The 386,676-nt window shown below is 72.6% G+C and carries 339 protein-coding genes, 2 tRNA genes and 7 pseudogenes (1 of these 348 running past the window's edge); 171 read left to right on the top strand and 177 right to left on the bottom strand.

Features of this window, described 5'->3' with window-relative positions; all coding sequences use genetic code 11:
• Nucleotides 1–1,767, bottom strand: a 1,767-nt coding sequence (locus IE317_RS04755; RefSeq protein WP_229902470.1) for an ATP-binding protein, incomplete at its 3' end; no start/stop codon positions are given.
• Nucleotides 1,768–1,886: 119 nt separating this feature from the next.
• Between IE317_RS04755 and IE317_RS04750 the strand changes: the two genes are divergently transcribed.
• Complete coding sequence (locus IE317_RS04750) at nucleotides 1,887–2,258, top strand: cupin domain-containing protein (RefSeq protein WP_191306784.1); 372 nt, start codon at nucleotides 1,887–1,889, stop codon at nucleotides 2,256–2,258.
• 60 nt (nucleotides 2,259–2,318) lie between these two features.
• On the top strand, nucleotides 2,319–2,855 hold the full coding sequence (locus IE317_RS04745; RefSeq protein ID WP_191306819.1) for a DUF998 domain-containing protein: 537 nt from the start codon (nucleotides 2,319–2,321) through the stop codon (nucleotides 2,853–2,855).
• Nucleotides 2,856–2,917: 62 nt separating this feature from the next.
• Here IE317_RS04745 and IE317_RS04740 read toward each other — a convergent pair whose 3' ends face one another.
• The 10 genes from IE317_RS04740 to IE317_RS04695 all read right to left on the bottom strand — a co-directional run bounded on the left by IE317_RS04740 (nucleotide 2,918) and on the right by IE317_RS04695 (nucleotide 17,621).
• On the bottom strand, nucleotides 2,918–3,718 hold the full coding sequence (locus IE317_RS04740) for a S1 family peptidase (protein ID WP_268246851.1): 801 nt from the start codon (nucleotides 3,716–3,718) through the stop codon (nucleotides 2,918–2,920).
• 127 nt (nucleotides 3,719–3,845) lie between these two features.
• Complete coding sequence (locus IE317_RS04735; protein WP_191306783.1) at nucleotides 3,846–5,840, bottom strand: family 43 glycosylhydrolase; 1,995 nt, start codon at nucleotides 5,838–5,840, stop codon at nucleotides 3,846–3,848.
• Nucleotides 5,841–5,855: 15 nt separating this feature from the next.
• Nucleotides 5,856–7,166, bottom strand: a complete 1,311-nt coding sequence (locus IE317_RS04730; protein ID WP_191306817.1) for a glycoside hydrolase family 43 protein — start codon at nucleotides 7,164–7,166, stop codon at nucleotides 5,856–5,858.
• A gap of 29 nt (nucleotides 7,167–7,195) precedes the next feature.
• Complete coding sequence (locus IE317_RS04725; RefSeq protein ID WP_191306782.1) at nucleotides 7,196–8,584, bottom strand: endo-1,4-beta-xylanase; 1,389 nt, start codon at nucleotides 8,582–8,584, stop codon at nucleotides 7,196–7,198.
• Between the two features lie 38 nt (nucleotides 8,585–8,622).
• Entirely contained in the window at nucleotides 8,623–9,624 is a 1,002-nt protein-coding gene (locus IE317_RS04720; RefSeq protein ID WP_191306781.1) for a cellulose binding domain-containing protein, read from the bottom strand.
• A gap of 159 nt (nucleotides 9,625–9,783) precedes the next feature.
• A complete protein-coding gene (locus IE317_RS04715) occupies nucleotides 9,784–10,533 on the bottom strand; it encodes a GH12 family glycosyl hydrolase domain-containing protein (RefSeq protein WP_229902465.1) in 750 nt (249 codons plus the stop codon).
• Nucleotides 10,534–10,686: 153 nt separating this feature from the next.
• Entirely contained in the window at nucleotides 10,687–11,772 is a 1,086-nt protein-coding gene (locus IE317_RS04710) for a ricin-type beta-trefoil lectin domain protein (protein ID WP_191306780.1), read from the bottom strand.
• A gap of 23 nt (nucleotides 11,773–11,795) precedes the next feature.
• Nucleotides 11,796–13,769 (bottom strand): alpha-L-fucosidase, encoded by a 1,974-nt coding sequence (locus tag IE317_RS04705; RefSeq protein WP_191306779.1) that lies wholly within the window; start codon nucleotides 13,767–13,769, stop codon nucleotides 11,796–11,798.
• Between the two features lie 11 nt (nucleotides 13,770–13,780).
• Nucleotides 13,781–15,247, bottom strand: coding sequence for an arabinofuranosidase catalytic domain-containing protein (locus IE317_RS04700; protein WP_191306778.1), 1,467 nt, complete (start codon nucleotides 15,245–15,247; stop codon nucleotides 13,781–13,783).
• 19 nt (nucleotides 15,248–15,266) lie between these two features.
• Nucleotides 15,267–17,621: an RICIN domain-containing protein gene (locus tag IE317_RS04695; RefSeq protein WP_191306777.1), complete on the bottom strand. Its 2,355-nt coding sequence runs from the start codon at nucleotides 17,619–17,621 to the stop codon at nucleotides 15,267–15,269.
• 380 nt (nucleotides 17,622–18,001) lie between these two features.
• On the opposite strand from IE317_RS04695, the gene IE317_RS04690 reads away from it, so the two are divergent.
• From IE317_RS04690 to IE317_RS04670, 5 genes are all read left to right on the top strand, one after another.
• Nucleotides 18,002–18,745: a FadR/GntR family transcriptional regulator gene (locus IE317_RS04690; protein WP_229902464.1), complete on the top strand. Its 744-nt coding sequence runs from the start codon at nucleotides 18,002–18,004 to the stop codon at nucleotides 18,743–18,745.
• A gap of 133 nt (nucleotides 18,746–18,878) precedes the next feature.
• Nucleotides 18,879–20,246: an RICIN domain-containing protein gene (locus IE317_RS04685; protein WP_191306776.1), complete on the top strand. Its 1,368-nt coding sequence runs from the start codon at nucleotides 18,879–18,881 to the stop codon at nucleotides 20,244–20,246.
• The gene (locus IE317_RS04680; protein WP_373308961.1) at nucleotides 20,239–21,282 is read left to right on the top strand and encodes a LacI family DNA-binding transcriptional regulator; all 1,044 of its coding nucleotides are present in this window, start codon (nucleotides 20,239–20,241) and stop codon (nucleotides 21,280–21,282) included. Before IE317_RS04685 ends, IE317_RS04680 begins: the two co-directional genes overlap by 8 nt.
• A gap of 31 nt (nucleotides 21,283–21,313) precedes the next feature.
• Entirely contained in the window at nucleotides 21,314–22,756 is a 1,443-nt protein-coding gene (locus IE317_RS04675) for an arabinofuranosidase catalytic domain-containing protein (protein ID WP_191306775.1), read from the top strand.
• A gap of 321 nt (nucleotides 22,757–23,077) precedes the next feature.
• Nucleotides 23,078–24,922, top strand: a complete 1,845-nt coding sequence (locus tag IE317_RS04670; protein ID WP_191306774.1) for an RICIN domain-containing protein — start codon at nucleotides 23,078–23,080, stop codon at nucleotides 24,920–24,922.
• 6 nt (nucleotides 24,923–24,928) lie between these two features.
• Here IE317_RS04670 and IE317_RS04665 read toward each other — a convergent pair whose 3' ends face one another.
• Entirely contained in the window at nucleotides 24,929–26,110 is a 1,182-nt protein-coding gene (locus IE317_RS04665) for an oxygenase MpaB family protein (protein ID WP_191306773.1), read from the bottom strand.
• A 144-nt stretch (nucleotides 26,111–26,254) separates the two neighbouring features.
• Here IE317_RS04665 and IE317_RS04660 point away from each other — a divergent pair, with 144 nt between their 5' ends.
• Nucleotides 26,255–27,412: a TetR/AcrR family transcriptional regulator gene (locus IE317_RS04660; protein WP_191306772.1), complete on the top strand. Its 1,158-nt coding sequence runs from the start codon at nucleotides 26,255–26,257 to the stop codon at nucleotides 27,410–27,412.
• 132 nt (nucleotides 27,413–27,544) lie between these two features.
• On the opposite strand, the gene IE317_RS04655 is transcribed toward IE317_RS04660, so the two are convergent.
• The 8 genes from IE317_RS04655 to IE317_RS04620 all read right to left on the bottom strand — a co-directional run bounded on the left by IE317_RS04655 (nucleotide 27,545) and on the right by IE317_RS04620 (nucleotide 36,705).
• Nucleotides 27,545–28,495, bottom strand: a complete 951-nt coding sequence (locus tag IE317_RS04655) for an esterase-like activity of phytase family protein (RefSeq protein ID WP_229902463.1) — start codon at nucleotides 28,493–28,495, stop codon at nucleotides 27,545–27,547.
• Between the two features lie 58 nt (nucleotides 28,496–28,553).
• The gene (locus IE317_RS04650) at nucleotides 28,554–28,988 is read right to left on the bottom strand and encodes a hypothetical protein (protein WP_191306770.1); all 435 of its coding nucleotides are present in this window, start codon (nucleotides 28,986–28,988) and stop codon (nucleotides 28,554–28,556) included.
• 140 nt (nucleotides 28,989–29,128) lie between these two features.
• Nucleotides 29,129–30,127 (bottom strand): SDR family oxidoreductase, encoded by a 999-nt coding sequence (locus IE317_RS04645; protein ID WP_191306769.1) that lies wholly within the window; start codon nucleotides 30,125–30,127, stop codon nucleotides 29,129–29,131.
• A complete protein-coding gene (locus IE317_RS04640; protein ID WP_191306768.1) occupies nucleotides 30,124–30,426 on the bottom strand; it encodes a hypothetical protein in 303 nt (100 codons plus the stop codon). Before IE317_RS04640 ends, IE317_RS04645 begins: the two co-directional genes overlap by 4 nt.
• Nucleotides 30,423–33,488: an FAD-binding and (Fe-S)-binding domain-containing protein gene (locus tag IE317_RS04635; RefSeq protein ID WP_191306767.1), complete on the bottom strand. Its 3,066-nt coding sequence runs from the start codon at nucleotides 33,486–33,488 to the stop codon at nucleotides 30,423–30,425. The genes IE317_RS04640 and IE317_RS04635 overlap by 4 nt, the downstream gene beginning before the upstream one ends.
• 13 nt (nucleotides 33,489–33,501) lie before the next feature.
• Nucleotides 33,502–34,578, bottom strand: a complete 1,077-nt coding sequence (locus tag IE317_RS04630; RefSeq protein ID WP_191306766.1) for an enolase C-terminal domain-like protein — start codon at nucleotides 34,576–34,578, stop codon at nucleotides 33,502–33,504.
• On the bottom strand, nucleotides 34,575–36,368 hold the full coding sequence (locus IE317_RS04625) for a thiamine pyrophosphate-requiring protein (protein WP_191306765.1): 1,794 nt from the start codon (nucleotides 36,366–36,368) through the stop codon (nucleotides 34,575–34,577). Before IE317_RS04625 ends, IE317_RS04630 begins: the two co-directional genes overlap by 4 nt.
• Nucleotides 36,349–36,705 (bottom strand): DUF6292 family protein, encoded by a 357-nt coding sequence (locus tag IE317_RS04620; RefSeq protein WP_191306764.1) that lies wholly within the window; start codon nucleotides 36,703–36,705, stop codon nucleotides 36,349–36,351. The genes IE317_RS04625 and IE317_RS04620 overlap by 20 nt, the downstream gene beginning before the upstream one ends.
• Before the next feature lie 79 nt (nucleotides 36,706–36,784).
• On the opposite strand from IE317_RS04620, the gene IE317_RS04615 reads away from it, so the two are divergent.
• The 4 genes from IE317_RS04615 to IE317_RS04600 all read left to right on the top strand — a co-directional run bounded on the left by IE317_RS04615 (nucleotide 36,785) and on the right by IE317_RS04600 (nucleotide 40,682).
• Nucleotides 36,785–37,261 (top strand): MarR family winged helix-turn-helix transcriptional regulator, encoded by a 477-nt coding sequence (locus tag IE317_RS04615; protein ID WP_191306763.1) that lies wholly within the window; start codon nucleotides 36,785–36,787, stop codon nucleotides 37,259–37,261.
• A 77-nt stretch (nucleotides 37,262–37,338) separates the two neighbouring features.
• Nucleotides 37,339–39,726: a molybdopterin oxidoreductase family protein gene (locus IE317_RS04610; protein ID WP_191306762.1), complete on the top strand. Its 2,388-nt coding sequence runs from the start codon at nucleotides 37,339–37,341 to the stop codon at nucleotides 39,724–39,726.
• Nucleotides 39,723–40,202: a hypothetical protein gene (locus tag IE317_RS04605; protein WP_191306761.1), complete on the top strand. Its 480-nt coding sequence runs from the start codon at nucleotides 39,723–39,725 to the stop codon at nucleotides 40,200–40,202. Before IE317_RS04610 ends, IE317_RS04605 begins: the two co-directional genes overlap by 4 nt.
• Before the next feature lie 33 nt (nucleotides 40,203–40,235).
• Nucleotides 40,236–40,682 (top strand): DUF6098 family protein, encoded by a 447-nt coding sequence (locus tag IE317_RS04600; protein WP_191306760.1) that lies wholly within the window; start codon nucleotides 40,236–40,238, stop codon nucleotides 40,680–40,682.
• Between the two features lie 508 nt (nucleotides 40,683–41,190).
• Here IE317_RS04600 and IE317_RS04595 read toward each other — a convergent pair.
• On the bottom strand, nucleotides 41,191–42,432 hold the full coding sequence (locus IE317_RS04595; protein ID WP_191306759.1) for a low temperature requirement protein A: 1,242 nt from the start codon (nucleotides 42,430–42,432) through the stop codon (nucleotides 41,191–41,193).
• Nucleotides 42,433–42,897: 465 nt separating this feature from the next.
• Between IE317_RS04595 and IE317_RS04590 the strand changes: the two genes are divergently transcribed.
• Genes IE317_RS04590 through IE317_RS04575 form a run of 4 tightly spaced genes read left to right on the top strand, consistent with a single transcriptional unit; the run spans nucleotide 42,898 to nucleotide 47,258 of the window.
• Entirely contained in the window at nucleotides 42,898–45,549 is a 2,652-nt protein-coding gene (locus IE317_RS04590; protein ID WP_191306758.1) for a sensor histidine kinase, read from the top strand.
• Nucleotides 45,546–46,025, top strand: a complete 480-nt coding sequence (locus IE317_RS04585; protein ID WP_191306757.1) for a roadblock/LC7 domain-containing protein — start codon at nucleotides 45,546–45,548, stop codon at nucleotides 46,023–46,025. Before IE317_RS04590 ends, IE317_RS04585 begins: the two co-directional genes overlap by 4 nt.
• On the top strand, nucleotides 46,022–46,402 hold the full coding sequence (locus tag IE317_RS04580; RefSeq protein WP_191306756.1) for a DUF742 domain-containing protein: 381 nt from the start codon (nucleotides 46,022–46,024) through the stop codon (nucleotides 46,400–46,402). The genes IE317_RS04585 and IE317_RS04580 overlap by 4 nt, the downstream gene beginning before the upstream one ends.
• A gap of 13 nt (nucleotides 46,403–46,415) precedes the next feature.
• Complete coding sequence (locus IE317_RS04575; RefSeq protein WP_229902462.1) at nucleotides 46,416–47,258, top strand: MHYT domain-containing protein; 843 nt, start codon at nucleotides 46,416–46,418, stop codon at nucleotides 47,256–47,258.
• Here the strand turns inward: IE317_RS04575 and IE317_RS04570 are convergent.
• The 12 genes from IE317_RS04570 to IE317_RS04515 all read right to left on the bottom strand — a co-directional run bounded on the left by IE317_RS04570 (nucleotide 47,168) and on the right by IE317_RS04515 (nucleotide 62,038).
• Complete coding sequence (locus tag IE317_RS04570) at nucleotides 47,168–49,564, bottom strand: DUF7617 domain-containing protein (RefSeq protein ID WP_191306755.1); 2,397 nt, start codon at nucleotides 49,562–49,564, stop codon at nucleotides 47,168–47,170. The genes IE317_RS04575 and IE317_RS04570 overlap by 91 nt on opposite strands.
• A gap of 291 nt (nucleotides 49,565–49,855) precedes the next feature.
• Nucleotides 49,856–50,602: a GntR family transcriptional regulator gene (locus IE317_RS04565; protein WP_191306754.1), complete on the bottom strand. Its 747-nt coding sequence runs from the start codon at nucleotides 50,600–50,602 to the stop codon at nucleotides 49,856–49,858.
• A gap of 5 nt (nucleotides 50,603–50,607) precedes the next feature.
• Nucleotides 50,608–52,098, bottom strand: coding sequence for a beta-N-acetylhexosaminidase (locus IE317_RS04560; RefSeq protein ID WP_191306753.1), 1,491 nt, complete (start codon nucleotides 52,096–52,098; stop codon nucleotides 50,608–50,610).
• Nucleotides 52,098–52,916 (bottom strand): carbohydrate ABC transporter permease, encoded by an 819-nt coding sequence (locus IE317_RS04555; protein ID WP_191306752.1) that lies wholly within the window; start codon nucleotides 52,914–52,916, stop codon nucleotides 52,098–52,100. Before IE317_RS04555 ends, IE317_RS04560 begins: the two co-directional genes overlap by 1 nt.
• On the bottom strand, nucleotides 52,913–53,836 hold the full coding sequence (locus IE317_RS04550; RefSeq protein ID WP_191306751.1) for a carbohydrate ABC transporter permease: 924 nt from the start codon (nucleotides 53,834–53,836) through the stop codon (nucleotides 52,913–52,915). The genes IE317_RS04555 and IE317_RS04550 overlap by 4 nt, the downstream gene beginning before the upstream one ends.
• A 70-nt stretch (nucleotides 53,837–53,906) precedes the next feature.
• Nucleotides 53,907–55,184 (bottom strand): extracellular solute-binding protein, encoded by a 1,278-nt coding sequence (locus IE317_RS04545; RefSeq protein WP_191306750.1) that lies wholly within the window; start codon nucleotides 55,182–55,184, stop codon nucleotides 53,907–53,909.
• Between the two features lie 90 nt (nucleotides 55,185–55,274).
• Nucleotides 55,275–56,444 carry a carbohydrate-binding protein gene (locus IE317_RS04540; RefSeq protein ID WP_191306749.1) on the bottom strand — a complete coding sequence of 390 codons (1,170 nt, stop codon included), beginning with the start codon at nucleotides 56,442–56,444 and terminating at the stop codon, nucleotides 55,275–55,277.
• A 132-nt stretch (nucleotides 56,445–56,576) separates the two neighbouring features.
• Nucleotides 56,577–56,888 carry an anti-sigma factor antagonist gene (locus IE317_RS04535; RefSeq protein WP_191306748.1) on the bottom strand — a complete coding sequence of 104 codons (312 nt, stop codon included), beginning with the start codon at nucleotides 56,886–56,888 and terminating at the stop codon, nucleotides 56,577–56,579.
• Nucleotides 56,889–57,108: 220 nt separating this feature from the next.
• A complete protein-coding gene (locus IE317_RS04530) occupies nucleotides 57,109–58,056 on the bottom strand; it encodes a threonine ammonia-lyase (protein ID WP_191306747.1) in 948 nt (315 codons plus the stop codon).
• Between the two features lie 10 nt (nucleotides 58,057–58,066).
• A complete protein-coding gene (locus tag IE317_RS04525) occupies nucleotides 58,067–58,441 on the bottom strand; it encodes a VOC family protein (RefSeq protein ID WP_191306746.1) in 375 nt (124 codons plus the stop codon).
• The gene (locus IE317_RS04520) at nucleotides 58,438–59,157 is read right to left on the bottom strand and encodes an arsenate reductase/protein-tyrosine-phosphatase family protein (protein WP_191306745.1); all 720 of its coding nucleotides are present in this window, start codon (nucleotides 59,155–59,157) and stop codon (nucleotides 58,438–58,440) included. The genes IE317_RS04525 and IE317_RS04520 overlap by 4 nt, the downstream gene beginning before the upstream one ends.
• A 592-nt stretch (nucleotides 59,158–59,749) precedes the next feature.
• Nucleotides 59,750–62,038 (bottom strand): ATP-binding protein, encoded by a 2,289-nt coding sequence (locus tag IE317_RS04515; protein WP_191306744.1) that lies wholly within the window; start codon nucleotides 62,036–62,038, stop codon nucleotides 59,750–59,752.
• Nucleotides 62,039–62,224: 186 nt separating this feature from the next.
• Here IE317_RS04515 and IE317_RS04510 point away from each other — a divergent pair, with 186 nt between their 5' ends.
• The 3 genes from IE317_RS04510 to IE317_RS04500 are packed head-to-tail and all read left to right on the top strand — an operon-like array spanning nucleotide 62,225 to nucleotide 65,527.
• A complete protein-coding gene (locus IE317_RS04510) occupies nucleotides 62,225–63,250 on the top strand; it encodes an amidohydrolase family protein (protein WP_191306743.1) in 1,026 nt (341 codons plus the stop codon).
• Complete coding sequence (locus IE317_RS04505) at nucleotides 63,247–64,140, top strand: amidohydrolase family protein (protein WP_191306742.1); 894 nt, start codon at nucleotides 63,247–63,249, stop codon at nucleotides 64,138–64,140. The genes IE317_RS04510 and IE317_RS04505 overlap by 4 nt, the downstream gene beginning before the upstream one ends.
• 34 nt (nucleotides 64,141–64,174) lie before the next feature.
• Nucleotides 64,175–65,527, top strand: a complete 1,353-nt coding sequence (locus tag IE317_RS04500; RefSeq protein ID WP_191306741.1) for an MFS transporter — start codon at nucleotides 64,175–64,177, stop codon at nucleotides 65,525–65,527.
• Here IE317_RS04500 and IE317_RS04495 read toward each other — a convergent pair.
• Nucleotides 65,524–66,603, bottom strand: a complete 1,080-nt coding sequence (locus tag IE317_RS04495) for a spore photoproduct lyase family protein (RefSeq protein ID WP_191306740.1) — start codon at nucleotides 66,601–66,603, stop codon at nucleotides 65,524–65,526. The genes IE317_RS04500 and IE317_RS04495 overlap by 4 nt on opposite strands.
• Nucleotides 66,604–66,639: 36 nt before the next feature.
• Nucleotides 66,640–67,428: an NAD(P)-dependent oxidoreductase gene (locus IE317_RS04490; protein ID WP_191306739.1), complete on the bottom strand. Its 789-nt coding sequence runs from the start codon at nucleotides 67,426–67,428 to the stop codon at nucleotides 66,640–66,642.
• A 76-nt stretch (nucleotides 67,429–67,504) separates the two neighbouring features.
• Between IE317_RS04490 and IE317_RS04485 the strand changes: the two genes are divergently transcribed.
• The 5 genes from IE317_RS04485 to IE317_RS04465 all read left to right on the top strand — a co-directional run bounded on the left by IE317_RS04485 (nucleotide 67,505) and on the right by IE317_RS04465 (nucleotide 72,349).
• Nucleotides 67,505–68,179, top strand: a complete 675-nt coding sequence (locus IE317_RS04485) for a GntR family transcriptional regulator (protein WP_191306738.1) — start codon at nucleotides 67,505–67,507, stop codon at nucleotides 68,177–68,179.
• 141 nt (nucleotides 68,180–68,320) lie between these two features.
• Entirely contained in the window at nucleotides 68,321–69,025 is a 705-nt protein-coding gene (locus IE317_RS04480; RefSeq protein ID WP_191306737.1) for a 4-carboxy-4-hydroxy-2-oxoadipate aldolase/oxaloacetate decarboxylase, read from the top strand.
• On the top strand, nucleotides 69,022–70,041 hold the full coding sequence (locus IE317_RS04475) for a 4-oxalomesaconate tautomerase (RefSeq protein WP_191306736.1): 1,020 nt from the start codon (nucleotides 69,022–69,024) through the stop codon (nucleotides 70,039–70,041). Before IE317_RS04480 ends, IE317_RS04475 begins: the two co-directional genes overlap by 4 nt.
• A gap of 10 nt (nucleotides 70,042–70,051) precedes the next feature.
• Entirely contained in the window at nucleotides 70,052–70,999 is a 948-nt protein-coding gene (locus IE317_RS04470) for a catechol 2,3-dioxygenase (protein ID WP_191306735.1), read from the top strand.
• A 93-nt stretch (nucleotides 71,000–71,092) separates the two neighbouring features.
• Complete coding sequence (locus IE317_RS04465; protein WP_229902461.1) at nucleotides 71,093–72,349, top strand: sensor domain-containing diguanylate cyclase; 1,257 nt, start codon at nucleotides 71,093–71,095, stop codon at nucleotides 72,347–72,349.
• Here the strand turns inward: IE317_RS04465 and IE317_RS04460 are convergent.
• Both IE317_RS04460 and IE317_RS04455 read right to left on the bottom strand, forming a co-directional pair.
• Complete coding sequence (locus IE317_RS04460) at nucleotides 72,340–72,792, bottom strand: OsmC family protein (protein ID WP_191306734.1); 453 nt, start codon at nucleotides 72,790–72,792, stop codon at nucleotides 72,340–72,342. The two genes, IE317_RS04465 and IE317_RS04460, sit on opposite strands and share 10 nt — an antisense overlap.
• Nucleotides 72,793–72,847: 55 nt before the next feature.
• The gene (locus tag IE317_RS04455) at nucleotides 72,848–73,843 is read right to left on the bottom strand and encodes a LacI family DNA-binding transcriptional regulator (RefSeq protein WP_191306733.1); all 996 of its coding nucleotides are present in this window, start codon (nucleotides 73,841–73,843) and stop codon (nucleotides 72,848–72,850) included.
• An 81-nt stretch (nucleotides 73,844–73,924) separates the two neighbouring features.
• Between IE317_RS04455 and IE317_RS04450 the strand changes: the two genes are divergently transcribed.
• Both IE317_RS04450 and IE317_RS04445 read left to right on the top strand, forming a co-directional pair.
• Complete coding sequence (locus IE317_RS04450) at nucleotides 73,925–74,767, top strand: phytanoyl-CoA dioxygenase family protein (RefSeq protein WP_191306732.1); 843 nt, start codon at nucleotides 73,925–73,927, stop codon at nucleotides 74,765–74,767.
• Between the two features lie 35 nt (nucleotides 74,768–74,802).
• Complete coding sequence (locus IE317_RS04445) at nucleotides 74,803–74,943, top strand: hypothetical protein (protein WP_191306731.1); 141 nt, start codon at nucleotides 74,803–74,805, stop codon at nucleotides 74,941–74,943.
• 40 nt (nucleotides 74,944–74,983) lie between these two features.
• On the opposite strand, the gene IE317_RS45055 is transcribed toward IE317_RS04445, so the two are convergent.
• Nucleotides 74,984–75,106: a hypothetical protein gene (locus tag IE317_RS45055; RefSeq protein WP_255410490.1), complete on the bottom strand. Its 123-nt coding sequence runs from the start codon at nucleotides 75,104–75,106 to the stop codon at nucleotides 74,984–74,986.
• Nucleotides 75,107–75,280: 174 nt separating this feature from the next.
• Between IE317_RS45055 and IE317_RS04440 the strand changes: the two genes are divergently transcribed.
• Nucleotides 75,281–76,033 carry a ZIP family metal transporter gene (locus tag IE317_RS04440; protein WP_191306730.1) on the top strand — a complete coding sequence of 251 codons (753 nt, stop codon included), beginning with the start codon at nucleotides 75,281–75,283 and terminating at the stop codon, nucleotides 76,031–76,033.
• Between the two features lie 76 nt (nucleotides 76,034–76,109).
• Nucleotides 76,110–76,325 (top strand): annotated as a pseudogene (locus tag IE317_RS04430) (TetR-like C-terminal domain-containing protein); the annotation flags it as partial.
• On the opposite strand, the gene IE317_RS04425 reads toward IE317_RS04430, so the two are convergent.
• The 4 genes from IE317_RS04425 to IE317_RS04410 all read right to left on the bottom strand — a co-directional run bounded on the left by IE317_RS04425 (nucleotide 76,326) and on the right by IE317_RS04410 (nucleotide 79,450).
• A complete protein-coding gene (locus IE317_RS04425) occupies nucleotides 76,326–77,195 on the bottom strand; it encodes a S1 family peptidase (protein WP_229902460.1) in 870 nt (289 codons plus the stop codon).
• 67 nt (nucleotides 77,196–77,262) lie between these two features.
• Entirely contained in the window at nucleotides 77,263–77,913 is a 651-nt protein-coding gene (locus IE317_RS04420) for a TetR/AcrR family transcriptional regulator (RefSeq protein ID WP_191306729.1), read from the bottom strand.
• Nucleotides 77,914–77,935: 22 nt separating this feature from the next.
• The gene (locus IE317_RS04415) at nucleotides 77,936–78,808 is read right to left on the bottom strand and encodes a helix-turn-helix domain-containing protein (protein ID WP_191306728.1); all 873 of its coding nucleotides are present in this window, start codon (nucleotides 78,806–78,808) and stop codon (nucleotides 77,936–77,938) included.
• Nucleotides 78,809–78,835: 27 nt separating this feature from the next.
• The gene (locus IE317_RS04410; RefSeq protein ID WP_191306727.1) at nucleotides 78,836–79,450 is read right to left on the bottom strand and encodes a GTP cyclohydrolase II; all 615 of its coding nucleotides are present in this window, start codon (nucleotides 79,448–79,450) and stop codon (nucleotides 78,836–78,838) included.
• A 78-nt stretch (nucleotides 79,451–79,528) separates the two neighbouring features.
• Here IE317_RS04410 and IE317_RS04405 point away from each other — a divergent pair, with 78 nt between their 5' ends.
• From IE317_RS04405 to IE317_RS04370, 8 genes are all read left to right on the top strand, one after another.
• Complete coding sequence (locus IE317_RS04405) at nucleotides 79,529–80,011, top strand: MarR family winged helix-turn-helix transcriptional regulator (protein ID WP_191306726.1); 483 nt, start codon at nucleotides 79,529–79,531, stop codon at nucleotides 80,009–80,011.
• A 5-nt stretch (nucleotides 80,012–80,016) separates the two neighbouring features.
• Complete coding sequence (locus IE317_RS04400; RefSeq protein WP_191306725.1) at nucleotides 80,017–80,196, top strand: hypothetical protein; 180 nt, start codon at nucleotides 80,017–80,019, stop codon at nucleotides 80,194–80,196.
• Nucleotides 80,197–80,283: 87 nt separating this feature from the next.
• The gene (locus IE317_RS04395) at nucleotides 80,284–80,874 is read left to right on the top strand and encodes an RNA polymerase sigma factor (protein ID WP_191306724.1); all 591 of its coding nucleotides are present in this window, start codon (nucleotides 80,284–80,286) and stop codon (nucleotides 80,872–80,874) included.
• The gene (locus tag IE317_RS04390; RefSeq protein WP_191306723.1) at nucleotides 80,867–81,745 is read left to right on the top strand and encodes a CU044_5270 family protein; all 879 of its coding nucleotides are present in this window, start codon (nucleotides 80,867–80,869) and stop codon (nucleotides 81,743–81,745) included. Before IE317_RS04395 ends, IE317_RS04390 begins: the two co-directional genes overlap by 8 nt.
• Before the next feature lie 74 nt (nucleotides 81,746–81,819).
• Nucleotides 81,820–82,296, top strand: a complete 477-nt coding sequence (locus tag IE317_RS04385; RefSeq protein WP_191306722.1) for a (2Fe-2S)-binding protein — start codon at nucleotides 81,820–81,822, stop codon at nucleotides 82,294–82,296.
• Entirely contained in the window at nucleotides 82,296–83,291 is a 996-nt protein-coding gene (locus IE317_RS04380) for an FAD binding domain-containing protein (protein WP_191306721.1), read from the top strand. The genes IE317_RS04385 and IE317_RS04380 overlap by 1 nt, the downstream gene beginning before the upstream one ends.
• A complete protein-coding gene (locus IE317_RS04375; protein ID WP_191306720.1) occupies nucleotides 83,288–85,453 on the top strand; it encodes a xanthine dehydrogenase family protein molybdopterin-binding subunit in 2,166 nt (721 codons plus the stop codon). Before IE317_RS04380 ends, IE317_RS04375 begins: the two co-directional genes overlap by 4 nt.
• A complete protein-coding gene (locus IE317_RS04370) occupies nucleotides 85,437–86,309 on the top strand; it encodes a hypothetical protein (protein ID WP_191306719.1) in 873 nt (290 codons plus the stop codon). The genes IE317_RS04375 and IE317_RS04370 overlap by 17 nt, the downstream gene beginning before the upstream one ends.
• Before the next feature lie 95 nt (nucleotides 86,310–86,404).
• Here IE317_RS04370 and IE317_RS04365 read toward each other — a convergent pair whose 3' ends face one another.
• The 3 genes from IE317_RS04365 to IE317_RS04355 form a co-directional block, all read right to left on the bottom strand.
• A complete protein-coding gene (locus IE317_RS04365; RefSeq protein ID WP_191306718.1) occupies nucleotides 86,405–86,749 on the bottom strand; it encodes a hypothetical protein in 345 nt (114 codons plus the stop codon).
• A 133-nt stretch (nucleotides 86,750–86,882) separates the two neighbouring features.
• The gene (locus IE317_RS04360) at nucleotides 86,883–90,020 is read right to left on the bottom strand and encodes a family 43 glycosylhydrolase (RefSeq protein WP_191306717.1); all 3,138 of its coding nucleotides are present in this window, start codon (nucleotides 90,018–90,020) and stop codon (nucleotides 86,883–86,885) included.
• A gap of 390 nt (nucleotides 90,021–90,410) precedes the next feature.
• Complete coding sequence (locus IE317_RS04355; protein WP_191306716.1) at nucleotides 90,411–91,661, bottom strand: hypothetical protein; 1,251 nt, start codon at nucleotides 91,659–91,661, stop codon at nucleotides 90,411–90,413.
• Between the two features lie 271 nt (nucleotides 91,662–91,932).
• Here IE317_RS04355 and IE317_RS04350 point away from each other — a divergent pair, with 271 nt between their 5' ends.
• Nucleotides 91,933–92,133 (top strand): hypothetical protein, encoded by a 201-nt coding sequence (locus tag IE317_RS04350; RefSeq protein ID WP_191306715.1) that lies wholly within the window; start codon nucleotides 91,933–91,935, stop codon nucleotides 92,131–92,133.
• A gap of 4 nt (nucleotides 92,134–92,137) precedes the next feature.
• Here the strand turns inward: IE317_RS04350 and IE317_RS04345 are convergent, their stop codons facing one another.
• Both IE317_RS04345 and IE317_RS04340 read right to left on the bottom strand, forming a co-directional pair.
• Nucleotides 92,138–93,115 carry a hypothetical protein gene (locus IE317_RS04345; protein WP_191306714.1) on the bottom strand — a complete coding sequence of 326 codons (978 nt, stop codon included), beginning with the start codon at nucleotides 93,113–93,115 and terminating at the stop codon, nucleotides 92,138–92,140.
• Nucleotides 93,112–93,687, bottom strand: coding sequence for a TetR/AcrR family transcriptional regulator (locus tag IE317_RS04340; protein WP_191306713.1), 576 nt, complete (start codon nucleotides 93,685–93,687; stop codon nucleotides 93,112–93,114). The genes IE317_RS04345 and IE317_RS04340 overlap by 4 nt, the downstream gene beginning before the upstream one ends.
• A 52-nt stretch (nucleotides 93,688–93,739) precedes the next feature.
• On the opposite strand from IE317_RS04340, the gene IE317_RS04335 reads away from it, so the two are divergent.
• Entirely contained in the window at nucleotides 93,740–94,735 is a 996-nt protein-coding gene (locus IE317_RS04335) for a hypothetical protein (RefSeq protein WP_191306712.1), read from the top strand.
• Here IE317_RS04335 and IE317_RS04330 read toward each other — a convergent pair.
• On the bottom strand, nucleotides 94,726–95,451 hold the full coding sequence (locus tag IE317_RS04330) for an alpha/beta fold hydrolase (protein ID WP_191306711.1): 726 nt from the start codon (nucleotides 95,449–95,451) through the stop codon (nucleotides 94,726–94,728). The genes IE317_RS04335 and IE317_RS04330 overlap by 10 nt on opposite strands.
• Before the next feature lie 190 nt (nucleotides 95,452–95,641).
• On the opposite strand from IE317_RS04330, the gene IE317_RS04325 reads away from it, so the two are divergent.
• The 4 genes from IE317_RS04325 to IE317_RS04315 all read left to right on the top strand — a co-directional run bounded on the left by IE317_RS04325 (nucleotide 95,642) and on the right by IE317_RS04315 (nucleotide 98,727).
• The gene (locus IE317_RS04325) at nucleotides 95,642–96,436 is read left to right on the top strand and encodes a hypothetical protein (protein ID WP_191306710.1); all 795 of its coding nucleotides are present in this window, start codon (nucleotides 95,642–95,644) and stop codon (nucleotides 96,434–96,436) included.
• Nucleotides 96,437–96,471: 35 nt separating this feature from the next.
• Complete coding sequence (locus IE317_RS44295; RefSeq protein ID WP_229902459.1) at nucleotides 96,472–97,257, top strand: hypothetical protein; 786 nt, start codon at nucleotides 96,472–96,474, stop codon at nucleotides 97,255–97,257.
• Nucleotides 97,152–97,784, top strand: coding sequence for an alpha/beta hydrolase (locus tag IE317_RS44290; protein WP_229902458.1), 633 nt, complete (start codon nucleotides 97,152–97,154; stop codon nucleotides 97,782–97,784). Before IE317_RS44295 ends, IE317_RS44290 begins: the two co-directional genes overlap by 106 nt.
• Before the next feature lie 67 nt (nucleotides 97,785–97,851).
• Nucleotides 97,852–98,727 carry an LLM class F420-dependent oxidoreductase gene (locus IE317_RS04315; RefSeq protein ID WP_191306709.1) on the top strand — a complete coding sequence of 292 codons (876 nt, stop codon included), beginning with the start codon at nucleotides 97,852–97,854 and terminating at the stop codon, nucleotides 98,725–98,727.
• Here IE317_RS04315 and IE317_RS04310 read toward each other — a convergent pair.
• Nucleotides 98,648–99,568: an alpha/beta fold hydrolase gene (locus IE317_RS04310; RefSeq protein WP_229902457.1), complete on the bottom strand. Its 921-nt coding sequence runs from the start codon at nucleotides 99,566–99,568 to the stop codon at nucleotides 98,648–98,650. The genes IE317_RS04315 and IE317_RS04310 overlap by 80 nt on opposite strands.
• A gap of 106 nt (nucleotides 99,569–99,674) precedes the next feature.
• On the opposite strand from IE317_RS04310, the gene IE317_RS04305 reads away from it, so the two are divergent.
• Both IE317_RS04305 and IE317_RS04300 read left to right on the top strand, forming a co-directional pair.
• Nucleotides 99,675–100,967 carry a hypothetical protein gene (locus tag IE317_RS04305; RefSeq protein ID WP_191306708.1) on the top strand — a complete coding sequence of 431 codons (1,293 nt, stop codon included), beginning with the start codon at nucleotides 99,675–99,677 and terminating at the stop codon, nucleotides 100,965–100,967.
• Between the two features lie 233 nt (nucleotides 100,968–101,200).
• Nucleotides 101,201–101,848, top strand: a complete 648-nt coding sequence (locus IE317_RS04300; RefSeq protein ID WP_191306707.1) for a GTP pyrophosphokinase — start codon at nucleotides 101,201–101,203, stop codon at nucleotides 101,846–101,848.
• On the opposite strand, the gene IE317_RS04295 is transcribed toward IE317_RS04300, so the two are convergent.
• The 3 genes from IE317_RS04295 to IE317_RS04285 are packed head-to-tail and all read right to left on the bottom strand — an operon-like array spanning nucleotide 101,845 to nucleotide 104,492.
• A complete protein-coding gene (locus tag IE317_RS04295) occupies nucleotides 101,845–102,477 on the bottom strand; it encodes a TetR/AcrR family transcriptional regulator C-terminal domain-containing protein (protein ID WP_229902456.1) in 633 nt (210 codons plus the stop codon). The genes IE317_RS04300 and IE317_RS04295 overlap by 4 nt on opposite strands.
• The gene (locus IE317_RS04290) at nucleotides 102,474–103,775 is read right to left on the bottom strand and encodes a cytochrome P450 (RefSeq protein ID WP_191306706.1); all 1,302 of its coding nucleotides are present in this window, start codon (nucleotides 103,773–103,775) and stop codon (nucleotides 102,474–102,476) included. Before IE317_RS04290 ends, IE317_RS04295 begins: the two co-directional genes overlap by 4 nt.
• Nucleotides 103,776–103,832: 57 nt before the next feature.
• The gene (locus IE317_RS04285; RefSeq protein WP_191306705.1) at nucleotides 103,833–104,492 is read right to left on the bottom strand and encodes a DUF998 domain-containing protein; all 660 of its coding nucleotides are present in this window, start codon (nucleotides 104,490–104,492) and stop codon (nucleotides 103,833–103,835) included.
• Between the two features lie 187 nt (nucleotides 104,493–104,679).
• On the opposite strand from IE317_RS04285, the gene IE317_RS04280 reads away from it, so the two are divergent.
• Nucleotides 104,680–107,151, top strand: a complete 2,472-nt coding sequence (locus IE317_RS04280) for a M14 family zinc carboxypeptidase (RefSeq protein WP_191306809.1) — start codon at nucleotides 104,680–104,682, stop codon at nucleotides 107,149–107,151.
• A gap of 51 nt (nucleotides 107,152–107,202) precedes the next feature.
• On the opposite strand, the gene IE317_RS44285 is transcribed toward IE317_RS04280, so the two are convergent.
• The 4 genes and pseudogenes from IE317_RS44285 to IE317_RS04265 all read right to left on the bottom strand — a co-directional run bounded on the left by IE317_RS44285 (nucleotide 107,203) and on the right by IE317_RS04265 (nucleotide 110,906).
• On the bottom strand, nucleotides 107,203–107,547 hold the full coding sequence (locus tag IE317_RS44285) for a LysE family transporter (protein ID WP_229902455.1): 345 nt from the start codon (nucleotides 107,545–107,547) through the stop codon (nucleotides 107,203–107,205).
• 53 nt (nucleotides 107,548–107,600) lie between these two features.
• Nucleotides 107,601–107,903 (bottom strand): annotated as a pseudogene (locus tag IE317_RS45050) (LysE family transporter); the annotation flags it as partial.
• Complete coding sequence (locus IE317_RS04270; RefSeq protein WP_191306808.1) at nucleotides 107,816–108,907, bottom strand: J domain-containing protein; 1,092 nt, start codon at nucleotides 108,905–108,907, stop codon at nucleotides 107,816–107,818. The pseudogene IE317_RS45050 and the gene IE317_RS04270, both read right to left, overlap by 88 nt.
• A gap of 415 nt (nucleotides 108,908–109,322) precedes the next feature.
• Entirely contained in the window at nucleotides 109,323–110,906 is a 1,584-nt protein-coding gene (locus IE317_RS04265; RefSeq protein WP_191306704.1) for an AMP-binding protein, read from the bottom strand.
• 204 nt (nucleotides 110,907–111,110) lie between these two features.
• Between IE317_RS04265 and IE317_RS04260 the strand changes: the two genes are divergently transcribed.
• Nucleotides 111,111–111,620: a DinB family protein gene (locus IE317_RS04260; RefSeq protein WP_191306703.1), complete on the top strand. Its 510-nt coding sequence runs from the start codon at nucleotides 111,111–111,113 to the stop codon at nucleotides 111,618–111,620.
• Between the two features lie 5 nt (nucleotides 111,621–111,625).
• Here the strand turns inward: IE317_RS04260 and IE317_RS04255 are convergent, their stop codons facing one another.
• From IE317_RS04255 to IE317_RS04245, 3 genes are all read right to left on the bottom strand, one after another.
• Nucleotides 111,626–112,342 (bottom strand): transporter substrate-binding domain-containing protein, encoded by a 717-nt coding sequence (locus IE317_RS04255; RefSeq protein WP_191306702.1) that lies wholly within the window; start codon nucleotides 112,340–112,342, stop codon nucleotides 111,626–111,628.
• A gap of 49 nt (nucleotides 112,343–112,391) precedes the next feature.
• Nucleotides 112,392–113,483 (bottom strand): aldose epimerase family protein, encoded by a 1,092-nt coding sequence (locus IE317_RS04250; protein WP_191306701.1) that lies wholly within the window; start codon nucleotides 113,481–113,483, stop codon nucleotides 112,392–112,394.
• Between the two features lie 210 nt (nucleotides 113,484–113,693).
• On the bottom strand, nucleotides 113,694–114,950 hold the full coding sequence (locus IE317_RS04245) for a helix-turn-helix domain-containing protein (RefSeq protein ID WP_191306700.1): 1,257 nt from the start codon (nucleotides 114,948–114,950) through the stop codon (nucleotides 113,694–113,696).
• Between the two features lie 283 nt (nucleotides 114,951–115,233).
• Between IE317_RS04245 and IE317_RS04240 the strand changes: the two genes are divergently transcribed.
• From IE317_RS04240 to IE317_RS04210, 7 genes are all read left to right on the top strand, one after another.
• Nucleotides 115,234–117,228, top strand: a complete 1,995-nt coding sequence (locus IE317_RS04240; protein ID WP_191306699.1) for an MMPL family transporter — start codon at nucleotides 115,234–115,236, stop codon at nucleotides 117,226–117,228.
• The gene (locus IE317_RS04235) at nucleotides 117,225–118,610 is read left to right on the top strand and encodes an MFS transporter (RefSeq protein WP_191306698.1); all 1,386 of its coding nucleotides are present in this window, start codon (nucleotides 117,225–117,227) and stop codon (nucleotides 118,608–118,610) included. The genes IE317_RS04240 and IE317_RS04235 overlap by 4 nt, the downstream gene beginning before the upstream one ends.
• A 92-nt stretch (nucleotides 118,611–118,702) precedes the next feature.
• The gene (locus IE317_RS04230) at nucleotides 118,703–120,451 is read left to right on the top strand and encodes a fatty acyl-AMP ligase (RefSeq protein WP_191306697.1); all 1,749 of its coding nucleotides are present in this window, start codon (nucleotides 118,703–118,705) and stop codon (nucleotides 120,449–120,451) included.
• Nucleotides 120,448–126,774, top strand: a complete 6,327-nt coding sequence (locus tag IE317_RS04225; RefSeq protein WP_191306696.1) for a type I polyketide synthase — start codon at nucleotides 120,448–120,450, stop codon at nucleotides 126,772–126,774. Before IE317_RS04230 ends, IE317_RS04225 begins: the two co-directional genes overlap by 4 nt.
• The gene (locus IE317_RS04220) at nucleotides 126,774–128,351 is read left to right on the top strand and encodes an acyl-CoA carboxylase subunit beta (protein ID WP_191306695.1); all 1,578 of its coding nucleotides are present in this window, start codon (nucleotides 126,774–126,776) and stop codon (nucleotides 128,349–128,351) included. The genes IE317_RS04225 and IE317_RS04220 overlap by 1 nt, the downstream gene beginning before the upstream one ends.
• 9 nt (nucleotides 128,352–128,360) lie before the next feature.
• Nucleotides 128,361–129,332, top strand: a complete 972-nt coding sequence (locus tag IE317_RS04215; protein WP_191306694.1) for an alpha/beta hydrolase — start codon at nucleotides 128,361–128,363, stop codon at nucleotides 129,330–129,332.
• A 19-nt stretch (nucleotides 129,333–129,351) separates the two neighbouring features.
• On the top strand, nucleotides 129,352–130,572 hold the full coding sequence (locus IE317_RS04210; protein WP_191306693.1) for a lipase family protein: 1,221 nt from the start codon (nucleotides 129,352–129,354) through the stop codon (nucleotides 130,570–130,572).
• A 70-nt stretch (nucleotides 130,573–130,642) separates the two neighbouring features.
• Here the strand turns inward: IE317_RS04210 and IE317_RS04205 are convergent, their stop codons facing one another.
• A complete protein-coding gene (locus IE317_RS04205; RefSeq protein WP_191306692.1) occupies nucleotides 130,643–131,302 on the bottom strand; it encodes a cutinase family protein in 660 nt (219 codons plus the stop codon).
• Nucleotides 131,303–131,479: 177 nt separating this feature from the next.
• Nucleotides 131,480–132,157, bottom strand: coding sequence for a TetR/AcrR family transcriptional regulator (locus tag IE317_RS04200; protein ID WP_191306691.1), 678 nt, complete (start codon nucleotides 132,155–132,157; stop codon nucleotides 131,480–131,482).
• A 140-nt stretch (nucleotides 132,158–132,297) separates the two neighbouring features.
• Between IE317_RS04200 and IE317_RS04195 the strand changes: the two genes are divergently transcribed.
• From IE317_RS04195 to fgd, 8 genes are all read left to right on the top strand, one after another.
• The gene (locus tag IE317_RS04195) at nucleotides 132,298–133,515 is read left to right on the top strand and encodes a helix-turn-helix domain-containing protein (RefSeq protein WP_229902454.1); all 1,218 of its coding nucleotides are present in this window, start codon (nucleotides 132,298–132,300) and stop codon (nucleotides 133,513–133,515) included.
• A gap of 75 nt (nucleotides 133,516–133,590) precedes the next feature.
• Entirely contained in the window at nucleotides 133,591–134,358 is a 768-nt protein-coding gene (locus IE317_RS04190; RefSeq protein WP_191306690.1) for an SDR family oxidoreductase, read from the top strand.
• Nucleotides 134,355–135,224 (top strand): SDR family oxidoreductase, encoded by an 870-nt coding sequence (locus IE317_RS04185; RefSeq protein WP_191306689.1) that lies wholly within the window; start codon nucleotides 134,355–134,357, stop codon nucleotides 135,222–135,224. Before IE317_RS04190 ends, IE317_RS04185 begins: the two co-directional genes overlap by 4 nt.
• Nucleotides 135,224–135,964: an enoyl-CoA hydratase family protein gene (locus tag IE317_RS04180; protein WP_191306688.1), complete on the top strand. Its 741-nt coding sequence runs from the start codon at nucleotides 135,224–135,226 to the stop codon at nucleotides 135,962–135,964. Before IE317_RS04185 ends, IE317_RS04180 begins: the two co-directional genes overlap by 1 nt.
• Entirely contained in the window at nucleotides 135,954–136,817 is an 864-nt protein-coding gene (locus IE317_RS04175) for a CoA transferase subunit A (RefSeq protein ID WP_191306687.1), read from the top strand. The genes IE317_RS04180 and IE317_RS04175 overlap by 11 nt, the downstream gene beginning before the upstream one ends.
• Nucleotides 136,814–137,545: a CoA-transferase subunit beta gene (locus IE317_RS04170; protein ID WP_191306686.1), complete on the top strand. Its 732-nt coding sequence runs from the start codon at nucleotides 136,814–136,816 to the stop codon at nucleotides 137,543–137,545. The genes IE317_RS04175 and IE317_RS04170 overlap by 4 nt, the downstream gene beginning before the upstream one ends.
• Nucleotides 137,542–138,597, top strand: a complete 1,056-nt coding sequence (locus IE317_RS04165; protein WP_191306685.1) for an NAD(P)H-dependent flavin oxidoreductase — start codon at nucleotides 137,542–137,544, stop codon at nucleotides 138,595–138,597. The genes IE317_RS04170 and IE317_RS04165 overlap by 4 nt, the downstream gene beginning before the upstream one ends.
• A 3-nt stretch (nucleotides 138,598–138,600) precedes the next feature.
• Entirely contained in the window at nucleotides 138,601–139,602 is a 1,002-nt protein-coding gene (gene fgd, locus IE317_RS04160) for a glucose-6-phosphate dehydrogenase (coenzyme-F420) (protein ID WP_191306684.1), read from the top strand.
• A 38-nt stretch (nucleotides 139,603–139,640) separates the two neighbouring features.
• Here the strand turns inward: fgd and IE317_RS04155 are convergent, their stop codons facing one another.
• The 3 genes from IE317_RS04155 to IE317_RS04145 are packed head-to-tail and all read right to left on the bottom strand — an operon-like array spanning nucleotide 139,641 to nucleotide 142,704.
• Nucleotides 139,641–140,792 carry an acetyl-CoA C-acetyltransferase gene (locus IE317_RS04155; RefSeq protein WP_191306683.1) on the bottom strand — a complete coding sequence of 384 codons (1,152 nt, stop codon included), beginning with the start codon at nucleotides 140,790–140,792 and terminating at the stop codon, nucleotides 139,641–139,643.
• A gap of 8 nt (nucleotides 140,793–140,800) precedes the next feature.
• Nucleotides 140,801–141,562 (bottom strand): SDR family oxidoreductase, encoded by a 762-nt coding sequence (locus IE317_RS04150; RefSeq protein WP_191306682.1) that lies wholly within the window; start codon nucleotides 141,560–141,562, stop codon nucleotides 140,801–140,803.
• Nucleotides 141,559–142,704, bottom strand: a complete 1,146-nt coding sequence (locus IE317_RS04145) for an acyl-CoA dehydrogenase family protein (RefSeq protein WP_191306681.1) — start codon at nucleotides 142,702–142,704, stop codon at nucleotides 141,559–141,561. The genes IE317_RS04150 and IE317_RS04145 overlap by 4 nt, the downstream gene beginning before the upstream one ends.
• Nucleotides 142,705–142,786: 82 nt before the next feature.
• Here IE317_RS04145 and IE317_RS04140 point away from each other — a divergent pair, with 82 nt between their 5' ends.
• Genes IE317_RS04140 through IE317_RS04120 form a run of 5 tightly spaced genes read left to right on the top strand, consistent with a single transcriptional unit; the run spans nucleotide 142,787 to nucleotide 148,257 of the window.
• Nucleotides 142,787–144,319 (top strand): FadD3 family acyl-CoA ligase, encoded by a 1,533-nt coding sequence (locus IE317_RS04140; protein ID WP_191306680.1) that lies wholly within the window; start codon nucleotides 142,787–142,789, stop codon nucleotides 144,317–144,319.
• A complete protein-coding gene (locus IE317_RS04135) occupies nucleotides 144,316–145,161 on the top strand; it encodes an enoyl-CoA hydratase (protein ID WP_191306679.1) in 846 nt (281 codons plus the stop codon). The genes IE317_RS04140 and IE317_RS04135 overlap by 4 nt, the downstream gene beginning before the upstream one ends.
• Nucleotides 145,161–146,291 carry an acyl-CoA dehydrogenase family protein gene (locus IE317_RS04130; RefSeq protein WP_191306678.1) on the top strand — a complete coding sequence of 377 codons (1,131 nt, stop codon included), beginning with the start codon at nucleotides 145,161–145,163 and terminating at the stop codon, nucleotides 146,289–146,291. The genes IE317_RS04135 and IE317_RS04130 overlap by 1 nt, the downstream gene beginning before the upstream one ends.
• Complete coding sequence (locus tag IE317_RS04125; protein WP_191306677.1) at nucleotides 146,288–147,205, top strand: acyl-CoA dehydrogenase family protein; 918 nt, start codon at nucleotides 146,288–146,290, stop codon at nucleotides 147,203–147,205. The genes IE317_RS04130 and IE317_RS04125 overlap by 4 nt, the downstream gene beginning before the upstream one ends.
• Nucleotides 147,202–148,257 carry an acyl-CoA dehydrogenase family protein gene (locus IE317_RS04120; protein WP_191306676.1) on the top strand — a complete coding sequence of 352 codons (1,056 nt, stop codon included), beginning with the start codon at nucleotides 147,202–147,204 and terminating at the stop codon, nucleotides 148,255–148,257. Before IE317_RS04125 ends, IE317_RS04120 begins: the two co-directional genes overlap by 4 nt.
• Before the next feature lie 59 nt (nucleotides 148,258–148,316).
• Here the strand turns inward: IE317_RS04120 and IE317_RS04115 are convergent, their stop codons facing one another.
• Both IE317_RS04115 and IE317_RS04110 read right to left on the bottom strand, forming a co-directional pair.
• Entirely contained in the window at nucleotides 148,317–149,060 is a 744-nt protein-coding gene (locus IE317_RS04115) for a sigma-70 family RNA polymerase sigma factor (RefSeq protein ID WP_191306675.1), read from the bottom strand.
• A 105-nt stretch (nucleotides 149,061–149,165) separates the two neighbouring features.
• Nucleotides 149,166–149,582 carry a VOC family protein gene (locus IE317_RS04110; protein WP_191306674.1) on the bottom strand — a complete coding sequence of 139 codons (417 nt, stop codon included), beginning with the start codon at nucleotides 149,580–149,582 and terminating at the stop codon, nucleotides 149,166–149,168.
• Between the two features lie 22 nt (nucleotides 149,583–149,604).
• Between IE317_RS04110 and IE317_RS04105 the strand changes: the two genes are divergently transcribed.
• Nucleotides 149,605–150,255 (top strand): GntR family transcriptional regulator, encoded by a 651-nt coding sequence (locus IE317_RS04105; protein WP_191306673.1) that lies wholly within the window; start codon nucleotides 149,605–149,607, stop codon nucleotides 150,253–150,255.
• On the opposite strand, the gene IE317_RS04100 is transcribed toward IE317_RS04105, so the two are convergent.
• From IE317_RS04100 to IE317_RS04090, 3 genes are all read right to left on the bottom strand, one after another.
• On the bottom strand, nucleotides 150,244–152,178 hold the full coding sequence (locus IE317_RS04100; protein WP_191306672.1) for a DNA/RNA non-specific endonuclease: 1,935 nt from the start codon (nucleotides 152,176–152,178) through the stop codon (nucleotides 150,244–150,246). The two genes, IE317_RS04105 and IE317_RS04100, sit on opposite strands and share 12 nt — an antisense overlap.
• A 93-nt stretch (nucleotides 152,179–152,271) precedes the next feature.
• Complete coding sequence (locus IE317_RS04095; protein WP_191306671.1) at nucleotides 152,272–153,882, bottom strand: CocE/NonD family hydrolase; 1,611 nt, start codon at nucleotides 153,880–153,882, stop codon at nucleotides 152,272–152,274.
• The gene (locus IE317_RS04090; protein WP_191306670.1) at nucleotides 153,879–154,487 is read right to left on the bottom strand and encodes a TetR/AcrR family transcriptional regulator; all 609 of its coding nucleotides are present in this window, start codon (nucleotides 154,485–154,487) and stop codon (nucleotides 153,879–153,881) included. Before IE317_RS04090 ends, IE317_RS04095 begins: the two co-directional genes overlap by 4 nt.
• Nucleotides 154,488–154,568: 81 nt before the next feature.
• Between IE317_RS04090 and IE317_RS04085 the strand changes: the two genes are divergently transcribed.
• Nucleotides 154,569–155,582, top strand: coding sequence for a zinc-dependent alcohol dehydrogenase (locus tag IE317_RS04085; protein WP_191306669.1), 1,014 nt, complete (start codon nucleotides 154,569–154,571; stop codon nucleotides 155,580–155,582).
• 5 nt (nucleotides 155,583–155,587) lie between these two features.
• On the opposite strand, the gene IE317_RS04080 is transcribed toward IE317_RS04085, so the two are convergent.
• Both IE317_RS04080 and IE317_RS04075 read right to left on the bottom strand, forming a co-directional pair.
• Nucleotides 155,588–156,508, bottom strand: a complete 921-nt coding sequence (locus IE317_RS04080; protein WP_191306668.1) for an alpha/beta fold hydrolase — start codon at nucleotides 156,506–156,508, stop codon at nucleotides 155,588–155,590.
• A 111-nt stretch (nucleotides 156,509–156,619) separates the two neighbouring features.
• A complete protein-coding gene (locus IE317_RS04075; protein WP_191306667.1) occupies nucleotides 156,620–158,164 on the bottom strand; it encodes an adenylate/guanylate cyclase domain-containing protein in 1,545 nt (514 codons plus the stop codon).
• A 107-nt stretch (nucleotides 158,165–158,271) separates the two neighbouring features.
• On the opposite strand from IE317_RS04075, the gene IE317_RS04070 reads away from it, so the two are divergent.
• Complete coding sequence (locus IE317_RS04070) at nucleotides 158,272–159,174, top strand: AurF N-oxygenase family protein (RefSeq protein ID WP_191306666.1); 903 nt, start codon at nucleotides 158,272–158,274, stop codon at nucleotides 159,172–159,174.
• A 1-nt stretch (nucleotide 159,175) separates the two neighbouring features.
• Entirely contained in the window at nucleotides 159,176–160,627 is a 1,452-nt protein-coding gene (locus IE317_RS04065; protein WP_191306665.1) for an FAD-dependent oxidoreductase, read from the top strand.
• 80 nt (nucleotides 160,628–160,707) lie between these two features.
• Here IE317_RS04065 and IE317_RS04060 read toward each other — a convergent pair whose 3' ends face one another.
• From IE317_RS04060 to IE317_RS04050, 3 genes are all read right to left on the bottom strand, one after another.
• Nucleotides 160,708–162,924, bottom strand: coding sequence for a hypothetical protein (locus tag IE317_RS04060; protein WP_191306664.1), 2,217 nt, complete (start codon nucleotides 162,922–162,924; stop codon nucleotides 160,708–160,710).
• A gap of 25 nt (nucleotides 162,925–162,949) precedes the next feature.
• A tRNA-Asn gene (locus tag IE317_RS04055) sits at nucleotides 162,950–163,022 on the bottom strand.
• Nucleotides 163,023–163,031: 9 nt separating this feature from the next.
• Nucleotides 163,032–163,101: transfer RNA gene (locus IE317_RS04050), tRNA-OTHER, on the bottom strand.
• Nucleotides 163,102–163,239: 138 nt separating this feature from the next.
• Here IE317_RS04050 and IE317_RS04045 point away from each other — a divergent pair.
• Nucleotides 163,240–163,848, top strand: a complete 609-nt coding sequence (locus IE317_RS04045) for a TetR/AcrR family transcriptional regulator (RefSeq protein WP_191306663.1) — start codon at nucleotides 163,240–163,242, stop codon at nucleotides 163,846–163,848.
• On the opposite strand, the gene IE317_RS04040 is transcribed toward IE317_RS04045, so the two are convergent.
• From IE317_RS04040 to IE317_RS04010, 7 genes are all read right to left on the bottom strand, one after another.
• Nucleotides 163,802–164,677 carry a class I SAM-dependent methyltransferase gene (locus IE317_RS04040; RefSeq protein ID WP_191306806.1) on the bottom strand — a complete coding sequence of 292 codons (876 nt, stop codon included), beginning with the start codon at nucleotides 164,675–164,677 and terminating at the stop codon, nucleotides 163,802–163,804. The two genes, IE317_RS04045 and IE317_RS04040, sit on opposite strands and share 47 nt — an antisense overlap.
• A gap of 2 nt (nucleotides 164,678–164,679) precedes the next feature.
• Nucleotides 164,680–165,024, bottom strand: coding sequence for a VOC family protein (locus IE317_RS04035; RefSeq protein WP_191306662.1), 345 nt, complete (start codon nucleotides 165,022–165,024; stop codon nucleotides 164,680–164,682).
• A 1-nt stretch (nucleotide 165,025) separates the two neighbouring features.
• Entirely contained in the window at nucleotides 165,026–165,184 is a 159-nt protein-coding gene (locus IE317_RS04030) for a ribbon-helix-helix protein, CopG family (protein WP_191306661.1), read from the bottom strand.
• A 17-nt stretch (nucleotides 165,185–165,201) separates the two neighbouring features.
• On the bottom strand, nucleotides 165,202–166,308 hold the full coding sequence (locus IE317_RS04025; protein ID WP_191306660.1) for an alpha/beta hydrolase: 1,107 nt from the start codon (nucleotides 166,306–166,308) through the stop codon (nucleotides 165,202–165,204).
• Between the two features lie 107 nt (nucleotides 166,309–166,415).
• Nucleotides 166,416–166,970 (bottom strand): snapalysin family zinc-dependent metalloprotease, encoded by a 555-nt coding sequence (locus IE317_RS04020; RefSeq protein WP_191306659.1) that lies wholly within the window; start codon nucleotides 166,968–166,970, stop codon nucleotides 166,416–166,418.
• Between the two features lie 149 nt (nucleotides 166,971–167,119).
• The gene (locus IE317_RS04015) at nucleotides 167,120–167,677 is read right to left on the bottom strand and encodes a TetR/AcrR family transcriptional regulator (RefSeq protein WP_191306658.1); all 558 of its coding nucleotides are present in this window, start codon (nucleotides 167,675–167,677) and stop codon (nucleotides 167,120–167,122) included.
• A 2-nt stretch (nucleotides 167,678–167,679) separates the two neighbouring features.
• The gene (locus IE317_RS04010) at nucleotides 167,680–169,170 is read right to left on the bottom strand and encodes an MFS transporter (protein WP_191306657.1); all 1,491 of its coding nucleotides are present in this window, start codon (nucleotides 169,168–169,170) and stop codon (nucleotides 167,680–167,682) included.
• A 69-nt stretch (nucleotides 169,171–169,239) separates the two neighbouring features.
• Between IE317_RS04010 and IE317_RS04005 the strand changes: the two genes are divergently transcribed.
• Entirely contained in the window at nucleotides 169,240–169,485 is a 246-nt protein-coding gene (locus tag IE317_RS04005) for a hypothetical protein (RefSeq protein ID WP_191306656.1), read from the top strand.
• Nucleotides 169,486–169,505: 20 nt separating this feature from the next.
• Here IE317_RS04005 and IE317_RS04000 read toward each other — a convergent pair whose 3' ends face one another.
• Entirely contained in the window at nucleotides 169,506–170,678 is a 1,173-nt protein-coding gene (locus IE317_RS04000; protein ID WP_191306655.1) for an ROK family transcriptional regulator, read from the bottom strand.
• Nucleotides 170,679–170,815: 137 nt separating this feature from the next.
• On the opposite strand from IE317_RS04000, the gene IE317_RS03995 reads away from it, so the two are divergent.
• The 3 genes from IE317_RS03995 to IE317_RS03985 are packed head-to-tail and all read left to right on the top strand — an operon-like array spanning nucleotide 170,816 to nucleotide 175,940.
• Entirely contained in the window at nucleotides 170,816–172,240 is a 1,425-nt protein-coding gene (locus IE317_RS03995; protein WP_191306654.1) for an APC family permease, read from the top strand.
• Entirely contained in the window at nucleotides 172,237–175,053 is a 2,817-nt protein-coding gene (locus IE317_RS03990; RefSeq protein ID WP_191306653.1) for a glycosyl hydrolase 2 galactose-binding domain-containing protein, read from the top strand. Before IE317_RS03995 ends, IE317_RS03990 begins: the two co-directional genes overlap by 4 nt.
• Nucleotides 175,050–175,940: an ROK family protein gene (locus IE317_RS03985; protein WP_191306652.1), complete on the top strand. Its 891-nt coding sequence runs from the start codon at nucleotides 175,050–175,052 to the stop codon at nucleotides 175,938–175,940. The genes IE317_RS03990 and IE317_RS03985 overlap by 4 nt, the downstream gene beginning before the upstream one ends.
• A 47-nt stretch (nucleotides 175,941–175,987) precedes the next feature.
• Here IE317_RS03985 and IE317_RS03980 read toward each other — a convergent pair whose 3' ends face one another.
• The 4 genes and pseudogenes from IE317_RS03980 to IE317_RS03965 form a co-directional block, all read right to left on the bottom strand.
• Entirely contained in the window at nucleotides 175,988–177,196 is a 1,209-nt protein-coding gene (locus IE317_RS03980) for an MFS transporter (RefSeq protein WP_191306651.1), read from the bottom strand.
• A 976-nt stretch (nucleotides 177,197–178,172) separates the two neighbouring features.
• A pseudogene (locus IE317_RS03975) lies at nucleotides 178,173–178,373 on the bottom strand (cold-shock protein); the annotation flags it as partial.
• Between the two features lie 140 nt (nucleotides 178,374–178,513).
• A pseudogene (locus IE317_RS03970) lies at nucleotides 178,514–179,508 on the bottom strand (LacI family DNA-binding transcriptional regulator).
• Nucleotides 179,509–179,557: 49 nt separating this feature from the next.
• A complete protein-coding gene (locus tag IE317_RS03965; RefSeq protein WP_191306650.1) occupies nucleotides 179,558–179,740 on the bottom strand; it encodes a hypothetical protein in 183 nt (60 codons plus the stop codon).
• A 508-nt stretch (nucleotides 179,741–180,248) separates the two neighbouring features.
• Here IE317_RS03965 and IE317_RS03960 point away from each other — a divergent pair.
• Genes IE317_RS03960 through IE317_RS03950 form a run of 3 tightly spaced genes read left to right on the top strand, consistent with a single transcriptional unit; the run spans nucleotide 180,249 to nucleotide 183,884 of the window.
• A complete protein-coding gene (locus tag IE317_RS03960) occupies nucleotides 180,249–181,898 on the top strand; it encodes a peptide-N4-asparagine amidase (protein WP_191306805.1) in 1,650 nt (549 codons plus the stop codon).
• Nucleotides 181,899–181,908: 10 nt separating this feature from the next.
• Complete coding sequence (locus IE317_RS03955; RefSeq protein ID WP_191306649.1) at nucleotides 181,909–182,553, top strand: class I SAM-dependent DNA methyltransferase; 645 nt, start codon at nucleotides 181,909–181,911, stop codon at nucleotides 182,551–182,553.
• Between the two features lie 53 nt (nucleotides 182,554–182,606).
• Nucleotides 182,607–183,884, top strand: coding sequence for a cytochrome P450 (locus IE317_RS03950; RefSeq protein WP_191306648.1), 1,278 nt, complete (start codon nucleotides 182,607–182,609; stop codon nucleotides 183,882–183,884).
• A 6-nt stretch (nucleotides 183,885–183,890) separates the two neighbouring features.
• On the opposite strand, the gene IE317_RS03945 is transcribed toward IE317_RS03950, so the two are convergent.
• The 4 genes from IE317_RS03945 to IE317_RS03930 form a co-directional block, all read right to left on the bottom strand.
• Nucleotides 183,891–184,847 (bottom strand): DUF1152 domain-containing protein, encoded by a 957-nt coding sequence (locus IE317_RS03945; RefSeq protein ID WP_191306647.1) that lies wholly within the window; start codon nucleotides 184,845–184,847, stop codon nucleotides 183,891–183,893.
• A gap of 20 nt (nucleotides 184,848–184,867) precedes the next feature.
• Complete coding sequence (locus IE317_RS03940) at nucleotides 184,868–185,494, bottom strand: alpha-ketoglutarate-dependent dioxygenase AlkB (protein ID WP_191306646.1); 627 nt, start codon at nucleotides 185,492–185,494, stop codon at nucleotides 184,868–184,870.
• 70 nt (nucleotides 185,495–185,564) lie between these two features.
• The gene (locus IE317_RS03935) at nucleotides 185,565–185,954 is read right to left on the bottom strand and encodes a hypothetical protein (RefSeq protein WP_191306645.1); all 390 of its coding nucleotides are present in this window, start codon (nucleotides 185,952–185,954) and stop codon (nucleotides 185,565–185,567) included.
• 52 nt (nucleotides 185,955–186,006) lie between these two features.
• On the bottom strand, nucleotides 186,007–186,582 hold the full coding sequence (locus IE317_RS03930; protein ID WP_191306644.1) for a dihydrofolate reductase family protein: 576 nt from the start codon (nucleotides 186,580–186,582) through the stop codon (nucleotides 186,007–186,009).
• Nucleotides 186,583–186,825: 243 nt separating this feature from the next.
• Between IE317_RS03930 and IE317_RS03925 the strand changes: the two genes are divergently transcribed.
• Nucleotides 186,826–187,404, top strand: coding sequence for a hypothetical protein (locus IE317_RS03925; RefSeq protein ID WP_191306804.1), 579 nt, complete (start codon nucleotides 186,826–186,828; stop codon nucleotides 187,402–187,404).
• Nucleotides 187,405–187,423: 19 nt separating this feature from the next.
• Here IE317_RS03925 and IE317_RS03920 read toward each other — a convergent pair whose 3' ends face one another.
• Together IE317_RS03920 and IE317_RS03915 are read right to left on the bottom strand one after the other, a co-directional pair.
• Nucleotides 187,424–188,359: an RluA family pseudouridine synthase gene (locus IE317_RS03920; protein WP_191306643.1), complete on the bottom strand. Its 936-nt coding sequence runs from the start codon at nucleotides 188,357–188,359 to the stop codon at nucleotides 187,424–187,426.
• 15 nt (nucleotides 188,360–188,374) lie between these two features.
• Nucleotides 188,375–188,752: a DUF5313 domain-containing protein gene (locus IE317_RS03915; RefSeq protein WP_191306803.1), complete on the bottom strand. Its 378-nt coding sequence runs from the start codon at nucleotides 188,750–188,752 to the stop codon at nucleotides 188,375–188,377.
• A gap of 79 nt (nucleotides 188,753–188,831) precedes the next feature.
• On the opposite strand from IE317_RS03915, the gene IE317_RS03910 reads away from it, so the two are divergent.
• On the top strand, nucleotides 188,832–189,269 hold the full coding sequence (locus IE317_RS03910) for a MarR family winged helix-turn-helix transcriptional regulator (RefSeq protein WP_191306642.1): 438 nt from the start codon (nucleotides 188,832–188,834) through the stop codon (nucleotides 189,267–189,269).
• A gap of 35 nt (nucleotides 189,270–189,304) precedes the next feature.
• Complete coding sequence (locus IE317_RS03905) at nucleotides 189,305–190,186, top strand: TIGR03854 family LLM class F420-dependent oxidoreductase (protein ID WP_191306641.1); 882 nt, start codon at nucleotides 189,305–189,307, stop codon at nucleotides 190,184–190,186.
• On the opposite strand, the gene IE317_RS03900 is transcribed toward IE317_RS03905, so the two are convergent.
• On the bottom strand, nucleotides 190,183–190,968 hold the full coding sequence (locus tag IE317_RS03900; protein ID WP_191306640.1) for a hypothetical protein: 786 nt from the start codon (nucleotides 190,966–190,968) through the stop codon (nucleotides 190,183–190,185). The two genes, IE317_RS03905 and IE317_RS03900, sit on opposite strands and share 4 nt — an antisense overlap.
• A gap of 191 nt (nucleotides 190,969–191,159) precedes the next feature.
• On the opposite strand from IE317_RS03900, the gene IE317_RS03895 reads away from it, so the two are divergent.
• Complete coding sequence (locus tag IE317_RS03895; protein WP_191306639.1) at nucleotides 191,160–193,379, top strand: ATP-binding protein; 2,220 nt, start codon at nucleotides 191,160–191,162, stop codon at nucleotides 193,377–193,379.
• 7 nt (nucleotides 193,380–193,386) lie between these two features.
• Nucleotides 193,387–193,509 carry a hypothetical protein gene (locus IE317_RS45045; protein ID WP_268246848.1) on the top strand — a complete coding sequence of 41 codons (123 nt, stop codon included), beginning with the start codon at nucleotides 193,387–193,389 and terminating at the stop codon, nucleotides 193,507–193,509.
• A 22-nt stretch (nucleotides 193,510–193,531) separates the two neighbouring features.
• Here the strand turns inward: IE317_RS45045 and IE317_RS03890 are convergent, their stop codons facing one another.
• The 4 genes from IE317_RS03890 to IE317_RS03875 form a co-directional block, all read right to left on the bottom strand.
• Nucleotides 193,532–194,743: a hypothetical protein gene (locus IE317_RS03890; protein ID WP_191306638.1), complete on the bottom strand. Its 1,212-nt coding sequence runs from the start codon at nucleotides 194,741–194,743 to the stop codon at nucleotides 193,532–193,534.
• 510 nt (nucleotides 194,744–195,253) lie between these two features.
• Nucleotides 195,254–196,066, bottom strand: coding sequence for a helix-turn-helix domain-containing protein (locus IE317_RS03885; protein ID WP_191306637.1), 813 nt, complete (start codon nucleotides 196,064–196,066; stop codon nucleotides 195,254–195,256).
• A 260-nt stretch (nucleotides 196,067–196,326) separates the two neighbouring features.
• The gene (locus IE317_RS03880) at nucleotides 196,327–196,542 is read right to left on the bottom strand and encodes a DUF397 domain-containing protein (RefSeq protein WP_191306636.1); all 216 of its coding nucleotides are present in this window, start codon (nucleotides 196,540–196,542) and stop codon (nucleotides 196,327–196,329) included.
• A 277-nt stretch (nucleotides 196,543–196,819) separates the two neighbouring features.
• On the bottom strand, nucleotides 196,820–198,328 hold the full coding sequence (locus IE317_RS03875; RefSeq protein WP_191306802.1) for an MDR family MFS transporter: 1,509 nt from the start codon (nucleotides 198,326–198,328) through the stop codon (nucleotides 196,820–196,822).
• Between the two features lie 121 nt (nucleotides 198,329–198,449).
• On the opposite strand from IE317_RS03875, the gene IE317_RS03870 reads away from it, so the two are divergent.
• A complete protein-coding gene (locus IE317_RS03870) occupies nucleotides 198,450–199,610 on the top strand; it encodes a DUF1015 family protein (protein ID WP_191306635.1) in 1,161 nt (386 codons plus the stop codon).
• Here the strand turns inward: IE317_RS03870 and IE317_RS03865 are convergent.
• Together IE317_RS03865 and IE317_RS03860 are read right to left on the bottom strand one after the other, a co-directional pair.
• Nucleotides 199,607–200,530 (bottom strand): squalene cyclase, encoded by a 924-nt coding sequence (locus IE317_RS03865; RefSeq protein WP_191306634.1) that lies wholly within the window; start codon nucleotides 200,528–200,530, stop codon nucleotides 199,607–199,609. The two genes, IE317_RS03870 and IE317_RS03865, sit on opposite strands and share 4 nt — an antisense overlap.
• Nucleotides 200,530–201,036 (bottom strand): DinB family protein, encoded by a 507-nt coding sequence (locus IE317_RS03860; RefSeq protein ID WP_191306633.1) that lies wholly within the window; start codon nucleotides 201,034–201,036, stop codon nucleotides 200,530–200,532. The genes IE317_RS03865 and IE317_RS03860 overlap by 1 nt, the downstream gene beginning before the upstream one ends.
• A 70-nt stretch (nucleotides 201,037–201,106) precedes the next feature.
• Between IE317_RS03860 and IE317_RS03855 the strand changes: the two genes are divergently transcribed.
• Both IE317_RS03855 and ligD (IE317_RS03850) read left to right on the top strand, forming a co-directional pair.
• On the top strand, nucleotides 201,107–202,186 hold the full coding sequence (locus tag IE317_RS03855; protein WP_191306632.1) for an ATP-dependent DNA ligase: 1,080 nt from the start codon (nucleotides 201,107–201,109) through the stop codon (nucleotides 202,184–202,186).
• Complete coding sequence (gene ligD / locus IE317_RS03850; RefSeq protein WP_191306631.1) at nucleotides 202,183–203,187, top strand: non-homologous end-joining DNA ligase; 1,005 nt, start codon at nucleotides 202,183–202,185, stop codon at nucleotides 203,185–203,187. The genes IE317_RS03855 and ligD (IE317_RS03850) overlap by 4 nt, the downstream gene beginning before the upstream one ends.
• Here ligD (IE317_RS03850) and IE317_RS03845 read toward each other — a convergent pair whose 3' ends face one another.
• Nucleotides 203,188–204,312, bottom strand: a complete 1,125-nt coding sequence (locus tag IE317_RS03845) for an MFS transporter (protein ID WP_229902451.1) — start codon at nucleotides 204,310–204,312, stop codon at nucleotides 203,188–203,190. It lies immediately after the preceding gene.
• 96 nt (nucleotides 204,313–204,408) lie between these two features.
• Here IE317_RS03845 and IE317_RS03840 point away from each other — a divergent pair, with 96 nt between their 5' ends.
• Nucleotides 204,409–204,954 (top strand): TetR/AcrR family transcriptional regulator, encoded by a 546-nt coding sequence (locus tag IE317_RS03840; RefSeq protein ID WP_191306629.1) that lies wholly within the window; start codon nucleotides 204,409–204,411, stop codon nucleotides 204,952–204,954.
• Here IE317_RS03840 and IE317_RS03835 read toward each other — a convergent pair.
• Nucleotides 204,951–205,205 (bottom strand): hypothetical protein, encoded by a 255-nt coding sequence (locus IE317_RS03835; RefSeq protein ID WP_191306628.1) that lies wholly within the window; start codon nucleotides 205,203–205,205, stop codon nucleotides 204,951–204,953. The two genes, IE317_RS03840 and IE317_RS03835, sit on opposite strands and share 4 nt — an antisense overlap.
• Before the next feature lie 68 nt (nucleotides 205,206–205,273).
• Nucleotides 205,274–206,299, bottom strand: a complete 1,026-nt coding sequence (locus tag IE317_RS03830) for a CobW family GTP-binding protein (protein ID WP_191306627.1) — start codon at nucleotides 206,297–206,299, stop codon at nucleotides 205,274–205,276.
• 450 nt (nucleotides 206,300–206,749) lie between these two features.
• Between IE317_RS03830 and IE317_RS03825 the strand changes: the two genes are divergently transcribed.
• The 3 genes from IE317_RS03825 (at nucleotide 206,750) to IE317_RS03815 (ending at nucleotide 209,833) form a co-directional block, all read left to right on the top strand.
• On the top strand, nucleotides 206,750–207,883 hold the full coding sequence (locus tag IE317_RS03825; protein WP_191306626.1) for a nitric oxide synthase oxygenase: 1,134 nt from the start codon (nucleotides 206,750–206,752) through the stop codon (nucleotides 207,881–207,883).
• 91 nt (nucleotides 207,884–207,974) lie between these two features.
• Entirely contained in the window at nucleotides 207,975–208,481 is a 507-nt protein-coding gene (locus IE317_RS03820; protein ID WP_191306625.1) for a flavodoxin domain-containing protein, read from the top strand.
• A gap of 80 nt (nucleotides 208,482–208,561) precedes the next feature.
• A complete protein-coding gene (locus tag IE317_RS03815) occupies nucleotides 208,562–209,833 on the top strand; it encodes an MFS transporter (protein ID WP_191306624.1) in 1,272 nt (423 codons plus the stop codon).
• A gap of 19 nt (nucleotides 209,834–209,852) precedes the next feature.
• Here IE317_RS03815 and IE317_RS03810 read toward each other — a convergent pair whose 3' ends face one another.
• Genes IE317_RS03810 through IE317_RS03800 form a run of 3 tightly spaced genes read right to left on the bottom strand, consistent with a single transcriptional unit; the run spans nucleotide 209,853 to nucleotide 213,952 of the window.
• Nucleotides 209,853–212,024: a hypothetical protein gene (locus IE317_RS03810; protein ID WP_191306623.1), complete on the bottom strand. Its 2,172-nt coding sequence runs from the start codon at nucleotides 212,022–212,024 to the stop codon at nucleotides 209,853–209,855.
• A 59-nt stretch (nucleotides 212,025–212,083) separates the two neighbouring features.
• Complete coding sequence (locus IE317_RS03805) at nucleotides 212,084–212,743, bottom strand: response regulator transcription factor (RefSeq protein ID WP_191306622.1); 660 nt, start codon at nucleotides 212,741–212,743, stop codon at nucleotides 212,084–212,086.
• 9 nt (nucleotides 212,744–212,752) lie between these two features.
• Nucleotides 212,753–213,952: a sensor histidine kinase gene (locus tag IE317_RS03800; RefSeq protein WP_191306621.1), complete on the bottom strand. Its 1,200-nt coding sequence runs from the start codon at nucleotides 213,950–213,952 to the stop codon at nucleotides 212,753–212,755.
• Nucleotides 213,953–214,120: 168 nt separating this feature from the next.
• On the opposite strand from IE317_RS03800, the gene IE317_RS03795 reads away from it, so the two are divergent.
• The gene (locus tag IE317_RS03795; protein ID WP_191306620.1) at nucleotides 214,121–214,729 is read left to right on the top strand and encodes an MmpS family transport accessory protein; all 609 of its coding nucleotides are present in this window, start codon (nucleotides 214,121–214,123) and stop codon (nucleotides 214,727–214,729) included.
• Nucleotides 214,730–214,798: 69 nt separating this feature from the next.
• On the opposite strand, the gene IE317_RS03790 is transcribed toward IE317_RS03795, so the two are convergent.
• Together IE317_RS03790 and IE317_RS03785 are read right to left on the bottom strand one after the other, a co-directional pair.
• Nucleotides 214,799–216,292 carry a sialidase family protein gene (locus IE317_RS03790; protein WP_191306619.1) on the bottom strand — a complete coding sequence of 498 codons (1,494 nt, stop codon included), beginning with the start codon at nucleotides 216,290–216,292 and terminating at the stop codon, nucleotides 214,799–214,801.
• Between the two features lie 113 nt (nucleotides 216,293–216,405).
• The gene (locus IE317_RS03785; RefSeq protein ID WP_191306618.1) at nucleotides 216,406–217,374 is read right to left on the bottom strand and encodes a YeiH family protein; all 969 of its coding nucleotides are present in this window, start codon (nucleotides 217,372–217,374) and stop codon (nucleotides 216,406–216,408) included.
• A 70-nt stretch (nucleotides 217,375–217,444) separates the two neighbouring features.
• Here IE317_RS03785 and IE317_RS03780 point away from each other — a divergent pair, with 70 nt between their 5' ends.
• Nucleotides 217,445–218,344, top strand: coding sequence for a LysR family transcriptional regulator (locus IE317_RS03780; RefSeq protein WP_191306617.1), 900 nt, complete (start codon nucleotides 217,445–217,447; stop codon nucleotides 218,342–218,344).
• Here IE317_RS03780 and IE317_RS03775 read toward each other — a convergent pair.
• On the bottom strand, nucleotides 218,341–219,237 hold the full coding sequence (locus IE317_RS03775; RefSeq protein ID WP_191306616.1) for a LysR substrate-binding domain-containing protein: 897 nt from the start codon (nucleotides 219,235–219,237) through the stop codon (nucleotides 218,341–218,343). The two genes, IE317_RS03780 and IE317_RS03775, sit on opposite strands and share 4 nt — an antisense overlap.
• A 122-nt stretch (nucleotides 219,238–219,359) precedes the next feature.
• Here IE317_RS03775 and IE317_RS03770 point away from each other — a divergent pair, with 122 nt between their 5' ends.
• The 3 genes from IE317_RS03770 to IE317_RS03760 all read left to right on the top strand — a co-directional run bounded on the left by IE317_RS03770 (nucleotide 219,360) and on the right by IE317_RS03760 (nucleotide 222,345).
• A complete protein-coding gene (locus tag IE317_RS03770; protein ID WP_191306615.1) occupies nucleotides 219,360–220,244 on the top strand; it encodes an SDR family oxidoreductase in 885 nt (294 codons plus the stop codon).
• A 79-nt stretch (nucleotides 220,245–220,323) separates the two neighbouring features.
• Nucleotides 220,324–221,166 (top strand): PadR family transcriptional regulator, encoded by an 843-nt coding sequence (locus IE317_RS03765; protein ID WP_229902450.1) that lies wholly within the window; start codon nucleotides 220,324–220,326, stop codon nucleotides 221,164–221,166.
• Nucleotides 221,167–221,313: 147 nt separating this feature from the next.
• The gene (locus IE317_RS03760) at nucleotides 221,314–222,345 is read left to right on the top strand and encodes a class I SAM-dependent methyltransferase (protein WP_191306613.1); all 1,032 of its coding nucleotides are present in this window, start codon (nucleotides 221,314–221,316) and stop codon (nucleotides 222,343–222,345) included.
• Nucleotide 222,346: 1 nt separating this feature from the next.
• Here IE317_RS03760 and IE317_RS03755 read toward each other — a convergent pair whose 3' ends face one another.
• The 4 genes from IE317_RS03755 to IE317_RS03740 form a co-directional block, all read right to left on the bottom strand.
• Nucleotides 222,347–223,666, bottom strand: a complete 1,320-nt coding sequence (locus tag IE317_RS03755; RefSeq protein ID WP_191306612.1) for a M14 family zinc carboxypeptidase — start codon at nucleotides 223,664–223,666, stop codon at nucleotides 222,347–222,349.
• A 195-nt stretch (nucleotides 223,667–223,861) separates the two neighbouring features.
• Nucleotides 223,862–229,330, bottom strand: a complete 5,469-nt coding sequence (locus tag IE317_RS03750) for an ATP-binding protein (RefSeq protein ID WP_191306611.1) — start codon at nucleotides 229,328–229,330, stop codon at nucleotides 223,862–223,864.
• Nucleotides 229,331–229,578: 248 nt separating this feature from the next.
• A complete protein-coding gene (locus IE317_RS03745; RefSeq protein ID WP_191306610.1) occupies nucleotides 229,579–229,818 on the bottom strand; it encodes a hypothetical protein in 240 nt (79 codons plus the stop codon).
• Between the two features lie 148 nt (nucleotides 229,819–229,966).
• Nucleotides 229,967–231,595, bottom strand: coding sequence for a DUF6345 domain-containing protein (locus tag IE317_RS03740; RefSeq protein ID WP_191306609.1), 1,629 nt, complete (start codon nucleotides 231,593–231,595; stop codon nucleotides 229,967–229,969).
• Nucleotides 231,596–231,823: 228 nt separating this feature from the next.
• Between IE317_RS03740 and IE317_RS45040 the strand changes: the two genes are divergently transcribed.
• From IE317_RS45040 to IE317_RS03725, 4 genes are all read left to right on the top strand, one after another.
• Nucleotides 231,824–231,955: a hypothetical protein gene (locus tag IE317_RS45040; RefSeq protein WP_268246847.1), complete on the top strand. Its 132-nt coding sequence runs from the start codon at nucleotides 231,824–231,826 to the stop codon at nucleotides 231,953–231,955.
• A 46-nt stretch (nucleotides 231,956–232,001) separates the two neighbouring features.
• Nucleotides 232,002–232,142: a hypothetical protein gene (locus tag IE317_RS44280; protein WP_229902449.1), complete on the top strand. Its 141-nt coding sequence runs from the start codon at nucleotides 232,002–232,004 to the stop codon at nucleotides 232,140–232,142.
• Nucleotides 232,143–232,209: 67 nt separating this feature from the next.
• Nucleotides 232,210–233,715 (top strand): CehA/McbA family metallohydrolase, encoded by a 1,506-nt coding sequence (locus IE317_RS03730; RefSeq protein ID WP_191306608.1) that lies wholly within the window; start codon nucleotides 232,210–232,212, stop codon nucleotides 233,713–233,715.
• Between the two features lie 65 nt (nucleotides 233,716–233,780).
• Nucleotides 233,781–234,596 carry a hypothetical protein gene (locus tag IE317_RS03725; protein WP_415306257.1) on the top strand — a complete coding sequence of 272 codons (816 nt, stop codon included), beginning with the start codon at nucleotides 233,781–233,783 and terminating at the stop codon, nucleotides 234,594–234,596.
• An 18-nt stretch (nucleotides 234,597–234,614) separates the two neighbouring features.
• Here the strand turns inward: IE317_RS03725 and IE317_RS03720 are convergent, their stop codons facing one another.
• A complete protein-coding gene (locus tag IE317_RS03720) occupies nucleotides 234,615–235,820 on the bottom strand; it encodes an MFS transporter (RefSeq protein WP_191306607.1) in 1,206 nt (401 codons plus the stop codon).
• Nucleotides 235,821–235,901: 81 nt separating this feature from the next.
• Between IE317_RS03720 and pdxR the strand changes: the two genes are divergently transcribed.
• On the top strand, nucleotides 235,902–237,314 hold the full coding sequence (gene pdxR, locus IE317_RS03715) for a MocR-like pyridoxine biosynthesis transcription factor PdxR (protein ID WP_191306606.1): 1,413 nt from the start codon (nucleotides 235,902–235,904) through the stop codon (nucleotides 237,312–237,314).
• Here pdxR and IE317_RS03710 read toward each other — a convergent pair.
• Both IE317_RS03710 and IE317_RS03705 read right to left on the bottom strand, forming a co-directional pair.
• A complete protein-coding gene (locus IE317_RS03710) occupies nucleotides 237,242–238,675 on the bottom strand; it encodes an MFS transporter (RefSeq protein WP_191306605.1) in 1,434 nt (477 codons plus the stop codon). The genes pdxR and IE317_RS03710 overlap by 73 nt on opposite strands.
• 58 nt (nucleotides 238,676–238,733) lie before the next feature.
• Nucleotides 238,734–239,207, bottom strand: coding sequence for an SRPBCC family protein (locus IE317_RS03705; protein ID WP_191306604.1), 474 nt, complete (start codon nucleotides 239,205–239,207; stop codon nucleotides 238,734–238,736).
• A 161-nt stretch (nucleotides 239,208–239,368) separates the two neighbouring features.
• On the opposite strand from IE317_RS03705, the gene IE317_RS03700 reads away from it, so the two are divergent.
• Both IE317_RS03700 and IE317_RS03695 read left to right on the top strand, forming a co-directional pair.
• Nucleotides 239,369–239,887 (top strand): bifunctional nuclease family protein, encoded by a 519-nt coding sequence (locus tag IE317_RS03700; RefSeq protein WP_191306603.1) that lies wholly within the window; start codon nucleotides 239,369–239,371, stop codon nucleotides 239,885–239,887.
• Nucleotides 239,888–239,964: 77 nt separating this feature from the next.
• On the top strand, nucleotides 239,965–240,933 hold the full coding sequence (locus IE317_RS03695; protein ID WP_229902447.1) for a sigma-70 family RNA polymerase sigma factor: 969 nt from the start codon (nucleotides 239,965–239,967) through the stop codon (nucleotides 240,931–240,933).
• On the opposite strand, the gene IE317_RS03690 is transcribed toward IE317_RS03695, so the two are convergent.
• Entirely contained in the window at nucleotides 240,897–241,376 is a 480-nt protein-coding gene (locus tag IE317_RS03690; protein WP_191306601.1) for a DUF2087 domain-containing protein, read from the bottom strand. The genes IE317_RS03695 and IE317_RS03690 overlap by 37 nt on opposite strands.
• Nucleotides 241,377–241,445: 69 nt before the next feature.
• Here IE317_RS03690 and IE317_RS03685 point away from each other — a divergent pair, with 69 nt between their 5' ends.
• The 5 genes from IE317_RS03685 to IE317_RS03665 are packed head-to-tail and all read left to right on the top strand — an operon-like array spanning nucleotide 241,446 to nucleotide 247,403.
• Nucleotides 241,446–243,086, top strand: coding sequence for a fatty acyl-AMP ligase (locus IE317_RS03685; RefSeq protein WP_191306600.1), 1,641 nt, complete (start codon nucleotides 241,446–241,448; stop codon nucleotides 243,084–243,086).
• Nucleotides 243,079–243,324, top strand: a complete 246-nt coding sequence (locus tag IE317_RS03680; protein WP_229902446.1) for an acyl carrier protein — start codon at nucleotides 243,079–243,081, stop codon at nucleotides 243,322–243,324. The genes IE317_RS03685 and IE317_RS03680 overlap by 8 nt, the downstream gene beginning before the upstream one ends.
• A 1-nt stretch (nucleotide 243,325) precedes the next feature.
• The gene (locus IE317_RS03675; protein WP_191306598.1) at nucleotides 243,326–243,643 is read left to right on the top strand and encodes a hypothetical protein; all 318 of its coding nucleotides are present in this window, start codon (nucleotides 243,326–243,328) and stop codon (nucleotides 243,641–243,643) included.
• The gene (locus IE317_RS45035; RefSeq protein WP_191306597.1) at nucleotides 243,643–247,035 is read left to right on the top strand and encodes a WXG100 family type VII secretion target; all 3,393 of its coding nucleotides are present in this window, start codon (nucleotides 243,643–243,645) and stop codon (nucleotides 247,033–247,035) included. The genes IE317_RS03675 and IE317_RS45035 overlap by 1 nt, the downstream gene beginning before the upstream one ends.
• Nucleotides 247,036–247,043: 8 nt before the next feature.
• Nucleotides 247,044–247,403 (top strand): hypothetical protein, encoded by a 360-nt coding sequence (locus IE317_RS03665; protein ID WP_191306596.1) that lies wholly within the window; start codon nucleotides 247,044–247,046, stop codon nucleotides 247,401–247,403.
• Here the strand turns inward: IE317_RS03665 and IE317_RS03660 are convergent.
• Nucleotides 247,387–248,175 carry a class I SAM-dependent methyltransferase gene (locus IE317_RS03660; RefSeq protein ID WP_191306595.1) on the bottom strand — a complete coding sequence of 263 codons (789 nt, stop codon included), beginning with the start codon at nucleotides 248,173–248,175 and terminating at the stop codon, nucleotides 247,387–247,389. The two genes, IE317_RS03665 and IE317_RS03660, sit on opposite strands and share 17 nt — an antisense overlap.
• Before the next feature lie 24 nt (nucleotides 248,176–248,199).
• On the opposite strand from IE317_RS03660, the gene IE317_RS03655 reads away from it, so the two are divergent.
• The 6 genes from IE317_RS03655 to ligD (IE317_RS03635) all read left to right on the top strand — a co-directional run bounded on the left by IE317_RS03655 (nucleotide 248,200) and on the right by ligD (IE317_RS03635) (nucleotide 252,791).
• Complete coding sequence (locus IE317_RS03655; RefSeq protein WP_191306594.1) at nucleotides 248,200–249,759, top strand: glycoside hydrolase family 13 protein; 1,560 nt, start codon at nucleotides 248,200–248,202, stop codon at nucleotides 249,757–249,759.
• A gap of 318 nt (nucleotides 249,760–250,077) precedes the next feature.
• A complete protein-coding gene (locus tag IE317_RS03650; RefSeq protein ID WP_191306593.1) occupies nucleotides 250,078–250,266 on the top strand; it encodes a hypothetical protein in 189 nt (62 codons plus the stop codon).
• Complete coding sequence (locus tag IE317_RS03645; RefSeq protein WP_191306592.1) at nucleotides 250,266–250,442, top strand: hypothetical protein; 177 nt, start codon at nucleotides 250,266–250,268, stop codon at nucleotides 250,440–250,442. Before IE317_RS03650 ends, IE317_RS03645 begins: the two co-directional genes overlap by 1 nt.
• A 59-nt stretch (nucleotides 250,443–250,501) precedes the next feature.
• Nucleotides 250,502–251,056, top strand: coding sequence for a hemerythrin domain-containing protein (locus tag IE317_RS03640; RefSeq protein ID WP_191306591.1), 555 nt, complete (start codon nucleotides 250,502–250,504; stop codon nucleotides 251,054–251,056).
• 2 nt (nucleotides 251,057–251,058) lie between these two features.
• Nucleotides 251,059–251,193, top strand: a complete 135-nt coding sequence (locus IE317_RS45030; RefSeq protein WP_268246846.1) for a hypothetical protein — start codon at nucleotides 251,059–251,061, stop codon at nucleotides 251,191–251,193.
• Nucleotides 251,194–251,210: 17 nt separating this feature from the next.
• A complete protein-coding gene (gene ligD / locus IE317_RS03635; RefSeq protein ID WP_191306590.1) occupies nucleotides 251,211–252,791 on the top strand; it encodes a non-homologous end-joining DNA ligase in 1,581 nt (526 codons plus the stop codon).
• A gap of 3 nt (nucleotides 252,792–252,794) precedes the next feature.
• Here the strand turns inward: ligD (IE317_RS03635) and IE317_RS03630 are convergent, their stop codons facing one another.
• Entirely contained in the window at nucleotides 252,795–253,736 is a 942-nt protein-coding gene (locus tag IE317_RS03630; RefSeq protein ID WP_229902445.1) for a PfkB family carbohydrate kinase, read from the bottom strand.
• Between the two features lie 124 nt (nucleotides 253,737–253,860).
• Between IE317_RS03630 and IE317_RS03625 the strand changes: the two are divergent.
• From IE317_RS03625 to IE317_RS03615, 3 genes and pseudogenes are all read left to right on the top strand, one after another.
• Nucleotides 253,861–255,481, top strand: a pseudogene (locus tag IE317_RS03625) (RecQ family ATP-dependent DNA helicase).
• Between the two features lie 142 nt (nucleotides 255,482–255,623).
• Nucleotides 255,624–256,400 carry an ANTAR domain-containing protein gene (locus IE317_RS03620; protein ID WP_191306588.1) on the top strand — a complete coding sequence of 259 codons (777 nt, stop codon included), beginning with the start codon at nucleotides 255,624–255,626 and terminating at the stop codon, nucleotides 256,398–256,400.
• Nucleotides 256,401–256,515: 115 nt separating this feature from the next.
• A complete protein-coding gene (locus IE317_RS03615) occupies nucleotides 256,516–256,911 on the top strand; it encodes an STAS domain-containing protein (protein WP_191306587.1) in 396 nt (131 codons plus the stop codon).
• A 69-nt stretch (nucleotides 256,912–256,980) separates the two neighbouring features.
• On the opposite strand, the gene IE317_RS03610 is transcribed toward IE317_RS03615, so the two are convergent.
• Nucleotides 256,981–258,387 (bottom strand): PP2C family protein-serine/threonine phosphatase, encoded by a 1,407-nt coding sequence (locus tag IE317_RS03610; protein WP_191306586.1) that lies wholly within the window; start codon nucleotides 258,385–258,387, stop codon nucleotides 256,981–256,983.
• A gap of 4 nt (nucleotides 258,388–258,391) precedes the next feature.
• Entirely contained in the window at nucleotides 258,392–259,129 is a 738-nt protein-coding gene (locus tag IE317_RS03605; protein WP_191306585.1) for a GAF and ANTAR domain-containing protein, read from the bottom strand.
• A gap of 72 nt (nucleotides 259,130–259,201) precedes the next feature.
• Between IE317_RS03605 and IE317_RS03600 the strand changes: the two genes are divergently transcribed.
• The 5 genes from IE317_RS03600 (at nucleotide 259,202) to IE317_RS03580 (ending at nucleotide 263,096) form a co-directional block, all read left to right on the top strand.
• The gene (locus IE317_RS03600; RefSeq protein WP_191306584.1) at nucleotides 259,202–260,140 is read left to right on the top strand and encodes a glycoside hydrolase family 5 protein; all 939 of its coding nucleotides are present in this window, start codon (nucleotides 259,202–259,204) and stop codon (nucleotides 260,138–260,140) included.
• A 69-nt stretch (nucleotides 260,141–260,209) separates the two neighbouring features.
• A complete protein-coding gene (locus IE317_RS03595) occupies nucleotides 260,210–260,956 on the top strand; it encodes a GAF and ANTAR domain-containing protein (protein WP_191306583.1) in 747 nt (248 codons plus the stop codon).
• A gap of 9 nt (nucleotides 260,957–260,965) precedes the next feature.
• A complete protein-coding gene (gene ligD, locus IE317_RS03590) occupies nucleotides 260,966–261,886 on the top strand; it encodes a non-homologous end-joining DNA ligase (protein WP_191306582.1) in 921 nt (306 codons plus the stop codon).
• Nucleotides 261,887–262,159: 273 nt separating this feature from the next.
• Nucleotides 262,160–262,579: a DUF6292 family protein gene (locus tag IE317_RS03585; protein ID WP_191306581.1), complete on the top strand. Its 420-nt coding sequence runs from the start codon at nucleotides 262,160–262,162 to the stop codon at nucleotides 262,577–262,579.
• A gap of 175 nt (nucleotides 262,580–262,754) precedes the next feature.
• Complete coding sequence (locus IE317_RS03580) at nucleotides 262,755–263,096, top strand: DoxX family protein (protein ID WP_191306580.1); 342 nt, start codon at nucleotides 262,755–262,757, stop codon at nucleotides 263,094–263,096.
• Here the strand turns inward: IE317_RS03580 and IE317_RS03575 are convergent.
• Entirely contained in the window at nucleotides 263,054–263,920 is an 867-nt protein-coding gene (locus IE317_RS03575) for an alpha/beta fold hydrolase (RefSeq protein WP_191306579.1), read from the bottom strand. The two genes, IE317_RS03580 and IE317_RS03575, sit on opposite strands and share 43 nt — an antisense overlap.
• On the bottom strand, nucleotides 263,920–264,942 hold the full coding sequence (locus IE317_RS03570; RefSeq protein ID WP_191306578.1) for an alpha/beta hydrolase: 1,023 nt from the start codon (nucleotides 264,940–264,942) through the stop codon (nucleotides 263,920–263,922). Before IE317_RS03570 ends, IE317_RS03575 begins: the two co-directional genes overlap by 1 nt.
• A gap of 90 nt (nucleotides 264,943–265,032) precedes the next feature.
• Here IE317_RS03570 and IE317_RS03565 point away from each other — a divergent pair, with 90 nt between their 5' ends.
• A complete protein-coding gene (locus IE317_RS03565; RefSeq protein WP_191306577.1) occupies nucleotides 265,033–265,980 on the top strand; it encodes a DUF3800 domain-containing protein in 948 nt (315 codons plus the stop codon).
• 26 nt (nucleotides 265,981–266,006) lie between these two features.
• Entirely contained in the window at nucleotides 266,007–266,900 is an 894-nt protein-coding gene (locus IE317_RS03560) for an NAD-dependent protein deacetylase (RefSeq protein WP_191306576.1), read from the top strand.
• On the opposite strand, the gene IE317_RS03555 is transcribed toward IE317_RS03560, so the two are convergent.
• The 3 genes from IE317_RS03555 to IE317_RS03545 form a co-directional block, all read right to left on the bottom strand.
• Nucleotides 266,863–267,438, bottom strand: a complete 576-nt coding sequence (locus IE317_RS03555; RefSeq protein ID WP_191306575.1) for a TIGR03086 family metal-binding protein — start codon at nucleotides 267,436–267,438, stop codon at nucleotides 266,863–266,865. The two genes, IE317_RS03560 and IE317_RS03555, sit on opposite strands and share 38 nt — an antisense overlap.
• 159 nt (nucleotides 267,439–267,597) lie before the next feature.
• Nucleotides 267,598–268,053, bottom strand: coding sequence for a group II truncated hemoglobin (locus tag IE317_RS03550; protein ID WP_191306574.1), 456 nt, complete (start codon nucleotides 268,051–268,053; stop codon nucleotides 267,598–267,600).
• Nucleotides 268,054–268,085: 32 nt separating this feature from the next.
• Entirely contained in the window at nucleotides 268,086–269,027 is a 942-nt protein-coding gene (locus IE317_RS03545; protein ID WP_191306573.1) for an NAD(P)/FAD-dependent oxidoreductase, read from the bottom strand.
• Between the two features lie 78 nt (nucleotides 269,028–269,105).
• On the opposite strand from IE317_RS03545, the gene IE317_RS03540 reads away from it, so the two are divergent.
• Complete coding sequence (locus tag IE317_RS03540) at nucleotides 269,106–269,693, top strand: helix-turn-helix domain-containing protein (protein WP_191306572.1); 588 nt, start codon at nucleotides 269,106–269,108, stop codon at nucleotides 269,691–269,693.
• Here the strand turns inward: IE317_RS03540 and IE317_RS03535 are convergent.
• A complete protein-coding gene (locus tag IE317_RS03535) occupies nucleotides 269,690–270,178 on the bottom strand; it encodes a GNAT family N-acetyltransferase (RefSeq protein ID WP_191306571.1) in 489 nt (162 codons plus the stop codon). The two genes, IE317_RS03540 and IE317_RS03535, sit on opposite strands and share 4 nt — an antisense overlap.
• 18 nt (nucleotides 270,179–270,196) lie before the next feature.
• Here IE317_RS03535 and IE317_RS03530 point away from each other — a divergent pair, with 18 nt between their 5' ends.
• Nucleotides 270,197–270,769 carry a helix-turn-helix domain-containing protein gene (locus tag IE317_RS03530; protein WP_191306570.1) on the top strand — a complete coding sequence of 191 codons (573 nt, stop codon included), beginning with the start codon at nucleotides 270,197–270,199 and terminating at the stop codon, nucleotides 270,767–270,769.
• Nucleotides 270,770–270,968: 199 nt separating this feature from the next.
• Nucleotides 270,969–272,459 (top strand): rhamnogalacturonidase, encoded by a 1,491-nt coding sequence (locus IE317_RS03525; RefSeq protein WP_191306800.1) that lies wholly within the window; start codon nucleotides 270,969–270,971, stop codon nucleotides 272,457–272,459.
• Nucleotides 272,460–272,502: 43 nt separating this feature from the next.
• On the opposite strand, the gene IE317_RS03520 is transcribed toward IE317_RS03525, so the two are convergent.
• A complete protein-coding gene (locus IE317_RS03520) occupies nucleotides 272,503–272,718 on the bottom strand; it encodes a hypothetical protein (protein WP_191306569.1) in 216 nt (71 codons plus the stop codon).
• A gap of 146 nt (nucleotides 272,719–272,864) precedes the next feature.
• Here IE317_RS03520 and IE317_RS03515 point away from each other — a divergent pair, with 146 nt between their 5' ends.
• From IE317_RS03515 to dmpG, 3 genes are all read left to right on the top strand, one after another.
• Nucleotides 272,865–274,043, top strand: a complete 1,179-nt coding sequence (locus IE317_RS03515; protein ID WP_191306568.1) for an MFS transporter — start codon at nucleotides 272,865–272,867, stop codon at nucleotides 274,041–274,043.
• A gap of 100 nt (nucleotides 274,044–274,143) precedes the next feature.
• A complete protein-coding gene (locus IE317_RS03510) occupies nucleotides 274,144–275,043 on the top strand; it encodes an acetaldehyde dehydrogenase (acetylating) (RefSeq protein WP_191306567.1) in 900 nt (299 codons plus the stop codon).
• A complete protein-coding gene (gene dmpG / locus IE317_RS03505) occupies nucleotides 275,040–276,071 on the top strand; it encodes a 4-hydroxy-2-oxovalerate aldolase (RefSeq protein WP_191306566.1) in 1,032 nt (343 codons plus the stop codon). Before IE317_RS03510 ends, dmpG begins: the two co-directional genes overlap by 4 nt.
• Here the strand turns inward: dmpG and IE317_RS03500 are convergent.
• Nucleotides 276,068–276,316 (bottom strand): annotated as a pseudogene (locus IE317_RS03500) (alpha/beta hydrolase); the annotation flags it as partial. The gene dmpG and the pseudogene IE317_RS03500 sit on opposite strands and share 4 nt — an antisense overlap.
• 84 nt (nucleotides 276,317–276,400) lie before the next feature.
• A complete protein-coding gene (locus IE317_RS03495) occupies nucleotides 276,401–277,915 on the bottom strand; it encodes an FAD-dependent monooxygenase (protein ID WP_191306565.1) in 1,515 nt (504 codons plus the stop codon).
• 65 nt (nucleotides 277,916–277,980) lie between these two features.
• On the opposite strand from IE317_RS03495, the gene IE317_RS03490 reads away from it, so the two are divergent.
• A complete protein-coding gene (locus tag IE317_RS03490) occupies nucleotides 277,981–278,628 on the top strand; it encodes a TetR/AcrR family transcriptional regulator (RefSeq protein WP_191306564.1) in 648 nt (215 codons plus the stop codon).
• 56 nt (nucleotides 278,629–278,684) lie between these two features.
• Complete coding sequence (locus tag IE317_RS03485; RefSeq protein ID WP_191306563.1) at nucleotides 278,685–279,284, top strand: LysE/ArgO family amino acid transporter; 600 nt, start codon at nucleotides 278,685–278,687, stop codon at nucleotides 279,282–279,284.
• On the opposite strand, the gene IE317_RS03480 is transcribed toward IE317_RS03485, so the two are convergent.
• The 12 genes from IE317_RS03480 to IE317_RS03425 all read right to left on the bottom strand — a co-directional run bounded on the left by IE317_RS03480 (nucleotide 279,285) and on the right by IE317_RS03425 (nucleotide 287,258).
• Entirely contained in the window at nucleotides 279,285–279,764 is a 480-nt protein-coding gene (locus tag IE317_RS03480) for a methylated-DNA--[protein]-cysteine S-methyltransferase (protein ID WP_191306562.1), read from the bottom strand. It abuts the gene before it with no gap.
• A complete protein-coding gene (locus IE317_RS03475) occupies nucleotides 279,761–280,135 on the bottom strand; it encodes a hypothetical protein (protein ID WP_191306561.1) in 375 nt (124 codons plus the stop codon). The genes IE317_RS03480 and IE317_RS03475 overlap by 4 nt, the downstream gene beginning before the upstream one ends.
• Nucleotides 280,132–280,845 carry a 2OG-Fe(II) oxygenase gene (locus tag IE317_RS03470; RefSeq protein WP_191306560.1) on the bottom strand — a complete coding sequence of 238 codons (714 nt, stop codon included), beginning with the start codon at nucleotides 280,843–280,845 and terminating at the stop codon, nucleotides 280,132–280,134. The genes IE317_RS03475 and IE317_RS03470 overlap by 4 nt, the downstream gene beginning before the upstream one ends.
• Nucleotides 280,846–280,973: 128 nt before the next feature.
• Nucleotides 280,974–281,567 carry a methylated-DNA--[protein]-cysteine S-methyltransferase gene (locus tag IE317_RS03465; RefSeq protein WP_191306559.1) on the bottom strand — a complete coding sequence of 198 codons (594 nt, stop codon included), beginning with the start codon at nucleotides 281,565–281,567 and terminating at the stop codon, nucleotides 280,974–280,976.
• Nucleotides 281,564–282,040 carry an RNA polymerase sigma factor gene (locus tag IE317_RS03460; protein ID WP_191306558.1) on the bottom strand — a complete coding sequence of 159 codons (477 nt, stop codon included), beginning with the start codon at nucleotides 282,038–282,040 and terminating at the stop codon, nucleotides 281,564–281,566. Before IE317_RS03460 ends, IE317_RS03465 begins: the two co-directional genes overlap by 4 nt.
• A gap of 35 nt (nucleotides 282,041–282,075) precedes the next feature.
• Nucleotides 282,076–282,843 (bottom strand): putative protein N(5)-glutamine methyltransferase, encoded by a 768-nt coding sequence (locus IE317_RS03455; RefSeq protein WP_191306557.1) that lies wholly within the window; start codon nucleotides 282,841–282,843, stop codon nucleotides 282,076–282,078.
• Between the two features lie 10 nt (nucleotides 282,844–282,853).
• Nucleotides 282,854–283,354 carry a L,D-transpeptidase gene (locus IE317_RS03450; RefSeq protein ID WP_191306556.1) on the bottom strand — a complete coding sequence of 167 codons (501 nt, stop codon included), beginning with the start codon at nucleotides 283,352–283,354 and terminating at the stop codon, nucleotides 282,854–282,856.
• 110 nt (nucleotides 283,355–283,464) lie between these two features.
• Entirely contained in the window at nucleotides 283,465–283,944 is a 480-nt protein-coding gene (locus IE317_RS03445) for an SRPBCC family protein (protein ID WP_191306555.1), read from the bottom strand.
• Between the two features lie 11 nt (nucleotides 283,945–283,955).
• Nucleotides 283,956–285,320 carry a flavin monoamine oxidase family protein gene (locus IE317_RS03440; protein ID WP_191306554.1) on the bottom strand — a complete coding sequence of 455 codons (1,365 nt, stop codon included), beginning with the start codon at nucleotides 285,318–285,320 and terminating at the stop codon, nucleotides 283,956–283,958.
• Nucleotides 285,307–286,260, bottom strand: a complete 954-nt coding sequence (locus IE317_RS03435; protein ID WP_191306553.1) for a carbohydrate kinase family protein — start codon at nucleotides 286,258–286,260, stop codon at nucleotides 285,307–285,309. The genes IE317_RS03440 and IE317_RS03435 overlap by 14 nt, the downstream gene beginning before the upstream one ends.
• On the bottom strand, nucleotides 286,257–286,931 hold the full coding sequence (locus tag IE317_RS03430) for a class II aldolase/adducin family protein (RefSeq protein ID WP_191306552.1): 675 nt from the start codon (nucleotides 286,929–286,931) through the stop codon (nucleotides 286,257–286,259). Before IE317_RS03430 ends, IE317_RS03435 begins: the two co-directional genes overlap by 4 nt.
• Nucleotides 286,932–287,078: 147 nt before the next feature.
• Nucleotides 287,079–287,258, bottom strand: a complete 180-nt coding sequence (locus IE317_RS03425; RefSeq protein WP_191306551.1) for a hypothetical protein — start codon at nucleotides 287,256–287,258, stop codon at nucleotides 287,079–287,081.
• Between the two features lie 209 nt (nucleotides 287,259–287,467).
• Here IE317_RS03425 and IE317_RS03420 point away from each other — a divergent pair, with 209 nt between their 5' ends.
• Entirely contained in the window at nucleotides 287,468–288,463 is a 996-nt protein-coding gene (locus IE317_RS03420) for a permease (RefSeq protein WP_191306550.1), read from the top strand.
• On the top strand, nucleotides 288,460–289,149 hold the full coding sequence (locus IE317_RS03415; protein WP_191306549.1) for a TIGR03943 family putative permease subunit: 690 nt from the start codon (nucleotides 288,460–288,462) through the stop codon (nucleotides 289,147–289,149). Before IE317_RS03420 ends, IE317_RS03415 begins: the two co-directional genes overlap by 4 nt.
• A gap of 26 nt (nucleotides 289,150–289,175) precedes the next feature.
• On the opposite strand, the gene IE317_RS03410 is transcribed toward IE317_RS03415, so the two are convergent.
• Nucleotides 289,176–290,177, bottom strand: a complete 1,002-nt coding sequence (locus tag IE317_RS03410) for an ABC transporter substrate-binding protein (protein ID WP_191306548.1) — start codon at nucleotides 290,175–290,177, stop codon at nucleotides 289,176–289,178.
• A 738-nt stretch (nucleotides 290,178–290,915) separates the two neighbouring features.
• Between IE317_RS03410 and IE317_RS03405 the strand changes: the two genes are divergently transcribed.
• Nucleotides 290,916–293,747: a helix-turn-helix transcriptional regulator gene (locus IE317_RS03405; RefSeq protein WP_191306547.1), complete on the top strand. Its 2,832-nt coding sequence runs from the start codon at nucleotides 290,916–290,918 to the stop codon at nucleotides 293,745–293,747.
• 85 nt (nucleotides 293,748–293,832) lie between these two features.
• Here the strand turns inward: IE317_RS03405 and IE317_RS03400 are convergent, their stop codons facing one another.
• Nucleotides 293,833–295,011: an MFS transporter gene (locus tag IE317_RS03400; RefSeq protein ID WP_191306546.1), complete on the bottom strand. Its 1,179-nt coding sequence runs from the start codon at nucleotides 295,009–295,011 to the stop codon at nucleotides 293,833–293,835.
• A 435-nt stretch (nucleotides 295,012–295,446) separates the two neighbouring features.
• Here IE317_RS03400 and IE317_RS03395 point away from each other — a divergent pair, with 435 nt between their 5' ends.
• From IE317_RS03395 to IE317_RS03385, 3 genes are read left to right on the top strand one after another with little or no spacing between them, the layout of a single operon-like run.
• Nucleotides 295,447–296,172, top strand: coding sequence for a (Fe-S)-binding protein (locus IE317_RS03395; protein ID WP_191306545.1), 726 nt, complete (start codon nucleotides 295,447–295,449; stop codon nucleotides 296,170–296,172).
• 17 nt (nucleotides 296,173–296,189) lie between these two features.
• Entirely contained in the window at nucleotides 296,190–297,632 is a 1,443-nt protein-coding gene (locus tag IE317_RS03390) for a lactate utilization protein B (protein ID WP_191306799.1), read from the top strand.
• Nucleotides 297,629–298,222 (top strand): LutC/YkgG family protein, encoded by a 594-nt coding sequence (locus tag IE317_RS03385; protein WP_191306544.1) that lies wholly within the window; start codon nucleotides 297,629–297,631, stop codon nucleotides 298,220–298,222. Before IE317_RS03390 ends, IE317_RS03385 begins: the two co-directional genes overlap by 4 nt.
• On the opposite strand, the gene IE317_RS03380 is transcribed toward IE317_RS03385, so the two are convergent.
• A complete protein-coding gene (locus IE317_RS03380) occupies nucleotides 298,219–298,836 on the bottom strand; it encodes a TetR/AcrR family transcriptional regulator (protein ID WP_191306543.1) in 618 nt (205 codons plus the stop codon). The genes IE317_RS03385 and IE317_RS03380 overlap by 4 nt on opposite strands.
• A gap of 116 nt (nucleotides 298,837–298,952) precedes the next feature.
• On the opposite strand from IE317_RS03380, the gene IE317_RS03375 reads away from it, so the two are divergent.
• Genes IE317_RS03375 through IE317_RS03365 form a run of 3 tightly spaced genes read left to right on the top strand, consistent with a single transcriptional unit; the run spans nucleotide 298,953 to nucleotide 302,255 of the window.
• Nucleotides 298,953–300,485, top strand: a complete 1,533-nt coding sequence (locus IE317_RS03375; RefSeq protein WP_191306542.1) for an acyl-CoA synthetase — start codon at nucleotides 298,953–298,955, stop codon at nucleotides 300,483–300,485.
• Nucleotides 300,486–300,495: 10 nt separating this feature from the next.
• Complete coding sequence (locus IE317_RS03370) at nucleotides 300,496–301,488, top strand: LLM class flavin-dependent oxidoreductase (RefSeq protein ID WP_191306541.1); 993 nt, start codon at nucleotides 300,496–300,498, stop codon at nucleotides 301,486–301,488.
• An 11-nt stretch (nucleotides 301,489–301,499) separates the two neighbouring features.
• On the top strand, nucleotides 301,500–302,255 hold the full coding sequence (locus IE317_RS03365) for an SDR family NAD(P)-dependent oxidoreductase (protein WP_191306540.1): 756 nt from the start codon (nucleotides 301,500–301,502) through the stop codon (nucleotides 302,253–302,255).
• A 119-nt stretch (nucleotides 302,256–302,374) separates the two neighbouring features.
• Here the strand turns inward: IE317_RS03365 and IE317_RS03360 are convergent, their stop codons facing one another.
• On the bottom strand, nucleotides 302,375–303,469 hold the full coding sequence (locus IE317_RS03360; protein WP_191306539.1) for a hypothetical protein: 1,095 nt from the start codon (nucleotides 303,467–303,469) through the stop codon (nucleotides 302,375–302,377).
• 14 nt (nucleotides 303,470–303,483) lie between these two features.
• Nucleotides 303,484–303,864 (bottom strand): hypothetical protein, encoded by a 381-nt coding sequence (locus tag IE317_RS03355; RefSeq protein WP_191306538.1) that lies wholly within the window; start codon nucleotides 303,862–303,864, stop codon nucleotides 303,484–303,486.
• 163 nt (nucleotides 303,865–304,027) lie between these two features.
• Between IE317_RS03355 and IE317_RS03350 the strand changes: the two genes are divergently transcribed.
• The 4 genes from IE317_RS03350 (at nucleotide 304,028) to IE317_RS03335 (ending at nucleotide 310,649) form a co-directional block, all read left to right on the top strand.
• Nucleotides 304,028–306,187 carry a DUF6351 family protein gene (locus tag IE317_RS03350; protein WP_191306537.1) on the top strand — a complete coding sequence of 720 codons (2,160 nt, stop codon included), beginning with the start codon at nucleotides 304,028–304,030 and terminating at the stop codon, nucleotides 306,185–306,187.
• 118 nt (nucleotides 306,188–306,305) lie between these two features.
• A complete protein-coding gene (locus tag IE317_RS03345) occupies nucleotides 306,306–306,821 on the top strand; it encodes a VOC family protein (RefSeq protein WP_191306536.1) in 516 nt (171 codons plus the stop codon).
• An 80-nt stretch (nucleotides 306,822–306,901) separates the two neighbouring features.
• Nucleotides 306,902–309,925, top strand: a complete 3,024-nt coding sequence (locus IE317_RS03340; RefSeq protein ID WP_191306535.1) for a DEAD/DEAH box helicase — start codon at nucleotides 306,902–306,904, stop codon at nucleotides 309,923–309,925.
• Complete coding sequence (locus IE317_RS03335) at nucleotides 309,918–310,649, top strand: SWIM zinc finger family protein (protein ID WP_191306534.1); 732 nt, start codon at nucleotides 309,918–309,920, stop codon at nucleotides 310,647–310,649. The genes IE317_RS03340 and IE317_RS03335 overlap by 8 nt, the downstream gene beginning before the upstream one ends.
• Before the next feature lie 16 nt (nucleotides 310,650–310,665).
• Here the strand turns inward: IE317_RS03335 and IE317_RS03330 are convergent, their stop codons facing one another.
• From IE317_RS03330 to IE317_RS03320, 3 genes are all read right to left on the bottom strand, one after another.
• Nucleotides 310,666–311,907: a PHB depolymerase family esterase gene (locus IE317_RS03330; protein ID WP_191306533.1), complete on the bottom strand. Its 1,242-nt coding sequence runs from the start codon at nucleotides 311,905–311,907 to the stop codon at nucleotides 310,666–310,668.
• Between the two features lie 197 nt (nucleotides 311,908–312,104).
• Entirely contained in the window at nucleotides 312,105–314,036 is a 1,932-nt protein-coding gene (locus IE317_RS03325) for a glycoside hydrolase family 44 protein (RefSeq protein WP_191306532.1), read from the bottom strand.
• A gap of 103 nt (nucleotides 314,037–314,139) precedes the next feature.
• The gene (locus IE317_RS03320) at nucleotides 314,140–315,096 is read right to left on the bottom strand and encodes an ArsR/SmtB family transcription factor (RefSeq protein WP_229902443.1); all 957 of its coding nucleotides are present in this window, start codon (nucleotides 315,094–315,096) and stop codon (nucleotides 314,140–314,142) included.
• 538 nt (nucleotides 315,097–315,634) lie between these two features.
• Here IE317_RS03320 and IE317_RS03315 point away from each other — a divergent pair.
• The 10 genes from IE317_RS03315 (at nucleotide 315,635) to IE317_RS03270 (ending at nucleotide 344,386) form a co-directional block, all read left to right on the top strand.
• Complete coding sequence (locus IE317_RS03315) at nucleotides 315,635–316,519, top strand: winged helix-turn-helix domain-containing protein (RefSeq protein ID WP_191306530.1); 885 nt, start codon at nucleotides 315,635–315,637, stop codon at nucleotides 316,517–316,519.
• Nucleotides 316,520–316,548: 29 nt separating this feature from the next.
• Nucleotides 316,549–316,761, top strand: coding sequence for an MbtH family protein (locus IE317_RS03310; RefSeq protein WP_191306529.1), 213 nt, complete (start codon nucleotides 316,549–316,551; stop codon nucleotides 316,759–316,761).
• Entirely contained in the window at nucleotides 316,758–317,684 is a 927-nt protein-coding gene (locus IE317_RS03305) for a TauD/TfdA family dioxygenase (protein ID WP_191306528.1), read from the top strand. The genes IE317_RS03310 and IE317_RS03305 overlap by 4 nt, the downstream gene beginning before the upstream one ends.
• A 91-nt stretch (nucleotides 317,685–317,775) precedes the next feature.
• Entirely contained in the window at nucleotides 317,776–318,804 is a 1,029-nt protein-coding gene (gene gntD / locus IE317_RS03300; RefSeq protein ID WP_191306527.1) for a guanitoxin biosynthesis L-enduracididine beta-hydroxylase GntD, read from the top strand.
• Between the two features lie 13 nt (nucleotides 318,805–318,817).
• Entirely contained in the window at nucleotides 318,818–328,153 is a 9,336-nt protein-coding gene (locus IE317_RS03295; RefSeq protein WP_191306526.1) for a non-ribosomal peptide synthetase, read from the top strand.
• Entirely contained in the window at nucleotides 328,150–340,125 is an 11,976-nt protein-coding gene (locus tag IE317_RS03290; protein WP_191306525.1) for a non-ribosomal peptide synthetase, read from the top strand. The genes IE317_RS03295 and IE317_RS03290 overlap by 4 nt, the downstream gene beginning before the upstream one ends.
• Nucleotides 340,125–341,309, top strand: coding sequence for a serine hydrolase domain-containing protein (locus tag IE317_RS03285; RefSeq protein ID WP_191306524.1), 1,185 nt, complete (start codon nucleotides 340,125–340,127; stop codon nucleotides 341,307–341,309). Before IE317_RS03290 ends, IE317_RS03285 begins: the two co-directional genes overlap by 1 nt.
• Entirely contained in the window at nucleotides 341,306–342,532 is a 1,227-nt protein-coding gene (locus IE317_RS03280; RefSeq protein WP_191306523.1) for an MFS transporter, read from the top strand. The genes IE317_RS03285 and IE317_RS03280 overlap by 4 nt, the downstream gene beginning before the upstream one ends.
• Nucleotides 342,525–343,727, top strand: a complete 1,203-nt coding sequence (locus IE317_RS03275) for a sensor histidine kinase (protein WP_191306522.1) — start codon at nucleotides 342,525–342,527, stop codon at nucleotides 343,725–343,727. Before IE317_RS03280 ends, IE317_RS03275 begins: the two co-directional genes overlap by 8 nt.
• Nucleotides 343,718–344,386, top strand: coding sequence for a response regulator transcription factor (locus IE317_RS03270; protein ID WP_229902474.1), 669 nt, complete (start codon nucleotides 343,718–343,720; stop codon nucleotides 344,384–344,386). Before IE317_RS03275 ends, IE317_RS03270 begins: the two co-directional genes overlap by 10 nt.
• 35 nt (nucleotides 344,387–344,421) lie before the next feature.
• Here IE317_RS03270 and IE317_RS03265 read toward each other — a convergent pair whose 3' ends face one another.
• Nucleotides 344,422–345,942 carry a glycosyltransferase family 39 protein gene (locus IE317_RS03265; RefSeq protein ID WP_191306520.1) on the bottom strand — a complete coding sequence of 507 codons (1,521 nt, stop codon included), beginning with the start codon at nucleotides 345,940–345,942 and terminating at the stop codon, nucleotides 344,422–344,424.
• A gap of 289 nt (nucleotides 345,943–346,231) precedes the next feature.
• On the opposite strand from IE317_RS03265, the gene mppP reads away from it, so the two are divergent.
• From mppP to mppR, 3 genes are read left to right on the top strand one after another with little or no spacing between them, the layout of a single operon-like run.
• Complete coding sequence (gene mppP, locus IE317_RS03260) at nucleotides 346,232–347,359, top strand: enduracididine biosynthesis enzyme MppP (RefSeq protein ID WP_191306519.1); 1,128 nt, start codon at nucleotides 346,232–346,234, stop codon at nucleotides 347,357–347,359.
• On the top strand, nucleotides 347,356–348,564 hold the full coding sequence (locus IE317_RS03255) for an aminotransferase-like domain-containing protein (RefSeq protein WP_191306518.1): 1,209 nt from the start codon (nucleotides 347,356–347,358) through the stop codon (nucleotides 348,562–348,564). Before mppP ends, IE317_RS03255 begins: the two co-directional genes overlap by 4 nt.
• The gene (gene mppR / locus IE317_RS03250) at nucleotides 348,561–349,349 is read left to right on the top strand and encodes an enduracididine biosynthesis enzyme MppR (RefSeq protein WP_191306517.1); all 789 of its coding nucleotides are present in this window, start codon (nucleotides 348,561–348,563) and stop codon (nucleotides 349,347–349,349) included. Before IE317_RS03255 ends, mppR begins: the two co-directional genes overlap by 4 nt.
• A 219-nt stretch (nucleotides 349,350–349,568) precedes the next feature.
• Here mppR and IE317_RS03245 read toward each other — a convergent pair whose 3' ends face one another.
• On the bottom strand, nucleotides 349,569–350,651 hold the full coding sequence (locus tag IE317_RS03245) for a major royal jelly family protein (protein ID WP_229902442.1): 1,083 nt from the start codon (nucleotides 350,649–350,651) through the stop codon (nucleotides 349,569–349,571).
• A 240-nt stretch (nucleotides 350,652–350,891) separates the two neighbouring features.
• On the opposite strand from IE317_RS03245, the gene IE317_RS03240 reads away from it, so the two are divergent.
• The 3 genes from IE317_RS03240 to IE317_RS03230 are packed head-to-tail and all read left to right on the top strand — an operon-like array spanning nucleotide 350,892 to nucleotide 354,495.
• Nucleotides 350,892–351,407, top strand: a complete 516-nt coding sequence (locus tag IE317_RS03240; RefSeq protein ID WP_191306516.1) for a (2Fe-2S)-binding protein — start codon at nucleotides 350,892–350,894, stop codon at nucleotides 351,405–351,407.
• Entirely contained in the window at nucleotides 351,404–352,408 is a 1,005-nt protein-coding gene (locus IE317_RS03235) for an FAD binding domain-containing protein (RefSeq protein ID WP_191306515.1), read from the top strand. Before IE317_RS03240 ends, IE317_RS03235 begins: the two co-directional genes overlap by 4 nt.
• A complete protein-coding gene (locus tag IE317_RS03230; RefSeq protein ID WP_191306514.1) occupies nucleotides 352,405–354,495 on the top strand; it encodes a xanthine dehydrogenase family protein molybdopterin-binding subunit in 2,091 nt (696 codons plus the stop codon). The genes IE317_RS03235 and IE317_RS03230 overlap by 4 nt, the downstream gene beginning before the upstream one ends.
• A gap of 92 nt (nucleotides 354,496–354,587) precedes the next feature.
• On the opposite strand, the gene IE317_RS45265 is transcribed toward IE317_RS03230, so the two are convergent.
• Both IE317_RS45265 and IE317_RS03220 read right to left on the bottom strand, forming a co-directional pair.
• A complete protein-coding gene (locus IE317_RS45265; protein ID WP_191306513.1) occupies nucleotides 354,588–355,094 on the bottom strand; it encodes a winged helix-turn-helix domain-containing protein in 507 nt (168 codons plus the stop codon).
• Between the two features lie 87 nt (nucleotides 355,095–355,181).
• Complete coding sequence (locus IE317_RS03220) at nucleotides 355,182–356,000, bottom strand: alpha/beta fold hydrolase (protein WP_191306512.1); 819 nt, start codon at nucleotides 355,998–356,000, stop codon at nucleotides 355,182–355,184.
• Between the two features lie 103 nt (nucleotides 356,001–356,103).
• Here IE317_RS03220 and IE317_RS03215 point away from each other — a divergent pair, with 103 nt between their 5' ends.
• On the top strand, nucleotides 356,104–356,484 hold the full coding sequence (locus IE317_RS03215) for a winged helix-turn-helix transcriptional regulator (RefSeq protein WP_191306511.1): 381 nt from the start codon (nucleotides 356,104–356,106) through the stop codon (nucleotides 356,482–356,484).
• Nucleotides 356,485–356,508: 24 nt separating this feature from the next.
• Here the strand turns inward: IE317_RS03215 and IE317_RS03210 are convergent, their stop codons facing one another.
• Nucleotides 356,509–357,840, bottom strand: coding sequence for an NtaA/DmoA family FMN-dependent monooxygenase (locus IE317_RS03210; RefSeq protein WP_191306510.1), 1,332 nt, complete (start codon nucleotides 357,838–357,840; stop codon nucleotides 356,509–356,511).
• 1 nt (nucleotide 357,841) lies between these two features.
• Nucleotides 357,842–359,047, bottom strand: coding sequence for an LLM class flavin-dependent oxidoreductase (locus IE317_RS03205; protein WP_191306509.1), 1,206 nt, complete (start codon nucleotides 359,045–359,047; stop codon nucleotides 357,842–357,844).
• A gap of 200 nt (nucleotides 359,048–359,247) precedes the next feature.
• Here IE317_RS03205 and IE317_RS03200 point away from each other — a divergent pair, with 200 nt between their 5' ends.
• Nucleotides 359,248–360,510: a sulfite oxidase gene (locus IE317_RS03200; RefSeq protein WP_191306508.1), complete on the top strand. Its 1,263-nt coding sequence runs from the start codon at nucleotides 359,248–359,250 to the stop codon at nucleotides 360,508–360,510.
• Between the two features lie 7 nt (nucleotides 360,511–360,517).
• On the opposite strand, the gene IE317_RS03195 is transcribed toward IE317_RS03200, so the two are convergent.
• The 10 genes from IE317_RS03195 to IE317_RS03150 form a co-directional block, all read right to left on the bottom strand.
• Nucleotides 360,518–361,462, bottom strand: coding sequence for a phosphotransferase (locus IE317_RS03195; protein WP_191306507.1), 945 nt, complete (start codon nucleotides 361,460–361,462; stop codon nucleotides 360,518–360,520).
• Between the two features lie 68 nt (nucleotides 361,463–361,530).
• Nucleotides 361,531–361,965, bottom strand: coding sequence for a hypothetical protein (locus IE317_RS03190; protein ID WP_191306506.1), 435 nt, complete (start codon nucleotides 361,963–361,965; stop codon nucleotides 361,531–361,533).
• Nucleotides 361,966–362,002: 37 nt separating this feature from the next.
• A complete protein-coding gene (locus IE317_RS03185; RefSeq protein WP_229902441.1) occupies nucleotides 362,003–362,812 on the bottom strand; it encodes a TetR/AcrR family transcriptional regulator in 810 nt (269 codons plus the stop codon).
• On the bottom strand, nucleotides 362,809–364,266 hold the full coding sequence (locus tag IE317_RS03180) for a cellulose binding domain-containing protein (RefSeq protein WP_191306505.1): 1,458 nt from the start codon (nucleotides 364,264–364,266) through the stop codon (nucleotides 362,809–362,811). The genes IE317_RS03185 and IE317_RS03180 overlap by 4 nt, the downstream gene beginning before the upstream one ends.
• 266 nt (nucleotides 364,267–364,532) lie before the next feature.
• Entirely contained in the window at nucleotides 364,533–366,623 is a 2,091-nt protein-coding gene (locus tag IE317_RS03175; RefSeq protein ID WP_191306504.1) for an ATP-binding protein, read from the bottom strand.
• A gap of 602 nt (nucleotides 366,624–367,225) precedes the next feature.
• On the bottom strand, nucleotides 367,226–367,576 hold the full coding sequence (locus IE317_RS03170) for a hypothetical protein (RefSeq protein ID WP_191306503.1): 351 nt from the start codon (nucleotides 367,574–367,576) through the stop codon (nucleotides 367,226–367,228).
• Nucleotides 367,577–367,869: 293 nt separating this feature from the next.
• Nucleotides 367,870–368,721, bottom strand: coding sequence for a MerR family transcriptional regulator (locus tag IE317_RS03165; RefSeq protein WP_191306502.1), 852 nt, complete (start codon nucleotides 368,719–368,721; stop codon nucleotides 367,870–367,872).
• Nucleotides 368,715–369,515: an alpha/beta fold hydrolase gene (locus tag IE317_RS03160; RefSeq protein ID WP_191306501.1), complete on the bottom strand. Its 801-nt coding sequence runs from the start codon at nucleotides 369,513–369,515 to the stop codon at nucleotides 368,715–368,717. Before IE317_RS03160 ends, IE317_RS03165 begins: the two co-directional genes overlap by 7 nt.
• 35 nt (nucleotides 369,516–369,550) lie before the next feature.
• Nucleotides 369,551–371,056 (bottom strand): MFS transporter, encoded by a 1,506-nt coding sequence (locus tag IE317_RS03155; RefSeq protein WP_191306500.1) that lies wholly within the window; start codon nucleotides 371,054–371,056, stop codon nucleotides 369,551–369,553.
• Complete coding sequence (locus tag IE317_RS03150; RefSeq protein WP_191306499.1) at nucleotides 371,053–371,733, bottom strand: LppX_LprAFG lipoprotein; 681 nt, start codon at nucleotides 371,731–371,733, stop codon at nucleotides 371,053–371,055. The genes IE317_RS03155 and IE317_RS03150 overlap by 4 nt, the downstream gene beginning before the upstream one ends.
• 188 nt (nucleotides 371,734–371,921) lie before the next feature.
• On the opposite strand from IE317_RS03150, the gene IE317_RS03145 reads away from it, so the two are divergent.
• Genes IE317_RS03145 through IE317_RS03130 form a run of 4 tightly spaced genes read left to right on the top strand, consistent with a single transcriptional unit; the run spans nucleotide 371,922 to nucleotide 374,218 of the window.
• Complete coding sequence (locus IE317_RS03145) at nucleotides 371,922–372,635, top strand: transglycosylase SLT domain-containing protein (RefSeq protein WP_191306498.1); 714 nt, start codon at nucleotides 371,922–371,924, stop codon at nucleotides 372,633–372,635.
• A gap of 1 nt (nucleotide 372,636) precedes the next feature.
• A complete protein-coding gene (locus IE317_RS45025) occupies nucleotides 372,637–373,635 on the top strand; it encodes a CHAP domain-containing protein (RefSeq protein ID WP_191306497.1) in 999 nt (332 codons plus the stop codon).
• Nucleotides 373,632–373,895 carry a YbaB/EbfC family DNA-binding protein gene (locus tag IE317_RS03135; protein WP_191306496.1) on the top strand — a complete coding sequence of 88 codons (264 nt, stop codon included), beginning with the start codon at nucleotides 373,632–373,634 and terminating at the stop codon, nucleotides 373,893–373,895. The genes IE317_RS45025 and IE317_RS03135 overlap by 4 nt, the downstream gene beginning before the upstream one ends.
• A complete protein-coding gene (locus tag IE317_RS03130) occupies nucleotides 373,892–374,218 on the top strand; it encodes a hypothetical protein (RefSeq protein WP_191306495.1) in 327 nt (108 codons plus the stop codon). The genes IE317_RS03135 and IE317_RS03130 overlap by 4 nt, the downstream gene beginning before the upstream one ends.
• A gap of 70 nt (nucleotides 374,219–374,288) precedes the next feature.
• Here the strand turns inward: IE317_RS03130 and IE317_RS03125 are convergent, their stop codons facing one another.
• Entirely contained in the window at nucleotides 374,289–375,062 is a 774-nt protein-coding gene (locus IE317_RS03125) for an ESX secretion-associated protein EspG (protein WP_191306494.1), read from the bottom strand.
• Between the two features lie 48 nt (nucleotides 375,063–375,110).
• Between IE317_RS03125 and IE317_RS03120 the strand changes: the two genes are divergently transcribed.
• Entirely contained in the window at nucleotides 375,111–375,896 is a 786-nt protein-coding gene (locus IE317_RS03120) for a helix-turn-helix transcriptional regulator (protein ID WP_191306493.1), read from the top strand.
• Here the strand turns inward: IE317_RS03120 and IE317_RS03115 are convergent.
• The 6 genes from IE317_RS03115 to IE317_RS03090 form a co-directional block, all read right to left on the bottom strand.
• Entirely contained in the window at nucleotides 375,808–376,401 is a 594-nt protein-coding gene (locus IE317_RS03115; protein ID WP_191306492.1) for a hypothetical protein, read from the bottom strand. The two genes, IE317_RS03120 and IE317_RS03115, sit on opposite strands and share 89 nt — an antisense overlap.
• On the bottom strand, nucleotides 376,398–377,090 hold the full coding sequence (locus tag IE317_RS03110) for a hypothetical protein (protein WP_191306491.1): 693 nt from the start codon (nucleotides 377,088–377,090) through the stop codon (nucleotides 376,398–376,400). The genes IE317_RS03115 and IE317_RS03110 overlap by 4 nt, the downstream gene beginning before the upstream one ends.
• A 128-nt stretch (nucleotides 377,091–377,218) precedes the next feature.
• Complete coding sequence (locus tag IE317_RS03105) at nucleotides 377,219–377,506, bottom strand: DUF6507 family protein (protein WP_191306490.1); 288 nt, start codon at nucleotides 377,504–377,506, stop codon at nucleotides 377,219–377,221.
• Nucleotides 377,503–378,687, bottom strand: a complete 1,185-nt coding sequence (locus IE317_RS03100; protein ID WP_191306489.1) for a PPE domain-containing protein — start codon at nucleotides 378,685–378,687, stop codon at nucleotides 377,503–377,505. The genes IE317_RS03105 and IE317_RS03100 overlap by 4 nt, the downstream gene beginning before the upstream one ends.
• Nucleotides 378,680–379,105, bottom strand: a complete 426-nt coding sequence (locus IE317_RS03095) for a hypothetical protein (RefSeq protein WP_191306488.1) — start codon at nucleotides 379,103–379,105, stop codon at nucleotides 378,680–378,682. Before IE317_RS03095 ends, IE317_RS03100 begins: the two co-directional genes overlap by 8 nt.
• A gap of 195 nt (nucleotides 379,106–379,300) precedes the next feature.
• Nucleotides 379,301–380,734 carry an RICIN domain-containing protein gene (locus IE317_RS03090; protein WP_373308957.1) on the bottom strand — a complete coding sequence of 478 codons (1,434 nt, stop codon included), beginning with the start codon at nucleotides 380,732–380,734 and terminating at the stop codon, nucleotides 379,301–379,303.
• Between the two features lie 865 nt (nucleotides 380,735–381,599).
• Here IE317_RS03090 and IE317_RS03085 point away from each other — a divergent pair.
• Together IE317_RS03085 and IE317_RS03080 are read left to right on the top strand one after the other, a co-directional pair.
• Nucleotides 381,600–381,959, top strand: a complete 360-nt coding sequence (locus tag IE317_RS03085; protein ID WP_191306487.1) for an STAS domain-containing protein — start codon at nucleotides 381,600–381,602, stop codon at nucleotides 381,957–381,959.
• Nucleotides 381,960–382,047: 88 nt separating this feature from the next.
• A pseudogene (locus IE317_RS03080) lies at nucleotides 382,048–382,472 on the top strand (Asp23/Gls24 family envelope stress response protein).
• Nucleotides 382,473–382,481: 9 nt separating this feature from the next.
• On the opposite strand, the gene IE317_RS03075 reads toward IE317_RS03080, so the two are convergent.
• The 3 genes from IE317_RS03075 to IE317_RS03065 form a co-directional block, all read right to left on the bottom strand.
• The gene (locus tag IE317_RS03075) at nucleotides 382,482–382,832 is read right to left on the bottom strand and encodes an anti-sigma factor antagonist (RefSeq protein ID WP_191306486.1); all 351 of its coding nucleotides are present in this window, start codon (nucleotides 382,830–382,832) and stop codon (nucleotides 382,482–382,484) included.
• A gap of 77 nt (nucleotides 382,833–382,909) precedes the next feature.
• Entirely contained in the window at nucleotides 382,910–383,650 is a 741-nt protein-coding gene (locus IE317_RS03070; RefSeq protein ID WP_229902440.1) for a GAF and ANTAR domain-containing protein, read from the bottom strand.
• Nucleotides 383,651–383,803: 153 nt separating this feature from the next.
• Nucleotides 383,804–384,337, bottom strand: a complete 534-nt coding sequence (locus IE317_RS03065) for an STAS domain-containing protein (protein WP_229902439.1) — start codon at nucleotides 384,335–384,337, stop codon at nucleotides 383,804–383,806.
• Between IE317_RS03065 and IE317_RS44260 the strand changes: the two genes are divergently transcribed.
• Together IE317_RS44260 and IE317_RS03060 are read left to right on the top strand one after the other, a co-directional pair.
• A complete protein-coding gene (locus tag IE317_RS44260; protein WP_229902472.1) occupies nucleotides 384,236–384,523 on the top strand; it encodes an SDR family oxidoreductase in 288 nt (95 codons plus the stop codon). The genes IE317_RS03065 and IE317_RS44260 overlap by 102 nt on opposite strands.
• A 10-nt stretch (nucleotides 384,524–384,533) precedes the next feature.
• Nucleotides 384,534–385,520 (top strand): alpha/beta hydrolase family protein, encoded by a 987-nt coding sequence (locus tag IE317_RS03060; RefSeq protein ID WP_229902438.1) that lies wholly within the window; start codon nucleotides 384,534–384,536, stop codon nucleotides 385,518–385,520.
• A 29-nt stretch (nucleotides 385,521–385,549) separates the two neighbouring features.
• Here the strand turns inward: IE317_RS03060 and IE317_RS03055 are convergent, their stop codons facing one another.
• Together IE317_RS03055 and IE317_RS03050 are read right to left on the bottom strand one after the other, a co-directional pair.
• The gene (locus tag IE317_RS03055) at nucleotides 385,550–386,449 is read right to left on the bottom strand and encodes a hydroxymethylglutaryl-CoA lyase (RefSeq protein WP_191306483.1); all 900 of its coding nucleotides are present in this window, start codon (nucleotides 386,447–386,449) and stop codon (nucleotides 385,550–385,552) included.
• Between the two features lie 2 nt (nucleotides 386,450–386,451).
• On the bottom strand, nucleotides 386,452–386,676 hold the 3' end of the coding sequence (locus IE317_RS03050) for a CaiB/BaiF CoA transferase family protein (RefSeq protein WP_191306482.1). The gene runs 984 nt beyond the window's last position; 225 of the gene's 1,209 nt are visible here — the last part of the coding sequence; the start codon falls outside the window, past its right edge — the gene reads right to left on this strand; the stop codon is at nucleotides 386,452–386,454.

Genomic DNA, 386,676 nt, shown 5'->3' with positions numbered 1-386,676 from the left:
GGTGACGAAGCCGGCGCCGCGGAACCGCTCGGCCAGGACGACGGCGCCGGCCAGGCAGGCCGCCCGCGTGCCGCGGTCGCCGCCGGCGCGCTCGGCCGCGACGAGCAGCAGGTCGAAGTGGTCGCGCGCCTGGGTGAGCAGGTGGGTGCAGCTGCCGGCGAGCGCCAGGTCCGCTGCGGCGGCCGCGGGGGAGGGGGCGCGGTCCGCGGCGGTGCGCCAGTGGGCCACCGCTTCGGCGAGGAAGCCGCGCGCGTAGGTCAGGCGGGCGAGGTCTGCGGCCAGGTCGTGGTCTCGGGTCGCGTGTGCGCCCGCGAGCTGGTTGGGGTTGGCCGGGTCGGGGGTTGCGGGGTGGGTGGGCCGGTGGTGGCCTTGCTGATTCGGGTCTACGCGAGTGTTCACCGCGCCGGTGCGCGGGACCGGGCCGGGCTCGGCACGGGCAGGCCCGTGGTGGCCGGGCGCCGATGCGCCCTCCGCGACGCAGGCGCGCAGGTCGTCGGCTATCCGGTCGAACTCGTCGCGCCAGTCGCCGCCGAGGCGGCCCACCAGTTCGCGTGCTCGCCCGGCGGCCCACTCGTGGTAGCGGGCGTCGACCTGCGCTGCCTCCGGCGATTCCGCCAGCCGTTCGCGAGCGAAGCGGGCCACTCCGTCGAACAGCGTCCAGGCACTCGCCTCCCGATGAGCCGTGACCAGGGATTTGTCCACCAGCCGCCCGATCACGTCGGACACCGCGCCGACCGACGACTCCGGCGACAGCGCTGCCGCGTCGGCCAGTGCGAAGGCGTTGCGGAACCGGGAAATCCGGGCCAGGACCGTCCGTTCCTCCGCGCTCAGCAACCGGTGGCTCCACTCGAGCACCGACCGCAGCGACCGGTGCCGGTCCGGGCCGCGGCCGGTCGCCAGCACGCGCAGCGGGTCGTCGGCCAGGCCGGTGCGCAAGGCGTCGATGCCCAGCGACGCCACCCGCGCGGCGGCCAGCTCGATGCTGAGCGGTGAGCCGCCCAGCTCGCGGCAGAGCGCGGCGATCGTGGCCGGATCGGCGTCGAACGCGGGATCGACCGCCTTCGCCCGCTCGGTGAAGAGCTCCGCCGCGGCGGGCAGCGGGCCGAGCTGCAGCACCGTCTCGCCGGGCACACCCAGGCGTTCCCGGCTGGTCGTCAGCACGCTCAACCCCGGGTTCGCCGCCGTCAAGGCCGTGATCACGTCGGCGACGTCGTCGGCCACGTGCTCGCAGTTGTCCAGCACCAGCAGCGCCCGGCCGGCCAGCTGCGCGGCCACCGCGTCCGGCAGCGGCTGCTGCGGGTGGGGCAGGACGCCGAGCCCGGCCGCGACCGACTCGAGCACCGAACCCGGCCGGCTGGGGACGAGGTTGACGAACGTCGCCCCGTCCGGGAACTGCGGCGCGGCCGTTTCCGTCGCCGCCACCGCCAGCCGGGTCTTGCCCATCCCGCCCGGGCCGAGCACCGTCGTCACCCGGCTCTCGGCCACCAGGCGCACCACGGCGTCGCGTTCGGCCACCCGGCCGACGAAGCTCGTCGGCGGCCGCGGTGTTCCCACGACCAAGCCCGCCGGGCCGGCCAGTCCGGGAGCCCGCGCGGCCAGTTCCCGGCGGTCACGGGCGTCCAGCTTCCGCAGGAGCGCCGACACGTGGCTCTCGACGGTCCGCACCGACACGTAGAGCCGGTCGGCGATCTCCGCGTTGGTCAGCCGGTCCGCGACCGCCAGCAGCACCTCGCGCTCGCGCGGCGAGATCGTCGGCGCGGTCGGCATGCCACCGAGTATGCCGGGTCGATCTCCGTGGTGGATTCCGTGGTCACCACGGATGCCCCGGCACCCGGGCCGGCTCGAAGATCACCACAGAGCAAGACCGACCCGAAAGGAACCCCACCATGGTGGTCATCGCGAAGGAAGACGACCTGCGCATCGGCAGCGGGCGCACCGCCCGGTTCGAAGGCGAGGCCTACGGCTCCGGCGTCTCCTTCTTCCACGTCCACAACACTGAAGGCCAGGGACCGGGCGCGCACGTCCACCCGTACTCCGAAACCTGGGTGGTGCTCGCCGGCCGGGCGCTCTTCCGCACCGCCGACGGCGAAGGCCTGGCGAACCAGGGCGACGTCGTGGTCGTCGGCGCGGGCACCGCGCACGCGTTCCGGGCCGTCGGCCCCGAGCCGCTGCGGATGATGTGCATCCACGCCTCCCCGCGCATCGAGCAGGACTTCCTCGACGACGACGCGGCCGCCGAAGCCGGCGTCACCTTCTGAACCCCCGAAAGGACTCCGTCATGGGACACCACCCTCGCGCGCCCGGCCGTCTCCGCGCGCCTGACCTGCCTCGCCCTCGCCGCTCCGCTGTGGACCACGGTGGCGCTGGCCCAGGCCGCCACCCGGGACGGCTTCGACCTGACCCGGCACCCGCTCAGCGCGCTCGGCACCGGCGGGCTCGGCTGGGTGCAGATCACGAACTTCGTCGTCGCCGGCGTGCTCGTCCTCATCGGCGCGCCCGGCCTCGGGGGTGCGGTCTCGTGGTTGCTGAGGGTCTACGGCACCGGGATGGTCGCGGCCGGGCTCCTCGTCCCGGACCCGGCGGACGGCTTCCCGGCAGGCACGCCCGCCGGTCCGCCGTCGGCGCTGTCGTGGCACGCCGCCGGTCACCTGGCGGCCGGCAGCCTCGCGTTCCTCGCCCTCATGGTGGCCTGTTTCGTGCTCGGCCGCCGGTTCGCCCGGGCCGGGGACCGCCGGGACGCCGTGCTGTCGGTCGTCGCCGGAGCCGCCCTGCTGCTGGGCAACCTGTGGGCGATGAGCGGCGGCCGGGCCGGCACCCTGACCCTGGCCGTGGGCGTGATCACCGCGATGCTGTAGATTTCGGCCGTCGCCGCCCGGCCTCGGTGACCGTCCCGCCCGGCTCGCGCGGAACCGAGAGGTCAGCCGATGCGGGCGCTGACCGCGGCCAGCGCCGTCGTCACCGGCTGGAAGAACGTCACGCCGCCGGTGCGGCAGTTGCCGCTGCCGCCCGAGGTGATGCCGATGGCGCTGCCGTCGCCGGAGAACAGGGAACCGCCGCTGTCGCCCGGCTCCGCGCACACCGTCGTCTGGATCAGGCCGGTGACCCGGCCCTCGGGGTAGTTGACCGTGGCGTTCAGGGCCGTCACGCGGCCGCTGTGCAGGCCCGTGGTGCTGCCCATCCGGGAGACCTGCCGGCCGACCTGCGCCGCGGCCGCGCGGGCGATCGCCACCGTCCGGCCGCCGCCGGTGTCGACGACGCTCGGGGCGTTCGTGGCGGCGTTGTCGTAGGTCAGCAGTGCGAAGTCGCCGTTGCCCGGGAACGTCGACCGCTTGAGCGTGGCCACCGGCCGCCCGCCCTGGGTGAGCGACCACCGGCGGCCGGCGGCGGCGCAGTGGCCCGCCGTGAGGATGCCGGGCCCGCTGTTCGTCGTCACGTTGAAGCCGAGCGAGCAGCGCGCCCCGCCGGCGAAGATCGCGTCGCCGCCTTCGGCGAACAGGCTCAGGACCCCGGGCGTCCGTTCGACGCGGACCGCCTTGCCCCGGGTCGCCGCCAGCAGGCTGTCCCACTTGGCGCCCTGCACGGTGCTGTCGGCGGTGACGACCGTTTCGCCGGTCCGCTCGTCGACCGCCCAGGCCGTGCCGGTGATGCCCGGCGCGGCGGCCGCGTCGGTGACGGCGGTGCCGGCGTTGCCCGCGGCGTTCGCCTGGGGGAGGGCGATGGCCGCGGTGCGGCCCGGCGGCGCGTCCGGTTCACCCGGTTCCGGTACGCAGGGGTGCGCGGCGAAGGGCAGAAAGCCCCTTCGCCGCGCACGAAACCCGGAACCAGCCGCTGCCGGAGGTCCCCGGTTACGGCGTCGTCAAATCGAACCGCTGAAGGGTGACCGAGCCGCCGAGTGCCTGGGTGGCGTGGTTGAAGACGGCGAACCGGTAGCCCATGAAGAACTGCCAGGCGTTGTTCAGGGTGAACGCCGTGCCCAGCGGCGTGAAGTTCACCCCGTCGGTGCTGTAGGAGAACCGGGCCTGGCGGCCGGTGCCGGGACGGATGTCGGCGGTGGCGCGCAACCAGATCTTGCTGCCCGAGAGGGCGGCGCTCGCCACCTCCGTCCCGGTGCCGGTGGTGTTCCAGTTGCTGTCCATGGTCAGGCCGTTGACCATGACCACCCGGTTGCGGCCGCCGTCGCGTTTGATGCCGATGTAGGCCGAGGAGTCGCGCAGCATCGCCAGGCCGGTGCGATCACCGTCGCGCATCGACGTCAGGTCGAGCGTGGCGGTGGCCGTGGAGGACGGCCCCTGGATCCGGTGGGTCAGGGTGTTGCGGGCGGAGTACAGGTCGTTGGTGACCGTCGCCGTGGACAGCTTCACCCCGTTGCCGACGGAGAACTTGGTGGTGTCCGGGTTGTGGTTCCACTCCCACTGCGGGCTCAAGCCGGGGCCGGGGAAGGTGTCGGTCCCCGTCATCGGCTCGACCTGGCGCGGTGGCGGTGGCAGGTTCGGCTTCGGGTAGGTCGTGCCCCAGCGGCCGTTGACCGCCTGCAGCTTCGGCCAGCCGTCGGCCGTCCAGGTGACCGGGGCGAGCGCGGGGACGCGGCCGCCGGGGTAGGCGTCGACGAAGGCCAGGTAGTACCAGTCTCCGCTCTGCGTCTGCACCAGGCCACCCTGGTGCGGGACACCGCCGCCGGAGATGGGGCCCGGCAGGTCCAGCAGCACCTGCTGGATGGTGTACGGCCCCCACGGGCTGCTCGCCTTGAGGATGTACTGGCCGTTGGCCGGACGCGTCACGAAGATGTAGTAGCTGCCGTTCCGCTTGTAGAACCGGGAGCCTTCGAGCGTGCCGATGTTCGACGGCGTCTGGAAGACCTGCTGCGAGCGGACTTCGGTCTTCCCGTCCTTCGAGAGCTGGGCGACGCTGAGGGTGGTGTTGCCGTAGGCGACGTACATCGTGTCGTCGTCGTCGACGAGCATGCCGGCGTCGTAGTAGCACTTGTCGATCGTGGTGTGCTTCGACCACTGCCCGTCCACGGCGGTGGCGGTGTAGATGTAGGTCTTGGCGAAGTCGATGCAGCCACCCCAGTAGTACGTGTCGTTGCTCGCGCGGTGGTTGAAGAACGACGCCCAGATGCCGCGCACGTACCCGCGTCCGCCGCTCATGTCGTACTTCGCGCCGAAGTCCAGTTTGGGCACGGAGTGGCCGGCGAACTCCCAGTTCACCAGGTCGTAGGAACGCAGGATCGGCGCACCGGGGGAGTAGTGCATGGTCGAGGCGGAGTAGTAGTAGGCGTTGCCGACGCGGATGATGTCGACGTCGGCGAAGTCCTGCCACAGCACCGGGTTCGTGAACGTCGACGGCTGGTTCGGGGTGGTCGTGGTGGTGGGGGTCGTCGGGGTGGTCGGCGTCGTCGGCGTGGACGGCGCCGTGGGTTCGACGCCGCCGGTGCAGAGGGTGCCGTTGAGCCGGAACTCCGACGGCGTCGGGTTGGCCGAGCCGAACGAGCCGTTGAACCCGAACTCCGCCTTGCCGCCGGTGGGGATGGCCGCGTTGTAGGCGACGTTCTTCGCGTTGACGGTGGCCCCGTCCTGGGTGATGGTCGCGTTCCAGTGCTGGCCCACCTGCTGGCCGCCGGTGAACAACCAGGTCAGCGTCCAGCCGTCGACCGCGTCACCGAGGTTCGTGATCGACACGGACGCGCCGAAGCCGCCCTGCCATTCGGAGGTTTTCGTGTAGGTGACCGAGCACCCGGCCGCGGCGTGCGCGGCCGGGGTCGCCACCAGGACGGCGCCGGCGAGGCCGGTCGCGGCGAGCAGGGCCGAGGCGGCCGCCCGGGATCGTCGGCGTGACACCACGTCTGTCCTTTCGCATCAGGCGGCGAACTGCCACCAGTTGACGTTGAAGAGGTAGCCGCTGCCGCCGGTGAACCGCAGGACGAGGTCCTGCGTGCCCGTCACACCGCTGACCGGGCAGGACACCGACGTCCAGGTCTGCCAGCCGCCGGTGGCGGGCACGGTGCAGCGGCCGACGACCGTGCCGGTGGCACTGCCCAGGCGCACCTCGATCGTGCCGCCGGAGCTCGCGGAGGCGACGCGGGCGGTGAACGTCTTCGCGCCCGCGCCGAAAGCGACGTTGCGGACCTTGACCGTGTCGCCGTTCTCGATCCACCCGATGTTCATGCCGCCTTCGGACGCCGGCTCGGTCTCGATCCCCGTTTCCCGGTTGATCGTCTCCGCTTCCTGCCGGACGTAGGGGTTCAGCGTGTCGGCCGGCGGCGGCCCGCTGGTGGTCATGTTGATCGTCGGGATGCTGCCGTCGGCGTTGTAGGCGAACTTCTCCACCGCCACCGAGCGGGTGTAACCGCCGCCGCCCGGCAGAGCACCGTTGTGGTAGAAGAAGTACGAGCCGCCCTTGTAGTCGATGATCCCGGGGTGGTTGGTGAAACTGCCGCCCTGCGTGGGCATCACCGTGCCGCGGTAGGTCCAGGGACCGGTGGGGCCGGGCGCGGTGGAGTAGGCGATGAACTCCGAGCAGCACTTGGCCGCGAACACGTTGTAGTACGTGCCGTTGCGCTTGTAGACCCAGGGGCCTTCCTCGTACAGCGTCGGGCGGTTGCCCCCGTTCGGGCGCGTGCCGAACCCGGCCGTGGTGAGCGGGATCTGGTTGATCCCGCCCGAGTACGACGTCATGTCGGCGTTGAGCCGCACGTACGACAGGTTCGGGTTACCCCAGTACAGGTACGCCTGCCCGTTGTCGTCGATGAAGACGGTGGGGTCGATCTCGCCGTTTTCGACGAGCGGGCGGCCGATGGCGTCGCGGAACGGCCCGGTGGGGCTGTCCGCGACGCCGACGCCGATGGCCATCCGGCCGGTGGCGCGGTTGACCACCGGGACGTACCAGTAGAACTTGCCGTTGCGCTCGACGGCCTGCCCGGCCCACGCGTCCTGCTTGGCCCAGCTGAACGTGGCCAGGCTCATCGGCGAGCCGTGGTCGGTCCAGTTCACCATGTCCGCCGACGACCAGACCCGCCAGTCCTTCATGGTGAAGTAGGTCGAGCCGTCTTCGTCGTGCCCGGTGTAGAGGTAGACACGGCCGTCGTGCACCAGCGGAGCCGGGTCGGCGGTGTAGATGTGCTGCACGATCGGGTTGTCGGCGTGCGCGGTGCCGGGCAGCAGCGCCATCGCGCACAGGGCCGCGGTCAGCAGGCAGGTCAGTTTGCGGCGCACGAGGTCGTCACCCCTTCGGCGTTTCCGGTGCCCTGGAAGCCGAATTCCGTGGACTGCCCGGCGGCGACGGTGCCGTTGTAGCTGACGTTGGTCCACGTGACGCTGCCCGTGGTGCCGCTGTTGCCGGCGCTCCAGGCGCTGGTGACGGCCGCGCCGGAGGGCAGGTTCGTCGTCACGCGCCAGCCGGTGAGGCCCGCGGTGCCCGCGCTGACCTTGACGTTCGCGACGAACCCGCCGTTCCACTGGTTCAGCGTGACCGAGGCGGTGCAGTCACCGGGCGGCGGGGTGGTCGTGGTCGTCGGCGTGGTGGTCGTGGTCGGCGTCGTCGTGGTGGTCGGTGTCGTCGTGGTGGTGGGCGTGGTCGGCGGGGCGGCGTTCAGGGCGTCGAGGACGCTGTTGTACGCGGCCTTCTTGTTCCCGTTGCCGTCGAAGAGAAGCGGGTTCTCGCCGGTGCGCCAGGAGTCGGTGTCGCGGATGCCCCACGTGGTGATGCCGGCGCAGCGGGCGACGGCCACGCAGGCGCGGGTCACCGCCGCATAGGCGTTGGCCTGGTTGGAACCGGCGATGTCGAGCTCGGTGATCTGGACTTCGACGCCGAGGTCGGCGAAGCGCTGGAGGTTGGCCTGGTAGTCGCCGGGCGGGTTGCCGGAGAGGTGGGACTGGAAGCCGACGCAGTCGATCGGGACGCCGCGGGACTTGAAGTCGCGGACCATGTTGTAGATGCCGGTGCTCTTGGCGTTGACGCCGTCGGTGTTGTAGTCGTTGTAGCAGAGCTTCGCGCCCGGGTCGGCGGCCCGCGCGGCGCGGAAGGCGGCTTCGATCCAGTCGTTGCCGGTGCGCTGCAGGTTGGAGTCGCGGCGGCCGCCGCTGCCGCCGTCGGCGAACGCCTCGTTGACGACGTCCCAGGCGTAGATCTTGCCCTTGTAGTGGGTGGCGACCTGGGTGACGTGGTTCATCATGGCGGAGCGCAGGTCGGAGCCTTCCATGCGCTGCGCCCAGCCCGGTTCCTGTTGGTACCACAGCAGCGCGTGCCCACGCACCCGCTTGCCGGTGCTGACCGCCTGGTTGAGGATCCGGTCGCCGCCGCTGTAGTTGAACTGCCCGCGGTTGGGCTCGGTGGCGTCCCACTTCATCTCGTTTTCGGGGGTGACCATGGTGAACTCCCGGTTGAGGATGTTCACGTAGGTCGAGTCGCCGAGCTTCCCGGCCGCGACGGCCGCGCCGAAGTACCGGCCCGACTGGGCCGCCGCCGCGCCGAGCGTGGTGGCCGCGCCGGAGGCGGAGGTGGCGAGCACGAGCGAAACCCCGAGCGACGTCGCCAGGAAAGCCGAAGCCAGCGCGGCTCGGTGGAACGACCGCGATGTCGTCTTCATGTTCACACCTTCATTTCGTGGGGTTGCGGGGTGCGCGGTCACGAGCTGGTGCAGGTGGCCGCGTCGAGGCTCGGCGTGCCCGGACCGGACACGAGGAAGCCGAAGGTCGTGGTGGCGCCGGGCGCGAGCGCGCCGTTGTAGGCGACGTTCTGCACGGTCACCGGGCTGGTGCCGCTCGCCGTGCCGCTCCAGATCTGGCCGATGCTCTGGCCGCCGGCCAAGGTGAATTGCACGGTCCAGCCGGTGAGCGCGGCGGTGCCGGTGTTCGCGACGGTCACTTCGCCCTGGAAGCCGCCGTTCCAGCTGCCGACGACCTTCGGGGTCGCGGTGCACGGGCCGTTCCCGGCCGGGGGCGGCGGGTCGTCCCCGCCGATGCTGCCCGGCACGGACTTGAGCGCGTTGTACCAGGTGGTGGCCATCTTGCTGTAGCCGGCCGCGTTGGGGTGGATGCCGTCGGGCAGGTCCGCGATGGCGACCGAGGGGTACATGTCGACCAGGTGCACGCGCTTGCCGGCGGCGGCCTTGGCCCGGACGTCCGGGGCGATCGCGGCGTTGAAGGTGCGGACGGCCGGATCGGCGAACCGGATCGGGATGATGGTGGCGACGAAGACGTCCGCGGCGGGGGCCAGGTTCGTGATCTTGTCGACCAGGGCCGACAGCCGCCGCGGCGCACCGGCCGGATCGCTGCCGTACATGTCGTTGGTGCCGATGTGGAGCAGGATCGTGCGCGGGTGGAACGCGCTCAGCCAGCCGGCCACGTTCGCGTCGATCTGGGCGATGGTCCAGCCCGGGTGGCCTTCGTGGTTGCGGTCGGGCATGCTCGCCGGCCCGTCGGTCAGCGAGCCCACGAAGTCGATCGCGTGGCCGTCGGCCCGCAGCTTGGTGCCGAGGTCGAGGCGGTAGCCGCCGATCGAACCGCCCTGGGTGATCGAGTCCCCGAGCGGCATGATCGGCACCGCGGCGGCGGCCGCGGTGCCGGGAACGGCGAACAACGCGGCGCAGGCCGCCAGCACACCGGCGAGCACATGGGCGAGTTTCATCGGTGATCCTTCGTGGGGCGCGGATCGGGTAAATTACATTTCGGCGGTTTTCCGAAAGTTTTCGCTCGGCGGTTTCGGAATCAAGGCTGGAACGTTAGCGCTAACACACCGGGCCGGCGATGGCCGGGCACCTTCGGGGCGCCCGGCCGCCGGTTCCGGCTAATTCACGCTCGCGGAGAACGAGTTGACCGCGAGCCCGACACCGCCGCGCCACGGCTCGAAACCGGCCTGGATGCTGGTGAGGTACCAGGACCGGTCGACGCGGGTGCGGTTGTCGACGTCGTTGACGAAGTCCATCACGTTGAACGACCAGCCCGAGATGGCGGAGGTGGCCACGTAGGACACCACGTCGTTGCCGCCGTTGTTGCCCTGCCACACTTCCCAGCTCCGGCCGGCGATGGTCGTGGTGCCGACCCGTCCGCCGACCGGCTGGACGCCGCCGACGCGGTTGAACCAGATCATCAGTTCCATCTGGTTGACCCCGTTGGTCTTCGGCGTCGGGTCCATCCAGATGTCGTAGGAGGCGTCGAAAACCGAGTTGCCGACGTAGGTGTAGGAGATCGACGACGGCGCGCTGCCGATCCGGCTGAGCTGCCGGGGCAGCGGGGAGCCGGGGGAGCAGTTCGAGTAGTGGCACCCGAGGTAGACGGCCGGGTAGGACAGTGGCGCGCCACCGCTGGTGGACCCCTGCTGGGTCTGGATCCGGAACCCGCTGCCGGTGACGTTGATGCACTGCTGTGCGCTGCTGCCCCACCGGTTGTTCATCACGACGTACCGGCCGCCGATGGTGGTCGAGCCGTATTGGTCGCAGATCAGGGTGTCCGCGTGCGCGGCCGGCGCGACGGCGACGGGCGCCGCGACACTGGCCGCGGCGAGCAGAGCCGCGGACAGGGCGTTCCTCAGTTTCATGATCTCCTCCACGTCGTCGTGGCATTTTCTGGGAGCGCTCTCAATCGATTCGCCAATGATGTAACCACAGTGGGCGGCCGGAGCAAAGGGGAAGGCCGTGATCGATTTACCGAATGCGTTCCCCCGTTCCCGGCGAACGGGGGAACACGCCGGTCATGCGGCCGCCCGCAGTGTCCACTTCTGGTTCGCCTGCCCGTGGCAGGTCCACAGGATCAGCTTCGTCCCGGCGGCGGTCCCCTGGCCGGTCGCGTCGAGGCACCGGCCGGACTGCACGCCGGTGACGGTCCCGTCCGCGTTGACGTTCCACTGCTGGTTGGCCTGGCCGGAGCAGGTCCAGATGATCACCGGGGTGCCGTCGGCGGTGCCTTGCCCGGACGCGTCCAGGCACTTGTTCCCGGCGGTCGTCAGCTGCTTGCCGGTGGGCGTCCACGGCGCTCCGGCGCAGTCGGCCAGCTGCACCGCGGTGCCGTCGGCGGAGGAGGGGACGTCCGCGCAGCGGCCGGACTGCGCGCCGACGAGCTGCCGGGCCGAGGACTGCCCCGGTGTGCCGATGCTGCCGGGGACCGCCTGCAGGGCCGCGTACCAGACCGCGGCCATCTTGTCGTAGCCCGTGGCCGTGGGGTGGACGCCGTCGATCAGGTCGGCGGTGCTCAGTGCGGCGTGCATGTCCACCAGGTGCACGTGCTTGCCGGCGTTCTGCTTGCTCTGCACCATTCCGGGGATCGTGGCGTTGAACGTGCGGGCCGCCGCCTCCTGCCCGCCGTTGGCGATCGGGATGATCGTCGCGACGAACACCTCGGCGTCCGGTGCCGTCGCGGTGATGTGGTCGACCAGGGCGGACAGGCGGGCCGGCGCACCCGAGACGTTGTAGTTCTGCAGGATGTCGTTGGTGCCGATGTGCAGCAGGACCGTGTGCGGGGTGCTGGTCCGCAGCCAGGACACGATGTTGGCGTCGATCTGGTCGATCCGCCAGCCCGGGTGGCCCTCGTGGTCGTGGTCGCCGAGGGACGCCGGCCCGTTGGACTGGGAGCCGACGAAGTCCACTTGGTACCCGCCTGCGGTGACCCGCTGCCAGAGCCCGATCCGGTACCCGCCGGGCACTTGCGTGCCTTCGGTGATGGAGTCGCCCAGGGGCATCACCCGGACCCCGCCGTTCGATTCGGCCGCGGCGGTGCCCGGCAGCAGGGTGGCGGCCAGGACCGCCGCGGCGGCGGTGAGCCACCCGAGCCGTGTGCGCATCTCGTCTCCTCGGGGATCCGCCTTCACGCGGCGGTGATGGTCCACTGGTTGTTCGTGCTGCTGTTGGGGGTCCAGAGGCCCACGCTCGAGCCGGCGGTGGTGCTGCCCATCCCGTCGAGCGCCGTGCCGGTGGCCCGGTTGACGATCTGGTACCGGCCGTTGCCGAGGCTCGTCAGCTTCCACTGCTGGCTGGTGGCGCCGGTCCACGCCGTCTGCGCGCAGGTGGCGCCGTTGGCCGTGCTGCCCCGGCTGTCGGCGACCATCCCGTTGGTACGGTTGACGATCCGGACGTACCCGCCGCCCGCGTCGGTCAGCTGCCACTGCAGGTTCGTGCTGCCGTCCCAGTTCCACTGCTTGAGCGGGGACCCGGCCGCGACACTGCCGCCGCTGTCCAGCACCAGGCCGGTGGTGACGTTGGCGATCCGGGCCCAGCCGGTCGGCAGGGGACCGGAGCCGGGCGTGGGAACCTGGCCGGAGAACGTCAGTTTCACCACGTACGCCGGCGCGTCGAACGGCGGGTTCGCCGACGGCAGCTGGACCCGCAGGGCCGAGGCGTCCTGGACGGGGGCGGGCAGGGTCGTGGCGGTGCCGGCGTCCGGGCCGAGCAGCTGGGCGGACACCAGGGTGCTCACGTTGACCCGGTTCGAGCCGAGTGTGGTGATCGGGAAAGTGCTCCCCAGCCAGCCCAGCACGGTCGCGTACAGCACGGTGTTGTCCTTGCTGCGGGTGAACCGGACGTCGGTCCTGGTCCCTTCCACCGGCGTGGTGAACGAGCCGCCGCCCATCTTCGTCGGCCCCTCGCCGTACACCGCCCACGCGCGGGTCCCGTAGACGGACTCGCCGAACCGCTTGAGGTAGTCGCCGATGCCGAGCAGGATCGTCCGCTGCCCGGACGGGATGGTGCCGTCGGCCATCGGGGCGATGTTCAGCAGCATGGTGCCGTTCTTGCTGACCCGGTCGAGCAGGGAGTGCAGGATGGCCTTCATCGAGTAGTAGCCGATGCCGTTCGTGTAGCACCAGCTCGAGCTGGAGATGCTGTCGTCGGTCATCCAGTAGGGGCTCATGAGGTCGCCCGGCCCGCCGCGTTCGAAGTCGAAGACCTCGCCACGGTTGTCGAACCCGTCCTTGTAGGTGGCCACCACGTCTTTGTTCCAGGCCACGGCCTGGTTGTAGTAGTGCGCCAGGAAGTTCAGCCGCTGCGCCTCGTCGACCTGCGTCAGGTTGAAGTCCTGGTAGACGAGGTCGGGCTGGTAGCCGTCGACGACCTCCCGGAGCTTGTCGTACCAGAGCTGGTTTTCCGCGGTCCGGCCGTTCTGGCCGAACAGCCGGCGCAGCGACTCCGTCGGCTGGGTCGGCACGTGGTCGTAATAGCCGGTGAAGTGGTAGGCGTGGTGCAGGGCCGTCAGCAGCTTCAGGCCCTTGGCGCGGATGGCGTCGGCGTGCAGCCGCAGCAGGTCCAGCTTCGGCCCGGTCTTGACCGAGTTCCACTCGTTGGCCGTGCTGTTCCACATCGAATAGCCGTCGTGGTGCTCGGCGACCGGGCCGGCGAACTTCGCGCCGGCGTCGGCGAAGAGCTGCGCCCACTCGGCCGGGTCGAAGTTGCCGCCCGCGGACTTGAGCTTCGGCGCGAACTGCACCCAGTTGCCCGCCTTGTCGCGGGCACCGTTGATGAAGTTCTGGTACGGCCACGTCGACGGGTCGCCGAACACCTGCTTGTGGTGGTTGTTCTCGCTGGACCCGGCGATGTACATGTTCCGCGGGTACCACTCGTTGCCGAACGCCGGGACGCTGAAAACACCCCAGTGGTAGTAGATGCCGAACTTGGCGTCCTGGAACCACTCGGGCGCGGGCGGGTGCTGGTCCACCGACGCCCAGCTCGGCGTGTAGCTGCTGGGTCCGGCGGTGGCCCACCCGGGCCGGACGCGGACCACGCCGGCGGCCACGGCGGCCCCGGCCACCACGATCAGCCGGCGCCGGGACAGCTCGAACGAGGACATGAGGTGACCTTTCAGCTCAGGGACCACTTCTGGTTGTTCGCGCCGGTGCAGGCGGCCAGCTGAACCGGGGTGCCGTTCGCGGTCCCGGAGCCGGTGACGTCGAGGCAGAGCCCGGACTGGACCCCGGTGACCGTCCCGTTCGCGTTGAACGTCCACTGCTGGTTGTTCTGCCCGTTGCAGTTCCAGATGATGACCTTCGTGCCGGGTGTGGTTCCCTTGCCGGAGGCGTCGAGGCAGCGGAGGTTGCCGCCGCTGTAGACGTTCAGCTCGCCGGTGCCGGTGCGCGTCCAGGTCTGGTTCGAGCCGCCGTTGCAGTCCCAGATCTGGACCGCGGTGCCGGGTGTGGTGCTGACGCCGTTGACGTCGAGGCACTTGTTCGCGCCCGTCGCGTGCACCGCGCCGGTGTTCGTGCTGCCGCCGCTGCCGTACCCGGCGGCGATCACACTGGCCTGCACCGCGTTCTCCGTGGCGTCCGTCGGGAAACCGCTCGTCACGGCGCCTTCGAAGAACTCGCCGACGCCGGAGACGCTGTTGTCGCCGCCGGTGCCCAGCAGGATCGACGGCTCCAGCTTCATCGGCGAGTAGCCGCGGGGCAGCCCGCCCGAATACGGCGTGGTGAGACTGCCGGTGGTGGCGTCGCCGTACTTCAGGGTGAAGTTGCTGGTGCCGTTGTTCTTCAGCCACGCGCTGACGAACGGGTGGTGCACGCCCGGGTTGTTCGGATCCTTGTTCGACCCGGATCCGTTGTGGTACATGCCGTTCTCGAGATCGGCCTCGACCCAGGGGCCGGTGCCGGTGCAGCCGTTGAACCAGCAGGCGGTGCCCCAGTAGATGGCGTTCATGGTGGCGTTGCCGGTGTCGTTGTGGGAGATCTCGCCGCTGCCGTAGTCGAAGCAGCACCACTGGTTGACGTAGTTCGACGAGGTGATCATGTAGATCCCCTCCGGCTGGGCCCCGACCGGCGCGTTCTTGGCGTTGTCGATCCGGTAGCCGACGCCCTGGGTGACCTTGATCCCGTACACCGGGTGCCCGCCGACGGTCACCGGCAGCGCCATCGCGTCCGCCCCGATGTCCGACCCGTTCGGGCCGGGGCCCTTCCAGAACCCGCCCCACGAGATCGGCAGGTCGTTGTGGTTGGCGGTCTGGTCGTAGATCTTCGTGACCGTGCACCGGGTCCCGGCGCAGAACGAGACCTGCGGGGCCGAGTCCGCGACCCCGCCCGCCGTCAGCAGACCGATGTCGAGGTACTTCTGGTCCGAGGCCCGCTGGATCTGGTACAGCGGGCCGTTGTACGCCCCGAACAGGGCGCGGGTGGTGCTGTGCGCCGTGACGCACGGGGTGCCGCCGGCGGCGTAGAGGTCGCACGCTTCCTGCGTGGCGGCCTGGGCGGCGGCGCCCGTGGCGGCCACCGCCCCGGTGGCCAGGAGGACCGCCGCCGCGGCGGCCTGGAGGGTTCTGAGCAGCTTGCGGGAGACCATGGCCGAACTCCTCTGTTCGTCAGCCGAGAGTCCACTTCTGGTTGGTCGCGCCGGTGCAGGCGGCGAGCTGGATCGGCGTGCCGTTCGCGGTCGAGGACCCGGTCACGTCGAGGCACAGCCCGGACTGGACGCCGGTGATGCTGCCGTTCGCGGTGACCTGCCACTGCTGGTTGGACTGGCCGTTGCAGTTCCAGATGACGACCTTGGTGCCGGGGCTGGTTCCCTGACCGCTGGCGTCGAGGCACCGCGTGCCGCTGTACACGGTCAGCTCACCGGCGCCGGTCCGGGCCCAGGACTGGTTGGTACCGCCGTTGCAGTCCCAGAGCTGGACCGCGGCGCCGGGCGTGGTGGAGACGCCGTTGACGTCCAGGCACTTGCCGAGCGCGCGGACCGGGCCCGCGGCCGGGGTCGTGGTCCCGCCGGTGCCGGCGGCGGCGATGACCTGCTGGGCGCCCGACGGCCAGTTCGTGCCGCTGACCTGGACGTTCCCGGTCAGCACGTTGTTGTGCGGCGATCCGGTGGCCACCTGGGTCGCGCCGCCGTTGTACCAGTTGCCGCTGAAGGTGCTGTCGTTGGTGTTGTTGCTGCCGTTGGCGTTGGTGAAGGCCCAGACCCCGGAGTCCTGGATCACGTTGGCCGACAGCGTCACGTACCGCGAACCCTCGTCCAGGTACAGGCCGACCGTGCGGTTGTTGTCGTAGATGTAGTTGTGGTCGATCGAGCTGCCCGGGTTGGCGGAGAGGTTGTAGATGCTGCCGCCGTCGTGCATCAGCTTCTTCGTGCCGTGCACCCGGTTGTAGCTGACCACGGTGTCCCGCAGCGTGGTGGGCGTCGAGTAGACGGGCTGGTAGTCGTACAGACCGCGGTTGCGGTAGTCCTGGCTGCCGCCCTGGTCGTTGGCGCCCCAGCCCCAGCCGACGTCGATGCCGTCGTAGGTCAGGTTCGAGACGTCGTTGTGCGTGATGACGGTGTGCGTCGCGTAGGTGGAGAGGATGCCGGCCATCTCGCGGTAGTCGAGGGCGACCCGGCTCACCGTGTTGTAGGAGATGGTGACGTCCCTGTTGAGCATCGCGGGGTTCGACGGGTGGTGGGCGTCGGGCCGCACGCCGCCGACGATGACACCGCCGCCGGAGTTTTCGGTGAAGGTGTTGTGGTCCACGGTGATCGACGACGCGCCCAGTCCGACGCCGGAGGCGTGCGCGTTCGCGTCGTTGCCGATGCCGAGGGCCACCTGGCCGAGGTGGGCGAAGGTGTTGCCGCTGAAGGTGATCCCGGTGGCGGCCGAGACCTGGACGGCGGCGGGCGCCTGCGCCCAGCTGTTGCGGGCGCCCTCGAACTGGCGGCAGCCGGACTGGCAGGAGGTCAGGAAGTCACCCGGCATCGGGGCCGCGGCCGGGAGGAACGTGCCGGTCTGCTGGTTCGCGTACCCGACCGAAGTGCTGGGGGTGAGCCACGTGGTGTGCTCGAAGTTCAGGCCCTTGAAGGCGAGGCCGCGTACCGGGTTGTCGTAGCTGCCGCCGATCTGCAGCAGCGACTGCAGCCGCGGGAGCTCGACGTCGTGGCTGCCGGGCACCCAGCCGCCGGGCGCCTTGTAGTACAGCTTCCCGGCCTGCGGGTCGAGGTACCACTGGCCGGTGTTCTTCAAGAAGGAGTAGGAGTTCTCGAGGAACAGCTGGCCGCCGCCGAACGGCTTGGCGAGCGTGTCGTAGCCCCAGTTGTTGTTGTTCCACGCCGGTTGCTGCATGACGATCGACGTGCCGCTGATCCGGTCGACGGGGGAGTACCGGTCGGTGAAGGAGTTCTGGCTCTCCACCTCGATCCGGTTCTGCTGCGGCAGCGTGGCCAGGTAGTTCAGCGCGGGGTTGGTGATGGTCATCCCGCTGGTGGTGAACTGCACGTCGGAGCGGGAGATCGGGATGCCGGCGCGCGGCGCGAGCGCACCGTCGACGAACAGCTGCCGGGAGTCGGCGCCCTGGGGCACCGACGCGACCCAGATGTTCTGGCCGGCGTCCTGCACCGACCAGCCGGTGACCTGGCTGCCGCCGGAGAGCACCGGCTTCTGGCCGGGCGCGGCCTGCCAGGTGACGGTGTGGCCGTTCTGGGCCGAATCGGCGCTGGTGAACCGCAGCGGGGCGGAGAGCCGGTAGGTCCCGGCGGCGAGCTGCACGACGACGTCGTTGCCGGCCGCCGACTGGGTGCGGGCCAGCTGCTGGGCCTTCGCCGGGGTGGCGACCGGCTGGTCCGGCGTGCCGGGGTTCGTGTCGTCGCCGCCGGGGGCGACGGCGATGGTGACGGTCGCGGCGTGGGCGGAGGGGGTGGCGAGCGCGGTCACCACGAGGGCGGTGAACAGCGCGGCGGCGATGCGCGACGGCATGGGCGGGCCTCTCCGGGACGGGGCTGGGCCCAACCGTCCACTGTGTACTGAAACTGTGTACTGGAACCGGTGCCCGGCGGGCCGGGCCCGGGGCCGGCCGGCCCCCGGTCGAAGGCGAACCGGGCGGGATGTGTACGACTCATCCGACACGGCGGAGGGCTGCCGGCTTTCGAAAGTTTCGAGGGTGCTCGACGGGTTTTCCGTTGTGGTGTCGGTGATCCATGAGAACAGCGCGCCTGCCCGGCGTCAAGCAAGGATCAGGCCCATTGCTCCGTCCCGGTGCCGGGGATGTAATTTTCAGTCCGCCCCGGCAAGGATTGACCGGATGGCGGGTGAGCGAGGTAAGGTGCTGTCTGGAGTTACTGAGTCATACTCATTGCGTGACCCGTGACGAGGAAGTAGCACCGCCTGTCCCGTACCGCCCCGGCTACGAAGTGGTGGCGGAGCAGATCCTCCGGCTGATCGCCGAACTGGAACTGCGGCCCGGTGACCGGATGCCGACCGAGAACGAGCTGGCGGCGCGGATGGGAACCAGCCGGACCATGGTGCGGGAGGCCGTCAAGATCCTCTCGGCCATCGGCCGGGTGCGAGCGCACAAAGGACGTGGGCTGTATGTCTCCGACGACGAGGGCATGCTCGGCGGGTCCCGGTGGGGCGCGTTCTTCCTGCCCGCCGATCTCGACCACGTCTACATGCTCTTCGAGTTCCGCCGGATCCAGGAGACCGCGGCCAGCCGCCTGGCGGCCACCAACGCCACCCCCGCCGAGCTGCGCGCGATCGAGGCCGCCGCCGAAACCTGCCGGCACGGCCACCTGACCGGCCAGTACTCGCTGTTCGACCAGGGCGACGACGACTTCCACGCCGGGATCGCCGCCGCGTCGCACAACCAGTTCCTGGTCGCGGCCGTGCGCGAGGCCCGCCGTCTGCAACGCCAGTCGAACATCATCGGGATGTCCGGCGCGATCGGCGGGCACGCGGTGGGCGCGATCGACGAGCACGCCGCGATCTACCGGGCCATCTGCGACGGCGACCCGGACGCGGCCGCCCACGCCGCGGGCGTCCACCTGGACAACACCCTGGAGGACTACCGCCGGGAGATCCAGCGCCGGCTCTTCGGCCGGTGACCGCGCTGTGTCACACAAACCGCACTGTGTCACACAACGCACGTGCCACACAGTCCATTGTGGACTGATTTGCTCCCGGGATCAGCCCCGGCCCGGGAGGACGACGACGTCCTAGTACAGAGGGAGCCGTGTGATGGTGAAGCAGAGACCCCTGTTCGCCTCCGCCGTGATCGGAGCCGTGCTCGCCGTGCTCGCCCTGCTCGCGGGCGGGACCGCGCTGGCCGCCCCCGCGGGTGCGGACCGGACGGCGGCGGCCGGCACCGCGGGCTGCGGGAAGGCGCCCGGGCTGGCGAGCGGCAACCACACGATCTCCAGTGGCGGCCAGAACCGCAGCTACATCCTGCGCGTCCCGGCCAACTACGACAACAACCACGCCTACCGGCTGTTCGTCGGCCTCCACTGGCGGGGCGGGACGATGAACGACGTCGACTCGGGCGGGACCGACGGCTACAACTGGTCCTACTACGGGCTCCGCCGGCTGGCCGACAGCTCCGGCAACAACACGATTTTCGTGGCGCCCCAGGGCAACGGGAACGGCTGGGCCAACCCGGGCGGCCAGGACGTCACCTTCATCGACGACCTCCTGCGGCAGGTCGAGGCCGCGCTGTGCGTCGACACCACGCAGGTCTTCGCCGGCGGCTTCAGCTACGGCGGTGCCATGAGCTACGCCCTCGCCTGCGCCCGGCCCACCGTGTTCCGCGCGGTCGCGGTGTACTCCGGGGCGAACCTCAGCGGCTGCAGCGGCGGCACCCAGCCGGTCGCCTACATCGGGATGCACGGCATCGCCGACAACGTCCTGCCCATCTCGTCCGGGCGCGCGCTGCGCGACCAGTTCGTCCGCAACAACGGCTGCACCCCGCAGAACCCGCCGGAGCCCGCCGGCGGCAGCCGGACCCACATCGTCACCGCCTACTCCGGCTGCCGGGCCGGGTACCCGGTCGTCTGGGCCGCCTTCGACGGCGGACACGACCCGGGCCCGAAGGACGGCGGCGGCAGCGGCTGGCAGACCTGGACCTCGGGTGAGGTGTGGAAGTTCATCACGCAGTTCGGCACCACCACGCCGCCGACGCCGCCGGTCCAGACCGGCGTGAACTACAAGCTGACGGCCCAGCACAGCGGCAAGCTCGTCGGGATCACCGGCGCCTCGACGGCGGCCGGCGCGCTCATCGAGCAGGAGCCGGCCAACGGCGGGCTCAGCCAGCAGTTCGACTTCGTCGACTCCGGTGACGGCTACTACCGGATTCGCGCCCGGCACAGCGGCCTGGTGCTCCAGGCGGCGAACGCCGACAGCGGCGCGGACGTCAGCCAGCAGGCCGACACCAACGCCACCCTCCAGCAGTGGCGGGTCGTCGACCAGGGCAGTGGCGCGGTGAGCCTGGTGAACCGGGCGAGCGGCCTGGCGCTGGACGTCTGGGGCGTCTCGACCGCCGACGGCGCGCGGATCTCCCAGTGGACGTTCACCGGGAACCCCAACCAGCGGTTCCAGCTCCAGCGTGCCTGAAGCCGTGTCCGTCGCCGAAGAAACGCCGGGGTTGCGGCCCACGCTGGCCGACGTCGCGCGGGCGGCCGGGGTGTCGATCGCCACGGCCTCCCGCGTGCTCAACGGATTCCCGCGGGTGAGCCCGGAACGCCGCAAGCAGGTGGAGTCCGCGATGCTGGCTCTGGGCTACGCCCGGCAACGGGCGGCGAAGGCGAGCAGCGCGCGGCACACCGGCTCGATCGCCCTGGTGGTGTGCGAGGAAGTGCCGCGGTTGTTCACCGACCCGTACTTCCCGCGGATCGCCGCGGGGGTCGGCCGGGAGCTGACCGCGGTGGGGGTGCAGCTCGTGCTGCTCACCGTGCCGGCCACCGACGACTACCAGTCGCCGGTGGTCCGGTACCTCGACGGCGGGCACGTCGACGGCGCCCTCGTCGTCGGCATGCACGGCCGCCGCCCGCTCGACCTGGACTGGCTCGGCATCCCCGTGGTGTTCGGCGGGCGGCCGGTCCAGGCGGGGCGGACGGGCCGGCTGCCGTACGTGGACGCCGACAACCAGGGCGGGGCGCGGCTGGCGACCCAGCGGCTGCTCGACGGCGGCCGCCAGGTCGTGGCGACCGTCGCCGGGCCGCAGGACATGACCGCGGGGGTGGACCGGCTGCTCGGCTACCGGCAAGCGATGACGCGGGCCGGCCGGTACGACGAGACTCTCGTGGTGTGCGGTGACTTCGGCCAGGCGTCCGGCGAATACGCGACGTCCCGGCTGCTGACCCGCCGTCCGGACGTCGACGGCATCTTCGCGGCCTCCGACATGATGGCGGTCGGGGCGTTGCGCGCGCTGCGCCGCGCGGGGCGGCGGGTGCCCGAGGACGTCGCCCTCGTCGGGTTCGACGACCTGCCGATCGGCTGCTGGACGGACCCGCCGCTGACCACCGTGCGCCAGCCGGTCGAGGAGATGGGCGCCCGGATGACCGCCGAACTGCTGGCGATGATCGACGGCGCGGCCCCGCGCCGGTCCACCGTGCTCGACACCGAACTGGTGCCGCGGAAGTCGGCCTGAGGCAATGTCCATTCAGGACTGAGGAGGAATCGTGCGCGTGTTGGTGGTGGTGGCCGCGATGCTGGCGGCGGCGGTGGCCGGGGCCGTCCCGGCCTCGGCGGCCGCCGCGCCGCTGGTGAGTGCGGCGTCGGGGCGGTGCCTGAACGTCAAGGGCGGCACCGACACGCCGGGAACGGCGTTGGAGATCTACGACTGTGGCGGCCAGGCCGGGCAGGCGTACGAATTCACCTCGGCGGGTGAGCTGCGCACGCTGAACGGCACCCGGTGCGTGGACGCCTACGGCGGGCGGACCGCGCCCGGGACGGCGGTCATCATCTGGTCCTGCAACGGCCAGGCGAACCAGCAGTGGCGGCAGAACGCCGACGGGACGATCACCGGTGTCCAATCGGGACTGTGCCTGGACGTGACCGGCGCCGGCACGGCCAACGGCACCGCGGTCGTGCTGTGGACGTGCCACGGCCAGAGCAACCAGCAGTGGAGCACCGGGAGCACTCCACCGCCGCCGACCGGCACGGCACCGTGCGACATCTACGCCTCCGGCGGCACGCCGTGCGTCGCCGCGCACAGCACCGTCCGGGCGCTCTACGGGAACTACGCCGGCAACCTGTACCAGGTCCGGCGCTCGTCCGACAACACGACCCGGAACATCGGGCTCCGGGCGGCGGGCGGCACCGTCGACGCCGCCGCCCAGGATTCCTTCTGCGCGGGCACGAACTGTGTCATCACGGTGGTGTACGACCAGTCCGGGCGCGGGAACGACCTGTGGTACCAAGGGTCGAGCGTGGTCCCGGGGTCCAGCCAGAGCAGCCCGGCGAAGGCCACGTCGGAGTCGCTCACGGTCGGCGGCTCGAAGGCGTATTCGCTGTACATCAACCCCGGCAACAGCTACTGGCGAGACGGGCACGCGACCGGCGTGCCGACCGGCAGCGCACCCGAGGGCATGTACATGGTGACCAGCGGAACGCACGTCAACAGCGGCTGCTGCTTCGACTACGGCAACAGCGAGACCACGCGGAAGGCCGACGCGGCCGGCGCGATGGACGCGATCAACTTCGGGACGGAGTGCTGGTTCGGCGGGTGCCAGGGGACGGGTCCGTGGGTGCAGGCCGACCTCGAGTGGGGGCTCTACCCGGGCGGCAGCCAGCAGTGGAACCCGAACCAGCGGGCGCTGCCCAGCAAGTTCGTCACGGCGATGCTGAAGAACAACGGCACGTCCCGCTTCGCGCTGAAGGGCAGCAACGCCCAGTCCGGCAGCCTGACGACGATGTGGGACGGCGGCCTCCCGAACGGCTACAGCCCGATGAAGAAGCAGGGGGCGATCATCCTGGGCAGCGGTGGCGACTGCTGCAAGCCCGGCGGCGGGGCGAACCTGAGCGCGGGGACGTTCTACGAAGGGGCGATGGTTGCCGGATATCCGTCGGACGCGACGGAGAACGCGGTGCAGGCGAACGTGGTGGCCGCCGGGTACCGCTGAGCCGCTGGGGCGGACGGGAGGGGCTTTCCCCGCGTGGTGGCGCGGGGGAAGCCCCTTTCGGTGTGCGCGCCGGCCGGACCGGGCTCGGGCCAGGGGAGTGCCGTGCCGTGCCGGATGCGGTGAATGACTCATTCCTGACCTCCGACGCCAGGAATGAGTCATTCACTGCGTGCCCGGGAGAGCCCCCACCCCGCGCCGAACCGGTTCGCCTCCATTCGGCCGATTGTCGCTGAATTGCCTGCAGCGTACCTTGCTTGGTGGTCGAACCGGTTCGATGACCGGCCGTCGGCCTCCGCTCATCCACCGCCAAAGGAGTCGTCCGTGGACCTCTCGCGCCAGCGGCCCCGCGTCCGCCGCGGCCTGGCTGCCCTCCTGCTCACCGGAGCACTGACCGGTGCTTCCGCCGTGGCCCTCGTCGCACCGGCCGGGGCCGCGGACGAGTCGGTCTCCGTCGACTTCTCCGCCGTCGGCGGAGCACCCACCTACCGGGCTTCCGGGTGGATCTACGGCATGACCGAGAACGCCGCGAACCCGCCCGACCACTTCTTCCGCGACGTGCGCTTCCAGGCGATGCGGGCCGGCGGCGCGCAGCTGGACAGCCCGGGCGGGTGGGTGTCGGGCAAGTACGACCGGCGGTGGAGCGCCACCCGTGCCCAACTGCTGCGCACCCGCTCGCTCGGCGGCCAGTTCGTCCTGCTCGTCCACGACCTGTGGGGTGCCGACGGCTACCCGATTTCCCGGTTCCCCGGCGACAACGGCGACTGGACCGACTACGACAACTTCCTCACCCGCGTGATCGACGACGTGCGCGCGACGGGCGCCCCGGTGGAGTGGGACCTCTGGAACGAACCCAACATCACGCTGTTCTGGAACCGGCCGCAGAGCCAGTACTTCGCCCTGTGGCAGCGCGCGTACCAGCGCATCCGGGCGGCCTTCCCGGCGCACGCGATCGTCGGGCCCAGCCTCGCCGGCGTTCCCTCCACCTCGGCGAGCTGGTGGACGCAGTACCTCGACTTCGTGCGCGGCTCGAACACCGTTCCCGACATCGTCAGCTGGCACTCCCTGCCGGGTGATCCGGTGGCGAACGTCGCCGCGGCCGACGCGTCACTCGGCTCGCGCGGCATCCCGCACCCGCGGCCCTACCAGATCAACGAATACGGGGCTTCGAACGAGCAGAACCCCGGCGACGGCGCCTGGTACATCGCCCGCCTGGAGCGGGCCGGGGCCGACGGGCTGCGCGCCAACTGGGCGAGCGCCGGAAACCTGCACAACGACCTCGCCAACCTGCTCGTCCGCAACACCGCGGGCCGGTACCTGCCCAAGGGCGAGTGGTGGGCCTACCGCTTCTACGGCTCGCAGACCGGGCAGATCGTGACGTCGAAGCCCAGCCCGGCCTACGACCCGTTCGCCACGAAGGCGGCCGGGGTGGCGAAGGTCCTGGTCGGCGGAGGGGGCACGACCGGGAACGTCGCGGTCGCCCTGCAGCGCCTGGACACCACCTCCGGCGTCGTCCAGAACAACCAGGTGCGGGTCGTCGTCCAGCAGATCCCGTTCAACGGCGGTGCCGCGGTGCAGAGCCCGGTGACCATCCGGGACTCCGTGGTCACGGTGTCCGGCAACGCCGTGACCGTCGCCGTCCCGCACACGACGATCGACGACGCCTTCAGCATCACCCTGCTGCCGCCGTCGGACGGCAGCTTCCAGACCGTCGCGGTCGCCCAGCACTCCCAGCAGTGCCTGGACAACACCGACCTGGGCACCGCGGACGGCAACCGGCAGCAGCAGGACTTCTGCGAGGGCGGCGACCAGCAGCAGTGGACCTTCCGCCCGGTTTCCGGGGTGGCGGGCGCGTACACCGTCGTCAACCGGCAGAGCGGCAAGTGCCTCGAAGTCGCCGGTGCCTCGGCCGACGACGGCGCCGCCGTCCAGCAGCGGACGTGCACCGACGGCGCCACGAACCAGCAGTTCTCGCCGCGGCGGGTGACCTACGGCGGCAACGACGCCCACGACTACCAGCTCGTCGCCCGCCACAGCGGAAAGTGCGTCGACGTCAGCGGGGTGTCCACGGCCGCCCGTGCCGCGGTGATCCAGTGGACGTGCAAGCCGGTCACCCAGAACAGCCCGCTCAACCAGACCTGGCGGCTCTGGGGGAGGGGACCGGCCTGACGTTCTTCAGGCCCCCGGCCGGTTGCCGGTGGGGATGGTGATCGGCGTGCTCGTCGGGGACGTGCCCTTGTTGAGGAACAGCATGGCGAGCGCGCGGATGAACTGGTCGAACAGGAAGAAGCCGGCCGGGGCGATGGGCAGCAGGCCCTCCCGGAAGGCGATGTACGCGGGCCACCCGGTGCGGATCAGGGTGGCCGCCGCGTAGTCGCGCGGCAGGCCGAGCCAGTCGCCGACCTCGTTGCTGAGCACGTACCGCACGAACTCGTTCAGGAAGCCCCGGGTGACGCCGAGGTCGATCTGCGCGGTCAGCCCGAGCAGGTCCGCCGCGAGCTCCTTCCCTTCGGGCGTCGGGGCGAGCAGTGGGGTGAGCACCTGGGCGGACTGCGCGTCGGCCGCGGCCCACGTCTGCGGGATGAACTCGTCCCGCACGCCGAGCAGGTGGATGGCGACCTGCCACTGGTGCAGGAAGGCGTCCTCGTCCGCGGCCGACATCGGCACGTGCCACTCGCGCAGCTTCCGGTGCACGAACGTGCCGAGGCTGTGGAAGGTGACCAGGATGTCGCCGTTGCTGATCGGGATCCGCTCGTCGGCGACCGCCCGCCAGTGCGGTGACTGCGGCAGCAGGTGGCGGACCGCGGCGTGCACCAGGCGGGTCTTGTTCGCCGTGACGACGAACTGGCCCGAGGGCTCGAACGCGCCGGCTTCGCTCAGGTCGTAGCCGAAGGTGAAGGTCTTGGCCGCGCGGTCCTGCATGGCGGCGCCGCCCGCGGACCAGTAGACCGACCGGGCCTCCCGCGGGATGACCGTGCTCATGATCCCGCTGCCGAGGCCGTAGAGCAGGAACAGGTAGGTGTCCTTGCGCCGGTTGAAGTCGGCGGCGCGGCGCAGCTTGGCGGGGTCGGCCCACGAGGGCAGCCGGTTGACCCGCCGGAGCCAGCCGTCGAGGTCGTCGGGCAGGCCGGACGGCAGCGGGTCGTCGTTGTCCGTCCACGACCGCAGCGCGGTGTTGACCGCGGGCACCCGGCCGCCGTCGACGAGCCCGGCCACCAGCCGGTCGACCTCGTCGTCCCAGACCCACCACGGGTCGGCGCCGTCGGTCGACGCCCAGGCCGGGACGGCGCTCGCCGCACTCACCAGACCCAGCGCGACACCGAGGGAGAGAACGTTCCTCCTGCTGAGATTGCTCATTCACTTACCTAGCTTCCTTGATAGGAATGGGCTCTTCGTGAGGAGATTCTTCATTAACATAGAAGGTGACTCGCGCGTCGGCAAGACCCGGTCGTCCTGTGGTTGACTGGCACGTATGGCCCGACTTCCGCACCCCTCCGCCCGGTGACCGCCGAGCCGGCCGCGGCCGTCCGGCCCCGCAACCGCAGGCAGCTCGTCGTCGAGGCGGGCGCCGCGGTGTTCAGCGAGCGCGGCTACCACGCGGCGTCGATGGAGGAGATCGCGGCGCGCGTGGGCATCACCGCGGCCGCCCTGTACCGGCACTTCCCGAACAAGTACGCCCTGTTCGCCGCGTGCGCGAACGTGATGGCGGACCGGCTCGTCGCGGCACTCGCCGACGTGCCCCCGGCGGCGTCCCTGGCGGAGATCTTCGCCGCCGTCACCCGGGTCACCGTCGCCCACCGGGAGACCGGCGGGGTGTACCGCTGGGAGGCCCGGTACCTCGAGCGTGAAGACCGCCGGCAGCTCGCGGGCAAGTTCGCGCACGTCGTCGAGCGCGTGGCGGCGGCGGTGCGGCGCGAGCACCCGTGGCCCGGCGAGCACCTGCGGGCCGTGGCGGCACTGGGGGCGATCGGGTCGATCACGACGCACCACAACGCGATCGCCCAGCGCCGGGTCGAGGACCTGCTGCGGGCCGCCGCCCGGCGCGTCGCCGCCACCGATCCCGCCGCGGCGCCCGCGCCCGCCGTCGAGATCCCCGCCCCGCCGGTGCCCCGGACGCGGCGTTCGGAAATCCTCGCGGCCGCCGTCCCGCTGTTCGAACGGGACGGGTTCGCCACCGTGACCAACGGCCGGATCGCCGAGGCGGTGGGGCTGGTGCCCTCGGCGCTCTACCGCTACTTCCCGGGCAAGGCCGACATCCTGGCCGCGGCCTGCCTGCAGGCCGCGGACCTGCTGGCCCAGGCGGTCGAGCACAACCTGCGCGGGACGACCGGCCCGCACGAAGCCCTGAACGCCCTGACGGCGACGTACGTGGCGTACAGCTTCGAGCACAGTGCTCTCAACAGCCTGGCCAACGCGGAAATCGCCGGCCTGCCCGACGGCCTGCGCGGCCCACTGGTCGCGGCGCAGCGCGAGCACATCGCCGTCTGGGAGCAGCACCTGCGCGAGGCCCGCCCGGAGCTCGACACGCGCCAGGCCCGGGTGCTGGTGCACGCCGGGTTCGGCGTGGTGGTCGAGGCCGGCCGGCGGCTGCGGTGGGCGGACCACCCGGAGCACCGCGCCGCGGTGGCCGCCTTGCTGGTTAGCGCCCTCGGCCTGTGATCTCCGGCCGGCGACCTCGCCGTCCTGCCGCGGACGCCCGACCTGGTGCGGACGGTCGACCTCCCGCGCGTCCCGGCCGGGTTCACCCGGGTCGCGGAGGCGAACACCGGCCGGGCCAGGGCGGCTGAGCCTTCAGCAGGGCAACGTCCCGGTCCGCAGGGCGTGGCCGCCGTCGTTGCCGTCGTCGGCCCAGACGACCGCCCGGTGCCCGGCGGCGCAGACCGGGGAGATGGCGAACCCTTCGTTGTTGTGGTTCGGCATCTTCGACGGCCGCGCGTAGGTCGCGGTGACGGTGAACCGGCCGCCGGAGAGCTTCAACGTCGCCGATTTGCCGGAGCAGGTGTCGTCGCAGACCGACCAGAGGCTGCCGGTCGCCGGGTCGAATTCCAGCTCCATGACCTTCGGGAAGCCGGACGGGAAGGACGCCACCCGGGTGAACCCGCCGCCGGCCTGGTCGAGGGCGTAGGCGTAGACCCTGCCGGTGTCTTCGAGGCCGAGGAAGTAGAGGCCGGTCCCGTGGCCCGGGTAGCGGCTGGGGTCGTAGCGGGCCTCGGTGTGGTCGTCGCGGAACCCGCCGGCGGTGAGGAAGCCGTCCGGGATCCAGGTGATGCCTTCGAAACCGCCGTTGTCGTCGACGGCGGGCAGGTCGCCGGTGAGATCCCACTCGGCGGTGGCGGCGAGCTCGCTCGCGGTCGATCCGGTGTCGTACCGGAGCACCTTCAGCAGGCTGCCGTCGCCGTCGTTGTCGCGTTCGGTGGCGGCGAAAAGGCCGTCGGGTGTGACGACGACCCCTTCGGCGTCCGGGTCGCCGCCGCCGTCCCGGTAGCGCAGCGGCCAGTCGGCGGCGGGCCGCCAGCCGCTGCCGTCGCGGACGAGCCGGTAGAGGGTGCCCGGGCCGTTCTTGACCGCCCACAGCACATCGGGGCCGTCGAAGGAAAGCCCGCTGACGTTGTCGCCCAGGACACCGGCGGGATCGGCGACCGCGACGGCGGGATCGCCGGGCCACTTCCGCGTGGTGGCGGCCGCGGCACTATCGACGGGAACGGCGAGAAGGACCGCGGCGAGGCAGAGGAGAGTACGCACGTCGTGCTCCTGGGATCGAAGGGGCAACGCGGCGTCACTCCGGACTGTACCGAGCCGATCACCCGGCGGGCAACCTGGTCTCGCACCGCACCTGCGGCGCGGCCTCGGTCCCGGAGGCCACGCAGTCGACGACCCGGCCGGGCGCGGGAACGGGATAGGTGAAGAAGACCGGCCCGTCCACCCCGGCCGAGAACTTGACGACCGTGTGCTGCCGGTTCCCGGTACCGTGCAAGGTTTTCGAGTAGTAGCTGGTGTGCGGCCCGATGGCGGTGGTGAGGCCTTCGCCGTCGTCGTCGAGTTCGTGCACGTCCAGCACGTAGTCGCCGGTGGTGTACTTGCCTTCGTTCTCGTGCCCGGCTTCCGCGGGGACGGCGCTGACGACCTCCGGGGAGACGGGATCCGCGGCGGTGGCGATCACGGTGGCCCCGGCGGCCACCACGGCGACCCCGGCCACGGCCCCGGACACGACGATTCGCTTGGCGGTGAACTTCACGGGTCCCTCCTCCCCACCTGACGATCAAGGTAGGGGAGGGAAAGGGCAGGTCACCTCGGCCGAAGGGGCGGTCCGGGCGCCGCGGCCTCGTCCTTTCGGCCGAGGTCCGGCGGCGCCGGGCCGATCGCGATCGCGCCCGGTCAGGCCCGGGCCCGCCGCCACACCGCCAGCGCCGTCGCCGCCAAGGCACCGCCGGCCGCCGCGACGACGCCGTGGTGCCGGCTCGCCCACAGCTGCACGCTCTTCGGCGTCGCCTTGTCGTCGAACTGGCCGTGTGCACCGAAGTCCCGCTCGCGATCCGCCGGCGACCACAGGTTTTCCGGCTGGTCCGGGGACTTCTTCGCCCGCGTCTGCTGGGACCGGTAACCCGTCTTCGCCAGGTAGCGATCGAGGACCCCCGGTGCGACGGCGTTCGCGAGCAGCGTCCCGACCGTGCTCCCGCCCACCCAGTACTCGCGGCGGCGCGGGTGGTCGGCCGCGTGCACCACCGCGCGGGCGGCGACCTCCGGCTGGTAGATCGGCGGCACCGGCTGGGCCTGGTGCGGCAGCTTGGACCGGACCCACGAGAACTGCGGGGTGTTGACCGCCGGCATCTGCACCATCGTCGTGCGGACGCCGCTGCCGTCGTGCAGGAGCTCGCAGCGCAACGCCTCGTTGAACCCCTGGATCGCGTGCTTCGCCCCGCAATACGCGCTCTGCAACGGAATCCCGCGGTACGCCAGCGCCGAGCCGACCTGCACGATCGTGCCGCGGTCGCGCTCCTTCATCCGGTGCAGGGCGGCCATCGTGCCGTGGACGTAGCCGAGGTAACTCACTTCGGTGACGCGGCGGAACTCCTCCGGCTCGATCTCGCCGAAGGGCGCGAACACCGACGTGAACGCGACGTTGACCCACACGTCGATCGGGCCCAGCTCCTCCTCGACCCGGGCCGCGGCGGCGTCGACCTGCTCGAAGTCGGCGACGTCGGTGGGGATGGCCAGGGCCGTTCCCCCGGCGCGGGTGACGTCTTCCGCGGCCGCTTCGAGGCCTTCCTTGCCCCGTGCGAGCAGGGCCACCCGGGCCTGCCGGGCCCCGAACGCCCGCGCGACGGCGCGGCCGATGCCGCCACTGGCTCCGGTCACGACGACGACCTGGTTCATGACTGCCTCCGTTTTCCCGTACGAGCCCAAGCGGCCGCGACGACCGCGTTCGCCAGCGCCGCGGTCCGCCACCGGCGCGACACCGCGGCCAGGCCGAGCATGCTCACACTGTGCGCGACGTCGATCGTCCAGCCCCAGCGGGCGACGACCCCGTCCGGCCGCCGCAGCACGACGGCGGCCTGGGTCAGGTGGCGGATTCCCAGCGCCAGTGCCACTTTCCGCGGGATCGGCAGGGACCGTGAAGCGACCACGATCCCGCCGCCCCAGACCGCCCGCGCGACCGCGACCCCGCGCGTCACCGGGCCCACCGTGCCCACCGGGCCACCGCGACACCGAGCGCCGCGACGCCGGCCGCGGCGGCCAGCCCCTTCAGCTTCCGCTTCGGAGTCTCCGCCGGAGCGTCGAGCCCACGGGCCAGCAGCTCGGCCAGGTGGACGCCTTCGCGGCCGCCGCTGTCCAGCTCGTGCAGCTGGGTGCGGCAGCTGAACCCGTCGGCCAGCACCGCGGTCTCCGGCGCCGCGTCCCGGACGCGCGGGAGCAGCACCCGCTCGGCACACGCCTTCGAGACGTCGAGGTGCCCCTTCTCGAAGCCGAAGTTCCCGGCCAGGCCGCAGCACCCCGAGTCGAGGTGCTCGGCGTCGACCCCGGCGGCTTCGAGGAGCTTCCGGTCCGCGTCCCAGCCCATGACCGCGTGCTGGTGGCAGTGGACCTGCGCGATCGCCTTCGCGTCCAGGCGCGGCGGCCGGTAGCCGGGGGAGTGCTCGGTGAGCAGCTCGGCGAGGGTGACGGTCTGCGCGCGCAGCCGCCGGACGTCGTGGTCGCCCGGGAAGAGCTCGGCCGCGTCGGCGCGGAACACCGCGGTGCAGCTGGGTTCCAGGCCGACGACGAGCCCGCCGTCGTGCAGGTGGGCGGCCAGTTCGCGGACCGTGCGCGCCAGGATGTGCTTCGCCACGCCCAGCTGCCCGGTCGAGATCCAGGTGAGCCCGCAGCACAGCGCCGCGGACGGCATGGTGACCCGCCACCCGGCGTCCTCCATGACCCGGATCGCGGCCTGTCCGACGTGCGGGTGGAACGAGTTGGTGAAGGTGTCCGGCCACAGCAGCACCGTCCCGCGGGCGCCGGTGCCGGACGGCCCGCGCCGCGCGAACCACTGCTGCAGCGTTTCCCCGGCGAAGAGCGGGACTTCGCGGTCCTCGACGCCCGCGACCAGGGTCGCCAGCCGGGACAGGCCGGGCGCGTGCGTCAGGGCGTTGACCACCCGGCCCGCCCGGAGCCGGCCCACGACCTGGGCGATCGCCGGCAGCCAGCCCATCGTGAAGTCCGACCGCGGCCGCCGCCACGGGCGCCCTTCGTAGTGGTGGGCGAGGAACTCCGCCTTGTACGTCGCCATGTCCACATTGGCCGGGCAGTCGGTCTTGCACCCCTTGCACGCCAGGCACAGGTCCAGCGCTTCACGGACCTCCGTCGAGCGCCAGCCGTCGCCGACCGGGCTGTCGCCGTGGCCGTCGAGCATCTCGAACAGCAACCGCGCCCGCCCGCGCGTGGAGTGCTCCTCCTCGCCGGTCACCTGGTACGACGGGCACATCACCTGCCCGCCGCTCGTGGTGTGCTGCCGGCACCGGCCGACGCCGACGCAGCGGTTGGCCGCCTCGGCGAACGAGCCGCCGTCGTGCGGAAAGCGGAAGTACAGGTCCTGCGGGTCGGCGGGCGCCCAGCCGGCGCCCAGGCGCAGGTTCTCGTCGAGCCGGTAGGGGGCGACGACCTTGCCCGGGTTCATCCGGTTCCCGGGATCGAAGACGGCCTTCAGCCTGCCGAACGCGGTCACCAGGTCCTCGCCGAACATCTTCGGCAGCAGTTCGCCGCGGGACTGGCCGTCGCCGTGCTCGCCGGAGAACGACCCGCCCAGCTCGGCGACGAGGTCGGCGGCGCGCTCCATGAACCGCCGGTAAGTGGCGACGCCGTCGGCGGTGTAGAGGTCGAACGGGATCCGCGTGTGCACGCAGCCCTGCCCGAAGTGCCCGTACAGGCTGGGACCCGTGTCGCCGGCGTAGCCGAACTCTTCGTACAGCGCGGTCAGCTTCCGCAGGTACTCGCCGAGCCGCTCCGGCGCGACGGCGGAGTCCTCCCAGCCTTCGAAGGTGTCGGGCCGGCCCGGCAGGTGCGCGGTGGCCCCGAGCCCGGCTTCCCGCACCTGCCACAGCTCGTCTTCGCGGGTGGGGTCGTCGAGGAACTCGGCGTCGGCCTCGTGTTCGGTGCCGCGCAGGGCGTCGAGCATCGCGTGCGCCTGCCGCTCGGCTTCCTCGTGGGTGCCGGCGGCGAACTGCACCATGAGGAACGCCCGCCCGTGCGGCAGCTCGCCGAGGGCCTTCGGGTTCATGTGCTTGATCTGCTCGTCGCGGATCAGCTTGTGGTCGACGCCTTCCAGCGCGACCGGCTCGTGCGGGAGGACGGCGGGCACGGCGTCGGCGGCGGTGGCGATGTCGCGGTACCCCAGCACCACGAGCGTCCGCTCGGGCAGCACGGGCACGAGCTCCAGTTCGGCCCGGAGCACGGTGACCAAAGTGGACTCGCTGCCGACGAGCAGCCCGGCGACGTCGAAGTGGTGTTCCGGCAGCAGGGAATCGAGGTTGTAGCCCGAGACGCGGCGCGGGATGTCCGGGTACCGGCGGCGGATCTCCTCGGCGTATTCGTCGCGCAGCCGGCGCAGCTGCCGGTAGATCGCGGCGCGCGGGTCGCCGTGGCGCTCGATCTCCGCGTACTCCTCGTCGGTGGTTTCCCCGCACCAGAAGCGGGTTCCGTCGTAGCTGAGGACTTCGAGGCGGGCGATGTTGTCGACGACCTTGCCGGTCCGCTGGGCCGTGGCGCCGCAGGAGTTGTTGCCGATCATCCCGCCGAGCGTGCAGTTCATGTGCGTCGCCGGTTCCGGCCCGAACCGCAGGCCGGTGTCCGCGAGCTGCCGGTTCAGCTCGTCGAGCACGATCCCCGGCTGCACCACGCAGGTCCGGGCTTCGGCGTCGACCGACTCCAGCCGGGTGCAGTACTTGGAGAAGTCGAGCACGACGGCGGTGTTGGTGCACTGGCCGGCCAGGCTGGTGCCGCCGCCGCGGGAGAGCACCGGGGCGCCGAACTCCCGGGCCGCCGCGATCGCCGCCGCCGCGTCCTCCGGTGTCCGGGGCAGCACGACACCGAGGGGCACCTGCCGGAAGTTGGACGCGTCGGTCGAGTACGCCGCGCGCGTCCCGCGGTCGAAGCGCACTTCGCCGTCGACGCGCTCACGCAGCGCCGCCGCCAGCGCGCCGGTGTCGAGATCTTCGTGATCCGCGTGGCGCACCACCGGATCGGGGAGCTGGACGGGTCCCATCGCGGATCCTCCTTCAGAGTGCGTACTCGGCGGCGGCTTCGGCGCGGAAGGTCAGCCCGTGCCCGGGCGCGGCCATCGACGGCGTCACGGTGCCGCCGGCAGGGTCGAGGCAGCCGTCGAAGAAGAGCCGTTCGATCCGGTCGTGGTCGGCGAACCACTCGATGTGCCGGAAGTTCTGCGTGGCCACGGCGGCGTGCGCCGAGAGGTTCGGGGCGCAGTGGGCCGACACGTCGCGGTTCACCGCCGCGGCCAGTGCCGCCGCGCGCCGCCACTCGGTGTAACCGCCACACCGGGTGACGTCGACCTGCAGGCAGTCGACCGACGGCAGCATGCGGGCGAAGTAGGGCAGGTCGTAGCCGTACTCCCCGGCGGCGATGTCCGGGCCGCCGGGGAAGCGCGCCGCCGCGAGCCCCGGCAGGTCGTCGCTGGAGACCGGCTCCTCGAACCAGGTGACGTTCCACTCCACCAGGCGCTCGGCGACCCGGCGGGCCCGGCCGGGGGAGTAGGCGCCGTTGGCGTCGACGTACAGCGCCGGGTCCTCGCCGATCACCTTGCGGGCCAGCGCGACCCGGTCGAGAGCGCGATCCGGCGACGCGCCGATCTTGATCTTCACGCGCGGAATGCGCTGCTGCCGGACCCAGTGGTCCAGCTGGGCGGCCAGTTCGTCGTCGGAGAGGGTGGTGAAACCGCCGCTGCCGTAGACGGCGACCTCGTCGTGCACCCGGCCGAGCAGCCTGCTGACGGGCAGTTCGAGCGACCGGGCCGCGGCGTCCCACAACGCGATGTCGACGGCGGACATCGCGCAGGAGACCAGGCCCGCGCGCCCGAGGTTGCGGATGGCGTGCTGCATGGCCGCCCAGCAGGCGGGCACGTCGAGCACCGGGCGGCCGCGGACCGCGTCCGCGAGCACGCCTTCGATCAACGGCACGCAGGCCGCGTCGGCGTAGGTCCAGCCCAGCCCGTGGACCCCGCCCGCTTCGGCGTGCACGACGACGATCGTGGTCGCCTCCCACTCGAGCGTCCCGTCGGCCTCCGGCTGCGGGGTCGGCACCCGGTAGGCCCGGGCGCCGACCCGCTCGATCGTGGTCACCGGTTCTTCCCGGGCAGGAACTCCTGCAGCTTCGTCTTGACGCCCTGGGCGACCAGGTGCAGCGCGTCGGGGTCGCCCTTGAGAACGGCCTGGGCGGCCGACTTCACCTGCTCGAAGGTGGCGTGCGGCGGGATCGGCGGCACGTCCGGGTCGCAGCGGACGTCCAGCACCGCCGGCTTGCCCGCGGTGAGCGCGGTGTCCCAGGCCGTGGCCAGCTGGTCCGGCTTGTCGACGGTGACCGCCGCGAGCCCGAGGGACAGCGCGAAGCCGGCGTAGTCGACGTCCGGCAGGCTCTGGGACTCCTCGAACTTCGGGGCGCCGCCCATCGCGCGCAGCTCCCAGGTGACCTGGTTGAGGTCGTTGTTGTGGAAGACGCAGATCACGCAGCGCGGATCGCTCCACAGGTGCTGGTAACGGGCGATGGTGATCAGCTCGGCGAGGCCGTTCATCTGCATGGCGCCGTCGCCGACGAGGGCGATGACCGGCCGGTCGGGGTGGGCGAACTTCGCGCCGATGGCGTACGGCACGCCGGGGCCCATGGTGGCCAATGTGCCCGACAGCGACCCGCGGATGTCGCCGCGGATGCGCAGGTTGCGGGCGTACCAGTTGGTGGAGGAGCCGGAGTCCGCGGTGACGATGGCGTTCTCCGGGATCCGCTTCGACAGCTCGGACACGATGGCCATCGGGTTCACCGGATCGGCGTCCACCGCCGCTTCCTTCTCGACGGTGTCCCACCAGGAGGCGACGTTCTTCTCGATCGTCTCGCGCCACGAGCGGTCCGGCTTGCTCGCCAGCTTCGGCAGCAGCGCGCGCAGCGTGGCCGCGCTGTCCCCGACCAGGTTGACCTCGGTCGGGTAGCGCATCCCGATGAACCGGCCGTCCAGGTCGATCTGCACCGCGCGCGCCTGCCCGAAGTCCGGCAGGAACTGGCTGTACGGGAAGTTCGAGCCGATGATCAGCAGCGTGTCGCAGTCGCGCATCATCTCGTAGCTCGGCCGGGTGCCGAGCAACCCGATCGAGCCGGTCACCCACGGCAGGTCGTCGGGCAGGACGTCCTTGCCCAGCAACGCCTTCGCGACGCCGGCACCGGTGACCTCGGCGACCTGGCGGACCTCCTCGGCCGCGCCGCGCGCGCCCTGCCCGACCAGGATGGCGACCTTCTCGCCGGCGTTGAGCACCTCGGCCGCCGCGTCGATGTCGGCCTCCGCGGGTACCGGCCGGGACCACGCGGTGCCCGGCGGGCTGGAGGGCACCTGCTTGAACGCGTGCTGCGGCGGCGTGTACTCCTCCTCCTGCAGGTCGGCCGGGATGATCAGGGCGGTGGGGCAGCGGGACGACTCGGCGGTCCGGATGGCCCGGTCGAGGGCGTTCGGCAGCTGCTCGGCGACGTTGACCTCGACGAGGTATTCGCTCGCGACGTCCTTGTAGAGCGCCTGCAGGTCGATCTCCTGCTGGTAGCTGCCGCCCATCGCGCTGCGCGCGGTCTGCCCGACGATCGCGACCACCGGGACGTGGTCGAGCTTCGCGTCGTACAGGCCGTTGAGCAGGTGGATCGCGCCCGGGCCCGAGGTGGCCATGCAGACGCCGACCTTGCCGCTGAACTTCGCGTAGCCGACGGCCGAGAACGCGGCCATCTCCTCGTGCCGGGCCTGCACGAAGCGGGGCTGGTCGTCCGCCTTGCCGAACGAGGCGACGAGCCCGTTGATGCCGTCGCCGGGGTAGGCGAAGACCTGCTCGACCCCCCACTCGCGCAGGCGCTGGAGCAGGTAGTCACCGACTGTCTGGCTCATGAGTACTCCCTTGGGCGTGCGGTGCCGCTTCGGTGAGCGCCTCGTGGACCCGGCGGGCCACGACGGCGGGCCGGGGCCGCGCCGGGTCGGGCCAGCGGACCAGGACCGCGGGCTCTTCCGCGCCGTCCGGCTCCACGGCCAGGCACCACCCGCCGCGGTCGGTCCACGACAGCATCAGGTGCCGGCCCGCGCGGCGGTCGGCCAGGGCGATGTAGGCGCTCGACGGACTGCCGCATTCGCTCCACGACGCGGCCGGTTCGACGCGCAGCAGCTCGGCGACGGTCTCGACGTAGTCGCGCAGGGCCGCGGCCTCGACGTGCCCGGGATCGGGTTTCACCGGCGCGGACGCCTCCTTCCGTGGTCGCCTTCGGCGCTCACGAATCGCTGTACCCGCTTTCGCCGTCTATCATACTTGCGTGACGCAAACATGGCAGGAGCAAGACGGCACCGACGCGGCCTTGGCGGCGCTGCGGGCGATGGTGCTGATCGCCGACTCGACCGTCGAGCGGAACACCGAGCAGCTGACGCTCACCCAGTTCCGCGCCCTGCGGGTGGTGGTCGACCGGACTCCGGTCACCATGGGCCGGGTGGCGCGCGAGCTGGCGATGAACCCGTCGTCGGTCACCCGGGCGTGTGATCGGCTGGTCGCGCTGAACCTGCTGGAAAAGGCGGCCAACCCGCTGAACCGGCGGGAAACGCTGCTCGCCCCGACCGGGCCGGGCCGCCAGCTCGTGGACCGCGTGGACCGCGATCGCCGCCGAGTGCTGGCGAGTGTCCTCGGCCGGCTCGACCCGCCGGCCCGCGAGGCCGCGATCGCCGCGTTCGAGCGGTTCGCCCGAGCGGTCGAATCGGACGAACCGGAATCCGGCTCACTTTTGCGTCGCGCAAACTAAAACGCCCGAACAGAAGTTTGCTCCCCGCGATCGCGGGTATCCCGCGGCCAGCTGCGTCGTGATCGGAGGTCCTTGCGGTGGGAAAGCGCGACGGAATCACCGAGCCCTGGGGGACCAGAACGCCCTACGGACCGGGCCAGGCGTGGCCGGTGCGGGTGGACACCCACCTCGCCGACGGAGTGCGCCCCGACGACGTCGACCGCTGGGTCCGCAGCGCCGCGGTGCTGCACTCCAACGGCGACGGGCTCGACATCGCGGTCAAGGACGGCCGGATCGCCGGGGTCCGCGGCCGCGCCGACGACCGCGTCAACCACGGCCGCCTCGACCCGAAGGACCTCTTCGGCTGGCAGGCGAACTCGGCACCGGACCGGTTGACGACCCCGTTGGTGCGCAGGGACGGCGAGCTCGTCGAGGCGAGCTGGGACGAGGCCATGGGCCTGGTCGTCTCGCGCACCAAGGAGCTCCTGGACGAGCAGGGCCCGGGCGCGCTCGGCTTCTACACCAGCGGCCAGCTGTTCGCCGAGGAGTACTACACGCTCGCCGCGATCGCGCGCGGCGGGCTGGGCACGAACCACCTCGACGGCAACACCCGGCTCTGCACGGCGACCGCGGCCGCGGCGCTGAAGGAGTCCTTCGGCTGCGACGGCCAGCCGGCGTCCTACACCGACGTCGACCACGCCGACGTCATCGCCCTCTTCGGGCACAACATGGCCGAAACGCAGGCCGTCCTGTGGTCGCGCGTGCTCGACCGGCTCGCCGGGCCGAACCCGCCCGCGGTGCTGTGCGTCGACCCGCGGGACACCCCGGTCGCCCGGGCGGCGACGCTGCACCTGGCGTCGCTGCCCGGGACCAACGTCGCCCTGATGAACGGGATCCTGCACGAGATCGTCGAGCACGGCTGGGTCGACCGCGAGTACGTCGACCGCTGCACGGTCGGCTACGACGACCTCGCCGCGATGGTCGCGGACTACCCGCCCGAGCGCGCCGCGCAGATCTGCGGCGTCGACGCGGGGCAGATCCGCGAGGCCGCCCGGCTGCTCGGCTCGGCGGAGCGGCTGCTGTGCACCGTGCTGCAGGGCTTCTACCAGTCGCACCAGGCGTCCGCGGCGGCGGTGCAGGTCAACAACCTCGTGCTGCTGCGCGGCATGCTCGGCAAGCCCGGCGCGGGCGTGCTGCAGATGAACGGCCAGCCCACCGCCGAGAACACCCGCGAATGCGGCGCCGACGGCGACCTGACCGGGTTCCGCAACTGGGCCAACGACGCGCACGTGGCCGAGCTCGCGCGGCTGTGGAACGTCGACGTCGGCAAGATCCCGCACTACGGGCCGCCGACGCACCTCATGCAGATGCTGCGCTACGCCGAAACCGGCACCCTGCGGTTCCTCTGGGTGTCGGCCACCAACCCGGCCGTTTCGCTGCCCGAACTGCACCGCATCCGGTCCATCCTGGACTCTTCGCGGCTGTTCCTGGTGGTGCAGGACGCGTTCCGCACCGAAACCACCGAGTTCGCCGACGTCGTGCTGCCCGCGGCGATCTGGGGCGAGAAGACCGGCACGTTCACCAACGCCGACCGCACGGTGCACCTGTCGGAGAAGGCGGTCGACCCGCCCGGGCAGGCGCGTCCCGACCTGGACATCTTCCTCGACTACGCGCGGCGCATGGACTTCCGGGGCAACGACGGCGAACCGTTCCCCCAGTGGCACGACGCCGAAACGGCGTTCGAGGCGTGGAAACGCGCGTCGGCCGGGCGGCCGTGCGACTACAGCGGCTTGAGCTACGCGAAACTGCGCGAAGTCAGCGGCATCCAGTGGCCGTGCACTTCGGACAGTCCGGACGGGACCGAACGGCTCTACGCCGACGGGAAGTTCTTCGCCCAGCCGGACTACTGCGAGAGCTACGGCCGCGACCTCGTCACCGGCGCGCCGATGGAACCCACCGAGTACCGGGCGATGAACCCGGACGGCAAGGCCATGCTCAAGGCGGCCGAGTACGTTCCCCCGCACGAAAAGCCGGACGAGGACCACCCGTTCTTCCTGGTCAACGGCCGGACGATCTACCACTTCCACACCCGCACGAAGACCGGCCGGGCGCCGGAGCTGCGCGCGGCCGCCCCGGAGGTGTGGCTCGAGGTGTCCGCACGGGACGCCGAAGCCGCCGGGCTGGCCGAAGGCGACCTCGCGGAGGTCTCGACGCCGCGCGGGGCGGTCCGCGCCCGGGTCCGCGTCGGCGGCATCCGCGACGGCGTGCTGTTCCTGCCGTTCCACTACGGCTACTGGGACGTCGAGCACCCGGCGGGCAAGGACGGCGACCGCGCGGCCAACGAGCTGACCTTCACCGACTGGGACCCGGTGTCCAAGCAGCCGCTGTTCAAGACGGCCGCGGCTGCGCTGCGCAAGGTGGCCGCCGTCGCGGCCCCGCGGTCGGAGCCGGTGCCCGCGGCCGTCGACGAGGAGGTGGTCCGGTGAAGCTGGGACTGGTGCTGCGCGAACTGCACCGCGCGGAGACGCACCTGGCCAAGGACCTGCTGAAGACGTCGGACCGGCACCACGCGGAGCACGAGGTCCACCACGTCGCCCGCGACCTGGCGGCCTGGTCGGCGGTGCATGTCCGCGACCTCGCCCGCGCGGGTCGCGCACACGACCTGGACCTCGGCGAAGACGTCCCGGGGCCGGGCCCGCTGGAGCCGCTGCGGACGGCGCTGGCCGAGCTGAGCGGCCGCCGTCCGGAGCCGGGCCTGCTGCTGCTGGCCGACCTGCGCCGCCTGCACCGCCGCGCGGCGGGCGTGTCGCTGGATTGGGAGCTGCTCGCCCAGAGCGCCCAGGCGGCGAAGGACAGCGAGCTGCTGGAGCTGGCGACCCGGTGCCACCCGCAGACGCTGCGGCAGCTGAAGTGGACGAACGCGATGCTGAAGGTGCTCTCGCCGCAGATCCTGACCAGCTAGGTTAGCCGGTCGCCGGGCGGGTAACGCGTGATCATGCTGCCCACGGTGAAGGATCTGGCCGAACTGGCCCGGCTGTTCGAAGCGGAAGGTGACGACCTGTACGTCCGCTGGTCCCGGGGCCCGGAGGTCGACCTGGCGGACAGCGCGTCGAGCCGAGACGGCCTGACCGGCATCTCGCTGCCGGGCCTGTCGGCGAACTCGCTGCGGCTGGAGCCGTGGTGGCGGGACCGGTCGCTGCGGCTGTGGCTGGCGCGCCGCCTGTACGACTACGAGCACCTGCGGGAGCTGCGCGGCGCGGACGTGCGGCCGTGGGTCCTGCGCGGCCGCGAAATCGCCCGCGGCCCGGACAACGAGCCGCTGGTGGTGGCCGTGAAGCCGCTGGCCTGGGTGGCGGACGAGGTGCTGCGCGAGGCCCGGCGGCTGGTGGACGAGCAGGGGTCGCGAGAGTGGGGGCCGATGGACCGCCGCGTGCACCGCTGACACGCGGGATCGCGGCCGGCCCGAGCCCGGCAGGTCCGTTCCGGCGAAGCGGCTGGGGTCGCGACATCGGGCGGCCGCCCTTCCACGGCCGAGCCGGGATCCGTGGTCTTCGCCCCACGTCGCCTCGCGCGAGGCCCCACTCGGCCGGGAGCGGTCCAGCCCGGGTGCGGCCCGGCTCGGGAGTGACGGCCAGCGGGCCGAGAGCGCCCAGCCCGGCAGCGGCCCAGCCCGGAGCGACGGCCAGCCGGCCGAGAGCAGCCCACCTCCGACCGCCGCAAAGCACCTCCGGCCGCCGCAGAGCAGCCAGCAGCCTCCAGCCCGAGAGCGCCTCCGGCCCGAGAGCGCCTCCGGCCCGAGAGCGCCTCCGGCCCCGAGAGCAGCGCCCACCCTCCCTGGGGGTCCGTCCCCGCTCCAGCCTATCGACGCCTCCCGACGAAAACCCCGCCGAACCTGCCCCTCGAGCCGACCTGTCCACACCCCCGCCGAGATGGGGACAAAGGGCGGATCCTCAGGCCCTGTCCTCGGAGGCCGTCCGGCGCCCCTCGGCGACCTGCCGCAAGAACGCCACCGGGTCGTCGCCGAGGCGGGTGAAGCTGCGGTGGCGGATCACCGCCGTCACCACGGCCGTCGCCACCGCCCACACCGCGATCACCAGCACCACCGCCGGTGCCGGCAGGACGCGGTCCAGGAACGCCAGGTTCACCGTCGCCGCCAGTGCCGCCACCCGGGCCAGTGCGAAGGACCAGCGGTGCGATCCCGCCGCGAAGACGCGCGTTCCGGCCAGGTACATCGTCAGGCCCGCCGTCGTGAACCACGCCGCCGCGTGGGGTGGGGATTCGTGCAGGGACAGGTTCACCCCCGCCGCCATCAGCAGCAGCGCGAACGCCGGCATCAGGTGCCCGCCCGCGTACAGCGAGTACGCCAGCGCCGGGTTGCCGCCCGAAAAGCCGAGCAGGCGTTCGTAGATCTCCACCGCCGAGGAGAAGTACACCCACCACAGCGCCCCGGCCAGGACGAGCCCGCCGGCCAGGGCCAGCCAATACCCCAGGTCGTCGGCCGGGCGCTCGAGCGCGGCCGTGCCGACCGTGATCACCAGCTCGCCGAGCAGCAGGATCATGAACAGCCCGAACCGCTCGGCCAGGTGCGCCGAGTCGACCGCCAGGTTCGGGTCGCGCGGCGGCGTGAACATGGTCCGCCACCGCGCCTCCCGCGTTGGCCGTTCGCCACGACCCCGGTCGCGGTCGCCCAGCAGCAGGAACCCGGCCTCCTGCACCAGCGCGAACGCCCACAGCAGGCCGAAGTGCGGCAGGACCGCCGAGACGCCGAACAGGACCGCCGAAACCGCGTAGCCCCAGCTGATCCGCCGCTGGTCGCCGCCGCCGCGCGGCCACCGGTGCGCGGCCGCCAGGATCAGCCGGACCGCGGCCATGGCCGCGGCGAAGACCTCGGGGTGCCCTTCGAAGACGTGGTGCGCCTGGGTCGCGGCGATCCCGCACGGGATCGTGCCGGCGAGCACGAACAGCCGGTCGGCGACGCGGCTGTCGTCGCCCCGCCGGTTGTACAGCACCGCGAAGCCGATCCACGTCCACCACAGCGTCGCGAACAGGCCGAGCGCCGCGGCGGCGCGCGCCCAGTGCGGGTCCGCGACGATGCCGTGCGCCACCTGGCCCACCGCGAACACGAAGACGAGGTCGAAGTACAGCTCGACCCAGCCGACCCGCTTGCAGCCCCGTTCGTCCACTTCGGTCACGGCCGCGATTCTGCCGCGTCCCGGGTCGGGACTTCCAGCGGGGCGCATCGCGGAAATTAATAACCCACCATTCGAACGATGGCCGAATTCGCCCCGGCGACTGCTGTGGGTAATTCTGCCGCCAGTGCGCGGAAGGGTTCGATCTACTGCCGGGTAGGCGCCGGAGCTGCGCAAATATGCTTGAACGATGGACAAGCAGCGACCGGAAGAACACGTTGTGTCAACGGGCGGAGGGTGTCGGAAATAATTCGATCCCGGCATTCCGAAACGCCGCTGTGCAGGGTTGACAAGCACGCCGGGGGTGATGTTCGCTGCTGGTCGGCTCGATCAACGCCACGTCGTACCCGGTCCGGGAGCCGGGTTCCCGTCCGCTTCTCCGGCGTCCTCGATCGGCCCTGGGGCCCCCTCGTCCTGTCCGAGTTCGACGTCAGCCGTGCGCGCGGCTGGGAATCGAGCGATTCCGCCATGCACGAAAGCAGATCCACCCTCCGCCGCCCGGCGGACGCCGCGTGGTGGCCGGGGCACTGGAGCGTCCGCACCAAGATCAGCGTCGTCCTGCTGCTGCCCGTCCTGGTCGCGGTGGCGCTCGCGGAAATCCGGATCCAGGGCGAACTCGACCGGGCGACCGCGCTCTCCGCGGCCCGCGACCGGCTGCCCGTGCTGCGCGACACGATCGACCTGACCGCGTCGCTGGGCGAGGAAATGGTCGCCGCCGTCGCGGTCCCGGCCGGCGCGCCGGACACGCTGACCGCGGCCGTCGACGCGAAGGTGGCCGCGGTCCAGCGCGACCTCGGCTTCGCCCCGCTGCCCGCCGACACCGGCCGGGCGCTGAACACCGCGCTGGGCAAGCTCGCCGGGATCCGCGCGGCCGGCGCCGGCGGCGGCGACGTCCGCACGAAGGCCGCCGGCTACAACGACATCATCGCCACTCTCGGCGACCTCGTGCCCGCGATCGTCCCGGCCGACGCCGCCGGCGCGGAGCCCACCCGGCTGCTGGTGCACCTGCGCGGCGAGCTGGCCACCGAAGAGACCTACCGGCGGGCCGCGCAGACCAGCCCGGACGACGCTTCGCTGCGCCCGGCCGTCATCGGGACCGCCGCCGAGCAGGAGGTCCTCGCCGAACAGGCGGAGCACCAGCTGACCGGCGACCAGCTGGCCCGGTTCACCGACGCGGCCGACCGGCGGCTCGACGCGCTGCAGGAGCCGGGCGACCGCCCGCTCGCGTCGCTGCTGCCGTCGATCACCGCCGAGGCCGCGGGGGTGACGGGCGTGCTGAACGACGTCGCGGCGCAGCTGGCGGCAGACGTCTCGACCGCGGCCGACCGGGCCCGCGCGGACTCGCTGCGTGACACGGCCCTGGTGCTGGGGTCACTGCTCGCCGCGCTCGCGATCGCGCTGCTGGTGGTGCGGTCGCTGGTCACGCCGGTGCGCCGGTTGCGCGCGGCCGCCCTGCACGCGGCGAACGACCAGCTGCCCGAGACGGTCCGGCAGATCCGCGAAGGCCACGAAGTCGACTGGCGCGCGGTGCCCGGCAGCGGCGTCCGGACCGACGAGGAGATCGGTCAGCTGGCGCGGGCGTTCGACGACATGCACCGCCAGGCGGTCCGGCTCGCGGTCGAGCAGGCCGAGCTGCGCAAGCAGGTCAGCGAAATGTTCATGACGCTGTCGCGGCGGAGCCAGTCACTGGTCGAGCAGCAGCTGTCGATCATCGAAGACCTCGAGGCGGGGGAGCAGAACCCCCGGCGGCTCGACGAGCTGTTCCGTATCGACCACATCGCGACCCGCCTGCGCCGCAACGGCGAGAACCTGCACGTCCTGGCGGGCGGCCGCCCGGTCCGCCACGGCCGCGAACCGGTGCCGACCCGAGACCTCCTGCGCGCGGCGACGTCCGAGGTCAAGGACTACCGGAGGGTCGCGCTGGGCAACGCGCCACGCAGCTCGGTCCAGCCCGAGGCGGCGGCGGACGTGGTGCACATCCTCGCGGAGCTGCTGGAGAACGCCACGCGCTTTTCGCCACCGGAGCACAAGGTGGCACTGACGGCCGACCGCGGCGCCGACGGCGGGCTGCTCATCGAGGTGGTCGACCAGGGACTCGGCATGACCCCGGAGGAGCTGGCCACGGTGAACGACCGGCTGGCCGCGGCCGGAACGGTCGGCCCGGAGACGACCCGCCGCATGGGGCTGTTCGTGGTCGGCAGGCTGGCGGCCCTGCACGGGGTGACGGTCCGGCTGCGCGCAACGGGAACGGGAGCACGCCACGCGGGGGTGACGGCGAGCGTCCACGTCCCGGGAGCACTGGTGATCGCGGACCTGGCCCGCCCGATCGGCGCGGGCCGGCTGGTTTCGGCGGCCCGCAACGGCCACCCGCGGCCACCGGTGGTGCCGGCCCAGGCTTCGACGCCGATCTTCGAGCAGGTGGTGACGAGCTGGTTCACCGAGCCGGCGGCGAAACCGGTGGCCCGGCGGAACGGGAAGACGGTGCCGGTGGAGTGGCCGGCGGTGGGGGAGCGGGCGGAGCTGCCCGCGGCCTCCGCGCCGGAGGAGAATCCGGATTGGCCGCCCGAGATCCCCGCGGTTCCGGCCGACTGGGCAGCCCCCGCCGGGCCGGCGAACGAAACATCCGGAGCTCACGGGGTGCTCCCAGCGGAAATCGCGGCGGAGACTCCGCCCCCCGCTGCCGCACCGGGCGCCGCTGCCGCCCCCGCCGCTGCTGCCGGGACCGCCGCCGCCGGGGCCGCGCTCACCACCGCCGGGGGCATTGCGGCCGCGCCCGCCACCCCCGCGGCCGCCGCCGATTCCTCCGCCCGTTCCGAACCCACCCCCGTCGGTGACTGGGACACCCCCGCCGACCGCGTCCGGCAAGCCGCCGAAAGCGCTCTCGAGCCGCCGGTCGCGCAAAGCCTCACCGGGGCCGGTCTGCCCACTCGGCGGCCCGGCGCGCAGCTCGCCCCCGGTGCCGTCGTTCCGCGCGTTCGCGAACAGGCCGGCGGCAGCTTCCGCGACGCCGCCGCCGTGCGCAGCAGTCTCTCGCGCCACTACCAGGGCATGCGCGCGGCCCGGATGGAGACCGCCGCGCGTGCCGAACAATCCGGAAAGGACGAAGTGGATCCGCGATGACGGAACTGCACCCCCGGCGCTCCGCCACCGAGCCGGCGGCCCGCTCCCTCGGCGGGACGCGGCCGACCGCCCGGTCCGCGACGCTGAACTGGCTGGTCAACGGGTTCGTCCAGGACGTCACGGGCGTCGCGCACGCCGTGCTCGTCTCCGCCGACGGGCTGCTCGTGGCCGCCGACGAAAACCTGCCCCGGGAACGCGGCGACCAGCTCGCGGCCATCGCCGCCGGCCTGTCCAGCCTTTCCCTCGGCACCGCCGAGCTGTTCACCGCCGGGCGGGTCGTGCAGTCGGTGATCGAGATGGAACAGGGGTTCCTGCTGCTGATGAGCGTCGGCGACGGCTCGAACCTCGTCGTGCTCGCCTCGACCGGCTGCGACATCGGGCTGGTCGGCTACGAGATGACGATGCTGGTCGAGCGGGTGGGGCAGAAGGTCGACGTGCCCGCGCGCGAGATGCCGGTGGCCCAGGACCACCGGTGATCGACGACCCGCCCGGGGACGGGCCGCGCCGCAGCCCGGCGCTGGCCCGCCCCTACGCGTGGACCGAAGGACGGACCGCCCCGGCGGTCGAGATCGCCGTCGAAGCACTGGTCGAGACCACCGCCGACGGCCGGGCCGAAGCCGCTTACCAGACCTCGAGCGCGCTGGCGGAGGTCCTCGAGCTGTGCGTCCGGCCGCGGTCGCTGATGGAGATCGCCGCGCTGCTGGCCCTGCCGCTCGGCGTGGTCCGGGTGCTCGTGTCGGACCTGATGCAGGACTACCTGGTGATCGTCCGCGACACGCTGTCGGACACCGCCACCTGGGACGAGCGCCACGACCTGATGGAACGCGTGCTGCACGGGCTGCGCGACCTGTAGAGAGGACTTCGCCATGGAGCATTTCGCGCTGGGGCACTGGCTGCTCGTGCTCGCGTACCTGACGTCGGTGGTCGGCTGCGCGCTCGGGCTGGCCTGCGCGGTCCAGGCCCGGTACGCGGCCGATCCCCGCCACCGCGTGCGGTGGCTGGTGCTGGCGGCGATCTCGATCGGCGGCGTCGGCATCTGGCTGATGCACTTCGTCGCGATGCTCGGCTTCAGCACCCCGGGCATGCCGGTCCGCTACGACATCTTCCGCACGATCCTGTCGGCCGTCCTTTCGGTGGCGGCCGTGTTCGCGGGGCTCGTGGTGGTCGGCGGCCGCGCGAAGTTCGGCTGGTGGCGCCTGGCCCTCGGCGGCGTCATCACCGGACTGGCGGTGAACGTCATGCACTACACCGGAATGTCGGCGTTGCGCGTCAAGGGCGACTTCGGCTACGACGGCGGCCTGGTGGCGCTGTCGGTGGTGATCGCGGTGGTGGCGGCGACGGCGGCGCTGTGGTTCGCCGTCTTCCTCGACCGCCTCGCGCTGCGGCTGCTGGCGGGCTTCGTGATGGGCGCGGCGGTGACCGGCATGCACTACACGGGCATGGCGGCGGTCCGGATGACCATGGACATGACCGCCCCGGACCCGGCGGGCGCGGAGGTGTTCTCCTTCCTGTTCCCGGTGTTCGTGGTGGCGGCGATCGCGATGGCCGTGCCGCTGTGCGCGGTCCTGATGGCGCCGGCCCGCGGGGGATCTCCCCACGGGCCGGCGACCTCACCTCCCTACAGGCTGCACAGCAGCGAACACGCCTTGGCCGACGACCAGTCCGTTGTGGACGGCGGCGTCCCCGGCGGGACGTTGACCGGCAGGTAGCTCACCTTCGCCTTGTTGGTGATGGGGAACAGGTTCAGCAGCGCGTAGGTGGCGCAGTACACCTGCTTCGACTGGCCGGCCGCCAGTGCGAACGGACCCGTCTGGCACGACGGCTCCACGGTGTCCACCACCTGCGCGGAGGTGATCCCGACCGGACCTTCGTTCGTCACCGTGATCCGCCAGTACGCCGACGCCGCGAGCACCCCGAGCAGGCCGACGGGGGCCTGTTTCGCCCACGGTCCCGCGCCGCCCGGGCCGCACTCGGCCGGGTGGATCGCCGTGCAGATCTCCTTCTCCACCTTCACCTTCGGCGTGCACGACGCGCCCGGGGCCACCGGGAGCGTCACCGTGTTGGACGTGAACGACCCCGTCGAGTCCGTGCCCGTCGCCGTGTTCGCCACCGACGTCACCGTGCAGTCCGCCGAGATCGTCGTGCGGAAGCACAGCTGGGGTGCGTCGCCCGCGAAGTCGACCACGAGCGACCCGCTGAAGCCCGCCGCACTGTGCAGCACCAGCGTCGTCGTCACGGTGATCGACGGGTGCGCCGCCACCGAGACGCCGGTCAGGTCGACCGAGCCGTCGGGCGCGAAGCCCGGGGTCGGCACCACCGCGTTGTCCTGGTCGACGACCGTCACCCGCGACGCCGCGAAGTCGACGTTCGCCAGGTCGACGCCGGTCAGCCGCGCGGACGTGTAGCCCTGGACGTGGCTTCCGCCGTCGCAGTAGAAGTCACCCGGCCGCAGCGTCACCTGCCCGCCGGAGCGGACACACGGCGACGCGCCGGTGGCCGGGTCCATCGAGAACAGGACCCCGGCGTCGCCCAGGCCGATCAGGCAGCCCGACGGCGCGTCGTACGCGTAGCCGTAGTCCCGCGTGGCGCCCCCGTTCACCGAGGGGTGGGTGATCCGGGCGGGCAGCCCCGCGCACGCCGTCCCCGTGGTCCAGTCGTGGCACACCGCCGCGCCCGCGATACCCCCGTTCCACACCGGGAGGTAGCTGCGCAGGTGACCACCCGGGTCGGTGACGACCTCGGGGTTGAAGACGTACGTCCCGTTCGGCAGCGCGGCCGCACCCGGTGGTGCGGGCAGCGCGGAGCCGTCGAGGGCGTAGCACGTGGTCACGTTGGTGACGCCGGTCGTCGACGAGCACACCCCCACGGGAGTGCCGGTCGTGCCGAACGCCGTGTAGGCGTTGTAGGTGAAGTTCCCCGCCGGCCCGGTCGGCCGCCAGGACGCCCAGCCGGCGCACGCGGTGGCCGTCGCCGGGTCGAAACAGCCCAGCGAGGGCACCTGCGCGGTGCTGGGGTTCGACGACGAAGCGAACACCTTGCCCGCCACGACGTCCATGGCGCCGTAGACGTACGGGTTGCCGCTGATGGCCGGCGCGATCGGCGCGTACGGCTGGCCGCCGCAGGCGCTCTGCGTCGCGATGGTCCAGCAGACCACCGCGCCGCTGGTGACCAGGCCGTACAGGTTCCCGCCGGTCTCCACGAACCCGGTGATGCCGCTCACCGCGGGTGATCCGCCGATGGTGGCCAGCGCCCAGTACCCGCAGTTGGCCGAGGCGGCCATGTCGAGGCAGGCGACGCCGACCGAAGCCGCCGTGACGGCGGGGTAGTAGACCTTCGCGGGCGCTGCGGGATCGCGGACGTACTGCTCGACCATGGTGGTGGCGATGTCGCCGGCCCCCAGGGTGCCGAGCGGGCCGGGGGCGGTGTTGAGCACCTTCGGCCACGGGCCGCCCGGGCACCGCGCGCCGGTGGCGAGCTCGGTGCAGACCACCTTCGGTGACGTGGCCCCCAGGTGGTGGTAGATGTTCCAGGCCTGCAGCACGCCGCCCGGCGTGCGGTACAGGATCGGCGAGAAGCCGTCGCCGCCGGTCGCGGTGGTCACCGCCTGCACGGGCGGGGTGAGGGCGCCGGTCAGCTGGGTCGCGTCGGGTCCGGCGGCGGGGTTCGTCCCGCGGACGGCGGTGACCCCGGACGCCGGTTCGGCGCCGGTGAACGTGCTGCCGTCGGTGGACCACTCCGGTGTCCAGCCGGGCGGGACGTGCAGCGAACCGGACTGGTAGGCCTGGCCGGCCCCGACGGCGTCGGTGATGCTGGCGGCTCCGGTGGTGGTCGCGTGGTCTTCGTAGCCGACGACCCAGTTCGCGGTCGCGCCGTGCGCGGCCGGGGAACCGGTGCCCTGCACGGACTTCGTCAGCGCCGAGACCGCCGGGGCGGGGTCGGCGGCCGCGGGCAGCGGGACGGCGGCTGCTGCGGCGAGCACCAGGGGCAGGACCGCCCCCAGCATGCGTCTTCGCATGGTTGGTCCTCGATTCTGGAAATGGGTGGAATGCGCCGGGAAACGTTTTACCGGCCGAAGGAAAATCCTATGCCGCACCGGCGGCGTGGTTGAAGCACTCTCACCCGGGCGCCGGAAAGGCGAAACCGAACAGTCCAACCTGATGGGTGGTCCGCCGGGTCGGCACCTGCTTTGAAGAGGGGTTTTGCGGCCGGTGGTCACCCGGATGCCGCGCTCGATTCACTCGTTCGAGTTACGCGTGGGCGCCGATTTCGCCGGATTCGGAGCCGGTGAAGATCTATTGTCCTTGATTTATCCGGAATCGGCGTCGAAGCGGAGTTTCGACGTGATGCGGTAGCGGTCGCCGCGGTAGACCGAGCGGGTCAGTTCGACGATCCGGCCCGCCGTGTCCCGGGTGATCCGCTCGATCCGCAGGATCGGGGCGTACACGGCGATCTCCAGCAGCTCGGCCTGGCCGGGGTCGGTGACCGCGGGCTCGATCGTCTGCACCGCGTCCTGCACGGTGATCCCGAAGCGTTCCCGCAGCAGGCGGTAGAAGTTGCCCGCTTCCAGGTCCGCCGGGCGCAGGCCGGGGACCAGGGCGGCGGGCAGCGCCAGGCCCTCGATCGCGATCGGTTCGTCGTCGACGTGCCGGACCCGGGTGACGCGCAGCACCGGCGTGCCCGGTTCGAGCTCGAGTTCCCCGGCCAGCGACCGCGGGGACGGCGCCACCGCGAACGCGACCACCCGGCTGGTCCAGTGCCCTTCCGCCGGGGGCACCGCGAGGCCGGTCGCCAGTTCCTGGGTGACCTTCTGCGGGCTGGTGAACGTGCCGCGGCCGCGCTGGCGCACCAGCAGCCCGGTGCGGGTCAGCTCGTCGATGGCCGCGCGGACGGTCGGGCGCGAGACGCCCAGCTCCGCGGCCAGGTCGCGTTCGGAGGCGAGCCCGGTACCGGGGCCGGCGTTCTCGATCACCTTCAGCAGGTGCCGCCGGACGCGGTCGCGCTTGACGGTGGGCGGCCGGTCCGCCCCGGCTTGGGGCGAGGCCCCGGATGTCACACCGGTCAAGGCACCGTCTTCCCGGGAACTCCGAGCGCGCCGGCGAACCGGACGCGCTCCTTCGGCAGGGCACCCAGCGCCCGCAGCCGGTCGAGGTGGCCGGTCAGGCGCTGGCGGAACTCAGCATAACCGCGGCCCGGCGGCGACCACGCCCGCTCGGCCAGCGCGCACAGCCGCGGGAACGCCAGGTGCCGCACGTGCTCGGGCGTCGGCGCGTGCTCGGTCCACAGCTGGGCCTGCGTGCCGAGCACGCCGGGGGTGGTCCCGTCGCTGACCGGCAGCCCGCCGGCCAGGGGGTCGAAGCGGTAGACGTCCTCGAGCGTCGTCACCGGCTCGCGGGGCGGCTCGCCGGGCTCCTCGCTCTGCCGGTAGTCGAAGTAGGTCGCCGTGTGCGGGGCCATCACGACCTGGTGGCCGCGGGCGACGGCGAGCGCGCCGTGGGCCGCGTCGCGCCAGGCCGTGACGACCAGGTCCGCCGGCAGCCGGCCCGCGGCGTGGCCGGTCTCGTCCCAGCAGACGGCCCGGCGACCCAGCGCCCCGACGATGTCGTGCAGCCGGCCGAGGAACCAGGGGTGGAGTTCGGCGGGACGCACACCGAGATCGGCCGCCTTCCGCCGCGCGATCGGGCTGGTCTCCCACTGCGTGGTCGGGCATTCGTCCCCGCCGATGTGCAGGTACGGCGAAGGGAACACGCCGGCGACCTGGTCCAGCACGTCCCGGCAGAAGGCGAAGGCTTCGTCGTGCACCCCGAGGATGTCCGGGCTGATGCCCCATTCCGTCCACACCGGCAGCGCCACCGAAGGCCGGTTGCCCAGCGAAGGGTAGGCGGCCAGCGCTGCACGGACGTGCCCGGGCAGGTCGATCTCCGGCACGATCCGCACGCCGCGTTCGGCGGCGAAGGCGACGAGTTCGCGCAGCTCCCGCTGGGTGTAGAAACCGCCGTGCGGCACGCCGTCGAAGACGCCGCTGCCCGCGGGCCCGACCATCGACTCCGCCCGCCACGCGCCGACTTCGGTGAGCCGCGGCCGTCCGGTGATCTCGATCCGCCAGCCCTGGTCGTCGGTGAGGTGCAGGTGCAGGACGTTGTACTTGTGCAGCGCCAGCAGGTCGACGAACTCGCGCAGGAACTCCAGCGGCATGAAGTGCCGGGCGACGTCGAGCAGCACCCCGCGCCAGGGCAGCCGGGGTGCGTCGCGGATGGTCAGGCACGGCAGCCGCGGGGACAGCTGCCGGATCGTCTGCACACCGGCGAGGAGGCCCGCTTCCGTGGACGCGGTGAGCAGCGCGTGGTCCGGGGTGACCTCCAGGGTGTACTCCTCCGGCCCGAGCCCCGGTTTCCGCGCGAGCCGGATGACGGGTCCATTGTGGACCAGCGGGAGCCCGGTGTATCCGGACAGCAGCCGGGCCGGGCCCCGGGTGCCGGGGCCGGCCAGGATCCCGGTGGGTACGCAGGAACCGGCGTGGCGGGTCAGCCGCGCGGGGCGGGGGACGAGCATCAGCCCTTCACCGCGCCCGCGGTCATGCCTTCGACCAGGTGGCGCTGCACGAGCGCGAAGAAGACGACGACGGGCAGCGCGAACAGCGTCGACGCGGCGATGAGGCCGCCGTAGTCGGTGCCGGTGCTGGTGCTGAACGACACCAGCCAGACCGGCAGCGTGTAGCCGGAGCTGTCCTTCATGATCACGTAGGCGAACAGGAAGTCGTTCCACGCGGTGATGAAGGCGAACACGCTGGTCGCGATCAGCCCGGGCAGCACGAGGGGCAGCAGGACCGAGCGCATGACGCGGCCGCGCGTGGCGCCGTCGACCATCGCCGCTTCCTCCAGTTCGATCGGGATCCCGTGCAGGAAGCCGCGCAACGTCCAGATCGTGAACGGCAGCACGAGGGCCAGGTAGGTCAGGATCAGCCCGGGCAGCGTGTCGAGCAGGTGCGCGCTCTTGAGACTGAGGAACAGCGGGATGACCAGGGCGGGCACCGGCACCATCTGCAGTACGAGCACGCCGATGAGGAAGCTGCGGCGTCCGAAGAACCGGAAGCGCGTCAACGCCGTCGCGGCCAGGAAGGCGACGACGATGGACAGCACGACGACCGCCACGACGACCACGGCACTGTTGAGCAGGTCCCGCACGAACCCCGGCTTGGCGAGGGCGCCGGCGAAGTTGTCCAGTGTGACGTCGACGGGCAGGAACTCCGGCGTGGGCTGGAGGATCTTGCCCGTCGGCTTGAACGCCGTGAGCACCATCCAGTAGACCGGGAAGATCCACACGAGGCAGAAGACGGTGGCGGTGAAGTTGCGGCCGAAGCGCCGGATCACAGGTCCTCCCCGGAGCGGACGAGCCGCCGCACGTAGACGGCGGTCAGGCCGACGAGCAGCACGACCGAGACGACCGCGATCGCCGCGCCCTGGCCGAAGTCGTTGCGGCTGAAGGCGCGGGTGAACGTCCAGATGCCCAGCGTCGTCGTGCCGCCGCCCGGGCCGCCCTGGGTGAGGATCCAGATCTGGTTGAACACGGTGAAGTCCCAGATGACCGAGAGGATGGTGACCAGCCCGAGGATCGGCTGCAGGAAGGGGACGGTGATCGTGCGGTGCACCCGCCACGGCCCGGCGCCGTCCAGCGCCGCGGCTTCGTAGTAGGACCGGGGGATCTGCGAAAGACCGGCGTGCAGGGTGAGCGCGGCGAACGGGACCGACTGCCACACGACCAGCAGCCAGACGAGGGTGAAGGCGGACGCCGGGCTCGTCGTCCAGTCGTGCTGGGTGAGGTCCCCGAAGCCCAGCCGGGTCAGCAGCCAGTTCACCACGCCGTAGCCGGGCTGGAAGAGCCACTGCCAGACCAGGGTGGACGCCACGTTCGGCAGGGCCCACGCCGCGATCAGGCAGAGCGTGACCGCCGTGCGCATCCGGCGGCCCAGGCGTTGCAGCAGCAGGGCGACGCCGGAGGCGATCACGAGCGTGCCGAGCACCAGGGCGGCGCAGAACCCGACGCTGCGGGCGAGGACCGGGAGCAGCTGGGGGTCGGCGAGGACGGCGGCGTAGTTGTCCCCGCCGGCGAAGCTCGTCTTGCCGGTGAACAGCGACCGCAGGCCGTAGTCCTGCAGCGAAATGACGACCAGCCGGGCGAGCGGGTAGCCGAGCACCAGCCCGAGCAGTGCGGCGGCGGGCAGGAGCAGGCCGTACGGGAGCAGGGAACGGCGTCGCGTTCTTTCCCGGACGCGCGCCTTTTCGAGCAGCACGGGGACTCCTTCGCGGAACAGGGGCGGGGTGGCTCGGCGGGGACGGCGGTCGGCCGGGCCACCCCGCCGGTCAGCGGGCGCCCAGCGCCTCGGTGAGGTGGGCGTCGAACTCCCGGGCCGCGTCGGCGATCGGACGGCGTCCGGTGGCGATGTCGGCGAAGAAGGTGTTGATGGACTTGTCGCTTTCGATGGTCGCCCAGCCGGGGGCGGCCGGAGTGGCGACACTGGTCTTCGCCGCGGTGGCGAAGGCCGCGTTGAGCGGGGGCAGCGTCGGCGTGATCCGGTCGATCAGCTCGGTCGAAACCGGTGTCCAGCCGTCGATGCCGACGATGGCGTCCCGCTGCACGGCCGGGTCCGTCGCCGCCTTGAGGTAGGCCAGCGCCAGGTCCTGATGGCTGCTCTTGGCCGCGACGGCCAGGTCCGAGCCGCCGAGGAACACCGGCTGCGTCTTCCCGGGCGTGGCGCTCGGGAACGGGAAGGTGCCCAGCCGGTCCTTCAGCTCCGGCTTGTTCTTGAGCACGGTGTTGACGCTCGTGTCGAGGATGGCCGCCGCGCCGCCGGAGGAGAAGATCGCGGCCTGGTCCGGCGCCTTCGTGTCGACGTTGCGGGACGCGGGGGAGGAGTAGGTGTTCTGGAAGTCCTTCCACGCCTGCAACCCCTTCAGCGCCTCGGGGCTTTCCAGGGCACCGGTCCACTTCCCGTCCCGCTGCGTGGCGATCTGCCCGCCGGCGTCCCAGACGAACTGCAGCGCGCCGAACCAGTACCGGCCGGGGAAGTGGAAGGCCGAGAAGTCCGGTGCCGGGTGCTTCGCCTTGATCTTGTCCAGGGCCGCGGTGAGCTCCGGCAGCGTGGCCGGTGGGGTGGTGACGCCGGCGTCGGCCCAGACCTGCTTGTCGTAGATGACCGCGCGGTTGCCGGCGAACAGCGGCGCGCCGTAGAGGTGTCCGTCCACAGTGGCCGGTCCGGCCAGTCCGGGCAGCCAGGTCTGCCCCGCGGCGAGCTCGGCGCGGTGCGGGGTCAGGTCGGTCAGCGCGCCGTTGGCGGCGAACAGCGGGACGTTCGTGTTGCCGATCTCGATGACGTCCGGTGTGGTGTCCTGGGCCAGCGCGGTGCTGATCTTCGTGTTGATGTTGTCCCATTCCTGGATCTGCACGGTGACGTGAGCGCCGGTGGCCTTCTCGAACGCGGCGTTGATCGCCGCGGTGGCCTTGTCGCCGAGGTCGCCGTTCATCAGCCAGACGGTCAGCTCGCCACCGCGGGCGGCGGCGGGAGCGGGGGTGTCGGTGCCGCAGGCGGCGGCGGTCACGGCGGTGACGGCCAGTGCGGCGGCGAGGATGCGTCTGCGCATGGGGAGCTCCGGAAGGCGTGAGGTGGGCGCGGTGCAGGGCTCGTGAGGGGTAAGGCGGGTTCCAACCCGCCTTACCACTCACGACCGGGGTCAGCAGTGGCCGAGGTCGCGCCACTGGGCGGTGAGGCCGGGCTCCGAACCCTGGGTCCACCAGTTCGCCTGCCAGAGATGGGCGTTGTGCTTCACGCGCTGGCCCTCCAGGTACACCGTGCCCCAGTCCCATTCCGGCGCCGCCGAGCAGTTCGCCGGCTGGGAGGGAGTGGTCGGAGTCGTCGGCGTGGTGGGCTTGGTGGAAGTCGGCGCCGGCGGGGTGGTCGGGGTCGTGCAGCCGCTGACGCTGTCCACATGGGACGTTCCGGCCGAGCGGTACTGCCCGGCCTGCGCGACGGCGTCGGAAGGCGAAACGACCTGGTTGCCCGCGTAGTAGGTCCAGTCGACCTGTTCGGTGTAGACGCTGTTCCCGCTCGTGTGGCCCGCGGTGTCGATGAACCACATGTTGTAGTTGATCGACATCGGCGTGCGCGGGTACACCGGGTTGCCCTGGGCGTCGGTGGTGTGGTCGGCGGTGAGCACGCCGTCGATGTAGTACTTCACGTGCCCGCCGGAGACCTGGGTGACGATGTCGTGCCAGCCGGCCATGCTGCGGTTCTGCGCGGTCGACGTGCGCAGGCCGTCCCAGGTCGGGTTGTTCCAGTAGGTGTACCAGCTGGTCTGGTAGTTGGCCTGCGAGCCGCCCCAGCCGCCGTTGGGCAGGTACTCGGAGAAGTCGAGCTCGCTGTAGAGCGGGTCGCGGTCGTACCGCAGCGGGGAGATCGTGAAGTAGGTTTCGTTGACGTGGTCGCCGTCGGGGCCGCTGTCCGGCGCGTCGGTGAAGCGGACACGGCTGGCGTACGTGCCTTCGAAGAACCGCAGCTGGTTCTGGTACAGCTCGGCGTGCGTGGTGCCCGCGGCGCTGCCGTCGGTGGTGGCGGTGAGCTGGGCGACGCGCTCGCCGTTCACGGCCGGGAAGCTGATGTTGCCCGTCAGCCAGCGCGCCCCGGGCACGCCGGGGCTGCCGACGTCGTTGCGGGTGGTCCAGCCGGCTTGGCCGAAGGCGCCGTCGGTGGGCGAGGCGTAGTGGAAGTCGTCGAAGAGCACACCACAGCCGGCCGCCGCGGCCGCCGGGCTGGCGTCGGCTCCGCCGGAGAGGATCAGGGCGGTCGCGGCCGCGGTCGCGAGGCTCGTCAAGGCTGCTGTGGTGGTCCGGATGCTGCGGGACATGGGTCTCCTCCTGGGGATGCCGTCCGCGGGGAGCGCCGATTGGTCTAGACGAATCAGGTGGCCAGTACCTTCCTCTTGACCATTGGTAAAGTCAAGAAGGCAGCAGAAGTTACCTTTGGTAATTTCCGTGGCTCAGTCGCCGGCCGCCCATATCCGGCGGACGAGTTCCAGGAACGCGCGCCGGTCGCCCGCGTCGAGCGCGGCCCGGCGATCGGTGTAGACGTCGAAAGTGGCGTAGGGCGGGCACGACCGCAGCGCGTGGCGCGTGCCGGGGTCCACGGGGGTGGTGATCCGCAACGTGCTCCCGCACCGCGCGACGTGATCACGGGCGTGCGGCAGGATCCGCAGGCCGGCGGGGGTCACCGCGGTGACCCCCGCGAGGTCGAGCACGACGACCTCGGGCACGGGCTCCCGGGCCACGCACTGCGCGATCGCGCGGCCCACAGCAGCACGGTTCCGCTGTCGAGTTCGCCGTCCAGCGCCACGACGGCCGGGTCGCCGTGCGACCGCGACACGATCAGCCGGCCCGGACGCGACGGATCGGCCGAAGGCATGGGCGAACCACCCTCCCGCGACGAGGGGACAGGGGATGGCTCGGGGTTGAATCGTGCAGGTCGCTCCAGGGTAGGACCGGCTCCGGCCGGCCACAACGAGCCGAACGGCCTCAGCCGACCCAGCCGTGGTAGGCGGCCGGGTCCACGTTGCCGCCGCAGACGACGGTCACCACGTGCCGGCCGGCGAAGCGGTCGCGGTCTTCGAGGATCGCCGCGATGCCCAGCGCGGCCGACGGTTCGACCACCAGCCCGGCGTGCTCCAGCAGCAGCCGCATCCCCGCGATGATCGACGCTTCGGAGACGAGGACGGCGTCGTCCGCGACGACGAGGAGGTCGGCCAGCACCTCCGGGATCGGCCGCCGCCCGGCGACCCCGTCGGCGATCGTGTCGGTCGGGCCGGTGGTGACCACGCGCCGCGCGTGCCAGGACCGCGTCATCGCCGGGGCGCCCGCCGGCTGGACGCAGACGACCTCGGTGCCGGGAGCCTCGGACCGCAGCACGTGGCCGACCCCGGTGGCGAGGGCCCCGCCGCCGAGGGCGATCAGGACCACGTCGAACGACGGCGCGGCGGCCGCGAGTTCCAGTCCGATGGTCGCCGCGCCCTCGCAGGTCTCGAGGTCCAGACTGTCTTCGACCAGCCGGATGCCGTCGCGGCGGGCGAGGGCCGCCGCGCGCTCGCGAGCGAGTTCGTGATCGCCGTCGACCAGTTCGAGCCGGGCGCCCAGCGCGCGGATGCGGTCCAGCTTGGCCGCCGTCGCGTACCGGGAGGCGACGACGGTGACGTCGAGCCCGCGGCCGCGTCCGGACCAGGCGAGGGCCTGGCCGAGGTTGCCCGCGCTGGCGCAGACGACCGCCCCGGCGAGCCCGCTCACGACCACTTCGGTGCCGCGGCCCTTGAAGCTCCGCACCGGGTTCGCCGTCTCGAGCTTGATGCTGACCGCACACCCCAGAACCGGCTCCAGCGCCTCGCAGGGATAGAGCGGTGTGTCGAGGAAGACCGGGTCGATCACCCGGCGGGCCGCCCGGATCCGGGCGAGGTCGAGGCGCGTTTCCGGCACCCGCCGCAGCCTAGTGCGCGGGCTGGAACAGCTCCACGAGGTTTCCGGCCGGGTCCGCCAGGAGGATCTGCCGGCCGCCCGGACCGGACACCACCTCGGTGCGGAAGGCCACCCCGGCCGCGGTCAGCCGGGCGATCTCGGCGTCGAGGTCGGCGACGACCAGGTGGATGCGGTTGCGCCCGGCGGCGGAGGCGTCCGCGGGGGTGGCGCGGGCGCCCGAGCTCGCCGGGCCGGACAGCAGCAGCCGCAGCGGGCCGCGGACGACGTCGGCGAACGCGGGAGCCGCGCTCATCCGCACCGTGAAGCCCAGGTGCGCGGTGTAGAAGTCGATGGCTGCCGGGACGTCGTCGACCACGTACCGGACGACGGCGTGCTGCTCGCTCATGACCGGACCTCTTTCTGTTGCGGGACAACCAGTTCCGGCAGCAAGTACCGGACGCGCCGGTCGAGCTCCGCGGCCGTCTCGGAAAAGGACCCCGGCTCCGGGATGCTCCAGTGACGGCGGTGCGGGTGGTGCGGGAATTCGGGGCAGACCTCGCGGACCTTGTCGCAGACGGTGATGACGTGGTCGAACCGGTGCCCGGCGACCGTGTCGAGGTGCCGCGGCCGCTGCCCGGTGACGTCGATGCCGAACTCCTCGCCCAGCACCCGGACCGTGCCGGGGTGCAGGGCGGTCTTCGGGTGGCTGCCCGCGCTCGTCACCGTCACCCGGCCGGCGCTGCGGCGGCGCAGCAGGGCTTCGGCGATCGGGGAGCGGGCGCTGTTGCCGGTGCAGAGGAACAGCACCGCGACCGGCCCGGGCGGCGGAACTTCCGTGCGCAGCGCGGGGTGCAGGGCCGCGCCGGTTTCGGCGAGCGCGCCCGCGCAGCGGCCGAGATCGAGGTGGTAGTAGCTGTCCCGGCCGTCGAAGCTGCTGCGGGTGGCGGTGACCAGGCCGCCGCCGCGCAGCAGCCGCAGGTGGTAGGAGACCAGGTTCTGCGGCTCGCCGACGCGGTCCACCAGCTCCCGGACCCGCAGGTCGCCCCCGGCCAGCGCGGTCAGCAGCGCCCACCGCAGCGGGTGGGCGGCCAAGCGGACGAAGGCGGGCGGCTCGGCAGCCATCCCGGAGGATACATCAAATGAGTTTGATGGAAAAGGCCCATCGGGATGGGGCGCGAGCCGAGCGGGGCACGCCGGTGCCACGCCGAGGTCACCGAGGAACGGGTACGCGGCCCGCAAGCCGAACCCGCGCACGCGGGCATCAGCATGCTCGTCGAGCACGGGCCGGGCTTCGAGAGCTGCACATTGTCCTTTTCGGACTTCCAGGTCCCGGCGGCGGCACCGCTGCGGCTGAGGTGGAGTGAGCGTGGTGGGCCGTGCCGCCTTGGGGGGAGGGGATGGCACGGCCCACCACGCTCGGCCGGACGCGCGAGGTGGCGCCGCGTGCCCGGCTGGTCCGGAATGCCCTACCGCGTCCGGGTTCCGGCCGCGTGGGCGGTCCACGGGGGATTGCCGCAGTGTGGCCGCCAGGTGCCGACGTGCACCCATTGGCGGCCCCAGGTGTGGGACATGAGGACCGTCGGGCGCCGGCACCGGGGGCAGGTCTGCGGCGCCGAGTCGATGGACACCTCGTCCTCCTCCGAGCGGTTGGTGGTCGCGGGGAAAAGGATCGTCCGAACGGGACTCGAGCGGACCGGGGAAACTACCCGGATGGCTACGCGGGTGGCCCGGGCTGGCCCGCCAGCCACGAAGCGACCTGGGTCCGCGAGGTGAGGCCGAGCTTCACCAGGATGTTCTCGACGTGCCCCTCGACCGTCCGTCCGCTGAGGACCAGCGCGGCCGCGATCTCCTTGTTGCTCATCCCGCGCGCCACCAGTTCGGCGATCTCCCGCTGCCGCCGGGTCAGCCCGCCGGGTTCGGCCGTTTTGCCCGCCACGTGCGGGGCGGGCCGCTCCCGCAACGCGTACCGGACGACTTCGTCGAGGCCGAAGCCGGTCGCCTCGGCGAACGCCGCGTCGAAGACCTCGTCCCCGAGTGCCTTGCGGGCCAGGGTCGCGCACTGCTCGTCGACACCCTGGTAGGGGCTCATCTCGCCGACGCGGGCGCCGCTGAGGCGCCAGACCGCGGCGGCGGCGCCGAGCAGCCGGGCCACCCGCTCGTGCTCGCCTTCGGCCGAGTGGCACCACGCGAGGGCCTCCACGAGGAAGGCGAGCAGCGTCCGGTCGGGCAACCGCAGGGCGACGGCCTCGTGCAGCAGCTCCGCGGCCTGCCGGGGCTGGTCCGCGCGCCAGCGGTGTATCGCGACGGCCCACAGCGCGTAGCCCCGGGACCAGCGTGCCTCGTGCCGCTCGGTGAGGGCGAGTGCCTCCTCCGCGGCCGCCGCGCCCCGCGGATCGCCGAGGAAGAAGCGCGCGGCGGCCAGCAGGATCAGCGTGTCGAACACCAGCAGCGCGTCCCCGGCCGTGCGGTACCCGGCCAGCGCCCGCTCCAGCAGGTCGGCTCCGCCGGTCAGGTCGCCGGTGAAGAACGTGGCCATGCCGGCGCACTCCGCGTGGCCGGCCCGGAGCCGTTCGTCGTCGAACTCGGCGGCGAGCTCGCCCAGCTCCGCCAGCAGCTCCGCGTGCGGGGCGCCGGTCTGGATGGCGAGGAACGCCATCGCGTACAGCCCCCGGGCCCGGACCAGGGTGCGCTCCCCGCACAGTTCGAGGCCGCGCCGCAGGTACCCGCAGCCCTCCGGGACGAGACCGCCGCCGTACCAGAAGTTCCACAGCGAAGCCGCGATGTCCAGCGCCTGGCCCGCCCGCCCGGGATCGGCCAGGCAGTGGTCCAGCACGGCCCGGAGGTTGGCGTGCTCGCGGCGCAGCCGGGCGAGCCACTCCGACTGCCGCGGCCCGAACCCCTCGGCCCGGTAGCGCCGCGCGAGGTCGGCGTAGTACCCGGCCTGCCGGGCCCGGACGCCGGCCTCGCCGCCGTCCGCGGCCAGCCGGGCGCCGCCGTATTCGCGGACGGTCTCCAGCATGCGGTACCAGGCGTGCCGCCCGAAGGTGCCGTTCTGCCGGCTGAGGACCGACTTGTCCACCAGGCCCGTCACGACGTCCAGCGCGCTGTCGTCGTCCGCGGGGGAGCAGACGTGCTCGGCGGCGTCGAGGTCGAACCCGCCGGGGAACACCGACGCCTGGGCCCACAGCCGCTGTTCCGCGGGGGTGCACAGCTCGAAGCTCCAGTCGATCGCCGCTTCCAGGGTCCGGCGGCGGGGCCGGACGGCGGCGGGCCGGGAGGTGAGCAGGCCGAGCCGGTCGTCGAGCCGCTCGAGGACCTGGTCGACCGACAGCACGCGCACGCGGACGGCGGCCAGCTCGATGGCCAGCGGGATGCCCTCCAGCCGGCGGCAGATCCGGCTCACCGTCGCCCGGTTGTCCGGGGTGAGCTCGAAGCCGGGGGAGACGGCGGCCGCGCGGTCGGCGAACAGCGTCACCGCCTCGACCGGGCCGCCGGTGTCCCCGGCCCGGGGGACGGGCAGGGGCTCGACGTGCAGCAGGTGCTCGCCCTCCACGTGCAACGTGTGCCGGCTGGTGGCCAGGACCCGGAGGCCGCCGGAGACCGCGAGCAGTTTCGCGACCAGCGTCGCGCACTCGTCGGCGACGTGCTCGCAGTTGTCCAGCACCAGCAGCAGCTGCTTGTCCTCGAGGTACTCGGCCAAGCCGGCGGCCTGGTCGCTGGTCCCGCGCAGGCCGAACGCCGTCGCCACGGTGTTCGGCACCAGGTGCGGATCACCCACGTCGGCCAGCTCGACCAGCCACACGCCGTCCGGGAACGCCCGGCGCACGTCGGCGGCGACCCGCAGCGCCAGCCGCGTCTTGCCGACGCCGCCCGCCCCGGTCAGCGTGACCAGCCTCGCTGCGGACAGCAGGCGTTTCGCCTCGCCCAGCTCGTGGCGCCGCCCGACGAAGCTGGTCAGCTCGGCCGGCAGGTTTCCGGCGCTCCGGCGGGAACGGACAGCCATGCGCAGAGTCTAGGTCCGCATCCCCGTGATGCCCCGCCGATCACGCATGATGCCCCTTCAATCACGCATGAAGCCTCCCTGAGCACACGAGAAGCCTCTGCGCACAAACTTCGTCGTAGATATTGTTAACAATCTCATCGACGATTACTGTGCCGGTATCGAGACCCGAAGCGACGAGGACCCACCTTGATCATCGACTGCCACGGCCACTACACCACCGCCCCGCCCGCCCTCGCGGCGTGGCGCGACCGGCAGATCGCCGCGCTGGACGGCGCCACCCCCGCGCCCACCGCGGCCGACCTGCGGATCAGCGACGACGAGATCCGCGAGAGCATCGAGGGCAACCAGCTCCGGTTGATGGACGACCGCGGCATCGACCTGACGATCTTCTCGCCCCGCGCCTCCTTCATGGCCCACCACGTCGGCGGCTTCGAGACGTCGGCAGCGTGGGCGGCGATCTGCAACGAGCTCTGCCACCGCGTCAGCACGCTGTACCCGGAGCGGTTCGCGCCCGCGGCGATGCTGCCCCAGTCCCCGGGCGTCGACCCCGCCACCTGCCTCCCGGAGCTGACCCGCTGCGTCGAGGAGTACGGCGCCGTCGCGCTCAACCTCAACCCGGACCCCAGCGGCGGCCACTGGACGGCCCCGCCGCTCACCGACCGGTCGTGGTACCCGATCTACGAGAAGATGGTGGAATACGACATCCCGGCGATGGTGCACGTCAGCACCAGCGTCAACCCCGCCTTCCACACCACCGGCGCGCACTACCTGAACGCCGACACGACCGCGTTCATGCAGCTCGTGCAGGGCGACCTGTTCACCGACTTCCCGGCGCTGCGGCTGATCATCCCGCACGGCGGCGGCGCGGTGCCCTACCACTGGGGCCGCTTCCGCGGCCTGGCGATGGCGCTGGGCAAGCCCGAGCTGGAGGAGCACGTGCTGACCAACGTCTTCTTCGACACCTGCGTCTACCACCAGCCGGGCTCGGACCTGCTCTTCGACGTCATCCCGGCGCGCAACATCCTCTTCGCCTCGGAGATGATCGGCGCGGTCCGCAGCGTCGACCCGCGCACCGGGCACCACTTCGACGACACCCGCCGCTACGCCGAGGCCGCGAACCTGTCCGAAGAGGACTGGGCGGCCATCCGCGAGCACAACGCCCGCGCCGTCTACCCGCGCCTGGACGCGCTCCTGAAGGGCCAGGGCCGGTGACCGCCCCCAAGACGCCCGGCTGGCTGGACTGGTGCGCCGAACCGTCCACACCGGACTTCCGGCTGCCGCCCGGCACGGTGGACGCCCACTGTCACGTCTTCGGCCCGCAGGCGGAGTTCCCCTTCGCGCCCGAGCGCAAGTACACGCCCTGCGACGCGAGCAAGGACCAGCTGTTCGCCCTGCGCGACCACCTCGGCGTCGCCCGGAACGTGATCGTGCAGGCCACCTGCCACGGCGCGGACAACTCCGCGATGGTCGACGCCGTCCGCGCGTCCGGCGGCCGGGCGCGCGGGGTCGCCACCGTCCGGCCCGACGTCGGTGCGGCCGAACTGCGGGAGCTGCACGCGGCCGGCGTCCGCGGCGTGCGGTTCAACTTCGTCAAGCGGCTGGTCGACGCCTCGCCCCGCGAGGACCTGAGCGCGATCGCGAAGAAGATCGCCCCGCTCGGCTGGCACGTCGTCCTGTACTTCGAGGCCGCCGACCTCCCCGAGCTGGAAACCTTCTTCGGCACGCTGCCCGTGCCGCTGGTGATCGACCACATGGGACGGCCCGACGTGACGAAACCCGCGGACGGCCCCGAATTCAGGCGGTTGCTGGACTTCGCCGGGACCCACGACGTCTGGGTGAAGGTGAGCTGCCCCGAGCGGCTCACCGTGACCGGGCCGCCGTCCTACGCCGACGTGGTGCCGTTCGCCCGCCGCGTCGTCGAGGAGTTCCCGGACCGGGTGCTGTGGGGGACCGACTGGCCGCACCCGAACCTGAAGAGCCACATGCCCGACGACGGCCTGCTCGTCGACCACGTCCGGCACATCGCGGACACCCCCGAAGCGCAGCGGAAGCTGCTCGCCGACAACCCGATGCGCCTCTACTGGCCCGGCGAAACCGCCTGAAACCCCGAATTCCGGAAACACTGAAGGGCATGCCATGCAGCACGCCAACGCGCTCAACCGGCTGAACCGCCTGCCGATCTCCCGGTTCCACAAGTTCACCCTGTTCGCCGTCTCGTTCGCCTACTTCTTCGAGTTCGCCGACATCAACAGCTTCGCCACCACCGCGCCCAAGCTGATCAAGCTCTGGGGCGTCACGGTCGACCAGGTCGCGTACGTGACGTCGCTGTCGTTCGTCGGCATGTTCTTCGGCTCGATCATCGCGAGCACCATCGCCGACCGCTGGGGCCGCAGGAACGCGCTCGTGCTGACGACCGTGTGGTTCGGCGTCTTCTCGTTCGCGGCGGTGTTCTCCTGGGACATCGTGTCCCTCGGCGTGTTCCGCGTCCTGACCTCGGCGGGCCTCTCGGCGATGACCGTGGTCGCGGTGATCTACGTCAACGAGCTGTACCCGGCGGCGAACCGCGGCAAGTACCAGGCCTACGCAATCGTGATCGGCATCTGCGGCACGCCGGTGACGAACCTGATCGCCAGCGTCGTGGTCCCGCTCGGGGACTGGGCGTGGCGGCTGGTCTACCTGTGGGGCGCGCTCGGCGTCCTGCTCGTGCTGTTCACGCGGCGGCTGAAGGAGTCGCCCCGCTGGTACGAAAGCCGCGGCGAGCACGCCAAGGCCGACGCCGTGCTGCGCGAGATCGAAGCCCGGGTCGCGGCCGAGAAGGGCCCGCTGCCGGAGCCGGCGCCGCCGGCGGGGGAGGCCCCGGTGGCGAAGGCGCCGCTGCGGTTGCTGCTGCGCAAGAAGTACCTGCTGCCGACGCTGCTGCTGACCGTCCTGTGGGTGACGCAGACGATCGGGTTCTTCGGCTATTCGAGCTGGGCGCCGACCCTGCTGGCCAAGGAGGGCTTCAGCGTCGAGAAGTCGGTGTTCTACGTGGCGCTCACGACGGTCGGCGCGCCGCTGGGCTCGTACCTGGCCGCCCTGGTCACCGACCGCTTCGAGCGCAAGTGGTGCCTGGTCGCCTTCGGCACCGTGATCGCCCTGTGCGGCCTGTTGTACGGGCTGACGTTCAACCCGGTCCTGATCGTGGTGTTCGGCTTCCTGGTCAACATGTTCGAGCGCGGCTACACGGCACTCGGGTACGCGTATTCGCCGGAGCTGTTCGACACGCGCGGCCGCTCGCTGGGCACCGGCGTGTCCTACGGCCTGGGCCGGCTGTCGAACGCGGCGGGCCCGCTGATCGTGGCCGGGCTGTACAACGGCAGCGGGTACCGGAGCGTGTTCTTCTTCATCGCCGGGACGTGGTTGGTCGGCGCGGTGGTGCTGGCGGTCTTCGGGCCGCGGACCCGGCAAGCACGGCTCGCGCGCGCCGCCGCAGCCCCGGCCGGGGTCTAGAACGCGTACCGGACGCGCAGGTAGGGCGCGTGGACGGCGATGAGGTCCAGGAGCTCGTCCAGCAGGGCCCGCTTGTGGCCCGCGCGGTAGCGGACGTTCACGCCACCGCCCTCGCTGCGCTTGGTCTCCTGCAGGTCGGGCCGCCACAGGACCTGCTCGGCCTTCGGGTGCCAGCCGAGGTTGACCTCGTGCAGGCCGCGGTGGTGGGTCAGCATGATCACCTCCGCGGCCAGCTGGGCCTTGGTGACGTCGTTCGTGGCGTCGCCGAGGTCCCGCAGCAGCCGCGTCCAGTCCTCGAGCCAGCCGTCGTAGACCACGACCGGGCTGAGGTTGACGTGCACCTCGTACCCCGCGGCGACGAAGTCGTCCAGCGCGCGCAGGCGGTCGGCGATCGGGCTGGTCCGCAGGTCCAGCAGCTTGGCGGGCCGCTCGGGCATCAGTGAGAACCGGACGCGCGTGCGGCCGCGCGGGTTCAGCTCCAGCAGCCCGCGGTGGACGTACTTCGTGGCGAAGGACGCCTTCGCGCCTGCTTGCCCGGCGAACAGGCCGATCAGGTCGGCGACGTTGTCGCTGACCAGGGCGTCGACCGAGCAGTCGGAGTTCTCGCCGAGGTCGTACACCCACGCGGCGGGGTCGCACTGGTTCGGCTCCGGCTTGGGGCCCTGCCGGGCGATGTGGCGGGTCAGGTACCCGGTGATCTGCTCGATGTTGGCGAAGACGGTGATCGGGTTGGAGTAGCCCTTGCGGCGCGGGACGTAGCAGTAGGCGCACGCCATCGCGCAGCCGTTGGACGTCGACGGGGCGATGAAGTCGGCCGACCGGCCGTTGGGCCGCGCGGTCAGCGACTTCTTGATCCCCACGACCAGTGCTTCGCGCTTGATGCGCACCCAGCGGCGGACGTTGGTCTCGTCGCCGTGGAGCTCGGGGATGCGCCAGTGGCTGTCGACCTCGACGACGGTCGCGCCGGGGAAGCGGTCGAGCACCTGGCGGCCGCGGGGAAGCTCGGCGGCGGCGGGCTCGACGTAGATGCGCGACGGCGCGAGCAGCTTCGCCCGTTCGAGGGCCGCGTCTGTCAAGAGGGGTTCACCTGCGCAGTCTCGGGGCTTCCGAGCCTACCCGCGGCGCTCGCCGGCGCCGGGCGTCGCCAGGTGGCGGAGCTGGTCGCGGGCCGCTGCGGCGACGTGGGGCTGGACGCCGAGCTCGCCGAGCATCTCGGCGGCGGCCGCCATCTCGGCGGTGCGGCGGACGGCGTGCCGGTACGAGCCGTCCACCAGCCGGTTCACCGTGGCCGCGTCGGCGGCGGTGAGCTCGCCGACGATGATCTTCCGCAGCCAGTCCTCGCACCCGGCCGCGCGGGCGGCTTGCAGCGCTTCGACCACGGCGGCGGACATCCCCTTGAAGAAGACGCTCCGCAGCAGCTTGCGTTCGGCGGCGAGCCCGGCCTCCCCGGGCATGGTCTCGACGGCCGCGCCGAGCGGGTTCAGCGTCGCGGCGACCGCGTCGGCGGCCGGTCCGGTCGCGAGCATCGGCACCCGCAGCCCCCGGCCGGGGACGGGCGCCATGATCGCCACGTCGGCGAAGGGGATGCGGTGCCCGGCGGCCAAGGTGGCGAGCTCGCGTTTGGTGCCGGGGGAGGCGGTGTTCAGGTCGGCCCAGACGGCGCCGTCCCGCAGGGCGGTCAGGCCGGCCGCCAGGGCTTGGTGGGCGGCTGACGCGCTGTTGACGCTCAGGACGAGGTCGGCGCCTCGGGCGGCGTCGGCTTCGGAGCCGGTGGGGACGACTCCGTCCACGGCGGAGATCGCCGGGTCGTAGCCGCGCACGACGGCGCCGGCGGTCACCAGGTCTCGGGCCAGTGCGCTGCCCGCTTCGCCCAGTCCGAGTACCGCGATGGTTCCGGTCATAGCAGAATCCTCCTCGCCAGCTACGATCGAGTACACGATATGCTCGACAAAATTGTCAACAAACGGAGCCGAGGCTATGACGGAGAGTGCGGCGGACCGGCAGCCGGGGGAGCGGTCCGCGGTGGCGGCCATCCGCGACGCCATCGTCCGCGGCGAGTTCGCGCCCAACCAGCGCCTGGTGGAGGCGGATCTGTCGGCGCAGTTCGGAGCCAGCCGCGCCACCGTGCGGGCGGCGCTGATCGAGCTGACCAACGAGGGACTCGTCGAGCGCGTGCAGAACCGGGGAGCGCGGGTCCGCGCGGTGTCGCTCGAGGAGGCCGTCGAGATCTCCGAGGTCCGGATGATGCTCGAGTCGCTGTGCGCGGCGAAGGCGGCCGAACGCATTTCCGCCGCCGAGGTGGGGGAGCTGCGCGAACTGGGCGAGCGGATGCAGGCGGCCGTGACCGGGGGCGACGTCGTCGGGTACTCGGGGCTCAACCAGCGGCTGCACCGGCGGATCCGCGAGATCAGCGGCCAGCGGACGGCGGAGCGGGTGCTGGAACGGCTGCGCGGGCAGAGCGTCCGCCACCAGTTCCGGCTGGCCATGCGCCCGGGCCGCCCGCAGGTCTCGCTCCCGGAGCACCTCGCGATCATCGACGCCATCTGCGCGCACCGCCCGGAGCAGGCCGCCGAGGCCGCGCGAACCCACCTGGCCAGCGTGATCGAGGCCCTGAAAGCCGCCGACGCCGAGGTGTCCCCGCTGCACCCCTGAGTCCCCGGCCGATCACCCGACCCTCCAGGTACGCGAGCCGACCCTCCAGGTACGCAAGCCGACCGTCCAGGTACGCAGGCCGACTCAGCTTGCCCGCCAAAATTGTTGACAATTTCGTCAACGGGTCTCTACGGTGGCGGTATGAAGCCCGTCATCGTCACCGATCCGCCCCGTGCCGACCTCGACCAGGTGGCGCGGCTGGCGGACTACGGCGTCGCCACCGTGCACGAGGCTCTCGGCCGCTCCGGTCTCCTCTCGGCCGGTCTCCGGCCGATCCAGGACGGCGTCCGCGTCGGCGGCACCGCCGTCACCGCGCTGTGCTGGCCCGGGGACAACCTGATGATCCACGCCGCCGTCGAGCAGTGCCGGGAAGGCGACGTCCTCGTCGTCACCACCACTTCGCCGTGCCGGGACGGCCTGTTCGGCGAGCTCTTCGCCACCGCGCTGCGCCACCGCGGCGTGCGGGGGCTGGTCACCACCACCGGTGTCCGTGACGTCGCCGACCTGCGGGCGCTCGGCTTCCCCGTCTGGTCCGCGGCGATCAGCGCGCAGGGCACCGTGAAAGCGACCGCGGGCGCGGTGAACGTCCCGGTCGTCGTCGGCGGGCAGCTCGTCCGCCCGGGCGACGGCATCCTCGCCGACGACGACGGCGTCCTCTGCGTCCGCCGCGAAGACGTCCCGAGTGGACTCGAGAAGGCTCGGGCGCGGCTGGAGAAGGAAGCCGCCGCCCGGGAGGCGTTCGCGACCGGCCAGCTCGGCCTGGACCGCTACGGCCTGCGCGAAAAGCTCGAGGCCCTGGGCGTCCGGTACCTGACCGCCGAGGAGTACGAGAAGGAGCAGGCATGACCGGCGTGCGCTGCATGCTCATGCGCGGGGGCACCTCGAAGGGCGCCTACTTCCTCGCCGAAGACCTCCCGGCGGACCCGGCCGCCCGCGACGACCTGCTGCTGCGGATCATGGGCACCCCCGACCCGCGCCAGATCGACGGCCTCGGCGGTGCCCAGCCGGTCACCAGCAAGGTCGCCGTCGTCTCGAAGGCCGCCGACGCCGGACACGACGTCGACTACCTCTTCCTGCAGCTCGGTGTGGAGGAGCCCACCGTCTCCGACCGCCAGACCTGCGGCAACCTGCTCTCCGGCGTCGGGCAGTTCGCCGTCGAACGGGGGCTCGTGCCCGCCGGCCCGGAGCGCACCACCGTCCGCGTGCGGCTGCTCAACACCGGTTCGATCGCCGTCGCGACGTTCGCCACGCCCGGCGGCGAAGTCGACTACCGCGGCGGCACGGCCATCTCCGGCGTCCCCGGCACCGCCGCCCCGGTCGAGCTGGACTTCACCGGCACGGAAGGGTCGGTGTGCGGCAGCCTGCTGCCCACCGGCCACGTCCGCGACGACGTCGGCGGCCTCGAAGTGTCCTGTGTGGACAACGGGATGCCGGTCGTCGTCGCGCGCGCCGAAGACCTCGGCGGCGAGCCGGGCCTGGCCGAGCGGATCGACGCGCTGCGCATCGAGGCCGGGAAGCTGATGGGCCTCGGCGACGTCCGCGGCTCGTCCGTCCCGAAGACCACGCTGGTTTCCGCGCCCCGCCACGGCGGCGCGATCGCCACCCGCACCTTCATCCCGGTCAAGCCGCACCCGTCGATCGGGGTGCTCGGCGCGGTGAGCGTCGTGACGGCGTTGCTGCTCGACGGCGCCGTCGGGGCCGAGCTCTTGCGCAAGCCGACGGCGGGCGAGCCGATCGAGGTCGAGCACCCGAGCGGCAAGCTCGCCGTCGCGATCGAGTTCGAGGGGTCCCGCGTCCGCCGGTCGACGGTCATCCGCACCGCCCGGAAGCTGTTCGACGGCACCGTTTTCCCCCGTTCCTGAGGAGCCGGCTTTGTCTTCGCCCCGCCACGAGGTCGCGCACCTCGGTCACGTCGAGCTGTTCACCCCCGAGCCGGAGCGGAGCCTGGATTTCTTCGTCCGGGTGCTCGGCCTGACCGAGAACGGCACCGACGGCGACTCGGTGTACCTGCGCACCTGGGACGACTACGAGCACCACAGCCTGAAGCTGACCGCGGCGAAGACCTCCGGCGTCGGGCGGACGGCGTTGCGCGCCTCCAGCGAGGAGGCGCTGCAGCGGCGCGTGGCCGCGCTGGAGGAGCGCGGGCTCGGCGTCGGCTGGGTCGACGGCGACACCGGCATCGGCCCGACGTACCTGTTCCGCGACCCGGACGGGCACGAACTCGAGCTTTACTGGGAAACCGAGCGCTACCGGCCGCCGGAGTCCCTGCGCCCGGCCCTGAAGAACCAGGCGCAGGCGTACCCGGGCCGCGGCGTCGGCGTCCGCCGCCTCGACCACGTCAACTACCTGGCCCGCGAGGCGGAGCCCAACGGCCGGTTCGTGTGCGACGTCCTGGGCGGCCGGGTGACCGAGCAGATCCGGCTCGACAGCGGCGTGATTTCCGGGCAGTGGACGCACTTCGCGCAGAAGTCCTACGACCTCGTCTACACGAACGACCGGACGGGTTCGCACGGGCGCCTGCACCACATCGCGTTCGCGACCGACACACGCGAGGACATCCTGCGGGCCGCGGACATCGCGCTGGACAACGGGGTCCACATCGAGACCGGGCCGCACAAGCACGCGATCCAGCAGACGTTCTTCCTGTACGTCTACGAACCCGGCGGCAACCGGATCGAGCTGTGCAACCCCACCGGACGGCTGATCTTCGCGCCGGACTGGGAGCCGGTCACCTGGACGGAGGCCGAGCGCGCGAAGGGGCAGGCGTGGGGGCTGAAGACGATCGAGTCGTTCCACACGCACGGCACCCCGCCGGTCTGAGCCCGGAAATCACCCGGCGGCGGCTGACATCCCGCCGCGGCGCGACTACCGTGGGCTACGGGGAAATCACCGGCGCAAGGGGGAGGCGCTGCGATGGGGGAGAATGCCGGCTGGGCACCGTCGGGATGGCCGCTGTGGGCCTTGCCCGGGCGGGTGCGGGTGCTCGTTCTCGGTGTGGTCCTGGCGGTCTTCGGTCTGGTGGCGCTCGCGGCCCGGACGGCCCCGGCGCCGGAGCAGTGGACGGCCGCGGGCTGGCTCGCCGCGGCGGCGCTGCCGCACCTGCACGCCTCGCACCTGGTCCAGCGCCGTCGCCGCGCCCGGGCCGGCACGCCGTACCTCGACCTCTGCAGCGTCTGGATCTTCGCCGGGGTGATCGTGCTGCCCCTGGTGCTCGAGCTGGCGCTGGTGGCGGTGCTCTACGCCCACCGCTGGGTGCTGGTCAACCGGTTCGACGCGGTCCGGCCGCCGCACCGCGCCGTGTTCACCGCCGCCACGCTCGCGCTGGCCGCGGCCGCCGCGGCCGGGGTGCTGCATTCGAGCGGCGTCCAGGAGCACCTCGCCGACGGCGCCCGGCCCGGCTGGGCGGACCTGGCCGCCGTGGTCGCCGCGGCCGCGGTGCAGTGGGTGGTCAACACCGCGCTCGTCGGCACGGTCATCGCCTGGACGGTCCCCGCCGAGGATCCCCGCCGGCCGCTGGGCAGCGCTTCGGACAACCTGCTGGAGGTGGGCCAGCTGGCGCTCGGCGTGTTCGTCGCGCTCGCGCTGCTGTGGTGGCCGCCGGCCGCGTTGCTGATGATCGTCCCGACGTTCGCGCTGCACCAGTGCGTCCAGCTCGACCAGCTGAAGCTGGCCGCCCGCACCGACCAGCGCACCGGGCTGCTCAACGCGGCCGCCTGGCACGAGCAGGCCGAGCGCGCGCTCGAGCGCGCCCGCGGCCGGATCGGGGTGCTGATGATCGACCTCGACTGGTTCAAGCGCATCAACGACACCCACGGCCACCCGGTCGGCGACGACGTCCTCGCCGAGGTGGCCACGGCGCTCACCCGAGCCGTCCGGCGCGGCGACACGGTCGGCCGGTACGGCGGGGAGGAGTTCGCCGTCCTGCTGCCCGACGTCGACGAAGCCGAGGTCCGCGCGATCGCCGAGCGGATCCGGCGCCGGATCCGGGCGTTGCGCATCACCGCGAAGACGGGGGAGCCGGTGACGCTCTCGGCGACGATCGGCGCGGCGCTGCACCCGGCGGAGCCCGGGGGAGGTCTCGAGGGGCTGATCCGCGCGGCGGACGACGCGCTCTACGCGGGCAAGAAGGCCGGGCGGGACCGGGTGGCGGTCGCCGCGCCTCAGTTCTGACCGGGATCGGCCGGGCCGCGGTGGTGCTGCAGGGCCAGCCCCCGGTCGTGGTCGAAGGTCACCGGGACCTCGGCGCCGACCAGGGGACACAGCCGCAGCGCCTCGCGGGTGACCGCGTCGTAGAGGTCGTCGGTCGCCGCGCCGGGCAGGTAGATGCCGACGGCCGCGCGGAGTTCGTAGCTGCCGTCGTCGCGGTGGGCCAGCGTGGCTTCGGCCGTGACCACGCTTTCGGCCGGCTCGACGTCGAGCGAAGTCGCCGCGATCGTCAGCGACTGGTGCAGGCAGGTCGCCAGCGCGGCGGCGTAGAGCCGCTCGGGGTTGAGCGCGTCGGCGGTGCCGTTGCCGCTGGGCTCGCTGACCGGGTAGGCGAGGTCGCCGCGGCCGTCCACCCGGACGCTGCCGCGGCTCGACGTCGCTTCCGCCGAGTAGATGTCCCGTGCCATCGCGTCCTCCGGGGTCGTTTCCGCGCGGTTACCCGGCGAAGGCCGCCCCACACGCTCAGCTCGTCTCGCGCACTTCCAGGCGGTGCGGCGCGACGATCGACCGGGGCGGTTCCGGGTCGGCCGCCTGCCGCGCCAGCCGGTCGAGGGCGAGTTCGGCGATCCGGTCCTTGTCCGGTGACACGGTCGTGAGGGCCGGCACGCTGTAGCGGCCGTCTTCGATGTCGTCGAAGCCCGCCAAGGCCACGGATTCCGGCACCCGGACACCGCGGTCGGCGGCCGCCCGCAGCGCGCCCAGGGCCAGTTCGTCGGTGAAGCAGAAGACGGCGTCGGGCGGCCGGGGCAGGTCGAGCAGGCGCAGCATCGCCTGGTGACCGTCGGCCCGGTGCAGGCGCCGCACCGGCACCTCCAGCGCCGGCTCGGCCGGCAGGTCCGCCTCGGCCAGCGCCTGCCGGTAGCCGGCGAGACGCTGGCGCGCGGTCGCGTTCAGCGAGCGCGGCTGGATGCCCAGCGCGGCGACCCGGCGGCGGCCCGCGGCCAGCAGGTGCCGGGTGGCGTCGCGGGCGGCGGCGACGTTGTCGATGGCGACGTGGTCGACCCCGGCGGTGCCGTCGTGCTCGCCGAGCAGCACCAGCGGGACGGGGTCGGTGCGCGCGGCCAGCTCCGCCGGGGCCACCGCCCACGGGCTGAACAGGACACCGTCGACCAGCTGGCTGCGCCGGCCGTGCAGCAGCTCCTTCTCGCGCTCGGCGTCGCCGTCGGTCTGGTCGATGAGCACGGTCAGGCCCCGGGCACCGGCGATCCGGACCGTCCGCGCGGCGAGCTCGGCGAAGTACGGCGAGTCGATCTCCGGGATCACCAGTGCCACCAGCCCGGTCCGGCCGCGCCGCAGGGTGCGGGCGGCCAGGTTGGGGCGGTAGCCGAGCGCGTCGATGCTCGCCTGCACGCGTTCCCGGGTCGCCGGGGCCACGTACCGGAACCCGTTGACCACGTTGGACACCGTGCGCACCGAGACGCCGGCGTGCTCGGCCACGTCACGCAGTTTCGGGTTCACCCGCGCAGCGTACCTCTTGCAACGTGGCATGCCACGTTGCAAACTGAGCTGCCACGCCGTCGCGCTCCCCAGGAGGCCAGGATGACCGTGCCCGCCCAGCTGCCCACCCCGCTGCCCGCGGCCGAACTCGCGGCGCTGACCGAACGCCTGCACGCCGACGGCATCATCGGCCTGCCCCAGGCGTTCACCCGTGACTGGGTGCGCCGGCTCGGCGAGGACATCGACACGGCGTTCGCCGAGGCCCGCGCCCGGCCGGACGGCGCCGTCGGCCGCGGCCCGAACCGCTTCTACGTCGAGATCCACCCGGAGCAGCTGCGCGGGTTCACCGACCTCGTCACCCACCCGTGGATCACCGCCGTCGCCGAAGCGGTGCTGGGGCCGGAGTACCGGATCGTCGAGGTCGGCTTCGACGTCCCGCTCGCCGGCGCGGCCGACCAGCCGTGGCACCGCGACTTCCCGATGCCCGCCGAAACCGCGCGCGAACGGCGGCTGACGTCGCTGGCGGTGAACGTGACCGCCGTCGACACCGAGCCGGACATGGGGCCGTTCGAGATCGCGCCCGGCACGCACTGGGACGACGGCGGTGCGTTCGAGCACGGCATGTTCCCGCCGCGCGCGGCCTACCCGCGCTACCGGGAACTGGCGACCCGCAAGTACCCGCGGATGGGCGACATCTCGATCCGCTCGGCCCTGACGGTCCACCGCGGCACCGCGAACCGGTCGGCGAAGGCGCGCCCGGTGCTCGTGCTGGGGCTCGACGCCCCGGGAGCGGGCAACGACGAGCGTCACGACACCGCGGTGACGAAGGAGTTCTGGGCCTCGCTGCCGGAATCGGTGCGGGCGCACCTGGACTGCCCGGTCGTCGACGTCCTGCGGCCGATCACCCAGAAGCACACGATCGAGGGGCTGGTGATGGGGGCCTGATGTTTGGCGGTCCCGGACGCGGGCACCTGGTGGCCATGGCTGAAGCGGGAATCACCGAAATGACGGGCCGGGCCGGCGTCGTCGCGGCGCTGCGCCGCGTACTGCTCGCCTTCGGGGTCGGCGGTGCACTGGCGTGCCTCGCCTGGATGGCATTGTGGCTGGCCATGCACGTTTAGCGGACGGCTCCGGCCACGCGAAGTGGCCGGAGCCGGGGTTTCACTGGCAGGCTTCGCAGTCCGGGTCGTCGATCCGGCAGGCGGCGCCGTCGGTGAGCGGGAAGTCGAAGTCCTCCAGCTCGGGCACGGCGACGGACTCTTCCGGGGTGGTGGTGGCGGACATGGCCCTCCCTTGTGGACGAACGGGTTCTCCTGTGTGTAGCGCCGAAGATCGCCGCGCATTCCGTGACGCGCACCACACCCGAGGATGACCGGCTGCACGTCGGACGATGTCCGTGTCGACGGCCGTCCTGGTGGGTAGTCCCTTCGCGGATGATCCCGGACGGAAGGTGCTCTCGTGCCGCAATGGGTGGAGGCGGGGCTGTGGGGCCTCGTCGGTGGGGTGGCGCTCGTGCTCGGCGCCGCCGTGGCCTGGTGGGTGCGGGTCTCCCGGCGGGTCGTCGCCGGGATCATGGCCTTCGGCGCCGGGGTGCTCATCTCCGCGCTGGCCTTCGACCTCGTCGACGAAGCCCAGCGGTCCGGCGGACTCTGGCCGACCGCGGCCGGCTTCCTCGGCGGCGCCGCCGTCTACGTCCTGATCAACGTCCTGCTGGCCCGCCGGGGTGCCCGGCACCGCAAGCGTTCCGGTGCGCAGCAACCGTCCGAACAGGACACCGCGGGCAGCGGGGCGGCCATCGCCGTCGGTGCCCTGCTCGACGGGATCCCGGAATCCGTGGTGCTCGGCGTGTCCCTGCTCGGGGGCGGCGGCATCGGCGTCACCGTGCTCGCGGCCGTGTTCATCTCGAACGTCCCCGAAGGCCTCTCCAGCGCCGCCGGCATGAAAACCGCCGGACGCAGTGCCGGGTACATCTTCGGCGTCTGGAGCGGCATCGCGGTCGCCAGCGGGATCGCGGCCCTCCTCGGCAACCTCCTGCTGCGGTCGGCGTCCCCCGCGACCGTCGCCGCCATCACGGCGGTGGCCGCGGGGGCGATCCTCGCCATGATCGCCGACACCATGATCCCCGAGGCGTTCGAACGCACCGAGCTCTACACCGGCCTGCTCGCCACCCTCGGCTTCCTGACCGCGTTCGTCATCGGGCACGCCGGCTGAGCGCGACCGCGACGCCCGCCGCGCAGAACACCACGGTGGCCAGGGGACCCAGGTACTTCGACGGGCTCGGCGCGCTGCTCGGCCCGGCCGGCCACGTCGTCAGCGCGGCGGCGCAGCGCGCGACTGGGCGGGCGGCCACCCGGCACCGCCCGCGGTCCTGCACCGCGCGCTGTCCTTCTGGACCCGCCGGCACGGCGTGCTCTCCCTCGAGCCGGCCGGCCACTTCGCCGGCACGAAGTTCGACCCGGACCTGCTGATCACCGAGGAACTGGCCGCGCTGAAGCGGCGGTGATCACCCGGTCTGCTCCCGGATCCAGTCCGCCACGACGTCCACCCGGGCGATCGTTTCGGCGCCGGGCTGCGGGCACGGCGGCCCGGTGTTGACGATCGCCACCAGCGTCGCGGTGGTGTCGTCGTCGGAGGTGAAGAACGGGCCGCCCGAGTCCTCGGGGCAGGGGCCGTTCTCGACCGTGCGCTTGCCGACCGGCTGGGCCTCCAGGGTCGCCTGGCCGATGCCCGACACGGTGAAGCGGCCGCGCTTGAGGTGGTCGGACGGGCCGAGCACGGTCGCCGAGAGCGAACCCCAGCCGGCGAACTGGAGCTGCTGGCCGATCGACGGCCGGGTCGTGGCCAGTGTCACCGGCGCGATGTCGTCGACCGGGCTGCCGAGCTTGGCCACCGCCAGGTCGTTCACCGGCGACTGCCGCACGTCGACGACCTCGCTCGTGCGCCCGCCGGGGTCGGTGTCCTTCAGCCGCCCGACGGTGACGGTCATCGTGTACGGCGGCCGCCCGCCGATCCGAGCGTCCGCGATGTCGTGGAAGCAGTGCCCGGCGGTGACGATCCACTGCGGCGCGACCAGCGCTCCGCTGCACGCGCCGCTGCGCACCCCGCCGCCCGGGACCGGGATGTCGCCGGACGTCAGCTTCGCGGTGAACGGCAGGATCGGGTTGGGGGCCGGCCGGGCGGACGTCGTCACCGGTTCCCGGGCCGGGGCCGCGGAGTCGGGCAGACCGTGCCCGCCGGCCGCCGCGGCCAGGATCGGGCCCCCGGCCGTCGTGCCGGTCACCGCGTGGGCGAACGCCAGGCCGGCTCCGGTCAGCACCGCGACCGCCACCGCTCGTGCCCGGAACTGCCGTCGTCGATCCGAAGTGGTCCTCACACCTCTGATGCACGAGCGGGAGCCCGGAATGGTTGCGAGAAGCGGGCGGCTTTCGCGTTCGCGCCGGTCAGCCGCGTCGGCTGCGGGCCGGTTTCGCCGCCGCGATCGCCGGCCACAGCACCGAGACGACCGCTTCGGGGATTCCGGCCCGGCTTTCGCCGCGGTAGAAGGCGGCGAAGTAGCTGCCGAAGCACAGCGTCGCGATGGTGTGCTTGTCGATGTCGGCGGAGACCGCGCCGCTCTCCTGCAGCCGGGACAGCACGTCCTCGACCAAGGCGACCCGCGGTTCGACGGCGTGCTCCCGGAGGATCCCGAGCAGTTCGGGGGTCCGGATCGCCTCGCCGGCGAAGTTGCCCATGAGCACCATGGCGTCCGGGTTGAAGTACGCGGGATCGAGCCGCCGGACGGCTTCGGTGAACGCTTCCCGCGGTGCCAGCCCGGTCAGGTCGACGGTGTAGGAGTCCCGCTGCTTGCGGAAGCCGTAGTCGAGCGCGTCCACGACGAGCTCGAACTTGGTGCGCCACCGCCGGTACAGCGTCGGACGGCTGACGTGCGCGTCCGCCGCGATGTCGCCGATGGTCATGAGCGAGTAGCCGTCGCGGACCAGCCGTTCGCGGGTCGCCAGGATGATCGCTTCGTCGAGCGCCGCGTCACGGGGACGCCCGCCGGGCTTCGGCGCGGTTTCCGCGGTCGTCTCCGGTTCCCGTGCTGACGCCATGGGAGGAATGTAATGCACCGGCTCACTTGCCGCGGTCGCCCCGCACCGCGGCCCGGTAGGCCGACGGCGACAGGCCGATCTGGGCGCGGAACGCCGAAGCGAACCGGGACGGCGTCGCGAACCCGCACGCCAGCCCGATTTCCGTCACCGACAGGTCGCCGCGCTCCAGGTGGCGGCACGCCCGCTCGACCCGGATCCGGGTCAGGAAGCGGTACGGCGTCTGCCCGGTCGCCGTCTTGAACACGCGCAGGAAGTGGAACGGGCTCAGGTCCGCCGCGGCCGCCAGGTCGGCCAGGGTCAGCGGGAGGTGGTGGTTCTCGCGGATGAACCGCACCGCGCGGCGGGTGCGCAGCTCGTCCCGGCCCGGCTCGCGCGGCGGGGGCGCCGCGGCGTGGTGGGTCAGCAGGTGGACGGCCAGGAACGTGCCCGCCGACTCCGCGTACAGCTCGTCCGCGCCGCCGAGGGCCGCCGCGCCCAGCGCTCCCGCCACGGACGCCAGCACCGGGTCCTCGACGGCGAGGGCGTCCGGACGGCCGAGCCGGTTGGCGTCCCGGCCCCAGAGCTCGAGCGCCGTGCGGTCGACCAGCGCGGCCGGCAGGTGCACGTGCGTCGTCAGCGTGCGGCCGTCGCCGTGCCAGCGGAGCCGGGCCGCGTGGCCGGGCGCGGTCAGGCCGATCGAACCGGGCCCGTAGTCCGCGCGCCGCCAGCGGGCGCCGTGGCGCGACTCGATCGTCTTGCTCCCCGCGGTGACCAGCACCAGGACCTGCTCGTCGACCGGCGGCACGTCGCACTCCGCCGCCACGACGTTGTCGAGCAGCCGCACGGCCAGTGAGGACCAGCGGCGGCTGAGCCGCACGCGGGTTCCCGGAACGATCGCCGAGGCCTCCTCCGACACGGTCCGATCCTAACCGCGGAACCGTGCTCAGCCGGCCAGTTCGGGCAGGGCCAGGGTGTGGTGGGTGTGCCGGACCTTGGCGTCGAGGTACCGCAGGTTGTCCGGGGTCGCGTGCACGCCGGTGGGCACCGTCCCGGCGACCGTGACCCCCCGCTCGCGCAGCTGCCGGACCTTGTCGGGGTTGTTGGTGAGCAGGTCCACCTCGGCGATGCCCAGCGCGGCGAGCATCTGCGCCGCGGCGGTGTAGTCGCGGGCGTCTTCGGGCAGGCCCAGCGCGGTGTTCGCCTGGTAGGTGTCGAGCCCGGCGTCCTGCAGGGCGTAGGCGTCCAGCTTGGCGTACAGGCCGATGCCCCGGCCCTCCTGGCGCAGGTAGAGCAGGACGCCGCCGGCGCCGTCGATCCGTTCCACGGCTTCGCGCAGCTGCGGTCCGCAGTCGCAGCGGGCGGAGCCGAACACGTCGCCGGTCAGGCACTCCGAGTGCAGGCGCACCAGCGGCCGGACCGGGTCGCCGAACACCAGGGCGAGGTGCTCGAGGCCGTCGGTCAGCCCGTCGAAGGTGACGACTTCGGCCGAGGCGGTGTAGCCGTCGGTGAAGCGCAGCGGGACCCGCACCCGGGTGCGGACGGTGGCGACGGGGATCATGGCGACTCCGTTCAAATTTGAACCTTGATCGCACCGTACCCCTTGAGTTCCAATTTGAACAACAGGTACCGTTGTGACATGGGTCGTCCGCGGTGGCTGAACGCCGAGGAGAAGCGCGCGTGGAACGCGTTCCTCGGCACGTACGAGCTGCTCAACCGGCGGCTGGACCAGCAGCTCAAGCAGGACTCCGGGATTTCCCACCTCCAGTACGTGATCCTCGCCCGGCTCAGCGGCGCCCCGGACCGCGAACTGCGGATGGCCGAGCTCGCCTGCGCCGTCTCGAACTCCAAGAGCGGGCTGACCTACCAGATCGGCCAGCTGGAGCAGGCCGGCCTGGTGCGCCGCCGCACGTGCCAGAGCGATCCCCGTGCCGTCTACGCCGTGCTCACCGACGAAGGCATGGCCCTGCTGGAGCGGGCCGCGCCCGGGCACGTCGGCCTGGTGCGCGAGCTGCTGATCGACGTCCTCAGCCCCGAGCAGCTGCGGGCGCTGGCCGACGGCCTCGGCGAAGCGAACCGCCGCATGCTCGCGACCGGCGACACCGCCGCCGGCTGCTCCTGACCGCCATGGGTGCGATCGCGTCGAGTCCCGCGGCCCTGGTGGTCTACCTCGTCCTGCTCGCCGGGCTGGCCGGGTTCCTGGCGTACGCGTGGTTCACGCGGTACCGGGAGAACTGGGACGAGCTGCTGCGCAAATGGTCGGCCAAGCGCGACGGCAAGCGCCCGCCGGAAGACGACGATTCGTGACCTGAGTCACTTCCGCCGCCGATTCCGGAACCCGGCCCGCCCCGCCTGAGAACAGCCGATGACACCGGCTGGACCGAAAGGCGGGCGATGACCCCGGAAGACACCGATTCCGACGACGACGCGAGCGTGATCGCGCGGTCGCGGCACGAGCCGAGCCTGTTCGCGGTCATCTTCGACCGCCACTCGCGGCACATCCACCGCTACCTGGCCCGGCGCCTCGGCCCGACCGCCGCCGACGACGTCCTGGCGGACACGTTCCTGATCGCCTTCGACAAGCGCGCGAAGTTCGACCCGGCCCGGTCCGACGCCCGGCCGTGGCTCTACGGCATCGCCACGAACCTCATCTCCCGGCAGCGGCGGATGGAGGTGCGCGAGCTGAAGCTCCGGCTGGCCGTCGGGCCGCCGCCCGCCGACGAAGGGCACGCCGACCGGGTCGCCGACCGGGTCAGCGCGCAGGCCCTCGGCGTGCGGCTCGACCGGGCACTGGCCGCCCTGCGGCCCCGCGAACGAGACGTCCTGCTGCTTACCGCCGCGGAGGGCCTGGCCTACCAGGAAGTCGCCGAAGCACTCGGCATCCCCGTCGGCACCGTCAAATCACGGCTCAACCGGGCCCGCGGCCGCGTCCGCGCCGAGCTCGGCGCCTTCGACCTCGTGAAGGAGACCTCCCGTCATGGATGAACTGGACCTGATCCGCGACCGCGCGGAGACCGTCGGCCTCGCGACGGCGGAGCACCTCGCCCCGGCCCGCGAACGGCTGCTGGCCGCCGCGCGCGGGGAGCGGCGGCACCGGCCGGGGCGCTGGTTCTGGCTCGCCGGCGCCTCGATGGGCTTGGCCGCGGCGATCACCGCCGTCGTCGCGCTGGCCCCCGCCGACCAGGTCGGCGTCGGGGCGGGCGTGGCGCACGCCGACCCGGTCAAGGTGCTGACCGAAGCGGCGCACAACGCACTGAAGGAACCGGCCAAGCCGCCGCGGCCCGACCAGTTCCTGTACGTGAAGACGGAGAGCCCCGACCACCACGTCCGCGAGGTCTGGCGCTCGATCGACGGCACCCGCGACGGCCTGATCGGCACCACCAAGGTGGGCGGCTGCCGCGACGGCAAGGCACCGATGTACGGCACGAACGACCCGCGCGCGGAAGGGACGCTCGAGGACTGCCGCCCCTCGCCGGTCTACCGGACGGACCTGCCGACGACCGCCGACGCGATGCTGGCCTACCTCTACAAGTACGAGGCCGATCGCGACGGCAATGCCACCTACATCGGCAAGGACGTCTACAACCTCGCCTACGAGCAGGTCCTCCAGCCGGCGTCCTACGCGGCGCTGTTCGAGGCGGCGGCGCGGGTGCCGGGACTGACAGCCGTGGACCACGTCACCGACGGCGCCGGTCGCCCGGGGGTCGGGATCTCGTTCCCGGTGCCCCCCGGCTCGAGCCCGAAGGCGAAGCCGATGGTGATGGTCTTCGACGCCACCACGTTCGAGTTCCTGGGCACCACCGACAGCGCGGTGACGGTGAAGACCTACGTCGACCAGGTGGGGCAGCGCCCCTGACGGCGCAATAAACGGCCGCCCCGGCAGCAATCACGGGAAAGCGCTGCCGGGTGCGCGCCGGTTAGCGTCGCCGGGTGTCCACTTCGGAAATCAACGTCGAAGCGACGGTCAACGGCGAGGCCGTCCGGTTGCGGGTCGACCCGCGGGAGTCACTGCTCGACGTGCTGCGCGAGCGGCTCGGCCTGACCGGCACCAAGAAGGGCTGCGACCAGGGCCACTGCGGGGCCTGCACGGTGCACCTCGCCGGGCGGCGCGTGGTGTCCTGCCTGACCCCCGCCGTGCAGGCCGACGGCCGGGACGTGACCACCATCGAAGGGGTCGCGGGCCCGGACGGCGGGCTGCACCCGCTGCAGCAGGCGTTCGTCGACCACGACGCCCTCCAGTGCGGGTACTGCACGCCCGGCCAGATCATGTCCGGCCTGGCCTGCATCGCCGAAGGCCACACGCGCGACGACGACGAGATCCGCGAGTACCTCAGCGGCAACCTGTGCCGCTGCGGGGCCTACGCCGGCATCGTGGCCGCGGTCCGGCAAGCCGCGGGGGAGGCCTGATGCGTCCCTTCGCCTACTTCGCGCCCGACAGCGTCGGTTCCGCCATCGACGCCTTGCGCGACGCCGGGCCCGGCACCAAGGTGCTCGCCGGCGGCACCACGCTCTACGACCTGATGAAGCTCGGCATCGAGACCCCGCCCGCCGTCGTGGACGTGCACCGGCTGCCGGAGCTGGCCGCGATCGAGGCCGGGGACCGCGAACTCGTCTTCGGTGCCGGCGCCCGGATGGCCGACGTCGCCGGGCACCCGGCCGTCCGCGACGGCTACCCCGCGCTGGCCGAATCGCTGTGGCGCGCCGCGTCGCAGCAGCTGCGGAACATGGCCACCGTGGGCGGGAACCTGTTGCAGCGCACGCGGTGCGGGTACTTCCGCGGCGGACCGGAGTTCCCCTGCAACAAGCGCGAGCCCGGCAGTGGCTGCGCCGCCCGCGAAGGCCACGACCGCACCCACGCGCTGCTCGGCACCCGCGACTCCTGCATCGCGACCTATCCCGGCGACTGGGCGATCGCGCTGCTCGCCTTCGACGCGGTCGTCGACGTCGCCGGCCCGGACGGCGAGCGCACCATCCCCCTCGGGGAACTGCACGTCGAGCCGGAAGACCCGGCGCGGGAACACGTCCTGGACGCGGGGGAGCTGATCCTGCGCATCCGCGTCCCGGTGACCCCGGCCGGCCGCGGCTCGACGTACCTGAAGATCCGCGACCGCGAGTCCTACGCCTTCGCCCTCGCCTCGGCCGCGGTCGCGCTGACCGTCGAGGACGGCGTCGTCGGCGACTGCCGGATCGCGCTCGGCGGCGTCGCGACGCGCCCGTGGCGGGCCGCGGAAGCCGAACGCGTGCTGCGCGGGGCCCCGCTCACCGCCGGGAACGCCCGCCGCGCCGGGGAGATCGCCTTCGCCGGCGCCCGTCCCGGCACCCACAACGGATTCCGAGTCGAATTGGGCATCCGCACGGTCGCCGACGCCGTGCGGGTGGCCGGGGAGAGAGCCACCCGATGACGCCTCGTGCCGACGCCGTCGAGAAGGTCACCGGCCGGGCCGCCTACGGCACCGACCGCGTCCCGGACGGCCTGGCCCACGCGGCCCTCGTCCCGGCGCGGATCGGCCGCGGCCGCGTGGCGCAGGTGGACACCGCCGCGGCGGAGGCGGTGCCCGGGGTGCTGCTGGTGGTGACCCGGTTCGACGAGACGGAGCTGCGCGGTCCGGGCTTCATCATGGGCGGCGGGTTCTCCTTCCAGAGCCTCCAGCCGCTGCTCGACGACCGCATCGCCTACCGCGGCCAGCCGATCGCCCTGGTCGTCGCGGAGACGCCGGTCGCCGCGACCGAGGCCGCCGAGCTGGTCACCGCCGGGTACGAACCCGAACCGGTCGCGGTCCACCTCGACGCCGAGGGCGCGACCACCCTGGTGCAGGAAGAAGCGATCCCGCTGCCGTTCCTCGCCGACGTCAAGATCGGCGACGCGGACGCGGCGATCGACGCGAGCCCGGTCCGGATCGAGCGCAGCTACGAGCACGCGGCCCAGCACGCGGTCCCGATGGAGCTCAACGGCGCCGTCGTCGCCTGGCGCGGCGACACGCTGGTGGTCCACGAGGGCACCCAGAACGCCGCCGCGGTCCGCCACGGGCTGGCCCGGCAGCTCGGCCTCGACCCGGCGTGCGTCGAGGTCCGCTCGCCGTACGTCGGCGGCGGCTTCGGCCAGAAGAACTCGCTGCAGCCGCACTTGGCACCGCTCGCCCTGGTGGCGAAGCGGCTCGGCCGTCCGGTCAAGCTCGTGCTCACGCGCACCCAGACCTTCCACAACGGCAGCTTCCGCCCGGCCACCCGCCACCGCGTGCGCCTCGGCGCGGACGAGACCGGGAAGATCCTCGGCGCGGTGCACGAGGTCGACCAGCAGACCTCCCGCCACGACCTGTTCCCGGCGATGCACACCGAAGTCACATCCCGGCTGTACGGCTTCCCGGCCTTCCGCGGCCGCCGGCGCCTGGTGCAGACCGACGTGCAGACGCCGGGCTACATGCGGGCGCCGTTCGAGAGCTCGGCGATGTTCGCGTTCGAGTCGGCGGTCGACGAACTCGCCTACGCCACCGGCCGGGACCCGGTCGCGCTGCGGCTGGCCAACGACACGATGACCGACCCGGTGAGCGGACGGCCCTTCTCCACCCGCTTCCTCGCCGAATGCCTGCGCCGCGGCGCCGAAGACTTCGGCTGGGCCGCCCGCGATCCCCGGCCCGGCTCGATGCGGGCCGACAACGGCTCGCTCATCGGCTGGGGCGTCGCCGCGGGCAACTACCCGGGGCACATCGCCCCCGCCGTCGCGCACCTGACGGCCACCGCCGACGGCCGCGTCACCGTGGGCGTCGACGGTCACGAGATGGGCCAGGGCATCCGCTCGGCGATCGCGCTGCTCGTCGCGAACGACCTGGAGATCGACGTCCGGGACGTCGAAGTCCGCGTCGGCGACACCCGGTACGCGCCCCAGCACCTCACCGCGGGTTCGTGGGGCACCGCGACCGCGCTGCCCGCCGTCCACTCCGGACTGCGGGAGCTGCGCAAACACCTCGACGCGGCCGGCACCGGCGCGGTCGACGTGGCCGCGGCCGTCGCGCGGCTCGGGCACCCGGCCGAGGTCGAGGTGGCCACGGTCGCGCCCGGGCAGCCGCCCGAAGCCGTCGGGCGGTCGAAGTCGGGACAGCTGGCCATCGCCGGCCCGGTCTACCCGGAGTTCAGCACGTTCAGCTGGGTCGCCCACTTCGTCGAAGTCCGGGTCGAGCCCACGACGTGCCGGATCCGCGTGCCGCGGGTGGTCAGCGTCGTCGACTGCGGCCGGGTCGCCAGCCCGGTGACCGCGGCGAGCCAGGTCCGCGGCGGGGTGGTGTGGGGCATCGGCGCGGCGTTGCGGGAGGAAAGCCTCGCCGATCCGCGGTCCGGCGGTTTCCTCAACGCCACGCTGGAGGAGTACCCGGTCATGGTGAACGCGGACGTCGGCCGGATCGACGTCGGGTTCGTGGACGAGCCGGACCTGCGCTTCAACCCGGTCGGGGTGAAGGGGCTCGGCGAGGTCGCGATGGTCGGCGTCGCGGCGGCGGTGGCCAACGCGGTCCACCACGCCACCGGCAAGCGCCACCACCGGCTCCCGATCCGCCTTGACGACGTTCTCTGAGCAGCCCGGGCGGGGTCTGCTCGGCCTGGTGTTCGTCCTGCCGGTGACCGCCCTGCTCGCGGCCGGCGTTGGCGGGCCGGTGCGGACGCTGCAGGTGCTCGGGCCGCCGATCACCTTCGCGCTGCCGATCGTCGCGATGATCGCGTTCTGGTGGGCGGACTGGCCCGGGACCCTGGTACGCGGTGGCTGGACGGGCGTGTCCGACACGGCCCTCGTCGCGGCCGGGGGCGTGGTTCTGGCCCTGCTCGGCCGGGACACGGTGCCGCTGGCCGCGGGCATCTTCACGCTGATGCTCCAGCTGACCCTGGTCGGCGAGGGCTGGCCCCTCCGCGGTCGCGGCCGGCACTGGCCGGGTGTCGCGGCGCTGGCCTCGTGCTGGGTCGTGGGGCTGGGGCTCTACCTGGGGCTGGTCGCGACCGGCGTGGTGTCGGGGGAGGACTACGCCGCGTGGTTCGCCGTGCTGGGCGCGTGGCAGATGATCTTCTTCGTCGGGATGCGCGGCCGGCCGTTCGCCCGCATCCGGCGCCGCGCGGTCCGCCTGGCGACGGCGCACGGCGTGGTCGTCGCCTGCGCGGGGGCGACGTTCTGGGTGCCGCCGCCGGTCGCGGGCTCGGCCATCGCGTCGGTGCTCGTCGTGGCGATGCTCTTCGAGGTCCGGCCGGCGGTCGGGGTGAGCCTGCTGGTGGCGCTGCTGACGGCCGCGCTGTCCACGCTCGTGCCGCTGGTCGCGCGCGGGGCCGCGGTGCCGGAGCGGCTGGCCGGGGCCTGGACCACCCACGCGACGATGAACGCGCTCAGCCTCGCGGTGATCCTGCACGTCGCCGTGTGGCGGCGCTGGCCGGTCTCAGCGCCGTGAGGCCACGGCCGCCAGCTGCTCGGTGATCTCCGCCAGCAGCTCGGTGGCCGCGTCGCCGAGCGCGGCCAGGTCGGCCAGCGTCGTCTCTTCGGTGGTCACGGGCACAGCTCTTCCTCCAGGGCCTCGTGGCGGGCGACGACGGCCTCGGCGAAGGCGGTGTGCACGCGCAGGTACTCGTCGCGGCCGACCGCCGTGTCGGCCCATTCGTGCCAGCGGATGTGCGCTTCGGCGACGTCGACCTTCGCGGCCGCCGCCACCGTGGCGGGGGAGGTGCCGGCGAGGATCGCGTGGTGCATGAGGGACGGCGAGGAGCGCCGGGCGAGCTCGGCCAGCGCCGCCAGGCGGGCGAGCTCCGCGAGCGTGTCGGACGTGACCGGACGCGGGCGCGGCCGGGGGACCGGACGCGAATTCCCGAGGTTGTCGGTCAAGACGCTGGTCATCAAACGACTCCCGAAGCTGGAGCAACCCGAACGGCGGATGTTTACCCCGGGCAAGCTGGGGTAAACGCCGTCGCTGGTGATCTCCGTCTCACCGCATCGGGTGGGCCACCCGGACGAGTGGCCCACCCGGAGGTCAGCTCGCCCGGACCGCCCCGCAGTGCCACGGGATCCGCTGCGGCCGGACGCTCTCCAGCGTCGGGACGACCGGCGCGATCGTGCCGTCGCGGCGGAAGGTCAGCTTGTCGATCGTCGTCTCGCGGTGGGTGCCGTCGCCGCCCGGGATGCCGAAGCGGTGGTAGGCGAGGTACCAGTCGTCGGTACCCGGGACCTGCAGCATCGAGCTGTGCCCGGTGCCGAGGACACCGAGGTGGGCGTCCTTGCTCAGGATCACGCCGCGGTTGGTGAACGGTCCGGTGGGGCTCGGTGCCGTGGCGTAGGCGACGCGGTAGTCGGGGCTGCGCGTGTCGTCGACCGACCAGCTGAGGTAGTACGTGCCCTTCCGCTCCACCATGAAGAGGCCCTCGCGGAAGTCGTCCAGGCCGGTCAGGCGGGTGATCTTCGCGGGGTCGTAGGACACCATGTCGTCGTTCAGCGGGACGACGTAGGCGTTGCCGTTGCCCCAGTACAGGTACGGCTTTCCGGTGTGGTCGATGAAGACCGCCGGGTCGATCGCCTGGCCGCCGTCGGGGTTCTTCGCGATCAGCGGTTTGCCGGAGTCGACGAACGGGCCGGTCGGGGAGTCGCTCACCGCGACGCCGATCTTCGCCTCGGCGCAGAAGTAGAAGTAGTACTTCCCGTTCTTCTCGGCGATCGTCGGCGCCCAGGCGTTCTTGTCGGCCCAGCCGACGTCCTTGCCGAGGTCGAGGATGACGCCCTCGTCCTTCCAGTCGACGAGGTTCTTCGACGACCACGCCGAGAACTTCGTCCCGCTCCAGCCGTCGAAGCCGTCGGTGGTCGGGTACAGGTAGTAGGTGTCGCCGAACGCGACGATGTTCGGGTCGGCGTGGTAGCCGGGCAGCACCGGGCTGCGCACCTCGTGCGCCTCCACCGTCCACACGCGACGGTCGCCGCCGGCGCCGGTCACGGTGAACTGCTTCGGCGAGCTGAGGTTGACGGTCTTCCCGTTGTCCGGCTTGCCGGTCGCGCCCGGCGCCAGCTCGAACTTCGGCGCGAGCCGGCGCAGGTCGGTGCCCGGCTTGACCGGCAGCACGACCGTCCCGGCACCGGCGTCGATCACCGCCGGCGTCTTGAGCGCGTCGAGCTGCACCGAGCGGATCGCGGTGCTGTTCGACGGCAGCGACGCGACCTCGGACCCGGACAGCGCCCGGTTGTACAGCCGCACGTCCTTCATCTTGCCGGTGAAGGTCTTGTCGCTCGCGTAGACGGACCGGCCCAGGTAGTTCGCCGCGGTGACACCGCCGCCGAGGTCCGACGGCTTGATGGTGGCGTTCGCGTTGCGGGCGACCTCGACGCCGTCCAGGTAGAGCACCTCGACGCCGTTGCCGACGGTGAGCGTCACGTTCTTCCAGACCCCGCGCGGGAGCCCGCCCGCTCCGGCGGCCTGTTCGGTGGTCCAGTTGCCGGTGGCGATGGCGCCGCGGAACCCGCCGCTCGCGGTGCCGCCGGTGGTGAAGAGGTAGCCGTTGCCGGTGCCGTCCTTCGCGGTGTTGCCGAGGCCCCACAGGAAGTACGGCGTCTGCTGGTTCGGATCGACCAGGACGTCGGCCGACACGGTCGCCGCGGCGGCCCCGGTGAGCAGGTTGTTCGGCAGCTGGACGTGCCCGTTCCTGCCCCCGAAGGCCAGCGAGCCGCCGGCCCACGAGACGTCACCGGCGAGGGCGCCGTCGTACCCGTGCCCGGTGGTGTCGGCCGCGACCGTGCCCGACTTCGCGTCGAGCGGCCAGTGCGCGACCAGGCCCTTCGCGTCGGCCTTGACCGGCGCCGGGGGCGCGCTCAGCCGGTTCATCTCGGCCTGCGTGACCGGCAGGACGGTGCCGTGCCGCGGCGACGCGGGCAGGTGCGCGCCGGCCGACATCGTCCACTTGCCCGAGTTCAGGTCGGTGGTCTCGAAGGGGACGTAGCCGCGCCCGCCGAACTCGTCGATGAACAGGTACCACTTGTTCTCGGTGTTGGACTTGAACCCGGTCGGCCCTTCGCCCGCGGACAGGCCGGGGCTGGTCGCGGTGGCCTTGCCGATGCAGTCGGCGACGAAGCCGTAGTGCGGGTCGAGCAGGTCGGTGGCCTTCTCCTCGGTGATGAACTTGCTGCACGGCGTCGTCGAGGTGTTGTTCCGCTCGTCCTTGGTGAACCGGTAGTAGGTGTCCTGGTTCTTGATGACCGTCGAGTCGATCACCGAGTAGCCCGGGTCGATCCAGACCTGCGGCGCGCTGAAGGTGTGGAAGTCGCGCGTGGTCGCGTACATCATCCGGTTGTAGCTGTCGCCGACGTGGTTCGGGTCGTTCTCCGCGTACAGCTTCGAGGCCCAGTAGACGACGTACGTGCCGCGCTTGGCGTCCCAGAAGGCTTCCGGGGCCCACGTGTTGCCCGCGGTCGGCGGCGACACCTGGACGCTGCGCTGCCGCGACCAGTGCGCCAGGTCGGTCGACTCCCAGACCATGATCGACCGGCTCCCGGTGCGCTGGGCGGCGTCCCACCCGCGGCCGGCGTAGATCCGCAGGTCGGTGGCCAGCAGGTAGAACTTGTCGCCGTCGGGGGAGCGCAGGATGAACGGGTCGCGCACGCCCATTTCGCCGAGGCTCGACTTGAGCACCGGCTGGCCGTTGTTGAGCTCGGTCCAGTTCAGCGGGTCGTTGCCCTTGCTGAGCGCCGAGTAGATCTGCTCGCCGTTGGAGGTGCCTTCGCCGGTGAAGTAGAAGAAGCTGTAGCCCGCCAGGGGTTGCTGCACCGGCTTGGGGACCACGGTGGCGGTGAACCGCCGGGTGGTGCTTTCGCGGCCGAGACTCACCTTCGCGGTCAAGACGACCTTCGCCGGGGCGGCGCCGGTCGCCGGCCGGGTGACCTCACCGGTCGGCGTGATCACCGACGGCGCGGAGGACGTCCAGGCGACTTTCGTCCCGTCCGGGCCGCTCGCCGGCAGCGTGAGGTTGCCGCGGACGTCGTCGATGTCGGGAACGGACAGGGTGTCCGCGGCGGCGCGGAGTCCGGTGCCGGTGTCGGCGGGCGCGGCGCCGGCGCCGGCGCCGCCGAGGGGGACGAGTGCGGCCGCGACGGCCAGCACGACGCCGAAACGGCGTGGGGAGAACAACTTCATCGTTGTCGGTTCCTTCGGGGCACGTCGGGGACCTGCGCATGTTAACGTTAACATGACTCGGGTACGCTGACTCTAGGTCGGCGTGGTCCGGTGGTCAAGAGCCGGGGCGGCGGTGTCCCGGTGCTGACAACGGTGTCACCGGCGGACTGGCTGCACCTGTTCGGCAACTCGATCGGTATCAACCGACAGGATGACGACTCGCCTTTTCGTTACGTTCCGTCGTCGAAGGTGCTGTTGACAAAGGCCACGCCGGAATTACTCCGGGTGGCCTTTGCGGACTTCGGTGACCGTGCGGCTAGTTTCCGGTGTTTCCGCCGCCGCTGCTGGTGCCTTTGCCGTCCATGATTGATTGCGATCCTCTCTGGGCGCGCCGGGCGCCCCGGTTCTGACTCAGAAATCCGGCCAGGAGAAAGCGACACCGTAGTTGTCGCGGGGATGGCAACGCTCGGTGAAGGTGTGCTCCACGTTGCCGTCGATGATCTGCAGCCGACGCGGGTCGTCACGAGGGGGTGGGGTGAGTCGTTGCCGTTCGGATTGTTCGGCGTACCACCAGCACGCGTCAGGCAGTTCCGCGTCGTCGAACCTGATCCGGATGGTCAGGCCGGAGACGGGGATGTGCCCGTGGAGAAGGCGCCCCGGTGCGATGCCGTGGTGATCTATCTCGACATTGACCCAGCGTCGTTCCTCCGTGATGTGATCATCGATTGCTTCGGAAACGAAAAAATGACTTTCGTTACGCAGCAAAGGCCGAGGGAACCGCAGTTTGGTGACCAGCGATTCCCCGGTGCGAGAGCGTACTGGGTCCTCCAGACGGCAGTTCCACAGGGGTCTGACCGGGATGTTGGAGGGATCATCGGCCGACCAGCCGAATCCGGTCAGTGCTCGGGCCAAGTACCCGTCGACGCCGTCCTCCTGTGCGGTCACCAATCGTTCGGTGATGCGCCGGAACGCGGTCTTGTGCCGCATGAAGACGGTGGTGATGAACAAGACCACGAACACCGGCTGGGCGCCCTCGGTGGGTGAACGGTAGCCGGCCGCCGGATCCTCCGGCCGGACACCGGACGCCGGGGTGTTGTCACCGACGCCGGCTTCGCGCGAGCGGGCGAGGGCCAGGTAAGGCTCCCAGCTGCCGGGATCTCCGGCGAGCCGGACGAGGTGGTCCCGGATCATCGGGGCCAGCTTCTGCGCGACACCGTCCCGCCAGGCGCGGTGCATCGGTGTCGTGGTGGTCGGTGGTGGGTCACCGAAGACGCCCGGCAACGCCAGCAGCTGGCTGAACCGCCCTTCCAGGGTCGATTTCCACGGTTCCGCGATTTCGGGTCGCCGCTCCAGGCGGAAAGCCGCGTGAAGCGCGTTGCGGCGTCGCGATTCCTCGTTCGACCCGATCCGGTTCACGGCGTGGATGATCAAGCCCCAGACGGCGAGTGCCCGTACCGCCGGGGTGCCCTCGCCGAGCGATGCGGTGGGCGCGACCAGCGGCTCGAGCCGGACCGCCGACTCACTTCCCGGCTCATCGACGGCATGCTGCAGTAGGGCGAGCGGCCGGGCGTGCCGTCGCGTGGCCAGCCAGCGCAGCGCTGCTTCGATCTCCGTCGTCGAGGTGGCTGAAGGGCCGCGCCGCGCGCCTGACGGGTCGGTCACGGTTCCTCCGGAAGTGAAGCCGGACGGCTTCGGCGGCCAAGGCCGACGACGTGGGGCGAGCCCAGGCGACGGTCGGCGAACATCGACCAGGCTCCGGCGGCGAGAAACAGCGAACGGCCACGAAAGGCTCCAGGCGGTGGGGCAGTTCCGTGTCCTGCCGTCCTTACCGTGAAGTTCGCACAGTACCCCAAAAGTCGACCGGCCGTCCGGATTCGTTACGGCGATTCCCGGGTCCGGGGGTCCGCCGCGAGGGACGAGAGGACCCGTTGAGATGAGCAAAAGCGTCAATCCGTCGAAGGCCAACGGGTCGCGTCAGCCGGGCAAGAACCGGATCACCGCGGCTCTGGATATGATCAAGGGAATCATGGTCGGAACCGGGGCTCTCTACCTGACCACCGGATCCGTGCTCGTCACCGCGATCGGTGCGGCGATCGCGGCGATCATGGGCGGCCTGTACCTGGTGGCGCGGTGACGGCTCAGTTCTCGAGGACGCCCGCGCGGGCGAGCTGCTCGGCGATCGCGGCGCGCGGGTACGGCGTCTTCCGGCTCTCGGTGTGGAGCGCGAAGTAGAAGTCGTTGACGACGGCGGCCAGCGGGGCGTACCGGCGCAGCAGCGGCGCCTGGTCCGGTACGTCCCCGGCAGCGCACGCGCGGACGAAGTCGTTGCGGGCGCGGGGATCCGGCCACGCCCGCAGGCCGCGGACGTGCCGGTTGAGCAGGTGGGTCAGCACGTAGGCGCGGTCGTGGTCGGCGTGCTCGGCGAGGAACTGCGCTTCGGCGTCCGAAAGGTCGAAACCCGGCGCCACGGCGAGGCCGAAGTCGGTGAGGTAGAGCCGCTCGCCGTCGGTGACGATGTTGGCGAAGTGCGCGTCGAAGTGCTGGACACCCTGCGCCGCCAGGAAGCCGGTGATGCGCCGCAGGTCTTCCTCGAGCGGCAGATCGTCACCGGGCCAGCCGGCGAGGTCGTGCGGCAGGTACTCGAGGAACAGGACGAGGTCGGTGCGCGCGCCCGCAAGCGCTTCCAGGCGGCGCCGCACGCCGGGGTCGCCGTGCCAGAACGCGACGTCGGCCTCGATGTCGGCGCGCGGGCGAGGCAGGCCCGGCGCGAGCCGCCAGTGGTGCAGGAGCGGGAAGTTCTCGCACTCGCCGCCGCGGACCCACGCCGTCGTCATGAGGTGCGCTTCCAGCTCGCGCCACGCGCCGCCGCCCGCGGAACCGACCCCGTAGTGCGACCACGGCGGCAGCCCGTAGAGGTCGGCCGTCGAGTGCGGGTTCGCCAGCTCGACGTCGGTGAGCGGGACCCGTTTGACGAAGACCGGTTCGCCGGCCGCCTGCAGCAGCCAGGACGAGCCCCCGATCCCGGTGCCGAGCGGGCGGGCCGCGGCCAGGAGGTCGTCGCCGGCTTCCGCGAGGACGGCGGCGATCCGCTCGTGACGAGCCAGCCGGGGCGTCATGCGCGCACCAGCGGCAGGTAGACCTCGTCGACGATCTCGACGAGCACTTCTTCGTCCACTGTGGTCAGACCGCGGGTGAGGTATTCGTTGCGCAGCAGCACGAGTGCCACCGTCGCGACGCGCGGGTGCCGGGCTCCCGGCCGGGCCTCGCCGCGGTCCACCGCCCGGCCGACGAGGGTCAGCCAGGCGGCGGCACCGCCTTCGGCGGCCAGTTCGTGCAGCTGCTCGCGGAGGTCCGGTTCGTCGCCCACGCCGGTGAGGAGACTGCGCAGGGCCCGTGCGGCCGGGGACGTCTGGCCGCAGTTGATCGCCCGCAGCAGGGTCAGCGCGTCTTCGCGGAGGCTGCCGGTGTCGGGCGGCTTCAGCGTGTCCTCGGCGAGGTGGCGGTACGCGGCGACGCCGAGCGCGGCGCGGTTCGGCCAGCGGCGGTAGATCGCGTTCTTGTTGGTGCCGGCGCGCTGCGCGACGCCGTCCATGGTCAGGCCGGGATAGCCGGCTTCGGCGAGCTCGGCCGCCGCCGCGCGCAGGATCGCCTCTTCCAGTTCGGTGCCCCGGCGCCGCGTCTTCGCCATGGGCCCAGTATAGAGTACGGTACGAACCGTACCTTAATGACTGGGAGGAAGCATGCGAGCCGAGGGCATCGGCTACGACACGGGGTTCGAGCTCGGCGGGCGCTTCAACCGCCCGTTCGACCCGGACCTCGTGCGCCGCGAACTGAGGATCATCCGCGACGACCTGCACTGCACGGCGGTGCGGCTGATCGGCACCGACCTGGACCGGATCGAGTTCGCCGCGCGCGAGGCGGCCGCGCTCGGGCTGGAGGTGTGGTTCTCGCCGTTCCCGTGGGACCGCGGCCCGGAGGAGGTGCTGGACCTCTTCGCCGACGCCGCCGAGCGAGCCGAACGCCTGCGCGCGGCGGGCGCCGGGATCGTGTTCGTCACGGGCGCCGAGCTGAGCCTGTTCTGCCACGGCTTCCTGCCGGGCGGCAGCCTCCCCGAGCGGCTGGAAAACCTGCTCGCGTCGCGGGAACTCGTGGCCACGCTGCCGGAGCGGATCAACGCGTTCCTGGCCCGCGCGGTGGAGATCGTCCGGGCCCGGTTCGGCGGCCGCGTCACGTACGCGGCGATTCCGCTGGAGCGCGTCGACTGGGCGCCCTTCGACATCGTCTCGGTGGACGCGCACCGCTCGAAGGAGGTCGAGCACCTCTACCGCGAGGGCGTCCGGAACCTCGTCGCGGCGGGCAAACCGGTGGCGATCACGGAATTCGGCGTGACGCCCTACCGCGGCGCGGCGGATCTGGGTGCCCGCTCCGGCGAAATCCTCGAGTACGAAGACGACCTCCCGGTCCGGCTGAAGGGCGACTACGTCCGGGACGAACAGGAGCAGGCCCGCTACCTGCGCGAACTGGTCGAGGTCTTCACGACCGAAGGCGTCGACGCGGCGTTCGCCTGCACCTTCGTGTGTTACGGGCTGGTGCACCGGGCCGACCCGCGGACCGACCTGGACATGGCGAGCCCGGGCGTGGTGAAGGTCCTGGAGGAAGGGGACGGCGAGACCTACCCGGGCGTCCCGTGGGAACCCAAGGAGGCGTTCGGGGCACTGGCCGAGTGCTACGCCTGAGCCAGGAACTCCACCATCGCCGCCGTCAGTTCCGGGCTGCTCATCGCCGTGTAGTGGGTGCCCGGCACCCGGGTGAAGCAGCCGGCCGGCAGTGCCGCGGCGAGGGCTTCGGCCGTGGCGTGGCCGGCGTCCTCGTCGCCCACCAGGACCAGGGTGGGCGTGGTGAGCCGGTGCAGGTCCGTCGTCGGCACGTGGGTGCCGAGGACGTGCCGCAGTGCCACCGGATCACCGCCGCCCTGCCGGACCCAGTACGCCGGCGATCCGGGAGCCACGGGCTCGCCGTCGATCAGCGCGGTCAAGACGGCGTGGTAGCCGCCGGTCCCGGAAGCCGTCTTGAGGACGGCGTCGAGGCCCTGGCCGGCCACGACCGCACGGCCCGGGCGGGCGCCGCGGGCCAGCAGGCGCAGCACGACCCGGGCGCCGAACGAGTAGCCGCCCAGGTCGTAGTCGTCGAGGCCGAGGTGGCCGAGCAGGGCGAGCCCGTCGTCGGCCAGGACATCGGGCGGGTACGCCGCAGCGTCGTGCGGGGCGGCGCTCGCCCCGTGGCCGCGCAGGTCCGGGAGGATCACCCGGTGCCCGTGGTCCGCGAGCACCGCCGCGGGACCGAGCCAGTCGCGTCCCGAGCCGGTGAATCCGTGGAACAACACCAGCGCCCGCCCGTCACCGACGGTGCGGTAGGCGAGTTCCCGGCCGTCGCGGCCGCGGAAGTAGTCCATGCTCGCGAACCTACAGCAGTCCGATGAATTCTTGGCCGACCGCGACCGCAACCGGGTGGGCGTTGACAGAAAGCGCTGTCTCTTCTAGCTTTTTAGCGCAAGACATCGGATGACCAGCCCGGATTCTCCGGGCCCGTCCGCCGGCCGATGTGCACCCCTGCCGTACTCCGTCAGGAAGGACACACCGACGATGCCGGAATTCCCCCGCCGGACGGCGCTGCGCTCGCTCGCCGTCTCCGCTCTCGCCGTGCCGATCGTCCTCGGCGCCGCCCTCCCCGCCCACGCGGCCCCGCTGTGGCACCCGGACCCCGCCACCGACGGCCTGAAGGCCTTCGAGGGCATCGAGGCCGACCGCGGCCACCACCACCCCGACCGCAAGTACGTCGTGGTCGAAGGCGACCACTACCGCTTCAGCATCTGGAAGGACGACCGCGACACCACCGGCGGCGGTGACCGCCAGCGCACCGAGTCGAAGGGCATGGTGCAGAACGGCACCACGCTGAAGATGCACAACGGCGAGACGTGGACCCTCTCCTACGAGATGTACATCCCGTCTTCGCTGCACGGCACCAGCAAGTTCACCCACATCTTCCAGACGAAGACGCCGTCCACCAACGGCGGCCCGTGGGTGACGCTCGACCTGACCCGCAGCGGCGGCAAGGAGCTGCTCAACGCCCGGGCGTACGCCAACTCCGGTTCGCCGAGCATCGCGGCCACCGACCTGTCGCCGCTGCGGAACAAGTGGATCACCATCGAGTGGACGTTCACGCCGGGCGCGAAGGGCAAGGCGGCCTGCGTCATCCGCAACGGCACCGGGTCCGGGGCGCCGGTCGCCGCGCAGGGCAGCATGAGCAACGTCAACCTCCCCGACCAGGGCGACTACGTCCGCCCGAAGTGGGGGATCTACCGGTCGGTCGAAAGCGCGTCGTCCGACGTCCTCGACACCTACCTGCTGTTCCGGAACTACACGGCGGCCCGCAAGTAGGTGCGCGTTCGCGCCACGAGGGTGACACTGGCGGCATGAAGGTCGTCGACGGGTATCCCGGCACGCGCCGCCCGTCAATGACGCCGTCGACCGCGCCGCCGGCGCTGCGCCGGGGTCCGTTGCTGGTCACGGCCGTCTTCGCCGCGCTCGGTGGCGCGGCGATCCCGGCGGCCGCGCTGCCCGCGCTGTGGCGGGTCTGGCAGCTGTACGCGATGCTGTTCGGCGCGGTGGCCGCCGTCGGGATCGTCGCCGCCGTCGCGGTGCTGGGGTGGCCGACGCGCAAGACGGCGCACTTCGGCGCGCTCGCGTCGGCCGGGGCGCTCGTCCTGTGGGTGGTCAGCCGTCCGCTCGGGCTGCTGACGCGGTTCGACGCGTGGCAGCCGGCGGACACGATCGCCGGTTTCACCGACTACGTGGCCGCCGGGCTGCAGGTCGTCGCGCTGTACGGGTTCCTCCTCGTGTCCCGGCGCCGCGCGCACCCGTGGCCGTCCGCGCCGCGGCGGGTGCTGGCGTGGATCGTGCTGTTCCCGGTGCTCGCGGCGGTGCTCGCGACGGCGTGGCGGGCACCGTCGCGGCCGGCGAGAGCAGCACCGGACCCGCCGCTTCGACGTTGCTCGACACGGGCCAGGGCACGTTCGAGTACTGCCGCGCCGACGGGATTCCGCTGGCCATGGACGTCTACCGGCGTTCGGCGGGCGGGCCGCCGGTCCCGGTGGTGCTGTTCCTGCACGGCGGCGGGCTGGTCCTGGGCAACCGCGAGCCCACCGGGCCGGGGGCGCTGCTCGCCGGCTCCCGGTTCGGCCCGCTGCGGGACGAGCTGACCGCCCGGGGGTTCGCGGTCGCCGTGATCGACTTCCGGCTCGCGCCCGCGGCGCCGTGGCCGGCCCCGCTCGACGACGCCCGGTGCGCGGTCCGGTTCCTCAAGGCCAACGCGGCCGCGCTGGCCGTCGACCCGGCGCGGATCGCGGTGGCGGGCACCGGCACGGGCGGCACCTTGGCGTCATTGCTCGGCGTCGTGCGGGGTCAGGACACCGGCCAGTACGCGGGCGAGGACAGCACGGTCCGCGCGGTGGCGGCCCTGTCGGCCCCGGCCGGCTTCGACCTCGCCGGCCTGGATCCGCTCACCCGCGCGTCGGTGCTCATGGCGCTGGGCCGCTCGCCGTCGACGCTGCGCGCGGCGAGCCCGCTGACGTACGCGGGCCCGGGCGCACCGCCGTTCCTGCTCGCCAACGGCGGCCGGAAGTCGGCGGAGTTCGCGGCCGGCCTGCGTGCGGCCGGGGTGCCGGTGACCGAAGGCCCGGTGTCCGACCGGGCGGTGGCGGACTTCTTCGCCGCCGCCGTGGGTTGAGGCTTGCCCTGGAGCGCACTCCAGGTCCTAGCGTGGGGACACACCGACCACGTCAGGAGCTTGTTTCATGGAACTCGGCTTCCACCTGCCCATCTTCGACATCGACGGCGGGACGTCCGCCATCGCCGGCGAGCTCGCCCGCGTGGGTTCCGCGGCGGAGGAAGCGGGCGCGACCTGGCTGTCCTTCATGGACCACTACTTCCAGATCGAGCCCACCGGGCTGCCCGCCGAGTCGAACATGCTGGAGGGCTACACGACGCTCGGCTACCTCGCCGCGCACACGTCCCGGATCGAGCTCGGCCTGCTCGTCACCGGCGTGACGTACCGGCACCCGGGGCTGCTGGCGAAGATCGTCACCACGCTCGACGTCCTCTCGGGCGGCCGGGCCGCCCTCGGCATCGGGGCCGCGTGGTTCGAGCGCGAGCACCGGGGGATGGGCGTGCCGTTCCCGCCGGTCGCCGAGCGGTTCGAGCGGCTGGAGGAGACGCTGCGCATCTGCCGGCAGATGTGGGACCCGGCGGACAACGGCCCGTTCGAGGGCAAGCACTACCAGCTGGCGGAAACGCTGTGCTCGCCGCAGCCGATCAACCGGCCCAAGGTGCTCGTCGGCGGCGCCGGGGAGCGCAAGACGCTGCGGCTGGTCGCCCAGTACGGCGACGCGTGCAACATTTTCGGCACGTCGCCGGAGGAGGTCGCGCACAAGCTGGACGTGCTGCGCCGCCACTGCGACGACCTCGGCCGCGACTACGACACGATCCGCAAGACGGTCCTGGCCAACAACCCGCGCCCGACCCCGGAGACCCGCGACGACTTCGTGCGTTCGATGGCGGCGTACGCGAAACTCGGCGTGCAGACGGCGATCGTCACCCCGACGACGGGTTCTCCCGCGGCGTGGATCGAGGGGATGGCCCCGGCGGTGCCGCAGCTGGCGGAACTCGGTTAGCGGTCAGGATCCGCGCGGTGACCAGCTCCGGCTGCTGCAGCGGCAGGGCATGGGTGGCGCGCGGCACGATTTCGACGTCGAACAGCGGGTTGAGTGCCTTCACCCGCTGTTCGACCTCCCGCGCGGAGTGGATGACGCTGCGTTCGCCCAGGATCAGCCGGACGGGGACGCTCACCGCGCGCAGCTGGTCGTCGGTGAGCAGGTACTGCGGCGGGTGGTGCGCACGGAACCTGAGGCCGCCGAACAGCAGGGGCCGCAGGGTGCGCCGGACCGCCGCGCGGGGGCGCGGGTCGAACCAGGTCGCGACCTCCCGCACGCTCCACCACAGGAACTTCCGGCCGATCGGCGCGAAGCCGGGTGGCTCGAAGGCGACCACGCCGGCGATCCGGCCGGGCGCGTGGGCGGCCAGGGTGAGCGCGAGCCACGCGCCCCGCGACACCCCGGCCAGCAGGAACTTCTCGGGCCCGAGCCCGTCGAGGACGTCGGCGAGCCACTCCGCGCAGTGTTCGCCGGTGGGCATCGGCCGCGTCTGGCGTGAGCGCCCGGGTTCGCCGAGCGTGTCGACGGCGAAGATGCGGTGCCGCGCGGCCAGTTCCGCGACGTGCGGGAACCAGGACAGTGAGGTGCCCATGATGCCGGGCAGCAGCACGATCGGTGGCCCGGCCGCGCCGCTCGCCCGGACCCGGGTTGGGCCGTAGCGCGTGCCGACGTCGAGATCCCGCACCGGCACCGGCCAGCGAGCGGCGATTTCGTCGTAGGCGGCGAGGTAACGCTCTTCGCTGCGGGCGCTCTTGAACCGGCCGATCATGAACCCTCCCCAGGTTTCATGGTGCCACTCCATGGTAACACATCGTATTCATTCCATAGTGGACAGTCAGGTTCCGGTGAACCGCTTCGCCGGTTCGTCCGTGTGCCCTGGTGAGGTGGCGACCCGAGAGGAGGGGCTGATGCCCCAAGTGCGCACGACAGGACGACACCGCAAACCCGCGACGATCGGACTCGCCGCACTGGTGGGAGTAGCAGGCGCCACGGCGGCGGCGATCGCGTTGACCAGCCCGGCGAGCAACGCGGCCACGGAGAAGTGCGGTGGTCTGGACACGGCGTTGCAGAACAACCTGACGTTCATTTCGAGCCAGCGCGCGGCCCCGGACGCCCAGTCGGAGGCTCGGATCGCCAACCGCCAGGCGGTGGTCGACCAGATCGAGCAGCAGCGCAAAGCCTCGGGCTGCGTCGATCAGGTGGCGGCGAACGAAGTGGCGGCCCAGTGCGCGGCGATCGCGGCGGCGGGGCAGAACGGCATGGCCGAGGAGAAGGACAAAGCCGCTGCCGCTGCCGCTGCCGGTGTCGGGAAAGGCAAGGGTATGGCGGCGGGGAACGGTGCCGCCGACGAAAACGGCATGGCCGCCGACGAAAACGGGATGGCGGCGGGGAACGGCGCGGCCGACGAGAACGGTATGGCAGCAGACAAGAACGGCATGGCGGGGAAGAAGCCCGCGGCCGCGGAGAACGGTGCGGCGGCCGAGAACGGCATGGCGGGGAAGAAGGCTGCGGCGGCCGAAAACGGTGCGGCCGACAAGAAGGGCGCGGCCAAGAAGGGCGCGGCCGAGGAGAACGGCATGGCCGGGCGCCAGAACGCCGCCGACGAGAAGGCCGCGGCGCAGGATGCCGCTGCCGTCCAGGCCTGCGAGGTGGTCCAGAAGTGCCTGGTCCAGGCCACCGGCGCCGCCGACGCCAACGCCATGGCGAACGGCAAGGCCGAGGAGAACGGCATGGCCGCCGACAACGGCATGGGCGGCGCGGCCGACGAGAACGGCATGGCCGCGGACAAGGGCATGGGCGCCCAGCAGGACGCTGCCGACGAGAACGGCGCCGACCGGAACGGTAAGGCCGCCAAGAAGGAAGCCGCCGGCCAGAAGGATGCGGCGAAGCAGAACGGTATGGCGGAGCAGCAGCAGGGCGCGGGCCGGATCGTTCTCTCCGCGCAGGACTGCGCGGCCATCCTGAACTGCGTTGCGCAGGCAGCGGATCCGGCTGCGGCGGAGCAGCAGGGCATGGCCGCCGAAGAAAGCCGGAAGGCCGAGAACCAGAAGGGCGAGAACCAGCAGAAGGCCAAGAACAACAAGGCCGAAAACAAGGCAGGCACCAAGGCCGGCGAAAAGGCCGATGCCGCCGCCGCGGCGGCGACTCAGTGCGTCGCCGCCGCAGTGGCCGCGGCCGGGAAGACCACCGCGGGACGCTGACCAGGCCCCGGACCCGGGCCGGCGGCCCACGCCGCGGTCCGGGTCCGGCTTCTGCTCCCGTCCCAGCGCCTCGGTCCGGTGCCGGCCGAGCCGGTCCAGCCCAGCCTCACAAACCCTCGAACCAATCACCCGAACCGGTGATGATGGGAACTCCGGCCCGCCGCCGTTCGTTCTCCGGATGAAGCGCAGTACCCTTGCGCCCGGACAACGACCGACGACAGCTTGAGGCTTCAGTGACCACCGACCCGGCGGCCGAGGACCTGCGCGAGGCGGCCGACGAGCTCGCCGTCGCCGGGCAGCTCCCGCGATTCCTGCTGATGTACAAGTTCGCCATCGAAGAGCTGATGACGAAGCTGCGGATCCTCAGCGAGGAGTTCGACTTCGTCCACCAGCACGACCCGATCGAGCACATCACCAGCCGGGTGAAGCGGCCGGAGGCGATCAAGGAAAAGGTGCGCCGCCGCGGTCTCGGCGGCGACTGGGTCTCCGCGGCCCACGTCCTCGACGACATCGCCGGGATCCGGGTCGTCTGCCCGTTCGTCTCCGACGTCCACGAGGTCGCCCGGATGCTCACCGCGCAGGACGACGTCGAGCTGCTGCGCACCAAGGACTACATCGCCAACCCGAAGGCGAACGGCTACCGCAGCCTGCACCTCATCGTCCGCATCCCGGTCTTCCTGTCCGACCGGGTGGAAAAGGTCAAGGTCGAAGTCCAGCTGCGCACCATCGCCATGGACTTCTGGGCGGCGGTGGAGCACAAGCTCTCCTACAAGTACCGCGACAGCGTCCCGGCCGACTTCGCCGGCGAGCTCGCCGCGGCCGCCCGGACCGCGGCCGACCTCGACCGGCGGATGGCCGCGCTGCACGAACGGATCCGTTAAGGCTCGCTCAGCGCGTCGAGCATGATCCGCAGCCCGAATTCGAACTCCGCTTCGTGGTCGCACACGGCCAGATACGGCGCCGCCGCGGCGACCGCGGGCAGTCCGGACGCCGCAAGGTCCGCCAGGCGCCGGCCGCTGCCGCCGAGCGTCGGCGCGGCCTCGACCTCGCGCATCAGCGTGCCGATGAGGAACGCCAGCACCGCCCGCAGCCCGTGCACCGCGCGATCGGGCGGGTAGCCCGCCGCGAGCAGCGGGGCGAGCACCGCCTCCACCGGGGCCAGCGCCGTCATCGACGCGAGCCGGCGGGTGAGCACGAGCGGCGCCGCCCGCGGGTGGCCGAGCATCGCCGCCCGGAACCCGTGCGCCAGCGCCGACATCGTGTCCCGCAGGTCCGCGTCGGCCGGCGGCGCGGGGATCGCGGCCAGCAGGACCTCGGCGATCCCGTCCAGCAGCGCGTCCTTGCCGTCGACGTGGTTGTACAGGCTCATCGGGTCGACGCCGAGCCGTCCCGCCAGCTTCCGCATGCTGACCGCGGCCAAGCCCTCCTCGTCGACCAGCGCGAGCCCGGCGAGCAGAATCCGTTCTCGCGACAGGACACCCTGAGGGGGACGGCCGCGCCGGGTCGTCACGGCGCGAGCACCGCGGGCAGGTTTTCGTAGCCACGCAGGATGCGCGTCGACCGGCGGCGGCCGCCGGGCAGCACCCGCAGGCCGGGGAACCGGTCGAAGATCGTGCGCAGCCCGATCTCGCCCTCCATCCGCGCCAGCGACGCACCCAGGCAGTGGTGGCGGCCGGCGCCGAACGACACGTGGTCGCGCGCGCGGGCCCGGGTGACGTCGAAGACGGCCGGATCGGCGAACACGCCCGGGTCGCGGTTGGCGCCCGCCAGCACCGTCGTGACCAGCGCCCCGCGCGGCAGCGGAACCCCGGCGACCTCGGTCGCGCGCGTGGCCATCCGGCCGGTCAGCAGCACCGGCGGGTCGTACCGCAGCACCTCCTCCACGGCGTTGCCCCACAGCTCTGGCCGGTCCCGCAGCACGGCGAGCTGCCCGGGATCACCCGCGAGCAGCGCGATGCCGCTGCCGAGCAGGTTGACGGTCGTCTCGAAGCCGGCGGCCAGCACCAGGCCCGCGGTCGACTTCAGTTCCGTCTCGGTGAGGCCGACGCCGCCGTCGCGGGCCGCGACGAGCTTGCTTAACAGGTCGTCGCCGGGGTGGCGGCGGAGGTGGTCGAGGTGCTCGCCGAGCCAGGCGTCGAACTCGGCCAGCGCGGTCTCGACGTGGCGGAACGTGCGCCAGCCGAGCCCCAGGTCGAGGCTGGGCGCCGCGGCCGCGCCCAGGGACAGCACCTTGCCGAGGTCGGACGGCGGCACGCCGAGGATCTCGCTGATGACCGTCACCGGCAGCAGGCCGCAGTAGGTCTCGACGAGGTCCAGCGGGGCGCCGGGGTCGAGCGCGTCGAGCAGGCCGTCCGCGATCTCCTGCACCCGGCCGCGCAGCTGCTCCACCGCGCGCACGGTGAACACACCGGTGACCAGCTTGCGGTAGCGGGTGTGCTCGGGCGGGTTGACCGCCAGCAGCGACGGCGGCCGCACCGGGTGCAGGTGCTCGCCCGCCGCCCACTGGCCCAGCCGGCCGAGCGCCGAGCCGTCGGACCCGAAGACGCCGACGCGGAAGTCCTCGCTGGAGAGCACCTCCCGGACGGCGGCGTGGGTGGTGGTCATCCAGCCGAACCGGGTGCGCGCGAGCGGACCGGCGTCGCGGATCTCCTCGAACAGGCCGGTGAGGTCCCGGCCGTCGGCGGCGGCGACCACCATCCGCCCCTGCAGGTCACCGCGCCGGGCCTCGCGGCGCAGCACGGTCCGGGGGAGTGCGTGGCCGAGGCCCCAGCGCACCACGGGTTTCGTCCAGGCCAGGGCTCCGGTCATGACATCCCCTCCGGTCGGCGTACCTACAGTGTAGGTTATCGGCGGCCGGTGCCGGGGCTATCGCGGTTGTCCGGACCTTTGTCCGAGCGGTGCGAGGAGCACGCCCAAGGCGACCAGTTCCGTGAGCGCCATCCCGCGTTCCACCAGGCCGAGCGGGATCAACGTCCACCAGCGCCCGTCCGAGGCCGCGGCCACCACCACCGCGCCCAGGATCACCGCGAACCAGCCCAGCGACGCGATCGCCAGCACGACCGCCAGCCAACGCCGCCCGGGCGACGACGGGAACGCCGTGCGCGCCGCGACCAGCACCGCCAGTGGCAGGGCCACGAACGCCACCACGCTCGCGATCCGGTGCAGCGTGCCGCCGAAGTCCGCACGGGAGACCGTCGCCCAGTCCGGCTTGGGGAACGCCACGATGACCAGCAGCCCGACCGTCCACAGTGTCCCCAGGACGGCCGCGGGCACCGGGAGCCGGCGCTGGCCGCGCAGGACCACCAGGCCGGCCGCCGAGCCGAGGGCGACCAGGACGACCGCGAGGTCGAAGACCCACTTGTGGTCGGACAGACCGTATTCGCTGATCGTGCGGCGGGTGACGCTGATCTGGTCGGTGGGCGGGATGACCTGCAGCAGCAGCACCAGGCCGGCGCCGAGCACCAAGGCCGCGATGCCCGTCAGCGAAACCGCGACCGACACCCGTCGCGCAGGGAACGTGACCATGGACCGACGGTAGCCGACCGGTGGTTGAACTCCCGTGAAACGGGTGAAGCGGGTTGAACGGTGTACGACTTACGGCGGTGTCCTCGGCCGGATTTCCTCCACTATGGTCGCTCGGTTCCGGTACGTCCGTGCGTGCCGGTCTCGGTCAAGGAGGTCGCTTCCTGTGGGGAATTCACCAAGACGGCTGGTGCTGCTGGCTTCGGCCGTCGCACTGGCCGGAACGTTCGTCGCGTTGCCCGCGGGCACGGCGGGTGCGGCGCAGAACATCCTGCGCGCCGACAAGCCGGTGGCCCGTTCGTGCTTCGCGAAGGTGCTGCCCAAGGGCACTTCGGGCACCGATCGCCGGGAATTGACGTCCACTGTGGACGGTCTCGTCCAGGCGCGGCTCAAGGCGGCGCAGGGCGCGGAGGGCGACTGGGACGTCGCCGTGTTCGACAAGGCCACCGGCGCGGTGGTCGCCGCCTCGGCGGCGTTGCGCAGCCACGAACTCGCCGAAAGCTTCGTGAAGAAGGGACAGGAGCTCGTCGTCCAGGGCTGCCGGTACGGCGGCTCGGCCGATCGGGTCCAGCTGGGGGTCGACTTCCTGGCGCTGACGCCGCAGGGCACGCCGACCGGCACCGCCCCGGCGGCCCAGCGCGCGGAACTCGTCCGCGTCGAGACGCCCACGCGCGCCGACAAGAACAAGCTGACCGCGCTCGGCCTCGACGTCACGGAGAAGGGTGACGCGACCGGGGTCGAGGTCGTGCTCGCCGGCGACGCCGACCGCAAGACGCTGAAGGACAGCGGCTTCAAGTCGAAGGTCATCGAGGCGGACCTGTCGGCCAAGTCGGTCCAGGACGCGAAGACCGACCGCCAGTACGCCGCCACGACCGCCGCTTCGGCGCTGCCGTCCGGGCGCACCAGCTACCGGCACCTCTACGAGTACAACTTCGAGATGAAAGAACTGGCTCGCAAGAACCCGAACCTCGTCTCGGCGTTCACGATGCCGGAATCGACCTGGGAAGGCCGGGACGTCGTCGGCGTCGAAATCGCCACGGACGTCAAGAACCTGACCGACGGCAAGCCGGTGAACTTCACCATGGGCGTGCACCACGCCCGGGAGTGGCCGGCCGGTGAGCACGTCATGGAGTGGGCGTACGAGCTGGTCAACGGCTACGCGAAGGATCCGTCCATCCGGTCGCTGGTGAGCAAGACGCGCAACATCGTCGTGCCGATCATCAACCCGGACGGCTTCGAGATCTCCCGCGAGGCCGAGCCCAAGGGCGACTTCACCCGGTTCGACTACGAGATGAAGCGCAAGAACTGCAACGTCAACGACTCGCCGCCGCAGTTCGCGACCGGCGTGTGCAAGGCGAACCCGGGCGGCCGCGTGCGCGGCACCGACCCGAACCGCAACTACGGCGGCTTCTGGGGCGGCGCCGGCGCCGAGCTGACCTGGAGCGGCGACACCTTCCGCGGGTCCGCGCCGTTCAGCGAGCCCGAGGTGCGCAACGTCCGCTCGATCGTGTCCTCGCGCCAGGTGACGAACCTGCTGACGATGCACACCGTCGCGGCGCTCGTGCTGCGTCCGCCGGGCGTGGCCGACGTCCGCCCGCCCCTGGAGGAGCCGCAGTACAAGGCCCTCGGCGACAAGCTGGCCTCGCGCAACGGCTACACCAGCGAGCCGAGCTGGGCGCTCTACGACACGACCGGTAGCACCGAGGACTGGTCGTACTGGGCGACCGGCGGCTGGGGCTTCACCATCGAGGTGGGCGGCAACGGCTTCCACGGGCCCTACGCCGACAGCGTCGTGGCCGAGTACGCGGGCCTGGCCCCCGCGGCCGGCGCCGGCAAGGGCGGCAACCGGCAGGCGTTCCTGGACATGCTGGGCAACGCGGCCGACCCGCAGCAGCACTCGACGCTGATCGGCTCGGCGCCCAAGGGCTACCAGCTCAAGCTGCACAAGACGTTCCAGACGCCGACGTCGCCGGTGATCCAGCCCGACGGCTCCACCAAGCCGCCGATCTACATCACCGACGACCTGAACTCGAAGTTCACCGCCACCGGCGGGCGCTTCGCCTGGTCGGTCAACCCGTCGACGCGGCCGTACGTGGCCGGCCGGTACGGGCGCGATCCGCAGGGTCCGGCGCAGCAGGGCTACGCGGTCGCCAACCCGCCCGGTGTTCCGGCGATCAACCAGAACTACCCGGCCGACCCCACGGGTGACTCGTTCACCTTCCACGTCGACGGCCTGCCGAAGGTCGACAACGGGAAGTTCAGCGTCAACATCAACTGGGCGAGCACCTCGACCGACTGGGACCTGTTCATCTACGACTCGGCGGGCAACCTGGTCAGCTCGTCGGCCAACGGCGGTACGACGTCCGAGCACGCCGTGCTGTTCGACCCGCCGGCCGGTGACTACAAGGCCGTGGTGGTCAACTACGACCAGGCCGACCCGAACGCGGTCGACGACTGGACCGGCGACGTCTCGTTCTCGTCGCCGATCCCGCCGACCTACGGGACGAAGGAGGCCTACCAGCTGACCTGCTCGTCGCCGAACGGCAAGCTCGTCGGCGTGGCGGACGTCTACGCCGACCGCGGCCAGACGGTCGACGTCGGCGAGGTCTGCACCCGCTCCGCGCACGCGCAGAAGCAGCGCGCCTCGGGCGGCGTCCGGTAGTAGTAGTGCGGTTCCGTTCGTGAAGGCCTCCTCGCTCGCGCGGGGAGGCCTTCACGGCGTGGTGGCGAGGATGACGCCGAGGACGACGAGAATCGTGCCCACGACGCGGTTGAGGGCCGGTTCGGCGCGGGCGTACCAGCGCCGGGTGGCGGGGGAGGAGAACAGCAGGGCGACGCTCAGGTGCCAGCCGGCCGAGGCGGCGACGATCAGCGCGACGGCGGCGGCCTTGACGGCGGTGGGTTCGGTCGGCGGCAGGGTGGCGGTGAGGACGCTCCCGAAGAACGCGGCGGCCTTCGGGTTGGTGAGGTTGCTGAGGACGCCGCGGCCGAAGGCGTTGCCGCGCCTCGCCGTCGCTTCGCGGGATCGCCCGGCGGGCGGGGCCGCGGGGGCCGCCACAGCCGGATGCCCAGCCAGGCGAGATAGCCACCGCACGCGACGCGCAACGCCGTCGCCAGCCACGGCGTGCGGGCCAGGACAGTGCCCAGGCCGAAGACGGCGACCGCGGCCAGCAGCCCGCCCGCGGCGACCACGCCGAGCGCGATCGCGACCGCGGCGCGCCGGGTTCCGGTGGCGGCGGTGTGGGCGATGAGGACGAAGTTGGGGCCGGGGGTGATCGCGGCCGGGAGGTAGGCCAGCAGAACGGTGCCGAGCGTGGCCGCCGCGCTCACGCGGCCCGGCCGCCTCCGACCACCTGGTCGCGCAGCCTCCGCAGCGTCTCGTGGTCCACAGTGGACGGATCCGCCGCCAGCCATTCGCCGATCTCGTGCAGGAACTCTTCCGGGGTCATCGGGGCGACCGCCAGCTCTCCGGGATCCGCCGTGGTCAGTTCGCCGCTGCGGCTCGGGTAGACGATCATCGCGCCCCGCAGCGCCACATCCGGCAGCAAGCCGCGGTAGGCCGCCAGGCTTTCGGTGAGCCGGCTGCCGCCGCCGCGGAACGGGCGGCCGTTGCGCAGCAGCCTGCCGTCCTCCGCCGTCTCGTAATGGCCCGGCAGCCACAGCTTCGACTCGATGAGCACGAGCCGCTTCCCGCACAGGACCGCGTGGTCCACGTCGGCGAACACCGAACCCGGCCAGGCGAGCCCGTGGAAGATGCGCGCGCCCGGCAGCCGGGTCAGGTAGCCCTCGAGCAGGTCCGCGGTGAGCCGCTCGGCCAGCTCGTCGCGCTCGGTGCCGGGCGCGCCGAACACCGTGCGGCCGCCGAACTCCTCGGCGTACGCCTCGCGCGCCTTCGCGTCGCGCAGGTACCCGCGCGCCAGCCGCTGGACCAGCAGCGCGGTGCCGGCCGTGAGCAGCAGCCAGACGATGAGCACCGGCGTGCTGAACCCGACGCCGGTGACCAGCGGCAGGAGCACCAGCACCATCCCGGCGACCGCGACGACCACCGGCGTGTGCCCTGGCCCGCGGCGGCGGCCGTGCCGCGTCCGGGTGTCCTCGCCGGCGACGTGCCACCAGCTCAGGTCCTCGGCGTCCAGCTCGGGCAGGTCGGGGACGAAGCCGGGCTCGTCGCCGAAGCGCCGCCGGGGACGCGGCCGGACCGGCACCGGCACCACGGTCGCGCGGCCGGAGTCGTAGCGCGCGCGGGCGGCCGGGTCGCTCAGGACGTCGTAGGCCTCGCGCAGCAGCCGGAACGTGCCGACCGTGCCGCCGCCGTCCGGGTGCATGGTCTTGGCCAGCCGGCGGTAGGCCGTCTTGACGTCGGCCGCCGTGGCGTCGCGGCGGAGGCCGAGCACCTCGTAGTAGTCGACGTCGGGCACGCGGGTGGTCACCTCCGATGGCTGCGCGAAGACTTTATGGGGTCGGGTCGCGGCGGCTGCCACCGCCTCGGCGGCGCGGCGGGGTGATGGTCCTCGGTGCAGGTCAGGGCGGTGTGAGGAGTTTTGCCGGTGACGGCCCGGAAACGGACGCTTCGACGTGGCGCGGCCGGGGGTCCTGCGCGACGGCGGGTGCCCCGGTTTGGCGTGGACCGTCCACTGAGGACTCTTGTCACCCGGAAGTGTTGTCGTGGCGGAGAATGTCGGAGTTTCGCGTGACAGTTCGTAGCCGGGTTTTACCTGAATGGCCCTGAACATGTGTTCGAATCTTCGGCTACGCTTGAGCCATGTCCTCGACACCCCTCAGACGTGACGGGCCCACCGCCACCCCACCTCGGCAGCGGGCCCGTCACCCCCGTCAGCGCTCGCGCAGCAGGTACCGCTGCAGCTTGCCGCTGGCATTGCGCGGCAGTGCGTCGAGGAAGCGCACCCGGCGCGGGTACTTGTACGGCGCGGCGACGGCTTTGGCGTGCTCCTGCAGGGCGTGTGCGACGTCCGGGCCCGGGGCGACGCCCGGCCGGAGCACGACGAAGGCCGTCACGACCGCGCCCCGATCCGGGTCGGGGGTGCCCACGACCGCGCACTCCTCGACGTCCGGGTGCGTCAGGAGCACCTCTTCGACCTCGGGAGCCGCGATGTTGTAACCGGAAGAGACGATCATGTCGTCGCTGCGCGCCACGAAGCGGAAGTAGCCGTCGGGTTCGCGGACGTACGTGTCGCCCGTGATGTTCCAGCCGTCGCGGACGTAGTCGGCCTGCCGGGGGTCGTCGAGGTAGCGGCAGCCGGTGGGGCCCTGGACGGCGAGCAGCCCGGGCGTGCCGTCCGGAGCCGGCCGGCCGTCGACGTCCAGCACAGCGGCGCGGAAGCCGGGGACCACCTTGCCCGTCCGGCCGGGGCGCGCGTCGCCGTCGGCCGCGGAGATGAACACGTGCAGCATCTCCGTGCTGCCGATGCCGTCGATCAACGGCGATCCGACGACCTCGCGGTACCGCTCGGCCAGGGTGGCCGGGAGTGCTTCCCCGGCGGAGACGGCGCGCCGGACCCCGGCCAGCAGGGGGCCGTCGCCGGAGCCGAGGATCGCGCGGTAGGCGGTCGGGGCGGTGAACAGCACGGTCACCGCCTGTTCGGCGACGATCGACGCCAGCTCCTTGGGCGTCGCGCGTTCCAGCAGGAGCACCGACGCGCCGGCGTGCAGCGGGAACACCAGGAGGCCGCCCAGTCCGAAGGTGAAGGCCAGCGGCGGGGTCCCGCAGAAGACGTCGTCCGGGGTGGGCCGGACGACGTGCCGGGAGAACGTGTCGGCGATGGCGAGCAGGTCCCGGTGGAAGTGCATGGTCGCCTTCGGCGTCCCGGTCGTACCGGAGGTGAAGGCGAGCAGGGCGACGTCGTCGGCGGCCGTCGGCACGTCGGCGAAGGTGGCCGGGTGGCGGGCGCAGCGTTCGGCCAGTTCCGTGCCGTAGGACACGACGGGCAGGCCGGGTGGCAGCTCGCCGAGCAGGCGCTCGTCGCACAGGGCGACGCTCGGCCGTGCCTTCTCGACGATCTTGTCGAGCTCGTGGCGGCGCAGCATCGGCATGGTCGTGATGGCGACGGCCCCGGCTTTGAGGACGCCCAGCCAGCACGCCGCGAGCCACGGCGTGTTGGTGCCGCGCAGCAGCACGCGGTTGCCGGGCACGACCCCGAGTTCGGCGGTGAGGACGTGGGCGATCCGGTTGGCGCGGGCCAGGACGTCGCCGTAGGTCCACGTTTCGTGCGGCGAGCGCAGGCAGGGGCGGTCGGCGCCGAGGCGGGCGGCGGTCTCGTCGAGCAACGCGGTCGCGGCGTTGAGGCGGTCGGGGTAGTGCAGCTCCGGCAGGTCGAACACCAGCCGCGGCCACTGGTCGCCGGGTGGCAGCCGGTCGCGGCAGAACGAGTCGGTGTGAGCGCTGGGAGAAAGCTGCATCGTCGCTCCTCGGTCTCGGCCGCCCCGCCCCTCGGGAACGTAACACTCGTTGCGACCGTCGAGAAGACGCAATGTCGTATCGATGACGACAGCGATGAGAAGGCGACGCGAGTGGCGTGACCGCGCCGGGCGGACCCCGGGTCACCCCGACGTGGGCGCGCGGGATCACGGCGTCGCGGGCTGCCGCCCAGTAGCTTCTTGATCATGGTCGAGACGCCCGAACCCCCGCCCACCCTGGCCGATCCGCGCGCGCTGCTGCTGGGCTACCTCGACCACAACGCCACCGCCGTCCTGCGCAAGCTCGACGGCCTCTCGGAACGCGACCTGCGGCGGAGTGTGCTGCCGTCGGGGTGGACGCCGCTGGGCATGGTCAAGCACCTCGCCTGCACCGAACGGTTCTGGATCCGATACCTGTTCGCCGGCGAAGACGTCGACTTCTCCTGGCCCGGCACCGCCGAGCAGGAGTGGTTCGTCGCTCCGGAAGAAACTTCGGCGGACATCACGGCGTTCTTCCTGGCGGAGCGCGAAAACTGCGCCCGGCTCGCCGCGAGCACACCGTTGGGCGCCCGGGCCGCCCGGACGACCCGCCGCGGCGGCGCGGAAGAGCACCCGACGTTCGCGTGGATCCTGTGCCACCTGGTGCAGAGCTTCGCCCGGCACGCCGGGCACGTGGATGTCGGCCGCGAGCTGATCGACGGCGTGACCGGCCGATAGCGCGCTCAGGCGGGCGGGGCGACCGTGGCGTCCTGGCCGGCCCGGCGCAGTGCGTCGGCGACGAACCCGGTGGCCTTGAGGTCTTCGACCAGCTCGTGCAGGAAGGTGACCGTTTCCGGACGGCGGGCCGGGGTGGTGCAGACCGCCTGCCGGATCTCCATGAAGCGTCCGGGGAGCAGGCGGGTTCCGGGGTGGGCGGCGACGTAGGCGGTCATCGGCTGGCGGATCCCGGCGGCGACCTCCAGCCCTTCGGTCTCGAACGCCGTGACACCGTCCTCGCCGCGCACAATCGTGGCCTGCTCGACGGTCCGGGTCAGGTACAGGTCGTACGCGGACCCCTGCTTGACCCCGATCCGGACGCCCGGCCGGTCGACGTCGGCGGTGGTGGCGAACGGCGAGCCGTCGGCCACGGCGTACACGCCTTCGATGACGACGTACGGCGCCGTGAACGCGACCTCGGCGGCGCGCGCGGGCTCGATCGCCAGGAAACCCAGGTCGGCCGCGCCCGAGGTCAGCGCTTCGAACGACTTGCGGGCCGCGTCGAAGCAGGCGAACTCCACCGGGACGTCCAGCCGCGCGGCCACTTCGCGGGCGAGGTCGACCGTGACCCCGCCCGGGTCGGCCGGGGTGCCGTGCGCGAGCACGGGGTTGCCGAGGTTGACGGCAGCGCGCAGCGTGCCGGTGGGCGCGAGGTCCCGGGCGACGGCGGAAAGATCTCCCATGACCGGCGAGGCTAACGGCGGGGCCGGGCGTGCGCCCCACGAGTGTCGCTCACGCCACCGGCGGCTCGTCCGCCGTGGTCAGGGCGAACACCGTCTCCTGGTGGTAGACCTCGCCGGGGCGCAGCACCGTGCTGGGGAAGTCCGGGCGGTTGGGGGAGTCCGGGAAGTGCTGGGCTTCCAGCGCGAAACCGGCGCCGCGGTGGTACGGGCGGCCGCTCGTACCGGTCAGGTTCGCGGTGAGGTAGTTGCCCGAGTAGAACTGCAGGCCCGGCTCGGTCGTCCACATGGTGAGCAGGCGCCCGGACCCCGGGTCCCACGCCCGGGCGGCGAACGGCGCGCCGTCGTCGAGCACCCAGTTGTGGTCGTAGCCCTGGCCGATCACCAGCTGCGGGTCGGGTTCGCCGACGCGGGCGCCGATCGGCACCCCCCGGCGGAAGTCGAACGGCGTGCCCTCGACCGGCACCGGGTCGCCGGCCGGGATCAGGTCGTCGCCGGTCGGGCAGAACCGGCTCGCCGCGATTTCCAGGCGGTGCTCGTGGACGTCGCCCGCGCCTTCGCCGGCCAGGTTCCAGTAGGTGTGGTTGGTGAGGTTGACGACCGTCGGCGCGTCGGTGGTGGCGCGGTAGGTGATGCGCAGCCGATCGCGCGGGTCGAGGCGGTAGGTGACCTCGGTGGTGAGCCGGCCGGGGTAGCCCTGGTCGCCGTCCGGGCTGACCAGCGTGAGCCGCACCGCGACGCCGTCGCCGTCCCGGATCTCGGTGGCGGACCAGACCCGCGTGTCGAACCCGGCGGGGCCGCCGTGCAGGCTGTTCTTCCCGTTGTTCAGCGGCACCCGGTACTGGACGCCGTCGAGGGTGAAGGTGCCGCCGGCGATCCGGTTGGCGAACCGGCCGATCACCGCGCCCAGGAACACCCGGTCGGCTTCGGGCCGGTTGTTGGCGACGTACCCGTCGAGGTCCGCGAAGCCGAGGACGACGTTGCCGAGCCGCCCCTCGCGATCCGGCGCCTCGAGGGACTGGATGACGCCGCCGTAGTCGAGCACGCGCACGACCGGACCACCGGGCCGGCCGAGGGTGTACCGGTGGACATCGGTGCCGTCGGCCTGGCCGAACAACTCACGGGTGAGCTCGGGTGCGGTCATCGGTGGGTCCTCCCCGACTGTTAGCGCTAACAGCCTGGGAAGACAGTAGGCTCGCGGCCGCGCACGGTCAAGGATCCCCAGTGCGCCGACGACCGGCACCGGCTCGAAGCATCCGACCGGCGGTCGCCCCGGCTCCTCGGCCGGAAGCGCCGGTTGCTGGAGCGGCCCGGGGTGGGGCGGCCGGTTGCCGGGCGGCCTCGTCGTCGCCGGTCAGGCTTGGCTTCGGCCGTCCACTGGCGGCCGCGTGCCCAGCAGCTGGTGGGCACGCAGGGCCATCTGGATCTCCAGCCGCTTCGCCGGGTTCGCCAGCCGGTCGCCGAACAGCTCGGTCAGCTGGCTCACGCGGTAGCGGACCGTCTGGGGGTGGATGCGCAACGCCTGGGCGATCTCCGGCGTGTTCCCGTTGTGCTCCAGCCAGCTCAGCAGCGTCTCCGCCAGCCGCGTCTGCTGCTTGACCGTCAAGCCCGCGAACGGGGCGAGCGCGGTCGCCGACAGCTCGTCCAGCAGGAAGCGGTCGATCAGCAGCCAGTGCGTGGCCAGGTGGTCGGCCGTGTGGGTGACCGGGGCGTCGCCGGCCAGGCCCCGGCGGACGAGGTCGAGCGTGCGGCGGGCCCACCGGAGAGACGTCGCCGCGTCGGCCGGGCGGACGCGGGGGCCGACCGCCGCGCGCCAGCCCGGGAGGCGGCCCTCCAGCCCGCGCAGGTCGCGGTCGGGGTAGGGGGTCAGCAGGCACGGCTCGGGGCCGTCGAGGTCCAGCAGCACGTCGCCGGCCACCTGCGGGGTCGGTGGCGGGTGCTGGTCGGTCCGCGGGTCGAGGGCGACGACCGTGACCCACTCCGGCATCGCCCACTGCGCTGCCTGGGCCATCGTCGCCAGCGTCGCCGGGGATGACGGCGGTGTCGACAGCAGCAGTTCGAAGAGCCGGCGGCGCCGTCGCTCGAGCGTGCCGGCCGCCATCGCCTGCGCCAGGGTGTACCCCTCGACCGAGTACGCGGAAATCTCTTCCACATAGGCGAAAATGGCTTCCGCGCCGACGCACAGCACGGCCGCCGGGAACCGGTGGGCCTGCCCCAGTTCGGCGACGTACCGCCACGCCGCGCGGCCACCCGCGCGGTAGGCGGCCTGCAGGGAATTGAGGCTGCCGCCGTCGTGGTGCACGCGCTTGCCGACCTCCACGAACAACTTGGCCCAATTGTCCTGTGTGGACGCCAGATCCTCGATGCTGTCGATGCAGCTGAGCACGGCCTGCTCGATCGCGAGCACGATCATCTTGCCGAACTCGCCTTCGAGGGGCTTGGCGTACTCGGGAACGGCCCGCTGGACCTCCTCGAGGATCCGCCGGGCGAGCGGGTCGGCGTGCGGCCGGAACCGGCGCGCCATTTCCGTCGGCAGCGAGCACCACAGCTGCCGCGCACGGCCGGTGCCCCGCGGGTGCGGGATCGTCGCCTGCGTGGTCGTCCGGGTCATGGCTCACACCCCTTTGCCGCGCCTGGTGAACAGGTCGCGCCGTGCTCGGCGCGGACGTCATGTACTCACACGGGAACGGACTTGGCAACCGCCCTCCCTGCGCCGGGAGCGGCTTCTGTCACGCCGGGCGCAACGGCCGCACCGGCGTTTGTCACCTGCGGGACAATCCCGGATCACTAACTCCGGCAAAGGTTTCCGGAATCCGATTTGTGAACCGGGACGGTATCTTCGCGCCCCTTCCCGTTGTTAGCGTGATCAACCGGCACGCGGGAGGAGAACACCGATGACGGCGCTCGTTTCCTGGTGTTTCCGCCGGGCCGGCGTCGTGATCGTGCTGTGGCTGGTGGCGCTGGGCGGGCTGGTTTCCGCCGCGGCGCACACCGGCGCGGCCTTCCGCGACACGGTGGACCTGCCCGCCGCGGACAGCACGGCGGCGGCGAAACTGCTGCGCACCACCGGCGCCGCGGAACGCGTCGTCGTGCGCTCGCCGGACGGCCCGGTCGACAGCGGCGCGGGCCGCGACCGGCTCGACGCGCTCGCCGCCCGGCTGGCGGCGGTGCCGCACGTCGTGGCCGTCGATCCGCCGCCCGGCCTGCTGTCCGCCGACCGGCGGACGGCGGTGCTCACCGTGCGCTTCGACGCGCCGGCCGCCGACCTCGGGCAGGAGACGGCCGACGCGCTGGCCGCCACCGTCCGCGACGCCGGGGGACTGACCGCGGGCGCGTCCGGGGAGCTCGCCGCGATGACGGCGGCCGCCCCCGACCTGGGCAACGCCGGGATCGGCCTGCTCGCCGCGGCCGCGGTGCTGCTGGTGGCCTTCGGCTCGGTGACCTGCGTCCTCCTCCCGATCCTCACCGCGGCGGTCTCCGTCGGCTCCGCCCTGGCCGCCGTGACGCTGTTGTCGCACGTCATGACCATGCCGAAGATCAGCACCGAGATCGCCGCGCTGCTCGGGCTCGGCGTCGGCGTCGACTACGCGCTGTTCGTGCTCACCCGCTACCGGCAGGGCCGCCGGGACGGCGCCGAGCCGGGGGCGGCGCTGGCCGTCGCGGCCGCGACCTCCGGCCGCAGCGTGGTCCTCGCCGGGGTCACCGTGTGCGTCTCGCTGGCCGGGATGGTCACCATCGGCCTGGCGTTCCTGGACGGGATCGCGGTCGCCGCCGCGGTCTCGGTGCTGCTGACCGGGTTCGCCGCGCTGACCCTGCTCCCCGCGCTGCTGCGGCTCCTCGCCCGCCGGATGAGCCTGCGCCCGGATGGCGGCGCCGCCGGGTGGGCGCGGCTGGCCCGGTCGGTGACCGCGCGTCCCGGCCCGTACACCCTCGCCGCCCTGCTGGTCGTCGCGGTGCTGGCGCTCCCGATGACCGGGCTGCGGCTCGGCGTGCCGGACGCCGCGCTCGACCCGCCCGGCAGCGTCACCCGGACCGCCGCCGAGCTGCTGGAAGAGGGCTTCGGACCGGGCGCGGACGCACCGTTGCTGGTGGTCGGGACCGGCGGCGGCGAGTCGGTGGGCGCGCTGCGGGAAGCGCTGCTCGCGAGTGCCGACGCCGGCCCGCCCACCGCGTTGCCCGGGGGCGGGTGGCTGCTGACGGTGATCCCGCGGACGGGCCCCGGCGATCCGGCCACCGGCGAGCTGCTCGCGTCGACGCGGGTGATGGCCAGGATCATCGGCAGCCCGGACGCGCACGTCGGCGGGGTCGTCGCGGCCCGGGCGGACTTCTCCGCGGCGATCACCGCGCGGCTGCCGCTGTTCCTCGCCACCGTCGTCGGGATTTCGGTCCTGCTGCTGGCCTGGGTGTTCCGCAGCGTGCTGATCCCGCTCACCGCGGCGGTGATGAACCTGCTGACCGCGGCCGCCACCATCGGCGCGGTCGTGTTCGCCTTCGGCGGCCCGGTCGAGCCGTACCTGCCCGTGTTCCTGTTCGCCGGGCTGTTCGGGCTGTCGATGGACTACGAGGTCTTCCTCATCGCCCGCATCCAGGAGGCCTGGCGCCGCCACGGCGACACCCGCGCGGCCATCGTCGACGGCGTCGCGGCGACCGGGCGGACCATCACCGCGGCCGCGCTGATCATGGCGCTGGTGTTCGTGTCGTTCGCTTTCGTCGACGCCCGGGTGGTGCGCGAGGCGGGCGTCGGCCTGACCGTGGCCGTGCTCCTGGACGCCGTCGTGGTCCGGTGCGTGCTCGTCCCCGCGGTGATGGCCCGGCTGGGCGCGGCGAACTGGTGGTTCCCGCGCCGCAAGGCCGCGGTCGCCGGCGAGCTCGCGGGGAGCACGCGATGACCCGGCGGACCCTGGCCGTGCTCGCGCTCGGCGCGTTCGTGACGACGCTGGACAACACGATCGTCGCCGCGGGCGCGCCGTCCATCGCCCGCGATCTCGGCCTGGACGTCGGCGCGCTGCAGTGGGTCGCGCTCGGGTACATGCTGCCGTTCGCCGGGCTCCTGCCGGTGGCGGGCGCGCTGGTGGACCGCTGGGGCCGGCGCCCGGCCCTGACGGGCGCCCTCCTCGCGTTCGGCGCCGGCGCGGCGGCGGGCGGACTGGCGGGCTCGGCGTGGCTGCTGGTCGCCGCCCGGGTGCTGCAGGGGATCGCGGCCGCGTTCCTGGTGCCGGGGCTGCTGAGCCTGCTGCGGACCAACCTCGACGCGCGCGGGCGCACGCTCGGCGCGGCGGTCTGGACCGCCTGCCTGGCGGCCGCGCTGGCGCTGGGGCCCGCCCTCGGCGGTGTCTTGAGCGAATACTGCGGCTGGGCCTGGATCTTCTTCGTCAACCTGCCGTTCGTGGCCGCGATGCTCGTGCTGCTGCCGTCGACCGTGCCACCCGGCCGCGACGCGGGGACCCGTGCGCCACCGGCGTCGGCGATGGTCCTGGTGACGGCGAGCCTGGTGCTGCTCACCACTGCGCTGGCCGAACCCCGGCTCCGGCTCCCGCTGCTCGCCGCGGGGACCGCGCTCGGCGTCGCGTTCCTCGTCCGGGAACGGCGGGCGGCCGAGCGGCTGGTCCCGCCGGCCCTGACCGGGAACCGGGTGTTCCTGGGCTCGCTCGGCCTCCAGCTGTTGTGGGGACTGGGAATCTCCGGGATCTTCTTCTTCACGCCGTTGCTGCACCAGGAGTTCGTCGGGCTCGGCCCGGCCGGCGCGGGGCTGCCCCTGGTGCTGGTCGCGGTCGCGGTCGGGGCCGCGACGCCGCTGGTGCCCGCGGCCGTCGCCCGCTATGGTCCACTTCGGACAGTGGCGGCGGGGCTGGTGGTGGTGGGGGCGGGCCTGCTCGCCCTCGCCGCGGTGAACCACGTCCCTTCGCTGTGGCCGCGCGTGCCCGGCATGGTCCTGATCGGTGCGGGCTCGGCCTTCACCGTCCCGATGACGTCGCACGCGCTCGACGTGGTGGCGGAGCGGTATTCCGGCACGGCTTCGGGATTGCTCACCGCGGCGCGGGAACTGTCGAGCGCACTCGGCGTCGCGCTGATCGGCGCGGTGCTGACGGCGGTGCGCGCGGCGCGGCTCGAAGCGGGGGTTCCCGCCGGGGCGGCGCTGGCCGGCGGGTACACCGCGGGCCTGCTCGCCGCGGCCGGGCTGACGTTCGCCGGCGCGCTGCTGGCCGTGCGCGTCCCGGCGAGCCGCGCCGCCGGGACCTCGTCGCCGCGTGACAAACGTGCGGTCCCCTAACCCGTTTCCCCATGAGTATCGGAGATCGAATCGTTGACAACCGCACCGGCGCGGCTATTCACTGCGCCGGTAAACGCTCTCTGCGAGGATGCATGGAAACCATTTCCCGGCCGGTTCCCGGCACCGGTGTCCCCGTCGCCGCCGGCGAGTCCTTCGCGACCCTGCTGGGTCACTGGGCGCGCCGCCTTGGCGACCGGATCGCCGTGACCCACCTCGACCACCGCGACGGCGCCGACGGCCGGGCGGTCACGCTCACCTGGCGCGAGCTCGACGAGCGGGTCGAGGCGGTCGCCGCCCGGCTGTCCGAAGTGGCCGGTCCGGGGGAGCGGGCGGCGGTGCTGGCCGGGCAGTCCGCGGGGTACGTCGTCGCGTTCCTCGGCGCGCTGCGGGCGGGACTGGTCGCCGTGCCGTTGTTCGCACCCGGCCTGCCCGGGCACGCGGGCCGGCTGGCCGCGGCGCTCGCCGACTGCGGTCCGCGCGCCGTGCTGACCACGGCCGGGGAACGCGAGGCGGTCACCCGGTTCCTCGCCGATGCACCGGTCGATCCGGTGGTGATCGAGGTCGACGCCGTGCCGGCGGCGGCCGGGGCGCGCGACTGGCCCGAGCCCGATCCGGACGCCCCGGCGTACCTGCAGTACACGTCCGGGTCGACCCGCTCGCCCGCCGGGGTCGTGCTGACCCACCGCAACGTGCTCGCCAACGCCCGCCAGGCGTGTGCGGCTTACGGCGCCGAAAGCGGCACCACGTCGGCGGTCAGCTGGCTGCCGCTGTTCCACGACATGGGCCTGATCCTCGGCATCGGCGCGCCGATGGCCGGCGGGCTGGAGTCGGTCCTGATGGACCCGCTGGCATTCCTCGAACGGCCCGCCCGCTGGTTGCGTGCGCTCTCGGCCAGTCCGGGGGCGATCAGCGCGGCCCCCAACTTCGCCTACGCCTACTGTGCTTCCCGCGTCACCGAGTCCGAAAAGGCCTACCTCGAGCTGAGCCGGGTCGTCTCGCTGATCAACGGCAGCGAACCGGTGCTGCCGTCGACGATCGCGAAGTTCCACGACGCCTTCGCCGCGTGCGGGCTGCGGCCGGAGGTGCACCGGTCCTCCTACGGCCTGGCCGAGGCCACCGTGCTGGTTTCGGTGACGGACGCGGGGAAACCGCCCCGGCAGGTCACCTTCGACCGGGCGCGGCTCGCCGCCGGGTACGCGGAGCCGGCCACCCCGGGCGCGTCCGCCACGACGCTCGTCTCGTGCGGCCGTCCGGTCGGCCAGCGCGTGCGCATCGCCGACCCGGTGACCGGGCGGCCCGCGGAACCGGGCGAGGTCGGCGAAATCCGGGTCAGCGGCCCGAACGTCGGCCGTGGCTACTGGGGCCGGGCGGCGGCGTCGGCCGCCACCTTCGGCCTGCCGCCGCTCGATCCGGACACCGGCGAGGGCTGGCTGGCGACCGGCGACCTCGGCGTGGAGTTCGACGGCGAGCTGTTCGTGACGGGCCGGCTGAAGGACCTGGTCGTCGTCGACGGCCGCAACCACTACCCGCAGGACATCGAGCAGACCGTCGAGGAGCACCCGGCCGTCCGGCCGCACTCGGCCGCCGCCTTCGCGATCGACGGCGATGACGGGGAGGCCGCGGTCGTGGTCCTGGAACGCGCGAAGGACACCGAAGCCGACCTCGCCGAGGCGGCTTCAGCGCTGCGCGCGGCGGTGTCGGCCGGGCACGGGCTGCGCCTACACGACGTCGTCTTCCTGGCGCCGGGCGAGGTGCCCCGCACCTCCAGCGGCAAGATCAGCAGGGCGCGCTGCCGAGCGTCCTACACCGACGGTGCGCTCACCGCGCGGCGGCTCGGATGAGCGCGCCGGACGCCGCGGCGATCCGCGCCTGGCTGATCGCGCGGATCGGCGACGTGGCCGTCGACCGGCCACTGCACGAAACCGGACTGTCCTCACGGGACGCGACGAGCCTGGCGGCCGACCTCGGCGAGTTCGTCGGCCGCCCGCTGGCCCCGACCCTGGTGTGGCAGTACCCGACGATCGCCGCTCTCGCCGACCATCTGTCCACTGTGGAGACAGTGTCGGCGTACGTGCCGCTGCGGGAGGACGGCGAGCCGATCGCGGTCATCGGCCTCGGCTGCCGGCTCCCGGGCGGCATCGAGTCCCCGGAAGCGTTCTGGCGCTTCCTCGACGCGGGCGGCGACGGCATCGGCGACGTCCCCGAGGGCCGCTGGGAGACCTTCGCCCCGGCGGAAGACCTCGCCGGCGTGCCCGCGCGCGGCGGGTTCCTCGACGACGTCGCCGCCTTCGACGCGGCGTTCTTCGGCATCACCCCGCGGGAAGCCGAGGCGATGGACCCGCAGCAGCGGATCCTCCTGGAAGTCGCCTGGGCGGCGCTGGAGCACGCGGGCATCCCGCCGTCCACCCTGCGCGGCAGCCGGACCGGCGTGTTCGTCGGGCTCTCGGCCACCGAGTACGGCTCGCTGACGATGACCGACGTCGGGGGTGTCGACGTCTGGTCCGGCACCGGCGCGGCGGCGAGCATCGCGGCGAACCGGCTGTCGTACCTGCTCGACCTGCGCGGGCCCAGCCTGACGCTGGACACCGCGTGCTCGTCTTCGCTGGTGGCGGTGCACCAGGCGGTGCAGAGCCTGCGCCGCGGCGAAAGCGAGACGGCGCTGGTCGCCGGGGTGAACGTCCTGCTTTCCCCCGGTATCACGGCCGGGTTCCACCGGGCGGGGGTGCTGGCCGCGGACGGCCACTGCAAGCCGTTCGACGCGGCCGCCGACGGGATCGCCCGCGGCGAAGGCTGCGGCGTGGTCGTGCTGAAGCCGTTGCGGGCGGCGCGGGGCGACCGGGTGCTGGCGGTGATCCGCGGCAGCGCGGTCAACTCCGACGGCCGGTCCAACGGCCTGACGGCACCCAACCCGGACGCCCAGGCGGCGTTGCTGCGCGACGCGTACGCCACGGCCGGTGTCGAGCCATCCTCGGTGGACTACGTGGAGGCGCATGGAACCGGGACGCCGCTGGGTGACCCGCTGGAGGCGGGGGCGCTGGCCGAGGTCCTCGGTGCGGGGCGTCCGGCGGACCGTCCGCTGCTGCTCGGGTCGGTGAAGAGCAACCTGGGCCACCTCGAAGGCGCGGCCGGGATCACCGGGCTGCTGAAGGTGGTGCTGGCGATGACGCACCGGCGGCTGCCGCCGAGCCTGCACTTCCGTTCGGCGAACCCGCACATCGACTTCACCGCGTTGCGGGTGGTTTCGGCGGGGATGGACTGGCCGCGGTACTCCGGGACGGCGCGGGCCGGCGTGTCGGCGTTCGGCTTCGGCGGCACGAACGCGCACGTGGTGGTCGAAGAGTGGCCGGCGGCGTCGTTCCCGCTCCGGGCCGGGGAGAGCGGGCCGCAGGTGTTCGCGCTGTCGGCCCGGTCGGCGGAGGTGCTGCGGGCGCGGGCGGGCGAGCTGGCGGACTGGCTGGAGGAGAGCTCGGCGCCCCTCGACGCGGTGGCGGCGACGCTGGCGCACCGGCGGGAGCACCTCCCGGTGCGCGGGGCGGTGGTCGGGGAGAGCCGGGACGAGGTGGTCGAGGCCCTGCGCGCCTTGGCCGCCGGTACCGAGCGCCCCAATGTGGCCTTCGGTGCGTCAGACGCACCCAATGTGGCCTTGGGTGCTCCTCCCTTGCCCCCGCCGCCACCCTCAACGGAGGCGCTTCGCGCCGCTGTGTCATTCAACGCACCCAAGGCCCCATTGGGGCACTTGAGTGGGGACGATGTCGTCTTCGTTTTCTCCGGCTATGGGTCGCAGTGGCCCGGGATGGGCCGCCTGCTGCTCCGCTCCGAACCCGCCTTCCGGGCCGAAATCGAGGCGCTCGATCCCGTCTTCCGCGCCGAAGCCGGGTTCTCCCTGCGCGAAGCCCTCGAACACGACCTTCCCGACCTCGCCGCGACGCAGCTCGCGCTGTTCGGCGTGCAGCTCGCCCTGGCCGCCCTCTGGCGGGCGCACGGTGTCGTGCCCGCCGCCGTGCTCGGGCACTCGATGGGCGAGGTCGCCGCCGCCGTCGTGGCCGGGGCGCTCGGCGTCGCCGACGGCCTGAAGGTCATGGCCGCCCGGGCGCGGCTGCTCGCCGAACTCGACGAACGCGGTGGCGGGGCGATGGCCCTCGTCGAACTTTCCCCGGCCGAACTCGAGGAGTTCCCCGACGTCACCATCGCGGTGTACGCGTCGCCGACCCAGTGCGCCGTCAGCGGGCCCGCCGACCGCGTCGAGGCCGTCGTCGCGCACGCCGAAGACCTCGGCCGGCTCGCCCGGCGGCTGCCGGTCGGGGGCGCCGGGCACTCCGCCGCCGTCGAGCCGGTGCTCGGGCCGTTCCGCGCCGCGGTCGCGGGATTGACCCCCGCCACGCCCGGCATCCGGTGCTACAGCAGCGTCCACGACGACCCGCCCGCCTTCGACGTCGAGTACTGGGCGGCCAACCTGCGCCGTCCGGTGCGGTTCAGCCAGGCGCTGGCCGCGGCCGCCGCCGACGGGCACACGGTCTTCGTCGAAATCTCGCCGCACCCGGTGGCGCTGGCCGCGATCGACCAGTCCGGCGTTCTCGGGCTGCCCTCGGCGAGCCGCCGGATCGACGAGCGGACGGCGTTCCTGACCAGCCTCGCCCGGCTGCACGTCCTCGGCCACCCCGGCGTGCTGGCCGCGCGGCCGCAGACACCGCCGGTCGAGCTGCCCGGCCCGGTCTGGCGGCACGAACGCTTCTGGCCCCGCCGCACCGTCCGCACCGGCGGGGCGCACCCCCTGCTCGGCGTGCACATCGAAGACCCCGGCGGCGGCCACCTGTGGCGCGGCGACATCGGCACGGCGGTGCTGCCGTGGCTGGCCGACCACACCGTCCGGGCCGTCCCGGTGTTCCCGGCCACCGGTTTCCTGGAACTCGCGCTCGCCGCGGCGGGGCCGGGCGGCCGCGTCCACGACCTCGAACTGCAGGAAGTCCTGCCGCTCGGCGAACACACCGAGGTCACCACGACGCTGCGCGGCACCGAGCTGAGTGTCCACACGAGAACCGGGTCGTGGGTCCGGCACGCGACCGCGCGGATCGGCACCGGCGGCACGCCGTCGGCGCCGTTCGGGGAAACCACCGGGGAACCGGTCGACGTCTACCGGGCGCTGGCCGAGCTGGGGCAGTTCTACGGCCCGGCGTTCCGCGGGCTGCGCCGGGTGGTCGCCGCGCCCGGGCGCGCGTCGGCGTCGATCGCGCAGCCGGACGCCGACCACTCCGCCTACGTGCTGCACCCCGCGCTCGCCGACGCTTGCCTGCACGCGCTGGCCGCGGCCGTCGGCGAGGCGGACGCCCTCTACCTGCCGCTCAGCATCGGCGAGGTCGTGGTCGCCGGCGACCCGCGCCGCGGCGTGCGGGTGGATGCCGTGCTCCAGGAGTCCGGCGACGGCGTGCTCGGCAGCGTCCAGCTGGTCGGCGCCGACGGCGTCGTGCTGGCCGAATTCCGCGACGTGTACTGCCGCCGCTACCGCGACGCGGCACTGGCGCGCCTGCTGTTCGAGGCGGCTTGGCAGCCTTCGCCGCCGGAATTGTCGGTGGCGGCCGGTAGAGTGGAAAACGGGGGGCGCCCCCGCGGGCCGAAGCCGGCGCACCGCTGGATCGTGCTGTCCGAAGACGGCCGGGAGTTCGCGGGCGAAGACGTCCGGACCGCCCGGCTCGACGATCGCGCCGAGCTCGCGAAACTGCTGCGCGACGCGGAATCCACCGCGGTCCTGGCCCTGCTCGGCGCCGCCGCCGAACCCGACCCGGCGCGCGGGGCCCGGCTGGTCGAGACGCTGTCCGGGGTCGTCGCCGAACTGGCCGAGCTGCCCGTGCCGCCGAGGTTGTGGCTGGCGACCGACGGGGCGCACGCCGTCGAGCCGGGCGAGCGGGGCGATCCCGGTCTGGCCGCGCTGCGCGGGCTCGTGCGCGTGCTCGCCTTCGAGCACCCCGAACTGCGCGTGAGCCAGGTCGACGGGACGGACCGGCTGCGGGACGAGGTCCGCGCGGACGGGCCGGACGACGAAATCGCCTGGCGCGACGGCGTCCGGTACACGCGGCGCCTGGTCCGGCCCGCGCTCGGTGAACCGGAGCGCGAGCCGGTGCGCGGCGGGGCGTACATCGTCACCGGCGGCCTCGGCGGGCTGGGACTGGCGGCGGCGAAGTGGCTCGCCGCCAGGGGCGCGACGCGGCTGGTGCTGAACAGCCGGCACGCCGCCGACCCCGGGCTGGGCGGCGACGTCCGCGTGGTGCCCGGCGACATCGCCGCCCCGGGCACGGCCGAGACGCTGGTCGCGGCGGCCGTCGAAGGGGGCGTGCCGCTTCGCGGGGTGCTGCACGCCGCCGGTGTCCTGGCCGACGGCGCCGCGATCAGCCTCGACGCCGGCGCACTCGAAGCGGTCTGGCGGCCGAAGGCGCTGGGCGCGTGGCGGCTGCACGAGGCGACGGCGGGGCACGACCTCGACTGGTGGCTGGTGTACTCGTCGGCGGCCGCGCTGTTCGGTTCGCCGGGCCAGGCCGCGTACGCGACGGCGAACGCGTGGGCCGACGCCCTGGTCGCGTGGCGCCGCGCCCAGGGCCTCCCGGCGGCGACGATCGGCTGGGGCGCGTGGGGCGAGGTCGGTGCGGCGGCCGGTTCGGTCAACCCGGTGCTCGACCCGCTCGGCACCGAGGAAGCGTTGTCGGCGCTGGAGTTCGTGCTGGCGCGTGGCCGGGTGACGACCGGGGTGGCCAAGGTGGACTCGGAGACCGTGCTGGAGCTCTTCCCTCGACTGGGGGAGCGGCCGTTCTTCGCGCTCTTCTCGCCGCGGGGCAGATCGTCCACTTGGGACGGTCTGGAGGCGCTGCGCTCGGGAACGCCGGAAGCGGCCCGCGCGGCGATCGCGGCGCATTTGGCGGGATTGGTCGCGGACCTGCTGGGGCTGGCGGAGGTCGACCGGACGGTGCCGCTCACCCGGCTGGGGCTGGATTCGCTGTCGGCGATGCGGGCTCGCGGCGCCGTGGAACGGGACTTCGGGCTCCCGCTGCCGATTCCGCTGCTGCTGCGGGGGGCGAGCCTGGCGGAGCTGGCCGGGCACCTGGCCGAGCAGGCGGGGTTCGGCACCGCCGGTCTCGCACCCGCTCCCGCGGTCACCGGACCGCGCGACCCGGCCGAACGCTGGGTCGCCCAGCACTGGCGCGCCGTCCTCGGCGGCCCCGAACCGAGCGTTCACGAGCCCTTCGGCGGCGACCCCGCCCAGGCCCGGCAACTCCGGGCCGCCTTCGCCGAGCAGCTCACCGCCGTCCCCGAAGAAGCCCGGCTCTTCGCCACCCCCACCGTCGCCGCGATGGCCGATCTGCTGCGGGCCGAGCTCGAAGGCCATGGCGGCGGTCCGGTGCGCCTTCTCCGCGACGGCGTCGACGGCGAACCGATCTTCCTCTTCCACCCGGCCGGCGGGACCGCGAGCGTCTACCGCGAACTCGCCCGGCTGCTCCCCGAGGGACCACCTGTATACGGCTTCGAACGCCTCGACGAGCACACCACCGTCGAGGCCAAGGCCGCCCGGTACGCCGAGCTGATCCGGGACATCCAGCCCCACGGCCCCTACCGGCTCGGCGGCTGGTCCTTCGGCGGCTGCCTCGCCTACGAGACCGCGCGTCACCTGAACGGCGCCGAGATCGTCTTCCTCATCGACACCATCCTGCCGCTGCCCGCCACGGGTGAACCGGCGGACCTGCTGCTGGACCGCTTCGACCGGTTCGCCGCCCACATCGCCGAGACCTACGGCGTGCCGTTCGAGGTGCCCCGCGAGGAACTGGCGGAACTGGACGAAGACGCCCAGATCCGCTGGGTCATGGCGAAACTCGCCGAACAGGTGCCGGACATGGGCGCCGGCGTCCTCAAACACCAATACGAGTCCTATGTGGACGCCCGGGTCGCCGAGCGATACACGCCGCAACGCTACGACGGGCGCGTTGTCCTGCTGCGCGCCCAGGAACCACATCCGCTGACCACCGCGCTAGACCCCCGCTACCTGCGCACCGACGACACCCTCGGCTGGGACGCCCACTGCGGCGACCTCGAAGTCGTGCGGGTGCCCGGCGACCACGTGTCCATGATCGATCCACCGCACGTGGCGGTGCTGGCCGAACGGCTCGGGGCGGTGGTGCGGTGATGGACGAGCTCACCCCGACCACCGCGTTCCGGATCGCCGATCTCGCCGCCCGGCAGGACGAAGCCGTGCGGATCGCCGAAAAGCGGGCCGTCGACCGGCAGCACGCCAAAGGGAAACTGACCGCGCGGGAACGGATCGGGCTGCTGCTGGACCCCGGGTCCTTCGTCGAAGCCGGCCAGTTCGCGCGGCACCGGTGCGCCGAGTTCGGGATGGACACGAACCGGCCGTGGGGCGACGGCGTCGTCACCGGGCACGGCACCGTCGACGGGCGGCAGATCTGCGTGTTCTCCCAGGACTTCAGCGTCTTCGGCGGCAGCCTCGGCGAAGTCTCCGGCGAAAAGGTCCTCGAGCTGATGGATCTGGCCATGACCATCGGCTGCCCGGTCGTCGGGATCAACGACTCCGGCGGCGCCCGGATCCAGGAAGGCGTCGTCTCGCTGGCCTACTACGCCGAACTCGGGCGCCGCACCGCGCACGCGTCCGGGGTCATCCCGCAGATTTCGATGATCATGGGCCCGTGCGCCGGCGGGGCCGTCTACGCGCCGGCGATGACCGACTTCACCGTCATGGTCGACGAAACCTCGCACATGTTCGTCACCGGCCCGGACGTCGTGCACGCCGTCACCGGGGAACACGTCACCGCGCAGGAACTCGGCGGTGCGGCCGTGCAGAGCGAGGTCGCCGGCAACGCCCACCACCGGGCCGCCGACGAACAGGACGCCGTCGACTGGGTGCAGACGCTGCTCGGCTACCTGCCCGCGAACAACCTCGACCCCGGGCCCGCCTACGCCGACGACACCAGCCCCGGGCTCACCGCCGCCGACCTCGAGCTCGACCGGCTGGTGCCCGACTCGCCGCACCAGACCTACGACATGGCCGAGCTGATCGTGCGGCTGGTCGACGACGGCGAGTTCACCGAGGTGCACAGCGCTTTCGCGCCCAACATGATCTGCGCCTTCGGCCGGGTGCAGGGCCACACCGTCGGCATCGTGGCCAACCAGCCGCGGCACCAGGCCGGCGTGCTCGACATCGACGCGTCGGAGAAGGCCGCGCGGTTCGTGCGCTTCTGCGACGCCTTTTCGATCCCGCTGCTCACCCTGGCCGACGTCCCCGGCTACCTGCCGGGGACCGGCCAGGAACGCGGCGGCATCATCCGCCGCGGCGCCAAGCTGATCTACGCCTATTCCGAAGCGACCGTGCCGAAGGTGACCGTGGTCGTCCGCAAGGCCTACGGCGGCGGCTACGCGGTGATGGGCTCCAAGCACCTCGGCGCCGACGTCGTGCTGGCCTGGCCCACCGCGGAGATCGCGGTGATGGGCGCCGAAGGCGCGGTGCGGGTGCTCTACCGGCGTGAGCTGGCCGGGGTGCCGCCGGAAGAACGGGACGCCGCCCGCCGCCGGCTCACCGACGAGTACCGCAAGCGCCACGGCGGCCCGTACCTGGCGGCCGAACGCGGGTACGTCGACCAGGTCGTCACGCCGTCGCAGACCCGCCTCCAGGTGACGCGGGCCCTGCGGATGCTGCGCACCAAACGCCAGAGCCTGCCGGCCCGCAAACACGGCAACATCCCCCTCTGAGGAGCCCCTATGAAGCGGATCGCCTTGCTGGCGCTGTCCGTCGTCCTCCTGCTCGCCGGGGCCGTGGCGCCCGCACAGGCGAGCCCGGCCGTGGCCGACGACGGCGCGAAAGTCGTCCAGGAGACCTGGCTGGACGCGCGGACCGTCGACCTGCAGATCAGCTCGCCCGCACTGGGCACCACCGGGATGGTGCGGCTGATCGTGCCGTCCGGCTGGGCGGCGCAGCCGACGCGGACCTGGCCCATGCTGTTCCTGCTGCACGGCTGCTGCGAACCGGTCGACTACCGCTCGTGGGACCAGTTCACCGACGTCAAGGCGTTCACCGCGGCCAAGGACGCGCTGGTCGTCATGCCGACGGACGGTCCGGCGGGGATGTACACGAAATGGTGGAACTTCGGGCTGAAGAACACCCCCGACTGGGACACCTTCCACACCGCCGAGGTGCGCCAGATCGTCGAACGCGGGTACCGCGGCGGGACGCGGCGGGCGATCGCCGGGCTGTCGATCGGCGGGTACGGCGCGATGGCGTACGCGTTCAAGCACCCGGGGATGTTCGGCGCCGCCGCCTCCTACAGCGGCGTGCCCAACACGCTCTACCCGGGAATTCCGGTGTGGATCATCGGCATCCTGGCCCGGGCCGGCATCTTCAACTACCTGAACTTGTGGGGTGACTCGTTCGGGATGCAGCCGATCTGGTCGGCGAGCAACCCCTACGACCACGTCGACCAGCTGCGCGGCACCGCGCTCTACGTCTCCTGCGGCGACGGGCGGACCGGGCCGCTGGACCCGCCGGGGCAGTCGGACGTCCTGGAGCCTTCGGCGCTGCTGTCGTCCCGCAGCTTCACCGACCGCCTGCGGACCGCGGGCATCCCCGCGACCGTCGACTACTACGGGCCCGGCACCCACAGCTGGCCGTACTGGCAGCGGGCCCTGCACCAGTCCTGGCCGGTCCTGGCCGGCGCGCTGGGTCTTCCGGCCTGAGCGCTCTTCCCTTTCCCCGATGGAGGTTGTGGTGAAGCCTGCCCGATGTCGCGCCGTGCTTTCGGCGCTCCTGACCTGCTGCCTGGTGGCGCTGGGCGTCGCGGCCGCGAGCCCGCCCGCCGGTGCGGCGCCGCTGCTGCCCGGGCCGTTCGACGACTCCTTCTACACCCCGCCGTCGCCGCTGCCGGCCGGGAAAGCCGGTGACGTCATCCGGTGGCGGCCGGCGGTGCCGCTGCTGAACGCGCTCAACGCCGACGCCTGGCAGGTCATGTACCTGTCGACCAACGCGCTCGGGAACCGGAACGCGGTGACCGGGACGATCCTCGTGCCGAAGGGGATCGACCCGGCCAAGGCGCCGATCATCGGCTACGCGGTCGGCACGCAGGGCCCGGCGTTCAAGTGCACGGCGTCCAAGGCGATGGAACGCGGCACGCTGTACGACCAGCCCGCCATCAACGACTCGCTCTCCAGCGGGTACGCGGTCGCGGTGACCGACTACGAGGGCTATTCGCCGGCCACCGTGCCGACCTACATCACCGGACAGTCCATGGGCCCGGCCGTGATCGACTCGGTGCGGGCGGCGCAGGACCTGCCCGCCACCCGGCTTTCGCGGGGCGCCAAGGTGATCTTCCAGGGCTACTCGCAGGGTGGCGGCGGATCGATGTGGGCCGGGGAGAAGCAGCCGGCGTACGCGCCCGAGCTGAACGTCGTCGGCGTCGTCGCGGGCGGGGTGCCGGCCGACCTGACCGAGGTCGCGAAGGGCCTCGACGGCTACATCGGCTTCGGGTTCCTGGCGTTCGCGGCGGTCGGCCTCGACGCCGCTTACCCGGATCTGAAGCTCGATTCCTTCCTCAACGACACCGGCCGCCGGCAGCTGGCCGACGCGAAGAAGAACGCCTGCACCGCGGAACTGCTGCTGAACTATTCCTTCAAGAAGATCAGTGATTACACGACGTCGAATCCGCTCGCCACGCCGCAGTGGCAGGCGCGGCTCGCGCAGAACAAGCTGGGCGCTCACCCGCCGCGGGTGCCGGTGTTCCAGTACCACGCGAGCACCGACGAGATCGTCAACACCCCGCAGGCGGAGGCGCTGCACCGGGCGTACTGCGCGGCCGGGGTGCGCGAGCAGTGGACCACCTACGTGGCCGAGCACGCCAGCGGCATCCTCGCCGGCAACGCCGACGCGCACCAGTGGATCGTGAAGCGGTTCAACGGGGAGCTCGCGCCTTCCAACTGCTGATCCGGACGCAGTGAATGACTCATTCCCGGCGTCCGACGCCAGGAATGAGTCATTCACTGCACGGGCAGGGTCAGACCTTGCTCGCGGCGAAGGCCGCCGCGTCGCCGGCTTCGCCGCCGTAGCTCAGGTGGGCCAGGATGTTGAGGCCGCCCGCCTGGCAGACCGGGTCGCCGAACGCGCAGTAGTCCTTGGTGCGGCTCTGATACGTGCCGGTGACCGAGCGCCCGATCGCGCGGATCGGGTTGCCGAACAACAGGATCGCCGCGATCCGGGGCGCCAGGTCCGCCGGGATGGTGGCGACGATCGGGCCGCCGACGACCGCGCCGGCACTGCTGATGCCGATCGAGTTGTCGACGACGTTGGCGCCCTGGGAGTAGCCGACCAGGACGAACCGCTGCTGCGGGCAGGCCGCGGCCTGCGTGCGCACGTGGTTGACCAGGTCGGTGTTGCCCTTCTGCACCGAGGCGGGCTGGCCGAGGTCGGCCGGGTAGTCGACGCGGTAGCTGCTCACCGACCGCGGGCGCAGCCGGCTCTGCACGGCCGAGAAGACCGGGTCGCCGACGATGAGGCCCAGCGTTCCGGGTTCGCCCGTGCCGCGGGCCACCGGGACGTCGATGTCGGTGCACGGCGCCGCGGTTGCGGCCGGCGCGGCGGCGACGGTGAGCCCGGCGACGGCGAAGCCGACGGCGGCCGCGGCGGAAAACAGGCGGTTCTGGGGGAAGCGAATCATGGCTGATCACACCTCGTTGTGGGAAAAGGGGGTCGGCAAGCGCTTTCCGTGGGGACGGAATTGCGTGCGTCGCTTGCGGTGATCGCAGCGTCGCAGTGGTCGCCGAACCCGGCAAGAGGTGATTTCCCGGAACGCCGGGAATTGTTCAGCCGGTGACAAACGGTCCGGTGTGGACGCTCAGGTGGCGCACTGCCCGGCCGGGCGTGGAGTGTCGAGGTGGTCCAGCAGCGCCGGATCGAGCCCCCGCAGCGCGGCCATGACGAACCCGGTGGCCAGCTCCCCGGCGGCGATCGGGTCGAGGCCGGGGGAGTGGGAGACGTGCATCGCCGCCCGTCCGACCAGGCCCACCATCATCTCGCCGAGCAGGTCCGCGCCGGGGCCGACCGGGCGCCCGTGCGCGAGCAGGTGCTCGCGCACCTGGCCGACCACGTGGGTGGCGATGGAATCGGCCAGCGCGCGGCGCTCGTTCGACATCTCGTCGACGGCCGAATCGAACAGCAGCCGGAAACTTTCCGGGTGCGCACCGGCGTAGCCGAACATCGCCATCACCGACAGCCGCACGCGCTCCTCCAGCGGGCGCGTGTTCGCCGTTTCGTACGCGCTGATCACCCAGGCGCGCAACGCGGCGACTTCCCGGCGGACCGTGGTGCGGAAAAGCGCGGCTTTGTCGCCGAAATGCGCGTAGAGGGTGGGCTTGGTGGAATCGGCGCGGTCCGCGATCAGCCCCATGGTGGCCTGCGCGTACCCCCGCTCGGCGAACACGGCGCGGGCGGCGTCGAGCAGCTGGTCGTCGGTGGGCCGGGCCGCCGGGCTGCGGCGAGCGCTGGATCGATCAGGAGGACTCTGCCGGCTCATGGAGGTGTACTGTACGGACTCCTTGCTTTACTGTCCGGTAAAGCACGCTCGATGGCATCCGGGGCTTCGCCCCGGGAGGGGTTCCGCCACCCGGACCCCCGAAAGAGCTCCGATCGCCGTCCCCCGGTGGAGGAACCCTGGTGTCCCGCGACAGTGCTCGGCAACCGGTCCCGGCTCCCCGCGACGCCGGCGAAGAAGTCGTCCGGCGAAGAGAGCTGGCCGCCCTCATGCGTCCGGCCCTGCCGGCGCTGGCGGACTGGATCGTCCGGGAGGTCGGGCGGGCGGTGCCCGTCTACGCCCGGCCCGGCGACGGCTCCTACGGCCGCGCGACCCGGCACGCCGTCGAGTGCGCCGTCGAGCTCTTCGTGGACCTGATCGAGGATCCGCTGGCCTCCCGCGACCGGCTGTACGAGACGTGCCGCCGGCTCGGCGTCGGCGAAGCCCGCGAGGGGCGGACCCTCGACGACCTGCAGGCGGCCTACCGCGTGGGCACCCGCGTCGGCTGGCGCTGGATCATGCGGCTGGGCCGGCGGCACCGGCTGTCGTCGGCGGCCATGGCGCAGCTGGCCGAGATGCTGTTCGGCTACGCGGACGAGCTCGCCCGGATGTCGAGCCGCGGCCACCGCGAAGCCTGGGCGGAGATCGAGGGCACCCGGGCGGGCCTGCGGCGGCGGCTGCTGCGGCTGCTGACCGGGCCCGGCGCGATCCCGGACGCGGTCCTCGCCGAACTCGCGGCCGCGGCGGGTTGGCCGGTGCCCCGCGAGGTGGCGGCGGTCGCCGCCGAGACGACGGTGAGCACCTCGTGGGGGTCCGACGTCCTCGCCGACCTCGACCCGTCCCAGCCGTACCTGCTGCTGCCCGCCCCGGTGGACGCCAAGGCGCTGACGCGGCTCGGCACCCGCGTCGCGGTCGGGCCGCCGACGGAGATCGGCGCGGCGGCCCACTCCCTGCGCTGGGCGCGCACCGCGCTGCGGCTGGTGGCCGACGGCGCGCTCCCGGACACGCCCGTGACCTGGTGCACCGACCACCTGACGGAGCTGTGGCTGCTGTCGGACTCGCCGCTGGCCGAGCAGGTCGCCCGGCGGGAACTGGCTCCCCTGGACCAGTTCCCGGAGCGGACGCGCCGCCGGCTCGGCGAGACCCTGCTGTCCTGGCTGCAGAACGGCGGCAACTCCGAGAAGATCGCGGTCGACCTGTCGGTGCACCCGCAGACCGTCCGCTACCGCGTGCGCCAGCTCAAGCAGGCCTTCGGTGATCGCCTCGACGACCCCGACGCGCGGTTCGCCATGCAGGCCGCCCTGCGCGCGTCGGGGCTGCGGACCGGCCGGAACGAGTTCTCCCCTCCCGACGCCCAGTAGGCCGCCCCGCTCACCTCCCGACCTTGTCCCCAGCGAGAACATGTTCTAGTTTTGGGGACGGAAGGTGGTGTGCCGGTGAAGACGGAGCTGGGCTTGGCCGGCGCGGTGGTGCTGGTGACCGGGGGCGTCCGCGGCGTGGGCCGGGGCATCACCGAGGTGTTCCTCGCCCACGGCGCCCACGTGGTCGCCTGCGCGCGGCGGGAGGCCCCGACCGAGGCCGAGTTCGCCGCGTGCGACGTCCGCGACGAGACGCAGGTCGCCGCGCTGGTCGAGGGCATCGTCGAGCGGCACGGGCGCCTGGACGTGGTCGTGAACAACGCGGGCGGGGCGCCGTACGTGTCGGCGGCGGACGCCTCGCCGCGGTTGCACGAGAAGGTCGTGCAGCTGAATCTGCTGGCCCCGCTGCTGGTCGCGCAGCACGCCAACGCGGTGATGCAGCGGCAGGAGTGCGGCGGGTCGATCGTGATGATCTCCAGCGTCAGCGGCACCCGCCCGTCGCCCGGAACCGCCGCTTACGGTGCCGCGAAGGCCGGGCTGGACAACCTGACCGCGAGCCTGGCGGTGGAGTGGGCGCCGAAGGTGCGCGTCAACGCCCTGGACGTGGGGATGGTCCGCACCGAGCAGGCGCACCTGCACTACGGGAGTGCGGCCGCGGTCGAGGCGGTCGGCAAGACCGTGCCGCTCGGGCGGCTCGCCGAACCGGCCGAGATCGGGCACTGTGCCGCGTTCCTCGCCTCCGGCCTGGCTTCCTACGTCTCCGGCGCGACCTTGCGCGTGCACGGCGGAGGAGAAGTGCCGGCCTTCCTGGCGGCGGCGGACGTCAACCATCGGGAGGATTCGTGAGCGGGTTGTGCCAGGGCCGGGTGGTCGTGGTGACCGGCGCCGGGCGGGGCATCGGGCGGGCGCACGCCCGCGCGTTCGCCGCGGAAGGGGCGTCGGTGGTGGTCAACGACGTGGACGGGGACGCGGCCGCGGAAGTCGCCGAGGCCGTCGGTGAAAAGGCGGTGGCGAACAGTTCCGACGTGGCCGATTGGGCCGGCGCGAAGGAGCTGATCGACACCGCGATCGAGCACTTCGGACGCCTGGACGTGCTGGTCAACAACGCCGGCTTCCTCCGCGACCGGATGCTGGTCAATCTGGGCGAGGACGAATGGGACGCGGTCGTGCGGGTGCACCTCAAGGGGCATTTCGCGCCGTTGCGGCACGCGGCGGACCATTGGCGGGCCGAGGCGAAGGCGGGTCGCACACCGCAGGCCCGGGTGATCAACACGAGTTCGGGTGCCGGGCTGCTGGGCAGCGTCGGGCAGGGGAACTACTCGGCGGCCAAGGCGGGGATCGCCGGGCTGACCGTGGTGGCGGCCGCGGAACTCGCTCGCTACGGCGTCACCGTGAACGCGATCGCGCCGGCCGCGCGGACGCGGATGACCGAGGGCGTGTTCGCGTCGATGGCCCGCCCGGACGAAGGGTTCGACGCGATGGCGCCGGAGAACGTCTCGCCGCTGGTGGTGTGGCTGGGCAGCGAGGAGTCTGCGCACGTCACCGGCCGCGTCTTCGAGGTCGAAGGCGGGAAGGTCTCGCTGGCGCAGGCCTGGCGGCACGGCCCGGCCGTCGACAAGGGCGAGCGGTGGGACCCGGCCGAACTCGGCCCGGTGGTGAAGGAGCTGCTCGAGCGCGCGCCCGAGCCCGAACCGGTCTACGGAGCCAGTTGATGGGGATTCTGAGCAAGCGTGACGGGCACGTCGAGGTGGTCACCGTCGACTTCCCGCCGGTGAACGCGCTGCCGGTGCAGGGCTGGTTCGACCTGGCCGACGCGATCACGCAGGCGGGCCGGGACCCCGGCGTGCACGTGGTCGTCCTGCGCGCGGAAGGCCGGGGCTTCAACGCCGGGGTGGACATCAAGGAGATCCAGCGCAGCGAAGGCTATGACGCCCTGGTCGGCGCCAATCGCGGCTGCTACGCGGCTTTCGGCGCGGTCTACGACTGCGCGGTGCCGGTGGTTGCGGCGGTGCACGGCTTCTGCCTCGGTGGCGGCATCGGCCTGGTCGGCAACGCCGACGTGATCCTCGCTTCGGAGGACGCCACGTTCGGCGTCCCCGAGGTGGAGCGCGGAGCCTTGGGTGCGGCCACCCATCTGGCCCGGTTGGTGCCGCAGCACCTGATGCGCACGCTCTACTTCACCGCCCGCAAGATCACCGCCGCCGAGCTGCACGCGCACGGCTCGGTCTACCGGGTCGTGCCGCGCGCGGAACTCGACGAAGCGGCGCTCGACGTCGCCCGGGACATCGCGAAGAAGGACCCGCGGGTGATCCGGGCGGCCAAGGAAGCGCTGAACGGCATCGACACCCAGCAGGTGCACCGCAGCTACCGCTTCGAGCAGGGCTTCACCTTCGAGCTCAACCTGCTGGGGGCGTCCGACGAGGCTCGCGAGGAGTTCTTGAATGGCCGATAAGCGCACGACCGCCGACGACGTGGTGGCCGAGCTGAAGGACGGCATGACGGTCGGGATCGGCGGCTGGGGTTCCCGCCGCAAGCCGATGGCCCTGGTCCGCGCGATCCTGCGGACCCCGGTGAAGGACCTCACCGTCGTGTCCTACGGCGGTCCCGATGTCGGCCTCCTGTGCGCGGCGGGCAAGGTGAAGCGCGTCGTCTTCGGGTTCGTGACGCTGGATTCGATCCCGTACGACCCGTGGTTCGGCCGCGCCCGCGAGACCGGGGCGATCGAGGTGACCGAGTACGACGAGGGCATGTTCGGCACGGCACTGTCGGCGGCGATGCAGCGGCTGCCGTTCCTGCCGACCCGGGCCGGGCTCGGCTCCGAAGTCATGCGCGCCAACCCCCACCTGCGCACCGTCCGCTCGCCCTACGACGACGGCGAGGAGCTGGTGGCCGTTCCGGCGCAGCACCTGGACGTGGCCCTGCTGCACCTCAACCGGGCCGACGCGCGCGGCAACGTCCAGTACCTGGGCCCGGACCCGTATTTCGACGAGCTGTTCGGGCTGGCGGCCGAGCGCTGCTTCGTGTCGGTGGAGAAGGTCGTCGAGACGGCCGAGCTGACGGCGGGCGGCCCGGTGCAGTCGTTGCTGCTCAACCGGGGCAGCGTCGACGGGGTGGTGGAATCTCCGCGGGGCGCGCATTTCACGACGGCGGTGCCGGACTACGGCCGGGACGAGCGGTTCCAGCGGCACTACGCGGCCTGCGCGAAGGACCTGGAGGCGTGGCCGGGGTTCGCAGACCGGTTCCTGTCCGGCGGTGACGAGCAGTACCTGTCCGAAGTGGACAAGTTCGAGGCGGAGGCGGAATGAGCGCGACCCGGGCCGAGATCGCCGTGGTGGCGGTGGCCGAGCTGTTCCGCGGCGACGGCGAGATCGTGGCCAGTCCGATGGGCCTGATCCCGCAGCTGGGGGCGAAGCTCGCGCGGTCGACGTTCGAGCCGGATCTGCTGATGTCCGACGGCGAGGCGTACTTGCTGACCACCGACGGCGTGGTCGAGGGGTGGCAGCCGTTCCGCAAGATGCTGGACACGATCGTCCCGCACGGACGCCGGCACGTCGTGATGGGGGCCAACCAGATCGACCGGTACGGCAACCAGAACATCTCCGCCATCGGTGACCACGCCCGCCCGAAGAAGCAGCTCCTCGGCGTGCGGGGCGCACCGGGCAACACGATCAACCACCGGACGAGCTACTGGGTGCCCCGGCACTCGAAACGAGTCTTCGTGGAGACGGTGGACGTGATTTCCGGGGTCGGGTACGACAACGCGGCCAAGGCCGGTGCGTCGGCGCAGAAGTACCACGACGTGCACCGGGTCGTCTCGAACCTCGGGGTGTTCGACTTCGGCGGCCCGGACCGCGCCATGCGGGCGGTGTCCCTGCACCCGGGCGTCACGCGGGACGAGGTCGTGGCGGCGACGGCGTTCGAGATCGACTTCACCGGCACCGGGACCAGCCGCGAACCGGACGGCGGCGAACTGCGGCTGATCCGCGAGGTGCTGGACCCGAAGAGCCTGCGGGACAAGGAAGTCCCGGCGTGAAGACGGCCCTGACCCGGCTGGTGGGGGTCGAGCACCCGGTCGTGCAGACCGGGATGGGCTGGGTCGCCGGCCCCCGGCTGGTCTCGGCGACCGCCGAAGCCGGGGCACTGGGCATCCTCGCGTCCGCGACGATGACCTTCGGCGAGCTGGAAGCGGCGATCGCCGAGGTGAAGAAGCGGACCGAACGACCGTTCGGCGTGAACCTGCGCGCCGACGCGGCCGACGCCGGTGACCGCGTCGACCTGCTCATCCGCGAAGGCGTGAAGGTGGCGTCGTTCGCGCTCGCCCCGCGGAAGGAGATGATCGCGAAGCTGCGGGAACATGGGATCGTCGTGATCCCGTCGGTCGGGGCCGCCCGGCACGCCGAGAAGGTCGCGGCCTGGGGCGCGGACGCGGTGATCGTCCAGGGCGGCGAAGGGGGCGGGCACACCGGGGGAGTGGCGACCACGTTGCTGCTGCCTTCGGTGCTGGACGCGGTCGACATCCCGGTGGTCGCGGCCGGCGGTTTCTTCGACGGACGCGGGCTCGCCGCGGCGCTGGCCTACGGCGCGGCGGGGGTCGCGATGGGCACCCGGTTCCTGCTGAGCAAGGAGAGCACGGTCCCCGACGACGTCAAACGCCTCTACCTCGAGCAGGGTCTCACCGGGACGGTCGTCACCCGCCGCGTCGACGGCCTCCCGCACCGCGTGCTGCGGACCGAGCTCGTCGACAAGCTCGAACGCACCGGCCGCCTCCGCGGGCTCGCGCAAGCCGCCCGCAACGCCCTGCGCTTCCGGAATATCACCGGCCTGTCCCCGGTTGCGATGCTCCGAGAGGGCTTCGCGATGAAGCACGGCAACGATCTGACGTGGAGCCAGCTGGTCATGGCGGCCAACACCCCGATGCTGCTGCGGGCGGGTCTGGTCGAAGGCCGGACGGACGCGGGAGTGCTAGCGTCGGGACAGGTGGTGGGCATGATCCACGACCTGCCCACGGTGGCGCAGATCGTCGAGGGCGCGGTGGCCGAGGCAGGTGAGATCCTGCAGCGCCTCGGCCGGGAAACGGGAGGATGAGCGGTGCTGAAGGTCGGATACAAGGCGTCTGCGGAGCAGTTCGGGCCGCGGGACCTGGTCGAGTACGCGGTGCGCGCCGAAGAGGTGGGGCTGGACTCGGTGTGGGTGTCCGATCACTTCCTGCCGTGGCGGCACGAGGGCGGCCACGCGCCGTTCGCGCTGGCGTGGATGCCGGCGGTGGCGGAGCGGACGAAGCGGGTGCAGATCGGGACGAGCGTGCTGACTCCGACGTTCCGGTACAACCCGGCGGTGATCGCGCAGGCGTTCGCGACGATGTCGCTGCTGTCGAACGGCCGGGTGATCCTGGGGGTCGGGACCGGTGAGGCGCTGAACGAGATCGCGGTGTCGGGGCGGGAGTGGCCGGAGTTCAAGGAGCGCTTCGCCCGGCTGCGCGAGTCGATCAAGCTGATGCGCGAGCTGTGGACCAGCGACAACGTCAACTTCGAGGGTGACTACTACCAGCTGGTCAACGCGCACATCTACGACCGGCCGGAGCAGCCGGTGCCGGTGTACGTCGCGGCCGGTGGCCCGGTGGTGGCGAAGTACGCGGGCCGGTCGGGTGAGGGGTTCATCTGCACCTCGGGCAAGGGCATGGACCTCTACACCGAGAAGCTGATGCCGTCGGTCAAGGAGGGCGCCGAGGCGGCCGGGAAGACCGTCGAGGACGTCGACCGGACGATCGAGATCAAGATGTCCTACGACCGGGACCCGGAGAAGGCCCTGGAGAACACGCGGTTCTGGGCGCCGCTGTCGCTGACCGCGGAGCAGAAGCACACGGTGTCCTCGGCCGAGGAGATGGAGCGGCTGGCCGACGAGCTGCCGATCGAGCAGGTCGCCAAGCGGTGGATCGTGGCGTCGGACCCGGACGAAGCCGTGGCCCAGATCAAGCCGTACCTGGACGCGGGCCTCAACCACCTGGTCTTCCACGGCCCGGGCCACGACCAGGAACGCTTCCTGACCCAGTTCTCCGAGGACGTCCTGCCGAAGCTGCGCGCCCTCGGCTGACCGGACCGGCTTCGATGCAGTGAATGACTGCGCTCGGGTCAGAGGCGCTCGATGATGGTGACGTTGGCGGTGCCGCCGCCTTCGCACATCGTCTGCAGGCCGTACCGCCCTCCCCGGCGCTCCAGCTCGTGCAGGAGCGTGGCGAGGAGCTTGGTGCCGGTGGCCCCGATCGGGTGGCCGAGGGCGATCCCGCCGCCGTTCACGTTGACCCGGCCGGGGTCCGCGCCGGTTTCGTCCAGCCACGCCAGGACGACACTGGCGAACGCCTCGTTGACCTCGAACAGGTCGATGTCGTCCACGGTGAGCCCGCTCTTGCGCAGGGCGTGCGCGGTGGCCGGGATCGGTCCGGTCAGCATCCACACCGGGTCCGCCGCGCGCACCGACAGGTGGTGGATGCGGGCCCGCGGCGTCAGGCCGTGTTCGGTGACGAACGCCTCCGACGCCAGCAGGGCCGCGCTCGCGCCGTCGGAGATCTGGCTGGCCACCGCCGCCGTCAACCGGGAACCCTCGCTCAGCGGCTTCAGGCCGCGCATGCGCTCCAGGCTGGTGTCGCGGCGCGGGCCCTCGTCGTGCCGGAACTCCTCCACCGGCACGGTTTCCGCGTCGAACCGGCCCTCGTCGATGGCGGCCAGTGCTCGCCGGTGACTGCGCAGCGCGTACTCCTCCATGTCCGCGCGGCTGATGTCCCAGTGCTCGGCGATCATCTCGGCGCTGCGGAACTGCGAGACCTCGGCACTGCCGTAGCGTTCCTGCCACCCTTTCGAGCCGGAGAACGGGTCGTCGAAGCCGTACTCGCGCCCGGCCAGCATGGCCGCGCTGATCGGGATGCGGCTCATGTTCTGCACACCCCCGGCCAGCACCAGGTCCTGGGTACCCGACATGACCGCCTGGGCGGCGAAGTGCACGGCCTGCTGGCTGGACCCGCACTGCCGGTCGACGGTCACCCCCGGCACGTGGTCGCCGTACCCGGCCACGAGCCACGCCGTGCGCGCGATGTTGCCCGACTGCGGGCCCAGGGTGTCGGTGCAGCCCAGGATGACGTCGTCGACCAGGTCGGCGTCGACGCCGGTGCGCTCGACGACGGCCTTGATGACGTGCGCGCCGAGGTCGGCGGAGTGCCACCCGGAGAGCGCGCCGCCGCGGCGGCCGACGGGCGTGCGGACCGCGTCGAGGAGGAAGGCTTCGGGCACGGGGGCTCCTAGGGGTGCTGGCTGCTGACGGAGACGACTTCGCCGGTGAGGTAGCTCGCGTAGTCGCTGGCGAGGAAGACCATGACGTTGGCGACCTCCCAGGGTTCGGCGGCGCGGCCGAACGCTTCGCGCTTGGTGAGGTCTTCGAGGAGTTCGTCGCTGGTCACCTTGGCGAGGAACGGGTGCATGGCCAGGCTCGGGGCGACGGCGTTGATCCGGACGCCGTGCTCGGCGGCGTCGAGGGCCGAACACCGGGTGAGGGCCATGACGCCGGCTTTGGCGGCGGCGTAGTGGGCCTGTCCGGCTTGGGCGCGCCAGCCGATGACCGAGGCGTTGTTGACGATCGCCCCGCCACCGCCCTGGGCGACGAACTGCTTCAACGCCGCGCGGGTGCAGCGGAACGTTCCGGTGAGGGTGATGTCGAGGACGCGTGACCACTCCTCGTCGGTCATCTCCAGGACCGATTTCGTGCCGCCGAGTCCGGCGTTGTTGACCAGCACGTCGAGCCGTCCGAACTGCTCGACGGTGCCCGCGACCAGAGCCTGGACCTGGTCTTCCTGGGTCACGTCGCAGGGGATCGCGTGGACGTCGCCGAGTTCGGCGGCCTTCTCCTTCAGCCGCCGCTCGTGCCAGTCGCTGATGACGACCTGCGCGCCTTCTTCGAGGCAGCGTTTCGCCACCGCGGAGCCGATCCCGGTGCCCGCGGCCGCGGTCACCACGACCACTTTCCCGTGCAGAAGGTCGTGGCCGGGTGGGTAGGTCGGGATCACGGGCGAGCCTCCCGGGGTAGGCCGAGGACGCGCTCGGCGATGATGGTGCGTTCGATCTCGTCGGACCCGCCGTAGATGGTGTCGGCGCGGGTGAACAGGAACAGCCGTTGCCACTCGTCGAGTTCGTCCCCGTCGGAGACCATCGACCGCGCGCCCCGGGCCCGCATGGCGAGTTCGCCCAGCCCGCGGTGCCATTGCGCCCACAAGAGCTTGCCGACGGCGACTTCCGGTCCGGCGGCCTGCCCGAGCGTGCGCAGGGCGTGGGCCCGCAGGACGCGCAGGCCGATGCGGGCGCGGGTGAGGTCGGCGCGCAGCAGCGGGTCGTCGTAGGTGCCGAGCCGCCGGGCTTCGGCGGTGATGTCGTCCAGTTCGCGGCGGAAGCCGATCTGCTGGCCGAGGGTGGAGACACCGCGTTCGAAGCCGAGGGTGGCCATCGCGATCTTCCAGCCTTCGCCCGGTTCGCCGACGATGTGGCCGGCGGCGGTGCGGGCGTCGTCGAAGAAGACTTCGTTGAACTCGGACGTGCCGGTGAGCTGCTGGATCGGCCGGATCGTCACGCCCTCTTGGCGCAAGGGCACGAGCAGGTAGGACAGGCCGTGGTGGCGCCGCGAACCGGATTCGGTGCGGGCCACCACGAAACACCAGTCGGCGACGTGGGCGAGGGAGGTCCAGATCTTCTGGCCGTTGATCACCCACTCGCCGTCCCGCAGCACCGCGGACGTGGAGACGGCGGCCAGGTCCGAGCCGGCGCCGGGTTCGGAGTAGCCCTGGCACCACAGTTCCCGCACGGCGGCGATGCCGGGCAGGAACCGGTGGCGCTGTTCGGGGGTGCCGAAGGCGATCAACGTCGGGCCGAGGAGCTGTTCGCCGATGTGGTTGACCCGCGCCGGGGCGCCGGAAGCGGCGTATTCCTCGTGGAAGGCGACCTGGTCTTCGAGGGACAGCCCGCGGCCGCCGTGCTCGACCGGCCAGCCCACGCACGTCCAGCCCGCGGCGGCCAGATGACGTTCCCAGGCCAGCCGCAGGTCGAACTCCTCGTGCTCCCGTCCCGGCCCGCCGAGACCGCGCAACCGGGCGAACTCGCCGGTCAGGTTGCCGGCGAGCCAGTCCGCGACTTCGCGGCGGAATCGCGACGGTTCCACGCACGCCTCCTTGCTGCCGGGCCGGTCCGGCACCTAGGGTAATGAGAACACGTTCTACTTTGTCGGTCCAGAGGAGGCAGTGGTGGGACAGACCACGATCCCGGCCGTCGTCCGCGATGCCGCCGCGAAGTTCGGATCCGCGGAAGCACTGGTCGACGGCCTGGTGCGGCTCGGCTACGACGAGCTTCTGGAACGTGTTCGGACGGTCGCGCGGGCGTTCGCCGCGTGCGGCGTCCAGGCGGGCGACCGGGTCGCGATCGCGCTGCCCAACACCCATCACTGGGTCTGCGCCGCGCTCGGTGCCCTCTACGCGGGCGCGGTCCTGATCCCGGTCAACACCCGCTTCACCGCCACCGAGACGGTGGACCTGCTCGTCCGCGGCCGGGCCAGGGCGCTGGTGGTGGCCGCCGACTTCCTCGGCACCGACCGCCACGCCGCGATCCGGGACACCGGCGCCGAGCTGCCCGATCTCGCCACGGTCGTCCGGGTGCCGCTGCAGGAGCCGCACCGGCCCGTCGAAGGCACGCTCGGCTGGGACGAGTTCCTGGCCCGCGCCGAGCGGGTGTCGCCGGCCGACGCCGAGGCGCGGGCGGACGCCGTCGCCCCGGACGACGTCAGCGACATCCTCTTCACCTCCGGCACCAGCGGCCGCTCCAAGGGCGTGCTCTCGGCGCACCGCCAGACCGTCGACGTCGCCGCGGCGTGGGCGGAGTGCGGCCAGGTCACCGCGGACGACCGGTACCTGGTGATCAACCCGTTCTTCCACAGCTTCGGCTACAAGGCCGGCATCGTGGTGGGCCTGCTGACCGGCGCGACGATCGTCCCGCAGGCGGTGTTCGACGTCCGCGAGGCGCTGAAGGTGATCGAACGGGAACGGATCTCGGTGCTGCCGGGCGCGCCGACGGTCTTCCAGTCGCTGCTGCACGAACCGCGCAAGGGCGACCTTTCGACGCTGCGGCTGGCGGTCACCGGCGCGGCCAGCGTGCCGGCCTCGCTCGTCCGGCGGATGGGGTCCGAGCTGGGGTTCGAAACGGTGTTGACGGCTTACGGCCTCACCGAAGCCGTCATGGTGACGATGTGCCGCCCCGGCGACCCCGCGGAACTCGTCGCGAGCACGTCGGGCCGGGCGACCGCGGGCTTCGAAGTGGCGATCCACGGTTCGCCGGGCGAGATCGTCCTGCGCGGGCCGAACGTGATGCTCGGGTACCTCGACGACCCCGAGGCGACGGCGGAAGCCATCGACGAGGACGGCTGGCTGCACACCGGTGACGTCGGCGTGCTCGACGCCGACGGCAACCTCACCATCACCGGCCGGCTCAAGGACATGTACATCTGCGGCGGCTTCAACGTCTACCCGGCCGAGGTCGAGAGCGCGCTGACCGAGCTGGCCGGCGTCCGTGACGTCGCCGTGGTCGGGGTCCCGGACGAGCGGATGGGCGAGGTCGGCAAGGCGTTCGTCGTCGGGTCCGGGCTGACCGAGGAGGCGGTCCTGGCCTTCGGCCGCGAGCGGCTGGCCAACTACAAGAACCCGAAGTTCGTCGAGTTCGTGGACGAACTGCCCCGCAACGCTTCCGGCAAGGTGCTGAAGCGGCTGCTGACCGAGGAGACGGCATGAGTGAAACGGTGGTCCGGTCGCAGCGGCGGGGACCGGTCGCGGTGGTGACGATGAACCGGCCGGACTACCGCAACGCGCAGAACTCGGCCATGACCTACGCCCTCGACGACGCCTTCACCGACGCGGTGAACGATCCCGAGGTGAAGGTGATCGTGCTGGCGGGGGCGGGGAAGCACTTCTCGGCGGGGCACGACATCGGGACGCCCGGCCGTGATGTGGACGTCCCCTTCGACCGGCGGGCGGTGATGTGGTGGGACCACACCGACCGGGTCGGGGGTGATCAGCGGTTCGCCCGGGAGTCCGAGGTGTACCTGGGGATGTGCCGCCGGTGGCGGGAGATCCCGAAGCCGATGATCGCCGGCATCCAAGGCGCGTGCATCGCCGGTGGGCTGATGCTGGCCTGGGTGTGCGATCTGATCGTGGCTTCCGACGACGCGTTCTTCGCCGACCCGGTGGTGCGCATGGGGATTCCGGGGGTCGAGTACTTCGCGCACCCGTGGGTCCTCGGCCCTCGCGCGGCGAAAGAGGTCTTGTTCACCGGCGAGCGGTTCACGGTCCAGCAGGCCAAGGAGTGGGGGATGGTGACCCGGATCGTGCCGCGTGCGGAGCTGGAGGAGCGCACTCTCGAACTCGCGGAGAAGATCGCCGGGATGCCGTCGTTCGGGCTGGCGCTGGCGAAAAAAGCGGTCAACCAGGCCGAAGACCTGATGGGCCTGCGGTCCGGAATGGACTCGGTGTTCGGCCTGCACCACTTCGCGCACGCCCACAACGCCGAGACCTCGGAGGACTCGCTCGGCGGGCAGTCGGCGCGGTCGATGCGTGACGCGAACAAGGAGGCCTGATGGACCTCGACATCGACGAGGCTTCGGAGGCCTTCCGCGTCGAGGCTCGGGAGTGGCTGGCCTCGCACGTCCGTTCCCTGCCGTCGATGGACACCGCCGAGGGGTTCGAGGCGCATCGCGCGTGGGAAGCCGAGCTCGCCGAGGCGCGGTGGTCGGTGGTGTCGTGGCCGCGGGAGTACCACGGGCGGGACGCGTCGATGCTGCAATGGCTGCTGTTCGAGGAGGAGTACTACGCCTCGGGTGCGCCGGGACGGGTGTCGCAGAACGGGATCTTCATGCTCGGGCCGACGTTGTTCGCCCACGGCACCCAGGAGCAACGCGACCGGATCCTCCCGCCGATGGCGACCGGCGAGCAGGTCTGGGCGCAGGCCTGGTCCGAGCCCGAGGCGGGCAGCGACATCGCGGCGCTGCGCAGCACGGCGGTGCGCACCGACGGGGGCTGGCTGCTGTCGGGGCAGAAGACGTGGAGTTCGCGGGCGGCCTTCGCCGATCGGGCGTTCGGGCTGTTCCGGACCGACGCCGAGGCCCAGCGACACCACGGCTTGACCTACTTCATGATCGACCTGCGTGCCGAGGGCGTCACCGTGCGGCCGATCCCGCAGCTGGACGGGGAACCCGGTTTCGCGGAGATCTTCCTCGACGGCGTGTTCGTGCCGGACGCGGACGTGATCGGCGAGGTGGGCCAGGGCTGGCGGGTCGCGATGACCACCGCGAACAACGAACGCGGGCTGTCGCTGCGCAGTCCCGGCCGGTTCCTCGCCGCCGCCGGCCGGCTGGTGGAGCTGTGGCGCTCGCAGGGCGCCTCGGCGTCCACAAGGGACAGAGTGGCCGACGCCTGGATCGGCGCGCGTGCCTATCAGCTCTACACGTTCGGCACGGTCAGCCGCCTGCAGGACGGGGGAGAGCTGGGTCCGGAGTCGAGCGTGAACAAGCTGTTCTGGTCCCGTTTGGACGTCGAGCTGCACGAGACCGCGCTGGACGTGCTCGGCCCGGACGGGGAGACCGATCCGGCCTGGGTGAACGGCTACCTGTTCTCCCTCGCGGGCCCGATCTACGGCGGCACCGACCAGATCCAGCGCAACACCATCGCCGAACGGCTGCTCAAGCTCCCGAGGGAGGCCCGCCGATGAGGTTCCAGCTCTCGCCGGAGCAACGGCAGTTCGCCGCGACGCTGCACGAGCTGCTGGGCGGGGCGGACACCGCGGCCGCCGCCCGCGCCTGGGCGGCGGGGGAGCACGACCGCGGCCTCAAGCTCTGGCGGGCGCTCGCCGACGTCGGCGTCTTCGCGTTGCTGGTCGACGAGGACCTCGGCGGGCTCGGCGCCGGTCCGGTCGACCTGGTGGTCGCCTGCGAAGCGCTCGGCTACCACGCCGTCCCGGGCCCGGTCGTCGAGTCGGCCGCGGTCGCCCCGGCGCTGCTGACCGGGCACCGGCTCACCTCCCTCGCCGAGGGCGACCTCGTGGCCACCGTCGTCGCGCCGCCGGAGGTCCCCCTCGCTCTCGACGCCGACATCGCGGGCGTGGTGCTGGACCTCACCGGCGCGCAGCTCACCGGAGCCGGCGACCTCGTGCGCTCGATCGACCCCGCGCGGCGGTTGTTCCGGGTTCCGGACGCGGCCGGTGCGTCGAGTGGCGGCGCGTTCGACCGCGGGGTCCTGGCCGTGGCCGCCCAGCTCGTGGGGGCAGGGCAATGGCTCCTCGACACGTCGGTGGCGTACGCGAAACAACGCAAGCAGTACGGCCGGGCGATCGGCGAATACCAGGCGATCAAGCACCTCCTCGCCGACGTCGTCACCCGGCTCGAACTGGCCCGGCCGCTGCTGTACGGCGCGGCCGTCGCCGGGGAGACCTTCGCGCGGGACGTCTCGGCGGCCAAGGTGCTGGCCGGGGACGCCGCGGTGCTCGCCGCGCGCACCGCCCTGCAGGTGCACGGCGCGATCGGCTACACGGCCGAGCACGACCTCGGCCTCCGGCTGACGAAGGTGCGGGCCCTCGCCGGGGCCTGGGGGACCGGGTCGTTCCACCGCGCGCGGGTCCTCCGATGACCGACCCGATGGAGACCGAGGAAGCCCGGGCGCTGCGGGACGCCGTCCGGGCCCTGCTGACCCGCCGGTCGGGACCGGAGGCGGTGCGGGCCGCGATGGCGTCGCCGCTGGGGTACGACGACAAGCTGTGGTCGACGCTGTGCGAGCAGATCGGTGTGGCCGCACTGGCGATTCCGGAGCACTACGGCGGTGCGGGCGCCGGGCTCCCCGAGGTGTGCGTCGTGCTGGCGGAACTCGGCCGGACGCTCACCCCGGCGCCGATGCTGGGCTCGGCGGTGCTGGCGGCCCAGGCGCTGCTCCTGACCGGCAACGACGCCGCGTGCCGCGAACTGCTGCCGGGCATCGCCGCGGGCACGACGCTGGCCGCGCTGGCCTGGTCCGGCGAGGACGGCCGGTGGACGCCGGCCCTGCGCGCGTCGGACGCGGGACTCGACGGCCGCGCCTGCTACGTCCTGGACGGCGACCTCGCCGACGTCCTGCTCGCCGTGGCTCGTAGCGACGACGGGACCGGGCTGTACGCAGTGCCGCTGGACGGGGTGCGCCGTTCGCGCGTGACGAGCCTGGACCCGGGCCGGCGGCTCGCGGTGGTCGAGTGTGCTTCGACGCCGGCTCGCCGTCTCGACGTCGGCGGGTTCGGTTCGTCGCTGCGGCAATTGCGGGACACGGCGACGGTCGCGGTGGCGGCGGAGCAGGTGGGGGCGGCCGCGCGGGCGCTGGAGCTGACGGTGGAGTACACGAAGCAACGCCAGCAGTTCGGCCGCCCGATCGGGTCGTTCCAGGCGTTGAAGCACCGGATGGCGGACGTGCACGTCCACGTCGAAGCGGCCCGCTCGGCGCTGTACGCGGCCCTGGTGGACGGCGACGCCGAGGCCGTCGAGACCGCGAAGGTCGTGTGCGGCGAGGCGTTCGCGCATGCGGCCGCGGAGATGATCCAGCTCCACGGCGGCATCGCGATCACCTGGGAGCACGACGCCCACCTGTACTTCAAACGCGCCCACGGGACAGCTCTGCTCTTCGGGCCCCCAGACCTCGTGAGTGGTGAGGCGGGCTAGAACCCGCCTTACCACTCACGAGGGTCAGCGGGGCGGCGCGCTCGTCGAGGACCCGGGGCTCAGCCGGTGAGCCGGGCGGCCGAGCCGGGTAGCTCGCGGTTCGCCTCGTCGAGGCGGTGGGCGATCACCCGGCAGGCCCGGCAGGCGGCGACGTGGCCGGCGACGGCGTCCGCCCGGCGCGGCGGCAGTGCGCCGCGGACCCAGGCGCCCATCCGGCGGCGCGGTTCGCGGCAGGCCGGCTCCTCCGGCTCGGGTACCTGGACCTGCAGGTAGGCCTGCCGCAGGCCTTCCCGCGCCCGCATCGCCAGCGCCGCGACGCTGTTCGGCGACAGCCCCAGCGAAGGGGCCACCTCCGTCGGGCTGCCGCCTTCGGCCGCGGTGCGCCACAGCACCGTCCGCCACCGGCCGGGCAGCGTGCAGTAGGCCGACCAGACGAGCCGGGCGTTCGACCGGTGCAGGGCGAGCTCGTCGGCACCGGTCGACCGCCCGGACTCGGGGACGGTGGCCCACAGCTCCACCCGGTTGCGCTGCCGGCTCCACCGGGCCACCAGATTGCGCAGGGTCACCACGAGGTAGGGCCGCAAGTCTCCCTGCGGCCCGCCGCCGGCCCGCACGATGGTCAGCACCCTGGCGAACGTCTCGGCCACGAGATCGTCCCGCTCGGCGGGCTGCCGCGCCCACGCGCCGGCGGTCCGCCACAGCGGCTCGGCGTGCCGCCGGAAGAGCCGTCCGGCGGCGTCGAGATCCCCGGCCCGCAGGGCGGCGAGCAGCACCGCGTCCGGCACGTCGTCGGCTGGTTCCATGACCTCCGGGTACCCCGAGTAAGAGGTACAGCGATGTCCGTAATCGCCGGTCAGCCCGATCGGGTGGTTTGAGGCCGTCCGGCGATTATCCGGATTTCGGGCGGCTCAGACCGCGAACACCTGGGCATCATCGGCGAAGGCCTTGAACTCCAGGGCGTTGCCGGCCGGGTCGAGTAGGAACATCGTCCACTGCTCACCGGCCTGCCCCGCGAACCGGACGTACGGCTCGATCACGAACTCCGTGCCCGCGGCACGCAGGCGTTCGGCGAGCGCCTGGAACTGCGGGACGGTGAGGATCAGGCCGAAGTGCGGCACCGGCACGTCGTGGCCGTCGACCGGGTTGTGGACGCGCTCCGGCCCGGCCGGCGCCAGGTGCGTGACGAACTGGTGGCCGTGCAGGTTCCAGTCGACCCAGGTGTCCGCGCTGCGGCCCTGCTCGAGGCCGAGGACTTCGCCGTAGAACCGCCGGGCCGCGGCCAGGTCGTCGACGGGCATCGCCAGGTGGAAGCGGGGGAGATTCATGTCTGAATGTTAACATTACGACATGAGTGCTCACGTGGCTCCGGCCCGCCGGCGCGGGCTGGCCGACGAGGTGGCCGACCGCATCCGCGACGCGATCTTCGACGGCGGGTACGCGCCGGGCAGCCAGCTGCGCGAGGTGGAGCTGGCGGGAGCGCTCGGCGTCAGCCGCGGGCCGGTCCGGGAGGCACTGCTCAAGCTGGAACGCGAAGGGCTGGTCCGCGGCGAGTGGCACCGGGGCACCACCGTCACCGCGTTGTCCGAAGTGGACGTCGCCGAGCTGGACAGCCTGCGGGCGGCGCTCGAACAGCTCGCCGTGACCTTGGTGGTGGACCGGGCGCCCGACCTGGCGGAGATCGACGCCGTCGTCGCCCGCATGGACCGGGCGGCCGACGAGCACGAGATGGTCCGCTGCGACCTCGCCTTCCACGACGCGGTCTACGCCGCCGCGGGCCACCACCGCCTGCGCGAAGCGTGGGAGGCGATCCGCTCCCAGGTGCACCTGTTCCTGCTGACGCGCATCGGCCTGGAGTCCGAGGGCTACCTCGCGGGCATCCCCGCCGAGCACCGCGAGCTCGCCGAGGCGCTGCGCGCGGGGGATCGGGACGCGGCGCTGGAGCTGTTCGCCGTGCACCGCCGACGTGCGTCCGAGGTGCTGCGCGGCTCAGAGCACTAGGTCCGCCGGGCCGCCGATCTCCCGCACCTCGCCCGTGGATTCCTGGCGCTCCAGCGGGTCCGCGTCCGGCAGCTCGCCGAACGACAGGCCGGTCAGCTCGGCGATCCGGCGCACCGGCACCTGGTACGTGCGGTATGCGCCGTAGTCGAACTCCGTCGCCGCCTCCAGGCCGCGGATGAGTTCTTCCTGGCTCAGCAGGTACGCCGTCGCCGACAGGGTGCCGTCGGCCTTCACCATCGCGACGACCTTCCAGAACTGGCGGGGCAGCTGCACTCCGCGGTACCGGTCGTCGTCGGCGGCGAGGACCGGGCCGGTCACCACGCTGACCTTGAGGTCGAAGGTGTCCGCGTTGTTCAGCACGTAGTCCTCGAGCCCGGCCCAGGTCGTCTTGTTCTGGTTGAAGTCCTTGTGCTGCGGCGAGCAGTTCGTGAAGTGGAACGTGTCGTCGTTGCCCAGCTGCGCGATCGCCTCGGTCGCGCCCCACGCCGGGTCGAGGCGGCGGACCAGGTGCCCGCGATCCAGGGGGTTGTCCCGGTAGATCTCCTCGCCGACCTGCTCGGTGACGGCGACCCGCGGGTCGAGCGACCAGTGGTCGGCTTCGCGCCGCAGCGCCCGGCTGGTGCGCCCGTCGATGTTGACCGCGGTGAACATCGCCAGCCGCCGCTCCCGGTGCATGACGACGCTGAAGTGGTGGTACGGCAGGACGTACCGCGGCTCGCCGGTGGCCTGCCGGTTGATCGCCGCCAGCGGGAGCAGCGCGTCGGACAGCCCGGGCAGCGGGACGACGTGCCCGGGCAGGAACGCCGGGTCGTACCCTTCGCGGTTCGAGTAGTCGGGGTCGATCCGCCCGGCCACCGGTTCGGCGCGCAGGCGGATGTCGAACGGCATCGAGAGCGTCAGCACCGGCGAAGCACCCGAAGCGCCGTTGCCGGCGGCCGGCTGCGCGCGCTCGGGACGGGTGGCCAGCTGGTCGAGCAGCGCCCGCTGCGCCGGCGCGAACGACTGCTCCCGCAGGAACTTCAGCAGCTTGCTGACGCGGATGCCTTCGTTGAGGTACCCGCCGTACTCCGCGTGGCCCGCCGCCGGGACGCTCGCGTGGTGCAGCGCCACGATTTCCCACTGGTCGTTGAACACCGGCGAGCCGGACGACCCGGGTTCGGTGTCGGTTTCGTAGTGCAGGAAGTCGTCGAGGACGTCGACGACCCGGTTTTCCCGCAGCGCGACCTGTTTCTTGCCGCCGCCGGGGTGCTGGACGATGGTGACGAAGTCGCCGACGATCGCCTTGCCTTCGCTGCCGATCAGCCGGTTGAACCCGAAGGGACGCAGCTCGTCCGCGGTCGCCCGCACCGCCACGAGCGCGAAATCGAGTGCCCGGTCGGCGGCGAAGAAGCGGTCCGGGTCCAGCGCGAACGCCCGCACCGGCCGGGGCAGGCCGTCGATGCCGTCCTGGTAGTCGAACTCGATGAGGCTGAACCCGGCGGCCTCGGCGTCCGGCAGCACGTGGTGGTTGGTCAGCAGCAGGTCCGGCGACACGAGCGATCCCGTGCCGTAGCCGACCAGCCGGCCTTGGGCGTTCCGGATGTTCACCCGGCCGACGGCGGCCGACGCCGTGACCCCGCCTTCGAGGTAGCCCACGCCGAGCAGGTCGTCGGTGAGCACGATGCGTTCGAGGATGGCGCCGGCGGCCGTCATCGCCGCCGGGTCCCCGGCCGCGATCGCCGCCGGGCTCACCGGCCGGACGTCGGGGTAGTAGCGGCCGAGCCGGTCGATCCGGGTCGCCACCCGGCTCGGCTCGTCGGCCTCGGCGATGCCGCCGGGCTTGCGCAGCAACGCGATCTTGGCCTGCCGCTCCCCGGTGCGCTCCGCGGCCCGCGCGGCCGCGGCCTGCTCCTGCTCGGACTGCCGGTCCGTCTTGACGTCCACGATGCCTCCCGCGCGCCGGAAACACCGCGTTAGTCGCGGTGCCCGCGGGTGCGTTACACGATTCACGGCGCGTCGCGGGGAGCTCTTTTTCACTCACGCACGCACGGGCAGCACGATCGCCGACGCGTGCGCGGGGTCGTGGTGGACCTCCTGGTCCGCGGCGCGCAGCGTGACGGCGGTGGCGTGCGGCTCGCCGGTGCCGGGATTCCGGGCGTAGCGCGGGAAAGCGCCGCTGGAGACCTGGACGCGGATGCGGTGCCCGCGCCGGAACCGATGCGCCGTCGGCCACAGCCGGACGGTGACGGCGGCGAGCTCGTCCGCGTCGCGCAGGCTGATGAGGCCGTCGCAGACGTTGACCGACCGGCCGTCCGGGCCGACGTCGCAGAGCCGGACGAAGACGTCGGCGAACCGCAGGCTGGAGCGGAACCAGATCTCCGCGTGCACGTCCCCGATCACTTCCACGTCCTCGTCGAGAACGGCCGTGGTGTAGGTGAGGACGTCGGCGCGCGCTTCGAGCGCCGCGTTGTCCACCCGGCCCGCGTCGGGCGCCATGCGCACGCCGCCGGCCGCCGGGGTCGGGTCCGCCGGGTCGTAGCGGTAGCGGTCCGGCGCGGACTCGCCGGGGACGCCCGGCGCCAGCGTGCCGCCGGCCCGCAGGTGGAACCGTTGCGGCGCATAGCCTTCCGGCGGCCAGGACGCGAAGTCCCGCCAGGCTTCCTCGCCCATGACGAACAACCGGACCGGCGCCCGCTCCGGCGGCTCCTCGCCGCGCGCGAGCGCGAGCCCGAATCCGACGGTTTCCCGGAGCGTCTCGCCCGTGCTGGCGAACAGGTTGCCCGCGTGGGTCCACGGCCCGACCGTGAGCCGCGGCCGCCGTCCGGCGTCCTGCAGGGTCCGGAAGTCGCGCAGCTGGCCGGGCAGGAAGATGTCGTACCAGCCGGCGACCGAGCTGACCGGCACGGTCACGTCCGCGACGCGATGCCGGTGGTCGATCTCCGCCCAGCGCGGGTGGTGCTCGGTGCGGGTGAGGACGTCCTGGATGTAGTCGGAGCGGTGGCCGATGGCGACGACGTCGGCCTGGGCGAGCGGCAGGGTGTTCAGCGCCCGCTCCAGCTTCTTCGCCTGAGCCCGTTGCCGGAGCAGCGCGAACGGGCGCTCTTGGACCGCGACCTGGACGCCCCAGCCGAACGGCGTCTCCAGCGAAAAGCCGTCCTCGCGCAGGAATTCCAGCGTCAACCCGGATTCGGTGACCTGGGGGACGATCGCCTTGACCTGCGGTGGCAGGTGGTCGGCCACGGCCCACTGCACGTACCCCAGGTAGCTGGGGCCGACGAGCACGATCGCGTCGCCGGACCACGGCTGGGCCACCACCCAGTCCACCGTGGCGAGACCGTCTTCGCGTTCCTGCCGCAGCGGATCGAAGACACCGCCGGAGCCGAAGCCGCCGCGGGTGCTCTGGATCAGCACCTGGAACCCGCGTTCGGCCAGGGGACGCGCCAGGATCGCCCCGAACACGCCCCGGCGGCCGTAGGGCGTGCGCACCAGCGCGGTCGGGAGCCCGGCCGCGCCCCCGCGCGGCGCCCAGTGGTCGGCGAGCAGTTCGGCGCCGTCGGGCATCGGGACGCGCAGGTCCCGCTGGACGGTGAGGCGCCGGGTGGCCGGCGCGGGCAGCTTCAGCAGGCGTTCGACGAGACGGCTGATCATCGGCCGGCCTCCTTCGTGATCATCGCGGTGACGACCGTGTGCATCCGCTGCAGCCGGCCGGCGAACTCTTCGGGGTCGAGCGGGTCCGGCCCGTCGACGACCCACGCGTTGACGACCGCCCCGGCCCCGCCGGTCAGGAAGGTGGCCAGGTCTTCGACGCTCTCGGCGTCGAGCCGCCCGCCGAACGCGCGGCCGAGGTTCTCCCGGTTGACCGGCAGGAACAGGCCGGTCAGCGCCTTGGTGAGGGCGAACGCGGACGCCCCGGTCAGCAGCGCGCGGTAGAAGCGCCGGTACCGGGCGAAGTGCCGGCCCAGCGCCAGCAGCGACGCGCGTTCGCCGTCGGGGACCGCGAGGCCGGCGAGCTCGCCGAGCAGCTCGCGCCGGACGAGGTCGAGCGCGGCCTCCAGCAGCAGCGTGTCGCGGTCGCCGAACTGCTGGTACAGCACCTGGCGGCTGACGTCCGCGGCCTCGGCGATCTCGGACACCGGGACGGCGGTGGAGTCGCGTTCGGACACGAGCTCGACCGCCGCCCGCATCAGCGCCGCGCGCGACCGGCGCACCCGCCGGTCTTTCGCCGGGGCTTCGGTGGTCCAGTCGTCGAGCACCCGTCCGATAATGGACAGGTGTCAAGAAAATGGCAAGTGTTCGCTAGCGGTGCGCTCCGGTCGGGATGCGAGGATGCGGCCATGTCTTCGACCATGCGGGCCTTCGTGCTCACCGGGCCGCGGGAGTGTTCGGTCCAGGAGGTCCCGGTGCCGCGGGCCGTGGCGGGGGAGGTCGTCGTCGAGGTCGAACGCGCCGGGGTGTGCGGTACCGACGTCGAGTTCTTCACCGGCGCCATGGCCTACCTCCACCAGGGGCACTCCGCCTACCCGATGCGGCTCGGCCACGAGTGGGCGGGCACCGTCACGGAGGTGGGGGAGGGCGTGGACCCGGCCTGGCTCGGCCGCCGGGTCATGGGCGACACCATGCTCGGCGACCGGACCTGCCGCCGGTGCCGCCGCGGGCACCAGCACACCTGCGAACGCCGTCAGGAAGTCGGCATCCGGGGCGGCCGGGCGGGGGCGCTGGCCGAACGGCTCGCCGTTCCCGCGTGGTCGCTGCACGCCCTGTCCGACCCGGTGGACGCCGTGCTCGGCGCGCTGGTCGAACCGGGTGGCAACGCCCTGCGCGCGGCCCGCGCGACCGGGGCCGGCGCGGGAGACCGGGCGCTGGTGCTGGGACCGGGGACGATCGGGCTGCTCACCGCGATGTTCCTGCGTGCGGCGGGCGCCGAAGTGCACCTGCTGGGCGTCGATTCCCTCGACTTCGCCCGCGGCCTGGGCTTCGCGAACACCTGGACCCGGGAAACGCTGCCCGGCTCGCCCTTCGACGCGGTCGTCGACGCGACCGGCGCCGCCGGTTCACCCGCGCTGGCGGTGGAGCTGGTGGAGCCCGCCGGCCGGGTCGTCTACATCGGACTGTCCGGGCAGCCCAGCTCCCTCGACACCCGCGCGCTGGTGCTGAAGGACGTCACGGCGGTCGGTGTCCTGTCCGGGTCGCCGGGCCTGGCCGAGACGATCGCGGCGTACGCGAGCGGCGCCGTCGACCCGCGCCCGCTGGTCGCGGCCACCGTGGGCCTCGGTGACGTCGGAGCGGTGCTCGCGGGCGAGCGGATCGGCGGCGCGGGCCCGAAAGTCCACATCGACCCGCGCCGCTGAGGCGCTCAGAGCTGCTCGAAGAACCCCAGCAGCGCCGCGGTCACTTCGGCCGGGCGTTCCATCTGGACCCAGTGCCCGGCGTCCGGGACGTCGACGACGCCACGCAGGTCGGCCGCGGCTTCGGCGATGCGGCTGCTGTCGGTGAAGGCGCGGGTGAGGTCGCCGTCGCCGCACAGGTAGAAGGCCGGCCGGGTGATCGGCGTGCCGCGCCACGCGGCCAGGAGCTCCCAGTTGCGGTCGATGTTGCGGTACCAGTTGAGCCCGCCGGTGAACCCGGAGCGGCCGAACGCCTCGACGGCCGCGTCGACGTCGTCCTCGCTCAGCCAGGCCGGCAGCGTGGCCGGCTCGGTGAAGCGGTCGAGGAAGCCTTCGCCGTCCCGCACGACCGGGGCTTCCGCGGCCCCGCCGAGCAGCTTGCGGAACGTCGTGCGCAGGTCGGCGCCGAACTCGGCCTCGGCGACGCCGGGGCGCTGGAAGTAGATCTGGTAGAAGCCGTCGCCGAACCGCTCGCGCAGCAGGCTCAGCGGCGGCGCGGGGGCCCGGAGGGTGGGCGGCACGCTGAGGCCGGCGACGCCGCGGACCACGTCCGGGCGCAGCAGCGCGGTGTGCCACGCGACGGGCGCGCCCCAGTCGTGACCCACCGCGATCGCCTCCCGCTCGCCGAGCGCGTGGATCAGCCCGACGACGTCGCCGACGAGGTGCAGGAGCGTGTACTGGCTCGCGTCCGCAGGGCAGTCGGTGCCGCCGTAGCCGCGCAGGTCGGGCGCCACGACGTGGTAGCCCGCGCCGGCCAGCGGGCCCATCTGGTGCCGCCACGAGTGCGCCGTCTCCGGCCACCCGTGCAGCAGCAGCACGAGCGGGCCGGTGCCCTGCTCGGCGATCTGCATGCGGAGCCCGCCGACCTCGACGGTCCGGTGCGTGAGCATTCGTTTCCCCTGTTCGCCGTGTCCACTCCGGACCGTACGGCAGGACGCCGGGGCAGGCCGCCCGCCGGCGTCCTTTCCGCAGATCACCGAACCGGTGCTGTGACAGGGTTCTCAGGCGCTCGGCGAGGCGAGCGTCGTCGGCCGGGTGCGCCCGCGCAGGGTGACGTCCCCGGTCGCCGTCCACCGTGCGGCTTCCGGCTCGGCCGCGGCCTGGACCGCCGTCCAGGAGGCCAGCAGGCGGCCGGGAGCGTTCTTGGCCAGCTCGGTCAGGCGGGCGGCTTCGTTGACCGGGTCGCCGATCACCGTGTACTCGAAGCGGCGTGGGTCGCCGACGTTCCCGGCGACCGCGTCCCCGGTGGCCACCCCGATACCGGCCGGGCCGTCCGGCACCTCGGCGGCCAGCCGGCGGGCGATCGCGCGGCCGGCGGCCAGCGCGCAGGCGGCGTGGTCGTCCAGCGGCGCGGGGGCGCCGAAGACGGCCAGCGCGGCGTCGCCGACGAACTTGTTGACCAGGCCGTGGTGCCGGTCGACCTCGTCGACCACCACCGCGAAGAACCGGTTGAGCAGCCCGACGACCTCTTCCGGCGGGCGGCTCGCGGCCAGCGCCGTCGACCCGACGAGGTCGACGAACAGCACCGAGACCGTGCGGACCGTGCCGCCCAGCTCGGCGGGTGTGCGCATGGCCTCGACCGCGACCTCGTGGCCGACGTGCTTGCCGAACAGGTCGCGCAGCCGTTCGCGTTCGGCGAGCCCCGCCGTCATGTCGTTGAACCCGGCCTGCAGCAGCCCCAGTTCGGTGCCGTCGTAAACCGGGATTTCGACGCTGAAGTCCCCGGCGCGGACGCGCCCGAGCGCGTGGCGGACCGAGGAGATCGGGTTCACCACCGAGCGGGCGGTGAACACGGTGACCAGCAGCCCGAAGCACAGCACGACCAGCCCGAGCGCGATCACCGACACGGCGAGCTTCGTGGTGGAGACGTCGCCGCGCACCCAGGCCAGCGCCGCGGTGACCACCAGCCCGGCCACCGGCACCCCGGTCCCGAGGCACCAGAACAGCAGCATCCGCCGGTTGACGCCGCCGTTGGCCGGCCGCGGCGGCGTGGTGCCCGTCAGCGCCAGTGCCGCGTACGGCCGCAGGGCGAACTCGCCGAACAGGTAGGCGATCGCGCAGACGACGACCGCGGCGAAGGCGACGACGAGGAACGCGGTGAGCGCGACCGCCGGCTGCAATGCCGCGGCGAGACCGCCGAAGACGAGCATCGCGACACCCCACAACACAGCTTGCATGCGCGTCAGCCGCATCGGGACACCCAGGCTCGCGGCGCGTTCGGCGTCGGTCGGCCGGCGTCCGTCGGCCGCCCAGCGCAGCGTCCGGAGGGCGCCGCGGGTGCCCCACAGCGTGCCGGCGACGACCGCCGACACGACGTACACGGGTACTGCGACCGTGGTGACGCGGACGAGCTCGCCGGACATCCCGGGCGCCGGCATGAGCAGGGCCGCGAGGCCGGCCACGATCAGCGCGCCGATCACGTTGGTGGCGATCAAAGCGGCCGTGAGCAGGCGTTGGACACGCCGGCGCAACGCGGTGGCGTGCTGGTCGAGCGGCCCGAGCAGGCCGGAGCCGAACGGCTCCGCGGGGGAGCGTCCTGAGGTCACGATTTGAGTGTACGGTCGTTCACTGAAATGACCGGAGGCGGGTTCCGCAAGTATGTGTTACGGTTGGTAACAGTGAACTTGGGTAACACCTGACGAGGAGGTCGGTCGTGACGAGCATCAGCGAATCGGGCGTGTCGGACCGGGAGACCGTGGCGCGGCGGCTGCTCGACTCGTCGGAGCAGCTGTCGTACGACCCGGTCAAGGAGGTCGACTGGGAGACGCCGCTGGACACGGACTACCACGGCGCGAGTCCGGAGTGGAGCACGCTTTACGGCACCTCCTACTGGGCGGACATGACGCCGGAGCAGCAGCGCGAGCTGACCCGCCAGGAGGCGGCGTCGGTGGCCAGCACCGGGATCTGGTTCGAAATGATCCTGCAGCAGATGGTCCTGCGCGACTTCTACGCCAAGGACCCCACCGATCCGGCGTTCCAGTGGGCGCTGACCGAGATCGCCGACGAGTGCCGCCACTCGATCATGTTCGCCCGCGGCGCGGCGAAGCTGCGGGCGCCCGCCTACCGGCCGCGCCGGTTCGTCGTCGAGCTGGGCCGCGTCTTCAAAGCCACCGCGACCGGCGAAGCCGCCTACGCGGCGATCCTCGTGGCCGAAGAGGTCCTCGACGTCATGCAACGCGACTGGATGCGCGACGAGCGGGTGGCCCCGTTCGTGCGGACCATCAACAACATCCACGTCGTGGAGGAGTCGCGGCACATGAAGTTCGCCCGCGAAGAGACCCGCGAGCGGCTGCGCGGCGCCGGGTGGCTGCGGCGGCAGATCAACGGCCTGGTCGTCGCGATCGCGTCGTACTTCATCGTGACGAGCATGGTGAACGGCAAGGTCTACGAAAACGCCGGGCTCGACGGCAAGCGGGCGCGGCGCGAGGCGAAGGCGAACGAGCACCACAAGTCGATGCTGCGCTCGAGCTGTTCCGGGCTGATGGAGTTCCTGCACTCGGCGGGGCTGCTGACCAAGCCGTCGCTGTGGTTCTACAAACGAGCGAACCTGATCTGACATGGCCTTCGCGATCACGCAGACCTGCTGCACCGACGCGTCCTGCGTGTCGGTGTGCCCGGTCAACTGCATCCACCCGACGCCGGACGAGCCCGCCTTCGGGACCACGGACCTGCTCTACATCGACCCGGACACCTGCATCGACTGCGGTGCCTGCGCCGACGCCTGCCCGGTCGACGCGATCTTCCCGGCCGGGGAGCTGACCGGGCCGCTGCGGGCGTACGAGGAGATCAACGCGGAGTACTACGCGGGGCGGGACGTGCTGGCCGAGGTTTCGGCCGCGCCGAACTTCCACCGGTGGTCCCCGCCGTCGTTCGCGCGGGTGCTGCCGAGCGACTTCGCGCCGCTGGACGTCGCGGTCGTCGGGACCGGCCCGGCGGGGATGTACGCGGTGGAGGACCTGCTGCTGCACACGAACGCCCGCGTGACGCTGATCGACCGCCTGCCGGTGGCCGGCGGCCTGATCCGCTACGGCGTCGCGCCGGATCACCCCTCGACGAAGAAGATCGGCGAGACGTTCGCGCGGTTCCACGACCACCCGCGGCTGCGCCTGCGGCTCGGGGTCACGGCCGGCCCCGACCTGGCGGATCGCCACGACGCGGTGATCTACGCGGTCGGGGCGACGGAGCCCCGGCGCCTCGGCATCCCGGGCGAGGACCTGCCCGGCAGCTGGCCGGCCGCGACGGTGGTCGGCTGGTACAACGGCCACCCGGAGGTGACGCCGCCGGACCTTTCCACCGAGCGGGTCGTCGTGGTGGGCGCGGGCAACGTGGCCCTGGACATCGCCCGGATCCTCACCGCCGACCCGGACGCGCCGTCGAGCACGTCGATCGCGCCGGACGCGCTGGCGCGGTTGCGGTCGTCGAAGGTCCGCGAGGTGGTGCTGCTGGCCCGCCGCGGCCCGGAGACGGCCGCGTACACGCGCCCGGAGCTGCTGGCCCTGGCCGCGCGGGGCGGCTTGGTGGTGGAGGAGGACGCGCGCGTGGCGGAGGCGATCGACGGCGCGGCGCCGGGGGAGAAGGCGGCGTGGCTGCGGGGCGTGCCGCGGGAGCGGGTGGACTGGTCCTCGCCGCCGTCGGCGGAGGGCCGCCGGATCGTGCTGCGGTTCCACTCGGCGCCGGTGGCGTTCGAGGGTGACACGGAGGTCCGCGCCGTGCGCACGTCGGACGGCGCGGAGATCCCGGCGGGCCGCGTGATCCGGGCGGCGGGGTTCCGCGGGGCGCCGGTGCCGGGGCTGCCGTTCGACGACGAGGCGGGGATCGTGCCGAACACGGCGGGCCGGGTTCCGGGGCGGCCGGGCGTGTACGTGGCGGGGTGGATCAAGCGCGGGCCGTCGGGCGGGATCGGCGCGAACAAGGCCTGCGCGAGGGAGACGGTGGGATCACTCCTGGAGGACGCGGTGGCCGGGCGCCTGCCGGTGCGGCGGAAAGCGAAGCTGTTCGGCCGCGCCTGAACGGTTGCCGATGCAGTGAATGACTCATTCCTGGCGTCGGACGCCAGGAATGAGTCATTCATGACGGGGAGGGAGCGGGGCTAGCGGCACCAGTGCGGGCCGGTCGTCCAGCCCAGCAGCCGCCGTCCCGGACCGTCCGGCAGCGTGCCGTCCGGTGCGAACCGCGCGCCCGACACGACCGCGGCCAAGCCGGTCACCGCCGGGCCGAACCGATCCCGCAACCCGGCCTGCGCCACCAGCTCGTCCAGCCGGGCCACCGCCGTCCGCTGCTCCTCCTCCGCGCAGAAGCTCAGGAAGAAGATCGCCTGCCGCCACGCGTACGCGATGTTCTTGAGCAGCTGCCGATTCCACGTGCGCTGTCCCGCCAGGCGGCGCACCACCCACGTGAAGACCTGCGCGGCCGGCTCGAGACCCAGGCGCGACCGCAGCTCCAGCGTCTCCGTCAGCACCGCCAGGTTGTGCGTCGTGAGGATCTGGCTCTGCTCGATCACCATCCCGTTGCCCGCCACCGACCGCCGTCGCCGTCCGGCGCGGGCCTCGCAGACCGCCGTGAAGTCGTCCGCCGTGCGGCGCAGCAGCCTGCGCGGTGGGGCCGGCCACTCGTCCGGCAGGTCGTAGTAGCGGGCGTACAGCGTGCCCGCCATGCTGCGGCTGGTCGCGGCCGCCGCCGTGCGCCACTTCTCGGTGAACGTGCCCACGAAGATGTCGGCCGCCAGTTCCTCCAGCAGCGGCATCGGCAGCCCCGCCTGCTTCGCCAGCGCGCCGAGCTCGCGCACCAGCGGGTTCGGCAGGATCGCCTGGGGGAACGAGCCGAGGGCCAGCAGCACCGTCTGCGTCAGCGTCTGCCGCGCGGTCCTCGCGACGTCGGGACGCCGGGCCCGGAACGGCTCCAGGGCGCGGATCCACGGCAGCTCTTCGAGCCGGACCTGGTGCTCGAGGTCGAACAGCAGCAGCCCGCGGCGACGGCGGAAGGCCGCGTACGTCTGCGCGTACAGCGCTGCCAGCCGCTCGTCCTCGACGTTCGCCGCCATCAGCTGCGCGGTGATCTGCGGCAGCACCGCCGCCAGGACGTCGCCCGAGGGGATCACGCCGCGCGCGACCAGTTCCTCGACCGGCGCCTCCAGCGCGCGCGCCACCTTCGCGACCAGGTGCGGCGGGACGGCGTTCGCCTCGACGACCGGGTCGAGCGCCGGGAGGCCGCCGTCGCCGGGGTAGGCGTCGAGCCGCCCGGCCAGGACGGCCGCGAGTTCGGCGTGCGTCGGGCGCGCGGCCACCGCGGCCTGCACCGCCCGCAGGGCCGCCCGCCGCTCCGAACCCGGCTCGCCGTGCTTGGTGATCGTGTTGGCCAGCGCCCGGCGGATCCAGCCGACGTCGCGCCCGGTGAGCCGCACGCTCGCGAACTGGCAGAGCGCCAGTGCCCGGTACAGCCGCGCGAAGTTGCCCTTCGGCTGCCGGTGGGCGGTCGAAGCCCGGTGCCGCGCGCACGCCGTCGCGTAGTCCGCGAGCCACTGCGCCCGCCGCGACCCCCACCCCTCGGGCCAGGTCCGGCACGGCCAGCCACCGGTGACGCCGTCCTCGGTCAGCCGCGGCAGGTCGCCCTCGACCGTTTCCGCCCAGAGGGCGACCAGCCGGTCGTACAGCGGGTGCCACACCCGCAGCGTCTCCAGCATCGCCGCGATCGCGGGCCGGGTCGTCGCCGACCGCAGCGTCTCGCGCACCTCGCCGACCGTGGCCAGCCGCACCAGCGCGCCCGGCGGCCGCGGTGCCGCGCCGGGCAGCGGGGCCAGGCGCAGCCGGTGCAGCAGCGGCCGCAGCTCGGCGACCAGGTCGAGGGCGGCCTCGGCGTGCCCGTGGTCGAGCAGCCAGGCGACCACCGGGAGCGCGGCGTCCTCCGGGACCTGCACCCGGTAGGCCTCCGTGCCCAATGCCGTGCGGAGGACGGCGAGCCCGGCGTCGGTGAGGTACCCGAGGTTGACGCGCTCGCGGTCGGTGGTGCCCGGAGTTCCGCTCGGCACGGCGGCGAGTTCCTCCGGCCGTACCGGAACTTCGGCGAGGTACCGGCCGGTGGCGAACCCGCCGTGCGCGACTTCGAGGGTCACCCAGGCCGGGGTGTCCGCCACCGGGGTCCGCGAGCCGATGTCCAGTGTCCCGCCGGCCATGCCGGCGAGCACCGCCCGCCACCGCGCGGCCTTGGCGTGGGCGCGGCGGCGGACCGCGGCGTCCGTTGTGGACGAAGCGGTGCGCAGCGCGCGTTCCAGCTGCCCGTAGGCGTAACCGGGTGACGCCTCCTGTGCCATGTGGACTCCCCCTGGTGGAACCGAGACTTGGAGGCAGGAATCGAACCTGCGCCTTCCCGGGGAACAGCCGGGTGTTCTGCCTGCTGAACTACTCCAAGCTGCGGGGGACATGGAGGCGGGACTCGAACCCGCGCCCCCCGGTCCGAGCCGGGCGATCTGCCGCTGATCCACTCCATGCGATTCCCGCACCGGAAAGGGTAAGCCGCGGTGGGGGCGCGGGGCGACCGACTTTCCGGGCCGTCGCCGGGCTCGCCGGGGCCGCCGTCCGGGGTTACGATGAATCTGAATCAAAGTCAGATTCAGGTTGGGGAGCGGATGACCGAGAGCCGGCTGCGCCGGGTGCCGCGCCAGGCGCGGTCGCGCGAGAAGGTCGCCAAGGTGCTCGCGGCCGCCGATCGCCTGCTCGGCGAAGAAGGCGTCGAAGCGCTGACGACGACCCGCGTCGCCGCCGAGGCCGGCGTCTCGGTGGGCGCCCTGTACCAGTACCTGCCGGATCGCGACGCCATCACCGAGGCGCTGGGCGAGCTCTACCTCGCCCGCCTGGAAGAGCTGATGGACTCCTTCGCCGAGCAGGCGGCGCGGGAGGAGTGGACCGATCCGGTCGGCCTGCTCGTCGACGCCTTCGCCGGGCTCTACCGCGCCGAACCCGGGTTCCGCGCGCTGTGGTTCGGCCGCGGCCTCACCGACGGAACCCGGGAAGCCGACCTCGCGCACAAGCGCGTGATGGCCACCGGCGTGCACCGCATCCTCGTCGCGCAGCACCTGCTGTACGACGACTACGAGGCCGCCGTGGCGTGCCGCACGGCGTTCCTCGCCGCCGATGCCGTGATCCAGGAGGCGTTCCGCGGCGACGGCTCCCCGGAACTCCTGGAGCCGGTCAAGACGATGCTGCGTGCGTACCTCGGGCAGCAGCCCCGGCCGTAGCGACGAGGAATTCCTCGCCTCGCACGACGCGGAGCCCGTCGGCGGGGTCCGCGAAGTACCGCGAATCCAGCTCGGCGCCCGAGACGTGCACCGCGTCCCGGAACCCGGCCTCGCGGGCCATCGTCAGCATTTCCGCCGGGGAGAAGGAACTGACGAACGGCGTCCCCGCCGCCTCCGCGCGCCGGGCGGTGGCCAGGTGGCGGGCGCGCTCGCCCTCGTCGAGGAGGCCGGCCGGCAGCATGAACGTCATCGCCAGCGTGGTGCCGGGGGCGAACCCGGCGATCCGGCGCAGCGTGGCCGCGTTCGCCTCCTTCGACAGGTACATGCTGACTCCGGTGGACGCCACGACCGCCGGTTCGTCCGGGGCGAAGCCCGCGGCGGCGAGCCGGTCCCACCACGGCGTCGTCTCGAAGTCGACCGGCACGAAGTGCAGCCAGTCCGGCACGCCGAGGCCGAGTTCGGCCAGCCGGGCGCGTTTCCAGGCCTGCGGGCCCGGCTGGTCCACTTCGAACACGCGCAGGCGGGACGCGATTTCCGGGCGCCGCTGGGCGAAGGTGTCCAGCCCGGCCCCGAGGATGACGTACTGGCCGACGCCCCGGGCGGCCTGCTCGGCGACCAGGTCCTCGACGAACCGGGCCCGGGCCACGATGCCGGCCCGGTAGCGGCCGGCGGTGGCCGGGTCCATGTCGTCGCGCTGCCGCCACCCCGCACCCGGGCCGGCCAGCCGCAGGCCGAGCTCGTCGGCGAAGACGTGCGGCGGCGGATCGACGGCGACGTGCAGGGCCCGCCACAACGCGGTCCGCACCGCCGTGCTGTCCGGCGCGGCCACCGTCAGGCCTTCCCCGGCGCCGACAGCGTCCACGTCCGCCCGTCGGGATCGCGGACGGTCATTTCCCTGGTGCCGTAATGGGTTTCCTCGAACGGGGTGACGACTTCGACGACGTCGTCGGCCTCGAACTTGTCGGCGTCCGGGACCTTGAACACGATCTGCGTCCGTGGCTCCTGGCTCTCGGGGACCTCGGCGATGAACAGCCACGGGCCGTCGCCGTTGCGCAGCTGCCCGGAGTTGTGGTCGGTCGCGAAGTCGATTTCGTACCCCAGGGCCTGGAAGAACTTGGCCGCCTTGCCCCAGTTGTGCGTTTCCAGGTACATCGCCTCGATGCCCTCGGTCGTCATGTCAGTGCTCCTCGTCGTGATCGGTGGCGAGATAGGCGCGCAGCGCGGCGGCGACGAGCGCCGAAAGCGACTGCCCGGTCTCGACGGCCCGGTGCTTGACCTGCCGGATCAACCCGATCGGCAGGTACACGTTGAACTGCTTCACGTCTTCATCGCCCACGCGGACAGGCTAGCATGCTAGCAAGCTAGTGCACCGAAGAAGGCGCTGAGGGCCGCTTTCTGGGTGGCGAAGCTGCTTCCGGCGTCGACGGTTCCGATGAACGGCGCGACCGCCGCGGGATCCAGGCCGAGCTGGGGGAGGAGCACCTGGTAGTCGGTGTAGCTGAAGTGCTCGCCGTCCGGGACGCGCACTTCGCGGACCGGGCCACGCTGGTGGACGAGGAACTCCTGCCACGACGGGTCGGACGCCGCACTGTGGTCCCCCGCGCTCAGCAGCAGGAAGGGCTGGTCGAGGCCTTCGCCGGCGGCGCGGCCGAATTCGCGCGCCGACTGGGAGTACGCCATGCTGCCGTCGAGGTCGGCCCCGGCGTCGATGCGGGCGTCCGACACCATGGTTTCCGCGGTGGTGAACCCGCCGGCGGAATGGCCGAACATGCCGACGCGGGAGACGTCCGGGGTCAGCCCGGCCGGGAGCTTGCGCTGCCCGGCGTCCGGATTCCCGCCGCGCGCCAGGGTTTCCAGCGCGTCGAGGACGAACCGGGTGTCGGCCACCCGGGTGGCGATGAGCCGCCGGCCCGCTTCGGGCCCGGACGGCAGGACCCGCCGTTCGACGCGGCCACCGGGGAACTCCACCGCGGCGGGCTCGTGCGTGTGGTCGATCGCCACCGTCACGTAGCCCTCGCTGGTGAGCTGCTCCAGCAGCGCGGTGCCGACCGAGCGCGGGTACTTGGCGCTGGGCGAGTAGAGCACGACCGGCCGCCGCCCCCCGGCCGCGGGAACGCCGGCGCGGGCGTGCGTGGGGAAGGTGTAGCCGAGCCGGCCGGCGGCGATGCCGAGCACGCGCGCGTCTTCGTCGGCCACGATCGGCGCGGCTGACGGCGGAAGGTACGGCGCCTTCGGACCACCGCCGGAGCGGGCGGGATAGCGGAGGGTCACCATGAGTTCCCGGGTCGTCCCGGCGACCCAGGGATCCGGCCGTGCGTGGTCGACGAGGTGCAGGTCGACGCTGCCGACAGCGTACGGCCCGGTGGGCGCGGGCAAGGAGAGCCGGGTGGCCGCGTGAGCGGGGAGCGCGGTCAGCAGGAGGACGCCGGCGAGCCCGGCGGCAAGAAGGGATTTTCGCATGCTTTGACCGTATTGACGGCCGAGCTGTGTCACATCGGGACGTTCACCGAGATCGACCCGGACAGGGTTGTGGCCCGGGCACCGGGCCCGGGCCACAACTCACGCACTCAGTAGCCGTAGACGGTTTCGTAGACCCGCTCGGCGTTGGCCGCGACGAGCCCGTTGGCCCACAGCTGGTTGACCCGGGCGCGCTCGGTCGCGTTCGGGACCGCGTTGGTGCAGGACGGGCCGGGGCCGCCACCCGACATCAGCTCGGAGCACGGGCCCGAGTAGTGGTCGGGCAGCCCGAGGGCGTGCCCGGTCTCGTGCGCCGCGATGCGGGTCGGGTTGTACTGGCGGGCCTGGGTGTAGTCGATGAAGATGGTGCCGCTGCCGTGCCCGTTGGTGGAGGCGTAGGAGCCGCGGGGGTCGTTGCCCTCGGTGTAGCGCAGGCTCGCGCCACCGGAGTTGCGCTCCACGAGCCGGACGTTGGTAACGCTGTTGTTCCAGTTGGCGGCACCGGCGTTGATCACCGAGCGGAACGACGGTGCGCTGGAGGTGCTGTAGTAGACCGTGGTGACGGCGGCTTGCTGCTCGGTGGCGGCCGACGCGGTGCCCGCGGCGAGCGGGGTCACGGTCAAGGCAAGCGCAACGGCGCCGGCCAGGGCGAACTTCCTCGACATCGGAAGACTCCTCGTGGGGGGACGGGGATTTGCCGGAATTGCGCGCGCTGTCGAGAATTTACCGCCAAGACACCTTTACCGGAGCCGACTAACGTAGGGCTCGGGAAGTGGTGATTTCCCAGTACTGAAGTCGGGTTGACAGCGGCCGGTCAGGCGGTCCGGGTCAGGGCGAGGAGCTGCTGCTCCAGCTTCCGAGCCGCCGCCACGTCGATGCCCGCACCCCACAGGGGCGCCGTGCTCGCGCCGTCCGCCGCGGCGATCACCAGGGTGACGACGTCGCCCGGGAGGCCGTCGTCGCGGAGCTCGCGGTCCCACCTCTGCGCGTCCGCGCGGGCCAGGTCGGCGATCTCGGGGATCGAGATCAGCTGGGCGATCAGGGCGATGGTCTCGCGGACCGCCACCTCGTCGTAGGAGGTGTCCAGCGACGCCCGGACGTACGCGCGCGTCAGCCGGCCCGGGGCGGTGTCGGCCGGGTCGAGTGCGGCTTGCACCTCGGTGCGGAACGTGTCGAGCAGGTCCTGGGCGAGCGTGCGCACCAGCGCGTCCTTGGCGGGGAAGTGGTACAGCAGCCCGCCTTTCGACACGCCGGCCGCCCGGGCGATGTCGTCGAGGGAGGCCGACACCCCGCGGGTGCGGATGACCGTCGCGGCGGCGTCGAGCAGCGCGCGGCGCGTTTCCTCCGGGCTGCGCCCGGCCTTGCGAGGCATCGTCAGTCCTTTCCGGACGGAATGGTACGCCAGGCGATCACCGCGGCGACGGCGGTGACGGCGGCCGCCGCGAGGGACGTCACCTGCATGGCGCCGGTGAAGGCTTCCCGTGCCGCGCGGGCGAGTTCGGAGCCCGGGTCCAGCACGCTCGCGGCTGCGGCCAGGGAGTCGCGGACTTCGCCGGGGACCGGGCCCGCCGGCAGGAACGCGCGGTAGACCAGGTTCACCACCGAGCCGAGGATCGCGATGCCCAGCGCCGCCCCGAGTTCGTACGCCGTCTCGGAGATGGCCGACGCCGAACCGGCCTTGTCCCGCGGGACGGCCGACAGCACCGAATCGACGGTCAGCGTCAGCGCCAGCCCGACGCCGAGCCCGACCGGCACGAGAGTCAGGCCCAGCCACCAGTACTGCGGCGCCCGTTCGGCGACCGAGACCAGCGCGAGGCCCAGTGCGGCGACGGCGAGGCCCGCCGCCACGGCCCGGCCCCGGCCGAGCCGTCCGGCGACCACGCCGACCGCGGCCACGACGGCGATCGAGGCGAGCGTCGCGGGCATCTCCGCGAACCCCGCCTGCAACGGCGAGAAGCCGCGGACGAGCTGCAGGTACTGCGAGAAGAAGAACAGCAGGCCCATCAGCGCGAAAACCGCGATGAAGTTGGCCAGGACCGCGCCGCTGAAAGCGCCGTTGCGGAACAGCGTGACGTCGATCAAGGGCGCCGCCGCCCGCCGCTGACGGCGGAGGAACAGGACGCCGGACACCAGCCCGAGCGCCGCTGCCACGCCCACCTGGACGTCGGGCCCCGCGCTGACGGTGTGCTTGACCGCGTAGACCAGCGGCACGACCGCGGCCAGCGAGAGCCCGGCCGAGAGCAGGTCGAACCGCCCCGGATCCGGGTCGCGCGACTCCGGCAGCAGCCACGCGCCCGCGATGAGGAAGACGACCACGATCGGCACGTTGATCAGGAACACCGAGCCCCACCAGTAGTGCTCGAGCAGCGTCCCGCCGACCAGCGGGCCCAGCGCGATGCCCCCGCCGGAGCCGGCCGACCAGATTGCGATGGCGCGGGTGCGCTCGCGCGGGTCGGCGAACAGCGTCCGGATGAGCGACAACGTCGACGGCATGATCGTCGCGCCGGCGATCCCGAGCAGCAGCCGGGCGACGACGAGCACGCCGGCGGTGGGGGAGAAGGCGGCCAGCGCGGAGGCGAGCCCGAACGCCGCGGTCCCGAGGAGCAGCACCTTCTTGCGCCCGAACCGGTCGGCGAGGTTTCCGGCGGTGACGAGCAGCCCGGCCAGCGCGAGGGAGTAGACGTCCCCGATCCACAGGATTTCGGTGGCGGTCGGCGCGAGTTCGCGGGTCAGGGACGGTACGGCCAGGTAGAGCACGGTGCCGTCGACCGCGAGCAGGAGCACGGCGCCGACGAGGACGCCCAGCGCGGCCCAGCGGCGACGGGGGCTCAACAGCCCGGCGGAGGTCGGCAGGGTGGAGGTCATGCCAGTTACTATACCGTCTGGACGGTACAGTAACCCTGGTGAGACCGCTCACGAGTAGGCTGGCGGGAGATGAAGGAGGCGAACGTGACGGCCGAGGACCTGATGATCGAGTTCGCCTTGACGCGCCTGGACCACCCCGAGCTCGACTTCGAGGAGATCGCCGGGCTCGTCGTCCGGCGCGGCGGCCCCGAGCGGGAGCTGGAGTTCGCCGCCCGCAACCTCGCCGACCGCGGGGAACTGCGCGGGGCCGCGTTCCCGACGGCGGTGGAGTACGTACTGCGGGTGGTGCTCACCCTGCGCGGGCCGTCCGACTAGTCCGGTGTGGACGCCGTCCGTCAGGCGTCGACGGCGGCGCGGCTCAGGCCGCGGCGGTCGAACACGAGCTCACGCGCCGTCCCCAGCGCCGTCGCGATGGCTCCCGCCAGGACCGCGTCCTCGCCCAGCTGGCCGGCCACGATCTCCGGGACCACCGGCGTCGTCGTGGCCAGTGCCCGGCGCATCGGTCCGGCCAGCAGGTCCGTGTTGCCGCCGATGCCGCCGCCCAGCACGATCAGGCGCGGGTCCAGGACCGCCGTGACCGAGGCGACCACGTACGCCAGCTTCTCCGCCTCCTCCTCGACCACTCCGAGCGCCACCTCGTCGCCCGCGCGGGCCAGGCGGAACACGTCCTTCGCCGACCGCGCTTTCGCCAGCCCCCGGGCCCGGGCCGCGGCCACCACCGCCTGGCCCGCCGCCGCCGTCTCCACCGGCCCCGGGCGGCGCGCGCCCGCGCCCGACGGCCGGACGCCGAAGGGCAGGTCCGCGATCTCGCCCGCCGCGCCGTGCGCGCCGCGGAACAGCTTGCCGTCCACCAGCAGGCCCATCCCGATCCCGGTGCCGACCGTCAGGCAGACCAGCACGTCCACGCCCAGCGCCGCGCCGAGCGCGTGCTCGCCCACCGCGCACAGGTTCGCGTCGTTCTCCACCACCACGTCCGAGCCCGCGACGGCCAGCGCCGAGACGAGCTCGTGCAGCACTCCGCGCCGTTCCCAGCCCGGCAGGTTGGGGGCGCGGTGCACCGTGCCGGTCGCCGGATCGGGGACGCCGGGGGTGCCGACCACCGTCGAGACGACCTCGTGCGGGCTCAGCCCGGCCGAGGACACCGCGCGCTGGACGGATTCGCCGACCGTGCGCACCAAGGCGCTCGCCGACCGGCACCGGTTGGGCTCGTCGAGCCGCGCGACGATGCTGCCTTCGAGGTCGGCGACGGCGATCCGGATCGCGCGGCGCCCGATGTCGACGCCCACGACGTGCCCGGCGTCCGGCGCGGCCTGGTAGACGACCGCCGCGCGGCCCGGGCCGGCCAGGCTGCGCCCGGTGGTCCGGACCAGTCCGTGCTGCTCCAGGTCGAGCAGGGCCTGGCCCACCGTGGGTTTCGACAATCCGGTGTCGGCGGCGATCCGGGGCCGCGTCGCTTCGCCGTGCACGCGGAGCCGGTCCAGGACCAGGCGCTGGTTCAGTGCGCGCATGTGCGCCGGAGTTCCGACCTGCGGCCCGTTTCGTCCCACGCGTCCTCCTGAGTGACCGCAAGTTTATCCGCGGAAGCCTTCCGGCCTCGGGTGTTCTATGTTAAGAAACTTTACTAACTACTAGTCGGAGGCACGTCGTGAGTTCACCCACTCGATCCGGGGAACCGCCCGCGCTGGAGCGCAAGATCGGTCCGCTGCAGGCCACCGCGATCAACATGACCCAGATGTGCGGGATCGGCCCGTTCGTCACGATCCCCGCCATGGTCGCCACCATGGGCGGCCCGCAGGCGATGTTCGGCTGGATCATCGGGGCGATCGTCGCGCTGGCCGACGGGCTCATCTGGGCCGAACTCGGCGCCGCCATGCCGGGCGCCGGCGGCACGTACCTCTACCTGCGCGAAGCATTCCAGTACCGCACCGGGCGGCTGATGCCGTTCCTGTTCGTCTGGAGCGCGGTGCTGTTCATCCCGCTGATCATGTCGACCGGCATCATCGGGCTCGTCCAGTACCTCGGCTACCTGATCCCCGGCGTCACCGACGACGCGGGCACGACCCCGCTGGGCAAGATCATCGGTGTCGGCATCACGCTGGTGATCATCCTGGCGCTGTTCCGGAAGATCGGCCAGATCTCCAAGCTCACGACGGTCCTGTTCGTGGTCATGCTCGTCGCCGTGCTGACGACGATCGTGGCGGCCTTCTCGCACTTCAGCGCGACGCAGGCGTTCGCCTTCACCCCGGGCGCGTTCAGCTCGGCGGGCACCGGCACCTTCTGGGGCGGCCTCGGCGCGGGCCTGATCATCGCCATCTACGACTACCTCGGCTACAACACCTCCGCCTACCTCGGCGGCGAGGTCCGCGACCCGGGCCGCACGCTGCCCCGCTCCATCATCTTCTCCATCCTCGGCATCATGGGCCTGTACTTCCTGCTGCAGGTCGGCGTGCTCGGCTCGATCCCCCTCGACCAGCTGAAGGACGCGAAGTCGGTCGCGTCGTCGGTGCTGGAACAGGTGTGGGGCACCGGGGTCGCCAAGACCATCACCGTGCTGATCGTCATCGCCGCCATCGGGTCGGTGTTCGCCGGGCTGCTCGGCGGCTCGCGCGTGCCGTTCGAAGCCGCGCGCGACAAGGTGTTCCTGCCGGTGTTCGGCAAGCTGCACCCGAGGCTGCACCTGCCGACCGCGGGCGTGCTCACCATGGGCGCCATCACGATCATCGGCTCGCTGTTCACCCTGACCGAGGTGATCAACGCGGCGGTCGCGACCCTGGTCATCATCCAGTCGCTGGCCCAGGTCGCCGCGATCATCGTGCTCCGCCGCCGTCAGCCGAACCTGAAGCGGCCGTACCGGCAGTGGCTCTACCCGGTGCCGACGATCATCGCGCTCATCGGCTGGGTGTACATCTACAAGTCGGCCGAGTGGCTGTCGATCTGGCTGTCGCTGGGCTGGATCGCCATCGGCGTGCTCGCCTACCTCGTTTACGCCCTGTCGGAGGGGACCTGGCCGTTCGGACCCAAGGAAATCAAGGAAGCTTTCGCCACCGAACCGGAAGGGGTTCAGGCATGACCCGGAAGCTCGCGGTGCTCGCCGCGCTGCTGCTCGTGCCCGGCGTGCTGAGCGTGGCCGCGCCGGCGTCCGCGCAGCAGGACCTCGCGAAACCGCACGGGTTCACCACGATCGGCCTGCAGGGCTGGCAGGTGCTGACCACGGCGAGCGTCAAGGACGGCGGCGAGAAGGTCTCCACGCCCGGGTACGCCACCCGCGGCTGGCTGCCGGTGAAGCCGGACGACGCCGGCGCGCCCGGCACCGAGATCACCGCACTGGTCCAGAACGGCCAGTGCCCGGACGTCTTCTTCTCGGACAACATGCGCAAGTGCTTCGGGTACGTCGACAAGCTCGGCCCGGTGGTGACCAAGCCGTTCTCCGACCCGTGGTGGTACCGCACCGACTTCGTCCCGGACATCCGGCCGGGTCAGCACGCGAAGCTGACCATCCCGGGCATCGTCGGCGAGGGTGACGTCTGGGTGAACGGCACCCTCGTCGCCACGAAGGACGTCGTGAGCGGCGCGTTCGCCGGGCACACCTTCGACGTCACGAAGCTGGTGAAGCCGGGCCGCAACACCCTGGCGATCAAGGTCTACCCCAACGACCCGACGAAGATGTACACGCTCGACCAGGTCGACTGGGGCCAGATCCCGCCGGACAACAACACCGGCCTCCAGTTCCCGCCCACCCTGCAGGTCTCCGACGCCCTGACCGGCGACAACGCCCACGTCGTCCAGGACAACGCGCCCGATCTGTCCAGCTCGAAGCTGACCGTGAAGCTGGACGTCACCAACAACGCGGCCACCGCGCAGACCGGGGACGTCGCCGCGACGGTCACCCCGCCCTCGGGCGGCGCGCCGATCGTCGTCAGGCAGCACGTCACGATCCCGGCGAACACCAAGCGGACGGTCGTGTTCGCGCCGGTCGGGATCGCCCACCCGAAGGTGTGGTGGCCGTACTCGATGGGCGACCAGCCGCTGTACACGCTGACCACCGCGGTCTCGCAGGGCGGCGTGCTGTCGACGTCGTCGAAGAGCACCTTCGGCATCCGCACGGTCACCTCGCGCCTGGTCGGCAAGTCCGCGCCGCTGCCCGAAGGCGCGCGGCAGTTCACCGTCAACGGCAAGGACTTCGTGTTCCGCGGCGGCGGGTTCGCCCCGGACCTGTTCCTGCGCTACGACAAGGGCGACACCGCGCACCAGATCGCGCTGATCAAGAACCTCGGCCTGTCCGGCGTCCGCCTCGAAGGCCACGACATGCCGCAGGACTTCTACGACCAGGCCGACCGGGCCGGCCTGCTGGTGATCGGCGGGTTCCTGTGCTGTGACGCCTGGCAGCCCGAGGACGCTTCGACGCTGACCGAGCGCGACTACCGGATCATGCACGACTCGGCGTACACCATCGCGCAGAGGGAGCGGAACCACCCGAGCGTCTTCAACTACGGCTGGAGCGACAACGAGCCGGTGCCGCGCCAGGAGTCCGAGACGCTGAAGGCGTTCGCCGAAGCCGACTTCCAGGTTCCGGTGATCGCCTCGGCGGAATACAAGAGCACGCCGACGCTCGGCCAGTCCGGGGAAAAGGAGGGCCCGTACGACTGGGTTCCGCCGTCCTACTGGTACGACAGCTCGCACTTCGATCCCGAGGACTCCTCCCGCACGAACGCGGGTGGCGCGTGGGGCTTCGCGAGCGAGCAGAGCGCCGGGCACACCGTGCCGACGCTCGACTCGATCAAGCGGTTCCTCTCGCCCGCCGAGCAGGCGAAGCTGTGGCAGGACCCGGCGTACAACCAGTACCACGCGAACTTCGAGCCGGGCCACGGCGGGTACGCGTTCGGCACGTTGTACACGCTCGACCAGTCGATCCTGCAGCGGTACGGGAAGTGGACCTCGCTGAAGTCCTATGTGGACCTGGCGAACATCGCGAACTACGAGAACACCCGCTCGCAGTTCGAGGCGTTCCTGCACCACTCGACGGACAAGGCCAACCCCTCGACCGGTGTCGTGTACTGGCAGCTGAACAAGGGCTGGCCGACGCTGCTGTGGTCGCTCTACAACGACGACGGCGACCAGGCGGGCGCGTACTTCGGCGCCCAGAAGGCGAACAGGCCGCTGCACGCGATCTATGGCTACGACAACGGGTCCGTCACCCTGGACAACCTCGGTGGGACAACGCAGTCCGGGGTTTCGGTGCAGGCCAGGGTGCTCGACACCGCGGGCCAGGTCCTGGACGACCAGACCGCCGCCGGGATCTCCCTGGGTTCGCAGGGCGTGCGCACGGGCGTCCTGAAGCCGAAGGTGCCCGCCGAGACGAAGGCCCCGGCGCCCGCGCAGGTCTACTTCGTGGAGCTGCAGGTGAAGCAGGGCGGGAAGGTCGTCGACCGGAACGTCTACTGGCTCTCGACGCAGAAGGACGTCGTCGACTGGGCCAAGACCCTCGGGAACCCGCAGGCGACGCTCTCGCAGTACGGCAACCTGCAGGCCCTGCAGAATCTCCCGAAGTCGCAGGTCAGCGCGGTGGCGTCGACTTGTGCGCAGGGCGGGGACCTGGTCACCACGGTGACGGTCACCAACACCTCGAAGACGCCGGGGGCGGCGTTCTTCCTGCGGGCCGACGTCCGCCGCGGCACGCCGGACGGGCGCGAGGCGCCGGGGGACAACCAGCTCGCGAACGCGACCTGGGACGACAACGACATCACGCTGTGGCCGGGCCAGTCGCAGACGCTGACCGTCACCTACCGGGCCGCCGACCTGCGCGGTGCGGCCCCGGTGATCAGCGTCGACGGGTTCAACACCGGCCGGGTCGTGGTGCGGGGGACAGGAGGGGCGCACGCGTGAGCGAGGACCGGATTCTCGGGATCGACTTCGGCGGCACGAAGGTGGCGCTGGGGCTCGCCAATCGCGACGGCACCCTGCTGGCGACCCGCCGGCTGGACACCGACGCGCACGCGGGTGCCGAGCAGGTGGTGGTGCGCGCGCTCGCCGCGGCCAGGGCCCTCCTGGCCGACGAGGGCGCGACGGCCGCCTGCATCGGCGTCGTCAGCCCGGGGATCGTGCTGCCGGACCGCATCCTGCTCGCGCCGAACGTGCCCGGGTGGGAACAGCTGCGGCTGGCGGAGCTGGTGGCCGCGGAGTTCCCCGGCGTGGCGATTTCGGTGGGCACGGACGCGAAGGCGGCGGCGCTGGCGGAGTGGCGCTGGGGCACGCTGGCCGGGGCCGACCCGGCGGTGTTCCTGTCACTGGGCACCGGCATCGCGGCGGCGGTGCTGGTCGGCGGCCGGGTGCTGACCGGCGCCAACGGAGCTGCCGGCGAGATCGGGTACAACCTGCTCTCGCCGCAGGACACCGAGGGTTTCGCGAGCGGAGCGGCGCCGCTCGAGGAAGCCGTCGGTGGGCGTGGGCTGGGCGGCCGGGCGAGCGAACTGCTCGGCCGCCCGGTCACCGCCGGGGAGCTGTTCGCGCTGGCCAAGGAGAACGTCGAGGCCAAGGAGCTGGTGACGGCCGCGCTCGACGAGCTGTCGATGCACGTGGCCAACCTGGCCATCGCCCTGGACCCGCAGCGCATCGCGGTCGGCGGCGGGCTCGTGCGCTCGGCGGACGTGCTGCTGCCGGCGCTGGCGGACCGGCTCGCGCACGCGGTGCCGTTCCCGCCGCAGCTGGTGGCGGCCCGCTTCGACCAGGACGCGGCGCTGCTGGGCGCGGTGGCGCTGGCACTGGGCGGCTGACCGTCCGGGTGGTGTGCCGGTGCCCCGACCCGGCACACCACCCGGTTTCAGGCTTCGGCCGCGGCGAGTTCTTCGGTCCGCCGGAAAGCCGCGGGGGAGAGCTGGAACCACACGAGGACCGCGCTGACCGCCTGGACGCCCGCGGCCATCACCCAGACCGCGCGCAGGCCCCAGTGCGCCGCGACCACGCCGCCGGCCAGCGCGCCCAGCGGCGTCAGGCCCCAGGCCAGCGCGCGGTGGCTGGTGAGCACCCGGCCCAGCAGCGGCGCCGGCGTGAAGCGCTGGCGGCTGGACTGGGAGCAGACGTTCCAGATCAGCACGGTCGCCGTCAGCGAGATCAGCACGACGCCCACCAGCGGCGGCCACGGCGGGACGAGGGCGATCAGGAGCGTCACCACGGCACCGAAGCCCTGCGAGAACCGCATCGACCACGAGTAGCCGAGCCGGTCCACGACCTTCTGCACGACGAACGACGACGCGACCCAGCCGACGGCGAGGCAGGCGAGCAGCAGGCCGTAGCCGACCGGGCCGACGTGCAGGACCTGCGTCGCGTAGAGGACGAACATCGCGTTGCCGGCGCTCGCGGCGAACGAGCCGAGAGCGACGTTGATGGTGATCGACCGCAGCAGCGGCGTCCGCACCAGGTGCCGCAGCCCGCCGGAGAGGTCCCGCAGCGGGTGCGTCGTCGCCGCCACGACGGACTGCGAGGGGATCCGGCGGGCCAGCAGGAGCGCGGCCAGCGCGCAGGCCACGGCCAGCCAGGCGGGCGCGCCGCCGCTCACCGCGATCAGGAACCCGGTCACCGGCGGCACGACGAACCGCACGACGCCCTGGTCGATCACGGTGAGCCGCGCGTTGGCGTGGGCGAGCCGCCCGGGACCGACCACTTCGGGGACGAGAGCGCCGCTGGCGCCGTCCCCGAGGACCCGCGCCGAGGTGATCACGAAGGCGACGACCAGCAGCACGGGCAGGCTGAGCACACCGGCCGAAGCAACGGCGGCGAGCACCACGGCGGCCCCGGCGAGCACGGCGTAGGCCCAGGCCAGCACGGTGGTCCGGCGCACCCGGTCGATGAGCACCCCGGCGAACAGGGACAGCAGCAGCCAGGGAGCTTCCCCGACGACGTTGATCAGCGAGACTTCGCGCGGATCGGTGGTGACCGAGACGGCCAGCAAGGGGATCGCGGCCAGCAGCAGGCCTTCGGCGGACGAACCGGACACCGCGACGGCCTGCAGCCGCACCCACCTGGACGCCATGATCCCGAGCTTGCCGAAAGGTCGTACGCGGTTCAAACGATTTCTAGAAGTCGACCTGGACGATGCATTCGACAGCTTCGCCGACCGGACCTTCGCCGCGGAGTGCGACGCTGACCGGACGGGCGCTTCCGCTGCCCACCAGTTCGAGCATCGCGCTTTGCCCCGGCAAGAGCAGGCTGAACAGCATGTCCTCTTCGGAGATGCGGAGCCGGTGCCGGTCATCCGGACTCTCGACGACGGCCCGGACATTGCGAACAGGCACCGCGCCCGCGTTCGTCACCGCGAGGGAGCGCTGATTGCCCGACACCCAGACCCGGCCGGTCAGCGTGGCTGTTCCCCGCTCGTGCCCCGGAACCGGCAGCACCGGCCCCGGCGGCCGGTCGAGCGCGGCCGTTCGCACCTCCTCGGCGCTCAGGCCTTGAAGCCGGTCGAGAATTTCCTTCGCGTTCGCCGCGCTGCTCGGATTCTTCTGGATGAACGCGAGTTCGTGCTGCGTGAGGTTCCGGACGATGAGGTCACCGTCGATCTTGACCAAGAGCAGGGAGCCGATCTGCACCAAGGCGTTGCGCTGGCTTTCCAGTGAACGGATCAGGTCGGCCGCCGCACCCGCCTGAGCCGAATCGACCGCAGCCTGAGGCGCGTCGATGGCTTTGAGTTCGAGCGACCGTTCCACGCGTCGCGCCAGATCGGCGAATTGGTCCGACGTCACCGCCGTTTCGATCTTCACGCGGAACCGGCGAAACCACGAACCGAGCACGGGAGGTGGCCGGTAGCCGATTTCCGCGCCAAGCTCCCGGAGAATCCCGAGTACGCTCTCGTCGACTTCCGCCGCACCATCGGCCGACTCGAGATAGATTTGGACGCCGAACTCGACAGCCGACGGGCCTCCGGTCGAGCCGCGGGTGCCGCCCGTCCGCGGCGAAGTCTGCCGCCGTGGGAGGTTGCGTTCGTGGACCTCGTGCGCCGGGCCGCCGACGAGCGCGCGGACCCGGTGGGCTTGCGGGCCTTTCCCGCCCTGCCCGACCTCGAATTCCACACGTTGGTTCTCCTCCAGCGTGCGGATACCGTGCCCCACGATCTCCGAGTAATGGACGAACACGTCCCCGGCGCCACCGTCCTGCGCAATGAAGCCGTAGCCCTTTTCGGTGTTGAACCACTTGACCGTGCCGTGGGCCATGGGCGCTAATCCTTCGCGAGTCGACCGGCGAGTCCGGCAAAATATCCAACGAACCCGAGCGGGAATCGACTACCGATTCGGAACGAATACGCTCCGTGGCCCTGCTTCGTTCGAATGGTCCAGCGCGTGGCCCCGGCGGGTCAGCGGCGCACCCGGGTCGACTCGCGGACGACGAGCTCCGGGGTGAAGACCACCGCCTGCCGGTCCGGCTTAGTATCCGACGTCTCGGCCAGCAGCAGTTCCGCGGCCGTGCGGCCGAGGCGGCGGGCCGGCTGGCGGACCGACGTCAGCGGGACCGCCGCCGCGCCCGCGAACTCGATGTCGTCGTAGCCGACGATCGCCATCTCGTCCGGGACGCGGACGCCCGCGCCGACCATTGCCTGCAGCACGCCCAGGGCGAGGAGGTCGTTCGCGCAGAACACCGCCGTCGGCCGCGGGCTCGCGCCGAGGAGGCGGGCTCCGGCGTCGCGGCCCGAGGAGACGTCGAGGCCGATCGCCTCCAGCACGGTCAGTTCCGCGCCGGAACCGGACAGCGCGTTGCGGAGCCCCTGCTCGCGATCGCGGCACTGGGTGAGGATGGCGGGGCCGTTGACGAACGCGATCCGCCGGTGCCCGGTCTCCAGCAGGTGCCGTCCCCAAGCGCGCCGCCGGCGACGTCGTCGACCGACACGGAGCTCGCTTCCGATGCCGGGGCCTTGCGGTCGACGAAGACGTACGGCGTGCCGGTGCGGCGGAACGTCCGCAGCGCTTCGCCGGAGGTCGCGACCGGGCTCAGCAGCACCCCGCGGACGCGCTGCTCGGCGAACATCGCCAGGTACGACGCCTCCAGCTCGGACCGCTGCCCGCTGTTGCAGGTGATGATGTTGAGGCCCTCGGCGTGCGCGGCCTGTTCGGCCCCGCGGGCGACGTCGACGAAGAAGGGGTTCCCGAGGTCGAGCACGAGCAGTCCCATGACCCGGCTGCGCCCGGCGCGCAGCTGCCGCGCGGACTCGTCCCGGACGTACCCGAGCTCCTCGATCACCGAAAGGACCCGGCTCCGCGTGGCGGCCGCGACGACGTGCGGCCGGTTGACCACATTGGACACCGTGCCGATCGAGACGCCTGCTCGCTTGGCGACGTCCTTGATGCCGACCAACCGGACCCCCTCGCTGAGAAGGCGTGAGCCTATCACGATCTGAAACGTTTCAGACCCCGGGTGCGGCCCCGTTCTCCCGGCCACCCGCCGGGGCCGGCGGAGTACCGCCGAACGATAGCTGACGGGCCTCGTCGGTGCCGGAGATGACGCGGTTGATCGAGACCTTGAGCCACTCGAGCGTGACCCGGACCTGGTCGTCGATCTGCCAGCGGTCGAGGGCATCGGGTGACACCCAACGTCAGCCGGCGCAGCGACATGTCGACTTCGTACTGGCTGCGGAACCCGCCCCAGAGCATCTTGCCCACGCTGGGCTGCTTCCCGCCGCGGAAGGTCGTCATGGCCCCGTCCTTGTGCACGAAGACGGTGGCCGTCACCGCAGCTTGCCGCCGACCGCGAGCGCCACGTTGCGGGGTGGCCGGCGAGGAACTGGCGGAAGTTCCCCTGCGGCACGAGCCGGGCGTGGACCCCCCGGCGCAGGTGACCGTCGCGACCCGGGGCTGCCCGTCCAGGATCGCGAGTTCCCCGATCAGTTCGCCGGCGGTGCGGATCGCGAGCAACGCCAGGGGAAAGTCCCCGCTCAGGCTGCTCACGGCCGTCCTCCCTCGCCCGCCGAGCATGCTACGGATCCCACCCGGCGGTCACCAAGGGCCGCGCCCCGGGTGACCGGGCTTTGTCCGGTCGATGTCCAGCCGTTCGTCGGGGATCCGCCGGGATAGGGTGGCCGCGTGCGGAGTCGACTCGTGTTGATCGGTGCGGTCCTGTCCTCCCTGCTGCTCCTCCCGGGCCTCGCCTCGGCTTCGCCGGTCGTGGAAGGCGATACCGACAATCCCGTCACCGCCGCGCCCGCGGTCACGCGGCCGGACACGCCCCACTGCAGCGTCACGCTCGCCGACGGCTTCCGCTCCAACGCCGCCGACGGCAGCCCGCAGTTCTACGAGGGCACTCTCACCCCGCCGAAGGCCTGCCCCGGTCCGTGGGCGAAGGTCGTCATGGACCAGACCGTCACCGTGAGCGGGCGGCAGTACGACCGGATCGGCGACCTGAAGATCGGCGGCACCGAGGTCTGGTGGGGGACGACCGAGGAGCCCAGCGGCGAGGGCCGCCGCGCGATCACCTACCACTTCGACAAGGACCTGACGCCCTACAGCGTCTTGCTGCGCACCCCGCAGCCCTTCCACGGCGGCGTCGAGAACTACACCTCGCCGATCTACACCGGCGTCTACGCCCAGACCGTGACGCTCACCTACTACCAGGCCGACCGCAGGCACCCCGCACCGGAAACCCCCGGCCACGTCGCCGGGTTCGGGCACGCCGACGCGACGCCCGCCGCGCCCACCGTGCACTTCACCGCCCAGGGCCTGCCGCGCAACATCACCCGCGCCTACCTCGAGGTCACCCTCGAAGGGCACGCCTGCGACGAGCAGTGGTTCGACGACGTGCCCGACGACGTCGCGGCGAAGTACCCGGCGGCCGGGCTGTGCGGGAAGGGCCCCTACCGCGAGGCGAACTTCGCGATCGACGGCACGCCGGCCGGGAGCGCGTTCACCTTCCCGCACATCTACTCGGGCGGGATCGTGCCCCAGCTGTGGCGGCCGATCGTCGCGATCGACACCTTCAGCCTGCACGCCGAAACCTACGACGTGACGCCGTTCGCGGGGCGCCTCGTCGACGGCGGGACCCATGACCTCTCGTTCTCCTTCCCGGACATCGGCGGCGAATTCACCGTCGTCCCGACGCTACTGCTCTACACCGACAAAAACGCCGCGCAGACCTCCGGTGCCCTGACCCGGCACGACGTCGCCGCCGCGCCGGTGCGGCAGACGACGGTCAAGGACATCGACGGCGGCGTGAACGTCACCGTCACCGCGAAGCGCGACGACGTCACGGCCGGCTACGTCGACACCTCCGCCGGCCGGGTGTACACCCGCGTCGAGCGCACCCGCGACTACCGCAACAGCGACGACGTCACCGGCGGCGGCTTCACCCAGCACGTCGTGCAGGCCGATTCCGGGCAGCAGACGTCGGTGTCCACAGTGGACGGCCGACCGCGCTCGGCGGCCCGGCACACCTGGTCCTACCCGCTGACCACGGACGCGACCGCGAACATCACCGACGACCAGAACCTGCGGATCTCGGGCTCGGTGGAGATGACGAAGATCCTCGGAGACGCCACCGGCGACGGCCGGAACTGGCGGCCGGTGAGCGCGTCCCGCGAGTGGCTGACCTCGTCGGGCGTATTGGCCCGCACGAACGGCGTGAACACCGAAGCAGACGGCCGCTCGAAGACGCTCTTCACCGGCTCCGACGACCTGGGCCAGCCGTACTTCCACTACGTCGCGAGCGAGCACGGGCTGATCACCGAGAACCGAATTGTCGGTGGTCGCGGATAGGGTCCGGCGCGTGACCGAACCTGTCTTCGTGACCGAAACCCGGACCGCCTACGACACCGTCGCCGACTCCTACGCCGAGCAGCTGCGGGACCTGCTCGACGAGAGCCCGTGGGACCGGGCGATGCTGAGCACGTTCGCCGAACTGGTCGGGAAGAGCGGCCCGGTCGGGGACCTCGGCTGCGGCCCGGGCCGGCTGACCGGGTACCTGGCCTCGCTCGGGCTGGACGTGTTCGGCGTCGACCTCTCGCCCGGCATGGTCGAGGTGGCCCGGCGGACGCATCCCGGGCTGCGGTTCGAGGTCGGTTCGATGGCCGCCCTGGACCTCGGCGACGACACCCTGGCCGGGGTGGTGGCGTGGTATTCGCTGATCCACACTCCACCGGAAGAACTGCCGTCGGTGGTGGCGGAGCTGGCGCGGGTGCTGGCGCCGGGCGGACGGCTGCTGACCGGGTTCCAGGTCGGCGACGAGCGCCGCCGCATCACCCAGGGCTACGGCCACGACGTCGCCTTCGACGCGTACCGGCTGCAGCCGGACTTCGTGGCCGAGCTGTGCGTCGCCGCCGGGCTCGTCGTCGAGGCGCGGCTGGTCCGCGAGCCGGACGGCCCGTACGAGAAGACACCGCAGGCGTACCTGCTGGCCCGCAAGCCGGGGTGAACCCGGTCTCGCCGGCCGTCACCCGATCGGGCTAGTACGGTACTGTCGGTCCCATGGGGAGTCTCCGCTCACGAGTCTTGGGCTGGGTCGGCCGGCGCTACCTCGCCCGGCAGTCGAAAAAGGGCTTCGACCTCGAAAAGATGTCGGCCATCCTGCCCGATTCGGCGCTGCTGCCGCTGCGGCGGGAGGGCCTCGACCCGGTCCCCGCGATGGCCGCGCAGCGGAGCGAGGCGCCGATCGGCAAGCTCGACCTGCCGTTCGGGATGAACGCCTGGCTCGTCACCGGCTACGACGAAGCGAAGGCCGTGCTCGGCAAGGCGTCCGGGTTCTCCAGCGACTTCGGCAACCTGGTCGGCAACGCCGGGGTGACCGCCGACCAGAACCCGGGCGGGCTCGGTTTCGCGGACCCGCCGGTGCACACGCGGCTGCGGAAGCTGCTCACGCCGGAGTTCACCATGCGCCGGCTGAGCCGCCTGGCCCCGCGCATCGACGAGATCGTCGCCGAGCAGCTCGACGCGATGGCCGCGGCCGACGGCCCGGTCGACCTGTGGCAGGCGTTCGCGCTGCCGATCCCGTCGCTGACCATCTGCGAGCTGCTCGGCGTGTCCTATGAGGACCGCGAGGACTTCCAGCGGCTGAGCACCGCCCGCTTCGACCTCTTCGGCGGCGCCGGTGCCTCGCTCGGCGCCATGTCGGAGTCGCTGACGTACCTGCTCGACATCGTCAAGAAGCAGCGCGAACAGCCCGGCGACGGCCTGCTCGGCATGCTCATCAAGGAACACGGCGACGAGATCGACGACCGCGAGCTGGCCGGCCTGGCCGACGGCGTGCTCACCGGCGGCCTGGAGACCACGGCGAGCATGCTGGCGCTCGGCGCCCTGGTGCTGCTGCGCGACGAGAAGGCGATGGACGCCGTCCGCGGTGACGACGAGTCCGTGCACCGCTTCGTCGAGGAGCTGCTGCGCTACCTGACCGTGGTGCAGATGGCGTTCCCCCGGTTCGCCAGGGAGGACATGGAGATCGGCGGCGTGCGCATCGCCGAGGGCGACATCGTGCTGGTGTCGCTGTCCACGGCGGACCGCGACCCCAAGCTGGGCCCGGACATGGAGAAGTTCGACGCCACCCGCGAGCCGACGTCCCACCTGGCCTTCAGCTACGGCATCCACCGCTGCATCGGCGCGGAGCTGGCCCGGATGGAGCTGCGCACGGCCTACCCCGCGCTGATCCGCCGCTTCCCGAACCTGCGGCTCGCGGTGCCGGAGGAGCAGCTGTCCTTCCGTCAGGTGTCCATTGTGTACGGTCTGGACGAGCTGCCGGTGCTGGTCGACTGACGGGGGTCAGTGCGGGATGGCCCGGTGGCGACGGCGCGGGACGCGGTCCCGGTGCGCTTCGATGACGAGCGCGACCTCGGTGGCGGTGTTCGTGGTCGCGAGCTCGGCCAGGTAGCCGACCCCGGCGGCCAGGGCCGGCAGGTCCACGGCGAAGTAGACCCCCATCAGCGGGTTGACGAACAGCTCGCTGCCCGCGGTCCGGGTGCTGCCGTGCACGTCCCCGAACTCACCCCGCAGCGCGGCGGCGATCTGCCCTTGGACGATGCTCGGCCGGCCCGGGGTCGCCCGGTTCGCGTGCGCGACGGCGTCGAGGTAGACCGCCGCTTCCGGGGACGCCGACGGGATCGACAGCGCGCCCAGGTACCCGCCGGCCCGGTCGAGGGCGGCGAGGTTCTCCAGCACGTGCGCGTGGCAGACGCCGTGGAAGGCGTCGATGCCGAAGCCGAGGCTGACCACGATCCGGTCGAGGCCCTCGAGCGCGGCCACCGCGGCGAGGCTGGTCATGTCCTCCTCGGGGGTGCCGAGGCCGGATTCGTCCCCGCGCAGCAGGATGTCCGTGCCGCCGTCGACGAGCACCACCGCGTCGACGGCGAGCTGCGCGACCAGGGCTTCGTAGGCTTCCCGCAGCGGCCACGCCCCGACGCGCGGGAAGGCGTGGACGACCGGCGGCCACCCCTGCGTTCCGAGCCACCCGGCGAGGGTCCGTTCGGGGAAGTAGCCGTCGTCGCCCGCGCTGCCGGGCCGCACCCGCGCCACGTCCGGCGCGATCCAGTCGTCCAGCTCGAGGCGGTTCAGATCGCTGAACGCCAGGTTCGCGAAGCAGACCTCCTTGCCCTGGGCACGCAGCGCGAAGGCGAGCGGGAGGCCGGCGTAGACGTCGAACCCGCCGCCCGCGCCGGCGATCAGGACCCGGCGGGCGGGCCGCAGCCGGGTGAACAGCGGAGGCTCCGCGAGCGAGAACACGCCGCCATCGTACGGAGCTTTCAGCGGACGCCGCGGGGCCGGAACTGGATGCTGATCCGCGGCCCGGCCGCCCGGGTCGTCTTCGGGATCGCGTGTTCCCACGTGCGCTGGCACGAGCCGCCCATGACGATGAGGTCGCCGTGGCCGAGGGCGTAGCGGTGCGACTCGCCGCCGCCGCGGGGGCGCAGGGCCAGCTGGCGGGCCGTGCCCACCGAGAGGATCGCGACCATCGTGTCCTCGGTGCTGCCGCGGCCGATCGTGTCGCCGTGCCACGCCACGCTGTCCCGGCCGTCGCGGTAGTAACACAGGCCCGCGGTGCGGAACGGCTCGCCGAGCTCGCCCGCGTAGTGCTCGCTGAGCGCGGCGCGGGCCTCCGCCAGCACGGGATGGGGGAGGGTTTCCGTTTCGCGGTAGAAGCACAGCAGCCGCGGGACGTCGACGACCCGGTCGTACATCTTCCGCCGCTCCGCCTGCCAGGGGACGCCGGTGGCGAGTGCGGCGAACACCTCGTCGGCGCCGGCGAGCCAGCCCGGCTGCACGTCGACCCACGCGCCGGAGCCGAGCTCGGTCCGGCGCGGGGCCAGGGCGTGCAGCGTGACGGGGCCGGATTCGCCGAACAGCGAGGCCTGCAGGGCCGGAGTCGTCATGGGTCCGACCGTACACGATGTTCGAACAGATGTTCTACGTGAAACATCGCGAAAACCGTCGGTCCCCGGGTCAGCCGGTGGGCCGGTCCGCGAACCCGGGCCAGCCGCACCAGTCCGGCCGCGAGAACGACTCGGGGTGCTCGATGACCTCGAGCACCCGCCGCGCCCAGGTTGCCGCCCAGGCGTCGGCCGAGTGCTCTGCGGTCCGGGCGGCCTGGAGGAACTGGTCCCGGGGTTGGGTGTGGCCCACCATGCAGTAGAGCGCGCTGAGCGCGGTCCGGCGACCCCGGCTCGGACAATCGGGGTCCGCGACCAGCTCCAGCAGGACGGGCAGGTGGCTGGGCTCGGCCATCATCAGGTCCCAGTCCTGCACCGGCTCCGCGGCGCCGCTGTGCGCCCACGCCCGGATCTCCGCGTCGGTCGGGTCGAACGGGTCGGCGATGGCGGGCACGGCATCCATGGCGCCATGGTCGCACGGCGGTGCCGCGATCCGGGGCCGGTGCCAGCGGCGATCAGTGCGTGACGTCGTAGACGAGCTTCTGCACCCCGTTGCCGTACGCCTCGCTCTCGACCAGCTTCAGGTTCTGCTTGTCCTTGTCGGTCTCGCTGAACAGTCGCTTGCCCGCGCCGAGCAGGACCGGGAAGACCAGCAGGTGGTAGCGATCGATCAGGCCCGCGTCGGCCAGGGCGCGGTTCAGGGTGGCGCTGCCGTTGACGATGATCGGGCCGCCCTCGGTCTCCTTGAGCGCCGCGACCTCGTCCAGGGAACGCAGGATCGTCGTCTCGCCCCAGTTGTCGACCAGGTCTGCCTCGGCCAGTGTGGTCGACACGACGTACTTCGGCATCGCGTTGTAGCCGGCGAACTCGACGGTCATGCCCGGCCAGACGGGCGCGAACGCCTCGTAGCTGACCCGGCCCAGCAGCAGCGCGGTGGCTTCCTCCTGCTCGCTGCCCTTGATCGCGTAGGCGGCCGGGTCGAACTCGATGTCCTTGAACGTCCAGCCCGCGTTGCGGTAGCCCGGCTCCCCGCCGGGGGCTTCGACGACGCCGTCGAGCGAAACGAACGAGGTGGAGATCAGGGTGCGCATGCGGGGCTCCTCGGAGGGGTTGATCGTGCTTCCAAGAGTCTGTCGAACGGCACAAGCGCGATTCGACACCGCGTCCGGAGAAAACTTCCGACCGGCCGCGCGAGCGAAAAGTGGGTCTTGTCCGCCGCCGCGCGGGCTCGTACAGTCACTTCCACGCCGGATAAAGGTCTGGACCTTTGTGCGAGCCACCGCCGCCTCGAGTGACACAGGAGGTTGACGGTGCGCAGACTTCACGGTGCGGGCGTGCTCGCGGCGGCGGCGCTGGGGCTCGCGGTGTGCACCCCGGCGGCGGACGCCCAGGTCGGCACGGGTCCGTGGACGGCGGACTCGCCGGGCTACTCCGAGCAGGAGCGGGGGTGCGGGCAGATCGCCGGGCTGACGTTCCAGCTCACCTGCTCGACCGGCAGCGGCGACCAGCGCGCGGAACGCCGCTACACCACCTACACCGGCGGCACCCACCAGTTCGAAGGCTCCTTCAAGATCACCAGCATGACCGGCTCCCGGATCAGCCTCAAGCAGACCTTCCGGGACGGTTCGAACGCCGGGCCGTACTTCATGCTGGCCGTCGAGAAAGGCGGCCGGATATACGCGGTGGAGGGCGGGACGACGCTGGGCAGCGGCGCGACCGTCGGCACGTCGGTGCGGGTCAACACGATCAACCAGGTCGGCAGCTCGCACAAGGTGTACCTCAACGGCTCCCTGAAGCAGACGATCTCGAGCCCGGGCGGCAGCTACTACGACAAGTTCGGCAGCTACCGCACCTCGAGCGGCGCGGGGCCGATCACCGTGCAGTGGAGCGGGATCAAGTTCTGGCACAAGTGACCCCCGCGGCGTCCCCGGGTCACGCCGGGGGCGCCGCCCAGGCGCCGAGGTCGTCCCAGGCGGACAGCCGGCGACCGCTGGTGAAGCGGCGGTGGGCGCCGGTCAGCGGGTCGTCGAAGTCGAGCACCTTGGCCAGCAGCTGCAGGGGTTTGGTGAAGTCGCCCAGCGGTTTCTCGCGCAGGACCGGGTAGAAGTCGTCGCCGAGGATCGGGACGCCGAGGCCGCTCAGGTGCACGCGCAGCTGGTGGGTCCGGCCGGTCGAGGGGACCAGCCGGTACCGGCCCAGTCCGTCCCGGTGCTCGAGCAGCTCGACGTAGGTCTCGGCGTTGGGCTCGCCCGGCACCTCCTGGGCGGCCAGCACCCCGCGGTCCTTGACGATCCGGCTCCGAACGGTCCTCGGCAGGTCCAGGGCCGGGTCGTACGGCGCGATCGCCTCGTACTCCTTGTGCACCCGGCGGTCGCGGAACAACGTCTGGTACCTGCCGCGCAGCTCCGGCGTGATCACGAACATCACCAGCCCGGCGGTGACGCGGTCCAGGCGGTGCGCGGGGGACAGGTGCGGCAGGTCGAGGTCGCGGCGCAGCCGCACGAGCGTGGTCTCCAGGATGTGCTGCCCGCGCGGGATGGTCGCCAGGAAGTGCGGTTTGTCGACGACGAGCAGGTGCTCGTCGCGGTGCACGACGTCGATCGCGAACGGCACCGGCACCTCGTCCGGCAGGTCACGGTGGAACCAGATGAACGAGCCGGGCGCGTACGGCGTGTCGACGCCGAGCGGGCCGTCGGTGCCGTGGATGCGCTCTTCGCGCAGCATCTGCTCGATCCGCCCGGGCGAGACGCGCGGCAGCCGGTCGACGAGGTGCGCCAGCAGCGTCGGCCACTCGCCGTCGGGCAGTTTCAGCCGGGCGGGGTCCAGCCCGTGGCGGGGCGGGATCGGCGGGCGGAGCTTGCGTCTCATCGTCCCCGACTGTAACTAACCCTCGGACGGCGTCCGGTAGCGCGCGAGGTAGCGGGCGGTCGCCTCGGCGTTCTTCGCTTCGGCGGCCTCGGCGCGGATGCGGCGTCCGGTGTGGTGCGGGAAACCCTGCCGGCCGAGCCGGTGCTCGACGCTCTCCTCCATGTACGCGCACGAGTAGAAGTACGCGACCAGCGCGGCCATCAGGACCAGCGATAACCGCAGCCAGATCGAGCCGGGCAGCAGCAGCCACACCGCGCACAGCGGCGCGATGCCGATCGACCGCTGCAGCACGAAGCGGGCCCGCCAGTGCTTCGACGTCGCATCGTGCAACGCCCAATCGTTGTAGCGGGCCGGCAGCTTGACCCCGACCGCGTAGCCGAGCCAGCGGAGCACACCAGGTCGTTCCATGAGGGCTAGAGTACACTAATAGTTAGTGTACTAATTGTCTCGTGGGCCACGTTAGGATCGCGCCATGATCGACCTGGGTGAAGATCCCCTGAAGCTGGACCGGCAGGTGTGCTTCGCGCTGTCGGTGGCTTCGCGCAGCGTCATCGCGATCTACCGGCCGTTGCTGGAGCCGTACGGGCTGACCCACCCGCAGTACCTGGTGATGCTCGCCCTGTGGGAGCAGTCACCGCGGTCGGTGAAGGAGCTGGGCGAGGCCCTGCGCCACGAGCCGGCCACGCTGTCACCGCTGCTCAAGCGCCTCGAGGCGCTCGGCTACGTCGCCCGCAGCCGCAGCCGCTCGGACGAGCGTCGGCTGACGGTCGAGCTGACCGAGACCGGCCGCGCGCTGCGGGCCGAGGCGGAGAAGATCCCGTACAAGGTGGTGGAGACGCTCGGCATGGAGGTGTCCGAGCTGGAAGCGCTGCACGGCGTGCTGAGCCGCGTCATCGCCGCGACGGCCTGAGGAATGCCCGGCCGCGGAACGGAGTTGGACCCGGTGTGCTGAAGATCAGGCTGGGCGTCGCCCCGGCCGCGGGCACCGGGCCGGCGGAGTTCGCCGGGCTGGCGCAGCGGCTGGAGGACGCCGGCGTCGACTCGCTCTGGCTCTCCGAACTGGTCTACTCGCCCGAGGTCGACCCGATGATCGGGATGACGCACGCGCTGGCGCGGACCTCGAAGCTCAAGGTCGGCACCGGCGTCGCGATCCTGCCGGGCCGGCACCCCGTCTTGGTGGCCAAGCAGCTGCTCTCCCTGGCCGGGCTCGCGCCCCGGCGGGTCCTGCCCGTGTTCGGCCTGCGCCCGGCCCGCGCGGCCGAAGCCGCCCTCTTCCCGGTGCCGTCCGGCCGCCGCGCCGCGGTCTTCGATGAGTCCCTCGTGCTGCTGCGCCGGCTCCTGGAGGAGGACGAAGTGTCCTTCGACGGCGAGTTCTTCCAGCTCGAGCGGGTCCGGCTCGGTCCGCGCCCGCAGAAGCGCCTCGACGTCTGGCTGGGCGGCTCCGCCCCGGCCGCCCTGCGCCGGACGGGCCGGCTGGCGGACGGCTGGCTCGGCAGTTTCCACACGCCGTCGCAAGCCCGCGACGCCCGCATCGCCATCCAGCGGGCCGCGGCGGAGGCCGGGCGCGAGATCGAGGAGGACCACTTCGGGCTCAGCCTCGCGGTGGCCGACCGCGGGATCCCGGACGAGCTCGCTGCGGTGGCGGCCCGGCGGAACCCCGGCGTGCCACTGCCGGAGCTGGTGGCGACGAGCTGGCCGGAAGCCCGGCGGCTGGTGGAGCAACACATCGAAGCCGGGCTGTCGAAGTTCGTGATCCGGCCCGCGCACGCCGATTTCAACGGCTTCCTGGAGAAGTTCCAGGCGGAACTGGTGCCCCTGCAGAACTAGCCGTGGTTCACGTTGCCGTGGACCTGGCCGATCTGGAACGCGCTCCCGCTCACCGTCCCGCTGATCACGTTCGTCGTGCTGCCCGGTGCCGTCGGCTCGATCTTGGCCCGGGCCACGGCCAGCTCCTCCTCGTAGCCGCCGGCGCCGTGGCGCAGCAGGTCCCCGCTCGGGTTCGGGACGTACAGGTAGATCGTCCCGCGGTACTCCTTGATCGCGACGTCGGCCGGGACGACCTTCGTCGCGGGCAGCTTCGCGTATTCGCTGGCCAGCACGTCTTCGAAGACCCGCTGCGACAGCGCCACCGCGAGGAACGTCTGGTCGGGGTCGGAGCGCTCCAGCACCGAGCGCACCGGGTCGGCGTCGAGCAGCCGGTGCGTCGTGATCACGGCACTGCCGATCGCGGCGGCCGAAGTCGTGCCCGGCGCCGGTTCGAGGATCGGGCCGACGTTCAGGCTGGCCCGCATCCGCAGGCGGACCGACCGCGCGGCCGACCGCAGGCGCGCGTCCCGCTCGGCGAGCACGGCCTGCAGCTCGTCGAAGAACCGGGTCACCACCGCGGGCAGGAACCGCGGGTCGAAGCCGAGCCCGTAACCGTCGCCGGTGCCGTGCGGGAACAGCGCGGTTTCCCAGACTTCGCGCAGCCCGGCGCGGGTGAACGCCTGCGAAAGCACGTCGGGGATGGCGGCGGACACCACCGCCTGGGTGGCGGCGGGGTTGCTGCCGAACCCCTTCGTGTCGACCACCAGCAGGGCGCGGTAGGGCGGGAGTTCTTCGACGGACAAGGTCGGGCCTTCCTGGTTGCCGGTGACCTGGAGATTCTGACGGACCGCGGCCCTGCTGCTCTCGTACGTTCGAGGTAATTCCCCCGGCATCCCGTGCCGTCGCGCGCGGGCGACAGGTACACAGGGAAGTTCGGGCCTCGGGTGGGAGCTCTCGGATGACGTCTCGGAGCGGTGCCGCATCACCTTCCGAAGTGCACAACCACGTCGACGGTGGCGCGGCCGGGGTGGTGCTGCAGGCCGGGACCATCACCGGTGACGTCTGGGTCGCCGGCCCACGGTCGCCGCACCCGGTACCCCGGCAGCTGCCGCCGTCGCCGTCGCACTTCACCAGCCGGGCCGGCGAGCTCGCGGCGCTGGACGAGGTCGCCGGGCAGGAGACCGGCGGCCGGCCCGCGCTCGCCGTGCTGGTCGGGCCGGGTGGGGTCGGCAAGACCGCCCTCGCCGTCACGTGGGGCGACCGGCACGCCGGGCGCTACCCCGACGGCCAGCTCTACGCCGATCTGCGGGGGTTCTCGGCGGGGACCACGGTCCTGCCGGACGAGGCGCTCGGCGCGTTCCTGCGCGCGCTCGGCGTCGCCCCCGAGCGCGTGCCGCCCGACCTCGCCGAGCAGGCCGCGCTGTTCCGGACGCTGACCGCGGGCCGGCGGCTGCTGGTCGTGCTCGACAACGCCTTTTCGGCGGCCCAGGTCCGGCCGCTGATGCCCGCGTCCGCCGGCTGCACGGTGGTGGTGACCAGCCGGCTGCGGCTGGACGGCCTGGTCTCCGAGGGCGCGCGCTTCCTCGACGTGGCACCGCTTTCCCAGCCGCACGCCGTGGAGCTCGTGGTGAACGCGGTGGGCCGGACCCGGGTCGCCGGCGAGCTCGACGAGGTGGCCGAGCTGGCCGCGCTGTGCGGACGGCTGCCGATCGCGCTGCGCGTGGCGGCCGCCCGGCTGGCGTCCCGGCCCCGGTGGCAGGTGGCCCGGGTGGTGGCCGAACTCGGCGACGAACGCTCGCGGCTGAGCCGGCTGTCGGCGGAGGGTGCCGCCCCGGTGGCGGCGATGTTCGACTGGTCGTACCGGGCGTTGCCGGAACCGGCGGCCAAGCTGTACCGGTTGCTGGGCGAGTTCCCGGGCCCCGCGTTCGGCGTCGAGATCGCCACCGCGGCGACCGAGCTGCCCGATCCCGCCGAAGGCCTCCAGCAGCTCGTCGACGCAAGTCTGCTGGAAGAGGTCGACGAGTTCCGCTACCGCTTCCACGACCTCGTCCGGCTGCACGCCCGTGCCCAGCGCGACGACGACCGCGCCGAGGTGGTGCCGCGGGTGGCGACCTGGTACCTGCACGCGCTGACGCGGGCGAACATGGTCGTCATCCCGATCCGCTGGCGGGTCAGCCCGGTGTGCGAGCAGTACCGCGGCACCCCGCCCGCGTTCGGCTCCGGCCGGGCCGCGCTCGACTGGCTCGACGCGCAGCTGCCGAACGTGCTGGCCGTGCTCGAGGAAGCGGACGCGCAGCGCCACGACGAGGTGGCCTGGCAGCTGTGCGAGGCGTTGTGGGAGCTGTTCCTGCACCGGAAGCACTTCCCGCGGTGGCTGCGCTCGCACGAGCTCGGGATCGCCGCGGCGCAGCGGTGCCGCAACGCCGTCGCGGAGTCGCGGCTGCGCTGCCAGCTGGGCCGCGCCCACCTGGACCTGGGCCGGTTCGAGGCGGCGGAGCGGGAGTGCGAGCGCGCGCTGGAGCTGGCGCGGGCGGCGGGGAGCCGGCCCAACGAATCGGTGGCGCTGGACCAGCTCGGCACGGCGGCGCAGGGCCGCGGCGACGTCCAAGCCGCGATCGACCACTACACCGCCAGCATGGCGATCGAAGCGGAGCTGGGCATCGACCGCGGCGTCGCGCAGCGGCACCGCCGGATCGGCGAGGTGCTGGCGCAGGCCAGCCGGGACGCCGAAGCGGCCGAGCACCTGGAAACCGCCCGGCGGATGTTCGCGGAGATGGGCGACGAGAAGGACGAGGCGAAGGTGCTGGTGGGCCTCGCCCGCCTGGACGCCCGCGGCGGCGACGTCGCCTCGGCGGAGCGGCGCCTGGAGCGGGCCTGGACGGTCCTGTCGGAATCGGGCTCATCGTTCTACCAGGCGGACGTTCTGGTCGGCTTCGCCGACGTGGCGGAGCACGGCGACGACCGGGCGGCGGCACGCGGCCACCTCGCCGAGGCACTGAAGCTCTACGAGCAGGTCGGCGGGCCGCAGGTGGAGCGCGTCCGGGCCCGGCTGGAGCGTTACGACGCCGAGGTCGCCGAGCCGCCGCCCGCCGACCACCCAGACGTGGGCGGCGACGGCGGCGAACTCACCGCCGACGACGGCGAGGCCACCGGAGCGGTCCCCGACGACGCTGCCGACGGCGGCGACGGAGAGCCCCGGCAGGTCGGCGAATGACCGGGCGATGAGCGCGCGGGCGTCGGCCAACGCCGGGGTGGCGGCGTGCACGAGGACGTCCGCCAGCGCCGGGCACTGGCCGCACCCGGCGGTGGCGAAGCTGCCCTGCGCGCCGGAGGCCAGTGCGTAGGTCCAGAGCAGCGGCGGGTTCCTCACCCGCGTGGCCGGGTCCGGGGCAGCGGGATCAGCGGCCAGGTCGTGCACCGGGGTAGCGGCGCGGGGGACACCGGCACGGCCCGGGCGGGTTCGCCGAGGCCGAGCAGGGCGTACATCTCCTGCCGGAGGATCTTCCCGGCTTGCCCGGGGCGCGAAGTCAGCAGGCCGGCGATGTGGGCGCCGAGGCCGTGGCGCTGCGCTTCCCGCGCGGCTTCGAGCTGGGGGAGGAGCGGTCGGCTCCGGTCCCACAGCGGCGTCTCCGCGGCCAGCACCGCGGTGGGGCTGCCCGGCAGCAGCGGCTGGGCGTCGTGGGGAATCCGGAGAACGGGGGTACCGGCCCCGGCCGCGAAAGTGCCGACGGAGGTGTAGTCGGCCAGCACGACGTCGGCGGCGGTGACGGCCCCGCGCCAGTCGCTGTGCGGAGCCAGCACGACGAGCCCGGCTTCGATGGCGTCGGCGAGCCAGCCGAGCACCTGACCGGTGCCGTGCTGCGACCAGATCTGCGGGTGGAGAGACGCGACCACCCGTGCGTCCGGTGCCGCGTCGACGATGTGCCGGAAGAGGTCCGGGTTGCTGCCGAAGCCGGAGCGGGCGGACCAGGACACGGTGACGCAGATGATCTCCCGGTCGCCCGTGACGCCGAGGGCCCGCCGGTACTGGTCCCGGTAGGGAGCACTGGCGACGAGCCGGTCGAAGGCGACGTCCCCGGTGACGACGGCGTGGGGAACGGCCTGGGGGCAGAGCTCGGCGAGGAGGTCCAGTTCCCGCTGGTGGGTGAGCACGATCCGGTCGGCGAGGACCCGCCCGTCTCGCAGCAGCTGCTCGGGGTGCAGGCCGGTGATGAGCTCGCCGGAGCGGTACTGCCCGAGGCCGCCACCGTGGGGGACCAGGAGCTTGGGACCGCGCACGGCGTCGAGACCGCGGTTGCTTCCGGCGAGGACGAGGCCGTGCGTGGTCCGGGCGGCCTGCTGCTTGGGCAGGAGGAGCCCGCCGTGCGCCCGGACCAGGTCGGCAGCGTCGGGCCGGTCTTCGCCGTCTTCCGGCACGGTGAAGATGCATTGCACCCGGTGGTCGGTTTCGAGGAGCGGGACGAGGTCCTCGAGCCGGATGAGCGCGACGATGTGCGGGGCGAGGAAGAGCGCGGACTCGCCGATCCGGGTCGCCCAGCGCCGATCGGAGTCATCGCGCACCCCGTCTTCGCCGGTCATTGTGGCCACCCCGCGAGGTGTGCGGCGTAGCGCAGCGCACGGGTGCGGTGGCGGGTGACGGTCGACGGGCGGACCCGGACCGACCGGCCGGTGCGGATTCGGGACGATCGGCGGCCGGCGGGGACTGCGGCTCTCATCGTGCCTCCTGGAACGTGTCGGCGGGCGCTGCCGACGGGCTCGGACATGGGCGGCGGCCGCGCATCGGCGCGGTCGAGGTGCACCAGCCGGCTCGGTCTGGCCGAGGCCGGCGGGATGGCGCGGACAACCCTGTCCTTCGGAGAGGCACTCGCGAGCCGGTGGGCGGCTCTGAGTCACCCGGTAAGGGTGATTTCACGGTCCGGAGAGATGATCTCGGGTCTTTAGCCGGGACGGCGGCACGACTCCAGGTCGGGGAGTCGTATGCTGTCGGCTCGGCAGTAAGTCCGCGCTCGCGTCAGGTGGGCGGAGGTTATTGCCTTGCGGAAGCGGTCCCTGGTGGCAGCCGGGGGCCGTTTCTCTACGTTTGTCTCATCAGTCGTCCAGCCTTTCCAATGCTTTGTCGATCACCGCGGGGGTTTCGTCCGCGGAAAGCGCTGCCTCCTCGAGTCCGTAGAACAGCTGGATGAACTCGGCGGCCTTGACGGCCCCGGTGACGTCGTCGAAGAACTGGTCGCCGTCGGGTTGCTCCACGTCGAGGAACAAATCGTTCGACTGCTCGGACAGCTGAAGCAGTTCGAAGGAGCTTTGCATCCCGCGTACCCAGCCGGCCTTGTACGGCAGGACCTGCAGGGTCACGTTGGGTTGCTGAGAGACGTCGCGAAGGTGTTGCAGCTGCTTCCGCCACACGCCGGCATCGGTGACGCGACGGTGCAGCACCGATTCGTCGAGGATGAAGAAGTTCTCCAGATCCGGGTCGGCCAACCGTTGCTGGCGATCCCGGCGCAACCGGACGTGCAGGTCCGCCAGCTCCGGTTTCCCGGATGCGGTCAGGGCCAGCGAACTCGTGTAGTCGGGTATCTGCAGCAGGCCCGGGACCACGAGCAGCTGATACTGGCGCAGGACCACCGCGGCCGACTCGAGGCCGAGGAACTTCACGAATTCGGGGCTGTTCGTCCGCCGGTACTGGTCCCACCAGCCGGGTTCCTTCCCGGCTTTCGCCATCGCGACGTACTTTTCGACGCGATCCCGGTCGGTGATGCCGTAGTGCAGCAGGAGGGCTTTGAGGTCGGTGATCGACAGGCCGACCGTGCCGCCTTCGATGCGGATCAGCTTCGAGACGGACCAGTCGAGTGCCTCGGCGACTTCTTTCTGGGTGAGCTGCAGGGCTTCTCGCGCCTCCTTCATTTCCGCCAGCACCCGCCGCTGGCTGGTTACTGGCGAGTGAGCCCTAGTCATGATCGGTTTACGCTCCTGTTGCTTTCGTCGAGATGGCGATCTGCCACCTGGCAGAACGATAGCAATAGCTGTGGCGCATGTCACTTTGAGGGTGGGCAGACTGCTTGAAGGAGGTATGAGACCTGTCGTTCGGGCAGGACGCAGTCGGCGTCCGGACAGCAAAATCCCCTGGTCAGCGCGGTGGCGCGCCGCCAGGGGCCGGGGTGTGATCAGGAGTGGCAGTCGAGGAAAGCGCGCCAGGCGGCGCACGGGAGGGACAGCTGGGCGCCGGGGTTCTTCGAGTCGCGAAGCAGCACCCTGCCCGCTGTCGTGGCTACTTCCACGCAGTCCTTGTCTTCGCCACCGCTGCCGCTGGCCGAGCTCTTGACCCAGACCGGGCATGGGGTGTCGGTCTCGGTGGCGGGCTGCCCGAACGGTTCGGCCACGTGCGTCCCCCGGTTCTCGACGGGTAGCTGCGGAACGTGACGGTGCAACACCGCCGAGAGAAGGATAACCCATGGTCCACAGGTTTGTTGTGGATCGATTCCGGGTCAAATCCGGGACATTCCCCGACGGCCGGACGTGCTGCACATGCACAATTCCGTGCAGATGGGCGTTCGTCCCGAGTGCCCCGAAGTATGAGCGGATACCCTGGTGTGCCGGGAGAATCCGCCGGGTGACCGGTGTTCGGCCACGAATTCCGGCTCGTCGGGGAAAGCGGGATCAGAACTCCAGCTGCTCCGTCTTCCGCGGCATGAGCAACAGCGCCCCCACCGAAAGCACAGCCACCGCGAACAATCCCAAGAACACATAGTGCGTCGCATCCGCCAACGCCCCGCGCACGAACACGGCAGCCGCCGAGTCGGCGTGGCCGCCACCCAGTACCAGGCTCGTCGCGTCCACCGAGGGCGGCAGCGGCCCCACCCCCGGCGGCGGCGAAGCGAACCGCGAAGCCAGCGTCGCGTTGGCGATCGCCCCGAACACCGCCGCTCCGACCGCGCTGCCCAGTGAGCGGCTGAACAGGTTCGTCGCGGTCACCACGCCCCGGCGGTCCCAGCCCACCACCGACTGGATCGCGACCAGTGTCGGGCTCGCCGCCAGGCCCAGCCCGATCCCGAGCACGAACGCCGCGAAAGCCGCCGCCCACAGCGACGATCGCGCGTCCAGCAGGGCCACCAGGACGCCGCCCGCGATGATGAACACGCTGCCGATCAACGCCGTGTCGCGGAAGCCGATGCGCAGGTAGATCTTGCCCGCCAGGGACGCCGAAATCGGCCAGCCCACCGTCAGTGCCGCCACCGCGAAGCCCGCCACCAGCGCGCCCGCGCCGAGCACCCCTTGGGCGTACGTCGGCAGGTACGACGTCAGTCCCATCAGGACCGCGCCGACCACGACCGCCACCAGGTTGCCGCCCACCAGGATCCGGCGGGTGAACACCCACAGCGGCAGCACCGGCTCGGCCGCGCGCTTCTCCGCCAGCACGAACGCCACCAGGAGCAGCACGCCCGAGACGAAGATCGCCACGCTCGCCGGCGAGCCCCACGCCCACGCGACGCCGCCCTCGAGCAGGCCGAGGATGATCAGGGAACAGCCGACGGTGAGCAGGCCCGCGCCCAGGTAGTCGACCTTGTGCGGCTTGCGTTCCACGCGCTCGGCGAAGCCGCGGAACAGCATCCACGCCGCGATCGCGCCCAGCGGCAGGTTGATGAAGAAGATCCAGCGCCAGTCCAGGTACTCGGCGAAGACGCCGCCGAGCGTCGGGCCGATCACCGAAGCCGCGCCCCAGACGCTGGCCACGTAGCCCTGCACCCGCGCGCGTTCCTCCACCGTGTACAGGTCGCCGATCACCGTCATCGACATCGGCTGGATCGCGCCGGCGCCGATGCCCTGGACCGCCCGGGCGGCGATCAGCACCGGCATGCTCCACGCGGCGCCGCACAGCACCGAGCCGACCAGGAACGCCGCGATCCCGAAGAACATCACCGGCCGCCGGCCGAGCACGTCGGCGAACTTGCCGTACAGCGGCACCGTCACCGCCTGGGTGAGCAGGTAGATCGAGAACAGCCACGGGAACTGCGCGAAGCCGCCGAGGTCGCGCACCACCGACGGGACGGCGGTCGCGATGATCGTGCTGTCGAGGGCGACCAGCGCCGTGCTGAGCATGACCGCGATCAGCACCGGGCCGCGCTCGGACCGGAAGCCGACCCCACTGGTGGCGGCGGACGTCGTCATCGGCGGGGTGCTCCCTGGAACGGTCATGACCGGAGTCAACTACTTTGCAGTCCTAAGCATTCCATCCCGGCGGCACCGGCCCCAGCGAATTTCCCGGCGCCCGTGGCGCAAGATGGTCAGGATGAGCGACTGGATCCGGCCGATCGGGCGGGGCTGGGTGGTCCGCGACGCGGTCCCCGGCCCCGACGTCGACGAGTTCGCCGAGCCCGAGCGGGTGATCGCCGCGCTGGCCGCGCCCGGCGCCGCGGACAGCCTGCTGGCCGTGCAGCACCCCGCCCGCACCCCCGCCGCCCTCGCGTGCGGTCTCGACCTGACGGCCGCCGTCCCGATCGCCCGCGCCGTGCTCGAACGGCTCCGCAAGCGGTTCTACCGGCCGGTGCGCGGCTTCGTCGCGCCCTACCGCGTCGAAGGGCCGGACGGGGTGGCGCTCGGCCTGCTCTGCCTGGTCGACCCGGCCGCGGTGGCCGACGACGGCGCCGCGCGCGTCCGCCACACCGAGGACGTCTACCCCGACGTCGTCGCCGAACGGGCCGCGGTGCTCGCCGGGCTGGGCTGCGCGACGAGCGCGGCGATGCTCGTCCCGGCCGCCGGCGGCCCGGAGCTGACCGAGCAGGTCGAGCAGGCCTGCGCCGGCCTCGGCCTGCCCGATCTGTCCACTTCGGACGCGGCCGGGCGGCGGCACGACCTCTGGGTGGTGCCGGAAGGGCCGCTGCAGAGCCGCCTGCTGGCCGCGGTGGCCGGCACGGACCTGCTGGTCGCGGACGGCAACCACCGCGTGGCCGCCGCGGCGGCAGCCGGCCACGGCGCGCTGCTCGCCCTGGTCACCGCGGGACCGGCGCTGGAGATCGGGGCCATCCACCGCGTTCTCACCGGCACCGGCCTCGGCCCGGAGGACCTGGTGACGCGCTGGTGCGCGGCGGGCCTGGACGTCCGTTACGACGAGCACGCCGTGCCGGTCACCGGCGAGGCCGTGGTGCGGGCCGGCGCGGCGGTGCTGCGGGTGCCGCTCCCGGCCCGGGACGGCCCCGGTCCGGTGATCGACCACGAGCTCGTCGAGCAGGTCCTGTTCGCCCGCGCGCTCGGCGTCGACCCCGACGGGCCGTGCGTCCGCCCGCTCCCGGCCGGGCGCCCGCTCCCGCCGGACGCCGACGCGGTGGTGCTGCTGGCGCCGGTGAGCTACGCCGACGTCCTCGCGGTGCACGCGGCCGGCCGCCGGATGCCGCGGAAGGCCACGTACTTCACGCCGAAGCCGCGCAGCGGGCTCGTGCTGGCGGAGCTTTAGCGGGCGTCCCACCAGTTCAGGATCCGGGTGGCGAACAGCGTCAGCCACTTCGACGGCTGCCCGGCCGGGACGTCCACCGCGAACCACACCCGGCCGGCGTCCGTCCGCTGCTGCAGCCAGCTCCCGTCCGGTTGCCGAGCCTCCCGGATCAGCGCGATCGCCTCGGCCATCCGTTCGTCCGGCCGGCCGGCGTCGTGGAAGTAGGCGGCCGCGTTGAGCACGTCGTAGCGCCAGCGGAACGGGTAGCCGAACTCCGTCACCCACGGCCCGATCGGCGTACCCGTGGACCGGCGGCGGAACAGCCCGCGCTCCAGCAGGTACTCCTCGCCCGAGTGGCGTGCCGCCCGGGAAGCCGGGGTGCCGCCCGTCACGGTCTCGTACGCCAGGAGGCCCTTGAGCGCGTTGAGCGTCGAGTGGACCGACGAGCGCGTCGCCCCTTCCACCCACGCGCAGTTCCAGCCGCCGTCCGGCAGCCGGTGCCCGGCGAACCAGTCGGCGATGCCCTCGACGTCCGCGCCCAGCCAGACCCCGTTGGCCAGGGTCCAGCCGTTGATGCAGCAGTCGACTTCGCCGCCCCAGTACGGCAGGTCGTCGTATTCCCAGCGGCAGTTCCGGGCGAGCAGCTCGGCCGTGCCGCGCAGCACCGCGGCGTCGAGGCCCCATTCGCGCAGCGCGTTCAGCGACCACGTGGTCGCCGTCCACGGCTGCGGTTCGTCACCGGTGAAGCCCGCCGGGAAGTAGGCGCCGCCGGCCCACCGGCCGTCGGGGTCCTGCGCCGACAGCAGGCGAGCGCCGAACCCCTCCGAAGCAATCCGAGCCCGCGTCGCCTCCCAGACCTCCGGCGGCTCGCCCGCCAGGTCGCGCTCCACCTGCCAGCGCAGGGCCGGGTCGGAGTCGCGCAACCAGGCGAGCAGGTCCACTAGGCCCCCGTGACGCCGTCGATGGCCTCACGCAGGAAGTCCGCGTGGCCGTTGTGCCGGGCGTACTCGTGGATCATGTGCAGCATCACCAGCCGCAGCGAGACGTCCTCGCCCCAGCGCGGCTGGTGGCCGGTGACGTCGAGGGACTCGGCGGCTTCTTCGATCTTGCGCGATTGCTCGACCTCGGCCTGCCACGCCTCGAAGGCTTCGGCGCGGGTCGACGAACTCGCGTCGTAGGCGGCCTGGAAGTCGCCCTCGTCCGACCACCGCAGCGGGATGTCCTCGGCGTTGATCACCCGCCGGAACCAGGTGCGCTCGACTTCGGCCATGTGCCGGACCAGGCCGAGCAGGGACAACGTGGACGGCGGGCTCGACGCGCGGCGGAGGTCCTCGTCGGACAGTCCGTCGCACTTCATCGCGAGGGTGGCGCGGTGGAAGTCGAGGAAGGTGCGGAGCATTTCGCGCTCGCCCCCGGTCAGGGGCGGTGCGGGGCGTTCGGTGGTCACGAGGGACTGTGTATCACGCCAGCTGTGTCTTTCGGCAAAGAATGTCGTACCCGTGTTTTAAGCTCGCGCGGTGGACTTACCCGTCATGCCGCCGGTGCGGCCGATGCTCGCGAAAGCGGTGCACGAGGTGCCTCGTGCCCCGGGGTTGCTGTACGAGCCCAAGTGGGACGGCTTCCGCTGCGTCGTCTTCCGCGACGGCGACGAGATCGAGCTCGGCTCCCGCAACGACCGCCCGCTGACCCGGTACTTCCCGGAGCTGGTCGAGCTGCTGGCCGCCGCGCTGCCGCCCCGCTGCGTCGTCGACGGCGAGATCGTGCTGGTCACGCCGCAGGGGCTCGACTTCGAGACGTTGCAGCTGCGGCTGCACCCGGCCGCTTCGCGGGTGCGCAAACTGGCCGAGGAGACGCCGGCCAGCTTCATCGCCTTCGACCTGCTGGCCCTCGGCGACACCGACCTCACCGAGGAGCCGTTCCGCGAACGGCGCAAGCAGCTCGAAAGCATCCTGGGCACCGCCGCCGAGGGGCTGCAGCGCGTCCACCTGACTCCGCTCAGCGAGGACCCGGCGCAGGCGGAGGACTGGTTCACCCGGTTCGAGGGGGCGGGCTTCGACGGCGTCATGGCCAAGCCCGGTGATTTGCCGTACGAGCAGGACAAGCGGGTCATGCTCAAGATCAAGCACGAGCGCACGGCCGACTGCGTCGTCACCGGGTTCCGCTGGCACAAGGACGGCGTGGGCGTCGGCTCGCTGCTGCTCGGGTTGTTCGACGACGAGGGCGTCCTGCACCACGTCGGGGTGGCCAGCAGCTTCACCAAGGCCCGGCGGGCCGAGCTGGTCGAGGAGCTGGCGCCGCTGCGGGAGAACGCGCTCGAGAACCACCCGTGGCGGTCGTGGGCCGAATACGAGCCACCGGCCGGCCGTCAACCGGGCGTGAACAGCCGGTGGGCGCCGCAGAAGGACCTTTCCTGGGAGCCGCTGCGTCCGGAGTGGGTGGCGGAGGTGCGCTACGAGCACCTGCAGGGCGGCCGGTTCCGGCACGGCGGGCGGCTGGTCCGGTTCCGGCCGGACCGCACGCCGGAGTCCTGCACGTACGCCCAGCTCGACGAGGCGCCGCCTGCCGAGCTCGCGAAGCTGTTCGGGGAGGCGCGATGAGCGCGGCGGTCCTGCTCGACGTCGACGGCGTCGAGGTCAAGATCAGCAGCCCGGACAAGGTCTACTTCCCCGAACGCGGCGAGACGAAGCTGGACCTCGTCGAGTACTACCGGGCGGTGTCCGGGCCGCTGCTGGCCCGGCTGGGCGGCCGTCCGCTGCTGCTCGAGCGCTACCCGGACGGCGCCGGCGGCAAGAACTGGTTTCAGAAACGCGTCCCGAAAGGCGCGCCGCCGTGGCTGACCACCACGGTCGTCTCGACGCCGAACGGCACGACGAGCGACGCGCTGGTGGCGAAGGACCTGGCCCACATCCTCTGGGCGGTGAACCTCGGCTGCCTGGGCTTCCACGTCTGGCCCTACCTCACCGACACGCCCGAGGTCACCGATGAACTGCGTGTCGACCTCGACCCGTCACCGGGCATCGGCTTCGACGAACTGCGCGAGGCCGCGGTACTGACCAGGGAGTTCCTGGCCGAGCACGGCATCGAAGGCCACCTGAAGACGTCGGGTTCGCGCGGGCTGCACCTGTACGTGATGCTGGAGCCGCGCTGGGACAGCTTCCAGGTGCGGGCGGCCGCGGTCGCGCTGGCGCGGGCCCTCGAACGCCGGCACCCGGAGAAGATCACCGCGCAGTGGTGGAAGGAAGAACGCGGCACGCGCGTGTTCGTCGACTTCAACCAGAACGCCCCGCACAAGACGGTGTTCGGCACCTGGTGCGTGCGCCCGCGCGTCGGCGGCCAGGTGTCCACGCCGATCGGCTGGGACGAGCTGGACACCGTCGAGCCCGACACGCTGACGCTGAGCACCGTGCCCGCGCGGGTGGCCGAGCGCGGCGATCCGTGGGCCGGCGCGGGGGAGCGGCCGCAGTCGATCGAGCCGCTGCTGGAGATGTCCGAACACGACCTGGCGTCCGGGCTGATGGACGCGCCGTGGCCACCGGTGTACCCGAAGATGCCCAACGAGCCGCCGCGGGTGGCGCCGAGCCGCGCGAAGAAGAGCTGATCAGGGCGGCGCGAGGCGGGGGTGCAGCTGGCTCCATGCCGTGAGGGCCACCAGGGCGGTCAGCCCGAACACCGCCGCGGACCCCACCCCGGCGGCCAGCGTGCCGGCCAGCGGGGAGGCCACCGTCTGGCCGACGCCGAGCCCGGCGAACGACCACGTGATGCCCCGGGCCGGCCGCTCGGGGACCAGGCGCGCGGCCCAGAGGATGCACAGCCCGGTCAGGGCCATGTAGGTGCTGCCGAAGAGGGCGCTGGAGAGCAGGGCCACCGGCACACCCGGATCCGGCACGGCGAGGAGGGCGATGCCCGCGGCGGCGAAGGTCCACGTCACGAGGTTGACCGGTCGCAGGCCCGCGCGCTCGGCCGCGGGCCCGGCCAGGCCCCCGAGCAGCCCGGCCACGCCGATCGTGGCCCAGCACCAGGTCGCGGCGACCGGGCTCAGCCCGGTTCCGGCGAGCCGGGAGCTGGAGAACGTCCAGTACGGCGCACTCGTCACGCCGATGAGGACGGAGTTCGCCACGAGCGGCACCACCCCGCGGACGGGACCCGAGGCCGCGGGGACGCCCGGCGATCGCGGCAACAGCCGCCAGGCGGCCACGGTGACCGCCACGCCCAGGGCGGCGAACGCCGACCAGATCACCGGCCAGCCGAGCGCGAGCAGGGGAGTGAACGCCGACGCGGCCAGCCCCAGGCCGGTGCCGGTGTTGGCCCACGTCTGCGCCCGGGCGCGGGTGTGCGCCGCGACCGTCTCGCCGACCAGCTGGGCCACACCGGGCGAGACGAGGCCCGCGCCCGCCCCGGCGACGACGATCCCGGTGCCGAACACCGTCACGTGCGGAGCGAGAGCCATCAGCGCCAGGCCGAGCGTCGCGGACACCGCCGCCAGCAGCACGGTGTCGCGCGCCGACCGCGCGGACGTCCTCGGCGCGAGCAGCAGCCCGAGGCCGTACCCGGCCGTGGACAACCCGCCGAGCACGCCGACGCCGACCGGCGTCAGCCCGAACGTTTCGCTGAACCGCGGCACGAACGGCCCGTACGCGTAGCGCCCGAACCCGTAGCAGAGGGCGATCACGACCGCGCCGGCCGCGGCCGTCGCCATCCACCGGTCCGGCTTCGTCTGCGTCACCACTCCATCCACCAAACAGACAGGTCTGTCTGGTGTCAAGTGATGCTAGGATCAGCGCAGGTAGAAAGCAATACCGATCTGTTCGGAAGGAGCGCTGTGGGCCGGACTCGTCCCGGGGACGCGGGTGCGAAGGTGCTCAAGGCCGCCTCGAGGCTGTTCTACCGCGACGGCATCCACGCCGTGGGTGTCGACACAGTGGCGGCCGAAGCCGGCGTGACGAAGGCGGCCCTCTACGGCAACTTCGGCTCCAAGAGCCGGCTCGTCGTCGCGTACCTGCGGGAACGCGACCGGCGGTGGCAGGAGGAGATCGACCGGATCACCGCTGCGCACGCCGATCCGCGGGAGCGGGTGCTCGCGGTGTTCGACGCCTACGAAGCCTGGTTGTCGGCCGACGGCTACCGCGGCTGCGCCTTCCTCAACGCGACCTCGGAGTTCCCCGATCCGGCCGACCCGGTCCGCGAGGTGGTCCGCCACCACAAGACCGCGCTGCACGGCTATCTGCGGGCGCAGCTCCGGGCCGCCGATCCCGAGCGCGCCGACGAGCTGATGCTGCTGCTGGAAGGCGCCGCGGTCACGTCGGTGATCGCGCAGAGCGCGCAGCCGTTCCACACGGCGAAACGGCTCGCGGAGACGTTGATCTAGACCGGCAGGTCCAGGACCAGCTGGCCGCGGTCCTCGCCGACGCCGGACAGCGTCGCGATGCACGCCGGGCACGGCGCGAGTTCGGACGTGGCCAGGTCCACGGGTTTCCAGCTGCGGGATTCCCGTTCCCCGCAGGCGGAACGCCGGTAGCGGAGGTCGCCGGAGCGAGTCATCAGGTGGGCCAGGGGGACGTCTTCGGGCAGCACGCCGACCAGGTACCAGCGTGGTGCGCTCACCGCGGTGGTCGTCATGGCGGTCAGTGTCCGTCGCGGTGGCCGGGACGGCGGCGCATTTGCCGATCTTCGGCGTGGCGGAGCGGTCAGGCCTGGTCGGGCAGGTACCGCAGGATGTGCAGCAGGCCGCGTTCGTCCACCGTGTCCGGGTTCTCGGCCAGGCAGCGGCCGAGCTCGGCGAGCACGGCGTCGGTGTCGATGCCGGCGCCGATCAGCACCAGCTCGGTCCGCCGGGGCTCGCCCGGCGGCCAGGCCGACCGCTCCAGCTGCACGAACCCGCCGACGGTGTGCAGGTGGAAGCGGGCTTCCGGGCCGGTGGGGCCGAAGTCGGCCTGGCCCTTCATCCGGTAGAGCCCGGCCGGGCGCCGCTCGAGGAACTCGACGAAGGCGCGCGGGGCGAGCGGCGTTTCGGCCGTGAAGGTGACCGTCTGGTACTCGGCGTGCAGGTGCCGCGAGTGGTCGTGGTCGTCCTCGCGCAGGTCGTCGAACGACAGCTGGCCGGCTCGCTCACCGCGGGGCTCGGGGTCGAAGAACAGCCGCGGGTCGACCCGCCCGTGCTCGGTGACCAGCAGCGGGCGGCCCGGCGCCAGCTCTTCGACGGTCGCGGTGAGCTTCGCGAGTGCCTCGGCGGGCACCCGGTCGGCCTTGTTCAGCACCACGAGGTCGGCCAGCCGCAGGTGATCGGCGAGCTCGGGGTGGCGTTCGCGGGCGGCTTCGAACTCGGCGGCGTCGACGACCTCGGCCAGCCCGCCGTAGCGGATGTCCGGGTTCTCGCTGGCGATCATCAGCCGGATGAGGTCGCGGGGCTCGGCGATGCCGCTGGCTTCGACGACGATGACGTCGATGCCCGCTTCGGCGCTGGACAGCTTCGCGAGCATCGCGTCCAGCCCGCTGGCGTCGACCGCACAGCACAGGCACCCGTTGCCGAGCGAGACCATCGTGTCGACCTGGCCGGCGACGGCGAGCGCATCGACGTTCACCTGGCCGAAGTCGTTGACCACCACGCCGACCCGGGCCCCCTCGCGGTTGGCGAGCAGGTGGTTGAGCAGCGTCGTCTTCCCAGCGCCGAGGAACCCGGCGACGAGGACCACGGGGATGCGCCTGGCGTTCACGAATCGTCCCTCCTCTGCCGATCACCGCGACTCTAACGCGGGCGCGCGTACCCGGCCGGCCGCCCCCGGTGAAGACCGTTCGGCGAATACCCACGAAAAGACGCAGGCGAGCGTGCGGCAAAGGATCACGCCGATTTCGTGCTCACGCGTGATCGATTGACGGAGAATGCGCACAGCCATGTCCGAATAACGCTTGGTAGCAGTTGTTTTTTCCGGTCGAGCCGGTTTGCGCTGGAATTCCCGGATGGCCGGGACGTCGTTCCCGAGTGGCGGAGCCCGCCTCGCGAAACGTGGGGTATCCTCCCCCGCCTGGCCGGAGTTCCGAGGGCAGTGGGGACATCCGGCCGTCCTGTCGACGGCGACCCTCGGAGGAACCGTGAACGTTTTCGTCCGGCTGCAGATCGCGATTTCGGAGAGTGGGGAACCGCGGTGACCGTTACACCCGAGCGGGTGACACCTGCGCTGCCGTTCCGCCCTCAGCGCGTCTCGGAAGAGCAGGGCGTCAATTCCGCGGAAGCGGAGGAATTCCTGGACCGGATGTTCGCCGAAGGCGCGGCGGAAGCGGGCGAGCGGTTCGAGGACAGGCTGGCGCAGGTGCGTGCGGAAATCATGGAAACCGGCACCTACCGGCACACCCCGGCCGAACTGGCGTACGGCGCGCGCGTCGCGTGGCGCAACTCGGCGCGCTGCATCGGCCGGCTGTACTGGCGCAGCCTGCGGATCCGGGACCGCCGCCGGGTCACCGGCGCCGCCGCCATCGCCGGCGAGTGCGTCGCCCACCTCCAGCAGGCCACCCGCGGCGGCCGGATCCGCCCGACGATCACCGTCTTCGCGCCGGACACCCCGGACGCGCCGGGCCCGCGCATCCACAACGAACAGCTGATCCGCTACGCCGGGTACCGCTTCGAAGACGGCTCGGTGCTCGGCGACCCGCGCTACGCCGAGTTCACCGAGCAGGTGCGAAGACTCGGCTGGCGGCCGCCGGAGCGAAGAGGTTCCTTCGACGTCCTGCCACTGGTGATCGAGGCCGAGCCCGGCCGGCCGCGGCTGTTCACGCTGCCGCCGGACGCCGTCCTCGAGGTCCCGCTGACCCACCCCGACCACCGCTGGTTCGCCGGGCTGGGGCTGCGCTGGCACGCCGTGCCCGCGATCAGCAACATGCCGCTGGAGATCGGCGGCGTGACGTATCCGGCCGCGCCGTTCAACGGCTGGTACCTCGGCACCGAGATCGGCGCCCGCAACCTGGCCGACGGGCAGCGCTACGACCTGCTGCCCGTCATCGCCGAGTTGATGGGCCTGGACACGACGTCCGAGCGCACGCTGTGGCGCGACCGGGCGCTGGTCGAGCTGACGCTGGCGGTGCAGCACTCCTTCGACGCGGCCGGCGTCACGATGGCCGACCACCACACCGAAGCGCACCGGTTCCTGGCACACCTGGAACGCGAGGAGCGGGCCGGGCGCCGGTGCCCGGCGGAGTGGAGCTGGATCGTGCCGCCGTTGTCCGGTGGGCAAACCGCGGTCTTCCACCGCTATTACGACGAACCGGACCCGTCGGAGCGACCGGCCTTCCTGCCGCCGCCGTGAGAACCGCGGAGAGTAGCGTGGGAGCGCCCGTTCGGCGGATCGTGCGCAACCCGCGGGGCAGTCCGGTCCGCGAAGGCCGACAATGGGACGCATGACCGCAGTCCTCGTCGCCTACGCCGGGCGTCACGGCGGAACCCGGCAGATCGCCGAGGTCATCGCCGCCGAGCTCGGTGCCGCGGGCCTGACCGTCGACGTGCGCGACGCCGCCGACGTGGCCGGCGTCGAGCACTACGGCGCGGTCGTCGTCGGCAGCGCGCTGTACTACCACCGATGGCGGCCGGAAGCCGTCCGGCTGCTGGAACGCAACGCACGGGCGCTCGCCGAGCGTCCGGTGTGGTTGTTCCACAGCGGACCCTGCGGCCCCGGCGCGGCCACGCACCAGGTCAGCCTGCCGGCGAAGGTGGCCCTGCTGGCCGCGCGCATCGACGCGGAACGCACGGTCACCTTCGGCGGCCGGCTCGACCCGGCGACCGTGCACGGCCTGATCCCGAAGCTGCTGGCCTCGGGCCGGCGTGCCGGCGACTTCCGCGACTGGGACCGGATCAAGGCGTGGGCCCGGGACGTCGGCCGCCGGGTCCGCACGCGCGTCGCGCTCTGATCCTCTTGCCCGCCGGGGGCGGTGGGTGCTAAACCGGGCCTGAGGTCTTCGGTGTGGGAAGCCGGCGGAACGGGACGAACGTGACGGATCGGAAAGCGCTTACTCCGGATCAGCGCAACGCGTTCCTCGCGGCGCTGCTCGGCTGGAGCATGGACTCGTTCGACTACTTCCTCGTCGTGTTCGTGCTGGCGGACATCGCGAAGGACGCCTCGTTCGGGGCGACGGCCACGCAGCTGGCGTTCATCACGACGGCGACCCTGGTGATGCGCCCGGTGGGGGCGCTCCTGTTCGGCCTGTGGGCCGACCGCGTCGGCCGCCGGATCCCGCTGATGGCCGACGTCCTGCTGTATTCGGTGGCCGGCCTGCTGTGCGCGTTCGCGCCGAACTTCACGGTGCTGCTGGTGCTGCGGTTCGTCTACGGCATCGGCATGGGCGGGGAGTGGGGTCTGGGCGCGGCGCTGGCGATGGAGAAGATCCCGGCGGAGCGCCGCGGGTTCTTCTCGGGTCTGCTGCAGGTCGGCTACTCGATCGGCTACCTGCTGGCGGCGCTGGCGTACCTGCTGTTCCACTCGGCCCTGGGCCTGCAGTGGCGCTGGATCTTCGTGCTGAGCATCTTCCCGGCGCTGATCAGCCTCCTGATCCGCGCGCGCGTCCGCGAGTCGGAGGTGTGGGAGACGGCCCGCGAGCAGCTGAAGGTGACGCGGACGTCGGTGAAGGACATCCTGCTGAACCCCAGGGTCATCCGCCGCTTCGGCTACCTGATCCTGCTGATGACGGCGTTCAACTGGATGAGCCACGGAACCCAGGACGTCTACCCGAGCTTCCTGAAAGCCCACGACAACGGCGGCGCGGGTCTGAGTGCCGCGACGAGCACGTGGATAGCGGTGCTGTACAACATCGGAGCCATCATCGGCGGCCTGACGTTCGGAACGCTGTCGGAGAAGTTGGGCCGCCGCAGGACAATAGTGACGGCGGCGGTCCTGGGCTTGCCGGTGATCCCGATCTTCGCCTTCGACCACGGCGCGGGGATGTTGGCGCTGGGATCGTTCCTGATGCAGATCATGGTCCAGGGGGCGTGGGGAGTGATCCCGGCCCACCTGACGGAGATGTCCCCGGACGCCATCCGCGGCTTCTACCCGGGAGTGACGTACCAGCTGGGCAACCTGTTGGCGGCGTTGAACCTGCCTATTCAGCAGGCGATCGCGGAGTCGCACGGGTACACGTCGGCGCTGATGTGGACGGTGGTGCCGGGACTGATCGCGGTGGCTGTTTTGACGGCGATCGGGAAGGAGGCGAAGGGGATCAAGTTCGGGGAATCCGCGGTGGCGACGGCGCCGGCGGGCTCGAAGTAGGTGAGCTCGTGCGACCCGCCTACGCTCCCTCGTCGGCGTCGTCGTGACTCGCCGTGCGGGTGCTGTCGTGCCGCCCACCGACAGAATTTTCCAGGATCTCCAGTGATTCGACGTTCCCGATGCCTGCGGCATGTTGGATCAGCTCATCGAAAATATCTTGCCTGTTCTTCAAATTCAGGTATGCGGCGGAAGCGTGAATTGCATCGGTATTACTCACATCAATTGATTCCTTTGACAATGTGACGAATTCGCCTATTCTTCCGTGCTCGATGAGAGCTGCCATGGCTGACCTCAATATTCCGTTCTCGCCAGCGTGTAGCATGGTTCCTGCAAAGGCGGTGACCTCGGCAAACCGCTGGCGATGCGCAAGCCAGGCGAGTACCGCGTCGATGCCCTCGGTGTTGGTGCTCCGCAGGGCATGCTGCAGGAGTGCGGAGGTTTGAGCGGGCGAGAGGTCTGTGCTTAGCAGTGTGGAGACGATGGCATCCCCGTAGTGGCTGTCGAGGGCGTGGCATGCGAGGCGGAGGAGGTCGTTCTCGCTCAGGTGGCGCGAGGCTGTCGTCATGACCAGGGTGACCATTTCCTTCAGGTCGTGGTCGACGGTGTAGACGGCGAGATCGAAGAGGTCTCCCCAGCGCTTGCCTGGTGCGAAGCAGTTCGCCAGAGCGAGAAGCGCGTATCCGTCGCCGATATCGGCTGCCTGGTGGGCAAGATCCAGCATGTCCTCGAACCTGCCGTTCAGAGAAAGCGACAGGGCGGCGCGAAGCGTGACGGCCTTGTTTCCGGACCGGGCTGCGTTCTCGAAAATCGCCCGGACTTCGGAGAAGCGCCCCATGCTTCCGATCGCGATAGCGACCAGGCCGAGGGCTGTTTGGTCACCGGCCTCGAAGGCACGTCGGAAGCATCTTTCGGCCACCTCGAACCGGCCGGCGCGGTAAGCACCGAATCCGAGCGACACGACACTCTGATCCGCGCTGAGCCGAAACAGAACTTCCCACGTGCCGTCCGGAATTGGGGCGTCGCCCAGGGGGCTGGTGCCTTCCTGCGCGCGATCGACCAGGTAGTCCGAAGCCAGGAACGTGCCGTCAGTGCGTGGTTGCAGACACGAACTCGCGCCCAGCACCGGTCGGGCCGCCCAAGCCAGACCGTCGGCGATCGGAGGCAGGTCGGGGCGATCGCCCCACGGTGAAGGCAGATAGTCACGGTATAACTCGGCGAGGGCGGTGCTCGTGACGGCATCGGTGTAGCCGGCTCGTCGGCAGTCGACCGCCGCACTGATCAGCGCTTGGCCGAGGTAGAACAACGGGCTGTCACCGATGGACCACCGCTCTAGCATTGACGTTCCCGCAGCCAGGTACTCGGCAAATCCCTCGGGCGCCGCGAGCGCACGGCGGACACGCGGATCACTCGCTTGCGCTGTTCTCGCGCCTTCCTGCTCGGTCGTCGTCAGGTGCTGTTTGATCACGATCAGGTGGCTCGGCGGTATTGCCGAGATCAGGTCCGCTGCCGCCTGGTTGATCGCGCCATCCGCCGTGCGGTAAGCAGCGAGTTCGTTGTCGCGGATCGTGGCGACCACGCAAACCGACGAGTCCGGGGCTGCCAGCTGTTGCAGGAGGCCCACGTCGAAGCCATCCGGAACGAGGAACCGTTCGAGATCGTCAAGCCACACGACCGTGTCGGTGAGTGCGACCGACGACTCGGCGATCCTTCGCAACGCTGGGCCGTCGACGGGGACGAGCAGATCGTGGTGGGGACGCAACCGGCGCACCGCCTCGGCCGCCGCGCGGCTCTTTCCCGCGGCGGCTCGCCCGTGCAACAGCACCAGACCGCCGGTCGCTATTGCCCACTCCAAGTCTTCATCGCGGTCTCGGGGTACGTAGGGAGGGAGATCCCGCCCCTCGGCGTCGAGGGTGTCAACGGCCCGCTTGACCCGCAACGCCAGCAATGACACATCAGCGACCTTCGGAAGTCGATCGCCGTCGAGGTGGAGTGCCCGGCCCATATACACGCTGCGCTCGACGGCCGGGTTCGGGCGCTGCTTCCGGAGCTCGACGAAGGAGAAGCCGACCCCCAGGATCGCGGCGATCCAACTCAGCGCCTCGAGCACCTTGCGGACAGGGCCCCCGTCCGCCACCAGCCAGCTCAGCCAGCCAAGCTGGAGCACCACCAGAACGACGACCGGGATGAGCACGGCCGACCCGCGGCGGGCCCACCGGCCCGCCCGCACGCTTCGTTCCGCCGATCGACGATTCACGGCGTCACGAGCGCCGCTTCATAAGCGAAGATCGTCAACTGCACCCGGTTCGACACGTCCAGCTTCGCGAACGTCCGCGTGATGTGCGTCTTCACCGTCGCCTCGCTGAGAAACAGCTCGGCCGCGATCTGCGCGTTCGGCTTCCCCTGCGCCACCGCCGTCACGATCTCGCGTTCCCGTGAACTCAGCAGCTCCAGTTTCGCCTGGGCCCGCGACCGCCGCGGGTCGGCCCTCGTGGCCACGAACTCGCCGATCAGCTGCTTCGTCATCCGGGGCGACAACATCGCGTCGCCGTTCGCCACCACGCGGACGCCCTCGATGATCTCCTGCGGCGACCCCTCCTTCAGCAGGAACCCGCTGGCTCCCGCCGCCAATGCCTCGAACACGTACTCGTCGAGGTCGAACGTCGTCAGGATCAACACCTTCGGCGGCCTGGGCTGGGCCAGCACCGCCGCCGTCGCGACCAGGCCGTTCATGCGGCGCATGCGGATGTCCATGATCACCACGTCGGGTGCGTGCCGGGCGACCTGCTGGACCGCTTCGTCGCCGTCGCCTGCCTCCGCGACCACCTGGAGGTCCGGGGTGCTGCCCAGGATCATGGACAGTCCGGTGCGGACCAGCGGGTCGTCGTCGACGAGCAGTACGCGCACGCTCACCCGCCCATGCTAGGGCGCCGGTGCCACCCACGGCAGCCAGGCCCGCAGCGCGAACGTCCGCTCGTCGACCGGGCCAGCCGACAACGAGCCGCCGAGGAGGGAGACCCGCTCGTTGACGCCGGTGAGCCCGGTGCCCGATCCCGGTGACGGCACCGGGTGCGGCGGCAGCGCGTTGAAGACCTCCAGCGACAGCCCCGCGCCCGGACCGCCGCGGACCAGCAGCTCCGCCGGCGCCCCCGGGGCGTGCCGCAGCACGTTGGTCAGTGCTTCCTGGAGGATCCGGTACGCCGCCGTGCCGAGCGGGGCCGGGGCCGACGACGCCTGGTCGAGCAGGATCGTCACGTTGACCGCCAGCCCGGCCTGCCGGGCGCCGGCGATCAGGTCGGGGATGTCGGCCAGCGTCGGCTGGGGCGGCTCCGCGGGGCCGCCGGGCGCCCGGTCGGCGAAACCCGCGCCACGCAGCACGCCGATCACCTGACGCAGGTCGTCGAGCGACTGCCGGGCCGTCGTCCGCACCGTCTTGGCCGCCTCCGCCGCGTCCGGGGTCGTGGCCGCGGTGACCTCCAACGCGCCCGCCTGCAGCGAAAGCAGCGACAGCCGGTGCCCGAGGACGTCGTGCATCTCCCGCGCGATCCGCGCCTGCTCCTCCCGGCGCGCGACCTGGTCGCGCAGGGCCGCCTCTTCGGCGGCCAGGCGGCGCTTCTCCGTGAGGTTGTAGCGGACGATCCCCACCGTGAGCGGGACCGCCGTGTAGATCGCCGCGGTGATCGCGACGCCGATCAGCTTGGCGCCGATCGTCTCGGTCGAGATCCACGCCTCGGCCAGCGACGATTCCTGGGGCCGGCCCGCGTCGCGCCACACCGCGAGCCCGGTCGCGGCGAACACGAGCGCCGCCGCGCTCCAGCGCCACCAGCCGGTGAAGCGGGTCGCGAGCGCGGCGAGGGCGATCAACGCGGCCAGCGAGTCGGCCACCAGCAGCAACGGCGGCGCCACCGCGACGCCCGTCACCACCAGGGGCCACCGCCACCGCCAGACCAGCAGGATCGACGCGCCGATCCCGAGCAGCCAGCCGAGCACCGCCGCCACCGTCACGTGCAGTTCGTCGGTGCCGGGCAGGCTGATCTCCAGCACCACGTTCACGATGCCGGTCACCAGGCTCGCGGCGACGGCCAGCACGGTGCACACCACGCCCAGCACGGACCGTCCCATGGGGGTCAGCGTACGAGGTGGCCCGCGCGATCCCATCAGCCGTTCCGCTCGTCCACCGCCCGGCGGGTGACGACTTTCGTCGTACCACCTCGAGGCCTGCGGACGACGCGGACGGCGCCACGCCGCTGGTTTCCTTCAGCGGTCAAGCAGAGGCGAAAGGAAACCCCGATGACCGACTACACCCCGATCCAGCAGCACGCGGCCCCGCCGTCCGCGCCGCCGCGCAACGGCCTGGGCACGGCCGGCTTCGTCCTCGGCCTGATCGGGCTGGTGTTCTCGCCGATCCCGCTCGTCGGCGTGGTCGCGTGGCCGCTCGCCGTGCTCGGCCTGATCCTGTCGGCGGTCGGCGTGGCCAGAGTGCGGTCCGGGAAGGCGACCAACAAGGGACTTTCGATCGCCGGCGTCGTCGTGTCGCTGCTCGCGCTGGTCGTCAGCATCCTGTGGGCGGTGGTGATCGGCAAGGCGATCAGCGACGTCAACGACCAGGCCACCGCGCACCACACCATCGTCTACCAGGTGAGCGGGGACGCGAAGGCCGTCGACATCGACTACAGCACCTTCGACCGCAACACGATCCTGATCAACACCGAGGCGGGCGCCGCCGTGCCGTGGACCAAGACCGTCGAGGCCACCGGGTTTCTCGCCGGGGCCCAGTTCACCGCGACCGCCGGGCCGGACGGCGGCTCGGTCACCTGCACGGTCGTCGTCGACGGCAAGGAGGCCAAGACGGCGACGGCGGCCGGCGCCGGGGCCGTCGCCGGCTGCACCGGCTTCTGAGCCGCCACCCCGGCGAAGGGGCGGGGGAGGGTGGGACCCGGCGCGGGGGCGGGTCCCACCCTTCGCGGTTCAGCCGCAGTGCTCGAACTCGCTGTCGTAGGCCTGGCCGCCGGCCGAGCCGCCCCACTTCACGCACTTGTCCGCCGCCGCGGCCTTGACCGGGCCGGCGAACCAGGAGAACGCACCCGAGTCGGTCTGCCGCGCCGCGCCCTTGACCTCCAGGTAGGCCGAGGTCGCGGTGGCCGTCCCGGCGGAGGCGTTCTTCATGGTGCTGACGCAGTTCTGGCCGTTGGAGGCGTTGTACGACAGGTACACCGTGCCGGCCGCACCGCCGGTGCCCAGCGGCGCCGAGTCGATGACGCCGTAGCCGCCGCCGCACGCCGGGGCGCCGAGCGCGGTTTCACTGACCGCGGCGAAGCGGATCGTGTCGTTCGCGTGGAACTCCGGGCCCGCCTCGAACAGCACGCCGACCGACGACTGCGACAGCTGGACCATGTCGGAGTACGCCGCGTCCTGGCCCCACACGAGCAAGCTGCCGGCCGTGCCGGTCCAGTTGGCCCCTTCGTCGAAGGACGAGTGGATCCGCAGCTCCTTGCGGCGGTCGCAGACCGACGGGGCCGCGAAGACGATCCGGTTGTACTTGCCGCCGGTGTCGGTCGCGCTCATCCGCGCGGTCGAACCCTCGACGGTCGGCGCGACGAGGTCGGTGGCGAAGGCGAACTTCGAGCTGAAGGACACCCCGCCGTCCGAACTGATCGCGAAGGCGCGGTTGCGCGTGCCGTCCTCGAGGCACTTGTCGCCGTCGTTCGCCTGATTGCGCGCGGCCGCGTAGATCCGGCCGTCCTGCAGCTCCGTGACGCTGATCTCCTGCGGGTTCATCGCACTCGTCGTCGGCTTGTCGGTGGCGCCGAGGTGCCACGTGCTGCCCTTGTCGTCGCTGTAGACCAGCGCGCCGACGTTCGAGTAGCTCATCCCGGCGACGAGCCGGCCCGCGTGGGCGCCGCGCGTCAGCACGATCCCGTGGGACGGCCCGGTGGCCAGCCAGCCCGGCGCGGCCGGGAAGCCGAGCTCCGTGGTCAGCGTCTTCGGCGCGCCCCACGTCTTCCCGTTGTCCTCGCTGATGGACACGCGCGGGATCCGGCCGCAGTCGGGATTGGTGAAGCACTGCATCGTCGAGAGCAGCACGATCCGGTTGCTGCCCGGGATGACGATCGGTGCGGGGTTGCCCTTCACGTCACCGAACGCGGTGATGACGGTGCTCAGCGCGCCCCACGTCTTGCCGCCGTCGGTCGAGCGCTTCATCACGAGGTCGATCTTGCCCAGGTCGTTGCAGAAACTGGCGCCGCCGTTGCGGCCTTCGGCGAAGGCGAGCAGATCGCCGTTGTTCGCTTTGACGATGGTGGGAATGCGGTAGCAGTCGTGGCCTTCGGTGTTTTTGGTGAACACCAGCGTGCTGGACACGTCGGCCTGGGCGGTGGCGGCGCCGAAGGCGGCCGGGACGGCCACGGCGGCGCACCCCAGCAGCCCGGCGAGCAGCCCTTGGGCGAGTCGGGTGATCTTCACGGTTCGAGCTCCCTGCGGATTCGGTCTTCGTCTCGGCAGCAGCGTCGACACGATCCGTACAAGAGCCGTACAACCTCGCGTATAACGAACTATACCTGTCCGAGAGGGAAATATCAGGTGAACGCGGCCAGCGTCCCGAACCCGGTCGCCAGCACGAGAAGCGTGGACAGGAGACCCAGGAGCAGGGCCCGGCCGCCGCCGCGCAGCAACGCGCCGAGCCGGACGGCGCAGCCGAGGCCGAACAGCGCGCCCGCGAGCAGGAGCGTCGACGCGGTCTTCGCGACGTCGAGCACGAACGCCGGAACCAGGCCGGTGCTCCGGACCGCCACCATCGCGAGGAAGCCGAGGACGAACAGGGGCACCAGCGGAGCGTTCCCGGCCCGGCGGCCGCGTTCGGCGGCGCCGACGAGCGCGACCACCGGCGCGAGCAGGACGACGCGGCTCAGCTTCACCACGACGGCGATCCCGACCGCGGCGGCACCCGCCGGTCCGGCCGCCGCGACGACCTGGGCGACCTCGTGCACCGAGATCCCGGCCCAGCTGCCGGTCCGGACGGCGTCGAGGCCGAGCGCGTGGGCCAGCAGGGGGAGAGCGGCCAAGGCGAAGCTGCCGTAGCAGGTGACGAGCGCGACGGCGGTGGCGACGTCTTCGTCGTCCCGTTCGATCACGCCTTCCACCGCGGCGATGGCCGACGCGCCGCAGATCGAGAAGCCGGTGGCGACCAGCAGGGCGAGCCCGCGCGGCACCCGGACCAGCCGGGCGAGGCCGAGCGTGCCGAGGAAGGTGACGGCGACCGTCAGCACGACCGCGGCCAGCGTGCCGGGGCCGAGCGCGAGCACCGTGGGGACGGCGAGCTGGAGCCCGAGCAGGACGACGCCCGCGCGCAGCAGGCGTTTCGTGAGCCGGGCGACCGCCCGGCGGTGCTCGTCGGTGAGCACCGGGGTGCTGCCCAGAGCGACGCCGAGCACGACCGCGACGGTGAGGGCGCCGGCCACCGGCCACACCGAGCTGAACGCGTACGCCGCGGCGACGCCGAGCCCGGTGATCGCCAGGCCGGAAGTTTTCGCCGTCGTCAGTGCCATGCTTCCAGCGTCGCCGGTGCCGGGCGTGCGCGGTAGCCGGCGGCTCTTGCCGAGGTCATAGACTGAAGCTATGACCGGACCGGATCTGGACTCGCTGCGCCTGCTGGTGCTCGTCGACGACCTCGGCAGCATCGGGCAGGCGGCAGGCGCGCTCGGCATCGCCCAGCCGTCGGCGAGCAAACGCCTGTCCACTTTGGAACGACAGCTGGGACTGTCCCTGGTGGACCGGACCCGGCGCGGCTCGGCGCTGACCCCGGACGGCCGGGTGATCGCGGGCTGGGCCCACCGGGTCCTGACCGAAGTGGACGGACTGCGCACCGGCGCCGAGGCCCTGCGCACCCAGCGCGGCGCGCAGCTGCGGGTGGCGGCGAGCATGACGCTCGCCGAGCACTTCGTGCCCGCCTGGATCGGCGAGGTCAAGCGGGCCGGGCCGGACACCTACGTCGGGCTCGAGGTGGTGAACTCCGAGCAGGTCGCCGAGCTGGTCGCGTGCGGGCGGGTGGACCTCGGTTTCGTCGAGTCGCCGGGACCGTGGCCGGGCCTGGCCACGCGGCGCGTCGCGGCGGACCGGCTCGTCGTGGTCGTCCCGGCCGGGCACGCCTGGGCTCGCCGTCGTCGTCCGCTGGGGGCCGAGGAGCTGGCCGCGACGCCGTTGGTGGTGCGCGAGCCGGGCTCGGGAACCCGCGAGACGGTCGAAGCGGCGTTGCGCCGGGCGGGGACGGGCTCGGTGAAGCCGTTGCTGGAGCTGGGTTCGGCGTCGGCCGTGCGCAACGCGGTGATCGCGGGCGCCGGGCCGGCGGTGATCAGCGACCTCGACGTGGTGCGCGAAGTGGCCGGCCGACGGCTGGTGCCGGTGCCGGTGGCGGGCATGGAGCTGGGCCGGGTGCTGCGCGCGGTGTGGCCGGCGGGCCGGCGCCTGACCGGCCCGGCGGCGGAGCTGCTGACGCTGGCGGTGAAGTCCGGTGCTTAGCGCGCCGTGAGGCCGGCGGCTTCCGGGCTGGTCAAGTGGGCTTCCAGGGTCTTGCAGGCCGACGTCAGGAGGTCGTTGTCGTCGGCCGCGCGGGTGGCCAGGGCCACCTGGCACGGCTCGATGCCGTCCACCGGCACGATCGTCACGTCGTGCCGGAGCCGGCTGAACCGGACGCCGGCCGGGACGATCGCCGCGAGCTGGCCCGCGGCGATCAGCTCGAACTTCTCCTCGAACTCCCGGACCAGCGGGCCGTCCGGGGCGCGGCTGCCGTCGGGCCGCGGGTCGAGGCGCCAGAACGTGTTCCAGTCCGGGTCGTCGACGCGGGGGAGCGGCTCGTCCGCGAAGTCGGCCAGCGTGACCGACTTCCGGCCGGCCAGCCGGTGGTCGGCGGAGACCAGCAGCACCCGCTCCTCGTCGTAGAGCACCGTGACGCGCAGCCCGTCGGCCCGCAGCGGCAACCGCGTCACCGCGACGTCCACCCGGTGCTCCAGCAGCGCCGCGCGGGTTTCGGTCCAGCCCAGGTGCTGGGTCAGCACCTCGGCCTCCGGGTGGCGGCGGCGCAGCTCGCGCACGGCCGGCGTGACGAACAGGTTGGTGCGGTAGCCGATCGTGACGCGGCTCGGCGCGGCCGCCGCCCGGGTGCTCGCCGCCGCCTGCTCGGCCGAGCGCAGCAGCGCCCGGGCGCGGGGCAGGAACACTTCGCCCGCTTCGGTCAGCCGCGTGCCCTGCGGTGTGCGGTCCAGCAGGCGCGCGCCGAGCTGGCCTTCGAGGCGGCGGATCTGCCGGCTCAGCGACGGCTGCGTGGTGTGCAGCGAGGCCGCCGCGCGCCCGAAGTGCCGGTGCTCGGCCACCGCCGTGAAGTACCGCACCAGCCGCAGGTCGAGGTCCGCCATGACCGCATCCTACCTGCGGTGATGCCTGAACCGTATCGGCCGATGAGAACCAGGCTTTGGACGCCCGCACCGCCGTGGCCCAACGATGGAATCACTGTCAGCGATCGAGGAGGAGCAAGAAGATGCGGGTGTTCGTCACCGGCGCGACCGGGTTCGTCGGCAGCGCCGTCGTCCGGGAACTGCGGGAAGCGGGGCACGAGGTCCTCGGCCTCGCCCGCTCGGACGACAAGGCCGCGGCGCTCGCGGCCACCGGCGCCGAGGTCCGGCGCGGAACCTTGACCGACCTGGACGGCCTGCGCGCGGCCGCCGCCGAAGCGGACGCGGTCGTCCACACCGCCTACGTCCACGACGACTTCGCCGACCTCACGGCCGCCGCGGCGACCGATCGCGCGGCGATCGGCGCGTTCGGCGAGGCGCTCGAAGGATCCGGGAAAGCCCTGGTCATCACGGCCGCGACCGGCCCGGTCGCGCCGGGCCGGCTGGCCACCGAAGAGGACGCGGCCGACCCGGCGTTCCCCCGATCGGCCTCGGAGACGGCGGCGCTCGCGCTGGCCGGGCGGGGTGTGCGCGCGTCGGTGCTGCGGCTGCCGCATTCGGTGCACGGCGAGGGTGACGGCCACGGGTTCGTCCCGGCCTTGATCCGGCTCGCGCGCTCGACGGGCGTGTCGGCGTACCCGGGCGACGGCGAGGGCCGCTGGGCCGCGGTGCACCGGTTCGACGCGGCGCGCCTGTACCGGCTGGCGGTGGAGGCGGCGCCCACCGGCGTGCGGCTCCACGCGGTCGGCGACGAGGGTGTGCCGCTGAAGGTGCTGGCCGAAGTGATCGGAAAGCACCTCGGGGTGCCGGTGCGGTCGGTGTCCGACGTCCCGGGCCACTTCGGCTGGCTCGCGCACTTCGCCGGGCCGGACGCACCGGCGTCGAGTGTGCTGACGCAGAAGCTGCTGGGCTGGGTGCCCGAGGGGCCGGGGCTGGTCGCGGACCTGGAGGCGGGGCACTACTTCCGCTGAGCCCGCCTCGCCTTGCGGTCGATCGAGCGGCGATATATCGTGCGAGTGTCGCCGATACGATTGTGAGGTCATCATGGAGATGAGCGCAGGAGCGGGCCGGATCTTCGCCGGGTTCGGGGGGCACTTCGGGCACCACGGGCCCGGCCACGCCGGGCACCCGGGACACGCCGGGTTCGGGCACTCGGGGCCGGGGCACGGACATCCGGGGCCTGAGCACCCCGCCGCGGGGCACGGCCCGCTCGGGCCGGAGCTTGGCGTGCCGGGGCACGAGGACTGGGACGGCGGCCCCGAGCTGGCGCGCGGGTTCCCGCCGCCGCCACCGCACCCGCCGCAGCCCCCGGGCGGGCCGGGGTTCCCCGGCTTCCCGGGCGGTCCCGGCTCCTTCGGCGGCCCGGGTGGCTGGTTCGGCGGCGGCGGGCCGTTCCAGCGGGTGCGGGAGTTCCGCGGCGGCGGCCGTCCGCCGGCCCGTCCGGTGCGGCCGGCCGTGCTGGCGCTGCTGGCCGAGGAGCCGATGCACGGCTACCAGCTGATGCAGGAGATCCGCCGCCGCACGCACGACCGGTGGCGGCCGAGCCCCGGCTCGGTGTACCCGATCCTGCAGCAGCTGGAGGACGAAGGCCTGGTCCACACGGTCGAGACGGCCGGCCGCCGGGTCGCGGAGCTGACCGACGCGGGGCGCGAGCACGTGGCGGGCCGCGAGGAGGAGTTCGCGGCCCTGTGGGAGGAACCCGAGGAAGAGCCGGGCGCCGACCGGTTCGCGGCGCTGTGGCACGCGCTGGGCGAGCTGTCCGGCGCGGCCGCCCAGGTCGGCTACAGCGGGAACGAAGCCCAGGTCGCGGAGGTGAAGAAGATCCTCGCCGACGCCCGCCGCCGCGTGTACGCGGTGCTGGCCGACGCGGGCCTGGAGGACGAGGACGCCTGACGGCACCCGGCAGACGACGGCCGCCGCCGATGCAGTGAATGACTCATTCCTGTCGTCCGACGCCGGGAATGAGTCATTCACTGCGGTCGGTCACCGCCGGGCGGATTGTCTACATCGGACGGTCAGGCGGGCGGGTAGGCTGTCCTGATGGAGGAAAAGGACTTCGCCGCGCACCTGACCGCGACCATGACCGGTGCCGCCCTGACCATGCTCATCGGCGTCGGCCACCGCACCGGCCTCCTCGCGGCCGCCGCGCGCGGGCCCGCCACCAGTGCCGGCCTCGCCGAGCGCGCCGGGCTGCAGGAACGCTACGTCCGCGAGTGGCTCGGTGCCATGGTCACCGGGGGCATCTTCACCTACGACGGCCGCGAGTACACCTTTCCGCCGGAACACGCCAAGTTCCTGCTCGGCGACACTTCGGCGAACCTCATGCCGTCACTGCTGACCCTGTCCGCCTTCACCGGCATCCTTCCCGAGCTGGAACGGGCGTTCGCCGAGGGCGGCGGCGTCCCGAGGTCGGCCTACGGCCCGTACCTCGAAACCCTCGGTGCGAAGACCGGCGACAGCTGGAAGCACATCTACCGCGAGCACCTCGTGGACGGCTTCTTCGGCGCGGTCCCCGGTCTCGCGGACCGGCTCACGGCCGGCGCGCGCGTGCTCGACCTGGGCTGCGGCACCGGGAACGCCATCGCCGTCGCCGCGCGCGCGTTCCCGGCCTCGCACTTCACCGGCCTGGACATCAACGCGAGCGTCGTCGAGCAGGCGAACGAAAACAAGCCGGAGAACGCCGAGTTCGTCGTCGGGGACGCCGCCGAGCTGACCGCCGATCCGCCCTACGACGTGATCACCGCGTTCGACGCCATCCACGACCAGGACCGCCCGGACGTCGTGCTGCGCCGGATCCGCGAAGCGCTCGCCGAAGACGGGCTGTTCTTCATGGTGGACACCAACTTCTCCAGCCACCTGGAGAAGAACGTCGGCAACCCGCTGGCCGCTCTCACCTACTCGATCAGCCTGATGTACTGCACGACGACGTCGCTGGCGGAGGGCGGTGCCGCGCTGGGTGCGGTGTGGGGCACCGAAAAGGCGTCGGAGATGCTGGCGGACGCGGGGTTCCGGCACGTCGACGTGCTCGGATCCCCGCGCCCGCAGAACTGCATCTACGCCTGCCGCCCGTGACTCACTGCTGGTACGGTGCCGCGGCGGCCTTGGCGGCGGTGATCAGCGCGCCCTTGTTCTTCGGCCAGAACGTGCTGTCGACGCACGTGTAGCGCGGCAGGAAGCCGCCGCAGGTGCCGCTCGAGCCGCCCACCTCGAACGTCACGCTGGCGACACCGAGCTCGCCGTAGGTGAAGTCGTCGGTGGTACCGGTCGTGTCGTAGCCGACGGTCTCCTCGTTGGTGCCGACGAGGTAGCCGTTGGACGCGGCGTACTTCGCGCCGAGCCTGCGGTACTGGGCGTCGTTCGGCGAGGTGGCCTGGGTGAAGCCCCACGGGATGATGATGTCGTTGCCGTAGCTGTGCAGCGTGATCATCGTGCCCTTGGCGGTCGACGGCGCCGGGTCGTTGTCGCCGGTGCCGCGCTGGTCCGGGAAGATCGCGCGGGCCAGCTTCTCCAGCGCCTGCACCTCCGGCTCCGAACCCGCGCTCACGCCCTGGTAGGTCTCGGAGCAGGCGGAGTTGGAGTCGCCGCCCCACTTGAACGTGGAGTTCCGGTTGAGGTCGACGCCGATGTTCGTGCCGCTGCAGCCGCGCGAGTTGTTGGCGTTCTTGCGCTGCAGCTTCGGCGAGTTCCCACCGGAGGCGACGATGTCGACGCCGTCGGGGTTGGCGATCGGCACCACCCACACCTCGGTGGTGTCCAGAATGGACTTCGCGGTCGCGTCGGTGGCGTAGCCGTCGGCGAGGTAGTCGATCCAGCGCCAGGCGAGCTCGCCGGTCGACAGCTCACGCGCGTGGATCTGGGCCATCAGGAAGAACTTCGGCTTCGTCGACGTCGTCGACAGCGTGCAGTCGCCGGCCTGCTTCTTGGTCAGGCAGATCGCCTGGACGTCGTGGCCGCCCTGGCCTTTGGTCTTCTTCCACGACTGGCCGATCGTGTACTTGGTGGCCAGGTCGGGGTGCGCGGAGGCGACCTGCGTGAGGTGGTTCTCGTGCGCGGTGACGGTCCGGTACCCGCCGTAGTAGGTGTCCGCCGCCAGCCGGTTCGTCTCGGCGGGCAGTTCCTTGTAGACGGTGTCGAAGAACGAGGGCCGGTAGCCGAGTCCCCGCAGCTTCGCCGCGACGGCCCGCCCGCCGACGACGTTGACGCTGCCGGCGTCGTCCCCTTCTTCGACGTCGAACCCGGCTTCGGTCAGCGCCTGCGCCTGGGCGGCGGTGGCCGGGACGCGCCAGAACACCGGCGTGTCGGCCGTCTGCGCGGTGGCGGTGCCGCCCAGCAGGGAGGTGAGCAGGACCCCGGACGCCGCCAGGGCGAGCCGGGACAGGGACCTTGACGCCATCGGGGGATCTCCTCACGCCGCACGGATGGAGGTCCGGTCGGAACCCGTGGTCACCGTACCGGCACGCACAGTGTGTCGGCCCGGCACAAACGGGTCATACCCCCGAAAGTCGCGAAACCGCCGACCGGGTCGTGGGTGGTAAGGCGGGTTAGAACCCGCCTTACCACCCACGACAGCGGCGGCAGACTTCGGACGCTACTTCTTCAGGCCGTGTTCGATGGCTTCGATGATCCGCGGCCGCAGCTCGGCCGTCGAGATGATCGCGTCCACCGAGCCGACTTCCACCGCGCGCTGGATGCTGTGCACCTTGTCGAACTCCGCGGCGATCTCGCTGACCTTCTCCGCGCGGACCGACGACTGGACCTCGGCCAGCTGGGTGCTCAGCGCCGCCCGGGAAGGAGCGTCGGCCGCGGCGACCCGGGCCTGCAGCTCGGTCACCCGCGGGTCGTTCGCCGTGCGCTTGGCCACCTCGCCGGCGAACACCACCGCCGCCGCCGGGGCGCCGCCCAGCACCGAGGCGAACGAGCCTTCCAGGGCCAGCACCGTCATGTTCGGGTTCAGCGCCTTGGAGAACACCACGAACGCGCCGCCGTGGTAGCGCGAGATCACGGTGAACACGATCGGGCCCTCGAAGTTGACGATCGCCCGGCCGATCTCCGCGCCGTACTCCAGCTGCAGCTTGCGCAGCGACTCCGGCGAGCCGTCGAAGCCCGACAGGTTCGCCAGCACCACCAGCGGCCGGTTGCCCGACGCCGCGTTGATCGCCCGCGCCGTCTTCTTCGACGACCGCGGGAACAGCGTGCCCGCCGTGTAGGTGTCCGGGCCGTCGGTGGGCGGGAAGCCGCGGCGGGGGACCGACCGCGACTCGATGCCGACCAGGCAGACCGGGCGGCCGCCGATGTGCACGTCCTGCACCGCCGCGGTGTCCGCGTCGGCCATGCCCGCCCAGCGCTCCAGCACCGGGTGGTCCTGGTCGGACAGCGCGCGCATCACCGTGCGGATGTCGAACGGCTTCTTGCGGTCCGGGTTGTGCTCGGCCGAGAAGATCTGGCCGACCGTCGTGAAGTCGCTGCCGGCGATCGCGTGCGGGAACGGCGAGACGTCCCGGTCGACCGGGTCGCTCGTGCCCACCTTGCGCGGCCCGGCCTCGCCCGGCACCACGTACGTGTGGTCGTAGTGCGCCATCAGCACCTGGCGCGCGGCCGGCAGGTTCGGCGCCCAGTACTGCGCCTGGCCGTTCGGGCCCATGACGCGGTCGTAGCCGCCGATGCCGAAGTTGTCCTCGGCCGACACGCCACCCGAGAAGTCCAGCGCCTGCTTGCCGGTGAGGACCATCGCCGAGTCCGGCGTCATCACCAGGATGCCCTTGGTGTGCATGAGCATCGTGGCTTCGGCGTTCCAGTACGGCTGGGCGCCGACGTTGATCCCGTTGACCACGATGTTGATCTCGCCGCCGTCCTGGGTGAACGTGACGATCCGCTTGAGCGCCGCGGCGACCCAGTCCATGTTCTCGGTGCCCGAGGTCATCGAGATCCGCGCGCCCGAGGACAGCGCGAACCACTCCAGCGGGACCTGCATGCGCTCGGCCAGGTCGAGCGCCGCGATGACGCGCGAGCACTCCGGCTCCGACAGCGCACCCAGCGACTTCGTCGGGTCGCCGAGCAGCACGACGCGGGTGACGCCCTCGGGGTGCCGCTCGGTCGGGGTGGTGACGACACCCGCGATGATCGCCGCGGTGTTCTTGCCCTTCGGCCGGTCCACCGGCACCAGGACACCCGAGTCGTCGAGATCGTGCTCGACGAACGTGCCCTCCGGGCCGGCCAGCAGGCCGGTGAGCTCGTACGGGTAGACCGTCCCGCGCCGCGCCGCCCGAAGCACCTTCAGGCGGTAGTCGTCGTGGGGCTTCACCGGCTCGGTCGACGGCGGCTCGACGTGCAGCCGCGCGCCCTGGCCGGGGTCGAGGGTGATCCGGACGGCGAGCTCGGTCAGCTTGCCCGCGTCCGTGCGCCGCCGGGCCAGGAACTGGACCTCCTCCAGCCCGGCGCCGACCGAGGTCGGCAGGATGCGCTGGACGAGCTGGTTCAGCTCCTCGGTGGTCAGGTCGGTCGGCGGCCAGACATACATCATGATCCGGTTCGTGTCGAACCGCTTGTTCTGCGGCCGCTGCGCCTGGATGTTGCGGATCGCGTCGAGGCAGGCGGTGACCGCGTCCTCGAGCGCGGGCAGCGCGACCAGGCGGCCGTCGGCTTCGCGCAGCGGGGTCAGGTCGCGGACCTGGCCCATCGCGATCAGCCGCTCGTCGGCCGGGTTGGTCTTTGCCACGGCCTTGAAGAGGTAGATTTCCTCGTCCGCCGACGGCAGCCGGGTGAGGTCGAACTCGCGCAGCCGCTGCAGCTGCAGGCGCTGCGCGATCTGCGGGTGCAGGCCGCGGATCAGCCGGTCCTCGGTGAAGCCGGCACCGCTGCGCTCGAAGGTGAAGTGGTGGTGCATCACCGCGCCGCCAATGCCGGCCACGGTGACCACGACCCGGCGCACGCCGGCGGGCAGCGGGCTTTCGGCCAGCAGCGTGCCGAGCCGCTCCGCGGTCGCGTCGACGTCCGGCTGGTCTTCCCAGCGCAGGTACAGGTCGGCGACGACGCCGTCGGTGGCCACCTCGCCGAGCGTGCGCAGCGCCTCGGGTAGCTCGGCGATGTCGACGGCGGTGGTGACCAGCGGCAGCACGCCTTCGGGGGCGTTCAGCTCGGCGGTCAGCCAGCGGTGGCCGCCGGCTTCGCGCACGGCCACCCCGGACAGGCGGCGGTTGCCGTAGTAGCGGCGGGTCAGCACCTCCAGCAGCGGCGCGTGGTCGCGGCCCGGCCGCCCGATCCGCTGCCCGATCAGCCGGACCAGGGGCTGCGAGCCGGTGATCATGGCCTGGATGCGCTCGGCGCGGTCCGGCGCGTCCGGGTGCTGGTCGAGGTAGGTCAGCTCGGTGCGGACCGCGGCGTAGCCGCGGGCGCGGTTGCGGCGCAGCAGCGGCTGGGCGAACCAGCGGAAGACCACGCCGCGGGCCAGGTCGGACACCGCGGGGAAACGCACCTGCGTGGCCTCGACCAGGTGCTCCAGGGTGAGCCCGGCGCGCTGGCTGAGCGCCTCGGCGGGCGGCGCCCCGGTCAGCCACTGCCGCAGCAGTTCCGAGACGATCGCGATGTCGGCCGCCATCCGCTGCTGGGCCAGGAAGATCCGGAAGACCGCGGCCTCCAGCTCCGGCGTGCGCTCGAGGTCTTCGACGCCGTAGTGCGCGAGGACGCGCTTCAGCTTCGCCTGGAACCCTTCGCTGACGCCCGCGCGTTCGACGTCGAGGCTCTGCAGGTAGCTGTGGAAGAACTCGCGCGGGCTGTGCACCGCGCCGTTCGGCACGGTGTCCTCGCCGCCGGGGGTGTTGCGGCTGAGCTCGGACAGGTCGGCGAAGACGGTGAGCAGCCCGAGCTCGCCCTCGACCGGCCGGTTGCCCAGCTCGGAGCGGGCCTCCAGGTAGGTGGCGACGAGCCGCTTGCGCTCGGCGGGGTCGACGTCGAAGCCGAGCAGCAGGCTGCGGAGGTCCTGCAGGCCGCGTTCGACGCGCTCGGCCGCGGACACGCCGTCCGGCACCGAGGGCAGTTCGATCTCGACGGTCTCGGTCTCGTCGGCCGCTTCGTCGGCGGCGTCGTCCGCAAGGGGTTCCAGGCGCATCAGCGGGGCGCCAGTCTCGACCTGGCTGCCGACGGACACTGGGCATTCGCGAACGCGGGCGCGGAACGGCGCGCGCAGCACCGTCTCCATCTTCATGCTCTCCAGCACGAGGATCGGCGCGTTCGCCTCGACCTCGTCGCCGACGGCCAGCGGGGTCGCGACGACCAGCGCGGGCGCGGGGGAGCGGACGACGCCGCCTTCGTCGCGGCTGATGCGGTGGGTGACGCCGTCGACCTCGACCAGGTGGATCGGGCCGTGGGTGGCCGAGACCAGCCGGAAGCGCCGTCCGTTGACCAGGATCCGGCCGCTGTGGGCATCGAACCGGTCGATCTCGATGTCGGCGTGGTGGACGTCCGACGCGCCGGCGGAGATGCCGACGCGGAAGCGGCTCCGGCCGGCCCTGGCGACGGAGACGCGGTAGCCGACGCCGCGGAGCTTGAGGTCGAGCGGGCGGCCGCTCTCGTGCTGCACCTGCGGGCGGCCGCCGTGCGCGGTGGACAGCAGCCGCTGGACGGAGACCTCTTCTTCGTCCTGGTAGGCCTCGATGGCGGCCGCGGCGAGCGCGATCGCGGAGTGCCGGTGGGTGACCAGCCGGCCCTCGGCGCGGACGCGGTCGATCCAGCCGGTGTCGGCGCTGGCGTCGATCACCTCGGGCTGGTCGAGCAGTTCGAGCACGAAGCTCTTGTTGGTCGCGCCGCCCTCGATGATCACGGTGGTCTCGGCCATCGCGCGGCGCAGGCGGCCCAGCGCCTCGTCGCGGTCGCGGCCGTAGGCGATGATCTTGGCGATCATCGAGTCGAAGTCGGCCGGGATCGTGTCGCCCTCGCTGACGCCGGTGTCGACGCGGATGCCGGGGCCCGCGGGCAGCGCCAGCCGCGCGATGCGGCCGGGGGAGGGGGCGAAGTCGCGGTCGGGGTCTTCGGCGTTGAGCCGCGCCTCGACGGCGTGGCCGAGCTCGGCGGGCTGGGTGCCTTCGAGCTTGCCGCCGCCCGCGACGTGCAGCTGCAGCCTGACCAGGTCGGTGCCGGTGGTGATCTCGGTGATCGGGTGCTCGACCTGCAGGCGGGTGTTGACTTCGAGGAAGGCGAACAGCTTCTCGCCGGGGTGGTAGAGGAACTCGACGGTGCACGCGCCGCGGTAGCCGACCGCGACCGCGAGCCGCTCGGCCGACGCCTTCAGTTCGGCGGTCTGGGCCGGCGCGAGGACCGGCGACGCCGACTCTTCGATGATCTTCTGGTTGCGCCGCTGCACCGAGCAGTCGCGGACGCCGAGCGCCCACGCCGTCGCGCCGTCGGAGATCACCTGGACCTCGACGTGCCGGGCCCCGGTGACCAGACGTTCCAGGAACACGACGCCGGAGCCGAACGCGCGCAGGGCTTCGGAGCTGGTGCGCTCGTAGGCGTCGGCGAGGTCCTCGCCGGAGGCGACCATGCGGATGCCGCGCCCGCCGCCGCCCGCGGTGGCCTTGAGCATCAGCGGGTAGCCGATCTGCTCGCCGGCCTTCAGCGCGTCTTCGAGGGTGGCGACCTCGCCGCGGCTCCAGGGTGCGACCGGCACCCCGACCTCTTCGGCGATCAGCTTCGCGCCGATCTTGTCGCCGAGCTTGCGCATCGCGTCCGCGCTCGGGCCGACGAAGGTGATGCCGATCTTCTCGCACAGCTCGGCGAAGGCCGGGTCCTCGGCCACGAAGCCCCAGCCGACCCAGGCGGCGTCGGCCTTCGTCTCGACCAGCGCCTGCTCCAGCTTGGCCAGGTCGAGGTAGGGGCGGGCGGAGGCGGGGCCCAGGTCGTAGGCCAGGTCGGCCTCGCGGACGAACGTGGCGGTGCGATCGGCGTCGGTGTAGAGGGCGACCGTCTCGATCCGCGTGCCGGTTTCCGCCGACAGATCCCGGACGGCGTGGATGAGCCGCATCGCGGCCTCTCCGCGGTTGACGATGGCGACACGACTGAACACCGGATGAGCCTCCCAAGTACGCACGCGCAGAAGGCGACGCACCTGTCCTGGAACGTCGCCCGCACCTGTCTACACCCTGGTGGATGACGACGGGTCGGACCAATGTCCGCGATGGCGCATGCCGGGGCGGCTGAGTTGTGGGAACCCCACAAAAAGCGACCCGCGCCACACCGTCCGGACGGGCTTTCACGCGAGGTTCGCGACAAAGCACGCGACGAATGAGCGAACGGCGGGTGGCGCGGAGGCGATCAGGATGCGAGCAAAATGCCAGAATCCAGGACCTGGACCAGCTCGCGGCGCTCGGCGTCCGACAGCGGGACGGCGGCGACGTCGCTGCGGCCGCCGGGCCCGGGCGCGGTGGTGACCACCAGTACGGAACGCCCGTCCATCTCGCGCAACGTGACGCGGCCACCGCACGCGAGGTCGACGGTGACGCCGGGGCGGTCGCGATGCCTGCCCAGCCAGCGGCTGACGAAGTCGAAGGTCATCGCGGTCTCCCCTCGGTACGGCGCGCTCCCCCTGGAGCACAGGTGCCCCTGACTGATGCCCCGGATACCCCGGGTTTACACCCGTTCGAGCGAAACGGCGGGCCGGCACCCCCCGACGTGGTGCCGGCCCGGCCGCGATCTCCGCTGGTCAGCGCAGAGGTGCCTCCAGCACGTACCGCTTCGCGAGACCTGCGCCGCAATCGACTTCGACGGTCCGCCGGACGACCGGCGCGCCGTCGTCGCCGCGCAGCGCGTAGCCGACCGCCGTCGAGTCCGGGATCGTGCGGACCTCGGCGGGCACCCGCCCGCCGGCGGACAGGCGGCGCAGCAGCCGCTGCAGCGGCCCGTCGAGCGCTTCCTCCACAGTGGACGGCTCCCGGGCGGCTTCCCCGGCCGACGGCGGCGCGGCGGGCGCGCTTTCGCCGAGCCGCTCGACCTCGCGGGTGGCGTCGACGATCGTCGTCACCGTGCCGCCGCCGTCGATGCCGACCCGCACCTCGCCGAGGCCGGGCGTGACGACCGGGTGACCGTCGACCAGCTGCGTGAACACCACGTGGGTCTCGCGCACCCGCGGGTCGGCGACGTCGTCGGCCGTGCCGCCCGCGTGGTACTGGTGGCGTACCTTGTCGGCGACCAGGTCGACGCGGTCGGCCAGGCCGAACGTCTCGACGGCGTCCTGGGCGATGCGGACGGCTTCGTCCGCGCTCGGCGCGTCCCGGCCGGTGCCGTCGGCGTCGGCGAAGGTGATCTCGCGGACGCCGCGGTGGTCGACGCTCAGCCGCGGCCCGCCCTGGCCGTCGCCCAGCACGACGCCGTGCGGGCCCATCGCGTCGTCGGGCACCCCGCCGCCGAGCCGGACGCCGTAGTGGCCGGCCAGCTCGGCCAGCCGCGCGGACGACAGCCGCAGCGGCGCGAACCGGGCGGCCTGCGCGCGCTCCGGCAGCTCCGGCCGCGGGGCCCGGATGCTCTTGGCGGCGTCGTACCAGGTCCACCACCACCAGTTCTTCGACGCGGCGGCGCTGGAGAAGGTCCCTTCGTTCCACAGCCGGTCCTGGGCCTCGGCCTGCGTCGCCCCGCACGCGACGGCCGAGGGCGCCTGGTGGTGGTCGATGTCCCAGGACGCGTCCAGCCACGCCTTGCCGAACTTGTGCCCGTTGGCGTTCCACTTGCTGAAGAAGTAGGCGCCGTAGTGCGGGCTGTCGACGCTGGTCGTCTCGAAGCCGAAGATCATCCGCAGGCCCAGGTTGGCCGCGTCCCACGTGCGGATCGGGCTGTTGCCGTCCCCGATGCGCAGCGAGAGGCAGGTCGAGAAGAACAGGTAGCGCGCGACCTCGTTGCCCAGCCGCATGTCGGCCGAGCTGGCCCAGGCCGAGCCGCCCCAGGTGCCGCCCATCGGCATCCGGAAGACGCCGTTCCCGTCCATGGTCCCGTGTCCCGAGTGGTACTCGGCGACGCAGGCGTCGAAGCCGTAGGTGCCCTGCCAGTCGTCGTACTGTTCGCCGTAGATCCACGACAGCACGCCGCCGTCGGTGTACCAGAAGTTCGGGGTGCTGAACTGCTTGACGTAATTGTAGAAACCACCGGCGTCTTCGTGGGTGAAGGAAAGGTCGTTCATGCCGGGAGGGAAGTCCTCGATGGAGCAGACGCCGTACCGGTTCGCACCCCGGTCGGCGGCGGCGCCGGTGCCGGAGGCGAACGGATCGGCCGAGGTCAGCGCCCGGGCGCCGGCGGGTGCGCCCGGTGGCGCGGTGACCATGCCGTTCTTGAGCAGTGCCATGATTCCTCCCCGTCGGTGGCAGAATGCAGCGATCGGACGGTAGCCGTCACCGCGGTGAAAACGTTCGGATACATCTTTTTGCCACACCTTCAGCGCAATTTTTTCAGCGCTGCACCGATTCCGTGGCCCGTTTTTGCGCCTGCCCGTGAACCGGTCAGCGGCCACCGGCCACAGTGGACAGCTCGCCGGGAGGCGCGCGCGCCGGGCCGGGCGGGCCACGATGGCGGGATGAAACTGGGGCAGCTCGCCGCGACGGCACGCGACTTGTTCTCCGCCCGGCTCGTCTACGGCGATCCGGTCGAGCGCGACGGGACGGTCGTGATCCCGGCCGCGGCGGTTCGGCGGCGGTGGTGGCGGTGACGGCGACCCGGGGGAGCTCCCCGTTCGCGAAGGGGCCGGCTTCGGGGTGGCCGCCCGGCCCGTCGGCGCCTTCGTCATCCGCGGCGAACACGTCCGCTGGGTTCCCGCTCTCGACGTCACGCGGCTCGGGCTGGCCGCCGGCGTCACCGTGGTCGCGCTCGCCAGGATCCTGGCGAAACGCCGCTGATGCCGCCGAAAATTCACCGCCGGTTCGTGGCCGCGTTCGCCCGGCGCGTCTAGCGTCCGATGCGGAGGTGCGCATGAACGACTTCAGCCGCCGGACGCTGCTGCGGGCCGGGGGGATCGCGGCGGCCGCGGGGATGCTGCCCGGCGTCGCGTTCGCCGATCAGCCGGGTGGCACCAGCCGGACGCAGACCGTCACGGGCACGCTGGAACCGGACGTGCCGGACTGGTACTACCTGCCCGTCGACGTCCCGCGGGGGGTGCGGCAGATCGACGTCGCCTACTCCTACGACAAGCCGCCGGTGCCCGCCGGAACGCGGGGGAACGCCTGCGACATCGGGATGTTCGGCCCGGAAGGCCACGAGCTGGGCAACGCGCGCGGCTTCCGCGGCTGGTCCGGTGGCTTCCGTGATCGCTTCTCGATCAGCGCGTCCGAGGCCACGCCCGGCTACCTCGCCGGCCCGATCGAGCCCGGCCGGTGGCACGTCGTCCTCGGCCCGTACACCGTCGCGCCGCAGGGTTTGAACTACCGGGTGGACATCACGCTCACCTTCGGTCCCGAAGGCGCCCCCTTCGTACCGAGCCCGGCGCCGGAGACCGCGCCCGTCCGCGAGCGCGGCCGCGCCTGGTACCGCGGTGACAGCCACCTGCACACCGTCCACTCCGACGGCCGCCGCACGCCGGAGCAGCTCGTCGCCGATGCCCGCGCCGCCGGCCTGGACTTCATCGTCTCCACCGACCACAACACGTCCAGCTCGCAGCTGATCTGGGGCCACCACGCCGCCGACGACCTGCTGATCCTCAACGGCGAAGAGGTGACGACCCGGTCCGGGCACTGGCCGGCGATCGGCCTGCCCGCCGGCACCTGGATCGACTGGCGCTACCGCGCGGGCGACCCGCGGGACTTCCGGCGCTTCACCGACCAGGTGCACCGCGCCGGCGGCCTGGTCACCGCGGCGCACCCGTTCGCCACCTGCTTCGGGTGCACCTACGAATTCGCCCACGAGCTCGCCGACCTGGTCGAAGTCTGGAACGGCCCGTGGACCCAGGACGACGAGGCGAGCGTCGTCCACTGGGACGGGCTGCTGCGCGGCGGCCGGTTCGTCCCGGCGATCGGCGATTCCGACGCGCACAACCCGGACCAGCGCGTGGGCCTGCCGCACACGGTCGTGCTCGCCGACCGGCTGCGCCGCCGGGAGCTGCTGGCCGGGCTGAAGGCGGGCCGCTCGTGGCTGGCGGAGTCGGCGTCGGTCCAGCTGGACTTCACGGTTTCCGGCGGCGGCGCGAGCGCCGGCATCGGCGAACGGCTGGCCGCGGGCACCGGGACCCCGGTGACGGTCAAGGCGGTCGTCGCCGGGGTGCCGGGGACGACGGTGACGTTCCTCGACCAGCTCGGCCCGGAACGCACCGAGCCGATCGGCGACTCCGGCGCGGCGACGGTCACCTGGACGACCTATCCCCGCTACAGCCGGTGGGTGCGCGTCGAGGTCCGTCGCCCGTCCGGTGGCCCGAACACGACGGTGCCGAACGCCATGGTCGCCCTGTCCAACCCGATCTTCCTCGGCCCCGCCCACTGAACCCGCACCCGGGTCACCGCGTCCTCCTTTGGCAGACTGGTGCGAACGGGTGACGGGGAGGCAGGGTGCGCGGTTGTGGCCTGAAGGTGGCCATGGTCCTGGGGGCGGTCGTCGTGCTGGTCGCGGCGGTCGTCGTGGTGGTGGCGTACACGCGCGGCTCGGTCAAGACGCCGGGGTGCACGGTGGCGCTGCCAGGGGACGGCGCGACCGCCTACACGTTCACCCCGGAGCAGATGAACAACGCCGCGACGATCTCGGCCGTCGGCACCAAGATGGGGCTGCCCGCGCACGCGGCGACGGTCGCGCTGGCGACGGCGTTGCAGGAGTCGAAGCTGCGCAACCTCGAGGGTGGTGACCGCGACTCGGTCGGGCTGTTCCAGCAGCGGCCCAGCCAGGGCTGGGGCACGATCGCGCAGCTGCGCGACCCGGTCTACGCGGCGACGGAGTTCTACGAGAAGCTCGAGAAGCTGCCGAACTGGGAGACACTGCCGATCACGGTGGCCGCGCAGGCGGTGCAGCGGTCGGGCGTCCCGGACGCGTACGCGCAGTGGGAGCCGCAGGGCCGCGCCATGGCGGCGGCGTTCAACGGCCAGTTCCCGGCCGCGCTGACCTGCCGCAACCTGACCCTGGCGGCCCCCGCGGACGTCGCCGGAGCGGCGACGGCGGAGCTGGGCACGGCCGGCTTGAGCGGCCCCCACCCGGCGGCCCAGGGCTGGACGTACGCGACTTGGCTCGTCGGCCGCGCGGAGGCGCTGGGCGTGGACAAGGTGAGCTTCGCCGGCCGGACGTGGACGGCGGAATCGGGCGCCTGGGCGGACGACGCGGCCGCGGGCCAGGACCTTTCACTGCACCAGACCGCGGCGGCCCAGGTCAGCGAGTAGCTCCCGACCCGCTCGGGGTCAGCGGGTGGCGGCGGCCCAGCGGACCGCCGGGCCCATCGCCCAGCCCGCCGCCAGGAACACCGCGCCCAGCAGGAGCCACCCCGCGAAGCCCCAGCCGATCACCACCGTGCTCAGCAGCACCGGGCCGATCGCCCGCGCGACCGAGATCCCGCTCCCGAAGAACCCCTGGTACTCGCCCTGCCGGCCCGCCGGGGCCAGCGCGAAGCCGATCTCCCACGAGCCCGCCGACTGCAGCATTTCCCCGAGCACCTGCACCAGCGCCCCGGCGACGAGCACCGCGAACGCGACCGGCGGCGACGTCCCCAGCGCCGACAGCGCGAACGCCACGCAGGACGCCAGCAGCACCACCCCCGACCGGCGCACCATCCGCGCCGCCGAGTCCAGTGAGCTCAGCCGTCCCGCCACGCGGACCTGCAGGACCACCACCACGACCGTGTTCAGCACGAACAACGCCGACACCGTCCAGCCCGGCGCCGTGGTGCGTTCGACGATCCACAGCGGGATCGCGACGCTCAGCAGCGGCATGCGCAGCAGCAGGATCGCGTTGAGCAGCGTCACCAGCGCGTACGGCCGGTCGCGCAGCACGGCCGACTTCGGCGCTCCCCGGTTCGCGGAAGTCCGCGGAACCGCCGGGAGCGTGTGCAGCAGCGCCGCCGTCAGCACGAACGCCGCCGCGTCGAGGACGAAGACCGTCAGGTACGCCGAAGCCGTGTCGGCCGAGAGCGCGAGCCCGCCCAGTCCGGCGCCGACGGCCAGCCCCGCGTTGCCCGCGGACTGCAGGTGCGCCCGGACGCGCGTCCGCCGCTCCGGATCGGCGAGCGCGGCCAGCAGGGCCTGGCGGACGGCGGCCAGCCCGGTCTGGCAGCTGCCGTAGACGCACGCGGCCAGGATGAACGCCACCGGCGAGCCGACGACGAGGAACGCGAGGATCGACGTGGCCGTCGCCAGGGCCAGCAGCACGGCCGAGCCGCGGGCGCCGTGGCGGTCGGCCAGGTGGCCGAGCGGAACGCCCGCGACCGAGCCGACCGCCCAGCCGAGCGTGAGGCCGAGCCCGACCTGCGCCGGCGTGAGGACGGCGATCCGCGTGAAGAACAGCACCGAGCAGGTCAGGAACGCGCCGTCGCCGAGCGAGGCGGCCAGCTGGGCGGCGGCGAGCAGCCGGCCCGCCGGCCGGGTCTTCGGACGTTCGAGAAGCACTGTCATGGGAGAAACGGTAGGACGGAACTTGGCCCGATCCCAGATCCAATTCCAGTCAAGGAGATCGGGCCAATGTAGCCTCGCCGGATGGACTTCCACGTCAGCCTGGCCGGCCGCGGCGACATCAGCGTCCGCATCTACCGCCAGCTGCGCGACGCGGTGCTGGACGGCAGGCTGCGCGCGGGGGAGCGGCTGCCGCCGACGCGGGAACTGGCCCGGCGCCTGGCCGTCTCGCGCAACACCGTCGCGGTCGCCTACGACCGCCTGACCGCCGACGGCTTCCTCATCGGCCGCGTCGGCGCCGGGACCTACGTCAGCGCGGAACTCCCGGCGCCGAAACCGCGCACGGCCCCGTCGGCGCGGGGGCCGCGGCCGAAGGCGGTGTGGCGATCGCTCCCGGCCCCGGCCCCCGCGACACCCGCCCCGGTGTTCGACTTCCGCGTCGGCATCCCCGACGCCACGCTGTTCCCCCTGGACACCTGGCGGCGCCTGCTGGCCCGGGAACTCCGTGACACCGCCGGATTGGCGCACTACGCCGAGCCCGGCGGCCACCCCGGGCTGCGCGCGGCGATCGCCCGGCACGTCGGTCTCTCCCGCTCGGTGCGCGCGGGCGCCGACGACGTGCTCGTCACCCAGGGCGCGCAGCAGGCCCTGGATCTGCTGTGCCGGGTGCTGCTCGAACCCGGCGACCGCGTCGCCGTCGAGGAGCCGGGCTACCGGATGGCCGGGCTGCTGTTCGCCTCGCACGGCGCCGAAGTCGTCGGCGTGCCGGTGGACGGCGAAGGTCTCGACGTCGCCGCGCTGCCGCCGCGCACGAAACTGGTGTACGTCACGCCGTCGCACCAGTTCCCGCTCGGCACGCCGATGTCCCTCGCCCGGCGCACGGCGCTGCTGGCGTGGGCGGAGCGGGCCGGCGCGGTCGTCGTCGAGGACGACTACGACAGCGAATTCCGGTTCTCCGACCGGCCCCTGGAACCCCTGCAGAGCCTGGATCGCGACGGCCGGGTCGCGTACGTCGGGTCGTTCTCGAAGACGCTGCTTCCCATGCTGCGCCTGGGTTTCCTGATCGCCCCGGCATCACTGCGGGACGCGTTGCACCACGCCCGCCTGCTGTCGGGCTGGCACGGCGACCTGCCCGCGCAGGCCGCGTTGGCGGGGTTGATCGACGAAGGCCTGTTCGCCCGTCACCTCCGCCGCGCGACGAAGGTGTACGCGGACCGCCACGAGCGCATCACGACGACGTTGGAGCGGGTTTTCGCCGGCCGCCTCACCCCGGTGCCGTCGGCGGCGGGCCTGCACCTGTGCGCCATGGCCGACGACGAGACGGACCTGGAGCCGATCGCCGCCCGGGCGGCCGCGGCCGGGGCGGCGATCCAGACGCTTTCGGACCTGTGCGGCGGTTTCCCGCGCCAGGGCGTGGTCCTCGGCTACGGTTCGATCCCCTTGATGAGCATCGACGCCGGACTCGCGGTACTCGACGAGGCCTGGGGCTCGGCGTAGTGGTCCGTCCGCCGCCGCAGGGTGATCAGGATCCCGCCCGCGCAGGTGAGTGCCGCCGTGGTCAGGATCATCAGCCAGCCGCGGCGGAAATCGGAAAGATCCGGCGTTCCCGCGAACACCGCGACCAGCACCGCCGTGCCCAGGACCGTGCCGACCTGCCGGGCCGTGTTCACCATCGACGAGCCCGCGCCCCAGCGGGACGGCGGCAGCACCGTGCCCACCACGCCCGACAGGCTCGGCAGGATGAGCCCGACGCCGAGGCCGGTCAGCAGCTGGCCGGGCAGCATCGCCGCCGCGTAGTCCGGCGTCGATCCCATGCGCAGCAGCCAGGACAGCGCCCCGGCCCCGAACGCGACGCCGCCGAGGGCGACCGCCGGGCCCGGGCCGAAGTGGTGCACGAACCGGCCGCCGAGGATCGAGACTCCGACCACCACCAGCGGGCCCGGCGCCAGTGACAGCCCGGCCACCAGGATCGAGTCGTGCCAGATCGAGGTCAGGAACAGCACGTTGCCGAACAGCATCGCCGCGAACCCGGCCGCGAACACCCCGGTCGTCAGGCAGGCCAGCCACAGCGTCGGGACGCGCAGTGCCGGGAGGTCCAGCACCGGCACCGGGTGCCGCGCCGAGCGCCACGGAACCCAGGCCAGCGCGACGGCGGCCACCGCGAACGCCAGCAGGACCGGCTGCGCACCCCAGCCCCGGTCGGACGCCTCGACCAGCGCGTACGCCAGCGCGCCGACACCCACCAGCAGCCCGGCGGCACCCAGGACGTCCGGGACGCCGGTCGAGGTGTCCCGCGACTCGCGCAGCAATCGCGGCCCGGCCAGCAGCGTCACCGCGCAGATCGGCAGGTTCACCAGGAACACCCAGCGCCAGGAGGCTTCGACGAGCAGGCCGCCGACCGGCGGGCCGAGTGCCGCGGCCGCCGCGCCCACCGACGCCCAGACCCCGACGGCCAGGGGCCGCCGGTGCGGCGGAAACGCTGTCAGCAGCAGCGCCAGCGACGTCGGCATGACGAGCGCGGCGCCGATCGCCTGCACCGCGCGGAAGGCGATCAGCACGCCGATCGAGGGCGCCGCCGCGCACGCCGCCGAGGCGAGGGTGAACACCGCGACACCGACGAGGAACAGCCGGCGCCGGCCGTAGCGGTCGGCCAGCCGTCCGGCCGGGGCCAGGCAGGCCGCGAACAGCACCGTGTAGCCGTTGAGCACCCACGAAAGCGTCGCGAGGCCGTCGCCGGGGAACGCGGCCCGGATGCCGGGAAAGGCGATCGTGACGATGAACGTGTCCAGGCTCGCGAGGAACGCGGCGGTCGACACGACGAGCAGCACGAGGCCGGGCTTCGGCGGGGCATGGGTCATGGTCCTCCTAGGTTCGATAAAACAACCTAGCTGGACAAGGTGAGTTTCAACAAGAGACTCAGGCGGCCGTGCGCTCCGCGGCCCGGGCCTTCAGCGCCGCGAGGGTGTGCTTGATCGACTCGACGTTGTAGCCGGGGCGGTCGGCGCGGCCGGTGACGCGCGGCCCCATGAACTTCCGCACCACCCAGCTGCCGATCCGGTACCAGTTCTCGGTGACGACGCAGCCCTCCGCCGCCGGCGCCAGCACGTACTCCCACCGCGACACCCGCGAGCCGAGCGGCGTGCGCACGTCGAAGGCGAATCGGCGGTCCGGTTCGAAGGCGACCACCCGCACCCGCGTCCACCACTGCAGCTCGCCGTTGCGGTTGCGGCCGCGGAACCGCGCGCCGAGGGCCGGTCCGTCGCCGTCCAGCCAGCGGCCGCCGACGTTCTCCGGGCTCAGCTCGCCCATCCGCGGCAGGTCGGTGACCCACGACCACACCGTGCCCGGGTCGGCGGACACGGTCACACTGCGCGAAATCGTCGGTTCCACGCCCCGACGGTGACAGCGCCCGGCGTGGCCGGGCAAGGCACCGGCGCGTAGTCCGCAGCCGAGAAGAGCCGGTCCGGGAAATCCGGGCCGCCGGACCGGGTTGCGAACCCACCGTTGTGGGTACTACGCGCGCGGAGGAGTCCCACGACACGGAGGGTGCGGTGGTCAGCGTGATCCCGATCGAAGTGGTGGGCATGGCCGTTCCGGTGCCCGGTGAGGCGCCCCTGATGCTGCTGCGCGAGCCCGAAGGGGCCCGGCGCTGGCTGGCGATCATGATCGGGTACGGCGAGGCCGAGGCCCTGGTGCGCGCGCGGGAACAGGTCGAGCAGCCGCGCCCGGGCACCATCGAGCTGCTCGGCGACGTGCTCGCCGCGTTCGGGCAGGGGCTCGCCGCGGTCGAGCTGACCGAGGTGCGGGACGGGATCTTCTACGCCGACCTCGTGCTCGCCTCGGGGACCCGCGTCTCGGCCCGCCCGAGCGACGCGGTCGCGCTCGGCCTGCGCCAGGGCGCGCCCATCCGGGTCGCCGAGGAGGTGCTGGACGTCGCGTCCGTGCAGCTCGAGGTCGAGCAGGAGACCGAAGGCCCGGCCGCCGACGTGCTCGACGCCGAGGCCGAGGTCGCCCGGTTCCGCGCCGAGCTCGACGACCTGCGGCCGGAGGACTTCGGCGACCTGGAGTAGAAAAGGTTCTCCCGCCGGCGATGAATCCCGGCGGCGGCGCCGGTACACCCACCGGGAGCCGGCCGGACGGGAGAACGATGCAGGACTTCGCGACGCGCACCGAACCGCACCGGCGTGAGCTGCTGGCGCACTGCTACCGCATGCTCGGCTCGGTCCACGAGGCCGAGGACCTGGTGCAGGAGACGCTGGTCCGCGCGTGGAAGGCGTGGGCGGGCTACGACCCCGCCCGCGCCTCGGTGCGCACCTGGCTCTACCGGATCGCCACCAACGCCTGCCTCACCGCGCTGGAAGGGCGGGCGCGGCGGCCGCTGCCGTCCGGGCTCGGCGGCCCGAGCGACGACCCGGGTGCGCCGCTGACGCCGTCGTTCGAAATCCCCTGGCTGCAGCCGTTCCCGGACGCCCGCCTCGACGACCCGGGCCTGCGCCTGGCCCGCCGCGGCACCCTCCGGCTGGCGCTGCTGGCGGCGATGCAGACCCTCCCGCCGAAGCAGCGCGCGGTGCTGATCCTGCGGGACGTCCTGGAGTTCAGCGCGGCGGAGGTGGCCGGCTTCCTCGACACGACCCCGGCCGCGGTCAACAGCGCCCTGCAGCGCGCCCGCGCGGGACTCGGCGGCCTGTCGGCGGACGAGGTGCCCGAACCGGACGACTCCGCGGTGGAAGCGGTGCTGGACCGGTACGTGCGCGCGTTCGAACGCGCCGACGTCACCGGGCTGGTCGAGCTGCTCACCGGCGACGTCGTGATGGAGATGCCGCCGGTGCCGCTGTGGTTCCGCGGCCGCGACGACTACGGCCGGTTCCTGGAGCGCCTGTTCGGCATGCGCGGCCCGGAGTGGCGCATGACGCGCACGGCCGCCAACGGACTGCCCGCGCTCGTGGCCTACTGCCGCGACGACGCCGGCGTGTTCCGGCTGCACACGCTGCAGGTGTTCACCGTGCGGGGCGGGCGGGTCGCGCACAACGTCGTGTTCGCCGATCCGGGCGTCCTGGCGCTGTTCGACCTGCCGGCGACTCAGCCGGCGGCGCGGGCTTCCGACGGACGGCCGTAGGCGCCGCCGTCGTTGCTGCGCTGCAGCAGGCCTTCGTCGACGAGGTAGCGGCGCAGCGTCGCGTGGTCGTCGTGGACCATCGAGAGCTTCTCGCGGACGTCCTGCTCGGTGTAGAGCCGGCCGGGTTCGAAGCGCTCGGCGAGGTGGGCCAGCAGCAGCTGCCGCCGCCGGCCCGAGTGCGGGATCGAGACGAGCCGCCCGTGGCGGAAGAGCGCGTCGAGCGGATCGACCGGGGCCTTCGCGAGCGCGGCGCGGAACACCGACGGCACGGCCCGGTAGCGGCCACCGGCCTCGGTGACGAGTCCCGCGTCGACCAGCCGCTTGGCGAGCTTGGCCGGCGCGCCGGCCGCCTCGAGCCCGTCGGGGGCGGTGCAGATGCGGGCGAAGAGCTGCAGCCGGTCCTCGTCCGCGAGAGCGGAGACCAGCGCTTCCGGTACGGCCATGGTCTGCGACCGTACCCGCGGCTAGCCCCGGGGGTGAACCCGGTTCCGGCGGGCCGGTAGGTTGCCGGCGTGCCTCGTCCGACCACGCCGGCGACCGTGCCCGAGGCCGTGCTGCGCACGTCGATCGTCGAGCGCCTGTTCGCCCGCGACGGCGACGAGCGGCCGCTGTTCACCTACCAGGACCACGTCCGCGGCGTGGAGCACACGCTGACGTGGGCGGAGTTCGCCGCCCGCGTCCGGGTGGTGGCGGGGGAACTGCGCCGGGCGGCCGCGCCGGGGGAGCGCGTCGCGATCCTCGCGGGCCAGGAACTGGCCTACCCGCTCGCGTTCTTCGGCGCGCTGGCCGCCGGGCTGATCGCCGTCCCGCTGATGGTGCCGGCGAACCCCGCGCAGGCGGACCGCCTCGCCGGTGTCCTGGCCGACGCGAGCGCGCGGGTGTGGCTGACGTCGTCGGCCGAGGTGGCGCGGCTGCCCGCGCACGAGCCCGTCGTGGTCGTCGACGAGCTCACCGGGCCCGGCGCCGATCCGGTGCCGGTGACCCCGGACAGCCCCGCCTACCTGCAGTACACGTCGGGTTCGACGCGCGAGCCTGCCGGTGCGGTGATCCCGCACCGCGCGATCGTCGCCGCCTGCTGGCAGGGCAGCCTCGCCTACGGTGTCGACGAGGGCACCACCTGCGCCGGCTGGATCCCGTTCTTCCACGACATGGGCCTGATCCAGCTGCTGTGCCTGCCGGTCTTCTCCGGCGGCCGGTCGGTGTTCATGGCCCCGGCCGAGTTCGTGCACCGGCCGGCGCGGTGGCTGCGGCAACTGGCGGAGTACCCCGCGGTGTTCACCGCCGCGCCGAACTTCGCCTACGACCTCGCCGCCGACAGCGACACCGGCGAAGACCTCGACCTGAGCGGAGTCCGGGTCGCGCTGAACGGCAGCGAACCGGTCCGGCCGCGCACGATCGAGCGGTTCCAGGAGGTGTTCGGGCCCCGCGGGTTCCGGCGGGAGGCGCAGCGGCCGTCGTACGGGCTCGCCGAAGCCACCGTGTACGTCGCGAGCGCCGGCGACGAAGGGCCGCGCGGCGCGGTGTTCGACCGCGAAGCCCTCGCGCAGGGCCGGGCCGTCGAAACCGACGGCGGCCAGGAACTCGTGTCGGTCGGGCGTCCCGTCGGCCAGCTCGTCCGGATCGTCCGGGACGGCCGGGAGCAGCCCGAAGGCCTGGTCGGCGAGATCTGGGTGCACGGGGAGAACGTCGCGGACGGGTACTGGGGCCGCGGTGACGCAGGAGCGTTCGGCGCGGAGCTCGACGGCCTCGGCGGCTGGCTGCGCACCGGCGACCTCGGCGTCGTGCACCGCGGCGACCTTTACGTCACCGGACGGCTCAAGGACCTCATCGTCATCGACGGCCGCAACTTCCACCCGCAGGACATCGAAGCGGCGGCGGGGGAGGCCCACCCGGCGATCCGCCGCGACCGGGTCGCCGCGTTCGGCGTGGCCGACGACGACGGCGAGGGCGCGGTCGTGGTGGCCGAGCGGGTCCGCGGCGCCGAAGCCGACGACCGGGAGGTGACCCGGGCGGTGCTGCGCGCGGTGTCGCGCGAACACGGCCTCACCCTGCGCGCGGTACGTCTGGTCCCTTCCGGTGGACTTCCGCGCACATCGAGCGGCAAGGTCGCCCGGTCGGCCGCGAAAGCACGTTATGGTGGCGACCGTGGGTGATCACCGCGCCGAGGTCACGAAGGTCGTCTGTGACACCTTCCGGCTCGACCCGGCTCTCGTCGAGCCCGACGCGCCCCTGGAGGAGCTGGGCATCGACTCGAAGGGGCGGATCAAGCTGCTGGCGGCGCTGGAGATCCATTACGGCGTGACGATCGACCTGGACCGGCTCGACCGGTTCACCGACGTGGGGTCCGTGGCCGAAGTGCTCGCGGACGCACTGAGAGGCAAGGGGCGCTGACATGAGCGGCGGGGGGTACACCGCGACGACCGAGGCGTTGTCGGCGGCGTCCAAGACCATCGGGGACCTGGCGGAGCACCTGCTGGACGACAACCCGGACCTCCGGACGGCGCAGGTGACGGCGGAGAAGTTCGGCCGGGCGCACGGCGCGCACGCGGCCAAGTACACCGCGGGCGCGCAGGCGCTGTGGGCCGCGGTTTCCGGCTACAGCAGCACTCTCGGTTCGTTCGGCACCAACCTCGGCACCGCCGGCTCGAGCTACGGCGCGAACGAAGACAACCAGGCGGGCGCGATCACGAACGCCGGGGGCTCGCTCTGATGGCCGAGAAGAAGAAGTGGTCCGACGTCAAGGCGATCCTGGACGACCCGAGCGTGCCGCCGGCGCAGAAGAGCGCGCTGATCAGCAGCTGGCTGCGGGAAAACCCGCCACCGCCGCCGTTCCTGGCCGACCAGGAGCCGGACGAGATCAAGCAGAAGCGGGAAGAGGCCGGCAGGTACGCGCAGGCGTACAACGCGAACCCGCTGTTCGCCGGCCAGTCCGTCGACCAGGCCTACGACAAGGCGAAGCAGAGCGGCGACCAGAACAGCTACAACGAGGACCAGGAGAAGAAGGCCGTCGACGACGGCAAGAAGAAGCTCGACGAGACCCAGCCGCCGTCGGCCGAGAGCAGCGGCGGGACCAAGACCTCCGACGAGATCTTCGACGCGGCCGCGCCCGCGCTGAAGCTGTTCGAGACGTTCGGGTCGCTGCTCGCGAAGATCCCGGCCGACTGCCGCGGCAACACCCGCGCGCTCGACCTGGACAAGGACATCCGCACGCCGTTCGACGAGCAGCGCGGGATCAGCTTCGCGGACTTCGTCGCCGACGCGGGGCACTTCAAGCGTGGCTCGGAGACGGTGGACCGGACGCTCCAGGACACCGGCTCGCAGCTGGGCACCCTGTTCGGCAGCTGGAGCGGCGCGGGAGCCGATGCCGCGTCCGACACCTACAACGACAAGATCCAGCCGAAGGCGGCGAAGCTGTCCCAGACGCTCGGTACCGCGAGCGAGGCGACGCTGAACACGGCCACCACGGTGTTCCAGCTGTGCAAGGGCAAGGCCGACGCGGTCATCGGGATGTACACCGATCTGGTCGGCAAGGCCGACTACACGATGGCGCAGAAGGTCGTCGCCGTCGCCAACGGCGAACACGGGAACGAGCAGGACCTGGCCCAGATCGCGGGCTGGATGGACCTCAACTTCGGGACGAACCTGGTCAAGACGCTCAACGACCAGGGCTGCTGCGACGGCGACGAGATCAAGAAGCACGGCCAGGACCTGGCCAAGCAGTGGGTGCAGAACCAGTTCAACCCGGACATGTGGGACCGGCTGTACCAGGGGTTCGTGAAGACCTGCAAGGACACGAAGGACCTGGTCGACCAGGCGTACGACGCGCTCGACAAGGTGATGGGCGGGATCCGCAACGAGTTCGAGGGCGTTTCGCTGCCCGGGGGCAGTGGGGGCCCCGGTGGCGCGGGGAGCGGTTCGGGTGGCTCCGGGACGGCCGGCGGCACCGGTGGTGGTCCCGGTGGTTCGGGCGCCGGTTCTGGTTCGGGCGGCTCCGGGTCGGGTTCCGGGTCCGGCGGTGGTTCCGGTTCGGGAGGGTCCGGCTCGGGTGCCGGCGGCGGTGGCGGTTCGGTGCCGCCGATCCCGGACACGAGTTCGGCGTCCGGTGCGCCGGGCGGGGGTTCCGGGTCCGGCGGCGGTTCGGGTACCGACCTGCCGAGCGGCGTGGGCTCCGGCGGTGGTTCGGGTTCGGCCGGTGGTTCGGGTTCGGGCAGTGGCTCCGGATCGGGTGGTGGTTCGGTGCCGCCGATCCCCGACGGGTCCACCGCGTCCGGCGGTGGTTCCGCGGGTGGCGGCTCCGGCTCGCCGGCCGGCCAAGACGACGGAGCCGCGGAGGAAGCGGCCAAGCGACAAGCCGCGGAGGCGGCCAAACAGCAGGCGGCCCAAGAAGCCGAGGCGGCGAAGCAGAAAGCCGCGGACGCGCTGAAGCAGTTCAGCGGTCCCGGCATCCAGACGGAGTCCGGCGCCGGTCTCGGTTCGGGCGGTGGTTCCGGTTCGGGTGGCGGTTCGGGTTCGGGCGCGGGATCCGATGACACGACGCCGTCTTCGGTGGCGCCGCCGGCCGACAGCGGCCAGGACGCCGCGGCCGCGGCCGCGGAGGCGGCCAAGAAGAAGGCCGCGGATGCGCTGAAGGAGTTCAGCGGCCCAGGCATCGAGACGGAGTCCGGCGACGGCGACGGCGGCCTGGGCGGCGGTTCCGGTTCCGGCTCGGGCAGCGGCGCCGGTTCGGGTGGTGGCGACGGTGGCCAGGACGCCGCGGCCGCCGCGACCGAGGCGGCCAAGAAGAAGGCCGCGGATGCGCTGAAGGAGTTCAGCGGCCCGGGCATCCAGACGGAGTCCGGGGACGGCGCCGGCGCCCTGGGCGGCGGGTCGGGTTCGGAGGGCGGCGAGCCGGGCGCGGGTTCCGGCGACGACGGCAAGGCCACGGCCGAGCAGGCCGCGGAGGAAGCGAAGAAGAAGGCCGCAGAGGCGCTGAAGGAGTTCGGCGGCCCGGGCATTCCCACCGATCCCGGCGACGGTTCCGGCCTCGGCGGCGGGGACGCCGACCACGACGGCAAGCCCGACAGCCTGCTCGGTGACGACGGCAAGGGCGAAGGCGACGACGATCCGGACGTCCTCAAGGTCAAGCAGGGCGACAAGACCTTCGAGATGACCGAGCCGGACCACGACGGCAAGATGGACATCAAGGTCGGCGACGGACCGGGCGACCCGAAGGACTTCAAGCTCGACTGGTCCGAAGCCAAGCCCGGCGACGGTCCGCAAGGGACGGACACGGACACGTACCGCCCCGGCGCCGACGGCAAGATCCACATCCGCGACGGCGACCTCGAGATCACCGCGGAGCGCCCCGACGGCCCGGACGGCCCGACGGTGGTGACCGTCGACGACGGCAAGGGCACCCCGACGACCTACACGCTGGGCGAGGACGACAAGGCCTCGGGCGCGCTCGGCGACACCCCCGAGAAGAAGCCCGACGACCTGCCGACCCACCGAGGAACCCTCGAAGACCTGGCACGGGGCGACAGCGGCAACCCGGCTTCCGTCGCCGGCGGGGACGGCTCGCACCACGACGGCGGCTCCGGCGACCCGACCTCGTCCGGCGACGGCTCGCACCACGGCGGCGGCTCCGGCCACGGCGCCGCGGATGGTTCGTCCGGTGGCGGGCACGGTGGCGCGGGCGGCGGCTCCGGCGAGCCGGGCTCCCACGGCGGCGGTGGCGGCGCCCACTCCGCCCCCTCGTCGGCCGGGATCGGCGGTGGGTCCCACGGCGGCTTCTCGGGCGCTGGCTTCGACCCGTCCGGCGCGGGGCTCGGCGAATCACCCGTCTCCGGCGGCGCCCACACCGGCGCCGGTCCCGTCCAGCCGCAGCCCGCGTTCGCGTCGGCGGCCGGCGGCCCGTCCGGACCCACCGGGGCGGCCGGCTCGTCGATGTCCGGGATGCCCGGCATGGGCGCCATGGGCGGGGCCCAGGGCGGTGGCGGCGACACCGAACGCCGTGCCCCCGCCTACCGCATCGAAGGCGCCGTCTTCGACAACCTCGGCGAGCCCGGCCGGCGGATCATCGGCTCCCTCGACGACGAAGACCCGCCGTCCCGGACCTGGTAGGAGGACGCATGACCGACATCGCCGGGATGAAGGCCGAGCTCGACGGCCTCGTGCGCGAACAGGCCGATCGCCGTGCCCTGCGCGAACAGCAGGGCGAGGAGATCAAGGCGCGCTCCCACGAGTACATGACCAAGCAGGTCCAGGCGGCCGAACGGTACGTCCAGCACGTCCGCGAAATGGCCCAGCGCAAGACGAAGTCCGGCTGGAGCACCGACCGCTCGCACGCCGAACCGGCCTCCGCCTTCGCCGCCGAGGAGTATTCCGCCGGCTTCGAACCGGCGCCGCGGCCCGTGCGGGACGAACCGCGGGCCGCCCGGCGGCCCCGGGCCGCCGTCGAAGAGGACGAGGACTTCAACAACCCCTGGTGAACCACAGGTCGACGGCGATCTCGCGCAACCGCACGGTGAACGTCTCCGCCGGGGCCAGCCGCCGCCGGAGTTCCGCCTCGAACGCGGCCCGCCGGTCGCCGAACAGGTGCGGTGCCGAGCTCGACAGCGAGAACACCCCGGCGACGACGTCGTCGACCGTCCGGGTCACCACCCGCCCGGGCACCTCGAACCGCCGCGGGCCGTGGAAGCCCGCCGCGCGGTAGATCGCCGCCTCGCCGCCGGGCGTGCCCGCGGGCAGCGCACTCCGGCCCGCGCGCCGCACCGGGCCGAGGTATTCGCGCACCAGCTCCGCGATCGCCGGGTGCACGCTCTCGTGCGTCGACGCGTGCACGTGGGCGCAGACGCCGTCCGGCGTCAGTGTTCCGCGCACCGCGGCGGCGACGCGGGGCCGGTCCAACCAGTGGAACGACTGCGCGAAGGTGACCAGCCGGAACCGCCCCAGCCCGGCGGGCAGCTCCTCCGCGCGCCGGTGCACCCACCGGCAGTTGCCGGCGTTCCCCGCGAGCCGGCTCGCCTCGGCGAGCATGTCGCCGTCGGCGTCGAGCCCCACCGCCTCCTCGAACAGCCCGGCCAGCAGCAGCGTCAGCGACCCCGGCCCGCAGCCGACGTCGAGCAGCCGCCCGGTGCCGTCCAGCCCGAGCTCGTCGGCGAAGGCCGTGGCGAGCTCGGGGGGATACGCCGCGCGGCCCTGCGCGTAGTACCGCGCGCTGCCCGAATAGAGGGACGGATCCCATTCCCACGCGTCGGTCACGTCCCCAGCGTAGATACTCGGGTCATGGACGGCTGGTGGCGCGACGCGGTGGTCTACGAGGTCTACGTCCGCAGCTTCGCCGACTCCGGCGGCGACGGCACCGGGGATCTGGCCGGTCTCCGCGCTCGCCTGGGGTACCTGGCCGAGCTGGGTGTCGACGCCGTGTGGACCACGCCGTGGTACCGCTCGCCGATGGTCGACGGCGGGTACGACGTCGAGGACCACCGGTCGGTGGACCCGCTGTTCGGCACCGACGCCGACGCCGTCGCGCTGATCACCGAGGCCCACCGGCTCGGGCTGCGCGTGGTGATCGACGTCGTCCCGAACCACACCTCGGACCGGCACCGGTGGTTCCGCGCCGCGCTGGCCGCCGGCCCCGGCTCGCCCGAACGCGCGCGCTACCACTTCCGGCCCGGCCGCGGCGACCGGCCGCCGAACGACTGGCGCAGCGTCTTCGGCGGCCCCGCCTGGACCCGCGCCCCGGACGGCGAGTGGTACCTGCACCTGTTCGCCCCGGAGCAGCCGGACCTCGACTGGGAGCACCCGGAAGTCCGCGCGGACTTCGAAGACCTGCTGCGGTTCTGGTTCGCCCGCGGGGTCGACGGCGTCCGCATCGACGTCGCCCACGGCCTGCTCAAGGACCCGGAGTACCCCGACCTCGGCGTGGACGACGAGGAGATCGTGCGGCCACCGGACCGCAGCCGCCACCCGCACTGGGACCGCGACGGCGTGCACGAGATCTACCGGTCGTGGCGCCGGGTCGCGGCCGAGTTCGGCCCGGACCGCGTCTTCGTCGCCGAGGCGTGGGTCGACCGCCCGGACCGGCTCGCCCGGTACGTCCGCCCGGACGAGCTGCACACCGCGTTCAACTTCGACTTCCTGCGCTGCGCCTGGGATCCGGCGGCGTTGCGGGAGGTGATCGACCGGACCTTGGCGGCCCTCCACGCGGTCGGCGCGCCGGCGACCTGGGTGTTGTCGAACCACGACGTGGTCCGCCACGTCACCCGCTTCGGCGGCGGACGGCTGGGGACGCGGCGGGCCCGGGCGGCGCTGCTGCTGATGCTCGCGCTGCCCGGGGGCGCCTACCTGTACCAGGGCGAGGAACTGGGCTTGGCGGAGGTCGAGGACCTGCCCGAGGAGCTGCTGGCCGACCCGACGTGGGAGCGCTCGGGACGCACCCGCCGCGGCCGCGACGGCTGCCGCGTCCCGCTGCCGTGGTCGGGAACGGAGCCCCCGTTCGGCTTCACCGACGGCGGCGCGCCGGCCTGGCTGCCCCAGCCGGCCGGGTGGCGGACCCTGACGGCCGAGGCACAGGCGGCCGACCCGGCCTCGATGCTGGCCCTGTACCGCACGGCGCTTGCTTTGAGGCGGGAGCACCCGGCACTGGGGGACGGGACGATGACGTGGTCGCCCGCGCCGGAGGGCGTGCTGTCGTTCACGCGCGAGCCGGGGTTCGGCTGCGTGGTGAACCTGGGGGACGGCCCGTGTGGGCTCCCCGGGGACGCGCGAGTGGTGCTGGCGAGCGGACCGCTCGACGGCGGCCGGGTCCCGCCGGACACCGCGGTGTGGTTCGGCGTGGGGTGATCGGGTGCTGGCGACCGGCGCGGCGCCGGGTGGATGGTCGCGAGACATCCTCGCCGCCAGCCCTCCGCCGCCCGCCAACGCCGCCTCGCCACCCCGCCACCCCGCCGCCGCGCCGCCTCGCCACCCCGCCGCCGCGACCCGCCAACCCCGCCGCCGCGGTCGTGTCGAGCCGTGCCCTCGCGCACCCCAGCCACAGAAGGGCTCGCCGGGAGTTGAACCCGGGCCCGCCACCCGGTTCGGTAAAGGGGTGTGAAACCCGGCGCGGCGGGGTATCCGGTCCCGTTCGTTTCGCCGCCGAATCGCTCCGGAGGTCTTCCGATGCCCGTGCGCACCGCCACTCCGCCTGCCCAGGATGTCGTCGGCCTGGCTCTGGAAGTTCTTGCCGCGCAAGGACTCAGCCGTTCGGCCGCGCAGGCCGCCCTGGTTTCCATGGCCAGGGAACGAGGCCTGACCGTGGCGCGGTCCGCCGCGCTCGTCGTGGCCGCCGTCGACGGGCGGGTGGGCTGATGGCCTTCACCGCACGGGCCGGGGACCAGGACACCGCCTCCGTCGGCGGGAGCGTGCTGCTCGCCGTCGGGCTCGTCGTCGCCTTCTTCGGCTGGTGGTCCTGGTGGGCCGTCGCCGGGCTCGCCGTCGCCGCCGCGGGCGCGCTGTGGCTCACAGTCGCCCGCCGGGACGAGTAAGCCGGCCGGGACGGGGAACGCCGCTTCCGACCGAGCATCGAGCCAGGAGGAGGCCGTTCATGGCGGAGCACGACGAAGACGTCATCCAGTTGCTGGAGCGCCAGCACCGGGAAATCCGCGAGCTGTTCGCCGAGCTGGAAACCGCGGAAGGAGACCGGCGGCGAGACCTGTTCCACGACCTCGTGCGGCTGCTGGCCGTGCACGAGACGGCGGAGGAACTGGTCGTGCACCCCGAAATCCGCGACCTCGAGCCCGCGGCGAAGCCCGTCGTCGAAGCCCGGCTGGGCGAGGAGCACCGGGCCAAGGAACTGCTGACCACCCTGCAGAAGATGGGCCCGGAGGCCGACGGCTTCGACACCCTGCTCGTCCAACTGCGCGAGGACGTCCTCGCCCACGCCGAGCACGAGGAGCGCGAGGAGTTCCCGCTGCTGCGGGCGCACCGCCCGCCGGAGCGGCTCCGGGCGATGGCCGCGACCGCGAAGGTGGCCGAAGCCGTCGGGCCGACCCGGCCGCACCCCGGTGTCGAAAGCGCGAAGGCCAATCTGCTGCTGGGCGCGCCCGCGGCGATCATGGACCGGGCCCGGGACCTCATCCGCGGCGCGCTGGGCGGCTGACCATGACCGAGCCGGAAGAAGACGTCACCGATCCGGAGGAATTCGCCGAGGAGGCCGGGATCGACCCGACTCCGCAGGAGGTCGCCGAGTACGAGGAGCTGGCGAAGAAGAACCCGCCCTGGTCGTCGCCGGACTGAGTGGGTACTCCACGGGCATGGCAGCAGACCCGGCCCGCAAACTGCGGCGCTACCAGGAGATGCGCGACTTCGACCGGACCGCGGAGCCGGCCGGCGGGGCCGCGGCGGGCGTGGACGGCCACCGGTTCGTCGTGCAGCGGCACCGGGCGCGCCGGCTGCACTACGACTTCCGCCTGGAACTCGACGGCGTGCTGGTCAGCTGGGCCGTGCCGAAGGGCCCGACGCTGGACCCGAAGGCCCGCCGGCTGGCCGTGCACGTCGAAGATCACCCGATCGAGTACGCCGGGTTCGAGGGCGTCATCCCGCGCGGCGAATACGGCGGCGGGGACGTCATCGTCTGGGACCGCGGCGTCTGGCGGCCGGTCGAAGCCGACCCGGCCCGCGCGATCGAGGCCGGGACGCTGCACTTCGACCTCGAGGGCGAGAAGCTGGCCGGCCGGTTCGTCCTCGTCCGGACCAGCCGCGGCGAGAAGGACCAGTGGTTCCTCCTGCACAAGCAGGACGAGCACGCGCAGGCCGGCTGGGACGCCGAAGACCACCCGCGCTCGGTGAAGAGCGGCCGCACCAACGACGAGGTCGCGGCCGCTCCCGACGCCCTCTGGCACGGCGACCGCCCGGCCGCCGAGGCGGAGGAGCCCGTCGGCGGCTGGCAGGCCCCGACCGAAGACGAACTCGCCGCCCTCGACGCGCTGGGCGCCAAGGGCCGGTGGTCGGTCGCGGGCCGCGAGCTGGCCCTGACCAACCTGGACAAGGTGCTCTTCCCCGCCGCCGACGGCGGGAAGCCGGTCACCAAGCGCGACCTCATCCGGTACTACGTCACGGTCGCGCCGTCGATGCTGCCGTACCTGGCGGGCCGCCCGCTCAACACCCACCGGTTCCCGCAGGGCGTCACCGAGGCGGGCTTCTGGCAGAAGGAAGTCCCGCGGCACGCGCCCGACTGGCTGACCACCTGGCGCAACGAGCGCGCCGACCCGGGGGAGAGCCAGCGGTACGTCGTCGCCGACAGCGTCGCGACCCTGGCCTGGCTGGCCAACTACGGGGCGCTGGAGCTGCACGCCTGGACTTCCCGCGCCGCCGACGTCGACCACCCGACGTGGGTGCTGTTCGACATCGACCCGGGCCCGGAGACGACGTTCGAGGAGGTCCTCGACCTGGCGCGGCTGCACCGCACCGCGCTCGAGCACCTCCGCCTCACCGGACGGCCCAAGGTGACCGGGCAGCGCGGCATCCAGGTGTGGGTGCCGATCGAGCCGCACTGCACCTTCGAGCAGACCCGCACGTGGGCGGAGACGGTGTCCAAGACGATCGGGCGGGTGCTGCCCGACCTGATCAGCTGGGCCTGGACGAAGGACAAGCGCCGCGGCCGCGCCCGGCTCGACTACACGCAGAACGTGCTGAACAAGACGCTGGTCGCGCCCTACAGCGTCCGTCCGCGGCCCGGCGCGCCGGTTTCGGTGCCGCTGGAATGGGACGAGCTCGACGACCCGGAGCTGGCGCCCGACCGGTGGACGATCCGCGACGTCCCGGCGCGCCTGGCCGAGCGCGGAGACCCGTTCTCGGTGCTCCTGGGGCTCCGCCAGAAGCTGCCCGGCCTGTAGCCCTCAGGCCTGGACGGTCTCCAGCTCCCGCGGCTGCAGCCGGTCGAGTTCCGCGCGGGACAGGTGCGGGCGCCCGCCCGCGTGCCCGGTCGTCGCCGCGGCGGCCGCGACGGCCAGGCTCGCCGCCGTCTCCAGGGGACGGCGGCGGGTCAGCGCCGCGGTCAGGGTGGCGACCAGCGCGTCCCCGGCACCGGTCGGGTCGACGACCTCGGTGTCGACGTCCGGCACGAACCAGGTGCCCTCCGGCCCGGCGAACAGGTTGCCCTGACCGGACACCTCCAGCACGACCAGGGACGGGCCCCGCCGCCGGAGGTCCGCGGCGGCGCGCGCGGCGGCGGCGACGTCGTCCACCGGCCGGCCGGTGAGGAGCTCGGCTTCGTGGCCGTCCGCGCGCACGACGTCGGCGAGCGCGAGCAGGTCCGACGTCAGCGTGTCGTCCTGCGGGGCGCCGTCGAGCACGACCCGGGTGCCCGCCGTGTGCGCCAGCCGGGCCGCCATCAGGGCGGCCGGTGCCGGCTGCTGCAGCTGCACGATGAGGGACGCGGCCGCCGAGATCGGGGCGGACGCGGCGAAGACGTCGTTCTCGGTGAGCAGCGTGCCCTCCGGGACGTGCTCGAGGTAGCGGCGGCGGCCGTGGTCCTCGACGACGTCGACGAGCAGGGCCGTCTCGGTGCCCGCCCGGCGGATCACGTGGGAGGTGCCGATCCGGTCGGCCCGGGCCTGCGCGAGCAGCGCGTCCCCGGTGCGGTCGCGGCCGACGACGCCGACCAGCGACACCGACATCCCGAGCTGGCCCAGCGCCACGGCCTGGTTCGCGCCCTTCCCGCCGAGCAGCTCCTGGCGGTGCCGCACCGGCGCCGACGAGTCCGCGCCGGGTGCGTCCGGGACCTCGATCACCAGGTCGCGGGCGATCTGCCCGGCGACGACCACTTCGCTGAACATCATCGGGACCACCGGTGGGTCATGGCGCCTCCTCGGATCACCGTTCGGTTACCCAGGGTGTGCAACGGGATAAACCGCTCGTTCGGGTCGGGGGTTGCCGGGCGCCGTCCGGGGTAGCCCTGCCGCCATCAGCGACGACGGGAAGGTGGCCGAGCTGCGCCGGCTGGCCGCTGACCGCTTCGGCTGGGCCGAGCTGTCCGCCGAGCAGACCGAGGCGATGCGCGCGGCGGCCGGCGGGCGGGACGTGCTGGCGGTGCTGCCCACCGGGGCCGGCAAATCGGCGATCTACCAGGTACCCGCCCTGGTGCTGCCCGGCCCGACGGTGATCGTTTCGCCGTTGCTGGCGCTGCAGCGCGACCAGATCGAGGGCCTGGACGCCGCGGCGGTGCCCGACGCGGTGGCCCTCGACTCGCGGCAGTCGGCGGGCGAGCGGGACCGGGTGTGGGCGGCGATCCGGCGCGGCACGGCGGAGTACGTCTTCCTGTCGCCGGAGCAGCTCGCGAAGGACGAGGTCGTCACCGGGCTGGCCGAGGCGGGCGTGTCCCTGTTCGTCGTCGACGAGGCCCACTGCGTTTCGGCGTGGGGCCACGACTTCCGGCCCGACTACCTGCGGCTGGCCCCGGTGATCGACCGGCTGGGCCGGCCGCCGGTCGTCGCCCTCACCGCCACCGCGGCCGCGCCGGTCCGCGACGACATCGTCGCCGCGCTCGGCCTGCGTGACCCGGTGCGGGTGATCGCGAGCTTCGACCGGCCGAACCTGCACCTGGCGGTCGCGCGGTTCACCGACGATGCCGGCAAGCGGGCCGCGGTGGTGGACCGGGTGGCGGCGATGTCCGGCAGCGGGCTGCTCTACACCGCGAGCCGCCGGGAGACCGAGGACTACGCGGAGGCGCTGTCGGCCGGGGCGTCCGTGCCTTCGCCTACCACGGCGGGATGAAGGCGGCCGACCGCGACGCGGTGCACGGGCGGTTCGCCGCGGGGGAGACCGACGTCGTGGTGGCGACCTCGGCGTTCGGCATGGGCATCGACCAGCCCGGCGTGTGGTTCGTGGTGCACGCGTCCGTCCCGGACTCGGTCGACACGTACTACCAGCAGATCGGCCGCGCCGGCCGCGACGGCGAACCGGCCGAGGTGCTGCTCTGTTACCGGCCCGAAGACCTGGCGCGGCAACGGTTCCTCACCCGGTCCGCGCCGCCGGAGGCCGAGCTCCGGGCCGTGGTCGAAGCGCTGCGGCCGGGCCGCTGGGCCGGCGGCAGCTGGCCGAGGCCGTGCCTGGCCCGTCCGCGCGGCGGACCCGCGCCCTCGGCCTGCTCGAACGCTGCGGCGACGTGCTGACCGGGCCGGACGGCCGGTTCGCGCTCACCGACGCCCGCGCGGGCACCGGGGCGGTCGTCGGGCGGGCGCTCGAAGCGGCGGAGCGGGCGGCCGAGCTGGTCCGCTCGCGGGTGGAGATGCTGCGCGCGTACGCCGAAACCACCGGCTGCCGCCGCCGGTACCTGCTCGGGTACTTCGGCGAGGAACTCGCGGCGCCGTGCGGCAACTGTGACACCTGTGAAGCCGGTGCCACGGCCGAGGAACCGGCGCCGGCCGGGGAGTTCCGCGCGGAGAACGTCCGGCACGCCGAGTGGGGCCGCGGGGTCGTGAGGACCGTCGAGGAGGACAAGCTCACCGTCCTCTTCGACGACGTCGGCTACCGGACGCTGTCGCTGCCGGTGGTGCGGGAACAGGACCTCCTCGAGCGCTGCTGAGCGCAGCCGGGTGATCGGGTTCCCCCGGACGGCCCTGCAGGGTGGCCCTTCCGCGTGGCCGGTCCCACATATCCCGGCCGCGTCGGAGGCGGCGGACCGCCGGGTGCGGTAAATCAAGGGAACCAAGACCGGTGGAGGAACGGTGACCGAAACACTCGTGAATGCGGCGGATCGCTGGAGACCCCTCGCCGAACTGCTGCAGGCGCTGCTCGAGCGCATCTCCGGCGAAGTGCCGGGCTGGCTCGGCGCGGGCCTGACCGTCGGCCGCGGCGACCGGCCGCTGCGGGTGCTGGCCACCGCGGGCGTCGCCGAGCAGCTGATCCCCGCCCAGCTGGCGCACGGCGGCCCGGTCCTGGTCGCGGCCGGCACCGGCGAGCCGGTCGTCACCGACCGCCTCTTCGGCGACCCGCGCTGGCCGGAGCTGCTCCGCGAGACCGTGTTCGACGGCGGCCCGGCGGCGGAGACGATCCGCGGTGCCGCGGCGCTGCCCGGGTTCTGGGACGAAGACGGTGCGTTCGTCCTGTCGGTCACGCTCGACCGCGCCCCGGACGACGAAACCCTCGCCGTGCTGCGGCGGTACGCGAAACTCACCGAGATGACCCTCGTGGTCGCCGAGACCGCCACCGCGGGCGACCCCGACCAGACGCTGGACCTGCTGGCCTCCCGGGCCGCCATCGAGCAGGCGAAGGGCGCGATCATGGCGGTCCGCCGGTGCCCGCCGGACGAGGCCTGGCAGACGCTGCGCCGGGCCAGCCAGGAGTTCAACGTCAAGGTCCGCGAGGTGGCCGTCGCCCTCGTCGAGTACCTGGGCGGCGAGGTGGCGGCCCCGGCGCAGGGCGTCCGGGAGATCCGGCCGAGCGCCCCGGCCCACCGCGCCGCGGAGCGGCTCTGGTCGGCCTTCACGAACGTCTCGCCCTGAAGGAGAGCGTTTCCGGATCGGGCGTTTGGGTACCAAGACCCCGTCCTTGATCACTCTCCCGTGATCACCACACTGTGCCGCCGGCCCCGGCCGGCGCGGAAGGCCAACCGAACCCGTGTCCCCTGCCATTCCGGTCCCCACCCGGTCCGCGCCGCTGGTCGCGCGCCGGACGGAGTACCGCCCCGGTTTCCTCGTGCTCACCCTCGCCGGCGAAATCGACGCGCTGACCCTGCCGATCCTCGAGCGCGAGCTGGGCTCGGCCCCACCGGGGACGACCGTGGTGGACCTCACGCAGGTGGCCTTCGTCGGCCTGGCCGGCGCCCGCGCCCTGGCCGCGGCCGCCGAGCGGGCGGGCGCCGCGGGACGGCGCTTCGGGGTCGTGGCGAACAGCCGGACCCTGGCGCGCCTGTTCCGGATCACCGGGCTGGCCGCCGTCGTGCCGATGTTCGCGTCGCTGTCCGATGCGCTGCGGGAGCTCCTGGCCCCCGAGGTGCACGACACCGCCTGCTGACCCGGGCCGGTCTTGTCGGCCGAGGGCGGCGGTGCGGGTAATCACCGGTGCCGTGGCGCGAGCGCACCCTCAGCGTGTGGTCCACCGGGCGATCAGCACGCCCGCGTCCTGCCGGAACTCCCCGCCGCCGTGGGTGAGGACCGCCCGGGTGAGCCGGCGGGCGACCTCCGGGGGCAGTTCGCCGGCGTCGCGGACCAGGTGGGCGGTGATCCGCGCGCGGCCGAACGGTTCCCCGGCACCGTCCGCGGTTTCGGCGACGCCCCGGGAGCACAGCGCGAGCAGGTCGCCCGGTTCGAGCCGCAGCTCCGTGACTGGCGGCGGCCCGCCGGCCGAGGTGAAACCCGGTGCGGCGGGCCCGGTGACCGGCAGGACCTCACCACCGCGGACGACCACGGGCGCCGGGAACCCGCCGCCGAGCACGCGCAGCACGCCGGTGCCCAGATCCAGCTCGGCGAGCACCCCGCCGACGGCCGGGAGGCCGGGCCGGCCGTCGAGCTCGGCGCCGATGGCCGTGAACTGCTCGCCGAGGGAAGCTCCGCCGTGGCGGGCGGCGCGGTAGGCGGCGAGGGCGCTCACGACCGCCGTGTTCGCGGCGCGCGTGCGCGCGCCGGTGTCGAACATCGCCAGCTGTGCACGCTCCTCCGAGAGGGCGTAGTCGAACACGGTGCCGCAGAGGTCGTAGGCCGGCTGGACGCTCCCGCCCACGACGACGCGTTCGGTCGCGCCGGTCAGCGGCGGCAGGCTCTGCCACAGCAGTTCGGCGGGGGAATCCCGGCGGCGGAGCCGGCGACGGCGGTCCAGCCCGTCGCCGTACTGGGTGGTGATCGTGACGAGGTGCCCGAGCAGCGCGGCCAGCCACCGGCACTGCTCCCGCAGCGCGGGGTCGTCCGGGCCGGCGTCGCCGGCCGGGACGATTTCGAGGACCCCGAGCCGTTCCACGCCGTCGAGCAGGACCGTCCACAAGGTCCCGTCGCGGGTCAGGGTGGCGGCGCGGCGGTACACGTCCCCGCCGACGGTGGTGTCGATGTCGAGGGCTCCGGCGCCCGGCTGCAGCGGCACGAGGGTGCGCTGGTCGTAGTCGGCCAGGTAGACGCGGACCGTCAGGTCGAGCGCGCGGCCCGCTTCGGCGACGACGGCCGGGAGCCGCTCCGGCGGGGCGCGGTGGGCGCCTTCGAGCAGGTCCACCAGCGCTTTCAGGGGACCGTGCAACGGCTTCGCGTCCTGGACGGAGTGGCTGTAGGGCGCGCGGGCCGGCCCGGCCACCTCGTCGAGCCGCTCGTTGACGGCGTGGGCGACCATGTCGCGGTCGACGCGGGGGAGCGTGACCAGCCCGTTGAGGTAGGCGTCCAGTTCCAGCAGGCTCAGGCTGCCGCCGAGCGCGAAGTACCGCATCCACAGCTGTTCCAGCGTCAGCTCGCTCCGGGTGAAGCAGGCGGCGACCAGCCGCCGCTGTTCCTCCTCGGGCAGGAAACGCATGCGCTCACCCTTCCGACGGCACGGGGCCGACGAGGTGCGCGGCGGCCTCGGCCGGGGTGGTGCCGCCGTCGCGGGCCAGCGCCAGCAGGCGGTCGAACGCGGCCTCCTCGCCGAGACCGTCCCGGCCCATGAGGAAGCCCTTCGCCATGGCGATCCGGTCCCGGTCACGCAGCGTGTCCTTGAACTGCTCGCTGAACCGGCCGGCCCGTTCGTAGGCGCGGGCGTTGGCGACCAGGACCGCGGCGCGGTCGGCGAACGACACCAGCGCCCGCTCGTCGACGGGACCGAAGGCGCCGGGAGCCGTCGCGTAGACCTTGATGGCGCCGTGGCAGCCGTCTTCGGTGACCATCGGGGCGGTGACGACCGACCGCAGCCCCGAGCCGGCGACCGCGGCGCACCACCGGGTCCAGCGCCGTTCGGTGGTGACGTCGTCGATCCGCTGCGGCGAGCAGCCGGCCAGCGCGGCGAGGCAGGGACCCTCGCCGAGCTCGTACTGGAGGGCGTCGGCCTCCCGCACCAGCGGGCCCGACGCGCTCGTCGTGACCAAGCCGCCGCCGGTGTCGACGAGGGTGACCCCCACGCCCGAGGCGGCGGGGATCGTCGTCCCGGCCAGCGAAACGATCAGTTCCAGCACCGAATCCACGGTTTCGCGCGACAGCAGCAGCCCGGCCATCCGGGCGGCGACGGCGGCGAGCTCACCGTCCAGCGGCAGCTCGGCCGACGCGGCCTGTTCCGACGACATGGCCGGTGATTACCAATCCGGGGGCCCCGGTAAACCCCCGCGGAGTACCCGCGGCGCGGGTAGGTTGGCCCGGTGAACGGGCAGCTGGGGCGGGGCATCAACTTCGGCAACGCGCTCGACGCGCTGGGTGACGGTCCGGAGCTGCCGCTCGACGAGCGGTACTTCGACGAGGTGGCCGAAGCCGGCTTCGACACCGTCCGCCTGCCGGTCCGGTGGTCGGCGCACGCCGGGGCCGCGCCACCGTACGCGATCGATCCGGCCTTCTCCCGGCGCGTCGACGCGGCCGTGGGCACGGCGCTCGACCGGGGTCTGCAGGTGGTGGTGGACGTCCACCACTACCACGAGCTCTGTGCCGCACCGGACGAGCAGCTTCCCCGCTTCCTCGCGCTCTGGCGGCAGATCGCCGGCCGCTACGCAGGCCACTCCGGACAGCTCTGTTTCGAACTCCTCAACGAACCGCGCGGGCAGCTCACGGCGGCCCGGTGGAACGCCGTGCTGGCCGAAGCCCTCGCCGTCGTCCGTGCGGCCGACCCCGGCCGCCGCGTGATCATCGGGCCCGCCGAGATGAACGGCCCCGAAGCGCTCTCGGCGCTCGAGGTGCCGGACGACGGCCACCTGATCGCCACGATCCACTACTACGCGCCGTTCGAGTTCACCCACCAAGGCGCCGGCTGGGTGCCCGGGGCCGGGCGGTGGCTCGGCCGCACCTGGGGCGGCGCCGCGGACGAGGACGCCGTGCGCGCCGACCTGGCCGGGGTCGCGGCCTGGGGGCGGGAGCGGCGGCTTCCCCTGTTCATCGGCGAGTTCGGGGCCTTCTCCGCGGCGGACACGATCTCCCGCGCGCGGTGGACGGCGTTCGTCCGGGCCGAGGCCGAGCGACTCGGCATGAGCTGGGCCTACTGGGAGTTCGGCACGGACTTCGGCGCCTTCGACCTGGAGCGGGCGGCCTGGCGAGAGCCGTTGCGGCAGGCCCTCCTCGGCGGCGAGGAGGCCGACGGCCGCGCGCGGTGACCCGCGGACATGGATCGGCGCGGAATGGGTACTCGAGGACACTTCGCGTCCGAACGGGGAGGAGCAGCCATGGACCGCCCGGACCCCGCCGCCCCGGCGTCGCCCCTGTTCGACGAGGTCACCGGGGCGCTGGAAGCGCTCACCGCGGTGCTGCGGGAGGAGGACGACTTCCGGATCCTGCTGCAGCACGTGTGCCGTCAGGTCCGCCACGTCGTCCCGGGCGTCGACGAAGCGTCGATCACGCTGGTGACCGGGGAGGTGCCGCACACGGCGACCGCGACGGGCGAGGTGGTGGCCGAGCTCGACCGCGAGCAGTACCGGATCGGCGACGGCCCCTGCCTGGAGGCGATGCGCGGCGGCAAGATCGTCCGCACCACGGTGGCCGACGCGCTGCAGGAGTGGCCGCGCTTCGCGCGCGGCGCCCGGGACGCCGGCTTCGGAAGCTTCCTCGCCGCGCCCCTGGTGGCCGACGAGCGGTTCTCCGGTGCGATCAACTGCTACGGACGGCAGGACGACGGCTTCGCGGAAATCGGAGCGCAGCTGCTGGAGCTCTACACGGCCGCGGTCGAGGCGATCCTGCGCGTGTACCGCCGGTACCTGCACGCCCGCGAGACCGCCGAGCACCTGCGGACCGCGCTGACCTCCCGCGCGATCATCGACCAGGCCAAGGGCATGCTGATGGCGATCCGGCAGGTCGACGCCGACGACGCCTTCGCCCTGCTGGTGGAGCAGTCGCAGCGGGAGAACGTCAAGCTGCGCGAAGTCGCGGAGCGGTTCGTCGAGCGGGTGATCTCGGGGCACGTCTTCCCGCGGTAACGTGAGGTCGTGGCGGGGAGCAGGATCACGGTGCGGGTCGGCGAGCGGCAGCTGACCCTCTCGAACCTCGAGAAGGTGCTCTACCCCCGGCACGGTTTCACCAAGGGCGAGGTGCTCGACTACTACACGCGGATCGCGCCGGTGCTGCTGCCGCACATCCGCGACCGGGCGATGACGTTCGTGCGGTTCCCCGACGGCGTCGCCGGCGGTTCGTTCTTCGAAAAGGACGTCTCCCGGCACGCCCCGGACTGGGTCCGGACCGCGCGCCTGACCGTCGGCGGCCGCGGCAAGGACCCCGAGATCGTCGCGTACCCGCTGATCAACGACCTGCCCGAGCTCGTGTGGGCGGCCAACCTCGCGGCCCTCGAACTGCACGTCCACCAGTGGACGGTCGGACCCGGCGACGAGCGCGGCACCCCGGACCGGCTGGTGTTCGACCTCGATCCGGGGCCCGGCGCGTCGGTGGTCGACTGCAGCCGGGTCGCCGAACGGCTGCACGACGTCCTCGTCGAGGACGGGCTCACCCCGGTGGCGAAGACCAGTGGCTCCAAGGGGATGCAGCTCTACGCCGGCGTCGTGACGACGGACGGCGGCGAGCCGTCGCGGTACGCCAAGGCGCTGGCCGAGCGGCTCGCCGCGGAGACGCCGGACCTCGTCGTGGCGCGGATGACGAAGAACCTGCGCCCGGGCAAGGTCTTCATCGACTGGAGCCAGAACAACCCGTTCAAGACCACCGTGGCGCCGTACTCGCTGCGGGGGCGCGACGAGCCGACGGTGTCGACGCCGGTCACCTGGGACGAGGTCCGCGCCTGCCGGCACGTCACGCACCTGAGGTTCACCGCGGGCGAAGTCCTGGAGCGCGTCGAAGACTTCGGAGATCTGTTCGCCGATCTGGAACGCACCCGGGTACCGATTCCTGCGTTCGGCTGAACTTCGGGAAGCTCCATTCGCTCCGGCCGCGCCGGGGTGATTCCGGTGAATTGCGGGAAAACGCCGTCACCTGCGGATTTGATCGTCCACAATAGATTCGTGCACGTGCAGACGGGCGTGTCGCTGCACGGCAGGGGATTGCGATGTCCGGCGGTGGGCCGAACTGCGCGAAATCGGTACGGTGGCGCACGAACCGCGACAGCCGTCGCGGCGGTGAAAGACAATGATATGGCGGCCGTTGCCGGTCTTGTCGAACGTGGCGAAAGGAAACGGGTGTCCGGCCTGATCGACACCGATCTCGAATTCTGGTTCCAGCGCGGGCTGCGCGCGTATCTCGGCGAGGTGGCGCGCGCGCTCGGCTTCGGCCTGGAATCCTGCACCGTGGACGTCGACGTCCCGGTGTCGGCGTACCTGGCGGTGGACTGGCGGCTGCGCCGGTTCCCCGACCGCGACGTGGCGCTGCTCTGGGACGAGGTGCACGGCTGGGCGGTCGCCGTCGAGGCGGCGTGCGGCGAGGAGATGATCGTGCTGTCCTACCTCGGCGGCGCGGACATCCTGCCGCCACCGCACGCGGTGGTGCGCTTCCTGACCGCGCTGCGGGCCGGCGCGCGGGAACCGGACCGGCCGGGCTCACCCGTGCTGCGCCGGGCCGGCCGTCACCAGGAGCTGCTCCCGCTGCTGCCGACCCGCTGACCCTCCACAATGGACGGTCCCCGGTCGCGTGGGCTCGGAGCACCGGGATGGTCGTGGCGTACTTCGGGAAGCCGTGACGGCCGTCACGTGCCGGGCTGTCACATCGGCCCGGACCGCGGAGTCGTGGGGGTGACGGACCCCGACCCCCCGGGGCCGCGAACCCCGAGGAGTTCCGATGCACACCGCGTACCTGATCGTCACCGTCGCCGCCGCGGCCTGGGTCGGTTTTTCGGCCGTCTCGATGTTCGCCCGCGCGAAGTGGGTCGTCGAGCCGATCACCGAGTACGGCGTGCCCCGGTCGTGGTGGAACCTGCTCGGCACGGCCAAGGCGGCCGGCGCGGCGGGACTGCTCGCCGGGCTCTTCTGGACGCCGATCGGGATCGCGGCGGCGATCGGCCTGGTGCTGTACTTCACCGGCGCGCTGATCACCGTGGCCCGGGCCCGGTCGTACGCGCACCTGCCGTTCCCGGTGCTCTACCTGGCGCCGGTGGTCGCTTCGCTGGCCCTGCTGCCCTGATCGGCGAGCCAGGTGAGCGCCTCGGCGGCGTGGTGCAGCACCGACAGGTGGCCCTCGCCGGGCACGGGCCGGTACTCCGAGTGGGGGCACCGCCCGGCGAGCCACGCGCTGTGCGCGGCGGGGACCATCCGGTCCTGCTCGCCGTGCAGGAGCAGGACGGGCGCGGTGATCCGCGCGGGATCGCCGCCCCACGGCGTGACGTAGGCCAGGTCGTCGTCGATCAGCCCGCCGGGCCCGTCCGCGAGCGCCGCGCGGACGACCTCGTCCAGCCACGACCACGACCCGGTGAGGGCGGCCATGTCGGCGGCGGTGAAGACGTCCGGATCGAACTCGGCGGCGGCTTCGTGGGCTTCCTTGGCGACCCGGCCTTCGCTGGCGGCCCGCAGCGAGCCGGCACTCGCGGCGGCCATGCCCCCGAACCAGTCGAGCCCGGCGGCATCGAAGGGCGCGACGGCGGCCAGGCTCGCCACGGCGAGTACCCGCTCCGGCAGCAGGGCGGCGCAGGCCAAGGCGTGCGAACTCCCGCCGGAGTGCCCCATCAGGGCGAACTCGCCGATCCCCAGCGCATCGGCAACGGCGGCGACGCACTCCGCGGCGATCCCGACGGTCCGGCCCGGCACCGGCGTCGAGGTGCGGTAGCCGGGCCGGTCGAAGGACACGAACCGGACGCCGAGCTCCTCGGCGAGCGGCAGCAACGGCCCGGGCGGCGCCCCGGTGTTGGGCGTCCCGTGGTGCCAGAAAACGGTGAGCCGCGCGGGGCCGCCGGTGTCGTAGAGGTGCAGGGTGCGCCCGCCGGGCAGCGCCAGGTCCGTTTCGGTGACCATCAGCGGGCCAGCCGCTGCGCCAGCCAGGCCAGAGAGAGCGGGTACCGGTAGTCGATCCCGCCGTGGCCGGCGTCGAACAGCTCGAAGTGGACGCGGTCGTCCGGCAGGCCCGCGCGGTCCACCTCCGCCCGGAACGCCTCCGCGCCGATGTCGAGGAAGTACTCGTCGCTGGTGCCCGCGTCGATCCACACCGCGCGCAGGGAGCGGACCGCCTCCGCGTGGCCCGCCACCATCCGGACCGGGTCCCAGTCCAGCCAGCGCTGCCACTGCTCCGGCCGCAGGGCGCCGGTCAGCGGGTCGAACGGCAGCTCCGGCGTCCCGTCGTCCCTCGCGGAGAAGCACGCCGAAATGCCGAGCATCATCAGCAGGGTCGCGTCTTCGGGCTCGGTGAACGCCGGGCGGCTCCGGAAGTCCGCCCACCACGCCCGGATGTCCTGGTCGTACCGGCGCAGGGCGCGCACCGCCTTGCCGAAGTCGGGGATGTAGCACAGCTCGTACGCCGCGTCGCCCGCGTGCGTCGCCAGCGCGCCGAACAGGTCCGGCCGCAGCATCGGGGTGATCATCGCACCGAAGCCGCCGGACGACTTGCCCGCGATCGCCCGGGACGCGCGGTCGGGCAGGGTGCGGTAGTGCTCGTCGACCCACGGCACGATCTCGTCGCACAGGTAGGAGTGGTACCGGCCGGTGCCCGGCGAATCGACGAACTGCGAGCCCCCGTAAGCGGTCCACGCGTCGACGTACACGACGACGCAGCCCGGCGCGCCGGCGGCGAAGACGGCGTCGGCGGTCTCCACGAACGGCTGCCGGAACGGGGTCCGGTTGGCCCACATCGTCAGGTGGCCGGTGTAGCCCTGGATGACGTACACCGCCGGGTAGCGCTCGTCGCCGTCGTCGTAGCCCGGGGGGACGTACACCCACAGCGGCCGTTCATGCGGGTCGCCGAGCGGGTTGCCGCGCAGCAGCGTGGAAGTCACGGTGTGCCGGTCGAGCCGGCCGGCGAGTTCGCCGTCCCAGGGCAGCATGCGGCCAGTCAACCACGATTCATCCGGTGGCAAGATCACCTGGGGTAATCCGGTCGCCCCTCGCCGGGCCCCTCTGGCACGATCGGGCGGGTGCGCCCGGTCGAGATCGCCTGCGACGAGTCGGGCTCGGAGGGCGAGAACCTGCTCGGCGGCGAGACCGACGTCTTCGCCCACGCCGGCGTCCGGATGTCCTGGCCCGAGGCCACCGCGTGCGTGCGGGAGATCCGCGCCCGCATCGGCTCGCCCGCCGAGGAGTACAAGGCCAACCACCTGCTGCGCGCCAAGCACCGCGCGGTGCTCGAATGGCTGCTCGCCCCGGACGGCCCGCTCGACGGCCGCGGGCACGTGCACCTGACCGGCAAGACGTTCTTCGCCGTGCGCGCGGCGGTCTCGCTGCTGGCCGAGCAGGGCACGGACGCGATGGCGCGCACCCTCCACCGCACCGGCCCGGCCGCGTTCGGCGCCGCCCGCTGGCAGTTCTTCCTGACCGCGTTCACGAGCGTGCTGCGGCTGAAGCCGCGTCGTGGCGTCACGACGTCGCCGCCGGAATTCTTTGCGCTGGTCGAGGAGCTGGCCCGGATTCCCGGCGAAGCCGCCGAGATCGTGGGCCGGTTCCGCGGCGGCGCCGAGCGGGTGGCCGCCTACCGGGCCCGGCTGGCGGGCGATCCGGGGCTGGTGCCGGTGCTGGACCCGCTGGTACCCGCGGTGCTCCACACCGTGCGGCACTTCAGCGACGGCGGCACCCCGGTCGCCCTGGTGCACGACGAGCAACTGGCCCTGACGCCCGAGCGCGTGCTGCAGCTCAAGGCGACGCTCGGCCCCCGTCTGGCGGATGTGCGTTTCGTCGACTCCCGGGCCGACGCGCGGGTCCAGATCGCCGACTTCCTGGCCGGCGTGGCGCGCCGGATCGCCTCCGACGACCTGAACGGCCACGGCGACCCGCGGCTGACGTCGCTGCTGAGGGTGTTCGTCGACGCGGGTTCCGTGTGGGACGGGACGGGTTCGCTGCTGCCCGGCCTCGAGCGGGACGGCGGCTGACGGCTCCGGCCACGTACCCTGGCCTGGTGCGGACCCGGCCCACCCTCTCCTGGACGTCGGCGGACGCGCCGCTGCCGCGGACGTCCAGCCTCGACGAGCTGACCGGTGTCGTCGCGCGCGGCCGTGTCGCCGTGCTCAGCGGGGCCGGGTTGTCCACCGAATCCGGGATCCCCGACTACCGCGGCGAAAGCGGCAGCCTGCGCCGGCACACGCCGATGACCTACGACGAGTTCGTCAGCAGCGCCGAAGGGCGGCAGCGGTACTGGGCGCGCAGCCACCTCGGCTGGCGCACGATCGCCCGCGCCGATCCCAACGACGGCCACCGCGCGGTGACCGCCCTGCGCGACGGCGGGTACGTCCGCGGAGTCATCACGCAGAACGTCGACGGCCTGCACCAGGCGGCCGGCACGACGGACGCCGTCGAACTGCACGGCAGCCTGGACCGCGTCGTCTGCCTGGACTGCCGCCGCACCAGCCCGCGCGCGGAGCTCGACCGCCGGCTGCGGGCGGCCAACCCCGGCTTCACCGGCGCGGCCACCCGGATCAACCCGGACGGCGACGTCGAGCTGCCCGCCGACGTCGTGCGCGGCTTCCGGACGGTGCCGTGCGAGACCTGCGAAGGCGTCCTCAAACCGGACGTCGTGTTCTTCGGCGAGAACGTGCCGCGGCCGCGGGTCGAGCAGTGCTACCGGCTGGTCGACGACGCCGAGGCGCTGCTGGTGCTCGGCTCGTCCCTGACCGTGATGTCCGGGCTCCGGTTCGTCCGCCACGCGGCGAAGGCGGGCAAACCGGTGGTGATCGTCAACCGCGGGGAAACCCGCGGCGACCGCTACGCCGCGGTGCGGGTCGACCGGCCGCTGGGGCCCGCGCTGACCGAACTGGTCAGCCGGCTCGGCGCGGATCGCGGCCGAACCGCGTGAGCAGCCGGTCCTGGCGGGACGCGCCGGGCTCCGCCGGCGGCGGCTCGGCGAAGAACCGCGGGCTCAGGGCCAGCCCGGCGAAGATCGTGTCGTAGTCCTCGTCGAGCCACGCGACCAGGCCCGGGTCGAGCGTCTCGTCGGCGCCGAGCGCGCGGGCGAGGTCCCAGGTGTGCACGGTGCTGTCCGCCGTCCGCACGGCCAGCGCCTGCCGCCCGGTGAGCTTGCCGAACGGGTAGTCGACCACGCGGTCCAGGGCGCCTCCTTCGGTGAAGGCGGCCGCGCAGGCCCGGACCGAACCGGTGAACGCGGTGACGGGGTCGTCCCCGAGCGCGTCTTCGTCCCGCCGGGCCAGGAACTCCTCCCGGGTGACCCCGCGCAGCATGCCGACGTAGTTGAGGTTGCCGCGGGTCATGTGGTTGACCAGCGCCCGGACGTCCCATTCGGAGCACGGCGTCGGCGCGGTCCAGCCGTCCGGCGGCACCGCGCGCAGGTGGTGCTCGAAGCCACGGGAGGCGAGCAGGTAACGATCGAGGAGCATGGCGCGAGTCTGTCGGGACCGGCCGAGGCGGCGCCAGCGGATATCGGACGTCGAGCACGAGCCGGTCCGGGCGGGTGGGGGGAACCCGTCCGGACCGGCTCTGGCGACGGACCTCCACAGCCGGTCGTCGCCTGCAAGACGCGGCGACCGGCCTCGTCGTTACAGCGGCTGCAACCCGCTCCACGACCAGCGGGGCACGGCGAGCCCCGCGGGGACCGCGGCGGGCGGGCCGGGGTAGGTGAGCACTTCGGCCACCGCCCACTCCATGTAGGACCGCAGCGCGGCGCGGAACTCCGGGTCGGCTGGCAGGCCGGCGTCGTCCGCGGCCTGCACGAAGCAGGCCACGAACCGGCGGCCGAGGTCGCTCATGTCGCCGTTGCCGGCGTGCATCCGGAGCATCGCCGAGTGGTCGCTGCACTCGCGCGAGAACCGCGGCGGGTCGCCCAGCACCTCGGCCCAGTACCAGGCGAGCCGCTCGACGTGCTGCGGGTGCTGCCCGGGGTGGGAGAACGGGTGGTTCAGCTCCGGGTCGGCCAGGCAGCGCTCGTGGTGAGCGGCGGCCAGCGCGCGGAACGCGGGGTCGCCGCCGGCGAATTCGTACAGCGTCGGACGCATCCGCCGAGCCTGGCACGCCGGGGCGCTCCGGGCTAGCGCGCCCCGGCCGCCGTGCGTTCCGCGGCGGGGGAGAAGCCGGCGAACGCGCCGATGGCCCGCTCGACGTCCTCGGTGACGAGGTCGTGGTTCAGCGCCCCGGCGGCGGCCGCGCCCTGGGCTGCGGCGATGATCACGGTCGCCCGCGCGTCGACGACGTTCCCCGCGGCCCACACGCCCGGCACGCCGGTCTTCCCGGACGGGTCGACGTCGCCTTCGACGTACCCGAGGCCGCGCAGCAGCTCGTCGTGCGGGACGGTCCGGGTGCGGAGGAACAGCGCCGCCCGCGGCACGAACCGGGCCCCGAGCTCGACACCGGTGAGGTGGCCGTCTTCGCGCCGGATGCCGGTCACGACGCCCTCGGCCACGCGGATCCCGCGCGCGTCGAGCCGTTCGCGGTCCTCTTCGGACACCTGCGTGGTGTGGGCGAAGTACACGACGTCCGGCGACCACTGGCGGACCAGCAGCGCGTGCTCGACGCTCGCGGGTTCGGTGCCGAGCACGCCGAGCGGCTGGTCGCGGACTTCGTAGCCGTGGCAGTAGGGGCAGGTCACCGCGTCGGTGCCCCAGCTCTCCCGCAGGCCCGGGATGTCGGGCAGGTCGTCGTGGACGCCGGTGGCGACCAGGACGCGCCGGGCGGTCAGGTGCCGGCCGCTCGCCAGCTCGGCCGTCAAGCCGTGGTCGAGCCGGGTCACCCGGTCTTCGAGGAGTTCCACGCCGTAGCCGCGGAGTTCCGCGCGGCCGAGGGCGAGGAGTTCGGCCGGCGGCAGGCCGTCGCGGGAGAGGAAGCCGTGCATGTGGGCCGCCGGCGCGTTGCGCGGGGCGCGGGAGTCGACGACCGCGACGCGCCGCCGCGCCCGGCCCAGCATCAGGGCGGCGCTGAGTCCCGCGGCGCCGCCACCCACCACCAGTACGTCGAAGCTGTCGTTTTCGCTCATGGAGCCACCATGAACCCGGCCTCGCGAATTCGACAACTAATGTTGCCGTTTCCGGGACAAGCGGGTTTCCTGGAGGCCATGACGGACGCGATCACCCAGGCCCTGGCCGAGGTCGGCCCCCGGCTCAAGCGGGTCCGCACGCAGCGGCGGGTCACCCTGGCCGACCTGTCGGCGGCCACGGGCATTTCGAAGAGCACGCTGTCCCGGCTGGAGTCCGGCCAGCGCAAGCCGAGCCTGGAGCTGCTGCTGCCGATCGCCCAGGCCCACCAGGTGCCCCTCGACGAACTGGTGGGCGCGCCGGAGGTCGGTGATCCCCGGGTCCGGCTGACCGCGCGCCGCATCCCGCGCCACAACGGCGCGACCATGACGGTGCTGCCCTTGACCCGCCAGCCGGGCGCGCCCCAGGCGTTCAAGATGATCCTCGAGCCGGAGACGGGCGAACCCGATCCCCAGGTCCACGAGGGGTACGAGTGGCTGTACGTGCTGTCGGGCCGGCTGCGCCTGATCCTGGCCGACCGCGACATGACGCTGGGTCCGGGCGAGGCGGCGGAGTTCGACACCCGCCTGCCGCACTGGTTCGGCGCGGTCGGCGGCCGGCCCGCGGAGATCCTCAGCCTGTTCGGCAAGCAGGGGGAGCGGCTGCACCTGCGCGCGAAGTCGCGTTAGCCCAGTTCCCGCTGCATCAAGAGCGTGTCCAGCCAGCGGTCCTGCTTGAACCCGACGCGGCGCAGCACGCCGGCGTCGGTGAACCCGGCCGCCCGGTGCAGGTTCCGCGACGCGGGGTGGCCGGAGTCGACGATGACGGCGATCGCCTGCCGCGCCCCGGCTTCCGCGCACTGCTTCAGCAGCTCGTCGAGCAGCCGGCGTCCGTGGCCCCGGCCGGCGGCCCGGGGTGCGAGGTAGATCGTCGTCTCCACCGAATACCGGTACGCCGGCTTCGGCCGCCACGGCGCCGCCAGCGCGTAGCCGAGGATCTCGCCTTCCTCGGCGAGGACGAGGAAGGGCCACGTGCGTTCGCGGATCTTCGCACGCCACTCGGCCGCAGTCGGCGGAGTCGTTTCGAAGGTGAAGACGGAGTCGGTGACGTACGGCGCGAAGACGGCGGCGATGCCTTCCGCGTCGGCTTCCGTCACTTCCGCTATAGTGGACATAGTAGGTATTATAGAGGAATGATCGATCCGGTCCTGCTCGGCCGCCACCTCCACGACCTGCGGGCGGGCCGCGGGCTGGCGTTGAGTGCCCTGGCCGAGGCGGCAGGTGTCAGCGTCAGCATGCTGTCGGCGATCGAGCGCGGCGAGAAGACGCCGACGGTCGTGGTGCTGTCGCGGATCGCCGACGGCCTCGGGCTGTCGCTCTCGCGGCTGCTCGCCGACCTGGAGAGCGACCGGGTGATCGTCCGCCGCGCGGCGGAGCAGGACCACGTCGCCGAGCCCGGCGGCTGGCACCGCACGGTGCTGACGCCGGTCGTCCCCGGCGTCAACTTCGAGTGGATCCGCACGACCCTGCCGTCCGGCTGCGACGCGGGCGTTTTCCCGGCGTACGCCCCGGGTTCCCACGAGTTCGTCGCCGTCGAGTCGGGCGAGCTGTGCCTGGGCGTCGGCGACGCCGAGTACGTCCTCGCGGCGGGGGATTCGGTGTACTTTCCCGCCGACGTAACCCATTCCTACGCGAACCGCGGCCAGAAGCCGTGTGTGTACTTCGTCGCGGCATTGATCATGCGGCCGCGCGCGAAAACCGGATGACCTCCCGGATGACCTCGGCGGGGACGAGCTTGACTCATCCGATCTTTTGCCTTTAGCGTGAGTCGCGTTCCCGATCCGCCGTCGGAAGCACCTCGAGGGGCTTTCGCCGTGGCGAGTTGAGGGAGTTGTCGTGGGAAGAGCGTTGAGCCGCCGCCGTGCCGTCACCTGGGGAGCCGGTGCTGCCGGTGCCGCCCTGCCCTTGATCGGATCACCGGCGTCCGCGGCCGAGGAGTCCGGAGACCCGTCCGGCCGGTTCTTCGACGTCACGAAGTTCGGCGCGAAAGGCGACGGACACACGATCGACACCGCCGCGATCAACCGTGCGATCGACGCGGCCGCGACCCGTGGCGGCACCGTGTACTTCCCGGCCGGGACGTATGCGAGCTATTCGATCCACCTCAAGAGCAACATCGCGCTGTACCTCGCGGCCAACGCGACGATCCTGGCCGCCGCCCCGGCCGGCGGCCGCGGTTACGATCCCGCCGAACCGGGCGCGGGCAACCCGTACCAGGACTTCGGGCACAGCCACTGGCACAACAGCCTGATCTGGGGCGAGAACCTCGACAACGTCACCATCGAAGGCCCCGGCAAGATCGACGGCCAGGGCCTGGTCGCCGGCGGCAGCGCGGAATCCGCGCCGCTCAACGGGAACAAGGCGATCGCGCTCAAGTGGTGCCGCAACGTGGCCATCCGCGACATCACCATCGTCAACGGCGGGCACTTCGGCATCCTGCCCACCGGCGTCGACAACTTCCGCATCGACGGCCTGGTGATCGACACCAACCGCGACGGCATCAACATCGACTGCTGCAAGAACGTCCGGATCGCCGACACGACGGTGAACTCGCCGAACGACGACGCCATCGTGCTCAAGAGCACCTACGCGCTGAACCAGGTGCGCGACACCGAAAACGTCACCATCGACAACTGCTTCGTCAGCGGCTACGACCTGGGCACCCTTGTCGGCGGAACGTTCAGGACCGCGGGCTACGGACGCACGGGCCGCGTCAAGTTCGGCACCGAATCCAACGGCGGTTTCCGCAACATCGCGATCTCGAACGTGGTCTTCGAGCACTGCCGCGGCCTGGCCCTGGAGACGGTCGACGGCGGTTGGCTGGAAGACGTCACCATCGGCAACCTGACCATGCGCAACGTCCAGATGCCGCTGTTCCTCCGGCTGGGCGCGCGGATGCGCGGCCCGGCGGGCGTCCCCGTCGGCTTCCTGCGCCGGGTGAGCATCAGCGACGTCACGACGATCGACGCGGACCCGCGCTACCCGTCGTGCTTCGCCGGGATTCCGGGCCACCCGATCGAAGACGTCAAGCTGAGCAACATCCGCCACCACCTCGCGGGTGGCCTGACGCCCGGGGACGCCGTGCCGGATCCGCCGGAACTGGAGACCGCGTACCCGGAGCCGTCGATGTTCGGCACGCTCCCGGCGTACGGCTTCTTCGTCCGCCACGCGCGCGGGATCAGCTGGGACAACGTCGACGTGCGGTTCGGCAAGCAGGACACGCGCCCGGCGTTCGTCCTGCGGGACGTGACGGACGCCGACGTGCACCACTGCCGCGCGGACAAGGTGGCGGGCACGCCGACGTTCGTCCTCGACGGCGTCGACGACTTCCGGGTGAGCGACGGCCGGCCGGTGCCGGAGGCCCGGGTCGACCACGCGGATCACCAGGAGCTGTAGGGAATTCCGGCCGGGTCCTGGCGCCGCCGCGGGATCCGGCCGGTCAGCGGCCGCGCAGCTTCGGGCGGGCCAAGCCGATCACCGACATGACGACCAGGGCCACCGCGGCCACCGCCGCGATCACCGTCAGGACGGGCGCCCGGCTGTCGGTGCCGGTCAGGCTGAGAATGCTCGACACGAGCAAAACCGCCCCCACGGCGAGAAAGATCCAGCACAGCGCCGCCGTTTCCGGGATGAAGTGCCAACGCCGTTCGGCCATCGCAACCTCCTCGATCGGGTGTGATCGGGAAACTGCCCCGATCGCGAGTCGATCAAACCGGCGGAAATCCGCCGTGACCCGCGACGGCGATCGAGCCGTCGCAAACCGGCCAGCTCCGGCGATCCGCCGCCGGTTCACTGGGCCGCATGAGCGCACCAGCACCGCGGTGGCCGGCCGTCTTCGCCGTCACCGCCGGGATCTTCGCCATCGTCACCACCGAAATCCTGCCGATCGGCCTCCTCACGCCGATCGCGGCGGCCTTCGGCGTCTCGGCCGGGACCGCCGGCTGGACCATGACCGTGCCCGGGTTCGTCGCCGCCGTCGCCGCGCCGGTCGTGACGGTCGCGACCGGACGGGTCGACCGGCGGCTGATGCTGACCGTTCTCATGGTCCTGCTCGCGGCCGCCGGGTTCCTCGCCGCGGCCGCGCCCGCGTTCTGGGTGCTGCTGACGGCCCGGTTCCTCGTCGGACTGGTCATCGGCGGCTTCTGGTCGATCGGCGCCGGCCTGGCGCCCCGGCTCGTCGGGACCGCGGCGGCCGCGCGGGCGACGTCGGTGATATTCGCCGCCGTGCCCCTCGGTTCGGTGCTGGGCGTGCCGCTCGGCACCCTGGTCGGGCAGCTCGCGGGCTGGCGGAGCGCCTTTCTCCTGCTCGGGGTGCTGAGCCTCGCCATCGCCGCCGCCCTGCTCGTCCTCACCCCGCCACTGCCACCGGCCGAGGTCACCCGGCTGAGCGTCCTCAATGGACTGTTGCGCCGTCGCCGGGTCCGCACGGGACTGGTCGTGACGTTCCTCGTCGTCCTCGCCCATTTCGGCACCTACACCTACGTCACGCCGCTGCTGCGGGAGGTCGTCCGGCCGGAGGTGCTCAGCGCGTACCTGCTGGTGTACGGGGTCTCCGGGATCGCGGGCACCTTCCTGGCCGGGCGGTTCCGGGGCGGGTTCGCGGTGGCGGCGGCGCTGATCGCGGTGTCGGTCTTCGTCCTGCCGCACACCGGCCCGCTCGGCGCGCTCGGCACCCTCGTCGTGTGGGGCGTGGCCTACGGCGCGGTGCCGTTCTTCTCCCAGGCATGGTTCGCCGGCGCAGCGCCGGACGCGCCCGAGGCGGCGACCGTCCTGTTCACCGCGTCCTTCCAGGCGACGATCTCCGCCGGGGCGCTGGCCGGCGGGTTCGTGGTGGACGCGGTGTCGGTGCCGGCCGTGATGACCTGCGGGGGAGTGGCCGCGCTGATCGCCGCGGCGGTGATCCGGGGCGCGCGTCGCACCGGCGGCCCGGCGTCGTCGCCCCGGCCGGCTCGGTGCCGAGCCGCTCCGCCTCGGCGCTGACCCCGGCCACGACGTCGAATGCCATGGCCCCCGGCCCGACGTTCCGCTGGCCGGAACACCAGCCTGTCCTCGGCCGTGGCCTCGGTGCGACGGTCGGGACATGGCTCCCGTGATGGCGGCGATCGTCGGCCCCGGCAACATCGGCACCGATTTGCTGGCGAAGCTGCGACGCAGTGAAGTGATCGAAGTCGGGTACGTGGTCGGTGTGGTCGAGTCGGACGGCCTCGACCGCGCTCGCGCGCAGGGGATCGCGGCGTCGGCCGAGGGCGTCGACTGGCTGCTGCGCCAGGATCCCCGGCCGGACCTGGTGTTCGAAGCGACGTCGGCGAAGGCGCACGCCGCGAACGCCCCGCGGTACGAGGAAGCCGGGATCCAGGCGATCGACCTGACCCCGGCGCACCTCGGCCCGATGGTGTGCCCGCCGGTGAACCTCGGCGCGCACCTCGAGGCGCCGAACGTCTCGATGATCACCTGCGGTGGTCAGGCCACGATTCCCATGGTGCACGCCGTTTCGCGGGTCACGCCGGTGCCGTACGCCGAGATCGTCGCGTCGGTCGCTTCGCGGGGAGCGGGCCCCGGGACGCGGGCGAACATCGACGAGTTCACGCGCACGACGTCGCAGGCGGTGGCCGAGATCGGCGGTGCCGGGCGGGGCAAGGCGATCATCATCCTCAACCCGGTCGAGCCGCCGATGATCATGCGGGACACGGTGTTCTGCGCGATCCCGCTCGACGCCGACCGCGAAGCCATCACCGCGTCCATCCACGAAATGGTCGCCGAAGTGCAGAAGTACGTCCCCGGCTACACGCTGCGCGCCGACCCGCAGTTCGACGACGCGCGCGAAGACTGGGACGGCAACGCGCGGGTCGGCATCTTCCTCGAGGTCCGCGGCAACGGCGACTACCTGCCGGAGTACGCCGGGAACCTGGACATCATGACCGCCGCGGCCGCGCGCGTCGGTGAGCTGATGGCCCGCGCGAAGCAGGAGGTTTCCGCATGACCCGGCCGGAACTGCGCCACGACGTCCGGATCGTCGACACGACGCTGCGCGACGGCAGCCACGCGATGGCCCACCGCTTCACCGAACAGCAGGTGCGTGACACGGTCCGCGCGCTCGACCGCGCGGGCGTCGAGGTGATCGAGGTGACCCACGGCGACGGCCTCGGCGGTTCGTCGTTCACCTACGGCTTTTCCGCCGTGGACGAGCTTCGCCTGATCGCGGCGGCCCGCGAGGAGGCGAAGCAGGCGAAGATCGCGGTGCTGCTCGTGCCCGGCATCGGGACGGCCGAGGACCTCCAGCGCGCGTTCGACGCGGGCGCGGAGATGGTGCGCGTGGCGACCCACTGCACCGAGGCCGACGTGTCGCCGCAGCACTTCGGGCTGGCGCGGGAGCTCGGGATGGAGACCGCCGGGTTCCTCATGATGGCGCACCGGACGCCGCCGGAAGACCTGGCGAAGCAAGCCCGGATCATGGTGGACGCGGGCTGCCAGGCGGCGTACGTGACGGACTCGGCGGGCGCGTTGCTGATGCACGAGGCCCGCGCCCGCTTCGAAGCACTGGTCGCCGAGGTCGGCGACACGGCGTGGGTCGGCTACCACGGGCACCAGAACCTCTCGCTCGGCGTTGCGAACTCGGTGCTGGCCTACGAAGCGGGCGTCCGGTACATCGACGGGTCGCTGTGCGCGCTCGGCGCGGGCGCGGGCAACTCGCCGACGGAGGTCCTGGCGGCGGTGTTCGACCGCCTGGAGATCCACACCGGCCTCGACGTCGGCGGCCTGCTGGACGCGGCGGAGGAAGTGGTCCGCCCGTACCTGCACCGCTGGCCGAAGATGGACCGCAACGCGATCGTCCAGGGCTGGGCGGGGGTCTATTCGAGCTTCCTGCTGCACGCCGAACGCGCGGCGGAGCGCTACGGCGTCCCGGCGCAGGCGATCCTGCGCCGGTGCGGCGAGCTGGCCCTGGTGGGCGGCCAGGAGGACATGATCATCGACGTCGCGGTGCAGCTGGCGGCGGAGGGAAAGGCCTAACCGGCGAACCGGTCCTGCGCGGCGAGCTTCCAGGCGCGTTTGACGTCACTGGCGCCGTGCCCGGACCCGTCGTCGACGAGGAGTTCGGCGCCCGGCCACGCCTCGGCCAGCTCCCAGGCCGTCGTCACCGGGCAGCTGAGGTCGAGCCGGCCGTGGATCAGCACGCCGGGGATGCCCGCCAGGCGTCCGGCGTCGCGGATCACCGCGCCCTCTTCGAGCCAGCCGGCGTGCGCGTAGTAGAACGTGCCCGTCGCCGACGTCGAGCAGCCCGTGGTCGTCGGGCTCGATGGGCGGGTGGAAGTCGCTCACCCGCCCATCGTGCCCGGTTCTCAGGCGGGCTCGCCGAACCAGGTGCGCAGCGCCGGCTCGAGGCCGTCCGTCGAACCGTCCTCGCGTGCCCAGGCGATGTGCCCGTCGGGCCGGACCAGTACGCCGGTCAGCGACGGCTCGCTGTCGCACTTCGCGGACAGCACGTTGACGCGCCCGGCCCAGCCGGCCGCCGTCTCGCGCAGGGCGGGGTGGTCGGCGAGGTCGAGCAGGAGGGGCTTGCCGTCGTGGAGGCGCTCGCCGAGCCGGGTGCCGTCGGCGAAGGCGAGGTCCGGTGCGGCCCGGCCGGTGAGGTCGTGCTCGCCGTCGATCGCGTAGCGGTGCAGCACGCCGGAAAGCTTCTTGGCGAGGTACGTGGCGCCGTCGCCGGTGGACAGCAGGTCGGTGACGACCTGGCGCAGCGCCTTCGTGCGGATGTCACTGCGCATCAGCGCGACCTGCGCCCGGGTCCATTCGAGGACCCACTCGCCGATCGGGTGCCGCTCGGTCGTGTAGGTGTCGAGCAGGCCGTCGGGTGCCCAGCCGTGGACGGTGGCGGCGAGCTTCCAGCCCAGGTTGACCGCGTCGCCGATGCCGAGGTTGAGGCCCTGCCCGCCGAAGGGCGAGTGGACGTGCGCCGCGTCGCCGGCCAGCAGCACGCGGCCCTGCCGGTAGGTGCTCGCCTGGCGCGCGTTGTCGGTGAAGCGCGTTGCGCTGTGGAGCTTCGTCACCCGGACGTCGGCCCCGGAAACCCGCCGGAAGCTGTCTTCGACCTCCTGCGCGGTGACCGGCGCGTCGCGGTCCTCGGGCGGTCCGTCGAACTCGACGGTGAGGATCCGCCCGGGCGTCGGCCCGTGGACGTAGAGACCGCCGGGGCCGTGCTGCCAGCCGGCGGGCAGCGCGTCGGCCCCAGCGAGCTCGGTGAGCGCCTGCCGTCCGGTGATGGCGGGGTCGGTGCCGGGGAACGCGAACCCGGCCAGCTTCCGCACCCGGCTGCGTCCCCCGTCGCACCCGACGAGCCACCCGGCACGCACGGTTTCCCGGTCGCCGAGGTGCACGGTGACCCCGTCGTCGTCGGCGTCGAACCCGGTGAGCTCCACGCCGCGCCGGATCTCCACCCCCAGCTCGGCGGCGCGCTCGGCGAGGATCGCCTCGACGGCCTGCTGCTGGATGACGACCACCCGGGCGGCGGGCCCGACGTCCCGGAAGGCGGGGTCGGTGAAGTCGACGCCGCCCGAGGTGACCATGATCCCGGCGAAGTGCCCCACGGGGACGGCCTTCGGACCGCTCCCGCCGCGGGATTCGAGGAACTTCTGGATTTGCGCGAAGTTCTGCTGCACGACGGCGTCCATGGCGGGCAGCAGACCCCGCCGGTAGAAGGCTTCGGCCGTGGTCAGGTTGACCGACCCGGCCTTGATCGTCTGGTCCGGCTCGGGCAGCCGTTCGACGACGAGCACGTCCACGCCCGCCAGCCGCAGTTCACAGGCCAGCATCAAGCCGACCGGTCCGCCCCCGGAGATCACCACATCCCTGTTCATGGCTCCGATGATGCCGCGAAACTTTTACCGAGTCAAACTTTGGGCTCGGTCTATACTCTCGGCTCATGGCTGACCCCGGACTCCGCGAGCGGAAGAAGCAGGCCACCCGCCTGCTGATCTCGAACGTGGCCACAGGCCTCTTCATCGAGCGCGGCTTCGAGGAGGTGACGGTGGCCGAGATAGCCGAGGCGGCGGGCGTCTCGAAGATGACGGTGTTCAACTACTTCCCGCGCAAGGAGGACCTGTTCCTCGACCGCCACGCGGATCGCCTGGCCGAGCTGACCTCGATAGTCCGGTCACGGCCGCCGGGTGTCTCGCCGTGTACGGCCCTGCGACGTCACCAGCATGCGCTGCTGGCCTCGGGCCATCCGCTCTCGGGCGCGATTGCGGGCGGCCCCGGATTCTGGTGGGTTCTGACGTCCAGCCCGGCGCTGATGGCCCGGTGGTACGAGCAGGAGCGCGAGATCGCGGACGCGTTCGCGGCGCTGCTGATGGAGGAGACGGGCGACGAGTTCCGCGCCCGCATGGTGGCGAACCTGCTGACCACGGCGATCACCACGGTGTTCGCGCACGCGATGGGCCGGATCGTGGCGGGAGATGATGCTGAAGTCGTGCGGCGGGAGCAGGTGGCGGTGATCGATCAGGCTTTTGACCTGGTGGAACGCGGAGTGGGGGAGTTCCCCGGCGAGGCGGAGCGGCATGAGGAGCGCTAATGTTGCTTAAGAAGCTTTAGCTGGAGTAATGCCGGACGCGGTCATACCGTGACCGGGTGCTGCCTCTCCTCCTGGCCGGGTTCGGGACCGGTCTCTCGCTCATCGTCGCGATCGGTTCTCAGAACGCCTTTCTGCTGCAGCAAGGCCTGCGTGGCGGAGCCGTGGCGCCGCTCGTTGTCATCTGTGCCGTGTCGGACCTCGTGCTGATCGGGCTCGGGGTCAGTGGAGTCGGGGCCGTGCTGGCGCGGTGGCCGACCGCCATCGGGGTGGTGGCCGTGGGAGGTGGGCTTTTCCTGCTCGGGTACGGGGTGCTTGCCGCGCGGCGGGCCCTGAAGCCGTCCGTGATGACCGTGGGGGAGGAACGTACGCCGCTGCGGAAGGCCGTTCTGGCCTGTGTGGCCTTCACCTGGCTCAATCCGCACGTCTACCTCGATACCGTCCTGCTGCTCGGCTCGGTTGCCGTGGCTCATGGGGATGGACGGTGGCTGTTCGGGCTCGGCGCCGGGGTGGCCAGCGCCGTGTGGTTCAGTGCGCTCGGGTTCGGGGCCCGACGGCTGGCCGGCGTGTTCGCGAAACCCGTGGCGTGGCGGGTGCTCGACGTGGTGATCGCCGTGACCATGACCGGGCTCGGGATCAGCCTGCTGCTCAGCGTGTGATCACCACAGGGTCGAGGCCGGCGGGCGCTCCAGATCCAGGAGGAACTGCTTGCGCCGGATGCCGCCCGCGTAGCCCGTCAGCTTTCCGCCTTTGCCGACGACGCGGTGGCACGCCACCAGGATGCTCAGCGGGTTGCGCCCGACCGCCGCGCCCACCTCGTGCGGGAGGCCGCCGACCGCCCGGGCGAGGTCACCGTACGTTGCCGTGTCTCCGTACGGGATCGACGCGATCTCGGCCCACACCGCGCGGTCGAAATCGGGGCCGATCGCCTGCATCGGGACGTCGAACTCCGTTCGCTGGCCGGCGAAGTACTCCTTCAGCTGCCGGGACGCTTCGGGGAACGCCGTGTCGTCGCGGTCCCCGAACGCGGTGCGGTCCGGGCGGGTCCAGTGGTTCGGGAAGTACAAGCCGGTCACGACGTCGCCGTCGCCGACCACAGTCAGTTCGCCGATCGGGGAATCCAGTACTGCGTGGTTCATCGAGTCTCCCAGGTCGTGCTGTCCGCGCGGGCGCCGCGCAGACCGGGCAGGGGGTAGCCGGCCAGTGCCGAGGTGGCGAAGGTCCGGTGCGGACTCCAGGACGTGGACAGCTGCAGGCGTCGGGCCATGCCCGCCCAGCCCGCCGGGGTGGCGCTGACCACCCACGCGTCCGGTTCCGGCGCTGCGAAACGGCGGGCCTGACGCAGCCACGACGCCGCCGTCTCGGGCCAGGCCACCGTGGTCAGCACCACGCCGCCCCACGCCGCGGCGATCCGGTTGCCGTCGGGCCGCGACGCGAAATCCGTGCCGATCACGATGTGCCGCGCCCCGCCGAGCAAGCCGAGCAGCGCCTCGAGTTCGAGCGAGGTCATGCCGCGTCGTGGAACACGAGGCCCAGCGTGTGCCGGCGGCCCGACCGGACCACCGAAACGCCGTGGCGCACCGGGGCCGCCGACCAGCCGCGGGCCGAGCGGATCGGCCTGTCGCGGGTGGTGAACACCAGGCCGTGGCCCTGCGGGATGAGGGTGGCCGTTGCGCGGGACTGCGCGCGTGGCCGTTGCTCGACCAGGAGGAACTCGCCGCCTGTGTGGTCAGTGCCGGGGTCGTTGAGGTTGATCACCACCTGCAGCGGGAACACCTTGTCGCCGTAGAGATCGCGGTGCAGGGCGTTCCAGCCGCCCGTTTCGTAGCGCAGCAGGATCGGCGTGGGCCGCGCCTGCCCCGCAGCGTGGCAGACCGCCAGCCACTCGTCCAAAGTGGACGGCCACTCGGCCGCGCGGCCCAGCCGGGCGGACCAGTCCTGGGCGATCGGCAGCAGCCGCGGGTAGAGCGCCTGCCGCAGCCGCTGCACGGGTTCCGGGAATGGTGAGGCGAAGTAGTGGTAGTCGCCGTTGTCCCCGAAGCGATGGCGGCGCAGGTTGACCGTCGCCCGGAAGTGCGATGGCTCGTCCCACAGCGCCACCAGCCGCGCGCACTCGGCCGGGGTGAGCAGCGGCGGCAGGAGCGCGCAGCCATAGTCATCGACTTCGGCGGCGACCGCGGCCCAGTCAGCCGCGGCGACGCGCTCTTCGAAGGTTTTCACGCTGCCTCCTTGGTCAGTGGGGCGTAATTGGTTGGATCCGGCCGGGGTCGGATGGGCCGGTGTGGGGGAGGAGCAGTGGGTCGTGGCCTCGGCTCAGCCGGCCGCAGCGACGCGCCCTTCGCGCGTCGTCACGCTGCTTCCATCGTCAGCAGGACTCGCTTGGCCTCTTCGCCGCCGGCGTATTGGCCGTACGAGCCGTCGGAGCGGACTACTCGGTGGCAGGGGACCACCAGCGGTAGTGGGTTGAGGGCGCACGCCGTGCCGACTGCGCGGACGGCCTTGGGGCTGCCCGCCGCCGCTGCCACCTGGGCGTAGCTTTCCGTGTGGCCGTACGCGATCTCGGGCAGGTGGTCCAGCACCGCGCGGCGGAATCCGCGGGCCAGCCGGAAGTCCAGGGGGACGTCGAACGCGCGGCGCTCGCCCGTGAAGTACTCCTCCAGCTGCCGGGCCACCGGGTCGAGGCGGGCCGGGGCGCGCAGGATCCGCGGGCTGATGGCCGCCGCCAGCTCGGCCAGTACCGCGTCGTGGTCCTGGCGGTCGAAGGCCACCTTCACCAGGCCTTCCTCGGTTGCCGCCAGCAGCAGCGGGCCGACCGGGGAGTCGACCGTGCGGTAGGCGACGTCGAGCAGCCCGCGTTCGGCGGCGTCGGCGACCAGCCGCTCGTGCAGCACGCTCGAGTCGAGCAGGATCTCGTCCCCGAAGAACTGGAACATGTCGATCATGGGTGTGCTCCTTCCAGGGGATAGCCGGCCCGCAGCGCCTTGACGCCGTCGGCGGCGGCCCGGCGCGCGGCTTCGGCGGTGCCTCCGGTGATTTCGGCGATTTCGCGGTACGGCAGCCCGGCCAGGTAGTGGTAGGCGACGGCGAGGCGTTGCTTGTCCGGCAGCCTCGCCAGCGCGTCCCACAGGTCGCCGTGCCACGCGTGCGCGTGGCCGGGCCGGTCCGGCACCTCCTCGACCGGAATCGGGTGGCGGGCTTGCGCGCGGGTGACGTCGACGGCCTTGCGGTGCGCGATCGTGACGAGCCACGCCTGGACGTTCGCGTCGGCGGGCAGCTCGGGGTAGGCCTTCAACGCCGCCAGGAAGGTTTCCGACCAGGCGTCCTCGGCGTCGGCGGGCCCGAGCAGGGCCCGGCAGACCCGGAGGACCATCGGCCCGTGCTCGGCCACGACTTGCTCGAACGGTTTCACGATCACACCAGGAAGACGTCCGGGAGCGCCGGAACGTGAGGTCACAATTTCGCGGTGCCGGTCACGACGGTCGCCCCCAGGTCGTCGCAGGAGTGCACGCGCGGTGTCAACCCCGCCGCAGCAAGGATCTCCGCGAGCACCGGCGCCTGCCGCTCGCTCGATTCGATCAGCAATGTCCCTCCCGGAGCGAGCCACTCCGGCGCGCCTGCGGCGACGCGCCGGGCGAGGTCCAGGCCGTCCGCGCCACCGTCGAGCGCCACCAGCGGCTCGTGCAGGCGCGCTTCGGGAGGCATCGTCGCGACGGCGTCCGAAGGCACGTACGGCACGTTCGCCAGGAGCACCGAGACCCGGCCGCGCAGGGACGACGGCAGCGCGTCGTAGAGATCGCCCTGGTGGACCCGGGCCCAGGGCAGGTTCAGGCGCGCGCACTCGACCGCGGCCGGCTCGACGTCGGCGGCGTGCAGCTCACGCGGTGGAAGGGCCGCCGCGAAGGCGGCCCCCAGCGCCCCGGAGCCACAGCACAGGTCGACGACCACCGGGTCCGGCGGAGCGAGCGACACGGCCACGTCGACCAGGAACCCGGTGCGGTGCCGCGGCACGAACACCCCGGGCCGCACGGTGACGCGCAGGCCGTGGAACTCCGCCCAGCCCAGCAGGTGTTCCAGCGGCAGCCCGGCGACGCGGCGCTCGACGAGCGCGGCGAGTTCCGCGGGGGTCGTGGCCGCGGCGACGAGGAGATCGGCCTCGTCCTCGGCGAACACGCAGCCCGCGGCGCGCAGCCTGGAAACGACAGCTCGAATGTCCGACAAGGGACGAAGCCTACAAGACCTGCACCGCGTCCCCGACGTTCAGCCCGTCGAAGAACGCGGCCGAATCGGCGTCGGTGAGGTGGACGCAGCCGTGCGAGGGGGCGTCGAGCGGCCCGGCGTGGAAGGCGATGCCGCCGGCGGCGAAGAACACCGAGTTGGGCATGTCGGTGCCGTACTGGCTGCTGCGGTGCTCGCGGTCCTTCCAGACGACGTGGAACGATCCGGCGGGTGTCGCCTGGTCGGGTGGCCCGAACCCGGCCGGGACCGGGCCGCGGACCACCCGGCCGTCCCGCAGCAGCCAGGCCAGCCGCTGCGCCAGGCTGACGCAGGCCCCGGTGGTGACGGTGCACGGCGGCGCGGGCGGCGGCGTGGTGGTGGTCGGCACCGGTGTGGCCGACGTGGTGGTCGGCGGCACCGGCTCGGCGATCGGGCTCGGCGTCGTCGCGCGCGGCGCCGAGCAGGCCGCCGTGACCAGCGCCGCCCCCACCAGGGTCACCACCGTCCTGCGCATCCGTTGTCCCCTCGCCGATGGAACCTGCCGGGGATCAGTACGGGTGAACGGCCCCGAAGGTTGAGCGCGGAGGATTTACCCCGAAAGTGTGACGGCTATTCCTGCGGGCCCTACGGGTGGATCCCCTCGGCGAGGATGACGTCGGCGAGGTTGTCCATCGCGTGCGTCATGTCGGCGCGGAGCCCCGCGGCGACGACGCGGTGGACGAGCGGGCCGAGCGGGCCCAGGCCGAGGCGGAACTGGACGGCGTAGGTCATGAGTGTGCTCTCGCTGCCGTCGCCGCGGGTGATCGGCTCGAACTCGAACACGTTGGTCAGGTCCTGCAGCGGGGCGAACCCGACACCGGTGTCGACGCGGCGGGTGAGCGGCTCGATCTCGCGGACCGTCCACGTGGAGCGGGTGGTCAGCGGGCCGAGTGACTTGTTGCGCTCGCGGTAGGTCTTGCCGATTTCGGCCGTGCCGTGGTGGTCGGTCACCTCCAGGACGGTCGGGACCCATTCGGCGTAGCGGTGGGTCGCGGAGATCACGTCCCACACGCGCCGGACCGGGTGCGGGATGATCGCCTGCTCGGAAACGGTGTAGTCGCGCACCGGCGTCCCCTCTACTCGTGACCGAGGACGGCGCGGGCGGCGGTTTCGCCGGAGCGGACCGCGCCGTCCATGTAGCCGTTCCAGTGATCCGAGTGCTCGGCGCCGGCCCAGTGCACGCGGCCGAACGGCCGGTCGCGCCACGGGCCGAGCTCGGTCAGCACGCCGGTCCCGGGCACCGACGTCGGCCCGCCGCGGGTCCACTCCTCGCCGACCCAGTCCTGTTCGAAGTACGCCACCGGCTGCAGCGCGGGTTTCCCGACGGCGGCGGCGAAGGCGCGCAGGACGGCGGCGCGGCGTTCGCGCGGCGGGCGCGTGGCCCAGGTGTGCCACTGCGGGCCGCCGAGGAAGCCCATGAGGACGCCGGGTTCGCCGTCGGGCGGGGAGTTGTCGAACATGGAGCAGATCGGGGAGCCGTGCCGGAAGACGGCTTGGCCGTTGAGCCCGTCGGCGCGCCAGAACGGCTCGGGGTACACGGCTTCGCACTTCATCAGCGCGCCGAACGCCATCCGGGAGAACAGGGCGTCCTGCTGCGGGGGCAGCAGCGGGCGCCAGGAGATCCGGGCGGCCAGCGCGGGCGGGACGGCGACCACGACGTGCCGCGCGCTCCAGGTGTCCTCGTCGGACCGGACCGTCACCCGGTCGCCGTCCTGCTCGATCGCCCGCACCGGGGTGCCGAGCACCACGCGCCCGTCGAGTTCGTCGCCGATGCGTTGCGAGATCAGCTGGGAGCCGCCGGTGAAACGGAATTCCTGGGCACCGCCGGTGACGCCGATGCCGCGTTCGACGGTGCCGGGGGTGGTTTCGTTGCCGAACCCGGCGATGTACCAGAGGCTGTAGAGCAGCGACGCGTCGGCGGCACTCCCGCCGAAGGCCGAGCCGAGCAGCACGTTGACCAGGTCGAGGGCGCCGGAGCCGGCGGTGGTGTGCCGGATCCAGCTTTCGAAGGTCACGCTGTCCCACGCCCGTGCCTTGGGGGCGCGCCACGGCGCGTCGAGGGGGATCTTGCGCGCGAGCTGGTTGATCCGCCGCATCGCGATCCCGAGGTCGGGCAGCGCCAGCGGGTCGGGCGGGATGTCGCCGCGGTACCGGCGGGCCCGGCCGCCGTGGACGTAGACCGACGCGCCCTGGGTGTAGGCCGGGAACGTCTCGACGCCGACCTGCTTGGCCAGCGCGAGGACGTGGTCCTGGGTCGGGCCGGCGAATTGCCCGCCCGCCTCCACGACCTTGCCGTCGCCGAGGTCGTGGTTGAGCGTGCGGCCGCCGACCCGGTCGCGGGCTTCCAGGACGACGACGTCCCGGCCGGCCGCGGTCAGCTCGCGGGCCGCGGTGAGGCCCGCCAGGCCGGCGCCGACCACGACGACGTCACTGCGGCGCATCGGCGTTCTCCAGCGTGGGCGTGGCGGCGGCGAAGGCGTCGGCCGCCGCGAGGTCGAACTCGCCGTGGTCGCTGCCCAGCCCCTGGGCGACCAGGGCCGCGGCGGCCGAGCCGAGCACGGCGGCCTCCCGCGGCGAACGGCCGAGGCCGACACCGCGGAGGAAGCCCGCGGAGAACGCGTCGCCGCACCCGGTGGTGTCGACGACGTCGACCGCGAACGCGGGCACCGCGATCACCTCGTCCGCCGTGATCACCAGGGCCCCGCGGGCCTCCCGCGTGACGGCGACGCAGCCGACGCCGTGGCCGATCAACGCGCGGGCGCCGTCTTCGAGGGTGTCGGCGCCGGTGAGCCCGAGGACCTGCTGTTCGTTGGGCAGCAGGTAGTCCAAAGAGGACAGCGCGGGGGCGATCCAGGCCAGGATGCCGGGATCGCCGGGCGCGAGCAGGTCGGCCGAGGTGACCACGCCGGCCGCCCGGGCGGGGGAGAGGATCTTCGCCGCGTTCTCCCCGCCCATCAGCTCGGGCGCGCCGAGGTGCAGGTGGGTCGCCTGGGCGACTTCGGTTTCCGGGATGTCGTCCGGCCCGTAGGTGAGGTTGGCGCCCGGGACGTGGAAGGCGGGGCGGCTGCCGTCGGGCCGGATGGGCAGCACCGACGCCGAGGTCTGCACGTCCGCGCGGCGGACCACCAGCGAGGTGTCGATGCCGAACCGGGTCAGCATGGCCAGCAGCAGGTCGCCGATCGGGTCGTCGCCGATCGCGCCGGCGGTGCGGACGGACGCGCCGAGCTTGGCCAGGGTCAGCGCGGTGCCGGCCGCGGTCCCGGCCGGGCCGAACCGGATCTGCTCGACCAGGGTCGCGCCCTGCCCGTCGGGGATCGCTTCCACGGGCTGGACCTGCACGTCGAACACGTGCGCGCCGAGCGTGATCACCGTTTGCGTCACAGATCCTCCTCGATCCGTCGGGTGCTGCCGTACCCCCGCCGCAGGGCGGCTTCGATCACCGCGGTCTGCTGGGCGGTGTCCAGGACCCGGGGGGTGCCCATCGACGCGGCGTTCCGGTAGAGCTCGCAGGCCCACTCGAGCAGCAGCGCGTTGTCCACCGCCGCCGTCAGCGTGGGGCCGTGCACGACGGCGCCGTGGTTGGCCATCAGCGCCGCCGACTTGCCCTCGAGCGCGGTCCACACGTGCTCGGCCAGCTCGTCGCTGCCGAAGACGGCGAACGGCGCGACGCGCACGGCCCCGCCGAGCAGCAGCTGCTGGTAGTGCACGCAGGGGAGCTCGTCGAGCACGAGGGAGATCGCGGTGGCCTGCGGCGAATGCGTGTGCACGACCGCGCCGGCGCCGGAACGGCGGTAGATCCCGAGGTGCAGTTCCAGTTCCGACGTCGGCGCGAGGTCCCCGGCGACGACGGTCCCGGCCAGGTCGACGACGGTGATCTGCTCCGCCGTGGCCTTCCCGAGCACGACGCCGGTCGCGGTCACCGCGACGTGGTCGCCCACGCGCACGCTCACGTTGCCGGCGGTGCCGATGAGCAGCCCGGCGCCGGCCAGGTCGTGGCAGGCTGCGACCACCGCCTGCCGCTCGGCTCGCAGCAGCGCTGTCCCCGATGTCATCGGCTCAGCGTAGGGCAAACGTGAAACAAAGTCACGTTCAGGTTTGGCGAGCTGCCGTGGCCGTCTAGGTACGTCCCGGAATGAGGGGTCTCGCTGCCGGTGGTCGTGGTGATCACGCCGCTGGTCGAGAGCCCGCCGGGCAGGCCGTTAGGTCGAGCGGTAGGTGGCGAGGTCGGACTCGGCGTTGGAGTCCACAATGGCCACGGTGGCCGACGCGCTGCCGGTCGCGGTGAAATCGCGCGCGGAGCGCAGCCCGGAGAGCCCGAAGCCGCCCGGCAGGGCGTTCGGCCAAAAGCGTTGCCTTGCCGGGCTTTGCGGCCGGTGCACAGACGCTCGGTCGGGTGGGCCGCGGCGGCGGAGGTGCGACGTGGTGGGGTCCATGGGTGTCCTGTTCGTACAGTCCGCCGTCGCGGTCTCGAAGCGGGCGAAATGCTCGGGTGGCGGGCGCGTGTGCGGTGGTTGCGCCGCGGTGAACCGAACGGGCCGGTGGCTCGTGTAGCCGGATGGGTGTGGAGCGGAAGTACGGGAGATCGCTTGTGACTGCCATTGAGGAAAGCCGCCGGGAGCGGGACGGGCGGCGGGGCTGGAACGCCGATCCCGTCCTCGTCCTGACGTTGGTCCTGTTGGTCGGATTCCTCGCGCAGGGCCCGGTTCGTCGGCTGCTGTCCACTCCGGTCATGCAGAGCTGGATGACGGTGTTCGTCGCGGTGGTCGTGCAGGCGCTGCCGTTCCTCGTCCTCGGCGTGCTCCTCTCGGCCGGGCTCGCGGTCTTCGTGCCGCCGTCGTTCTTCACGCGCGTGCTGCCGAAGCGGCCGTCGCTGGCGGTGCCGGTCGCCGGGCTGGCCGGTGCGGTTCTGCCCGGCTGCGAATGCGCGTCGGTGCCGGTGGCCGGCGCGCTGGTGCGCGGCGGCGTGACCCCTGCGGCGGCGGTGGCGTTCCTGTTGTCGGCGCCCGCGATCAACCCGGTGGTGCTGACGGCGACCGCGGTCGCGTTCCCCGGCCAGCCGCGGATGGTCCTCGCGCGGTTCGCCGCGAGTCTCGCGGCGTCGTGCGTGATGGGCTGGCTGTGGCAGCGGCTCGGCCGCCCGGACTGGCTGCGGCCCCGCCGGCACGACCACGGTGACGGCGGAACCCGGGGAGCGGTGTTCTGGGGATCGGTGCGGCACGACGTGATGCACGCGGGCGGGTTCCTCGTCGGCGGCGCGATGGCCGCCGCCACCCTCAAGGCCGTGGTGCCCGCGACCTGGCTGCACGCCGCGGCCGGTCAGCCGGTGGTGGCGGTACTGGCCCTTGCGGTGCTCGCGGTGCTGCTGTCGATCTGTTCGGAGGCCGACGCGTTCGTCGCGTCTTCGCTGACGCAGTTCTCCCCGACGGCCCGGCTGGCGTTCCTCGTCGTCGGCCCGATGATCGACCTCAAGCTGTTCGGCATGCAGGCCGCCACGTTCGGCCGCGGGTTCGCGCTGCGGTTCGCGCCGGTGACCTTCGTCGTGGCCGTCCTGGCCGCGGTCGTGACCGGGGCGGTGCTGCGGTGAACCGGACCGTGCAGGCGATCCTGCTGTTCCTCGTCGGTGGCGTCCTGCTCCACGCCGGTGTCACCGGGCTGTACCTGCGGTACGTCAAGGCCGGTCTGCAACCGCTGGTGCTGGCCGCGGGCGTGGTGCTGGTGGTCGCGGCCGCGGCGACGGTCTGGTACGCCCGGCGGCGCCCGGGCGGGCAGCGGGCACCCCGGGTTTCGTGGCTGCTGGTGCTGCCGGTGTTCGCGCTGGTCCTCGCCGCACCACCGGCGTTGGGGTCCTACAGCGCGATGCGCGCCGGCACCGCGGTGACGGCGCCGCGGATCGTCACCCCGCTCCCGGCCGGCAACCCGGTGCGCTTGACCGTGATCGACTACGCGGACCGCGCGGTCTACGACCACGGCCGGTCGCTGGCTGGGCGGACCGTCACGATCACCGGCTTCGTGGCCTTCGATTCCGGCGGCGTGCCGTACCTGGTCCGCATGCTCCTGAACTGCTGCGCGGCGGACGCCCAGCCGGTGAAGGTCGGCCTGACCGGCCGGGTTCCGCCGGTGCTGCCACCGGATTCGTGGCTGGAGATCACCGGCGGCTACAGCGCCGAGCAGGTGCGGGATCCGGTCAACGGCGGCACCATCCCGTTCGTCGACGTCGGCCAGGCCCGGCCGGTGCCACCACCGGCCGACCCGTATGAAAGCCTCGGCTAAGGACCACTCACGACGGGTGTGGGCGGTCATCTGCCGGCCTGGGGGCCGATCATCGAGTTCACGTCGATCGGCGACGGGATGGCGCCGAGCTGCAGCAGGAGGTCCGGGACCCGTTGCAGGCGGCGGGAATCCAGGATCGAGCCGTAGCCCGGCAGGGTGAGCAGCTTGGCGGTGTCCTCGTCGATCTTGGCGAAGCGCACCAGCAGCGGTTCGACCTTGCCGCGGTCGAAGATGGCGTCGTGGGTGGCCTTCTGCATGGCCCGCTGGAACGCGGCCAGGGTCTTCGGGTTCTCCTTGACCCACTTCCGGGTCGCGCCGTAGCCGGTCAGCGGGAAGTCCTGCGTCGCCCCGGAGTTGATGTCGATCACCGGGATCGCGCCGGCCGTCTTGGCGGCCTGCGTGATGTACGGCTCCGGCAGGTACGCGGCGTCGGCCTGGCCCTGCTGCAGCGCCGCGGCGATGTTGGGCAGCGGGATCAGCACCCAATTCACCTTGCTGAAATCGACGTTGTGATCCTGCATGATCGAACGGGTGAGGAGATCCGAAGCCGTGTTCTTCGCCGTGATGGCGATCTTCGCGGTGGCCAGGTCGGTGATTGTTTTCACCGGCGAATTCGGGACCGTGACGATCGCATTGGACTTCGCGTTGACCGATGTCGCGTCGGCGACCAGCTGCATGTCGGCGGCGCCGCTGCTGCGTGCGGTGAAGAACGGCGGGTAGGTCGAGAAGGCGATGTCGACGTCGCCCGAGATCGACTTCGACAGCGACGCCTGGCCGCTGGCCGCGATGACGGACTCGACGGTGAGGCCTTCGGCCTGGAAGTAGCCTTCGTCCTGGGCCAGCCAGAACGGCGCGAGGTCCGTGGTGGGCAGGATCGAAACCTTCAGCGCCGTCTTCTCCAGCCCGCGGCCGCTCGACGAGGCACCCGAGCCGGTCGCGCCGAGCGCGCCGCAACCGGTTACGACCGTGACGACCGCGAGAGCGAGCGCAGCACGAACGCGGGCATTGCTCCTGACTATTCCGAACAAGGTCTGCTCCTCGAAGGAGATGACAGTTGATGTACCGGCTCCAAGGAAGGTCGGTGATTCACTCCCCGGCGTCAGGCGGGCCACTGTAGGGACCCGTCGCGGCCCTTGACAATGCGTGATGGCGCCGGATCCGGGATTTCACCAGAATGGCGGCACGAATACTAGATCGACGATCTTGCGCGGTCGCCGGTCACCGAGTGTCCGGTGTGACGCTCGACGAAGGCGCGGACGGAGTGCGAAAAACGTGGCCGCGAGGGTGTCGGCAAAGCGGAAACACCAGATCGGCCGCCATATCCCGGAAGCCCGAACCCGGTGTAGTTGCCGCGGCGAAATCGCACTCGCCCGCCGGTTTTCGCGCCGTTGTCTGCCCAGGCAGGTAATGGTAGCGCCCATGTCGAAATCGTCGATGCCGCTGCCTCGTCGTCGCGGGCCGGGCCGGGGCCGGGAAGTTCACCCGTCCGTGGATGTGCTGTCAACGGCTTGCGACACAACGGATTCACCGGCCGGGCGCCCGGCGGTACCGCGGGTTGTCCGGACCAGTCGCACCCGCCCTGACCTGCGGCTCGGCGGCCGAAGATCCACCGCGTCCCGGCGGTTGAATCACGCCCGGATCACGAATCGGCGCATTTGCCGAATGGGAGGTTTACGCGCACGGAACGCGGGACTGCCGGCCGGTGTTCCGCGGTGGCCGAGTGCGCCCCTTGTTGGGGAAGAGGTTTTACTTCTAAACTCCCCCGTGTGCGACCGCTTACGGACGGTACTGAGCTACTGGTCGGCCGGGACAGCGAGCTGTCCCGGCTGGTCGCGTGGATCCGTGACGTCGCCGCGGGTCGCGGCCGCGCCGTGCTGGTCGACGGCGAGCCCGGGATCGGCAAGTCCGCCCTGGTCCGGTCCGCCTGCGCGGCCGCCACCGAAGCGGGCTGCCAGGTGTACTGGGGAGCCGGCGACGAGCTCGGGCAGGCGTTGCCGCTGCTGCCGCTGCTGGATGCCCTCGAAATCACGCCGGTCACCCGGGATCCCCGTCGTGACGCCGTTTCCGAACTGCTGGGCGGCGGAGCCGTCGCGGGCAAGGGTGCCGACCTCGCCGCCGCGGCCGCCGAACAGCTGATCGCGCTGGTGGACCAGCTGTGCCAGGACGGCCCGGCGGTGCTGGTCGTCGACGAGCTGCAGTGGGCCGACACCACGACGGTGGCGGTGTGGGGCCGGCTCGCCCGCTCGGTGCGGCAGCTCCCGTTGCTGCTGATCGGCGTGCTGCGGCCGGTGCCGCGCCGCGACGACCTGCGGTCGCTCTTCCGGATCGTCCGCCCGGCCGAGCGGCTGCGCCTGACCCGGCTGGCGGAACCGGCGGTGCTCGAGCTGGTGTCCGCGCTGGCCGGCGGCAAACCGGGCGCCCGGCTGGAGGAGCTGGCCGCCGGCGCGGCCGGGAACCCGTTGTACCTCACCGAACTCCTCGACGCGCTGACCAGGAGCTCGTGTCTCCAGGTCGATCCCGCGGGCATCGCGGAGCTGACCGGCGCGGCGACCCCGGACTCGCTGCCGGAGGCGATCGCGGACCGGCTGGACTTCCTCACCGAACCGGCGCGGCGCGTGCTGCGGACGGCCGCGCTGCTCGGCGTCGGCTTCTCGGTCGCGGACCTGATGACCGTGACGAACTCGTCGCTCGCCGAGCTGCTGCCCGCCCTCGACGAGGCCCGCGCCGCCGGCGTGCTGGTGGCGGCGGGGGACGACCTGGAGTTCCGCCACCCGTTGATCCGCACGGCGTTGTACGACGAGATGCCGACGGCGGTCCGGATCGCCTGGCACCAGTCCGCCGCGTGGGCGCTGGCCGAGGCGAACGCCCCGGTCGAGCGGGTGGCGCGGCAGCTGCTGCCGATGGTGTCCACAACGGACACCCGGGTGCCGGTCCCGGACTGGGCCGTGCAGTGGCTGCTCACCGTGGCCATGCCGTTGATCGGCCAGGCACCCGTGGTCGCCGTCGCGCTCCTGCGACGGGCGGTGCGAGACGCGCCGCTCGACGACGCCGTGACCGGGGCGCTGGCCTGCCGGCTCGCCGACGCCTACTACCGGGTGGGCAACGTGGCCCAGGCCGAGCGGATCGCCTGCCGCGCTTTGGATCGCGTCCGCGACCCCGACGTGCGCGTCGACCTGCACACGACGATCGTCCAGAGCCGCGGGACCGCCGGCCGCGCCGCCGAGTCCCTGCCGGCGCTCAACGAGGCGCTGACCCAGCCGGGGCTGCAGGCCCGGCACCGGGCCAGGTTGCTGGTGCTCATCGCGCGGATCCGGCGTGTCCTCGGCGAGGTCGACTCCGCGGGCCGGGCCGCTTCCGCGGCGCTGGCGGAACTCGGCTCGGCCGAAGACCGCTGGGCGACCGGGTGGGCGTTGCACGTGCTGGGCCAGGGCGCGATGGCACGCGGCGAGTGGGCCGCGGCGCTGCCGTTGTTCGAGCGCGCGATCGCCGTCGTGCGCGGGGACCCCACGCTGATCGAGCTCACCTTGCTGCTGCGCATCAACCAGTCGGTCACCTTCGGCGCGCTCGACCGCTACGCCGACGCGCTCACCGCCGCCGGGCAGGCGCGCGAGCTGGCCGAGCGCACCGGCAGCGAGGCGCGGCTGACCCAGGTCCAGAGCGCGATCGGGCAGCTGATGCTGGGGGCCGGCCGGTGGGACGACGCGCTGGCCGAGGTCGACGTCGTGCCGGACGACCAGAAGGACCCGGGCGTGGTGTGCTGCGACCACGGCGTCGCCGCCATCATCCACTTCCACCGCGACGAGACGACCGCGGCCCACCGCCACCTGGACGTCGCCGCGCGGCATTCGGAACGCGCCGGCGACGAGGTGGTGGAACCCCTGCTCCGTGCCCGCAGCCTCGCTTTCGAGCACGCCGGGGCGCCGGAGCGGGCGCTCGCCCTGCTGACCGCTGTGCCGGCCGGCGAAGACGCGGGGGAGGAGCGGCTGGGCGACGCCGCCCGGCTGGCGATGACGATCGGCGACGTGCGGACCGCGGCGGAGATCGAGGCCCGGGCGCGCGGGATCGCCGCCGAGTCCGCCGTTCCGCACCGCCGCGCGCTGGCCCTGTACTGCCGCGGCCTGCTCGAGCGCGACGGGACGATGCTGCTGCGGGCCGCCGACGGCTACGCCGACGCGGGACGGCCGCTGTCGCAGGCCAAGGCCCTGGAGGCGGCCGCGCTCGCCTTCGCCGACACCCATGCGGAAGACCGCGGTTCGGCGCGGGCCGCCTTCACCCACGCCATCGACCTCTACGCGGAGCTGGACGCGCAATGGGACGTGGCGAGGCTGCGCGCCCAGTTCCGGGCGCTCGGCATCCGGCGCGGCCCCAAGGTGAAGCACCGCCAGGCCACGCACGGCTGGGAAAGCCTCACCCCGACCGAGGGCCGGATCGCCGCGCTGGTGGTGGAGGGCCTGTCCAACCCGCAGATCGCGGCCCGCCTCTACCTGTCCCCGCGCACGGTCGGCACGCACGTCTCGCACATCCTCACCAAGCTCGGCGTGCATTCCCGCATCGACATCGCCCGGGAAGCGGCCCGCCACCAGTCCGCCTCCGGCTGAGTTCCTTTCCCGGCGGGCGGTCTGTCGCGCCAGGTCGTGAGTGGTAAAGCGGGTTCTAACCCGCCTTACCACTCACGCCGTCGGGTCAGGCAGCGACCTCGGGAGCGTCGTCCTGGGGGTGCACGGTGATCGGCTGGGTGGCTGCCGGCTCCGGGGCCGGGGCCGGGGCGGGTGCCGGTGCCGGGGTGCGGCGGAACACCGCGATGTGGCCGCTGACCATCTGGCCGAGCAACACCGCCAGTACCAGCATCAGCGGGGTCCGCCAGGTCCCCGTTCCCGTGTGCAGCCAGCCGCAGACCAGCACGCCGAAGCCGGCGATGACGTACCCCACGCCCTGGACCACCGCCGACAGCGCCACCGAGCTGTCCTTGCTGCGCAACGAAATGGTCGTCAGGGCGAAGGCGAGCGCCCCCATCCCGGTGCCCGTGGCCGCGGCCCACAGCCACGGGGCGGCCGCGGGGGCCAGGAGCAGCCCGGTCACGCCGATCACGTTCGGTGTGGCGAGGACGACCACGAGCAGGGTCTGGTTGCGCCAGCGGCGGGTCCAGCCCGGCACCAGCCACATCATCGGCAACCCCATGGCCATCGACAACGCGAGGCACGCCCCGGCCGTCGTCGAAGGCACCCCGGCGCTGCGCAGGATGCCGGGCAGCCAGCCCATGACCAGGAACGTCACCGTCGAAATGAGTCCGAAGTGGATGGTCAGGGCCGAGGCGCGCACCGTTCCGGGGGCCCTCCGCGGCGACACGAACTCGCCGGGGGTGCGCTGCCACACCTGCTGGGCCAGCAGCGCCGTGGTCGCCCACACGCCGAGGGCGACCCGCCACGACGACGACATGACCGCCGTGGGCGTGACCAGCGCACCGGCCGTGCTGCCCACCCCGAGCCCGAAGGTGAAGGCGGCGGAACCCTGGGCCAGCAACGGCAGCATGGTGCCGAGCACCGCGATGGACAGGCAGGCCAGCGCCGTCCCGACCAGCAGTTCCACCGGGCCGCCGAGGACCCGCCCGGCCAGTGACAGCACCAGCCCGACGAGGGCCACGGTGACGGTCCGGTGCGTCCCCACCCAGCGGCACAGCCACGGCGTCGCCCAGCCACCGAGGCCGATGGCCCACAGGGGCAGGGCGACGAGCACCGCGGCGACGAGACCACCGGCGACGGAGATGTCCGGCAGGGCGGCACCCAGGCTCGTGACGGCCGGCCGCAGGTTCAGGGCCAGAACGAAGATGACCAGAGTGGAGACGGTGGTGGTGGCACGCGACATCGCTCCTCCTCGGCGTCGAGGCCGGAGCGTCATACTCCGTAACGCAATGTTTCGCGGTGGGGCGCATTTCACACATCCGTCACCTGACGGATGAACGAAAATTCTTGTCCCTCAACGATTTGCGCCGTTCCGATGGCTCTGCGAATGGGCGTGCATCGGCACGGACGGACCTCGCCGGAACCCGGTTCGGTCACTGTCCGTGGCCGGTGCGGCCGGTCGCCGGCCGGGAGTTGCCCGGCCGGCGCAACCGGGAACCGGAGCGATGACGCTCAGGAGTGGCAGCCCGCCCGACGCGGCTCGGCGGGCAGATCCTGCGTGCGTTCGCCGCCCCGGGGCCCCGACCCCGCGCTTCAGACTTGAAACGTAACAACCCATCGTAGTAGCGTCGCCGGACAGCAGTCATTGAAACCTTTTAATCTACGAAGGCGGGTGCGCATGAAGGTCGCCGTGCTCGTCACCTGCATCAACGACGCGCTGTTCCCCGACACGGGGAAGGCGGTGTTCCGGCTGCTGCGCCGCCTGGGCGTGGACGCGGACTTCCCGGAGGCGCAGACCTGCTGCGGCCAGCCGATGGTCAACACCGGCTACCTCGACGAGGCCGCGGGCGTGGTCCGCGCGTTCACCGATGCGTTCGCTGGGTACGACCACGTCGTCACGCCGTCGGGCTCGTGCGCCGGCTCGGCCCGGCACCAGCACGGCCTGGTTGCCCGGCGCGCGGGGGAGCCGCGGCTGGCCGAGACCGGGCCGAAGGTGCGCGAGCTGAGCGAGTTCCTCGTCGACGTGCTCGGCGTGACCGACGTCGGCGCGTACTTCCCGCACCGCGTCACCTACCACCCGACCTGCCACTCGCTGCGCATGCTCGGCGTGGGCGACAAGCCGCTGCGGCTGCTGCGGGCGGTGCGCGGGCTCGACCTCGTCGAACTGCCCGCCGCGCAGGAGTGCTGCGGGTTCGGGGGCACCTTCGCCGTCAAGAACGCCGAGACGTCCACCGCGATGGGGGCGGACAAGGCCCGGCACGTCCGCGAAACCGGGGCGGAGGTGCTCGTCGCCGGGGACAACTCCTGCCTGCTGCACGTCGGTGGCCTGCTGTCGCGGCAGCGGTCCGGCGTCCGCGTGCTGCACCTGGCCGACGTGCTGGCTTCGACCGAGGAGGACGCGTGAGCGCCACGTTCGTCGGCATGCCCGCCTTCCCGGCGGCGGCCCGGGAAGCGCTCGCCGACACGCAGCTGCGGCGCAACCTGGCCCACGCCACCGGCACGATCCGCGCCAAGCGCGCGGCCGTCGTCGGCGAGGTGGCCGAATGGGAGGAACTGCGCCTGGCCGGCGCCGCGATCAAGGACAACACCCTGCGCCGCCTCGACGAGCACCTGCTGACCCTCGAAGCGGCACTGCAGGCGCGGGGAGCGACCGTGCACTGGGCACGGGACGCGCCGGAGGCGTGCGAGATCGTCGCGCGCATCGCGCGGGACCACGGCGTCGACGAGGTCGTCAAGGTCAAGTCGATGGCGACCCAGGAGATCGGCCTCAACGAGGCGCTCGCCGAGCACGGCGTCACCGCCTGGGAGACCGATCTCGCCGAGCTCATCGTGCAGCTCGGCGACGACCTGCCCAGCCACATCCTGGTGCCGGCGATCCACCGCAACCGCGCGGAGATCCGGGAGATCTTCCGTCGCGAGATGGCCGCGGCGGGCCGTCCGTCGCCCGACGGCCTGACCGACGACCCCGCCGAGCTGGCCGGCGCGGCCCGGCTGCACCTGCGCGAGAAGTTCCTGCGGGCGAAGCTGGCGGTCTCCGGCGCGAACTTCGCCGTCGCCGAAAGCGGCACCCTGGTCGTCGTCGAGTCCGAGGGCAACGGCCGGATGTGCCTGACCCTGCCCGAGGTGCTCGTTTCGGTGGTGGGCCTCGAAAAGGTGGTGCCCACGTGGGCCGACCTTGACGTGTTCCTCCAGCTCCTGCCGCGCTCGAGCACCGGCGAGCGGATGAACCCCTACACCTCGACGTGGTCGGGCGTGACCCCGGGCGACGGGCCGCAGGAACTGCACGTGGTGCTGCTGGACAACGGCCGCACCCGCGCGCTCGCCGACGAGGTCGGCCGGCAGGCGCTGCGCTGCATCCGCTGCTCGGCGTGCCTGAACGTCTGCCCGGTGTACGAACGGACCGGCGGCCACGCCTACGGTTCGGTCTACCCCGGGCCGATCGGCGCGATCCTCAACCCTCTCCTCAAAGGCGTGGGCGTCGACGAGCAGACCGATTCGCTGCCGTACGCGTCCAGCCTGTGCGGCGCCTGCTTCGAGGCGTGCCCGGTGCGCATCGACATCCCGGAAGTCCTGGTGCACCTGCGTTCCCGGGTGGTCGACGCGCACCGCGGCGGGCCACCGAAACCCGAGGCGGTGGCGATGAAGACGGCGTCGTGGGTGCTCTCGGACGCCCGGCGGCTGGGGTTGGCCGAACGCGGCCTGGGGGTCGCGAACCGGGCCCTGACCCGGTTCGGCCGCCGTCTGCTCCCGGGCGGCCGCCGCGCCCTGTCCCACCTGCCGTGGCCGGGTTCACTGTGGACGGACAGCCGCGACCTGCCCGCGCCGCCGCGCGAGTCGTTCCGGTCCTGGTGGGGGAAGCGATGAACGCGCGCGAGGAAATCCTGGCCGCCGTCCGGGGTGCGCTTCGGCACGCGGACCGCGCGGAAGCGGTGGTGCCCCGCGGGTATCGCGCGACCGTCGCGCACGCGGACGTCGAGTTGTTCGCCGAGCGCGTGCTCGACTACCGCGCCGCCCTCACGCGCTGCACCGCCGCCGAACTGCCGGATGCTCTCCACGCGGCCTTGCGGCCGGCGCGGAAAGTCCTGGTCCCCGAAGGGTTCCCGGTCGACATCGGCGGCTCGCCGCCGCCCTCGACCACCGCGGAGCTGGCGGAGTTCGACGCCGTCGTCACCACGGCCGCGCTGGGCATCGCGGCCACCGGCACGATCGTGCTCGACCACGGTCCGGGCCAGGGCCGGCGGGCGCTGAGCCTCGTGCCGGACGTGCACGTGTGCGTGCTGCGGGAGGAGCAGATCGTGCCCGGCGTGCCGGAGGCGGTGGCCGCGCTGGACCCGGCCCGCCCGCAGACCTGGATCAGCGGGCCGAGCGCGACCAGCGACATCGAGCTGACCCGGGTGGAAGGCGTGCACGGGCCGCGGAGCCTGCACGTCATCGTCGTCGGGGACGGAAGCTAGCCGACCAGCCGGGGCAACAGCTCCCGCACCCCGCGTCGCAGGTCGTCCAGCGCCGCCTCTTCGCCGGCCAGGTGCCGCAGCAGCGCCTGCTGGAACAGCCCGTCGAACAGCGCGTACGCGTCCGCCGCCGAGCAGGTCGGCTCGGCGGCGGCCAGCTCCGCGTAGGCGGTCACGTTGCGCCAGATCATGTCCCGGAGATTGTCGTCGATCTCGGCGACGTCCTCGCGGAACGCCGGCTCGAACAGGGACTGCGTGCGCAGGTCGTACCACATGCGGTGCATCAGCGGCGCCTCGCCGAGCGCCGCCGCCAGGCCGTCCGCGCACGCCGACGCCAGCTCGGCCGCCGTGTCCGCCTCGCCGACGCCGCCCTCGTAGCGCTGCACGCAGGCGGCCTTGTAGCGCCGCACGCAGTAGGTGATCAGCTCGACCTTGTCGGCGAAGTAGTAGTGCAGCAGCCCGTGGGAGAACTTCGTGTGCTCCGCGATCGTGCGCAGGCTGGTGCGGGCGTAGCCGAGGTCGGCCAGGGCCAGGAGCGCCGCGTCGGCCAGTTCCCGGCGGCGGTCCTCGAACTTGTCGGCTGGGGTCCGGCGCCTCACGGCGGGTGCGCTGGTCACAGCGCCGAAGATACCATCCGGCCGCTTTCTGGCCAATCGTCCAAGAAAATCTTGACATTCGTCCAGGCGGCGGTCATGGTCGTCACCAGCCACCGGCGAAGTCGGGAGGGACGACGATGTCTCTGTTCTTCTACCTCGAAAAAGGCGCCTCCCTGGACCCCGGGGCGCCCTGCTTGACCCTCGACGGGGTCTCCCGGTCCTACGGCGAGGTCGTCGAGCTCGCCGAGGCCGTCGCCCGGGCGTTGCGGCGCTCCGGCGTCGCCCCGGGGGACAAGGTCGGCATCCTCTCGGCCAACGACCCGACCGCGTTCACCTGCGTCTTCGGCATCTCGCGGGCCGGCGCGGTGTGGTGCCCGATCAACCCGCGCAACGCGGCCGCCGAGAACGCCGAGCTCCTGGACCTCTTCGACTGCACGACCCTGGTCTTCCAGCCCGCCTTCGAGGACCTGGTCCGCCGGATCGCCCCGCAGCTGCCGAAGCTGACCACCCTCGTCCGGCTCGGTGAGGGCGACGGCTTCGCGCCCGGCTTCGACGACTGGGTCGGCCAGGCGAAAGACGACCCGCCCGCGGTGGCCGCCCAGCCGGACGACGTCGTCGCGCTCGTGGGTACCGGTGGCACCACCGGGCGGCCCAAGGGCGTCATGCTCACCGGCCGCAACCTCGAGGTGATGTCGGCGATCACGCTGATGAGCTACCCCTTCGAGGGCCGCCCGGTGTACCTGGCCCTGGCCCCGCTGACCCACGCGGCCGGTGTCCTGTGCTTCCCGGTCCTGGCCCGCGGCGGCGAGGTCGTGATCATGCCGAAGCCGGACGTCGGCCGGTTCCTGGAGCTCATCGAACGCCACCGCGTCACCCACACGTTCCTGCCGCCGACGCTGATCTACCTCGTGCTCGACCACGAAGCCCTGGACGGCTCGGATCTGTCGTCGCTGCAGTGCTTCTGGTACGGCGCGGCCCCGATGTCGACGGCCCGGCTGACCGAAGCCCTCGACCGCATCGGGCCGATGGCCCAGCTCTTCGGCCAGTCCGAGGCGCCGATGATGATCTCGACGATGTCGCCCGCCGAGCACCGGCGTCCCGACGGCACCGTCCACACCGGACGGCTGGCCTCCGCCGGACGGCCGTCGCCCCTGGTCACGGTGGCGATCCTCGACGGCGACGGAAAGGCCGTACCGCAGGGCGAACGCGGCGAGATCTGTGTCCGCGGCTCGCTGGTGATGGCGGGCTACTACCGCAACCCGGAAGCCACGGCGGAGGCGTCGGCCCACGGCTGGCACCACACCGGGGACATCGGGTTCCTCGACGGCGAAGGCTTCCTCCACATCGTCGACCGGGCCAAGGACATGGTCATCACCGGCGGGTTCAACGTCTACTCCGCCGAAGTCGAGCAGGCGGTGCTGGCCCACGACGCGGTCCGCGACTGCGCCGTGATCGGCCTGCCCGACGACAAGTGGGGCGAACGGGTCACCGCCGTCGTCCAGCTCCGGCCGGGCGCCGAACTGGAAGACGGCGAGCTGATCGCCTTCGTCAAGGACCGCATCGGCAGCGTCAAGGCGCCGAAGCAGATCGAAGTCTGGCCGGACCTGCCCCGCTCGACCGTCGGCAAGGTGCTGAAGGCCGAGATCCGCACGACCCTCGCCACCCGTTGAAGGAGAACACATGAAACTCGCGCTCTACCTGCCGAACTTCCGGGACAAGGTGACCGTGCGGGAGCTCGAGGACCTCACCGCGCTGGCCGAGGACCTCGACTTCGACTCCGTCTGGACGCTCGACCGGATCATCGTCCCGGAGACGTCGGACACGCAGGAGATGCAGTACTCCTTCGGCATGATCGAGGGCTTTCCCAAGGGGCTGCCGGTCAGCTCGCGGGGTGAGTTCCTGCAGGGCATGCCGCTGATCCCGTGGCTGGCGGCGAAGACGTCGAAGGTGCGGATCGGGATGAGCATCATCGACACGCCCTACCGCTCGCCCGGTGTCCTCGCCGCGGAACTCGCGACCATCGACCACCTGTCGGGCGGCCGGCTCAACGTCGCCGTCGGCTCCGGCTGGATGCCCGAGGAGTTCGCCGCCGCGAGCGCGTCGCACATCTTCCCCAAGCGGCACAAGCACGTCCGGGAGACCCTGGAGATCATGCAGGGCATCTGGACCAACGATCTGTTCGAGTACCACGGCGAGTTCGCCGACTTCCAGCGCAGCGGTTTCGGCGCGAAGCCGGTGCAGAAACCGCACCCGCCGATCTTCTTCAGCGGCCTCAAGGACGCGAAGCGGTCGGCCGCGCGCATCGCGAAGTACGGGCTCTCCGGCTGGATCGGCATCCAGGACTCACCCGAGGACATCCGGCGCTGGCGCACCGAGATCCAGCGCGAGCTCGACGCCCTCGACACCCCGCGGTCGGTCGACGACCTCGAGATCGCCAGCATGATCTGGTTCGTCATCACCGACCAGGACATGGACCAGAGCCCCATGGGCAAGGGCACCAACCTGCTCGTCGGCTCGCAGGCGCAGATCACCGACCAGCTCAAGCGCTACCGGGAAGCCGGGCTGACCATGCCGTTCCTGTGGCCGCCCTTCCAGGACGTCCCGGTGGCGAAGACCCTCGACGACCTGAAGCGCCTCAAGGAAGAAATCCTCCCCAAGATCGACGCGATGTGAAAGGGACCAGCATGTCCGAACTCGAAGGAAAGCGCGTCTTCGTCACCGGCTCCGGCGCCGGCATCGGCAAGGCCATCGCGGCCCTGTTCACCGAACGCGGCGCCCGGGTGGTCGTGAGCGACCTCGATTCCCTGTCGGCCAAGCAGGCGGCCGACGAGATCGGCGCGGCCGGCGTCGCCAACTGCGACGTCACCGACGAAATCCAGGTGCAGTCGGCGATCCAGCAGGCCGTCGACCTCCTCGGCGGGCTCGACGTCCTAGTGAACAACGCGGGGATCGAGGTGTCGTCACCGCTGTTGCAGCAGCCGACGGAGAGCTTCGACAAGATCTTCGCGGTCAACGTCCGCGGCACGTTCGTGGCGATGAAGGCGGCGATCCCGCACCTGGTGGAGGCCAAGGGGAACATCGTCAACATCGCCTCGATCGCGGGCATCGGCGGCAGCCCCCTGCTCGGCTCCTACTGCGCGACGAAGGCGGCGGTCATCCAGCTGACCCGCGTGGCGGCGGTCGAGATGCGCCCGACGGGTGTCCGGGTCAACGCGGTCTGCCCGGGCTTCGCGGACACGGCCATGGTCGAGCGCCTGGTCCCGGACTTCGAGGCGGCCACCCAGGTCCCGTTCGGCGACCTCGTCGCGGCCAAGCAGGGCCGGCTGGGCACCCCGCAGGACATCGCGGAGGTGACGGCGTTCCTGGCGTCGGACCGGGCGAGCTGGATCACCGGCAGCCACTACGTCCTCGACGGCGGGCTGACCGCATCCCTGGTGTGAGGACCGCCTGAACCCACCTCCGGAAAGCCGGGGAGTTCGCGCTCCCCGGCTGGAGGTGCGGTGGCATGGACATCGGCATCGGCATCGGCAGGGCGGAGCACCCGGCCGACCGGCTGTCCTCAGGCCGGAAGCGCCTTGAGCACGTCCGGCACGGGGTTGGCCTCCGGCACGGTGCGCAGCACCTCGTCGAGCAGTTCGACCCGGCGCTTCGTCAGCTTCGTGACCCCGTCGGCCAGGGCCTCGCACGTGGCACGGGCCTCGTCGAGGTACCAGCGGAGGATGTCCACGCACGACTGGGCCCGATCGGCGGGAATCGCGATTTCCGCCGGGGGTGCCTTTTCCTTGGCCTTCGAATCGATCGCCGAAACGACGGCGGAGGCTGCCGCGATCCCGAACGAAATGCTGTACGGGAGCGCCGGGAGGAAGCCGGCCAAGGTGAGCAGGACCGCCAGGGCCTTGACCACATCGCCGCTGTTGGAGGCTTCGAGACGGCGCATGGCCGCGACCGTCTGCGCCATGATCCCGTCGAGCTGGTTCCTGGCCGCCTTCACCAATGCGGCGTACGCGATCAGCGTCGCACCGAACTCCGCGTACATCGGCCCGCGGACGTAGATGACGAAATTCACCAGCTCGGCGAACTTCCGCACGGCGGCGTCCTTGGCGGGACCGCTCCAGTCCGCGTGGGTCACCGCCGTCTGGGCGCTGGTGATCTGTCCCAGGTCGGCCAGGGACTCCTTGACGTCGCCCGAAGCCGAGCCGTCGTCTCCCTGTTTGAAGAACGCGAGGTTGTAGTACGCCCAGTCGATCGGCGTGACGTACCCTTCCTGGTCTTCGGTCACCGTCCCGCCCATGTTCAGGTCCTGCCCGCAGAGCACCTCGGCGAAGGCCAGGCAGTGTTCCGGGGTCGTGCCGAGGTGCTGGAGCACCGTGTGCAGGAACTCCGGCTTGGCCGCGGCGTTCTGGTAGGCGTCCGGAGTCGCCACCGGAATCGAAGACGGCTTGTAGTCGCGATGGGGAACGCCGTGGTTGTGGAGCTCCTGCACCCGCCCGTTGACGTTCGCGATGCACGGAACCCACGCGTAGACCTCGGTACTGGCCGCCAGTGCCTCCAGGCACGCGGAAAACGGCGCGGCGTGCGGCAGCTCGGTGACGTCCACCTCGGCCAGCAGCCTGCCCGCCTTCGCATCCGGTGGCGGTGGCCACTCGAGTGTCATGATTCCCCCTAGGGTTACCCCATCTTGCCCAGGATGTCGTGAAGCTGCGACCGCGCGGAGTCGTCGGAATCGGCGTACAGCTTGATCGCCTGCTTGACCGCCTCGCCGTGTTCGTCGATCAGGCCGACGAACAGCTGGTCGAGGGCGAGCATCCGGTGGAAGTCCTTGACCCACTCCCGGCCGAAAGCCTGGTAGCTCGCCTGGAAGGCGCCGGTCTCGCCCGCGTGGCCACCGAAGAACGTGAACTGGAGGCTGCTCTCCAAGCCGCCCAGCCGGTCGACCTTGGCCTGGAAGTGGTCCCGCACCTCGACCAGCTTCTGCCGCATCTGCTCCATGCTGATCAGATCGGCCCGGAAGCCGGCGGCGGTACCTTCGTCGTGCGGACCCGGATCCATGCGACCACCCCCGACCGCGATGGTAGCCCCGGTCGCCTGCCGGCGGGCGGGAAACGGATATTCCCAGCGAACTTCGGCCGTTGTTCCGGCCGGGCCGCAGGTGCTATACCGACAGCTGCCCGGTGTCGCGACGACGCGATGCCACGAGCGAGCGGAGTCTCCGGTGGCAGACCGTGCTGTGCGCTCATCCGCCGTGGTGGCGGCCCTCGCCGCGCCCGTCCTCCTGCTGGGATCCGCGACCGCGGTGGCGGCGCCCGGAAACCCGCCGGGGCGGCAGTTGACGATCGAGACCGTGTCGAACCCGCGGGCGGCGCTCGTCAGCGGGGGACAGATTCTGGTCAGGGTCGTTCCGGCGGAACGGCGGGTCACCGTCAGCGCCAACGGCCACGACGTCACCTCGAGCTTCCGCGCACAGCCGGACGGCAGCCTCCTCGGCCTGGTGACCGGCCTGCGCGACGGTGCCAACGACCTGAGAGCCCGGGCGAGCGGGCCCGGCCCGGACCGGCGGGCGACCCTGCGCGTCACCAACCACCCGATCACCGGCCCCGTCTTCTCCGGCGCGCAGCAGCTCCCGTTCTACTGCGAGACCCAGGCGTTCGGCCTGCCCGCGGCGACGCAGCCGTTGTGCAGTGCGCCGACGCAGGTGAGCTACCAGTACCGGACGACCGCCGGGACGTTCGCGCCGCTCGCGGACCCGGCAGCCCGGCCCGCGGACCTGGCGACGGCCACGGTCGGCGGCCACGCGGTGCCGTACGTGGTCCGCGTCGAGCGCGGCACGATCGACCGCGCCGTCTACGAGATCGCGGCGCTCTACGACGGCGAGCCGTCGCCCCTCGCGCCGGAGGGCGGCTGGAACGGGAGGCTGGTCTACACCTTCGGCGGCGGCTGCAACGCGGGCTACCACCAGGGCAGCTCGACCGGCGGGGTGCTGAACGACCTGTTCCTGGCCCGCGGCTACGCCGTTGCGTCTTCGACCCTCAACGTGCTCGACAACAACTGCAGCCCGATCATTTCGGCCGAAGCGGCGATGATGGTCAAGGAGCACTTCGCCGAGACCTACGGCCCGATCGCGCACACCATCGGCTGGGGTGGCTCGGGCGGGGCGATCCAGCAGTACGACATCGCGGAGAACTACCCCGGCATCGTCGACGGCATCATCCCCGGCGTGTCGTTCCCCGACCCGCTGAGCACGGGTGGCCCGGTCTCGGACTGCCGCCTGCTGGAGCGGTACTTCGCCGGCCCGGGCGCGTCGTTCACCGCGGCGCAGAAGCAGGCCGTCGCGGGTTTTGCCAGCTACGACACGTGCGTCTCTTGGGACAAGACCTTCGCCAGCCGCGCCACCGCCACCGGCAGCTGCAACGCGGCCATCCCGGTCGCGGCGCGGTGGGACCCGGTCACCAACCCGGGCGGGGTGAAGTGCAACTCCAATGAACAGCTGGTCAACCAGCTCGGCCGGGACCCGCGGACCGGGTTCGTGCGCAGCCCGCTGGACACCACGGGTGTGCAGTACGGCCTGGCCGCGCTGAAGGCCGGGACGATCACCGCGGCCCAGTTCGTGGACCTCAACTCCGCGATCGGCGGCCTGGACCACACCGGAACGCCCGTGCCGCAACGGATCGTGGCCGACCCGAAGGCCCTCGACGCGGTGTACGCCGAGGACATCGTGAACTCCGCGTCGCAAGGCCTGCGGGAGACGCCGATCATCGACCAGCGGACCGACCTCGACTTCGCCGGGTTCGGCAACGACATCCACACCACCGAATGGTCCTACGTGCTGCGGCAACGCCTTTTGCGCGCCAACGGCACCGCCGGCAACCAGGTGATCATCGAAAACCACGCCACCCCGGCCGAAGCGGCGGCCGCCAGTGCCTACGAACTCGACGCCATGGACCGCTGGCTCACCGCGATCGACGCGGACGGTTCCCACCGGAGCCGCCGGCAGAAGGTGCTGGCCAACCGCCCGGCCGACCTCGGCGACGGCTGCTACCTGTCGCCCGCATTGCGGATCACCGAGAAGTTGACGTACCCGGCGAGCGGGCAGTGCGGCGCGCAGTACCCGGTGGCGGCCAACCCCCGGATGGTCGCGGGTGAGAGCCTGGCCCTCGACGTGCTGAAGTGCCGCCTGAAGCCCCTGGACTTCCGCGACTACCCGGTCGCTTTCACCGCGGCGGAGCGGCAACGCCTGCGGGAGGCGTTCCCCGGCGGCGTGTGCGACTACCGCCGTCCGGGCGTCGGGCAACGCGCCCCGATCGGGACCTGGCTGAGCTACGGCGACGAACGCACCGGCACCACGCCGCCCACTCCGACGGCCGGCGGACGCTGACCCACGGTGAGCCGGCCCGGTACCTCCGGGATTCCCAGGCGTTGCGACGGAGGACTTGAGGACACGATCTGACCTATTTGGTCCTTAGCGTGGGATCACCCACGCGAAAGGACTTCCGATGACTGCCACCCCTGACGGCTACACCACGGTCGCGCCCTGGATCGTCACCAAGGACACCGGAGCGCTGCTGGACTTCGTCACCGCGGCCTTCGACGGCGTCGAACTGGGCCGGGTGCCCCTGGAGGACGGCAGCATCGGGCACGCCGAGATCCGGATCGGCGACACGGTCGTGCTCGCGTTCGACCAGCACGAGGACTGGCCCGGCCTGCCGTCGCTGTTGCGCGTCTTCGTGCCCGACGCCGACGTCGCGTTCGCTGCCGCGCTGCAGGCGGGAGCCCGCGAGGTGACCGCGTTGACGGACAACGCCTTCGGCCAGCGCGGCGGCCGGGTCCGCGACCCGTTCGGCAACATCTGGTGGATCACCGCCTCCGTCGAAACGGTGGCCCCGGACGAAGGCATGCGCCGGCTGGGCGAGCCCCGGTACCAGGAGCAGATGCGGTTCGCCCAGGAAACCCTCGACGCCGAACTGAGCGGCCGGGCCCGGGGCCGCGCGAGCGCGGTGATCACCTCGTAGCGGCGAACGCGGCGGCGCCCTCTCCGCCGGCTGTGCGACGATCGGCGGTGAACCCGGACCGGACGAAGGAGCCTCAGACCTTGCCCTTGGTGCACGCTCTGTGGTCTCCGGACCGAGGCCTGCTTCTCTGGGCGGAGCGCGACCGCGTCCCGGCGGGCACGTCGAGCCGTCCGGCGCGGATCGCGCTGGCGCACCCGTTCGCGGTCTCCAGCGCGGACCTGACCGCTCTGCACCCCGGCAAGCCCACGTCGGTGACGTTGCTGCTGCCGTCGCGGGCGAGCCGGCCGCTCGCCGCCGCCGAGCTGGGGGACGGCCGCAAACCGCGTGGCCCGGCGCCGTCGCTGCGGCCGTGGTCGGTGCCGGCGTTGGTCGTGGACGCGGCCGAGCTGGACGATCTCGACGACGCGGCCTCCTACGGCGGTTCGGTCACCCACCTGAAGGCGGTGGCCCGCCTGGCCACGGATCTGGTGCGCCGCGGCCGGGTGCTGCCGACGCTGGTCCGGCGGGGCGACGCGGCGGAGGCCCGGTGGCGCCCGGTGCTGCAGGGCGTGGACTTCGCCGCGTTCGAGGCGCTGGTCGCGGCCTTGCCCCCGGTCGGGCGGGCCGAGCAGATCGCGCCGCTCACCGGGGCCTCGCCGCGCGCGCTCGTCACCGACGCCTTGCACGCCCTGGTCGACACGGCGGTCCGGGACCGGCTGGCGCGGGCGGATCCGCCGGTCGGGCTGCGCGGGGGCCGCGGCCCGGCCGGGGTGTGGCTGTCCGCCCTGCCGGGCGGCGATCCCCGCGTCGAGCTGCCGCTGGAGGAGCTCCGGGTGCTGGCCGACGCCGTCGCGAAGTGGGACGAGGTCGCGGACACCGACGTCGTCGACGGCCGGGCCTGCTTCCGGCTGGCCGAAGTCGGCACCTTGCGCCCGCCGGAGGCGGACGATCCCGACGACCAGACCGGCGACGGCACCAAGTGGCAGCTGCAGTTCCTCCTGCGTGCCACGGCCGATCCGAGCCTGCTGCTGCCGGCCGGGCAGATCTGGTCGGGCGGGGCGAACGGGCTGGTCCGGGATCCGAGGGGCCTGCTCGTCGCCGAACTCGGCCGCGCCGCGCTGGTGGAGCCGATGCTGGCGCCGGCGTTGCGCCGGACCCGGCCGTCCGAGCACGACCTGACCGTCGAGGAAGCCGAACGGTTCCTCACCGTGGGCGCGCCCCGGCTGGTCGAAGCCGGGTTCGAAGTGCAGCTCCCGGCCACCTGGGACGGCAGGCGCCGGCTCGGCCTGCGGCTTTCCGTCCGCAGCTCACCGACCGAGCAGGTCGTCACCCGCAGCCGGGTGGGCCGCGACGAGCTGGCCGCGTTCCACTGGTCGATCGCGGTGGGCGACGAGGAAATCGGCCAAGAAACACTGGCCAAGCTCGTCGCGGCGAAAACCCCGCTGGTCCGGCTGCGGGGCCGGTGGATCAGCGTCGACGCCGACCGGCTCCGGGCCGGTCTCGAATTCCTGCGCCGCGACCCGCACCGGCGAACCCGGCGCCCCACCGCGGCCGAGCTGCTGGAGCTCGTCCGCCTCGGGACGGAGACGCCGCTGCCGGTCACCGACGTCCGCGCCGACGGCTGGGTCGGCGACGTCCTGGCCGAGCGGGTCGACCGGACCGTGCGGCCGGTCGCGCCGCCGCCGTCGTTCCGCGCCACGCTGCGTCCCTACCAGGAGCGGGGGGTCGCCTGGCTGGCGTTCATGGCGGCGCTGGGGCTCGGTGCGTGCCTGGCCGACGACATGGGGCTGGGCAAAACCGTCCAGACGCTGGCGCTCGAGACCGCCGAGCGGGCGGAGGGCGAGCGCCGTCCGACGTTGGTGCTGTGCCCGGTGTCGCTGGTCGGCATGTGGCAGCGGGAGGCGGCGCACTTCGCCCCGGACCTGCGGGTCCTCGCCCACCACGGCAGTGCGCGCGGGCACGGGGACACGCTCGCCGGGCAGGTCGCCGCCGCCGACCTCGTCGTCACGACCTACGCCACCGCCACCCGGGACGCCACCGAATTCGAGGCGTTCACCTGGCGACGCCTGGTGCTCGACGAAGCGCACGCCATCAAGAACGCCGACACCGCGACGGCCAAGGCCGTGCGGCGGCTCACGGCCGAGCACCGGCTCGCGCTGACCGGCACCCCGGTGGAGAACCGGCTGGCCGATCTGTGGTCGGTGCTGGACCTGCTCAACCCCGGACTGCTCGGCAGCAGGTTCGAGTTCCGGCGCCGGTTCGCGGTCCCGATCGAGCGCCGGGGCGACACCGCCACGGCCGCCGCGTTGCGCCGGCTGACGCAGCCGTACCTGCTGCGCCGGGTGAAGACCGACCCCGCGATCGTCCCCGAGCTGCCGGACAAGATCGAAATCCGGCAGGAGTACCGGCTCACCCGCGAACAGGGCACGTTGTACAGCGCGATCGTCGACGAGATGATGACGAAGATCGAGACCACCCACGGCATCAAGCGCCGCGGCAACGTGCTCGCCGCCATCACGAAGCTCAAGCAGGTCTGCAACCACCCCGCGCACCTGCTGCACGACGGCTCCCCGATCGGGCAGCGGTCCGGCAAGGTCAACCGCCTCGAAGAGGTCCTGGCGGAAATCCTGGCTTCGGGCGACCGGGCGCTGTGTTTCACGCAGTACACCGAGTTCGGCCACCTGCTCGTGCCCCACCTGTCGGACCGGCTCGGTGCCGAAGTCGGGTTCTTGCACGGGGGCCTGGCCCAAGGGGCGCGCGACGCAATCGTGGAACGCTTCCAGTCCGGCGACGGACCGAGGATCCTGCTGCTGTCGCTCAAGGCCGGCGGGTCCGGGCTCACGCTGACCGCCGCCACCCAGGTGCTGCACCTGGACCGCTGGTGGAACCCGGCCGTGGAGAACCAGGCCACCGACCGCGCGTTCCGGATCGGGCAGGGCCGCACCGTCCAGGTCCGGAAGTTCGTCTGCCCGGGCACCATCGAGGACCGCATCGAGACCCTGATCAGCAGGAAACGCGCGCTCGCGGGCATGGTCGTCGGCGAGGGCGAAGGCCTGCTGACCGAGCTGTCCACGGACGCCCTGCGCGGAGTGCTCACCCTGGGGGAGGAGGCGCTCGATGAGTGAGCCGCTCCCGTGGTGGCCGGCCCGGTTCCTCCGGGCGCTGACGGCGATCGGTGTCCTGCTGCCCGCACCCGGCCAGGGCCGCGTGGTGTCCTTGGAGGTCGGCGCCGGGCGTGTCGACGCCGAGGTCGACGACGGTCGCCGGCACACGGTGAGAATCGGGTTGACGGCGTTCGGGAAAGCGGACTGGGCGGCGATCACCCAGGCCCTGGCCGCCCAAGCGTCGTCGACCGTCCTGCTGCTCGGCGGCGAACTGCCCCGGGAGGTCGAACAGACCTTCAAGCGGGTCCGCCTGCCGTTGTTCCCGTCTTCGGCGCGGGAGGTGTCACTGGACTGCACCTGCCCGGACGCCGAGGTCCCGTGCGGTCACCTGAACGCCGTGTTCTCCGCGCTCGTCGGGCGGGTCGCGGAAGATCCGTTCACCATCCTCGCACTGCGCGGCCGGACCCGTGAGGCGCTGCTCGAGGAGCTGAAGAACCGGCTCGTCTCCGCCGAACCGCTCGATCCCGCCGACACGGCTCCGCCGCTGACCGAAGTCATGGACACCTTCTTCGACTGCGGGCCGGCCCCGGGGGTGGGCGGCGCGGCGCCGCTGCACGGGCCGCGAACGCCGGCCGACGCGCTCCTGGACCAGGTTCCGCCGTTCGCGATCACCGTGGGCGGCGAAGACGTCGCCGAACTGCTCCGGCCGGTGTACCGGGCCCTCGGCGGGGAGCCGGGTCCCTAGCCGAGGACCCGGCCGGTCACCGGTGCTTCCGCGCCATCCACTGCCAGACGTGGGTGCCGCCGGTGCTCGGATCGTTGCGGGCGACGTAGATCCACGACCAGTGACCGGGGAACTGGTGACCGTTCCGGACGACGTGGTCGTAGAGCGTCAGTTCCGAGCGGGGGATGAGCTCGTGCGCGTGGACGGTGTTGGCCTGCGGGTCCACCGTGTCGTCGTCGCGCGAGGCGACCAGCCACGTCGGTGTGCTGATCGCGGCCAGCTCGGCGTCCGGGATCAGCGGTGGGTCACCGGCCTTCCGGGCCGCGACGACGCCGCAGATCGGGACGGACGAGGCGAACGTCCTGGGGTAGACCGTGGTCATCTTCAGGCTCATGTAGCCGCCATTGCTGCAGCCGGCGACGTGGACGCGCCGGGCATCGACGGGGCGCGTGCGGATCACTTCGCGGAGGATTTCGTCGATGAGCGGCGCGAAGCGGGGACCGTCGTCCATCCAGGCGGACGTGCACTGCGGGACGACGACGTGGGCGCCGCCGAAGATCGACTGGGCTTCCCGCGTGGCGAAGCCCAGTGCGCCCCGGTTGGCGCGCAGCGTCGTTTCGTTGTCGTAGTAGCCATCGGGCAGGGATGCGCCCTCGCCGCCGCCGTGGAGCCAGAGGATCAACGGGCGCCGGTCGTGGTGCGCCGCCGGGGAGTACAGCCGGTACTTCATCCCCGAACGTGAGGTGTGGTGGGTGAAAGCGTCGGCCTCCGGGTTGGCCAGCGGGCCTTGGGTGAACCGGGTGAGGGTGACCGGACGGCCGTTGCGGAGGCGCACGGGGGTGTTCTGGGTGATGGTGTAGACCAGGTCGAGCCGGACGTTGCGGCTCTTGCCGTTGACGTAGCCGAGGGTGTTGCCGCCGGTTTGACCTTCGGCGTGGCCGAGCTCGAGCACGATGTCGCCGTGGTGGCCGAGCCGTGCGGCGGTGATGGGCCGGTCGAGGTCGTAGCCGATGTCCTGGCCGCCGGTGTCGATCGGGCTGGTGGCCCTCGCGTGCACGGTGAACGTGCCGGTGGTCAGGCTCGCGGGGTCGATCGGCCCGATCCGGGCGGTCCGGAGGGTGACCGAGGTGATCTGTTCGCCGCCGTCGAGCGTTTCGGCGTCCAGGGTGAAGCCCACGCCGCCGGGTTGAGCGGCGCGGGCGGCGGCAGGCCACGCAAGGCCGGCGGTGACGCTCGCGCCGGCGGCCAGCGCGGTGCGCCGGCTGAACGCTTTCACCATGCGAACTCCTTTGTCCGGGCACCACATCGTAGCGCCGTTGCGGAGTCGGGAAAGCGGTTTCACGGCGCCGCGGGCCGCGGTGAGTCCTCCGGCGAGGTGACCGGAAGGGGCCGCGAAACGATCATGGATCCACGACGTGCGTGCTGGACCCCCATGGCCGATCAGCTGGTGCTCGGCGACTGACCGGCCCGGCGGCCTCAGGCAGGCGTGCAGGTCAGCTTCGGTGGCGGGGCCGTCCCGCTCGCCTGGAACCCGAAGGTGGTGCTGCCGCCCGGGCCGATCCGGCCGTTCCAGCCGGCGTCGGCGGCGACCACGCCGGCGGCGTTCTGCTGCAGGGTGGTGTTCCACGAGTTGGTGATCTGCTGGTTTCCGCTCCAGGTCCAGCCGACCCGCCAGCCGGTGATCGGGGTGCGGCGGTCGTTGGTGACGGTCACCGTCGCGACGTGGCCGGTGCTCCAGCCGCCGTTGACCTGCAGGGTCGCCGTGCAGCCGGCCGCCGGGAGGACCAGGAGCGTGATGGAGTTCGCCGGGTAGGTCGCGTCGATCCGGCCGTCGGCCGCCGGGAGGTCGTCGCCGCGCACGATGGCGTTCAGGTTGGCCGGGCTGTAGGTGAACCGCTGGGCCGCGCCGGCGTTGTCGAACCCGGCCAGCGACAGCGGTGATGCCAGGTCGTCGCCGGTCTTGTTGACGACCATGACGGTCAGCGCCTGGTCGGAGGACCGCTGCGCCGCGTACACCGCCAGCCGGCCCTGGTCGGCGGCGGTCGCCGACACGCTGACGTCGCCGAAGCGGCTGCCGGCGCCGTCGTAGTTGCGGTACATCCGGAACGCGTAGGCACCCGGGTCGGTCGGCTTGGGTTCGCCCCACATCGTGGCCAGGTCGAGGCCTTCGCGGCCGAAGACACCCAGGATGTCGGCTTCGGCCAGTGCGCCGTTGATGTCGTCCAGCGCGCCCCAGTTGTACTCGGTGATGGCGGTTTTGGTCCCGGGGTTGTACCGGTCGATCCACGACTTCATCGTGCGGATGAACTGCAGCGGCGGCGCGTTGACGCCACTCGGGCCGATCCAGGACTCCTCGACGTAGGTCGGGTCCCACAGCGACCGGACCGACCGCAGCCGCAGCGCGTTGGCCTCGGGGGTCTTGTCCCCGCTGATCTGCGGGTAGAAGTGCTGGTCGAAATAGTCGAGGAAGCGCTTGCCGCCGTGGGCGTCGCTGTAGTCCTTCATGGTCTTGAGGTACCACTGGGACAGGTTGAGCCCGCCGTGCGCGGCCGAATCGGCGCCCGGCCCGCAACCGTCCACCCCGGAGGCAACCCATTCGCAGTAGCCCCAGCCGGACGGGCCGAGGACCGCCGCGCTCGGGTCGGCGGCCTTGATCGCCGCGGCGGCCGCGGTGCCCTTGCTGCCGAGTTCGTCGTCCGACACCGGTTCGGGGTGCACGTCCCGGTGCGTGCTGGACCAGAGCACCGGTTCGTTGTCGAGTTCGTAGATCGGCACCCCGCCTTGCGCCGCCGTGCCGAACCGGTCCACCAGGTGCGACACCATCTCGCCGTCGAACGCCGCGTCCGCGGGGATCGAGGTGTCGGCGGGAACGCCGGTGAGGTTCTGGTCGCCGAGCTTTCCGTTGCCGCAGTGGGGGTCCCACTGGTCGAAGCTGTCCTGCTGCGGGAACCGGGTCGCCGGGAACCCGCAGGCGAAGGGATGCGATGACGGCGAGTCCTTGGCCACCCAGCCGCTCAGGGGCACGGTGACCACGGGCTTGATGCCACGGTCCAAATTGGACTTGACCATGCCTTCGACAGAGTGGTCCTCGTCGGCGACGATGTTTTCGAAGTACCAGTCGCTGCCGGTGTTGTAGGTGTGGTTCTTGAAGTTGTAGCGGCTGGTGGCGTTGCCTCCCCAGCGCGCGACCGTCTGGCCGATTTCGGCGTTGAACGCCGGATCGCCGCCGTTGAGGCCGTAGATGCCGGGGCTGATCGGGTGCCGGGCGGCGGACACGTCGACCGACAGCGCGGGCCCGGCGGCCGCGGAGGCCGCGGGGACGGCGATGATCTGCGCGGTCAGGACGCCGGCCAGGACGCAGCCGCTCGCCGTTCCGGGCCTGAGGTGACGTCGTCGTCGAGCACCCATGAAGAGACTCCTGCCGCCGTGATGTGGGAGCGCTCCCATACGGTACCGGCCGCGGCGCGGCCGTCAATCGGGCGATCGGTGGTCATCGCTGCTCCGGTCCCGCTCAGCCGGCCTTGATGACCGCCAGGCCCAGCGGCGTGATCGTGTGCACCGTCGACTTCCCGCTGCGGGTGCTCTCGATCAGGCCGCCGGCGCGGAGGATGGAGGCGTGGCTGCTCGCCGTGGCGATGGCCGTGTTCGTGCGCTCGGCGAGCTGGCTCGTGTTGCACTCCGTGGCCGCCACCGCGACCAGGATCCGGGCGCGGGTGTGCCCGAGCAGGGCGCTCAGCGCCGCGCCGGGCTCGGCGATCGCCGCGGGGCTCGGCTGGTGGTCGATCGAATAGACCAGCGCCGGGGAGCGCGTGGCGTCCTTGTACGTCGTGGGCATGCCGTGGCAGAAGAACGACGGCAGCAGCCGCAGGCCGCGGCCCCGCAGGTGCAGGTCCTGCTCGACCGGGAAGCGGACCTCGAGCACCGGGGGCCGCCAGCGCACGTCCGGGTGCAGGGTCGACAGCAGCAGGTGCGGCCCGCCGCGCTGCAGGGCTTCGCGGCAGCGGTCCCGCTCGCGGTCCACCGCCCGGGTGATCGTGGGCCAGTGCGGGCCGATGCACTGGCGGAAGTACTCGTACGCGGTGTCGGCGAGGGTCTGCAGTTCGTGGCCGTCGCCGTGGGCGATCTTGCGCAGCCACTTCGGGAGCCGGTTCCGCTCGGCGGCGAATGCGGCGATGTCGCCGCGCAGCGCCGACTCCGGCGTCCGGGCCAGTGCGGCGAGGCCGTCGGCGAGATCGCCGCCGAATTCCGACGGCGTCAGGAAGTCGGGGCAGTACCCGTAGGGCGGAATCGCGTCGAGCAGCCGGGTGACCGAGCCGGGGACCGCCGGCCGGGAGGTTTCGCGCCACCGCCCGAAGACCTGCTCGCCCTCGGGCCGCTGCAGCCGGTAGACGCTCGTCAGGAGTTCCCACATGGGGTCGGCGGCATCCGCCACCGTCAGCCGGTCGATATCCGACTCGCTGAAGTGCACTCGCAACACTGTGCCATCACCCCGCAATCGATACTGCCCGAAGTGCGTGACCGAATGCCGGGGATATCGGTACCGATGTGATTGGGGTCACGGCCACCTGCGCTTATGGCGTGAACGTTTCGGATCGACCCGAAACGTTCGCGTCGTCGTTGACGACGGTGCGCGGACGCTGGCAACTTCGGCGGAGTGATCGACTTGCGCCGCTGGAATCCTGGGGGCGGCGCGGCTTTTTTCCCGACTGGGGCAGTCAATTCTTTCATTTGTTCTCAGCTATTTGCCGGATCGGCTTCCGCTGGTATGGAGCAATGCGGCGGTTAACCACAAACAAGGTGTTTACTTGCTCGGTTAATCGCTGCTAGGGTGGGCGCCGTCTCGGGTCATGGGGGCCTGGCGTCGACGCACGAGTTGATGTCCCCGCGTCGGCAGTACACGTTCGGCGGTGTTCGGCTTGTGTTCCACTCTGGCGGGAGTGTCGTCCCGCCGGAGTGGTTTTGCTGCGGTCGCGCACCCGCCGTGGAAGACAAGAGGCCTGAATGTGTTGAGAGTTCATTTCACGGCCGCCGACCTCGCGCGGATGCGCATGGTGGCCAGTTTCGGACCGGTTGCGGAGAGCGTGTTCGGGATGGACCTGTACGGCCGCACCGGCAGCGTGGGTTTCCACGCGTGGCGCACCAACGTCCGTGCGCTGCTCGGCAAGTCGCCCGCACGGGACGGCCTGCCGCTCGACGAGCTGGTGTGGCTACTGGAGCGGTCCGAGGGCGACCTCGAGCCGGCCTGGCGCGGCGATCCGGCCCGCGAGCAGGTCACGGCCACGGTGTTCGAGTTCTGCCGGCTGGCGGTCATGCCGCACTGGGAACGGGTGCGCACCCACCTCGAGGCGGTCCGCGACTCCCTGGGCCGCGTCGCGATCACCACCGGCGTCGAAGGCCTGCTCGGTGCGCTGCACCCCAAGGTGAACTGGACCGCGCCGGTGCTGGAGATCCCGGACGACACCGACCGCGACATCCACCTCCGGGGGCGGGGGCTGTCGCTGAGCCCTTCGGTGTTCCTGTCCGGCCGCACCGCCGTGGTGCTGGAGTCCGAACGGGCCACCGGCGTGCCGGCGGTGGTGTTCGGGGTGCCCGCGCCCGCCGATCTGTGGACCGTCGACGAACCCGACGAACAGGCGCTGGAGGCGCTGGTCGGGCACACCCGCGCGGCGGCACTGCAGGCGCTGACCGAAAGCTGCACGACCAGCGAGCTTTCGCAGCGGCTGGGGATATCCCTGGCCGGCGCCAGCAAGCACGCCAGCGTGCTGCGCAAGGCCGGGCTGGTGATGACCGCCCGCAGCCGCAATTCGGTGCTGCATTCCCTCACCGGCCTCGGCGTCGCCCTGCTGAAGAGCCGCGAGCCCGCCCGTCTGCGGTGCCCCGAAGTCGTCTGAACTGCCCGTTTCCCGGAAAGGAAACCCCGATGAGCACCAATCCGTTCGAAGACCCCGACGGCCGTTATCTCGTGCTGGTCAACGACGAAGGCCAGCACTCGCTGTGGCCGGCGTTCGCGCCGGTCCCGGCGGGCTGGTCGGTGGCGCTGGCCGAGACCGACCGGCAGAGCGCGCTGGACCACATCACCGCCCACTGGACCGACCTGCGGCCGAAGAGCCTGGTGGAGGCGATGAACCGATGACGAACGCGCTGCCTCTGGTCCTCGACGGCGACGGCGCGTCCATCCACGACCGGATCCGGCTCGACCGCGCCGACATCCGCAAGGCCCTCACCGAGCACGGGGCCGTGCTGTTCCGCGGATTCACCGTCGGGGGCGTCGAAGGGCTGGACGAAGCGGTCCGCGAGCTCTCGGGCGCGCCGCTGACCTACTCCGAGCGCTCGACCCCGCGCAGCCGGATCAGCGGGAACGTCTACACCTCGACGGACTACCCGCCGCAGGAGGAGATCTTCGCCCACAACGAGAACTCCTACCAGGCGGTCTGGCCGCTGACGTTGTACTTCTACTGCATCGAGCCGCCGTCGACCCAGGGCGCGACACCGCTGTCGTCCACAAGGGCGGTGTACGAGTCCATCGACGCCTCCGTGCGCGCCGAGTTCGAACGTCGCAAGTGGATGACCGTCCGCAACTACGGCGACGAGCTGGGCCTGCCGTGGCGCGAGGCGTTCACCACCGGCGACCGCGCCGAAGTCGATGCCTACTGCGCGCGCAACGGCATCGAGGCCGAATGGCTCGACCGCGACCGGCTGCGCACCAGGGCGGTGCGCGAACCGGTGCACCGCCACCCGGGCACCGGTCAGCTCGTCTGGTTCAACCACGCGACGTTCTTCCACGTCAGCACGCTGCCCGCGGAAGTCCGCGAAGGGCTGCTCGAAATGTGCGGCGAGGAGAACCTGCCCAACAACACCTACTACGGCGACGGCGGCCGGATCCCGGACGACGTCGTGGCGCACCTGCGTGCCTGCTACCGCGCCGCGTCGGTGCGGTTCGACTACGAGCGCGACGACCTGCTGGTGGTGGACAACATGCTCACCACGCACGCGCGCGAACCGTTCACCGGCCCGCGCCGGATCGCGGTCGCGATGGCCGAACCGTCGGCCGCCTGACCAGTCCCTTTCGCTGGAGCGTCAAACACCTGGAGCCTGGCCGGTCTGTTCGGCCAGGCTCCTTCTTGTCCGGATACGAAAGGAAGTCGCCGTGCACCGGCTGAACCTGCACCCCGAAGACGTGGAAGCCATCTGGTCGGTCGTCGACGACCTCGCGCGGCGGTACGACACCGTGGAGTCCGCGGAATTCCAGTCGGAGGCCCGCCTCCACGCCGACGAGCTGCCCCGGCGCGTCCGACGGCGGCTCCACGAGTTCCGGCTCACCGAACCGGCCGGGGTCTTCGTGGTCTCGGGCCTGCCGGTGGCGGACGCCGAGCTGGGCCCGACGCCGTCGCACTGGAAGGACAAGCCCGCCGTCGTCCCGACTTTGCGCTACGACATCGCGTTCTTCCTGATCGCCCAGCTGCTCGGCGAGCCGATCGGCTGGGCCACCCAGCAGGACGGCCGGATCATGCACGACATCTTCCCGATCCGCGAGCACGAGCAGGAGCAGATCGGCTGGGGGAGCGGCGAACTGCTCACCTGGCACACCGAGGACGCGTTCCACCCGCTGCGCACCGACTACCTGGGCCTGATGTGCCTGCGCAACCCCGACGGCGTCGAGACGACCGTCGCGGACATCGCCGACGTGCGGATCGACGACGACCTGCGCAAGGTGCTGTCCGAGCCGCGGTTCGCCATCCTGCCGGACAACTCCCACCGCGCCGAGAACCGCGGCGACCCGGCCGCCGGGGACGGGAAGATCGAGGACCTGCGGCGGCGCAGCGCCGAGCGCGTCGAGCGGGCGCTGAGCGACCCGGAGCCGGTGGCGATTCTGTTCGGCTCGCCCGACTCCCCGTACCTCGTCGTGGACCCGTACTACATGCAGGGCGTGCTCGGACCGGAGGAACAGCAGGCGCTGGACCGGTTCTCCGCCGCCGTCGACGCGGCGATGAGCGGGGTCGTGCTGAGCCCGGGCGAGATCTGCTTCATCGACAACTACCGGGTCGTGCACGGGCGCAAGCCGTTCCGGGCCCGCTTCGACGGCACCGACCGGTGGCTGCGCCGGCTGAACGTGGCGCGGGACCTGCGCAAGTCGCGGGAATTCAGGCTGAGCGCGGACCACCGCGTCATCTACTGAGCTGGGGGACGGCGTGAATCTCAGGTTTCTGCTGGAATCGTTCGGCGAGCAGGTGCGCCGCACCCCGGACGCGCCGGCGGTGGTGTCCGCGGACGGCACGATCGGGTACGCGGAGCTCGACGCCCGCGCGAACCGGCTCGCCGGCCACCTCGCCGGGCGCGGGACCGGGCCGGACGTGCTGGTCGGCATCTGCGCCGAACGCGGGATCGACCTGGTCACCGGGATGCTGGCGGTGCTGAAGGCGGGCGGGGCCTACCTGCCGCTGGACCCGTCGCTGCCCGCCGGCCGCCTGGGGTTCATGCTGGCCGACGCCGGGGTCACGACCGTCCTGACCCAGTCGGCCCTGGCGGGGAACCTGCCGGTCCCGCCGGATTCGCTGGTGCTGCTGGAAACCGCGCGGGAGGAGCCCGCCACGCCGATCGCGGCCGTGGTGCACCCGGAACAGCTGGCCTACGTGATCTACACGTCGGGCTCGACGGGACGGCCCAAGGGCGTCCAGATCGAGCACCGTCAGCTGGCGAGCTACCTCGCGTGCTGCGAGCGGGACTACCCGGGACTGGCCGGAACCGCGCTGCTGCACGGTTCCGTGGCGTTCGACCTGACGGTCACGACGGTCTGGGGCCCGCTCTCGGTGGGCGGCTGCGTTCTCGTCGGCGATCTGGACGACGACGGCCCGCGGCCCCTGCGCCGCCCGACGTTCGTCAAGGCCACGCCGAGCCACCTGCCGATGCTGCTCGCGCTGCCGGAGGAGTTCTCCCCGACGGCGGACCTCGTGCTCGGCGGCGAGGCGCTGCCGGGTGAGCTGCTGCAGCGATGGCGCGCGCGCCATCCGGGCGCGACCGTGGTGAACGAATACGGCCCGACCGAGGCGACGGTCGGGTGCACGGCCTTCCGCGTGGCGCCGGGCGAGGCACTGGCCCCCGGCCCGGTCTCCATCGGCGGGTCGATGGCGGACGCCCGCTCGTACGTGCTGGACGAGCGGTTGCGCCCGGTGGCGGTGGGCGAGCCGGGCGAGCTCTACGTGGCGGGCGCGGGACTCGCCCGCGGGTACCACGACCGGGCCGCGCTGACGGCGGAACGGTTCGTCGCCGATCCCTTCCAGGGGCGCGGCGAACGCATGTACCGCACCGGTGACGTCGTCCGCTGGGACGGCGCCGGGCGCCTGCACTACCTCGGCCGCGCCGACGACCAGGTGAAGATCCGCGGCCACCGCGTCGAACCGGGGGAGGTCGAGGCCGTCCTCGCCGGGCACCCGTCCGTCGGGCACGCCGCCGTCGCCGCCCACGGGGACATCGCCGAAGAGCGGCAGCTGGTGGCGTACGTGGTCCCCGCCGGGGCGGAGCCGGATCCCGCGCAGCTGCGCGGCTTCCTGGCCGCCCGCCTGCCGGAGCACATGGTCCCCGCCGCGTTCGTCACGCTGGCCGAACTGCCTCTCGCGCCCAGCGGCAAGCTCGACCGCGCCGCGCTGCCCGCGCCCGGACGGCCCCCGGTCACCACCGCCGGCACCGCGCCGCGCACCGCGACGGAAGAGACCATCGCGGGCATTTTCTCGGAGGTCCTCGGCGTCGAGGTCGCCGACGTGCACGGCGACTTCTTCGAGCTGGGCGGGAACTCGCTGCTCGCCTTCCGCGTGGTGCCGCGGCTGCGCGCCGCCCTCGGTGCCGACCTGCCGATCCGGGTGCTGTTCGACGCCCGGACCGTGGCCGGGCTGGCCGCCGCGGCCGGCCCGGCCGGCGACGGCGCCGCGGCCGCGATCCCGGTGGTGCCCCGCGACGGCGAGCTGCCGTTGTCCTTCCCGCAGCAGCGGTTCTGGTTCTTCCACGAGTTCGACCGGTCCTCGGTCGAGTACAACGTCCACTTCGGGTTCCGGCTGACCGGGCAGGTGGACGCCGAGGCGCTGCGCACCGCGTGCGGACGGCTGATCGCCCGGCACGAATCGCTGCGCAGCACGATCGGCGTCGTGGACGACCAGCCGGTGCAGGTCGTCCACCCCGCCGGGGCGACGCCGGTTCCGCTGTCCGTCGTGGACCTCCGGGCCGGCGGCGACGGCGAGCTGGACCGGGTGCTGCGGGCCGAGGTCGCCACCCCGTTCGACCTCGAGCGCGGCCCGGTGCTGCGGTTCCTGCTCGTGCGGGTCGCGGAGGACGAGTACGCGCTGGTCGTCGGCCTGCACCACATCGCCGTGGACGGCTGGTCGATGGGCCTGCTCACCGAAGAGCTCGGGGCGCTCTACGAGCTCGCACGCACCGGCGCGGACGGCGGGCTCGAGCCGCTGCCGCTGCAGTACGCCGACTTCGCCGCTTGGCAGGTCGGCAGGCTGACCGACGCGGCCCTCGAGCCGGACCTCGCCTACTGGCGGGACCGCCTGGCCGGGCTGGCCCCGTTGCAGCTCCCCACCGACCGGCCCCGGCCCGCGGTGCGCACGACGGCGGGCAGCGTGCGCCGGTTCAGCCTCCCGGCCGAGGTCGTCACGCAGCTCGGCGAGTTCTGCTCGCGCCACGGCGTCACCGTGTTCATGACGCTGGTCGCCGCCTGCCAGGTGCTCTTCGCCCGCTACTCCGGCCAGCGCGACGTCGCGGTCGGGACCGCGGTGTCCGGCCGTGAGCGGCCCGAGCTGGAACGGCTCATCGGCTGCTTCATCAACACCCTGGTCCTGCGGTCCACTGTGGATGGTGAGCTGCCGTTCACGGACTTCCTCGCCCAGGTCCGGGAAACGGTCCTCGGCGCGTTCACCCACCAGCGCGTCCCCTTCGAACGGCTGGTCCACGAGCTGTGCGACGAGCGCGACCCGAGCCGGACGCCGCTGGTGCAGGCCCTGGTGGTGCTGCAGAGCGGGCTGGCGAAACCGCTGGAGCTCGCCGGGGTGAGCACGGCCCGGCTCGACCTGCCCGACGTCGGCGCCATCTTCGACATCACCGTCGAGTTCACCGAAACCGCGACCGGGATCGACGGGCTGATCCAGTACAACACCGACCTGTTCGACGCGGCGACCGTCGACCGGATGGCCGGTCACCTCCAGGTGCTGCTCGGCGGCATCCTCGCCGATCCCGCCCGGCCGGTCGCCGCACTCCCGCTGCTCACCGGCGCCGAGCGCGACTGGCTGCTGGTGACCTGCAACGACACCGCGCGCCCCTACCCGCTCGACCGCGGCGTGCACGAGCTCGTCGCGGACTGGGCGCGGCGCACGCCGGAGTCCGTCGCGCTCGCCGGGGCCGACGGCGAGCTGACCTTCGGCGAACTGGACGCGCGGGCCAACCGGCTCGCGCACTACCTCGTCGAGCGGGGGACCCGGCCCGGCACCGTGGTCGCGCTGTGCTTCGACCGCGGTGCCGACCTGGTGACCGCGATGCTCGCGGTGCTCAAGGCCGGCGGTGCCTACCTGATCGTCGACCCGGCGAGCCCGCCCGCGCGGCGGGCGCACCTCGTCGCCGACGCCGGCGCGCCGCTCGTCCTGGCCCGGCGCACCGAGGCGGCCGGACGGCCGGCCGCGGCGGTGGTGGCGCTGGAGGAGACCTGGCCGGAGATCCGGCGGCGGCCCGCGACCGATCCCGGCGTGCGGGTCCGCCCCGGCGACCTGGCCTACCTCGTCCACACGTCGGGCTCGTCCGGGCAGCCGAAGGGCGTCGAGGTCGAGCACCGCTCGCTGGCCAACCTCTGCGCCTGGTACCGCGAGCAGTACCGGGTCACCCCGGCCGACCGGGGCTCCCAGCTGATCGCGGTCGGGTTCGACCCGGTCGGCGAGGAGGTGTGGGGCCACCTCACCGCCGGTGCCTCGCTGGCGATCCCGGCCGCCGAGACCCTGGACCACCCGCACGACCTGGTGCGCTGGCTGGCCGAGCTGCGCGTGACACTGGCGATGGTGCCCGCGGCGCGGGCGGAGTCGCTGTTCGACCAGCTCGACGTGGTGCCGACCGCGCTGCGGGCGGTGAGCGTCGGCGGCGACGTGCTGCGCCGCCGTCCGCGCCCGGAGTGGGGACTGCGGCTGATCAACCAGTACGGCCCCTCGGAGACCACGGTCGTCGCGACCTTCGGCGAGGTGGCGCCCGAAGGCGACGCACCGCCGTCCATCGGCGGGCCGATCGCCAACACCACCGCCCACGTGCTCGACGAACACCGCACCCCGGTCCCGGTCGGGATCCCCGGCGAGCTGTACGTCGGCGGGGCCGGGGTCGCCCGGGGGTACGCCGGGCGTCCCGAGCTGACCGCCGAGCGGTTCGTCCCCGACCCGTTCGCCGCCGACGGTGCCGCGCGGCTGTACCGGACCGGCGACCTGGTCCGCCGCCGGCCGGACGGCGAGCTGGAGTTCCTCGGCCGGGTCGACGACCAGGTCAAGATCCGCGGCCACCGGGTGGAGCCGGGGGAGGTGGAAGCCGCCTTGGCGGCCCACCCGGACGTGGCCGAGGCCGTGGTGCTCGCCGCGGACGAAGCACCGGGCCACAAGCGGCTGCTCGGGTACGTCGTCGCGGCGCCGGGCACCACCCTCGACGACGCGGGCCTGCGCGCCTTCCTCGCCGAGTCGCTGCCGTCCTACCTGGTGCCCGCGGTGATCAGCGTGCTCGACGCGTTCCCGGTGACGGCCAACGGGAAAGTGGACCGCCGCGCCCTCCCGGCGCCCGGGCGGCCCGCGGCGAAGACCGGCTACCGCGCTCCGGCCGGGCCGGTCGAGGAGGCGCTCGCCGGGATCTTCGCCGCGGCGTTCTCCGTGGACCGCGTCGGGGCCGACGACAACTTCTTCGCGCTGGGCGGGGATTCCATCCTGGCCATCCAGGTGGTGGCCAAGGCCCACCGGGCGGGGCTGCGGTTCACCTCGAAGGACCTGTTCCGCCGTCAGACGGTCGCGTCGCTGGCCCCGCACGTGGTGGCCGCCCCGGTCGCGGAGCCGGCCGCGCAGCGCGTCGAAGGCGCGGTGCCGCTGACCCCGATCCAGCACTTCCTGTTCGACCGGTTCACCCACCCCCGGGTGTTCCACCAGTACGTCACCGCCGAACTGGCCGGTACACCGGACGAAGAAGCACTGCGGACGGCACTTGCGGCGCTGTTCGACCACCACGACGCGCTGCGGATGCGCTTCCGCGAAACCGGTGGGAAGTGGTCGCAGGAGAACGCCTCCGCCGTACCGGGACCGGTGCTGCACCTCGCCGATCTGTCCACAGTGGAGGACGACGCCCTGGCCGCCGCGATCGAGGCGGAAACCGCGCGGGCCCACCGGGCGGTGGATCCGCGGACCCCGCCGCTGCTGCGCGCGGTGCTGCTGCGGACCGGGGCGCACCGCACCGACCGCCTCCTGCTCACCGCGCATCACCTGGTGGTGGACGGCATTTCCTGGCGCATCCTGCTGGAGGACCTCCAGCGGGGGTACGCCGCCGCCCGCGACGGCCGTGCGGTCGACCTCGGGCCGAAGACGACCTCGTTCCGCGACTGGTCCCGGCGCCTGACCGAGTTCACCGAGGCCGGTGGCTTCGACGAGGACCAGGCCTTCTGGCGGGCCGCGGAGACCGGGGCCGCCGCACTGCCCGCCGACGGCACCGGCGCCAACGACGTCGGCTCCACGCGCCGGCACCGGGTCCGGCTCGACGCCGCGACGACCGCCGCGCTGCTGCGGGACGTCCCCGACAGCTACGCCACGGAAATCAACGACGTGCTCCTGACCGCGCTGGCCCCGGTGCTGGCCGGGTGGACCGGGCGGGACGAGGTGCTGCTGGGCCTGGAAGGGCACGGCCGCGAGGAGCTGTTCGACGACGTCGACCTGTCCCGCACGGTCGGCTGGTTCACCACGTACTTCCCGGTGCTGCTCGACACCGGTGCGCAGGGCGACTGGGGCGGGCTGCTGAAGGCGGTCAAGGAGCAGCTGCGCGCGATCCCGCATCGCGGCCTGTCCCACGGTGCCCTGCGCTACCTGCGCCCGGAGGCGGCGATCGGGGACGCGCGGCCGGAGATCGGCTTCAACTACCTCGGCCAGTTCGGCAGCGGCGGCGGGGACGGCGGGATCTTCGAGCGCGTGTCCGGGATCGAGCTGCACGAAGACCCGGCCGCCACCCGGGTGCACGCGCTCGAGGTGGTCGGCTCGGTCACCGGCGGCAGGCTCGAGTTCTCCTGGTTCTCCTCGGCCGGACGGCACCACGACAGCACCGTCGAGCGGCTCGCCGCCGAGTTCGCGGCGAACCTGGCGGAGCTGGTCCGGCACTGTGCCGGGGCCGGGGGCCGCACCCCGTCGGACTTCCCGCTCGCCCGGCTGGACCAGCAGGCCGTCGACCGGCTGGTCGGCGACGGGAGCGGGATCGAAGACGTCTACCCGCTCACCGGGACGCAGCGCGGGATGCTCTACGACTCGCTGCTGACCCCGGACGCCGGGATGTACCTCGGGCAGTTCTCCGTGCTGCTGGACGACGTCGCCGACGCGGACGCGCTGTGTGCCGCCTGGCAGCGGGTCGTGGACGCCACGCCGGTCCTGCGGACGTCGGTCGTGTGGGAGGGGCTCGACGACCCGGTGCAGCTCGTGCACCGCCACGCACGGCTGCCGATCACCCGCCACGACTGGCGCGCGCTCCCCGCCGCCGAGCGGGACCGGCGGCTCGCCGAGCTGCTCGAAGCGGACTGGCAGGCGGGGCTCGACCTCGCGGCGTGCCCGGTCGGCAGGCTGACGGTCCTGCGCGTCGGCGAGCGCACGGTCCGGGCGGTCTGGACGATGCACCACCTGATGGTCGACGGCTGGAGCACGCACCAGCTGCTCGCGGACGTCTTCGCGCACTACTCCGCGCTCCGGGGCGCCGACGCCCCGCGCCCGGCACCGCGCCGCCCGTTCGGCGACTACGTGGCGTGGACGCTCGGCCAGGACCGGACCGCCGCGGAACTGTACTGGCGCGACGCGCTGGCGGGCCTGACCGCGCCCACCCGGCTGCCGTTCGACCGCGCTCCGGCGCACGGCTACCGGCCAGGGGCGTCCGACGAAGCCGAACTGGTCCTGCCCGCGGACCTGTCCGCGCGGCTCACCGGGTTCGCGAGGGACCACCAGCTCACGATGAACACCGTGGTCCAGGGCGCGTGGGCGCTGCTGCTGTCCCGGTACACCGGCGAGGACGACGTCTGCTTCGGGGCGACGGTTTCGGGCCGCCCGCCCGAGCTGGCCGACTCGGCGTCGATCGCGGGCCTGCTCATCAACACCCTGCCGGTGCGGACCGGCGTGCCCGCGGCCGAGCCGGTCGTTTCGTGGCTCGCCGGGCTGCAGGACGCGCAGGCGCGGGCCCGCGAGTTCGAGGCGGTGTCGGCGGGGCAGGTGCACGAGTGGAGCGAGCTGCCGCCCGAGGCGAGGTTGTTCGACAGCGTGGTGGTCTTCGAGAACTACCCGATCGACGCCGGCGCCGCGGCCGCGCACGGGCTGCGCCTGCTCGAAGTCGGGGCCCGCGAGCTCAACGGCTATCCGCTCAACCTGGTCGCCTACCCGGGCGAGCGGCTGAGGTTCGTGCTCCGCCACGACCCCGCGCTGTTCGACGACGGCACGGTCCGCCGTCTCCTGCGGAACCTCACGACGCTGCTCGCCGGGATCGCCGCGGACCCGCGGCGCCTGGTCGCGGAGATCCCGCTGGCGGACGAGGACGAGCGGCGGCGGGTGGTGGCCGAGTGGAACGACACCGCGGCGGAGTTCCCCGCCGGGCTGACCGTTCCGCAGCTCTTCGCCGAACAGGTCGCCCGGACTCCGGACGCGGTCGCGGTCGTCTCGGAGGCGGAAACCCTGACCTACGCCGAGCTGAACGCCCGCGCGAACGGCCTCGCCCGCGTCCTGGCCGGCCACGGTGTCGGCGCGGAGTCCCGGGTGGCCCTGCTGCTGGGCCGGTCGGCGGACGCGGTGATCGGGACGCTCGCCGTGCTCAAGGCCGGTGGGGTCTACGTCCCGCTGCACCCGGGCCAGCCTGCCGACCGGCTGAAGCACGCCGTGGCCGCGGTCGAAGCCGTCGCGGTGCTGACCGATCCCGAACTGGCCGCCCAGGCCGGAACCGTCGGCCTGCCGGTCGTCGTCGCCCACCCGTCGGTGGCCGCGGACGTCCCGGAGGTCGCGGGACCCGACCGGCTGGCGTACGTGATGTTCACCTCCGGCTCGACCGGCGAGCCGAAGAGCGTGGCCGTCAGCCACCGCGGCATCGTCAGCCTGGCGGCGGACCGGCAATGGCGCTCCGGCGGTCCCCAGCGGATGCTGTTCCACTCCCCGCAGGCTTTCGACGCGGCGACCCTGGAACTGTGGGTGCCGTTGCTGACCGGCGGCACGCTGGTGGTCGCACCGTCCGATGTGGACGCCGAGCTGGTCCGGCGGGTGGTGGCCGGGCACGACCTGACGACGGTGTTCGTGACGGCGGCCCTGTTCGCCCTGTTCGCGGACGAGGCACCGGACTGCTTCAAGGGCCTGCGCGAGGTGTGGACCGGGGGAGACGTCGTGTCCGCGGCGGCCGTCGCGGCGGTGCTGGCGCACTGCCCCGGCACGACGGTGGTCAACGCCTACGGGCCCACCGAGAACACCACGCTGGTCACCTGCCGCCCGACCCGCCGGCCGGGCCCGGTGCCGATCGGCAGGCCGATGGACAACATCCGGGCCTACGCGCTCGACCCGCGCCTGCGGCCGGTGCCGCCGGGCGTGCCGGGTGAGCTGTACGTCGGCGGCGAAGCGCTGGCCAGGGGCTACCTCGGCCGGGCGGCGTTGACCGCCGAGCGGTTCGTCGCCGACCCGTTCGGCGCGGGCGGCCGCCTGTACCGGACCGGCGACGTCGTGCGCTGGTCCGGCGACGGGGAGCTGGAGTTCCTCGGCCGCACCGACGACCAGCTCAAGATCCGCGGGTTCCGGGTCGAACCCGGGGAAGTGGAGGCCGCCCTGCGGGCCCGGCCGGGGGTGACCGACGCGGTGGTCGTCGCCCGGTCCGACGGCGGCCGGAAGTACCTCGCGGCCTACGTCATCGGGGAGGTCCCGGACCTGACCGGGGAGCTGCCGGACTACCTGGTCCCGGCGGTGTTCGTCCGGCTCGACCGCCTGCCGCTGACCCGCAACGGCAAGGTCGATCGCCGGGCGCTGCCCGAACCGGACCTGCGGCCCGGCGGCGCCGAGCGGGTGGTGCCGCGGAACCCGACCGAACAGGCGCTCGGCCGGATCTGGAGCGAGCTGCTGACGCTGGAGGAAGTCGGGGTGCACGAAAGCTTCTTCGCCCTCGGCGGCGATTCGATCACCGCGCTGCGGCTGGTGTCGCGGGTGCGGCGGGCGTTCGGCGTGGAGGTCTCGCCGCGCGACCTGTTCGACGCCCCGACCATCGGCGAGCTCGCCGAAACCGTGCAGGACCGCATTCTGGCCACTCTGGGGGACGCCCGATGAGCATCGACGACCGGATCGCCGCGCTGCCGGCGGACCAGCGGGAGCTGCTGCTGCGGCGGCTCGCCGGCGAAGCGCCGGAAGCCGGGGGAGCGGACCGGATCGAGGCCGTCCCCGGCGACGGCCCGCTGCCGCTGTCGCCGGCGCAGCAGCGGCTGTGGTTCGCCTACGAGGTGGACCCCGGCAGCATCGAGTACGTGGTCCCGCGGATCCTGCGGCTCACCGGCGACCTCGACGTGGCGCGGCTGCGGCAGGCGGTCGGCGAGCTGGTCGCGCGGCACGCTTCGCTGCGGACGACGTTCGGCTCGGTGGACGGCCGGGGCACCCAGACCGTGCACCCGGTGTCCGAAGTGGACGTCCCGGTGACCGACGTGACCGACGTGGACGCCGAGTTGCTGGCCGAGGTCCGGCGGCCGTTCGACCTGAGCCGCGGCCCGGTCTTCCGGGCCCGGCTGCTGCGGGCCGGTCCCCGCGAGCACGTCCTGGTGCTGGCCATGCACCACATCGTCACCGACGGCTGGTCGATGGGCCTGCTGGTCGAGGAGCTGAACACCCTCTACACCGGCGGGCGGCTCGATCCGCTGCCGTTGCGTTACGTCGACTTCGCCCGCTGGCAGCGGGATCGCGAGCTCGACGACCAGCTGCTGTACTGGCGCGACCGGCTGGCCGGGCTCGCCCCGCTGGAGCTCCCGGCGGACCTGCCGCGCCCGGCCGTGCGCGACCCCGCCGGCGCGGTCCGCACGTTCGAGGTGCCCGCCCGCCTGGTGTCCCGGCTGAAGGCCGTCGGTGGCGCCCGCGGCGCCACGCTGTTCATGACCCTGGTCGCGGCGGTGAAGATCCTGCTGGCCCGGTACGCGGGACAGCCGGACATCGCGGTCGGCACGGCCACCTCCGGACGCACCCGGGAGGAGTGGGAGAACCTGGCCGGGTGCTTCGTCAACACCCTGGTGCTGCGGTCCACAGTGGAGGAAACCCGGACCTTCACCGCGTTCCTCGACCGCGTGCGCGACACCGTGCTCGGTGCCACCGCCAACGAAGAAGTGCCGTTCCAGCGGCTGGTGGACTTGCTCCGCCCGGACCGCGACCCGAGCCGGCCGCCGCTGGTGGACGTGGTCGTGAACCTGCAGAACACCCCGCCGGCCGAGCTCCGCCTGCCCGGCGTCACGGCGGAAGAGGTCGTGCCGCCGGTCGTCGTGTCCGGCATGGACCTGGCGTTCGACTTCGTCGAAACCGGTGGACGGCTGGTCGCGCACCTGCGGTACAACACCAGCCTGTTCACCGCGGCCACGGCCGGGCGCGTGGCCGCGCAGCTGGGGACGCTGCTGGCGGCGATCGCCGAGCGCCCGGGCGACCGCGTCGCCGAGCTCCCGCTGCTCGCCGCCGGTGACCACGACCTGCTCACGACCGGGTGGCCGGGCGACGGCGCCGGCCCCGCACCCCGGACCGCTCCGGACCTGTTCGCCGAGCAGGTCGCCGCGACCCCCGACGCGACCGCCGTGCTCTTCGGCGACACCACGCTCACCTACGCCGAACTGGACGCACGGTCGAACCGGCTGGCCGCGCTGCTGGCCCGGCACGGCGCCGGGCCCGAGCAGTTCGTCGCCCTCGCGCTGCCGCGGTCGGTCGAGCTGGTCGTCGCGGTGCTCGCCGTGCTGAAGGCCGGTGCCGCCTACCTGCCGCTGGACCCGGACTACCCCGCCGACCGCCTCCGGACGATGGCCGAGGACGCCCGGCCGGTGCTCGCGCTGACCACCGGCGGCCGCGAAGTCCCCGGCACCCCGGCCGTCGACCTCGGCACCGTCGATCTCGGCGCGTTCCCCGCGACGCCGCCCGTCGTCGAGGTCCGGCCCGGGAACGCCGCCTACGTCATCTACACCTCGGGCTCGACCGGCCGGCCCAAAGCCGTGGTCGTCACGCACGCGGGCTTCCACGACATGGTGCTCACCCAGCGGCGGGTGCTGGACGCCGGGCCGGGCGCCCGGGTGCTGCAGTTCGCCTCCCTGAGCTTCGACGGCGCCTTCTGGGAGTTCGCGCTGGCGTTGTTCTCCGGTGGCACGCTCGTGCTCGCCACCGCCGAGGAACGGCTGCCCGGCGAACCGCTCGTCGAGCTCATCGCCCGCCACCGCCTCACCCACCTCAACCTGCCGCCCACCGCGGTGGCGGCGTTGCCGCGGCACGCCATCCCGGCCGGGACCACCCTGGTGGTCTGCGGGGAAGCCTGCCCGCCCGGGCTCGCGGAGGCCTGGTCGCCGGGGCGGCGGATGATCAACGGCTACGGCCCGACCGAGTCGACCGTCTGCGCCACCCTCAGCGACCCGCTGCTCCCCTCGGACGCCGCCACCGGCGTCGTCCCGATCGGACGGCCCATCCCGAGCGTCCGCACCTACGTCCTCGACGACCGGCTGCGGCCCGCCCCGGTCGGCGTGCCCGGCGAGCTGTACCTCGCCGGCACCCGGCTCGCCCGCGGCTACCTCAACCAGCACGCGCTGACCGCGCACCGGTTCGTGGCCGATCCCTTCGGCCCGCCGGGATCGCGCATGTACCGCACCGGCGACCGGGCCCGCTGGCTGGCCGACGGACGGCTGGAGTTCGCCGGCCGCGCCGACGACCAGGTCAAGCTGCGCGGGTTCCGCATCGAGCTCGGCGAGGTCGAGGCCGTGCTCGCCCGCCACCCGGGGGTGGCGCAGGCCGCCGCGGCGGTCAAGACCGACGCCCAGGGCACACGCCGGCTCGTCGGCTACTTCGTCGGCGACGCGGAGTCGGCCGCGCTGCGCGGTTTCCTGCGCGAGCGGCTGCCCGAGCACATGGTGCCCACCGCCTTCGCGGCACTGGCGGCGCTGCCGGTGACGGTGAACGGCAAGATCGACCGGAAGGCCCTGCCCGAGCCGGACGGCGTGCGCGAGAGCGACGGCTACGTCGAGCCCCGGACGCCGGAGGAGAAGGTCCTCGCCGAGGTGTGGTCGGAGCTGCTCGGTGTCGACCGGGTCGGCGTGCACGACAACTTCTTCGACCTCGGCGGCGACTCGATCCTCGGCCTGCAGGTGGTGTCGCGGGCGCGCAGCGGCGGCCTGAACCTGACGCCGAAGCAGCTGTTCCTGCGCCAGACCGTGGCCGAGCTCGCCGCCGGGGCCGCGGCCGCACCGGTGGCGGCGGCCGACCAGCGGCCGGTGACCGGCGAGGTCCCGCTCACCCCGATCCAGCGCTGGTTCTTCGAGCACCTGACCGACAGCCTCGAGGTGTTCCACCAGTCGATGTACCTGGAGCTGGACGGCGACGTCGACGAGGACGCCCTCGAGACCGCGCTCCAGGCCCTCGTGGTCCACCACGACGCGCTGCGGCTGCGCGCGGAACGCGTCGACGGCCACTGGCGCCAGTACAACGCGCCACCCGTAGCGAAGGCGGTCCTGCAGCGCTTCGACGCCTTCGACGCCGAAGCGATCGCCCGGGCACAGCGGGATTTCCGGCTCGACACCGGCCCGCTCCTGCGCGCGCTGCTGTTCGTCCCCGTCGGCGCGCGGCCCCGGCTGTTCCTGGCCGCGCACCACCTCGTCGTCGACGGCGTGTCGTGGCGGATCCTGCTGGCCGATCTGGACACCGCCTACCGGCAGGCCCGCGGCGGGCACCGGGTCGACCTCGGGCCGAAGACGACCTCGTTCCGAGACTGGGCGGTCCGTCTGATCGGGCACGCCGCCGCCGGCGGGTTCGACGACGAACGGGAGCACTGGGCGCGGGTGGCCCGGCTCGCGGAGCGGGCCGCCCCGCTGCCGATCGACCGCGCCGGGGAGAACACGGCCGGATCGGTGCGCACCGTGACCCGCCGGATGAGCGCCGGCGCGCTGTTGCGCGAGGTTCCCGAGGTCTACCGCACCCGGGTCGACGACGTCCTGCTCAGCGCGCTGGCGCGGGTGCTGTCCGGCTGGGCGGGCGGGGACACCGTCCTCGTCGAGCTGGAGGGGCACGGCCGCGAGGAGCTGTTCGACGACGTCGATCTCTCCCGCACGGTCGGCTGGTTCACCACCATGTACCCGTGCGCCCTGACCGTTCCGGCCGGGGGCTGGGGCGAGGTGCTCAAGGCGGTGAAGGAACAGCTGCGGGCCGTGCCGCGGCACGGCATCGGCCACGGGCAGGTGCCCCGCGCGGGACGACGGCCGGAGGTGGCGTTCAACTACCTCGGCCGGATGGACGGCTCGATCGACGGCGACCTCTACCACGGCCACGCCCCGGATCCCGGGGGCACCGAGCGCGCCGCCGGCCAGGTCCGGGACCACCGGATGGAGATCACCGGCGTGGTGACCGGTGGCGAGCTGGAGTTCCGCTGGGCGTACTCGGCGGCGGTCCACGACGAGCCGACGGTCGCCGCGCTGGCGGACGGGCTGATCGCCGCGCTCGCGGAGATCGTCGAGCACTGTGCCCGGCCGGACGCCGGCGGGGCCACCCCGTCGGACTTCCCGCTCGCGGCCCTCGACCAGGCGGGCGTGGACCGGCTGGCCGGGAACGGACGGCTCGTCGAGGACGTCTACCCGCTGACCCCGATGCAGCAGGGCATGCTCTTCCACTCCCTGGCCGGATCCGGCCGGGACGTCTACGCCGGGCACTTCGGCGCGGTGCTCGACGGCGTCACCGATCCGGACCTGCTGGCGCGGGCGTGGCAGCGCGTCCTCGACCGCACGCCGGCGCTGCGCACGCGCGTGGTGTGGGAGGGCGTGGCCGAGCCGCTGCAGGTCGTCGGCTCGGGCGTGCGGCTGCCGGTGACCCACCACGACTGGCGCGGCCGCGCCGACCAGGCCGAGGCGGTGGCCGGGCTCTGGGCGCAGCGGTCCGGCGAGCGCCTCGACCTCGCGGTCGCGCCGTTGCTGCGCCTGACGATCGTCCGGCTCACCGACACCCGGGTGCAGCTGTTCTGGACCGCGCACCACCTCCTCGCCGACGGCTGGAGCTTCGCGTCGGTCCTGACCGACGTCTTCACGCAGTACGCGCTGCTCACCGGCGACCGCACCCACGTGCCGGTGGTGCGCCGCCCGTACCGCGACTACGTCGCCTGGCTGGCGGAGCAGGACAAAACCGCGGCGCAGGACCACTGGCGCGAGCTGATGTCCGGTTTCACCGCGCCGACGCCCCTGCCGTTCGACCACGCGCCGGTGCGGGCGCACCGCTCGCGCTCGTCGCGGGACGTGCGGCTGACACTGTCGCGGGAGGACTCGGGGCGGCTCTTCGCGTGCGCCAGGGAAGCGCGGCTCACCGTCAACACGCTCCTGCAGGGCGCGTGGGCGCTGCTGCTCTCGCGGTACAGCGGCGAACGCGACGTCTGCTTCGGCGCGACCGTGTCCGGCCGCCCGGCCGACCTGCCCGGCGCCGAGTCGATCATCGGGCTGTTCATCAACATCGTGCCGGTCCGGGTCGACGTCGACGGCGCCGAACCGGTGCTTTCGTGGCTCGCGCGGCTGCAGGACGCCCAGGTCGAGTCCCGCCAGTACGAGTACCTCTCGCTGGCGCAAGTCCAGGCCTTCAGCGACGTCCCGCGCGGGACGTCGCTGTTCGACAGCATCGTCGTGTTCGAGAACTACCCGTACGACGAGGACGCCGCCGCCCGCTACGGCCTCGAGGTCAGCGACTACTCCGGGGACGAGCACACGAACTACGCGCTCACGCTGTCCGCGTACGCCGCGGACGAGCTGCAGCTGTCGCTCGGCTACGACCCCGAGCTCTTCGACGAGTCCACAGTGGACCGGATGGCCGGGCACCTGGAGACGCTGCTCGCCGGGATCGCCCGCACCCCGCGTGCCCCGCTCGGGGACCTGGAGCTGCTCACCGGGGCCGAGCGCGACCAGCTCGTGTCGGGCTGGAACGACACCGCGGCCGAATACCCGCCGGCGGAGTGCGTGCACGAGCTGTTCGCCGCACGGGCGCGGCGGACCCCGGACGCCGTGGCGGTCCGCCGTGGAGACGAGGAACTGAGCTTCGGTGAGCTCGACCGGCGGGCCAACCGGCTCGCCCACCGCCTGGCCGGGCTCGGTGCCGGGCCCGGCGTGCTGGTCGGCGTCTGCGCCGAACGCGGGGTGGGTGCCGTGGCCGCGCTGCTGGCCGTGCTGAAAGCCGGTGCCGCCTTCGTGCCGCTGGACCCGGAGTACCCGCCGCGGATGCTGGCCACGATGCTCGAGGACGCGGCCGTGCCCATCGTGGTCACCGAGGACCGGCTGCTCGACCGCGTCGCGGGCCGCGGTGCGGCCGTGGTGAGCCTCGACGCACCGCTGGACGGACCGGACACCCCGCCGCGCTCCGCGGTGACCCCGGAGGACCTGGCCTACGTCGTCTACACCTCGGGCTCGACCGGCCGGCCGAAGGGCGTGATGGTCGAGCACCGCCACGTCCACCACATGGTGCGCGCCTGGGACGCCCGCTACGGCCTCACCGCGATGAAGCCGCGCTGCCTGTCGGTGTCGAGCCTCTCGGTCGACCTGTTCTTCGGCGACTTCCTGCTCTCGGCGCTGTTCGGGGGTTCGATGGTGGTCTGCCCGACCGGCGTCGTCGCGGATCCGCCCGCGCTGCTGGACCTGCTGCGCGAATCCGGGGCCGAGCTGATGGTGACGGTGCCGTCGCTGGCGAAGGCGCTGGCCGCCGAACTGTCCTGGCGTGGTGAACGCCTCGGCACGCTGAAGGTGCTGATGGTCGGGTCCGAGGGCTGGCCCGCGGCCGACGCCCGCACCGTGCTCGACGCGGTCGGCCCGGACACCGTCCTGGTCAACGCCTACGGCGCCACCGAGACCACAGTGGACTCGACGGTGTTCCAGGTCGGCGCGGAGCCGATGGGTGACACCGCTTTCGTTCCGGTCGGGACACCGTTCCGCAACACCCGTGTCCACGTCCTCGACGAGCGGATGCGGCCGGTCCCGGTCGGGATCGTGGGGGAGTGCTACATCGGCGGCGACGGGGTGGCCCGCGGTTACTGGCGCCGCCCCGAGCTGACCGCCGAACGCTTCCTGCGGGACCCGTTCGTCCCGGGCGGGCGCCTGTACCGCACCGGCGACCTGGCGCGCCGGCGCGCGGACGGCACCCTCGAATGCCTCGGCCGCGCCGACGACCAGGTCAAGATCCGGGGTTTCCGCGTCGAGCTCGGCGAAGTCGAGACGGTGCTGGCCCGCCACCCCGGCGTCACGTCGGCCGCGGCCGCGGTCCACCGCGACGACGACGGCCCGGCCCGGCTGGTCGGGTACGTGGTGCCCACCGGGACCGCACCGGACACGCGCGAGCTGCGCGCGTTCGCCGCGGAACACCTGCCCGCGCACGCCGTCCCCGCGGCGTTCGTGGTGCTCGGCGCGCTGCCGCTGAGCCCGTCCGGCACGGTGAACCGGCGCGCGCTGCCGGCCCCGGACGCCGCGGCCGGCACCGGAGAACCCTATGTCGCACCCCGGAACGCGCTCGAAACGGCGCTCGCCGGGATCTGGGCGGAGGTGCTGGGTGCCGAGCGGGTGGGGGTGCACGACAACTTCTTCGACCTGGGCGGCGACTCGATCCTCAGCATCCAGGTGATCTCGCGCATCCGCGCCGCACTGGACGCCGCGCCGTCGCCGCGGCAGCTGTTCGACACGCCTTCGGTGGCCTCGCTCGCGGAGGTCGTCGCCGCGCTGCCGCGCACCGGCGCCGACCTGGTGCCGGTGCGGCGGGACGGGCCGCTGCCGCTGTCGTTCGCCCAGCAGCGGCTGTGGTTCCTCAGCGAGTTCGACCCCGGCAGCGCCGAATACAACACGGTCTTCGCGCTCGGGCTCACCGGCGCGCTCGACGTCAGTGCCCTGCGTGCCGCGCTGGACCGGCTCGTCGAACGGCACGAACCGCTGAGGACGACCTTCGCCACCGTGGACGGCCACGGCGTCCAGCTGGTCCGGGACACCGCCGCGGCCCTCGAGCTGGTCGAGACCACGGCCGCCGACCTGCCCGGACTGCTCGAGCAGGCGGCCGCCCGGCCGTTCGACCTGCACGAAGGCGTGTTCCGCCCGGTGCTGTTCCGCACGGGCGAAGACGAGCACGTGCTGGTTCTCGTGCTGCACCACATCGCCACCGACGGCTGGTCGATGGGCGTGCTCGCGACCGAGCTCGGCACCTGCTACGCGGCCGCCCGGCGCGGGGAACGGGCGGACCTGCCGCCGCTGCCCGTGCAGTACGCGGACTTCGCGGTGTGGCAGCGGGAACACCTCGACGTCGACGAGCACCTGGGCTACTGGCGACGACGGCTCGACGGGCTCGTCCCGCTCGAGCTGCCGACCGACCGGCCGCGGCCCGCGGTCCGGGAGGCGGCGGGCGACCTGCGCCTGCTCGAGGTGGACGCGAAGGTCGCGGAGGACCTCAAGACGCTGGCCCGCACCGGGGACGCGACGCTCTTCATGGTGCTGGCCGCCGCCGTGCAGCTGCTGCTGTCCCGCTACACCGGCCAGCGCGACATCACGGTTGGCACCGCGACGTCCGGGCGGAACCGGGCCGACCTGGAGGGCCTGATCGGGTTCTTCGTCAACACCGTCGTCCTGCGGTCCACAGTGGACGAACGGGTGCCGTTCGAGGAGTTTCTCGCGCAGGTCCGCGCGACCGCGCTGGAGGCGTTCACCCACGACGACGTGCCGTTCGAACGCCTCGTCGAGGCGCTGCGGCCGGAGCGCGACCCGAGCCGGAACGCGCTCGTCGAGGTCATGGTGGGGCTCGAGAGCAGCCGGTCGGGCGGGGTGGCCGTGGACGGGCTGGTCACGACGGAGATCCCGGTCGTCAGCGGGGACGTCAGCCACGACCTGAGCTTCGACTTCTTCGAACGCTCCGGGCAGCTGTCGCTCGCGATCGGCTTCTCCACCGCGTTGTTCGACGGCGCCACGATCGACCGGCTGGCCGGCCACCTGCTCCGGCTGCTGGCCGGGATCGCGGCCCGGCCGCGGGTGCCGATGGCCGAATTGTCCTTCCTGGACGAAGCCGAACTCGGCCGGATCGCCACCTGGCAGGGCCCGGAGCACGACGTGCCGGACACCACCCTGGCCGCGCTGTTCGAAGCGCAGGCCGAGGCCACCCCGGACGCGACGGCCGTGGTGTGCGGGCCGGAATCGCTGAGCTTCGCGGACCTGAACGCGCGGGCCAATCGCGTCGCCCACGCCCTGATCGCGCGGGGGATCGGCCCGGAGGACGTGGTCGCGCTGCCCTCCGCCCGGACCGCCGGCACGGTGGTCGCGCTGCTCGGCGTGCTCAAGGCGGGCGCGGCCTACCTGCCGCTGGACCCGGAGCTGCCGCCGGAGCGGCGGGAGTTCGTGTTCGCCGACGCGGCCCCGGCGCTGGTGCTCGGCGAGGACCTGCCGGGCCACGGCCCCGAGGGGAACCCGCGGGTGCCGGTGCACCCCGAACACCCGGCCTACGTCATCTACACCTCGGGGTCCACCGGCAGGCCGAAGGGGGTGGTGCTGGCCCACCGCGGCCTGACGAACCTGTTCTTCGACCACAGCCGGGACTTCTTCCGGCCGGAGAGCGGGGCCGGGCGGTGGCGCGTGGCGCTCACGGCGGCGTTCTCGTTCGACACCTCGCTGGAGGGCGTGCTCGCGATGGTCGACGGCCACGAGCTGCACGTGCTCGACGACCTCACCCGCCGGGATCCCGAAGCACTCGTGGCGTACGTGGCCGTGCAGCGCATCGACCTGCTCGACCTCACGCCGTCCTACGCCGAGCAGCTGGTGCCGGCCGGGTTGGTCGGCTCGGCCACGCACAACCCGCGCGTGGTGATGCTGGGCGGCGAGGCCGCGAACGAACCGCTGTGGCGCGACCTGCGCGCCGCACCGGAGACGACCGGCTACAACTTCTACGGCCCCACCGAGTGCACCGTGGACACGCTGTACTGCCGGGTGGGGGACAGTGAACGGCCACTGATCGGCAGGCCGATGCGGAACACCCGGGTGCAGGTGCTCGACAGCCTGCTGCGGCCGGTGCCCGTCGGCGTCCCCGGCGAGCTGTACCTCGCCGGGGCCCCGCTCGCCCGGGGCTACCTGAACCGGGCCGCGCTGACGGCCGAGCGGTTCGTGGCGGATCCGGCCGGGCCGCCGGGGACGCGGATGTACCGCACCGGCGACCTGGCGCGGTGGACCCCGGACGGCGCCGTCGAATACCTGGGCCGCGTCGACGACCAGGTGAAGGTACGCGGCTTCCGGATCGAGCTCGGGGAGATCGAAGTCGTGCTGGCCGGGCACCCCGGGGTCGCCCAGGCCGCCGCGGTGGTCCGGGAAGGACCGTCCGGTGCGCCGCGGCTGGTCGCCTACGTGACGCCGGCCGGGACACCGCCCTCGGCGGCCGAGCTGCGTGACTTCGCCAGGGACGCCCTGCCGAACTACATGGTGCCGTCCGCCTTCGTCGTGCTGCCGGATCTGCCGGTCACCTCGAGCGGGAAGGTCGACCGCGGCGCGCTGCCGGCTCCGGCGGCCGAAACCGGGCCGGACGCCGGGTACGTGGCACCCCGCACCGACGTCGAAGCGGCGCTGGCCGAGGTCTGGGGCGCCGTGCTCGGGGTGTCCCGGGTCGGGGTCGAGGACAACTTCTTCGAGCTGGGCGGGGACTCCATCCTGAGCATCCAGGCGGTGGCGAAGACCCGGCAGGCCGGGTTGCGGATGACGTCGAAGGACCTGTTCCTCAACCAGACCGTCGCGCAGCTGGCGAAGGTGGTCCGCGCCGACGCGCCGGCCGCGACCACCGAGACGCCGGTGGCCGGGCCGGTGCCGCTGACCGCCATCCAGCGGCACTTCTTCGACGGCAACCCGGTGGCACCGCACCACCTGACCCAGTCGATGACCGTGGAACTCGACGGCGAGGTCGACGTGGCTTCGTGGCGGGCGGCCCTGGCGGCCCTGGTCGAGCACCACGACGCGCTGCGGATGCGGTTCACCCGCGACGGCGACGGCTGGCACCAGGAGAACGCCGCCGGCCCGGCCGACGTGCTGGCCCACCACGATCTGTCCGACGTGGACGACCAGGACCGGCGGCTGCGGGACCTCGCTGTCGAGGCCGATTCGACGTTCGACCTGGCGCACGGGCCGCTGCTGCGCGCGCTGCTGGTGGAGTTCGGCCCGGCCCGCCCGCCGCTGCTGTTCCTCACCGCGCACCACCTGGTCGTCGACGGGGTGTCGTGGCGGATCCTGCTCGACGACCTCGCGCTGGCCCACCGTCAGGTCTCGGCGGGCGAACCGGTGGCGCTGGGCGCGAAGACGACGTCGTTCAAGGCGTGGGCCGAGCGGCTCGCCCGGCACGCCGCCGAGGGCGGGTTCGACGAGGAGATCCCGCATTGGGCTTCGCTGCCGGAAGTCCCGGCGCTGCCGGTGGACCTGCCCGGGCCGAACCTGGTGTCCGCCACGCGGACGCTGGCCGTCTCGCTGTCCGGACAGGACACCGAGGCGCTGCTGCAGCGGGCGCCCGGGGTGTTCCGCACCCGGGCCGCCGACGTGCTGCTGGCCGCGCTCGCGTGGGCGCTGGGCCGGTGGACCGGCGGCGCCGAGGTGGCGATCGAGCTGGAGGGCCACGGCCGCGAGGAGATCTTCGACGACGTCGACCTGTCCCGCACGGTCGGCTGGTTCACCACGCTGTACCCGGTGGTGCTGCCGGCCGAGGCGCCGGACTGGGCGGCGCTGGTCAAGTCCGTTCGGCGCCGGCTGCGGGCCGTGCCCGGCAACGGGCTCGGCCACGGCGTCCTGCGCGGCCTCGGTGCGCTGCCCGCGCGACCCGGGCCGGAAGTGGTGTTCAACTACCACGGGCAGGTCGGCACGCGGCCCGGGGGCGAGCCGCTCGGGCAGGAACAGAGCCCGCGGGAGCGGGTCCCGCACCTGCTGGAGGTCGTCGGTGCCGCCGTGGGCGGGCGGCTCGAATTCACCTGGTACTACTCGGAAAACGTCCACCACCGCGAAACCGTGGCGCGGGTCGCCTCGGACTTCCGCGAAGCACTGCGGGCGATGGCCGAACACGTGGCGGAGGACTGATGGACGCCGAAGACCTGGCGAGACTGCTCGAGAAACACCGGGTGCCCGGCGCCCAGCTGGCGGTGCGCCGGAACGGCGTGACCGTCGCGGTCGAGGCGGGGGAGGAGCGGCACGGATCGGGGCGGGCGATGACCGCCGGCTCGGCGTTCCCGCTCGGCTCGCTCACGAAGCCGTTCACCGCGGCGCTGACGCTGATCCTGGCCGAGGAAGGCGATCTCGACCTGGACGAACCCCTGACCGGCCTCGGCGGAGCCGTCACGCTGCGCCGGCTGCTCAGCCACACGGCCGGTCTGGAGTCCGAAGTGGACGATCCGGAGACGGGTACGCGCGCCCGGTGGGCGGCCCGGTACTGCCTCCGGGTGCGCCCGCAGTTCCCGCCCGGCACGGTGTTCTCCTACTCCAACGTCGGCTACGTCCTGGCCGGGTGGCTGGCGGAGGAAGCGACCGGAATGGACTGGGCGGAGGCGCTGGAGGCGATCCTGCTGCGGCCGCTGGGCATCCCGGTCACCGCCGCGACCGTCAGCGGCCACGCGGTGGGGGAGCGGATCGTGCCGATCGACGAGCAGTTCCTGCCCGCCCTCGAAGCCCCCGACGGCGGCCTGACCTCGAGCGCGGCCGGGCTGGTCCGGTTCTGCGCGGCCGACGTCGTCGCGACGATGTGCGCCGACCAGCTGGGTCCGGTGGAAGCCGGCCCGTTCGGCATGGCCGACGGGTGGGGGCTCGGCTGGGCGCGTTACCGCGCCGAAGACGGAGCGGACTGGTTCGGGCACGACGGCACCGGCGACGGGATCTCGTGCCACCTGCGCTTCGACCCCGCCACCGGCGCGGCGGTGGCGCTGACCGCCAACGCCGGAACCGGCCCGGCGCTGTGGGCCGACGTGCTGGCGGAGCTGGAGATCCCGCTCGGGCGGCCCGCGCCGTGGCCGGAGCCGGTCGCGGCCTGGCCCGGGTGCGCCGGGGTCTACCGCAACGGGCGCTCGGAGTTCGAGTTCACGATGACCGGGGACCACCTCGTCCTCGTCGGCACCGGGCCGCTCACCTGCCACCCCGGCCTGCGGTTCCGGGTGCGCGACCGGTCGGGCACCACGCACGAAGGCCGGTTCCTGCGGGATCCGGCCGGGCGGGTCGACCGCGTCCAGGTGACCGGGCGGCTGGCGCGCCGGGCAGGCGGTCCGGCGTCGTGATCCCGCTGTCCCGCAACCGCGACTACAACATCCTCTGGAGCAGCCAGCTCTTCTCGGAGCTGGCCGGCGAGGTGACCCAGGTCGCGTTCCCGTTGCTGATCCTCGCCTTCGCGGGGACGCCGTGGCAGATCGGGCTGGCGTCGTCGGTGCTGATGATCGCGCACATGGCGGCCATCGTGCCCGCCGGCGTGCTCGCGGACCGGGGGAACCGCAAGAAGGTCCTGGTGGTCTGCCAGGGCCTGCGGGCCGTCGTCATGGCCGGGCTGGGTGTCGCCGTCCTGCTGGACGCCTACTCCTTCCCGCTGGTGCTGGCGGCCGCGCTCGCGGAGGGGTTCCTCGGGTCGGTGTTCGACCCGGCCGAGCACGCGACGCTGCCGCAGGTGGTGCCGGCCGCGCAGCTGGAGCAGGCGGTGGCCCGCAACACCACGCGGCCGTTCGTCGCGACCCTGCTCGGCCCGGCCGCGGCCGGGCTCCTGTTCACGCTCGGGCACGCCGGCCCGTTCGTCGCGGACGCGGTCGTGCTCGGCGTTTCCTTCGCCGCGCTGGTGTTCCTGCGCGTGCCCCGGCGGAGCGCGGACCCGGCCGCGGTGGACGGCCGCGGCGGGCGGGGCGGCGTCGTGGCGGGCTTCCGCTGGGTGCTCGGCCACCGGCCGATCCGGGCGACCCTGGTTTGGATGATCTGCTGCAACCTGGTGTTCAGCGCCGTGGTCGTGGTCGTGCTCGCGGAGTCCGGCGCGAACGGGGTGGGGCCGGGCGAGATCGGCCTCACGATGACGTGCCTGGGCGTGGGCGGACTGCTCGGCGGGCTGTGCGCGGGACGGCTGGCCGCGCTGCTGTCCGCCCCGGTGATCCTCGTGGGGTTCTCGTGGCTGGCCGCGGTGCTGGTCGCGGCGATGGCGGTGGCGCCGGCCGGTCTCCTGCTCGGCGTCCTGCTGGGCGGGGCGATGTTCGGCGTCCCGCTGACCAACACGACGGTGCTGACCTATCAGCTGCTGAGCACCCCCGACACGCTGCGTGGGCGCGTGAGCAGCATCGCTGGTTTCTGTTCCGGCGGCGCGGGCGCGCTGGGCCCGCTGGCCGGCGGCCTGCTGGCCGGTGCGGGCGGCGCGACCGGGCTGCTGGTGTGCGCCGGCGCGCTGGCGGTGGTGGCGCTGGGCACCACGCTGAGCCCGGTCATCCGCCGGTTTCCGGCGCCCGGCGAGCTGGTGGCGGCCGGTGGGTGAAACCGGCCGCCCGCGGCGGCTCCCCGGGTGGGGCGGGCCGTGGCGATCGCTGTGCTACGTCGCGGCCGGCGCGGCGGCCGCGTTGCCGATCCTCGCGCCGGCCAAGTGGGTGCTCGCGCAGGACACCCCGGTGGCCTACGGCGCCGGGGCGGTCGCCGTGGTGGCGGCCGGCGTGCTGCTGGCGGTGCCGCTGGCCGCGGTCGAGCGGCGGCGGCTGCACCTGCTCGACCGGGGAACGGGCGCGCGCGTCCCGCTGGATGGCGGCCTGCGGTGGCGGAAGTTCGGGTACGCCGTGGCGTTCACCGTCGTCATCGCGGTCGCGAACCTGGTCGTGCTCATCGTCGTGGCGAGCGTGCTGGTGGTCCTGCTGGCGCCGTTGCTGGAGTTCGTCTTCGGCGTCGATTCGCTGGTCAACGACGACGGCCCGGTCAGCGCACCAGTGGCCGTGCTGGCCGGGGTGCTGCTGCTGCCGGTGGCCGCGTGCCTGCTCAGCCTGTTCGCCCGGGGGCAGGCGGCCTTCGCGCGGATCATGCTGACCCGCCCGGACCCCGGCCTCACCGACCGCGTCGAGGAACTGACGCGGTCGCGGACCCGGCTGGTTGCCGCGTTCGAAGCCGAACGGCGGCGCATCGAACGCGACCTGCACGACGGCGCCCAGCAGCGGCTCGTCGCCCTGGCCCTGACCTTGGGCATGGCGGAACTCGGCCTCGACGGTGCCGAGGGCCCCGGCCCGCGGCTGGTGGCGCGGGCGCGCGCCGAAGCCGACGCCGTGCTCGCCGAAATCCGCGAGCTGATCCACGGCATCCACCCGCAGGTGCTCACCGACCGGGGTGTCACGGCGGCGGTGACCGAGCTCGCCGAACGGAGCCCGCTCGCGGTCGCCGTCCGGATCGAGCTGCCGCACCGCACGTCGCCGGCGGTCGAGGCGGTGGCGTACTTCGTGGTGAGCGAAGCGCTGGCCAACGTCGCCAAGCACAGCGGAGCCGATCAGGCGTCGGTCACCGGCGCGGTGACCGGAGGCCGGCTCGTGCTGTGCGTCGCCGACCCGGGGGAGGGCGGCGCCGACCCGCGTCGCGGCACCGGGCTGCAGGGCCTGGCCGACCGGGTCTCGGTCGTCGGCGGGGTGCTCGCGCTGGCCAGCCCGCCGGGCGGGCCGACGGAACTGCGGGTGGAGCTGCCGTGGGACTGCGTGTAGTCCTCGCCGAAGACACGGTCTTGCTGCGGGAGGGGCTCCGGGCCCTGCTGGAGGGGTTCGGCCACGAGGTGGTCGCGGCCGTCGGCGACGCCGCCGCGCTGACCGCGGCGGTCGACGCCCAGCTGCCGGACATCCTCGTCACCGACGTCCGGATGCCCCCGGGGTTCGCGGACGAAGGCCTGCGCGCCGCGGTGGAGCTGCGGTCCCGGCGCCCGGGACTGGCGGTGCTGGTGCTGACGCAGTACGTCGCGACGACCTACGCGTTCGAGCTGCTGGAGTCCGCCGACCGCGGCCGCACGGGTGGCCTGGGGTATCTGCTGAAGGACCGCGTCGGCGAGGTCCGGGAGTTCGTCGACGCCGTCGAGCGCATCGCCGCGGGCGGAACGGTGATCGACCCGGAGGTGGTCCGGCGGCTGCTGCGCCGCGACCGGCCGCTCGACCGGCTCACCGCCCGGGAACGCCAGGTGCTGGCCCTGATGGCCGAAGGCCGGGCGAACGGCGCGATCGCCGCGCAGCTCGGCGTCAGCCCGGCCGCGGTGGCGAAGTACATCGGCGCCATCTTCACCAAACTGGGCTTGGCGGGCGGCGAAGGTCACCACCGCGTGCTGGCCGTGCTCACCCACCTGCGCAACGGATCCTGGCCGCGGGCCGAGCCGTGATACCGCGGGAAGGGTCCTCCCGCGGTATCACGGCGTCAGAACGTGCCGACCCAGCGCAGCTGCGGCCACAGCCGGTCCCACGGCTGCACCGGGTCGTGGCAGAGCAGAACCGGTTTCCCCTCTTCGAGGTGCGGCAACGCGAAGTGCAGTGTGGCCGCGGGCACGCAGCGGGCGAAGTGACGCCCGAAAGCCGCGGGATCGACCCCGACGGCGAGGACGACCGTCCGGTCGTCGGCCGGGCGGCCGAAGTCGTGGTAGGAGTTGAGGCCGCTGTAGGCCGGCGGGAGTCCCCGGGCCGGCCCGAACCGGTCGACCGCGCCCGCTTCGGCGTAGTTCTGGCCGTAGACGATCGCGCGGGCGCGCTCGGCCGGGGGCAGGCCGCGGTACACCGTGGCGACCTGCTCGGTCAGCTCTTCCCAGCCGGTCTGGCCGAGCTGGGCGTCGCCGAACCCGGCCAGCGGGGAGTCTTCCGCGTAGGCCGACGCCGGCAGCACCGGCAGGCACATCACCGCCGCCAGCACCGCGTTCACGACCACCGCCGCGGCCAGCACGATCCGGCGCGGCACCGTCCTGACCCAGGCGGCCGCCGGGACGCAGCCCGCGGCGGTCAGCGACGTCAGCAGGCCCTCGGTGTAGCGCCCGAACCCGCCGACGAGCAGCAGCACCACCGCGATCACCAGGTAGGCGACCGCGAGCGCGCGGTAGTCACGCCACTGTGGACGGCGCAGCAGCCCGGTCAGCCCGGCGATCCAGACCGGGGTGAGGAACAGGCCGGTCATCAGCGGCTGGCCGATGAGGAAGTTCACCGCGCCGCCGACGCTGAGCGGTTCGGACATCTCCGAGGCCATCGAGAACTGCGGCCAGCCGTGCGGGGCCTGCCAGACGAGCACCGGCAGCGCGATCAGCAGGCCCAGCCCGGCGCCGAGGGCGAGGAACCGGTCGCGCAGGACCTGCCGCGGCCCGGCCACCAGCAGCCCCGCGACCAGCCCGGCGACCAGCAGGACGACGAGGTACTTCGCGAGCAGGCCGATCCCGACCACCGCGCCGATGGCGAGCCACAGGCGGGAGTCGCGGGTGCGCAGCAGCCGGACCAGCAGCCAGCAGAGCGTCACCCACACGACGTGGTCGACCGCGGTCGGGTGCAGGACGTGCCCGGCGGCCATGGTCGCCAGCGTGCCGGCGGCGGCGCTCGCGGCCAGCACCTGGGCCCCGCCCCCGCCGCCGAGTTCGCGGGCCAGGTGCGCGGCGACCCACACCGAAAGCCCGGCCAGCAGGGCGGGCACGACCCGGATGGCGAACAGCGTGTCGCCGAACAAAGCCGTCTGCGCTTTCGCGAGCAACGCCACCAGCGGCGGCTGGTCGACGTATCCCCAGCCGAGGTGGTCGCCCGCGACGCGGAAATACAGCTCGTCCATGTAGTAGCCGTATCGCCCCGCCAGCGCCAGCAGCACCGCGGTGAGCGCGAGGCTCACCGCGAGCACCGGTTTCCACCGGAACGGCACCACGGCCGCGTGCTCCCGGGTCGCCGTTTCGGGACCGGTAACCGTTGTGGACACGGTCATTCACCTCGTCTCACCCGGGCATCGATTTTCCCGATCAGGATCCCGGTGTGGCCGTAAACCGGCAACGCCCTTGATTTCTGGGGAAAAGGTGCTGGTCATCAGCGGGGTGCAGGAGCAGTTTCCGCGGCTGGGCCGGAAATCATTGTTTTCCTGCTAGCCTCGGGACGTCCCGGTGAACAGTCCGTTCCCGGTGAGCGCCCGGCCGCTTTTTCCTTTCGCCGCGTTCGGATGCTCCAAGCATGGGCGATCCCCTCCATTCCTACGTAAGGTGCTTGTGATACCAATGCAGGACACGCAGACGAGTCCCGGCAACCTCACCCAGTTCGAATACCTGGCGCTGAACAGTCCGCTCAACCTCTCCGACGGGCACGCCCGGCAGGCGCTCACCCCGAGCCAGACGAGCATCATCGACGCCTTGCCGGACCTGTGGGCCGACGCGGTGAAACGCCCGGTCGAAGAGATCGAGCACGACTCGCACCGCGCCTACTTCGAACTGCTCGGGCAGCACAGCTACCCGGCGGCCGACGGCCGGGTGCTCAGCTGCTACTCGTCCTCGGTGGCGATGGAGATCTTCGCGCGGTCGCTGGCCACCACCACCGACGCGATCGGCCTGGTGCACCCCACCTTCGACAACATCCCGGACATCCTGCGCGGGGTCGGCCTGCGGCTGGTCCCGGTCGAGGAGGAGCAGCTGCACGGCGGCGACCTGGACCCGGCGCTGCTGCGGTCGGTCGGCTGCCTGTTCGTCACCACCCCCAACAACCCGACCGGCCGCGTGCTGTCCGAGGAGCGGCTGCGCCGCCTCGCGGCGCAGTGCGCGGACCACGGTGTGGTGCTCACCCTCGACACCTCGTTCCGCGGGTTCGACACCCGCGCGCACTACGACCACTACGCGGTGCTGGAGGCGAGCGGCTGCCGCTGGGTCGTGATCGAGGACACCGGCAAGCTGTGGCCCACGCTCGAGCTGAAGATCGGCTGGCTGGTCTCGGCGGCGAACGTCGGGCTGCCGCTGGCGAAGGTGTACTCCGACATCCTGCTCGGCGTCTCGCCGCTCGTGCTGTCCATGGTCCGGCGCTTCGCCGAGGAGGCGGCCGGCGGCGGCCTCGCCGAGCTGCACCGGTTCATCGCCGGCAACCGGGCCACCCTGCGCGAGGGGCTCGCCGGCGTGCCGGACGTCCGGTTCCCCGACCCCGACAGCCGGGCGAGCGTCGAACGGCTCGACGTCGGTCCCCGCACCGGGCTCGAGGTGTGGTCCGCGCTGCGTGAGCACAACGTGTTCGCCCTGCCCTGCCACCAGTTCCACTGGGCGCGGCCCGAGGAGGGCGCGCACTCGCTGCGGATCGCGCTGTCCCGCTCCGCCGCGTCCGTGGCCACCGCGACCGCCGCGTTGCGGACCGTGCTCACCCGGTGAGCGCCGAGGACTCCGCCGGGCCGCTGTCGCACCGCCGGTCCTGGAGTCCCGGCATCGTGCAGCAGGTCGGCCCGGCCGGGACGATCGATCTCGGACCGGGCTACCTCGACCCGGACCTGCTCCCGGTCGACCTGCTCGCCGCGGCGTACCCGGCGGCACTGGCCGAGTACGGCTCGGCCGCGCTCGCCTACGGCGACGACCGCGGCGCGCTGCCGTTCCGCGAGCTCGTGGCCGAGCGGGCCGCCGCGGCGGACGGGCGGCCGTGCGGGCCGGAGAACGTGCTCGTCACGGCGGGGACTTCGCATGCGCTGTACCTGCTCGCGACGAGGTTCGCCGGCTCCGGTGACGTCGTGCTCGCCGAGCAGTACGGCTACGACTTCGGCCGCCGGATCCTGACCGACCGCGGGCTGGACGTCCGCGCGGTGCCGATGGACTCCGGCGGCGTGGACCCGGCGGCGCTGGCCGAGGCGATCACCGCCGTCCGGGCCGCGGGGAAGAAGGTCGCTTTCGTCTACCTGGCCCCGACTTTCCACAACCCGACCGGGCTCGTCTCGCCGGCCGGGCGCCGCCGGGAGCTGCTGGCGGTCGCCGCCCGGCACGGCGTGCTGCTCGTCGAAGACGACGCCTACGCCGAGCTGGGCCTCGAGGGCGGTGCCGAGCCCGTTTCCCTGGCCGGACTGGCCGGCTACCGGAGCGTGGTCCGGCTCCGGACGTTCTCGAAGACACTGGGCGCGGGACTGCGGCTGGGCTGCCTGCTCGGTGCCCCCGCGCTCGTGGACCGCCTCGCCGGCACCGGGCTGTTCGTCAGCGGCGGCTCGGCGAACCACGTCACCTCCCTCGCGGTGGCGTGGCTGCTGCGCTCGGGGGAGTACGACCGTCACCTCGGCTGGCTGCGGTCGCGGCTGCGCACCCGGCGCGACGCGCTCGCCGGGGCACTGGCCCGGTCGACGGCGGACATCGCCTTCACCGTCCCCGCCGGCGGCTACTTCCTGTGGCTGCGGTCCCCGCACGGCGAGGCGCGCCTGCTCGCCGCCGCCGCGGCCGCGAAGGTCACCGTGGTGCCCGGGTCCCGGTTCGGCGACGGTCCGCAAACGACCCTCCGGCTGGCGTACAGCCTGAATCCACCGCGCACCTTGACGGCGGCCGCCGAAGCGCTCGGCCGTCACTGGTGCGCTCTGTCCTCTTTGGAGCGAACGCACCCATGAGCACTCTCGCCGGCCCGGCCGGCTACAGCCTGCCCCTCTCGCCGTCCGGTGCGGCGGCCATGATCACCCCGCCGCCGTGGCACTTCGCCGGTGACGTGATCATGGTCGACTACCGGGTCGACCCGGACGTCGCCCGGCGGTTCCTGCCGCCGGAGCTGGACCTGGGCGACGACCCGGGTGCGGCGGCGGCCGTCTTCGCGGACTGGCAGTGGTGCTCGGACTCCGGCGCGGAGCTGGCCGAGCCCGCCCGCTGCCAGTTCACCGAGTTCCTGATCCTGCTGGCGTGCGAGTACCGCGGGAGGCCGCTGGCCCGGTGCCCGTACGCGTGGGTGGACAGCGCGGTGCCGATGGTGCGCGGCTGGGTCCAGGGCATGCCCAAGCAGTTCGGCGAGATCCACCAGACCCGGCCGCGGACCGTCGGCCGCGCGGGTCCGCGGCCGGGCGGTCCCGGCCGCTACGACGGCACGCTTTCGGTGCACGGCAAGCGGGTCGCCGAAGCCACCGTCCGCCCGGACCGCCGTGCCGGGGAGCCACCTGCGCTGCACGCCGTGCCGCTGGTGCACACCCGGTTCTTCCCCGGCTGGGTCGAGTCGGAGGAGCCGGTTCGGCAGCTGGTGACCTCCCGCGTCACCGACGTCGAGTTCGGCGAGATCCGGACCGGCCCGGCGGAGCTGAGCCTGTTCGACACCGTGGACGCGGACTTCCCCGGCCTCGTCCCGAAGGAAACCGGTGCCGGGTACGTGTTCTCCTACGCCGAAACGCTGTGTGGTGGGCAGGAGCTCTGAGCCGGTGCGAGGGGCCGCCCGCGCGGCAGCCGGGCCTGAAGTCGGCGCCGGCACGGGCGGCCCGGCGGACTCCCCGTGTCGAGGGAGCCGCGCCAGGAGCTGCTGGGGGTCAGCTCCAGCACCCAGTGAACCACGCCGGGGCCCCGGGCGCGGTAGCGCGGAGTGGACAAAATGCGTACGGCCTGGCTTACCGCCGAACGAGTGAGACCACCGCCGCCGTCAACGGAGGTGGACCGGACCGGCGTCGATCGGGGTGCGGAACAGGAAGTACGGGTACTGCCGTTCGTCCTTGCCGCCGCGGTACTTGTCCTGGCGGTGCAGCTGGTTGGCCGTGACGTAGAGGTGGCCGTCGGCCACGGACATCGTGTCCGGCCACAGCAGCCGGGGGTCGTGGACGACGGTTTCCCAGCGGCCGTCGGGGTGGCGGCGGTGGATGGCGTTGTGCTCGCCGTCGGTGACGTAGAGGCGGCCCTGGTCGTCGGTCTCCATGCCGTCGCCGGCGCCACCTTTGTCGCCTTCGTCGATGAGCGTCGCGGCGACCGCGTCGTCGTCGAGTTCACGGTTGATCAGCGCGTCGGTGGCGACGCTCCACCAGCGTCGTGACGCGAGGCAGCAGTAGTACAGCCGGGCGCCGTCGGCGCCGATGGCGATGCCGTCCGCGCCCATCTTGATCGGGCTGGTCGAGCCGTCCTCGGAGCGTTCGACGAAGTCGCGGCCCTCGACGACCATGCGCAGGTCCGGCGGTTCCTCGGCCTGGGTGCTGGGGTGGTCGTGCAGCCGCCGCCAGGATTCGCCGGTCTCCAGGTCGACGACGATGATGCCGTTGGGGCCCTGGTCGGAGGAGTCGGTGATGAACGCGACGCCGCGGCCGAGGTCGAAGCGCACGTCGTTGAGGTAGGTGGTGGGCAGGGCGACGTCCTCGGGGAAGAGGATCGTGCGGGTGACTTCGTCGCGTTCCAGGTCGACGCAGACGAGCTTGGGGCCGCCGTGGGCGGTCGGCCGGAACAGCGGGCTGCCGGTGTCGAGGATCCACAGCCGGTCGGCCGGGTCGACGACGATGCTCTGCACCGACACCAGGGCGTCCGGGTCGGTGTCGCTCTCGGGTTCGTTGAACGCCTGGCCGGGGTAGGGGACGAGGTCGCCGTCGCGGAGTTCGGCGACGGTGAAGCGCACGTCGTCACCCCACTTCGGGAAGTTGACGAACACCCGGCCCCGGCGCGACACGCTGACCCCGGTCGGCATCGGGCCGGTGAATTCGTGCACGACCTCGAGTTCGCCCAGCGGCTGGTCGGTTCCGGCCACGGCGATCACGCCGTCCCGACGAGGTGGTCGCGCAACCGGTCAGGATGGCTTTCGAGCAGGAGCAGGGTCACGAGTCGTCCTCCGAGGTGGTGGGTCGATGGCCGGCACGGCTTCGTCCGGACGGGATTTCCTCGCGTACCCGCCCGGCGTCCGGTCAACCGTCCGGGCCCACCTCGCCCGCGCTCGTTTCGCCCGGGGCCGAACGGGTAGCCCGAACGATTCCCACGGAAGAGGCGGCCCATGACGACCGACAGCCCCGCAATCCCGATCGAGATCCGGGTCGACGGCACCGACCACCGGCTGGCGGTGGACCCGCGGCGGACCCTGCTGGACCTGATCCGCGATCAGCTGGGGGAGCCGGTCGCGAAGAAGGGCTGCGACCACGGCCAGTGCGGCGCCTGCACCGTCCTCGTCGGCGGCCGCCGGGTGCTCGCCTGCCTGATCCTGGCCGTCACCTGTGACGGCGCCGAGGTGACGACGGCGTCCGGGCTGGCCGCCGGCGGCGCACTGCACCCGATCCAGCAGGCCTTCCTGGACAACGACGCCTTCCAGTGCGGGTACTGCACGCCCGGCCAGGTCTGCTCCGCGGCCGGGCTGCTGGCCGAGTTCGCCGACGGCGCGCCGAGCCACGTCACCTCGCCGGTCAGCGCCGCGCCGGAGTGGTCCGATGCCGAGATCGCCGAGCGGATGAGCGGCAACCTCTGCCGCTGCGGGGCCTACGCCGGGATCGTCGCCGCCGTCCGGGAGTCCCGATGAAGACCTTCGCCTTCACCAAGCCCGCCACGGTGGCCGAGGCCGTGCGCGCGGTGTCCGGAGCGCCGGAGGCGGTGTTCCTGGGCGGCGGCACCAACCTCGTCGACCACCTCAAGCTGAGCGTGGCGCGACCGGACCGGATCGTGGACGTCACCGGCGTGCTGCCGGACGAGATCCGCGAGGACGACGGCGGCCTGTACGTCGGCGCCGGCGTGCGCAACAGCGACTTCGCCGCGCACCCGGTAGTCCGTGAGCGCTATCCGGTGCTGGCCCAAGCCCTGCTGTCCGGGGCGTCGGCGCAGCTGCGCAACATGGCCACCACCGGCGGGAACCCGCTGCAGCGCACCCGCTGCCTGTACTTCCAGGACGTCACGACGCCCTGCAACAAGCGCGAACCCGGCTCGGGGTGCTCCGCGCTCGGCGGGGCGACGCGCCAGCACGCGATCCTCGGCGCGTCCGAGGCGTGCGTGGCCACCCACCCGTCCGACCTGGCGGTCGCGCTGGCGGTCCTGGACGCCCGGGTGCACGTCGCCGGGACCGGCGGCGAGCGGGAAATCGCCTTCACCGACCTGCACCGGCTGCCCGGCGACCACCCGGACCGCGACACGGTCCTCGAGCACGGCGAGCTGATCACCGGCTTCACCCTGCCCGCCGCGGCGTGGGCGCGGCGGTCGGCCTACCGGAAGGTCCGGGACCGGGCGTCGTACGCGTTCGCCCTGGTCTCGGTGGCCGCCGGGGTGTCCCTGGTGGACGGCCGGATCGACGACGTCCGCGTCGCGTTCGGCGGCGTGGCCCACAAACCCTGGCGGGCCACCGAAGCGGAAGCCGTGCTGCGCGGCGCCCGGCCGGGGGAAGAGGTGTTCCGCGCCGCGGCGGACGCCGAACTGGCCGGCGCCCGCGCGCTCGAGGGCGTCGACGGCGGGAACGCCTTCAAGATCCCGCTCGCCCGCCGCACCCTCGCCGCGGTGCTGCGCGAGCTGACCACCGAGGAGCCGAACCGATGACCGAGCTGCTCGAACCCCACGCCATCGGCACCGCCACCACCCGCCGGGACGGCCCGGCCAAGGTCACCGGCACCGCGCCGTACGCCTTCGAAGCGCCGGCCGACCACCCGCTGTACGGCCACCCGGTGCAGGCCACGATCGCCCGCGGCCGCTGCGCCCGGATCGCCACCGTGGTGGCCGAGTCCGTCGAGGGTGTCGCGCGCGTCATCACGCCGTTCACCGCCGAGCGGCTGGCGAGCACCGACGACGCCGAGCTCGCCGTGCTGCAGGACCCCGGGGTGCCCTTCCGCGGCCACGTGGTCGCGCTCGTGCTCGCCGACACCCCGGAGACCGCCCGCCACGCCGCCGAGCTGGTGGAAGTCGAGTACGACGTCGAGCCCCACGACGTCGAACTCAGCGCCGGCCGGTCCGACCTGTACGCGCCGGACTCGGTGAACCCGGACTTCCCGACCGACACCGCGCAGGGCGACGCCGACGCCGCACTCGAGCGGGCCGAAGTGACCACCGACGAGACGTACACGACGGCCATGCAGCACAACAACCCCCTGGAACCGCACGCGACGACCGCGTTGTGGGACAACGGGATCCTCACCCTCTGGGACTCCACCCAGGGCGTCCACCCGGTCCGTTCCGCCATCGCCGAGGTGTTCGGGCTGCCCGAGGAGCAGGTCCGGGTCCGCTGCCCGTACGTCGGCGGCGGTTTCGGCTCGAAGGGCACGCCGCACGCGAACGTCGTGCTCGCCGCCCTGGGCGCTCGCGCGGTGCCGGGCCGGGCGGTGAAGCTGGCGCTGACGCGGCAGCAGATGTTCGCCCTCGCCGGGTACCGCACACCCACGATCCAGCGCGTCCGGCTCGGCGCCGACCGCGACGGGCACCTGCGCGCGCTGCGCGTCGACGTCGTGGAGCAGACGTCGCGGATCAAGGAGTTCGCCGAGCAGACCGCGGTGCCCGCCCGGATGATGTACGCGGTGCCGGACCGGGCCACCAGCCACCGCCTCGCCGCGCTGGACGTGCCGGTGCCGTCGTGGATGCGGGCGCCGGGGGAGTGCCCGGGGATGTTCGGGCCCGAGGTCGCGATGGACGAACTCGCCGTGGCCCTCGGCCTGGACCCGATCGAGCTGCGGGTGCGCAACGAACCCGAGCGCGACCCCGAGGACGGGAAGCCGTTTTCCAGCCGGAACCTCGTCGCCTGCCTGCGCACCGGCGCCGAGCGCTTCGGCTGGGCGGATCGGGATCCGCGGCCCGGCGTCCGCCGCGACGGCCGGTGGCTGACCGGGACCGGCGTCGCGGCGTCGGTGTACCCGGCGAAGCGCTCGCCCGGCTCCACGGCGCTGATCCGGTTCGAAGGCGGCCGGTACGTCGTGGAAATCGGCGCCGCCGACCTGGGCACGGGAGCCTGGACGATCCTGCCGCAGATCGCGGCCGACGCCCTTTCCGTGCCCGCGTCGGACGTCGAGGCCCGCATCGGCGACACCGGCTACCCGAAGGCGACCGTGGCCGGCGGCTCCTCGGGCACCGCGTCCTGGGGGACGGCGGTGATCGCGGCCGCGCAGGCGTTCCGCGACAAGTTCGGCACCGACCCGGCCGAAGGCGCCGAGGCGAGCGCGGACACGCCGGAGAACCCGGCCGAGGAGCAGTACTCGATGTACGCGTTCGGTGCGCAGTTCGCCGAGGTGCGAGTGGACGCCGACACGGGCGAGATCCGCGTCCCGCGGCTGCACGGCACGTTCGCGGCCGGCCGGATCGTCAACCCGGTGACCGCCCGGTCCCAGTTCCTCGGCGGGATGACCATGGGGCTGTCCATGGCGCTGTTCGAGGACAGCGTCCTGGACCCGCGCACCGGGCACGTGGTCAACCACGACCTGGCCGAGTACCACATCGCGACCAACGCGGACGTGGCCGACCTGCGCGCGGACTGGCTCGACGAGCACGACCCGCACGTCAATCCCATGGGCACCAAGGGAATCGGCGAGATCGGCATCGTCGGCACCGCGGCGGCGATTGCCAACGCGGTGTACCACGCGACCGGGGTCCGGGTCCGGAAGCTGCCGATCACCCTGGACGCGCTGCTGCCCGCGCTGCCCTGACGTCCGGCACGAGGCCCGTCACCGGGGACCCGGCAGGGGTGCCCGAGCGGCCAGCCGGATCCCGGGAGCGCGAGCGCCGGTCCGGCAGCGGCTCAGACCAGAGTCACCGGCGCTGATCCCTCGAAGCGGTACCCGACGCCGCGGACCGTGGTAATGGGATCCAGATGCGGCGCGAGCTTGGCGCGGAGCTTGCGGACGTGGACGTCGACCGTCCGGTCGCCGCCGTGCTGCGGCGGCCAGAGCGCGGACTTCAGTGCGGTGCGGGTGAACACCCGATCCGGGTGTTCACCCAGGAAACGCAGCAGATCGAACTCCAGCCGGGTAAGCGCGAGCGGGCGGCCCAGCAGGATCGCCCGCCGGGACCCGGTTTCGATGCGCAGGAGCGGGTCCGGGACCAGCCTGAGGCGCGGCGCCGGCTTCGCCGTCACGGCCGGGTGCCGGGGGCGGACGGCCGTGACGTCGACGCCCGCCAGGCCGTCCAGCGCGGTGGCCAGCCGGGCGGCGACGACGGCCGCGTCGCCGGCTCGGCCGGTGAGGTCGATCCGGATGTCCATGCGGAACACCTCGGCGGTCGCGCGCGGTGCGGGCGGGGTCGTCATGAGCGCGATTGTGGTTCGTGACCGCCTCGGAGGGGAAGGCTGCCCGGCGGCTGGAACACCTTGACGGCACAACGGTGATCGAGACGGTCAGCCGGCAACCAGCAACGGCACGAGCGCGTCGGGGCGGTCCAGCGGGATGATGTGGCCGCAGTCCTCGACGAGGTGGGTGGTGAGGTCGTCGGTCACCGGGCCCAGCTGGCGGGCGAGGGCGTCGCCCACCGGGTGCGCGCCGATCGCCACGGTGGGCACGGTGAGCCGGGCGGCCGCGGTGGCGTCCGCGATCTGCGCCGCGCTCTCGGGCATGGCCCGGTAGTGGCCGAAGGCGCTCCGGAGGGCGTCGCGTCCGGTGTACGCCGCGACGAAGTGGTCGCGGATCGCGGGTGGCACGCCGCGGCTCCGGGTTCCGGCGTCGAGGAACCAGCCGATGTAGTCCGCCTCGTGCCCGGCGAGGACCGTCTCGGCGAGGCCCGGGACGGCGTGGAACCCGAACCACCACGGCGGCCCGCCGGCGAGGAAGTCCTCGGCCCCGGGCAGGCGCCCGAGCAGCGACTCCATGAGGACGAGCCGGCGGACCCGCTCGGGGCGCCGCACGGCGAGCAGGAACGCGGGCGGGGCACCCGCGTCGATGCCGGCGACCGTCGCCTCCGGTTCGCCCAGTGCGTCGAGGAGCGCTTCGGCGTCGGCCGCGAGGGTTCCGGCGTCGTAGCCGCCGGCGGTGCGGGTGGTCGCGCCGAGACCACGCAGGTCCGGGGCGATGACCCGGTGGTACCGGGCCAGCTGCGGGATGACGGCGGTCCACAGCCGCCAGGTGTGCGGGAAGCCGTGCAGCAGCAGGAAAGCCGGCCCCTGCCCGGTGACGGCCACGGTGATGTCGATGCCGTTCGCCCTGACCCGCTGCTCGCGCACATCATCTCCGGAAGGAAGGGGTTACCATTGTTGACCAGATGAGCGTAGGTAACCGCTGTGGCCGCGCCAAGACGGCACTTTCCCGACAGGTGGTGAGCTTCAGGTGACCCCCTCGCCGAAGGGCGCGCGCGGCGACCTCTTCGACCCCGCCTGCCCGACCCGCAAGCTGCTGGACCGGATCGGCACGAAATGGACGTCCATGGTGGTGAAGGTGCTGGCCGAGGCCGGCCCGGACGAGGTGCGGTTCGCCGAACTGCAGCGCCGGATGCCCGGCGTCTCGCAGAAGATGCTGTCGGTGACCCTGCAGAGCCTCACCCGCGACGGCCTGGTGGAGCGCCGGGTGGAGCCGACGGTGCCCCCCAGGGTGCACTACCGCCTCACCGGCCTCGGCCACTCCCTCGAGGTGCCGCTCGCCGCCCTGCGCACCTGGGCGGAGGAGAACATGCCGGCGATCGACCGGGCCAACGCCACGGCGCGCGAATGACCCGTGACTGTCCGAAGAGGACCGTCACGCGAGCCCGAGGTGGTGGCGCAGAGTAGGACCGGTGTAGTCGGTCCGGAACGAGCCGCGCTCCTGCAGCAGGGGCACCACCTTGTCGGCGAACTCGTCCAGGCCGCCGGGCGTGACGTGCGGGACGAGGATGAAGCCGTCGCTCGCGTCGGCCTGGACGAGGCCGTCGATCGCCGCCGCCACGGTCGCCGGCGAGCCGATGAACGTCTGCCTGCCGGTGACCTCGATGATGAGGTCGCGGGTCGACAGGTTCTTCGCTTCGGCCAGCTGCCGCCATTCCCGGGCGGTCGCGAGGGGGTCGCGGTACATCCGGACGCTGGCGCGGCCGGGGGCGATCGTGGACCCGTCGACCACCGGGTCGGTCGACGGCAGGGGCCCGTCGGGGTCGTGCCCGGACAGGTCGGTGTTCCAGACCTGCTCGAGGAACTTGATCGCGGTCTGCGCGCTGACCTGCTGCCGCCGCACGAGGTGGGCGCGTTCGTGGGCGTCGGCGTCGGTGTCGCCGAGGACGAACGTGGCCGCGGGCAGGATCACCAGCTGCTCCGGCGTCCGGCCGTACTTCGCCAGCCGGCCCTTGACGTCGGCGTAGAACGCCTGCCCGGCTTCGAGGGTGCCGTACCGGCTGAAGATCGCGTCCGCGGTGGCCGCGGCGAACTCGCGGCCTTCGTCGGAATCCCCGGCCTGGATGATCACCGGGCGGCCCTGCGGGCTGCGCGGCACCGGGAACCGGCCCTCGATGTCGAAGTGCCGGTCGTGGTGGGAAAACGCGCCCGCCCGGGTGTCGCGCAGGAACACGCCGCTGCCGGCGTCGGCGGCGATCTCGTCGCCGCGCCAGGAGTCGAACAGCTCCCAGGCGGTGCGCAGGAACGTCTCGGCCCGTTCGTAGCGCTGGTCCTGGGGCAGGAACCCGCCGCGGCGGAAGTTCTCGCCGGTGAAGGCGTCCCACGAGGTGACGACGTTCCACGCGGCGCGCCCGGCCGACAGGTGGTCGAGCGAGGCGAACTGGCGGGCCACCTCGAACGGCTCGTTGAAGGTCGAGTTGATCGTGCCGGCCAGCCCGAGCCGCTCGGTGACCGCGGCCAATGCGGACAGCACGGTGAAGGTGTCCGGACGGCCGACGACGTCGAGGTCGTAGATCTGCCCGTTCTGCTCGCGCAGCCGCAGGCCTTCGGCCAGGAAGAAGAAGTCGAACTTCGCGCGCTCGGCGGTCTGCGCGAGCTTGACGAAGGAGCTGAACTCGATGTGGCTGCCGGCTTCGGGGTCACTCCACACGGTCGTGTTGTTGACGCCGGGGAAGTGCGCCGCGAGGTGGATCTGCTTCCGGGTCATCTCAGGCTCCTCGGACGGCGGTGTAGCGGCTGGCGGGCCGGGGGAGACCGAGCAGCCCGCGCAGGGTGCTCGCCTCGTACCCGGTGCGGAAGGCGCCGCGCGCCTGCAGTTCGGGCACCAGGCCGCGGGTGATGGCGGTCAGGTCGTGCGGGACCGCGCCCGGCCGCAGCCGGAAGCCGGAAAGCCCGGCGGCCTGCCAGTCGAGCAGCAGGTCGGCCAGGCCGGCCGGGGTGCCGGTGAAGACGTGCGCGTCGGAGGTGTACTCGGCGCCGAACCGGTCGTCGAGCCGGGCCTTGCGGTCCGCGGCGGCCTGCTCGGTCTCGCCGAGGAACACGACGACGTCGCCGAAGACGTGCAGGGTTTCCGCGCCGCGCCCGGCCTTCTCCTGCTCGTCGCGCACCGCGGCGACGATCGACGTGGCCTGCTCGCGGTCGAAGGGCGTGACGTAGACGACGTCGGCGGAGCGGGCGGCGAGCCGGTAGGGGACGGCGGCGTGGGCCAGCGCGGTGACCGGCGGCTGCCCCTGCGGGGGCCGTGGGGTGATCGACGGGCCCTTGACCGAGAACCAGCGTCCGGTGAAGTCGATGTAGTGCAGCTTGTCCCGGTCGACGAACCGGCCGGTGGCGACGTCGCGGATCTCGGCGTCGTCCTCCCAGCTGTCCCACAGCCGGCGCAGCACCTCGACGTAGTCCGCGGCCTCGTCGAACAGCTCGGCCAGCGGGCTCGGCCGGTCCGGCTCGGCGGCGTCCTCGAGCCGGAACTCGCCGAATTCGCGGCGTCCGAAGTGCCGGTTGTCGTCGGCGCGCCCGGCGACCTGCACGCGGACCCCGGCGCGTCCGGTGCTGACGTAGTCGAGGGTGGCGATGGCCTTGGACAGGTGGAACGGCTCGGTGTGGGTGACCACCGCGGTCGGCACGAGCCCGATGTGCGAGGTCAGCGGCGCGACGCGGGCGGCGATCAGCACGGCGTCGAGGCGGCCCTGCACGATGTCGGTCCGCTCGCCCGGCCGGTCGAGGTAGTTCACCGTCTGCAGGGCCAGGGAGTCTTCGATGGTGACGAAGTCCAGCTTCGCCGCCTCCGCCTCCCGGACCAGGTCGGCCCAGTAGCCGGCGGTGAGCAGCTCGCCGGGCCGCGCGCCGGGTTCGCGCCACGCGGCGGGGTGCCACCCGGCCCCGTCCAGTGCGACGGCGATCCGTGGTCCAGTCATCCCGGCGTCCCTTCTTCTCGGCCTCTGGCCGCAGTGTGCGCCGATTTCCGCGACCGGGGTCGAGGTGGCCAATGGCTGGGACGTGCCGGTGCCCCGGGAATAAACGGGGACCGGCCGATCGGGGGCGTCCATTCGGGACTCCGGTTCCGCTGCGTGGACGTGATTGCCGGGCCGCGGACCGCGACCCGACAATGCCCGCCATGACAGCGTGGCACGGGGAGACCGCCTACGACCGGGAGCGGCTGGCGCAGTGGCGGGCCGGACAGGCGCGGCTGCCCGGGCTCAGCCGGCGCGGGCTGCTGCGCCTGACGGCGGCCGGTGGGCTCGCGCTGGCCACGGCCGGGACGGCAACGGCGACCGCGTCGGCGGCGGGCCCGATCGTGAAGCCGCTGCCGCCGGAGTGGTTCGACGTGTACGGCAGCAACGCCGAGACGCGCTGGGAGGCCATGAGCGGGCAGGGCTACCTCACCCCGGTCGACCGGTTCTTCGTCCGCGATCACACCTCGACGCCGGTGCTGGACGCCGGGACCTGGCGGCTGCGGCTGTTCGGCTCCGGGTTGCGCGGCGCGCCGACGGCCGCCGCGCCGATCGAGCTGACGTACCGCGACCTGCGCGCACTGCCGTCCGAGACGATCACCGCGTTCATCGAATGCACGGGGAACGGCCGCAGCTTCTTCACCAGCCAGCAGGGGCAGGCCGTCAGCGGAACCGCGTGGAAGCTCGGCGCGGTCGGGGTCGCGCGGTGGCGGGGCGTCCGGCTGGCGACGGTGCTCGCCCGGGCCGGGCTGACCCGGCACGCCGTCGACGTGCTGCCGGAGGGCCTCGACGCGGACTACGTGGCGGCCGGGGTCAACCTCGGGAAGGTCCGGCGGCCGCTGCCGGTGGGCAAGGCGCTGCAGGACGTCCTGCTGGCGTACGAGATGAACGGGCAGCCGCTGCCGCCGGACCACGGTTTCCCGGTGCGGCTGGTGGTGCCGTCGTGGGCGGGGATCGCGTCGATCAAGTGGCTGGGCCGGATCGAAGTGTCGGCGGCGCCGCTGGTTTCGCCGTGGAGCACCCAGTTCTACCGCCTGCTCGGCCCGGACTACCCGGCCGAGGGCACGCTCGTCACCGAGCAGGTGGTGAAGAGCGCGTTCGAGCTCCCGTGGGGTGCGACGCTGGTGGCCGGGCAGCGGCACGTGCTGCGCGGCCGGTCCTGGTCGGGCCACGGCCGCATCCGCCGAGTCGAGGTCAGCACGGACGGCGTCACCTGGCACCCGGCGCGGCCGATCGGCCCGGCCGCCGACCGTGCCTGGCTGCAGTGGGAGTACCCGTGGCGCCCCCGCACGGCGGGCCCCCACACCCTCCGGGCGCGCGCGACCGACGTCACCGGCGCGAGCCAGCCGGACATCGCGCCGTACAACACGCAGGGGTACCTGTTCGGCGCGGTCGTCCGGCACCCGGTCACGGTCGCTGCGGTGTGAAGGTCCACTACGGCCTCGGCGAGCCGGCGCCGGCCCGGCGGAGGCGCTCGCGGGCCTCGTCCTCCGACAGCGAGGTGATGGGCTGCCCGACCGCGTGCTGGTACTTCGCGTCGTAGGCCCTGGTCCAGACGCCGGCCGCCCATGACCGCCGGAGTTCGCCGGTGGTGAATTCGCGGCCGCGCGCCCGGCGGTACGCGAGGAGGAACCGCTCGGTGTCCTCGACGGTGGCGAGCTCGCCGGCGCTGACGGTCGAATACAGCGCGGCGGCGAAGCCGACCAGGACGGCCTCGCTTTCCGCGAGCACGCTGTCCCAGTCGTGCACCACCAAGAGCTCGTCCTCGCTCCAGCGCAGGTTGCCGGCAAGCCAGTCGCAGTGGCCGATCACGGCTTCGGACCCGCCGGCCCGCAGCCGGTCACGGGCCCGGCGCCCGGCGTCGTCGATCCACTCCGCGCCGGTCACCTCGTCGAGGTCGATCTCGGGGTCCTCTTCCGGACGTGGCCACAGTCCGTTCCCGGTGTGGTTCCAGGCCGCCCAGGACGGTGCCGGGTCGAGCGTGGCCACCTCGGCCGGCCGAGGGGCGAGCCGGATCAACCGCGCGAACGCCTCGGCGAAGGCCTCGGCTGCGTGCTCCGCGCTCGGGAGCACCGTCCCGCCGGGGACGTAGGTCTCGGCGGTGGCGACGTCGCCACCGAACGGCGCGACGCCGGTGAGCGGATCCGGGCACGGATACCCGGCCTGGAACAGGCGGCGCTGGACGTCGACGCACGCTGCCATCCGCGGCGAGCCCGGACGAACCTTGACCACGACCTCACGGTCGTCGGCCAGCCGCAGCCCGATGACGGCGGACAGGTGCCCGGAGCTGAACAGTTCCTCCGCCGGCGGGCTCCCCAGATGCTCCCCGCACCACCGGGCAAGCCGGCCGGGATCGACGGCACGTGCGCGAGACGGCATCGGAGCATCCTCACACCCGCTGGTGGTGTTCCGCAGCCGGCACGTTCGAGAAGCGCCCCCTGCGGCGGTCAGCCGAGGTAAAGCTCCTTGCGGGCGGCGACGAACTCCTCGACGGTCACCGGCCGTTTCCCGGTAAGGCGTTCGACGTCGTCGGTGGCACGGTCGCTCGGCCATGGTCGTGACGTGCTGCTCGGTGTGCCGGGGCATGCCCGCGTTCGCGAGCCCGGCCAGGCCGTCGCCCGGGCGATGTTCGACACGCTGGGCCTGCACCGGAAGATTGCGCCCCTGCTGATCGAGCAGACCCGACCGGGCCGAACGCGCGCCATCCAGCTCTCCGGAGCCGGGAACGACACCGAACGCGAGCGGGTGTCGGCCCGGTCCACGAGCTGCCGTCCGCGGACTTCCCGGCCACGCGCGCGGTCGCGGACTCCCTGCCGGTACCCCTGGAAGACGAGTTCGCCTTCGGCCTGGAACTGATCGTCGACGGGCTGCGCCGGCTGCACGCGCGCTGACGTGCGGACCTGGCCACGCTCACGCCGCTCAGGCGGCAGGGTGCGGACCGGTCGTGGTGGTCTCCAGGTCGGGTAGCGGCCGGCCGCAGACGTCGTGGGCTTCGGCCGCGGTGAGGCCGAGCATGCGCAGCAGGTCCTCGGTCACCTGGTCGGTCGTGGCGGCGTCGTCGCGCTCGGGCTGCCGGTGCAGCAGGTGGCCGAGCCCGAGCGCGGTCCCGGCGACCGTGATCAAGGCGAGTTCGGTGTCCTGGACGGTGGAGCGGCCGGCTCGCACGGCGGCCTCGATGTCGCGGCGGGCGCGGGGAGCCAGCCCGCCGTCCGAGGCGGCGAGTGCGAAACCGTGGTGCAGCAGCACCTTGCTGAGTTCGGGATGCCGCCGGTGCAGGCGCCCGGTCAGCCGGAAGACCTGCGCCGGGTCGTCCAGGCCGGTGGTCAGCTCGTCCAGCAGGGCGCCGTGGACGTCGAGGGCGTCCTCGACCGCGGCCTGGTAGAGCTGCTCCTTCGTCTCGAAGGGGTTGTAGAACGACCCCATCCCGACGTCCGCGGCCTGGGTGATCTCCAGGATCGGCACCGCGGTCCGCCCCTCGGCGATGAGGGCCTGGGCCGCCCGCATCAGGGCTGCGCGGGTGCGCATCATCCACCGCCTCGGGCGGCTCCCGAACCACTTCGAAGGCACCGCCATCCCGCCGGAGCAGCTCGCCGCCGCGCGGACGGCCGTCACCTCGTGCCGGTCGCCGCGCTGCGGGAACTCCCGTGACCCCTCCCACGTCCGATCGCCGGCGTTGGCCGGTGGCTCACGCCGTGAAGCCGCCGTCGACCGAGCCAGGAGCCGTTTCACCAGGTGAGCGGGAGGGCGGCGATGTAGTCGGTGAGCAGGCCGGCGATGATGCGGTGGTCGTTGCGGGAGAAGTGCCAGTCGCAACCGAGGTGGTCCAGGCGCGGGTCGTCGAAGTTCCAGAAGCGGACCCGGTTGTCGCCGCGGGCGTTGCGGTCGGTGACGACCTGCTGCGCCGGGCCGGCGAACAGGTTCGTCGCGCCGACGACGATGGTCGTGGCGGTGCCGTACTGCGTGCGGAGCTTGTCGAGGAACCCTTGGTAGGCGCTTTGGTAGGCGGCGACGAGGCTGTCGGCGGTGGGCCAGGGCTCACCGGAGTGCAGCGCCGTGCTGAAGTCGTTGGTGCCCAGAGCGACCACGACCAGTTGCGGCCGCCACGTGGCGGGGTTGTGCCAGACGTCGCCGGAGACGTTCTGCAGGGTGCGGTCGTAGTAGGTGCGGAAGTCGGTGCCGGGGTCGCCGCCGTTGTAGTTGCGGACCATGCCTCGGCCTGAGTAGGCGTTGACCTGGTAATCGGCGTTCAGGCCGCGGGCGGTGAGGGCGCCGTAGGTGATGTCGGTGTTGGTGTTGCGGTCGATCCCGCCGTTGGCCGAACAATCGCGGGTGGTGGAGAGGTCGCCGTAGCCGGCGGTCAGGGAGTCGCCGATGAACTCGATCTGCCGGGCGCGGGCCGCGGGCTTCGCGAGGATCTCGCCGCCGGGTGCGGCGGCGAAACCGTCGAACTCGCCGGCGACCCACGGGCTTTCGGTCCGTTTGACCAGCCGCACGCTGTGTTCGGCGTTGGTCAGCCCCCGGATCTGGCGCGTGGTGCGGCCCGGGGTGACCAGCGTGGCGACCGTGGTGCCGTCGACCTGGATGTCGTAGTCGTTTTGGGCGTCGTTGAGCGAGACGTCCACCCCGGAGCCGCGGAAGCGGCCCTCGAAGTAGATCCCGGGCCAGGTGTACTTCGCGGCGCCGGCTGTGAGCTGCACCCGGCCCACCGTGCGGGCTCCGGCCGGCGCGTCCACCGGCGGCGGGGACGTGGTCGTCGTCGGGGGCACGGGACCGTTGCACGGGATGCCGTTGACGGCGAAGCCGGTGGGTACCGGGTTGGTGCCGGTGAGCGAGCCGGTGAAGCCGAGCCGGGTGGTCGCGCCGGTGCCGAGGGAGCCGTTCCAGACGGCGTTGCCGACGGTGACTTGGTCGCCGGTTTGGGTGACGGTGCCGTTCCAGAGCTGGGTGACACGCTGTCCGGCGGTGAAGGTCCAGGTCAGCTGCCAGCTCGCGACCGGATCGCCGAGGTTGGTGACGTCGACGTTCGCGGTGAACCCGCCCTGCCACTGGCTGGCAACGGTGTAGTCGAGCCGGCAGCCCGCCGCGGCCCGGGCGGCGGGAACCGCGCCCACGGTGACCGCGGAGGCCGCGACGGTCAGGACACCGACGACGGCGGCCAGCCGGGATCGGCGGATGGTCTGCATCGGCGCTCCTCCGAGAACAGGGTCGATCGATTCACGTCGGCGTGGAAGGTGGTGACGTCCGTCTGTCCGGCGCCGAGCGGCGACGGGCCGACGTCGGCCGCGTCGAGGGTCAGGAAATTCCGTCGTTGCGCCAGGTCGTCATCATCTGGGAACGCTCCCAGAATATAACAGCGGTTGGTTGTGTCTCAACAGGTCAAAGCCGTCGCGCAGGTGCTCTGTTTCTTCGCGCGTTTCCCGGCCCTGCGGTGGAGCGGGGCCAGTCCACTTCAGATCAGCCGCGCGAGCTGCGCCCGAAGGGCAGGCCCCTCCGCGTGGCCGAGCCGCTCGAGGATCAGTAAGGCCTGACCCAGCGCTGCTTGCTCTGCTTCGTCGTTGCCGGTGGCACGGTGTACAGCGGCGACGTGGCGCAGTGTGGTCGCCTGTGTGTAGAAGTTGCGATGCTGTTCCCGGATGTGCAGGGCTTCGAGGTAGGAGGCCAATGCCTGTTCCGGGTCACCGGCACCCAGGTAGGCGCTGCCCAGACAGCCCAGCGTATGGGCCAGGCCATCCGGGTCTGCGTCGAGGTTGCGGAACAGGGTGAGGGCCTGCTTGCTGTAGTCCAGGGCCTCGGCGTGGCGTCCGGCTTCGATCAGGCACCAGCCGATGTTGTTCAGTGCTTTGGCTTCCCAGACTTCGGCGCCGCTCGCGCGGGCGAGCGTCAGTGCACGTGTGGTGCGGTCAAGCGCGCGCGAGGTGTCGCCGGCGCAAACGTCGAGGTAGCCGAGCGCGTAGTTCGTGTGTGCCTGACCGGTGATGTCGTCTCCGAAGAGCTCGAGCGCGCGGCCGAGGTGGTCCCGGGCTTCGTCGAGTTCGTTCCGACGGCAGAGCGCGCGAGCGAGCAGACGGTGGGCGTAGGCCTGGCTGTTGGCGTCGGCGACCTGGTGCGCCGCGGCGAGTCCGGCGCGCTGAGTGCTGACGAAATCGCGCCAATGCCCGTGTCGGTCGAGATGGGTGACGAGCGAGCGAGCCAGCCGCCAGGTGTGGCTGCTGGACGACACCGGATCCTCCACCAGGGTGACGAGAACGGCGTGCTCGGCGGCGAACCATGCCGCGGCTTGCCCGGCATCGGCGAAGGTTTCGGGGCGTGTCCCGGCCTGCGGCGGCTCGAGTGTGAAGGGTTCCCAGGGCGATCCCAGGTGACCATCGGCGGCGACGCAGGTGTGCAGGTAGTGGTCCAGCATGCGGAGGATGGCCGCGTTCCGGCTCGCCGGCGGGTGGTCGTCGGCGCGGTCCCGCGCGTACAGCCGGGTCAGGTCGTGGAAGCCGTACCGGTCACCGGGACGCTCTTCGAGGAGGTGGACGTGGGCCAGCTCGTCGAGCAGCCGATCCGCCTTGCCCGCCGCGATCGAGGTTGCGACGGCCTCGCTGAAGTCGGGGCCGGGATGCAGGCTCAGCAGCCGGAACAGTGTCGCGGCGGCAGGGCTCAGCGCTTGATAGGACCACGAAAAGACGGTGCTGATGTTCACGTCGGTCTCGCCGGAGTCCATGGTGTCGAGGCGGGCTTCGCGTAGTCGCCGGGCGAGCACGTGCAGCGGCAGGTCCGGCCGGTCGGCGAGCCGGGCGCCCAGGATGGTCAGCGCGAGGGGCATTCGTGCACACAATTCGACCAGCTCTGCCGCTGCGCCGGGTTCCGTGGCCACACGATCGGTTCCGGCGAGGGCGCCCAATAATGCCGCGCACTCGTGGGTCTGCAAGTTGTCCATCCTGATCGAGCGTGCGCCGGCTTGCACCACGAGGCCGGTCAACCGCTGTCTGCTGGTGACGATGACGTAGCAGGCCCCGCTGCCGGGAAGAAGGTGCCGGACTTGGTCGCTGTCTCGGGCGTTGTCGAGAACGATCAGCATGCGGCGTCCGGCCAGCATGCTGCGGTACAGAGCGGCCTGAGCCTCCAGGTCGAGAAAGGGTGTGTCGTGCGGCGCGCCCAAGGCGTGCAGAAAGCCCCACAGCGCCTCGCCGGGCTGCATCGCCGCGGCGGGTGCGAAGCCGCGTAGGTTGACGTAGAGCTGACCGTCGGGGAACCGGTCGGCGTTCTGCCGGGCCCAGTGGATCGCCAGGGCCGACTTGCCGATCCCCGCCATGCCCTCGACCGTCGAAATCGCCACTGGGCCCGGACTCGCCTCGGCCTGCTCGAGATGGGTGCTCAGGGCGGCCAGTTGCCGCTCCCGACCGGTGAAATGCCGCGCTGTGCCGGGCAGTTGCCGTGGCGTGCATCGGGGCGACGCCGTGTGCAGGTGGACGTCGCCGTGGATTTCCGCGGTTTGCAGGACGTGGCCGGTGGTGGTACCCGTGACGACGTTGTGCGGCTCCTCTCGGCTCACAGCCGACAACGGTAGCTCAAAAGAGCGTCGCGGGGCTGCTCGGCTCTGTGTCTTCTGTTTTCGAATTCCGCATGAAAATCACCGGCAAGGTGTACGAAGATTCACTGCGTCGCCGGCGTGGGCAGCCATGGAGACGTTCTCCGACACCAGCGAAAGCCGGCGTGGTAAGAATCGTCGATGTTCTCTTCGATCGGTGCCACGCGCACGCCGGAGAACGGTTCGGCTGGCCCGGTGGGGCAGGAACACGTGGCGGTGCTGGAACACGCCCTCGGCCAAGCTCTGCCGCCCGGTACTGCGGGCCTTGCTGCTGCGGCAGAACGGCGGCAGGCTCGGCGAGTGGCAGGTGCACCCGGTCCTGGATTCCTCCGACCGCCGGGACGCTGAAGCGCACCGCCGAGGACATCGCTCACCTGACCGGCCTCGCCCGGCGCCTGCCAGCCTTCCCGCGGCCGGCTGTCCGACCAGGTGTTCCGATGGATCGCACGGCCGGAACCCCGTCCCTTTGCGGCGTCCGTCGACGACGTTGGCAAGACGAGTCGCCACGCCGACGCAGCCGTCCGATGTCCGAGCGCCGGTGCCGGCGTGGACGGGATCGTCGCCCACTATTCGGCGAAGACCGCGGAGTGCGTCGTGGAACGGTCGGACACGGTCCATCCGGTGCTCGGCACGGATGTCGCCCGGGTGAACTCTCGGGTGAGGAACTGTGTTTCGCCGAGGGTACGTTCGGGGTGGACCTGTCCGGCATCGCGCCCGATGGGGTGCCGGTCGCCACCGACGGGTTCGGCAACCACTGGGTCGTCGATGTTCGCGACGGCCGGCCCGCCGAGGTCCTGTTCATCGCGCACGACCCGCCGGTGGTCGTGCTCCAGGCTCGTAGCGTTGGCGACTTTCTCGTCCAGTGGTTCGAAACCGGTCTCGATCCCGACGGGGATTCGCCCCTCGACGCCGTTCACGAGGCCGCGAACCAAGTCTGGCGCCGTCCACCGGACCAGTGGGACGCACGGGAAGCGACTCCGGCACGGGGATCCCGTGGGCGGGCCCGCACGCGGCCGTCCGGCGGGGAACAGCTTGACGGGCAGTCGATCGAGCGGATCAGTCAGCGGGGCGCTGAAGGTCGGCACCGCGGTGGCCGCGGTCAATAAGCCCGACGACCCGGCATGTGCGCGCGATCGCGGTAGCGTTTCCACCGTATGCCGGGTATTGGATGCTCGCCCATCGCGCCCTGGCCGGGCCTCGGCGCCCTTCGCTACCCGGACCGCGGTTGCCCTGCCAACCGGCGCCCTGCTCCCGCGGCCGCCTGATGCCCGATGTCGGCCCCGCCTGCGCCGCCTTCCGCCGGCGCCGGGTCCACTCGTTCGAGCTTCGTCCAGCCGGTCCAGCCGCGCGTTCTCAGCAGCTCGACCAGCCGGCGGGCCGGTGGGGCGGTGTCGAAGGCCAGGGTGTCCATCAGATCGGCGAACGGTGGCTCGACATCGGTGTCGCCGGCGCTGTCCTCGGCCAGGTGCGAGATGTAGCCGGCCAGCTTGTCGGCCAGCCCGGTCAGCTCCGGATCGCCGTCCGCTCGGTCGAGAGCCTGCCCCAGGGTGAGGTAGAAGTCGATGAGCGGCGGGTCGGCGATCTGCGCCCGCTTGCGCGCCGCCCACTCCGGGACCCGCTCGGGTGAGTGCGCCGCGAGCAGGATCCAGCCGTCCCGCTCGACCTGGACGATCCGCTCGTCGACGCCGAGCCCCCGCAGCCGGTCGAGGATGCCGGTCACCTCCGGGGGCAGCGCCAGACCGTCCCCGGAGGCGAGGCGGCGGATCCGCTCGCGATGCCGCTGCCGCTGCCGGATCTCCGCACGCAGCCGCCGATCGATGTCGGCGACCGCCGCGGCGAACTCCTCGTCGTCGGCCTGCAGCAGGTCCCGCACCCGCGACAGCGGGACCCCGGCCTCGGCGAGGGTCCGGATCCGGATCAGCTCGACCACGGCGCCGGCGTCGTACCGGCGGTACCCGGAGCGGTCGCGTCCGGGTTCCGGCAGCAGCCCCTTGGCGTGGTAGTGCCGCACCGCGCGCACCGTGACCCCCGCGTACGACGCCAGCTCGCCGATGGTCAGCATCGGTCCAGTGTCCACGGCCTCTGGACGTCGTGGATCAGCCGGGCGACTTCCGGAGCGTGGGTGACGACGAGCCGGTGGTCGGCCTCGAGCCACGACGTGGCGACGTGCGGCCGTTCGCGGACGAGCCGCTCGACACCGGCCCGCCAGTTCCGGTTGCGCCACTGCGTCCGCGCGTCACCGCCGTTCCCCGCCATCGAGGTCGACATGATCAGGTGAACGGGGCGGTCGATCTCCCGGTACCGGTCGAGAATGCTCGAGCGCACCGCCTCGATCTCGAGGTTGAGGTCGAGGAAGTCCTGCGGGGTCAGCAGCACCTGGTGCGCGGTGCCCTCGGCCCGCGCGAACTCGTGCCGCAGACTTTCCGCCATCGCACGGAACTCCGGCAGGTCGGCTTCGGTGAGGAACGGTTCGGGGATCGGGTTGGCGCCGTCGACGAGGACGAGCCCGGCCACGGCGTCCGGATGCCCGGCGGCGTGGTGCACGGCCAGGTCCGCCCCCAGGGAATGGCCGACGAGCAGGGGTGCGCGGGGTGCCACCTCCGCCAGGACGGCGTCGAGATCGCCGAGGAACGCCTCGAAGGTGTACCGGTCGGCGGGGGAGGAGAGCCCGTGGCCCCGGAGGTCGAAGGTCACCACGTCGAAGTCGCGGCGCAGCAGCTCGGTCAGCTCGTGCAGGTCGGCTTGCGTGGTGAGGAGCCCGGGGCACAGGACCAGCGGCCGTCCCCGGCCGCCGCGGGAGGCCGAGATCGTGACGCCGTCGTGGCGGACTTCGAACCGGCCGGCTTTCGTAGTCATGGCAGCCATGCTGCGGGGTTGACCGTGCGTCAGGGTCAACTCCGCCGCGGCGCACGCCCGCCGATGGACAGGGCGACCGCCGCGCCCGCCAGGCAAACCACGGACGTGATCAGGAAGATCGCGCGGTACTCCGTCAGCAGCGCCTCGCGGACTGCGCCGAGGTAGCCGGCGAGGGCGCGGTCGTAGGCCGGCTGGGACGGGAACAGGATCCGGAGCGGCGGGTTCAGCGACGCGGTCAGCGTGTGGAAGTAGTGCAGGCCGAAGGCGGACACGGCCGCGACGCCCACCAGCATGCCGGTCATCCGCGCGACCACGACCGCGGCCGACGCGACGCCGTGCTGGGCGCGCGGCACGGCACGCAGCGCGACGGCCGACAGCGGGGCGATGACCAGGCCGAGCCCCAGCCCGGCGAGCGCCAGGTCGACGTCGAGACGCGGCAGGCCCAGGACGGACCTGGCCGCGAGAACATCGGCGGGCCAGCGGGACATCAGCAGGTAGCCGCCGGCCGCGATCAGCATCCCGGCGCCGGCGATCCAGCGCTCGCCGATCCGCGTGGCGAGCAGGCCGCCGAGCAGCGCGCCGACCGGCAGCGCGACCAGGAACCTCAGGAGGAGCTCGACACTGCCGCCGTCGTCGCGGCCGAGCAGCGTCTGCGCGAACAGGTCGACGTCGACCAGGGTGATCATCAACGCCGCCCCCGCGGCGACGCTCGTCCCGAGCGCGGTGAGGAACGGCCGCAGTGCCACGTTCGCCGTGTCGACGAGCCGGACTTCGGCGCGCGCCTCCCACCAGAGGAACGCGACCAGGCCGACCCCGGCGCCGATCAGGAACGGAATCCCCCATGGCGGCAGCACCTGCTCGCGCGGGTTCGGGTTGTCCAAGCCGATGACCAGCAGCGCGAGCGTGAGGGCCAGCAGCAGGACACCGACGAGGTCCACGCGCGGCCGCTCGGCCGGTTTCCCGCCCCGGACGGAAACCTGCACCGCGATCGCGGCCAGCACGGTCAGCGGGACGTTCACCCAGAACACGCCGCGCCAGCCGGTCGCGGCGGCCAGCCCGATGCCGTAGAGCGGGCCGAGCACGCTGCCGAGCTCCTGCGCGGCGCCGACGGCCCCCAGCACGGCGGAGCGGCGGTTCCCCGGCCACAGGTCCGCGGCCAGCGCGAGGGTCACCGGAAGCAGCGCGCCCCCGGCGGTCCCCTGGAGCACCCGGCCCGCGACGAGGAGCGGCACCGTGCCGGCCAGCGCGGTGACCACCGACCCGGCGAGGAACCCGCCGAGGCAGGCCTGCAGGAGCAGCTTGCGCCCGAACCGGTCGGAGTACTGGCCGAGCAGCGGCATGGCGGCCACGTAGCCGAGCAGGTAGCCGGTGATGACCGGCGTGACGATCTCCAGCCGGTTCACCGGAACGCTCAGGTCGTCGATGATCTGCCGCAGCAGACCGACCACGACGTAGGTGTCCAGCGCGCCGAGCAGCACGGCGAGACCACCGGCGCCGACGGCGAGCGCGCGGCCGCCGCGCGAGGTGACCGGCCCGGTCACGCCGGCGCGGTCACGGTGACCGGCTTGTCCACATCGGACAGCGTGACGTCCACACTCGCGTTGCCGGCGAACCCGAGCGAAGCCTTGACCGGCAGGTGACCGCCGTCCTGACGCAGCCAGAAGGTGGCGTTCGCGTCGGAGGACACCCCCGGCACCAGGGCGGCCATCGCGTCCTTCGGCACCGTCCCGGTGACGCGGTAGGTGGGCGTGCCGCCGACGTCTTCCGTCCCGTCCGTCTTCGGGCCCTGGACCGAGGCCAGCACCTTCGGGATGCCGCGCTGCGGGTCGAGGATCGCGGACGGGTCGTAGATCGAGGAGCTCAGCGCCGCGGGGATCCGCTGGAACCCGCCGGTGGGCCCCTTGAGGTAGAGCGAGCCGTCCACCAGGACGAACTGGGCGTCGACGACCTGGCCCATCAGCTCCAGCGTGCCGGTGCCCTTCGCGCCGCCGCCGTTGGCCTTGGTCAGGTCGCCGTCGACGCTGTGCACGCTCAGGCCCGGCACGGTGCCGTTGACCTTCAGCGCGAAGTGCGTGCTGGTGACGCCGCCCGTCGCCGCCGCGCTGTCCTTGAGCAGGGCGCCGGCGTCGGGCAGCGACGCGTCACCGCCCGAGGAGCAGCCGGTGACGATCGCCGCGCCCAGTGCCACCACCGCGAGCAGGCCACGCCGCAGAATCATGCGCCCACCCTAGATCAGGGCCACACCTCGGCACGGACCGCCTCGCGCCGAGCCGATCACTCAGCGGCACGAGCGGGTGGCCGCCCTCGCTCCATCGCCCTGAGGCTGCCGAGCCGCGTGTGCACCCGGCTTGTCCCTGCGTGCAGCACACCTACCGCAACCATCACCCGGACGGACAAAGTCGCCCCATGACGAAGCTGAGCGCCGAGCAGATCGCCCGGCACGCCTACGACGCCGGGTTCCGTGGCCAGGGCCTGACCACCGCCGTCGCGGTCGCGCTGGCCGAGTCCGGCGGGCGGACGACCGCGCACAACGCCACGCCACCGGACGATTCCTACGGTCTCTGGCAGATCAACATGCTGGGCGCGCTCGGCCCGGAACGCCGCCGCCAGTACCACCTGAAGTCCGACGACCAGCTCTTCGACCCGGACACCAACGCGCGGGTCGCGAACCGCATCTCGGGCGACGGCCACGACTTCACGCCCTGGTCGACGTACACGAACGGCGCGTACAAGCACCACCTGACGGCCGCGCGCAAGGCCGCCCAAGACGTCACCAAGCGCCACGGCGAGCCCCCTGCGCGAGGGGGTGGCGAGCCGCTGCGGGTGGACGACGCGGTGCTGCACTCCTATGTGCGCCGGACCCGGCACGTCGCCGACGCGCTGCACACCGCGACCGGGCAGCTGCGCGACGTCCGCGAGATCGCCCGCGACAGCTTCGGGAAGATCGGCGAGGAATCGGGCTTCGCCGACGCGCTGGCCGGGTTCGGGCTGGCCCTGCAGCGGCAGGTCAAGGCCGTCGGCGCGCACGCCGACGGGCTCGCGTCGGCAGCCGGGAAAGCCGCGAAGTCCTATCGCGACCACGAGACGGCCACCGTCGCCGCGCTGAACGGGAAGGGCTGAGATGGACACCGCCGCGCTCGCGCGCTCCTTCGCGAAGGACCTCGTCGCGCACCGCAACAAGCTCGCGGGGAAGGCCGAAGACGCCGTCCGCGCCGAATACGCCCTGCACCAGGTGGCCGGGACGCTGGACGCCCAGCACGACGCCTACCACAAGGAAAGCCGCACCGTCCTGGACCACTGGCACGGCCGCGGCGCCGACGGCTTCCGCCACAACAGCGCGAAGCTCACGAAGGAGCTCCGGATCACCGGCGAGGCCGGCGCGGCGGCGGAGAAGGTCGTCGCGCACGTGGCGTCCACAGTGGACAGCGGGCACACCGCCGTGCAGCGGCTGGTCGACGAGTACACCGCCCAGGCCAAGCAGGTTCTCGACGCGGGTGCCGCGGCCGGGACGCAGGCGGCGCTGATGCGGGCCGTCGGGCACGCCGCCGACCTGGTGCCGCGGTACACCCGGCAGTCCGCGTCGACCCTGCGGCACGTCGACGCGGAACTCAAGGCGGCGGCGAAGAAGCTGCAGGAGCTGCGGAAGGACCTGGCCCACGACGAGGTGATGGACAAGACGGCGCCCGCGAAGGTGGTTTCGGGGCGGGGCCAGGAGATCGTCCACGCGGCGCGGAAAGAACTGGGCACCCGCGAGAACCCTCCGGGCAGCAACCGGAACCCGTACGGGCCGACCGCTGCGTGGTGCTCCTCGTTCGCGACGGCGATGTGGCGCAAGGCGGGCGTGCGGATCCCGGTCCTGCCCTTCAGCGGCGACGTCTACCACTGGGGCGAACGCAACGGGCACGCCTACGGCAAGCACGCGCTGCACGAAGCGAAGCCGGGCGACGTGCTGATCTTCGGCACCGGCCCGCAGAACACCGCGACGAGCACGCACATCGGCATCGTCGAGAAGGTCGACGGGAACCGGGTCACGATGATCGAGGGCAACTCCGGGGATGCCGTCCGCCGGAACACGCACACGCTCTCGGCGTCGACGTTCTACGGAGGGGTTCACCCGTGATCACCGGAAAAGCCGCCGACCGGACGGTCGCCGTCGAGGTCGCTCCCGGCGGGGCGCTGCAGGATCTGACCCTGGAAGCCGCGGCGCTGCGGCTGGAACCGGACGAGCTGGCCCGCCGGATCCTGCTGCTGACGGCGGCCGCTTCGGCGCGCGCCACGGCTTCCTTGTGGCACACCCAGGACGGCGTCGAGGCACTCGGCCTGCCGGAGCCCGGGGAAGCCGCGGAAGAGACCACACCGGACAGCTGGCGGGCCCAGTGAGCGGCGACGTCGACCCGCAGCCGGGCTACGGAACCCGGCTGGCGGCGATCCGCGCGGCCGCGGCGGCCGACGGCGTCGCGGTGGAGGTCGACCTGCACGGCGCCCTGGTGGACCTGCGGTTCGACCGGTGGGCCTTGCATCGCTCGCCGGGAGAGCTGGCCGGGCTGATCCGGCGGCTGGCCGCGCAGGCGGGGGCGGATGCCCTGCGCCAGGGCCGCGAAGTGCTCGGGGACCTGCTGCCGGACGAGCCGGGGCCGGCCGGCCCCGGCCGGCCACCGGAACGCGACGAGGACTCCCTCGTCCCGGCCACCTGGGCGACCTGACACCGGGCTCGTGAGTGGCAAGGCGGGTTCTGACCCGTCTTACCACTCACGACGAGCCGCGGGAGACTGCTCAGCGGACGTCGTCGACCATGCGCGCCAGCCGGTCGGCCAGCCAGGCGCCGTCGGCGGGGGTCACCGTCACCCACGGCTCACCGCCCACGTCTTCCGAGGTCACCGCGTACCGGCCGGCCGCCGTGTCGAACCACGCGAGCACCGGGCTCCGGCCCGCCGGGCCGGTCGCCGCCAGCTGGCCGGCCGCGTACCGCTCGGCCGTGACCAGCGTCGCCAGCGGACGGACCGCGCGGCCGGTGATCCCGGCCGTGCCCAGCGCCCGCTCGAACGCGTCGTACCCGCTGCGCGCGTACGCGTCCATCGCCGCCGAATACGCCGCACGCGGCAGCCGCAGCTGGTCACCCGGACCCGGCTCGGCCTCGCCCACCATGCGGGCCACCGCGGGGACCAGGCCGTCCGGGCGGACCGGCTCCAGCACCAGGTCGCGGTCGTCCAGCACGGCGAGCACACCGGCGCCGTTCCGCGCCGCCGCGAGCAGCCGCCACGGCGCTTCACCCAGCACCAGCGCGTCGACGCTCACCGTCGGCGAACCCAGCAGCACGACCAGGTCGGCCAGGTCCGGGTCGACGTCGTCCCCGTCCGTGAAGCCCGCCTCGGCGAGACCGGCGAACACCCGCACGCCGAGGTCGTCGCGTTCGGCGTGCGTCGCACCGTGCGACGGCACGTCGAACGGGTACGGCGGCGGCCCACCCGGTCCCAGGTCCTCCCAGAGGAGATCGAATTCCAGATGCGACAGGATCACTCCCGCCGCCGTCGCGGTGCGCCGCGCCATGGTCCCCCTTCCCGTGCCGGGCGGCCGCCGTGGGGCACGATGGTGCCGATGGCCGAGCCGCAGTCGATGGACGTGCCCGCGAGCGGGTACCTCGTGGTCCGCGCGTCCGGGGCGGCGGCCGCGCGCGCCGCGATCCTCGGCGGCCGCGGCGACCCCGAGAACGTCCAGCTGCTGCTGCGCTGTCCCGTCCCCCGCGCGGTCGCCGAGTCCGGCGCGAAGCTGACGTTCGCCGACACGACCCTGCACCTGCAGCCGTCCGGCGTCGTGATGCTGACCGTGGCGTCGGCGAAGCTGTCGATCTCCTTCGCCGAGCTGCGGCCGCTGATGTTCCGGCCGGTCGAGGTCGACGCACCGCTGCGCAGCCTCTTTGCGGGCGCGGTCGCGCACGTCGTGGCGGCCGGTCCGCGGCTCGACCCGCACGGGCTCGCGCACCACCTGCTGGGCCTGGCCGAACTGGTGCTGCGGAGTGCGCTGCGCGGCGAGCTCGACCGGGTCGACGCGCTCGCGGCCCGGCGGCGGGAAGCCCTCGAATACATGCGCGCCCACCTCGGCGAGCAGTCGCTCAGCGCGGACAAGATCGCCGAAGCGCTGTACATCTCGCGTCGGCGGCTGTACCAGCTGTTCGACGACGGCCAAGGCGTGTCGGAACGGCTCAAGGGCCTGCGGGTCGAACGCGCGAAGGCGTTGCTGGCCGATCCGGCGAAGGCGGGGCGAGGGATCGCGGAAATCGCGCGGGACTGCGGGTTCACCAGCGCCCCGCACTTCTCGCGGACGTTCCGCCGGGCGACCGGCCGGACCCCGCGCGAGTTCCGGGAGCGGGCGCTGCGGGGGTGAGGTCGACGCCGGCGACGAGCGTCCCGGCCAGGCCGGCGACCTCCAGCCAGCCGCGGCCACCGGGGGAGTGCAGCGTGAACACGGCCGCGCGCGGCCGGTCCGGGTCGAGCACGACGGCCTGCAGCTGCGCACCGGACAGGCCGATCCGCTCGACGATGACGACCGGGTATCCGCGGCTGGTGTGCGCGGTGCTGACGTCGCGGATCCCGGGGGTGGTGTCCGCGATGTGGTACCCGAGGTCCGCGGCCTCGCCGGGGTTTGCGACCGGGACGACCCCGGCGATGAGCAGGGCGGGATCGGCGTCGCGGTGTTCGACGAGGGCCAGCAGCCCCGCCCGCTGCTCGTGGGCGATCTCCGCGCACTGGACGGCGGCGGCCTCCAGGCCGAGGTCACGGGCGGCGTCGGGGCCGCGCAGCCGGGCCATCAGCGTCTGCAGCTCGGCGGTGGTGCGCTCGACGGAGTCCAGGTTCACCGGGGTGATCCCCGGAACGGCGGGCAGTTTCACCGGCCACCCAGTGCCGCGGCGAACGCGCTGACCGCGCCCGGCGGCGGCGTGACGGGCTCGACGGGAGTCTTGGCGACGGTCACGCCGAGCTCATGCCCGACGGCCGAGAAGGTCTCCAGGTGCGCGGCCACGCCGGGGAAGCCGGGTGGGGCCGGCGAGGGTGCACCGTCGCCGAGGGCGCTGAGCCGCTCGGCGACGCGGGCCGCTTCGGTGTGGTGGGCGCGTTCCAGGTCGCGGGCTTCGGCGAGGACGCGGTCGAGGTCGTCCTGGCGGGCCGCGAGCCGGGCGCGGGCGGCGGTGAGGTTCGGCCGGGTGGCGGGGGAGAACTGGGCCTCGGTTTCGGCCTGCTCGACGTCGTCGTGCGCGGCGGTGACGGCGCGGCGGGCCGCGATGGCGCGGCGGTCGAGGTCCTCGGCCCGGCGGTGGTGCGCGAGGAGAGTGCCGGCCCAGCCTTCGAGGACTCCGGCGGCGGCGCGGAGGGCTTCGCGGGTGGCCGGCAGACCGGCGGCGGCTCGTTCGGCGCGGGTCGTGAGGGCTTGGGCGGACCGGCCGGCCCACTCGGGAATCGGGCCGGGGGAAGGGATTTCCTCGAGCCGGGCCGCGGTGGCGGTGCAGCGGCGGGCGGCTTCGGCCACCGCGTCGGGGCGGCCGGGGACGGGGTCGAAGCCGAGGCCGCGGAACTCAGCCATGGGCGTGGCCCGGTCGTCTGCGGGTGCGGGCGGGATTCGGCTCGCCGGGGGCGCGGCGGTCGGGCTCGGGCGTGGCGAGGGCACGCTCCGGCTCGAGGGGGCCGAGGCGGTACGGCCCGCGATCCCGGTCAGCCACCGGCCCGGCCCAGCTCGTCGGCCGCGGCGGCATCCGTGGTCCGGTAGGCCTTCGCGGCCGTCCGGACACCGGCCGCCGCACTCGCGAAGTCCGTCTCCACCGCCCGTATCCTGCCGGACAGCTCGCCGGCCAGCGCGGTGAGCGCCGCCGAGACCGGCCCCGGCCCGAGGTCGTCCGGTGCCTCCAGGGAGTCCGCGGCCGAGCGGTACTCGTCCGCGGTGTCCTCCAGGCGAGCCGCCAACGCGTCAAGCGCCGCCGGGTCGGCGTGGAAGCCGGTCATTCGCCGAACACCGGGGGATACGCCGGTGGCAGGTCGTCGAGCAGGTCGTACCCCTTCGCGTACTTGTCGCGGTGCTCGGTGTCCTCCTCGCGCCGCGGGCCCTGGCCCGGTGGGTACATGCCGTACCCACCCGCCGTGCCGCGGCCGCTCGTCCCGCCCGGTCCGAAGCCCGGCTTCCCGGCGCCGAATCGGCCCGCTCCGGCTCGGCCGCCTTCGCCGAGCGTCCCCGAGCCCGGTGTTCCGGCCACGGGGACGCCGGTGAAGCCGGGACCGTAGCCGGCCGCAGCCGGTGACCCCGGCCCGGCGGCGCCGATGACCCCGTCGAGCGCGCCCGGGACCCCGACGCCGGTGAACGTGGACGGCAGCGCGGACGCGGTCGACGTCGAGTCGTCCCGTCCGGCGTTCGGCTGCTCGTGCGATTCCTCGTGCGATTCCTCGTTCGCCGGCGGGGCCGGATCGCGGGGGACCGGAGGCGCGGGTGGCTTCGGCACCACCGGCGGGCGCGGCTCGGCGGCGGAGCCGGAGGTCACCGGCGGCGCCGTGTCGAACTCCGGGGGCAGGCGGTGGCGGACGTCGTGGCTCGCGCTCTCGTACTGTTCCATCACCCGGACGGCCGCGGCCTTGGCGTCGTCGGCTTCCTTCTTCGTCGGCAGCTTGTCGTCGAGCAGCTGGTCCAGCATGTACGTACCCTCGGGGCCGTCGAGCCGCTTCACCGCGTACCCCTGCCGGAACCACCGCTCGGCCCAGTAGTGCACCGGCTCGGGCATCCGCTGCCGGGCTTCGGCGACCACCGACGTGTAGGTGTCGAGGCCGGCGCCCACGCGCTGGGCGTTCTCGCCCACCGTCCGCGCCCAGCCGGTCAGCCGGTCCACCGATTCCGCGGCCTGGTCCGCCGACGGCCCTTGCCACGACTCCCGCAGCTTCCGGACCAGCGCCGACACCTCTTCGGTCGCGGAGCCGACGCCGGCGGCCACCTCCTGCCACCAGGCCGCGTGCTGGCCGAGTTTCGCCGGGACGGCCGACTGCACCATGTCCCACAGTTCCCGGTGCTCGTAGCTGTCCCAGTTGATCCGGCCGAACGTGGCTTCGCGGTTGTTGACGGTCTTTTCCCGCCTGACCCGCCGGGCCTTCGCCCGCTGCCGGGCGGTCGGGGCGTGGTGCGTGGAGTGGAACTCAGGCATCGGCGTCCCCCGTCGGCAGGGCCGCGGCGGCCTCTTCGTCGTTGCCCTGGTGCAGGGTCACGACGGTGTCGAGCGTCTGCCGCAGCGTCGCGAGCTCGGCCAGGTACGACTGCAGGGCGGCCTGGACCCCGCCGGCCTCGGCGCCGCCGCGCACCGCGAACGAGCGCCGCATCCAGTGGGCGACCGGTCCCTTGCCGTCGGCCAGGCCGGTGTCGAGGGCGCGGGCCGTTTCGAGGTGCCGGCTCAGCTCGTCGTAGCGCTCGTCGATGGCCTTCTTGATCCCCTCGACTCCGTCGTAGTGGAGTTCGATGCCGCCGGAGGGCACCGGCCCTTCGACGACCAGCTCGTCCGTCTCGTGCTGCCGCTGTTCCGCGCGCAGCTGCCGGCGCGCGTCGGCCTTGTCGCGCACAGTCGCCATGAGAAGTCCTCCCTCGCCACCCAGGCGTCCATCCTGGCCAATGCCCGCCGCGTTGAGAAGGGCGACTCACCCGGGTGCACGGGTGGACACGAAAACTGCACGGTCGGATACCAGCCGCGGGCGGCGACGGCGATGTGACATTGAGTGATGAGTGATGTCCGGTCGACACCGCTCGCTGACGCAGGACGGGGTCGTCTAACGCAGCCGCCACAGGTGGTCCGCGGTGCCGTTGTCGGCGAACTGGACCACTTGGGCGCTGTCGGCGGTGGACATCCGATCGACGCCGAGGACCTTGCCGGAGTTGCGGTTCACGATCCGGAACCAGCCGTTGCCGTCGTCGCGCAGGCGCCACTCGTGGTCCGGGGTGCCGTTGTCGGTGAACTGGACGACGATCGCGCTGTCCGCCGTGGACATCAGGTCCACGCCCAGCACCTTGCCCGAATGCGCGTTGCGGATCAGGAACCAGCCGGCCGCCGTCCGTTCGAAGCTCCAAAGGTGGTCGTCGGTGCCGTTGTCGGCGAACTGGACCACCCGCGCGCTGTCGTCGGCAGACATCCGGTCGACGCCGAGGACTTTGCCGGAGTTGCGGTTCTCGATCCGCACCCGGCCGTCCGGGACGAGCAGCCACAGGTGGTCAGCGGTGCCGGTATCACCGGACTGCACGACCTGCGCGCTGTCCTCTGTGGACATTCCTTCGACGCCGAGGACCTTGCCGGAGTTGCGGTTCTTCAGGCGCCACCAGCCGTCGCCGTTGTCGATCAACTGCCACAGGTGGTCCGCGGTGCCGTTGTCGCTGAACTGGACCACTTGGGCGCTGTCGGCGGTGGACATCCGGTCCACCCCGAGGACTTTGCCCGAGTGGTGGTTGCGGATGCGGTACCAGCCGTCGCCGTTCGCCACGAGGTGCCAGAGGTGGTCGTCGGTGCCGTTGTCGCCGAACTGGACCACGCGGGCGCTGTCGGCGGTGGACATCCGGTCCACGCCGAGGACCTTGCCCGAGTTGCGGTTGACGATCCGGAAGGCCGCCCCGCCGCCGCCCGGCGACCACGGGTGCCCATCGGGGGAGACGGTCGGGAACGACGTGATGCGCAGCCGCGCGGCGCCCATCGGGATGAGCGTGATGGTTTCGACCGGGGCCTCGCTGCGGGCCGGGGACGCTTGCAGCGGCGTGACGACGTTCTGGTCGTCCGCGGTCCATTCGGCGATCTTCCGTGCGGTGGCGGTGATCTCGACCGGCGCGGTGCCGGGCGTGAAGGGGTTGGCGGGCAGCGGCGGCTCGCCGCTCACCCTCGGCGACGGCCGTGTCCAGGGCCCCGGCATCGGCGGCCTCGGCAGCGCTGGACACACGCCGCGCAGCTCGTGAGCCATCTCGCTCAGCACGGCCCGGCCCCACTCGCTGTCCGCCGCGTGCGTCAACGCGTTCGTGCCGCCCCGCGCCCGGACGAACCGCAGTACCGCGGCATCGTTGTCGCGCAGCAACCGCAGCGTCTCGCGCGCCACTTCGTCCCGGTCGCTGCTCGGCAGGTCGCGGTAATCGGCCAGCACACCGCTGTGCGGTTCAGTGACCAGTCTCTCGGCGAAGGTCCGAGCCGTCGACTCGGCGCGCGCACTCCACAAGAACCGTTGCACGACCGGTCCGCCTGCACACCGCTGTACGGCCAGCACGGCCGCCCTGTTTCCCGCTGCGCGCTGCACGGCCAGCAGCGGATGCGGGCTGAGCGCCGTCCGGTCCGCACCCGCTGCACGGTCCGCCCCGGCTTTGTCGCGACCGGCTTTCTCGTGCACATTCCCCAGTGAAACAGCCGAAGAGGTGCGCTGACAGGCCCATGCGGGCCGGGCCGCCTGTCCGCATGGGCAGAAATGGGAAAATCATTGCAAATTTTATCGATAGTCGGACGCCTGCTGTCTGGCGGCACAAAGACGGCAACCGTTAGATGCTCTTTGATCAATGGCTCTGCAGCGGACAAATCGGTGAACAGCGCCGGTACGCGGTGAACCCGGCGAGCCTCCTGTGGCCGGTGGCAACCGGTCCCGCGCTCCGGATTGCAGGCAGTCGCGGGCTATCGATGGGGCGCGGTACGCCTCGGCAGCCCTTACCGGACGGATTTCGTTCGGACGCTCGGACAACCCTGCGCACTGAGTATCCAGTCGTCGACGAAACCACACGATCGGCTACACCTTCACGAATGATTACGGTTGTGGAAGGGACGTTGAGTACGTTTGTCGCCGACAATGAGACTTGAACGGCCACAGCGGGCAAGGAGGTCGGCGCGAGGACGCTGCAACGTCTGCTCGTCGGTTGTACGGTCGGTGTGCAGGCGGTTCAGTCCGGTAGCCGTCGTGCCGCTTCGCCGGCCCGGCGGTCCGAATGTCGTGAGGCTGCGCTGGTGCAGCGGCAGTGCGGGCTCACCGTTGGCTTGAGGAGGCCATGCTCATGTCGCCGTCCGTGCCCCGGCCGCGGGACCCGCGAAGCCGGCCACCGACATCGTTCGCGATGACCCGCGTGGGCGAGGCGAGCGTGGTCGTCGCGGCCGGCGAGATCGACCTGATGGTCACCGCCCGGCTCGCCGCGCTGCTCGCCGAAGAACTGCGTCGGCAACCACCGGCGCTGATCTGCGACATGTCGGCGGTCGAGTTCTGCGCCGCCCGTGCCCTGACGATCCTGATCGACACCACCGCGGACGCGGCCGTGAAGCGGGTGCCGTTCGCCGTGGCCGGCCGCTCACACGCTCTGCTCCGGCCGATCGCCGCGCTCGACTTGGCGCAGGTTCTGCCCGTGCACCGCAGCGTCGCCGAAGCTGTGAGCTGGCTGGCGCTCTCTGCCGAGCGGAATCAGGCCGGACGCCCGCGGTAACCCCCAGCGCCGGCCGGCGGTCACACCGTTCTTGCTGGTGTCGTGGAACAGCGCGTAGTGGCGTGCTTCACACAATCGGGTCGTGACGATCTTCCGGACCGGCTTTCTGTCCTGTGTGGAGGAAACAACGTGCGAAGGAGACACCATGACGACGGCCGCTGCCACCAAGGCTCCCGCGCAGGCCGGTTCGGCCCAGCCCGCCACGAAGACCGTGCACACCCTCGGCGGGGGCGCCGCGCGGGCGTTCTCGGCCATCCGCGAGCGCATCCCGGGCGCGACCGCTTCGGCGGGTCAGGGCGTGTCGGTGGAGGTGGGGGACGCCGTCGACCTGCAGGTGGTCGTCGAGTACGGCGTGTCCATCGCCGACCTCGCCCGGCCGTGCGCCGCAACGTCGTCACCGCGGTCGAGCAGATGACCGGCCTGGAGGTGGTCGAGGTGAACATCCACGTCGGCGACCTGCACCTGCCCTCCGACGACGACGGGGAAGGCACCGACACCGGCCGGGTGCAGTGACCTGTCCGGTCACGCCGGAGTGGGCGGATCCAAGGAGAGCACGGTGTCCAGCCCGAGCCGGGTCAGTTTCTGGCGAGCGACCGCGGAGGCCACGACGCGCAGTTGACGACCTTCGTCGAGGCACTGCTGAGCGACGGCGACCAGGGGGACGACGGCTTCGGTGGTCAGGTGCGTGACAGCCGAGAGGTCCGCCACGATGGCTGTGCCGCGCGGAGACGCGGCAGCCGGCGCGAGGAGCTGCGCGGCGGCCTCGGCGTCGTCGAGTTCGGCCGGCGCACGGACGGTGATCGCGTCGGCGATGTCGGCCGGTGTCCCGAACCGCGGGACCCCGTTCTCGTAGGGGTCGGTCATCGTGCTCATCGCCGGTCCCGTCCGGGCAAAAGCCCCTCTGCTTCGTCTCGTGTTCCAGCGAGCCCAGGATAGCGGTGGAACCCCGGTCAGCCGGAGGCGGCGAGTACCTGGGTGATGAACTGTTCGGCGAGCTCGCGCAGCTTGAGGTTCTGGTTCTGCGATTGCTTGACCAGCAGCTCGAAGGCGTCGTCGGCGGGGACGCGGTGCAGGGCCATCAGGATGCCTTTGGCCTGGTCGATGACCGCCCGCGAGGTCAGCGCGGTGCGCAGCTGTTCGACGGTTTCCTGGGCCGTCCGGTAGCGGCGGGCGCTACGCAGGCCGGCTTCGGCGGCGGTGGTGTACAGCTCCAGCAGCGCAGCGTCGAGGGCGCCGAATCCTCCGCCGCTGCTGCTGTAGAGGTTGAGCGAGCCCTGGTACTCGCGGTCGATGAACAGCGGCGCCGAGAGGTAGCTGGCGACGGCGTCCTCGCCCGCCGCCGCGGCGAATGCGGGCCAGCGGTGCGCGGCTTCGGCCACGTCGACGCGCTGCAGTTCACCCGTGCGGGCGGCTTCGAGGCACGGCCCTTGTCCGGCGGCGTACTGGGCTTGGTCGATCCGGAACGCACTCTCGCCGGTGGCGGTCGCCGTGTAAGGCGTGCCGTCACGCAGGAGGGTGACGCTGGCCATCTCGGTGTCCGGCACGGCCGAGACCACCTGCCGGGACACCCGCTGCAACAGCACGGCGAGGTCTTCTTCCTGCTCGAGCGCGCTCGTCAGCCGCTCCAGAGCGCCGGTGACCTCGTCGATCCGCTGCACCGCCTCGTGCTCATCGAACCGGTTCTGCCTCACACCATCGCTCGCTTTCCCGCGGATCATCCCGTCGTTGCGCTCAGCGTAACGACGAGCTGTGGGAGTGGCGGCCTCCGGCGCCGCAGCGCCTGGAGTTCGACCTCGCCCGTGTGGCGTTCTGCCCCACCATCGAAGACCGAGCCGCCGAGCCGGCTATTCGGACGCGCTGACCTGCACGGCCGGCGCGCTGTTTCCTGTCGCGGCCAGGCCGGCGAGTTCGAGGATGCGCAGTGGCGCCGAGCCGGCGCGGGCGAGCACGGTCAGCGAGGTGCCCCGGCGTCGTGTCAGCGCGGCCGCGTCCAGCAGCAGGGCGATGCCGCAGCTGCTGAGGTAGGTCACGTCGGCGAGGTCGATGACGATGTCGGTGGCGAGGCGGGGGAACAGGTACGCCGCGACGGCGGTGGCCAGCGAGCCGATCGCGCTGACCAGCCCGACGGTGGCGGTGCCGGTGACGCCGATGCCGTCGAGCACATAGGACAGTTCGACGATCAGGACGTAGAACACGAGACCGCCGGCCAGGGTGACGCCGACCGGCGCCAGGAAGGTGCGCCACGGCAGCGGCGGCAGCTTCTCGCGGGTGCGCGTCTGCGGCGGCTGCCAGATGACCCGCGCTGGGCGCTGCGCGGCTTCACCAGGGCGGCCTGCCTCGAACTGGGCGGCCGCGGCATCCGCGTCAACGCCGTGCACCCCGGTTACCTCGACACTCCGATGACCGCGTCCGCACCCCCGGCCTTCCGTGCGGCGAACGTCGCCGAAACCCCGCTCGGGCGGACCGGCACCGCGGCCGAGGTCGCCGCCCTCGTGGCGTTCCTGCACGGCGGGATGACCGCGCACGGCGGTGTGAAGTCGATCAGCGAAGCAGCACGAACCTGAAAGGAAGCCCGTGTTCGAGTACTTCCCCGGCAACTACGTCTGGAACCTCGGCGTCGTCGCCACCCTCAACAGCGGCGGCCTCATCGACGAGGTCGACCGCGCCTGCCGGCCCATCCGCGAAGCCGCCGCGCAGGGTGAGGACGCGGGCACCCCCGAGTTCCTGCGGGCGTGGACGGCGCTGACCGACCAGCTCGTCGACCAGGCCGAAGAAGCCGAAAAGGCCGGCCACACCCGCACCGCCGGGCAGCTCTACGCCCGCGCGACCAACTACCTGTGCCAGGCCGAACGCCTGCAGAGCGCGTCCGCACCCGGCCGGCTCGACACCTACCGCCGCGTCCTGGAGCTGCAGCAGAAAGCCTTCGATCCCACAGTGACCCGCGTGGCGGTTCCCTTCGAAGGGACGACGCTGCCCGCGTACTTCAGCTCGGCGGGAGCCGGGGCGCCGGTGATGATCATGTGGAACGGCCTGGACTCGACGAAGGAGCACATGTACTCGTCCGGGCACTGGGCCGAGCTCGCCGCCCGCGGCATCTCCTGCCTCATGGTCGACTGCCCCGGCTCGGGCGAGGCGCTGCGCCTGCAGGGGCTGACCGCGCGCGTCGAGACGGAAGGCTGGGCGGCGGCGTGCGTGGACTACCTGGAAACCCGCGACGACGTCGACCCCACCCGGATCGGGCTCGTCGGCTGGTCCCTGGGCGGTTACTACGCCCCGCGCGCGGCCGCGTTCGAGAAGCGCCTCGCCCTCGTGGTGGCGTGGGGCGCCAACCACGACTGGGGTGCGGTGCAACGCCGCCGTCTGGAGCGCGAGGGCGAACGTCCGGTGCCGCACTACTGGGAGCACGTGCTGTGGGTCTGGGGTCACGACGACCTCGAGACGTTCCCCGCCTTCGCCACCTGCGCCTGTTCACCGCGGAGGAAGGCGCCACCGAGCACATCGGCCTCGACCACCTGTCCCACACCAGCACCTACATCGCGGACTGGGTCGCCGACGCGCTGAAGCGATAGCTGATCGGACGCCGGCCGGGATCACCGCAGCGCCGCCGGGACCGCGGGAATCGCGGCCAGCGCGGAGCCGAGCCGGTGGCCGACCGCGAGGCCGATCCGGTCGCGCAGTTCGGCCAGTTTCCCGACGTCGACGCCGGTCGCGATGCCTTCGCGGTGGAAGAAGTCGACCAGGTCGTCCGTGGCGACGTTGCCGGACGCGCCCGGCGCGAAGGGGCAGCCGCCCAGGCCGCCCAGTGCCGCGTCGAACCGGCGGATGCCGAGCGCGAGGCCCTCCCAGGCGTTGGCCGCCGCGCGGCCGTAGGTGTTGTGCAGGTGCAGGCCGAGCTGGACGTCCGGCACCGCGTCGCGGACCGCCGACACGACCGTGCGCAGCTGGCCCGGGCTGGCCGCGCCGATGGTGTCCGCGAGGTGGATCACGCGCGCGCCCAGCCGGCCGAGCCGCGCGGCGGTGCCGGCGGTGCGGTCCGGGGCCGTGTCGCCGTCGAACGGGCACACGAACGCCGTCGCCACCGAAGCCTCGACGGCGACCCCGGCCGCCGTCAGCAGGGAGGCGCACCTCGCCAGCCGGTCGAGTGCCGCGGCCGTCGGGACGCCGGCGTTGGCGACGGAGTGCCCGTCGCTCGCCGACACCACCAACCGGACCGAGCGCGCGCCCGCGTCGATCGCCTGCCGGGCCCCGCGTTCGGTGAACACGAGGGTGTGCAGCGTCGCCGGGACGTCCGGCAGCGCCCGGAGCACTTCGCCGGTGTCGGCCATCTGCGGCACCCGGCGCGCGGAGACGAACGAGCCGACCTCGAGGGAGCGCAGGCCGGCGTCGATCAGGCCGCGGGCGAGCCGGATTTTCTCGTGCGAGGGCACGGTGACGGGTTCGTCCTGCAGGCCGTCACGCAGCACGACCTCGGTGAGGAGGACTTCGGTCATGGTCAGATCACGCCTTTCTCGCGCAGGCGGGCGAGTGCCTCGCCGGTGATGCCGAGCTCGGCGAGCACGGCATCGGTGTGTTCGCCCAGGTCTGGGCCCAGGTGGCGGGTCCGGCCGGGCCGCTCGGTCAGCGCCGGCACGATGCCGGGAAAGGTGACTTCGCCGTCGTGACCGGGCACGCGGTGCCGTTCGTGCATGCCGCGGGCCGTGAAGTGCGGATCCTCGGC

This window comes from Amycolatopsis bullii (assembly GCF_014654205.1).
Taxonomy (GTDB): Bacteria; Actinomycetota; Actinomycetes; order Mycobacteriales; family Pseudonocardiaceae; genus Amycolatopsis; species Amycolatopsis plumensis.
The sequence above is the reverse complement of the archived record's forward strand: the minus strand, read 5'-3'. Positions and strand labels throughout refer to the sequence as shown.

Excerpts from the sequence above, each read along its gene's own strand:
- IE317_RS04750 (WP_191306784.1), top strand. The coding sequence starts at position 1,887 with ATGGTGGTCATCGCGAAGGAAGACGACCTGCGCATCGGCAGCGGGCGC.
- IE317_RS04730 (WP_191306817.1), bottom strand. The coding sequence starts at position 7,166 with ATGGCGCTGCTGCCCGGCACCGCGCACGCCGACAACCCGATCGTGCAG.
- IE317_RS04725 (WP_191306782.1), bottom strand. The coding sequence starts at position 8,584 with ATGAAGACGACATCGCGGTCGTTCCACCGAGCCGCGCTGGCTTCGGCT.
- IE317_RS04720 (WP_191306781.1), bottom strand. The coding sequence starts at position 9,624 with ATGAAACTCGCCCATGTGCTCGCCGGTGTGCTGGCGGCCTGCGCCGCG.
- IE317_RS04715 (WP_229902465.1), bottom strand. The coding sequence starts at position 10,533 with ATGAAACTGAGGAACGCCCTGTCCGCGGCTCTGCTCGCCGCGGCCAGT.
- IE317_RS04710 (WP_191306780.1), bottom strand. The coding sequence starts at position 11,772 with ATGCGCACACGGCTCGGGTGGCTCACCGCCGCCGCGGCGGTCCTGGCC.
- IE317_RS04705 (WP_191306779.1), bottom strand. The coding sequence starts at position 13,769 with ATGTCCTCGTTCGAGCTGTCCCGGCGCCGGCTGATCGTGGTGGCCGGG.
- IE317_RS04700 (WP_191306778.1), bottom strand. The coding sequence starts at position 15,247 with ATGGTCTCCCGCAAGCTGCTCAGAACCCTCCAGGCCGCCGCGGCGGCG.
- IE317_RS04695 (WP_191306777.1), bottom strand. The coding sequence starts at position 17,621 with ATGCCGTCGCGCATCGCCGCCGCGCTGTTCACCGCCCTCGTGGTGACC.
- IE317_RS04685 (WP_191306776.1), top strand. The coding sequence starts at position 18,879 with ATGGTGAAGCAGAGACCCCTGTTCGCCTCCGCCGTGATCGGAGCCGTG.
- IE317_RS04665 (WP_191306773.1), bottom strand. The coding sequence starts at position 26,110 with ATGAGCAATCTCAGCAGGAGGAACGTTCTCTCCCTCGGTGTCGCGCTG.
- IE317_RS04645 (WP_191306769.1), bottom strand. The coding sequence starts at position 30,127 with ATGAACCAGGTCGTCGTCGTGACCGGAGCCAGTGGCGGCATCGGCCGC.
- IE317_RS04635 (WP_191306767.1), bottom strand. The coding sequence starts at position 33,488 with ATGGGACCCGTCCAGCTCCCCGATCCGGTGGTGCGCCACGCGGATCAC.
- IE317_RS04625 (WP_191306765.1), bottom strand. The coding sequence starts at position 36,368 with ATGAGCCAGACAGTCGGTGACTACCTGCTCCAGCGCCTGCGCGAGTGG.
- IE317_RS04600 (WP_191306760.1), top strand. The coding sequence starts at position 40,236 with ATGCTGCCCACGGTGAAGGATCTGGCCGAACTGGCCCGGCTGTTCGAA.
- IE317_RS04590 (WP_191306758.1), top strand. The coding sequence starts at position 42,898 with ATGCACGAAAGCAGATCCACCCTCCGCCGCCCGGCGGACGCCGCGTGG.
- IE317_RS04585 (WP_191306757.1), top strand. The coding sequence starts at position 45,546 with ATGACGGAACTGCACCCCCGGCGCTCCGCCACCGAGCCGGCGGCCCGC.
- IE317_RS04575 (WP_229902462.1), top strand. The coding sequence starts at position 46,416 with ATGGAGCATTTCGCGCTGGGGCACTGGCTGCTCGTGCTCGCGTACCTG.
- IE317_RS04570 (WP_191306755.1), bottom strand. The coding sequence starts at position 49,564 with ATGCGAAGACGCATGCTGGGGGCGGTCCTGCCCCTGGTGCTCGCCGCA.
- IE317_RS04560 (WP_191306753.1), bottom strand. The coding sequence starts at position 52,098 with ATGCTCGTCCCCCGCCCCGCGCGGCTGACCCGCCACGCCGGTTCCTGC.
- IE317_RS04545 (WP_191306750.1), bottom strand. The coding sequence starts at position 55,184 with ATGCGCAGACGCATCCTCGCCGCCGCACTGGCCGTCACCGCCGTGACC.
- IE317_RS04540 (WP_191306749.1), bottom strand. The coding sequence starts at position 56,444 with ATGTCCCGCAGCATCCGGACCACCACAGCAGCCTTGACGAGCCTCGCG.
- IE317_RS04525 (WP_191306746.1), bottom strand. The coding sequence starts at position 58,441 with ATGAGCGAGCAGCACGCCGTCGTCCGGTACGTGGTCGACGACGTCCCG.
- IE317_RS04520 (WP_191306745.1), bottom strand. The coding sequence starts at position 59,157 with ATGGCTGCCGAGCCGCCCGCCTTCGTCCGCTTGGCCGCCCACCCGCTG.
- IE317_RS04515 (WP_191306744.1), bottom strand. The coding sequence starts at position 62,038 with ATGGCTGTCCGTTCCCGCCGGAGCGCCGGAAACCTGCCGGCCGAGCTG.
- IE317_RS04500 (WP_191306741.1), top strand. The coding sequence starts at position 64,175 with ATGCAGCACGCCAACGCGCTCAACCGGCTGAACCGCCTGCCGATCTCC.
- IE317_RS04490 (WP_191306739.1), bottom strand. The coding sequence starts at position 67,428 with ATGACCGGAACCATCGCGGTACTCGGACTGGGCGAAGCGGGCAGCGCA.
- IE317_RS04485 (WP_191306738.1), top strand. The coding sequence starts at position 67,505 with ATGACGGAGAGTGCGGCGGACCGGCAGCCGGGGGAGCGGTCCGCGGTG.
- IE317_RS04480 (WP_191306737.1), top strand. The coding sequence starts at position 68,321 with ATGAAGCCCGTCATCGTCACCGATCCGCCCCGTGCCGACCTCGACCAG.
- IE317_RS04475 (WP_191306736.1), top strand. The coding sequence starts at position 69,022 with ATGACCGGCGTGCGCTGCATGCTCATGCGCGGGGGCACCTCGAAGGGC.
- IE317_RS04465 (WP_229902461.1), top strand. The coding sequence starts at position 71,093 with ATGGGGGAGAATGCCGGCTGGGCACCGTCGGGATGGCCGCTGTGGGCC.
- IE317_RS04460 (WP_191306734.1), bottom strand. The coding sequence starts at position 72,792 with ATGGCACGGGACATCTACTCGGCGGAAGCGACGTCGAGCCGCGGCAGC.
- IE317_RS04450 (WP_191306732.1), top strand. The coding sequence starts at position 73,925 with ATGACCGTGCCCGCCCAGCTGCCCACCCCGCTGCCCGCGGCCGAACTC.
- IE317_RS04445 (WP_191306731.1), top strand. The coding sequence starts at position 74,803 with ATGGCTGAAGCGGGAATCACCGAAATGACGGGCCGGGCCGGCGTCGTC.
- IE317_RS45055 (WP_255410490.1), bottom strand. The coding sequence starts at position 75,106 with ATGTCCGCCACCACCACCCCGGAAGAGTCCGTCGCCGTGCCCGAGCTG.
- IE317_RS04420 (WP_191306729.1), bottom strand. The coding sequence starts at position 77,913 with ATGGCGTCAGCACGGGAACCGGAGACGACCGCGGAAACCGCGCCGAAG.
- IE317_RS04410 (WP_191306727.1), bottom strand. The coding sequence starts at position 79,450 with ATGATCCCCGTCGCCACCGTCCGCACCCGGGTGCGGGTCCCGCTGCGC.
- IE317_RS04405 (WP_191306726.1), top strand. The coding sequence starts at position 79,529 with ATGGGTCGTCCGCGGTGGCTGAACGCCGAGGAGAAGCGCGCGTGGAAC.
- IE317_RS04400 (WP_191306725.1), top strand. The coding sequence starts at position 80,017 with ATGGGTGCGATCGCGTCGAGTCCCGCGGCCCTGGTGGTCTACCTCGTC.
- IE317_RS04395 (WP_191306724.1), top strand. The coding sequence starts at position 80,284 with ATGACCCCGGAAGACACCGATTCCGACGACGACGCGAGCGTGATCGCG.
- IE317_RS04390 (WP_191306723.1), top strand. The coding sequence starts at position 80,867 with ATGGATGAACTGGACCTGATCCGCGACCGCGCGGAGACCGTCGGCCTC.
- IE317_RS04380 (WP_191306721.1), top strand. The coding sequence starts at position 82,296 with ATGCGTCCCTTCGCCTACTTCGCGCCCGACAGCGTCGGTTCCGCCATC.
- IE317_RS04375 (WP_191306720.1), top strand. The coding sequence starts at position 83,288 with ATGACGCCTCGTGCCGACGCCGTCGAGAAGGTCACCGGCCGGGCCGCC.
- IE317_RS04365 (WP_191306718.1), bottom strand. The coding sequence starts at position 86,749 with ATGACCAGCGTCTTGACCGACAACCTCGGGAATTCGCGTCCGGTCCCC.
- IE317_RS04360 (WP_191306717.1), bottom strand. The coding sequence starts at position 90,020 with ATGAAGTTGTTCTCCCCACGCCGTTTCGGCGTCGTGCTGGCCGTCGCG.
- IE317_RS04350 (WP_191306715.1), top strand. The coding sequence starts at position 91,933 with ATGAGCAAAAGCGTCAATCCGTCGAAGGCCAACGGGTCGCGTCAGCCG.
- IE317_RS04345 (WP_191306714.1), bottom strand. The coding sequence starts at position 93,115 with ATGACGCCCCGGCTGGCTCGTCACGAGCGGATCGCCGCCGTCCTCGCG.
- IE317_RS04340 (WP_191306713.1), bottom strand. The coding sequence starts at position 93,687 with ATGGCGAAGACGCGGCGCCGGGGCACCGAACTGGAAGAGGCGATCCTG.
- IE317_RS04335 (WP_191306712.1), top strand. The coding sequence starts at position 93,740 with ATGCGAGCCGAGGGCATCGGCTACGACACGGGGTTCGAGCTCGGCGGG.
- IE317_RS04330 (WP_191306711.1), bottom strand. The coding sequence starts at position 95,451 with ATGGACTACTTCCGCGGCCGCGACGGCCGGGAACTCGCCTACCGCACC.
- IE317_RS04325 (WP_191306710.1), top strand. The coding sequence starts at position 95,642 with ATGCCGGAATTCCCCCGCCGGACGGCGCTGCGCTCGCTCGCCGTCTCC.
- IE317_RS44295 (WP_229902459.1), top strand. The coding sequence starts at position 96,472 with ATGAAGGTCGTCGACGGGTATCCCGGCACGCGCCGCCCGTCAATGACG.
- IE317_RS04315 (WP_191306709.1), top strand. The coding sequence starts at position 97,852 with ATGGAACTCGGCTTCCACCTGCCCATCTTCGACATCGACGGCGGGACG.
- IE317_RS04310 (WP_229902457.1), bottom strand. The coding sequence starts at position 99,568 with ATGGAGTGGCACCATGAAACCTGGGGAGGGTTCATGATCGGCCGGTTC.
- IE317_RS04305 (WP_191306708.1), top strand. The coding sequence starts at position 99,675 with ATGCCCCAAGTGCGCACGACAGGACGACACCGCAAACCCGCGACGATC.
- IE317_RS04290 (WP_191306706.1), bottom strand. The coding sequence starts at position 103,775 with ATGACCGGAGCCCTGGCCTGGACGAAACCCGTGGTGCGCTGGGGCCTC.
- IE317_RS04285 (WP_191306705.1), bottom strand. The coding sequence starts at position 104,492 with ATGGTCACGTTCCCTGCGCGACGGGTGTCGGTCGCGGTTTCGCTGACG.
- IE317_RS04265 (WP_191306704.1), bottom strand. The coding sequence starts at position 110,906 with ATGCAGCTTTCTCCCAGCGCTCACACCGACTCGTTCTGCCGCGACCGG.
- IE317_RS04260 (WP_191306703.1), top strand. The coding sequence starts at position 111,111 with ATGGTCGAGACGCCCGAACCCCCGCCCACCCTGGCCGATCCGCGCGCG.
- IE317_RS04255 (WP_191306702.1), bottom strand. The coding sequence starts at position 112,342 with ATGGGAGATCTTTCCGCCGTCGCCCGGGACCTCGCGCCCACCGGCACG.
- IE317_RS04250 (WP_191306701.1), bottom strand. The coding sequence starts at position 113,483 with ATGACCGCACCCGAGCTCACCCGTGAGTTGTTCGGCCAGGCCGACGGC.
- IE317_RS04245 (WP_191306700.1), bottom strand. The coding sequence starts at position 114,950 with ATGACCCGGACGACCACGCAGGCGACGATCCCGCACCCGCGGGGCACC.
- IE317_RS04240 (WP_191306699.1), top strand. The coding sequence starts at position 115,234 with ATGACGGCGCTCGTTTCCTGGTGTTTCCGCCGGGCCGGCGTCGTGATC.
- IE317_RS04235 (WP_191306698.1), top strand. The coding sequence starts at position 117,225 with ATGACCCGGCGGACCCTGGCCGTGCTCGCGCTCGGCGCGTTCGTGACG.
- IE317_RS04230 (WP_191306697.1), top strand. The coding sequence starts at position 118,703 with ATGGAAACCATTTCCCGGCCGGTTCCCGGCACCGGTGTCCCCGTCGCC.
- IE317_RS04225 (WP_191306696.1), top strand. The coding sequence starts at position 120,448 with ATGAGCGCGCCGGACGCCGCGGCGATCCGCGCCTGGCTGATCGCGCGG.
- IE317_RS04220 (WP_191306695.1), top strand. The coding sequence starts at position 126,774 with ATGGACGAGCTCACCCCGACCACCGCGTTCCGGATCGCCGATCTCGCC.
- IE317_RS04215 (WP_191306694.1), top strand. The coding sequence starts at position 128,361 with ATGAAGCGGATCGCCTTGCTGGCGCTGTCCGTCGTCCTCCTGCTCGCC.
- IE317_RS04210 (WP_191306693.1), top strand. The coding sequence starts at position 129,352 with ATGGAGGTTGTGGTGAAGCCTGCCCGATGTCGCGCCGTGCTTTCGGCG.
- IE317_RS04205 (WP_191306692.1), bottom strand. The coding sequence starts at position 131,302 with ATGATTCGCTTCCCCCAGAACCGCCTGTTTTCCGCCGCGGCCGCCGTC.
- IE317_RS04200 (WP_191306691.1), bottom strand. The coding sequence starts at position 132,157 with ATGAGCCGGCAGAGTCCTCCTGATCGATCCAGCGCTCGCCGCAGCCCG.
- IE317_RS04180 (WP_191306688.1), top strand. The coding sequence starts at position 135,224 with ATGGGGATTCTGAGCAAGCGTGACGGGCACGTCGAGGTGGTCACCGTC.
- IE317_RS04175 (WP_191306687.1), top strand. The coding sequence starts at position 135,954 with ATGGCCGATAAGCGCACGACCGCCGACGACGTGGTGGCCGAGCTGAAG.
- IE317_RS04170 (WP_191306686.1), top strand. The coding sequence starts at position 136,814 with ATGAGCGCGACCCGGGCCGAGATCGCCGTGGTGGCGGTGGCCGAGCTG.
- IE317_RS04135 (WP_191306679.1), top strand. The coding sequence starts at position 144,316 with ATGAGTGAAACGGTGGTCCGGTCGCAGCGGCGGGGACCGGTCGCGGTG.
- IE317_RS04130 (WP_191306678.1), top strand. The coding sequence starts at position 145,161 with ATGGACCTCGACATCGACGAGGCTTCGGAGGCCTTCCGCGTCGAGGCT.
- IE317_RS04125 (WP_191306677.1), top strand. The coding sequence starts at position 146,288 with ATGAGGTTCCAGCTCTCGCCGGAGCAACGGCAGTTCGCCGCGACGCTG.
- IE317_RS04120 (WP_191306676.1), top strand. The coding sequence starts at position 147,202 with ATGACCGACCCGATGGAGACCGAGGAAGCCCGGGCGCTGCGGGACGCC.
- IE317_RS04115 (WP_191306675.1), bottom strand. The coding sequence starts at position 149,060 with ATGGAACCAGCCGACGACGTGCCGGACGCGGTGCTGCTCGCCGCCCTG.
- IE317_RS04110 (WP_191306674.1), bottom strand. The coding sequence starts at position 149,582 with ATGAATCTCCCCCGCTTCCACCTGGCGATGCCCGTCGACGACCTGGCC.
- IE317_RS04105 (WP_191306673.1), top strand. The coding sequence starts at position 149,605 with ATGAGTGCTCACGTGGCTCCGGCCCGCCGGCGCGGGCTGGCCGACGAG.
- IE317_RS04095 (WP_191306671.1), bottom strand. The coding sequence starts at position 153,882 with ATGATCAGCCGTCTCGTCGAACGCCTGCTGAAGCTGCCCGCGCCGGCC.
- IE317_RS04085 (WP_191306669.1), top strand. The coding sequence starts at position 154,569 with ATGTCTTCGACCATGCGGGCCTTCGTGCTCACCGGGCCGCGGGAGTGT.
- IE317_RS04080 (WP_191306668.1), bottom strand. The coding sequence starts at position 156,508 with ATGCTCACGCACCGGACCGTCGAGGTCGGCGGGCTCCGCATGCAGATC.
- IE317_RS04065 (WP_191306665.1), top strand. The coding sequence starts at position 159,176 with ATGGCCTTCGCGATCACGCAGACCTGCTGCACCGACGCGTCCTGCGTG.
- IE317_RS04060 (WP_191306664.1), bottom strand. The coding sequence starts at position 162,924 with ATGGCACAGGAGGCGTCACCCGGTTACGCCTACGGGCAGCTGGAACGC.
- IE317_RS04045 (WP_191306663.1), top strand. The coding sequence starts at position 163,240 with ATGACCGAGAGCCGGCTGCGCCGGGTGCCGCGCCAGGCGCGGTCGCGC.
- IE317_RS04035 (WP_191306662.1), bottom strand. The coding sequence starts at position 165,024 with ATGACGACCGAGGGCATCGAGGCGATGTACCTGGAAACGCACAACTGG.
- IE317_RS04025 (WP_191306660.1), bottom strand. The coding sequence starts at position 166,308 with ATGCGAAAATCCCTTCTTGCCGCCGGGCTCGCCGGCGTCCTCCTGCTG.
- IE317_RS04020 (WP_191306659.1), bottom strand. The coding sequence starts at position 166,970 with ATGTCGAGGAAGTTCGCCCTGGCCGGCGCCGTTGCGCTTGCCTTGACC.
- IE317_RS04015 (WP_191306658.1), bottom strand. The coding sequence starts at position 167,677 with ATGCCTCGCAAGGCCGGGCGCAGCCCGGAGGAAACGCGCCGCGCGCTG.
- IE317_RS04010 (WP_191306657.1), bottom strand. The coding sequence starts at position 169,170 with ATGACCTCCACCCTGCCGACCTCCGCCGGGCTGTTGAGCCCCCGTCGC.
- IE317_RS04005 (WP_191306656.1), top strand. The coding sequence starts at position 169,240 with ATGAAGGAGGCGAACGTGACGGCCGAGGACCTGATGATCGAGTTCGCC.
- IE317_RS04000 (WP_191306655.1), bottom strand. The coding sequence starts at position 170,678 with ATGCGCGCACTGAACCAGCGCCTGGTCCTGGACCGGCTCCGCGTGCAC.
- IE317_RS03990 (WP_191306653.1), top strand. The coding sequence starts at position 172,237 with ATGACCCGGAAGCTCGCGGTGCTCGCCGCGCTGCTGCTCGTGCCCGGC.
- IE317_RS03980 (WP_191306651.1), bottom strand. The coding sequence starts at position 177,196 with ATGGCGTCCAGGTGGGTGCGGCTGCAGGCCGTCGCGGTGTCCGGTTCG.
- IE317_RS03950 (WP_191306648.1), top strand. The coding sequence starts at position 182,607 with ATGGGGAGTCTCCGCTCACGAGTCTTGGGCTGGGTCGGCCGGCGCTAC.
- IE317_RS03940 (WP_191306646.1), bottom strand. The coding sequence starts at position 185,494 with ATGACGACTCCGGCCCTGCAGGCCTCGCTGTTCGGCGAATCCGGCCCC.
- IE317_RS03935 (WP_191306645.1), bottom strand. The coding sequence starts at position 185,954 with ATGGATGCCGTGCCCGCCATCGCCGACCCGTTCGACCCGACCGACGCG.
- IE317_RS03930 (WP_191306644.1), bottom strand. The coding sequence starts at position 186,582 with ATGCGCACCCTGATCTCCACCTCGTTCGTTTCGCTCGACGGCGTCGTC.
- IE317_RS03920 (WP_191306643.1), bottom strand. The coding sequence starts at position 188,359 with ATGAGACGCAAGCTCCGCCCGCCGATCCCGCCCCGCCACGGGCTGGAC.
- IE317_RS03910 (WP_191306642.1), top strand. The coding sequence starts at position 188,832 with ATGATCGACCTGGGTGAAGATCCCCTGAAGCTGGACCGGCAGGTGTGC.
- IE317_RS45045 (WP_268246848.1), top strand. The coding sequence starts at position 193,387 with ATGAGCGCGCGGGCGTCGGCCAACGCCGGGGTGGCGGCGTGCACGAGG.
- IE317_RS03890 (WP_191306638.1), bottom strand. The coding sequence starts at position 194,743 with ATGACCGGCGAAGACGGGGTGCGCGATGACTCCGATCGGCGCTGGGCG.
- IE317_RS03885 (WP_191306637.1), bottom strand. The coding sequence starts at position 196,066 with ATGAAGGAGGCGCGAGAAGCCCTGCAGCTCACCCAGAAAGAAGTCGCC.
- IE317_RS03875 (WP_191306802.1), bottom strand. The coding sequence starts at position 198,328 with ATGACGACGTCCGCCGCCACCAGTGGGGTCGGCTTCCGGTCCGAGCGC.
- IE317_RS03870 (WP_191306635.1), top strand. The coding sequence starts at position 198,450 with ATGAGCGACTGGATCCGGCCGATCGGGCGGGGCTGGGTGGTCCGCGAC.
- ligD (WP_191306631.1), top strand. The coding sequence starts at position 202,183 with ATGAGCGCGGCGGTCCTGCTCGACGTCGACGGCGTCGAGGTCAAGATC.
- IE317_RS03835 (WP_191306628.1), bottom strand. The coding sequence starts at position 205,205 with ATGACGACCACCGCGGTGAGCGCACCACGCTGGTACCTGGTCGGCGTG.
- IE317_RS03820 (WP_191306625.1), top strand. The coding sequence starts at position 207,975 with ATGACCGCAGTCCTCGTCGCCTACGCCGGGCGTCACGGCGGAACCCGG.
- IE317_RS03800 (WP_191306621.1), bottom strand. The coding sequence starts at position 213,952 with ATGGGACGGTCCGTGCTGGGCGTGGTGTGCACCGTGCTGGCCGTCGCC.
- IE317_RS03795 (WP_191306620.1), top strand. The coding sequence starts at position 214,121 with ATGACCGACTACACCCCGATCCAGCAGCACGCGGCCCCGCCGTCCGCG.
- IE317_RS03785 (WP_191306618.1), bottom strand. The coding sequence starts at position 217,374 with ATGGCACTGACGACGGCGAAAACTTCCGGCCTGGCGATCACCGGGCTC.
- IE317_RS03780 (WP_191306617.1), top strand. The coding sequence starts at position 217,445 with ATGACCGGACCGGATCTGGACTCGCTGCGCCTGCTGGTGCTCGTCGAC.
- IE317_RS03775 (WP_191306616.1), bottom strand. The coding sequence starts at position 219,237 with ATGGCGGACCTCGACCTGCGGCTGGTGCGGTACTTCACGGCGGTGGCC.
- IE317_RS03770 (WP_191306615.1), top strand. The coding sequence starts at position 219,360 with ATGCGGGTGTTCGTCACCGGCGCGACCGGGTTCGTCGGCAGCGCCGTC.
- IE317_RS03765 (WP_229902450.1), top strand. The coding sequence starts at position 220,324 with ATGAGCGCAGGAGCGGGCCGGATCTTCGCCGGGTTCGGGGGGCACTTC.
- IE317_RS03760 (WP_191306613.1), top strand. The coding sequence starts at position 221,314 with ATGGAGGAAAAGGACTTCGCCGCGCACCTGACCGCGACCATGACCGGT.
- IE317_RS03755 (WP_191306612.1), bottom strand. The coding sequence starts at position 223,666 with ATGGCGTCAAGGTCCCTGTCCCGGCTCGCCCTGGCGGCGTCCGGGGTC.
- IE317_RS03745 (WP_191306610.1), bottom strand. The coding sequence starts at position 229,818 with ATGACCTTCGACTTCGTCAGCCGCTGGCTGGGCAGGCATCGCGACCGC.
- IE317_RS03740 (WP_191306609.1), bottom strand. The coding sequence starts at position 231,595 with ATGGCACTGCTCAAGAACGGCATGGTCACCGCGCCACCGGGCGCACCC.
- IE317_RS45040 (WP_268246847.1), top strand. The coding sequence starts at position 231,824 with ATGAAACTGGGGCAGCTCGCCGCGACGGCACGCGACTTGTTCTCCGCC.
- IE317_RS03720 (WP_191306607.1), bottom strand. The coding sequence starts at position 235,820 with ATGACAGTGCTTCTCGAACGTCCGAAGACCCGGCCGGCGGGCCGGCTG.
- pdxR (WP_191306606.1), top strand. The coding sequence starts at position 235,902 with ATGGACTTCCACGTCAGCCTGGCCGGCCGCGGCGACATCAGCGTCCGC.
- IE317_RS03710 (WP_191306605.1), bottom strand. The coding sequence starts at position 238,675 with ATGACCCATGCCCCGCCGAAGCCCGGCCTCGTGCTGCTCGTCGTGTCG.
- IE317_RS03695 (WP_229902447.1), top strand. The coding sequence starts at position 239,965 with ATGCAGGACTTCGCGACGCGCACCGAACCGCACCGGCGTGAGCTGCTG.
- IE317_RS03690 (WP_191306601.1), bottom strand. The coding sequence starts at position 241,376 with ATGGCCGTACCGGAAGCGCTGGTCTCCGCTCTCGCGGACGAGGACCGG.
- IE317_RS03675 (WP_191306598.1), top strand. The coding sequence starts at position 243,326 with ATGAGCGGCGGGGGGTACACCGCGACGACCGAGGCGTTGTCGGCGGCG.
- IE317_RS45035 (WP_191306597.1), top strand. The coding sequence starts at position 243,643 with ATGGCCGAGAAGAAGAAGTGGTCCGACGTCAAGGCGATCCTGGACGAC.
- IE317_RS03665 (WP_191306596.1), top strand. The coding sequence starts at position 247,044 with ATGACCGACATCGCCGGGATGAAGGCCGAGCTCGACGGCCTCGTGCGC.
- IE317_RS03655 (WP_191306594.1), top strand. The coding sequence starts at position 248,200 with ATGGACGGCTGGTGGCGCGACGCGGTGGTCTACGAGGTCTACGTCCGC.
- IE317_RS03650 (WP_191306593.1), top strand. The coding sequence starts at position 250,078 with ATGCCCGTGCGCACCGCCACTCCGCCTGCCCAGGATGTCGTCGGCCTG.
- IE317_RS03645 (WP_191306592.1), top strand. The coding sequence starts at position 250,266 with ATGGCCTTCACCGCACGGGCCGGGGACCAGGACACCGCCTCCGTCGGC.
- IE317_RS03640 (WP_191306591.1), top strand. The coding sequence starts at position 250,502 with ATGGCGGAGCACGACGAAGACGTCATCCAGTTGCTGGAGCGCCAGCAC.
- IE317_RS45030 (WP_268246846.1), top strand. The coding sequence starts at position 251,059 with ATGACCGAGCCGGAAGAAGACGTCACCGATCCGGAGGAATTCGCCGAG.
- ligD (WP_191306590.1), top strand. The coding sequence starts at position 251,211 with ATGGCAGCAGACCCGGCCCGCAAACTGCGGCGCTACCAGGAGATGCGC.
- IE317_RS03630 (WP_229902445.1), bottom strand. The coding sequence starts at position 253,736 with ATGATGTTCAGCGAAGTGGTCGTCGCCGGGCAGATCGCCCGCGACCTG.
- IE317_RS03610 (WP_191306586.1), bottom strand. The coding sequence starts at position 258,387 with ATGCGTTTCCTGCCCGAGGAGGAACAGCGGCGGCTGGTCGCCGCCTGC.
- IE317_RS03605 (WP_191306585.1), bottom strand. The coding sequence starts at position 259,129 with ATGTCGTCGGAACAGGCCGCGTCGGCCGAGCTGCCGCTGGACGGTGAG.
- IE317_RS03595 (WP_191306583.1), top strand. The coding sequence starts at position 260,210 with ATGGACCGCCCGGACCCCGCCGCCCCGGCGTCGCCCCTGTTCGACGAG.
- IE317_RS03580 (WP_191306580.1), top strand. The coding sequence starts at position 262,755 with ATGCACACCGCGTACCTGATCGTCACCGTCGCCGCCGCGGCCTGGGTC.
- IE317_RS03575 (WP_191306579.1), bottom strand. The coding sequence starts at position 263,920 with ATGGTCACCGAAACGGACCTGGCGCTGCCCGGCGGGCGCACCCTGCAC.
- IE317_RS03570 (WP_191306578.1), bottom strand. The coding sequence starts at position 264,942 with ATGCTGCCCTGGGACGGCGAACTCGCCGGCCGGCTCGACCGGCACACC.
- IE317_RS03555 (WP_191306575.1), bottom strand. The coding sequence starts at position 267,438 with ATGCTCCTCGATCGTTACCTGCTCGCCTCCCGTGGCTTCGAGCACCAC.
- IE317_RS03550 (WP_191306574.1), bottom strand. The coding sequence starts at position 268,053 with ATGCGTCCGACGCTGTACGAATTCGCCGGCGGCGACCCCGCGTTCCGC.
- IE317_RS03545 (WP_191306573.1), bottom strand. The coding sequence starts at position 269,027 with ATGAGCGAAAACGACAGCTTCGACGTACTGGTGGTGGGTGGCGGCGCC.
- IE317_RS03540 (WP_191306572.1), top strand. The coding sequence starts at position 269,106 with ATGACGGACGCGATCACCCAGGCCCTGGCCGAGGTCGGCCCCCGGCTC.
- IE317_RS03535 (WP_191306571.1), bottom strand. The coding sequence starts at position 270,178 with ATGTCCACTATAGCGGAAGTGACGGAAGCCGACGCGGAAGGCATCGCC.
- IE317_RS03530 (WP_191306570.1), top strand. The coding sequence starts at position 270,197 with ATGATCGATCCGGTCCTGCTCGGCCGCCACCTCCACGACCTGCGGGCG.
- IE317_RS03520 (WP_191306569.1), bottom strand. The coding sequence starts at position 272,718 with ATGGCCGAACGGCGTTGGCACTTCATCCCGGAAACGGCGGCGCTGTGC.
- IE317_RS03515 (WP_191306568.1), top strand. The coding sequence starts at position 272,865 with ATGAGCGCACCAGCACCGCGGTGGCCGGCCGTCTTCGCCGTCACCGCC.
- IE317_RS03510 (WP_191306567.1), top strand. The coding sequence starts at position 274,144 with ATGGCTCCCGTGATGGCGGCGATCGTCGGCCCCGGCAACATCGGCACC.
- dmpG (WP_191306566.1), top strand. The coding sequence starts at position 275,040 with ATGACCCGGCCGGAACTGCGCCACGACGTCCGGATCGTCGACACGACG.
- IE317_RS03495 (WP_191306565.1), bottom strand. The coding sequence starts at position 277,915 with ATGAACAGGGATGTGGTGATCTCCGGGGGCGGACCGGTCGGCTTGATG.
- IE317_RS03490 (WP_191306564.1), top strand. The coding sequence starts at position 277,981 with ATGGCTGACCCCGGACTCCGCGAGCGGAAGAAGCAGGCCACCCGCCTG.
- IE317_RS03480 (WP_191306562.1), bottom strand. The coding sequence starts at position 279,764 with ATGAACCACGCAGTACTGGATTCCCCGATCGGCGAACTGACTGTGGTC.
- IE317_RS03475 (WP_191306561.1), bottom strand. The coding sequence starts at position 280,135 with ATGACCTCGCTCGAACTCGAGGCGCTGCTCGGCTTGCTCGGCGGGGCG.
- IE317_RS03465 (WP_191306559.1), bottom strand. The coding sequence starts at position 281,567 with ATGATCGACATGTTCCAGTTCTTCGGGGACGAGATCCTGCTCGACTCG.
- IE317_RS03450 (WP_191306556.1), bottom strand. The coding sequence starts at position 283,354 with ATGCGCAGGACGGTGGTGACCCTGGTGGGGGCGGCGCTGGTCACGGCG.
- IE317_RS03440 (WP_191306554.1), bottom strand. The coding sequence starts at position 285,320 with ATGCGCCGCAGTGACGTCGTCGTGGTCGGCGCCGGCCTGGCGGGCCTC.
- IE317_RS03430 (WP_191306552.1), bottom strand. The coding sequence starts at position 286,931 with ATGACATCGGGGACAGCGCTGCTGCGAGCCGAGCGGCAGGCGGTGGTC.
- IE317_RS03400 (WP_191306546.1), bottom strand. The coding sequence starts at position 295,011 with ATGTCGCGTGCCACCACCACCGTCTCCACTCTGGTCATCTTCGTTCTG.
- IE317_RS03395 (WP_191306545.1), top strand. The coding sequence starts at position 295,447 with ATGAAGGTCGCCGTGCTCGTCACCTGCATCAACGACGCGCTGTTCCCC.
- IE317_RS03390 (WP_191306799.1), top strand. The coding sequence starts at position 296,190 with ATGCCCGCCTTCCCGGCGGCGGCCCGGGAAGCGCTCGCCGACACGCAG.
- IE317_RS03385 (WP_191306544.1), top strand. The coding sequence starts at position 297,629 with ATGAACGCGCGCGAGGAAATCCTGGCCGCCGTCCGGGGTGCGCTTCGG.
- IE317_RS03375 (WP_191306542.1), top strand. The coding sequence starts at position 298,953 with ATGTCTCTGTTCTTCTACCTCGAAAAAGGCGCCTCCCTGGACCCCGGG.
- IE317_RS03370 (WP_191306541.1), top strand. The coding sequence starts at position 300,496 with ATGAAACTCGCGCTCTACCTGCCGAACTTCCGGGACAAGGTGACCGTG.
- IE317_RS03365 (WP_191306540.1), top strand. The coding sequence starts at position 301,500 with ATGTCCGAACTCGAAGGAAAGCGCGTCTTCGTCACCGGCTCCGGCGCC.
- IE317_RS03360 (WP_191306539.1), bottom strand. The coding sequence starts at position 303,469 with ATGACACTCGAGTGGCCACCGCCACCGGATGCGAAGGCGGGCAGGCTG.
- IE317_RS03355 (WP_191306538.1), bottom strand. The coding sequence starts at position 303,864 with ATGGATCCGGGTCCGCACGACGAAGGTACCGCCGCCGGCTTCCGGGCC.
- IE317_RS03345 (WP_191306536.1), top strand. The coding sequence starts at position 306,306 with ATGACTGCCACCCCTGACGGCTACACCACGGTCGCGCCCTGGATCGTC.
- IE317_RS03335 (WP_191306534.1), top strand. The coding sequence starts at position 309,918 with ATGAGTGAGCCGCTCCCGTGGTGGCCGGCCCGGTTCCTCCGGGCGCTG.
- IE317_RS03330 (WP_191306533.1), bottom strand. The coding sequence starts at position 311,907 with ATGGTGAAAGCGTTCAGCCGGCGCACCGCGCTGGCCGCCGGCGCGAGC.
- IE317_RS03325 (WP_191306532.1), bottom strand. The coding sequence starts at position 314,036 with ATGGGTGCTCGACGACGACGTCACCTCAGGCCCGGAACGGCGAGCGGC.
- IE317_RS03310 (WP_191306529.1), top strand. The coding sequence starts at position 316,549 with ATGAGCACCAATCCGTTCGAAGACCCCGACGGCCGTTATCTCGTGCTG.
- IE317_RS03305 (WP_191306528.1), top strand. The coding sequence starts at position 316,758 with ATGACGAACGCGCTGCCTCTGGTCCTCGACGGCGACGGCGCGTCCATC.
- IE317_RS03290 (WP_191306525.1), top strand. The coding sequence starts at position 328,150 with ATGAGCATCGACGACCGGATCGCCGCGCTGCCGGCGGACCAGCGGGAG.
- IE317_RS03285 (WP_191306524.1), top strand. The coding sequence starts at position 340,125 with ATGGACGCCGAAGACCTGGCGAGACTGCTCGAGAAACACCGGGTGCCC.
- mppP (WP_191306519.1), top strand. The coding sequence starts at position 346,232 with ATGCAGGACACGCAGACGAGTCCCGGCAACCTCACCCAGTTCGAATAC.
- mppR (WP_191306517.1), top strand. The coding sequence starts at position 348,561 with ATGAGCACTCTCGCCGGCCCGGCCGGCTACAGCCTGCCCCTCTCGCCG.
- IE317_RS03240 (WP_191306516.1), top strand. The coding sequence starts at position 350,892 with ATGACGACCGACAGCCCCGCAATCCCGATCGAGATCCGGGTCGACGGC.
- IE317_RS03235 (WP_191306515.1), top strand. The coding sequence starts at position 351,404 with ATGAAGACCTTCGCCTTCACCAAGCCCGCCACGGTGGCCGAGGCCGTG.
- IE317_RS03230 (WP_191306514.1), top strand. The coding sequence starts at position 352,405 with ATGACCGAGCTGCTCGAACCCCACGCCATCGGCACCGCCACCACCCGC.
- IE317_RS45265 (WP_191306513.1), bottom strand. The coding sequence starts at position 355,094 with ATGACGACCCCGCCCGCACCGCGCGCGACCGCCGAGGTGTTCCGCATG.
- IE317_RS03210 (WP_191306510.1), bottom strand. The coding sequence starts at position 357,840 with ATGACCCGGAAGCAGATCCACCTCGCGGCGCACTTCCCCGGCGTCAAC.
- IE317_RS03205 (WP_191306509.1), bottom strand. The coding sequence starts at position 359,047 with ATGACTGGACCACGGATCGCCGTCGCACTGGACGGGGCCGGGTGGCAC.
- IE317_RS03200 (WP_191306508.1), top strand. The coding sequence starts at position 359,248 with ATGACAGCGTGGCACGGGGAGACCGCCTACGACCGGGAGCGGCTGGCG.
- IE317_RS03195 (WP_191306507.1), bottom strand. The coding sequence starts at position 361,462 with ATGCCGTCTCGCGCACGTGCCGTCGATCCCGGCCGGCTTGCCCGGTGG.
- IE317_RS03180 (WP_191306505.1), bottom strand. The coding sequence starts at position 364,266 with ATGCAGACCATCCGCCGATCCCGGCTGGCCGCCGTCGTCGGTGTCCTG.
- IE317_RS03165 (WP_191306502.1), bottom strand. The coding sequence starts at position 368,721 with ATGCTGACCATCGGCGAGCTGGCGTCGTACGCGGGGGTCACGGTGCGC.
- IE317_RS03160 (WP_191306501.1), bottom strand. The coding sequence starts at position 369,515 with ATGACTACGAAAGCCGGCCGGTTCGAAGTCCGCCACGACGGCGTCACG.
- IE317_RS03150 (WP_191306499.1), bottom strand. The coding sequence starts at position 371,733 with ATGATTCTGCGGCGTGGCCTGCTCGCGGTGGTGGCACTGGGCGCGGCG.
- IE317_RS03145 (WP_191306498.1), top strand. The coding sequence starts at position 371,922 with ATGACGAAGCTGAGCGCCGAGCAGATCGCCCGGCACGCCTACGACGCC.
- IE317_RS45025 (WP_191306497.1), top strand. The coding sequence starts at position 372,637 with ATGGACACCGCCGCGCTCGCGCGCTCCTTCGCGAAGGACCTCGTCGCG.
- IE317_RS03125 (WP_191306494.1), bottom strand. The coding sequence starts at position 375,062 with ATGGCGCGGCGCACCGCGACGGCGGCGGGAGTGATCCTGTCGCATCTG.
- IE317_RS03120 (WP_191306493.1), top strand. The coding sequence starts at position 375,111 with ATGGCCGAGCCGCAGTCGATGGACGTGCCCGCGAGCGGGTACCTCGTG.
- IE317_RS03110 (WP_191306491.1), bottom strand. The coding sequence starts at position 377,090 with ATGGCTGAGTTCCGCGGCCTCGGCTTCGACCCCGTCCCCGGCCGCCCC.
- IE317_RS03105 (WP_191306490.1), bottom strand. The coding sequence starts at position 377,506 with ATGACCGGCTTCCACGCCGACCCGGCGGCGCTTGACGCGTTGGCGGCT.
- IE317_RS03100 (WP_191306489.1), bottom strand. The coding sequence starts at position 378,687 with ATGCCTGAGTTCCACTCCACGCACCACGCCCCGACCGCCCGGCAGCGG.
- IE317_RS03095 (WP_191306488.1), bottom strand. The coding sequence starts at position 379,105 with ATGGCGACTGTGCGCGACAAGGCCGACGCGCGCCGGCAGCTGCGCGCG.
- IE317_RS03085 (WP_191306487.1), top strand. The coding sequence starts at position 381,600 with ATGACCCGCGTGGGCGAGGCGAGCGTGGTCGTCGCGGCCGGCGAGATC.
- IE317_RS03075 (WP_191306486.1), bottom strand. The coding sequence starts at position 382,832 with ATGAGCACGATGACCGACCCCTACGAGAACGGGGTCCCGCGGTTCGGG.
- IE317_RS03055 (WP_191306483.1), bottom strand. The coding sequence starts at position 386,449 with ATGACCGAAGTCCTCCTCACCGAGGTCGTGCTGCGTGACGGCCTGCAG.